Genomic DNA, 446,521 nt, shown 5'->3' on the forward strand with positions numbered 1-446,521 from the left:
GGCGGTCGAAGCCGGAGTTGGCGGGGCCGGCGATGTAGCCGTCCAGGGATACCGAGGCCTGGGCGATGATCTTGGTCATGGTGAACCTCCGAAGGGTGTTGTTTCCGACCGGGTAGACCGGCAGGTCGTCGAGAACTCATCGGGTGCAAGGCCGATGAGTACCGTCCGCCGCGCCGGTCTCACCTGACAACCAACCATGAGGGAGATCGATCATGATCGAGATGAAGTTCGAACTGGTGCCGGTTCCGGTTGCCGACATCGACCGGGCGAAGGCGTTCTACACCGAGAAGCTCGAGTTCGTCGTCGACGTCGATGTCGAACCGAAGCCGGGGATCCGGGTGGTGCAACTCACCCCGCCGGGCTCCGCCTGCTCGATCACCCTGTGCTCGGGACTTCCCGATCTTGCCGACCAGGTGCCGGGTTCGCTCCGCGCGCTGCACCTCGTCGTTGCCGACGCGCGCAAGGCCCGGACCGAACTGGCTGCCCGAGGCGTCGAGCTCGGGGAGGTCGACGAGCACCCCGGCGGCATGCTCTTCGTGCCCTTCGCCGATCCGGACGGCAACACCTGGGTGTTGCAGGAGATGCCGTGGCGGTCCGGCGATTTCGCACCCGCCGGTTGATGCGCCGCCGGGTTGATCGCGGCGGCGAGACCGGCCCCCGACGCTGAGTCTGCGGGTACCCAGGGAGGGCCGGCCCGTTGATGTCCACGGTAGGCCCGATTCCCCGTCTGCGCAGGACGAACGCGAAAGTGGCGAAGGTAATCCGGCCTGTTGTTACCGTGAGCCGGCACCGCTGTTCCCCACCTGCGACCGGGAGGCACACCATGATCATCAAACCAGTTCGGATCGTCGCGGCGTCGGTCCTGATCGGTCTGGCGATCACCGGCACCGGCTGCGGCCTGCTGCCCGCCCAGGAGGACACCAAGGTCCCGGCGCCCTGCTCCGACTACACGGCCGCCCTGTGCACGGAGCCGCCGTCCCCCTCTCCGTCCTCGTCGGCGTCCTCGTCGCCGTCGTCCGGCCCGTCGGAGTCGGCCGGAGGTACGGGCTGGGACTATCAGGAGGGGACCGCGGACGACGGCGACCGCTACCGCAGCGCGACGATCGCCGACTCGACCGGCAAAGTCCGGCTGGTCTTCGCGGAGTACGAGACGTGGGGCGAGACCGCCTATCTCGAGTTCAGCGACGGCACCGTCGACTGCCCGACCGGCTGCACCGCCACCGTGTCGGTCGACGGCGGTGCCCCGAAGAAGGTCCAGGCGTCGCGGCCCGAGACGCCCGAGGAACGGCTGGCGCTGCGCGAGCCCAAGACGTTGTTCGCGGCGCTGGTCGGCGCGACGACGGCCACGCTGACCGTACCGCTGGAATCCGGGACCAGCACGATCACCGTCGAGGTCGGCGGGCTCGACCCGGAGCAGTTGCCCGGCTGGCTGTAGGGCCGGATTCGACTGATCAAGATCCTTGGTTGATCGTCGAGCCGGGCGGCTCCGCGGAAAGCCGGTCGCTCGGGCTCATGATCTGTCCTACGGTCGGGGGATGCCGGAGCGCGAAGTCAGGTCACCGTCCGACGTCGACCGCAGTCAGCACCTCGCGGCGCTGCACCGCGCGTGGGCGACGCCGTTGGACGTTGTGGCGGCTGTGGTCGGCGAGGTGACGGACGCGCCGATTGTGGAGTGCCGCCGCATCGTCGACGGCGAGGTGAACGAGGTCTACGACGTCACGGTGGACCAGGGCTCGTCCTTGATCATCCGCATCGCGCACCAGGGATCCGATGATCATGATCGGGAGGCGTGGGTTCTCGGTGAATGCGCGGCGCGGGGCATCCGGGCGCCCCGGGTTCACGCCGTCCGTCGCGTCCAGGTCGGGAGCGAGCAGCGCTCCGTCATGGTGATGGAGAAGCTGCCGGGTGCTCGCCTCGCTGATCTTGATCCCCGCGACGTCGACGTACGCCGCGTGCTGGAGGAGGTCGGGGCATGGTTGAAGCAGCTCCACACCATCCCGGTGCGAGGCCTCGGCAGCCTCGACGGCTCCGGGGCAGGCCGGTACGAGACGGTGGAGGAGTGGCTGGCCCACGTGAACTCCGAGGCGGACGCGTTCGAGGAAGCCGGCCGCTCCGTCGGCTTCGAGACGGCGACGATCCGAGGCTGGCTCCGGGAGATCGTCGACGCGTTCCGGGCAGCCCCGCCGCGGATGACGCTGAGCCACAACGATCTCCTGGCCGTACACGTCCTGGTGCACGAGGGAAGGCTGTCGGGGATCATCGACTTCGGCGTGGTCTCGGCCGAACCTGCCGCCAACGACTTCGCCCTGTGGGACTTCCGGGAAGGCCGGCGTTTCCCGGTCGAGTGGATCCAGTCCGGTTACGGCGACCCCTCGGTGTTCGAACCTCCGAACGACCGCACCTACCGTGCGCTGTGGCTCCTGCACGGCCTTTGGTACGTGCGGCACTACCACGTGACGGGATTCCCTCCCGGCGTCGAAGCGGGCCGGGCCCGCCTGCTGAGGGGACCAGGGCGGTAGCCCAGCAAGATCACTCGGGAATCAGGTCCAGGGGCTGCGCATCTCGGGCAGCGGAAGCCGGTGCAACGGAGGCTCCCGCCAGCCGACCTCGGCCGTCCCCTCGGCGAGGCGGCAGGTGATCATGAGCCGATGCGGTGTGGCGAGCATGATCATCTCGGCCCGGAAGGTCCGGTCATCCAGCCAACCGCCGGAGCAGGCCGTCGGCGCCGGTCGTTCGGACACCGCCCAGCGTCCGGTGCCGACCTGGGCGGTCTGGGTCCCCGCCGCGGTGGTCAGTTCCAGCAGTGGCTCGCCGTCACCGCTCAGCAGCCGTACCGCATCGGCCACGTACGGACCCTCGGCGGGATTCGTCACCGCGAAGACACTGTCGGTCCACGGGTCGATGCCGCCGGGTGGTGTCGCCGACGCGGCCGCCGGCGCCAGTGCGAGCGCGCGCAGTCGCTCCGCCAGCCGTTCGTCGGCGGCCGGGCCGTCGGACGAGCCGAAGGCCGGCAGCAGGTGGGTCCAGACGGCGTCGAGCAGAGCCTGCATGTCGAGGGTCGCGGACGTGATCGCCACCACCGCCTCCTGCTCGGGGAGCACCAGACAGAACTGGCCGTACGCGCCGTCGCCGCGAAAGCCGTGCCGCGACTGCCAGAACTGGAAGCCGTACCCCTGCTGCCAGTCGACGGCGGGCTCCCGTGCGGTGGCGACCTGAACCCGCGTCGCTTCCCGTACCCACGCGGCCGGGAGCAACGGCCGGCCCTGCCAGACGCCGCCCTGGAGGTAGAGCTGGCCGAGCTTGGCGATGTCCTCGGTCCGGGCGTGCAGCCCGCTGAAGCCGAGCTCGCGGCCCTGGTCATCGCTCAGCCAGCCGACCTCACCGATGCCGAGCGGCTCGAACAGCCGCGGCCGCAGATACTCGGTCAGCCGCATCCCGGCCCTCCGCTGCACCACGGCGGCGAGCGAATAGGTGCACGGTTGGTTGTACGCGAACACGGTGCCCGGCTCCTCCTCCGGCGGAGAGAGCAGGAACCCACGGATCGGCTCGTCCGGATCGACCTGACGCGCCGTCTCGATCATCTCCTGCCGGTGCCCGCTGGCCATCGCGGCGACGTGCCGCAGCAAGATCGCTCGGCTCCGTCGATCGGTGATCTCCGCGTCGAACTCCGGGAAGTGGGAGATCAGCGGATCGTCGAGGTCCAGCAGTCCCTCGGCGGCGGCCAGTCCGGCCGCGGTCGAGGCGAAGCTCTTGCTCAACGAATAGAGCAGGTGGACGCGCTCGGCGCTGTACGGCTCCCACCAGCCCTCGGCGACCACGGAACCACGGCGCACGATCATCAAGCTGTGCAGTTCGAGGTCCGCGATCGCCTCCGCTGCATCGAGGAAGGCCTGCACGCCGGCGGAACTGACCTGCTGGTCGGACGGCTGGCTGCGGGGGAGTCGGAAGGTCATGATCGCAGCATCCCTCACGATGATCATCTCGTCGACCCCCGAGCTCGCCGGGCAAGATCGGGCCGCCGTCAGCGGCGTTCCGGCGAGTCGGCCAGCAGCTCGGTGATCTTGGTCGCCTCCGGCTCCGGCAGTGGGCCCAGGTCGAGCACGGCGGTGTTCTCCTCGGCTTGGGCCACGGTACGGATGCCGGGCAGCGGGATGATCATGGAATCCAGGGCCAGCAGATAGCCGAGGGCTCCCTGGACCAGGGTCCGGCCGTCGGTGGTGAGCAGTTCACGTACGGTGGCCAGGCGGTCGATCCAAGCGGGCATCGTGTCGGCGTCGAAGTAGTCCCACCACGGCGTGTCCAGCCGGACATCACCCGGCTGGGGACGGCGGTCGGCGGCGTACTTGCCACTGAGCAGCCCCATCGCCAGCGGTGATCGCGCGAGCATCGCCAGTCCGGCGCCGCGGGCGGCGGACAGCGTGGCTTCGGTCCAGCCGAAGACGTTGATCTGGGTCTGCACGGTGTGGCAGTGGGGCGAGCCGGCGAACACCTCGACGATCTCCGGAGCATCCTGCGCGGTGCCGAAGGCGCGGATCTTGCCGGCGGTCACCAGCTCCTCGCAGGTGGCGACGACGTCCTCGGCGTGGGCCGGGCTCTCGGCGCCGTTGTGCAGCTGGTAGACGCCGATGCTGTCGATGCCCAACCGCCCGAGACTCGCGTCGCATTCGGCCCGGATGGCGGTGGGGCTGACATCGCTGCCGCCGCCGCTGCGGCTCTGCTCGTCGTACACGTTGCCGAACTTGGTCGCGATGATGATCTTGTCCCTGGCCGCACTCGGCAACTGCGCCAGGGCCTGGCCGATGATCCGTTCGGAGTGGCCGGTGCCGTAGGTGGGTGCGCTGTCGATCAAGGTGACGCCGGCGTCGATCGCGGCGTGCAGGGCGCGGACACTCTCGGCGTCGTCGACCTCGCCCCAGCCGGCGTCGCGGCCGTTGAACGTGAACGGCCCGCCGAGCGCCCAGGTGCCGATGCCCATCGCGGACACCTCAGGTCCGTGGGCTCCGAGGGTACGGGTCGGGGTGGTGCTGATCATGATCTCTCCAGTCGAGTTCGGTACGGTAAAAGGAATCGCCGTCGCTCAGCAGAGCCCGACCGTCGTCGTCGCGGCCGTTCTGTGTGCTCCAGCACCGACCCTGCCTCCTGGAGTGCACTCCAGGTCAAGCCGTACGACCGGAAGATTCTCAGCCCACGAAGGCGATCGCGTTCCCGTCCGGGTCTCGCACGATGAAGTCCGTACCGCCCCACGCCTGTTTGGTCAGCTTCTGCACGATCTCGACATCGGCGGCCCGATACTCCGCGTACAGGTCGCGGACGTTCGGCGTCTCGACGAACGCCATGATCAACTCTTCCCGGTCCGCGGCACCGGCCGCGAACACCGGCTCGTCCACGTGCTTCAGGTGCAGGGTCGCGCCGTTACGCGGGTTCACACCCGGTCGTAGGGCGCAACGGCATCGCAGCCGAAAGGGCAAGGCCCACCTACTTCACGACCGAAGGGGAGCGCCATGACCAAGCTCGAAACGTACATGAACGAGGTCGGGCCCGGTGGTGGCGGCACGCTCGTCATGGGCGGGGTCGCATCGACTCGCCGGTCGCTACGGCAGCGGCCGGGTGCTCGACGGTCGGGGCAGGGTGCTGAAGGGTTCGAGCCTTCTCTACCAGGAGTGCCGCTATCTCCGTGAGTTGACCTCGGCGGGCGACGCCGTGGAGCGCAGACGATCGTTTATGGACCGCGAGACCGAGGTCGACGGCGTTGGCCTGCGGGTGATCGAGTTGACCGGTAAGCCCGGCGACGTGGTTCTCATCCATCCCTGGCTGGTCCACGCGGTTGCACCGAATGCGGCAGTTGCGCCCCGGTTCATGCGCGCACCGGTGTTCGCGCGCCGCGAGAGCTTCGGCTGAGGCCGACCCGCGTCATCCGCGGCGGTCCGGGCCGGGAGCCTCCAAGATCGTCGGTACGGGCGGGTACGGTTCTGCGGCATGGGGAAGCAGGCGGGGCCGCACATCGTCTGGGACTGGAACGGGACCCTGTTCCACGACATCGATGCGGTGATCGGGGCGACGAACGCGGCGTTCGCCGAGCTGGGGCTGGACCAGATCACGCCGGAGCGGTATCGGGAGCTGTACTGCGTGCCGGTGCCGAGGTTCTACGAGCGGTTGATGGGGCGGCCGCCGACCGACGCCGAATGGGTGGTCATGGACGAGACGTTCCATCGGTACTACGCGGCGCAGCGGGTGCGGTGCGGGCTGGCCGAGGGCGCGGCGGAGTTGCTCGCGCAGTGGCGGTCGGCGGGTCGCAGCCAGTCGCTGCTCAGCATGTACGGGCACGACGAGCTCGTACCGCTGGTACGGGGCTTCGGGATCGAGGCGCATTTCCTCCGGGTGGACGGGCGGACCGGGCCGTCCGGCGGCAGCAAGGCCGAGCACATGGTGCGGCACCTCCAGGCGCTGAGCGGAGTGGAGGCCTCGCGGACCGTCGTGATCGGGGACGCCACCGACGATGCCGTGGCAGCGCGGAGCGTGGGGGCGTCGGCGGTGCTCTACACCGGCGGTTCGCACAGCCGCGCCGGGCTCGAACAGGTGGGGGTGCCGGTGGTCGATACGTTGCGGGAGGCGGTCGCGGTGGCGGAGAGCCTGGTCGGGTGATGCCGGGGCGGGCCGGCCGAGGGTCAGTACGCGACGGCTCCGATGGTTCCGGCGGCCGTCCGCGACCGCCATTGTGAGGTGACCGCCCCGGTCGCGACGTTCGTCTGGTGGGTCACCAGGTAGTTCGAGTAGAACGTCGAGCCGTTGGCGGCGCAGCGGAGGTAGCCCTTGAGCGGTTGCGGCTGGGGTGAGCGTCCGGAGGTGTCGTCGCGCAAGCCCATCCAGGCGAAGATCGCGGGATTGGCGTTGAGGCGGCTGGTCCAGTTCACGCCGCTGTAGCTCGACATGGACGGGCCGCAGAACTCGGTGGCGACGAAGCTGCGGTCGGCGGGGTCGGTGCGTTGGACGACCTTGGCGGCGAACGGGCAGTGCACGTCCCCGCTGATGATCACCGGGTTGAAACCGTCGTGCTGATCAAGACGGGCTCGGAGGGCCCCGGTGATCCGTTCCCGCTCGACCGGATACGCGTTCCAGTTGGCCCGGCCGGCCGGTACCGGTTGGCCGTCCGAGCCGATGGCGGCCCAGTAGGTGCTGAGCGGGCTGGTCGTACCGAACACGGTCCAGGAAGCGCTGCTGGTCTGGATCGTCGACAGGGTGCGGGTCACCTGGGCCGCTCCGAGCATGGTCGGGCTGGTCCCGTCCGGGTCGGTGCGGTCCTGGCGGCAGTCCCAGAGGACGAGGCTCAGGTGGCTGCCCCACCGTACGGTCTTCTCGATGGTCAGCCGCTTCTTGTCGCTGCCGGTGGGTGCCGACGGTGCCGGCCCCCGGACGGGCATGTTCTCCCAGTACGCCTGGAGTCCCCAGTTCAGCTGATTCAGAGCGGTGTCGCCTGCTGTGCCGGTCCCGTAGTTGTCCGGGATCTCCGCGCCGTTGAAGTCGTTGGCGACTTCATGATCATCGATCACGGCGTAGGTGGGGTACGAGCGCCGGCAGCGTTGCAGGGCGTCGCGCGTGAGATACCAACCCCAGCGTTGCCGGTAGTCGGCCAGGCTGGCGCAGTAGCGAGGGGGGACGGTGTTGACGTGTCCCTCGCGGTAGATGTAGTCGCCGAGATGGACCATGAAGTCGACCGGGTTGTCCTGCAGGTGCTCGTAGCCGTGCCAGTAGCTGGTGCCGTTGTTCGCTGCCGTGTCCGTGGCGGCGCTCTGACAGCTCATGACCGCGAAGTTGACCTGGACGTCGGCCGTCGCCGACGGTGCGGTCCGCGTGCTGCCGATCCAGGTGCGGTACGACGTGTCGGGGATCGAGAACACGTACCAGTACTGGGTTCCCGGTTGCAGCGGCCCGCCGCCGGAAGCCGTCTTGACGTCGACGTGGACCGACCAGTGCTGGTCCGAGCGGGCGATCGCCGTACCCGAGTAGAGCGTGTTCACGTTGTCGCGTACGTCTTCGTACGTCCCGGCCAGCCGCCAGCTGACGTTGATCTGGCTGGGCTGCCCGGCCATGCCGGCGTCGGCAGCCGCCGGGTTGGGGGCGAGGCGGGTCCACAGGACGACCGAGTCCGTCGTCGGATCGCCGCTGGCCGATCCGAGCTTGAACGGGTCGGACGTGAAGGCGGCCTGCGCGGTCTGCGTCTGGAGCGCGGTCCCCACGACGGTGCCCGCGAGCCCCGTTCCGGAAAGGGCGACGAAACGCCGGCGGTTGAGGGGAATGGTCGCATCGTTGCCCATGACCGGGGATCCTGGCATGCGTGTGACGCATTGTCCAGAGATTCATGCATATTACGCATTCACGTTGTTCCGGGGTGGAACGGCCGCGTGCACTGTCGTCAGCGCACGCGGCCCGTGGCTCACCAGTACGTCACCCGCCACGTCTGGTAGATCGACGTCAGGCACGGCACGGCCCGGATCTGGGACCCGATGGGGCCGCTGGTGACACAGGTCCCGCGAGCCTTGTTCTGGATCGCCAGATTCGTGTGGGTCCAGTAGTCGTACCGTTCCAGCTCGCAGCTCTCCAACCGGATCGCCGTCCCGTCCGAGAGACGCCGCTCCGAGACGCAGTAGCCGGTCTCGAGATTGATCAACCAGCCGCCGTTCCACCAGCCCCACTTCTGTCCCGCATCCCTGTCGTTGCACTCACCGTGGTACACGCGATAGTTCCCGTCGGTGGACGAGTCCAGGCAGTATCCGGTGAATCCGTTCCTGATCTTGAACGGTCCCGGCGTTCCGGGTGGATAGTCCAGCGTCGAAGCCAGTGGCTCGGGGTACGGAACTCTCGGCTGCGCAGCGCTCACGCCGGAGCCGGCCGCCAGGAGGAACAGCGCCAGGAACGCCGCCGCAAGAACGTGGAGGCCGAGCCCGAGTCGCCGGGATGTAGGCACGTGAAGTCCTTTCAGTCGTTGATCTTGAGTGACAGGGCGCCCGCTCGCCCCGTACTCTGATCCTTGATCAACTCAGTCCGCAGCGGCAGCGACTCTCGGTCACCGATGACGATGACACCTGTCAGGACGTCCTTGATCATCGTGGCCTGATCGTCGTCCGGTCGGGTGTGTTCTGCACAGATCTGCATGACAGGGCGTTCCTGCGGGCGGGCCGCGGCGCGCTCCTAGGTTGTGAGGGATGGGTCGAGACCGGCCCCGAAGTGAAGGAGAACTGATGGCGTCCACCGTGCTGTACATGTCGATGTCGTTGGACGGCTACATCGCCGGACCCCATGATCATCCGGGCAACCCCGGCGGCGACGGGTTCGACCGACTGCACGACTGGATCTGGACGAAGGACTGGCAACGGAAACCCGGCGTCGCGACCGAACTCGGCGAGGAAGGTGATCGCACCGGTGCGATGATCTCGGGCCGGCGGACCGCCGAACAGGTCAATCACTGGAATGGGGACAACCACGACGGGGTGCCGATCTTCGTCGTCAGCCGCCGGCCGCCGGATCCGTTGGTGGCGAAGTTCCCGTTGGTGCGGTACGTGACCGACCTCGAAGCCGCAGTGTCCCAGGCCAAGGAAGCCGCCGGCGGACGTGACGTCCTGATGCACGGCGCCGTCATTGCGCAGCGGGCGCTCGAGGCGGGCCTGCTCGACGAGCTGCAGCTCCACCTGGTGCCGGTGCTGTTCGGCGGCGGGCTGCGCCTGTTCGACGTCCTGCCGAGTCGGATCGAACTGGACGTCGTGCGGGTGATCGACACCCCGGAGGCCACCCACCTCCGCTACCGCGTCCGTCGTTGATCGTCGCGACGGACGGCCCTCCTCCTTGCCCGCTGACCCGATGAGTTCGCGGCCTTCGGCTGGTCCAAGCCGAGGGCACCCGAGGAAAGGACACCGCCATGGCAGAGCTTCTGGTCGACTTCATCACGTCTCTTGACGGCTACGCCTCCGGCGAGGGCTGGCCGGGGTTCTGGGGTCTCGAGGGACCCGAGTATCTCGCCTGGCTCGGCGAGCAACCCGAGGCCACGTACCTGATGGGCGCGAAAACGTACCGCTTGATGTCGGGCTTCGCGGCCGGGGACGTCCCGAGCGGCCAGGACGAGTTCAGGCCGGAGGAAGAGGAGTCCGTCGACGAACTCACCCGGGCATCCAAGGTGGTGTTCTCCTCCTCGCTCGAGGAGCCGCTGACCTGGGCCAACGCGACACTCGTCCGCGGCGACGCCGTCGCAGCGGTCCGCGCCATGAAGGAGAACCAGACCGGGCTCCTCAGTACGATCGGCAGCCTCAGTCTCTGCCGGTCCCTGCTGAAGGCCGGTCTGGTCGACCGCTTCCGGGTCGGGATGTTCCCGGTGATCACCGGGGCCACCGGCGAGGAACGGATCTACGACGGCTACCCGGATGTTGCCCTCGAGATGATCGATCACCGTACGTTCGACGGCGGCATTCAGCTGGTCGAGTATCGGCCACGCGTGCTCGAGCACCCGCCGCTCGCCCGCGCCTGACGGCTGCCCTGAGCCCAGGATGATGATCTTGTGACGTCGCGGGCCGTCACAAGGTGCTCATGGTGCGAACGGGTGGTGGCTCGTCGGCCGTCGGGGCTGCTTCGGCGAGTGCGGTCAGGAGGGCGGCGGTGGCCGGTGGGTCGGGTGGATCGCCGTAGGTGGCTGCGTAGATGTGTTGGCCGGCGCCGGGGATCTCGGTTGCGTGGATGCCTTCGATGCGGTGGGCGCGTAGGGCCAGTCCTGGGCTGGTGGTGACGCCGAGGCCGGCGGCGACGAGGGCTTGCATGACGACGACGTTGTCGGAGGTGTAGCCGATGGTGGGCTCGAAGCCGGCGTCGGCGCACAGGGCGACCAGGTGGGCGCGGCAGCGGTCGCAGCCGGCGATCCAGGTGGCGTCGCGCAGGGCTGCGAGGGGCTGGTCGGGTTGTGTGGACAGGACGTACAGGGGATCGTCGAGCAGGTGGTGGAGTCGGATGTCGCGGGGTTCGGGGTCGGTGTCGCCGTAGCGGAAGATGATCGCGACATCGATCTTGCCCGCTCGGAGCAGGGCGATCGCTTCCGGTGGCTGGGTGTTGGTCAGGCTGAGCTGCAGGCCGGGGTGGCGAGCGGCCAGGATTGCTGTGGCGCGGGGGATCAGGGAGCCGATCACGGAGGAGAAGCCGGCGACGCGGACGCGGCCGTTGGTGAGGCCCACGTGGGCTGCCAGTTCGCTGTCGGCGGCGTCGATCCTGCCGATGATCTCGGCTGCTCGGGTCGCGAGGAGTTCTCCGGCGGGGGTGAGTCGGACCCGTCGGCCGGCGCGTTGGAGCAGTTGCGCTCCGGTCTCGGCCTCGAGCCGTGCGAGGTGGTGGCTGACCGTCGGCTGTGAGTAGTGCAATGCTCTGGCCGCGGCGGTGACCGAGCCGAGTCGAGCCACGGCGTCGAGGACTCGGAGTCGGGTGACGTCCAACATGTATCGACGATATCTATGTCCCGGTATGACATTTGACATTGGACGGATGACTGATGCGGGGGCACGCTAATGATCATGGCCGGGTCGGCGCCCTGCCCACCTGACAACGAGGTCAGCGCTCTTGATCATCGACAGCACTGAGGAGCCAGCCATGTCGCTCGTCCGAGTCCAGGCCTTCTGCATCTCACTCGACGGTTTCGGGACCGGTGACGGTCAGAGCAAGGACCTTCACTTCGGCCATGCCGGCGACCGCCTGCATCAGTGGCGCTTCGACACCGAGTCCTGGCAGCAGACCAGTGGCAGCCGCGGCATCGACAACCTCTTCGCTCTCGAGACCGGTAAGCCGATCGGCGCCGAGATCATGGGAGCCGGGAAGTGGGGCCACCCCGGCTGGGAGGACGATCCGGACTGGAAGGGTGCCTGGGGCCCGAATCCGCCGTTCCACACGCCTGTCTTCGTGCTCACCCACCATCCCCGGCCGCCGATCGAGATGGAGGGCGGCACCACCTTCAACTTCCTCGACGCCACGCCGGAGAAGGCCCTGGAGGTCGCCCGTGAGGCCGCCGGGGACAAGGACGTACGGATCGGCGGCGGACCCACCGTGATCCGCGATTTCCTGGCTGCCGGGCTGATCGACGTCATGACGGTCGCCGTGGTGCCGATCTTCCTCGGCCGGGGTAAGCGTCTGTGGGACGGGCTCGAGGGCGCCGAGAAGCTTTACAACATCGAATCCGTCACCTCGCCGACCGGCATCATCCACCTGGTCCTCACCCGCAAGGACGGCTGAGCGGACCCCGCGGCGGTCAGGTCCGGTCCGCGGCATCCTTGATCAACTTCGGTACGCCCTCGCCGGCGAAACGATCCGCCGGCACCGGCCGCCCGGTGATCACCAGCAGCAGATCGATCACGGAGCCGTGGATCTCGGGCCCGCTGCCCCAGGCCTGCCCGGCGTCGGTGCCGACGAGCCGTACCCCGTGGGCGAGCTCCTTGCTGCCGCCCATCGCCGCGCCGGTGCGCAGCTGATACTCCAGGGCTGCGACCACGCCCTCGATCGGGTAGTCGGCCCGGATCCCCAGCGGCCGGCGGATGTCCTCGCCGTGCACGTACGCCTCGACGAAGCGGGTCGCCAGGTCGGCGGGCGGTGTCGAGGTGAGTCGTTCGACGGCCCGGAACGCGGCCAGGGTCTCGGCGGGGTCGGCGCGCTTCTCCCGAGCCAGGCCGGTCGCGTTGTCGCGATCGAAGTCACCGCGCGCCGCGATCATCCGGCGGACGAAGCCGAGTCGGGTCGTCCGCGCCGAGTCGACCAGGTGAGCCAGCGCGTCGTGCACGGTCCACGCCGCGCAGAGGGACGGCGTATCCCACTGCTCCGGTCGCACCTTGGCCAGGTCGGCGGCCAGGGCGCGGCGTTCGGCATGGACGAGGGGCCAGGCGGTCGCCGGTCGAAGCTTGATCATGCAACTACTAAAACTGTAGTCGACACTATCTGTCAAGTAGTAGGATGTCGATCATGGCATCCCGAAGGTCGTACGCTTCGTACAGTGACGGCTGCGCCTCGGCGCACGCCTTGGACCTGATCGGCGAGCGGTGGGCGCTGCTCATCGTGCGTGAGCTGCTGCTCGGACCGAAGCGGTTCGGCGACCTGCAACGCGACGTGGTCGGCATCGGCCCGACCGCCCTGACGCAACGGTTGCACCACCTGGAAGAGGTGGGGATCGTGGTGCGGAGCCGGCTGCCGGAGCCGGCCCGGGTGATGGTGTACGACCTCACCGCCTGGGGCCGGAAGCTCGAGGCGGTCAATGCGGCGCTGTCGAACTGGGCCGTGGAGTCGCCGTCGCTGCCGTTACAGGCCGACATGAGCCCCGACACCGTGGTGCTGGCCATGCGCGCGCACGCCCGGCCCAGCCCGACTCGCCGCCGTCCCGTCGCGGTCGGCCTGCGCCTCACCGACTCGCGGATCGAGGGCTCGGAGCCGGTGACGTACCGGGCGGTCGTGGGGCCGGAGGGTACGACGATCGCGAAGGCGCCCGACCTTGGCGAGGTGGCGGCGTTGGTGAGTACGACCACGGCGGCCTGGAAGGGCTGCATCATCGCCGGTGCGGAGCTCGACCCGGACTCGGTCGAGGGCGACTCGGCAGCCGTACGTTCCTTGATCAACGCGACCCGGCTGGAAATCTCCTGAAGCGGTTGTCGATCCGGTCGATCGTCGTTCGACCTACGGATGACAACCCACCAAGCCGGGCTCGTCCCGGATGATCAAGGAGAACGACCATGGGATTCATCAAGGCCAGCCTGTTCATCTCGCTCGACGGCGTCATCGAGGCGCCCGAGTCGTGGCACTTCCCGTACTTCGATGATCAGATGGGCGAGGTCGTCGGCCGGCTGATGGGCGAGGCCGAGGCCACGCTGATCGGCCGCAAGACCTACGACGGATTCGCGGCATACTGGCCCGACGCCGACCCGAGCGACCCGACCACCGACCTGATGAACAACGCCCGCAAGTACGTCGTGTCGAACACCCTGACCGACCCGACCTGGCAGAACACCACCGTGATCAACGGCGACATCGCCGCCGAACTCACGCGGCTCAAGGAGACCACGAAGCTCGGCACCACCGGCAGCGCGAGCCTGGTCCGCTGGCTGGTCGAGCAGGGCCTGGTCGACGAACTGCACCTACTGGTCCACCCGATCGTCGTCGGCCACGGCGAGAAGCTGTTCACCGACGGCGAGACCGTACCCCTGAAGCTGCTGTCCTCGAACCCCTTCGACTCCGGCGTCCTCCACCTCGTCTACACCAACGCCGACCCGGAATGATCACTCAGTCGAGGGATCCTTCGATCACACCACCGTGGACCTTCTTGTCCCATGGGTCGACGAAGGTTCGCTGAGCCCACTGTTCGTACTGCCGCGTGAGCTCGGTGATCTTGTCCGGGTGGGCGTCGGCGAGGTCGGTGGTCTCCGTGCGATCGGTGCCGAGGTGGTAGAGCTCGGGGCGTTCCTGGAACCGGGCGACGAGTTTCCAGTTGCCGTCGCGGATGGCGCGGTTCCCCTCGTGTTCCCAGAACAGGGGTGCCTCCCGTCGCAACGGCCGCCCTTCGAAGGCCGGCGCGAACGAGCGGCCCTCGGCCGGCAGGATCGCGGTGCCGTTGAACTCGCGCGGATAGTCGGCCGCGCCGAGTTCGGCCAACGTCGGCATCAGGTCGATCACGTGACCCGGCTCGCGGCTGATCGTTCCGTTGACCGCGGGATCGATGCCGCGCGGCCAGTGCGCGATCAAGGGCGTCGCGATCCCGCCCTCGGACGTGTAGTGCTTGAAGTACGAGAACGGGGTGTTCTGCAGTGTGGCCCAGTTGAGGCCGACCCAGACATCTGAGGCGGCGCTGCCCGGCGTGCCGGTCCCGGTCCTGCCGTCGGGCCCGGCCTCCGCGTTGCCACCGTTGTCGGAGACGAACAAGATCAACGTGTTCTCGTACGCTCCGGTGATCTTGAGGTGGTTGATCAGCTTGCCGATCGCCCGGTCCAGCCGGAAGATCGCGGCGGCGTAGACCGCCATCATGGTGTCGAATCGTTCTCGGTGTTCGGCGGTCAGCCGATCCCAGTCGTAGGCGTACCGCAGTGCCGGCGACAGTCGTTCGGTCGGGCCGGCGATGCCGAGTTCGCGTTGACGGGCGAAGCGCGCGTTGCGGGGCGGCTCCCAACCGTCGAGGTAGCGCCCCTTGAACCGGGCGATGTCCTCCGGTGGCGCCATCAGGGGAAAGTGCGGTGCGCAGAACGGCAGGTAGTGGAAGAACGGTCTGCCCTGGCGCGCCGCCTCGTCGATGAACTTCGTGCACCAGTCGACCAGGAGGTCGGATCCGTACCAGTAACCGGTGCCCACCTCGTCGGAGTTCAGCGGGACCGGTCGGCCGTCGATGTGGACGGCGCCTTTCGGCTGGTCCCGGAAGTAGGTGCCGCCGACGGGGACGAACGAGCGCTGGAAGCCGCGCTCCCACGGCGGCGTGCCGTGGCCGAGGCCGAGGTGCCACTTGCCGGACATCGACGTGTGGTAGCCGGCCGCGCCGAGCACCTCGGCCAGTGTCACCGACCGGTCGAGCAGCCGCCCGAAAGTGCCGCGCGAGTCCGGCTTGACGATGTTGTCCAGGGCGCCCATGCCTGCCTGGTGCGGGTACAGTCCGGTCAGCAGCGAGGCCCGCGACGGGCTGCAACGGGCACAGTTGTAGAACTGGCTGAATCGCAGCCCGCCGGCCGCCAGCGCGTCGAGGTTCGGGGTCGGGATCTCGCTGCCGAAGCAGCCGATGTCGGAGAACCCCATGTCGTCGGCCAAGATCACGATGATGTTCGGGCGGTCCGTGGCCTCCTCCGCTCGGGCGCCCGGAGATGCTGCCACGGAAAGGCCCGCGGCTCCGGAGGCCAGGGCGAGTCCGCTGCCCACCAGGGCGCGCCGGGAGAAGGTCGGGTCGGTCTGCTGAGTCATCGCGGCTGCTCCTTCGCGGTACGGCGGATGATCATGAGCGGTGCGCCGGTCAGTGCGCGATCTTGATCGGAAGTGGCCGGCGCCAGGCCTCCAGGCGTTCGACCAGGGTGCGGGTGACCTGCGGCTCGCGGTCGGCGAGGTTCGTCGCCTCGGTCGGGTCGCTCGTCAGGTCGTACAGCTCCGGGTCGCGTCCGTCCGACTCGGCGAGCAACTTCCAAGGTCCGGACCGGATGGCGAAGCTCGGGCTTGCGTTGGCCGGCACCTGCTCGGGCGCGCGGAAGGCGCCGAAGGTCCAGAACAGGGCCGGTCGCTCCGTGATCGGTTGTCCCCGCCACGCCGGCAACAGGCTGATCCCGTCGCGGCGGCCGGGCAGCCCCAGGCCGGCGGCCTCGGCGAGGGTCGGTGCAAGATCAACGGCGTGGCAGACCGTACGGTCATCCACGCGGCCCGCCGGCACGCGGCCGGGCCAGCGGATCAACAGCGGCTGCCGGATCCCGCCCTCGTACAGGCTGCCCTTGCGGCCACGGTACGGCCCGGCCGAACCCGGCCGTTGGGCGCCGGCGGTCGGGCCATTGTCCGAGGTACAGACGATCAAGGTGTCGTCCAGCAGACCAAGATCATCCAAGGCGCTGGTGAGCCGTCCGACCTCGGCGTCCAGCGCGACCAGGACGGCCAGGAACCGTTCCTCCTCAGGGGTTCGGCCCAGACCGGCGACCTGCTCCAGCTGTTCGGCGCTCGGCACCCACTGCGAGTGCACGTCGCCGGGCCAGAGCTGGAGGAACCACGGCCGGTCGCGGTGCCGTTCGACGAAGTCGATCGCCTTGTCGACGAAGCGTTCCGTGATCGCTGACTTGGGCAACTGGTCGATCGAACCCTGGCCAAGCGCGATGCTCGCCGCCGCGAGCCCGGCATCGGTGTCGGTGGGCACCACGCGCGGGCCGAGCCCTTCGAACTGCGTGTAGCTCTCGTCGAAGCCGTACGCGGCCGGCCACGGCGCATCGCCGACATCGCGTCCGCCGCCGAGATGCCACTTGCCGAAGTGACCGGTCGCGTATCCGGCGTGTTTCAGCGTCCGTGGCAGGGTGGGCACGGCGGCGTCGAGCCAGTCCGCCTGCCCGGCCTGCGCGTTGTGTTCCCGCGTGGCCAGGAACGTGACGATCCGATTCCGGGCCGGGTACTGCCCGGTCAGCAGCCCGGCCCGCGACGGCGAGCAGATCGGTGCGGCGTCGTAGAACTGGGTCATCAGCATGCCCTCGGCGCCCAGCCGGTCCAGATTCGGAGTCCGTACCAACGGGTTGCCGGTGATCGACAGGTCTCCGTACCCCATGTCGTCGATCAGGATGAACAGGAGGTTGGGCCGCCGCCCGGTTCCAGTTTCGGCGCCTGCCCTGGACCCGGTCGCCCAGGTCAGCCCGGCCAGCGCCGCGGAGGCCCCGACGCCGATTGCCGTACGTCTGCTGGTTGTCGCCATCGCAGTCCCCTCACGCCGTCGTCAGTTCGCCGCACACCTCGCATCCCCCGTCTGATGATCATCGGGGTGTCACGGTCCGCGAACCCCGGTCGACGGAGGTATCTCGGTTTGAACGTTAAGGCACGCACCCTGTTGCCGAGAACCCCTTGCGAACAACGTTTTGCATCGTGGCAGAAGTTGCGCGCTCGCGGTGGGGTGGATCAAAGATGATCAAGGTCGATCAGCGCGGGCCGTCGGGATGGGTGAGATCGTAGGCGCGGGCGACCTTCTGCGGCACCACCATCCGCCAGGCGTCCACGACAAGCTCGCGGGCCTCGGTCGCGTCCAGTGCGGCGAGCTCGGCGTGCACCCAGTTGAACCGCAGGTCGCGCTCCAACGGGAGGCTGAACTTGTGCGGCTCGCCCGCGACGAGAGCGGCGCGCTCCTCCTTCGGGAAGGCGAACTCCATCACGGTCTCGTCGAGGGAGAACGCGACGTAGACGATCTGCTTGACCCGGAACTTCAGGCGCCCGCGTACGTAGACCGGGTAGGAGCGGTCCAGTTCCGAACCAAGATCGCGTACGTCCTCGATCGTCGCCATGATCCGTACCTGCCTCTCCTCATCGACCTGTAGACCAATCAGTCTACCTTTCACTGACGGTGCCGAGAACGCGATGACCGAAACCCGCCAGAGTCGGGAGACGGGCCGTGCTTGACTCGAAGGTCGAGCCCGAGTCGACCGAGAAGGGATCGGAAGGATGACGGACAGCACACTGCGAGCGATGACCTGGAACCTCTGGTGGCGGTTCGGTCCGCGTTGGCGCGACCGGCAGCCGGGGATCCTGGAGACCCTGCGCCGGGTCGATCCGGACGTCATCGCCCTGCAGGAGGTCTGGGCCGACGGCAGTTCGAGCCAGGCCGAGGAACTGGCCGCGGCGCTCGGAGACCAGGCCCGTTTCGCCTCCCCGTCCTATCCGCTGCCGCCGCGGCAGCCGGAAGATCAAGATCACGTTGGTGTCGACCTGGGCCTCGCCGTCCTCAGTCGGTGGCCGATCCTCGACACCCGCGTCAGCGTCCTGCCCGCCCGGCACCGCGCCTGGGACCCGGTGTCCCTGATCGTCCGGGTGGACCATCCCACCGGCCCGTTGCCGATCGTCGCCACCTGCCTCGACTACGGCGTCGCCTACACCGACGACCGGATCGCGCAAGGCCGAGCGATCGCAGACCTGGCCACCGACCCCTCTTGCGACGGCCCCTGCCCGGTTCTCCTGCTCGGCGACCTCAACGCCGCGGCCGATTCCCCGACCCTGCGCTACGTCGGCGACGTCCTGGTCGACGCCTGGGTCGCCGGCGGCGGTGATCCTGAGGCGATCACCCTCCCCTCGAGCCACCCGTCCGCCCCGCTCGAAGCCGGCCCGCAGCTGATCGACCAGCGGATCGACCACATCTTCTACCGTCCGGGTCACGAGGATCAGGACGTGATCGTGGAAGGCGTCCGGATCGTCGGCGACCCCGTGGACGGAATCCACCCCTCCGACCATCGAGCCGTGGTCGCCGACCTCCGCTGGCGCAACCGCATCCCGATCTGACCTAGACGTATTGATACAGACGTATTGATACAAGGGATTCGAGCACGTAGTCGCCTTGGAGGGTCGACCCCGGACCTGTTGGCGGAGGCTCCTCGGTGTTTACCCGAGCTGCTCCGTCGCGGCCGCGATGATCCCGTCTCGCTGACCGTCGGGCGCTGTGGCCCGCGCCTCGTAGATTCCGTCCAGGGCTGCGGTCTCTGCGTCGGGGTCGAATGCGTAGGACAGCGCCGACACGGCTCGTGCCTGGGCGAAGCGGGTCGAGTACTCCTCGTTGCGGCCCGCGTCTTGCAGGTCGAAGGCCTCGTCGTCCAGACGCTCTGCGAGTTGATCTAGCAGCCGTTGCCTATCGGCATCCGCCGCGCCCGACTGCAAGGCGTTGAGGGCTTCAGTAACGCTGTCGTCCGAGACTCCAGTTGCGTCGATGACGAACATCGCCGCAGCGGCCACGGCGGCGCGCTGTCGTTCCGGCGACGCCGCGCGAATCCGAGCGGCCAAGCTCACCTCGACACTGTCGAGTCGCGTCGTCATTGGTCCTCCTTCACGTTCTTCAGCGGGCTTGCAGGCTCAGCGCCGGCGGCGGCAACCCTATCGGCGCAGGGTGGACAGATGGGGCGGCCCGCCGCGATGTGCGATGGGCGGATGTCTCTGGCATCCATGTGGTCAAGGATCGACGTCTCAGCATGGCCACGGCCTCGGCGATCTCTTCTCCTGCGGCGAGTTGGAGCGGCTTGCGCAGGTAGCCGTTGTCCTCGCTCGTGCCGATCACCACTCGGGTGCCGCCGCCCATGTCCGTGCCGACGCCGACCCCCATCGTGATGCGTCCGCGTCGCGCCTCCGGAAGGAGCGCCTGGAGTTCGGCGGCACGTTGTTCGGCGTACTCCTTGGGCTGGTCATGTGCCGCGCGGATCGCCTCCGGCCGATCCTCCGACTTCTTACCGTCGCCCTCGCTGACAGGCTCGGGCTCAGTGTTCGCGGCGGCTGCCTCAGGAGTCCTGGCCTTTGTAGCTTCCTCGGCCCGCTTCGCCTGCTGGAATCGGATCTCGGCGCCGGTACGCCCCTGGGCATCGGTGACGACCGACCTCCGGGAAGCCGGATCGATGACAGGTCCGTCAGCCTCGGAAACCCTGGCCTCAGCTTCGTCGATTCGCTTGTTCCGTAGGAATCGAAGCTCGGCAGCTGTCATGCCGTTGGAGTCCCGCATGCTGGGGTCTCGCCGACGCCGCTCCTCTGCCGCTGCTTCCCTCGCTGACTCTCCTGATTCCACCCTTTTGTACTCGGCGGCGTTCCGTCCGTTGTCGTCCCTTCGCTCCCAGGTTCGGGGCTGGGTCTCCTGGGCCGGCTGCTCGGGCACGCTCGGGCTGTCACCCTCGCGACGGTCTTCTGGCCGGCCGGAAGGTCGGTCGATCCGCATGCCATGACGATAGGAGAGCGGCCGACCGCTTGGCCATCCAACGGCTGGCGTCTGCTAGGGGGAAATGGAGGGATGGAGCCGCCTTGGGGAGTCGAACCCCAGACCTATTCATTACGAGTGAATCGCTCTGCCAACTGAGCTAAGGCGGCCTGTGCTGGTCGGCCCGGGGGTCCGGGTCGGTGCACGGTTGGACACTATATCGAGCACTGCCCTGCTCGGCGAAATCATTCGACGATTCGAACACGTGTGTGATTATAGGCGAAGGTGTTGCCTAGACTTCGGGGATGGATTGGCATCGGTGGCATGACGGTTACAGTCCTGGCGGCGGGCTGCTGGACCGCCTCGCTCTGGTACGAGATCAGCTGACTCAGGCGATCGCAGAAGCGCCGCCGGGACCGGTGATGATCATCAGTGTTTGCGCTGGTCAGGGGCATGATGTGGTGGCTGCGCTGGCCGAGTCGCCAAGGCGTTCGGAGGTACGGGCTCGGCTCGTCGAGGCGGACGAGCGGAATGTGGCTGCGGCTCGGGCCAGGGTGGCGGAGGCGGGGCTCGACGGGGTCGAGGTGGCGCAGGGGGATGCCGGCTCGACGGATCCCTACCTCGGAGCGGCACCGGCCGGGATCGTCCTGCTGTGCGGTGTCTTCGGCAGCCTGACGGACGCCGACGTCGACCGGCTGGTCGCCGGGTTGCCCCAGCTCTGTGGACCCGGGGCCCAGGTGATCTGGACTGCGCATCGCACGGCGCCCGGGCTGTACCCGGTGGCCGAGCAGGCCTTCCAGCGGTACGGGTTCGAGGCTCGCTGGTCGGACCCGGAGGACCCGTTCGGGGTGACGCGGCACGCGTTGATCACCGAGCCTCGGCCGCTCCGACCGGCCCAGACCCTGTTCCGGTTCGCGGATGAGGAAACGCTGATCAAGCTCGGGAGAACCTCGGCACCCTGACTCAGCGCAGCAGCACCGGCCGTTCGGGATCGTCGTTGTCCACGACGGCATCCACGATCGTTTCGACGCCGCTCTCGACCCGGTACTTCTCCTCGTCCGGCTTGTAGCGCTGGTCGAACCGCTTCCGCAGCGCCTCCGGCGACGGATCGTCGGACCACAGGGCGTCCCGGACCACCATCCGCTCGCGCCGGGTGTCCGTGCTCGCGCTGACCCAGATCCGCAGCGTCCAGAGGTCCCGCAGTTCCGGCGCCGTGGTGATCATGACTCCGTCGACCACGGCGACGCCGTCCTCGGGTACGGCGAGCCGCGGGCGGTCCAGCAGATCGCGCCGGGTCCAGCCGTCCCAGGAGGCCGTTCGGACGAGGCGATCACCGCCGGGCAGCAGGGGCTCCAGCAGTTCGCGGCGCAGCGCCGGCCGGTCGAACATGCTCTCGACTCCCTGAGCCTGGCGCAGTTCGTAGGGCACCTTGAAGAAGTCGGCGCAGGCCCGGACCGCCCAGATCCCTCGCCGCCGGAACTCGTCGGCGAGCTCGTCCGCGAGGGTCGACTTGCCGGCACCGGTGCCACCGTCCACCGCGATCCGCAGCGGTCCCGGATGATCTTGACGGTACGTGAGCGCACGGTCGACGAGTTCGGCGAGCAGCCCCACCCGGCCCGGGTGCAGTCCGGGCACGGGCCCTTCGAGCGGCTCCAACTCGCCCTGCGTCCGGACGCCCATCGGCGTGATCCACCGCGTGCCGGTCAAACCCCGTGCCGCGGCGACAGTGTCGTGGGCCACCCACTCCTCCGGATGACGCGGATCAGTCAGCAGCCGGCCCAGCCCGGCACGGAGTTCGGCCTGTTCGGCCTCCGTCCACCCGAGCCGGTCCAGCTCAGGCCCGACCGCCGCCAGATCGACCCCGGGCGGGCAGAGGCAGGCGAGCGCCCAGACAAGATCATGGCGGCACGCCTCGAAGCCGGTCGCCATCAGCGGCAGCAGCCCGATCACCCGATCAAGATCACCGGCAGGCACGCCGGCGGCGACGGCGAGGCCGCGATAGGGCGCGGCGGAATGACGTTCGGTGAGCAGGGACATGGTCGAGACTCTACTGGCGCGCGACCGCCACGGGAGCGTTGCAGGACTCCCGATCCGTCCGGTGGAGCAGGACGCACCGGGACACCACGATCAGCGCGGCCGCGACGACAAGGGCGACGAGCCAGCCGGCCGCGAAGACACCGGCGACCTGGTTGATCAGGCCGAACAACAGGGAGAACGGCAGGAAGGCCAGCCAGGACAGCGAGCTGACGCCGGACGCGACGCCCGCCCGCACCGACGACGGCACCGCATCGTGCAGCAGCGTCGTCGCCCGCAGGCTGATCACCATGATCACCAGGGCCAGTGCGATCTGGGCCACCGTCACCAGCAGGATGTCCCGGCCCATGATCATGATCATGGTCGCCAGCAGTGCCACTCCGGCGGTGATCAGGTACGGGACGGTCCGCTCGAGCCGCACCCGGTCGGCGATCAGACCGCCGATCCCGATCGTCGCCATCAGTCCGGCCCAGGCCGGGCCGAAGATCACCGTCGCCGCCGACAGGGCCACCAGCCAGAGCGGTCCGAACTCGTACAGGGTGTTCAACAGCACGGCGCTGAGGACGGAGAGCGCGGCCGCCCGGCGTACGGCCGCGGAGCCGATCATGGTCGAGAACGTCGCGGACACCTGCTGCCGCAGCGACTCCCGGCGCTCCCCGGACAGTCGCGGCGGTTCGCGGAACCGGAGCAGGGCGATCACCGACAACGCGACGATCGGCACCGTGATCAGGTACGTCAGCCGGGCGGAGGTGACGGCGGCGAGCCAGCCCCCGGCCAGTCCGCTGCCGACCAGGGCCACGCTCTCGATCAGCCGGATCCGCCCGATCCGCCGGGCGAACGCCGCCCCACTGCCGGTGTGCTCGACCACCGTGTCGTACACCATCGCGTCCACCGTCCCGGACGTCAGCGCGAAGTAGACGCCGAGCACGGCGACGCAGACGAGGTAGCCGCCGACGCCGGTGCTCATGCCTCCCAGCAGGACACTGATCATCAGCGCGACAGTGCCGATGATCATGACCCCGCGCCGGCTCCAGCGGTCGGCGAGGATGCCGGACGGGACCTCTACCACCGGCACCACGGCCGCATAGGTCGCCGCCATGACGCCGATCGTGAACGGCTGGAAGCCGAGTTCGCCGAGGAACAGCTTCTCCACGGGCACCCAGAGTCCGAACCCGGCCAGGAAGACCGAGACGTGCAGCGGGAGCAACCGGCGCGCCAGCGAGACGTGAGAGTTCATGATCGGGTAGTCCCGGCTGCCCGGGATTCGTTACAGTCCAGCCATGTCCGCGGCCGGGTACGACGAGCAGTCCACCCTGGCGGCGCTGCGATCCGGGGACGAGGCCGCCTTCGCCGCACTCGTCCACCGGCACCACGCCTCCATGGTGCGGATCGCCCGCGCGTACGTGAGCAGCCCGGAGGTTGCCGAGGAGGTCGCCCAAGAGGCCTGGGTCGGCGTGCTGCGTGGTCTGGACCGGTTCGAGGGCCGCTCGTCGCTGCGCACCTGGATCTTCCGGATCCTCACCAACACGGCGAAGACGCGCGGGGTCCGGGACCAGCGGACGGTCCCGTTCTCCGCCCTGGAGCCGGACGACGCCGGCCCGAATCCCGACCGGTTCCTGCCCGATGATCACGATCACTGGCCGGGCCACTGGGCGGTGCTGCCGGAACCCTGGCCGGAGGACCGGCTGATCGGCGCCGAGACGGCGGCCCTGCTGCAGCGGGCGATCGACGAACTTCCGGCCGGACAGCGCGCCGTGATCACGCTGCGGGACGTGGAAGGCCTCGGCTCGGCCGAGGTGTGTAACGTTCTGGAGCTCACCGAGACCAATCAGCGGGTGCTGCTGCACAGGGCCCGGACCCGGGTCCGGGCCGCGCTCGAGGACTATCTCGCGGAGGAGGCGCCGTGACCACCGAGCTGACCTGCCGGGAGCTGGTCGGACTGATCACCGACTACCTGGAGGGAGCGTTGCCGGAACCGGACGTGCGCCGGTTCGACAGCCACCTGACCGGCTGCGACGGCTGCACGACCTATCTGGACCAGTACCGCCGGACGATCGGGCTGGCCGGCCGACTGGAACCGGCCGACCTCGATCCGGCCGCGGAGTCCGCACTGCTGTCGGCCTTCCGAGATTGGAAATTCACCCGCTGATCAACGCCGCGGCACGCTGAAGGCGAGCAAGATCACCGCTGCGGTGGCGAGTCCGGCCAGGATGCCGAACATGGCCGGGTAGCCGCCCACCAGCACGGCCAGCGTGGCTCCGATCCATGGCGCGAGCGCGGACGCGATGGTGACCGGTGCCGCGAGCACGCCCGAGATCCTGCCGTACGCCAGCGCACCCCACCGGTCCGGCACCGCCGTCGCCTGCAGCAGCGTGCCGATGCCGCGGGCGACGCCGGCGATCATGACGACTGCGATCAGCGCGCCGACCGGCCCGGGGACCAGGGCCAGGGCGGCGGTGGCGACGGCCGCGATCCCGAAGATGATCACGGTACGGGTCCGGACGCCGACCCGCCGGGCCAGCGCGGGATAGAAGAGCCGCCCGGCCACCTGGCCGACCCCGCCCAGCCCGAGCGTCCAGGCGGCCAGCGCACTGCCCATGCCGCGCTCGGCGAGCAGCGACACCAGGTTGATCAAGGCCGCGAACATGGCCAGCGAGGCGACGGTCAGCCCGGCGGTCAGGAACCAGAAGTGCCGGCTGCCCAGCACCGTCCGGACGTGATCATCGACGCCGGCCGCGGTCTGCGCCGCCGGCGCCGGGTCGGCCGGCCAGCGCCGGCGCAGCACCAGGGCATGGATCGGGATGGTGATCACGGCGAGCCCGACGGCCAGCACGCCGAACACCGTGCGCCATCCCCAAAGGGCGTTCAGTGCTTCGGTGAGCGGGGCGAACACGGTGCTGGCCAGCCCGGCGACCAGGGTCACCGCGGTCAGGGCGACCAGCCGCCGCGATCCGTACCAGCGGGTCAGGGCGGCGAACGCCGCCTGGTAGAGCACTCCGGCCATCGCGATGCCGGCCAGCAGCCAGCCGAGGGCGAAGACGATCAGGCTGGGCGACCAGGCGATGACGAGGCAGGCCAGCACGGCCAGCACCGAGCCGATGGTCATGATCAGCCGGGGCCCGTGCTGGTCGAGCAGCCTGCCGACCGGGACCCCGACCACGGCGGCGACCACCAGCGCGGCCGAGAACGCGGCCGTGGTGAGCGACGGTGGCCAGCCGGTCTCGGCCCGGATCGATGGTGCCAGCACCGGGAACGCGTAGTAGAGCACGCCCCAGCTGACGATCTCGGTCACGCACAGACCGGTCAGCACGGTGCCGAGGCGAGGTTGCCTCGCCCCGCCAACCGCCTCAGTTCCACGCATCCGGGCCATTCTGCCCGGACGTCGTCAGTCCTCGGCGGCGAGTCCGTCGAGCACGGTCCACGGGTCGCTGCCGGTGCCGCTGTCCAGGGCGGCGATCCGGCGGCGCAGGGTCCAGGACTGGCCGGCGGCGAGGGTGACCTCGCGCAGGCTCATGATCCAGTTCCCGTTGCCGTACGCCGTGAAGGCCGCGTCCTCGTAGACGATCCCGTACGTCTGCCGATCGCTGCCGGTCATCCCGATCCACGGCCCGGTCGGCCGGTACTCGGCCGGGCTCCCGTACGGCGTCGAGATCGTGCCGTGGCCCCGCACCCCGCTGCGCTGACCCGGTCCGTCATGATCAACGGCGTCGCCGACCCACACCGTGACCGGCGCCGTTCCGGTGTTGGTGAGCGTCGTCCCGACACCGATCCAGGGCTGGTCGGCGGTGGCGGCAAAGCGGGTGGCGACGGTGATCCCGGCCGCCTCGGCGGCCACTCCGCTGCTGGTGATCACGGCCTCGGCACCGTCGGCGGTCACCTGATCACACCGGACCAGCCCGCGCTGCCAGGCCTCCGTTCCGGTGGGCCGGCTGCTGGCGACCAGGCCGAGATTGATCCAGTCGAGTTGATCAAGGTGACCGACGCCGGCCAGGTTGATCGGCTTGCCGGCGGTCGCTCCGGGCAACTGCGGGTCGGCGAACTGGGCCGCCACCGTCAGCGCCACTCGGCCGTTGCCGATCAACAGATCCGTGCCGGTGCCTTCGGCGTTGGGTCCGGGCAGATAGCGCCCGGCGGCGGCGAACGGTTCCTTGATCGCGTCCAGCGTGAAGTCGCCGTCGACGGCGCCGCCGGCCTCGACGGTGATCTCCCGGCCGGCAGACTCGTAGCCGACGGCGTGCGCCTCGAGGCGGTAGCTGCCGGGTGGCACGAACAGGTGCCAGCGGCCGTTGCCGTCGGTCCAGGTCCTGATCGCGGTCGTGCCGTCCGGCCGGCGGACCAGGACCTCGGCGTTGATCAAGCCCGACTCCGCCGAGCTGACCACGCCGGCGATGCCGTCCGCCGCACCGATCTGTCGGGCGCCCGGCTCGCCGTTGCGGACCTCGAACCGGGCCAACGTGTAGGCCGGCGAGTCACCGACGCCGGGCGCGAGCACGATCCGCAGGTCGGACTGCCAGCGGTCCGGGGTCACATCGCACAGCACGTATCCGCGGTAGCCGCCGTCGTAGAACTTGACGTGCGGATTGGCCGGCAGCCCCTGCCGAACGGCCGCATCCCAGCCGATGCCGGAGGAGATCGACGTGGCGACGAACTCGCTGGCCAGCACCTCCGAGGCCGGATCGTCGAAGTCGGCCAGCACGTCGTTGACCCAGGCCGAGTGCCAGTCCCCGCCGATGATCACCGGGTTCGACGGCCGGTGCTGCTCCAGTGCGGTCAGGATCCGTTGCCGGGCGGCCGGATAGCCGTCCCACTGATCAAGGTTGTACGCCAGCCCGGGGCCGAGGTCGTAGTCGAACTTCGCGAAGATGGTCTGCTGCGCGATCACGTTCCACCGCGCGGTCGAGGTGGCCAGACCGTCCAGCAGCCAGCGCTCCTGCTCCGGTCCGGTCAGCGTCCGGTCCTCGTCGTACATCGCATCACAGGGTGGGGTGTTCATGCCGTCGCCGCAGGCCTGGTCGCTGCGGTACTGGCGGGTGTCCAGCACCGAGAACTCGGCCAGCCTGCCCCAGCGGAACCGCCGGTAGACCTGCCAGTCCGGACCCTTCGGCGCCGTCCGCATCGGCAGGTGCTCGTAGTAGGCCTGGAACGCGTTGGTCTGCCGCTGGACCCAGGGCGTGCCGTCCGGGCTGCCCTGATGATCATCGGCCCAGTTGTTCAGGACCTCGTGATCATCCCAGACGGTGACGAACGGGAACCGGGCGTGGGCGTCGCGGAGATCGGGCGACGACTTGTAGAGCGCGTGCAGCCGGCGGAACTCGGCCAGGCTGCCGGCCGCCGTCTCGTAGATGTAGTCGCCGAGATGGACCACCAGATCGACGTCCTGCTCGGCAAGATCACGATAGGCGGAGTAGCGGCCGCCGGCCCAGGCCTGACAGGAGGCGAAGGCGAAGCGGAGATGCTCGGCGCGGTCCTGTGGGAGCGGCAGGGTACGGGTCCGGCCGACCCGGCTGGTCGCGCCGTCGGCCGTGAAGCGGTACCAGTACCAGGCGTTGGGGCGGAGCCGGTCGACCACGACCTGGACCGAGTGGGCCCGCTCCGGCCGGGCCTGCACGACACCGCTCCGGACGATCTTGGTGAATCCCTCGTCGGAGGCGACCTCCCAGCCGACCGGGATCACCCGGTCCGGCATCCCGCCGCCGGCCGCCGGGTCGTTCGCGAGCCGGGTCCAGAGCGCGACGCTGGACGGATCCGGATCGGCGGAGGCGACGCCGAGGGTGAACGGCGCCGGGTCCAGGGACGCGGCGCCGGCCGCCTCCTGCCACAACGCCTGGACGCCGAGAGTGGTCGCGGCGGCACCGCCGGCGAGCACCAGGAATCGGCGGCGGTCCAAAAGATTCATGATCACGAGTCGTTCCCCCTGGGGTCTGGTGAGCGCAGGCCTTGCGGTCATCCTGCCGGTCCCGCGCGAGCAGCAACAGACTTGACGGTTGCGCTGACGTGTCACTGACGTGGCCGGCGGATGTCTTGACTCTCGGGCAGCCCGAGACTCGATAGTGGACGGGTGGACGACCAACTGATGGCGATCGGCCGCTTCGCCAAGCTGAGCGGAGTCTCGGTGCACGCACTGCGCCACTACGACGAGGTCGGACTGCTCCGGCCGGCCGAGGTGGACGGCGACACGAGCTATCGCCGTTACCGACCCGAACAGATCCGGCTGGCCAAGCTGATCCGTGCCCTGCGCGGGCTGGAGCTGCCGATCGAGGCGGTCCGGCAGGTGCTGGACAGCGACGAGACGGAAGCCGAGCAGGTGCTGCTCGAGCATCGCCGGCGGCTGCAGTTGGAGCGTGGCCACCTGGACATCCGGATCGCCGATGTCACCCGCTTCCTGGAGAAGGGACTCACCATGCCCGCATTGCAGACCGGCTGCCGGCCGGTCCAGCTCAAGCTCAGGGTGGACGACCGCGAGGCCGCCCTCCCGCTCTACCGCGACGCGCTCGGCCTGCCCTATCAGGTCGCCCGGCGAACCCGGCACAGCCAGGCGTCGGCCCTCAGTTTCGGCACCTACGGGGAGGACGACTTCTTCCTGATCTGGCTGCTGGACGATCCGCAGCGATCCGACCTGCCGGGCCCGACCACGTTCGGGCTGCTCGTCGAGGATCTCGACCGGACCCATGCGGCCGCCCTCGCTACCGGCGCGCTGGAGGTCACCTGTCCGCACTCGCCGGAAGGGATGCCGCGCTGCTCGGCGATCAAGGACGTCGGCGACAACTGGATCTGGCTCTATCAAGGGGAGCCCGGTCCGCCGGCGCCGTGTCAGCTGAAGCTCGCGGTGGCCGATCTCGAACGCAGCATCGCCTTCTACACCGGGGTTTTCGGGAGTTCGTACGAGACCGTACGGCGGACCGAGAGCGGCGACTACTCGGCGATCACCTTCGGTGAGTACGGCAAGCCCGGCTTCTTCCTGCTGCACCTGATCGATGATCACGAACGCTTCGACCGACCGGGCAAGGCGACCTTCTCGTTCCTGGTCGATGATCTTGACGCGGTGCACGCCCGCGCCCTGGCCGCCGGCGCCACCGAGCTGCATCCGCCGGCCGACGCGGAGGGGATGCCGCGCGGCTCAGGGCTGCTGGACCCGGACGGGAATCAGGTCGGTCTCGCCCAGGGATGATCACTGGGGCAGGATGGGCCGGGTGACCAGCACCGGGCCGGACGTCGTGGCGTCGATCGCCGCGTCCATGATCGACATCGCGGCGGGCTGGATCAGGCTGGTCGACGAGGGCAGCCGGAAGCGCTGGCCGGTCGACCTCGAGCCGTACGCAATCTCGGCGCGGCCGGTCACCCGAGCCGACGCGTCCGGCCTGAACGGAACCTGGCCGGACGGCCCGGGCGAACCGGAAGCCCCGCTGACGGAGCTGTCCTGGCTGGCCTCCCTGGACTTCTGCAACCGACTCTCGACGGCTGCCGGCCTGCGGCCCTGCTACGTGATCGGCGACGATCGCGACGGGCTCAGCGCGACCTGGGACCAGGGCGCCGACGGCTACCGGCTGCCGACCGAGGCCGAATGGGAGTACGCCTGCCGGGCGGGCGACACCGGCGCCCGCTACGGCGAGCTGGACGAGATCGCCTGGCACGGCGGCAATTCGGGCGGAGCGCCGCACCCGGTCGGGACGAAGGCGCCGAACGGCTGGGGCCTGTCGGACATGATCGGCAACGTCTGGGAATGGTGCTGGGACCGCTTCGACCCCGACGTCTACGGACCGTACCGGGTGTTCCGGGGCGGCGGCTGGAATGATCAACCACGGGCCTGCCGCGCCTCCTGCCGGCGGAAGAGCCACCCGACGTTCCACATGGACGACCTTGGGCTGCGCGTGGCCAGGAGCCGACCGTAGGGTTGAGGCCATGGGCGAGCTCAGGGTCGCGATCTTCTCCGATGTTCACGGCAATGTCCCGGCGCTGGAGGCGGTGCTCTCGGACGCCGCCGAAGCCGGAGTGACCGAACACTGGATCGTCGGTGACCTCGTCGCCAACGGGCCACGCCCGACCGAGGCGCTGCGTCGGCTGGCCGAGCTGCCGAACACCAAGATCATCCGCGGCAACACCGATCGGTATGTGGTGACCGGGGAGCATCCGCGGGTGGCGGGTTCGGTCGAGACGGTACGGACTCCGGAGGAGATCGGGGTGCTGCTCCGCACGGTGGCGGCGATCTCCTGGACCCGCGGCGCGATCACCGAGGCCGGTTTCCTGTCCTGGCTGAGATCGTTGCCGTTGGACGCGCGGGCGACGCTCCCGGACGGGACCCGGGTCCTGCTGGTGCACGCGGCTCCGGGTACCGACGACGGGCCGGGCATCAGCCCGGCGATGACCGACGACGAGGTACGGGCGGCGATCACCGGTGCCGAGGCGGAGTTGATCTTCGCCGGGCACACGCACAAGCCGTTGGATCGCACCGTCGACGGGATCCGGGTGATCAATTCCGGCAGCGTGAGCCTGCCCGCGACGGCCGAGCGTCGGGCCTGCTGGACCCTGCTCACGGCCGACGACCGGGGGCACACGATCGAGGCCCGACGGATCGAGTACGACCTCGACGCGGTGCTGGCCGAGCTGCACGAGGTCGCCCATCCGTCGGCGGACTGGCTGCAGCAGAAGTTCCGAAGCCGACCCACCGAGGAGTGACTCCCGGAATGCTCTACGGCGTTTCCTACTACTTCGAGTACCAGCCGCTGGACCGGCTGGCCGAGGACGTGGCGATGATGGCCGCGGCCAAGATCAACTACGCCCGGATCGGCGACTCGATCTGGTCGCTCAGCGAGCGGGTCGAGGGCGAGATCGACCTGGACTGGCTGGAGCGGGTGCTGGACGCGCTGCACCAGGCCGGGATCAAGGTGATCATCACCACGCCGACGTACGCCATCCCGCCCTGGCTGCACCGCCGGCATCCCGAGGTGATGGCGCTCCGGGCTGACGGCACTCCGACTCCGTACGGCGGAAGGCAGAACGTCGACCTGACCAACCCGACCTACCGCTGGTACGCCGAGCGGATCACCCGCCGCCTGCTGGAGCGCTACGCCGGCCACCCGAGCGTGATCGGGTTCCAGGTGGACAACGAGACCGGCACCATGGGTGCCCAGAACCCGGCCGTGGTCGACGCGTTCACCGAGCACCTGAAGCGGACCTACGGTTCGGTGGACGTGATCAACGAATTGTGGGGACTGATCTACTGGTCGCACCGGCTCGGCGACTGGGCCGACCTGTGGCCGCCGGCCGGCAACACCAGCCCCGGCTACGATCTTGCCTGGCGCCGTTTCCAGGCCAAGATCACCACCGACTTCCTGGCCTGGCAGGTCGGCATCGTCCGGGAGTACGCCCGTGATGATCAGTTCGTGATCCACGATGTGGTCGGCTTCCATGGCCGGTCGGACGCGGACCGCTACGCGATCGGCAACCTCATGGACGTGGTCGCCGAGAACTTCCCGCACGCCACCCAGGACGGCCTGGCCCATCCGCCGGTCGACGATCTTGCCATGTATCCGGCCCGGACCACCGGCAGCGGCGCGGTGCAGCTCTACCAGCGCTCCGATCTGGCGTACGGCGTGAAGCGGTCGAACTTCCTGATCACCGAGATGAACCCGATCAGCATCGCCGGCTCCGACAACGTGTTTCCCTGCTACGACGGGCAGTGGCGGATGGCCGCGTTCTCGACCATCTCCCGCGGCGCCGACATGGTCGCCTACTGGCACTGGCACAGCCTCCACTACGGCCATGAGATCTACTCGCACGGCATCCTCAACCACGACCTGGAACCGAACCGCAACTATGACGAGGTGGCCTCGATCGGCCGCGATCTCGAGCGGCACGGCGACCTGTTGACCGGGCTGACCCCGGAGGCCGAGGTGGCCTTCCTCTATTCGTACGACAGCCGCTGGGCCATGGCCTGCCAGCCGCCGCTGAAGACCACGGACGGCAGCGCCGGCGACGAGCGCAGCTACGAGCGGATCTTCGACACCTTCTACCGCGGGTTCTTCGACGCCCGGGCGCAGTCGATCGTGCTGCCGGCCGGCGCGGACCCGGCCGGCTACCCGGTGGTGGTCGCCCCGGCGCTCTACAGCGCGACCGATGATCAACTCTCCGGACTGGCGCGCTACGCCGAGCGGGGCGGGCATCTGGTGATCACCATCCGCACCGGGTACGCCGACCAGCATGCCCGGGCCCGCTGGGTGCGCGCACCCGGGCCACTGCGGCAGGTGGCCGGAGTCGGCTACAACCTGTACTCCAATCTGGCCAAGCCGCTGCCCGTCGTCGGAACGGCCGGATTCCCTTGTCCGGAAGGTGTCCAGGCCCACGCCTGGATGGACGAGCTGGTGGTCGAGGACGAAGCGACCGAGGTGCTGGCGACCTATGATCATCCGCACTTCGGCCGGTTCCCGGCGATCACCTCGCACCCGTACGGCAAGGGCCGGGTGACCTACGTCGGCACCGTGCCCGACGCCGCCCTGGCCCGGGCGATCGGCGACTGGGTGCTCCGGTCGGCCGGCGTCACGCCGCTCGGCGACGGGCTGCCGGAACCGGTCCGGTTCACCCGGGCCCGCGCTCGCAACGGCAGGACGCTGAACTTCCTGTCTAACTGGTCGTTCGAGCCGCAGCGGCTGCCGACCGGGTTGGTCACCGGGACCGAACTGTTCAGCGGGGATCCGGCCGAGGCTCTCGAGCTCGGGCCGTGGGACTTCAAGATCGTCGGGTGATCAGCGGGCCAGATAGGAGTCGGCCAGCGCCGGCGGTGCCTTGGCCAGCCACGCGTCGATGATCAACTCCCGGAGCTCCTTGCGGCCGACCGTCTCGAGCTGGATCAGCACCGCCGCGAAGCCGTTGAAGTGCTCGATCGTGAAGACGGCGGCCGAGCTCCCGGCCAGCACGGCCTCCTTCTCGGCCAGATCGCCGACGCTCACCGCGAGAATCGGCCCCGTCGGCGGGGTCTCGTCACCGAACCGCTTCACGTCCGCCTTGCTGAACGGCCGGTCCCAGGCGAAGGCCTGCTTGCCGACGAACCAGGTCTGATGGCCGTACCGCTCGCCGACGGTCACGTCGGGCAGCTCGGCGATGATCTTCTCGACATCCTTGACGGTCGCCATGATCGCGACCCTACGCCGACGGGACCAGCCGGTCGAGGGTCGCGCCGAGTTCGGCCCTGACCTCCGCCGGGAGTGCGGCGGCGGGCGGCGCCAGGGTGTCGGAACAGACTCCGGCCCAGGCCAGCGCGGCCTTCCAGCCGGCCGGCGATTGGCCGACCCGGCAGGCCGTGACGATCTCGGCCAGCTGCCGCTGCGCCCGCCGGGCGGTGTCGAGATCCCCGGCGGCGACGGCGTCGTGCACGGTCCGGCCGAGCCGTGGCACCAGGTTCATCCCGGCGGCGATCATGCCGTGCGCGCCGACCACGAGGGACGTCAGTTGCAGGGTGTCGCTCCCGGTGAGCACCGCGAAGTCCACCGCCGCGGTGGCCCGCAGCACCTGTTGCAGGTACTCCACGTCGCGGCTGCTGTCCTTGATCCCGATCACGTTCGGCAGCGCCGCCAGCTCGGCCACCGCGCCGGGCGGGATGCTGATCTTGGTCATCGCGGGGATGTTGTAGAGCACCAACGGACAGCCGGTCGCCTCGGCGACGGTCCGGTACCAGGTGATCAACTCGCCCGGCGCCTGCGGATAGTACGGCGACGGAGCCAGCAGCACCGCGCTCGCTCCCGCCGCGGCGAGATCGGCCACCTCGGCGACCGCGTCCGGCAGGTTCAGCGACGAGGCGGCCGGGACGACGATCCGGTCGGGCCCGACGCGCTCGCGTACCGCCTGCAGGACGGCGAGCCGCTGCGACCGGGTCAGCCGCGGTCCCTCCCCGGTCGAGCCGGTCGGGCAGAGTCCGTCGATCCCGCCGTCAACGACCCGGTCCACCAGGCGGGACAAGCCGGCCGGATCAAGATCACCCGTCGTCGGATCGATCGGCGTCGCCAGCGCGACATGGACTCCGTGCAGCTGTTCGGCCTTGATCAAGATCATCACCCACTCTGCCTCGAAGGCCAGCGTATCGCCTAGATTGATGATCATGACGGGTGAACTCACAGGTCGGATCGTTTCTCCGGATGCCCGGGCCACCCGGGCCGGCGAACAGGTGCTCGGCGACGGCGGCAGCGCGGCCGACGCGGTGATCGCGACCGCCGCCGTGCTCTGCGTCGTGTCGCCGCACATGGTGACCATCGGCGGCGACAGCTGGACCCTGGCCGGCCCGGCCGACGGCGACGTGGTGGCGATCAACGGCACCGGACGAGCTCCGTACGGCCTCACCCCGGACCACCTCCGCGCCCTCGGGCACACAGCGATGCCCGGGGCGGGCGTGCACAGCATCAGCGTGCCCGGGCTGCCGTCGGCCTGGCACGAACTGCACCGCCGGTACGGCAGCAGGCCGCTCGCGGAGCTGCTGCAGCCCGCGATCGCCCTGGCCCGGGACGGGGCCGAGGTGGCGCCGAGCATGGCCCGCGATCTGGCCCAGTACGCCGACCGGCTGGCCGGCGACCCGGGCGCCCGATCCCTGTTCCTGGCCGCGGACGGCTCCGCACTGGCCGAGGGCGACCGGTTCCGCCAGCCCGCCCTGGCCGCGAGCCTGGAGGCGCTGGCCGAGCACGGCGTCGCCGCGCTCTACGGGGGCGAACTCGGCGCAGCGTACGCGGAAGGCCTGGCGGCGCTCGGCAGCACGATGACCCGGGACGACCTGGCCCGGCACCGGGCCGAGGCGGTGACGCCGTTGACGCTGCGCTGGCAGGACGCGGAGGTGATCACCGCACCACCCAACTCGCAGGGATTCGCGCTGCTCAAGATGCTGGCACTGGCCGAGGCCCTCGGCCTGACCGACCCGCTCGACCCGGCCCAGACCGTCGCCTACGTGCGGGCCTTCGACCTCGCCGGGGCCCAGCGGGACGCCCGGTCCGCCGACCCCGAGGCCGTCCCCGTCGATCTGGCCGCCGTGCTGGCCCCGGAGGCGATCCGCCGTGACGCGGCGGCCCTGGGCTCGTCGTCCGGAGCGGCCGCGGCCGACCCGGTTCGCCTGGACGGCGACACGATCGGGATCGCCGCGGTGGACGGCGCCGGGCTCTGGATCAGTTCTCTGCAGAGCGTGGCCGGGACGTTCGGGTCACTCGTCGTCGAACCGAGCACCGGCATCCTCGGGCACAACCGCGCGGGCGGGTTCAGTCTCGACCCGGCCCGGCCCGGCGTGCTGGCCGGCGGCCGGCGACCGCCGCACACGCTGATGCCGTGTCTGGTCCGGCGCGGCGGTCGGCTCACCACGACCGTCGCCACGATGGGCGGCCGCAGCCAACCGGCGATCGCGGCCCAGCTGCTGGCCCGGCTGGCGGTCGGCGCGACCGCCGACGAGGCACTGCGGGCGCCCCGCTTCGTCGTCACGCCGGGCACCGGTCCCGACGGCGGGCCGGAGGTGCTGGTCGAGGCGGCCGCCGCTGCCGAGGTCCGGGACGTCCTGGTGGCGGAGTTCGGCGCCACGGTCATCGACGGGCTGGACAACCGGTTCGGCCATGCCCATCTCGTGGACGCGTCGCCCACCGGACTGGACGCCGGGACCGACCCGCGCGCGGACGGGAGTTAGGGTCTCCTTCATGACTCCGCGCCTGCTCTATCGGATCGTGGCAACGGCCGAAGCGATCACCTGGACGTTGTTGATCATCGGCCTGATCCTGCGCGCGGCCGGCGTCACCGACCTCGGCGTCCGGATCGGCGGCGGCCTGCACGGCTTCGCCTTCCTCTGCTACGTCCTGGCGACCCTCTTCGCCGGCCTGAACCTCGGCTGGGGACCCAAGATCATTCTGGCCGGGCTCGGCTCCGCGATCGTGCCGTGGGCGACGATCGGCTTCGAGCGCTGGGCGGAGCGGCGCGGCCTGCTCGACGGTGACTGGCAGCGCGACGGCGACGGCCGGCTGGCCCGGCTGACCGGCTGGGTGCTGCGGCATCCGCTGCCGGCGGCCGCGATTGCGGTGGCCGCCGTCGTGGTCGTCTTCGGCACCCTGCTCTGGCTCGGACCGCCGTCCGGCTGGCCGACCCGGTTCAGCTGACGGATCCGTACGTGGCAACGAATCCGGCCCGAGGGCTGCTGCGCACGGTCCTGCGCAATCAACGCCGCCGGACGATCCTCGGCGGCCTGCTGGTCACCTCGCACCAGGTCTGCGAAGCCCTGGTCCCGTTGGCGATCGGCCTCACCATCGATCTCGCGGTGTCGACCGGTGACCCCACCTCCATGATCATCGCCGTGGTCGGTGTGCTGGGGCTGTTCGCCGTGCTGGCCTTCTCGGCGTCGTACGGCTATCGCACGGTGGACACCGGCGCCTACACGGAGGCGCACCGGCTGCGCTCCGACGCCGTCCACGGCGTGCTCGCCGATCCCGCTCGCGGCGCGGACCGGCGGACCGGTGAACTTCTGTCCATCGCCACCTCGGATGCGGTGGCGACCGCCCACGTGATCAACAACGCGGCCGTCCTGTTCGCCGCCGCGGCCGGCATGATCGTGTCGATCGTCGTCCTGCTCCGGGTCGACCTGGTGCTCGGCCTGGCCCTGGTGATCGTGGTGCCGCTGCTGCTGTGGGGCGTCGACCGGCTCAGCCCGTGGCTGGAACGCCGGTTGCACGCTCAGCAGCAGACTGGTGGGCTGGCTGCCGCGACCGCGGCCGAACTGGTCGCCGGTCTGCGTCCACTGCGCGGGTTCGGCGGCGTCGGCGAGGCGATCCGGCGGTACGGCTTCGCCAGCCGGGCCTCGCTCGACGCGACCCGGGCCGCCGCCACCGCCTCCGCGGTGGTGACCGGCTCCGGCCTGCTCGCCACCGGCTTGATCATGGCCGGCACCGCGATCGCGGCCGTGCTGATGGCGCTGGCCGGCCGGATCACCCTCGGCGAACTGGTCACCGTGGTGGCGATGGTCTCGTTCCTGGCCGACCCGGTCCGTACGGTGGCCTCCTGCATCGCCGGGCTCGCGGCGGCCCGGGCCAGCGCCGCCCGGCTGTTCCCGTTGCTCGGCCGTACCGGGCCGACGGCCGACCGCGAGGCCGAGACCGGGCCGTTGATCTTCGACCGGCTCGGCCAGGGGCCGGTCCGTGATCTCGGTCTGACCGTCCGGCCGGGCACGCTGACCGGCATCGCGTACGCCGACCCGGCCGCGGCGACCGCGCTGCTCGGCGTGATCACCGGCGAGACCGTACCGGAGCAGGGAGCGGTCACCTGGGCGGGCCGGCCGACCGCCTCGGTGCCGCCTGCCGAGCTGCGGCGCCAACTCCTCGCCGAACCGCACGCGACCGAACTGCTCGGCGGCAGCCTCGGCGAGGCGCTCCGGACCGACGAACGGCCGCCCGATCCGGCGGTCCGGACCGCGGCCCTGACGGCTGCCGGGGCGGACGACGTGATCACCAGCCTCAGTCACGGCTCCGGCGACGAGGATCCGGACCGGATGATCTTGCTCGACCAGGCCGCGAACCTCTCCGGCGGTCAGCGGCAGCGGGTCGCGCTGGCCCGTGCCCTCGCCGCCGGCCGGCCGGTGCTGGTGCTGCACGATCCGCTGACGGCCGTCGACGCGGTCACCGAGGAACAGGTGTCCGGCCGGCTCCAGGATGCCCGGCAGCAGATCACGCCCGGCGCGGCGACGGTGGTGCTGACCACGTCGCCGGCCCTGCTGGCGCGGTGCGACCAGGTGGCCTGGCTCCCCGCCGACGGCCCTGCCCGGGTCGCCGACCATGATCAACTCCTGGCCGATCGCGACTATGCGGCGGTGGTGCTGCGATGACGGCACCTGCAGGTGAGCTGCTGCCGATCGCGTCCGGGCGGGTCACAGCGCGGACCGTGCTGCGGCAGGTGCTGGCGCATCCCCGGCAGTGGATCCCGGCCCTGGTGCTGAGTCTGGCCAGCAGTGCCGGCACGGTGGCCCTGCCGATCCTGCTCGGCGCCCTGGTCGACCAGGTCCCGGTGGTGAGCCGGACCGGCGACACCGGACCGTTGGCCGTCCTGATCGTCGCGCTGGTGCTGGTGATGCTGGCCGGCGTGGCGCTCACGGCCGCGGCCGGCCGGGCCCTGCAACGGCTGGCCGCCCAGGTCGGCGCCGACCTGCGGGAACAGGTCGTCGAGCGGGCGCTGCGGCTGGACACCCGGGTGCTGGAGCGGGCCGGCCACGGCGACATCGCGTCCCGGGTGACCGACGACGTGGAGCTGTTCATGGAGGCGATCCCGGTGCTGTCCGGGGTGACCGCGTCGCTGATCACGGTCGTCGTGGCGGCGGTCGGCTTCGTCAGCCTGGACTGGCGGCTGGCGCTCGCCTTCGCAGCCGTACTGCCGGTGCATGTGATCGGACTGCGCTGGTACCTGCCTCAGGCCGGTCCCCGCTACGCGGCCGAGCGCCGGCTGGCGGCGGAACGGTCCCGGGTGCTGCTGTCCTCGCTGCGCGGGCGGCCGACCGTGCAGGCGTACCAGATGGCGGAGCTGCAGTCCGGGCGGCTGCGCCAGGCCTCGGCCTCGGCCCTGGACGCCACCGTCGGGCTGGTCCGGCTGGTCGCGAAGTTCGGCCTCTGCCTGAACGGGGCCGAGGCCGTCGGGCTGAGCGCGGTGCTGGCGACCGGTTTCCTGCTGGTCAACGCCGACTTGGTCAGCGTCGGCGCGGTCACCGCTGCGGCGCTGCTGTTCCACCGGCTGTTCGGGCCGCTCGGCTGGCTGCTGATGTCGGTCGACGACGTCCAACGAGCCGGCGCGGCGCTGTCCCGGATGGTCGGCGTCGCCGGGATTCCCGATCCCGAGCCGGCTCCGCTGCCAGCGCCCTGTGGCTCCGTCACGGTACGGGCCGAGGGCGTCGATCACGCCTATGTCGAGGGGCGGCTGGTGCTGGACCGGGTCGATCTCGAGCTGCCGGCCGGCAGCTCGGTCGCGCTCGTCGGCGCCAGCGGAGCGGGCAAGACGACGTTGGCCGGCATCATCGGCGGCGCGATCACGCCGACTCAGGGGCGGGTCGTGCTGAACGACGGCGAACGCGAGTTGATCTTGTCGGCGGACACGGTGGTGGACGAGGACGAACTGCGCGACTGGGTCGGCATCGTGGCCCAGGAGACCTACGTCTTCACCGGTACGCTGCGCGAGGAGCTGACCCTGGCCCGGCCGGGGATCACCGACGACGAGATCTGGATGATCTTGGAACGTGTCGTCGCCGACGGTTGGGTACGGGCCCTGCCGGACGGCCTGGACACGCCGGTCGGGCCGAACACCGCCGTACTCAGCGCGGCCCACGTGCAGCAGCTGGCACTGGCCCGGCTGCTGGCCCGCAACCCGCCGCTGGTCGTGCTGGACGAGGCGACCGCGGAGGCGGGCAGCGCCGGCGCACGGCAGCTGGAGGCGGCCGGCCGCTCGTTGATCAAGGACCGTACCGCTCTGGTCGTCGCGCACCGGCTGACCCAGGCCCGGGAGTGCGACAAGATCGTCGTCCTGGACGACGGCAAGATCGTCGAGGCCGGCAGCCACGACGAACTGGTCACCCTGGGCGGGCGCTATGCGGCCCTGTGGGCCAGTTGGTCGGCCCACTGAGAGTTCTCAGAGGGCCTTGGTCTCGGCGAGCAGCTTGCTCATCGTGTCCTTCGCGTCGCCGAACAGCAGCGTGGTCGTCGGCGCGAAGAGCAGCTCGTTCTCGATCCCGGCGAACCCGGGCCGCATCGACCGTTTCATGAAGATCACCTGCCGGGCGTCGCTCACCTTCAAGATCGGCATCCCGTAGATCGGCGCCTTCGGATCGGTCTCGGCCGCCGGGTTGACCACGTCGTTCGCGCCCACCACGAGCACCACGTCGGCCTGACCGAACTCGCCGTTGATCTCGCCCATCTCCTTGAGCTGCTCGTACGGGACCTGGGCCTCGGCCAGCAGTACGTTCATGTGCCCCGGCATCCGGCCGGCGACCGGATGGATGGCGTAGTCGACCCGGGCGCCGCGCTGCTGCAGTTCCTCGACCAGCTGGTGCAGCGTGTGCTGCGCCTGGGCGACCGCGAGACCGTACCCGGGGACGATGATCACCCGGCTCGCGTACCCGAGCATGATCGCCACATCGGCCGGCCCGGCGGACCGGACCGGGCGGTCGCTGGCCGTCGTCGACCCGAGCGTCGAGCCGCCGCGGAGCGCCCCGAACAGGGTGCTGAACAGCGAGCGGCCCATCGCCCGCGCCATCAAGATCGTCAGCAGCGTGCCGGCGGCGCCGACCAGGGTGCCCGCGACCAGGAGCAGCAGGTTCTCGAAGACGTACCCGGTGGCGGCGACGCTCAGCCCGGTGAACGCGTTGAGCAGCGAGATCACGATCGGCACGTCGGCGCCGCCGACCGGCAGCACCAGCAGCACGCCCAGGGCCAGGCCGAGCAGCGTCAGGATGCCGCCGACCGCCACCGAGGGAACCAGCACGACGCCGACGGCCGCACCGAGGGCCGCGACCAGGCAGGCGACGTAGGCGATCGGGTAGCCGAGGAACGTGACCGGTCGGGTGGTCATCCATTCCTGCAGCTTGAGGAAGGTGACGATCGAACCGGCGAAGCTGATCGAGCCGACCAAGATCGTGAACGCGGTCGCGATCAGGTCGATCGGCGCCGGCCGATGGCCGGCCATGGTGCTGAGCTCCACCAGGGCGATGATCGCCGCCGCCCCGCCGCCGACGCCGTTGAACAGCGCCACCAGCTGCGGCATCCCGGTCATCTTCACCCGGTTCGCGCCGACCACGCCGACCGCGGTGCCGACGGCGATCGCGAGCAGGATCGGCAGCACGTGATCAAGCGGCGCGGCGAAGAAGACGAGCACGACCGCGACCACCGCACCGGCGGCGCCGACCAGGTTGCCGCGCCGGGCCGTCTTCGGCGACGACAATCCCTTCAACGCCAGGATGAAGCAGACCGCCACGACGAGATAGCCGAACTGCACCCAGGCCGGCGTGATCACGACTCGACGTCCTTGCTCCCTGAGCCCGTCGAAGGGCCGGGCAACTCCTTGCGGCCGGCGAACATCCGCAGCATCCGGTCGGTCACGACGAACCCTCCGGCCAGATTGATCGAGGCCAGCACAACCGCCACCAGGGCAAGGACGAGCACCGGAGTGGTGGTGGCGGTGCCGGCCGCGATGACCGCGCCGATCAAGATCACGCCGTGGATCGCGTTCGCGCCCGACATCAGTGGCGTGTGCAGGGTGGAGGACACCTTGGAGATCGTCTCGATGCCGACGAAGACGGCCAGCACGAAGAAGATCAGCCAGACCATCGGGTCACTCATCCGCGATCACCACCGTCTCGTCGATCAGGGACGCCGCCGGCCCGTGGGTGATCCTGCCGTCCCGGGTCAGGCACATTCCGGCCACCACCTCGTCCGCATAGTCCGGTGCGAACCGCCCCTCGGCGGTCATCAGCATGATCACGTTCGCGACGTTCTGGGCGTAGAGCCGGCTGGCCGGCCCGGGCAGCTGACTCGGTACGTTCGCGCCGCCCCAGACCCGGGCTGCTCCGATCCGGGTGACGGTGCCCGGCTGGACGTCCTCGACGTTGCCGCCGGTGTCCGCGGCAAGGTCGACGATCACCGAGTCCGGCTTCATCTGCTCGGCCATCGCGCGGGTGAGGAGGATCGGCGGCTTCCGGTTCGGCACCGCGGCCGTGGTGATCACGGCGTCCGCCGCCGCGAGGTAGGGGGTGAGCCGCTCCTGCTGTTGCCGGGACCGTTCCTCCGACATCTCCCGGGCGTAGCCGCCGGCTCCGTCCAGCGGTGGCAGGCCGAGGTCGATCGCGATCGCGCCCATCGAGGCGATCTCCTCGGCCGCGGCGGGCCGGACGTCGTAGCCCTTCACCACCGCGCCGAGCCGGCGGGCGGTGGCGATCGCCTGCAGCCCGGCCACACCGGCGCCGAGCACCACCACCTGCGCCGGCGGAATGGTGCCGGCCGCGGTCATGCTCATCGGGAAGAACTGATGCAGCATCCCGGCCGCGACGATCGCCCCGCGATAGCCGCTGACCATGGCCTGCGACGTCAGCGCGTCCATCGACTGGGCCCGGGAGATCCGCGGCACCAGGTCCATCGCGAACGAGGTGATCCCGGCGTCCCTGCGTAGCCGTACCGCCTCGAGGTCGTGGCTGTACGGCAGGAAGGACAGGGTGGCCGTGCCGGGCGGCAGGCGGTCGATCCGGTCGGCCGGCAGGGGTTGCACGCCGATGATCAACTCCGCGCCGTGCAGCGCGTCCTCGGTGATCGTGGCGCCGGCCGCCGTGTAGGCGTCGTCGGTGATCATCGCGCCCTGCCCGGCCCCGGGCTGCACCGCGAGCTCGTACCCGGCCTTGATCAGTCCACCGACCAGCTCGGGCACCATCGCCACCCGGGCCTCACCCGGAACCGACTCCCTCACCAGCGCGATCCGCACACCGCGAATCTAACCGACCGGGCGAAGGACCGGAGTGATCTCCGCGCGAATCAGCGTGCGCAGGGTGTCGGCGTCCAGCGGGCCGGCCGGCAACCCATGCCGCAATCGGCGTTCCCGCAGTCGTCGCGGACCCGCCCGGAAGAACAGCCCGGCCGACGCGAGATCCTTCCGCAGGCCCGGCTGGTGGAAGGCCGGCCGGGCGGCCGCGCGCTCGAGCAGTTCGGCGGGCAGCCTGGCCCGGCTGCCGGAGAGGAACCGGTGCAGGGCTTCGCGCAGCGCGGGATCGACGGCCACGGTGTAGGAGTCCGGCGCCGATCTGGTCAGGGTCGCCGGCGTGTGCCGGCCCGTCCCGGATGCGGCCCAGAGCAGGCGGAGCAGCGCCGTATAGCCATCGCTGCAAGCGATCCCGAGCGGTGCGCCCTGACCTTTGCCGAGGTGCGGGAAGCAGCCGTAGCTCCGGCCGTCCGCCGACGGTGCCGGGGTAAGGCTGAACCGGAGCTGGTCCCGGTGATCTTCGGTGATCGTGAGGTACGGGATGCGTGGCAGCGTCGCCGGATCCCCGTCCCGGCGCCGCTGCGCGTTGTGCGCGGGCCGGAGCGCGAAGATCAACTCCTCCTCGCGCCAGAACGCCTGCTCCTCGTCCACCGCCGGCTCCCAGACCACCCGCCGCGCGAGCCCGTACTTCCGGTCCAGCCAGTACTCGGTCGGCTTGGCCGCCGCATGCTGCCGGAGCCGCTGCCGCAGATCGGTCGCCTTGCCCACGTACAGGATGTCGTCCGCGTCGCCGAGGAACAGATAGACGCCGGGCCGCCGCGGCGCCTCTCTGGCGGCCGCAGTGATCACCGCGAGCCCACCCGCCGTGTCCATGGCACCATCCTGGAGCCTCGGGTGGCCCGAGAGTCAAGGTGCCAGAATCCTGCCGTGCGCGGAGATCTCTTCCTGCTGGCCGGCGGGCAGGCCGTCGGCAAGTCGACCCTGTGTCCGGAGTTGGTCCGACAGGCCTCCGGGCCGATCGTGCTGGACATGGACGAACTGCTCGAAGACGGCTGGCTGTTGGGGCATCGGATCGGACCGGATCTCGCTCCCGAGATCGGCGCCGCTTACGATCGACTCTGGCTCCGTGTTATTGATCTTGTCCGCCGCGCGGGCCATCCGGTGATCTTCCTCTGCCCGACTCCGCAGGCGAGCGTCCTCGCGGATGGACCGCTCTTCGCGGCGCCGATGCACTGGGCTCGGTTGGCCTGCGGCCGAGCGGAACGTGAGCGGCGGCTGCGCTACCGGGGCTGGTCGCCGGCCGAGGTCTCGGACTTTCTTGACGATCCGGGCCACGCGGCAACCGAGGCGCTGATCCCTCGCGAGTTCCGCACGGATCGATCGAGCCCTGCCGAACTTGCGCGCGACGTGCTCGCCTGGGTCGCCGGGACTCAGTCCGGGGTGAACGGGGTCAGGCAGAACGGGTGACCGCCGGGGTCGAGGAGCACGGTCCAGCGCGGGTCGGGCTGCTGCTCCGGTTCGGTCGCTCCGCAGGCGAGTGCGTACGCGGTCTGCTCGGCAAGATCGAAATCGTCGCTGCCGAGGTCGAGGTGGACGATCGAGCTGCCCGGCCAGGCCGGCCTCCGGTGATCGGCAACACCCTGGGCGATGAGCACCACGTCTCCGGCTCGTACCGCCGCGGCGCCGTCGTCGGACCACAGCAAGGTGCCGCCGAGCAGTCTCAGGTAGAACTCGGCGAGCTGCTGGGGATCGGCGCAGTCGAGTGAGATGCCGGTGATCGCCAGGCCGGGACGAGGACGTTTCATGGGCCGAGTCAACCACCCTTTAGCCTGATCGGATGGGGTTGGAGGACGTACCCGAGGTCGGCCGGCGCGCCGAGCTGGCGGAGTTCGCGGTCGCCCGGCTGACCGCCGTGCCGGGCGTGGTCGGCGTTCGGCCCTTCGGGAACTTGGCGGCCGGTGGTGCGGATCCCTACTCCGACATCGATCTTGTCGTCGAACTCGACGGCGTCTCCGATCGGTCCTTCGCCCTGGACCTTCCGGCCCACCTTGCGTCCTTGGGCCGACCGTTGATCACGGGTTGGGGTCTTGATCGGCTCCCGGACACGTACGTCCGAACGATCTATCTGGCCGACTATCCGCTGTTCTGGCATCTCGACATCGGCTGCTCCGGCGGGCTGCATGAGGACGATGCTGATCTTGGCCGCCGTGATCACTGGCCGCAGATCCGGACCGAGGTCTTCCTTCGGCACATCTCGGCCCGGGCCGACCGGTCCCGGCTGGCCGGTCCGGCCGCGGTCCGGTTGGGGCAGGCTCTTGACCTCTGCGCCGAACGTGCCCTGGGCCGCGGCGCTCCGTGGGCGGAGGTCTATCACCGGTGCAGTCTGCTGCGTGCGTCCTACCTGCCGGCCGGTGACCCATCGTGACGCCGCAGTGGGGTACGGCTGCTTGGCGTGAGGCCGCCGAGCGATGGGCTCGGGAACGGGTCCTGGAGCTCGGGCTGGAACCGGGAGGGCCGATGGCCGAGGTCTCGGTCCAGGCGTGGTCGGCGGTCTGGCGCCTGCCGACGGGCGAGGGACCGGTGTTGATCAAGCAGACGACGCCGGCGCGTGATCATGAGGGCGGTGCGACGGCCTTCGGTGCCGACTGCGAGCCGGAGGTTGTCGAGCGTCCACTCGTCGTCGACGCGGCAACCGCGCGGATCCTGCTTCGCGACGAGGGTCCGACCCTCTACGAGAGCGATCATGATCATCGAGGCGTTGAGCTCGAGAGCGTCACCGCTCTGCTCACGGACTACGCACGGCTGCAACAAGCCACGATCGGTCGCGACGCGCAGGCAGCGGAGGCGGGGATCCCCTTCTGGGACTGCTCTGTCGCCGCTCGTACCGCACGAGGGCTGGCCGAACGACTGCACGACCTCCCGGCCACGGATCCACGGCACGTACCGGACGAAGGGGTGCGGCGCCTTCGGGCGGCCACGGCGGACCTTGACCGCGCAGCCGAGCGTCTCGCCGGCTCACCCCTACCGCTCTGCCTTGATCACGGCGACCTCTGGCCGGGTAACGCCCTGCCTCCGCGGGCCGACCGGCGTCGCTTCCGGCTGATCGACTTCGGTGACGCGGCCTGGACTCATCCGTTCCTCTCCTTGATCATGATGATCATCGAGTGCCGCTACCGCTGGTCCGTGCCCGACCTTCCGGATGCTCTGAACCTTGATCATCCCGCCGTGCGAACGATCATCGACGCCTTCCTGGACTGTTGGACCGGCTACGCTCCGTTGGCCGACCTGCGCGGGTTCATGGCCGATGCACTCCGCATCGCGCCGTTGCGTCGATGCCAGGCCTGGATCACCAACCTCGCCGATGCGGACGATGGCGCGCTGGCCCGGCACGGCCACCTCCCGTGGAGCTGGCTGCAGGACGTGACCATCCCGGTGGTCGGTTTGGATCGGCCCTCCTAGCACCGGCTGCCGCTGAGAATGTCCTTGTTTCGTAGGGTTTCTGTCAGTCGGGTCAGCTAGAATTGGCTGTATGTTCGAATCGTTGGAGGCGAGGGCTGCCGGGTACGGCACCGCCGACATCCTCAAGGCTGCGGGCGGGTTGCGGCGTGCCCGGATCGCGGCGGCGAACGAACTCCTCGTCTGGACCGCCGCCTGGGTGGATGCGCATCCGGCGGAGTCGATCACGGACCACGGGCCGGGGCTGGCGCAGGCGGTCCGGCCGGGCGGTGAAGGAACTCCGGAGGTGAACGACCTCGCGATGATCGAGTTCTTGACCAAGATCGGCAAGGGCCATACCGCCGGAATGCTGTTCATCGGGGACGTGCTCGATCTGCGGCACAGGTTGCCGTTGTTGTGGGCGAAGACGATGCGCTGTGAGGTGGAGGAGTGGCAGGCCTGCAAGATCGCCCGCCTGACCCACCACCTGACCATGGCGCAGGCGGCGCAGGTGGATCGAGCGGTGGCGTGGTTCGCCGGGACGCAGCCGTTCGGGAAGCTGCGCGACGCGGCGGAGGCGGAGATCTTGCGGGTCGACGGTGAGCGGGTGCGAGCCGAGTACGAGGTGCGCCGTAGGTGGCGTGGGGTGTGGCTGTCACAGACCGATGAGTACGGGCACAAGGCGGTGTTCGGCAGGTTGGAGCCGCTGGCGGCGCTCAGGTTGTATGCCCAGGTTCAGGAGTTGGCCGATTGTCTGACGGAGGGCAGTGCGGATGAGCGGCGGGCGGAGGCGTTCGGCCTGTTGGGCGATGTTGGCGCGATCGCCCGGTTGCGGGCGCGGCGGCGGCAGCCGGAGTTGTTCGATGAGGAGCTGGCCGAGGCGGTGGCCGCGCTGACGCCGCACGACGAGCCCGAACTCAGAATCGAGGAGTCAGACGTTCATCCGGCACTGCGGGACCGATCGACCGTCGTGGAGGTGGAGTCGATGATCTTCGAGGCTGCGGTGGAACGGCTGGTGGCCAAGCTGGACCCGGCGGTCCTGCGGCCGACCTCGACTGTGGTGGTGCATATCGCGGCCGAGGACCTACCGCGAGCCGAGGGCGTGTGCCGTGTGCCGGGGGTCGGGCCGAGCTTGAAGAGCGTCGTCAGCGAGTGGTTGAGCCACGATCGAGTGGCCGTGCGGCCGGTGATCGACTTGAACGAGGTGCCGCCGCCGGTGGATGCCTACGAGATCCCGGACCGGCACCGCGAACACGCATTCCTGCGCCAACCGGCGAGCGCGTTCCCGTGGTCGACCGCGACCCGGAAGCTCGATCTTGATCACACCGATCCCTATCAGCCGAGCGGTCCGCCGGGCCAGACCCGCGTAGAGAAGCTGGCCCCGCTGGCGCGGATCGAGCATCGCGCCGTGACCCATGGTGGTTGGCGACGGTGGAGACCGGACCCGACGACGATGATCTTCCGGTCACCGCACGGGAATGTGTATCTGACGAACCGTTCCGGGACTCATGATCTTGGTACCGGACCGGTCGCCCACGCCCTCTGGGCCGCGCTCTAGTTGTGCTGAATCAGTCCGCCCCGTGACGCTACGCATCGCTCGGGCCTGCCTCCCAGCCGGTGTCCCGTGCCCAGGCGTCGGCCAGGCGGATGGTTTCCCAGACGAACGGATCCTTGGCTGCAACATAGGCCGGGCGATCGGTCGCGAGCAGCGGCGAGAGTTTGCGTTTGAGCTCCGCGTACTCCGTGGCTCGCGATGCGTCGACGCGGAGATAATCCCGGAACAGCAGGGCGAACTGCTCGGAAAAGCTGCCGGAGCGGCGTACGTGGAGGTGGGTGCGGGGGCGCGGCGGCAGCTCGCGGAAGTAGCGCTTGGTCAACTCCGGATTGTCGGAGCGCCAGACGAACCCACAGGATTCGATCTTGGCCCGATAGGACTCAACCGGATCGAGGTTCGCGACCGAGACCTGAAGGTCGATGATCGGCTTCGCGGCGAGACCCGGCACGGCGGTCGAGCCGATGTGATCGATACGCATGGCTACGTCGCCGAGGGCGCTCCGGAGCTGCGCGCCGACGACGGCGAATTGCTCGGGCCAGGCCGGTGAGTAGTCGGCGAAGATCATCGCGTCCATGATCAGGTTCTCCTCGGTCAGGCCAGGGTGTGGTCCAGCAGGTTCTCGAGGCCGAGGCGGACTCGGTCGGCGGTGAGGTCCGGGCGGCTGCGGGTGACGCCGGGCAGGATGTGGGCGGGATCGGGGAGGAACCCGAGGATGTCGCTGATCATCCAGAATCGGGCGGCGTCGGGGTCCGGGTCGAGGCGTCCACCCTGAGCGACGTACGCCGCTCGGAAGGCTTCGGCTTCGCCGACGCCGTGCAGCATCGCGAAGTCGGAGCACAGATGGGCGATGTCGAGGTCGGGCGGTCCCCAGGACAGTTCGGCCCAGTCGATCAGCCCGCTGACCCGGTCGCCCTCCCACAGCAGGTTGCCGAAGTGGAAGTCGCGGTGCAGCAGTCCGTACGGAGTCGGCGGCGCCCCCGCCTGCCAGAAGGCGATCGCGCGTCGCCACAGCTGGGGCCGCCGGGTCCAAGGAGGCACCTCGAGATGGCCCGAGCCGCGGTAACCGAATACCGGTGGGCGTTCTGCCTCCGGTACCGGCATCCGGTGCACGGCCATGGCGAGCCGGGCCAGTTCGTCAATCGCCGTAGGTCCGAGCGGGGTGAGCCGGGTGGCACCGGGCTGCCAGCCGAGCAGGTTGGCCGGGCCACCGGCGTCCGCTCCGTCCGGATCCGTCGCGAGCAATCGTGACACGGGCAGCGCCGAATCGGCGAGCAGCCGAAGGGCCATCGCCTCCCGCCGTACGTGCTCACGACCGGTCTCGCCCCACACATCCGGAGCAGCCCACCGGATCACCAGGTGATCATTGTCCGCCAGGCGCAACAGCCACTTCGTGTTCGTGATGCCACCGCCGACCTGGGCGACCTCGACGATCGGGTACGGCGAGTGAGCCGCGGCCCAGGCCCGCGCGACGTCGGGCAGTCCAAGTGCCGGCATCGGGCCATCGTCCCAGACGTCCGCGGAGAGTCAGTGCTGGATCAGGCCGCCGACCGGTACGCCGGCCACATGACCTGTCGGCGGCAGTTCCCGAGCCAGTGCGAGCCCGACCTCGACCAGGGACGATCGGGGCAACTCGGCCACTGCGTCGAGCGGCGTCCAGGTCAGGGCGGTGGTGTCCCCGTTCGGCTCCGGCCGGGCCTCGCCGCCGGTGATCCGGACCCGGTAGAAGACGCCAACGTTCTGGTGTTCGACCCCGGCCCGGCTCTCGGCGGCCGGAATGAGCCGGGAATCGACGCCCAGCAGCCGTTCCACGACGGCGTCGTGCCCGGTCTCCTCCCGAACCTCGCGAACCACGGTCTCGAACGGATCCTCGCCCTGCTCGACCCGCCCGCCCGGCAGCGTCCAGGCGCCCGAGACGTGGTGGACGAGCAGCACCCTCCCGTCCTTGATCGACACCGCATACGCTGCGAGGCGGAAGCTCATGCCCGGACCCTACTGATGAGGAGGTGGCATGAACGAGGCTCCCCTCGCGCGTCTGATCACCCAGGCGAAGCAGTCCGGGACGTCCCAGCTCGTTCTCTCCCGCGGCGAGGAGCGGCTCGCCGAACTCGCCGACGGCGGCCGGCCGATCGCCACGATGTCGGTGACCAAGTTGATCGTGGGCCTGATCATCGGGCGGGCGGTACGGCTCGGGCTGCTCGACCTCGACTCCCCGGTCTGCTCCTGGTTCCCCCAGTGGCAGCAGGGCCCGAAGGCGAGGATCACGGTCCGCCACGTGATGGGCCACGTCAGCGGCCTGGCGGCAGACACCTGGCCCCAACTGAATGCCGCGCCGCCGGACGACTACGTCGCGTACGTGATCAACGACCTTCCGCTGGTTGCCGAGCCGGGCACCGTGCAGGCGTACAACAACGCCGCCGTCTCGGTGCTGCCGGCGATCATCACCAAGATCACCGGCAGGCCGTTCCTCGACTTCGCCGCCACCGAACTGTTCGGTCCGCTCGGGATCGAGGACTGGACCTGGGGCACCGACCCGGCCGGAAACCCTTTCGGCATGGCGAGTGCGGCGCTCACGGCCACCGACCTGGCGACCCTGGGCGAGCAGTTGATCGCCAACGGCCGCGGCGATGATCGACTGCTGCCGCCGGGCTGGGTCGACACCTGCCGCCGCCCGCCGATCCCCGGCGCCCGCGCCGGCCTGCTGTTGCTGCAGCGCTGGCCGCACGAGGATCCGGACCGCACCGGCGAGCCGTTCGCCTATGGGCACGACGGCTCGGAAGGTCAGTACCTCTACGTCTATCCGCGCTCCGGCCTGGTCATCGCCCGGCTGCGCGACTGCGGCCTGGCCGAGGGCAGGTTCGAGCCGAGCACGGCGGAGCAGGTCTTCTCCGAACTGCCCTGGCTCGGCGCCGGGGTCGACGCCGCTCTTGCCGAGAACTGAGCGCTCAGTCCTGCTTCGGATAGATGTCGACCATCCAGGCGATGCCGAACTGGTCGGTGCACTGACCGTACTCATCGCCCCAGGCCTGCTTCTCCAGCGGCACGCCGACGGTGCCGGCCGCGGAGAGATGATCGAAATAGGTGCGCAACAGCGCGTCCTCGTCGCCGCTGATGCTGATCGTGACCGTGGTGCCGGGCTTGTGCTCCATCCCGGGCATCAGGTCCGATCCCATCAACGTGTAGCCGCTCGGCGTCTTGAGCATGGCGTGCATGATGCGGTCCTTGACCGCGACGTCCTCGGCGCCGAACTCGCCGAACGTGTTCATGGTGAGCTCACCGCCGAACACCCGCTGGTAGAACTCCATCGCCTCCTTCGCCTCGCCGTTGAAACTGAGATATGGATTGAGATCCGAGGTCATGACCCCTCCCTGTGTCGTCCTGTGAGTCACGCTAGACCCGCACTCCGACAGTCGCAGCAGAACCGCGAAAACTTGATCTTGGCCGAATCGCCGAGCTACAGTCCACGACGTGACGACCGGGTCGGCCATGGGCCATGAGCGAGAGAGTTCTCCGGTCGACCTCTGATCGGCCCGCGGGCGCGAGGCCCGCCGCAGTCCTCGGAACAGAAGCTTCATTTTCCCTTTCCATCAAGGAGATTCCGAGGACCATTGACCGACTTCAACCATGCCGTCATCGAAGAGTTCCGCAGTAACCACGGACGGGTCGGCGGCCCGTTCGAGGGTGCCCGGCTGATCTTGCTGACCACCACCGGAGCGCATTCCGGCCGCTCCCACACGGTGCCCCTGGGCTACCTGCCGGACGGCGGTGACCGACTGCTGGTGATCGGCTCCGCGGGCGGCAGCCGCCGGCATCCCCAGTGGTACCGCAACCTGCTCGCCCGGCCGCGGGCGATCATCGAGGACGGCGTCTTCCGTTACCCGGCCGACGCCGCGACCCTGACCGGAGCGGAGCGGGACGCCGCCTTCGCCCGCGCCGTCGAGGCCGATCCGGGCTGGCTGGCGTACCAGGAACAGAGCGGCCGGACCTTGCCGGTCGTCGCCCTGACCGCTGCCGGGCAGGGACCGCCGGAGCCGATGACCGGCGGGTCGCCCGGAACCATGCTGATCACCGTGCACGACGCCTTCCGTCGCGAACTGGCACTGATCCGGCGCGATCTCCGTACCCCGGGTTCGACGGTCGGAGCCCAGTTGCGGATCGACTGCCTCACCCTGTGCGCCGGACTCGGCCACCACCACGCCGCCGAGGACAAGGCGATCTTCCCGATGCTGGCCGACCGCCATCCGGAGCTCGGGCCGGCGATCGAGCGGCTCACGGCGGAGCACACCAAGGTCGCGACCCTGCTGGACCGGCTACGGCAGGCGCTCGCCGAGAACCATGCCGATCGGCAGCGACTGGCCGAGGCCGTCGATCAGTTGACGGCGGAACTCGAAGATCATCTTCGGTACGAGGAGGACCAGTTGGTCAGCATCCTGGGCTGATCATGGCCGGGCTCCGATCGCACCGGAGAGACTGCGCGCGAACAGCTGTACGGTCTCGCGCCGCGAATGGCCGAGCAGCCCGTGCTGCCAGGCGCCGGCCATCAGCATCCACAAGGTCAGCGACACCCAGTCGGCCGGCAGGTCGGGATCGATCGACCCGTCCTGCTGGCCGCGCAGGATGACGCCGGTCAGCCCGCGATCGGACTCCTCGGCGTCGGACCAGGTGTCCGGATCGACCAGCGCGTTGTCGGAGAAGATCAACGACAGCGCGCTGCCGAGCTGGAGCAGTTCCTCGCTGAGCCGCAGGATCGCCTCGAGCCCGGGCCCGTCGTCGGGATGGGCCCGGATCGCCGCCAGCGTGAACTGGCGATGGCACTCCTCGCTGACCGCGGCCAGCAGTGCGGCCCGGTCCGCGTAGTAGCGGTGCAGCGTGGACCGGCCGATACCGGCGGTGGCGCAGATGTCGGCCAGGGTGGCGTTCCGGTCGCCGGCCCAGGTCTCCATCGCCGCGTCGACGATCGCCCGCCGGGTCCGCGCCGAGGTCCGGGATTCCGCCGCCCCGGCAGGCGCGGGAGGCTCGGCCCCGCCCGAGATCTGTGCTGGCACGACGATCAATGTACCGCTGTGGCACCCGGCTTGCCAAAAATGGCACATTAATGTTTCATTGTGTACGTGAACGAGAAGACTGCGGACGACGCGATCGAGCTCCGGTCGAAGGGCTCGCACCAGGCGATCCTCTTCGCCGCGGCGGTCGTCGCCGGCCTGCTGCTCGGCTGGGTCGCGCCGCTGGTCATCAACTGGGCCCTCGGTATCGGAGGCCTCCCGTTCGAGAAGCCGATGCAGTTGCTGCAGCGAGCCGTGAACTCCTGGGGCGCCTGGGTGCTGATCGTCATCGGTGGCGTGGCCGGCGGTGTGTTCGGGCTGGTGCTGCTCGGCGGGTTGGTCGGGCTCCGGGTGACGGCCCGCGACCTGACCATCCTGGTGGGCTCGGACAAGACCCGGTTCGCTCGTTCCCAGGTGGCCGCCGCGCTGTTCGACGAGGGCCACCTGGTGCTCCGCGATGCCCAGGACGCCGACCTGATCCGGAAGAAGCTCGACGTGTCCGAGGCGGACGCACGAGCGGCGCTGCGGCGCTACGACTGGCCGATCGAGGACTGAACCGATCGACGGCTGACCGGGAACGATAGACTCCGGTGCAGCATCATGACTGAACATTCGAACTCGTACCGACTGCTGCTCCGCGCCCACAAGGACCCACTCCGCGTCGCCTCGGCGGAGGCGACCCTGCGGCATGACCTGATCGGCGGCAACACCGGCAATCTGGTCTTCAGCCAATCCGTCCGCCGTCTGCTCTCCACCCGGCAGGCCGAGATCACCACCGGAGTGTTCCGGCATCCGCCGGACCGGATCAACGCCGAGTTCGATCACCTGGTCGTCCCGCTGGCGAACGCGTTCCGGCCCAACTACACCGAGAAGCTGGACCGGCTGTCGGAGCTGATCGAGCAGTTGACCATCCCGGTCACCGTGGTCGGCGTCGGCGCGCAGGCGACGTTGGGCGGTCGCCGCCGCGACGCCGAGGTGCTGGACCGCGCGGTCAGCCGGTTCGTCCGCGCGGTGCTGCGCCGGTCACCGACGATCGGGGTCCGCGGCGAGTTCACCCACGCCTACCTCACCTCGCTGGGCTTCGCCGCCGAGGAGGTCGAGGTGATCGGCTGCCCGTCGATGTTCATGTACGGGCCCGACCTCAAGATCGCCCGCAAGGTGGACGCGCTCACCACCGAGTCGCCGATCGCGCTGAACATCTCGCCGTACGTCGCCGCGCTCGGGCCGATCTCGCTCGACCACGCGGAGCGCTATCCCAACCTGGTCTACCAGGCTCAGAACTGGCAGACGCTCGAGCTGATGATCAACGGGCGCTACCCGATGGGCGAGCGGGCCAAGATGCGGAGCACCGGCGTCCCGGTGATGCTCGACCATCCGCTGATCCGGCAGAACCGGGTCCGCTTCTTCCTCGATCCGCGGACCTGGTTCGAGCACCTGGCGCAGTACGACTTCTCCTTCGGCACCCGGATCCACGGCAACATCGCGGCCCTGCTCGCGGGGACGCCGGCCCTGGTCCTGGCGCACGACTCGCGCACCCTCGAACTGGCCCAGTACCACCGGATCCCGCACCGCAAGGTCACCGACCTGCCCGAGCGGCCGGATGCCGCCGAGCTCTACGCCGAGGCGGACTGGGAGCCGCTCAACGCCGGCCATGCCGAGCGCTGGGAGACCTTCGCGGCCTTCCTGGACCGGCACCGGCTGCGGCACGTCTACCTGCCCGGCGAGAGCGCCGAGCCGTTCGACGCCGAACTGGCCGCGGCGGATTTCCCGCCGCCGGTGGAAACCCTGATGGGGGCCGACCCGGAGGAGCTGTACGCACTCAAGCGGGCGGCCGAAGCCGCGAAGTCGCCGCGGAGACTGGTCGGGATCGACCGGGACGCGGGCGAACTCCGGCTGTCCTGGTCGGTGGCCACGCGCCGGCTGCGGGGCCTGCTCGGCCGGTCCCGGCAAGGCTAAGAAGCCAATCGACCAAGGGGATCCCCGTACGTGGACTGGGGCATCCCCCTTACATGCGATCGCGTACCCAACTGTCGCTGCTCATCGGATGTGACGACAGGCCCTCTCGATGGAGTCTTGTGCCGTCCCGTTCAAGATCACCACAGAGTGGAGCCATCCGATGTCTACCCAGACCGCACCGCGGCCGTTGCCCCAGCCGAACACCGTCCGCAACCCGATCGATGCCGTGGCCGGCCTGTTGTCACGGCACAGCGTCTCGATCCTGCAGCGCAGCTTCGGCATCGTGTTCCTCGCCTTCGGCGTGCTGAAGTTCTTCCCCGGCGCGAGCCCGGCGGAGGAGCTGTCCCGGATGACGATCGAGAAGCTCTCCTTCGGCATCCTCAGTGGCTACCCGGCCGGCCTGTTCGTGGCCGTGGCCGAGTGCATCGTCGGCCTCACCATGCTGACCGGCCTGTTCTACCGGTTCGGCGTCGTCGTGCTCGGCATGTCGCTGGCCGGCATCGTGTCGCCGCTGATCCTGTTCACCGATCGGCTGTTCCCGGGCGGCCTGCCGACCCTGGAGGGCCAGTACGTGTTCAAGGACCTGATCTTGGTCGGCGGCGCGCTGGTGCTGGCTGCCCAGGCGTTCGGGGCCAAGCTCCGCACCGGCAAGGAATCGTGAACCGAGCAAGATCATCCGCGATCCGGCCCGGCATCCCGGCAGGGGTGACCGGGCCGATCAGCGTGGGAGGCGCCGCCGCGGCGCAGAGTGCTGCCGATGCTGTAGCGATCACTGCGGTAGCGGGACCGGGCGAACTCGACGGGGCTGCCCCGCAGGTTGAAGCCGACCCGCTCGACCTCCAGCGCCGGCGCGTACGGCGGCACGGCGAGCAGCTCGGCCTGCTCGGGATCGAGCACGGTCGCCCGCACTTCCTGATCGGCCCGGTCGATGATGATCTTGTAGTCCCGCTCCAGGGTCTCGTACAGCGAGTCGCTGAGCTCGCGCTCCAGCAGGTCGGGCGCCAGTGCGGCCACCAGCCACACGTCCTCCAGGCACATCGGCTGATCGTCGGCCAAGCGGATCCGGGACAGGTAGTGCAGGTCGGTGCCGGGGCTCACCCCGAGCCGCCAGCTCTGCTCGGCGGTGGCCGCGACCGTCGAGGCGTGCAGCAGCCGGGCCGCCGGCCGCAGATTGCGCGCCCGCATGTCCTCGGAGAACGAGGTCAGCTCGGTGCCCTTGCGGATCTGCGGCTCGGCGACGAACGTCCCGGATCCCTGGATCCGGTAGATCAGGCCCTGTGACTCCAGTTCCCGGAGTGCGTGCCGCACGGTGAGCCGGCTGACTCCGAGCTGCTCGCCCAGGTCGCGCTCGGTCGGCAGCCGGTCGTGCGCCTTCAACCGCTGCTCGATCCGCTGGAGCAGGTAATCCCGCACCGTCGCATGCTTGGTCACAGTCTGCCCATTGTCCATGATGCGCCGTGCGGTGACCGGAAACGTGCGACGAGCCCGGTCCCTGCGCCGCGAAGTTGGGTTTCATCACAGCTGTGATATCTTCGATGTATCATGACTGTGATAAATAACCTGAAGGGGGTTCGACCATGGAATCCGTCCTGACCCTGCTGCTGATCAGGTTCGGCATCATCGCCGGAGTGGTGGTGCTGCTGGCGCTGGTGGTGTTCGCCGGAGCCTTGATGCTGCGTCGGCAGGGCAAGCTCGATCAGGTACGCAAGCGGGCCGCCCCCGAACTGCGGCAGGCCGTCGAGCGCTACCTGGCCAGCCGTGAACGGCACGGTGACCGGCGATGGTGATCCCGCTGCTCGACGCCGCGGAACTCGTCCAGCATCTGCTGACCGATCTCATGATCAAGGCCGTGATCGTGATCGCCGCCGCGGTCGTCCTGATCGCGGGGATGGTCCTGCTGTGGCGGAAGCTCGGCTGATCAGAGCTCGGTGGGCAGGCCGAACTCGGCGAAATGATCTTCGCCGAGGAATGAGGTGATCGCGGTGATCCGGCCGCGGCGCACCTCGAACAGGGAGACCGACCAGGCGCGGTGCGCGGTGTCGCCCGGCAGCCGCAGATAGCCGGCGACGGCCGGCCGGCCGTTCGCCTCGACGAGTCGGCACCGCCAGGTGCCGCAGGCCAGCGGGACCCGGGCCGCGAACTCGGACACTCGCTCGATTCCCTGGTACCACACGGAAACCGGCGGCATCGACCAGGTCACATCGGTGGCCAGCAGGGCCACCAAACCCTCCAGGTCGCCGTGTTCCAAAGCGTCCGCGAAGCCGGTCGCGGCCGCCCGCAGGTGCTCGTCGTCGGGCCGGTCGGCGGACGTGGCCGGGTCGGCCGCCAGCGCCCGGCGGGCCCGGGCCAGCGCCGAGTTCACGGCGGTCGTCGTGGTGTCCATGATCATCGCGATCTCGGCCACGTCGAAGCCGACCACGTCGAACAGCACCAGGGCGGCCCGCTGGTTGCCCGGCAGCCGCTGACAGGCCGCGACGTAGGCCAGTTCCAGCGACTCCCGCCGCTCGTAGGTGTCCGCCGGGGCCGCTTCGCTCGGATAGGGACCGAGCCAGGGGAGATCGGTCCGCCCCGGCGGGTCGAGGTGGACCCGGTCGCTGGCCGGTCCGAGGTCGTACGGAAGCGCGCGCCGGGTCCGGGCCTTGATGGTGTCCAGGCAGACCCGGGTGATCACGGTGTAGAGCCAGGACCGCAGCGCAGCGGGCTCACCACGGAAACCGCCGAGCCCGCGCCAGGCGCGCAGCAGCCCGTCCTGGACCGCGTCGTCGGCGTCGTGGGTCGAACCGAGCATCCGGTAGCCGTGGGCGTGCAACTCCCGGCGCAGCGGCGCGACCAGCCGGTCGAAGGCTGTGTCGTCACCGGCCCGGGCGGCCGCCAGCTCGGCCTCCGCCTGGTCCGGTGCCGGGCCGGCCGCTCGGTGAGTCACCCGCTCTGTCCCCGGCTCAGTTGGCCGAGGTGGCCTTCCGCTCCCGCAGCCGTTCCCGGACCCGGAGCACGACGAAGATCACCACCGCCGCAACCACGAGGACGATGACCAGCTTGGAGAAGATGCCCGCGTACTGATCGACGATATGCCAGTTCTCGCCGAGCAGGTAGCCGGCCGTGACGAAGATCGAATTCCAGATCAGGCTGCCGCTGCCGGACAGCAGCAGGAACAGCGGGATCGGGAACCGTTCGATCCCGGCGGGGATCGAGATCAGGCTGCGGAAGATCGGGATCATCCGGCCGAAGAACACCGTCTTCGCGCCGTGCTTGGAGAACCAGGCCTCGGTCCGGTCGACGTCGGAGACCTTGATCAACGGGAGCTTGACCGCGAGCCAGCGCATCCGCTCCCGGCCGAGAGCGGCACCGACCCCGTACAGGGCCATCGCACCGACCAGCGAACCCAGTGTCGTGAACAGGATGGCCTGCCAGATCGGGAAGGTGCCCCGGCTCGCCGCGAAGCCGGCCAGCGGCAGGATCACCTCGCTGGGAATCGGTGGGAACAGATTCTCCAGGGCGATGGCGATCCCGGCGCCGGGGGCGCCCAGCCTCTCCATCAGCTGGACGGCCCAGTCGGCGATCAGGTCGAAGTCGATTGGCACCCGCCAAGACTAACGAGTTGACCAAGGTCCGAAGTCGTCCTCGGGTCATACTCCGGCCGCGGCCGGCTCCGACTCCGGTTCCGCGCGGTCGGCGATCCGCAGCGCGGCGACGAGTTCCCGGTACAGCTCGTCGGTCGCCAGCAGCTGCCGATGATCACCGACGGCCCGGACCTTGCCCTCGTTGAGGACGACGATCCGATCCGCGTCCAGCACCGTGGAGAGCCGGTGCGCGATGGTCAGCACGGCATGATCGCGGGCGAGCTCGGCGACGCACGCGGTGACCGCCGCCTCGGTCAGAGCGTCGATCTGCGCGGTCGCCTCGTCCAAGATCAACAGGTCCGGGGATCGCAGGATCGCCCGGGCGAGCGCGATCCGCTGCCGCTGACCACCGGAGATCGTCGACCCGTTGAGCTGGCTGTCCAGCCCGTCCGGCAGCCGGTCGACCAGGTCGGTCAGCTGCACCTTGGCCAGCGCGGCCCGGATCTCGGCCTCGGTGGCGTCCGGATGGGTGAAGGCGACGTTCTCCCGGATCGTCCCCGGCAGCACCGGCGTTTCCTGTTCCACATAAGCGATCCGAGACCGTACCTCGGCCGGCGTGAAGTCCTGGTACGGCTGTGCGTCGAGCAGCAGCCGGCCCTGATCCGGCTCGACGAACCTCAGCAACAGCGACACCAGCGTGGTCTTGCCGGCGCCCGACGGGCCGACGATCGCCAGCTGCCCGCGGCGGGGCAGGTCCAGTTCGATCTCCGACACCACCGGCTGGTCCGGCCGATAGCCGAAGCCGACCCGTTCGAAGCGCACCAGCGGTCCCTCGTCGACGGCGGGCAGCGGCCGGACCGCGGTCGTCGCGGCCTCGGGCTCGAGCGCCTCGACCTCGCGGATCCGGCCGGCCGCGGCAATCCCGGACTGCAGCGCGGTGACGTTCTGGCTGAGTTCGGTGATCGGGCCCATCAGGCCGAACGCGTACAGCAGGAAGGCGACCAGGCTGGACACCGCGAGATCACCGGCAGCCACCCGCCAGGCGCCGAAGCCGAGGATCGCGATGATGGCCAGATTGATCCCGGAGAACGAGATCGTCCAGGCGGTCGCCTCGAGCCGGACGGCCCGGATGCTGTGCCCGGCCGACTGCTCTGCGGCGGCGCCGATCGCGGCGTCCTGCCGGTCCTCGGCCCGGCTCGCCTTGACGGTACGGATCGCGCGCATGGTCCCCTCCAGCAGCGCGCCGAGCCGGCCGACCTGCTCCTGCGCCGCTTCCTGGGCCTTGGCCAGCCGTGGCATCAACAGGCCGAACAACGCGGCCACCACCACGACCGCGATCACCGTGGTGCCGAGCAGGACCAGGTCGAGCACGGCCATCAGCAGCAGCGTCCCGACCAGCATGATCGCGCCGTTGACCAGGCCGATCACGCTGGAGGCCGCCGCCTCGCGGAGCAGCACGGTGTCGGAGGTGACCCGGGTGACCAGCTCGCCCGGCGGCCGCGCCGTGACCTGGGGCACCTTGGCCCGGAGCAGCCGCCCGACCACCGAACGGCGGGCGTCCCGGACCACCTGCTCGCCGAGCGTCCCGAGCAGGATCCATTGCCAGAGCGAGACCGCGGCACCGATCACCAGCAGGACCAGCAGCCCGAGCACCGGCGCGGCCAGCGAACCGCCGACGGCCAGGGTGTCCAGCACCCACTTGGTGACCATCGGCGTGGCCAGGCCGGCCGCGGACACGACCAGCCCGAGCACCAGCCCGAGCAGGAGTCGGCGGCGGTGCGGATAGGCGAACGACCAGAGCACCCGGAGGCGGGCGAAGGAAGGCTTGCGGGTCTCCATAGTCAAAAATGGTACACAACTGTTCCATTACGACAAGAAGATTCCCGTATAGGGTGGCTATGTTCCGTGCGTGTACCGTGTCCGGCGAAGAAAGGGGCGATGTGACCGAAACCTCCGCGGCCGAGTCCGGCACCCGTGCCCGCACCCGGCGGGCGATCGTCGACGCCGCCGTCGCCCTGCTGGCCCGCAACCCCGGCGCCTCGATGTCCGACGTCGCCGTCGAGGCCGGCGTCGGTCGCACCACCGTGCACCGCTACTTCGCGGAACGATCGGAGTTGATCACCGCCCTGACCGAGGAGGCGGACCAGCGGATCGAGGAGGCGACCGAGCGGGCCCGGCTCAGCGAAGGCCTGGCCGACGAGGTGCTGGTCCGGCTCTGTCAGGAGTACTTCGAGCTCGGTGACTGGCTGACCCTGATGTTCACCCAGTCGATCCAGCCGGACAGCGAGGAGTTCTGGACCGAGGAGGGCGGCCCGGCCGAGGCCGCGCTGGTGGAGTTGATCATGCGCGGCCACCGCGAGGGGTCGATCGACGACGCGATGCGGCCCGACTGGCTGTCCGGGCTGCTCTGGTCACTGCTGTTCACCGCCTGGGCCCAGGTCAGGGCCGGCACGATGAACCGGCATTCCGCGACCACACACTGCCTGGACACCCTGCGCAAGATCATCCAGCCGCGCTGATCGTCAACTGGTACGGCGTCGTGGTGGAGACCTTGGTGAAGCCGTAGCGTTCCAGGATCGGCCGGGAGTCCTCGGTGGAGTCACTGTTGATCATGGTCCGACCGAGCCCGATCGCCGAGCGGGCGCGGGCGGCGGTCAGGGCACGGTAGATGCCGCGGCCACGCCATTCCGGCAGCGTTGCACCGCCCCAGATCCCGGCGAAGTCGGTGTTCCGGACCGGTTCCAGGCGGCCGCCGCTGACCGCGGTTCCGTCGGCCTCGGCGATCCAGATCTCCAGCTGGTCGTCGATCGCGAGCCGTTCCTGCAGGGCCTGGCGCATCGGTTCGGCGTCGATCCCGAACACGGTCGCCTCGAGTTCGCAGAACGTCCGCAGTCCGGCCTCGTCCTCGACCCGGCGCAGGGCGACGCCGTCGGGCAGCGGCACGTCGACCGCCAGTGCCGCCGCGTCGCCGATCATGATCGACTCCGGCTCTTCCGGCGTGAAGCCGTGCTCCAGCAGGGATTCGTGCAGCCCCGGTGCCTGATCATGGCCACGGGTCTTCCACTCCACCGTGGTGATCGCGGGATCGGCGCGGTAGTGAGCGGCCGCGGCCGCGACCAGCTTCCGTACCTCGTCGGCGTCGGCACCATCAAGATCGCGATAGGTGATGAACCCGCGGCCGCCCGCGTTCTTCACCAACCAGAGCGGGCCGAGCCGGTCCAGCGCCAGTGCACCCTGGGCCTCGGCGCGGGTCCGCAACTGCTCGTCGTAGGCGGCCAGCAGCCGCGCCTTCTCGTCGTTCACCGGGGCAGGCTACCCGCCGGCCCGGGGAGGCTCAGAGGCGCCAGTAGCCCATGAAGGCAACGGATGTCTTGGGCACGCCGAGGTCGTTCACCAGCAGGCGCCGCAGGGTGCGGATCATCGCGGCCTCGCCGGCGATCCAGGCGTAGTTGCCCTGCTCGGCGACGTCCCACGGCTCGATGTCCGGATCCTCGTCCTGCTCGGCGACGGCACTCTCGGTGCCGGTCCGGTCGCCGAACAGCTCGGCCGCGTGATCGGCGAAGCAGTCGATCATGGGCCGGCCGACCGGGGCGTCGTCGCGGACCAGCCACTCGACCCGGACGCCGTCGGGCTTGATCAACTCCAGCCGGTCGTCGTCGTGCGGGACCTCGATGATCGCCTTGCCGCGTACGTCGGACGGGAGTTGCTCCAGGATCGCGGCGATCGCGGGCAGGGCGGTCTCGTCGCCGGCCAGCAGCACCGGGGTCCCGGCCGGCGGCGGTACGAACTCGACGCCGCCAGGCTCACCGTCGTAGCGACGGTTCGGCCCGAGCACGGCGACCGGATCACCCACGGCCACGCGGCTGGCCCAGGCCGACGCCGGGCCATTGATCCCGTGCCGGACCAGATCGATGTCGAGTTCCGCGGGATCGCTCCGGAACGCCCGCACGGTGTAGGTGCGGATCGGGTTCTGCTGCTCCGGCGGTTGCAGCCGCCACTGCTCGTACCAGTCCGCGCCGGTCGGGAAGTCGGCGAAGCCGCGGCCCGGCACCGGCAAGATCAACTTGATCCGCTGGTCGAACCGGCTCGGACCGAAGTTCTCGAACTCGGGGCCGGTGCAGGTGATCCGGATCATCGACGAGGAGAGCTCGACGACGCGGGAGACCCTGCCGACGAAGGAGGTGTAGGGCCGGGTGTCGACCGGCGCTGCCGGTGCGGTTTCGATCACGGTCACGGACTGAATCCCTTTGCACGGACGAGGCGGCTAGCTTAGGCGAGCCTCACCTACCGTACAGCACAATCTCAGGCCGTGCACCGAGTGCTGTGAATCTCTTGGTTCTGCGGCCCTGGCTGGGTTAAGGTTCTCCTCAGGTCTCGGGGGAGGCCTTATGCGTGGGGGAAATGTGCTTTCGGGGGTTTGTATGAGTCTGGGCTATTTGGCCTGCTCGTTCGACCTGCTCAACGTCGGTCATCTCGACCTGATCGCTCAGGCGCGCAGCCTGTGCGATCGGCTGATCGTAGGTGTCTACACCGACGAGGCGATCGAGCGTGCCGACGGTCGGCCACCGGTGGTTCCGCTGGCCGAGCGGACGGCGTTGGTCGGCCATGTGCGCGGCGTCGATGAGGTCGTCGTGCACGACGCGGTGCCCGGATCGGCCACAACGGCGACGTTGTTGCTGATCGACGGGGGCTCGGTCGATCGATCGCAGCCGTTCGGCGTACGGGAGATCGAGCTGACGCCGCGGCGGGCGACGACGAGTCCGGCTCTGCAGGCGGCCCTGCGTTCCGAACGCGATGGTGCCGTGCCGATATCGGCCTGAATGATCATGGAGGGCCCTGATGGGCGTGCGGGGTGCGACGCGGTCGACCTTCCGGTCCTCGCTGGTTGAGCTGCGCTCCGCGCAGAAGTCGGCCAAGGGTGCGCCGCCGTACTCGCTGTTCGTCAACCGACCGGTCGGCCGGGTCTTCGCGGCGTCGGCGTACCGGCTCGGGCTGACGCCGAACCAGGTCACCGGCCTGAGCGCCGTCTTCACGTTCGCGTCGCTGGCCGTGCTCGCCCTGGCTCCGCCGTCGTGGTGGCTCGGGCTGCCCGTGGGGATCGGCCTGATGATCGGGTACGCGCTGGACTCGGCCGACGGCCAGCTGGCGCGGTTGCGCGGCGGCGGCAGCCCGGACGGCGAATGGCTGGACCACATGATCGACGCGGTGAAGGTGGTCGCGGTCCATCTGGTCGTGCTGATCGCCTGGTTCCGGTACGCCGACCGGTTCGTGCCGGCCGTGCCGGAGCCGCTGTTGCTGGTCCCGGTCGGCTTCGCCCTGGTGTCCAGCGTGCACTTCTTCGGAATGATCTTGGTCGATCTGATGGGCCGGCTGGCCCGGGCCCAGCGCGGCGAAGGGGCGCCGCAGCCGCAGGCCGCGTCCATGATCAAGACTCTGCTCAAGCTGCCGACCGACTACGGCCTGCTCTGCCTGCTCTTCCTGTTCTGGGGCGTTCCCTGGGTGTTCGCAGTCGGCTACACCCTGATGGCGGTCGCGACCGCCGGCTATCTCCTTCTGGTGGTGATCAAATGGCGTTCCGACGTGCTGGCGATGAGCCGGGTCGCTCCGTGAGCGGGTCGCGGCGAGCCCTGGTGGGGTACGTCCCCGGGGCCTGGGACATGTTCCACATCGGGCACCTGAACATCCTGCAGCGAGCCCGGGCGCACTGCGACCGGCTGATGGTCGGCGTGGTCACCGACGAGGTGCTCGAGTCGGCCAAGGGCAAGCGGCCGGTGGTGCCGCTGGTGGAACGGCTCGAGGTGGTCGGCGCGCTGGACCTGGTCGACGAGGTGGTCGTCGACCACGCCAGCGACAAGCTGGACGCCTGGCGCCGGTACGGCTTCGACGTGATCTTCAAGGGCGACGACTGGCGTGGCACGCCGAAGGGCGACCGGCTCGAGGAGGCGATGGCGTCGGTCGGCGTGATCGTGCGCTACTTCCCTTACACGGCACACACCTCGAGCACGGTTCTGCGGACCGCCGTGAACGGGCGGGCGTGACGTGACCGGCGCGACCTTGCGGATCGCGATGATCGGAACCCGCGGCGTGCCGGCGCGGTACGGCGGCTTCGAGACCGCGGTCGAGGAGGTCGGCAGCCGGCTGGCCAAGCGCGGTCACGAGATCACGGTGTTCTGCCGCCCGGATCCGGACGGGTCCGGGGACGAACATCTCGGGATGCGGCGGATCGAGCTGCCGATCGTCCGGAAGCGGTCGCTGGAGACGCTGGCCCACACCGCCCTGTCGGTGATCAATCCGGCGTTGCGGGACGTCCAGGTGGCCCTGGTGTTCAACGCGGCCAACGCTCTGTTGCTGCCCGTGATCCGGGCCCGGCGGATCCCGGTCGCCACCCATGTCGACGGCCTGGAATGGCAGCGGGGCAAGTGGGGCGGGCTGGGCCGCCGCTACTACCGGCTGGCCGAGCGGCTCGCCGTGCGCTGGTCGGACGACCTGATCGCCGACGCCCGCGGCATCGCCGACTACTACCGCAGCGAGTTCGACGCGGCGACGACCATGATCGCGTACGGGGCACCGATCAACCTGTCCCCGATGTCCGACCGGCTGGCCCCGCTCGGCCTGCAGCCGGACGGCTACCACCTGGTGGTGGCCCGGTTCGAACCGGAGAACCACGTCCGCGAGATCGTCGCCGGCTATGCGGCCAGCGGCGCCCGGCTGCCGCTCGTCGTGGTCGGCTCGGCGCCGTACGCGGAGGCCTACACGGCCCGGGTCGAGGCGGCCGCCGACGATCGGGTCCGGCTGCTCGGCGCGGTCTGGGACCAAGATCAACTCGACCAGCTGTACCGGCACTGCCGGACCTACCTGCACGGTCACTCCGTCGGCGGTACGAATCCGTCGCTGCTCCGGGCGGCCGGCGCGGGGGCGTACCCGATCGCGTACGACGTGGTCTTCAACCGCGAGGTGATCGGCCACCACGGCGGCTACTTCACCGAGCCGGCCGACGTGACCGCCGAGATCATGGCCGCCGAACGGGAACCGGAACGCGTCCGGGCCGCCGGTGCGGCGTTGCAGGAGGCGATCCGGCGCTATGACTGGGACGACGTGACGGACGGCTACGAACAGCTCTGCCACCGGCTGGCCGCCCGGTCGGCGAACTCCCGCTGACGGCGGTCCCGATCATGACAACGGTCGCGACCGCGGTCCGGCGACGGCTGGGGCGGATCCCGGAATGGGTCGGTTTCCCGGTCTTCGCCTGGCTCGCCGCCCGGGCCCTGATCCAGGGCCTCGGCTGGATCGTGGTCGCCGTCGCCGGGGTGCCGGAGCACGCCCGCCCCGGCCCCTTCGGCACCTTCTTCAACTGGGATTCCGGCTACTTCGCCTGCATCATGGAGGCCGGCTACTTCGGCCCCGCGTGCGCCGACGGGACGACGATCGAGAGGGTCGCGTTCTTTCCCGGCTATCCGCTGCTGGCCCGTGGCGTGGGCTGGCTGGTCGGCCTCGGCACGGTGCCGCTCGGGGATGCGGGGGCGGCGGCCGGCACGTTCGCGCTCTGGCTGGTGCCGGCGCTGTGCTCGCTCGGGGCCGGGATCCTGGTCTACCGGATCGCCGAGCACGGGCACGGGGCGACGGTGGCGCGGCGGGCGGTGATCTTCTTCCTGGCCGGGCCGTACGCGCTGTTCCTCGTCGTGTCGTACTCGGAGGCGCTCTACCTGCTCGGCGCGACCGCGGCCTGGTGGTGCTGCCTCCGCCGGCGCTACCTGCTGACCGCGGCGTTCGGCATGATCGCGACGGCGACCAGGGTCAGCGGCCTGTTCCTGGTCCCCGCACTGATCGCGCTCTACCTGGTCGACGTCCGGCGCCACCCGGGCAGCTTCCGGCCGCACCGGATGATCATGGTCGCAGCGAGCGGGCTCGGGGCTGCGCTCTACCTCGGCTGGCTGTGGTGGCGGACCGGCAGCCTGACCGTCTGGTTCGACGCCCAGCGGGACGGCTGGAACCGGAGCACCCAGTGGCCGTGGCAGACGCTGCGCCAGCAGCTGATCCACGTGATCGCCGAGCCGCTGCCGGACTGGCGGGTGCAGAGCGTGCTGGAGTTGATCTTCGCGATCGGCCTGTGTCTGGCCGTGATCCTGCTGCTGCGCCGGCGGGACTGGCCGGCCGCGCTGCTGGCCGGACTGACCGCGGTGTCGCTGATGACCAGCAACACCTATCTGTCGCTGGCCCGGAACACGCTGACGGTGTTCCCGCTGTTCATCCTGCTGGCCTCGCTCACGGTCCGGCGGCCGAAGCTGTTCCGGTTCCGGCCCATCATGATCATCGGCGTCGCGATCCTGGTCTACAACACGGTCCAGTTCGCCCTCGGCCACTGGGCCGACTAGTCGCGGGCGTACTCCCGGTAACGGGCCCCGAGCGCCCCGGCGATCATGCCGCCACCGCGGCAGGCGGTCCGGATCCCGCGGGCCCGGTGCCGCAGCGAGCGGGTGATCACCCCGCCGAGCGCGCGGGCCAGCCCGCCGACGACCCGAGCCAGGCCACGGAGGACCGCCCGGACCCGGACCACCGAGCGGCCGAGCGGGCCGCGGGCGAGCCGGAGATCGACGGCGACCTGGTTGTTGCCCTGACTCCAGGACCGGGCGGTCACCCAGCGTCGGGTGGTCCGGGTGGCCGGCACGGTGTCCACCGCGACCGACTCGTCGCACCAGACGATCCGGCCGCCGGCGGCGTGCAGCTGCCGGGTGAACAAGGTGTCCTCGCCACCGCCCAGCCCGAGACCGGGATCGAACCGGACGCCGGCGTCGCGGACCTGATCAAGATCGAGCAGCAGGTTGCCGGCGGCCGCCGCGTCGAGCTCGGTGCCGCTCGGCAGCCGCCGCCGGCGGAAGAACTCGCCGGCCGTGACCCAGGGGTCGACGTCATGGTCGAAGATCGACTGGACCCGGCCCATCACCGCCGCCGGCCGGCCGGACGCCCGCCAGGTCCGCAGCAGGGCGTCGAACCAGTCCGGCTCCGGCACCTCGTCGTCGTCGAGGAAGATCAACAACCGGGACGCGGCCGTCTCGGCGAGCACCCGGTTCCGCGCCGCGGCGATTCCCGGCTCGGGCTCGACGACGTAGCGGAGACCCTGGTCCAGAAAGGGTTCCGCGGTGGCCCGGGCCGAACCGGCCGGATCGTTGTCGACGACCAGCACCTCGGCGGAGAGCTCCGGATCGCGGCCGAGTTGCTCCAGCACCGCCGGCAGCGAGGCGGCCAGAGACTCCGGTCGGCGGAAGGTGAGGATCCCGATCGTGATCTTCATCGGGCGCCCCGGCGGATGGCGACGGCCTGCCGATAGCCGGCCAGATGGGCCGCCGCGACCTCCGGCCAGTCCCGGCCGCTCAGCCGTGGCTCGGCCGCGCGCGGAGCTCGTACCCGAGCGAGGGTGGTGATCAGGTCCTCGGGCCGCAACTCGTCGGCGAACAGGTGCACCCAGCCCGGGCCGGCCTCGTCCGCGAGGTCCCGGTTCACCGCGTTGTCCGGGACCAGCACCGGCCGGTTCAGCGACAGTGCCGCGAGGGTGCCGCCGGAGTTGTGCATCAGCCGGTACGGCAGCACGACCAGCTCCGAGCCGGTCACGATCGAGACCAGCTCGGCGTCGTCCAGGAAGCGCGGGACGACCGTGATCCGGTGATCGCGCGCGGCCGCGGCGGTGATCAACTCGGCCAGCTCCGCCGTCGACGGCTTGCCGCCGAGAGCCAGCGTGACGTCGCCGCCCGTACCCGCGAAGGCGTCCAGCAGCCGCTCGACTCCCTTGTAGCGGCGGATCAGCCCGACATAGCCGATGCGCCCCGGCACAAGGGATTCCCGAGGTCGGCCGGCGAACCAGTCCCGGTAGTGGCCGTGCGGAATGATCATGGACGGCGCGCCGACCGGCACCGGCGTGTGCCGGTTCAGCCGGATCCGGAGGGTGGTCAGCCGGTCCATCAGGTCGAGCAGCCGGTGATCGAGCCGGGACAGCCCTTCCGGCCGGTCCAGGTTGTGCACCGTCCGGACCACCGGGGTCCGGGTGAGCGCCAGTCTGATCATGAACAGCAGCGCCAGCAGTTGCCGGGCCAGCTTCTTCAGCGGGCTCGTACCGTGCAGCAGGATCTCCGGCCAGTGCACCTGGAACACGTCGTACCGGCCGAACAGCGCGGTCCGGTACCCGAACGTCAGCACCCGGACCTGGCCGGTCTGCTCCAGTCGTTCGGCGAGCATGATCAGGTACGGATTCGTGGTCGGCCGCGGCGTCGGGAACGACTGCAGCACGGTGAGGCGTGGCACCGGCCCAGTGTGTCAGGGAGATTTGCCGGACCGGGTGAAAAGCTCGCTTCGATCGGTTAGCATCTCCTTGGTCGGCTATCGGTCGACGATCCAGGGGGAGTGTCCGGCAGTGGTGGGGGCCGCGCCAGGCACGAAAAATGTCGGGGAAGTCAATGCGCAGCTTCATGCCTGCCAGTCGCGCACCGAGACGCGCGCTGGCCATCCTGCTCGCGGTTGCCCTGCTGGCGATGCTGCCGGTGCAGCATGCCGCCGCGGCGCCGGGACCGATCAAGCAGCGCCCGGCCGGGATGGTGACCGCCGACGCGCTGCCGACCGTACAGATCAACGGGGTGGTCTGGACCCAGGCGATCAACGGCAACACGGTCTATGCGGGCGGCCAGTTCACCAAGGCCCGGCCCGCCGGTTCGCCGGCCGGCCAGAACGAGACGACGCGGCAGAACCTGCTCGCCTTCGACGTCACCACCGGTGCGCTGATCACGTCGTTCAACCCGTCGCTGAACTCCACGGTGAAGGACGTCAAGGTCTCGCCGGACGGGAAGCGGCTCTACGTGGCCGGCTCGTTCACCACGGCCAACGGGCAGAACCGCTACCGGATCGCTGCCTATGACACGGCGACCGGAGCCTTGATCAGCAGCTTCGCGCCGTCCACCAACGCCACCATCGCGGCGATCGCGGTGACCAACACCGTCGTGTACGTCGGCGGCTGGTTCTCCCAGGCCAACGGCGTGGCTCGGACCCGGCTGGCCGCGTTCAGCGCGGCCGACGGCTCGCTGCTCGGCTGGGCGCCCACCGCCGACGCCGACATCCAGGCGATGACGCTGACCCCGGACAACAGCAAGGTGATCATCGGCGGCAAGTTCAAGAACGTCAACGGCGCGAGTGCGTACGGCATCGCGTCGCTGAACGCGACCAACGGATCGCTGCTGCCGTTCTCGATCAACTCGGTGGTGCGCAACGCCGGCGACACCGCGGGCACCTATTACCTGACCCGCGACGGGGACACGGTCTATGGCACCAGCTTCAACTTCGGCACCGGCAACTTCGAGGGCGTCTGGGCGGCCAACCCGACCAGCGGCGCGATCAAGTGGCTGGACGACTGCCATGGCGACACGTACTCGGCGTTCAGCGCCAACGGTGTGGTCTACGGCGCCGGGCATCCGCACTACTGCAGGAACATCGGCGGCTACCCGGACACCAGCCCGCGGCAGCACCACTACCTGATGGCCTACACGAAGGACGCCACCGGGACCGTCGCGAAGAACGGCCAGACCGGATCCGGCTACGGCAACTTCGAGGGGCAGCCGGCGCCGTCGATCATCAACTACTTCCCGACCCTGACCGCGGCCAACTTCACCGGCCAGTGGCAGGCGGCGTGGAGCCTGACCGGCAACAGCGACTATCTCGTGGCCGGCGGAGAGTTCACCAAGGTCAACGGCACCGGCCAGCAGGGTCTGGTCCGGTTCGCCACCTCGAGCAAGGCGCCGAAGAAGCGCGGCCCGGTGGACAGCGGCGCGCTGTTCAAGCCGACCGTGAGCGCGGTGGACGGGCATGCGGCCAAGATCACCTGGACCTCGAACTGGGACCAGGATGATCAGAATCTCAGCTACCAGGTGGTCCGGTCCGACAAGGTCGGCACGCCGCTGGGCACGGTCAAGGGCGTCTCGCAGTTCTGGAACCGGCCCAAGTTGTCCTTCGTCGACAGCACGGCCGAGCCCGGGAAGACGTACCGCTACCGGATCGTGGCGATCGACCCGGACGGCAACCGGGCGACCGGCGACTACGTGGACATCACGATGCCGGCCAACACCGCCCTCGGGACGTACGCGATCGGCGTGCTCGGTGATCAGCCCAGTCGGTACTGGCGGTTGAACAGCTTCACCTCGAGCAGCTCGCCGGACCTGACCGGTGGCGACAACCTGCGCACCAACAGCGTCAGCCGGACCTCGTCCGGTGCCCTGCTGAACGACAACGACGGTGCGGCCGTGTTCAGCGGCTCCTCGCTGAGCCGGGCGGGTTCGACCACGGCAGCCGCGGCGCCCGAGACCTTCGCGATCGAGGGCTGGTTCTCGTCGAGCTCCGGCAACGGCGGCAAGATCATCGGGTACGGCAACAGCCAGACCGGAAGCTCGAGCACCTTCGACCGGCAGCTCTATCTGGACAGCGGCGGGCGGATCAGCTTCGGCGTCGGTGACCGGAAGGTGGTGCGGTCGACCAAGGCCTACAACGACGGCCAGTGGCACCACGTGGTGGGGCAGCTGTCCTCCGCCGGCCTCGAGCTGTACGTCGACGGCGACCGGGTCGCGGCCGACCCGGCGGTGACGGCGGGCCTCTCCTACGACGGCTACTGGCGGATCGGTGGCGACAACCTGAGCGGTTGGCCGAACCGGCCCGCGAGCAACTTCCTGAACGGCCGGGTGGACGAGGTCGCGATCTACCCGGAGCCGCTGACCGCCGAAGAGGTGGCGCTGCACTACTCGGCGTCCGGGCGGCAGAGCACGAACACCCCGCCGGTCGCGGAGTTCAGCTGGACCGCCGATGATCTCGACGTGTCCTTCGACGCCGCGGCCTCGACCGACGAGGGCGGCCAGATCGTCTCGTACGACTGGGATTTCGGCGACGGGACCAACGGAACCGGCAAGACGGCCCAGCACAGCTACGCGGCGATCGGCGGCTATGACGTCACGCTGACCGTGACCGACGACGACGGCATGACGAGCCAGGTGACCAAGCGGGTCACCGCGGCCGGGGCGGGGGTCGTCGCCAGCGACGCGTTCGGCCGGACCGTCGCGACCGGCTGGGGCAGCGCCGACGTCGGCGGCGCCTGGACCACTTCCGGTGGCAGCGCGTTCGGCATCGCGGACGGGGCCGGGCGGATCGATTTCGCCGCCCCGGGGACGTTGCTCTCGGCGTCGTTGAGCGAGCCGTCCGCGACCGACCTGACCATGATCACCGATCTTGCGGTGGACAAGGTGCTGAGCGGGAACGGACTCGCGATCAGCCTGCAGGGAAGGGCGGTCGGCAACTCCGACTACCGGCTCAAGGTGCGCTTCCTGCCCAACGGCGAGACCCACCTGGTGCTGGCCGCGGCGGTGAACGGCTCGGAGACGATCCTCGGTGAGGTCAACGTGCCGACCGTGACCTATCAGGCCGGCCAGGCGTTGCGGGTCTCCTTCACGATCTCCGGCACCGGCACGACGACACTGGCCGGGAAGGTCTGGCCGGTCGGCGGCACCGAGCCGGCGGCGGCGCAGATCACCCGGACCGACGGCACGCCGTCGCTGCAGACGGCGGGCTCGGTCGGCTTCCTCGGCTACCTGTCCGGCAACGTCGGCAACGCGCCGATCCGGCTCACCGTGGACAACCTGAAAGTGATCGCACCATGATCAAGTTCCGCAGCGGTCTCGCCGCTCTGGCCGTCGCCGGCGCCCTCGTCGCCGGCGTCGGGCTCGCCGGTTGCGCGACGACCGGCCGGGAGGCGTTGCCGCCGGCCGCGACCCCGTCCGCCCGGCCGCCCGTCCAGAAGCCGGTTCCGCCGCCCGCCAAGGACAGCGGGGACATCCGGGACAAGGTGAAGGAGAAGTCCGTCACCTCCCGGAAGCCGGTGTCGCTGAACAAGTCCGCCCAGGTGGCCGACGGCATCACGGTCCGGATCGAGCGGACGAAGTCGATCAAGGCCAAGGCCACCCTGCCCGGTGAGGTCGCCGGTCCCGCCATCCGGTTCGATCTGGTGATCGAGAACGAGACCACGAAGCCGATCGACCTGGTCGCCGTCGTCGTCGAGTGCACCGACGAGACCGGTGCGCCGGTGAACCGGATCAGCAGTGACCCGGCGGCACCATTCGAGGGCGTCCTGGAGCCGGGCCAGTCCGCCAAGGGCCGGTACGTCTTCGTGATCGACGAGAAGCAACGGGACAAGATCTCGCTCGCGGTCACGGTCACGGGTGACCTGCCGTCCGTCAGGTTCGAGGGTCCGCTCGGGTGAACCAAGCGGACGGGAGCGGTGCGGGCTCCGCGATCGTCATCGTCAACTTCGGCTCACACCGGCTGCTCGCCGCGGCCGCCGCTGATCCGGCGAACGTGCTCGCCCAGCCGGACCGGCTGATCATCGTCGTCGACAACCTGTCCGGGCCCGCGGAACGGGCGGCGGTCGTGCGCATGACGACCGAACGCGGCTGGCACCTGGTGACGCTGCCGGACAACTACGGCTTCGGGGCCGGGGTCAACGCCGGCGTCCGCCGAGCCGTCGAGCTCGGCGCCCGCACCGTGATCCTGCTCAATCCCGACGCGGTGCTCGATCCGGCGACGGCCGACGCCCTGCACCAGCACTGCCTCGACCGGCCCGCTGACCTGGTCAGCCCGCGGCTGGTCGACTCGACCGGAAAGCCGTACTTCACGGGGGCGTTCGTCGAGCTGGCCACCGGTGCCATCCGTGGCTGGCGGGCGACGCCGGAGGAGGGCTTCGCCGACGAGCTGGTGCTGCCGTCGCTGGCGGATCGGTTCGGCTGGCTGACGGCGGCCTGTCTGGCCCTGACGGTCGAGCTGTGGCAGCGGGCCGGCGGGCTGGCCGAGGACTACTTCATGTACTGGGAGGACGTCGACTTCAGCGTCCGGTGCGCCCGGGCCGGGGCCCGGCTGGTGTTGCGGAATGATCTTGTCGCCGTGCACGACGAGGGCGGCACGCAGCGCTCCTCGGGCCCGGCGAAGTCCGACCTCTACTACCGCTACAACTGCCGCAACCGGCTGCTGTTCGCCCGGCGGCTGCTGGGCCGCCGGCAGCGGCTGCGCTGGCTGGTCGCGACGCCGGCGCAGAGCTGGCAGATCTATCTGCGTGGCGGCCGTCGGCAGCTGCTCAGCCATCCGGCCGGCCTGCTGGCGGCGGTGTGGGGCACCCTGGCCGGGCTGTTCCAGCTGCTCCGGCCACGGCCCCGGCGCCGGCCGACGACACCGCGGGTGCTGCTGGCGCATCCGAGCGCCGACCTGTACGGATCGGACCGGATGCTGCTGGAGTCGGCCGAGGCGCTGCGCGACGACGGCTGGCGGGTGACCGTCGTGCTGCCGTACCAGGGACCGTTGCTGGAGGTGCTCGACGAGCGCGGCTTCGACGTGCGGACCTGCGGGCTGCCGGCGCTGCGCAAGGCGATGCTGACGCCGGCCGGTCTGGCTCGGTTCATGATCGATTCCGTACGGTACGCGGGCGCGGCGGTGCGGCTGATCCGCGAGGCCGGCACCGACCTGGTCTACGTGAACACGCTGGTCGCGCCGGGCTGGATGATCTTGGGCCGGCTGGCCGGCCGCCGGGTCGTCTGCCACGTGCACGAGGCCGAACGGCAGCTGTCCCGGCGGGTGCGGCGGGTGCTCACCGCGCCGCTCGGACTGACCCACCGGGTGATCACCAACAGCCGATTCACCACCGACGTGCTGGCCGCCACCTCCGCCGCGGCGCGAACCCGGAATTCCGTGGTCCACAACGGACTCGAGCTGCCGGAGCCGCAGCCGCCGCGGCCGGCGCTGACCGGTCCGGTGCGGTTGGTCTACTGCGGCCGGCTGTCCCGGCGGAAGGGGCCGCAGACGGCGATCGCCGCGGCACGGCTGCTGGCCGAGCGCGACCTGGACGTGCGGCTGGACCTGCTCGGTGCGCCGGTGGCCGGGCAGGAGGACTTCGAGGCGGAACTGCGGGAGCTGGCGGCACCGCTGGGCGACCGGGTCCGGTTCCGCGGCTTCCACGCCGACCCGTCGGCCTGGCTGGCCGACGCCGATCTCGTGGTCGTGCCGTCGATCGGCGACGAGTCGTACGGGAACGCGGCGGTGGAGGCGGCCGCCGCGGGACGGCCGGTGGTGATCACCGATCAACCGGGCCTGATCGAGGCGGTCGGCGACCTGCCGTCGGTCCGGGTGGTGACCCCGGACCGGCCGGAAGAACTGGCCGACGCGCTGGCGGAGTTGATCAAGGACTGGGAGGCGGCGTCGGCCGCGGCGGCCGGAGTCGCGGCCGGGGTCCGCGAGGCGCACGCACCGGCCCGCTACCGGCGCGAACTGGCCGCGCTGGCCCGGGCCACGCTGAGATGACCACCCCGGACGACGGTCCGGAGACCGCCGCCGAGGAACGGACCGCGGAAGCCGGCCGCGGACTCGGCGGGATCGCGGCCCGGAGCGCGGTCGTGACGATGACCGGGCAGCTGGCCAAGATCATCATCCAGCTGGTCTCGGTGGTCATCCTGGCCCGGCTGCTGACCCCGTACGACTACGGACTGCTGGCGATGGTGATGGCCGTGGTCGGCGTGGCCGACGTCTTCCGCGACTTCGGGCTGTCCTCGGCCGCGGTGCAGGCGAAACAGCTCTCCCGGGCCCAGCGGGACAACCTGTTCTGGGTGAACACGCTGACCGGGCTGATCCTGCTGGTCGTGATCATCGCCGCCGGCCCGCTGCTGGCCCTGTTCTATCGCCAGCCGGAGCTGACCATGATCAGCGCGGTGGTCGGATTGTCCTTCCTGTTCAGCGGTCTGGCCACGCAGTACCGGGCCGACCTGCAGCGACGGCTGCTGTTCACCCGGCTCACCGTCGCCGATGTCGGGTCCCCCTTGGTCGCCCTCGGGGTCGCGATCGGCCTGGCCCTCGGCGGGGCCGGCTACTGGGCCCTGGTCGGGCAGCAGGTGGTCCAGTTCCTGGCGAACCTGATCATGGTCGTGATCGCCGCCGGCTGGCTGCCGCGCTGGTGGCGCCGGGACGCCTCGGTGCGCCCGTTCCTCGCCTTCGGCGGCAACCTGGCCGGCGGTCAGCTGATCCACTACCTCGGCGCGAACTTCGACGCGCTGCTGATCGGTGCCCGGTTCGGCGCGAACCCGCTCGGCCTCTACAACCGCGGCTTCCAGCTGCTGATGCGACCGCTGGGCCAGTTGCGTGCCCCACTCACCTCGGTCGCACTGCCCGTGCTGTCCAGGCTGACCGACGACGAACGCCGGTACGGCGAGTACCTCCGGATCGGGCAACGCGCGATGGGCTACACGCTGGTGCTCGGCCTCGGACTGGTGATCGGCGCCGTCGATCCGGTGGTGGCGATCTTCCTCGGCGACCAGTGGACCGGCGTCGCGCCGATCATGCGCTGGCTGGCCCTGTGCGGGATCTTCGAGACGCTGGCCTTCGTCGGCTACTGGACGTACGTGTCGAAGGGCCTGGTCCGCAAGCTGCTCCACTTCACGATCATGTCCACCGCGATCAAGATCATCGGCATCTCGATCGGCAGCCTCTGGGGCGTCGAGGGCGTCGCGGCCGGCTTCGCGCTGGCCGAGGTGGCCTCCTGGCCGCTCTCCTTCGCCTGGCTTCGGCGCAGTTCCGGCGTCGACGTGGTCCCGTTGATCGTCAACGGACTGCGGATCGTCGCGGTCAGCCTGGCCATCGCCGCGGCGACCTGGCTGGTCAGCTGGCAGTTGGCCGGTGCCGGCGACTGGGCCCGGCTCGGCGCGGCCGTCGGGGTCGCGGTCGTGGTCGCCGCCGCCTCGCTGGCCGTGCCGTCGGTGCGCCGGGACGTCGCGTCGGTGGCTCGCTCGGCCCGGCTGGGTTTCCGGTGACCGAGCGTCCGCGGGCTATCGTTGGCCGACGTAGAAGACTGGACTCTCCTCGGTCGGAGGTGGTCGTGGCTCCCGTCGGGCCTCGTCGGAGCGCGGTTGGATCCGCGCCGCCGGCCGCGGTGGCGACTCCCGCGGTGCCGGTCGACGAGCGCTGGGCGGCCACCGAGAAGCTGCTCGCGGCCGGGCTGGTGTTCGCGGTCGCGGTCCGGATCTACCTGTTCTCCGCGTTGACGCCCGGGATCGGGCTGGCCGTGGTGCTGGCGCCGCTGCTGCTGGCCGTGCTGCCCCGGTTCCGGCTGGCCCTCCCGCTGTTCGTGCTGGCCGGCGTGGCCCTGGTCGGCGGCGTCGGGCTGTCGGTGCTGGCTCCGGATGCGTACCGGATCGAAGCGGGCAACCAGCTGTATTCGATCACCTTCTTCGCGGGCATCTTCATCTCCGTCGCGGCACTGCTGTGGGCCCGGACCAAGCTCGAACCGGCGACGATCGCGATCATCTTCGGGCTCGGTTCCATGATCAGCGCCGCGTTCGGGGACGGCCTCGGCTCCGGCAATCCGTGGAAGTTCGCGCTGGCCGTGCCGGTGGCCATGCTGCTGCTGGGCGTGGCCTCCGCGACCCGGTCCCGGATCGTCGAGCTGGTCGTGTTGATCATGCTCGCCGGGGTGTCGGTGATCTTCGACTCCCGCTCGTACATGGCGACCTTCCTGCTGGCCGGCGTGCTGGTGGTCTGGCAGCTGAAGCCGCGGAGGCTGAGCCAGCGCGGCACGGTGGCCCGGACCGCGATCCTGCTGGTGGCCGCCGGCGCCGCCGTCTACCTGCTCGGCACCGAGTTGCTGGTCGGCGGCGTGCTCGGCACCGAGGCCCAGCAGCGCACCCTGTCCCAGCTGGACACGGCCGGCAACCTGATCCTCGGCGGCCGCCCCGAACTCGGCGCTTTCCTTGCCCTGCTGGCGTACCGGCCGATCGGGTTCGGCTTCGGCGCCGTCCTCGACCTGGCCGGCGTGAACGCGGCCAAGGCCGGCATGACCGCGACCGGCTACGACGCCGAGAACGGCTACGTCGAACGCTTCATGTTCGGCTCCGGCATCGAACTTCACTCCGTGACCGGCGACCTGTGGGCTCAGACCGGCCTGCCCGGCATCGCGCTGGCGATCATGATCGCCGTGATCGTGATCATCGGCGTCGTCCGCCACGTCGCCCACGGCACCGCCACCGCCCTGCTCCTCTTCCTCACCTGCTGGACTGGCTGGAACCTCCTCTTCAGCCCCCTGATCTCCGCCACCCCCACCCTGATCCTCCTGCTCGCCCTCACCCTCACCCCCCAACCCCCTCCGCCGACCGGTCACCAAAGCAGCAGTTCTGCCGGCGTGTCGCTGCAGAAGTGACCGGTCGATTCGGGCTTGGAGGCGGCGGTTCGAAGGGCGAGCGTTGATGATCATCGCCGCGCCGGAATGATCACCGCGGCTCGTCGGCGCTCGCCGCGCCGCCGTGAGCAGCGCTTCCGTACCGGATCGCGCAGGATGCCAGAGTCGGCTGGAGCGATCGCAGGCTCGGGAGCGGACGAAAAGAGATGCGGCGCTGCGGGAGCGGGCGCGGAGGCGGGTGTTCGTGGCTGCGGGCCTGGGACGACGTGCGCGCGGGCGGCTCGCGACCGGGTGCAGCCCGGGAGGCGAGACCTGTGACTGAGGGGCCGTTCCCGCGGGAACGGGAATCGATCAGCACCGAGTGGACACCTTGACCTCGATTTCGCCGAATTTCCGGGTCAAGGTGTCCACTCGGCGAGGTGGGGTTGACCTTCGAGCGGGCTGAACGCCCAGGCTCGGGTGATGAGTTTCAGGACGGGGCGGTTCGGGATCGACGCCGAGGCCCCGGCGCCCGACTGTCGGCTCCAGCTCGATCCGGCGCGGTGCCGTACCCGATGACCGTTCGGGCCCGGGCTGCGGCGGAGCGGGGGTCAGCGGGAGAAGCGGCCGGCGAGGATGGGGCGGCCTTGCTCCAAGGCTCGGCCGAGGGAGACGGCTCGCCAGCCCTTGGCCGTGTAGCGGTCCAGGATCTGGGCGATCAGGTCGTGGCGGTCGAGGGTGTGGGTGACGTCCTCGAGGGCTCCGTCGGGGGTGCCGGCGAAGCCGTCGTGGCCGAGCAGGATGGCTCCCGGGCGGGCGCCTTGCTGGGCCTTGGCGACGCGCTCCTGCTGGGGGAGGTCGCGCCAGTCCCAGGTGGTCGGCCCCCAGAAGACGGGCATCAGGCCGGCGGCTCGGATGCCGCGCCAGTTGGCGAGGGTCTGCCGGCCGTACGGCGGGCGGAACCAGCGGAGCGGCTGGCCGGTCAGGTCGGACAGTTCCTTCGCCGCATCAGCGGTACGGCGCTCGGTGGCGGCGGCGTCGAAGCGGGGGAGCGGCTGATGGTCCGGGCCGTGCAGGGCGAGCTCGTGGCCGGCGGCGACGAGCTCGGCGAGCAGGGTCGGGTGACGGCGGATCCGGGTGCCCAGGACGAAGAAGGTCGCGGTGGCGTTGCGCTCGGCCAGGGCGGTGAGCACCTGCTCGGTGCCGACCGGGTCCGGGCCGTCGTCGAAGGTGAGCACGACCTCCGGCGCCCGAGTCCGTACCGCAATGACGGAACCCACCAGGGCCGCCGCACGTTCGACAACCGGCCGACCGATCCGCAGGACCTTACGTAACACCGCACCCCCTGACGACTCGGCGAATAGACTACCGGCGGCTGACGAAGGAGGAGGTGACTCGGCGAATGGACCTGCGCAGCTACCTCAGCGCCCTGCGCAAGAACTGGTGGCTGGTCCTCGTCATCACCGCCGCCTGTACGGCGATCGCGGTGGCGGCCCTGGTGCTCACCCCGAACACGTACGCCAGCCGGGTCACCTTCTATGTCAGCACCCCGATCTCCGACGGCAGCAACCCGCAGTCGTCCGGGCAGTTCGCGGTCACCCGGGTCAATTCGTACGTGGAGCTGCTGTCCAGCGACAAGCTCGCCCAGGAGGTGGCCCAGGAGGTCGGCTTCGAGGCACCGCCCGGCAGCCACGAGGACATGATCACCGGCTCGGCCGAGCTGAACACGGTGCTGGTGACAGCGACGATCAGCGACGCCGACCCGGCCCGCGCGTTCGCCATCGCGGAGGCCGTCTCGGACAAGTTCCCGGAGATGGTCGACGAGCTGGACAACAAGGGCAAGTCGGGCTCCGCCGTCGTCGTCCTGACCACGGTCTCCGGCCCCACTCCGCCGATCGTCGTGGCGCCGAGCCTGCGGATCTACGGCGCGATCGGCGTCGGCGGCGGGCTGGTGCTCGGCGTGCTCGCCGCGCTGCTCCGGGAGCTGCTGAACACGAGCATCCGCAGCCAGGAGACGCTCAGCGAGGTGCTCGGCGCGCCGGCGCTCGGCACGATCAACTTCGATCCGACGACGAAGCGGCTGCCGTTGATCATCGGCGAGCAGGCGGCGTCGGCGCGGTCGGAGTCGTACCGCCATCTGCGGACCAGCCTGCAGTTCGTCGACGCGGCCGCCGCGACCCAGGTCCTGCTGGTCACCTCGGCGGTGCCCAACGAGGGCAAGACGACGACGTCGGTCAACCTGGCGCTGAGCTTCGTCGAGTTCGGCGACCGGGTGTTGTTGATCAGTGCCGACCTGCGCCGGCCGCGGCTCGGCTCGCTGCTCACCCTGTCGGAGTCGAACGGTCTGACCGGGCTGCTGGTCGGGCAGACCCAGTTGAACGACGCGATCCAGCAGTGGGGCAACAGCCAGCTCTTCTACATCGGCAGCGGCTCCCTGCCGCCCAATCCGTCCGAGCTGCTCGGCGGGGAGCGGATGGCCGAACTGATGGAACGGCTCCGCGGCCGGTTCGACAAGATCATCGTCGACGCCCCGCCGTTGCTGCCGGTCACCGATGCGGCGGTGGCGTCGGCTCTGGTCGACGGCGTCGTCGTGGTGGTACGCGACGGACACACCAACCGGACCCAGCTGACGGCCGCGCGGAAGACTCTGGACGCGGTCGGCGCCCGGATCATCGGCGGCGTGCTCAACATGCGCAAGTCGAGCCGGCGCGAGCAGCGGACGTACGGCGGCGACTCGTACCAGGTGGCCACCTTCCAGGCCCGCCGTAGCGCCGGGCTGAGCTCGGCGAGCCCGACCGGCTTCGACGAGGAGCCGACCCCGGCCCGGTCGGCTGACTCGGCGGAGCGCCCGGCGGTGTCCGCGCCGCCGGCCGTACCCGCTGCGCCGGCCCCGCACCCGACACCCGAACCGGCTCCGCAGCCGACCCAGCCAACGGCCCCGTGGCCGGCCCGGGCGCAGACGCCGACGATGATCACCAGCCTGGACGACTTCGACCAGACCGACACCATCGAGCAGCCGGACCTGGTCAACCGGCTGCGCCAGGTCGAGGAGCACCGGCCGGCCGACGAACCGCACCCGACGCTGGAGCCGAGCCCGGCCGAGGAGCCGGCCGACGACGCCGAGACGGCGGAGACGGTCGTGATCGAGGCCGACGAGGAGGACCCGGCGCTGTCCCCGGGCACGCCGTCACTGCCGAGCCGCGAGGGCTAGCCGATCGCGCGCCAGTCCGTGTAGCCGAGGATCGAGTCGACCGCACTCTCGATCAGGTCCGCGCAGACCCGGTAGCCGCGCCGCGGCCCGCCGACCGGATCGGCGAGGTCCTCGGAGTGTTCCGGCGGCTGACTGGCCCCCTGCATCTCCAGGGCCAGATGCAACAGTTCCCGGCCGGTCCGGAGCTGGCCGTCGCGGTCCGGATCGTCGACGAACCGGGCGAACTGCAGCAGCGTGAAGGTCCGCCGCCGTGCCGCCGGCTCGACCGCCGCGATCAACTCCCGCTGCCGCTGCTCCGCGGTCAGGATCAGGTCGGCCTCGGCGATCAGCTGCCGGTTCACCCGGCGGCTGCGAAACCCGGTCGAATCGATGCCCATCCGGTCCAGGATCTTGGCCGCGTTGGGCATGATTTGGGTGTGCTCGACAGCGTGCGTTCCTGCGGATGAGATCCGCCAGTTCAACGGCGACTCCGCAAGCCGGGATCGCAAGATATGCTCAGCCATGGGCGATCGACAGCGATTGGCCGTGCACACCATGAGGATGGTGAAGGCGTCATCCACAGGCGCGCGCCCTCAGTTCCCCCGCATCCGATTGCCCCGGCTTCGACTGCATGCGGCGATTGTTGCAGTGTCGGTGGCCGTCCTCGCGACGGGGTTGGTGCTCGTCGGACCGCCCGCCGCGACCGCCGAGATCCCGGGCTTCGCGGAGGCCGTCAACCTCACCGATGACTTCGATCGCGCTCCCGCCAAAGCCCTCGGTACGGCAGCGAAGGGCGGCCGCTACGTCGTCGAGGGCGACACCGTGCGGGTCGCTGGCAGCACCACCGACGGGTACGCGGAGCTGCGGCTGACCCGGCCGGCCTCGGCGATCGGTGCCCGGCTGCCGGACGTCCGAACGGCCGATCAGCGGCTCAGCGCGGTGATCGAACTGCCCGCGCTGCCGGCCGACGGCCACGGCGTCTCGGTGAGCCTGCTGTTCCGGCAGCAGGACGACGGCGGCTATCTGGCCACGGCCACCATCGCTCCCGACGGTACGGTCTCGCTCGGCGTCAGCCGGCAGTCCGGCGGTAGCGAGACCCGGATCGGGCCGGTCGCCGACAGCGGGGTCCGGGTCGCCGCCGGCCAGCGGCTCGCGCTGGCCGCGTACCTGGTCGGCGATCAGCCCGTCGAGGTGGGTGTGCGAGTCCAGCCCGCCGATCGGCTGCCCGGCCGCTGGCTGGTCCGGCAGGACGGTGACGCCGGCCGGATCCGTACCGCCGGCACGGTCGGGTTCCGCGGCTACCTGGCCCGGGACTCGAGGCCGACCACCGTACGGGTGCATGAGGTTTCCGGCGCGGAACTGTCCCGGTCGGTCGACCCGACGCCGGGTCCCGCCGCGTCCGGCCAGGCCGGGGCGGTGCCGGTCGGCGGCTCGGCCTATCCGGTGCCGGCCGGTGCGATCTTCGTGGCCCCGTACGGTTCCGACGCGGCCGACGGCTCGGAGGCGGCGCCGCTGGCCTCGCTCGGCCGGGCGATCGCCGTGGCACCGGCCGAGGCGACCATCGTCCTGCGCGCCGGCAGTTATCCGGAACAGGTCCACGTCCCGCCCTCGAAGCGGCTGACCATCCAGCCCTATCCGAGCGAGGCGGTCTGGCTGGACGGCAGCGCGCCGCTGACCCACTGGACCCCGGCCGGCAGCACCTGGACCGCGCCGCTGCCCGCCGAGTTCTCGTCCTGGGCCAGTCACACCGAGGGTTCCAACGAGGGCGGGTTCGTCAATCCGAAGTACCCGATGGCCGCCCATCCCGACATGGTGTTCGTCGACGGCGAGCCGCTGGTCCAGCTCCCGGCCGGCACCGCTCCGGGCCCGGGTCAGTTCGCCGCCGACTACGACGCCGACCTGATCATCATCGGCACCGACCCGTCCGGCCGGGAGGTGCGGGCCAGCGTGCTCGGCCGTGCGGTCGTCGTGTCCGGCCAGGTGACGCTGCGCGGCCTCGGCATCCGGCGGTACGCGACCTCACTGCCGCAGATGGGGACGATCTATCTCGGCGGCAGTACCGGCGGCAGCGTGCTGGAGCAACTGGTCGTCGAGGACAACGCCACCCAGGGCATCTCGGTGGCCACCGGCAACGTGCTGATCGACCGGGTCACCTCCCGTGACAACGGCATGGTCGGCATCCACGCCGCGTACGCCGACGGCTTGTTGATCAAGGACTCGCTGATCACCGGCAACAACACCGAGCACTTCAACCCCGCGCCGGCCGCGGCCGGGATCAAGATCGGCCGCAGCCGCGGCATCACGGTGACCGGCAGCCTGCTCGAACGCAACCTCGGCGTCAACGGCATCTGGCTGGACGAGAGCGTGGTCGGGTTCACCCTGGCCCGGAACACGATCCGTACCGACGACGGGCCGACCGGCATCGTCGCCGAACTGTCCGACACCGGTGTGATCGCCGGCAACGACATCAGCGGGCCGAAGGAGGGCATCACCCTCTACAACACCGGCCGGGTGGTGATCGCCAACAACGTGATCAGGCGCACGACGGTCTGGGACATCGGGCTGACCCAGGACGAGCGCCGGCAGGCCACCCATCCGGTCGGCCGGGACCCGCGGCACCCGGTGCCGGACCCGACCTGCCCGTGGCAGCTGCAGGACCTGACGGTGATCAACAACGTGTTCGCCGGCGAATCGGGCGGCGACAACCCCGGCTTCCAGTTCTACGGGCTGGACAAGCGGACCCGGGTGCCGCTGGACGCGATGAACGTCACCGTCGACGGCAACCTGTTCAGCGCGCCGGGCGGGCTGGAGTCGGAGCGGATGGCGGCCTGGGGCGGCGACGACAACGAGACGATCACCGTCTATCGGACGCCGGGCGCGCTGGCCTCGGCCAAGGATCCGGACTGGACCAACCTGCTCACCGGGAGTGCGGAGCCGGACCCGGCGGAACTGGACCGGCTGGCCGGTTCGGCGGTGGCGCTGCCGGACGCGGTGGCGGCGGCGCTGGGGCTGCCTGCCGGGACACGACTGATCGGCCCGCCGCGAGGGTGATCAACGAAGCGGGCCGGTCAGGGAGCGATCCCGGTCAGAAGGCGCCACGCTTCGCCAGGACGGCGAAGAACGTCTTCCACAAGATCAACAGATCGAGCGTCAGGGTCCAGTTCTCGACGTAGCGGAGGTCGAGCCGCACCGTCTCCTCCCAGCTGAGCAGGGAGCGGCCGCTCACCTGCCACAAGCCGGTCAGGCCCGGCGTGACGAGCAGGCGCCGGTGTGCGTGGTGTTCGTACGCGTCGACCTCGGACTGCAGCGGTGGCCGGGGCCCGACCAGCGACATCGACCCGGTCAGCACGTTGAACAGCTGCGGCAGCTCGTCCAGCGAGTAGCGGCGCAGGAACCGGCCGACCCGGGTGATCCGTGGATCGTCGTGCAGCTTGAACATCAGGCCCACCTCGGGATGGCTGGCGCGCAGCGCGGCCAACCGCTCCTCGGCGTCGACGTGCATCGACCGGAACTTCCACATGGTGAAGGTGCTGCCGTCCAGCCCGACCCGGGTCTGCCGGAAGAAGACCGGACCCCGGTCGGACAGCTTGATCGCCAGCGCGAGCGCGATCATCAGCGGACTGATGATCACCAGGCCGAACACGGTCATGATCAGGTCGGCGCCCCGCTTGACCAGCCGGCGCCAGCCGGTGAAGTGCGGCTGTTCGATCTTGAGCAGCGGCAGCCCGACGTGCGGCCGGATGTGCATCCGCGGGCCGGCCACCTCGACCAGGCCGGGGTGCACCAGCAACTCGATCCGGGCGCCCTCGAGCGACCAGGCCAGTCGGCGCAGATAGTCCCGGCTGGTCTGCTCGCCGGTGGTCACCGCGACCGCCTCACAGTCCAGGTCGCGGGCCAGCCGGGCCGCCTGATCAAGATCACCGAAGACCGGCAGTCCGAGATCGCGGGCCAGCGGCACCTCCTCGGCCGGTACGCAGACGCCGACCATCCGCAGGCCGGCGTGCGCCTCCCGCTGCAAGACCTCGGCCAGCGAATGGACCGACCCGGTGTGGCCGATCAACAGAGCGGCCTTCACGTTGCGTCCGGCCCGCTGCCGGCGGTGCAGCACCTTGCGGGCGGCGAACCTGGCGATCACGGTCAGCACGATGCCGATCGGCACGGCGACCAGCACCATGCCCAGCACCCCGTGCGCCTGCCGGAGCTCGGCGAGCACGGCGGCCAGCACGATGACGGCGATGCCGGCCCGTGCCGTCGCCTGCATCTCGTCGCTGCCGACGCCGATGTTGTGGCGCAGGTATCCCCGGTTCAACGCGATCGACACCGGCCAGACCACGGCTGCGGCCAGCACGAGCGGCAGCAGCTCAGGCAGATGTTCATAATGTGCGCCCGTGATGGCGTGCCCGATCAGCAGACTGGCCACGCCGACCACGGCGTCGACCAAGATCAACGCGGCGAGGTAGCGCCGGCTCCAGACCAGGAATCGCGGCCCCCGCCGCGGTTCTCGATCTGGTTCAGGCTTGTGCCCCCCAGCCCCGTCATCCGTCCGTTCGGGCGCGAGAACGCGCTCGACTACAGTCATGTCCCCCCAACTTTCCCCCGAAAGCCCCCGTCCCCCGACGGGTCAGAATCATGCGTGCCAGGAGGTGCGGGACGTTCGAAGGCTCAGCCGTCCGGGCGCGCAGGGCGCGACGCCGAAAAGCTGAGGAACGCCTGAGCGAATCCCCCGAATCTCCAGGCGAATGCAGCGTAACCCGGAATCGGGGCGCGGTCGAGACGTTCCGCGGAAATCCCGCAGAACGAGGAGATCAGGCGTTTTCAGGAGAGCGTACGGCGGTCGGGCGGCCCGGGCGCTGAAGGCCCACGGCGTGATCCGTCGGGCATCCGGACGGGGTGGGGGGCGTCTACGGATTGCCCCGCGGTCTCAGCCCGACCACCGTACGCAGCCTGCGGACTCGTCGAGCTTCCCGGCCCCTCATCCAGGCCACGCCAACACGGCGGAGCTTGAACAGGGCAACGAAATGGAACACGTCGAACTGGACGCGTTCACCATGGATAGTCCCCCGAGTCTCCATGCGAACCAGCGGTCGAGCCGCCGACTCACAAACTCGACCCGTTCCCCTGTGCGACCGTCATCACACCGGTTCCCGGGCCTTGCTGGCTCATCGTACGCAGACCCCAACCGGATCGGCAATCCGGTGACCGCAACCTTTTCGTTATCGATCTCGGCGCCCTCACGGGGCGGTGATGGGCACCACCAGGAGGTCGGTGACGGTTCGCCGCGAATAGTCCCGCTCTTCCTGGGGGGAGGATCCGGGCGAGGCGATCAAGAGTTCGTAGCGGAGCCGGAGGGTGAGCATCCTGGTGCCCGGCGGGAGGGCGGGCAGGAAGAACTCCTGCCCGTAGGAGGCCGGGTCGGAGACCAGGAAGCCGGGCACGATCGAGGCCTCGTCGACCACGGGCGCCGGCGCCTCCACCGGCTCGGTGTCGTCGCGTGCATCCATGCCGATCGTCAACTTGGAGAGATAGATCTTCGGCTGGTTGTCCGCGCCCGGGGTGCGGGCCGAAGCGGTGACCCGGAACGGCTTCGTCGCCCCCGCGGTCCATTCCCGCACCGGCAACGACGTCCGGTACTCGACTCGTAGTTCGAGGTCGTCGGTGTCCAGGCGGCGGCTGAGCTTGCCGGACTTGAGGTCGCTGCGGACCTCCTTCGACTTCGGCTCCGGGGCTGCGGTGGTCCGCGGTGCCGGCGAGCTGCCGCTCGGCTCGGGACCGGACACCACCGGGTCGGGCTGGCTGCAGCCGGCGACCGTCAGTAGCGCGAAGATGATCATGAATGCCAGCCTGGACGAGGCCATGGTGAGTGCTCCTCCGGGTGCCAGTGCCGGGCTGGCCCCCCTGACCGGCCCGGCACACACCCGTTCAAGATCATAAGCACGGATTCGGCCGTGCGGGCCGGAATCGGTTCAGGTGAACTCTTCACCGCGGCGCCGATGAACGCGGCAAGAAGCAAAGATCACGTTTTGGTCACGGTCGAGCGGGTCCTGAGGGCGCAGGGTTAGATTGCATTTGCTCGACGGCCGAGGCGTCATGCACCGCCGTCGACGGGGGGAAATCTGGTCCGCGAGACGGGCCGACGGGGGATATCGGGGGAAGTTCTCATGGCACGACCCGTGATTCGCGCATGCCCGAATTCGGTGAGCCGCTTCTGGGTGGCTGTCCTTGTGCTGGCACTCGGAATGTCTGCGGTGGTTGCCACTGCTTTGCCGGCCGCGGGGGCGGCCTGCACGGGAAATGCGATCGTCTGTGAGAACCAGAAGGAGGGTACGCCGCGCGAGGAATGGGACATCGACGGAATCGGGGATGACTCCATTCAAGGATTCGCGACCAAGATCAGCGTCAACGTGGGAACCCGGGTCGAGTTCAAGATCGACACCGACGCCCGGGACTACGACGTCAAGATCTATCGGCTCGGCTACTACCGTGGCGCAGGTGCCCGCGAGGTCGGCGCGGGCACGCTGCGGACGGCGCTCCCGCAACGACAGCCGGCCTGTGCGACAGACCCGGCGACGGAGATCTACGACTGCGGAACCTGGGCCGTCTCGGCTTCCTGGGACGTGCCCGCCGACGCGGTCTCCGGGGTCTACATCGCCCGGCTGATCCGGTCCGACACGGAGGGCGATTCGCACATCCCGTTCATCGTCCGGAAGGACGGCAACACGTCCGACGTGCTGTTCCAGACGTCGGACACGACCTGGCAGGCGTACAACACGTACGGCGGCTCGAATTTCTACTGGGGCAAGGACAACGGCCGGGCGTACAAGGTCAGTTACAACCGCCCGTTCAACACCCGGGGCCTGGTCAACGGCCGGGACTTCCTGTTCGCCAACGAGTATCCGATGATCAGGTTCCTGGAGTCGAACGGGTACGACGTCTCCTATGTCTCCGGCCTGGACACGCACCTCGACCCGGCCTTGATCACCAAGCACAAGGCGTTCCTCTCGGTCGGGCACGACGAGTACTGGTCGCAGGCCCAGCGGGACCATGTCGAGGCCGCCCGGGACGCAGGCACCAACCTCGCCTTCTTCTCCGGCAACGAGGTCTACTGGAAGACCCGGTGGGAGCCGTCCCAGGACGGCACCAACACGGCTAACCGGACCTTGATCTGTTACAAGGACACCTGGGCCCATACGAAGATCGATCCGGTCACTCCTACGGCGACTTGGCGTGATCCTCGGTTCGGAGATCTCGGGCACGGTCCGGAGAATGAGCTCACCGGCACCCTCTATCAGGCAAATTCGACCGATCTTCCGATCAAGGTCAATGCCGAAGAAGGGAAATTGCGGCTCTGGCGGAACACGTCCCTGACCGAGCTGGCCGCCGGTTCGACGGCGACCCTGGCCAAGCACACCGTCGGGTACGAATCGAACGAGGATCGCGACAACGGCTTTCGGCCGGCCGGACTGATCCGGATGTCGACCACCGTGGGCCCGACTCCGGAGTTGTTATCGGATTTCGGAAATGTCGTAGCTCCCGGTACGACGACGCACCACCTGACCCAATACCGGGCGGCCAGCGGCGCCCTGGTCTTTTCCGCGGGGACGATTCAGTGGGCCTGGGGATTGGACATCAATCACGACGGCGAGGTCGAGCCGGTCGACCCGCGGATCCGTCAGGCGACGGTCAACATCCTGGCCGACATGGGTGCCCTGGCGAGCACGATCCAGGCCGGCCTGGTCCGATCCACGACGTCGACCGATCAGACTGCGCCGAGTACCACCATCACCGCTCCGGCCGCCAACAGCACGATCGGCCACGGCAGCCTGGTGACGGTCAAGGGCAAGGCGACCGACGTCGGCGGCCGGGTCGGCGGGGTCGAGGTCTCGGTCGACGGCGGCGTCAGCTGGCACCCGGCCGAGGGCCGGGAGAACTACAGCTACACCGGAGTCCTGTTCGGTCGTGGGGCCGGGGCGATCCAGGTCCGCGCGATCGACGACTCCGGGAACATCCAGCCCAGCCCGACCAAGATCAACATCAACTCCGACTGCCCGTGCAGTCTGTTCGGCGCGGCGACACCGACCACGGCCAGCACGGATGACACGGCCGCGGTCACCCTCGGCACCCGATTCACGGTCGCGGCAGCCGGCTTCATCACCGGCATCCGGTTCTACAAGGGACCGGGCAACACCGGCACACACACCGGCACCCTGTACGACGCGGACGGTGTCGAACTCGCCACGGCGACCTTCCGCAACGAGACCGCGACCGGCTGGCAGACGGTGACCTTCTCGTCCGCGGTCCCGGTCGTCGCCGGCCGAGAGTACGTCGCCGCCTACTTCGCCCCGAAGGGCGGCTATGCGGCTGATCTGCGCTTCTTCTCCTATCGGAACTTCACCTCGGGTGCGATGACCGCACCCGGCGGCGGTACCGCCGCCAATGGGGTTTTCGCGCCCAACGACGGCTTCCCGGGCGAGAGCTTCCAGCAGAGCAACTACTACGTCGACGCCATCTACTCACCCACCGACACCACACCCCTTGCGGTCTCCGCCGCGACGCCGCTCGACGGGCAGACCTCGGTGCCGTTCGGAACGGAACTGAAGCTCACGTTCTCCCGTGACGTCGCTCCGGCCTCGGTGGTGGTGACACTTCGGGACGGAGCGGGGGGCCAGGTCGCCGGCACGGTGACCCAGGACTCGGCGCGGAAGGCCACCTTCCGTCCGACGCAGAGCCTGCCGCCGGAGACCCGGTACACGGCGACAGCGACCGCCAAGACCACCGACGGGCAGGCGATGCCGGCGCCGTATCAGTGGTCCTTCACCAGTGCGCAACCTCCCGCAACGCCGGGAATCTGTCCCTGCACCCTGTACGACGACGGGACCAACCCGACCGGGCCGCCGGATCCTGAGAATTCCCTGGTCCAACTCGGTGTCGCGTTCCGGTCCACGACCGGCGGCCAGATCAGTGGCGTCCGGTTCTACAAGGCCTCGGGCAACTCGGGCCCGCACGAGGTTGCGCTGTGGACCGAGGCGGGCAACCGGCTGGCCACGGCCAAGACCACGACGGAAAGCACCGCCGGCTGGCAGCTGGCGACGTTCACCACCCCGGTGACGATCCAGGCGAACACGACCTATGTCGCCTCCTACACCGCACCGGACGGCGGCTACTCGGCGGAGTCGGGCGGCCTGGCCGCGCCGCGGGTACGGGAGCCACTGCGTACCGACGAGGGAGCCGGGCGCTATCGCTACGGCACGACCGGCGCGCCGACCTACACCTCCAACACCAACTACTTCGTGGATCCGGTCTTCCACACCTCGCCCGACGCCCGCCCCGTGGTCGTCGCGGTGTCGCCGGGCAACCAGGCCAGGTCCGTCCCGGTGTCGTCGCAGGTCCGGGTCACGTTCGAAGGCATGATCCAGCCCGGATCGGCGGTGATCAAGGTGCAGCGGCCCGACGGCACGACCGTCGCGGGGGCGATGGCCGGCGGTACGGCGACGAACGAGGCGATCTTCAAACCGACCGCCGCGCTGGCCGGGGGGACCACCTACACGGTGACGGTCAGCGGGGCGCGCAGCCCGTCCGGGGTGCCGATGGAGTCGCCGTACACGACGAAGTTCACCACCTCCGGGGTCGGCAGCTGTCCTTGCTCGCTGCTGGAGACCAGTACCGTCCCGAAGACGGCCGACGCCGGCGACGGCGGAGCGGTCACCCTCGGCCTGCGGTTCAAGTCGACCGTCGACGGGTACGTCACCGGGCTGCGTTACTACCGGGCGACGGCGAATACCGGAACGCATCGCGGCTCGTTGTGGTCGGCGACCGGCGAACGGCTGGCCACACTCACCTTCACGGACGGCCCGCCCGGCTGGCAGGTCGCCAAGTTCGACACCTCGGTCGAGATCCAGGCCGGCACGGAGTACGTGGCGAGCTACTACGCGCCCAACGGGCACTACGCCGCTGCCTCCGGGTTCTTCGACGAGCCGGTGGTCAACCCGCCGCTGCAGTCGGTCGGCTCCGGCGGGGTGTACGGCTACGGCTCCGACCGGTTCCCGAATGAGGGCTGGGGCAACAGCCACTACTACGTCGACGTCGTGTTCGACGACGGCGACACCGCCCCACCCTCGGTGGCGGAGACGTCGCCGACCGACGGGTCGACCCTGACCAAGGTCGGCAGCACCGTGACAGCTCGGTTCCAACGCGCGATCGACCCGGCCACCCTTCAGTTCGGTCTGAAGGTCACCGGCGGCGCCTCTGTCAGCGGGCAGACCAGCTACGACGCGGCCACCCGGACGGCGACCTTCCGGCCGGCCGACCCGCTCGCCTACACGACCGGCTACACCGCGTCGGTGTCCGCGAAGAACGTGTCCGGGGTGGCCATGTCGGCACCGCACAGTTGGACCTTCACGACGTCCGCCCGGCCGCCGTCCGGGCAGCAGTTCAGCCTGTTCCCGGAGTCGGCGACGCCACAGACCGCGGCCTGGGACGACACCGGGGCGGTCGAGGTCGGTGTTCGCTTCGAGAGCTCGACCGCCGGCGTGATCACGGCGATCAAGTTCTACGCCGGCCCGGGCAACACCGGCGCGAAGGTCACGCTGTGGTCCGCCGACGGCACGCGGCTCGGTACCGGCACCGCCGACTCGCCCACCGGCACCGGGTGGCGGGTGGTCGCCCTCGACACCCCGGTCGAGATCGACGCGAACAAGGTCTACCTGGCCAGCTACTACGCGCCGGCCGGCCGGTACGCGGTCACCGCGGGACAGTTCGCCTCCGAGTACACCGCCGGACCGCTGACGGTGCCCGCAACGGGCGGTGGCTACCGCTATCCCTCCGGTGCGCCGACCGCGACCACCGCAACGAACTTCTGGGTCGACGTGATCATGGTGGTTCCGCAATGACGGCGGCAGCACCACGGGTCGCCGTCATCGGCGCCGGCTACTGGGGGCCGAACCTGATCCGGAACTTCCTCGCCTCTCCCGCCTGGGACCTGGTCGCCGTCTGTGATCTCGACGAGGACAGGGCGCGCAGGGTGATCGGCAGCCGGACCGCCGTCGACGTCGAGACGTCGGTGGACCGGCTGCTGGCCCGCCCGGACCTGGACGCGGTCGCGATCGCCACCCCGGCCCGGACCCACGCGTCGCTGGCCCTGGCCGCCTTTGCGGCCGGAAAGCACGTGCTGGTGGAGAAACCGCTGGCCGAGAGTGCCGCGGATGCGGAGCTGATGATCGACAGTGCCCGGCGGGCCGGCCGAGTCCTGATGATCGATCACACGTACTGCTTCACGCCGGCCGCGCGCTACATCAGGGAGACCATCGAGGCCGGTGAGCTGGGCGAGGTGCTGTACGTCGATTCGACCCGGATCAACCTCGGCCTGGTCCAGCCCGACGTGGACGTCTTCTGGGACCTCGCGCCGCACGACCTGTCGATCTTGGACTTCGTGCTGCCGGGCGGACTCCGACCCGACTCGCTCTCGGCCGTCGGTGCCGATCCGCTGGGCACCGGCCGGGCCTGTGTCGGCTACCTGACCATGCCGCTGCCGTCCGGCGGCTCGGCCCATGTCAACGTCAACTGGCTGTCCCCGACCAAGATCAGGCAGGTGGTGATCGGCGGCAGCCGGCGCACCCTGGTCTGGGACGATCTCAACCCGCAGCAACGGATCTCGGTGTACGACCGCGGCGTCGACCTGACCGGGCCGGCCGCCGACGTCGGCGAGCGGACGGCCCGCGCGGTGTCGTACCGGATGGGCGACATGGTCGCTCCCGCCCTCGGCGAGCGGGAGGCGCTGGCCTCGATGGTGGCCGAGTTCGCCGCGGCGATCACCGAGCAACGCGAGCCGAGCACCGACGGCACCGCGGGGCTGCGGGTGCTGTCGATCTTGGAGGCGACCTCGGCGAGCCTCGCCGCCGCCGGCGCACCCGCGCAGGTGCGGGATCTCTCAGCGACCATGATCAAGGAGTACGTATGACCAACCCCCACCCGATCGAGGGATCGGTCGCCCTGGTCACCGGCGGCGCCGGAACGATCGGGTCGACCCTGGTGGACCAGCTGCTGGCGGCCGGCGCGGCCGAGGTGCGGGTGCTGGACAACCTGGTCCGCGGGCGTGAGGCCAACCTCGCGGACGCGGCCGCGGACCCTCGACTGACGTTGATCATCGGCGACATCCGGGACGTGGACCAGGTGGACGCGGCGACCCGGGGTTGCGACCTGGTCTTCCACCAGGCCGCGATCCGGATCACCCAGTGCGCCGAGGAACCGCGGCTGGCCCACCAGGTGCTGGTCGACGGCACCTTCAACGTGGTCGAGGCGGCCGCCCGGCACCGGGTACGCAAGATCATCGCCGCGTCCTCGGCCTCGGTGTACGGGCTGGCCGACGAGTTCCCGACCACAGAGACGCAGCACCCGTACCACAACGACACGTTGTACGGCGCCGCGAAGACGTACAACGAGGGCCTCCTGCGCAGCTACCACGCGATGACCGGGCTGCCGTTCGTCGCACTCCGCTACTTCAACGTGTACGGGCCGCGGATGGACGTGCACGGCCTCTACACGGAGGTCCTGGTCCGTTGGATGGAACGGATCGAGGCCGGTCAGCCGCCGATGATCTTCGGCGACGGCAGCCAGACGATGGACTTCGTCTTCACCGCCGACATCGCCCGGGCCAACGTGCTGGCCGCGCTCAGTGACGTGGACGCCGGTGTCTACAACATCGCCAGCGGGGTCGAGACGTCGCTGCGGGGGCTGGCGACGGCGTTGCTGGCAGCGATGGGCTCGGAGCTGGATCTGGAGTTCGGGCCGCAGCGGGCCGTCAACGGTGTCAGCCGCAGGCTGGCCAGCACCGTCGCCGCTGCGCAGGACCTCGGCTTCGGCGCCGAGGTCGGGCTGGCCGAGGGGCTGCGCCGGCTGGTCGCCTGGTGGCGGGCCGAGAAGGCCGAGATCGACTCCGCCGAGCCGGTGCCGGTGAGTTGAGATGACGCAGACCGCACTGTCCCGGATCAATGTCATGCTGCCGGAGTTGGGACAGGCCGAGATCGACGCCGTCACCGAGGTGATCAACTCCGGCTGGGTGGCGCAGGGTCCACGCGTCGCGGCCTTCGAGAACGCTTTCGTGGAACGGTTCTCGGCCGGTCACGCGGTGGCCACCACGTCCTGCACGACGGCCCTTCAGTTGGCTCTGATCGTCGCCGGGATCGGTCCGGGCGACGACGTGGTGGTGCCGTCGTTCTCGTTCATCGCGACCACCAACGCGCCGCGCTACGTGGGCGCGAGGCCGGTCTTCGCCGATGTCGACGCCGCCACCGGCAACCTCACCGCGGAGACGGTCGAGCAGGTGCTGACGCCGCGGACCCGGGCCGTGATCGCGGTCGACCAGGGCGGGGTCCCGGTCGATCTTGATCAACTCCGAGCCCTCTGCGAGCCGCGCGGGATCGTCGTCGTCGAGGACGCCGCCTGCGCCGCCGGCTCGACGTACCGCGGGGAACCGGTCGGTGCGTCGGCGATCGTCGCGGCCTGGTCGTTCCACCCGCGCAAGATCATCACCACCGGTGAGGGTGGCATGCTCAGCACCCCGCGCCGGGACTGGGCGGACCGGGCCCGGCGGCTCCGCGAGCACGCGATGGACGTCTCGGCTGCCGACCGGCACGCCTCCGTGCTGGCGCCGGCCGAGAGCTACGTCGACGTCGGCTTCAACTTCCGGATGACCGACCTGCAGGCGGCGGTCGGACTGGTCCAGCTGGGCCGGCTGGACGATCTGATCGCACGCCGCCGCACGCTGGCCGCCCGCTATGCCGACGCGCTGGCCGGGATCGACGGCCTGCGGCCGGTGACCGATCCGGAATGGGGGACGACCAACTTCCAGTCGTACTGGGTCGAGGTGGGCCCGGAGTTCCCGCTCGGCCGGGACGAGTTGTTGATCATACTGGCCGAGCACGGGATCTCGGCGCGCCGCGGAATCATGGCCGCGCATCGGCAGCCTCCGCACCAGGAGTTGATCACCGGACCGTTGCCGGTCACCGAGCGGTTGACCGACCACACGCTCATCCTGCCGCTGTACCACCGGCTGACCGAGGCCGACCAGGACCGCGTGATCGGCGTACTGGCCGAGGCGGGGTGACGAGCCGATGCGGGAACTGATCATCGTGGCCGCCAGCGGGCTGGCCCGGGAACTGATCATGGTGCTCCGGGCGTCCGGCCGGCTGCGGCCGCTCGGCATCCTGGACGACGACCCGGCCCTGGCCGGCAAGGTGATCCACGGCGTTCCGGTGATCGGGCGGCCGGCCCAGATCAGCGATCACCCGGACGCGGCGGTGATCATCGCGGCCGGACGGGGCGGCGACCGGCGGACGCTGGTGGAGCGGCTGGAGGCCCGCGGGGTCGACGCCGAACGCTACGTCACCGTGGTGGACCGTACCGTCCGGGTGCCGGAGAGCTGCCGGATCGGTGCGGGCAGCATCGTCCTGACCGGCACCGTGTTGACCGCCGACGTGGAGGTCGGCCGGCACGTCGTGATCATGCCGCGGGTCACCCTGACCCACGACGACAGTGTCGGCGACTACGCGACGCTGTGTGCCGGGGTCTCGCTCGGTGGCCAGGTCCGGATCGAACCGGCCGCCTACGTCGGGATGAACGCCTCGGTCCGGGAGGGCCGGACGATCGGCGCGGGCGCCGTTCTCGGGATGGGGGCCGCCGCCGTCCGGGACGTACCGGCCGGACAGGTGTGGGCCGGCGTGCCGGCCCGTCCGCTGTCCGGAGAGGACCGGCCGTGGTGACCTTCCTCCGTCCACAGCCGCTGACCCGACGGCCCCGGGTCAGCGTGGTCGTGCCCTGCTACAACTACGGCCGCTATCTGCCGGAGTTGGTCACCGGGCTGCTGGGGCAACAGCCCGGGATCGACCTGGACGTGCTGATCGTGGACGACGCGTCGCCCGACGGCAGCGGCGACGTCGCCGCGGCCCTGGCCTCCGGCGAGTCGCGGGTCCGGGTGCTCCGCCACACCGTCAACCAGGGCCACATTCAGACCTACAACGACGGCCTGGCGGAGGTGGACGGCGAGTACGTGGTGCTGCTGTCGGCCGACGACCTGCTGCCGCCGGGCGCGCTGACCCGGGCCGTGGCGCTGCTGGAGGCGCAACCCACCGTCGGCCTCGTGTACGGGTACGCGCGGTCGTTCAGCGGCGAGCCGCCGCAGACCTCGACCAAGGTCCGGAACTGGAGCCGCTGGCGCGCCTCGACCTGGCTGGATCTGTCGGTCCGGAAGGCCCGGTGCTTCATCTCCTCGCCCGAGGTGGTGATGCGGCGGGCGGCGCTGGACCAGGTCGGCTCCTACGATCCGCGGCTGCCGCACTCCGGCGATCTCGACCTGTGGCTGCGGACCGCGCTGTGGTGGGACATCGGGCGGGTGAACGGCCCGGCCCAGGCGCTCTACCGGGTGCACGACGCCAACATGCACCTGACCACCTACGCCGGCATGATCACCGATCTCCGGGAACGGCGCCGCACCTTCGAGTTGCTGTTCGACGAGCATGCGGTCAACCGGCCCGACGTGACCGCGCAGCGGCCGCTGGCGCTGCGGGCGCTGGCCCGGGAGTCGCTCCGGCTGGCGCTGCGGGCGCATCGAGATCATGGCGACCGGGCCCTGATCGAGGAGCATCTGGAGTACGCGACGGAGACGTACCCGGAGATCAGGACCGACGTGCTCTGGCGGCTCTGCCAGCTCGGGCCACTGAGCCGGCGTTCGCTCCCGGCCGCGCCGGCCCGCCGGTTCGCGTCCCGGGTCGGTCATCATCTGTGGTGGCGACACGAGCGGCGGTACGGGACATGACCGGGCAACGCGGGCTGAGCCTGTCGAAGCCCCCTCGGGACCCTTCGACAGGCTCAGGGCACGTCTCGGTGCGGCGCGGCCTGGGCTGGAGCACGGTCAGCAACCTGGTGCTCCGGATCGGCAACTTCGCGGTGAGCCTGATCGTCGCCCGGCTGATCGCGCCGGACCAGTTCGGCGTGTTCGCGGTCGCGCTCACCGTGTGGAGTGTGCTCGGCACCCTGGCCGAGTTCGGCCTCGGCTCGGACCTGGTCCGGGCTCGGGACCCGGAGCGCCGGATCCCGACCGTCGCCACCCTGGGCCTGCTCACCAGCGGGGCCCTGGCCGCCGGCATGGCCCTGCTCGCCGGGCCGCTGGCGGCCGCGTTCCGGTCGCCGGACTCCGCGCCGGTGATCATGGTGATGGCCCTGGCCCTGGCCCTGTTCGGCTTCGGGATCGTCCCGGCAGCCCTGCTGCAGCGGGCGTTCCGGCAGGGCACCCTGTTCTTGATCAACGGGACCGCCCTGGTCTGCTCGTCGGCGACCCTGACCGTGCTCGCGCTGTTCGGCCACGGTCCGATGGCGCTGGCGATCGGCCAGGTGGTCACCCAGGTGGTGACCGTGCTCGGCCTGTATCTGGCGACCCGCCTGCGGCCCCGGTTCGGGTTCGACCGCCGCCTCGCCGCCGAGTCGGCCGCCTTCTGCCTGCCGCTGGCGTTCGCCAATCTGCTGTCCTGGTTGTTGATCAGCCTGGACAACCTGATCGTGGCGCGGGTGCTCAGCCCGTACGAGCTCGGACTGTACGTGCTCGCCTTCAACGTCTCGTCCTGGCCGATGACCGCGATCGGCCAGTCGATCCGGGTGGTGGCCCTGCCCGCGTTCGCCAGACTGGAGACACGGGCCGAGCAGGGCCGGGCGTTGGCCACCGCGACGGGTCCGGTCTGGGCGGTCGCACTGCTGGTCGGTGTCGGGCTGGCGACCCTGGCCCAGCCGGCGATCGGCCTGCTCTACGGGGATCGCTGGCGGCCGGCCGCCGTCGCGCTGGCCGGGCTGGCGTTGTTCGGAGCGGTCCGGGTGCTGTTCGACCTGTTCGCGACCTACCTGATCTCGCTCGGCGCGACCCGGCCGGTGCTGCTGGTCCAGGTGGGCTGGCTGTTGATCATGGTGCCCGGCATGATCGCCGGCGTTTCCTGGCTCGGCCTGGCCGGGGCGGGGCTGGCGCACCTGGTGATCGGGCTCGGCTTCGTGCTGCCGGCCTATCTGTTCTGCCTGCACCGGGTCGGCGTGCCGGCGGCCGCGGTCCTGCGGTCCTGCCGGGCTCCGTTGCTGGTGATCATCCCGACGGTGGCCGCGCTGCTCGGTCTGGCCCGGCTCGGCCTGCCCGACCTGGCCGCCCTCGCCCTCGGAGCCGTCGTGGCCGCAGGTCTCTATGTCGTACCGCTGCACCGGTGGTGGCTGCGGCGGATCCGTTCCCTGGAAGGCGTTCGATCATGACTCTGGACATTCCGCTCGACGATCCGGCGGCCCGTCTCGACCCGGACCAGCCGGTCCCGTTCCTCGACTTGGCCCTGACCCACGGCGAGATCGCAGCCGAGGTCGCCGACCGGCTGGCGGCGGTCCTGGCCAGCAACGCCTTCGTGCTCGGGCCCGAGGTGGCCCGGTTCGAACAGGAGTACGCGGCGTTCTGCGGGACCAGGCACTGCGTCGGCGTCGGCAACGGGACCGACGCGATCGAGTTGGCGCTCCGGGCCGCCGGGATCGGCCCGGGGGACGAGGTGATCATCCCCGCGAACACGTTCGTCGCGACGGCGGAGGCGGTGGTCCAGGTCGGCGCGACGGTCGTGCTCGCGGACTGCCGGTCCGATCACCTGATCGATCCGTACCAGGTGGTGACGCGGCTGACCCGGCGCACCCGGGCCCTGATCGGCGTCGACCTGTACGGCCAGGTGGCCGACTTCGGCACCCTGCGCGCAGCCGTGCCGGACGATGTGCTGTTGTTCGAGGACGCCGCCCAGTCGCAGGGCGCCGCCCGGCTCGGCCGCCCGGCCGGCTCGTTCGGGGCCGCGGCCGCGACGAGCTTCTACCCGGGCAAGAACCTCGGCGCGTACGGGGATGCCGGCGCCGTCACCACGAACCGGCCGGACCTGGACAGCGGCCTGCGGGCGCTGCGGAACCATGGCGGCGTCGATCGCTACCAACATGATCAACTCGGCCGGAACTCCCGGCTCGACTCGATCCAGGCCGCGGTCCTGTCGGTCAAGCTGCGCCGGCTGCGCGGCTGGAACGAGCAGCGCCAGGCTGCCGCCGCCCGCTATCGGGAACTGCTGTCCGAACACCCGGAGGTGGAGTTGCCCGAGGTCGCGCCCGGCAATGATCACGTCTGGCACCTGTTCGTGATCGAGGTACCGGAGCGGGACCGGGTGCTGGCCGAGTTGGCCGGCGCAGGCATCGGGGCCGGCATCCACTATCCGGCGCCGATCCACCGGATCAAGGCCTTCGCGGACCGGTTCGTCGGCGAGCGCTACCCGGAGGCGGAGGCCGCCGCGGAACGGATCCTGTCGCTGCCGATCTTCCCGGGGATCACCGCTGCCCAGCAGGAGCGGGTGGTCGACGTGTTGATCAAGGCACTCCGATGACGGCCCGGCCGCGGCTGCCCGACGCCGCCCAGCGGATGATCATGCTCGCCGGCAAGGGCGTGCGAGCCGTCCGCCGAGGCGGTGTCTCGGCCGCGGCCGATCGCCTGGTGCGCTTCGCGTACCGGCAGATCGGGGCCGGGTCGAGCGAACCGCCCCTGCTGACCGACGGCATCGCCGACTCCCGGACCTTGCGGCTGCCGGTGCCGACGACAGCGCCCGCCCGGGGTCGGCCGCTCCGCGTCGGTTGGGTGGCGGATCCGCCGGCGCTGGGTTCGGGCGGGCACACGACGATGTTCCGGATGATCACCGCGCTCGAGGCGGCCGGTCATCGGTGCGTCCTCTTCCTCGACGACCGCTGGGGCGGAGACCTGGACCAGCACCGGCTGATCGTCCGGCGGGGCTGGCCGGCGGTCCAGGCCGAGGTCCGGCACGCGGCGGACGGCATCACCGGGGTCGACGCGGCGGTCGCGACCGGCTGGGAGTCGGCGCACGCGCTGGCCCGGTACGGCGTCGGGCCGATGCGCCGGCTCTATTTCGTCCAGGACTACGAGCCGTACTTCTTCCCGCACGGCCCGGAGTACGCCCTGGCCGAGGACTCGTATCGCTTCGGGTTCCGGTGCATCGCGCTGGGCGACATGGTGGCGACGGCGCTGCGGACCGAGGTCGGGATCGAGCCGGACGTGACGCAGTTCGGCTGCGACACCGACGTCTACCGGCTGGCGCCGACCGGGCCGCGGACCGGGATCGTCTGGTATGCCCGGCCCGGTGCGGCTCGCCGCGGCTACTGGCTGGGCAGCCTCGCCCTGGCGGAGTTCCAGCGTCGGCACCGGGAGGTGCCGATCCATGTCTACGGCGACGCGCCGCGCTCGCTGCCGTTCCAGGCGATCCGGCACGGCCGGCTGACCCCGGACGAGCTGAACTCCTTGTACAACACCTGCATCGCGGGACTGGCCCTCTCCTTCACCAACATCTCGCTGGTGGCCGAGGAGATGCTGGCCGCCGGCACGATCCCGGTGATCAACGACAGCCCGCGGGCTCGGGCCGACCTGGTCAATGATCATGCCCGTTGGTCGAGTCCGACCCCGGCCGCGATCGCCGATGCACTGTCCATGATCGTCACCGACAGCGATCCGGGCCGTCCGGTCGCCGCGGCGGCGTCGGTCCGCCGAGGTTGGGGGCCGGCCCAAGCCGATCTTGTCCGAGTGGTGGAGGAGGAAGTCTATGGCCGACAACTCGTCTCCTGATCGTGCGGTGACGGGTCTGTACCTGTCCGACCTTCTGGGCGTACTGCGCCGCCGGTGGTACGTCCTGCTCGTCGGGCTGCTGCTGGTGGCCGGGGGAGCCGGTGCGGTCTTTCTCAAGGCGCCGGTCAGTTACCAGGCCACCGGTCAGTTGCTCCTCCTGCTGCCGCCGCAGGCCGGGGGTGACAAGCCGATCAATCCGTACCTCAATCTCGATCCGGGGCTGGCCACGACCGCCGCCCTGATCGCGTCGACGATGAACGCGCCCGAGTCCCAGCGTGCGCTGGAGGAGGCCGGTCATACGGCGCAGTACTCGATCGCGTTGACCCCGAACACCGGACCGCTGCTGGTGATCACGACCGAGGGGCCGGATCCGCAGCAGGCCATCGGCACCCGGGACGAGGTGATCCGCCGGTTGCAGGCGGAGCTGGATCGGATCCAGACCGAGGAGAACGCGCCGAAGCGGCAGTTCATCCACACGCGCACCAACAGTACGTTCAACGAGGCGGAGGCTCTGACGGGCGATCGCACCCGGGCCGTCGCCGCGGTCGGCGCTGCGGGCCTGCTGGCACTGCTGCTGGTCGTGGTGGTCTGGGACCGGATCGCCGCCAGGCTCCGGTCGCGCCCGCGGCCCAGCCGCGCGCGGCCGACCGTTGAGGCGGAGCCGGAACCGGAGCGGGAAGCTCCCTCGGAGTCATCGCTCCCTGAGCCGGGGCCGCAGGTCCTTCCACGCCCCGATCATGTCGAGGGGCCGACCTCGATCGCCGCGGACCGCGACGCGTCCGGACCCACCGCCGACGAGCCGGACCCGGCCGAATCGGTCACCGCCGGCCGAAGGTGATGATCATGGTCGCCCGGGCGCGGTCCCGGTTCCGGACCTGGCTGGTCCGGATCAGCACGCCCGGGGACGCGCTGCCCGCGGTGATCTTCGTGGTGGGGTACGCGGCCCTGCTGCTGTTGATCCCGGCGCAACTGGTGATCAAGCCCTTGGGCTCCGTCGGCTCGCCTGCCCTGCTGTGGGGAATCTGCGCGCTGATCTGGTGGACCTTGATCACCCTGCGCGGGCGCAACCCGGTCCGGGGGCCGACCGCCCTGCGCGTCGGCTTCGGTCTGTTGACGTTGTCCGTCCTGGCCGGCTATGCCGCCGGACACCTCACCGGCTGGTACGCGCCGCCGAGCATTCGCCAGTCCACCGACGAGGACTGGACCCTGCTGCCGTCGTCGGTCGGCGAGATCACCTCGATGATGATCTCGGCCGCCGACCGTGGCCTGATCACGTTCGCCGGCTGGCTCGGGATCCTGTTGATCTGCGCGGACGGGCTGCGGTCGCGGGCCGACCTCGACCTGGTGCTGCGCTGGCTGGTCCGGTTCGGCGCCTTCGTCGCAGTGCTCGGCATCGTGCAGTACTTCAGCGGGTACGACATCGCCGGCCTGTTCCAGCTGCCCGGTCTGACCGCGAACTCCGACTTCGGGGCGGTCGATTCCCGGTCGGTGGTGAACCGGGTCGTGGCCACGGCGACGCACCCGATCGAGTTCGGGGTCGTGATGGCCGGACTGCTGCCGCTGGCCCTACACCGGAGCCTGTTTCCACGATCACCGACGGGCAGCCGGTTCCTCCGCTGGGTGCCGACGATCTTGATCGGGGTCGCGCTGCCGATGTCGGTGTCCCGGTCGGCCGTCCTGGCTGCCGGGGTGGCCGGGTTGGTGATGTTCCTCGGCTGGTCCTGGCGGTGGCGGCTCCGGGCGCTGGTGATCCTGCCGTTCGCCGCGGTCGGGATGCGGCTGCTGGCCCCCGGCCTGATCGGCACGATCCGGTCGTTGTTCACCAACCTGCTGAACGACCCCAGCGTCTCCGGCAGGACCGACGACTACGCCGTGGTGCTGGCGCTGTACGCGGAGAATCCGTGGTTCGGCCGCGGCCTGTTCACGTTCGTCCCGCGCTACTACCGGATCCTGGACAACCAGCTGCTGATGGTCCTGATCGAGCTGGGTCTGTTCGGGCTGATCGCCCTGGTGATCGCCTTCGGCTCGGCGCTCGGCAGTGCGCTGCTGGCCCGGCATCGGACCGCCGATCCGGCACTGCGGCATCTGGGGCTGGCCGTGGCCGGTGCGATCTGCGGGATCGTGCTGAGCTACGGGACTTTCGACGCCTGGGGCTTCCCGATCGCCACCGGCCTCGGCTTCCTACTGTTCGGCCTGGCCGGCGCCGCGGTCAACCTGACCCGTCGGCCGGGCGACCTGACGACCCGACCGACCGTGATCACGCCGCCGGCCCGCGGCGTGGAAGTGGAGTCCCGGACATGACCGATCCCTCCGCCGAGCAGGTGGCCATCTGCGTCGTCACCTACAACAGCGCCGCCCAGCTACCGGGCTTGATCGCTTCGCTTCCCGACGGAGCGAGCGGCGTGGCCTGGCGGCTCGTCGTCGCGGACAACGCGTCCTCCGACGAATCGGTGGAAACGGTGCGACGGCTGGCACCTGAAGCCACGCTGGTTCAGGTCGGCCGGAACGCCGGTTATGCGGCCGGCGTGAACGCCGCTCTCGCAGCCGCCGGTCCCTACACCGCCGCGCTGGTGCTCAATCCGGACGTGCGGCTGAAGCCCGGTTGCCTGGCGACCCTGCTGCGCGCCCTGCGGGAGCCCCGAGTCGGGATCGCGGTGCCTCGACTGATCGACGCGGCCGGGAAGTTGATCTTGTCCCAGCGGCGGGAACCGACCCTGGCCCGGGCCTTCGCCGATGCCCTCATCGGCGCCGAACGAGCCGGCCGCACGGTGCGGTTCGGTGAGGTGGTCAGCGATCCGGCGCGCTACCAGCGGACGGTTGATCTTGACTGGGCCGAGGGTTCGACCCAGTTGATCAGCGCCGAGTGCCTTCGAACCTGCGGATCCTGGGACGAGTCGTTCTTCCTCTACTCCGAGGAGACCGAGTTCGACCTCCGTGCTCGTGATCATGGATTCGCCACCCGGTACGTTCCGGCCGCCGAGGCCGTCCACCTGGAGGGCGGCTCCGGGCAGAATCCGGCGCTCTGGTCGCTGCTGGTGCTGAACCGGGTGCGGCTCTTCCGGCGCCGCAACGGGCTGCCGCGGGCGATCCTCTTCTGGCTGGCGATCCTGCTGCGTGAGGCGAGCCGCGCCGTCCTGGGCTGGCGGACCAGCCGGGCCGCCCTGCGCCGGCTGATCGATCCGCGGTCGATCCCGCGGATGTTGGCCGCGACCACGGTTCGCGCCGGCTCGAGCTCCATGGCCGGATCGACCATGGCATCACCACTCGGGGAGATTTGATCATGTCCATCGCCAGCATGCTCCGCAACGCTTTCGTCGATGCACCGACGTCGCTCGGTGCCAAGGCCCGGAACCGGCGCTGGGAGCTCTTCCGGCAACGGTTCCCCACGATCGAGGAACTGCGGGTGGTCGACCTCGGCGGGACCGCCGAATCCTGGCTCCGGTCGCCCCTGCAGCCCGCCCACGTCACGGTCGTGAACCTCACCGAACCGGGCGAGAGCACTGATCGGATCACCGCAGTGACCGGCGACGCCTGCGATGCGGTCCGGGTGCTGGAGGACGCCGTCGGCCAGACCCGTTTCGATCTTGTCTTCTCCAACTCGCTGATCGAACACGTCGGTGGCCACGCCAACCGGCAGCGACTTGCCATGGCGATCCGCGAGCTTGCGCCGTACCACTGGGTGCAGACGCCCTATCGCTATTTCCCGGTGGAACCGCACTGGCTGTTCCCGGGCATGCAGTTCCTCCCCGTCGCCGCCAAGACCAAGATCGAACTCCGGTGGCCGTTCACGCACACACGGTCGACGTCCGTCGAGGAAGCGCGATCCTCGGTGCTGTGGACCGAGCTGATCGGGATCACGGAATTGCGGCACTATCTCCCGGAATCGGAAATCCTGCACGAGCGGATGGCCGGGCTGATCAAGTCGATCATCGCGGTGAAAGCTGAGCCGCCTTTGTCGGAAACCGCGTCTTGAGTCGTAGAAACGGCATTTCGACCACGCGGTAGGACAGTGCCGGAACCAGGAAACTCAGGACGAGCACGACGGGAATGACGGGTATCCACTGGGGTAACGCAAAGCCGGCCAAGGCGGAGAGGGGTGGATTCCAGAGATAGATGCCGTACGAGCGTTTCCCGATCCACACCAGTGGCCTGGCGCCGAGAACTCGTGCCGTCGGTCCCTGTGGGCTCTGAACCAGAATCGCGATGAGGACGGTCGACGCGACGGCCACGGCCAGGAAGCCGCCGTAACGATAGAACGGTGTGGTCAAGGTGTCCGGCAGCACGACGAACAGAGCCAGGAACGCCACCGCGGGCAGGGCGTACCTTTCCCGCACCGGCACTCGATACCGAGCCAGCACCAGCGCCAGCACGCAGCCGATCAGGAGCGTCGAGGCCCGGGTGTCGGCACCGTAGTAGACCCGCTCGATCGACCAGCCGCCCAGGGTCACGCCGAGTCGATAGATCACGGCGACCGCCGCAACGGCCGCGATGATCGGAAGTCGGAAGCGCCTCGCCCTGACCGTCACCAGCAGCAGCACCAGCGGCCAGACCATGTAGAAGTACTCCTCGACCGCCAGTGACCAGGTGTGCGTGAGCGGTCCGAGGTGGTGACCCGCAGCCATCACGGGCGAAGAGATGTACGCCACCGCGGCGAACACGGCGAACAGGCTTTCCCTCCGGTCTTCTCCGTCGAGAAGCACCAGGTACGCGACGGTCAACGGAATGGCGAGGGCGAAGAGCGCCGGCAGTAACCGCAGGGCCCGACGCAGGTAGAAGTTTCGGAACGAAATCCGGCCGGTACGGTCGAGTTCGGCCACGAGAATCCGGGTGATGAGAAAGCCGCTCAGAACAAAGAACACGTCGACGCCGACGCCCCCGCCCGGAAACCATGGCACGAGCGTATGAAACAACACGACCGCCACCACAGCGAGAGCCCGGACCCCGTCGAGCGGTGGCAGATATCCCCGATCTACCCCCATAGGCGGAGCCTATCCTTGAAATTTCGCTCGCTGGGCCAAACGCGAAATCAGACGACGGGAGTCACCGCTCGGCCGATGCCTGGTCGCAGGCTCTTGTACAACGAGGCTGCGCGATATCGAGCCCGCTGCCTCAGCGTTCGTGGGCCGAGGAGTTCGCGCTCCAAGGAGCCGACGGTGTCGCCGGTCCGCACGCTGTAGCGCGGCTGCAGCCAGCTGCCCGGCGTGGCCGGCGCCCGGTCGCTGCTGAAGACCCGGCGATAGCCGAGGGTACGGAGCCGGCCGAGGACCCGTCGGTCGTAGCGGCCGAGCGGCAGCGCGGCCTGCGCGATCTGGCGCCCGGCCGCGTCGGCCAGCTCGGCCCGGGCCAAGATCAACTCCCGGTCCAGGTCCTGATCATCGAGCCCGCGCCAGGGCCGGTGGGCCAGGCCGTGGGTGCCGATCGTCATCCCGACCCGGCCCAGCTCGCGCACGTCGGCCCGGCTCAGGCTGCCGGCCCGGTCCAGCCGGCCGGCCAGCGGGAAGAAGGCCGCGGTCAGGCCGCGGCGGAGCAGGGCGGGCAGCCCGAGCTGCAGGTCGGAGGCGTTGCCGTCGTCGAAGCTGAGCCGGACGTCCGGCCGGGAGCCGAAACGATCAAGGACATCCTCGTACAGGTCCGGCTCGATCCAGTAACCGGCCTCGTCCGGTTCCAGCTCGCGCTGCGGCGCGCCGATGCCGTGGAAACAGAGGTTGATGATCATGATCGACTCCCACTGCTCCAGGCTGTGCCGGGCGCCGCGCGCCGGGCCAGCACGGCGGCGATCACGGTGACCGCCGCATAGACCGCTCCGGCCGGCGCCAGCCGCGGTTCCGGCAGCACCACCTCGCGCAGCCACGCCCAGCGGTCCGCCGGCCGTACCGCCACTGCCAGTTGATCATCGCGGCCCGACTGGCGGAGATCGTTGTTGCCGCGGCGGACCCGGGACAGCCGACGGATCAGCTGGCCGGTCCGCAGTGGGGTGGCCACCTCGACGACGGTGTCCAGGCGCAGCTTCTCGCTGTCGTCGAAGATCGAATCGAGGAAGAGGTCGTCGGCGATGACGTCCGGGAACCGCTCGAACCGGGTCCGGCCGCGACCGGACAGCGCGATCACACCGCGCCCGAAGAGCCCGCGGTGATACACGGGAAGTCTTTGATTGATGGCGAAATAGGACCGGACCGCCCATGGCCGGCCGGCCAGCTCGAGCCGTCGGTGCGGCACCGCGGCCCGCGGCGGCCCGTGCGGTGGCAACGCGCGGTCCAGCTGGGCCAGATAGTCCGGCGGAAGCAGGATGTCGGCATCGAGGTAGACCCGGCGGAAGCCGCGGGCCGCTCGGTCGGCGGCGTTCAGCGCGCCGGTCTTCCCGGGCTGCGGCAGGTCCAGCACCGTCACGCCGCGGTGGCGACGGGCCACCTCGGCGGTGTCGTCATGGCAGCCGTTCGCCGCGACGATGATCTCGTACGGCGGGGCGTCCTGCTGCGCCTCGATCGCGGCCAGGCAGGCGCCGATCACCGCGGCCTCGTCATGGGCCGCGACGATGATGCTGATCAAGGTCTCCGTCGTCGTCATCGGCCCTCCCCCGAGTAGCGCGACGCACCGTCGAGACCACGATAGTGCCGTCCTCGGCGGCGTGGTCGAAAATCACGGAATCCCTGCCAGGACTGGACGATCGACGTATCGTCGAAGCGTGGCCGAGGGCGCCGGACTCGAGGTCCGACCGATCACCGCGGAGGATGTGGAGCAGGTCGCACGGTTCCTCTCCGCGGAGCTGAACAGTCGGCTCTCCGCCGAGACCTGGGCTACCGCGATCGTGCCGCCCTGGCCGGTCACCGCGCCCAATCACGGATTCCTGCTCGCCGACTCGGGGCGGGTGGTCGGCGTCCAGCTCGCGATCTACTCCGAGCGGATGATCATGGGCCGGACCGAACGGTTCTGCAACCTCGCCGCCTGGTGCGTCCTGGACGACTTCCGGCTGCACGGCGTACGGCTGCTGCGGTCGGCCCTGGCCCAACCCGGCTACACGTTCACCGACCTGTCGCCGAGTGGTTCGGTGATCGCGGTCAACCAGCGACTGAAGTTCACCGAGTTCGACACCCGGTCGGTGCTGCTGCCGAACACGCCCTGGCGGGCGAACCGCTCGATCGCGATCACCGCCGAGCCGGTCGCGCTGACCGCGGCCCTGACCGGCGACGAGCTCCGGTACTACCGTGATCACCGCGGCTGCCTGGCCGCCCGGCAGGTCCTGATCACCCACGCGGGCGAGAGCTGCCTGGTGATCTACCGGAAGGATCGCCGCAAGGGAATCTCGGCCTTCGCTTCGCTCCTGTACGCCAGCCGGCCGGAGCTGCTGCGGCGGGCGCTGCCCGACCTGCGGGCCTACCTGCTCCGGCGGGACCGGCTGATCGCAACGCTGGCCGAGGTGCGCCTGGTCGGCCGGCCGCCGGGAGCGGTCGATCTGCCGGCGACCCGGCGCAAGATGTTCCGGTCGGACCACCTGACCACCGAGCAGGTGGACTACCTCTACAGCGAGCTGACCTGCGTGCCGTGGTGAGCCGCGGTTGCCAAGCGCAGCGGGTGCCGTTATCGTGCCGTTATATTCCGGTGCCGAGCGTGCGAGCCGTTCGGGACCGGGGCTCGTTGATCCAGTTGTGGGGGCTTCACAACTGACAGCTTGGGTGTCGATCCGGGGGTCGCTCCGGCGGTGCTGCATGCTGTCGAAGAAGGGGAAGGCCTCATGCAGATCCGCTCTGCACGCTTCGTCAGGAAACTTCGCTCATTCCGTTCCCTGCTGGCGATCGCCGCTCTGTTCGGTGCCAGCACGGTTCTTCTCATCACCAGCACCGTCGCCGCCGTTCCCGGCGACCGGACCGCCGAACCGGCCGTCGCCGATGCAGCGGCCACGGGCGAGCGCCCGGCGCAACGGCTGCCAGGCGCAACCGACCGGGACCGGACCGATCGGCAGGCGCCGGACCATCGGCGGACCGATCGGCCGAGCGCCGACCAGGACCGCTCCGCGTGGTCCCATTCCGGCCGTGACCGTACGGACCGCCGCCACAAGTACGTCGAGCTCGGGCTCCGGTTCACCGTGTCCGGCGACGGCTCGATCGTCGGGCTGCGCTACCTCCGCGGCGAGGAGACCTCGACCAGGCGCGGCACCCTCCGCGACGAGGCCGGCAAGCCACTGGCCAGGGTCGAGTTCAAGGCCACCGGGTCCGGATGGCAGTACGCGCGGTTCGACCGGGCCGTCAAGGTTCGGGCCGGCCAGACCTTCCTGGCCACGATCCGCGCCGGCTACCGTACCGACGCGGAACAGAGCGCCGTCATGGCGCTGTTCGATCATGGTCGGTTGGACACCGGCAAGCTCAAGGACGCGGCCGCAGTACTACGCCTGCGCGGCGACTGGAAGACTGTCGGCGCCGACCGGACCGAGTCCGGCGTGCAGCCGCTGATCCGCGCCGCGAAGCCGACGCCGCCGAACCCGACTCCCTCGCCCAAGCCGACCCCGAAGCCGGAGCCGACGCCGACTCCGGAGCCCACGCCGACGCCGAAGCCCACCCCGACTCCGGCGCCGTCCGAACCCCCGACCGACGACGGTGAGTTCCCGAACGCGGACAACACCGGCGTACCGGCCGGGACGAATCTGCAGCCCTACACCGGTCCGAAGACGATCACCCAGGACGGTACGGTCATCGACGGCAAGACCGTCGACGGCTCGCTGACCATTCGGGCGGCGAACGTCACCGTGCGCAACTCGGTGATCAACGGCACCATCGCCACCGACGAGAACTCGACCGGCTTCTCGTTCACCATCGTCGATTCCGAGGTCCGGGTCGGCAACCGTGAGGGCACCGGCATCGGAGCCACCAACTTCACCGTGCTCCGGGTCGAAGTCACCGGCGGGAACCGGTCGATGAACTGCTGGAAGAACTGCGACATCCGTGACTCCTACGTGCACGGCCAGTTCAAGGACGTCACCGGGGTCGCTCACGAGTCCGGCATCCGGATGGGCGCCGGCGGCAAGATCATCGGCAACACGATCGTCTGCGATGCCCCCGACGTCCCGCCGGACGCCGGCTGCTCGGCCAGCCTGACCGGGTACGGCGACTTCGCGGCGGTCCGGGACATGGAGATCCGGGGCAACCTGATGGGAGCCACCACCGGCGGCTACTGCGCCTACGGCGGTAGCTCGGCCGGCAAACCGTTCTCGACCGGAGCCCGGGACATCCGGTTCATCGACAACGTGTTCGAGCGGGGCAAGACCGGCAAGTGCGGCTTCTGGGGCGCGATCACCGCCTTCGACCCGAACGCGCCCGGCAACGTCTGGCAGGGCAACCGCTGGGACGACGGAGCCACACTCAAGTCGTCGAACTGACCCTCCGGTTCGCCGACTCGAGCCGGCGGCTCTCCGTGGCCGCCAGCACGTTGATCAAGAAGGCGACCGTGGTCGGCTGGACGGGCGTGCTCCCCGCGAGCACTCCGTCCAGCCACGCGGTCCGCAGCATCGGCACCTCGTAGAGCGCACTGCAGGCCGCCGGCTCGGCCCGCCAGTGCGCGACCACGAGTGCGGCGGCCTCCGCCACGCCGAACTGCGCGCGCCGGCCATGGGTCGCGCGCTGGTGCACCTTCCGCACCAGCTTGCGCGCGGTCACCGTACCGGTCGACAGCCGGGTGAACACCGAGCGCGTACCGAGCCTGGCCGGCACCAGGCCGGAGTCGAGCGGGATCCGGGCGAGCTCCGGGTCGAGCCGCCGCATCAAGCGGCCGAGCAGCAGCGAGTCGCGCTTGTCGCCGGGCCCGACCGCGAGGGCCAGCTCGACGAAACGCCGGTCGAACATCGGGTTGATGTAGTGCCGCCGTACTGCGGCCACGGTCCCGTGCACGCCGGCCCAGCGGTGCATCCGCTGCATCAGATAGAAGTCGTCGGTGGCCCGAAGCCAATCGCCGGCCCCGAAGAGGCCGTGCAGCGTGGCGAGGGTGATGGACCGGGCCTGATCGAGGAAGGCCGGCTCGAGCGCGTCCGCCTCGACGGCCTCGTTGCTGAAGAGCCGCCACCGGGCCAGCCGATCGATCAGCTGCGGCGACGTGCTGGCGTGGGTCGGCTGCCCGGCGTAGTAGAAGCCGCGCGCGACCTCGCCGCCCAGACCGGCGAGCCGGTGACCCTGCACCAGCTGGGACTCCGCGAGCAACAGCGGCGCCAGTGCCAGTGGGCTGGCCGAGCACTCCAGCTCCCGGGCCGCGGTCAACGCCAGGGCGTGGGCCTCGTCCGGGGCCAGTGGGCGCTGCTCGCTGGGCCGGTACACCTGGTGGACCATGCCGAACCGTTCGGCCAACTGGGCGGCGATCATGACGTCGGGGTTGTCCGGGTCGCCGACCGTCAGGGCGCGGAGCCCGGTCCGCTGCCGCTCCGGGATCGCGGCGAGCAGGATCCGGGAGTCGTGGCCACCGGTGAGTTGCAGCCAGGCGTCCTGATGATCATCGAGGTAGGTCGACTGCCAGCGGCGGAGGAGTTCGGCCATCTCCGCGACGGCGTCGTCGAGCGTCGGTACGGTCTCGGGCCGGGCCGGTGGCTCGGCGTAGCGGCGCAGCTCGAGCCTGCCCCGATGCAGCGTCGCGATCGTCGCCGGAGCGAAGGTGTGAACGCCCTCGAAGAGGGTGGCGTCGCCGACCTGCCAGCCGATCAGGGCCTGGGCTCCGAGGCCGGCCGGATCGAGCCCGCCGCCGGCCAGGATCGACAGGGCGCGGGCGCTCGTCGAGACAGCCGCCACTCCCGTTCCGCGCCACCAGTAGAGCTGGTGGAAACCGAGCCAGTCGCCGGCGACCGTGAGCGGCGCGTTGGGTGTCCGGCGGTGCGCGACGGCGAACGGCGGCAGGAAGGTCGTCAGCGCGGCCCCGTCGGTGATCATCGCCGGCAGGTCGGCCGTCGCGACGTCGCCGGTACGGGTTCGGGTCGCCCGACCGATTCGCACCGTGATTCCGCCGGCCGGGTCGGTCACGTCGCCCGGATCCGGCCCGGCGAAGGCGATCCAGCCGTCATCGGTGTGCCGAAGCACCGGTTCGGCCCGGGCGTTGTCGCGCAGGCAGCCGGCCGCCTTGATCATGGTCGGTTCATCGATCGTCGACGTTTCGCCCGGGCCGGAACCGACCGTCACCGCGAGTAGAGCCTTCATCGTGCCTCCGTCCGGACGTTCACGTGGTCAGTCGCCGACCGGGATCAGTCCGACGGCGGGAGCGGGGTGCCGTCGTCCCAACGGTTGCCCTGCCAGACGTTGCCGGGAGCGGTCTGGTCGAAGTCGGTCACGGCGCCCCAGAAGCCGCACTTGCCGCGGGTGCCGCGTTCGAAGACGTTGTCGATGAACCGGATGTCCCGCGCGCCGCTCGAGTACGGCTTCCCGCCCGAGCTGCCGCCGTAGGCGCAGAAGCCGCCGGTGGTCGCGCCGATCAGGTTGCCCCGGACTTCCATGTCCTGGACCGCCGCGAAGTCGCCGTACCCGGTGAGACTGGCCGAGCAGCCGGCGTCGGGTGGGAACTCGGGGGCGTCGCAGATGATCGTGTTGCCGATGATCTTGCCGCCGGCGCCCATCCGGATGCCGGACTCGTGCGCCACGCCGGAGCGGTCGGCGAACTGGTCGTGGACGTAGGAGTCCCGGATGTCGCAGTTCTTCCAGCAGTTCATCGACCGGTTGCCGCCCGTCACCTCGACCCGCAGCACCGTGAAATTCACGGCGCCGATGCCGGTCCCGGCCCGGTTGCCGACCCGGACCTCGGAATCGACGATGGTGAACGAGAAGCCGGTCGAGTTCTCGTCGGTGGCGATGGTGCCGTTGATCACCGAATTGCGTACGGTGACGTCGGCGGCCTGGATGACGAGAGCGCCGTCCAGGGTCTTGCCGTCGATGACCGTCCCGTTCTCCGTGATCGTCATCGGGCCGGTGTAGGCGGTGAGCTCCGTCCCGGCCGGCACCCCGGTGTTGTCGGCTCCCCGCGGCTCGGCGGTTTCCGCCGGCGTGGCTGGAGTCGCCGGGGTCGGCGCGGGTGGCGTCTCCGTCGGCGAACCGGCGGCGGTGCCCGGGGTGTCGACGGCGCCGGGCGCGAGAGACTGCAGCCGACCGACGCCGTAACCGACTCCCGCAGCGACCATGATCGCCACCACGAAACCCGCGGCGAAGAGCGTGCGCCGCGAGACGAACGGCCGCGGCGGCGCGGCAGGTCTGGTCTTGATCATCGACGGTGTCCGACTCGAGCTCAGCCCACGCCGGCGAGCTTCTGATCGACGAACGCGACCAGGGTGCCGACCGAGGTGAACAGCTCGCTGCCGAACTCGTGATCGTCGATCATGAAGCCGAACTCGGACTCGAGTCCGGCCAGCAGATCGAGGACGGCGAGCGAGTCCAGTTCCGGCAGGGCGCCGTAGAGCGGCGTCTCCGGGGCCAGCGAACGGCCGCCGTCGGGCAGGCCGAGCGTCTCGGCGAGGATCGCCTGGACCCGGGACAGGGTGGTGGAGGTGATGGTCATCGTTTCCTTTCAGATCAAGGCCTCGGCGGGCGCCGGGTGGCCGAGGAAGCCGGTCGGGCTCGCGGTGAGGCCGTACGCACCGGCCTGGAAGATCACGAACAGGTCGCCGACCGCCGTGGCCGGCAGCGCCACCTTGTCGGCCAGCAGGTCGAGCGGGGTGCAGAGCCGGCCGACCACCGTGCTCAGCTCGGCCGGTGGCTCGGTGATCTTGTTCCCGACGGCGACCGGGTAGTTCCGCCGGATCACCTGGCCGAGATTGCCGGACGCGGCCAGCTGGTGGTGCATCCCGCCGTCGACGACCAGGAACTGCTCGCCGCGGGACTGCTTGCGGTCCAGCACCCGGGTCACGTACACGCCGCTCTCGCCGACCAGGTAGCGGCCCAGCTCGAGCACCGGGCGGGCCTCCGGCAAGCGGGAGGCGATCGGTCCGTCGATCAACGCGGCGAGGTTCGCGGCGACCGGGGCCAGGTCCAGCGGCCGGTCCCGTTCCGTGTACGGAATCCCGAAACCCCCGCCCAGGTTGAGATAGCGGACCGGCGTCGCCGCGTGCTCGGCGAGCGTGATGATCAACTCGACGGTGCGGCGCTGCGCCTCGCAGAGGATGTCGGCCTGCAGATTCTGCGACCCGGCGAACACGTGGAAGCCGATCAGGTCGAGGTCGAGGGCGGTGATCAACCGGAGCAGTTCCGGCACCCGCTCCGCGTCGACGCCGAACTGTTGCGGCCCGCCGCCCATCCGCATCCCGGAGCCGCGAACGGCGAAGTCGGGATTGACCCGGACCGCGACCCGCGGCCGGCAGCCCAGCCGGAGGCCCGCCTCGGCGACCCGGCGTGCCTCGGTCTCCGACTCCAGCTCCAGGGTGATCCCGGCGGCCACCGCCCGTTCGATCTCGGCCGGCGCCTTGCCCGGTCCGGCGAAGCCGATCCGGTCCGGGCGGATGCCGGTGTCCAACGCCACGGCCAGTTCGCCGGCGGATGCGACGTCGAGGCCGTCGACCAGGCCGGCCAGGTGCTGCACCACGGCCGGCATGGGGTTGGCCTTGACCGCGTAGTGCAGCCGGATCGCCGGCGGCAACGCCTGCCGGAGCAGTTCCACCCGTTCGGTGATCAAGGAACGGTCGTAGGCGAAGAACGGCGTGCTGCCGATCCGGGCGGCCAGCCGAGTCAGGCCGATCCCGCCGACGGCGAGCTCGCCCGCGACCGTACCGAAGCCGACCGGTCCGGACCCGATGATCAACTCGCTGGTGGTCATCCGAACTCCGTCCGTAACAGGGCCCGGTCGTACTTGCCGTTCGCCGAGCGCGGCAACTCCTCCCGGACGATCACCTCGGACGGCACCTGGAAATGCGGCAGCTCCCGGCGCAGCTCGGCGAGCAGTGTCGAGGTCGTCAGCGGATGGCCGTTCTCCGTGGCCAGCAGGACGATCCGCTGGCCGAGCCGGTCGTCCGGCACGCCGAGCGCGACCGCGTCGCGGACCATCCCGGTGGCGTAGGCGGCCTCCTCCACCTCGGTCGGGCTGACCCGGTAGCCGGAGGTCTTGATCATCTCGTCGGTCCGGCCGACGAAGTAGAGGTAGCCGTCGGCGTCGGCGACCACCCGGTCCCCGGACCAGACCGCGAGTTCCGGCTGGCGCCAGCTCGCGGTCGGGCCCGGGACCGGGCGGAAGCGTTCACTCGTCCGGACGGGATCGTTCCAGTAGCCGAGGGCGACCAGGCTCCCCCGATGCACCAGCTCGCCTTCCTCTCCCGGTTCACAACGGGACCCGTCCGGACGGACCACGAGAATCTCCGCGTTGGGGATGGCCTTCCCGATCGAATCCGGGCGGAGATCCACCTGGGCCGGATCGAGGTACGTGGAGCGGAAGGCCTCCGTCAGTCCGTACATGAGGTAGGGCAGTGCGACCGGGAACAGCTCCCGCAACCGGGTCAGCGTGCTGCGCGGCATCCGGCCGCCGGTGTTGGCGAAGTAGCGCAGCCGCTGCCGGGCGGCGTCCGGCCAGTCCAGCCGGGCCAGCTGCAGCCAGAGCGGCGGCACACAGGTCAGCCCGGTGACGCCGTGCCGTTCGCAGAGCCGCGGCACATCCCCGGGCAGCAGGTAGTTCAACAGCACCACCTGGGCTCCGGACCGGAACGCGGTGGTCAGCTGGCTGAAGCCGGCGTCGAAGCCGAGGGGCAGCACGGCCAGGATCACATCGTGGTGATCATGGCCGAGGTAGCCGGCCACGCTCTCCGCGCCGGCGATCAGGTTGCGGTGGCTCAGCACCACGCCCTTCGGCAGCCCGGTGCTGCCGGACGTGTAGAGGATGGCCGCCGGGTCAAGATCGACACCGGGTCTCGTCGCGCCGGCCGGATCCGTGATCATGGACGTCGTCCAGTCGTGCCGCGCGGGTCCGCCGGCGTCGGCCGAACCCGGCGAGTCCGAGGCGCCGATGACGATCACGTGCTCCACCGCCGAGGAGGTCAGCGTCGGCCACAACGCGCCGAGCCGCTCCGCGGTGGTGATCAGGAAGCGGGCCGAGCAATCGGTCAGGATGTGCCCGACCTGGGCCGCGCGGAGCACCGGATTGACCGGGACGAAGACACCGCCGGCGACCGAGCTGCCGAAGATCGCCGTCACCGTCTCGAGCCGCTTCTCGGCGAACACGGCGACCCGGTCGCCCGGCTGCAGGCCGAGCCGGACCAGCAGGTCGCCGGCCGCGGCGATCCGCCGCCACAGCTCCGCGTAGTCCAGCGTCTCCACGCCGTACGTCAGCGCGGCCCGGTCCGGCACCGCGGCGGCGGTGTACTCGACCAGCTGGTGCAGCCGGCTCAGCGGCAGTCCGGTGATCATGATCCGGCCCGTCCGAGGCCGCGGTAGGTCCAGCCGGCGGCTCGCCAGCGATCCGGGTCGAGCGCGTTGCGGCCGTCGATGATCACCGTGCGGTCGACGAACTCGCGCAGCGCGACCGGGTTCAGCTCGACGTACTCCGGCCATTCGGTCAGCAGCAGGATCAACTCGGCGCCGCTGACCGCCTCCTCGAGCGAACGGGCCACGGTGAGCTGAGGCCGGCTCTCGGCGACCCGGTCCGCGGCCCGTGGGTCGGTGATCACCACGTCCGCGCCGAACGAGGCCAGCCGCTCCGCGACGTCCAGGGCCGGTGAGTCCCGGATGTCGTCGCTGCCCGGCTTGAACGCCGCGCCGAGCACGGCGATCCGCCGGCCGCCCGGCAGCCCGTCGCACGCGTCCAGGGCGAGCTCGACCAGCCTGGCCCGGCGGCGCAGGTTGATCGCGTCGACCTCGCGCAGGAAGGCGAGTGAGGACCCGGCGCCGAGCTCCTCGGCCCGGGCCAGGAAGGCCCGGATGTCCTTGGGTAGGCAGCCGCCGCCGAAGCCGAGGCCGGCGCCGAGGAACTGGCGGCCGATCCGCCGGTCGTGGCCGAGCGCGTCGGCCAGCTGCACCACGTCGCCGCCGGTCGCGTCGCAGAGGTCGGCCATCGCGTTGATGAAGCTGATCTTGGTCGCCAGGAACGCGTTGGCCGCCGCCTTGGTCAGCTCGGCGGTCGGGTAGTCGGTGATGATCACGGGCGTACCGTCGGCGACCGCCTTGGCGTAGATCCGGTTCAGCAGATCGGCCGCGGCGGTTCCGGTCGGCCCGTCCGGCACGCCGTAGACGATCCGGTCCGGGGCCAGCGTGTCGGCCACCGCATGCCCCTCGCGGAGGAACTCCGGATTCCAGGCCAGCTCGGCGTCCGGCTCGACCTCCCGGATCCGGGCCCGGAGCCGGGCCGCGGTGCCGACCGGCACGGTCGACTTGCCCACCACGAGATCGCCCGGTTTCAGGTACGGCAGCAGGGCGGTCACCGCGGCCTCCAGATGGCGCAGATCGGCCGCCACCCCACCCGGCTGCTGCGGCGTCCCGACGCAGAGGAAGTGCACGGTCGCCCGACGGACCGCGGTCGGATCCGTGGCGAAGCGCAGCCGGCCCGAGCCGAGACCGTCGGACAGCAGGTCGGCCAGCCGCGGCTCGTACAGCTGCGGCCGGGCCTGGCCGAGCCCGGCGATCTTGGCCTGGTCGACGTCCAGGCCGACCACGGTGTGACCGAGCGCCGCCATCGACGCCGCATGGACGGCGCCCAGATACCCGCACCCGATCACGGACATGATCAACTCGTCGTCGGTCGGCTCCGTGTCGCGGATCAGGTCGAGGTCGGCGGGATCGACGGTGTTGATGCCCAGAAGATTGATCATGGTGCCGTCCGTTCCCGGACGAACCGCCGCAGCTCGGCCTCGTCGGTCAGGTCGACGTAGCGCCGGCCCTGCTCGTCGAAGGCCGGCTCCGGAGGAAGGTCCTCGCCGAGGTGGGTGGTCGGCCGGTGCACCCCGAACAGCCGGTCGTAGACGCCGACGTAGGCCAGCGACTGCGGCCGCCAGTCCAGTGCGGCCGAGACCCGCCGCCGGGCCCGTACCCCGAGGTCGGCCCGGAGCTCCGGATCGTCCAGCAGGACGAGGATCTGATCGGCGAAGGCGGTGCGGTCGCCGGAGTCCACGTACCGCACCGAGTCGCCGCCGGAGACCCGGGTCTCGACCAGGTCGAACGCGACCGACGGGAGCGCGTACGCCATGTATTCCATCGTCTTGTTCATCGTCGAGACGTCGTTCAGCGGCGTCTTCAGATCGGGACTGAGGCCGACGTCGGCGGCGCTGAGGTGCTCGGCGATCATGGACCGGTCGGCCCGACCGGTGAACGTGACGTGATCGTCCAGGCCCAGTTCGGTGGTCCGCCGGCGCAGGTCGGCCAGACAGTCGCCGAACCCGAGCAGGGTGGCGTGGACGTCCCGCCGGCCCCGCCGATGGACCAGGTCGTCCATCACCTCGATGATCATCTCGGTGCCGTCTTGCGGCCCCATGATGCCGAGGTAGACGAGATTGAAGCGGTCCCGGTGGCGGCGGGTCGGATAGACCGGCCGCATCACCCGGGTGTCCGGCCCGCTGCGGACCACGGTGACCTCGGCCGGATCCCGCCGGCCGCGGTCGATCGCGATCTTGCGGTACGACTCGTTGGTGGAGATCACCCGGTCGGCGATCTTGTACGTCATCCGTTCCAGCCAACGGAGTCCGGCCAGCTCGGCCCGCTCCCGGCCGGACTCGGGTTCGCCGAAGCGGGACAGGAACAGCTCCGGGTTGAGGTCGTGCTGATCGAAGACGAACAGCACGCCGCGGACCCGCCACAACCGGGCCAGCAGCCAGTAGGTGTCCGGCGGGTTGCAGGCCTGGATCACGGTGAACCGGTGCCGCCGCCAGACCGTCCGGGACAGCCAGGCCGTGCGCAGCCAGCTGTAGCTGAACTCCAGTAGGAAGCCGGCCAGACCGCGGGCCTCCGGGGCGGGCCGGTACTTGTACAGGTGCACCCCGTCCAGCCATTGTTCGGGCGGGTCGTCCGGACCCTTCGGGCAGATCACGCTGACCCGATAGCCGGCGGCGACCAGGGCCTGGCACTCGAGCCAGACCCGGCGGTCCAGCGGCACCGGTAGGTTCTGCACGATGATCAACACGTGCTCGGCGGAGGCGTCGGGCGCGGCGGGCGCCCGGGTCTCGGTCGTCGCTCGGGTCGGGGCGTGCGTTCTGATCGGTGTTCTCACCGAGTTCCTCCTCGTACCACGGCCGGCGAACCGGCTTCGGGGATGGCGATCCGAGGCGTACCGGAACCGTCGGCCGGGGTGACCCAGACGTCGGTGACCGTGGCCTCATTGCCCGGTCGGGAGATCGCATACAGCAGGTGGTCGTCGTCCAGCCACTCGACCTGATCATCGACCGACCGTTCGTCGGCGATCATGGTCTCGGTGCCGGAAGCAAGATCGAGAACGGCGATCCGCCAGACCGGTGTGCCGGTCGAGGACAGCCGTTTCTTGTACGCGATCGCGTGCCCGTCGGGCGACAGGGACGGGCATTCGACGTTCTCCCGGAGCGAGGTCAGGGTGCGCTCCGTGAGCGAGCCGCGGACCAACCAGGTCTGGTCGCCGACGGCGGCGGTCGCGTAGAAGGTGTCGTTGTCGGCGGCGAAGGTGACGCCCCAGAAGTTCCGGTTGACCGCGGTCAACGGTCGCCCGTCGATCATGGTCCGGAACTCCTCCAGGTTGCCGACCCGCTGACCACCGCGCCAGATCACCGTCTCGGTGGAGAACGACGACCCGGCGTAGGAATGACCGGTGACGAAGGTGGTGGTGGCGGCCAGCGAGCCGTCCCGGGACATCCGGGCCCGGCTGGGCAGTCCGACCAGCTCCTGTTCCGCGACCGGCCGGAGCTGATCATCGAGCCGGACCAGCGTGTACCGCGGCGGGATGCCGCGCCGGGCGGCGACGCAGGTGCCGGCGGTCGCGGTCGCGTAGACGCGCTCGCAGTCGACGTCCAGCACGGAACGCGGGCCGCCGGGGTCGGCGACGGCGACCACGGCGAGCCGGCCGTAGTCGGCGCCGAGGGCGGCGGAGCGGAACACGATGTGCGGGGCGGCGAGCAGGCCGGCGGGATCGGTGCCCGCCGGCCCGGTCCCGGGATCGCCGCCGGGCTGGCCGGCCCAGCTGGGCCCGGGTGCGCCGAGCCCGTTGCGGACCAGGTACAGCCCGGCCGCACCGAGCAGAAGCACGCTGATCCCGATCAGCGCTCCGATCCGGGCTCCGGTGCTGATCATGGCGCGACGCTCCCGGTCCGCACCGAGGCGGCCAGCAGCCGGCCGGCCACCGGCACCATGATCAACAGAGCGCCGGCGACGACGAACAGGGCGAGTTGCTGGCCGGTCAGCTGCCAGAGCAGGCCGAAGCCGACCGCGCTGCCGAACCGGGACACCGCGACGACGGTCTGGGCGGCCGAGATCCCGCTGGCTCGCCGGGACTCCGGCGACAGCTGGGCGGCCAGCGCGCTGAGCACTCCGTCGGTGGCCGCGTAGTAGACGCCGAGCAGGCCGACCACGGCGACCACGGCGGGCAGTCCGGGCGGCCCGGCCGCGGCGACCAGGTAGCCGACGAGCAGCACCAGATGGCCGGCCAGGAACAGCTTCCAGCGGCCGAACCGGTCGGCCAGCCGGCCGAACGGGACCGCCAGGGCGAGATAGGTGACGCTGGTCCCGACGAACAGCAGGGGGAACAGTTGCGGCGGCACCGAGCCGGACTCGGACAGCGCGAGGTAGAGGAAGCCGTCGCCGATGGTGACCAGGCCGAGCAGCCCGGCGGCGATCAGCAACGGGGCCGGCACCGGCAGTCGCCGGGCCCGCCCGGGGCGCGCCCGATCAACGGCGGGCTCGGCCGGCTCGGTGGGTACGGTGGGCTCGGCGGGGGCGGCGGCCGGGCGGAAGCGGGTGGCCGGGACGGCCAGCACCAGCACGGCGACGCCGATCACGGCGAAGGCCGCCGAGACGGCGAACACGGAGCGGTAGCCGCCGAGGCCGTACGGGACGGCGAAGAGGATCGCGAACGCGAGCAGCGGCCCGATCAGGGCGCCGGTGGTGTCCAGGGCCCGGTGCACCCCGAAGTTGCGGCCGAGGGCGCGCGGGTCCGAGGCGGTGGCGATCATGGCGTCCCGCGGACCGGTGCGCAGACCCTTGCCCAACCGATCCAGCGTGATCATGGCCGTCAGCGGCCAGAATCCCTGCACCAGCAGGAAACCGACCCGGGACAGCGCGGAACCGCCGTAGCCGAGCACGGCGATCCGCTTCGGCCGCCGGGTGGTGTCCGCCCACCAGCCGCCGGCCAGCCGGACCAGCGCCGACACCGCCTGGTTGATCCCGTCCACGAACCCGTACGCGAGCGGGCCGAAGCCGAGCACGACGGTGAGGTAGAGCGGCAGCACGGCGGTCACCGACTCGGACGAGATGTCGGTGAGCAGGCTGACCACGCCGAGGCCGAGCACCGTCGCCGGGATCCGGCGCGGCACGTCCGCGGCCGTCGCGGCGGTGCGCTGACGGTTCTCGCGCAGCGTGACGTACATCTAGCCCACCCGCGGTTCGGCGGCCGCCAGCCCACGGCCGGTCTGCGTGTGCCGGGTCCCGCAGTCCGGGCAGGCCAGGGCCGGATCGAGCCGTTCCCCGCAGCCGCAGACCCAGCCGATCCGCCGGGCCGGGTTGCCGGCCAGCAGCGCATGATCATCGACGTCCCGAGTGAGTACCGCCCCTGCGGCGGCGAAGGCGTTCCGGCCCACGGTGATGCCGCAGACCACGATCACGCCCGCGCCGAGCGTCGCCCCGGACCGGACCAGGGTCGGCCGCAGCTCCGGCCAGTCCCGCCGGATCCGGGCCCGCGGCCGCAGGTCGTTGGTGAAGATCGTTCCGGGACCGAGGAACACGTCGTCCTCGACGGTGACGCCGTCGAAGATCATCACCTGGTTCTTCACGGTGACCCGGTCGCCGACCACGGCGCCCTGCTCGACGAACGCGCCGCCGCCGATGTTGCAGTCGCGGCCGACTCTGGCCCCGGCCATCACGTGCGCGAACGCCCAGACCCGGGTCCCGGCGCCGACCTCGTCGCTGTCACAGAGACCGCGCGGATGGACGAAGACGGCCGATCCGGCGACGGTGTCAAGACCTGTCGAAACGGCCGACATCAGACGCCACCCCGACCGAACTCGTGCGCGTGGTTGTGCGCACGCCGAAAGAGATTCCTGACCAACTCCATGTGCCCCCGGCTTTCCCAGAACCGCCCGCCACCCCCCGTGACGGCGCACGTCGATAACCATGACTCCGTGGGTTTGAACGAGGATAGGTAGGCGGCGTGGTACGCGACGCAGAACGCCTACAATCCCCTCGAGTGAATTTCTCCCCCCGTGACTCAAGGTAGCTGGAGCGTAACCCGAGGTTCGGGGCTCCGCCAGCAGAACCGGTGAATTCGTGGCGACGGACTCGTGACGGATGTCTTCGGCCCCGGCGGACCAGGGCCGAAAGACCCCGAATTGAGGACGGTGCTGAGGAATCCTGACCTACCGAGCGGTGCCCAGGCACGCACCCGGCTGCGTTGTCGTCGGCGTCCGTAGGACACCGCTACGACCTTCTCCTCCGCCTTGCCGGGCACGCACCTGGACACCGCTCGCCACGGCCAGGATTCCTCAGCACCGTCCTCACTGGCAGCGGTTGTCGAGGGCGTACGACGGCCGGCCTCGCTGCAGTCGAGGCCCGAGGACGACGACGCTCGGGGCATCGATGGGGGCTGATCTCGATGCCCGGCGATGGTCGTCGACCGCCGTACGCGGTCCGTGAATCCGTCGAAAGCTTGCTGCCTCTGCCGGCCGCCCCGAAGCCGGTCAGTGCGAACGTTCAGATGATGCCGAAACGCTGTGAGCTCGGCTGCAATTTCCCCCGATTCGTTGAGGATCTCCCTCAGAGCACCCCGGTCAACAGTTCGCGACTCTGCGAGCAGCCTGGCTGGGGTTACTGTCAGGATACTCGCCGTTCGGGAAAGCGCTAGGCGTAGGGAAACAATTCACCGGAATCGGAGCGTTCGTGGAACTCGTCGGCAATTCCGCAATTCCATACGCGGTCAGTAAGGTGACTTTACCTTCTCGGAAATTACGAGGAATTGAAAGGGGCGGGCTCAGGCGACATCGTCGGCGGACCGGTAGAGCGACAGGGAGAGGAGTCGGGCCCGAGGCCGTACCCGAAGACGCCGGGTCGGCCGAATCCCGTACTCCCACAGCGAGGCGGCGCTGTAGGCGTCGGCGATGATCACGTCCGGCCGGGACCCCAGGGTGATCGTCTCCCCGTAGGCCGTGGTGTACGACCAGCTGGTCTACGCCGGCTCGGGTCCGGCGGGGAGCTCCCGGGCGCGGCCGTTTAGGATGACCGTCCATGGCGATGTTCGATCTGTCCCTGGATGAGTTGCGCGACTACCGGCCGACGGTGGCCGAACCGGAGGACTTCGACGATTTCTGGTCCGCATCGATCGAGGAGGCTCGGGCCGCCGGCTCCGCCGCCGGGGTCGAGGTGACCAAGATCGACAACAAGCTGGCCGTGATCGACACTTACGACGTGACGTTCCCCGGCTTCGGCGGGACGCCGGTCAAGGCGTGGCTGCATGTGCCGGCCGGGGCGACCGGGCCGCTGCCGACCGTGGTGCAGTACCACGGCTACTCCGGCGGCCGCGGCTTCCCGCACTCATTCACCCAGTGGGCGCAGGCCGGCTGGGCGCACTGGGTGATGGACACCCGGGGTCAGGGCTGGTCGTCCGGCGGCAGCTCCGAGACGCCCGACCTGGCACCGGAAGCCGGGATCAATCACGTGCCGGGCTTCATGACCTCCGGCCTGGAGGACCCGAAGCACTACTACTACCGCCGGGTCTACCTGGACGCGGTGCGGCTGCTCGACGCGGTCCGCGGGCACGCGACGACCGACCCGTCCAAGATCATCATCACCGGCGGCAGCCAGGGCGGCGGCATCACCATCGCCGCGGCCGGTCTGGCCCCGGCAGCCGGGATCGAGCTGCTCGGCGCGGCGCCGGACGTCCCGTTCCTGTGCCACTTCCAGCGGGCGCTGCAGATCACCGGCCGGAACCCGTACGGGGAGATCACGAACTACCTGGCCGGTTGGCGGGACCGGGTGGACGTGGCCTACCGGACGCTGAGCTACTTCGACGGCGTCAACCTCGGCAAGCGGGCCCGGGCGGCGACCCTGTTCTCGGTCGGCCTGATGGATCCGGTCTGCCCGCCGTCCACCGTCTACGCCGCCTACAACTTCTACGGCGGCGACGCGGACGTGACGAAGTCGATCAACGTCTACTCGCACAACGAGCACGAGGGCGGCGGGATCTACCAGACCGCGGCCCAGCTGGACTGGTTCGGCGAGCTGTTCGCCTGATCACTGGGGCTTGATCGCGACCAGGATGTCGCGGTTGATCGAGGAGTCGACCCGGTGGCCGAGTTCGGCGTACGGCCCCGAGTCGACCATGATCAACCCGGCCCGGGTGGCGATCGAGGCGAAGTCGCCCCGGCTCAGCCCGTACGTGTTCCAGGCGACCCCGAGCGCGCCGCCGGGACGAAGCTGCTCGGCCCAGACCGGGACCGCCTCGGCCAGCAGGTTGGCCGCCGACCGGTCCCGGGCGCCCGCCTTGCGGCCGGCGCCGTGGCTGCCGTGGGTGATCCCGTACGGTGCGTCGGTGATCACCGCGTCGAACCGGCGCTGACCGTACAGCGCGGCCGACTGCCGGGTGTCGCCGGTGAACACGGTGATCTTGAACTGCCGGTCCGGCCGCGGCGAGACCGTGGCCTCCAGCCGGCTGCCCAGGTGCCGGCCGTCCCGGCGGACCGGGTTGACCGTGAGCGTGTGCTTGATCCGCTTCCGCCGCAGGTAGGTGCGCAGGAAGGCCGCGTACGCCTCGAAGGCGGCCGGGTCCAGCTCCACGCCGTTCACGTCGTAGCCGAGGGTGAGCCCGGTGCTCAGCGTGGTGCCGCGGCCGGACAGCGGGTCGAGGATCGACGGCCGCCGCGGCCGGTCGGTCCGGGCCGCCGGCCGGGCCGCCAGCGTGACGTTGATCAACAACCGGGTGAACTGCTCGTTGGTCTTGCCGGAGTACTTCGGGATGGTGACCAGATCGTCGTCGAACTCGTCCGGCCGGTCCAGCCGGACCGGCAGCAGATGATCGTCGTCGCGGCGGTACAGCGCCAGCGTCGCCGAGCCGAACCCGAGCGGCGCCAGCTCGGCCGGGTCGGACACCCGGACCGCCAGATAGTCGACGCCGGCCAGGCTGACCGTCTCCAGGGTCGTGTCCTGGCGCAGCAGGATCGCCAGCTCGGCGCCGACCAGCCGGGTCGCCTGGTCGGCGTACACCCGATTGGCCGACGGGGCCAGCAAGATCACGTACTCGGTCACGGGGAGGACTGTAGCGGCCGGCGGCCGGTCAGCGGCTCAGGCTCAGAAGTGCTGCTCCTTGGCGCGTTCGAAGGAGGCCCGGACCTCCTTCTCGGCCTCCTCGACGCCGGTCCAGGTGGCGCCCTCGACGGACTTGCCCGGCTCCAGGTCCTTGTAGACGGTGAAGAAGTGCTCCACCTCGAGCAGCAGGTAGTCGGAGATGTCGGCGATGTCGGAGATCAGGTCGTTGCGCGGGTCGCCGGCCGGCACGCAGAGCACCTTGTCGTCGCCGCCGGCCTCGTCCTTCATCCGGAACATGGCGACGGCGCGGCACTCGATCAGGCAGCCGGGGAACGTGGGCTCGGGCAGCAGCACCAGGGCGTCCAGCGGGTCGCCGTCCTGGCCCAGGGTGCCCTCGATGAAGCCGTAGTCGGCCGGGTAGGCGGTCGAGGTGAAGAGGGTCCGGTCCAGCCGGATCCGGCCGGTCTCGTGATCGACCTCGTACTTGTTCTTCTGTCCCTTCGGGATCTCGACGGTCACATCGAACGTCAGCCGGTCGCTCACTGCTCCTCCTCCACGCGCGCCCGATTAGGATGGCCCGGGCACGCCGAGCATAGTGGCTGATCGCAGCCGTCTTCCAAGGCCGGCAGGAGTGCCGACGGGAGGAAGGAATGCGGGTGTCGCGGACGGTTCGACGCCGCCGGCGGCTGGCGGTCGCCGGCTGCGGTGTGGCGCTACTGCTCGGGCTCGGGTCGGCCTGTACGCCGGTCCCGGAGGTCTCCGCCACCGATCACACGCCGCCGGCGGGCAGTTCCGCACCGGCGCCGTCGCCCACCGCGGGGCCGGAACCGGCCGCCGCTCCGGCCCCCGTGCTGAAGCCGGTCGCCAAGGGCCCGGTGCCCGATCCGGACCGCGTGGAGCGCGCGATCGAGCGGGTCGGCTCGCCCAAGGCCGAACTCGGCGCCGTGGTCGAGGAGGTCTTCACCGGCAAGGAGCTGTACGACCACGACGGCGACGAGCCGGTCTTGCCTGCCTCGACGTTGAAGCTGCTGACCTCCGCGGCGGCGCTGGCCGAGCTCGGACCGGACCACGAGTTCAGCACCCGGGTGGTGACCGGTGCGAAGGGCCAGGTGATCCTGGTCGGCGGCGGCGACCCGTACCTCACCGACAAGGCGGTCCCGGACAGCTATCCGGTCCGTGGTTCCCTCGAGGAGTTGGCCGCGCAGACGGCCCGCCAGCTCCGCAAGACCGGCCAGACCACGATCAAGCTCGGCTACGACGCGAGCCTGTTCTCCGGCCGGGCCTGGAACGCGACCTGGCCCGGCAACTATCGCGACCAGGTGACCCCGACCTCGGCCCTGTGGGTCAACGAGGGACGACACCAGGGCGCGCCGCGGGACACCGATCCCGCCGAAGCCGCCGCCGAGGCCTTCGCCAAGGCGCTGAAGAAGCAGAAGATCGCAGTCACCAAGATCACCGAGCAGGCGGCGTCCGCGAAGGCCAAGCCGCTCGCCTCGGTGTCCTCGATGCCGCTGGAGCGGATCGTCGAGCAGGTACTGCTGACCAGCGACAACGACGGTGCCGAGGTGCTGCTCCGGCAGCTCGCGGTGGCGGCGGACCGGCCCGGGTCGACCGACGAGGGCCGCGAGCAGCTCGAGGAGATCCTGACCGGGCTGAAGGCCTGGGACGAGGAGACCGAGGTGTACGACGGCAGCGGGCTGTCCCGGGAGAACCGGGTGCCGGCCGAGGTGCTGGTGGCGGTGCTCCGCCAGGCCGCCTCCGCTGATCACCCGGAGCTGCGGGCGGTGCTGACCGGGCTGCCGGTCGCCGGCGCCGAGGGTACGTTGCGGAGCCGGTTCACCGACCCGGCGGCGGAGGACGGCATCGGCGTCGTGCGCGGCAAGACCGGGACCCTGACCGGGGTCTCCTCGCTGGCCGGCATCGTGCGCACCGAGGACGGGGCCCTGCTGGCGTACGCGTTCGTGATCAACGAGCCGAAGGACCCCTGGCTGGCCCGGGAATGGGTGGCCAAGGCCTCGACCGCGCTGGCCCGCTGCGGCTGCGGCGGCTGACCGGACTCAGGGAGAGTGCCGATAGTGCCCCGCACTGTGTCGGTTTGATTCTGGGCCCGCATAGAGTCAAGGCATGGCTACCACGATGGTCGACTGGAACGTCGCGTCCCAGACCGCTCGCCGGCTGGTGAAGCCGGGACCCGAGATCTCCCGGGCCGGTGCCCGGTCGGCCGTTGCCGCCCTCCGCGAGGCGGCAGTGCGGGCCGAGGAGTACGTCGCGGACGTGACCGGCCTCCGGGTTCCCGGACCGACGGCGCCGGTGCTCGTGGTCGACCGGCCGGGCTGGATCCAGGCCAACCTGGACGGCTTCCGGCACATCGTCGCGCCGCTGTCGGCGAAGTTCGATCACCGGCTCGCCGAGAACCCGTCCCAGGTGCAGCAGACGATGGCCCAGGTCGGCGCCCGGGTGACCGGCGTCGAGATCGGCGCGCTGCTCAGTTATCTTTCGCCGAAGGTGCTCGGCCAGTTCGACCCGTTCCATCCGGGGACCGACGGCGAGCCGGGCGGCCGGCTGCTGCTGGTCGCGCCGAACATCGTGCACGTGGAGCGCGAGCTGCAGCTCGATCCGGCCGACTTCCGGCTCTGGGTCTGCCTGCACGAGGAGACACACCGGGTCCAGTTCACCGCGGTGCCCTGGTTGCGGGACCACCTGAACGGGCTGATCGAGAAGCTGGTCGCCTCGGCCGACCTGGACGCCGGCGTGATGGGCGACATGATCAAGACCGCCGCCAGGAAGATCGGCGACGGCCTCCGCGGCGACGAGGAGGTCTCGATCATCGACCTGGTGCAGACGCCGGAGCAGCGGGAGACCGTGGACGCGATGACCGCCGTGATGTCGCTGCTGGAGGGGCATGCCGACGTCGTGATGGACAGTGTCGGGCCCGACGTGATCGGCTCGATCACCGAGATCCGGCGCAAGTTCAACGTCCGTCGCGAGGGCCACGGCTTCGACAAGATCATCCGCCGGCTGCTCGGGCTGGACGCCAAGATCAGGCAGTACCGCGACGGCGCGGCGTTCTGCCGCCGGGTGCTCGACCGGGTCGGCATGAACGGGCTCAACCAGGTCTGGATCTCGCCGGAAACCCTGCCCAGCAAGGACGAGATCGCCTTCCCCGACCTGTGGCTGAACCGGGTGCACGGCACCCCGGCCTGACTCGGTCCTCCGGATGGCCGTGAAGGCGCTCGGGCCGGCGCAGCTCGAGGTGGTGCAAGCGATCACCCGGGCGCTGACCGAAGTCGATCATGGCCTGCTGGTCGCCTGCTCGGGCGGCCCGGACTCGCTCGCCCTCGCCGTCGGTGCGGAGGTGGTCGCCCGCCGGTCCGGCCGCCCGCTGTCCGTCGTGATCGTCGATCATCGGCTGCAGGACGGGTCGGACCAAGTCGCCGCCGGCGTCCATGATCAACTCCGGGAGAGCGGGCTGCCGGCCGTCGAGGTGGTCCCGGTCGACGTCGCGCCGGACTCCGGCGACGGTCCGGAGGCGGCCGCCCGGGAGGCTCGCTACCGGGCCCTGGACGCGGCGGCGGACCGGCTCGGCGCGACGACGATCCTGCTCGGGCACACCCGCGACGACCAGGCCGAGACCGTCCTGCTCGGGCTGGCCCGCGGCTCCGGCACCCGGTCGCTGGCCGGGATGGCGCCGAGGACGGGGCGGCTGGTCCGGCCGTTGCTCGAGCTGCCCCGGGCGATCACCGAGCAGGCCTGCGCCGAGGCGGGGCTGACCCCGTGGCGGGACCCGCACAACGCCGACCCCGCCTACACCCGGGTCCGGGTCCGGGACCGGGTCCTGCCGGTGCTGGAGGCGGAACTCGGCCCGGGCATCGCGGCCGCGCTGGCCCGGACGGCCCGGCTGGCCCGCGACGACGCCGACTTGCTGGACCTGCTGGCGGAGCGGGCCGCGGGCGAGGTCCGTACCGACGACGGGGGCTTGGACTGTGTCCGGACCCTGGCCCAGCCGGCCGCGCTCCGGTCCCGGGTGCTGCGTTCCTGGCTGCACGAACACGGCGCCCGGGAGGTGTCCGCGGAGCGGCTGGCCGAGGTCTCCCGGCTGGTCACGGACTGGCACGGCCAGGCCGGGATCGACCTGCCCGGGGTGACCGTCACCCGACGCAAGGGACGGCTGATCGCGTGTGGCAGGCTTGGCGACCGTGGATGACACCGACATCATCGGCGACCTGACCAACGTCCTGTACACGCGCGAGGACATCGCCGAACGGATCGCCGAACTCGGCGCCAAGATCGACTCCGACTACGCCGACAAGGAGCTGGTCCTGGTCGGCGTGCTGAACGGCGCCGTGATGGTGATGGCGGACCTGTCCCGGGCACTGCGGAGCCACTGCACGATGGACTGGATGGCGATCTCCTCGTACGGGTCGGGGACCCAGTCGTCCGGCGTGGTGCGGATCCTGAAGGACCTCAACACCGACATCAGCGGCAAGCACGTGCTGGTCGTCGAGGACATCATCGACACCGGCCTGACGCTGTCGTACCTGATCAGCAACCTGCAGTCGCGCGACCCGGCCAGCCTGCGGATCATGACGATGTTCCGCAAGCCCGAGGCCGCACGCAACGCCGTCGACGTCGCCTACGTCGGCTTCGACATCCCGAACGAGTTCGTCGTCGGCTACGGCCTCGACTTCGACGGCCGCTACCGCAACCTCCGCAGCGTCGGCACCCTCGCTCCGCACATCTACAGCTGAGCCGTGCCCGCCGGTCCGGTCGACCTGGGGACGTCACCCTGTTCGTCCGGGAGCTCGGGGTCCGGCGAACGGGTCGTCCGTCCCTGGTGGTGTTGCACGGCGGCCCGGACATCGGGCATCGCTGTCTGGTGCCCGACCTGGAGCCGCTCGCCCATGATCATCATGTGGTGATCTTCGACTTCCGCGGCTGTGGCCGGAGCAGTCGTGATCTTCCCGAGGACGCGCTGCAGCCCGAGTACGTCATCGACGACGCGCGCCGCCTGATCGACAGGCTCGGCCTCGGCCGGGTCGATCTGCTCGGCTTCTCCACCGGCGGCCGGGTGGCGACCGCCTTCGTGCATCAGCATCCGGAGCAGGTCCGGCGGTTGATCAAGGGGCTGGACCAGGGCGACTGGAGCTACCAGCGGTATCTGGACGGCCGGATGCATCCGTGGGTGGTCGGTGACGCGGAGGCGATCCTGCGCGACTGGGGCGGCCCGATCCTGATCTTGCACGGCGAGCAGGACATGGGCTTCCCGCTCGCCGAGCGCCTTCACGCCGCCCTGCCGACGAGCGAACTCGGGGTGATCACGGGGGCCGCGCACCTGTGCCATTTCGAGAAGCCTGAAGAGTGAGCGCAGCGGATCCGTGCGTTCCTCGCCCGACCCGGCTGACCGAAATCCAGCGCACTTGCCCGGATTCGGGCCGAAAGGGGCCGTTCGTCGCGGAGTGCGCTGGAATTCGGTCACAGGTGGTCGCTCCAGGACCGGGTTCGTCGAGGTGGATTCCAGCAGGCTGACCGTCCGGCCGCCGGCGGCGTCCTGCTGAGGACGACTGGAGCTATCAGCGCTACCGGAATGGCCCGGATGCATCCCTGGTCGGTGACGCGATCCTGCGCGGCCCGATCCTGATCTTGCACGGCGAGCAGGACATGGGCTTCCCGTTCGCCGAGCGACTCCACACAGCCGTGCCTGCGAGTCGGCTGGCCGTGCTGGCTGAGTGGTTCCTCGCTCGTCCGGACTGACCGAAATCCAGCACCCTCGCGCGGATCCGGGGCGAAGGGGGCCGTTCGTTGCGAAGCGCGCTGGAATTCGGTCACAGATGCGGCAGCAGACGCTCCAGGACCGGGTTCGTCGAGTCCGGATTCCAGCAGGCGTGCAGGCTGACCGACCGCGCGTCGGCGAGTTCGCGGAAGACGACGCCCTCGACCCGCATCGCCGTACAGGACCGGGGGACCAGGGCGAAGCCGCGGCCGGCCCGGACCAGCGCCAGCATGGTGGGCACCTGGGAGGCGATCTGGGCGCGCAGGAAGTCCTGCATCCCGACCAGGGCCGCGCAGACGTCGTGCAGGTAGCGCGATCCCTCCGGGCTGTAGCCGATGTAGTCCGCGGCGACGTCGCTGAGCCGGGCCGGTCCTTCCCCGGTGGCGAGCGGATCACTCTCGGGTACGGCGAGCACCAGCTGCTCGGTGTGGATCGGCTTCGAGGCAAGATCATCGGGGACCGGCGGCCGGACCAGGCCGAGATCGAGGGTGCCGCTGATCAGGGCCGGGAACTGCACGTCGCTGGTCTGCTCGTCCAGCGCCACGCTCACGCCCGGCAGCACCCGGGTGAGCAGGGTGAGCACGTCCCCGAGCACCGCGTACGCTCCGATCGCGGTGAAGCCGAGCCGCAGGGTTCCGGCCTGGCCGGCCGCGACCCGACGGGCCGACTCGGGCGCCGCCTCGACCAGCGTGAGCACCCGGCGGGCATCGGCGAGGAAGGTGCGGCCGGCGGCGGTCAGGCTGACCCCGCGCGGGCCGCGGTCGAACAGCCGCACCTGCAGGGCGCGCTCCAGCGCCTGGATCTGCCGGGTCAGCGGTGGCTGGGTCATCGCCAGCCGTACCGCGGCACGGCCGAAGTGGAGTTCCTCGGCCACCGCGACGAAGCCGCGCAGCTGAGCCAGCGAGTAGTCCATACCGTGACGGTATCCCTGGTGATCAGCCGGCCGACCAGGCCCGGTCCCCGACCAGGGTGGCCTCGGCGCCGCCGTCGGCGAAGATCACCTGGCCGGTGACGAAGCGGTTCTCGGGCCCGGCCAGCCAGCCGATCAGATGGCCGATCCATTCGGGCCGGCCGGGAAAGCCGCCGAGCGGCTGGGGCGCCGCGGACTCGACGGCCCGCCGGACGGCGTCGTCGGCGAGGATCCAGGCCGCGGCCGGAGTGTCGACGACGCCCGGGGCGACCGCGTTGAGCGGGATGCCGGCGCCGGCCCAGTCGGGGGTCGGCGCGGTCCGGCGGATCCAGCCGTTCAGGGCCCGCTTGGCGATGCCGTACGCGGCGTCGCGGAGCACCGGATCGGCGGCGACCAGCGCGGTCGCGGCGGCCTCATCTCCCGCGGCGCAGGCCCGTAGGACGCGTTCGTCCGCGGGGGCGAGTGAGGACGTCGAGGACACGGCGACCGCGCGCGGGGCCGGACTGCGGGCCAGCAAGGGGCGCAGGCCTTCGAGCGTCGCGACCGTACCGAAGTAGTTCGTCTCGAGCAGGCCGGTGCGGCCGCCGCCGGCGACCGCGAGCACCGCGTCGATCGGCCCGCAGCGTCCGACCTGGTCGACCAGAGCACGGCGGCCGGCCGGGGTGGACACGTCGGCCACGATGTCCGCGTCGTCGAGGTCGCAGCCGATCACGGTCGCGCCCTGGTCCCGGAGGATCGCCGCGGTGGCGGCGCCGATACCCGAGGCGGAACCGGTGACGACGTAGCGGCGGCCGGTCACCGGTCCTCCTCCGAGCCCGGCTCGTCCCCGAGCAGCGGTACACCCCGTCGGCGGAAGTAGACCTGGCTGCTCACCTCGGCGAGGACGATCAGTCCGACGAGCTTGAGCGCGCCGATCAGCGGGACCAGGTCGATCGGCAGGGTGTAGGCCAGCACGACGGTGCTCGCGGCATCGGCGAGCAGCGCCGAACCCCAGATCACCGTGCACCCGCTCACCACCCGCCGGAAGGCCGGGACGTCCTGCCAGGCGGCATTGATCCGCTCGCGCAGCGGGCCGCCGGTGAACGTCCGCAAAGCGAACAGATAGTACGGAGTCCGCAGCAGCGTCACCAGGATCCAACCGCCCACGACCGCGGTGACCCAGCCGTCGCGCGCCAGCAGGGTTCGTGGGCTGCCGGTCAGGAAGGACAGCGCGACGCTCAGCAGCAGGGCTGTCATGACGAGGGCGGCCAGTTGGTCGATCCGGCGCTTCGTGATCACCGAGTGCAGTGTCTTGACGGCCGGCCCGACCAGGCCGAGCAGCAGCGCCGTCCACTGGTCGACGCCGAGTGCGCGGAGGCCGTAGAACACCGCGATCGGGACGATCGCGTTGATGACGAGGCTCAGGACGATCTCGCGCTGCGGGTTCGCCGCACGGGCGGCCGCCTCCGTTTTAATGACCATGTGGTCAATAGTAATGACCGCATGGTCAATAAACCAACAGATGTGATCAGGTCAGTCCCTGGCCTGCATGCCGCCGAGCAGGATCTCGGCGAGCCGGTCGGCGTAGTCCTCGGGCTCGACCTCCGGATGGGTTTCCAGGTACGCGAGCATGACGTCGATCGAGCCCTGGTACGTGACGGCCATGACCCTGGTGTCGAAGGCGCCGAGGCTGCCCTCGTCCTGACCGCGCCGGAACAGCGCCTCCTGGCCCAGGTAGGACTCCTCGTAGAACTCCGCGATGACCCGCTCCGTGCCGTCGGGGCCGGGAAGATTGTGCAGGATGCGGTCCAGGGCGACCAGTTCGTTCCGGTGGGTCCTGATCTGGGCGGCGGCCAGGCGCAACGCGGCTCGGATGATGCCCGGCACGGGCTGATCCAGGTCGAGCCGGCCGACGATCGTCTCCCGCATCCGCTCCAGGGTGGCCTTGGCGGTCGCCTCCATCAGGTCGTCCTTGCCGGAGAAGTAACGCCAGACCAGGCCCTTGGCGACGTCCGCCCGGGCGGCGACCCGGGTCAGTGTCGCGCCCTCGTAGCCCTGGTCGACGACCTCGAGCACGGCCGCCGCCATCAGCTGCTTCCGTCGTTGATCTTCACCGAGGCGCTGGCGCGGGCCGCGCGGCGAGGGCTTGGCATCCACGGCGCGGATGCTACCGGCCGTCGGTCGGTCGCGGGCGGGACAGGATGTCGTCACGGTATCGAGCCATGCCGAACTCGACTTGGACGGGTATCGCTCTCGCCTCGTACGGTACCCAGGACGCCGAGACGACCCGAGGAGCCGCCCCGATGACGACCCTGGCGATGGCCATGACCCCGACCCGCGCCGCCGATGTCTGTGACGACGAGACGCGCGCCCTGCTCGAGGATCGCTTCGAGGTGCGCTGGGCCGGTGATCACCTGGACCAGGCCGAGGCGGCCCGGCTGGCCGACGGGGCCGAGATCATGATCACCAGCTGGGGCACGCCGTCCCTGCCGGCCGGCCTGTTCGGCGAGACCGGGCCCAGGATCGTTGCGCACGCCGCCGGCACGGTGAAGCGGCTGGTGCCGGCCGAGCTGGTCGGTGACCGGCTGACCGTGTTCTCCGCGGCCACTCGGATCGCGTGGTCGGTCGGCGAGTACTGCCTGGCCGCCTGCCTCACGCTGCACCGGCGGCTGCCGTCCTACGACGCCCGGACCCGGGCCGGCGGCTGGAAGCCGGCCGGCGAGTTCCGGGGCCGGGAGCTGCGCGGGCGTACGGTCTCGCTGATCGGCGCCTCGTCCACCGCGCGCGCGTTCCGCAGCCTGCTGGCACCGTTCGGGGCGCGGGTGCTGGTGTACGACCCGTACCTTGATCAGGAGCGGGCCCGCGAGCTGGACGTCACCCCGGTCGACCTGCCGGCAGCCATGAACGCCGACGTGGTGTCGATCCACGTACCCGATCTGCCGGCCACCAAGGGCATGATCACCGCGGACCTGCTGGCCCGAATCCCGGACGGCTCGGTCTTGATCAACTCGGCCCGGGCCGGCGCCGTCGACCAGGCCGCGCTGGAGCACGAGGCGCTGTCCGGGCGGCTCCGGATCGCCTTGGACGTCTACGATCCCGAGCCGGCTCGGCTGTCGCCCGAGCTGATCGCCTCGCCGGACGTCCTGCTCACGCCGCACATCGCCGGTGACTCGGTGGAAGGCCACCTGGCCCTGGTCCGGTACGTCCTCGACGACGTGATCGGCTTCCTCGACGACGGTTCGCACGGGCCGAGCTGGGTCGACCCGGAGCGCTGGAGTCTGCTCGCATGACCAAGATCAGCACGATCAGCAAGGTCGAGACCTTCGTCGTGCCGGTGCCGTTCGCGCACGCGTTCAAGATCGGCAGCGGTACGGTGAGCGAACCCGACCGCACCGGCGACGTGATCTTCGTCAAGCTGACCACCGACGACGGAGCGACCGGCTGGGGCGAGCAGCGGGCGCTGCCCAGCTGGAGCTACGAGACCGCCGACACGATCACGGCCGTGATCAACAACAACCTGGCGCCGCTGCTGATCGGCACCGATCCGTTCGCCGTGGAATCCTTCCATCGCAGGGCGGACCGGGCGCTCAGCCCGTCGGTGTCGAACGGCTTCCCGTTCGCCCGGGCCGCGGTCGACCTGGCCCTGCACGACGTCGCCGGGAAGCTGGCCGGGCTGCCCGTGCACGCGCTGCTCGGCGGTGCCGTGCACACCGAGATCCCGCTCTGCTCGGCGATCGGCATCGACGCTCCGGAGGCGATGGCGGAGCGGGTCCGGGGCAGTGCCGCCTACCACGCGTACAAGATCAAGATCGGTGGCGACGTGGTCGCCGACGCCGCGGCCCTGCGGGCGGTCACGGAACCCGCCGCCGGCAAGCCGATCTGGCTGGACGCCAACCAGTCCTACCGGCCGTCGTCGCTACACCAGCTGCTGCAGGAGATCGCGGACGTACCGCAGCTGTACTGCGTGGAACAGCCGGTGCCGAGCACCGACTGGGCCGGGATGATCAAGGTCCGGGAGCGGTCGCCGCTGCCGGTCGCGATCGACGAGGGCAGCTTCACCGCCGCCGACCTGGCCCGGACCGCGGTGCTCGGCGGGGCGGATCTGGTCGTGATCAAGGTCTGCAAGGCTGGCGGGTTGCGGCAGGCGCTGCGCACCGCGGCGGTCGCGAAGGCCCACGGGCTGGAGATCCTGGCCAGCGGCCTGACCGACTGCGGTGTCGGGTTCGCCGCCGCGCTGCATCTGTTCAGCCTGCTCGACCTGGCTCTGCCGGCCGAGCTGAACGGCCCCGAACTGCTGGCCGACCTCTATGTCGGGGGACTGGAGATCACCGACGCGATCGCCACCGTGCCGAACGGGCCCGGCCTTGGCGTCGACGTGGACGAGGAGCGCATCCGTGGCACCGCACGTTGATCATGATCACGCACCGGAACCGCTGTGGGCGGTGTTCAGCAAGCCGTGGGCCGGCGAGGCGCCCGGGCCCTTGGGCGAGCGGCTGGCCGGGCTGGGGTTCCGCGGCGCGGAGGTGCCGGTCCGGCCGGGTGCGTACGTCGATCCCGACTCCGCCGGCCGGCTGCTGCCCGGCTTCGTCCGTACCCTCGCCGATCAGCAGGTGACCGTGATCAGCGTCGCCGCCGACCCGATCGAGCCGGTCTTCGCGGCCTGCGCCGAGTCCGGCGTGCCGCTGATCCGGATCATGGCCCCGCTCGGCGACGACGGCTACCGGGCCGGGACCGAGCGGCTGCGTCGCGAGTGGGCCGCGGTCCAGCCGCTGACCGAGCGGTACGGGGTCCGGGTCGGCGTCCAGCCGCACCGCGGCCGGTTCGTCGAGAGCACGCTCGGCGTTCTGCAGTTGATCGACGACCTGGCCGGCTTCGATCTGGTCTGGGACGCGGGACACGACGCCCTGACCGGCGTCGATCCGGTGCTGACGCTGGACCTGGCCTGGCCGCGACTGGGCCTGGTCAACCTCAAGAACGGCCACTACCGGCCGGAGCCGGACGCCGGGCCGGGCCGGGCGCGGTACCGGCACTGGTGGGGTCCGGCCGACTCCGGGATGGCCGACTGGGGCCGGATCCTCGGTCACCTGCGCGACCGTGGCTGGGACCGGCCGATCTGCCTGACGGCCGAGTACTCCGAACCGAGCGACCCGGAAGGGAAGGCCGAACTCGTCCGCGCGGACCTGATCGCCGCCCGCGGCCACTGGAACGCCTGACCTGGAGCTGCCCTACCGGTCAGATCAGGATTTCGCTCTGTGATCCATGCCACTCGCCGGCTGCCCGCGATTTCGCCGAGAGTGATCCGAACCACCGGTCCCGGTCCCGGGTTGGCCGCGAACGATACTCTTGCGTTGCGTACGCGACTTGTGCGTTGCGTACGCGCACACCCAAGGAGCGGTGTGGGCTGGATGATTCCGACTCAGCAGGCAGGTTATGAACTTGAAGCGCATTCTCCGCGGGCCCATCCTGTGGATCATTCTGGGCGTCGTGGTGATCGGCCTGCTGCTTGACTTCAGCGGCCGGCTGGCCGGCGGTTTCACCGACGTACCGACGTCGCAGGTGGTCTCCATCATCAACGGCAACGAGCCGTTGAAGGAGGTCAAGCTGATCGATGGCGAGCAGACCATCGAGGTCACCATGGGTGACGGCACGACCAAGTACAAGGCGACCTGGGTCGGCAATCAGGACGATGCGCTGCGCGAGCGGCTGGATCAGCGCTACGCCGAGAAGACGCTGGAGAAGTGGGACGGTGAGAACCCGACGCCGGGCTTCTTTTCGTCCCTGCTCGGCACCCTGATCCCGTTCCTGATCATCGGCGTGCTCTTCTTCTTCCTGCTCAATTCCGTGCAGGGCGGCGGCAGCCGGGTGATGCAGTTCGGCAAGTCCAAGGCCAAGATCGCCAACAAGGACACCCCGAAGACCACGTTCAGCGACGTCGCCGGCTGCGAGGAGGCGATCGAGGAGCTCGAGGAGATCAAGGAGTTCCTGGCCGAGCCCGCGAAGTTCCAGGCGGTCGGGGCCAAGATCCCCAAGGGCGTGCTGTTGTACGGGCCTCCCGGCACGGGTAAGACCCTGCTGGCGCGGGCCGTGGCCGGCGAGGCGGGCGTGCCCTTCTATTCGATCTCCGGCTCGGACTTCGTCGAGATGTTCGTCGGCGTCGGCGCCTCCCGCGTCCGCGATCTCTTCGAGCAGGCCAAGGAGAACGCCCCGGCGATCGTCTTCATCGACGAGATCGACGCCGTCGGCCGGCACCGTGGTGCTGGCATGGGCGGCGGCCACGACGAGCGCGAGCAGACGCTGAACCAGCTGCTGGTCGAGATGGACGGCTTCGACGTCCGCGGCGGCGTGATCTTGATCGCGGCGACCAACCGTCCCGACGTGCTGGACCCGGCGCTGCTGCGGCCGGGCCGGTTCGACCGGCAGATCTCGGTCGAGGGACCGGACCTCAAGGGCCGGTACGCGATCCTGCAGGTGCACGCGGCCGGCAAGCCGATGGCGCCCGATGTCGATCTTGAAGCGGTGGCCCGCCGGACGCCGGGCTTCACCGGTGCCGACCTGGCCAACGTGCTGAACGAGGCGGCCCTGCTGACCGCCCGGCAGAACGCCCGGATGATCACGAACCACTTCCTCGACGAGGCGATCGACCGCGTCGTCGCCGGCCCGCAGAAGCGGAGCCGGTTGATGAACGAGCGGGAGAAGCTGGTCACCGCGTACCACGAGGGCGGCCACGCGCTCGTCGCCGCGGCGCTGCCCGGCACCGACCCGGTGCAGAAGGTGACGATCCTGCCGCGCGGCCGGGCCCTCGGCTACACGATGGTGCTGCCGGAGCAGGACAAGTACTCCAACTCGCGGGCCGAACTCCTTGATCAACTCGCGTACATGATGGGCGGCCGGGCGGCCGAGGAACTCGTCTTCCACGACCCGACCACCGGTGCCAGCAACGACATCGAGAAGGCGACCAATCTGGCCCGCGCGATGGTCACCCAGTACGGGATGACCGAGCGGCTGGGTGCGGTCAAGCTCGGCACCGGCGACGCGGAACCGTTCCTGGGCAGGGATTTCGGCAGCAACCGGGACTACTCGGAGCAGAAGGCTGCCGCGGTCGACGAGGAGGTTGCGGCTCTGATCGCGACCGCGCACCAGGAGGCGTTCGACATCCTGAGCGAGAACCGGGCCGTGCTGGATGATCTGGTCCGTGCCCTGTTCGAGCGGGAGACGCTGGACCGGGAGCAGGTCGCCGAGGTGTTCAAGCCGCTCAAGCTGTGGCCGAAGCGGCCGGCTTGGACCGGGTCGGACCAGCGGCAGCCGTCCAGCATCCCGCCGGTCACCCCGCCGCCGCCGCAGATCGAGGCCCCGTCGCCGAACGGCACCTCCGGCTCGCACGGTTCGCCGGGCGGTACGCCGCTGCCGCCGGGACACCAGCCGGTGCCGCCGGGGCTGCCCGGGCAGCCGCCCGCCGGCGGGCCGGGCACGCCGCCGCAGGGCCAGCCGCCGCTCGATCAGCAGTACGAGCAGCCCCGGTACCACCAGCCGCAGTACCAGCAGCCGTACGGCCAGTACGACCAGCAGACCGGGCAGCCGGCCCCGGAGCAGCAGGGGCAGTCGACCTGGCCGCCGCACCCGCAGCAGCCGTACGGCTACCAGGGTCAGCCGGACGGGCCGGCCGGCAACGGGCAGCCCGGTGACGGGCAGCCGCCGCAGGGCCAGCCGCCGCAGGGACCTGAGCCTCGGTGACCGAGTCGGAACTGGCCGGGCCGGCGCCCGGCGCGTTCGATCATGACCGGATCGCGAAGGCGGTCCGGGAGATCCTGATCGGGATCGGCGAGGACCCGGACCGGGACGGGCTGCGCGAGACGCCGGACCGGGTCGCCCGGTCCTACGCCGAGCTGTTCCGCGGCCTCACCCAGCAGCCCGAGGACGTGCTGGCCACCACGTTCGATCTTGATCATGACGAATTCGTTCTGGTCAAGGACATCGAGGTGTGGAGCTGCTGCGAGCACCACCTGGTGCCGTTCACCGGGGTGGCCCACGTCGGCTACATCCCGAACGCCAACGGCCGGATCACCGGGCTGAGCAAGCTGGCCCGGCTGGTCGACGTGTACGCCAAGCGGCCGCAGGTCCAGGAGCGCCTGACCACCCAGGTGGCCGACGCGATGGTCGAGTTCCTGCAGCCGAGCGGCGTGATCGTCGTCTTCGAGTGCGAACACCTCTGCATGACCATGCGCGGCGTCCGCAAGCCCGGCTCCCGGACCGTCACCAGCGCCGTCCGCGGCCAGCTCCGCAATGCCGCGACGCGCGCCGAAGCCATGTCGCTGATCATGAACGGTCGTCACTGACGGGCTTACCATCGTGTGATGGAGGATTTGCGGGAATCCGACAGACCGATCCGCGTGCGCTGGACCGTTGCGCTCTTCGGCGCGGCGGTGGTGCTGATCGCGGGACACGCGTACACCGTCTTCTACGACGGTCCCGGAGCCACCGTGCTCCGCCCGATCGCCTTCGCCCTGGTGACCGCCGGCATCCTGGCCGGCGTGCTCGGCCTCGTCGTGGCCGCGCCGTTGCTCCAGCATCCGGAGCGCCCCGACAGCCGGCGCCCCATCGTGCTCACCGTGCTCTGTGCCCTCGGCGTCATCGCGGCGGCGGTGATCATGGTGCTGCCGTTCGCGGCCGTCCTGGCCCTGATCGTCGTTGCGGCGACCCAGCTGCGCCACGTCGAGCGCGGCGCGCCGAGCCCGGCGCCGTCGGGCCGGTTCCGGCTCGCGCTGCCGTACTCGCTGGTCGCGTTCGCCCTGGTGCTGCTCGGCGTGCTGGCGGCGGTCGGTGAGCCGGCGGCCGGCTGGACGATGATCGTCTGGGCCGTGACCGGCAGCGTCGCGGCGGTCGCCGTCCCGGTGCTCTGGCGACGGGAGCGTACGCTGCTGGCCGGGCCGCCGCGGCAGATCGTCTGTGCCGGGTTGATCTTGGTCGCCGTCGTCGGCTACGGCCACTGGATGACCGGTCTCGGCGAGGCACCGAGCGGTACGGGTCCCAGCGGGACGATCATCGCGATGGTCGGTCAGCTGGCCGCGGTCGCCGCACTGCTGATCGGAGCGCCGGCCTGGCGGCGGCAGCCCGCCGAGACCGTACCCACGGATCGCGGCTGATCCCGTCCCCGGCCGGCCCCACTTCCCCCAGGGTTCCTGACACTTTGCGCGAGTTGTATCTCATGGGAAGTGCCGGCTTTTCACGTTAACGTGAAAAACATGGGGCCAGAGTGACGACGGAAGGGCGTGGGGCGAGGCGGCCCGATGGGCGACAGGCGGGGGCGGCGGGGCCTACCATCCAGTCATGATGGAGGCGCTGCGTGGCTCCGACACCGCCGCTCGGGCGCGGTGGGCGGCCGCGTTCGTCGGGTCGGCAGTGGTCCTGGTCGCGGGACATGCGTACACGATCTACTACGACGGCGCCGGGGCGGCCGGCCTTCGGATCGTCGCGGTTCTCCTGGTGCTGGCAGGGATCCTGATGGCCACGGTCGGACTCGCTCTGGGCCTGCCGTTACTGGCTCGCACGCTCCGGACGACGGTGCCGGTCAAGGTCCTGGTGATCGCGGCCGGACTTCTGGGGCTCGCCTTTCTCACGATCATGCTGATGATCCCGTACGGCAACCTGATCGCGCTGATGGTGCTCGGCGGCTCACAACTGGCCTATGTCGAACCCGGCGCCCGGCCGACGGACCCGGCCACCCGGTTCCGGATCGCGCTGCCGTTCTCAGCCTCGGTGTTGGTGCTGCTGCTGGTCGGAGTCCTGCACGTCACGCTCCGGAACCCGCTGACCAAGCTGCCGGAGCTCACCCTGGACCAGATCTACGGCCGGCTGGCCGGCGCGGGTGAAACGACCGGCGCACCGGTCATCATCGTGTGGGCGGCGGTCTGGGGACTGCTGGCGCTGGCCTTCCCCGTGTTCTGCCGTCTGGGCCGGAAGCCCACCGTGGCAACCACACGCCGGGTCGTGATCGCCGGCTTGCTGCTGATCGCGATGGCCGGCTACACCCAGTGGATCGCCGGGGCCGGGATGAGCATGTCGATGGCTGACACGTTCGAGGAGTCGCCGAGCGGCGCACCGGCCGCGCCGGGCGGCACGATCATCGCGATGGTGGCGCAGTTCGCGGCTGTGGCTGCGCTGTTCATCGGCTGCCCGGCCTGGCGGCCGCGGCTGGCCGAGCCGGTACCTGCGCCCAGCCGGTGACCTACTTGACCGACTTGGCGCTGGCCTTCCAGGTGTTGCAGCGGCCGAAGTCCGTGCTGTCGTAGCCGCGTTCGAGCCAGCGGACCTGGGCCCGGCTGGTGCCGTGGTCGGCGATCCTGGTCTCCGGCGGGTCCTCGTCGCCGGTGTAGGAATGCCACTCCCGGATCTCGTAGAGGTCGTCGGCGCTGAAGTCGATCGAGTCCGAGGCGTAGGAGAGGAAGACGCCCTCGAAGCACTGCGCCTGCAGCTCCAGCCGGCGGCTCAGCTCCAGCTGCTTGGCGTCGCTCGCCTCGGCCCAGGCGTAGGAGTAGTCCCGGAACATCCCGGCCTCGGCCTGCAGGTGGTGCCCGAACTCGTGCGCCAGCAGGCCGACGTAGCCGAGCCGGGCGAAGGTGTAGGCCTCCCGGTCGTCGTCGCTGGTCTCCGGCCAGTAGATCGTCTGGTCGGCGGAGCAGTAGTAGGCCGGCGAGCCGTCCTGGTCGAGCCGCCCGCAGGGCGACTTCACGGTGCCGTCATAGGTCTTGATCTTGGGCGTGGTGAGGTCGAAGCCGATCTTGTCCAGCGGCTTCCGATAGAGCTCGACCATGCAGTCGACGACGTCCTCCAGGTACGGCTTCAGCCGCGAGTCCTTGAGCGGCGGCTTCGGCCGGCGGACGTCGATCTCGCAGTCGCCGTCGCCGCGGTCGAGCTCGAGGTCGTACAGGGAGTTCTTGATCAACCCGGTGTCCGGGTCCTTCGGCGTCGAGGTCGGCTCGGACGGGGTCGGGGTCGGCTCGGGCCGGCTGGTCTGCGGCTGCTCCGGCGTCGGGCGCTCCGGCGGCGGCGTGGTCGGTGACTCGGTCACCGTCGGGCGCGGCCGCGGCGAGGCGGTCGGCACGTCGCCAAGATCACCGGCGACGTCGCGGATGGCCGAGACCACCCCGGTCGCCACGACGACCGTCCCGATCAGCAGGACGAAGATCGCGATCACCAGCGCCGCGATCAGCCCGCCGCGGCGTGGCGGCTCGGGCGGTGGCGGCGGCAGTGACGGGGGATACCTGGCTCCGGGACCGCCGGCACCCGCGGCAGGTTCCGCGGGCGGACCCCAGGCGGGCCGGCCCGCCGCAGGCCAGCCCGGTGGTCCCGAAGGCTGATTCATTTGCAGTCAGCATAGACAAGCCGGGCCGGGAACGGCAGTCGTGATCAGGCGAAGTCCAGCCCGAGGCCGATCCGGTCGTTCACCCGGACCAGCGGACCGTCCCGGACGACGGGCGTCGGGCCGGTCACCAGGCCCAGCCGCTCGAAGGAGGTGTCCTCGACCTCCTCGACCCAGACCGGCCCCGGCAGTGTCACCGACAGCTGGGCCGACAGGTCCGCCAGCAGGTGTGGGGCCAGCTGCAGTCCGTGGCTGACGGTCAGCTCGGCGATCCGCAGGAACGGGGTGATCCCGCCGACCCGGATCACGTTCGGCTGCACCACGTCGATCCCGCCGGCCATGATCAACTCGGCGAAGCGGTACCGGTGGTGGACGTTCTCCCCGGCCGCGATCGGAATCGATGTGCGGCGCCGCAGCTCCACGTGCGAGGTCGTGTCGTCGGCCCGGACCGGCTCCTCGATCCAGTACGGGTCGAACCGCGCCAACGCCGTCACACCACGCAGCGCGGCCGCCAGATCCCAACGCTGGTTGGCATCCAGCATCAGCTTCACCGTGCGCCCGGTCAGTTCGCGGACCGCCGCGACCCGGTCCAGGTCGCGGTCGAGGTCCGGGCTGCCGATCTTGATCTTGATCGCCCGGTAGCCGGTCGCCAGCCAGCGGCGCACCTGGTCCAGCAGCTCCTCGGTCGAGTAGTGCAGGTTCACCCCGCTGCCGTACCCGGTCAGTTCGCGGTGCCGGACGCCGAGCAGCGACGGCACCGACCGGCCCAGCGTTCGCGCCTGCAGGTCCCAGAGGGCAAGATCGACGCCGGCCATCGCGATCGTGGTGATCCCGCCGCCGCCCGCCTCGTGCAGGTGCTTCCACAGGTCGTCCCAGACGGCCGCCGGATGGGCCGGCTTGCCGATCATGAACGCGGCGATGTCGTGATCGAGCAGCGCCTGCACGGCGGCCGCGCCGATCGTCGGCGTCCAGCTGAACCCGGTCCCGGTCCGGCCGTCGTCCGTGGTCAGTTCGACCACGATCACGTGCACCTCACCGACATCGGGACCCCACGGGCGGGGCAGTGGCGCGGTGAGCAGCCGGGTGCGCAGTCCGGCGACCCTACCCTCCATGATCATGAGCGGCCCGTCATCAGCCGAGGAGGGCGCGACCGCGGGCCAGGATCTCCTTCAGCGCGGCCAGGTCCTCGGCCGGCGGATCGATCAGCGGCGGCCGGACCCCGCCGACCGGCAGTCCGTCGGCGACCACTCCCGCCTTGATCAACGACACGGCGTAGCCGGGCACCTTGTCCCGCAGCGCCACCAGCGGCTCGTAGAACCCGGCCAGCAGCTCCAGCCGGCGTGGCTCGTCGCCCTCGGCCAGCGCCCGGTAGAAGGCGGTGGCGAGCTCCGGCGCCATCGCGAAGGCCGCCGACGAGTAGAGCGGCACGCCGATCGCGCGGTAGGCCGCCTGCGACAGCTCCGCGGTGAGCAGGCCGTTGAAGAACTGGAAGTCGGTCCGCCCGGCGGCCTCGACCGCGAGCACGATCCGCTGCGCCTCGGCAAGATCACCGATGCCGTCCTTGAACCCGACCACCTGCGGGTTCGCCGCCAGCCGCGCCATCGCCCTCGCGGTGAACTTCGCGTTCGCGCGGTGGTAGACGATGATCGGCAACTCGGTCGCGGCGGCCACCGCCTCGACGTAGTTGATCAAGCCGTCGACCGGAGCCGAGACCAGGTAGGGCGGCAACAGCAGCAGCCCGTCGGCACCGGCGCCGGCGGCGGCCTTGGCACAGTCGATCGCGTGCCCGAGCGGCCCGCCGGCGCCGCTGATCACCGGCACGGCGCCGTTCGTCGCCGCCACCGTGGCGCCGACCACGGTGCCCACCTCGGCGACCGAGAGGCTGTGGAACTCCCCGGTGCCGCAGGCGGCGAAGATGCCGCCCGGCCGGTGCTCCAGCCGGGACTGGATCTGCTCGGTGATCAAACCCTCGACGATCGTGGACCGCTCGTCGAACGGAGTGACCGGGAAGAACAGGACCCCATCGAAACTCAACGTCACGGTTGCTCCTCAGGCCTGCGGTTGATCATGGTCGACCAGTTCGGTACGCCAGCTGCGCTCGGGCCGCCAGCCGAGCAGGCGTTCGGCCTTGGCGATCGAGAACGCGGGCTCGGTGCCGGTCAGGCCGGCGGCGAGCCGGTCCGTGCCGGGATGGTACAGCGGCATCAACTCGGCCAGCGGCTTGCGGGCCATCGCGTCCGCGGCTCCGACGTAGAAGACCTCGCCGCCCGGCAGTTCCCCGGCGGCGGCCAGCCAGGTGTCGATGAAGCCGGCGGCGTCCCGGGCGTCGATGTAGTTGAACAGCGACACCGCGGCGAGGGCCGGGTCGTCCAGCCGCTCCCGTACCGTGTGGCCCTGCTGGGTCGGCGCGCCGCGCCACTCCTCGGGAGAGATCACGAAACAGGGCCGGAAGACGCCGAGCCGGACCTTGCCGCCGGTCTGCGCGCTGAACATCGCGACCGTGTGCTCGATGGTCTGCTTGGACAGCGCGTACGCGTTCCAGGGCAGCAGCGGATGATCTTCGTCGATCGGCAGGTAGCGGGGCAGCCAGCCGTGCGGCGAACCGTAGCCGAGCGGGGTCGGGCTGGACGCCACCAGGATCCGGCGGGTGCCGTGTTCGACGGCCGCCTGCAGCGTGGTGAAGGCGATCGTCGCGTTGGTGGTGAAGATGTGCCGCTCCGGCGCCGCGAACGGCACCGCGATCCCGGCCAGGTGGACCAGGCCCTCCGGTCGTACCTCCGCGAAGAGCTCCGCGCAGCCGTCCGGGTCGGTCAGGTCGACCTGCCGCTCGACGACCCCGTCCGGGACCGTACCCTCGGCGGCGCGGAGGTCGACCGAGACCACCTCGTGCCCGCGCTCGGCCAGCCCGGCGACGACGCTGCGGCCGAGCCTGCCGGCGCCGCCCGTGACCACGACCTTCATCGTCAGGCCTCCAACGGCAGGCCGAAGTCGGCCAGCCGCACCGGCAGCCCGGTCTCCAGGCTCTTGTTGCCCGAGACGCCGACCAGGACGCTGCGGATGCCGTCCAGGTAGCCGGCCCTGTGGCCCAGCGGGTCCGCGGCCGGCTCCCGGAACAGGTCGTCCAGCAGCTTCACGTCGCCGCCGCCGTGGCCGCCGGTGCCGGTCGGGATCTCGATCTCCTGGGCCTGCTCCCAGTGCTTCTGCAGCAGGATCCGGGCGCCCTTCGGCCGGACGTCGGCCTGCTCGCCGTCGTCGTTCGCGGACGGGTCGATCGTCGTCGTGGCCGGCCGGACCCAGGAGGACTCGACGACCTCGAGCTCCAGCCGGCCGGCGGTGCCGGTGAAGCCGACCCGGTAGCCCTCCCAGGGCGCGTGCGCGGTCAGGTTGTACGTCAGGTGAGCGCCACCGGAGTAGCCCACCAGCAGGCTCAGGTTGTCCTCGATCGTGATGCCCGGCGCGAACACGTCCTGGTCCCGGTGGTAGCCGTCGGCCTGCTCGGCCTCCAGGTAGAGCCGCCGGTTGGTCTCGTTCGCGGCCAGATCGATGTGGAACGGGTCGGTCGCGGGATCGGTGTCCCGGCTCAGTGCCGGCCGCGCACCGAGGCCGCGGGCGGCCGCGTTCTCCGCGCCGTAGTAGCGCAGGCCGCCGCGTGCGTACACGGACTCGGGCACCTCGCCGAGCCACCAGTTGGCCAGGTCGAAGTGGTGGGTCGACTTGTGCACCAGCAGGCCGCCGGAGTTCTTCTTCTCCCGGTGCCAGCGGCGGAAGTAGTCGGCGCCGTGGGCCGTGTTGAGCAGCCACTCGAAGTGGACCGCCGTCACGGTGCCGATCTCGCCGGCCGCGATCAGCTGGCGGATGATCGAGTTCCGCGGCGAGTAGCGGTAGTTGAACGTCACGGTCAGCGTGCCGGAGGACTTGTCCACCGACTCGACGATCTTGGCGATCCGCTCAGCCGTGGTCGTCATCGGCTTCTCGGTGATCACGTCGAGGCCGCGGTCGAGCGCCGCGCAGATGTAGTCGGAGTGGGTGACGTCCATCGAGGTGACGATGACGCAGTCCGGCTGCTGCTCGTCGAGCATGGTGGCGAAGTCCGAGGCCGCGTACGTGGGCACGTCGGGCGCCCCCGGCTGGTCGGCCCGCAGTTGCTCCACGTGGTACGCCAGCCGGACCGGATTGGTGTCACACAGTGCGACGACCTCGCCGACGTCGGCGTGACTGCCGCTGAGGGCCTTGAGATACATCCGGGCCCGGGATCCGGTGCCGACGAGTGCGTACTTCTTCCTGGTCATGATCGCTGTCTCCCTCGCTGGCTGCGACGCGGTGTGAGTGCCACCTGAGTAACCGATTTCTTCACTCTATTCGGCCTTCCTCGGCAATCGCAAGCCAAACCGTCCCGCCCTGGGCGGCAACCGGATATGCTGCCCGTGACCGGGAAGAGGTGGCGGGGCGACAAGGTAAATCGAGAGACGGCGGGACAGGGAGCAGGGAGATCATGGCGCGTTCGAGGGACAAGACCAGGGTCACCATTGCCGACGTGGCAATAAAAGCTGGGGTTTCCCGAGCAACCGTTTCCCGAGTCATGAACGGTTTGCCGACGGTCGATCGCGAGATCGCCGAACGGGTTCTCAAGGCCGCCGAGCAACTGAACTACACCCCGAGCGCCGCCGCTCGCAGCCTCGCCCTCGGCCGGACCCACACGATCGGCTACATCGTTCCGGACCTGACCAACCCGGCCTTCCACGGCGCGATGCGCGGGCTCAGCCTCGCGGCCGCCAAGGAGGGCTACCGGGTGCTGGTCGCCGACACGGCCGAGCAGGTCGAGGAGGAGCCGATCCTGGCCGTCGAGTCCCGGCGCCGCTGCGACGCGCTGGTGCTCTGTGCGCCGCGGATGCCGGAGGAGGAGCTGCGCCGGCTGTTGCCCGAGCTGGCTCCGGTGGTGCTGCTCAACCGGGAGCCGACCGACGACTCCTCGCCGCTGCTCGGCATCGACTGGGCCTCCGGGATCCGTGACCTGGTCCGGCATCTGATGGGCCTCGGGCACCGCCGGATCGCCTACCTGGCCGGCCCGCCGATCAGTGCGTCCAACGCGGCCCGGCTGCGCGGCTTCGAGAGCTTCGGCGCGAGCATCGAACTGGTGTCGATCCCCTGTGGCGCGATGTTCGCCGACGGGCACGCCGCGGCCGGCGAAGTGCTCGACTCGGGGGCGACCGCGGTGATCGCGTTCAACGACGTGGTGGCGCTCGGGCTGCTCGGTGCGCTGCACGAGCTGGGCGTCGAGGTGCCGGACCGGCTCTCCGTCGCGGGCTTCGACGACATCCCGTTCGCCCAGTTCACCAGTCCCGCCCTGACCACGGCCTCGGTGCCGCAGATGGAGCTGGGCGAGCTGGCCTGGGAGAGCCTGTGGGCGATGCTGAACGGGCGCAAGCCCGAACGCAGCGCGATGTTCCGGCCACGGTTGGTCGCCCGGAGCAGCACCGCCCGCGCCGCCAAGCTTTCTTGATCAACAGCCGACAGGCTCAGGGGCGTTGCGAGGCGGACGTTACGGAATCGTTTTCTCGGGCTCGCGGATCGTGAGTGAAGATCGCAGGAGGAACCGGTCCGCGCTGCATCCTGCCTGATCGGCCGCTGGGCCGTGGAGTAACGGAAATCCGTGGAATCGTCGCTACCGAGCGGCATTGACAGGATCGCCGCGCGACTGTTAGAAAGCGGTTACTGAGCCCCGCTCAGTCCCGCAATCTCTCGGGAAGGACGAGTCGACGATGATTCCTGGAAGGGCCACCGCGCCCACAACCCTCGGCCGCCGAGCGCTGCTCGGCCTCGGCCTCTCCGCCGGGCTGGTCGCCGCCACCGGCTGCGGCCGCAGCCAGAGCACCGGCGGTGGCGGCGCCACCGGCAAGCTCCGCGCCACCTGGTGGGGCAACGAGACCCGGCAGGCCAACACGCTCAAGATCATCGAGGCGTTCAAGGCCGTCAAACCGGACGTCACCGTCAGTCCGGAGTTCGGCGACTGGAACGCCTACTGGGACAAGCTCGCCACCCAGGTCGCCGGCAATGACGCGCCCGACATCATCCAGATGGACGAGAAGTACGTGCGGGAGTACGGCGGCCGCGGCGCGCTGCTGGACCTCAACGGCAAGGTCGACGTGTCCAAGTTCGCGCCGGGTACGGTCGAGCCGGGCCAGACCGACACCGGCCTGATGGCGATCAACGCCGGGGTCAACGCGCCGGTCGCGATGGTCCACCCGAAGGTCTTCGCCGCGGCGGGCGTCGAGCCGCCGGACGACAAGAGTTGGACCTGGGACGACCTGATCAAGATCTCGGCCGCGGTCACGAAGGGCAGCCCCGACGGCACCTACGGGATGGGGTCGATGATCTCCAACGACGCCGCCTTCAGTGCGTTCCTCCGGCAGCGCGGCAAGGCGCTGTTCACGGCCACCGGGCTCGCCTTCGACGTCGCCGACGCCACCGACTGGTACACGTACAACCTGGAGGTGATGAACGCCAAGGCCGGCCAGCCGGCCAGTGTGGTGGCGGAGGAGGACGGCCAGTCGCTGGATCAGGGCGCGTTCGCGACCGGCCGGCTCGGCTTCGGCTTCGCCTGGTCCAACCAGGTCAGCGCCTACGACAACGCCTCCGGCGAGAACATCGCGCTGCTCAGGTACCCGAGCGAGGCAGGCCAGGCCGGCGAGGCCAAGCTCTGGTACAAGGCCTCGCAGTTCTGGTCGATCTCGGCGAAGACCGCCGATCCGGACGCTGCCGTCGCCTTCGTCAACTTCCTGGTCAACTCGACCGAGTCGGGCAAGATCGGGTTGACCGAGCGCGGCGTGCCGCCGAACACCGAGGTCCGGGCGGCCATCGAGTCCTCGCTGAACGCGTCGGACAAGAAGGTGATCGCCTTCCTGGACGCGATCAAGCCGGAGCTCGGCGACGCCCCGCTGGCACCGCCGATCGGGGCCGGGAACCTGCCCGACGTGGTCAAGCGGTACGGCCAGGAGGTGCTGTTCGGTCAGTCCAAGCCGGCCGACGCCGCGGCGAAGATGATCGACGAGATCAACGCCAATATCCAGAAGTAGCTCTCATGATCACGGCGGAGGGGGTGACGCGATGAGCGTTGTCGGCGAGCTCAGCGCGCTGAGCCAGGGGAAGAAGGGCGGCAAGGAGGAGACACCGGACAACAAGGTCGCCTATCTGTTCCTGGCGCCCTGGTTGATCGGGCTGTTCGGGATCACGATCGGCCCGATGATCGCGTCGCTGGTGCTGTCCTTCACGGACTACAACCTGATCCAGCCGCCGAAGTGGGTCGGCCTGGAGAACTTCGTCGCGATGGCGAACGACGCGCGGCTGCTCAACTCGCTCCGGGTCACCTTCGTGTACGTGATCGTCTCGGTGCCGCTGCAGTTGGCGCTGGCGCTGGGGATCGCGATCCTGCTGGATCGCGGGATGCGCGGGTTGGCCTTCTATCGTTCGATCTTCTACCTGCCTTCGCTGCTCGGCTCCTCGGTCGCGGTGGCGATCCTGTGGCGACAGATCTTCGGCACCACCGGCCTGGTCAACCAGCTGCTGCAGTTCCTCGGCGTCCAGTCGCCGCCGGGCTGGATCTCCAACCCGGACACGGCGCTCGGCACGATCATCCTGCTGCACATCTGGACGTTCGGCTCGCCGATGATCATCTTCCTGGCCGGGCTGCGGCAGATCCCGCGGATGTACTACGAGGCGGCCGAGGTGGACGGCGCCAGCCGGTGGACCCGGTTTCTCAGCATCACGCTGCCGTTGCTGTCGCCGATCATCTTCTTCAACCTGGTGCTGCAGATCATCGGCGCGTTCCAGTCCTTCACGCAGGCGTTCATCGTCTCCGGCGGTTCCGGTGGTCCGTCCGACTCGACGATGTTCTACACGCTTTACCTGTATCAGAAGGGATTCGGCCAGTTGGACATGGGCTACGCCTCGGCGATGGCCTGGCTGCTGGTCGTGATCATCGCGGGCTTCACCGCGATCAACTTCCTGGCCGCCAAGTATTGGGTGTTCTACGATGACTGAACTGATCGAGGCCGACCGTACGAAGGCCGCACCGACGCCGGTGCACCACTACCGGCACCGGGCCCGGCCCGCCGGATCGGTGATCAGGTCGGTGCTGAAGCACGTGCTCATGATCGCCGCCGGCGTCCTGATGATCTACCCGTTGCTCTGGATGGCGGTCAGCTCGCTGCGGCCGAACGAGTTGATCTTCCGGCAGCCGGGCCTGTGGCTGACCAGCCTGAACGTGGAGAACTACCAGCTGGGGTGGAACGCGCTGGCGTACCCCTTCGGGCAGTATCTGGCGAACTCGGCGATCGTCGTGCTCGGCTCCATCCTGGGCAACCTGGTGTCCTGCTCGCTCGCCGCGTACGCCTTCGCCCGGCTCCGGTTCAAGCTGCGCCGGCTCTGGTTCGCCATGATGCTGCTGACGATCATGCTGCCGTTCCACGTCACCGTCGTGCCGCAGTACATCATGTTCTCGCAGATGGACTGGGTGAACACGTTCTGGCCGCTGCTGGTGCCGAAGTTCCTGGCCACCGACGCGTTCTTCGTGTTCCTCATGGTCCAGTTCATCCGCGGCATCCCGACCCAGCTGGACGAGGCGGCCCGGCTGGACGGCTGTGGCCACATCAAGATCTTCGGCTACATCATCCTGCCGCTGATGGTGCCGGCCCTGGCCACCACCGCGATCTTCACGTTCATCTGGACCTGGAACGACTTCTTCACGGCCCTCATCTACCTGACCGCCCCGGACATGTTCACGGTGCCGATCGCGCTGCGCTCGTTCATCGACTCGACCGGCGGCAGCAACTGGGGCGCGATGTTCGCGATGTCGGTGATCTCGCTGCTGCCGATCTTCCTGGCGTTCCTCTTCGGACAACGGTTCCTGATCAAGGGAATCGCCACCACCGGGTTGAAGTGACGCGAACTGAAGTGAGGCTCGAGCATGACTGAACGGACCGTCGACGAACATGCGATCAAACGGGACCGGCTGCTGAAGATCATCGCGGACCAGGGAGCGGGCCGGCTGCTGTTGACCTCGCAGCCGGCCCTGGCCTGGTATCTCGACGGGGCGCGGGTGCACGTCAACCTCGCGGCTCCGCCGATCGTCGCCGTGCTGGTCTCGGCCGACGGCGACGAGGTGATCCTGACCGGCAACGAGGCGGCCCGGTTGCGCGACGAGGAGTTGCCGGCCGGTGTCGGGCTCCGTGAGCTCGCCTGGTCCGAGCTGCCGGCCGGGATCGACCTGGAGCCGGACACGCTGCACGAGGATCAGGTCGCCGACCAGGTGCGGGCGGCCAGGGCGCCGTTGCTGCCGGGGGAGGTCGCGCGGTATCGGGACCTGGGCCGGGACGCGGCCCGGGTGATGACCGAGGTGCTCAGCGCCCGGACGCCGGCCGACACCGAGCGCGCGGTCGCCGCCGCCCTCACCGGCGCCCTGGTCGAGGTCGGCGCGGAGCCGCTGGTGGTGCTGATCGGGGGAGTCGACCGGCTGCCGTACCGGCATCCGCTGCCGACCCCCGACCCGGTCGGCCGCCGCTTCATGGCGGTGCTGGGTGCCCGCCGGCACGGCCTGGTGATCAACCTGACCCGCTGGGTCCGGTTCGGGCCCGCCGAGCCGGGGGAGCAGGACGCGGACGAGCGGATCCTCGCCGTGGAGGCGGGCTTCCTGGCCGCGACCGTACCCGGCAGCACGCTCGGCGAGGCCTTCCGGGCCGGCTGCGCCGGCTATGCCGCGAACGGCTTCCAGTCCGACGAGTGGCAGCGGCACCACCAGGGCGGCATCGCCGGCTACAACGGCCGGGACCCGCGCGCGACCGTCGGCGCCGCGGATCGGATCGTCGCCGACCAGGCCTTCGCCTGGAACCCGACCGCCCCCGGCTGCAAGGTCGAGGACACCGTGCTCCGCACCGCAGCGGGCTTCGAGGTCCTCACCGCCGACCCCGCCTGGCCCACCACCCCCGTGGCCGACCTTCCCCGCCCCGTCCCCCTCCCCCTCTGAAATCCGCCGACCGGTCAGAAGAGCAGGCGTTCTGGCGGCGTGTCGCTGCAGAACTGACCGGTCGGCGAAGGAGCGGTTGGTGCGGGCCCGGTCAGGGCAGCCGGCGGAACCAGCCGGTCTGGTTGTACCAGTGGCCGCCGTCGCGCAGGTGGCCGACGACGGCGCGTTCCAGCGAGGTGCGTTGGGGCAGTTCGGTCAGCAGGGCCGGCGGGACCTCGGGTCCGTCGAACCGCCGGTGGAAGAGGTGCAGGATCGGGGCCCAGTCCGCCCGGACCCGATCGTTGAAGGCGGTGAACCGGCGCTGGAAGCGGACGATGTTGGACTCGGCCGGCAGGTAGCCGGCGAGCTGCCCGTCCATCAGCCAGGAGTGACAGCCGAACCCGGCGACCTGTTCGGGGAAGCCGCTGGCCAGCTCCAGCGCCCGGTCGAACGACGCGTCGCAGGCGGACGGCGTCAGACGGCCGGAGTCGCCGGGGATGTGCGTGTTCAGGGCGCTCTCGCCGGGACGCAGGATCGGATGACCGGGCTCGGTGTGCCGGAGCTGCCGTTCGTACGCCAGCCGGCCGAGCCGGAACCCGGTGCCGGAGAACGTCATCGGCAGACCCCAGGTCGCGTCCAGCCCGGGCCGGCCGTTGACCCGGCGATCGCCCGCCAGCGCCGCCCCGAGTGCGCCGAACGAGGCCCAGGACTCCGCGTCGCTGAGCCCGTCGGCCGCGTGAAGATCGCGGACGTACGGCGTCACCGTCAGGAACACCCAGACGTACAGATGACGGGCGACCGGGCCGCCGGACAACGCCGCCCAGCCCGGGTTGCCGGGCCGCCGCCGGCCGAGCTGACTGATCAGCAGCCGGGCCGACCGGTCCAGCAACCAGCAGAACTCGGGATCGTCGTCCGGATCGGGGCGGGCGGCGAGCGTCGTCGCGCGGTCCTCGGGCTCCGTGTCCATCCTGGCCAGCAGCCGGTCGGCCGTCTCCGGATCCGGTACGTGCAGCCGCGGGCCGTCGGGGCCGGCGACCGGGGTCAGCCGGTCCACGACCTCCGCATCGAGGTCCAGCGTCCGGGCGACGTCGGTCAGGCTGAGGCGCTGCCAGGCCGGGGTCGAGGCGTGGTGGTTCATCGAGATCACTCCCTCACTCGGCGAGTCCGTGGTCCGGACTCGGGGGCGGGGGATGACTCCTCGGGGCCTCCCTCAGCACGATAGTGCGGTGGCGCCGAGGTTCGCCACTCCTTCAGCGGGTCAACCAGGCGGCCGCGTGCCGGGAGAGAGCGGACGGATCCAGGGCCCGGGCAGCCTCGAGGTGCGCGGCTCGGCCTCGGACGGCGTCGACCCACGTCCCGCGTCCGGCCGGCTCGGCCAGCGCGGCCCGGCCCAGCCTGAGGCCGTCCAACCGGACCCCGGCCAGCGCCGCCGCCGGGACCCGGACCTCGAACTCGTCGACGCCGGCGGCCTCGACGAACCCGTGCGGCTCGGGCTGATCATCGCCGAAACCGTGCGCGGGGATGTCGATCACGGGGGCCGCGGCGACCGGCCGGTCCCCGTCCAGCACCACGTGGGCGAGGGATCCGGTGGCCGGCGGTGGAACAGGATCAGCGTGGCCGGACGGTGTGACATCGACGAGGGCCAGGGTGCCGTCCGCGCCGCGGCGCACGGTCAGCCGCAGGAACGCCGGGGCGTCGGCGGCTCCCGGTTCGCCACCACCGGGAGGCCTGCCCTGGTTGGCGATCGCGGACTTCAGCGCGGCGATCACCACCCCGGCGCAGACCGGGCAGAACGGCGGCGTGTTGTTGTCCATCCGGCATTGGCTCGCCGGCCGGTAGATGCCCTTCGTGTAGCGCCCCCAGCCGCCTTCGATCAGTCCGACATCCGTGGCCGCGTTCCAGCCGGCCGGGAGCGGGTTGGTCGGGATCGGGGTGGTGGACTTGATCAGGTCCCGCCATTTGATCTTGGTCCGGTCGGTCTCGATGGTCAGGTTCGGCGCCGGGGGTTCGGTGCCGGAGTAGGTCTGGTTGTAGCCCGACCGGCGGTACTCGTCCAGCAGGCCGAAGCAGTGTCCGAGTTCGTGGGCCATCACGGCCGGGGCGACGCCGCTGGTGATCGCCATCATCCGGTTCCGCCACAGGCCGTTGCCACCGGTCCGGTGGGTCAGCACGACGGTGATGTCGGCGTCCAGGTTCCAGGTCCGGACGGCCTTGCGGATGCGCGCGTAGTTGTCCTCGGTGAAGGCGTCGAACCAGCCCTGGGCCCAGTTGTTGTTGTAGACCAGGTTGAGGGCGGTGTCCTTGACCGCGTTCGGCTCGCTGATCGCATCGTCCGCCGACACCAGCCCGAGCCGGACGACCCGGAAGTTCGCCTTGTTCTGTTGGTAGAAGTCGATCGCGAACAGGCCGTTGATCATGGTGTTCACGTCCGCGGCGAAGGCCTGCTGTCCGGCCAGCGAATAGCCGTCGGCCAGGATCAGGATGGTCGCCTTCTCCTGGACCCCGCCGTCGTCCAGGACGGTCACCGGATGGCCGCCGAGCCAGGGCACCTGCGAGGTGGACCGGTCGTTGTCCAGCAGGGCCCTCAAGGTGTCCTCGCGCTGCTGCCCGAGCACCTGCCGCAGGCCGGTCGACGTCTGGCCTCGCGGAGCCAGGTAGCTGCGCAGGCTGAGCCGGATCGCCATCGTGCCGCCTCCCTCGAGATCACTGCGGTCAGCGGCTGCAGACGAGCATGGTGACCAGGCCGGTGCCGCTCGGCAAGGCGGTCAACGCCTTGCCGATCACCGCGCCCAGGGCCACCGACCGGTCCCGTACCGCCATCGCATGGCCCGGCCGGGCCGAGGTGGTGAGCAGATCGCCGGCCGTGATCGGGCCGTAGTCCGCATCCGCCCAGACCGCCACCTTGCCCATCAACGCAACGGGTACGCCGTCGCAGTCACGATCGAGGACGATCGCCGGCCGGTACGCCCCGGCCCCGGAGACGACGCCCGCGACCCGAGGGTCGTACGGGGCTCGACACGGTTCCAGCGCCCCGCCGGCGTCGATGATCACGCACTGTCCCGGACCGACGCCGGGCCCGGCCGGCATCCGTTCGGCATAGTCGGCCCCGGCCAGCAGGACGTCGCCGGTGACGGTCAGGTCGCCGCTGATCGAGACCGCGCCGTCCAGCCAGGCCGCGTTGCCGCCCGCCGTGTTGTGGGCGTAGAGGCCGGCCGAGGTGGCGCTGTGGGTCTCGGCGAAGATCGCGTGCATCCGTTCGGAGACGCCGACGACCCCGGAGTTGTCCCCGCTGTGGCCGTACACGCCCTGGTAGGTCTCGCTCTCGCCGACCACGCCGCGGCGGCCGGTGCCGACCACCCCGTCTCCGGTCGGGGCATTCCCGACCACACCCTGGCCGCCGGTCCGGACCTCGCCCCAGATCCCGGCGCCGGTCTGGTCGCAGGCGCCGACGACGGCCCGGCCGGTCTGGGTCTCGCCCCACAGGCCGGTGCCGTCGGTGTCCACGGCGCCGACGACCGCGCGCCCTTGGTTGACCTGGCCCCACAGCCCGACCCCGGTCTTGCTGACACCGACCACGGCCCGGCCCTGCGGGTTCGCGCTCGCCCACAGCGCGGCGCCGTTGCCGGAGTTGTCCGCGACCACGCCGGCCTTGTTCGGATCCGACGACGTCCCGGTGATGGTGGCCATCCGCGTTCCCTCCCCTCGCGACGATGCCGCCCGTCAAGCCGGCGGGCCGACCTGATCAACGCTCCTCCAGGAGCCGGTCCAGGGAAAGGGCTGTTGCTGATCACGCACCGGAGGTTGACAGGCGCCGCGGGGCGGTCGGCGCCGGCGTGACCCTGGTGATCACGACCGCGGTGCCGCGGCGGTGCTCGACGGTCCGGCGGCCGGACCCGGGCGGGCCGGCGTCGATCAGGTGGATCGTCCGGAACGGGCCGTGCCGGGCGTCCTCGACGGCGTCCTCGCAGGCCCGGAGGATGGATTCGGCATGCCGGACGAACCGCTCACCGGCTTCGGTGAGGCCGTGCATCCCGGCGGCGTTGCGCCGGACCAGCGGCTGACCGACTGTCTGTTCGAGGCGCCGGACGGCGCGGCTCACGCCCGAACGGCTCAGACAACTCGCCTCGGCGGCCCTGCCGTAGTGCCCGGCCCGGGCGAGTGCCGTGAACACCCGCAGGTCCTCGACGTCGAGATTCATCGCACACCCCCGAGCACGGCCTCCAGCAACCAGCCGTGGCCCCATTATCGTCCCCGTCCGGCCCCTTGGGGATCAGTCGTCGGTCACCACCTGGGCCAGGGCGTGCCGGCCGACCGCGGCGAGCTGCGGGTTGTCGTCGGAGTTGGCCAGCAGGGACAGCCCCAGGGACAGGCCCCAGCCGCGAGCCCGGACCCAGAGGGCGGGACCGGCCCCGGTCAACGCGGTGTAGCGGTCCCGGAAGACGCGCCGTCCGGCGGCGTCGAAGCTGAGCCAGCCGGTGGCCAGGTCGGTGGCCGGATCGCCGACGGTGAGGTCGCCGAAGTCGATCACGGCGGCGAGTCGATCATGGTCGGCGAGCAGGTTGGCCGGGTGCGGGTCGCCGTGCACCCAGACCGGCTCGGTGTCCGGCACCGGCGCTTCCAGCAGGCGCCGCCAGAGCGTCCGGAGGCGGTCCGGCTCGGGGATCGAGCCGGCGGCCAGATGCTCCTCGGCCAGCTCGTTCCGTTCCGCCAGGGGGATTCCGCGGACCGGGTTGAAGATCCGGTCCGGGCCGCTGCGCGCGTCGTCCGGAGCCGGCCGGTGCAGTGCGGCCAGGAACTCGGCGACCGGTCCGGCCAGCGGCATCCGGTCGGCGACGGCGAGGTCGGTCAGCGGGGTGCCGGGGAACCAGCGGGTGATCGTCCAGGGCCAGGGGAAGAGGTTGCTCGCCGTACCCACCCGGAAGGGGACCGGTACGGGAGCCGGAAGGGCACCGGCGATCACCGGCAGCCAGCGCTGCTCGTTGATCACCAGCCGGGCCGCGACGCCTCGCCGGGGCAGCCGGACCAGCAGGTCGTCGCCGAGCCGGAAGATCACGTTGTCCCAGCCGTTCGCGACCAGGCTGAGCGGACCGGCCAGCTCCGGATGCTGTTCGATGATCAACTTCTCGACCAGGTCGACCGTGACGTCGACCTCGGCTTCGGGCATGCGCATGCGTCGGCTCCTTGCCGGGAAGGGGATACCCGCTGACCTTACCGGCGCGGCCCATCGGCAGCGCCAGTGACAGACGCCACGAGTCGTGCGTCATGACTAGGATCACGGCGGGTGAAGGAGATTCCCGCGGTGACCGGCCTGCCGGCACCGGGCCGCACCCTGGTGATGGGTGTGGTGAACGTGACGCCGGACTCGTTCTCCGACGGCGGTGAGTGGCTGGACCCCGACGAGGCGGTACGGCACGGCCACGACCTGATCGCCGAGGGTGCCGACGTGATCGACGTCGGCGGCGAGTCGACCCGGCCCGGCGCGAGCCGGCCGGACGTCGAGACCGAGCTGCGCCGGGTGTTGCCGGTGATCACGGAGCTGACCAGGGCCGGGGCCGTGGTCAGCGTCGACACGATGCGGGCCGAGGTGGCCGCGGCCGCGGTCGCGGCCGGGGCGAAGATGATCAACGACGTGTCGGGCGGCCGGGCCGATCCGGCGATGCTGCCGACCGTGGCCGAGCTGGAGGTCGCGTACCTCTGTATGCACTGGCGCGGCCATTCCGAGGACATGTTCAGCCGCGCGGTGTACGAGGACGTGATGGCCGAGGTGATCACCGAGCTGCGGATCCAGCTGGACCAGGCGGTGGCGGCCGGGATCACCCCGGACCGGCTGGTGATCGACCCGGGCTTCGGGTTCGCCAAGACCGCGGAGCACAACTGGGAACTGCTGCGCCGGATCGATGAGCTGGCCGTGCTCGGCCTGCCGGTGCTGCTCGGCGTCTCCCGGAAACGCTTCCTCAGCCGGCTGCTCGCCGACGGCGAACGGCTGCGGCCGGCCCGGCAGTGCGACGACGCGTCGACGGCGCTCACCGTCGTCGCCGCGCAGCATCGGCTCTGGGGTGTCCGGGTGCACGCCGTACGGCCCAATCGGGACGCGATCGCGGTGGTCGACCAGCTGGCCTGGACGGGTTAACGCGAGGCGTCCGGAGGCCGACGGCTCGGCGAATCCAGTAGCCTGCCACGTCGCAACGCGGGCACATCGTAGGCGAACCGTCGCCCGATGGCGCTACGGTCTTCGGATTCGCGGACGCCGACTGCCCCGCCCCGGGGGCGGTCGGATAGGGTCGGCGGGCGAAGGAGGGCAGATGACGGGGGCGAACGACGCGGGTACGGCCGTGCCGGAAGGGCTGGATCGCGTTGCCCTGCGGGGTATTGTCGGGTTCGGGCACCATGGCGTGTTCGACTTCGAACGACGCCAGGGTCAGCGATTCGTCGTCGACGTCACTTGTTTTCTTGATCTTTCTCCGGCCGCAGCCAGTGATGATCTTGACCGAACGATCGATTACGGCGCACTGGCATCGGTGGTGGTGGCCGACATCGAGCGGGACCCGCTGAACCTCATCGAGGCGTTGGCGGAGAGAATTGCACAGACGTGCCTGAAGCAGCATCAGCGGGTTGACACGGTGCAGGTGACCGTGCACAAACCGGGGGCGCCGATGCCGGTAGAGGTGGCCGACGTGGCCGTCACAGTGACGAGGAGCAGACGGATATGAGCAGCCCCAACCCGTACGCGATCGACGCCGACACACTCAGCGGTATGAAACCGTTGCGCAAGGTCGTCTACTCGCTCGGGTCGAACCTGGGCGATCGGCTGACGATCCTGCAGGGCGCCGTCGACGCCATCAAGGACACGCCCGACGTGATCGTGGTGGACGTCTCCTCCGTGTACGAGACCGTCCCGCTGGGCGGGCCGGCCGACGCCAGCAAGTTCCTCAACCTGGTGATCGTCGCCGAGTCGACCCTGGAGCCGCGGACGCTGCTGGAGCGGGCCCTGGCGATCGAGGACGCGTACGGCCGGGAGCGCAGCGAGCGCTGGGCCCCGCGGACCCTGGACGTCGACCTGATCATCGTCGGCACCACCACCAAGGACGAGGACAGCCTCCGGCTGCCGCACCCGCTGGCCCATGAGCGCGGCTTCGTGCTGGCGCCGTGGCTCGAGGTGGACCCGGCGGGCGAGGTGCCCGGTCGGGGCCGGATCGCCGACCTGATCCAGACGGCCGATCTGTCCGGCGTGGTCCGCCGGGACGACCTGACGATCACCGACTGACCTTGGCCGGACCGGACGACGACGGCTCCCTCAAGACGACCCCGCCGCTGGCGCTGGCCGTCGCGGCGCTGTTCGGCGCGTTGGCGGGCTGGCTGGTCGTGGTCGGCGCCCGGGCGCTGAACACGAGCCCGCCCCAGGTTCCCTGGACCGCGCCGATCACCGTGATCGTGGTCGCGGTGGCGACCGGTCTGCTGGCCTGGCAGACGTACCAGCGGATCCATCGGCGGCGGCTCCGGATGGACCCGCAGCGGGCGGTGTCGTTCCTGGTGCTGGGCAAGGCGTCGGCGCTGGCCGGGGCGCTGGTGGCGGGCGGGTACCTGGCGTACGCGCTGCTGTTCGTTGCCCAGATCGCCGGGGATTCGCCGCGCGAGCGAGTCGTCAGATCTTTGGTCGCGGTGGCCGGCGGGCTCGCCCTCGGCACGGCCGGCCTGCTGCTCGAGCGGGCCTGCAAGGTGCCCGACGACCCGGACGTCGATTCCGAGTCCAAGACCGAGGACGATCCGGCGGATCGAGACCGCTGATTCACTGACACCGGTTCTCAGACACCGGGGTCAAAATCCCACAACCTCTGCGGCAGTCGTCCTATCGTTTCGCGTGTGACTTCCCCTGCCGATGCCCCTACGCGCCCACTGAGCCCTTCGGCTCGACGCCGCGCCGCAACATCCACCCTGGTCACCACGTCGAAGGTTGTGCTGGTCCTCGGCATCGCCGTCGCGGTGGCTGCCGCCTTCGGTCCGGATTGGGTGATCCGGGCCGGTGTCGGCGCCCTGGTGATCACCGCCGTCGTCGCCTGCGCCTGCGCCTGGAACGAACTGTCCCAGGCCCGCCAGGAGCACTCCGCCGCGATGCTCGCCGCTGCCCGTAACCACGGCAAGGCGCTGACCGAGGAGCGCCGGCACAACGGCACCGTCGTCGACACCCTGACCGACCGGGCCAAGAACGCGGCCGGCGAGGCCGAACGGCTCCGCGTCGACCGGGTCCAGCTGCAGCGGGTGATCGCCTCGCTGCACGGCGACAAGGCTGCGCTGAAGGCCGAGCTAGCCCTTCGCGAGAACACCATCGCCGGTCTGCGCGAACTGATCGAGGCCCCGCGCGAGGCAGCCGCCGAAACCGATGGCGAGGCCGAGGTGCTGGGTCTGCCGCGCCGGGTGAAGACCGAGCACGAGTCGCTCTGGGACAGCCTGCCGCAGGCCGACGAGCTGTGGAGCGACGGCGATCACCCGACCGTCGTCGACCTCAAGGCCGTCGCCGCGATGATCGAACTGGTCGAGGCCGAGGAGCGCGCGGAGCGCGAACTGCCGGAGCACAAGCAGGCCATGTGACACCCGCCGGTCGGTCCGTCGGCGACGGACCCGGCCGGAACAGTCCCGCGGTGATGAGGGACGATACTCACCGTGCCGGATAGCCAGGGTTCCGCTCCAGCCGCTCCACTGCCGCCGCGCCGGACCCCCGGCGCCGCGCCGCCGCTGCCGGAGTTGCCGCTGCGGCTCGCCGCGGAGGAGCCCGGCTGGATCCGTGATGTCGACGTCGTGGTGGTCGGCTCGGGCATCGCCGGCCTGACCGCTGCTCTGGAATGCCGTGGCCTGGGCAGGATCCTGGTGGTGACCAAGGACGTACTCGCCGCCGGTTCGACGCCCTGGGCGCAGGGCGGCATCGCCTCGGTGCAGGACGAGGGCGACACCGTCGAGCAGCACGTCAACGACACCCTGATCGCGGGCGCGGGGCTGTGCATCGAGGACGCGGTCCGCGTCCTCGTCGGCGAGGGTACGGAAGCGGTCGACACCCTGATCTCGCGCGGCGCCGAATTCGACCGCGACCCCGACGGCGAACTGCAGCTGACCCGGGAGGGCGGGCACCGGCGGAACCGGATCGCGCATGCCGGCGGCGACGCGACGGGCGCCGAGATCGCCCGGGCCCTGGTCCACGCGGTCCGTACCGAGCCGTCCATCGAGGTCATCGAACACGCGCTGGTGCTGGATCTGATCCCGGCCGAGGTCGGCCCCGGCGAACCGCCGGCGGTCGCCGGGGTCACGCTGCACGTGCTCGGCGAGGGCAGCCGGACCGGTGTCGGCGCGGTGCACGCGCGGGCGGTGGTGCTGGCGACCGGCGGCATCGGCCAGATCTACGCGGTCACCACCAACCCGGGCGTCTCCACCGGCGACGGGATCGCCGCCGCGCTGCGGGCCGGGGCCCGGCTGCGCGACATCGAGTTCATCCAGTTCCATCCGACGGTGCTGTTCCTCGGCGCCGGCGCCCGCGGTCAGCTGCCGCTGGTCAGCGAGGCGGTCCGGGGCGAGGGCGGCCACCTGCTCAACCCGGCCGGCGAGCGCTTCATGGTCGGCCAGCACGAACTGGCCGAACTGGCGCCGCGGGACGTGGTGGCGAAGGCGATCATGCGGGAGATGGCGGCGGCCGGCGCCGATCACGTGTTCGTCGACGGGACGATGCTCGGCGAGGAAACCTGGCGGGTCCGCTTCCCGACCATTCTGCACAGTTGTCGGCAGATGGGCATCAATCCGGCCCGGGACCTGATCCCGGTCGCGCCGGCTTGTCATTATTTCTGTGGCGGAGTGGAAACCGATCTCGACGGTGCGACGAGTCTCGGCGGTCTCTATGCCTGCGGCGAGGTGGCCTCGTCCGGGGTGCACGGAGCGAATCGGTTGGCCTCGAATTCGCTGCTCGAAGGCCTGGTCTTCGCGCGCCGGATCGCGGCCCGGTTGCGGGACCGGTTGCCGGAACGCAGGAAGCCCGCACCGGACGCACGGCCGGCCGGATTGATCGATCCGTCGGTGGTCACCGAACTGCAGTTGATCATGAGCCGGGATGCCGGCGGACTGCGTTCCGCGACCTCACTGGACCGGGCCGCCGAGGAATTGCGGCGATTGGCCGAGAAGAACGGCGCCGAACGCGGACTGGAGGCCTGGGAGGCGACGAACCTGATCACCGTCGCGGCCGCCGTGGTGGCCGCGGCCCGGCTCCGGGAAGAGTCCCGCGGCGCGCACTGGCGGGATGATTTCGACGGTGAATCCGGGGCCTGGCAAGGGCATCTGATCACCCGGCTGGCGGAATCCGGTGGCCCGGGTCTCGCGGCCGGATTGGCGCACGAGTTCGTACCGACCCAGGAGCGACGATGAGCATTTCCTCGCTGGCCGAAGCCACCCAGCTGATCAAGGAAGCCGGACTGGACCCCGACACGGTGATCATGATCATCGACGAGGCGCTGGCGGAGGATCTCGGCGGTCGCGGAGTGCTCCCGGAAGGCACCGGGTACGGGGTCGACGTCACGTCCGAGGCGACCATTCCCGCCGACGCCAGAGCCACCGCCAGGTTGGTGGTCCGGGCCGACGGCGTGCTCGCCGGCACCGCGGTCGCGGCGGCCGCGTTCGCCCGGGTGCTGGAGCCGACGGGACCGTACGCGATCGACGTGGCAGGGATCGACGGCAGCCCGGTCCGCCGGGGTGATCTGGTGCTGACGGTCGACGGGAACACCCGGGCCGTGCTCACCGCGGAACGGGTCGCGCTGAACCTGATCACGGTGATGTCCGGGGTGGCGACGGCCGCCCGTTCCTGGGTGGACGCCCTGGCCGGAACCCGGACCTCGGTCCGCGACACCCGGAAGACGATCCCGGGATTGCGCATGCTCCAGAAATATGCGGTCCGGACGGCGGGTGGCGTGAATCACCGGCAGTGCCTCGCCGACGCGGCGTTGATCAAGGACAATCACGTGATCGCGGCCGGCGGCGTGGTGCCGGCGTTTCAGTCGGTACGGCATCGCTATCCAGACCTTCCCATTCAGGTCGAGGTGACGAAACCCGAACAGGTCGCCGAACTCGTCGCGGCCGGGGCGACCGAGATTCTGCTGGACAACATGGATGCGGAAACCATGCGATCTGTTGTTGCGGAATTCGGTGATCGCGTGGTATTCGAGGCAAGTGGCGGTTTGACCCTGGCTGTCGCGCAGGAGGTCGCAGCCACCGGTGTTCACTTTGTCGCGGTCGGCGCAATCACCCACTCGGCACCTATTCTCGACCTCGCCCTGGATTTCGTTGAGGCGTGAAAAGCTGGAGTTTGTTCGACCAAAGCATCGGCGTTACTATGACGTGAGTTTTTTGGCCACCCGGCAAAATTTCAGAACGGAGAGGGACCTTCATGGCACAACGCGTTCAGGTCATCCTCGAGGATGACTTCGACGGCGGCAAGGCCGAGGAGACGGTCAGTTTCGGACTCGACGGTGTCGATTACGAGATCGATCTGTCGACCAAGAATGCGAAGGCGCTGCGCAACGCGCTGGATCCCTGGCTCACCGTGGCCCGCCGGACCGGCGGCCGTCGCCGGCGCTCTTCGGCGCGCGCCGTTTCGGCGAAGACCGCGGACCGCGGCAGCACCAGCGAGATCCGGGCCTGGGCCGTGGATCAGGGCTATGAGGTGAGCAGTCGCGGCCGCGTTCCGGCCGAGATCCGCGAGGCTTACGAGAAGGCGCACAAGTGATTTGTCGGGTGGGTTCTGGCCTTCGGCCCGAACCCACCCGAACAACAGCGGGGCCGGAGTTCCTCCGGCCCCGCTGTTGTCTGCAAGGGGACACCCCTTGGACCCCGTCGGTCGTGGATTCCCTGCCGGGTCGCGTGGGTGCCGCGGGCCACTAGCGGCGAAGTGGGGACTTTGGGCGGGGTCGGTGACGGGGCCACTAGCGGGAGGAGACGGGCTCGCCGGCGGACGGGGTCGGCATTCCTCTGGAAATGGTGTTTTGGCGAATGCCACGCGGCAATTTCTGAGGTCCCTCGGAATTCGAAGTCTCCGGCCCCGTGATCATCTGCGATCCTGTGGATGTGCAGTACGTGTCCAGAGTGCCACGGCCGCCACTGGACGGGCTGATCGACGATCTCTACTACCTGGACGGCTCGCCCCCGTACCCGCGGCTGACCTTGCCGCCGGCTCCGTCGTCCCTGTTGATCATCAACCTCGGCGATCCCTTCCGGATCCGCCGGAGCACCGACCTCCGCACCACCGAATTCGGGGACGGCTGCGTGGTCACCATGCCGACCCGGGCCTGGGAGTTCGGCTATCCGCCGCGGACCCGGTCGGTCGGGGTCCATCTCAAGCCATGGGGGCTGGCCCCGTTCCTGCCGATGCCGGCGACCGACCTGTGTGACCGGCCGGTGGCCGTCGAACAGGTGTGGGGGCGGGCCGCCGTGACCGAGTTGCGGGACCGGCTGGACGCGGCGGGCGGGCCGCAGGAGATGTTGGCCCTGCTCGAGCAGGAACTGCTGCGACGGCTGCGCGGGACCATCGGCCTTGGCCTGGTCCGGCACGTGAGCAGCGTCATCGCGGCGGCCGGCGGGGCGGTGGCGATCGGCGACCTGAGTGCGGCGGCCGGGGTCAGCAGCACCCAGCTGGCGAAGCGGTTCAAGGAGGTCGTCGGCTTCACGCCCAAGCGGCTGGCCCGCAACTACCGCTTCACCGGCACGGTGTTCGCGATCGACTTCGCCGGGCCGATCGACTGGGGCGACGTCGCGGCCCGCGCGGGCTACTTCGACCAGGCCCACTTCGGCCACGAGTTCCGGGCCTTCACCGGGCTCACCCCGACCCGGTACGCGGAGGTCCGGCGGCGGTTCCTCCGCGAACACCCGGGCCACGTACTGAACAGCTGGCCGCTGCCGGCGGATTGATTTCTTACAAGATCGACCGGCGCACGCCCGGCTAGCTTGTGGGCACCTCGAGCAAAGGAGTGCCCCGTGGGCAAGGTGGTCATGTACGCCTCGGTGTCGGTGGACGGCTTCATCGCCGACGAGAACGATCAGCCCGGACCGCTGTTCGACTGGTTGACCAGCGGTGACGTACCGCTGGACGACACCGGCTTCGTCAAGGTGTCGCAGACGTCGTACGACTACGTCCGGCCGTACTGGGACGAGATCGGCGTGACCATCGCGGGTCGCCACGTCTTCGACCTCACCGACGGCTGGGACGGGAAGCCGCCGGCCGGCATCGACCATGTGATCGTCGTGACCCACCGGCCGGCGCCGGACAGCTGGGACGCCGAGGCTCCGTTCCATTTCGTCGACGGCATCGAGGCGGCCCTGGCCCGGGCGCAGGAACTCGCCGCCGGGCGCACCGTCGAGATCGCGGCCGGCGACGTCGGCGGCCAGGCGCTCGCCGCGGGCCTGGTCGACGAGGTGCGGATGGACGTCGTGCCCGCCGTGCTCGGTCGCGGCAAGCGCTTCTTCGGGGCGGTCGGCGGCCAGCACCTGCTGGAGGATCCCGACGTCGTGATCCAGGGCGACCGGGTGCTCCACCTGCGCTTTCAGGTGCGCCGCTGACCACTCCGGACGGCAGGACCACTCCGGACGGCCCCGCGCCCGATCCGGTACGTCACATTCGGGCGCAACGGCCCTTCGGGGGCGCCGGGATCGTCGAAGTCCCGGGCCGGGTCCCGAACCATGCCGATCCGCTCCATCACGGCCTGCGACCGGACGTTCGTCGCCGTGGTCAGGGCGAGGATCTCGGCCAGGCCGAGCACGTCGAAGCCGAAGTCGAGGACCGCCCGGGCGGCCTCGCTGGCGTACCCCTGGCCCCAGGCCGACCGGGCCAGCCGCCAGCCGATCTCCACGCCACCGAACGGCAGTTCGTCCTCCACGTCGTCCAGGCCGACGAAGCCGATCAGCTCACCTGTGGCCAGCACCTCGACCGCCCACCAGCCGTACCCGCGCCGGTCGAAGTCGGCCTCGTAGCGCGCCACCGACGCGTCGCTCTCGGCCCGGGTCAGCACCGGGCCGAGGTGCCGGCGTACCTCCGGGTCGGCGTTGATCGCGGCCCACGGCGCGAGATCGGAGTCGCGCCAGCGGCGCAGCAGCAGGCGGTCGGTGCGCAGTTCGGTCACGCCGCTCAGCCAACGCCGACCCGTCCCGTCGGTGCAACGACTTTTCCCGCCCCTCGGCCGTCGGCGCAGTTTCGCTGTTAGCGATGAGGTGCCATCCGGGGCGGAACACCGGCAGGCCCGGCGGTCCCGCTGAGTACAGTGGTGACGAGATGCGGACCCCCTGCTCGAGGTCGGGGCCCCGCATCCGAGCCGAGGGAGATGGGAATGTTCGAACGGTTTACCGACAGGGCCCGGCGCGTCGTGGTGTTGGCGCAAGAAGAGGCCCGGATGCTGAACCACAACTACATCGGGACCGAGCACATCCTGCTGGGTCTCATCCACGAGGGCGAAGGAGTCGCCGCCAAGGCGCTCGAGTCGCTGAACATCTCGCTCGAGGCAGTCCGGCAGAAGGTCGAGGAGATCATCGGCCACGGTCAGCAGTCTCCGAGCGGGCACATCCCGTTCACGCCGCGGGCCAAGAAGGTGCTGGAGCTGAGCCTGCGGGAAGCCCTGCAGATCAACCACGCCTACATCGGCACCGAGCACATCCTGCTCGGCCTGATCCGGGAGGGCGAGGGCGTCGCCGCCCAGGTGCTGGTCAAGCTCGGCGCCGACCTGAACCGGGTCCGCAACCAGGTGCTGCAGCTGCTCAGCGGGTTCCAGGGCAAGGAGGCCGCGACCTCCGGCGCTCCCGAGCAGGGCAGCAATGCGCCGTCCTCCTCGATGGTGCTGGACCAGTTCGGCCGCAACCTGACCAAGGACGCGCGGGAGAACAAGCTCGACCCGGTGATCGGCCGGGAGACCGAGATCGAGCGCGTGATGACCGTGCTGTCCCGGCGCACCAAGAACAACCCGGTGCTGATCGGCGAGCCCGGCGTCGGCAAGACCGCCGTCGTCGAGGGGCTGAGCCAGGCGATCGTCCGTGGCGACGTGCCGGAAACCCTGCGCGACAAGCAGATCTACACGCTGGACCTCGGCGCGCTGGTGGCCGGCTCCCGGTATCGCGGTGATTTCGAGGAACGCCTGAAGAAGGTCCTCAAGGAGATCCGCACCCGCGGCGACGTGGTCCTCTTCATCGACGAGATCCACACCCTGGTCGGCGCCGGTGCGGCCGAGGGCGCGATCGACGCCGCCAGCATCCTGAAGCCGATGCTGGCCCGCGGCGAGCTGCAGACCATCGGCGCCACCACGCTCGACGAATACCGCAAGTACGTGGAGAAGGACGCCGCCCTCGAGCGGCGGTTCCAGCCGATCCAGGTCGCCGAGCCGTCGATCGCCCACACGATCGACATCCTGCGCGGCCTGCGCGACCGGTACGAGGCGCACCACCGGGTCACGATCACCGACCAGGCGCTGGTCGGTGCGGCCCAGATGGCCGACCGCTACATCTCCGACCGGTTCCTGCCGGACAAGGCGATCGACCTGATCGACGAGGCCGGCGCCCGGCTCCGGATCCGCCGGATGACCGCGCCGCCGGACCTGCGCGAGTTCGACGAGAAGGTCGCGGCCGTACGGCTGGAGAAGGAGACCGCGATCGACGCCCAGGACTTCGAGCGGGCGGCCGGGCTGCGTGACGACGAGAAGAAGCTGCTGGCCCAGCGCGCCGAGCGGGAAGCCCAGTGGAAGTCGGGCGACCTGGACGTGGTGGCCGAGGTCGACGAGGAGATCATCGCCGAGGTGCTGTCCACGGCGACCGGCATCCCCGTCTTCAAGCTGACCGAGGAGGAGTCCTCGCGTCTGCTGCGGATGGAGGACGAGATCGGCAAGAGCTACATCGGTCAGGAGGATGCGGTCAAGGCTCTGGCCCGGTCGATCCGCCGGACCCGGGCCGGCCTGAAGGACCCGCGCCGGCCGAGCGGCTCGTTCATCTTCGCCGGGCCGTCGGGCGTCGGCAAGACGCATCTGACCAAGGTGCTGACCGAGTTCCTGTTCGGTGATCAGGACGCCATGATCACGCTCGACATGAGCGAGTTCTCCGAGAAGCACACGGCCTCCCGGCTGTTCGGCTCCCCGCCCGGCTACGTCGGGTACGAGGAGGGCGGCCAGCTCACCGAGAAGGTGCGCCGGAAGCCGTTCAGCGTGGTCCTGTTCGACGAGATCGAGAAGGCCCACCCGGACATCTTCAACTCGCTGCTGCAGATCCTGGACGAAGGTCGGCTGACCGACGCCCAGGGCCGGGTGGTCGACTTCAAGAACACGGTGATCGTCATGACCACCAACCTGGGCACCCGGGACATCGCGAAGTCGGTCAGCCTGGGCTTCGCGCAGGCCGGCGACACCGGCGGCTCGTACGAGAAGATGAAGGCCAAGGTCACCGACGAGCTGAAGCAGAACTTCCGGCCGGAGTTCCTGAACCGGATCGACGAGGTCATCGTGTTCCACCAGCAGTCGCTGGAGGACATCGAGCGGATCGTCGACCTGATGGTGACCGAGATCGAGGGTCGCCTGAAGGACAAGGACATGGGCATCGAGCTGACCCCCGCCGCGAAGCGACTGATCGCCAAGCGCGGGTACGACCCGGTGCTCGGCGCCCGGCCGTTGCGGCGGGCCCTGCAGCGCGACATCGAGGACGTCCTGGCCGAGAAGATCCTGTTCTCGGAGCTGAAGTCCGGTGAGATCGTGCTCGTGGATGTCGCCGACGAGGGTTCGGAGCAGGCGTTCACCTTCACCGGCACGCCGCGCTCGTCCCTGCCGGACGCCCCGCCCGCCGAGTTCGACGTGGTCAAGGGCAGCGGCAGCGACGGCGACAAGCAGGCCGCCGAAGGCTGATCACACCCCGTAAGTCCGACCGGAGGGCCCCGCGAGCGATCGCGGGGCCCTTCGTCGTGCACGGAATGTGTGGTGCTCAGCAGCCGTCGTCGCTGCCGGTCCGGCCGTGCAGCAGGGCTACCGCGATCGGGTCGTCGGAGCGCAGCCGTTCCACCTCCTCGCCGTCGTCGCACCGGCAGAGCGACACCGTGACGCCGCGCTCGGACCTGGTCAGCACGTGCCAGGTCGCGCCGGACTCCTCCCACCGGCGGAGCCGTTCCAGCAGGTCGGCGGCCGGGACCGCGGGCAAATCGTTCGTCATGATCACCACCCGTCTCCTACGGTACGGCCATGGCTCCACTCGACTACCTCGGCGCCCTCGCCGCGGACTCCGACCGTTTCGCCGAAGTGATCGCCCGGACACCGCAGGACCGTCGGGTGCCGAGCTGCCCGGACTGGACCGCGGCCGACCTCTGGTTCCACCTCGGCGAGGTGCAGTGGTTCTGGGCCCGGATCGTCGGCGGGCCGCTCACCGAGACCGCGGACGTCGAGGCGCTGCCGGAACCGGAGCGTCCCGCTGATCTTGGTGCGTTCTTCACGATGGCCACCACGGCGCTGCGCGAGGCGCTGGCCGCGATCCCGGCGGAGACTCCGGCGTGGAGCTGGGCCGAGGAGCAGACGGCCGGGTTCAGCCGCCGGCGGCAGGCGCATGAGGCGCTGATCCACCGGGTCGACGCCGAGCTCACCGCCGGCGACCGGACGCCGCTCGACCCGGCGCTGGCCGCGGATGGTGTGGCCGAGGCGCTCACGGTGATGTACGGCGATCCGCCGCGCGACTGGGGCGAGTTCCGGCCCGATCCGGCCCGGGTGATCGAGTTGGTCAGCACCGACACCGGCGATCGCTGGCGTACCCAGGTCGGGCGGTTCACCGGCACCAGCCGGTCCGGCACCGAACACGACCTGCTGACGCTCGACGTGGCCGTGCCCGGCGTCGAGCCGTCCGCCGTGATCACCGGGACGGCGGCCGATCTCGACTGCTGGCTCTGGCGCCGCACCCCGTACGGCGAGGTGATCACCGAGGGCGACCCGGCGACCCTCGAGGCGCTGGCCGTGGTGATGCGGAAGGGGATCAACTGAGCCCGCGCTTTTCCTTCTTCCTATAGGATTTCCGCATGAGCACCGGTGAGGGCCGGCTGGACCGGCGGGCGTTGCGGGACCAGGTCTACGACCGGGTGCTCGAGTTGCTGCTGTCCGGCGAGATCGAGGCCGGCGAACGGCTGTCGATCGACACCATGGCCCGGGACCTGTCCGTGTCGCCGACCCCGGTCCGGGAGGCCCTGGTCCAACTCGAACGGACCGGGCTGGTCACGAGGGAGGCGCTCAAGGGCTACCGGGTCGCGCCGCCGCTGGACCCCGCGCAGCTGACCGAGCTGTTCGACGCCCGGATCATGCTGGAGGAGACCGCAGCCCGGTTGTCGGCCGCCGCGACCGACCGCCTGCTGCCCGAACTCCGCGAGGCGCACGCCCGGCACCGCGCCGCCAGCGACGAGGTGCTCGCCGCGGGCGACGAGCCGGTGCCGCTGCCGGTGACCCAGCGCTACTTCGACGCCGACCGCGCCTTCCACGACGTGATCTTCGCGCACTCCGGCAATCGCTACCTGGTGGAGATGTACGACGGTCTCGGCGCGCTGACCCATCGGATGCGCCAGGCCGCGCTGCGCGGTCCGGAGGACGTCCGGGAGGCCGTGGCCGAACACGAGGCTGTCCTGAAGGCGTACGAGAGCGATCCGGCCGGCGCAGCCGAGGCCCTCCGCCGCCACGTCACCGGCGTCCGCAACCGCTCCCTCTCCGGCCACTGAAACCCGCCGACCGGTCCCGGAAGCAGGCGTTTTTCGCGGCGTGTCGCTGCAGAGCTGACCACTCGGCGCGGCGGAGGGCGCGGCGGCAGGAGGTTCCCTGGCAGGCTTGGCGGATGGCCGTCGAGATCGTGTACGAGACGCACTCCATCAGCCAGGACAACGAGCGCGGCGCGGCCTCGGGCTGGCGGGGCAGTGAGCTCTCGGCGCGCGGTCACCGGCTGGCCGAGGAGCTCGGCGCCCGCCGCCGCAACGACGGCCTGGCCGCCGTGTTCGCCTCCGACCTGACCCGGGCCGCGCAGACCGCAACGGTCGCCTTCGCCGGTACCGAGGTGCCGATCCTGCTGGACTGGCGGCTTCGGGAGTGTGACTACGGAGAACGGAACGGGATGCCGTCCGGCGAGTTGCACCGGAACCTGGCTGATCATCTCGACGTGCCGTACCCCGGCGGGGAGAGCTGGCGACAAGCCGTCGAGCGCGCCGGTCGGTTCCTGCAGGACCTCCCGCTTCGCTGGTCGGACGCGCGGGTCTTGATCATCGGCCACGTGACGACCCGCTGGGCCCTGGACCACTTCATCGACGGCAAGCCGCTGGAGAAGTTGATCAACGCCGACTTCGCCTGGCGGGAGGGCTGGGAGTACCGGCTCGAACCTTGATCAGGTACGAGCCGCGGCGTCACGGCCGGCGGAGGCGTACAGCCAGCAGCGTGGGCCGATGAACCAGTTGGGCATACCGGTCCGCATCGAGTTCGCGATAAGCCTCGACCGGGCGGGGCTCGATCAGACGCTCCAGGACGAACCCGGCGCCGAGCAGTTCGCCGATCAGGACCTCCAGATTCATCCGCTGGAACCGGACCGAGTGGGGACTGTTCTGGACCGCCAGATCGACCCACGCCTCGGAGAAGTAGGAATCCTGGAAGTGCTGCCAGTCCGCAGCCGGATGCGTGGTGGAGAGCGCGAACCAGCCGCCCGGCCGGAGCACCCGGAAAACCTCGCCGAGGAACCGCCGCCGGTCCGCCAGATGATGGATCACCAGCGCGCACAGCACCCCGTCGAACGACCCGTCGCCGAGCCCGTCCAGTGGAGCGTTCAGGTCCTGCTGCCGAATCTCGCCCCGGTCGCCGAGTCGGGCCCGCGCATGCTCGACGAGGACACCACTGTCCTCGAGCCCGAGCACCGAAGCGCCGCGCTCGGCCAGCGCGGCCGCATAGAAGCCGGCACCGCAGCCCGCGTCCAGGATCCGTTGCGCGCCGACGTCGCCGACCAGGTCCAGCATCGCCGGCCGGTCGATGTGGGCGTTGTACGCGTTGTTCGCAGCATTGACGTTGAAATGATCACCGAGCGAGCCGTGGTAGGCGAGGTTCGAGGGCATGAGCACACGCTAGGGGACAGCGGCCCCGATCTCCGGGCTGCCAGCGATTCGCCGATCACCTCCGGCGCGCCAACCGATCATCTCTGGCGCGCCGACCGATCATCTCTGGCGCGCCGACCGATCATCCGTGCCTCGCCGACTGATCGCTCACAGCGCTGCGCCGATCGATCGCCCGCTGCGCCGCGCGGACGCCCACCGCACCTCGCCGGCCGCCGACCGCGCCTCGCCGACTGATCGCTCACAGCGCTGCGCCGATCGATCGCCCGCTGCGCCGCGCCGACCGCCCACCGCACCTGGCCGGCCGCCCACCGCGCCTCGCCGACCGATCACCCCACCTCGCTGGGCCGACCGATCACCCGCGCGGGCCGACCCGATCCCCACCGGGCTGCGCGTCCGATCACCGCACTCCGCGCGTGCCGTCCGATCACCGCACTCGACGCGCGCCGACCGATCACCACCGCGCCCACCGGTCACTTGTGCTACGACACGCCGCCAGAAAGCCCGCGGTTGTGACCGGTCAGCGGGAGGGGAGGAAGGCGAGCGCTCGGACCGGGGCACCGTCGGAGCGGGGCACCCGCAGCGGTACGGCGGCGAAGGTGCACCGTTGGGCCGGGATCGCGGCCAGGTTGGTCAGGTACTCGATCTGCGGGATCCCCGCCGTCAGCAGGATCCTGTGGCACGGCCAGTCGTCGTCCAGCTCGGCCGCAGGGCTCCAGTCGTCGGCGTAGTCGGCCCGGATGCCGCGGTCCTGCGGGAAGTCGAAGCCGATCGCGGAAACGCCGGCGGCGCGCACCCATTCGGCGGCGGCCCGGGTCAGCCAGGGCGCCCGGGTCCAGTACTCGGGCGTCGTGGTCGGCCAGCGGATTTCATGATCACTGCGGAGCAGCAGGATCTCTCCGGGCCGGACGTCCGACCCGGAGATCAGTTGGACGTCGATCGGCGCGTTGTCGCCCAGCGCCGAGACGTCGATGATCACGGCCGGGCCCATGATCGACTGCAGTGGTACCTCGGCCAGCCAGTCGCCGTCCGGGTCGACGTGCCGAGGCGCGTCGACGTGGGTGAAGCCGTGCGCGCTCATCGTCAGAGCCGTGCTGTGGAAGGCGCAGCCGCCCTTCGCCGTGCCTTCCCGGTACGTGATCGTCGGCGCGAACCGCCAGTGCTCCTCGATCGGCATCGAGCAGTCGATCACGACATGATCAAGAAGTCGCAGCGTCATCGGGGCTCTCTCCGATCGTCAGCCGATAGCGCCGGATCGCGTTGCCGGCGAACGCAGCGTACTGTTCGTCCGCCGACCAGCCTGAGGTGAGTTCGGCGAAACCGCCCATGATCTCGGCGTAGCTGCCGCAGAGCGAGTCGACCGGGAAGTTGCTGGCGAACATGATCCGCCGCACGCCGAAGGCGGAGACGGCGCGCTCGACGATCTCCCGGTTGGCCGCGACGGTCCAGCGCCGGCCCGGCACGCCGATCCCGCTGATCTTGAGCCACACCTGCGGCAGCGCGGCGATCCGGCCGAGGGCCGCGGCCCAGCTCTCGATCGCGTCCGGTGACCGGTCGGCCGGCAGGCCGGTGTGGTTGATCGTCACCGCGGTGTCGGGAAACGCGCGGACCAGCTCGGCGGCCTCGTCGAGCTGCCACCAGGCCGTCTGCAGTTCGAAGTCGAGGCCGTTCCGGGCCAGTTCGGCGTACCCGGCCCGCCAGGCCGGAGCGGAGAGCAGGGTCGGCCCATGATCAGCGGGCGACGTGGTCTGACCAGGCTTGTGCCTGATCCCACGAACGATCGGCCGCGCGGCCATCGCCTCGATCAGCCGCGGGGCGTCCGGCCGGTCCAGGCGCACCCGGCCGATCGCGGCCGACGGCAGTCCGTACCGCCGGTGGACGCCTTCGATGTGGGCGATCTCGCCGAGCGGATCGTCGTCGTCCCACTCCGTCTCCATGGTGACCGAGCCGATCAGCCGGAGCCCGGCCGAGGCGGCGTCGCGGACCAGGTCGGGCGGCAGGTAGTCCCGCTTGATGGCCTCGTAGTCCCCGTACCGGAACGGAATCCTGGCCTCGGGCCGGAGCCACGGCTGCCGCCCGGCGGCCGGCTCCCAGAAGTGGTGGTGGGCGTCGACCAGGTCACCCGTGTAGCGCGTCACGCCCGCACCGCCGCCAGCGGCCGTTCGAAGTCGATGATCATCGAGCCGACGAAGTAGACCACCGCGGCGACGCCCAGGAACAGGAACGCGCCGCCGAAGCCGCCGCCGGCCGCCCCGATGGCGAAGCCCATCACGACCGGCGCCAGCCCGCCGCCGCCGGACGAGGCGACGTTCATCACGCCGCCGACCGTGCCGACCTGCGGCTTCGGTGCCAGCCAGGCCGGGATGGCCCAGTAGAGGCCGCCGAAGTTGATGAAGAACACCGCGACCGCGAGCAGCGCGACGGCCGCCATCCCGTTCGTCACCGGCGGGATGGCGAAGATCGCCAGCGCGGTGCCGACACCGGAGACGCCGAACACGGTCTTCATCACCCGGTTGTAGCGGGAGGTCTGCTGCCGCCACCGGTCGACCGTGAACCCGGCCACCAGCTGGCCGAGGACGCCCGCCCCGTACACGAGGAAGGTGCCCCAACCGAGCTCGGCCAGTCCGAAGCCGAACTGCTTCGCCAGATAGCTCGGTGTCCAAGAGATGATGCCCCACCAGATGGTGGCCCAGCCGAGCCGGCCGACCATCATGCCCCAGAACGATCGGGACCTGAGATAGTCGGTGATCCGCGGCAGTGCCTTCGGCGCCTCGGCCGCGTCGACCCCACCGAGTTGATCTTCGATCTCGGCCAGCTCGGCCCGGTTCACCCGGCGGTGATCACGGGGATGATCACGAAGGTAGAACCAGTACGCTCCCGCGACCAGGATCGTGATCGCCCCGGTGATCACGAACGCCCAGCGCCAGCCGCCGGTGGCCCCGATGATCCAGGTGACGATCAGCCCGCCGACCGCGGAGCCGAACGGCCCGGCCGCGTCGATGAAGGTCGCCCCGCGGGCCCGCTCCTTCGGCGGCAGCCAGTTGGAGTTGAGCTTGGCCCCGGCCGGGAAGACCGGAGCCTCGCTGGCGCCCAGGCCGAGCCGGCTGACGGTCAGGAAGAGGGCGCCGTTGACGAAGCCGCCGAGCATCTGGAACACGCCCCAGACGACGCCGGCCACGCCGACGATGGCCCGCGGCCCGAACCGGTCCAGCAACCAGCCGCCGGGGATCTGGAACAGCAGGTAGGTCCAGAAGAACGAGCCGAGGATGACGCCCTGCAGTTCGGGCGTGAGGCTGAACTCCTGCGAGATGAACGGCATCGCGATCGACAGCGTCGAGCGGTCGATGAAGTTGAGCAGCACCAGGATCCAGAGGATCGCGAAGATCTGCCAGCGGACCCAGGTCGAGCGCCCGCCACCGGGACCCGGCCGCCGATCGGTGGCCGCCTCAGCCGCCGGATGTTCTGCCGCCATGGAGACTCCTTCGTCCGCCGCAGATGGATTCAATGCCAAACATCCTATAGGATATAGGTAGATGCTGCCAACGGCGGTGCCTCCGAGCCTCGGGGGTTGCGCCCCGAACGAGGAGCACCATGACCCCCGACGCCGCGGTTCCGTACTCGGCCGATGACTGGCCGATCGCCACCTGCCTGCACGGCATCCCTCCCATCGGCCGCGACGGCGTGCCGCTGCACGATGCCGAGCCCGAGGTCTGGCGGGAGGTGTTCCGGGAGGTGGCCGATCTCGGCTTCGACCGGATCGAGCTGGCCGACAGTCATCTCCGTCCGGCCGACTACGAGTCCGCCCGGCGGGACGAGCTGCTGGCGCTGGCAGCCGAGTTCACGATCACCATCCCGTCGCTGCACGTCCAGCGGAAGAGCGTGATCATGCCCGGTCACGAACAGGCCAACGTCGACTACGCCCACCGGTCCATCGATGCCGCTGCCGCCTGGGGGATGGAGGTCTTCTCGACCGGGCTGCACCAGCCGTTCAGCGCGGCGCAGCGGTCGGCGCTGTGGTTCTGGACGGCACCCGGCCCCGAGGATCCGGACGATCCCGAGGTGTGGTCGGCGGCCGTGTCGCGGCTCCGCGAACTCGGCCGGCATGCCGCCGAGGTCGGGTTGCGGCTGTCGCTGGAGCTGTACGAGGACACCTATCTCGGCACCGCCGCAGGCGCGGTCCGGCTGATCGAGGAGATCGGGCTGGACAACGTCGGCCTCAATCCCGACGTCGGCAACCTGATCCGGCTGCACCGCCGGGTCGAGGACTGGCGCGAGCTGTACGCAAAGACGCTGCCGTACGCCAACTACTGGCACCTGAAGAACTACCAGCGTGACGAGGCCGCCGACGGCAGTTGGTTCACCTCGACTCCGTCGACGCTGGAAACCGGCTTGATCAACTACCGGCAGGTGATCAAGGACGCGGTGGCCGTCGGCTACGACGGCATCCTGCTGATGGAACACTACGGTGGAGACAGCCTCGGCGTCTGTGCCACGAACCAGCGCTACCTCCGGAGCCTGCTGCCCCGGAAGGACAGGAGTTGATCATGACGACGAAACCGCGGATCGCCTTGACCTTCGGGGATCCGGCCGGCATCGGGCCCGAGCTGGTCGCCCGGCAGCTGGCCGACCCGGACAGCTCCCGGCAGGCGGAGATCGTCCTGGTCGGCGACGAGACCGAACTGACCGACGCGATGGCCGATGCCGGTGTCGAGTTCGACTGGTCCCGTGATCATGGTGACGGCATGCCGACCCTGGTGGAGAACGGTGGCGAGCGGCCGGCCGGCGGGTTCGTCCGGCGCGCGGCGACCGAGGCCGGCGGCCGGTGGGCCATGGCGAGCCTGCGCCGCGCCCTGGAGCTGTCCCAGGAAGGCGCGGTCGATGCGATCGTCTTCGCCCCGCTGAACAAGTCCTCGCTGCACCTGGCCGGGATGACCGAGAACGACGAGATGTCCTGGTTCGAGACGGTCCTCGACGACGGCACCCGGGCCACCGAGCTCAACGTGCTGCCGGACTTGATCACCGCCCGGGTCACCTCGCACTGCTCGATCGCCGAGGTGGCCGACCTGATCACGTACGACCTCGTGGTCGAACGCGGCCTGCTGCTCCAGCAGGTGCTCCGGGCCCGCGGCCTCGAGAACCCCCGGATCGGCGTCTGCGCGCTCAACCCGCACGCCGGCGAGGGCGGCCGGTTCGGCCGGCACGAGCTCGACATCATCGAGCCGGCGGTGGCCGAGCTGGCCCGCCGCGGCGTCGCGGCGACCGGCCCGTACCCGAGCGACACGATCTTCCTCCGGGCCCGCGACGGCGCCTTCGACGGCGTACTGACCATGTATCACGACCAGGGCCAGATCGCCGTCAAGCTGCTCGGCTTCGACCGCGGCGTCACCCTGGCCGGCGGCCTCAGCGTCGGCGTCTGCACCCCCGCCCACGGCACCGCGTTCGACCTGGTCGGCACCCGCTCGGCCAACCAGGGCGCCTACCGGCACGCCTTCGACGTGGCCGTCGCGCTCGGCTCCGCCCGCTGACCTGTCGGTTTTTCACGTTAACGTGAAAAACTGGCACATTGCACAGGTTGCAACGTGGGTAAAGCGCCAGGAAAGTGTGTGAAGTGGACGGCGCGCGGGGGCATGGGCGGGGTCTGAGACAGTGGGGCCGTGACGTCCGCGGAGCCCTTGGGGGAGGCCGACCCGCAGGGGCGGCTGGATCGGCTGGCCGGCCGGGTGCCGGCGGTCTGGCTGGTGCTGATCGGCATCGTCTCGGTGCAGTTCGGTGCCGCGATCGCGAAGAACCTGTTCCACGTGGTCTCGCCGACCGCGATGGTCTGGCTCCGGCTGACCAGCTCCGCGGTGCTGTTGTTGATCATGGTACGGCCTCGGCTGCGCGGCCGCTCCCGGCAGGACTGGCTGCTGGTGACCGGGTTCGGGATCACGCTGCTGGTGATGAACTGGGCGATCTACCAGTCGATGGCCCGGATCCCGATCGGCGTCGCGGTGACCATCGAGTTCCTCGGGCCGCTCACCGTCGCGGTGATCATGTCGCGGCGGGCCCGGGACCTGGTCTGGGTGATCCTGGCCGGCGCGGGCGTGGCGATCCTCGGCTTCTCGCCGGCCGGCCTGAACCTGCCCGGCGTCGCCTTCGCGCTGCTGGCCGGACTGTGCTGGGCCTGCTACATCCTGCTCAGCGCCCGGACCGGCCGCAGCTGGTCCGGGCTGTCCGGGCTCGCCGTGGCGAGCACGATCGGCACCCTCGGGCTGACCCCGTTCGCGATCGCCGAGTCGGGCCCAGCGTTGCTGCAGCCGCAGGTGTTGATCTTGGGCGTCGCGATCGGACTGATGAGCTCCGTGATCCCGTACAGCCTGGAGATGCTCGCCCTGCGAAGGATCCCGCCGGGTGTGTTCGGGATCCTGATGAGCCTGGAGCCGGGCGTCGCCGCGCTGGCCGGAATGATCATGCTGGCCGAGTTCCTCAGCCTCACCCAGTGGATCGCGCTGGCCTGCGTGGTGATCGCCAGCGTCGGTGCGACCCGGACCCGGCGGGCCGCCGACCCACCGCCGGTCGACTAGACCGGGTCAGTGGCCCGCCTGATCGGAGTCGGCGAGACCCTCGCCCTTCCGGTCCAGCGCGGCGATCGCGGTCAGCTCGTCGGCGCTGAGCTCGAAGTCGAAGATCGCCAGGTTCTCGGCCAACCGCTGCGGATCCCCGGACTTCGGGATCGCCACCAGGCCGAGCTGGTGGTGCCAGCGCAAGATCACCTGCGCGGTCGTCCGGTCGTGGGCGCGGGCGATCTCGGTGATCACCGGCTCGGTCCGCAGCCCGTCACCGGAGCCGCCGATCGGGGTCCACGACTCGATCACGATGCCGTGCTCGGCGGCGAAGGCCCGGTCCTCCTCCCGCGGGTGGTACGGGTTGAGCTGGATCTGGTTGACGTCCGGCACGATCCCGGTCTCGTCGATCACCCGGCGCAGGTGGGCCGGCTTGAAGTTCGAGGTGCCGATCGCCCGGACCAGCCCGTCGTCCAGCAGCGCCTGCAGCCCGCGGACGGCGTCCACGTACTGATCCTGGTCGGGGTTCGGCCAGTGGATCAGCAGCAGGTCGAGGTAGTCCAGGCCGAGCCGCGCGATGCTGGCCTGGAACGCCTGCCGCGCGCCGTCGACGCTGTGCCACTCACGGTTGAACTTGCTGGTGACGAACACCTCGGACCGGGGCACGCCGGAGGCGGCGACGCCGGCCCCGACGGTCTCCTCGTTGCGATAGTTCTCCGCGGTGTCGAGCAGTCGGTAGCCGGTCTGCAGCGCGGTCCGTACGGAAGCGACGCCGGCATCGCCGGTCAGCCCGTAGGTGCCGAGACCGAGGGCGGGCAGCTTCGCGCCGTTGCGCAGTTGGATGAGCGGGGCGACGCCGGTCATACAGGCCTCCAACGGATCGGGGTGTGGTTACGGCCCGATCATGGCACGCTGCTCATGGCCGCTCGCCGCCGCCCGGCAGACCCCGGACTCGTCGACGGCCTGCTCGTCGCCGATCGCGACGAACAGGCCGCCTGAGTCCGAAGATCATCGCGTACGGCCTCAGGCCGCACCAGCAGACACGCCGTGGCGGGTGCCGAACTCCGCAACTCCACGGGAGGTCGTCGCTTCCAGTTCCGCGAACCGGACCACCGCGACGAAGGCCGCCAGCACTCCGGCGACCGCAGCCTCGGCCGCCGTCACCGGCCGGCCCAGCGCGATCTCCACCCCGGTCGCGCCGACCATGGTCAGCACCAGTCCCGTGGCCGCGACCGGCGTCAGCACCGGCGCGATCCGGGTCAGCGCGGGCACGATCAACCCGACCGCTCCGAACAGCTCCGCGAACCCGGCGATCTTGAGCAGGATCACCGGGATTCCCATCGACGCCGCGGCCATCACGTCCCACGCCATCAGCGCCTTGCTGCTGCCGACGAACACGAAGAACGCCGCGAGCAGCCCGGACACGACCCACACCGCGATCTTGGTTCCGCGCTTGGTGGCGAATGCGTACATGATCGAAATCTCCTCGTTCGTAGCGAAAGGTCTTCTTGCCCTCCCTACGAACGGGCTCTCCCGGATCGGACACCATCACCGGCAACGGGGTGATCCAGAGCGCGCCCGAGAATGACGGACGACAATGTCCCCATCGATCGCCCCGGCAAGGAGTCGTGATCACGCATGTCATCGTCCGCAGAGCCCGGCTATCCGCTGCGGCTGCCCGAGATGCCGCTCCACGATCCGTACGTCGTGGCCGACCAGCAGACGCAGCACTACCACCTGTACACCTCGAACGTCGCGGCGATGACCGGCGAGACGGTCACCGGCACGATGGTCTACCGCAGCCGCAACCTCCGCGACTGGACCCGCCCGGTCGTCGTGTTCCGTACCGAAGCGGGCGGGTGGGCGACCGACGGTGGGTGGGCTCCGGAGGTGCATGAGTACCGCGGCCGCTACTACCTGTTCACGACGCTGCACAACAAGGACAGGACGATCCCGGTGCCGCCTCCGGGCCCGTACGGCCTGCCGGTCCAGGTGGAGAACTACCAGCGCGGGACGATCATCGCCGTCGCGGACAGCCTGATGGGCCAGTTCGTACCGCTGCAGGACCGCCCGGCCGGCCCCGAGAATTTCATGCATCTGGACGGGACGCTGCACGTCGATCCGGAGGGCCGGCCCTGGATGGTGTACGCGCACGAATGGCTGCAGAAGATCGACGGCACGATCGAGGCGGTGCCGCTCGAGGAGGACCTCAGCGGGGCGGCCGGCGATCCGATCCATCTCTTCAAGGGATCCGATGCGACCTGGATCGGGGAGGAGTTGCCGGAGCCCTCGACGGCCCAGATCGCTCCGTACGTCACCGACGGTCCGCAGCTCTACCCTTCGCCGGGCGGGGCGTTGATCATGCTCTGGTCCACCTATGAGAAGTCCACGAACCGCGCGCAGGTCGAGGGCCGGTACGTGCAGACCTACGCGGTGTCGCCCTCGGGCGCGCTCGCCGGGCCCTGGATCCAGCACCGGCCGCTGGTGCGGCAGGACAGTGGTCACGGAATGATCTTCACGCCCCTCGGCTCGGCCGGCCGACCGCTGTTGATCTTGCACCGGCCCTTCACCAACGCCCGCGGCAAGCTCTACGAGATCGACTTCGTCGGCTCGGAGCTGCGTCTCGGCCGGCAGCGGACCGACCTCGACGGCGGCGGCTGACCCGCGATCCAACGGGTCGAGTTCCGAGGTGGAGTTGCGCAGGCGCAGTGATCACGCGGGCGGCGGCGCTACGTGCGCGGTCCGGCGCGACTAGTCCGGCAGGGCGTAGCCGGCCGGGCTCTCGCTGATCAGGCCGTCGGCGAGCAGGCCGGTCAGGGCTCGCTGATGTTGATCCTGGTCGGGCCAGGCGGCCGCCAACTCCTCGGCCGGTACGGGCTCGTCCCGCTCCCGGAGTACGGCGAGGACGGCGCCGCGGCACTGCCGGTCGGTGCCGGCGTAGGCCTGGCCGCGGCGGGGCGGGCCGGCCCAGGCCGGGTAGCCGGCGGCCCGCCAGGCACAGCGGGACCGAACCGGGCAGACGTCGCAGCGGGGCGCCCGGGCGGTGCAGACGACCGCGCCGAGTTCCATCGACGCGGCGGCCCAGCGGGCGGCGCGCGGTGCCTGCCGGGGCAGGAAGGTCTCGGCCAGCGCGCGTTCGGCGACGCTGAGTGAGGTGGCCGGGTACTGCACGCCGGCGCCGATCCGGGTGATCACCCGGCGCACGTTGGTGTCCAGCACCAGGTGCCGTTGGCCGAAGCCGAAGCTGGCCACTGCGGCGGCCGTGTAGTCGCCGACACCGGGCAGGGCGCGCAGGGCGGCCAGGTCGGCCGGCACCTCGCCGTCGTGATCTTGGTCGATCGCGACGGCGGCCCGGTGCAGCCGCAGGGCCCGGCGCGGATAGCCCAGCCGCCCCCAGGCCCGGACCGCCTCGCCGGACGGTTCGGCGGCCAGCGCCGCCGGCACCGGCCAGCGGTCGACCCAGCGCTGCCACGGCTCGAGCACCCGGGCCACCGGGGTCTGCTGCAGCATGAACTCGCTGATCATGATCTGCCACGGGGTGGTGCCGGGCCGGCGCCAGGGCAGGTCGCGGGCCTCGGTCCCGTACCAGCGCAGCACCGCCGACACCACCGCCGAGCTCATGATGATCAGACCTGCTCGACCTGGCCCGACACGGCCGACCGGGCCGCGGCCTCCATCAGGGCGAGCGTGCCGAGGTTGCGCCGGCCGGAGGTCTCCGGCTCCTCGCCGGTCTCGATCGCCTCGACCAGCGCGGTCAGCGAGCCGGCCCGGCCCAGCCGGTCCAGCTTGATCAACTCGGCGTCCTCCGTCGCCTCCTCGCCGCGCCTGCGCAGCCGGACGACCTCGTGCGGGGCGTCGTCGTCGCCGGAGCGGCCGGTCCAGAAGATCTCGCCCTGCTCGCACTCCAGGTGCCAGTCGCCGCTCCAGGTGGTCGGCTCGCCCGGGCTGACCCAGCTGCCCCGATAGCTGACCACAAGATCATCCTCGAACGTCACCGTGACGGTCGCCGAGGCCTCCTCGACGAACCGGCTCCACGGCGGGTCGGTGACCTGGGTGAACACCGACTTCGCCTCGCGGCCGAGGATGAACCGCATCAGGTCGAAATGGTGGATCGCCATGTCGAACAGCAGCGGGTGGTGCAGCCGGTAGTGCTTGTTGGTGCCCGGCTCCTTGTCGTTGGCCCACTTCCGGAAATCGACCCGGACCCCGCCGAGTTGGCCCAGCGCCTGGTCCGCGATCAGCTGCGCGGCGGTCCGCGCGGCCGGCTGATAGCGGTAGTTCTGGCTGACCAGCAGGATCCGCTGGGTCTCGTCGGCGACCTTGATCGCCTCCCGGGCGTCGTCCAGGCTGGCCGCGAACGGTTTCTCGGTGATCACGTGCTTGCCGGCCCGCATCGCCTCGATGGCCAGCGGCGCGTGCCCGTCGACCGGCGTCGTGATCAGGACGGCGTCGGCTTCGCGGGCCTCGAGCGCCTCGGCCAGCGAGCCGAAGCAGTCCTCCGCGGGTACCTTCAGCCGTTCCTGCGCACGGGCCAGCATGGCCGGTTCGGGGTCGACACAGGCGACCCGCTCCACCTCGGGCACCTGGGGAAACCGGCGCCGCTCCCAGTCCTGGCCGAAGCCGCCGAGGCCAACATGGATCAGTCGAATAGTCACTGGACCAGTCTTTCGTGCGCCGTTCGGAGTGCCGACCCGGACCCCCGCCCGGCGTGCCTCGCCCCAGCCGGGGACGGTGATCCCTACTCTCGATGGCATGAGCGGCGTGCTGCGGCCGGTAGGGCCCGAGCCGGCGCGTACGTACTGGATACGGCGGGCCTTGGTGATCGGGACCCTGGTCGCCCTCGTCCTGATCGTCATTCTCGCGGTCCAGACCCTCACCCGGCCGGACCCGACGAGCGCCGTACCGCCGGCCGACAGTCCGACACCGTCGACGACGCCGAGACCGAGCTCCACCCCGAAGCCCAGCTCCACCCCGAAGCCCTCCGGTACGCCCAGTGCGACACCCTCCGGGTCGGCCGGGCCGAAGCCGCCGACGAGCCCGAAACCGACGCCGAGCGGCAGCGCGAGCCCGAGCAGCAGCCCGTCGCCGACGCCGAGCAAGCCCGTCGAGGTGGCGGCCTGCGAGCCGGACGATCTCCGGGTGACCTTGATCGGGAAGCGTACGGTGCGGGCCCAGCAGGATTCGACGTACGACCTGTCGGTGATCAACGGCGGTGCCGCGCCGTGCAAGATCACGATCGACACCGACTCGTTCGAGTTCACGATCACCTCGGGTACGGATCCGATCTGGTCGAGTGATCATTGCGAGCGATCGCTGAAGCCGGTCAGCAAGACCCTGGACAGCCAGGAATCGCTGCCCTGGAAGATGACCTGGGACGGCGAACGGTCCCGCGAGGACTGCAAGATCAGCTCCGAGACGCCGCGTCCGGGCATCTACTGGGCCACCGCGACGGTCGAAGGCGTCGAGCCGGTCCGCTGGCGGATGACCGTCACCGACTGATCAGGAATCCGATCACGCGTCGGCCCGGAACTCGGTGTCGGCCCAGGTCTCGAACGACGTGACCGGGATGCCGAGCTCGCGGGCGAACTCCGGCCGCGCCGGCTGGCCCGCCACGTTCATCCACTCCAGCGACGCGCCCATCGGCGGCATCCCGGCGGCGACGGCCTCGGTCTCGGTCAGATCGGGCGCGGTGAGCCGGTGGCCGAGCACGCCCGACAGGATCTCGGCGATCCGGGTCATCGGCAGGACATCGCTCGCCAGCTCCAACTCGACCCGGTCGAAGCGCTCCGGGTCCAGGACCGCCGCGGCCGCGGCGGCACCGATGTCGGCCGTCGCGACCAGGGACAGCCGGGTGGTCGGTTTGATCACGCTGATCAGTCCACCCTCGATCCCGCGCGGGAACAGGTAGCGCATCGAGGGCAGGAAGTTGGCCATGAAGAAGCCCGGCTTCAGCAGCGTCCAGCGCTCGAAGCCCGCGGTCCGCAAGCGGTCCTGGATCGCGGTCTTGGCGCCCAGGCTCTCGGCCAACGTTCCCCAATGGCCGCCGGCCCAGCGGGGATCGGTGAGGTGCTGCCCCGCGCCGCTCACCGAGGTGTGCACGAACTGCCGGACGTCGGCGGCCCGGGCGGCCTCGATCAGGTTGGTGCCCTGAGCCACCTCGCCCGCGAAGTCGATGCCCTCCTCGCTCATGGCCGGCATCTGGACCGAGAACACGGACCGGACGCCCTTCACGGCCCGGTCCAGGGAGTCGCGGTCGTGCAGGTCACCCGTGACCAGCTCGGCGCCCGACGACTCGAGGCGCGCGGCGCGGGCGGGATCGCGGACCAGGGCCCGGACCGGGATGCCCGCGGCGAGCAGGGCGCGGGCGGTGGCGCCGCCCTGGCGGCCGGTCGCGCCGGTGACCAGGACGGGTGCGGAACGTGTGGACACGGTTCTCCTCCGAGACGGTGAGTTCGAAACGGCGGGGCCCGCCGTTTCTTGTCTCGCTACAATATGGCGGGGTCCGCCATTTAGCAAAAGGTTGGAGGCGATCGCGATGCCCGACCATCGGCGCGCCGATGCCCGGCGCAACTACGCCCTGATCCTGGCGGTCGCGGAGGAGGAGGTCTCGGCGCACGGCGCCGACGCATCACTCGAACAGATCGCCCGTACGGCGGGCGTCGGCTCGGCCACCGTGCGGCGGCACTTCCCGACCCGGCAGGCCCTGCTCGAGGCCGTGTCCCGGCAGCGGATCGAGGACCTCGCGGCTCGCGCCCACGACCTGACCGGCACCGGGGACAGCCGGACCGTGCTACTGACCTGGCTCCGGGAAGTGGTCGCCTACTGCGTGACCGCGCGCGGGCTGGCCGCGGCGCTGTCGTACGGCGGCGTCGACCACGACCCCGTGTACGGGAACTCCTGCACCGGGATCCTGCTCGAGGCGGGCGCGCCGCTGATCGAGACGGCCCGGGCCGACGGCGCCGTGCCGGCCGGCGTCACGCTGGCCGACCTGATCACGCTGATCGTCGGCATCGCCCTGGCCACCGCGCACCACCCTGAGCCGGCCGCCGAGGCGAACCGGCTCTTCGACCTGATCGTCGCCGGAGTCAGCCCGGGCGAAGCGTCGGAGCGAGCTCAATCCATCCGTTCCGTGTAAGCGGATTCGGCGAGCCGGACCAGGCCGTCCCGGATCACCCGGGCCCGGCTGTCGCCGACGCCGTCGATCTCCTGCAGCTCGGCCGTGCTCGCGGCGAACAGGGCCTGCAGGCTGCCGAAGTGCTCGATCAGCCGGTGCCCGAAGGCGGTCGGCAGCCGATGGATCTGGGCGACCTGGCGGTAGCCGCGCGGGCTGATCTTGGTGTCCAGGTGCTCGTGCGGGGTGAACCCGACGGCGCGGGCGACGGCCAGCGGCTCCAGCAGTTCGGCGGTGCCGAGCGCGGTCAGCCCGACCAGGCCGGCCCAGTCGTCGTTGGCGGCCGGGCGGTAGTCCTGCTCCAGCAGCACCCGCAGATCCTCGACGCCGCCGCCGAGCTCGTGCAGCTGCAGGGTCAGCATCCGGCCGTCGGTGCCCAGCTCGATCGCGTACCGGTCCAGTTCCAGGGTGAGCCGGCGGATCATCTCCAGCCGTTGCGCCACCAGGGCGAAGTCGCGCACGGTGACCTGGTCCTGCACCTCGAGGGCGGACAGCCGGCTGGTCACCTCCCAGAGCCGGGCCTTGTAGCGCTCGAGCGTCTGCAGCGCCTGGTTGGCCCGGGACAGGATCTGCTCGGACCGCTCGACCAGGTGCCGGTGCGAGTCGAGGTAGAGCGTGATCGTCGCCATCGAGGCCGACACCGAGAGCACCGCGCAGCCGGTCTGCCGGGCGACCCGCTCGGCGGTCCGGTGCCGGGTGCCGGTCTCGACCGTCTCGATCGCCGGGTCGGGCATCAGGTGCACCCCGGCCCGCACGATCCGCTTGCTCTCCGGGTCGTAGATGATCGCGCCGTCCATCTTCGCCAGTTCCCGCAGCGCGGTCGGCGTGAACGCGACGTCCAGGTCGAACCCGCCGGTCGAGATCTTGTCGACGTCGCGGCCGACGCCCAGCACGACCAGCGCACCGGTCCGGCCGCGCAGGATGCGCTCCAGCCCCTCCCGCAACGGCGTCCCCGGCGCCAGCTCCGCCTGGTACGCCGACAGGCGGCATTGCGGGTCGTGCGTATCCGACACTTTTCGATCCCCGTCCGTCTGCTTGTCTTCCGCTACCCGCATCCCGGCAGGCCAAGGCTGGCGCCCATAGTAATGGCGGGGTCGTTTGGATCTTCGAACCCGTACGGCCAGCCGGCGCGGGTCAGCGGAGCAGCACGGGATCAGGCCGCTCCGGTACGGGCTCGACGGGCCGCGGCCGCCGGACCAGGTCGAGCGCCTGCAGCGCCTGGCCGATCGTCGACGCCGTGTGCACCCGGAGGCCGGCGACGAGCTTCGGCATCCGGTCGGCCGCGCGGCGGCTCTGGGCCGGGACGATCGCGTCGGAGAAGCCGAGCCGAGCCGCCTCGGCCAGCCGGCGGTCCGTGCCCGGCACTCGCCGCAGCTCGCCGGCCAGCCCGAGCTCGCCGATCGCCACGTAGCGCGGCGCGGCGTCGGTGCCGACGGCCGCCTTCGCGTTGATCGCCGCAGAGGCGACAGCGATGGCCGCGGCGAGGTCGGCCGACGGGTCGGTCACCCGGGCGCCGCCGACGGTGGAGACGTACACGTCCCGTTGGGCCAGGCTGAGCCCGGCGCGCCGCTCCAGCACGGCCAGGACCATCGCCAGCCGGCCGGAGTCGACGCCGTGCATGGTGCGTCGCGGAACCTGCAGCGAGGACGGGGCGACCAGGGCCTGCAGCTCGGCCAGCAGCGGCCGGCGGCCCTCCATGGTGACGGTGATGCAGGTGCCGGGCACCGGCTCGTCGTGCCGGGAGGTGAACAGTCCGGACGGGTCCGACACCTCGACGATCCCGCTCTCGCTCATCTCGAAGCAGCCGACCTCGTCGGCCGGCCCGAACCGGTTCTTGGTGGCCCGGACCATCCGGAAGCCGGAGTGCCGGTCGCCGTCGAAGGCGAGCACGACATCGACCAGGTGCTCCAGCAGCCGCGGCCCGGCGATGGCGCCGTCCTTGGTCACGTGGCCGACAATGATCACCGCCATGTCGCGCCGCTTCGCGACCCGGACCAGGGCGCCGGTCACCTCGCGCACCTGGCTGACCCCGCCGGGGGAGCCGTCGGCCTCGGCCATGCCGATGGTCTGCACCGAGTCCAGCACCAGCAGTGACGGCCCGACCTCCTCGATGTGGCCGAGCACGGTGCCGAGGTCGTTCTCCGCGGCCAGGAACAGCTGGTCGGCGAGGGCGTCGGTCCGGCCGGCCCGTAGCCGCACCTGGGCGGCCGACTCCTCGCCCGTGACGTACAAGGTCTTCCGGCCGGCCTTCGCCCAGCGGGCGGCGACCTCGAGCAGGAGGGTGGACTTGCCGACGCCGGGCTCACCGGCGAGCAGCACGACGGCGCCGGGCACCAGCCCGTCGCCGAGCACCCGGTCCAGCTCGCCGACCCCGGTCAACGTCCGGGTCGCCGCGTCCGCGTTCACCTGCGAGATCGGGATCGCCTTCGCGGTCGGTCGCGCGGTGGCGACCTTGGTCACCTTGGGCGCGCCGTCCTCGACCACGCTGCCCCAGACCTGGCACTCGCCGCAGCGGCCGACCCAGCGCATCGTGGTCCAGCCGCACTCGGTGCAGCGGTACCCCGGACGGGAGGATGACTTCGCCATGACCGACAACCTAGAGCCCGGCGCTGACACAACCCGGGACAGGCGGCCGACGGGTCAGCCGCGCCCGTGCCGGAAGCCGTCCCGCCAGCTCGGGTAGCGCGGCGTCCAGCCCAGTTCTGCCTTGGCCTTGGCGTTGGACGAGCCGCGCACCCGAGTGGACAGGTGCGCCACGGCCGGTCCCGCCAGCAGCCGGCCCAGCCAGGTCGGAACACGGCGCGGCGGCTTGGCGCCGAGTTCGTCGGCGAGCACCGGCAGCCACTCGGCGATCGGCGCGGGTTCGTCGTCCACGACGTTGTAGACGCCCGGGTCGCCGTGGTCGAGCGCCGCGATCGCAGCGCCGGCGGCGTCGTCGACGTGGATGAAGGACCAGATGCCGGTGCCGCCGCCGACGATCGGGAACCCGCCGCCGCGGATCAGCTTCTCGTACTCCGCCCCCGGTGCGAAGTGCGTGCCCGGCCCGTAGAAGTTGCCGTACCGCAGGACCACGCCGCCGGCCGCCGGGACCACGCGCTCCAGGTACGCGATCCCGGCGAGCGTCTGCCGCTGGGTCGGAATCGGGTTCGGGTCGAGCCCGGCCGTCTCGTCCTGCACCGCCGGGCCGTTCGGATCGTTGGTCCAGTTGGTGTACGACTGCGCGACGAAGCGACCGACGCCCACCTCCTGCGCCGCGGCGAGCAGATTGTCGGTGCCGATGGTCCGGAGCTCGTTGGTCCGGGCGAACGCCCGGTCGAAGTTCCGCATCGACACCCCGGTGAGCGCGGTCAGTTGATGGACGATCGCCTCCGGCTCGGCCTTCCGTACCGCCGCGACGACGGCCGACCGGTCCAACGCGTCGACCCCGACGATCTCGGCGCCGAGGGCGGTGAGTTCGTCGGCCCGGGAGCTCCGGACCAGCCCGACCACCTGATGCCCCTGCTCGAGCAGCAGCGGCACCAGCCGCCGACCGACCACACCGTTCGCACCCGCCACGAGAACCTTCATGTTCGTCCCCTCCTAGACTCTGGATCGCCCTCTGAGACGAGGGTCCGGGCGCGCCTGTGACAGGTCAGGAGAAGAAACATGGACCAGGAGACCTACGCCGAGTACCGTCCGCTGATCTTCTCCATCGCCTACCACATGCTCGGCAGCGCGGCGGACGCCGAGGACGTGGTGCAGGAGACCTTCCTGCGCTCGTTGCAGGCCGAGGACGTACGGCATCCGAAGGCGTTCCTGACCACGGTCGCCACCCGGATCGCGATCGACCAGCTGAAGTCGGCGCGGGTGCGGCGGGAGCGGTACTTCGGCGAGTGGATCCCGGAGCCGCTGCTGACCGAGGACGGCGCCTGGCATGCCGAGACCAAGGACGCCCTGTCGCTGGCCGTGCTGACGTTGCTGGAACAGCTCACCGAGGCCGAGCGGGCGGTCTTCGTGCTGCGCGAGGTGCTGGACTTCCCGTACGAGGAGATCGCCAAGATCATCGACAAATCCGAGGCGAACTGCCGGCAGCTGCTGGCCCGGGCCCGCAAGCACGTCCAGGCCAACCGGCCGCGGTTCGAGGTGTCGCCGCAGCGCCGGGCCGAGGTCGCCGCCGAGTTCTTCCGGGTCTTCGAGAGCGGCAAGACGGCGGGGCTGGTCCAGCTGCTCGCCGACGACGTGGTGTTCCACGGTGACGGCGGCGGCAACGGTTGGGGCATCAAGCAGCCGGTGCTCGGCAAGCTTCAGGTCACCCGGTTCCTCGGTGGGCTGCTGCGCCAGCAGGAACGGCTGCAGGTGCACCTGGAACCGGCGGAGATCAACGGCACCCCGGGCGCCCTGGTCCGGACCGCCGACGGTGCCCTGGTGAACGTGATCAGCCTGGACATCGCCGACGGCCGGATCGTCGCCCTCCGGTCGGTGATCAACCACGACAAGCTGCGCCACCTGGGCCCGCTCGCCGATCTCGACGCCTTGGTGCCCTGAGCTTCAGCGAGGGTGCTCGGCCGGCGCTGTCAGTGCGTTCAGGACCGCGGCGACCAGGGTGGCGGAATCCGTTGTCTCGTTGACGATCAGGGCCGCTTCAGCCGCGGTCGGCGGCTCGAAGGAGGCCAGGTGCTCGGCCAGCACCTCGTCGCTGATGTCGCCGCGCCGGGGTGTCGCGCGGTTCCGCACCAGACGCTCGCGGAGGACGGTCTCGTCGACGTTCACGTACACCAGCACCAGGGGTACGGCGAGCGTCGCCGCCCGCTCCCGCCAACGATCACGGAGGAACGCCGGCGAGCTGGTGTCGTCGATGATCACCGTCGCACCCTGCCGGACCGCCTCGCTGACCCGGTCGTGGGCAAGCTCCATGGTGCGCGCCCACTCCTCGACCGGGATGCCGTCGCCGCCCCACAGCCCGCGCTCGGCGTTGATCGCGTCGAGGCTGATGATCATGCCCGGCAGACCGTCGGCGAGCCGCCCGGCGACGGTGCTCTTGCCCGAGAACGTACGGCCGCAGAGCAGCACGATGCCCGGTTCCATGATCAACTCCGGACCGCATCGACGGCGAGCCGGGCCGCGTGCCCGATCGCGAAATCCGCTTCCAGCTGGACGAAGGCGGCGACGTCGGACCGGGTCAGGCAGGCCACGGCGATCCGGTCGTCGCCGAGCTGCACCACGCCGACCTCGTGCCGCAGGTCGAGGAACGTGCCGGTCTTGGTGAACAGCCCGACGTCGTCGGCGGCCAGCTCGACGGCCAGCCGGTGCATGACCAGTTGCCGGCCGAGGGCGCCGCGCAGCCGGGCACAGGCGGCCGGGGTGGCGATCCGGTCCGTCCAGACCCGGTCCAGCAGGTCGACCAGGGCGCGGGCGGTGCCGGCATTGGCCCGGTTCGGGTCGAGTTCCTCGATCAGGTGGCCGTCCCGGGTCTGGCCGGCCTTCGCCAGCCCGGCGCCGATCCTGGTGACGGCCGCTGCCGTACCGTAGATCGCCGCCATCTTGTGCCGGATGATCAACTCCGGGCAGCCGAGCTCGGTCAGCCGGGCGTTCGCCCGGTCGAGGCCGAACCGGTCCAGCAGCAGGTCGGTCGCGGCGTTGTCGCTGACCGCGAGGCTGAGCTGGAGCAGGTCCTCCGCGGCGACCCGGCTAGGGTGCCGGAACAGGGAGACCCCGGTCGGGCCGCTGGTCGCGTGCTGCGGCGCTATCTCGAACGGCTCGGCCGGATCGAGCTCGCCGCGCTCGAACGCGTCGAAGATCACCAGGGCGATCGGCAGCTTGATCACCGACGCGAGTGGCCAGACCAGTCCGCTGTCGAACCCGAACTCGACGCCGGTGATCAGATTGCGGGCCAGCAGCGAACCCTGCAGGCCGGCGGCGCGCCAGTCCCGTTGCACGTCGTCGATCAGGGCGGTCTGATTCGCGATCATGCGGTACGTCCTCGGCGGCCGCCCAGGCCGGCCGCCAGTCGGGTGATCAGCTCCACCCGGTCATGATCATCGAGGTCGGCCGAACCGGCAAGCCGATAACTCCGCCGCACCGCCGGGCGCGCCAGCGGCGACCAGGCCAGATCCTCCCGGCGGGCCTGCTCGGCCGAGGCGAGCACCACGTCGCCGCGTTCGTGGACCCGGGTCCAGGCCTCGGCCTCCGGGGTGCCGACGACCAGCTGGTCGGCCCGCAGCCCGAGTCCGTAGCAGGCCTCGGCGACCGGGTCGCGGACCGTCGGCACGTCGTCCTCGGCCAGCAGCTGGACCGCACGCGGCGGCAGGTCCCGCTCCCGGACCGGGCGCCGGAGTTGATCAAGGTGGAACCGGGCCGCCGGGGCGTGATCATGGTGTGCGACGCCGAGCGGAACGGTGAAGTCGGCCTGCTGCGGCGAGGTCGGCAGGACGGCGAGCTGGGCCAGCCCGGACCGCAGCAGCTCCTCCCGGTCCGGAGGTTCCTCGTCGACGAACCCGACCGTCGCTTCCGGCAGCCCGCGCCGGATCGCGGCCCGAGCAGCGGCCGTCAGTTCGGCCGGGACCGCGATCACCAGGCTCTGTTCCGGCGCGGTGAACAGGGTGTCGATCCGGTCGGCGCGGGCCAGCAGTTCCCCGGCCAGCGGCAGCAGCCGTTCGCCCTCCGGGCTCAGCTCGACCCGTCGCGAGGTCCGCAGCAGCAGGGTGACGCCCAGTCGCTGCTCGAGGGCGGAGATCCGCCGGCTCGCCACCGGCTGCGGCTGGCCGCAGCGCGCCGCGCCGCGGGTGAAGCTGCGCTCGGCGGCGACGGCCGCGAAGCAGCGCAGGCCCTCCACCAGATCCATGCGGGCAACCATACGCATTCGACATCAATCCTCCGCACGGTGTCTTGGTGTCCCGGCCGACCCCCGGGAACCCTGGCCGCCATGGACCTGAACTCACCAGCACCCAGCACGCCGATCGCCCGCCGGACCGTCCTGGCCGGCGCCGCGGCCCTCGCCGCCACGGTCGCCCTGCCCCGGACCGCCCGAGCCGATTCGGCGATCGAGGCGTTGGAGGCCAAGCACGACCGGCGGATCGGCCTGTACGCCAAGAACCTGCGCACCGGCCAGGAGATCACCCACCGGCCCGACGAGCGCTTCGCGCTCTGCTCGACGTTCAAGACGCTCGCCGTCTCGGCCGCGCTGGACGGCCGGCTGGTCACGCCGGACCGCCAGGCCCAGCGGCGCCCGGTGCACTATCCGCCGTCGCTCGTCGCCGGTGACGTCTGGGCCCCGTACACCCGGAAGTGGTTCGCCGAGGGCTACGTGCCGACCTTCGCCGAGGTCTGTGAGGTGGCCGTCCGGGACAGCGACAACGGCGCCGCCAACCTCGTCGTCCAGGCGATCGGCGGCCCGGCGGCGGTGACCCGTTTCGTCCGTGATCTCGGTGACGAGGTGACCCGGCTGGACCGCTGGGAGCCGGACATGAGCGAGTACGAGCCCGGACAGGAGCTCGACACCTCGACCCCGCGGGCACTCGGCACCAGCTACACCAAGATCATTCTCGGTCGCGCCCTGCGGCCCCGGGAGCGGGAGACGATCACCGGCTGGCTGCTCGGCAACCGCGCGAATCCCCCGTTCCGCAAGGGGTTGCCGGAGGGCTGGCTGCTCGCCGACAAGACCGGCTCGGGCAGCTACGCGACCCGCAACGACGTCGGGATCGCCTGGAACGAACGCAAGGACCCGATCCTGGTCAGCTGCCTGACCCGGGCCGACGACCCGGAGGCGACCCGGAAGGACGAGCCGCTGACCGAGGCGTTCGCGTACTGCGCCGATCGGCTGGGCTGAGGGAGTTGATCATGGACCACACCCTGACCCGTCGGGTCGCCCTGGCCGGCGGAGCCGCGCTGGCGCTCGGCGCCGTCACCGGCACCGCGTACGCCGAAGCCGGGCCGCTGGCCAGGATCGAAGCGGCCCACGACCGCCGGATCGGCTTGTACGCCAGGAATCTGCGCACCGGGCGCCGGCTCACCCATCGCGACGGCGAACGGTTCGTGATGTGCTCGACGTTCAAGACGCTCGCCGTCGCCGCCGTGCTCCGCGGCGACCTGATCACACCGGACCGCAAGGTGCTGGACCGCCGCGCCCACTATCCGCCGTCGCTGGTCGCCGGCGCCGGGTACGCGGTCCGGCTGCAGGAGTGGCAGGAGCAGGGCTACGTGCCGACGAACGCCGAGATCTGCGAGGTGACCCTGCGCGACAGCGACAACGCCGGCGGCAACTGGCTGCTCCAGCTGATCGGTGGCCCGACGGCGATCACCCGGCTGGCCCGCGACCTCGGCGACGAGGAGACCGGCCTCACCCGCTGGGAGCCGCAGCTCAACGCCTGGCAGCCCGGACAGCTGATCGACACCACAACCCCGCGGTCGATCGGCCGGACCTACGCCCGGCTGCTGGTCGGCAACGGCCTGCCCGCGCCCGGCCGCCGCCGGCTGGTCGACTGGATGCTCGGCAACCGGACCGGCAACAACACGCTCCGCAAGGGCCTGCCGCCCGGCTGGCGGATCGCCGACAAGACCGGCACCGGCGAGTACGGCACCCGCAACGACGTCGGCGTCGCCTGGACCCCGTCCGGCGACCCGGTGCTGATCAGCTGCCTGACCAGCGCCGCCACTCCTGACGCCGACCCGCTGGACGCCCCGCTCGCCGAAGTGGCCGACCTCTGCGCCCGCGTCCTCGGGTAGGACGTGCCACAAATCTGCAAGGCAACGGCCTGATCTTGCCGAATCGGCTCTGGAGAGGCGTTGCCTTGCAGATTTGTCCAGCGCAGGCCCTGGCCGGCGTCAGAACAGGGAGGCGGCGACTTCGACGGCCAGGTCGCAGGCTTCCGGCTCGCCGACGGTGATCCGGAGGCCGTCGTCGCCGTAGCCGCGGACCATCAGGCCGGCCCTGCTGAAGGTGTCGACCGCCGCGGCGGTCCGGGCGCCGAGCGGGAGCCAGACGAAGTTGGCCTGGCTGTCCGGGACCTGGTGGCCGAGGTCGCGGAGCCTCGCGGCGAGCAGGTCCCGGCGCTCGATGATCAAGCGGACCCGGTCCAGCAGTTCCTTCTCCGCCTCCAGGGAGGCGATCACGGCGGCCTGGGCCGGCAGCGAGACGCCGAACGGAATCGCGGTCTTGCGGACGGCGGCGGCGACGGCCGGGTCGGCGATGCCGTAGCCGACCCGGAAGCCGGCCAGGCCGTACGCCTTGGAGAAGGTGCGCAACGAGACGACCGGTGCGCCGTCCTTGATCAACTCCAGCGTTCGCGGCGGAGTGGCGGCGAACTCGACGTAGGCCTCGTCCACGACCACCAGGGCGCGGTCGCCGACCGCCTCGACGAACCCGGCCACCTCGTCGTGGGAGAGGGCCGGGCCGGTCGGGTTGTTCGGCGTACAGAGGATGATCATCTTCGTCCTCGGCGTGATCGCGGCGAGCATCGCGTCGAGATCATGGACGGTGCCCGGGCCGAGCGGGACCATGATCGGCGTCGCGCCGGCCAGCTTGATCGCGATCGGGTACGCCTCGAAGCTGCGCCAGGCGATGATCACCTCGTCGCCGGCCGTACAGGTCGCTTGGATCAGGTGATACAGCACGCCTGATGAGCCGGTGCCGAACGCGAGTCGATCTTCGTCGACGCCGAGCCGGGCCGCGGTCGCGGCGATCACCGCGGTGTTGCCCATGTCCGGGTAGCGGTTCATCCCGTTGCAGGCCAGCTCGACCGCGGCCAGCACACCCGGCAACGGCGGGTACGGATTCTCGTTGCTGGACAGCTTGTACGAGACGCCGCCGGGCCCGACCGGGGCCGGCTTGCCGGGCACGTACGCCGGCAGCGCCGCCAACTCCGGCCGCACGAACTGGCTCATGACCGGGAACCGACCATGATCAGATCCGGACCGGACCGGCCGGGGTGTGGAACGTGACGGCATCGATCCCCGGCTGTCCGTTCGGCGCGTTCCAGGCGATCTCCAGTCCGTCGACCACCTGGTCGGCCTTGCCGCCGAGCCACTCGTCCACCCGGTGCGGGTCGCCGGCGATCTCCAGCTTGACCAGCCGGATGTCGCCGCCGCCGACCGACGGGTGCGACTCGGCGTCGCTCAGCCACTTGATGAAGAACGGCAGCTGCGGGTCGGCCTGCAGGCCTTTGATCCCGATCTGCTGCCACTGCAGCTCCTCGCCCTCGGGCAGCCGCCGGTTGCCCGGCACCGACTTCCGGCCCAGCCGCGCCTCGATCAGGGCCAGGTCGTCGACCGCGACCACCCAGCCGAGCCAGCCGCCGCCCATCTCGGACCGGGCCCGGACGGCCTGGCCGAACGGCGCCTTCTCGGCGGCCGGGTGCTCCAGGGCCTCGACCACCTCGAGGTAGAGGCCGTCGGCCAGCGGGAGGATCTGGTTGCGGGTGCCGAACCGAGGATGGAAACCGCCGTCGTGGAACTCGGCCCCCAGTTGCCGGCTCAGCTGCTCCGTCGTTCCCATGAGTCCGTCGGGCCCGGCGGCGAACGAGAGATGATCCAGACGCATAGGGGCCATTCTGACCAAGCCGCCCGGCCGGTCCGAGACCGGGGTCACACGGAGGGCCTCAGGCCCGTGCGGTACGGGCCTTCTTGGCCGCAGCCTTCGTGTTCGGGGCCGGCGCGACCGGGTCCGCCGCATGCCGCATCGCCCGTCCCGGCCTGGCCTCGAAGTCGGCGCACAGCTCGACCAGGATGTCGTAGGCGGCCTGACCCATCAGCGCGACCAGTTCCGGCCGGTTGGACCGATAGACCGGCTCCTTGCCGACGTGCGCCTCGGTGTTGGCGGTGCAGTACCAGTCCAGGTCGTGCCCGCCCGGACCCCAGCCGTCGCGGCTGTACTCACCGATGGAGATCTCGGTGTAGCTGGTGTCGTCCGCCCGCTGCACGGTACGGAACTGGCGCCGGATCGGCAGCTGCCAGCAGACGTCCGGCTTGGTCTCCAGGAAGTCCCGGCCCTGGCCGACCGCGAGGTGGTGCAGCGCGCAGCCCTCGCCGCCGGGGAAGCCCGGTTCGTTGAGGAAGATGCAGCCGCCGTTGAAGACCCGGGTCTTGCGGCCCGGCTTCTCGCCCGGGCTGACCGTCTCCTCGTCCTCCAGTTCGACCCAGCCTCGCTTGCGCCCCTCCTTGTGGTTCTGCCACAGCTCCGGGGTCAGCTGCTTGACCGCTTTCCGTACCCGCTTCTCGTCGTCGTCATCGGCGAAATGGGCGCCCAAAGTGCAGCAGCCGTCGTTCGGCCGGTCGGCGTAGATTCCCTTGCAGCCGCGGCCGAAGATGCAGGTGTAGCGCGACGTCAACCAGGTCAGGTCGCAGCGGAACACCTCGTCGGCGTCTTCGGGGTTGGTGAACTCGGCGAAGGCACGAGGAAAGGGGAGCAGAACTTCCGGCACGGCGGCAGCCTACGCCCGGCCGACCTCCCTCCCGAATGAGCAGGCGCGCAGTGAGGTCAAGATCGCGTACGCTGATTGTCGTGCCGGATATCGAGAGCGCCCCGGGGACTGCGGCCCGGGCCACGACCGCGAAGGTCGCTTTGTCGACCGCTTCGGTCTATCCCGAGACCACCTCGAGCGCCTTCGAACTGGCTCATCGGCTGGGCTACGACGGCGTCGAGGTGATGGTCGGGATCGACCCGGTCGCCGCCGACATCGACGCGGTGGAGAAGCTGCGCGACTACCACGGGGTGCCGGTGCTGGCGATCCATGCGCCCTGCTTGTTGATCACGCAGCGGGTCTGGGGCACTGATCCCTGGGCCAAGCTGGAGCGGTCCGCCGAGGCCGCGCACCGGCTGGACGCCGAGGTCGTGGTGGTGCACCCGCCGTTCCGCTGGCAGCGCGAGTACGGGCGGAACTTCGCCGAAGGCATCCAGCGGCTGAACGACGCGACCGGGATCAAGTTCTGTGTCGAGAACATGTATCCCTGGCGGACCCCGGGCGGCGAGCTGAAGGCGTACCTGCCGGGCTGGGACCCGACCAACTTCGACTACGAGCACCTCACCCTCGACCTGTCCCACGCCTCGACGGCCGGGCAGCAGTCGGTGGACCTGGTCGAGGCCTGGGGCGACCGGCTCCGGCACGTCCACCTGACCGACGGCAACGGGTCGATGAAGGACGAGCACCTGGTCCCGGGCCGCGGCGACCAGCGCGCCGCCGAGGTGCTGAACCACCTGGCGCGGCGCGGCTTCACCGGCCACGTGGTGCTGGAGATCAACTCCCGCAAGAGCGAGACCCGGGCCAAGCGGGAGCTCGATCTCGCCGAGTCGCTGGCCTTCGCCCGCAGCCACCTGGCCCGCCCGGCCGACTTCGTGGTCAACAGCGGCGGCGTCGCGAACGTCGGCTGAGGCCCTTCGCACTGACCGGTCATTTCCGCAGCGACACGCCGCAAAAACCGCTGCTTTTGTGACTGGTCGGCGGAATTTTCACGGGCGCGGGGCTGCGGCATTAGGCTTCCGAGCGCGCCGGTCCTGCTGTCCGGCGGGGTACGTGATCATGGATGGAGGTCGGGATGCTGCGTCGCGCTCTGCTCGGAATGTCTCGCAGCCAGGGGATCAAGAATCTGGTCACCCGGCTTCCGGTGACGTCCGACGTGGTGGCCAGGTTCGTGGCCGGGGAGACGGTCGACCAGGCCGTCGCGGCGACCCGCCAGTTGGCCGGTGCCGGGCTCAAGATCACCATCGATCATCTCGGTGAGGACACCACGTCACGGGCGCAGGCGGACACCGTCGCGCTCGCGTACGTCGATCTGCTGGGCCGGCTCCGCGAGGCCGAGCTGACGGGCGCGGCCGAGGTGTCGGTGAAGCTGTCGGCGCTCGGGCAGCAGCTGCCGGACGGCGAGAAGATCGCGCTGGAGCACGCGCACACGATCTGCGCCGCCGCCGAGACCGCGGGCACGACCGTCACCCTGGACGCCGAGGACCACACGACCACCGACTCCACGCTCGCGGTGCTGCGCGAACTGCGCCGCGACTTCCCGCGGACGGGGGCGGTGCTGCAGGCCTACCTGTACCGGACCGAGGGCGACTGCCGCGATCTCGCCGTCGAGGGCTCCCGGGTGCGGCTCTGCAAGGGCGCCTACAACGAGCCGGAGAGCGTGGCGTTCACCGATCCGCACGAGGTGGACCGGGCCTATGTCCGCTGCCTGAAGATCCTGCTGGCCGGTCCCGGCTACCCGATGCTGGCGACGCACGACCCACGGCTGATCGAGATCGCGCTCAAGCTGGCCCGGGACAACGTGCGCCCGGTGGACAGCTACGAACTGCAGATGCTGTACGGGATCCGGCCGACCGAGCAGCAGCGGCTGGTCAACCTGGGCCACCAGGTCCGGGTCTACCTTCCGTACGGCAACGACTGGTACGGCTACCTGGTCCGCCGGCTCGCCGAGCGCCCGGCGAACATGAGCTTCTTCGCCCGGAGTCTGGTCAGCAAGAACTGAGGAGGTCGCCGTGGACCCGTACCAGGTGACCGTCTGGGACACCGAGACCGAGCCGGTCGGCCGGGCCCTGGTGCTGCCGGCGGCTACTACCCGGTCGACGCTCCGATCCTCTACTGGGCCTGTCAGGTCGCCGCGTCGGCCGGCTGGCAGGTGACCACGATGCGCTGGCGGACCGACGACGTGACCGCCGGGACCCGCGTCGAGTTCGTCGAGCAGGGCGCGGAACTGCTGGACGCGACCGCGCCGCAGGCCGGCCGGACCGTGGTGATCGCCAAGTCGCTGGGCACCCTGGCGGCGCCCTGGGCCACCCGGAGGGGCCATGCCGGCGTCTGGCTGACCCCGCTGCTCACCGACCCGGCGGTGCGGGAAGCGCTGACCATCCCCGGCCCGCCCTCGCTCGCGGTCGGCGGCACCGCCGACAAGGTCTGGGATTCTGCCGCCGCCCGGGCGCTGCGAGGGACCGTGCTCGAACTCGACGGTGCCGACCATGCGCTGCACCGCGGCTCGGACTGGCGTGCGTCGGTGACCCTGCTGACCCGGACCCTCGAAGCCATCGAACGGGCCTTGGCGTCCTGACCCTGAATCCTTCACACCCAAGCCCAGCCGGACGCGACGGGCTGGTCCGGCGGAGGGATCACGGTCAGACCTCGACCCGGTAGCCGAGGTCGAGGTCGGCGGCGTTCCGGCCGCGGATGCCCCAATTGACCTTCGGAGTCTCGGTCAGGGTGATCTCCACGCTGTGCGGCGGGATGCCGGCGTCGCGCTCGATCCGCGCGAACAGTTCGGCGATCAGCCGCCGCTTCGCGTCGTCGGAACGCCCGGTGAACAGGGAGATCTCGATGATCACGTAGTCCTCACCGCGATCGGCGGGATGGACGAAGTCCTCGGCGTCCAGCCCCACGAAGCGGTGGAACCGCTTCTCGGCCGGATAGTCGAGCGCCGCCATGACGGCACCGTGGACGGCGTCGGACAGTGCGGCGCGGCGCCGGGAGAGCGGCTCCCGATGCCCGTACACGACGACTTGGGCCATGGCCCGGATCCTACGGCGGATGGTCAGGCGAGGTTGCGGGCGGCCGGGCAGTCGAACGGATCGCGGGCGTGCAGGCCGACGCGGTTGAGATAGTCGACGATCCGCGCGTACGAGGCGGGCAGGCTCGTCTCGATGTAGGGAATCTTGACCCGTTGGCAGTGTTCGCGGACGATGGCCGCCGCGCGACGCAGGTGGGGTCGCGGCATGCTCGGGAAGAGATGGTGCTCGATCTGGTAATTGAGCCCGCCCATCAGGACCGTGGTCCCCCAGCCGCGGATGTTGCGCGAGGTGAGCACCTGCTTGCGGACGAAGTCCAGTTTGCTCTTGGCCGAGATGATCGGCATCCCCTTGTGGTTCGGGGCGAACGACATGCCCATGTAGAACCCGAACACCGCTACCTGGACGCCCAGGAACGCCGCGCCCATGCCGGGTCCGAGCAGCAAGATCACGATGGCGGGAAAGAGCGTCAGCCGGAGCACGATCAGGATCCGTTCGAGGGTCGTCGCACGTCCGGAGCGGCTGAACGCGCTCTTCACCGAGTCGACGTGCAGGCCGAGGCCGGTGAGCAGCAGCAGCGGGAAGAACAGGTAGCCCTGCTTGCGGGTGATCGCGGCCCAGACGCCGCGCTTGGCGCGGGCGTGCTCCTCATCGAAGGACAGGATGTCGATGTCGATGTCGGGATCGCGACCGATCTTGTTCGGATTGGCATGGTGCCGACTGTGCTTCGACTGCCACCAGGAATAGCTGATGCCGACGATGCCGGTGCCGATCAACAGACCGGCAAGATCATTCTTCCGCGCGGAAGCGAACACCTGACGGTGCGCGGCCTCGTGGGCGAAGAACGCGAACTGGGTGAAGATCACGCCGAGTCCGGCTGCGACCAGCAGCTGGAACCAGGACGAACCGAGCAGTGCACCGCCCGTCACGGCGACCGCGGTGCAGCCGCACAGGATGGCGAGCAGCGTGATGTAGAAGCCCGGGGTTCGCTTCAACAGCCCGGCCTCTTGGATCGCCTGAATCAGCGAGTGATGGGAACTCTCAGGGCGATCGGTGACGGTGTGGGTAAGAGTGGTCATCGGTCCTTGCTCGAGGTCGGAGATTCACCCGCTTGATCGAGGCGAGACCGTGTGTCCCAGGTTGCCCTCAACGGCTACGTCCGGCGGTGGCGCCGAACCGGTGTTGCCCCCAGCCTAGGTGCCGAATCCCAAACGGCCGAGTTTCGACCTGAATCGCGACCGGAGAGCCGAGCCCCGGGCGAGCGGACGGGTAGCTCGGCCTTTGTTGCTCGGGTGGGCCTTACGAGCTTCGCCGCGTCGCCAGAGGTGTTCGGCTTCGGGGTCCGCGTCCAAGCGGCGGGTCCTGCAGGCGGCTGCCGGCGATGAGCGGTGACGTGGTGGGATCGGCTGTCGGAGCACGACTCAGCGTTACCGCGGTTACCCGTCAGCCTACACCACGGTCCGCACGGTCGTTGTTGATCACCGGAGCGCCGACCATGATCACAGCCAGTCCACGTACGGCGCGACCAGGGAGTAGCCGACGAAAGCCACGATGTCGAGCAGCAGGTGGGCGACGACGAGCGGACCGACCCGCTTCCATTTCAGATAGATCAGGCCGAACACCAGGCCCATGATCAGGTTGCCGATGAAGCCGCCGAAACCCTGATAGAGATGGTACGAGCCTCGCACGACGGCACTGGTGAACAAGATCGCGATCACCGGCCAGTTGAGCTGACGGAACCGGGTGAACAGGTAGCCGATCATGATCACCTCCTCGACGATCGAGTTCTCGGCCGCGGACAGGATCAAGATCGGGATCGTCCACCACTGGTCGGTCAGCGCGGAGGCCTGCACCTGGGTGTTGATCCCGAGCGCCCGGGCGGCCAGATACAGCCCGAGCCCGGGGATCCCGATGCCGGCCGCGATCACGGTGCCGAACCAGGCGTCGAAGCCGGGCCGCCGGTGGTCGAAGCCGATCGTCCGCGGGCCGTCGCCCGGGCCGCGGTTCAGCAGATACAGCGCCAGCAGGGCCGGCACCACGCCGAACCCGACCGCGGCCAGCTGGTAGGTCAGGTCGAGCCAGGGCCGGTCCGGCACCACCGAAGGATTCAGCGTCGAGGTCTGCTGGTTCAGCGCCTCCGGCCGGGTCAGCCGGTCCACGATCGCCAAGATCGAATAGATCGCCGAGCGGCCCAGGGACAGCGCCAGCAGCAGGATGATCTCGAGGCCGTACCGACGTGTCGGAGCCGGGCCGGCGAGCGCGGTCTCGGAGGTGGGCGCGGTCACGGGACCATCTTGCCCGACGGCCGCCTTCCTCGATGCGGACAGGTTTTTCTCGACGAGCGCGCCCGCCCGTAGGCTGTCGGCATGCGTGTTGGTGTATTCGGAGCGACCGGACAGGTGGGCGGCGTGATGCGCACGCTGCTCGCCGAGCGCCGGTTCGATGTCTCGGAGATCAGGTTCTTCGCCTCGGCCCGTTCGGCCGGGACCAAGCTGCCGTGGGCCGGCGGAGAGGTGGAGGTCGAGGACACGGAGACCGCCGACTTCACCGGGCTGGACCTGGCGCTCTTCTCCGCCGGTAAGCACGCTTCCAAGGCCACCGCGCCGAAGGTCGCCGAGGCCGGCGCGATCGTGATCGACAACTCGTCGGCCTGGCGGATGGATCCCGAGGTGCCGCTGGTCGTCGCCGAGGTCAACCCGGACGACGCGCGGAAGCCGCCGAAGGGGATCATCGCCAACCCCAACTGCACGACGATGGCCGCGATGCCGGTGCTCGCGCCGCTGAACCGCGCGGCCGGACTGGTCCGGCTGCAGATCGCCACGTTCCAGGCGACGTCGGGCTCCGGCGGTGCCGGCGTGGCCGAGCTCGACCGGCAGGTCCGGGCGGTGGCCGACCAGGCCGCGGCGCTCGCCTTCGACGGTCGCGCGGTCGAGCTGCCCGCCCCCGAGGTGTACTCCAAGCCGATCGCGTTCAACGTGCTGCCGCTGGCCGGCTCGCTGGTCGACGACGGCTCCGGTGAGACCGACGAGGAGCAGAAGCTCCGCAACGAGTCGCGGAAGATCCTGCACCTGCCGGACCTGCTGGTGGCCGGCACCTGCGTCCGGGTGCCGGTGTTCACCGGCCACTCGCTGGCGATCCACGCCGAGTTCTCCGAGGACCTGTCGCCGGAGCAGGCGACCGCGCTGCTCGCCCAGGCGCCCGGCGTCTCGCTGCTCGACGTGCCGACCCCGCTCGACGCGGCCGGGCAGGACCCGAGCTACGTCGGCCGGATCCGGGCCGACCAGTCGGCCCCGGCCGGCAAGGGCCTGGTCTTCTTCGTCAGCAACGACAACCTGCGCAAGGGTGCCGCGCTCAACGCCGTCCAGATCGCCGAGCTCGTACAGGAGCAGCTGGTCCATGGCTGATCATGATCGGCTCGCCATTCTCGGCGCGGGGGTGATGGGGGAGACCGTACTCTCCGGGCTGCTCCGCGCCGGCTGGGATGTGAGCCGGATCGTGGCGACCGACCGGCGGCCGGCCCGGGAGGCCGAGCTCAAGGACCGGTACGGGATACGGATGCTGACCAACGTCGACGCGGTCGCCGAGGCGGACACCGTGCTGATGGTGGTGAAGCCGCAGGACATGCGGGACCTGCTGACCGAGATCGGCCCGTCGGTGCGGTCGGACACCTTGATCGTCTCGCTGGCCGCCGGCGTCGAAACGATCTTGATCGAGGACCTGCTGCCGGCCGGGGTGCCGGTGGTCCGGGTGATGCCGAACACGCCGGCCCAGGTGGACGAGGGAATGGCGACGATCTCCGCCGGCCGGCACGCCGGTGATGATCATGTGCAGCGGGTCAGTGCGATCCTGGCGGCGACGGGCCGGGTGCTCGTCGTACCGGAGAAGTATCAGGACGCCGTCACCGCGATCTCCGGCACCGGCCCGGCCTACCTGTTCTTCGTCGTCGAGGCGATGATCGAGGCCGGCGTCCACCTCGGGCTGCCGCGGGACACCGCGACCGAGCTCGTGGTGCAGACGATGCTCGGCTCGGCGAAGCTGCTCCGGGAGACCGGCGAGCATCCGACGGTGCTCCGCGAGCGGGTTACGTCGCCGGGCGGGACCACGGCCGCGGCGATCCGCGAGCTGGAGCAGCACCGGGTGCGGGCCGCGTTCATGAGCGCGATGGAGGCCGCCCGGGATCGCAGTCGTGATCTTGCCGAGGCGGCGCGCGCCGCAGCGGCGCAAGATCATGATCAGAGCGGGAATGATCATGGGGGCGCTGGGTGAATGCACGGCTGATCTACGGCGAAGAGCTGACCCGGTACGACTTCGGGCCGCATCATCCGATGGGGCCCGGCCGGGTCCGCGGAGCCATCTCGCTGGCCCGTCAGCTCGGAGTCCTCGATCGGCTGGAGGTGGTCGCGCCGCCTCCCCTGGACGAGTCGCTGATCGCGACCGTTCACACCCCGGACTACGTCGAAGCGGTGAAGTCCGGCCGCCCGGACGCCCACTATGGGCTCGGCACGACGGACAACCCGATCTTCCCGCAGATGCACGACATCGCCGGTCTGGTGCTCACCGCGAGCGTCACCGCCGCCGAGGCGGTCTGGACCGGCGCTGTCCGGCGGTCCTGCAACATCAGCGGCGGCCTGCACCACGCGATGCCGGCCAGCGCCAGCGGCTTCTGCGTCTACAACGACGTGGCGGCCGCGATCCGCTGGCTGCTCGACCACGGCTGTGAACGGATCGGGTACGTTGACGTCGACGTCCACCACGGCGACGGCGTCCAGACGATCTTCTACGACGACCCGCGGGTGACGACGATCAGCCTGCACCAGAGTCCGACCTGCCTGTTCCCGGGCACCGGCTTCCCGACCGAGACCGGTGGCCCGGACGCGCCTGGCTCCGCGGTCAACGTGGCGTTGCCGCCGGGCACCGACGACCGGGACTGGCTGCGCGCCTTCCACGCCGTGGTGCCGGACGTGCTGCGCGCGTTCGAGCCGCAGGTGCTCCTCACCCAGCACGGCTGCGACACCCATCGCAGCGACCCGCTGGCCGACCTCGACCTGAGCGTGGACGGGCAGCGGGCGTCCTATCTGGCGCTGGCCGAGCTGGCCGCGGAACTGTGCGACGGTCGCTGGATCTCCACCGGTGGCGGCGGCTACGCGAGCGCCTCGGTGGTGCCGCGGGCCTGGACCCATCTGATGGCGATCGTCTCCGGCGAGCCGGTGCCGCCGGACACCCCGCTGCCGCAGGCCTGGCTGGACGAGTCCGACCACGTGGGGCCGCAGACGATGAGCGACGGTGCCGAGGTGTCGTTCTCCCGGTTCGAGCACGGCTACGATCCGGCGAGCGCGCTGGACCGGGCGATTCTGGCCACTCGTCGCGCGGTCTTCCCGGACCTCGGATTGGACCCCGAATTCTGAGCTTCGAAGGGCAACTCGTCAACGATATCGTCGGCGTGTCGCGCCTGAATTTGCGCTGACTACTTTCCCAACCGCCTCAGTTGCCACTACTCTCACAGGAAGAACTAGTCGTGCGCCGGAGGGGAAGCCGGCGCGGGCCCGTGTCTCAGCGGAGCCCTACCAGATTGGGGTTGACGAACGATGGCTGAAGCCGCGCATCCGGGGAAAGCCAGGTCGGCGGCATCCGACCTGTCGGGGGTCAAGTTCATGACCGTCGCCGAGGTGGCCGCCATCATGCGGGTGTCCAAGATGTCGGTCTACCGGTTGATCCACAACGGCCAGCTCGAGGCGGCCCGGTTCGGCCGCAGTTTCCGGGTCTCCGAGGCCGAGGTAGCCGCCTACCTGCAGCGCGCCTACGACGTCGCCGGCTGACCGCCCGCCCGGCCGGGTGCTGCGGCGCGGGTTCGCGGCGCTGCTGTCGCTGCTGGCCTTGGCCGGGCTGTTCCGGCTGATCCTTCCGGCCGTGCCGGAGACTGCCGCCACCCGCGCCCCGGGAGTCGCGAGCCAGCTCGATCACCTGCGGACCAGGCTCACCGACGGCTCGGCGCGGGAGGCTCAGGCCCTGTTTCCGGAGGGCGAGTTCTTCACCTTCATCCTGTACGGGCTCGCCCGCGTCGACGAGGTCGCCCGCGGCGGCGACCCGGCCGGCCGCACGGAGGCCCGGCGGGCGCTCGACCTGGCCACGGCACCGGCGGTGCGGGAGCGGTTCGGGGCCGACCAGGCGCTGCCGTACGGGATCTTCTACGCGGGCTGGACCAACTGGCTGCGCGGCGCGCTGCTGCAGCAGCAGGAGCCGCGCGATCCGGCGCTGCACGCCGAGTTCACCGAGCAGGCGCGGGCGATCGCGGAAGCCTTCGACGCGGCTCCGTCGCCGTACCTGACGTCCTACCCGGGGCAGGCCTGGCCGTGCGACTCCGCCGTCGGGATCGCCTCGCTCGCCCTCTACCGGGACCTGACCGGCGACGCCTCCGTGACGCCGGCGATCGAGGATTGGCCGACGGCCGTGCGGGACCGGCTCGATCCGGCCACCGGGCTGCTGCCGCACCGCGCCGACCCGGCCACCGGTACTCCGCTGGAGGGCGCCCGGGCGACCTCGCTGACCGTGGCGCTGGTCTTTCTGCCCGACGTCGACGCCGGCTTCGCGGCCGACCAGTACCGGCGCTTCCGGGACGCGTACCTGATCACGCCGCTCGGCATCCCCGCGATCCGGGAGTTCCCGGCCGGCGCCTCCGGGGCCGGCGACGTCGATTCCGGCCCGCTGATCGGCGGCGTCAGCCTGTCCGCGACCGTGGTGGCGCTGGGCGCGGCGCAGAACAACGGTGATCGAGCCCTGGCGGCCGAGCTCGGCGCCGTCGGCGAACTGATCGGACTGCCGCTGGCACTGCCCGGCGGCAAGCGGTACGCGGGCGGGCTGCTGCCGATCGGCGACACCTTCGTCGCCTGGGCCAAGGGGGTCCGGCCGCTGGTCGCGGACCCGGTGCCGAGCGTTCAGCCGGTCGTCGGACCGGCCTCGCGGACGGTCTGGGTGATCGCGCTGATCCTGCTCGGTCTGATCGGCTGGCTGCCCGAGCTCCGGCGTCGACCCAACGTTTCCGGCTCCGGTCCGTCTTCCTCGGTGACAAGCCACCAGCCAGCAGGAGGAATCCGATGACGGAGCAACAGACCGAGGTACGGGAGCAAGTGATCAACGGGGCCGTCGCGGACCTGACGTCCTATCGCGATGCGGAGGACCTGGCCCGGATCACCCAGATCAACGCCGGGGCGATGGTCGTCCGCGAGTCGCTGGCCGCCGCGGCGGCGCGGATCCCGGCCAACGTGGGCGCGACGATCACGGTCCCGGATGATCTTGCGGTACGGATTCAGGCCGGCATGACCACCCTCGGCGGCGACGCCTTCGCACCGGAGGACGGGCCGAACACCGCGCTGGTCGTGGTCGGCGGGCTGGTCATCACCGAGCCGGTCCGGGAGGTGACCTACCGGCAGATCTCCGTGGTCGGAATGGTCCTGATGCCGAAGGGCTCCGAGTCGCTCGGCGGGCGGCTGACCCACCTGATCGGCGGCGCGCGGACCTATCAGTACGAGGAGGGAGCACAGGTGCGGTCGGTGGCCGGCGATGCGACCTTGTCGGCGGCCATGATCGCCAACGAGAACGGGAACCCGCACGACGTGCTGCTGGCCTCGGGCGAGGTGCTGATCGACGAGCAGATCGAGGCGGTCGGCTACCAGTCGATCATCGTGTCCGGCGAACTCATCGCGCCGCGGGACAGCCGGGACCGGTTCGGCTCGAAGCTGGAGCTGGCCGGGGAGGCCTACTGGTATCGCGGGAACAACCCGCGCGTCGTCACCGGTGAGGAGACCTACGACGCCGACTTCCTGTCCCTGGTCGACGAGCCGCTCAGCCTGATCGTGAGAGGTCACCTGACCTTCGCCGAGGGAATCAACAACGAGTTGATCAAGAAGGCCGTCACGGACATCGTGCTGACCGGAACGATCACCGTGCCGCCGGCCGCGCAGGCCGCGGTCCGGCTGCTGAACCGGGAGGGCGGCGGCACGATCGTGATCACCGGGGACTCCGCGGGGTGATCGCTCCGGCCGAGACCCGGCAGGCGTTCGAACGGCTCTACGATGATCATCGGCAGGGCGTCTGGGCGCTGTTCCTGGGCCGGCACGGCGACCGCACGGTCGCGGAGGAGCTCACCCAGGAGACCTTCCTCCGGCTCTGGCGCCGGATCGACGCGGTCGCCGCGCTCGGCCCGGAATCCCAGCGGGGCTGGATCTTCCACGTGGCGCGCAACCTCAGCGTCGACGCCTACCGGACGGCCGCGGCCGGCCGGACGGCGGTCCGGCAGGTCGCCGACGAGCTCCGGCCGAGAGCCGCCGGCGACGGTGCCGCGAGCGACGTCGCCGAGGTCGCCATCGGCCGGGAGCGACTGGCCGCGGTGGACCGGGCGGTGGCGACGCTGCCGGAGACCCAGCGGGTGGTGCTGACCATGATCGCGGTCGGCGGGCTGCGCGCGGTCGACGTCGCGGCGGCGCTGGAGATCCCGGCCGGGACCGTGCGCTACCGGTTGTCGGAGGCTCGACGTACCCTCAGAATGATCTTGGAACCGGAACAGGAGCAGGTCCATGGACGAGCTTGATCAACTTCTGGCCGCCTGGGGCAGCAGTCGCCGGCCGTCCGACGCGGCAAGCGAGCGGATCCGTACCGTCGTCCTCGATTCGCCCGCCGGCCTGCCGGTGCTGTCGGCGGCCTGGTGGCGAACCGTGCAACCGCAGTTCGACCCGGCCCGGGCCGGTCTCCGCGCCGGTAACCGGGTGCTGGCCGGAATCGCGGCCTGACTGGGGCCGTTTCGGATTGCGAGACGCCTTCGCCGGTGGCACCGTGGGTGGCGAAGGAGGCAACATGTTCGAGGAAGCACAGTTGTACTCCCCGGTCACCACCGGGGAGGACGGTACGGTCACGGTCCACCTTTCCGCTGACCATCCTGGCCGCAACGATCCCGCATACCGGGAACGGCGCAACGCGATCGCGGCCCAGGCCTTGACGTGGACGGCCGGGGAACGCCCGCCGGTCATCGACTACCTGGAAGCGGAGCAGGAGGTCTGGCGCACGGTCCAGCGCGAGTTGGCGATCAAGCACGAGAAGTACGCCTGTCGTGCCTTCCGCGAGGCCGCCCACCGGCTGAACCTGCCGAAGGATCGCATCCCGCAGCTGTCCGAGGTCACCGAGGCGCTGCAGCCGCTGACCGGGTTCCGCTATGTGCCGGCCGCCGGCATCGTGCCGGTGAAGGAGTTCTACGGCGCATTGGCGGACCGCGAGTTCCATTCCACGCAATACATTCGGCACGCATCCGCGCCGCTGTACACACCGGAGCCGGACCTGATCCACGAGGTGATCGGCCACGGCAACCTGCTGGCCGACCCGCAGTTCGCGGAGATCAACCGGCTGGCCGGCGAGGCGGCCCGGCGGTCCGAGACCGACGCGGGCGTGCAGTTCGTCGCCGACGTCTTCTGGTTCACGATCGAGTTCGGTGTCGTGTACGAGGGCGACGAACTGCGTGCCTACGGTGCCGGCATCCTGTCCAGCTACGGCGAGATCGAGGAGTTCCGCTCGATGACGATCCGGCCGCTGGACTTCCATGCCATGGGCACGATCGACTACGACATCACCCACTACCAGGACACCTTGTTCGCGGCGCCCTCGATGGAGGGTCTGGTCCAGGAGGTGTGCGGCTTCTTCGCCGGGTTCGACGACGACACCCCGGCCCGGCTGACGGCCCACGCCGGAACGGTCTGATCAGGCGTCGGCGAAGGTCCAGCGGGTCGCGTCGCCGGGGAAACGGCCCAGGGTCCAGGCGTGCACCTGCCTGGGCCGGAGCCGGTACACGACCCGGTCCAGGGTGTCGGGGTCACTCGCCCCGGCACCCTCGGCCGCGTACTTCTCCAGCCATGCCTCGAAGAAGGCGGCCAGCTGCCCCGGATCCGTCTCGGTGACGACGCCTTCCATGATCAGGACCTGTTCCGCGCTCTCCAGATGCACGCTGGCGTACGGATTCGCGGCCAGGTTCCTGGCGGTACGGGTGGAGCGCAGCACCGTGAAGATCAGCGAGTCATCGATCCAGAGCCCCCAGAGCGGCCGGGGACAGGGCCGGCCGTCGGCGGCGGCGGTGACCACCCAGTAGTTCTTCGCAGCGGCGAGCCGCTCGGAGGCTTCCGCCCAGGACAGCAGGCCGGCTGCCGCGGCGGTGGCGGGATCACGGCCCTGGTAGCCCGGGTCGATCCCGGCCCGGGTCGCGGTCGGCGCGGCGGTCATGAGGTCTCTCCAGCTTCGTTGATCATGCTGTACACCGTACCTGTACACCGTATAGGAACCAAGGAGGGGCGTAGGCTGGCCGGGTGGTGAGCACCCAGCCCCAGTCCCGGCTGACCCCGGACCTGATCGTCGACCATGCGCTGCGGGTCGCCGACGCCGAGGGCGCGCGGGCAGTCGGCATGCGGCGGCTGGCTCGCGAGTTGGACGTGACGCCGATGGCGCTCTACTGGCACTTCAAGACCAAGGAGGAGCTGCTCGACGCGGTCGCGGACCGGATCTTCGCCGAGGTCGATCGTGATCTTGGTCGGGGCGGCTGGCGAACCCGGTTCGAGCGACTGCTCCGGGCGGTCCTCGCCGTCCTCCGGCGACACCCTGCCGCCCCCGAGCTGCTGGCCGGTTCGACGGGCTTCGGCGAGCACCAGCTCGCGGTCCAGGAGAGCGCCCTGGAGGTGCTCCGGCAGGCGGGCCTGACCCCGGAGCAGGCGGCCAACGTGTCCAGCCACGCACTGACGACGGTGCTCGGCCTGGTCCGCTCCGAGCCCGGCCGGTCCCGCGCCGGCACCATCTCGGCCGAGGACCAGCGACGGCTCCGGGTCCGCCTCGCATCGCTGCCCGAGGACCGCTTCCCGCGGATCGTCGAGGCGGCCGGGCCGCTCAGCCGCTGCGACGACCCGGCCGCCTACGACGCATTCGGCCTGTCCCTGCTGCTGGCCGGGATCGAACACCTGGCCGGCTCGCCGCGCCGCCGACGCTGACCGGGCCGGGCCGCAGTTTCGGACATTACGGCCACGCTGATATTAGAGTTTTGGGTGTCCGTAGGTCTTGTAGTGGTGTGAGTCCCGGCTTACGATCTCGGCAAGTCTCGGGTCCCTTGATGCGGAGCAGCCATGAAGCCTTGCCCCAGTCCACGAGTTCCCCGCCGAGTCGCCGTCCGTCTCACCGCGTCCGGATCGGCCTTCCTGATGTTGATCTTCGTCCTCCTCGCCGGGGCGACCGCGCCGGCACGCGCCGACGTCGGGCTCACCCGGCTCGCCTGGTCGGCCAACCTCGGCCGGATCGCCGACCCCAGCCCGTGGGTGCGCAACGTGAACTACACGATGACGCCGAGCACCGCCACGACCGGCCGGGTCGCCGGCAGCTTCGCCCAGTACGACACGACCGTGGACGGAGTGAAGACCGAGATCGGGTCGGCCGGTCCGTGCAACGGTGTCGCCCGCTGTCCGATCTTCACCGCGACCGCCTCGGTCACGCAGACCTGGAACGGTTCGTACACCTTCGACGGCACCGACAACAATGGCCGGCTGGCGATCACCTGGGACGGCGGCAACACCGAGGCCTGGGATCTCAGTCAGCTACGCGGTGGAACCCTGGGTCAGATGATCATGGTCTCGGGCGCCTACAACGGCAGCGATCCGAACGGCGGCATCGGCTTCGGCTCGAAGCAGCCGTTCAGCTACTACAAGACGATGGGCATGGTCGATTCCGTCCCGGACGTGTATCGGGGCTTCTACGACGTGATCGTCAACGGCCAGGCGGAGTACGGCAACCCCTGGGACCTCGACGTCGGCGGGATGAACGGCAGCTCGACGTACCCGAAGGGCTTGCTGTTGCTGCAGAGCCCTGGCGAGGTGTATGACCGGTGTCCGGCGGAGCACCAGCACATCACGGGCACCATGTACCTGATGTGGGTCACCAACGCCGGCCGGTTGATGTCGCAGAACAACTGGCGCCGCTGCCTGGTCCAAGCCGAAACCGGCTACTACACCCGTGATATGCACGTGGCGATGCTGAACCAGGTGATCGACGACAACAAGAACCTGGTCGGCGTGGTCGGCATCGAGTCCTCCGCTTCGGGCCAGGGGACGCTGGCACGGATCCACGCACTGAAGCCATGAGCCGTTGCTGCCCGGCGCGGTGTCCCCGATCTAGGCCGGCTTCCTGAACTGCTCGACCAGGGTGGCGTAACCCAGCGGGCCCTTCCCGTCCGCCGCACCCCGATCGGCGACCGCCTTGACGTAGCGGGGCAGTTCCAGGTTGAGCCCGAGGGTCTCGCTCTCGTTGAGCAGGTGGTTCATCGCGGCCAGGTGGATGTCCAGGGTCCCGTCCAGCGGCGGGTACTCGCCGTCGTCGATCTGCTTCGCGTACCCGGGCAGCCAGTCGGCCACGGCGCGCAGGGCGGTCGCGGCCAGCGGGGCGAAGGTCGCAGCCTCGAGTCCGGCCGCGCCGATCAGGGCGGCGCCGTGCAGGTAGCCGTTCAGGGCACCCCACATCAGGCCCAGTCCGGCCATCTCCAGCAGCGCCGCCTGCCGGTGATCTTCGCCGACGTGGGTGGCGGTGCCGAGCGCGCCGAGGGTCTCGGCATGCCGGTCGAAGCCGGCCCGCGGGCCGCTGTAGATGATCGTCGTCTCGGCGGTGCCGATCATCTCCGGCGACGCCAGGATCGCGCCGTCCAGGAACTCCGCTCCGAGCCGTTCGGCCCGGTCGGCGATCTCGGTCGCGGCCGACGACGGGCCCGAGGTCAGGTTGATCAGGACCGTGCCGTCGAGCGAACCGTCCAGTTGATCCAGGACGTCCCGTACCGCAGTGGGGTCGGCGACGCAGATGATCACCAGCGGGCTCGCCTTGACGGCGGCCGCGGCCGAAGGGGCCAGAGTGGCGCCGGCAGCGACCAACCGGTCGGCCTTGCTCGCGGTGCGGTTCCTGACGGTGGTGGGGTGGCCTGCGTTCAGCAGGGTCTCGGCCAGGGCGTGGCCCATCAGGCCGAGGCCGATGACGGAAACCGGGGTGGTGGTGTTGATCATGACCCGTATCCTCAACCTTGAGAACGGTGTGAAGGTCAAGGGAGAGTCATGCGGATCGGTGAATTGAGTCGGCGGACGGGTGTCCGGACCCATCAGTTGCGGTACTACGAGGCCCAGGGCCTGCTCGAGCCGGTGCGCGGGGGCAACGGCTATCGCGAGTACGACGAGGAGGCGGTCACCACCGTGCGGCAGGTCCGGCAACTGCTCGCTGCCGGCCTGTCCACCGAGGAGATCGCCTTCCTGCTCCCGTGCGCGACCGGCACCGGGCCCGACCTGGAGCCGTGCCCGGAACTGATCGACCTCCTGCAGGAACGACTCCAGGGTCTGGACGACCGCATCGACGCCCTCCGCACGTCCCGCCGCGCCCTGCTCCGGTACATCGACGTCACCAGGCAGAAGGTCGCCTGACCTCACCACATTTCTTGGCGCTTTACCAGAGAAGCTTCCCTGGTAAAGCGCCGGTTTTTCACGCAACGTGAAAAACCGGCAGCCCGCCGAGCAGGGGGTGGGTCAGGGGGTGGGGAAGGTGAGCGTGAAGGTGTGCGCGCCGGGCCAGAGGGCGTGCTGGGGCAGGACGTCGATGCCGCAGGAGCGCGAGCCGAGGCCGTGCACCGCATTGTCGACATACAGATAGATCGCGTCGTTGGTCGGCAGTTGGTACGGGTGCTCGGCGCGATCCAGGTCCTGCGGGGTGTGCCGGGTCAGGGTGAAGCCGGGCCGGTGCCCGGCCTGGTCCGGTCGCGTCGCCACCCGGAGCCGGACCGCATCGCCGGTCCCGATCGCCAGGTCGCGCAGCTCGGCGCGGTGTCCGGTCTCCTGCGGCCGTGAGTAGACCACGTTGAGCTCGTCCACCGAGCCGCTGAACCGGCCGACCCGGGCCGCGATCCTGCTGTCCGGGTAGGACTCCAGCGGTCCGGTGCCGAACCAGTCGGCGTGCTCGCAGTCGGCCGGCAGATCGAACCGGACGCCGACCCGCGGCCAGGTGCTGTCCCAGCCCTGGGAGGGAGTGAGGTCGACCCGCAGCGACAGCTCGCCGGCCGCCAGCGTCCAGAGGTAGTCGACGTCGACGAACCGGCCGCTGTTCGCGGCGCTGACCCGGACCCGCGTCGTCAGCCCGGTGTCGCTCGCGGTCACCGCCAGCACCCGGTGCACCAGCCGGTCGAGGCCGCGCTGGCGCCACCGTTGGGCGGACGACGGGCCCTTCGTGCCCTCGCCGCGGGTCTCCTCCGGGGCGCCGAGTTCGTACGAGCCGCGGCTGCTGCTCCGGTCGTTGTCGGTCGGCCCGCGGAACAGTTCCAGCCGCGGCCCGGCCACCGGCACCCCGTGCAGCGAGGTCAACGCCCCGGAGGTCGCGTCGAAGACGGCCGGGCCGAGCTCGACCGTCTCCGTCGCCGGTACGGACTCGGTCGCCCGGACCGGCACCGGCATCGGGGTGGCCGGCTCGGACAGCGGCCACTGAGCGCGCGCGACGACGTGCCCGGCGTCGGCCCACGGCGTGGCCTCGGCCAGCTCGGCGAGCACGCTCAGCCAGACCTCACCGCCGTCGTCGGCGGTGATCAACTTCTCCGGGAGCTCGACGGCGACCTCGCCGCCCGGGACCAGCTCGGGCACCGTCAGCTCGATGTCGACTGCCGTCTCGCCGTCGGTCTCCTGCACCGCGCGCACCCGCAGGCCGGCCAGATCGGCCGAGTGGTAGCGGCTGGTGATGATCAAGGTCGCGCCGTCCCGCCGGAACCGCAGCGGCTGGCTCACCGCGGCGAACTCGGCCAGGCCCGGGCTCGGCCGGTCGTTGGGCAGCACCAGCCCGTCCATCACGAAGTTGCCGTCGTGGACGACCTCGCCGAAGTCGCCGCCGTAACCGTAGTACGGCGTGCCGTCCTCGGCCCGGGTCAGCAGACCATGATCACGCCACTCCCAGACGAAGCCGCCGTGGTAGCGCGGCGACACGTCCAGGAACGCTTCGTAGTCGGCGATCGCGCCCGGTCCGTTGCCCATCGCGTGCACGTACTCGCAGAGCAGGTACGGCAGCCGACGGACCCGCTGCGCCTCGGCCGGGCCGCAGCCCATGATCTCGCCCGTGTCGGACAGGATCGACGCCATCTCGACCAGGCTGGGATACATCCGTGAGTAGACGTCGGTGTAGCTGCCCGTGTAGTCGCCCTCGTAGTGCACCGGGCGTTCCGGGTCGCGGGATCGGATCCACTGGGCCATCGCGGCCAGGTTGGCCCCGGAGCCGGACTCGTTGCCGAGCGACCAGATGATCACCGACGGCCGGTTCTTGTCCCGTTCGACGGTCCGCGCCACCCGGTCCAGATAGGCCTCCCGCCAAGCCGGGTCGTCGCTCGGATTCCCTTGCCAGCCGAGATAACCGAAGCCGTGCGTCTCCAGGTCGCACTCGTCGATCACCCAGAAGCCGAGCTCGTCGGCCAGCTCGAGCACCCGCGGGTGCGGCGGGTAGTGGCTGGTCCGGATCGCGTTCACGTTGTGCCGCTTCATGGTGATCATGTCCGCCCGCGCATGGTCCTCGTCGAAGACCCGGCCGCGCTCCGGATGGGTCTCGTGCCGGTTCACGCCGTGGAAGATCACCTGGCGGCCGTTCACGAGCAGGCGCTCGCCGTCGATCCGTACCGAACGGAAGCCGATCTGCAGCTCCACCTGCTCGGCCGTGGCGCGCACGGTCGCGGCGTAGCGGCGCGGCCGCTCGGCGCTCCACGGCTCCACCTGCGGCAGCACGATCGGCGCCAGGTCCTCGGCCGAGCGGTAGATCTGGCCGATTCCGAGCTCAGGGATCTCAACGGTGACAGGGAAGGCGGTCGAGTGGGCGACCAGCTCCGGCGTCACCGTGCCGACGCCGGTCTCATGATCATAAGCGGTCCGCAGCCAGACGTCCTCGATCCCGCCGCGGGGTCGGCCGAGCAGCGTCACGTCCCGGAAGATGCCGGGCAGCCACCACTGGTCCTGATCTTCCAGGTACGACATCGAGGACCACTGGTGCACCCGGACCATGATCACGTTCTGGCCCGGCCGGACCAGGTCGGTGACGTCGAACTCGGTGGCCAGTCGGCTGCCCTTGCCGACGCCGACCTCGGTCCCGTTCAACCAGACCTTGAAGATCGACTCGACGCCGTCGAACCGGAGCACGATCGTCTCGACCTCCCAGTCCGGCAGCGTGAAGGTGCGCCGATGATCACCGGTCGGGTTCTCGTCCGGGACGTGCGGCGGGTCGATCGGGAACGGGTACTGGACGTTGGTGTACGCCGGCCGGCCGTATGCCCCGTCGCCGTGCAGCACCCAGTGCGACGGCACCGGCAGGATGTCCCAGTCCTGATCGTCGAAGTCCGGCGCCGCGGCCGCGTCGTCGACGCGCGCGGTCGGTGAGAGCCGGAACTTCCAGTCGCCGTTCAGGCTGAGCCGCGGCGCGTCGGAGTGCAGCCAGGAGCGTGGGGCTCGGCGCGGTCCGGAGCCGGGCCGGTAGTCGGTGACGTACGAAGGAACGGGGATGACCATGGCTCGACGCTGACCTTTCGTGAACGCTCACTATTCCTGCCGCACCATCATGACAGGTCGACCGTGGACGGTTCGAACGGCGGGGCGGCTGGGTATGGGGCCGGGGAGCCGAAGGGGGTACCAGCATGGCGGAGTCACACGACGCAACGGTCCGGCAGTTGCTCGCCGAGCACGGCCGGACCTACGCCGAGGAGGCCGGCATCACGCTCCGGGACAAGCCGTCGCCGCTGTATCGGCTGCTCGTCCTGGCACTGCTGCTGTCGGCCCGGATCGATGCGGGGATCGCGGTGGCCGCGGCCCGGGAGTTGTCGGCGGCCGGCTTCCGTACGCCGGAACGGATGGCGGCCGCGACCTGGCAGCAGCGCGTCGACGCACTCGGCCGTGGCCACTACCGGAGGTACGACGAGCGGACCGCGACCATGCTCGGCGACGGCGCGACCCTGCTGCTGGATCGTTACCGGGGTGATCTGCGGCGGCTCCGCGACGAGGCGGCCGGGACCGCGGACCTGCTGGACCGGTTGCAGCAGTTCCCCGGCATCGGGCCGGCCGGCGCGTCGATCTTCGCCCGTGAGGTGCAGGGCGTCTGGCCTGACCTCGCACCGTTCGTCGACGACCGGACGGCCGACGGGGCGGAACGGCTCGGGCTGCCCCGGACGGCCGACCGGCTGGCCGCCCTGGTCGCGCCGGACGAGTTGCCGCGCCTGGCCGCGGCCCTGGTCCGGGCGACGCTGCGGGCCGGCCGGTCCACGGACGCCTGACCTCTGGTGTCGCCCGGATCGTTGTGATACAACGGGTTCAGCGCTTCGGGACGCGCCGAGACTCGCCGGAAGGCTGGAAGCCACCCGTTTCTTGATCATGGTCGCGTGGTTGTGCGTCGACTCGTGGATCGCCCGTGCGAGTCCGGGTGAGAGACGAGGAATGACGTGAAGACCCTGCCCGACCGCCCGAGCCTGGACCACCTTCGGCAACAAGCCAAGGAGTTGTTCGCCGGGCTCCGCGAGCATCAGCCGGACCTCACCCTGAGCGGTGCGCAGACCCTGCTCGCGAACCAGTACGGCTACCGCGACTGGCCCGAGCTGAAGGCCGAGGTGGACCGCCGCCGCGCCGACGTGAAGCTCGCGGACCCGAAGCTGACCGCCGAACTGGCCGAGGCGTTCGACCTGGGCCGGCCGACCGCCCCGATGGAGGCGCTGACCTTCAGCTGGGCGGGTCAGGTCTGGGCCCTGGTCACCGACCGGGGCCGGTGGCGGGTGACCGAGTACCTGGAGTACACCCCGGCCGACAACCTCGAGGTCGAGTTCCGGCTCGTCGAGGCCGCCGTCGCCGCCGGAGTGCCGACCGCCGAGCCGGTCCGGCACCGGGCCGGCCGGCCACTCGCCGAACTCGACGGCCGGCGCTGGCGGGTGCACCGGGAGTTCACCGCCGGCACCGAGGTCGCGATCCCGGTCACCGCCGAGACGGCGGTCCAGCTCGGCCGGATCGTCGGCACCCTGCACGCGCTGCGGCTGCCCGCACCAGGCCCGGTGCACCCCTGGCTCAGCTGTCGCGCCGGCGAGGACCTGCTGCGGCAGCAGCTGGAACGGTCCCGGGCGGCCGGCTCGCCGTGGACCGAGGCCTTCGAACGGGCGCTGCCCGGTCTGCTCGCCCTGGCCTCGACCGTGGTCGACGACCGGGACCCGGCCGAGGAGCCCATCCTCAGTCATGGCAGTCCGGGACCGGGGACGTTTCAGCGCCGCGCCGGGGGCGAGCTGGTGCTCTCCGGCTGGGACCACGCCTGCGCGATCCCGCCGAGCTGGGAGTTCGGCTCCTTCCTCGGCGACTGGGGGATCGACCCGACCGGGGCGGTGTCCGAGGCGGCCGTCGGGGCCCTGGTCCGGGGCTACCGGGAGACGGCGGCCGCGGAGCCGTACCTCGAGCTCGGCATGTTCAGCGGCAAGGTGACCGGCTGGCTGACCTGGGTCGAGAGCCGGGTCAACATCGCGCTCGGCGGGTCCGATGCCAAGGCCCGCGACCACGCGGCGCGTGAGCTGCCCGGCCTGCTCGGCAGTCCGCTCACCGTGGAACACCTGGAACGGGTTCTGGCCGCGGCACGGAGGCCTACGCTCGTGGCATGAACCCGACCCGGACGGACTCGCCGGTCATGGTGGGCGAGATCGTGGTCCCCGCACCGGCGGCCGCTCGGATCCCCGGGGTCGGCATGGCCGGGTTCGTCGGCCGGGCCCGCGACGTCGAGCTGGTGCCGTACCCGGCGGTCACGTTGTTCCTCGACCTCGGCGACCGGCTCCGGATCGCCGAGGCGGGCGGTGGATCCCGGTCCGGCAGCCTGGTCGCCGGCCTCGCGCCGGGCCGGATCCGGGCCACCGCCCAGGCCGTCGAGTGCCTGCAGGTCCGGCTGTCGCCGCCGGTGGCGCAGGCCGCCCTCGGCATCGCCGACCTCGGCGCCTCGGTGGCGGGCTTCGCCGAGGTCTGGGGCCGGGGTGCGAGCGAACTGCTGGACCGCCTGGGTACGGCAGCCGGCTGGCCCGATCGGTTCGCGCTGCTGACCGCGGCTCTGCACCGGCGGCTCGAGCGGCGGCCGACGCGGGTCGAACCGGAGGTGGCGGCGGTCTGGGACCGGATGCTGCGGCGGCGCGGGCAGGTCCGGATCGACGACCTGGCCGGTGAGGTCGGCTGGAGCCGGAAGCGGTTGTGGAGCCGGTTCCGGGCCCAGACCGGGGCGACTCCGAAGCGGGCCGCCCGGCTGGTCCGGTTCGACGGCGCGGCTCGGCGGCTGGCGGCAGGGCAGGACATCGCCCGGGTGGCGGCCGAGTGCGGGTATGCGGATCAGTCGCATCTGCACCGGGACGCAGCGGCGTTCGCCGGGCTGACCCCGGCGGCGGTCGCGACGGCGCCGTGGCTGTCGATCGACGGCATCGCCTGGGCCGGTGAGGAGTACGCCTAGGAGGATGGTGTCGAACGCGCACCGAGCTTGTCGAAGTGCCACCGGACCGGGCCTTGCCCTTCGACAGGCTCCGGGAACGTGTTCGACACCAGCCAGCCAGCCAGCGACGGGGAACATTCGTCCAAGACCGCGGGCCGACCGGCGATGATCATCGGACCATGATCATCAACGACCCCGACGGCGAGCTGTACGTGATCGACGACGGCCCGCGCGACGCGCCCGTCCTGCTGCTCCTGCACGGCACCGCCTCCTCGCTGCACGTCTACGACCGGCTGGCGCCGCTGCTCACCCCGGCCTTCCGGGTGATCATGATCGATCTGCTCGGGCACGGCCGGTCGGCCAAACCCGACGAAGCTCCGTACGAGATCGTCGATCATGGCCGGCGGTCCGGCCGGGTGCTGGACCGCCTGGGCGTCTCCCGCACGGTCGTGGTCGGGCACTCGACCGGAGGCTCGGTCGCCACCGCACTCGCCGAGCAACGTCCCGAACTGGTCCGCGGCCTGATCCTGATCAACAGCGGTCCGCGGCTGGACGCCTACACCGCGCCGCCGATGGCGATCGACCCGGCACAGTGGGACTCGCTGACCGATGATCAACTCCGGCAGGCGATGGAGTCGGCGTTCAGCAAGCCCGGCTTCCGCCCGCCGCAGGAGCTGGTGGACGATCTGCGCGGGATGACGTTCCGCTCCTTCGCGGCGATCCTGCAGGCCGCCGAGGCCTACCTCGGCGCGGAGCCGCTGCCGGACCGGCTGGCCCGACTCGGGCTGCCGCTGCAGGTGATCTTCGGCGCCGACGACCGGCGCTGGCTGCCCGCGTCGGCCGACGACTACACGATCGTTCCCGGTGCCCGCCTCGACCTGCTGCCCGGCCTCGGCCACACGCCGCAACTCGAGGACCCGGAGCACACCGCCGAGCCGCTGCTGGATTTCGTGGCGCGGCTGACGAACACCGCTCCCTGAGCTTGTCGAAGGGCAAGGTTGCCGCCCTCGGCCCTTCGACAGGCTCAGGGCACGTCTGGTGACGCTAGGTCGGTCGGGTCAGGTCCCTCCGGCGGGTGCGGGGTCGGCCGACCTGGTCCGGGACGAGCGCGGCCTGGGGCTCGACGCCGGCCGGGATGCGGCCGAAGGCGGTCATCGTGGTGACCTCCCAGTGCCGCGGAACCTCGAACTCGGCGCCGATGCCGTCGGCGTCGAAGGCGCGGAACTGGCGGGCCGCGAGCCCCATGGCCTGCGCCTGGATGGTCATATGGGCGACCGCCTGGCCGAGGTCGTACAGCGCGAAGTCCGAGTAGGGCCAATCGGTGTCCGGCACCCAGCGCTGGCTGAGGTTGACCACCAGCAGGCTCGCCGCGGGCGCCCACCGCGCGGAGCTCTGCGCCAGCCGACCGAGCAGCCTCCGGTGGGCGGCGTCACCGCGGCGGGCGGTGAGGAAGGCCCAGGGCTGGGAGTTGCCGGCCGACGGCGCCCAACGCGCCGCCTCGAGCAGCAGCTCGACGTCCGCCTCCGTGATCTCGTGGGCCGGGTCGAAGGTGAGCGGGCTCCAGCGCCCGCGCAGCAGCGGGTGCAGCCGGGCCCAGACGTCGTCGGACTCCATGTAGGGCGTCAACGCCTCCGCCCGGCGCCCATTCCCGATCCGGAGCAGTTCCACCCAGCCCCGCACTTCCCTAAGGCCGGCAGTAGGCCCGGAACACCTCGAGGTCCCGGTCCACCCGCCGGATCCGGTCGAAGCCCCAGGTCTCGACGCCGGGGCGATCGGTCTCGTTCAGGACCCGGGCCGACAGGTCGCGCAGACCGCGGGCGAGCAGGGCGAACTCCAGGTGATCCGGGTCGAGGTCGTCGGCCCCGTACGCGTCCAGGAACTCGACCAGCCGGTCACCGCCGTCGGCCGCGACCCACAGGTCGAACTCCCGCGGCCCGATCACGGCGAAGTCCCAGTCCAGGATCGCCGCCACCTCGCCGTCGTTGCCGATCAGCAGGTTCAGCCCGTGGAAATCGGTGTGGCAGATGACCTGGCGGACCGGCCGGCCCTCGATCCGGGCCCGGACCTGATCGAGGCGGCCGATCGCCGTCGCCACCTCGGCCGCACGGTCGGCGATCCACGGGTGATCCAGGTGCCGCGCCAACTCGTCGATCGCCGGCTCCGTCGTGTCCGCCGGCGGCAGGCTGACCCGGACCGGCGCCCGGTGCACCGCGCGGAGCGCCCGGCCGGCCACGGCCCAGTCGTCCCAGGTCGCCGTACGCCCTTCCCGATAAGGGAAAACGGCGTAGACCCGGTCGCCGGTCAGGGTGGACAACTCGCCCCGCAGGGTGCGCAGAGGCTCCACCACCGGCAGCCCGAGCGCGCGCAGGTCGCTCAACTGCTGCAGCCCGACCGGCTGTTCGCCGGCCGGCCACACCTTCACGAACCAGCGCCGGTCGGCCACCCAGCAGTCGCTGGCGAACCCGCCGGGATGCGGTTCCAGCGAGGAGACGGTCAGGCCGAAGTCGCGTTGCAGGTCCACGCTCGGCATCCCACCAGGTCCGGCGAGCCGGCCGCCACCGAATTCAGGGCCGGGTGGCCTCGTCGAGCAGCTCCAGCAGATGCCGGTACGGACGCCCGGTGGCCCGGCTGAGCCCGAGCTCGCAGGTCCGGTTGACCGAGGCGTACGCGTCGAAGTGGCGGCCGCCGATCTCGGCCGCCTCGGCCTTCGTCGCCGACGCGGTCAGCTCCGGGTGCAGCAGGCCGCGGTCGCCGGCGAACCCGCAGCAGGCCCAGTCGTCCGGTACCACGACCTCGTCGGCGATCGCCTGCCCGATGATGATCATGGCCGGGTTGCCGCCGTGCTGGGTGGAGGAGCAGGTCGGGTGCAGGGCCAGCGAGCCGAGCCGGCGGTTGATCGTCAGCTTCGGCAGCACGCGCTCGGCGACGAAGTCGACCGCGTCCATGATCACCGCGTCGGTGCCGTCGAGCAGGGTCCGGAAGCCCTCCGAGCAGGAGGACGCGTCGCTGATCACCGGCAGCCGGGCGGTGCCGGAGGCGCCGGCGACGATCGGTCGGACCCGCTTCCGCATCGCCTCCCAGCCCGACAGGAACCCCTTCGACTTCCACGGCGTGCCACAGCAGACGCCGCCGATGCCGTCCGGGACGACGATCTCGACCTCGGCCCGGCCGCACAGGTTGAGCAGCGCCTCGGACACGCCGATGCCCTTCTCGCCGGCGAAGTCCTGTTCCGGCCCGAACATCGTCTGGATGCAGGCGGGCAGGTAGATCGCCTCCGGCTCCCGGGTCGGGTGCGGCCGCCGGACCCGGCCGCCGCCGGGCAGGTCGGGCTGCCAGAGCGGCACGGTCTCGGGACCGAGCAGGGCCCGGCCGAGCTGGTTGACCCGGGTCACCGCGGCCGCCGGGGCACGCTTGGCGACCGACAGGGCGAGGCTGCCGACCCGCGACCCGGCGTCCCAGCCGCGGCTGGCCGCGCCCCAGCCGGTCCGGCCGGCGGCCGGCGCCTGTTCGGCACGCAGCCGCTTGACCAGCTGACCCGTGTCGATCAGCACCGGGCAGGCGGTGCCGCACATGCCGTCGGCGGCGCAGGTGTCCAGGCCGTCGTAGTCGTACTCGGCGCGCAGTTCGGCGGCCAGTTCATGATCACCTTCCTGCTCGGCGCGGGCCAGTTCCCGGCGCAGCACGATCCGCTGCCGCGGGGTCAGGGTGAGATCGCGGCTCGGGCAGACCGGTTCGCAGTAGCCGCACTCGACACAGCGGTCGACCTCGGGCTCAACCTCCGGCGCCGTCTTCAGGTGGTCCAGGTGGGCGTGCGGATCGTCGTTGATCAGGATCCCCGGGTTCAAGATCGTCTTCGGGTCGCAGAGCCGCTTGATCTCGATCATGACCTGGTAGAGCTCGTCGCCGAACTGGCGCCGGACGTACGGTGCCATGATCCGGCCGGTGCCGTGCTCGGCCTTCAGCGTCCCGTGCTGGGCCAGCACCAGATCGACCAGGTCCTCGGTGAAGTCCTCGTAGCGGCGCAGCTGACCGCGGTCGCCGAGCCGTTCGCTGAGCATGAAGTGCAGGTTGCCGTCGCGGGCATGGCCGAAGATCACGCTGTCGTCGTAGCCGTGCCGCTGGAACAGGCCGGTCAGCTCCTCGCAGGTGGCCAACAACGACGGCACCGGTACCGCGATGTCCTCCAGCAGCGCGGTCGTACCGGGCGCCCGGTTGCCGGCGATCGTCGCGTAGAGGCCCTTGCGGATGTGCCAGAGATCGCCGCGGCGACCGGGATCGGAGCTCAGCTCGGCCGAACCGGTGATCGGGAGTTCGGCCATCGTGGCCAGCCCGAGCTCGGTCCGGGCCCGGAGCGCCTCGACATCCGGTTCGGCGTACTCGATCAGCAGTGCGGCGTGATCATGGACGGCCAGCCCGAGCAGGTCGGCGGTGGCCTGCGGGTCCCGCTGCGCGACGCGCAGCGAGGTGGCGTCCAGCAGTTCGATGCTGACCGGTTCGGTGTCCACCAGGACCGGCAGCGCCCGGGTCGCGTCGGCCAGCCGGTCGAAGATCAACAACCCGGTGCCGACCGCCGGATGGGCCGGCACGGTCCGGAAGGTGGCCTCGGCGACGAACGCCAGCGTGCCCTCGCTGCCGATCACAAGGTGCAGCAGCAGGTCCACCGGGCGATCATGGTCGAGGAACGAGTTCAACCCGTACCCCATCGTGTTCTTGATCGAATACTGCTCGGTGATGATCTTGACCGAGGTCGGGTTGTCCCGGACCCGGTCGCGCAGCTTGTCCAGACCCAGGTAGAGCTCCGGCTCGGTCAGCCGAAGCTTCTCGTCGGCGTCCGGTGCGGCCGTGTCGAGCACGGTGCCACTGGGCAGGATCAGCACCGCCGACTCCAGCGTCCGGTACGTGTTCGCGGTGATCCCGCAGGACATCCCGGAGGAGTTGTTGGCCACCACGCCGCCGATCGTGCAGGCCGACTCGCTGGCCGGATCGGGGCCGAGCTTGCGGCCGTACCGGGCCAGCCGGGTGTTCACCTGGCGCACCGTCGCGCCCGGCTGCACCCGGACCCGCAGCCCGTCGTCGAGCACGTCGATCCGGCGGAAGTTGCGCCGGGTGTCGACCAGCACCGCGTCCGTGGACGCCTGCCCGGACAGGCTGGTCCCGCCGGATCGGAAGGTGAGCGCCCGGCCGGTCGCGGCGCTGGCCCGGAGTAGCGCGGCCAACTGGCCGGCGTCCTTGGGCACCACGACGGCCTCGGGCGTCAGCAGGTAGTGCGAGGCGTCGTGGGCGTACGCCAGCCGGTCGGTGGCCCGGGCCTTGACGCCCCCGGGCACCAGCGCTTCCAGTTCGGTCAGCAGGTGGTGCCGATCGCGCACCGAGCTTGTCGAAGTGCCAAGCCGGACGGTGCCTTGCCCTTCAGGCTCAGGGATCGTGTTCGACGCCACCCGCCTAGTCTGCCTTGGCCGCGGTCGGGCCGGGGCAATCGGGTCGATGATCACCGGTCACGGTCAGTCCCGTCACGCGGGTCGCGTCGCCGGTCGCGGTGAGTCGCAGCCGGTGCCGCCCGGCGGCCGCGGCCGTAGTCGTTCGGCCACCGGAGCCGGACCGCACCAGCGGCGCGCCGTCCAGGGCCAGCGCGAGCGATTCGTCGCCGTCGACGTCCACCGCGACCCGGGCCGGCTCTGCCAGGTTGACCTCGTACTCGACCCAGTCGCCGGCGTCCAGGACGACGACCAACTCGGGTGCCACCGTGCCACGCCGGTACGAGAAGTCGGGCTCGCCCCGGACGGTGATCGACTCGTCGGATCGGAAGGACGGCAGCGGAACCGGGCGCGCGGTGCTCGAGCCGTTGCGGAAGCTGAACCCGGTCGCCGGCAGCCGCAGCGGGACCCGGCGCAGCACGGCGTTGATCACCTCGGTGCGGTGATCACACCGGTCGTAGCGCAGCCGGTCCAGCAGCTCGGTCAGCGTCGCCCAGGCGGTGTCGGGGTCCGGCTGCGGAGCCTTGCCGGACACCCAGCCGGTGATCGCGGCCCAGCCGGCCGGCGGCACCACGGAGCAGGGCGAGGTTTCGGTGTCGAGCTTCTTCCAGGGCCAGAAGTTCCAGCCGATGTCATGATCGGAGGCCAGCTGGAACGTGGTCTGCAGCCACTCCAGGGTGTTCTCGCCGGACTCGCCGAGATAGAGCGGCAGGCCCAGCCGCTCCCGTACCGCGAGGAAGTTCGCGATGCTCGGCCGATCCGGCGGCGACCAGTACTTGTGGAACGCGATCATGGAGTTGGGATCCCAGACCTCGGTGAACGCATCGACGTTGGTGGCCCAGTTGCTGCCCTCGTAGATGATCAGGTGGTTCCGGTCGACGGCCCGGATGGCCGCCGTCAGGTCGCGGTAGAGCTCGACCAGTTCGGCGGCGAACCGGTGCTGGTCGTCGCCGGGCAGCGGTTCGTTGAGCAGGTCGTAGCCGGCGATCACCGGCTCGTCGGCGTACCGCTCGGCGATCATGGTCCAGAGCCGTACGGTGAGGTCGCGGTAGCGCTGCTCGGTGAACAGCTCCGGCCGGCCGTTCGGGGAATCGTCGATCTCGGTGCCGGTCTGCCCGCCCGGTGCGCCGTGCAGGTCGAGCACAACCCAGAGCCGGTACCGCCGGCACCATGCGACCAGCCGGTCGATCAAGGCCCAACCGGACTCGATCCGGGTCCCGTGATCATCGACGAGGACCCGGGAGTTGATCGGCAGCCGGACATGATCGAACCCGGCGGCGGCGATCGCGGCGACATCGGCCTCGGCCACGAAGACGTCCCGGAAGTCGTGCCAGAACTCCGTGGCCCGGTCCGGCCCGACCAGCGACTCGATCATGGCCTCGATGCCACGGGCGGACTGCGGGCCGCCCCACAGCAGCCACATGTAGCCCTCGGCGAGCAGCCAGTTGCCCAGCCCGATTCCCTGCCAGGACAAGGGCTCTCCGGCCCCGTCGACGAGCCGGCCGGCCTGCGCGTGGACAAAACCGACTGAGGTCATGCGAGCACCGCCGGTGGAGGCGCGGCCCCCTCGATCAACCGCTCCAGGGGCAGCAGGGCAGCGCCCAGGGCGACGGCGTCGACCCCCATCGCGGCCGGGGCCAGGGTGCACTGGTCGCCGGGGCGGCGCAGGGCGTTCCGGCGGACCTCCTCGGCCAGCTGCGGTCCGCGGGCGGCGAACAGCAGGCTCCCGGTCGGCCCGCCGACCACGATCCGCTCCGGGTTGACCAGGTTGACCAGATTGGCCAGGCCGACGCCGAGCTGCTCCACCGCGGCGTCCAGCACCCGTCCTGCGCTCCGGCTGCCCGCCTCGGCCTCGCTGAACAGGTGCCGCACGGTGCTCCGGGCGGCGGTACGCCGGGTCGCCCGGCGCCAGCGCGTCACCAGCCCGCCGCTGCCGACGTACGCCTCGAGGCAGCCATGGCCGCCGCACCGGCACTCCGGTCCGCCGACCGTGATCTTGGTATGGCCGAGCTCGCCGGCGCTGCCGGCGGTGCCGCGCAGCAGCCGTCCGTCGGTGATGATCCCGGCGCCGATGCCGCGTCCGATCAGCACCACGACACAGTCGTCGCTGCCGCGCGCCGCGCCGAACCACCGCTCGGCCATGGTCAGCGTCGTCGCACCGTTCTCGGCCTCCACGGTCAGGTTGTCGATCGGGCACAGCTCGGCCAGGTCGACCGGCTGCCAGCCCACGCTCTGGGCGTGCAGGACGGCCCGGCCGTCGACCTGCTCGACCAGGCCGGGCACGCCGAGGCCCATCCCGATCAGCCGGCCGGTGACCTCGGGCCGGTCGGCCAGGATCGACTGCACCGCGTCGGTCAGTGCCGCGCCGACCTCGGCGGCCGTGGCGGTGCTGCTCGGCAGGTCGGTCCGGACCTGGGCGACCGCGGTCAGTGACAGGTCGAACAGTTCGACGATCACGCCGGTCTCGCCGATGTCCGCGCCGATCAGGTACGCACCCTCGGGCCGGACCGAGAGCCGGGCGATCGGCCGGCCGCCGTTGGACGGGACGGAGCCGGTCTCCCGGACCAGCCCGTCCCCGATCAGGTCGGTGACCACGTTGGTGATCGTCGCGGTGGAGAGGCCGCAGTCGGCCGCGATCGCGGCCCGCTGGGTCTCGCCGGCCAGCGCGATGCTGCGCAGCACCCGGGCCCGGTTCTGCCGGCGCAGGTCGCGCACGGTGGAACCACGCCCGGGTGCCGATTTCATGATCAACTCGCCGCGCTCCTAGCCGCCGTCGGCGCCGATGTGCGGCGGGTTGGCCAGCGGGTCCTGGTAGTAGTCCTTGCCGCCGCTGCCGGTGATCGGCACACCGGCGCCCAGGGCGGGGGAGCCGGACTGCAGCCGGTAGGCGGCGGGGCAGGGTTGCGGTCCGGTCGGCAGCGGCGTCGGGACGCAGTTGCCGCCGTTGCCGGGGGAGGCGAACAGCGGATTGCCCCACTTCGCGTTCGTCTCCTTGCCGCTGGCCTGCCAGGCCGCGAAGTCCGGGTAGGTCGTCCCGCCCCAGCGCCAGGTCGCCGTCCGGGTCGACCAGTAGAGGTTGTTCGAGAGCGCCATCCCGGTGTGCCCGTTCGGGTTGTAGGAGAACTCGCCGGCGCGCCCGTACTGATCACGGTTCTCCAGTGCGCAGATGTTGGTCCTGATCTGCGAACCGGCCGCCCAGGTGCCGCTGGCGTACCCGAAGAAGAAGCAGGCACTCGCGGTCGACTTCGTGGTCTGCGCGACATTGGTGTAGAAGGTGTTGCCGTAGATCGACAGCGCGTTCGGCGGCGCCTTCGGTACGACGTTCATCAGGCCACCCTGTGCCTTCAGGCGGTCGTCGTTCTGGGAGATGTTGTAGCGGAACGTGTTCGGTCCCCACGCCATCCCGCCCGGGGTGTCGACGTACGCGAGCAGCCCGCTGCCGGCGTTGTCGTGGGTGTAGTTGTATTCGACGACCGAGTTGGACACGCCGCCGTCGAGGTCGATCCCGTCCCAGTCACAGGAACCCGCGGGAAGGCTCGGGACCGGCTCGACGGCGTACACCTCGTTGAAGCGCACCTGGACGTTCTTGGAGGTGTACGCGAGGATGCCGCTGGTGCCGCCGCACGAGGTGACGTTGGCGCCGATGTCGTGCACCCGGTTGTGCTGGATCACGGCGCCGTCCCAGCCGTTGGCGGTGATCGCGCCACCGGTCGTCCTCGCTGCCATGCCGAGGTTGTCGACGATGTTGCGCTCGACCAGCACGTCGGTGATGTTGGTCCCGGAACCCCAGCCGTAGATGCCGGCGCCGGCCTTGGACGTCTTGCTGGCGCCGTACAGGTGGTTGTCGATGATCTTGATCCCGGCGAGCGGTCCGCTGTTGCCGTTCACCGCATACCCGAGGATCGCGATCTGGCCGCCGAAGACGCTCTCGGTGCCGGTCTGGAAGAAGCCGGTGATCTTGGAGTTCTGGATGGTCAGGCCGCGGGTCGGCGTGGTCGCCTGCTGGTTCTGCAGCAGCACGCCGGCGGCCGTGGACCCGCCGTTGACGATCTTGAGGTTGTCCACGGTGAACCCGTTGACGTGATCGGCGGACACGGCGGCCGAGTAGGTGCCGGTGCAGTTCGAGGTGATCGTCGCCTGACCGCTGCCGTACGAGGTGACGCGGAACGGTGCCGTCGCCGACGAGTTCGGCACGTTCGTGGGATTGAAGGCCAGGCAGCCGGTGAACGTCGCGCCGCCCTGGAAGGCCACGCTGCTGCCGGCGGAGAAGACGGCACCGTTGACCTTGGTGATCGTCTTCCACGCCTGCGTCGGCGAGAGGCCGGAATTGCTGTCGTTGCCGGTCGGCGAGACGTAGTACGCGGAGGCCGCGTACGCGGCCGGGAGCCGGCCGATCAGGGTGGTGGTGATCAAGGACAGCCCGAGCAGGGCGAGCAGGACGGTCCGGAGCCGGGGACGGGATGATCGTGTTCTCATGGCGCGTACCAACCTCTTCGTTGGGGTTACCGCAGGGCCCTTCTTCAGGCCTTAATTTTGAATCTGAAAGAAGGGGATGTGATCAAGGTACCCGCGCGGTCGCGGGACGGTCAACCCCTGCCGCCTCAGCTGGTCGCACTGCCGTAGTTGCGGACGCCGCGGTTCCACACGATCACGGCGAGGGCCGCGCTGATCGCGGCGACGGCGGCACCGGCGCCGACCCAGGCCGGCGACCAGGTCCCGACCAGGACGCCGGCCGGGGCAGTGGCCAGGAAGGCGACCGGGAGGACCGTCGTGAGCAGCCGCAGCGGCGGGTTGAGCATGCTGGTGGGGTAGCCGCCGAGCTGCCAGAGGGCGTCGTACGCGACGTCGAGGCTGAACCCGAGCGCCCAGAAGACCGAGGCCGCGATCAGGCATCGGGTGGCCCACATGATCACCGTCGCGGCTGCCACCAGGACCAGCCAGCCGACGACCGCGACCGGACCCGGCGGCGTCGGACCGGCGCCGGCGGTGATCACGACGACGACCAGGCCGAGCATCGCCTGGGCCAGGGCGATCGGTGCCGCGCCGCCGAGGCTGGCCAGGAAGATCGACGGCGCCGGCTGGGTCAGCACGGCATCGAACCGGCCGCCCGCGACCTGACCGCCGTAGAAGCGCAGGTTGGGCTCGACCAGTGCTTGCCGGAGCCCGGAGATCAACTGGAACGTGCCGAGCAGCGTGACCGCCTCGGTGACGGTGAACCCGCCGAGCTGATCCGTCCTGGTGAACACGGCCAGCAGCGCGCCGAGCGAGGCGGTCAGCGCGACCAGCGTGCGGACCAGTTCGAACCCCAGGTCGGCACGGTAAGCCACCTGGCGGCGCAGGGAGAGGGAGAAGAGTAGGGCGTAGAGCCGGACCAGTCGCATGATCAGGAACTCCGTTCAGGCGCCGACGGCAGTGAAGACGCGCAGCCCGCGGCGCCAGACCAGGGCCGTCATCATGATCAGGACCAGCAGCCAGCCGGCCTGAACGACGTAGCCCGCCACCAGCTGCGGGCCGGTCAGCACACCGGCCGCGATCTCGCCGGGCAGCCCGAGCATCGACCAGAACGGCAGCCAGCGACCGGCCTCGGCGATCGGTCCCGGCAGCAGGAAGAGCGGCGCGGCGATGCCGCCGAGCAGGGCGATTCCGGCGTCACCGAAGGACACCAGCGCGGACGCCCGGTCGGTCCAGAACGCCGTCATCGCCAGCATGATCGTGAACAGGAAGCGGAGGATTCCGGCGAAGATCAAGGCCGGTACGGCGAGCAGCACGTCGCCGGGCCGCAATGGCAGGCCGGCGGTGATCGCGACCAGCAGCAGCACCGGAAGCCCGAAGATCCCGTGCCAGAACCGGAGCCCGAGGTTCGCACCGCCGGTACTGATGATCACCGGCCGCGGCCGCAGCAACCCGTCGACGATGGTGCCGTCGAAGATGCTGTTGCTCAGCGTGTGATCTTCGTAGCTGACCGTGAGCAGTTGCACCGCGAGCACGGCGAAGAAATAGCCGCGGACCGCCGACGAGTCCGGCATCACCGCCGTCCAGAGCAGCAGCCCGATCAGCGGCCCGATCGCCTGGTTGATCACCAGCGTGATCAGGAACGAGCGCCAGCTCCACTGCTGAACCGAGCTCTCCCAGGCCGCGACGAGCAGCTGCCTGATCATTCTCATGATCGATGGTCCTCGCGGTAGAAGCGGTCCAGGACGACCTCGAGCGGCGGGTCGACGACCGACACGTCGGTCGGCCGCACCTCGGCCAGCAGCCGGGCCGCCACCTCCGGGGCCCGGTCCCGGTCGACCCGCAGCGAGACCGTACGGTCCTGATCGCTGATCACGTCGCCGTACTGCTGCCAGGACACCGGACGGTCCAGATCGTGGGTGAGCCGGATCTCCTTCCAGGACGCCAGTTCCCGGGCCAGGGTCGCCAGCGCGCCGTCGAACCGGAGCCGACCGCGGTCGATCAGGATGATCCGGGAACACAGCGCCTCGACCTCGGCCAGGTAGTGGCTGGTCAAGATCACCGCGGCCCCGGTGGCCGCCGCGTACCGCGCCACGAAATTGCGGAACGCCAACGCCGCGGACGCATCCAGCCCGATCGTCGGCTCGTCCAGGAACAGCACCCGCGGCCGGTGCAGCAGGGCCAGGGCGAGGCCGGCCCGCATCCGCTGGCCGAGGCTGAGCGCCCGGACCTGCCGGTGCAGCAGGTCGCCCAGTCCGAGCAGTTCCTCCAGCTCGGCCAGGTGAGCCGCGTAGTCGGGCCGCGGGATCTCGTACAGCAGCCGGCGGAACTGGAACTGGTCCTGCACGGTCAGCTCGGTCGCGCCGCCGATCGGCTGGCTGCCGCGGAGCAGCGCGATCGAGGCCAGAAACGCACGCTCGCGGCGGCCGGGCCGGAAGCCGAGCACGGTGGCGCTGCCGCTGGTGGGCTGCAGCACCCCGGCCAGCAGTTTCATGGTGGTCGTCTTGCCGGCGCCGTTCGGTCCGATCAGCCCGACCACCTGGCCGGCCTGGATCCGGAAGGACAGCCTGGTGACCGCCTCGACGGTACGGAACTCGCGCCGCACCACCGAGGCGAGGGCGGCCCGCAGCCCGCCGGCCCGGATCGGCACCCGATAGGTCCGGGTCAACTCGTCGACGACGACCGCGTCGTCAGCTTGGGGCGTCATGGCGTCAAGGTAGATTCCTCGACTCAGCTGCAAGCTTTCGCGGGCTCACCCGCTGGCTGCTGTCTGCGGGCCGGCCTAACCTTGCATCCGTGGTCGAAGAAGCCGCAGCACGTTACCGGCCGGTGGACCTGGGCCGGGCGGTCGGGCTCGGGCCGTCCCAGATCAGGAACTACGAACGGCTGGGCTTCCTGCCGCCGGCCCACCGGACGGCGCACGGTTACCGCCGCTTCGGCGACGAGCACCTGGTCGCGCTGCGGACGGCGCGGACCATGATCACCGGGTACGGCTGGCAGCGCGCCTGCGATGCCCTGGCCGCGGCGCACCGGGGCGACGCGACGACCGCGCTCGCGGTGGCCGACGAGCGGCACGCGTCCCTGCACGCCCAGCGGGAACAGGTCGCCCAGGCGCTGGACGCGCTGCGGCGCACCCGCGGGCGGATCACGGCACTGGCCGGCCTCCGGGTCTACCGCGGGCGGACGGTCGGGATCGGCGAGGCCGCCGCGGCGGTGGGGACGACGACCTCGGCGGCGCGCTACTGGGAGTCCCGCGGCGTGATCAGGGCGCAGCGGGTCGCCGGCCGGCGCCGCTACGACTACCGGCTGCTGCAACAGCTCCAGTTGATCAAGCTGCTCCGTGACATCCGGTACGGCTTCGACGCCATCGCCGTGGTCGTCCGTGATCTTGACCAATCCCCGGGGATGAAGGCGATCGAGGCCCTGGAGGAGCGGCGTGCCAAGGTCGAGCAGGCGTCCCGGGCGGCAGGCGTGGCCACCCGGGCGCTGCTGGACTATCTGGACCGGCTCGGGCTCTGAACGGTCAGAGCAGCGGCTTGACCTCCTGGCCGAGGAAGCGGACCAGGCCGTCCAGGTCCGGCTCGTCCTCGGTCGGCTGGAACACCACCGACGTGCAACCGACCGCAGCCAGCTGCCGGACTCCGTCCGCGATCGCCAGCGCGTCGCCGGCCACGCCCAGCTCGGGGCTCGGTTCGCGGTGCCAGCGGGGCATCTCCGCGTCGAGCCGGTCCTGGGCGCCGGCGCCGGTGGTCACGATCAGCGACGCGACGACGGGATGGTCATCCGTCGGAGCCGCTTCCTTGATCACCCGTGCCGCCTCGCCCACCTCGGCGACCGACAGGGGAGAGGCGAGCATGGTGCCGTCGCCCAGCTCACCGCACAGGGCCAGCGACCTGGGGCCGGTGCCGCCCAGCAGCAGTGGGACCCGGCGCTGCGGCGGCCAGTCGAGCTTGACCTGGTCCAGCTTCACGTACCGCCCGTCGGTGCTGACCTCCTCGCCGTCGAGCAGGGCCCGCAGCGCGAGGGCGTACTCCCGGAGCAGGGTCAGTGGCGAGGCGACCCGGCCGCCGACCTGGCCCATCCACGACTGCACGCCGTGCCCGACGCCGGGCAGGAAGCGCCCGGGGAAGGCCCGGTCCAGCGTGGCGATCTCCATCGCCGTGAGGGCGACGTTGCGCAGCGGGGCCGGCATCAGGCCGAGCGCGACGGTGATCCGCTCGGTGGCGCCGAGGGCGATCGCGGAGCCGGCCACGCCGCTCTCCTTGAAGCAGTCCTCCCACATCCAGAGCTCGTCCAGCCCCGCGTCCTCGGCCGCGGCGGCCAGCGGGCGGAAGCGCTCCGGCGGCAGGGTCGGGACGAACGCGAGGCCGAGCTTCGGTGGTTCAGTGGTCATGCCGGCCATCCTGACCGAGCGGACTGACAGTCCGCCGCGCGGGTCGTCCCAGTAACCTGTCCGCCATGACGACCTTCGCCGTACGACTCGTGTTCGATCGTGACGAAGCCGCCCGGCTGGAGGTGCGGCCGAAGCACCGTGAGTACCTCGCCTCCCTCGCCGCCGACGGCCGGCTCCGGCTGGCCGGCCCGTTCAGCGATCAGCAGGGTGCACAGCTGGTGTACGAGCTCGCCGACCGGGCCGAGCTGGACGCGGTGCTCGCGGCCGACCCGTACTTCGACCGCCCCGAGCCGGTGGCGACCGTCGAGGAGATCAGGGAGTGGGCTCTGCTGCCGCTCCCCTGAGCCGGGTGATCAAGGTCATCAGGTGGTAGACGACGATGGCCGCGATGCTGCCCAGGGCGATGCCGGCGACGCTGAGGTTGCCGCCGGACAAGGTGAAGTCACCGACGCCGATGATCAACGCGACGGCCGCCGTGAACTGGTTGGCCGGCTTGCTGAAGTCGACCTTGTTGTCCAGCCAGATCTTCACGCCGATGATGCCGATCAAGCCGTACAGGGCGGTGGTGACGCCGCCGAGCACGCCGGCCGGCACGGTGTTGATCACCGCGCCGAGCTTGGGTGACAGGCCGAGCGCGATCGCGACCAGGCCGGCCACCCAGTAGGCGGCGGTCGAGTAGACGCGGGTGGCCGCCATCACGCCGATGTTCTCGCCGTACGTCGTCGTCCCCGAGCCGCCGCCGGAGCCGGCGACCATGGTTGCCAGGCCGTCCGCGATCAGGGCCCGGCCGGTCAGCTTGTTGACACTCGGATCGGTCAGCTGGGCGACGCCGCGGACGTGCCCGACGTTCTCCGCGACCAGGGCCAGCACGACCGGCAGGAAGGCCGGGACGACCAGCCAGACACCGGGTGCGGCGAACGGGTTGGCCGGCGCCTGCAGGTGCGGCAGCCCGACCCACGGCGCCGCCGCGACGGCTGAGAAGTCGACCTCACCGCGGACCACCGCGACCAGGTAGCCGACGATCACGCCGACGAAGATCGACAACCGGCCGAGCATCCCGCGGAACAGCACGGCGGTGATGATCACCGCCAGCAGGGTGATCAACGCGGTGACCGGCGCCGCCTCGAAGTTGTTCTTCGCCGCCGGCGCCAGATTGAAGCCGATCAGCGCGACGATCGCCCCGGCCACCACCGGCGGCATCAGGGCGTCGAGCCAGCGGGTGCCGGCCAGCTGGACGATCACACCGATGATCAACAACAGCAGGCCGACGGCGACCACGCCGAGCAGCGCCGAGGACTGGCCGTGGCTGGCGGTGGCGGCGGTGATCGGCGCGATCAGGGCGAACGAGGAGCCGAGGTAGCTGGGCAGCTTGTTCCGGGTGATGATCAGGAACAGCAGCGTGCCGATGCCGGAGAACAACAGTGTCGTGCTCGGCGGGAAACCCGTCAGCACCGGGACCAGGAACGTCGCGCCGAACATGGCCACCACGTGCTGGGCGCCGATGCCGATCGTGCGCGGCCAGGTCAGCCGTTCCTCCGGCCGGACGATCGCGTCGGCGGCCACCGCCCGTCCTTGTCCGTGCAGCGTCCACGGCAGTCGCATCGTTTCTTTCCTCCCCGTCTGCTGGCTTCCGGGACCGTACACCGGGCTGGCCGGTCGGCACTAGACGCGACGTTCAGAGCCGGGCCAGGGCGGACCGGATCTGCTCGGCGTAGTGCGCCCGGCCGCGGTGGTTGCCGATGCCGTCGTGCCAGGCGAGGTGCGGGATCGACTTCGAGATCACGGCTTGGGCCAGGCGCTCCTCGAACTCCGGGTCGGGATCGATGCCGTAGCCGGCCAGCAGCGCGGCGAACTCGGGCTCGCCGTACTTGGTCGAGGTCATCGCGAGATCGCCGATCCGGCTGCCGCCGTGCCAGAGGCCCCAGTCGATCACGCCGCGTACCTCCAGCGCGTCGTCGACGAAGACGTGCGCATCGTGCAGGTCACCGTGGCAGAGCACCGCATCGGTGGCGGGTGGAACGTCGGGCGAGCGACGTACGTGATCAAGGGCGGCGCCGATCTCGGCGGCCGTCAGCCCGGCCGCCGCGAGGCTCGGTCGCTGGCGCTCGCGTTCCATGATCAGCTCGCGCCGCACCCCGACCGGGTCCGGCCAGTGGCCGGTCGGGTCCGGGCGCTGCGGTCCCCGTGTCGCGACGGTGTGGATCAGGGCCAGCGTTCGACCGAGGTTGATCATGACCTGGCGGCGGCGATCCGGATCGAGGGTGGGCAGCAGGTCGCCCAGCGGCCGGCCCGGCGCCTGTTCGGCCACCATCGCCGAGCGCTCGCCGGTATCGCTCGCCATCCCTTCCACGGCGAGGATCCGAGGTACCGGGACGCCGGCCGCGCGCGCCCGTTCCATCGCCCACACCTCGGAGTCGAAGGTGCCGTCGCCGGGCTTGCGGATCCGGACGAAGACCGTCGCGCCGCCGGCCAGCGTGGCGCGATGGACCTCGTTCTCGTCGCCGACCGTGAGCCGCTCGAGCATCTCGGGGTCCGTCCCGGTCGCCTTCCTGATCAAGGCGGTCACCTGCTCGGGCGGTGCCGCGAACCGGGCGTGCAGTGAGTTCAGGAATCCGTCGTCGCTCATGATCATCGCCTCCGTACCGGCAGATCGAGTCGGGTGTCTTCGCCCAGCGTGAGGGTGAACGTCTCGCCCGGCCCGCCGTGGTACGTGAAGCAGGAGGCGTCGTGGCCGGCGATCGCGATCCGGAGCCGGTGGCCGGCCCGGAGGAGCGCCGAGAGCGGCAGCAGTTCGATGATCAACTCGAGGTCCTCGCCGGGCCGGACCGGGAGACCGTCGGCGCGGGCGAAACCGCGCGGTACGCCGAGGCCGGCGGGATCGGCGGTCCCGGCCGTGGCGCGGTGCAGGAACCGCAGGCAGCCCTCGGTCAGATAGGTCACCGTGCCGTCCGGCCCGATGTCCTCGAGGTAGACGTACACCACGCCGTCGTCGAGGTTCGTGGCCAGCCGCAGCGTGGCGACCGGGAAGCCGAGCAGTTGGAGGTCGCCCGGCAGCGGGGCGGAGGTGAAGGTCAGCAGGCTCTCGTCGGCGCTCGCCCGGTCGGGGTAGGCGGCGCCCCGACCGACCTCGCCGGCGAGCCAGCGATTGAGCGGCCCGGTCGTCGCCTCGGGGTCGACCCGGTGGCGGACGGGCAATTCCGACGGCGCTCTGCCGGTCAGCCCGCCGTCGGCGTGCGGGTACAGCCGGCGCACCACGACACCCTCCGGTGGCCAGGACGCGACGGTCTCCCACTCATCGGTGCCCAGGGTGCTGTACGTCAGCGTGCTGCTCGGCGACGGCGCGGGGTCGTCGGCGAGGTGGCGGGCGAAGAACTCCACCAGGCGGCGGTTCTGGTCCTTCGTGGCCGCGAACTCGTCGTCGCCGGCCGGGCCGTCGGGCCGCAGCGGATCGGCGAAGGTGCGGCCGCCGTGGCCCCACGGCCCGATCTCCACGGTCTGCGGGTTGGGCAGCGCGGTGAACCGGGTCAGGGCGCTGGTGAGGAAGGCGCCGTCGACCCAGCCGACCCGGGCGAAGATCGGCACGCCGGTCGCGCCGATCCTCGGGTAGGCGGCCGCCGGTGTGGTGATCAGCCAGTCCAGCCCGGGCACGCGGTCGTCCCGGAACGGCACCCGGTCCATCAGCGCGTGGACGTCGACGTTGGCCTGGTGCTCGGCGACGGCCGCCGCGAGGAGGGCGGGCCCGTCCGGGCCGTCGACGGGCTTGATCGGCGTCGGTGGCCGGATCTCGTCCGCGGGTCTTCCCTGCAGCTCGCCCAGCCGTTCCCTGGCCCCGGCCACGCCGTCCTTGAGCTGGCTCTCGGCCATCCACCGCGCGTACCGGCCGGAGGTTGCCGCGCCGCCCGGGTAGAACAGTTGACGGTACGGGTCGTTCGGGCTGAACAGGGCTGCGACGGCGACCAGGTGCGGATTGCCGTGCCGCGCGACGAGCTCGGCGGCCTGCCCCTCGTAGGACGTACCGAAGGCTCCGACCCGGCCGTTCGACCACGGCTGCTGCGCCACCCAGGTGATCAGCTCGTCGTAGTCGGTGATCTCACGTTCCGCGAGCTCACTGCTCCGGGTCCCGAACGAGGCGCCGGTCCCGCGGGCGTCGGCGATCAGGAACGCGAACCCGGCACCGTTCCACAACTCACCCTCGGCCCGGTTGGCATCGCCTTCCGGGCCAGGGATCTCGGACCGCGTGGCGCGGTAGTAGCGGGTGGTCCGCAGCACTGCCCCGACCCGTTCGCCGGCCGCGATCCGTTGGATCGGGAGCCAGGCATCGACCGCCAGCCGGACGCCGTCGCCGACCGGGACGTACCAGGACTGCAGCCGACGAGTGGGATCGAGAGCCATACCGAGATCCTGGCATCGCGGCCGGCGGAACGACAGTGCTTATCGGGTCCGGCCGGCGATCACGACGACGATCATGCCGAGCACGGCCATGATCATTCCCGACCAGGCCGGTGCCGTCCAGCCGAGCCCCGCGGCGATGCCGGCGCCGCCGATCATGATGCCGATCGCGTTGCCGAGGTTGAAGGCGGCGATGTTGGCGGCCGAGGCGATCGTCGGCGCCTCGGCCGCGTGCCGGACCACCCGGATCTGCAGCGCCGGAGTCGTGGCGAAGCCGACGAATCCCATGAGCAGCAGGAAGATCGCCACGCCGGGTTGGCTCGGCGCGGCCAGGGCGTACCCGAGCAGGCTGATCGGCACCAGGGTGGCGAAGATGATCAAGGACCGGTCCAGGTTGCGGTCCGCGGCCCGGCCGCCGACGATGTTGCCGAGCACCAGCCCGATCCCGAACAGCACCTGCAACCACGGTACGGCCGCGGAGTTGAAGCCGGTGACCCGGGTGAGCAACGGCTCGACGTACGAGAAGGCTCCGATCAGGCCGCCGAACACGAGCACGGTGAACAGCAGGCTGAGCAGGACCTGGCCTCGGCGCAGCACCGCGAGTTGATCACGCAGCGGCGGTGCGGCAACCTGCGTCGTGGCCCGCGGGATCAAGATCAGGACGCCGAGCACGGCGAGCACGCCGACGGCGCAGATCACCCAGAAGGCCGCCCGCCAGCCCAGCTGCTGGCCGATGAAGGTGCCGAACGGGACGCCGAGGACGTTCGCCACGGTCAGCCCGCCGAACATCACCGCCACCGCCGAGGCCCGCCGCCGTGGTGACACCAGCGTGCCGGCGAGCACGGCGCCGATGCCGAAGAAGCCGCCGTGGCAGAGTGCGGCGACGATCCGGCCGACCATGATCACCGGGTACGTCGGGGCCCAGGCCGACAGCAGGTTGCCGATCAGGAAGAAGCCGAGCAGGATGATCAACGCTGTCTTCGGCGGCCGGCGCGACAGCACGGCCGTGACGGCGAACGCACCGACCACCACGGCCAGCGCGTAGCCGGAGATCAGATGGCCGGCCGCCGGGATGCTGACCCGGAGGTCGGCGGCGACGTCGCTGAGCAATCCGGAGATCACGAACTCGGTCAGCCCGATCCCGAAGCCGCCGGCGCTGAGCGCCAGCAGTCCCGGATGGAAGGCTCGGTCGAGAGTGGGGGCCTGGTCGGGCTGGGCAAGGGTTTCGGGCATGACAAGCTCCTGAACTCGGCCGGTGAGGTTGCTCCCGGGCGCGCGGAATCGGCCGGCTCGCGGTGTCGCGGCCGGGAGGTGAGGATCGATCAGCCGGTGATGGAGCGGCTGGCCAGCAACCGGAGTGCCGCCTCGTCGGGCGACCCGGGCTGCGCGGTGTGGATCAGGTAGCGCTGGCCCTCGTCGCCGGGCACGTGCAGCACCTCGTAGTCAAGATCAACTCGGCCGACCTCGGGATGGTGGTAGCGCTTGCGGCCGCTGATGCACAGCTCCACCGGATGCTCCGCCCAGATCCGTGCGAAGTCGTGACTGGCCACGGTGAGCTCGCCGATCAGCCGGGTCAGGCCCGGGTCGCCGGGATACTGGGCCGCGACGTAGTGGAGGCTGGCGACGGCCAGCTCGGCCTCGAACTCCCATTCCCGGTAGAGGCTGCGGCTGGCGGCGTCGAGGAACAGCAACGCGATCTTGTTCGGTCGCCGGGGCGGGTCGTTCGGAGCGTCGAACGGGAGATGCGGCGCCAACAGCGCATGGCCGAGCCGGTTCCAGGCCAGGATGTCGTGGCTGCGGCCGAGCAGGATCGTCGGTGCGTCCGCCATCGCGTCCAGCAGCCGCACCAGCCCGCTCCTGGCCGGGCCCTCGGCGTGAGGATCCCGCTGCTCCGGCCGCGGTCCGCGAGCCAGCTCGAACAGATGCGCCCGCTCGACCGTCGACAGCCGCAGCGCGCGGGCGACCGCGTCCAGGACCTGATCCGAGGCGTTGGTGGCCAGGCCCTGCTCGAGCCGGGTGTAGTAGGTCGACGAGACGCCGGCGAGCTCGGCCAGCTCCTCCCGCCGCAGCCCGGGCACCCGACGCTGACCGTACGTCGGCAGGCACACCTGGTCCGGCCGCAGGGCCGCGCGCCGGGTCCGCAGAAACGTGCCGAGATCGCCCCCGACCGACGTCCGGTCGCCGAGCTGGTCCGCTGTCGTCATGCCACCATCATGCGTCGCCCGCCCGTCGCGTTCCTGTCCCTGCCAGTGACAGGAACCCTGGAGCGGAACTCGGCCGGGTACGCTCCTGATCCCGTGGCGAGTGACGACGCGTGGCGCAGGCTGCTGGCCGACTACGAGGCTGGCCGCGGCAGGCCCGACTCCCTGGACCGGATCCTGGAATGGGAAGCGCAACGGCAGCTGATCGGTGATCCTGCCGGCCGGGACGTGCTCGACGTCGGCTGCGGCAACGGGAGCAAGGCGGTGGAACTGGCGGCGGCCGGTGCCCGCAGCGTGGTCGGGGTCGACATCGCCGGACAGTTCGTCACACCGCCCGACGGCCTCGACGTCGGCCTGTACCAAGGTGATCTGTCGGAGCTCGAGACCCATCCCGCGCTTCGAGGCCGGAGCTTCGACCTCGTCACGGCACTGATGTCGCTCGGGTACGCCCGGGACACCGTCGCGACGTTGAGGGCGATCCGGGGCTTCCTCCGGCCGGGCGGTCACGTCGTGATCGCCCGGGCCCATCCGCTGCGCTTCGCGGTCGAACGGTCCGAGCAGCAGGGGATCGGGCTGGGCGACGCCGATCACCAGACCTCACCGGTCACGTACCAGGCCGGTTGGAACCGTGAGATCACCCTGACCCATCGTGCCGAGACCTTCGGAGCCATGATCAACGATCTTGCCGCCGCCGGCCTGTACGTGGACCGGATCCTCGAACCGCAGCTCGGCCCCGAGGCGCGGGAGCGCTACCCGCACAAGCAGGAGTGGTTGTCCCGCTACGTCGGAGTGATCATCCTCCGAGCCCGCCCGCTCCCTTCGTGATCCCCGGCGAGATCATGATCAACGTTGCAGCAGTCGCTCGGTCAGGGATTCGTCCTGCACGCTCAACCGCTTGCCGCAGTCTGATCATGGCGCAACTTCGCGAGCCGCCAGACCCAGGTCTTGGGCACGTCCTTGATCGGTGCGAGAGGGCCCGCCCGCGCGCGTCGAGCCGTCAGCGACGGCGCCGGCGCAACGGGAGATCGCCGCCCAGAGGGCGTGCGCGACCGGTCCGGTGCCAAGATCATGAGTGCCGGAACGATTTGTCAGATACATGTTCCCGTGCGGTGACCGGAAGATCATCGTCGTCGGGTCCGGCCTGCGTCGCCGCCAACCACCATGAGTAACCGCGCGATGCTCCACCCGCGCTAGTGGACTGAGTTTCTCGACCGTGGTCTGGCCGGGCGGCCCGTTAGGCTGGTACGGATCGGTGTGATCAAGATCGCGCTTCCGAGTCGCGGTCGACCAGGGGAACGCGCTGGCCGGTTGGCGCAGGAAGGCGTGTTCACGGTGGCGGTCGGGGATCTCGTAAGCGTCCACTGGTGGCGGTACGTCATTCAGATCGATCACCGGCCGCACCACGACCCGATCATGACCCAGCCACTCACCCACGACACTCTTCAAGGTCGGTCCGAACCCTGGCACCCGGCACACGCCGTCGACTTGAGGTAGATCCTCGGCGGAGACGTGCACCACCACCGTCGAGGTCGGCACCAGCACCGACGGATCCAGCTTGGCCACGAGCCGTTCCACCGCTGATTCGAAGATCGTCGACTCCACGTCCGCGGCGGTCGGGCGGTCCCGCAGCGCCGGGTGCACGTCGGACTCCTCCACCACCAGGTCAGGCTCGCCTTCGGGAGTCAACGCAGCCACCGCCTCGGCGAGTTCGTCGTCGAACAGCTCCGGTTGACGGCGCTGGGCCCGCAACCGGGTGACCGCGCCGACGTCACCCAACAGGCCGAACGCCTCGGCTCGCCGCTCACTGGCGGTGCCCTCGGTCAGGCAGTCGGCCAGCTCCTGGACCTGGGCATACAGCCGCAGTGCTGCCAACGGCTCCAACCGCCCGAACACTGCTTTGTGCCCGTTGTCGTCGGTCTGCGACAACCACACCCCGCGCTGCTTCCGGCGCTGCTCGTAATCGGCCCGCGCCCGCTCACCATCAACCCGCAGCATCTCCGCCTCGACTGCGTCGCGGAGCTTGCCGTAGGGCTGCGTCCCGGCGAACCACGCCACGGCTTGGTCCACCTGTGCCGCCTGCTCCTGAGTCAGGTGATGGGTAAGCCGGGCGATCTTGCAGGCCTGCCACTCCTCCACCTCGCAGCGCATCGTCTTCGTCCATAGCAAAGGCAATCTGTGCCGCAGGTCGAGTACGTCTCCGATGAAGGCCATCCCCGACCCGCTGCTCCTACCGATCTTGGCCAGGAATTCGATCATCGCGAGATCGTTCACCGCCGGAGTGCCTTCACCACCCGGCCGGACGGCCTGTGCCAGTCCCGGCCCGGTCTCCATGATCGACCCCGCCGGATGAGCATCAGCCCAGGCGGCGGTCCAGACCAGGAGTTCGTTCGCTGCCGCGATCCGGGCGCGCCGCAACCCGCCCGCGACTTTGAGGATGTCGGCAGTGCCGTACCCGGCAGCCTTCGCCTCCAACGATTCGAACATACAGGCCATTCTACTCAAGGTGGCTGACAAAATCCCTACAAAACAAGGGAAATTCAGGACCTGCGCATCCTGGACCTCACCTGGAGTCGATCACAAACGATCCCGATCCATCCGGAGATCGAGAAGCTCGCCCTCGGTGGCCGGCCCCGGCAGCTGGCGCCTGCCTGTCGGGATCGCCCGTCGCAGGGAGCCGACGATCGCGGCCGGGCTTCGTTGGAGTCCAGGTGTTCGCGTTTGGGGGTGCGGTCTACGGGAGGCGGGCGTCCTGGGCACCGCAGCCCTGCTCCGGGCCGGACGTGGTCGACGGGTCGCGGAGTTCCGTGGATCAGAACTGAAGGCCGACCGGCGATCGTGGAACCGTTACGTGTGGAGGCGGTGGGTGCCCTGGATGGTCTTCGGGCGCCGACCGCGATGATCATCCAGTCGGCGCGGCGGGCTGCATGTGACTCTCGCCGGGGCTCGTGATGTCGGCGCGGATTCACAGGGACCGGCTCGGCGGCCTGGCGAGCCTGTGTTGATCATGGTGAACTCCCAGCCGGCCGGACCGCGTCCTGCGGGATCGCCCGACGGCTACGGTGCGGCGTTCGCCGTCGACATCCCCCACACCGGGCCGTGCCGGACGATGCCCGATCGTCGGCTGACGGATCTCGCCCGTCAGGCTTGCGGCGCCACCTTGCGGCCGTTGGCGGGTTGGTCGAGCGCGGTCGTGACGACGCCTGTGGACTGCCGGTCGAGTTCGATCCGCTCGCGCAACCGCAGGCCGGCGACGAAGCGGGTCGGTGCATCGAGGGCGTCGAGGATCGAGGCGACGTCGTAGCGTACGGTGCGGACGCTGACGCCGAGGCGTTCGGCGATCTGCTCGTCGGTGAGCGGCACGGCCAGGAAGCCGACGATCTGCTGCTGGCGGGGGCTCAGGTCGGACAGGCCCGACGTCGCGGCGGCACATGGGTACGCCGTCGCCATGATCGCCCGCCAGTAGTCCTGTGCGGCGCTCATGCAGCCCGTGTCCCAGACCCGCATCACCGTCGGTTCGTTGCGGACCACCGGACCGTCCAGCAGCACCTCGCGGCGGTCGATGATCTTCATCTGGGCCGGTACGAAGGCGAAGTAGTAGACCCGCGGGTCCTGGCCCGCCAGCAGGAGCCGCGCCTCGGGGTCGGTCTTCTCGAAGTCGAACAGGCTGATCATGTCGAGCCCGCCGGCCACGACCTCGTCGTTGTTCGGCATGCTCACCCGCAGGTGTTCGATCTGACCGGTCGGCCGCGCCGAGAGCAGATGGCGCCAGCGGCGACTGGCGACGATCATCCAGCGGTTGATGTCGGGCGCGCCCCGGCCGATGATTCGCGCCTGGGCCGGCAGGCCGTGCGTGATCGCATCGGCGACCCGCCCTCGTTCGGTGCGCAGGCGGGCGGCGGCGTCGTGAACCCGCTGCACCTTCGCCGCCGGGAATCGGTTGTTCTCAAAGACGCTCAAGTCCTTGTCCTCGTACATGGCCGTCCCTCTCACGAACGATCGAGAATCTGCCTCCAGCGGAGCGCCCCCAGCGTTGGCCGAACGATAGCGCGGGCCCCGGTTCATCTCCGGGGCCGCGACTGCGCGGGATTCAGCGGGTGCCGGGCGTGATCAGACGGCTCTCGTACGCGGCGATCACGAGTTGCGCCCGGTCCCGGGCGGCGAGCTTGCGGAGCAGTTGGCCGATGTGGGTCTTGACCGTGGCCGCGCTCAGATAGAGATGATCGGCGATCTCGGTGTTGGAGAGGCCTCGGGCGATCAAGGAGAGCACCTCGCGCTCCCGGTCGGTGATGCCGTCCAGTCCGCGCACCGCGGTGGTGGGCGGCTGGCTGGCGAAGGTGGAGATCAGCCGGCGGGTCACGCTCGGCGCGAGCAGGGCGTCCCCGGCGGCGATCACCCGGATGGCGTTGAGCAGGTCGGCCGGCGGGGTGTCCTTGAGCAGGAAGCCGCTGGCGCCGGCCCGGAGGCCGGCGTAGACGTACTCGTCGAGATCGAAGGTGGTCAAGATCAACACCCGGACGTCGGCCAGTTCCGCACAGATCTGCCGGGTGGCTTCCAGCCCGTCCAGGTCCGGCATCCGTACGTCCATCAAGATCACGTCCGGCTGCAGCTCCAGCGCGAGCCGGACCGCCTCGGCGCCGGTGCCCGCCTCTCCCACCACCGACAGCTCCGGTACGGTCTCGACCAGCACTCGGAAACTGCCGCGGAGCAGAGCTTGATCATCGACGATCATCACCCGGATGGTCATGCGGCCACCAGGCGAGGCGAGTACGGCAACCGGGCCGTGATCAGGAAGCCGCCGTGATCACCGGGCCCGGCCCGGAACGTGCCGTGGTGCAGGGCGACCCGTTCCCGCATCCCGATCAGTCCGTGGCCGGGCGGCCGTGCGCCCCGTACGCCCGGACCGTCGTCGGACACCTCGACCAGCAGCTCACCGGGCTCGGCGATCACTCGGACGGTGCAGCGGGCCGGCGCCGCATGCCGGACGACGTTGGTCACCGCCTCCTGGGCGATCCGGTACGCAGCTCGGCCGACGTCCTCCGGCACCTGCTCCAGCCCCCGCAGCTCGAAGGCCACCTCGACCCCGGCAGCCGTCGCCGAGGCGCCGAGCTCGGACAGTCGGTCCAGGGTCGGGGCCGGAGCAAGATCGGAATCGGCGGCGCCGGTGCGGAGCAGTTCGAGCAGGTGCCGGATCTCGTCGAGTGCTCCCCGGCCGCTGCGTTCGATCACTCGCAGCGCGTCGACGACCTCGTCCGGTCGGGTCGCCGCGACGTGGGCGGCCACGCCGGCCTTGACCGTGATCAAGCTCAGGTTGTGCGCCACGATGTCATGCAGTTCGCGGGCGATCCGGAGCCTCTCGTCGGCCACGGCGCGGGCGGCGGCCTGCTCGGCGGCCCTCGTCACGTAGGCGCGACGGTCCCGGACCGCCCGACCGATCGCCCAGCCGGTGCCGATGATCGACAGAGCCAGGATCACCGCACCGATGACCTGCGGGACGGGTCCCGACCAGGGCAGCAGCGGACCGCCGCCGGCGGCGCAGAGCACCAGGCCGAGCGTGCTCAGGGCACCGATCACCCGGGTCGGGACCCAGCGGGACCGGGGCAGCCGCAGCGCCGCGAGATAGGCGATCACGGCCACGGCGAGAACCGGCACGATGATCACGAGACTCATACCAGGAACGGTAGCCGCATCGCCGCGGCCTCAGCCCTGGGTCGGTCATCCCCGGCTCCGATGTGCGCCGGTACGTTCTCGGCAACGCTGGCCCACCATGAGACCCCGACGACGTCTGATCACCCTCGCGGCCGCGCTGATCGCGCTGCCCGCGCTGGTGATCACCGCGAACCACGCGGCCGCCGAGCCGACACCCACCCTGGACTGGAAGCCCTGCCCGGACGACAAGATCGGGATGCAGTGTGCCGCGCTCGACGTGCCGGTCGACTGGTCCAAGCCGGACGGTCGCAAGATCACGTTGCAACTCGGCCGATTGCCGAGCACCGGCACGAAGCCGGCCGAAGGTTCGGTGCTGGTGGCGTACGGCGGGCCGGGCGGGCCGGGGATCGCGATCACCCAGGAGTTCGACGAGCCGTGGGCGGAGCTGCGGCAGCGGATGGACATCGTCACCTGGGACACCCGCGGCTACGGCAAGCAGTTCGGCGGCACCAGTACCGGACTGGACTGCACCTGGACCCGGATGCCGGTTCCGGACCTGCCGGCCGACGCCGCCGAGTTCGGCCGGCTGGGCCAGACCAACTTCGGCATCTCCTACACCTGCCGGAACCGCGACCAGGAGTTCTTCGACAACATGAGCTCGGCCGACCAGGCCCGGGACATGGAGGCGATCCGGGTCGCGCTCGGTGAGCCGAAGCTCAACTTCTATGGCAGTTCCTACGCCACGTTCTTCGGCCAGAGCTATGCCCGGCTGTTTCCCGACCGGATCCGCACCCTGGCGCTGGACGGTGGCTTCTCACACAGTCCGACCGCCGCGAACGGTGGCTGGGACGGCGAGTTGGACGCGCATGCCCGGCGGAACGAGCGGACCTTCGGCCGGTTCGTCGACTGGTGCGCCTCGGACCGGTCCTGCGCCCTGCGCGGCCGCAACGTCGAACGGACCTGGCAACGCCTGATCGCCAAGGCCGACCGCACCCCGCTGCCCGCCCGGCGAGGCAGTGAGACGTACTTCTACAACGGCGCCGATCTGCGCGGGCTCGGGCTCGGCCTGGCCCGCCGCAAGGGCTGGCCCGAACTCGCCGCCGCGATCAAGGACGCGTCGCGGGGCGACGCCTCCGGTTTCCTGCCGGCCCGGCCGCAGAGCCCGTACCCCGACTTGCCGCTCGGCATCACCGAGTGCCTGGACATGCCCAGGATCCAGTCGTACGAGGAGCTGGCCGGAACCGTGGCACGGCTGGAGCGGATCGCTCCGAACACCGGGGCGGTCGCCACCATGACCATGAACACCCTGCAGTGCGTCGGCTGGCCGACCGCGACGACGAATCCGCCGGCCGCGTTACCGAAGGGCCTGCCGCCGATCCTCACCGCGGGGGCCTGGGACGAGTTCGACGCCCTCGAACCGGTGGCCGATCAGGTGCCGGGCAGTGGTTCCATCCGGCACGAGGACTCGGGGCACACGCTCTACCTGTTCAACGAGTGTGCCCGGAAGTTGATCAACCGCTACTTCACGGATCGGGAGGTTCCCGCTCGCCGCACCGAGTGCTGACCACCACACCTCGAGCACTGAGCCTGTCGAAGGGCCGGGCCCGATCCGGCCGGCCCTTCGACAGGCTCAGGGCACGACCAACTGGTCCAAGCTCAGGGACGTCGGGGCGGACAGACCGTTGACCCGCCGCCGCCCTCCCGGTTAGCGTTGAAATCGATTTCGAGTCGATGTGGACCGAACCGAGGAGCTTCGATGGACCATGATCAACAACCTGCGGGCTGTTCCGGACGGACCTGCTCGGGCGACTGCCCCCGCGCGAACCTGACCCGCCGTACCTTCCTGGCGCTGAGTGCCACCGGACTGGGTACGGCGGCGCTCAACTCCTGGCCGGCCCAGGCGGAACCGACGTCGGTCCAGCCGCCGTCCGGCAAGGACCTGGCCGCCCTGGTCAAGCGCGGCAGCCCGACGAAGTACACCGGCGACGCGCTGCCCAGGATCGGGATGCCGGTCGGCGGCGGCTGCGCCGGCCAGGTGTTCCTCGCCGGCGACGGCCGGCTCTGGGCCTGGGACATCTTCAACCCGACCTCGTTCCCGCTCGGCGGCGCCGACTTCTCCGGCAGCAACTACGCCGACCCGCTGTCGGCCGACCAGCCGGGGGCGGCGCAGTTCCGGCAGGGCTTCGCCGTGCGTACGGAACGCGGCGGCACGACCCGGACCGTCTCCCTGGATGCGGAAGGCTTCGGCGAGGTCAGCTTCGTCGGGCAGTACCCGGTCGGCCGGGTCGACTACGCCGACGCGGACTCGCCGGTCACCATCGCCCTGGAGGCGTACGCGCCGTTCGTCCCGCTGGCCGTCGACGACTCCACGCTGCCCGCGACGATCATGGCCTACACGCTGCACAACCCGGGCACCGAGGCGGTCCGGGCCACCGTGCTCGGCTACGCGGAGAACCCCGTCTGCCTGGACAGCCGGCGCAGCCAGCCGACGTTGCTCCGCACCGCCGGCTTCGACCGCGGCTTCGAGTTCACCGCCGCCGATGATCACTCCGCCGAGGGCGAGGACATCCTGTTCGAGGACTGGGAGTCCGACGGCTTCGGCGACTGGACCGTGCAGGGCGAGGCGTTCGGCGACGGCCCGGTCAGCCAGACCGAGGTGCCCAACCTGGTCAAGCGGTTCGGCGACCTCAACCTGTCCGGCACCCGGTTCGTCACCTCGTACGCCTTCCGGGCCGGCGGCAACGCCGACGCTGCCACCGGATCCCTGACCAGCAAGGAGTTCCCGGTCGAGCGGCGTTATGTCGCGGTCGCGATGAGCGGCGGTGATCATGCCGGCAAGACCTGCGTCGACGTGATCGTCGACGGCGAGGTGGTGGCCACCGCCACCGGCGACAACACCGAGCCGATGATCACCCGCTTCCTGGACCTCGGTGATCATCAGGGCAAGACCGCGATGATCAGGATCGTCGACGACGTCACCGGCGCCTGGGGCCACGTCAGCTGCGACGCGATCTGGTTCACCGACCGGGCCGACGTCCTGTTCGAGGACTGGGAGGACGGCTACCAGGACTGGACCGTCACCGGCACCGCGTTCGGCGACGGCCCGGTCACCGCGGCCGAGACGCCGGAGGGTTTCAGGCGCGCCTTCGGGATCCGTACCGAATTGAACGTCAAGGGAAAGTTCGTCACGTCCTACAACTTCCGCGAGGACGGCGACCCGGACCGGCACCAGGGAACCCTGACCAGCAAGGAATTCACCATCGACCGCCGGTTCGTCACCGCCTGGGTCGGCGGCGGCAGCCACCGCGGCGAGACCTGCTTCGACGTGATCATCGACGGCGAGGTGGTGGCGACCGCGACCGGCACCGACATCGAGCCGGTCACCGCGATCTCGATGGACGTCGGGCGCTTTCGCGGCAAGAAGGCGAAGATCAGGTTGGTCGACTCGCACACCGGCGGCTGGGGCCACGTCAACTGCGACCGAATCGTCTTCAGCGACCGGCCGATCCGCCGACTGCCGGTCCCGGAACGGCCGGACGGCGGCAGCTTCGCGCTGGCCTCGCTCGATCCAGGGTCCAAGATCAGGCCCTCGATCTCCCTGACTGCACAGGGAAAGCCGGACTCGGACATGCTGTTCGACGCCTCGGACGGCCCGGCCGAGGTGGACGGCACGACCGCCCAGTTCGGCACCGTGGCGACGTCGGTCACGCTGGCGCCGGGGGAGCGGCGCACGGTGCGGTTCGCGTACGGCTGGCACTTCCCGGTCCCGCAGCGCGAACTGTTCGCCGAGCTGGTCGGCGCCGCCACCCTGCGCCGCGAGTACGGCAAGCGGTTCGACTCGGCCAAGGCGGTCCTGCAGCACCTCGCCAAGGAGGCCGGCCGGCTGTCGGAGCAGACGCTGGCCTTCGTCAAGACCTGGTACGAGGACTCGACGCTGCCGCACTGGTTCCTGGAGCGGACCCTGGCCACGGCGTCGACGCTGGCGACGAGCACCTGTTATCGCTTCGACGACGGGCGCTTCTACGCCTGGGAGGGCACCTACTGCTGTGCCGGCACCTGCCAGCACGTGTGGAGCTACGGGCAGGCGATCGGCCGGCTCTTCCCGGCGCTGGAGCGGGACACCCGGCAGCGGGTCGATCTCGGGATCGCCTTCCGCGACACCGGTGAGATCGGCAACCGGGGTGAGTGCGGGGATGCCTCGTCCTCGTTCGCCGACGGGCAGTGCGGCACCATCCTCCGGTTCTACCGGGAGCACCAGATGAGCCCCGACAACGCCTTCCTGGACAAGAACTGGACCAAGATCAAGAAGGCGACCGAGTACGTGATCACGGCCCGCGACGGGGCGAACGGCGACAAGATCGACGGCATCTTCCGGGGCAGCCAGTGGAACACCCTGGACACCGAGTGGTTCGGCGAGGTGCCCTGGCTGAGCGGCCTCTACGTCGCGGCGCTCCGGGCCGCGGCGGCGCTGGCGACGGAGGCCGGGGACGACGACGCGGCCGACCGCTACACCAAGATCGCGAAGTCCGGCTCCGATCATCTGGCCGGGAAGCTGTTCAACGCCGAGTACGGCTACTTCGAGCAGAAGACCGATCCCGACCATCCGTCGGTGAACAGCAACCGCGGCTGCCACATCGACCAGCTCTACGGGCAGGCCTATGCCGCCCAGCTCGGGCTGCCCCGGGTTTTCGACCAGGAGCAGTCCAGGACGGCGCTGGCCAGCGTCTACGCCAACAACTTCCTGGCCGACCCGGGCTCCTACCGGCCGCCGGGCGTGAACCCGGGCCGGATCTATGCGACGAAGGACGAGCCGGGCGTGATCATGACGACCTGGCCGCACGGCGGGTCCAGCGAGTCCGGCGGGCTGATGTACTTCAACGAGGTGTGGACCGGACAGGAGCACCAGTTCGCGGCGCACCTGTTCGCCGAGGGAATGACGGCCGAGGGACTGGCCGTGATCAAGGCGGTCTACGACCGCTATCACGGCAGCAAACGCAACCCGTACAACGAGATCGAGGCGAGTGATCATTACGCCCGGGCGATGATGAGCTTCGGTGTCTACCTGGCCGCGATCGGCTACGAGCACCACGGGCCGAAGGGGCATCTCGGCTTCGCCCCGCGGTTCGGCGCGGACGACTTCCGGTGCGCCTTCACGGCGGCCGGCGGCTGGGGCTCGTACCGGCAGACCCGGCGCGGGAAGCGTCTGGCCGCCGACGTCGAGGTCAGGTACGGCGAGCTGGCGCTGAAGACGCTGGCCTTCCAGACCAAGGAGCCGGCCCACCTGGTCACCGTGCGCCACGGCGGCCGCCGGGTCGCCGCCGAGGTCGAGGCGGACGGGACCCGGGCGGTGGTCACCCTCGGCAAGGCGGTCACGATCCCGGCCGGCACCAAGATCATGATCGAACTGACCTGACCCACGTCCTCCACCTCGGTTGCAGCTAGTTGCAACCCGGCCGTCCGGCGCCGCCGCAGAATCACGGCGGCGCCAGGTTGGGGCCGGGGCAGCCCGCCTGCCCGAGGGAATCAAGGAGGACCTGTGTTCAAACCGATCCTGGCGGTGATCGCGGCGCTGGCCGCGGCGCTGCCGCTCCTGTTCGTCGTCGCCCCCGAGGCCGCGGCCGACGACAAGGACGTAAAGCGGGTGGTGACCACCGGCAAGTGCGTCCATGCGTCCGGTTGGACCAACAGCGGCTCGTTCAGCTACGCCGTCGCGAGCGACTCCGTGGTCTGGAAGTCGCGCCGCCACCTGCACGTCGACTACAGCCGGGGCAAGGGCATGCTGCTCACCTGTTCCCGGGCCGCCCTGAGTGACGGCGGCAAGGTCGGGATCCGCCACACCTGGATCGTCGAGGGAACCCGGGTCGGCAGCTGTGAGATCGGTTGGGGAGGTTCGTGCACCGTCTCCGACTACGCGGAGAAGTCGACCCGCGCCTCCGGGTGGCGGCCGAACCGGACCGGCCAGACCTCGTTCGACATGGGCCAGGACGACATCTACGCCCGGTCGACCGACACCGGGAAGCTCGACGCCTACACCCACAAGGTCTTCGTCCGGTTCGTGTCACCGAGCGGGAACGCGGAGACCAGCACGACCGCGACGATCCGGTTCCGGCGGGGAGACTGAGCTTTGCCCAGGCTCTGCCTGAGCGGGCGGCGGGAACCGGGTCAGCCCGGGTCCCGCCGCCCGGCGCCGTCGATCGCGGTCGTCGTCGTGATCATGATCAGCTGTCTGCTCGCGGTCCAGGCGTGCGGCCTCGGGCCCGGCGGCGACAGCGGAACCGCCCGCGGCCAGGTGGCACCGCCGCCCTATGACGTCGGTGCGGACGGCTCGCCGCTGGCCGCTTGGCAGGCCGAGACCGCCGCCGCGGTCGCCCGCGTCCTGACGCAGCAGGAGAAGGGGGTGGTGATCGCCGAGACGACGACCGCCGAACCCCGGATCGCCGAAGCGCTGCGCGCCGCCGCCGCGCTGCGGCAACTCGGCTGGCGTACGACCGTGAAGCTCGGCGTCGAACTGCCGGACGGGCTGGTGCGGGACGAGGACCAGGAACCGCTGTTGCTGACCAGGCTCGCGGTGATCGCCGCCGGCGAGACGACGGCGAGGGTCCGTTCCGAGGCGCGGGCGCACCTGCTGCGGCTGCGGCCGGCGCTGCTCCGGCACGATCCGGCGGCCGTCACCGCGACCCTGGCCGGTGTGGACCTCCTGGCCCTCGGCGGTGACCTCCGTCGCACCGATCTTCCCGCCGAGAAACTCTGCCCGGCCGCTGGCGAGGACCGGGTGATCGTCGCCACCGGCCTGCTGGCCCTGGCCGGTCGGGCCGGGCTCACCTGCGCCGGCGCCGAGAGCTGGATCGACCGGGCGGAACAGGCGGTGCTGGAGACCGACCCGATCACGCCGCAGGGGCAGGAGATCGCCCTGACCGCGGGGCGATTCCTCGCCGGGTCCGGGGAACAGGTGGAGGTTCCGGGCACCTGCCTCGACCTGCTGCGCCTCCCCTCGAGCTACCGCCGACTGATTCCTTCGATCGCGTACCAGACCTGTGCGGAACTCGTGGACCTGGCCGGCGCGACCGTCGAGCTCAACCCGCGCGCGGCCGGCGACCTCGACCTGCTCGCCGAGACCGGGGGCCGGATCGACGACACCCTGCAGATCGATGCCGTCGGTCTGCACTACTCGGTCCTGGTGCTGCGGCTGCTCGGCTTCCGGGAGGAGCATCTCGACGCGGTACGTGAGGTCCCGGTCGAGAGCCGTACGGCCCTGGACACGGTGCGGGTCGTCCTGGCGACCGCCGCTGCGGCCGACCTGCCCGCGGAGCTGGCCGGCCCGCATCCCGTCGCCACCGCCGATGACTCCTATGCGGCGGCGCTGGCCGTCAACGCGGGCGGAACCTGTCCCGTCACCTGGCGGGCCCAGCCGTCCTGGCGTACGGACACGTCGGGAGCGGTTGACTCCTTCGAGCTGCTGCGGCACGCCACCATCGCGGCCGCGCAGGCGACCTGCTCGGGCCGTCCGGTGCCGGCCGCCGAACGACGCCGGATCGTCGCGGCGGCCGAGACCCTGGAACGCCAGGCGTCGACCTCGGCACCGGACCGGACCCCGCTGGGCAGGGCGGCCCTCACCGACCTCTGGAAGGCGACCGAGTCGACGTGTCTGGTGGGCGTCGAGCCCGGGCTCACCGACGCGGTGCTGCCCCGGCTGCCGGACTACTCGGATCTGAGCCGGACGGACCTCGACCTGAGCCAGCTGGTGGCGGCGGTCCGGCTGAGCGACCTCGCCCGTCACGGGTGCAGTCCGTCCCGGTGGCCGTTGGCCGGCGATTGATCAGTCGCCGCTCGGTTCACGGGTCGGGGTGGAATTGGCCTCGGCCGCCGCCCGACCGGTAGCATGCACGGCAGTCGACGGCACTCCGCCGACTCACCAGCACGTTCACATTCATTCTGGGTAAGAGGGTTCACACGTGGGTTCGGTCATCAAGAAGCGTCGCAAGCGGATGGCGAAGAAGAAGCACCGCAAGCTGCTCAAGCGGACACGCATCCAGCGCCGTCGCGCCGGCAAGTAATCGGGGGAGCCGAACCCAGCTGAAGTCAGGGGGTACGCCGAAATGACCACGGTCATGATCACCGGCGTGTCCCGTGATCTCGCGGCTCGTTTCGCCCGGTCATTGGCTGCCGACCCCGAGATCACGGTGGTCGGCGTCGATGTCGTACCGCCGCGGCATGATCTCGGCCGGGCCAGTTTCGTCCGCGCCGACATCCGGGCGCCGATCATCGCCAAGGTGATCGCGGCGCACGAGGTCGAGGTCGTCGTGCACATGGCCGTGCTGGCCAGTCCCGGCCGGGTCGGTGGCCGCTCCTCGATGAAGGAGATCAACGTCATCGGCACCATGCAGCTGCTCGCTGCGTGCCAGCAGGCGTCCAGCGTCCGCAAGCTGGTGGTCCAGGGATCCGTGTCGGTGTACGGATCCTCGCCGCGGGACCCGGCCCGGTTCACCGAGGGGATGGGGCCGCGGACCACGCTGCGCAGCGGCTTCGGCAAGGACTCGGCGGAGGTCGAGTCCTATGTGCGCGGGTTCGCCCGGCGGCGCGAGGACGGCGTCGTGACGACGCTGCGGCTGGCCCCGCTGATGGGCGCCGGCGTGGACAGCACGATCACCGCCTACCTGGCGCTGCCGGTGGTGCCGAAGGTGGCCGGGTTCGACGCCCGGCTGCAGTTCCTGCACCCGGCGGACGCGGTCGAGGCACTGCTCGCCGTGACCCGGTCCGACCTGCCGGGGACGTACAACGTGGGCGCCGACGACGTCCTGCTGCTCAGCCAGGCCCTGCGCCGGCTCGGCCGTCCCTGGGTCGAGGTGCCCCGGCCGGCCGGACCGCTGCTGGCCGGACTGGCCCGCCGGATCGGCTTCACCGACATCTCCGACGAACAGCTCGACGTCCTGACGTACGGGCGGGTGATGGACTGCTCCCGGTTCGCCGAGGCCGCGGGCTGGAAGCCGGCCTACAGCTCGGTCGAGGCGCTCGCCGACTGGGCCCAGGCCCTCGGGCCGGGACTGCTCGCCGCCGAACGGGCCGACGGACTGGTCGGCGCCGCGGCCGGACTGCTCACGGGAGGCCGAGCCGATGGACGCTGAACCCGATCCGACCGGCCCGGACGCGGAGATCTACGACTTCGCACCGCGACCCAAGCCCGAGCCCGACCCGGATCCGGACGCCGCTCACCCGGGCGACGACGCGGACGAGCCGGCGGCCTCGCTGCTGGACGGACTGCGCCGGACCGTGGCCGGGTTGGCCCAGTGGGCGGGCGCCGAGTGGGTGGCCGCGGTCGAGCAGGCGGCCGAGTTCGCCCGGTCCCGGCTGCGCGGCGACTATCCGACCGACGAGTTCGGCTTCGATCCCGAGTTCACCACCAAGGTCTACCTGCCGCTGCTGCGGCCGCTGGTCCGGCACTGGTTCCGGGTCGAGGTACGGGGAGCGGACCACCTGCCGGCCGACGGCGCAGCGCTGCTGGTCTCCAACCACGCCGGGACGCTGCCGCTGGACGGGATGGTGCTGCAGTCCGTCGTGTACGACGAGATCGGCCGGCACGTCCGCTCGCTCGGCGCGGATCTGATCTTCGCGACGCCGTACTCGCACGACCTGGCCCGCAAGACCGGCACCACGCTGGCCTGCGCCGAGGACGCCGAGCGGCTGCTCGACGCCGGCGAGCTGGTCGCCGTGTTCCCGGAGGGCTTCAAGGGCCTCGGCAAGCTCTACACCGACCGCTACCGGCTGCAGCGGTTCGGCCGCGGCGGGTTCGTCTCGGCGGCGGTCCGGGCGCAGGTCCCGATCGTGCCGATCTCGATCGTCGGCTCGGAGGAGATCTACCCCGTTCTGGGCAAGGCGCCGGTGCTGGCGCGGGCCCTCGGGCTGCCGTACTTCCCGCTCACGCCGACGTTCCCGTGGTTCGGTCCGCTCGGCGCGATTCCGCTGCCCAGCAAGTGGATCATCGAGATCGGCACGCCGATCCCGACCGACCAGATCGCACCGGCCGCGGCGGACGACCCGACGGTGATCTTCAACGTCACCGACCAGGTCCGGGAGACCATCCAGCAGACCCTGCACGCGCTGCTGGTCCGGCGGCCGGGCATCTTCTGATCATGGTCGGGTTCTGATCATGTACGGTCCGATCGCGGTGATCCTGGTCGCCGTCGGGGTGTTCCTCGGGCTGATCCTGCGCTATGTCGACCGGACCGATGATCATCGGCCGGCCCAGGACCAGGCGCGCGGGTTCGGTCTGGTCGGCGCCGGAGCGGCGATCACCCTCGGCGGGCTGGTCCTGATCGTCGGCATCCTGGCGCCGCCGAACGGCACCGCCGAGACGCTCGGCGTGCTGGCCGCGTTCGGCTTCGTGCTCTATCTGCTGATCGCCGGCAGCGTGATCATGATCTCCGGCCGGGTGGTCCGCTCGGCCTGGGGCGAGCGGGCGCTGTGGGGCGAACGGCGGAGTTCAGCGGCGCCGCAGCAGCCGCCGTACGGCCAGCCCGGCGGAGACGGCCCCGGTGATGCCGCCGACCACCGCGGCCCCGATCAGGCCTAGCCGGATCGCCCGGCGGCCGCTGCGGAAGTCGCGGATCTGCCAGTCAAGTTCCTCGGCGTGCTCGCGCAGCCGCCCGTCCGGGTTGACCGCGCACGGGTGCCCGACCGAGGACAGCATCGGCAGGTCGTTGAACGAGTCCGAGTAGGCGAAGCAACGGGCCAGGTCGAGGTCGAGCGTCGCGGCCAGCTCCCGGACCGCATCGGCCTTGGCGGTCCCGTGCAGCAGGTCACCGCGCAGCTTGCCGGTGTAGACGCCGTCGGTGTGCTCGGCCACCGTGCCGAGGGCCCCGGTCAGGCCGAGCCTGGTCGCGATGATCGTGGCCACCTCGACCGGTGCCGCGGTGACCAGCCAGACCTGCTGCCCGACGTCGAGATGCACCTGGGCCAGCGCCCGGGTGCCGGGCCAGATCCGGCGCGCGATCGACTCGTCGTAGATCTCCTCGCCGGCCGCCTGCAGGTCGATCACCCGGTGGCCCGCGATGAAGGACAGGGTCGCGGCGCGGGCGTCGGCGATGTGCTCCGGGTTCTCCCGTCCGACCAACCGGAAGTACGTCTGCAGCCAGAGCCCCTTGACGATCAACCGGGTCGGGAAGAACCCGCGCCGGTACAGGCCCTTGGCCAGGTGGAACAGGGAAGCGCCCTGGATCACCGTGTTGTCCAGGTCGAAGAACGCCGCGGCCCGGGGATCGGGACCGATCACCGGGGGCGGCGGTGCAGCGACCGTTCGGCGCTGCTCTGAGCGAGACACGGCGACCACCCTAGCCGCAGCGAAGGTTGGCCCGGACCGGAGCGGGCTACCTCCGAGACCGGTGTGCCACACTCGGCAACGTGGGACAGTCCGACGAACTGCGCAACCTGGCCGATCTGCTGGCCGCGCAAGCCGTTCAGCATCCGGACTCCGTCGCCGTGCGTGAGGCGGGCGCGGACGGGCTGACCTGGGCCGAGATCGATCGCCGCGTCACCTCGACCGCCGCCGGCCTCTCCGCCGCGGGCCTGGTCGCCGGGCAGCGGGTGCTGATCGCGCTGCCGAACTCGATCCGGCTGATCACGGACTACCTGGCCTGCCTGCGCGCCGGGCTGGTGGCGGTGCCCGTCGATCCCCGTACCGCCGACGACGAGCGCGCCCGGCTGGCCGACCGGGTCGGCGCCCGGCTGGTGCTGACCCCGGACTCGGATCACGATCGCGGCGGTGAGGCCATCGTGGTGCCGCCGCCCGACCCGGACTCGCTCGCCGTTCTGCTGCGGACCGCGGCCACCTCGGCCGAGGCGAAGATCGCGATGATCAACCACCGCTCGCTGCTGCTGCCGGCCCGCGCGCTGGCCCGGGCCGGGCTGGTCACCGCCGCCGACACGGTGCTGGCCGCGCTGCCGCTCTGGCACGTGTACGGGCTCGGCGTGGTGGTCGGCGGCTGGCTGGCCAGCGGCTGTCACCTGGTGATCGCCGGGCACGACGCCGGGCCGGAGTTGGCCGAGACCGTCGAGACCTCCGGGGCGACCGTGCTGCCGGTGGTGCCGGCGCTGCTGGAGCGGCTGCTCCGGGTGCCCGACCTGGCCGAGCGGCTGCGCGGCGTCCGTACCGTCCTGTCGGCGGCGGCACCGCTGTCCGTCGACCTGGCCGACCGGTTCACGGCGGCCAGCGGGCAGCGGGTCGAGTCCGGCTACGGCCTCACCGAGGCGGCCGGCGGGGTCACCACGACGCTGCGGTCGGACGGCTCCGGCGGGACCGGTCACCGGATCGGGCACGTCGGCCACCCGATGCCCGGCGTCGAGGTACGGATCGGCGACGGCTCCGATCCCGGCGAGCCCGACCGGATCCGGATCCGGTCCGCCCAACTGTTCTCCGGCTACTGGCCGGACGGTCGCGGCGGCCCGGACGCCGAGGGCTGGTACGACACCGGCGACCTCGGCTATCTGGCCGACGGCGAGCTCTACCTGGTCGAGCGCAGCCGAGAGTTGATCATGGTCGACGGATTCGGCGTCTACCCGGCCGAGGTGGAACGGATCATCACCGAACTCGACGGCGTGCTGGAGGCGGCCGTGATCGGCGACCCGGCCGGCATGATCGCGTTCGTCGTCGCCGGTGCTGATCTTGACCGGGACCGGATCGCCGAGCACTGCACCGGCCTGCTGCCGAAGTTCAAGCGCCCGGCGTCGATCCGGCTGGTCGACGCGCTGCCGCGTGGCGTCACCGGAAAGGTCCAGAAGTCCGTCCTGCGACGGATGGCCGACCAAGATCACGAAGGACAGTGAATGGCCGAACAACCGAGGGTCCGGGTCCTGGTCCGGCAGAACTGCCACCTCTGCGAGGAGGCGATCGCAGTGATCACCGCGGTCTGCGCCGAGACCGGTGATCAATGGACGGCCGACGACGTGGACGGCGACCCGGACCTGGTCCGGCGCTACACCGACCAGGTCCCGGTGACGTTCGTCGACGGGGCCCAGCACGACTTCTGGCGGGTCGAGCCGGACCGGCTCCGGGCCGCCCTCACCTCCTAGCGGGCTCAGCCGGGGAGCACGGCGGCGACCGCGGCGACCTCGATCAGGGCGCCCGGCACCCCGAGCCCGGACACCAGCGCGGCCGTGACCAGCGGCGGCGCGCCGTCGCGGGCGAGCTTCGGCGCGATCGCCCCGTAGGCGGCGCCGAGGTCCGCGTCGGCCTTGATCAACACCGTCCAGGAGATGACGTCGGCGAGCGTCGCGCCGGCCGCCGCGAGCGCGGTGGCGACATTGTCGACCGCCTGCTTGGACTGTTCGGCGACGTCGTCCGACACCACCGCGCCGGTCTGGTCGATGCCGTTCTGGCCGCCGACGTAGATCGTGGTCGCCGCGGGCGGCACGACGGCGACATGACTGAAGGCCGGGCTCGTGACGAGGCCGGCGGGCTGCAACACCGTGATTTCCATGATCACCATCCTTCTCGACAACCCTGACAGAAACTGTCCGGGTAGGCGGAATAATCGAGACCATGACGGCAACCGGCCGACGGCTCGAGCTCCTCACCCTGCTGCAGGCGCAGCCGGGCATCTCGGCCGGCACTCTGGCCCGGCGGCTGGGCGTCACCGAGCGGACCGCGCGCCGCGACGTCGGCCAGTTGCGCGATCTCGGCTACCGGATCGAGGGCAGTGCCGGCCGGACCGGCGGCTACCGGCTGGCGCCCGGCAGCACGGTGCCGGCCCTGATGCTGAACGAGGACGAACTGCTCGCGGTCGCGCTCGGTCTCCGTACCCTCACCGGAGTGCCGGACGGCGACACCGCCGCGCTGACCGCGCTGTCCAAGATCGCCGCGATCGTGCCGTCGCGGCTGCGGCACCGGCTCGGCGCCCTGTCCGGGATCGCCCGTGCGGACGCCCCGCGCCGGGCCGTCGACGGAGCCGTGCTGGTCACCCTGGCGCTGGCCTGCCGCCAGCAGGAGGCCGTACGGCTCCGGCGGCGGGGCGAGGAGCGGCCGCGCACGGTGCAGCCCTGGCAGCTCGTCCACGCCGGCACCACCTGGTATCTGGTGGCCGCCGAACGCGGCGTCGGCGAGTGGCGTACCTGGGCACTGGACCGGATCGAGCGCGCGGAACTGCTCGGCACCAAGGTCGCCGCGCCCGAGCCGCCCGACGACCCGGTCGCCTTCGTCACCCGCTCCCTGGCCCGCGGCCGCCGGCACCAGCTCCGGCTCCGCGTCGCCGCCCCGGCCGAGGTGGTCCGGCGAGCCGTCCCGGCCACCGTCGCCGAGATCATCGAGGACGGCGACGCCTGCGAACTGCGGCTCGCCACCGACGATCTCACCGGCGCCGCGCGCTGGGTCGTCTCGCTGCGCCTGGACGTCGACGTGATCGAGCCGGACGAGCTGCGCGCCCACCTGGTCCGGCTCGGCCGGGCGGTGGCGGAACGCTACGCCGACGCGCCGTCCTCATGATCAACTCAGTGGCGGTCCGGGCAGTTGCTCGCCACCGGGACCTGCCCGCAGGCATAGGTGTTCCAGACGCCGTTGCCGGCGAATTGGCGCACGGCGGCAAAGGTCCTCGTCGCCGGTCCGGCGATCGGTGCCGTGGCGCAGGAGGTCTGGCCGGCCGTCGCGCGGCAGAACGCCTGGCCATTCGGACTGTAGACGCCTCCCAACGCATCTGTGCCCGACCGCAGCGGGACGTAGACCCGGAGGTAGGTGCGATATTCGGGATCGCGATCCGGACCGCAGTCCCGCATCTGCAGCATGACCTCGCCACCCGCCGTGTACGGAGTACGGATCAGCTGGATGTCGTCCCAGGCCGGCGTCGTCCCGATGTCGGCCAGCCGCCAGGCGGCGTTGCACGGCCCGGCGGCGTCCGGCTCAGTCGCCGCCCCCGCCGGTGGCAACCCGACGGCCAGCAGGGCGATGATGAGGCTGGCGAGTGCCGACCAGATTCTGCGCGAGATCATCTGGTTCTCCTCCTGTGTCGCGGAGAGATCAACCTGCCGCGGCGGAGGATCCGGACGAAACCATTCGTACGGGAGCGAATCGCGCCCCGTGATCGATGTCGCTGTTTCGCTGCGGATGACGCGCTCCGCACGAATGCCACGCGGCAACGCTCGAACTGAAGAGGAATCGCGACACAGCGGCCGGGCAAGGTCCTTGAGCAACACCTCGAATCGCAGGTCGTCGCGGATCTGTGGCCGTCGTTGCATCGTCGGTTCGGCCGGGCCGGCCGCAGCTGAAACCCGCACGTGGGGCCTACCGCAAGATCCCCCGTTGCCCGTGCCGCAGTGCCGAGTGGACGCTAAGAACGGCCGTGCGGCCGTCGGAGCGGGTCAAGCACTCCACTCGATTCGAGCAGGGTTGGGGTTGCTGCAGTCGGACCGCAAGATCTTCGGCGTCGAACAGAGGCTGGCGGTCGCTCGACACGTTCCGGCGGTTCCGCCCACCGCCGTCGTACCCGCCCTCGGGTTTGCGGCTCGGGACACCTCCCCATCGCCGTGATCGGACTTGCGCTTGAAGGGTCGGGCCTCGCTCTCCGGCCCGTCCCTCAACTGCCATCACTCGGAGGTTCCCGCCCAGGCCGTCGCTGTGCTCGCTCTCGCTGCCCTCCCCGCTTGCGGGGTCCTCCTTTGGGCGCGCTGTCGCGGTGGTCGTCGCTGGGCGGCTCTCGCTCTCCGGCCCGTCCTGCGATCGCCTTCGTTGGCAGGCTCTTCGCCGTGCCGCCGGGCGGCTCTTGCTCGGCCCTGCCTCGCGTCCCTTGCGCGCGGCCGCCCCCAGCCGGATGCACTCACCCCGTCCGTTGGCTCATCCGCTACACCTGCCTACAGCCCCTCGCCCCAGCGGCTCGCGACTCGGCGCGGTCCGCGGGGCGAAGGCCGGTGTGGCTAGATCAGGCCCTGCTCCTGCAACCATTCCTCGGCGACGTCCCGCTCCTTCTCGCCGTCGAGGTCGACCCGGCCGTTCAGCTGGATCATCACCTCGGGGGTCAGCTTCTCGCTGATCGGGGCCATGATCTCGGCGATGGCGGGGTGCTGGTCGAGGGTCTCCTGGCGGAGGGTGACGCTGCCCAGGTATTCGATGAAGAAGTCCTGGTCGTCCTCCAGGACCAGCAGGTCGTTGGCGGCGATCCGGGCCTCGGTGGTGGTCACCTCGCCGAAGGCGCAGTCCTTGCCGATCTGCGGGTAGACCAGGTTGAGGTCGAGTTCGACGACGTTGGAGAACTTGAAGCCGTACGCCTTCTGCAGGCCGGGCAGGCCGTCGTCGCGGTTGATGAACTCGCTGGCCGCGCAGATGGCGCCCTGGTCCGGGTTCTGCTTGATGAACTCCGCCGCGTCGCCGAGAGTCTTGATGTTGTGCTCCGTGGCGAAGGAGTTCTTGACCGCGATGCCGTACGCGTTCTCGAACTTGGCCGGCGGCAGCCAGGCGACCCCGTTCTTCGCGTCGGCCTGCTTCACCTGCTCGTAGAGATCGTCCGGGACGTCGGTCGGTTCGTGGCCGAGGATGTTCACCCAGCCGGTGCCGGTGTAGTCCCAGTAGAGGTCGATCTGCTTGGTGGTCAGCGCCTCCCGGACGGTGGCACTGCCGGTGATGCCGGTCTTGTCGTTCACTTCTGCGCCGGCGTTCTCGAGCGCAACGGCGGCGAGCTGGCCGAGCACCTTCGATTCGGTGAACTCCTTGGAGCCGACGGTGATCGTCGCTCCGGACAGCTCGCCGTCCCCGCCCGTCGAGCCTGTGTTCTGGCCGCCGCCGCAACCGGCCATCAGGCCGAGCGTGGCGACCGCTGCGACCAGGATGCTGGTCGATCGTGCCCTGAGCTTCACGTTCTCTCCTTGGTTCCGTACGGGCTTCACATGGGTTTCATTCGCACAAGATCAACAACAAGGGGTGTCACAGGCCGGAGGGGCGGACGATGTCCTCGATCACCCCGGCCAGGTAGTCGATCAACAGCGCCAGCACCGCGGTCAGCGCGGCGCCGGTGATCTGGATCAGCGGCCGGTTGGTCGCCATTCCGGCGACGATCACCCGGCCCAGTCCGCCGGCGTCGATGTAGGCGGCCAGCGTCGCGGTGCCGACGTTGATCACCAACGCGGTACGGACTCCGGCGAGGATGATCGGGACCGACAGCGGCAGCTCGATCCCGAACAGCACCTGCCGGGACGACAACCCCATCCCGCGGCCGGACTCCAGCACGGCCGGGTCGACCTGCTGCAGGCCGACCACGGTGTTCAGCATCACCGGGATGATCGCGTAGATCACCAGCCCGATGATCGCCGCGCCGAATCCGACGTACGCGAACGCGACCGCGAACAGCACCAGGATGCCGATCGTCGGCAACGCCTGGCCCAGGTTGAACAGCCCGATCAGGAACGGCCGGATCGGCCGGAAGAACCTGCGGGAGAAGAGGATTCCGAGCGGCAGCGCGACGATGATCACCAGCACCGTGGAGACCAGGGTCAGGGCCAGGTGCTCGCCGATCGCGGCGAGCAGGTTGGCCGCGGACAGGGCTCGCTGCTCGATCGTGTCCAACGGCCGCGAGTTGATCACCGCGAACAAGACTGCCAGCACCGCGGCGCAGAGCAGCGGCCGGATCAGGTAACCGAGCGCGGACCGCCGGTGTCCTTCGACGGGGACGGTCGGCGGCGTGGTGTCCCGCGGGACCGTCGGCGCGGCGACCGTCATCGTCGCCCCCGGCCGTTCTGGGCCGTACTGTTCAGCGTCTGGATGTCGATCACCCCGCGATAGCGACCTTGATCATCGACCGCGACGCCGAGCGCGTAGTCGGCGGTGATCATCTCGTTCAGGGCGTCGTGCAGGGTGGCCTGCGGTGCCAGGATCGCCTCGGCCGGAACGCCGGCCTGGTCCAGCGGCTCCCCGTTGAAGTTGTGCAGTGCCGTCAGGTCCAGCCAGCGCCGCGGGCGGCCGTCGGCGTCCAGGGCCAGCACGGCCGGGCCGCCGTCGCGGCGGAGCATCTCGATCGCCTCCTGCCGCGGCGTGTCCGGTCCCACGGTGACCCACTCGGCCGGCTGCAGGTCGGCGACCCGGGTCAGCCCGAGCCGGCGCAGCGAGGCGCCGGAGCCGACGAACTCGGCCACGAAGTCGTTCGCCGGTTCGGCCAGGATCCGTTCCGGGGTGTCGAACTGGGCGATCGTCGAACCCTCCTGCAGGATCGCGATCCGGTCGCCCATCTTGATCGCCTCGTCGATGTCGTGGGTGACGAACACGATCGTCTTGTGCAACTCGGCCTGCAGCCGGAGGAACTCGTTCTGCAGCCGCTCCCGGGTGATCGGGTCGAGCGCGCCGAACGGCTCGTCCATCAGCATCACCTCGGGGTCGCCGCCCAGCGCGCGGGCCACGCCGACCCGCTGGGCCTGGCCGCCGGAGAGGTGCTTGGGGTAGCGGTTCCGGTACGTCGCCGGGTCCAGATTGACCAGTTCGAGCAGTTCGTCCACGCGATCCCGGATCCGGGCGGCGTCCCAGCCGAGCAGCTTCGGCACGGTGGCGATGTTCTGGGCCAGCGTCCGGTGCGGGAACAGGCCGGTCTGCTGGATCACGTACCCGATCCGGCGGCGCAGCTGGTCCGGGTCGGCCCTGGTCACGTCGGCCCCGTCGATCACGATCCGTCCGGCGGTCGGTTCGATGATCCGGTTGATCATCTTCATGGTGGTCGTCTTGCCGCAGCCGGACGGCCCGACCAAGATCACGATCTCGCCCTCGTGCACCTGCAGCGAGAGGTTGTCGACCGCAGCCTGGCCGGAGCCGGGGTAGACCTTGGTCAGGTTCTCCAGTTCGATCATCACGCGGCGCCCGCCGGCGTCCGGCAGGTCGGTGTCCGGCAGGATCGGGCTGGTCATCGGATTCCCTTCGAGGTCGTGAAGATCCGCAGCAGGTTGAGGACGATGTCGTACAGCACGGCGACGATCATGACGCCGATGATCCCGGCCAGCACCAGGTTGACGCCGACCGGCGTGCCGACCCGGGCCAGTCCGCCGAAGATCAACTCGCCGTAGCCGGGTCCGAGCACGACGTTGCCGATGGCGGCGATCCCGATCAAGATCAACGTGGTGACCCGGATCCCGGTGATGATCACCGGCCAGGCCAGCGGGAACTCGATGGTGATCAACTGCCGGAACCGGCTCATCCCCATGGCGCGGGCGGATTCGACGATCGCGGGATCGACCGACCGCAGGCCGGTGATCGTGTTCCGCAGAATCGGCAGCAGGCCGTAGAGGGAGAGGGCCAGCACCACCGGGGTGGCGCCCAGGCCGAACGGCCCGATGAAGAGGACGAAGAGGGCGAACGAGGGAATGGTCAGGGTGACTCCGGCCGCCGCGAGGATCACCTCGCGAGCCCGGTCGGTGCGGTAGACGGCGGCGCCGAGCCCGATCCCGATGATCGAGCAGAGGGCCACCGAGATCGCCACCACCGCAACATGCTGGAGCCCCAGTTCCAGCATGTCGTCGCTGCGTCGGATGAGGAATTCGCCGAAATTCAGGACCTCACTCCCGTCCATGAGACGTCACTGTGCATCTTTCCTACACGATTCAACGAGCCGGTGCACCCGAGCCACCCCAGGCTTGCCGCTCCGAAACAGAGTTTGTGCAAGCATTCACAAGCTCGTAGAGTGGCTCTTGTCCGAAGGAGTGATGTGCCGACAACACCGCACCCGAAATCGGCCGACAGGCCGGCCTCGGAGAGCATGTCGGCAGGAATCCCGGACGCCACCATCGCGCGCCTTCCCGTCTATCTGCGCGTCCTCACCGCACTCGCCGAGAGCGGCGTCGCCACGGTGAGCAGCGGTGCGCTGGCCAAGGCTGCCGGGGTCAACTCGGCCCAACTGCGCAAGGATCTCTCCTACCTCGGCTCGTACGGCACCCGCGGCGTCGGCTACGACGTGGACTACCTGCGGATCCAGATCGGGCGTGAGGTCGGCTCGGCCCATGAGTGGCCGGTGCTGATCGTCGGGATCGGCAACCTGGGCACCGCGCTGGCCAACTACTCCGGCTTCTACTCCCGCGGCTTCCGCGTGGTCGGCCTGGTCGACCCGTCGCCGCAACTGATCGGCCGGGAGATCCACGGCCTGGCCATCTCCGACCTGGTCGATCTCGAGCAGGTGGTCCGCGGCACCGGCGCGGTGATCGCCGTGATCGCGACCCCGGCCGAGGCGGCCCAGGAGATCGCCGACCGGCTGGTCGCCGCGGGCGTGACCAGCATCCTCAACTTCGCCGCCACTGTGCTCGCCGTGCCCGAGGGCGTCACCGTGCGTAAGGTCGATCTGGGCCAGGAGTTGCACATCCTCGCCTATCACGAGCAGCGTAAGGCTGAACTTGCAGGGAAAGGTGAGCCGTGAGCATCCTCGCGGTCGGCGTCTCGCACAAGACGACCTCGATCGAACGTCTGTCCCGGTTGGCCCTCGACGCGCCGACCGCGGCCAAGCTCGCCGACGCGCTGGTCGCCGCCGAGCACGTCGACGAAGCCCTGGTGCTGTCGACCTGTAACCGGACCGAGGTGTACGCCTCCGTCGCCCGCTTCCACGGCGGCCTGGACGAGGTGACCGCGGAGCTGTCCGCGGTGGCCGGCATCGAGGTCGCCGAACTGCGCGACGAGTGCGCCGTCTACTTCGACGAGGGGGCGGTCGCGCACGCGTTCGCGGTCGCCGCCGGACTCGAGTCGATGGTGGTGGGGGAGAGCCAGATCCTCGGCCAGCTTCGGCTCGCGCTGACCTCGGCGCAGCGGCACGGAACCGCCGGCAGCACGCTGAACGCCCTGTTCCAGCAGGCCCTCCGGGTCGGCAAGCGGGTCCAGACCGAGACCACGATCGGCTCCGCCGGCCGGTCCCTCGTGACCGCCGCGTACGACCTGCTGGAGGCCGACCACGGGTCTCTCGACGGGGCGCGGATGGTGGTCCTCGGCGCCGGCACGATGGCCGGCCTCGCCGCCCGGACCGCCGCCGCTCAGGGCGCCCGGCTGACCATCGTGAACCGTACGCACGCCAAGGCCGAGCGGCTGGCCGAGGCCGTCGGCGGCACCGCGGTGCCGCTCGCCGAGCTCGACCGCGCCCTGGCCGACGCCGACGTCCTGCTCACCTGCACCGGCGGCCGGGATCTCAAGCTCGGTGCGGACCGGCTGGCCGGCACCGGCCTCCGCACGGTGATCGACCTGGCGGTGCCCGCCGACCTCGACCCCTCCGTCGCCGCCAGCGGGATCGCGGTGATCGACATCGCGCGGCTCGGTGACCGGCTGCGCGGCTCCGCCGTCGCCGGCGCCGAGGCGGCCCGAGCGCTGGTGCAGACCGAGGTGGCCGACTTCCTCGGCTCCCGACGGGCCGCCCAGGTGGCGCCGACCGTCGTCGCGCTGCGCTCGATGGCGACCGAGGTGATGGCCGCCGAGCTGGAGCGACTGGACGCGCGGCTGCCCGACCTCGCCGAACGGGAGCGGGTCGAGATCCACCGGTCCGTCCGCCGGGTGGTGGACAAGCTGATGCACGCGCCGACGGTACGGGTGCAGGCGCTGGCCTCCGGCGGCGAGACGGTCGACTACGCGGCCGTGCTGCGGGAGCTGTTCGCCCTGGACCCGGAGACCGTGAACGCGGTGATGAAGCCGGAGGTCGGACCGTGAGCACCACACTGAGGATCGGCGCTCGTACGTCGCCGCTGTCCCGCGCGCAGGCCGACTGGGTCGCTGCCCGGCTGGCCGAGCACGGCGTCGCGACGGAGTTCGTCGGCGTCACCACCAAGGGCGACGTGGACCGCCGCGACCTGACCCAGATCGGCGGCACCGGCATCTTCGCCGCCGCGGTACGGGAAGCGCTGCGGGCCGGGACCATCGACCTCGCCGTGCACTCGCTGAAGGACCTGCCGACGCTGCCGGAACCGGGCCTGCGCCTCGCGGCCGTACCGGAACGCGAGGACACCCGCGACGTGCTGGTCGGGCTGCGGCTGGCCGACCTGTCCGCCGACCGCCCGACCCGGATCGGCACCGGAGCCCCGCGCCGCGCGGCCCAGCTGACCGACTACGGCCGGACCAGCGGCCGGCCGATCGAGGCGGTCCCGATCCGCGGCAACGTCGGCACCCGGATCGAGCTGGTCCGGTCCGGCAAGGTCGACGCGGTCGTGCTGGCCGCGGCCGGACTGCGCCGGCTGGGGCTGCTCGCCCAGACCTCCGACCAGCCGCTCGAGGTGGAGGGGCTGCCGGCCGAACTGCTGGCCGAGGAGGTCATGCTGCCGGCCCCCGGGCAGGGTGCGCTCGGGCTCGAGATCGCCGAGTCGCTGGCCCCGGAGCTGGCGGCCGCGGTGGCCGCGCTGAACGATCCGGCGGCCGCCGTCGAGACCCGTACCGAACGGGCTTTTCTGGCCCGCTTGGAGGCCGGCTGCACGGCTCCCGTGGGTGCCCGTGCGAAAGTCAAATCGGTCCATGGTAAAAGACACGATTTGACTCTGACCGCAGTGGTTGGGGGAAGCTTAGGGAGCAACCCGCCCGGGTCGATCGGAAACAGCACGGTGTCGATCGGAGAAGGTTCCGTCCTGCGGGTGGAAACCAACGGACCCGTCGACGATGCGTTCGACGCGCCGCTGCGCTTCGCCACTGAAGCGGCCGATCGTGCCCTGATCGAGTTGAGACGTACCGCCCAGGACTCGGCGCGCCCGGCGCGGCGAGGCTGAAACAACAGAACGCGAGATATGCCGTGAGCACTACGTCGGTCCGCAAATCGTCACGTCAGCCTGCCCAGGTACCCACCGCGCCGTCGCCTCGCGGCCGCGTCATCTTCGTCGGTACGGGGCCCGGCGATCCCGACCTGCTCACGCTCGGTGCGATCGCGGCCCTGGCCGATGCCGGCGCGGTGATCCTCGACTCCGAGCAGCAGCAGGAACTCCTGGGCCATCCGGCGATCACGCTCAGCCCGGACGCCGAGGTCAGCACCCTGGGACCGACCGAGGCCGGCAAGCCGCTGACCCCGTCCGCGCGGGCCAAGCTGGTGCTCAAGCACGCGTCCGCCGGTGCCCGGGTGGTGCGGCTGGTGACCGGCGACCCGTTCCTGGACAACGGTGTGGCCGACGAGGCCGCGGCCTGCGTCCGTGGCGGGATCGACTTCGAGGTGGTGCCCGGGGTGTCCCGGCTGACCGCCGTTCCCGAGTACGCCGGCGTCGACCTCAGCCACGGCGGCGGGGTGCACTTCGTGTCCGCGCCGGAGGGCCGGTTCACCAAGGCCGCCACCGCGCAGTGGGCGGCCGCGGCGACCCTGGTGATCAGCACCCGGGCCGGTGTGGTCGGCGACCTCACCGCGGCGGCGATCGCGGCCGGGCGCCCGGAGGCCGATCCCGCCCTGATCACCCTGCACGGCGGCAGCACCGAGCAGACCAGCGTGACCACCACGCTGGCCGAGCTCCCGGCGACGCTGAAGGCCTCCCGGGCCCGCGGCGTCGACCCGGTGCACGTCGTCCTGGGCGTCGCGGTGGAGCAGCGCGACCAGCTCAGCTGGTACGAGACGAAGCCGCTGTTCGGCTGGCGGGTGCTGGTGCCGCGGACCAAGGACCAGGCGGCGCCGATGGTGGCCCGGCTGCGGACGTACGGGGCGCACAGCGAGGAGGTGCCGACCATCTCGGTCGAGCCGCCGCGCAGCCCGCTGCAGATGGACAAGGCGATCCGCGGTCTGGTCGAGGGCCGCTACGAGTGGGTGGCGTTCACCTCGGTCAACGCGGTGCGCGCGGTCAAGGAGAAGTTCTCCGAGTACGGCCTCGACGCCCGCGCGTTCTCCGGGCTGAAGGTGGCCGCGGTCGGCGAGGTCACCTCGCAGGCCCTGCAGGCGTGGGGGATCGAGCCGGACCTGGTGCCGTGCGGTGAGCAGTCGGCCGCCGGCCTGGCCGCGGAGTTCCCGCCGTACGACGACGTCCTGGATCCGATCAACCGGGTCTTCCTGCCGCGGGCCGACATCGCCACCGAGACGCTGGCCGCCGCGCTGGTCGACCTCGGCTGGGAGGTGGAGGACGTGACCGCGTACCGGACCGTGCGCGCCGCGCCGCCGCCCGCCCCGATCCGCGAGGCGATCAAGACCGGCCGGTTCGACGCGGTCGTCTTCACCTCCTCGTCGACCGTACGGAATCTGGTCGGGATCGCCGGCAAGCCGCACGCCAGCACCGTCGTCGCCGCGATCGGCCCGGCCACCGCGAAGACCTGCGCCGAGCACGGCCTCCGGGTCGACGTGATGGCCGCCAAGCCGAGTGCGGTCGACCTGGCCGATGCGCTGGCCGCGTTCGCCGCCGAGCGGCGCGACGCCCTGGTCGAGGCCGGCGAACCGGTCCTCCGGCCGTCCCAGCGCAAGCCCAGCCCCCGCCGCCGCTCATGAGCACCGACACAACGCGCCCTGAGCTTGTCGAAGGGCCTGGGTCAGGTGCTTCGACAAGGTCAGCACGCGTTCCCTCGGGCGTCCGCCGGCCGATCGCCCAGCGGCCGCGGCGGCTGCGCACCAACCCGACGATGCGCGGCCTGGTCCGGGAGACCTCGGTCGAGCCGCGCCAGCTGGTGCTGCCGCTGTTCGTCGCCGAGGGGCTCACCGAACCGCGGCCGATCGGTTCGATGCCGGGCGTCGTCCAGCACACGCTGGACACCCTGCGCGCGGCCGCCGTCGAGGCGGCCGAGGCCGGCCTGGGCGGCGTGATGCTGTTCGGCATCCCGGAGCACAAGGACGCCGTCGGGTCCGGTGCGCTGGCCGACGACGGGATCCTCAACGTGGCCGTCCGGGCCGTCGCGGCCGAGGTCGGCGACGACTGCCTGGTGATGACCGACGTCTGCCTGGACGAGTTCACCGATCACGGTCACTGCGGCGTGCTCACCCCGGACGGCACGGTGGACAACGACGCGACCCTCGAGCTGTACGCCGAGATGGCGGTCCAGCACGCCGAAGCGGGCGCCCACGTCGTCGCGCCGAGCGGGATGATGGACGGCCAGGTCGGCGCGATCCGGTCCTCGCTGGACGCGGCCGGTCACACCGACATCGCGATCCTGGCCTACGCCGTGAAGTACGCCTCCGCCTTCTACGGACCTTTCCGGGAGGCCGTTTCCTCTTCCCTGCAAGGGGATCGCAAGACCTACCAGCAGGACCCGGCGAACGTCCGGGAGGCCTTGCGCGAGCTCGCACTGGACGAGGCCGAGGGCGCCGACATCGTCATGGTGAAGCCGGCGCTGGCCTACCTCGACGTGATCCGCGCGGTCCGCGAAGCGACCCGGCTGCCGGTCGCGGCCTACAACGTGTCCGGCGAGTACTCGATGGTCGAGGCTGCCGCCGCACAGGGCTGGCTCGACCGCGACACCGCCGCCTCCGAGGTGCTGACCTCGATCCGCCGCGCCGGCGCCGACCTGATCCTGACCTACTGGGCGATGCAGCAGGCGCGCCGTACGCTCGAAGCGCGATGATGACCTCGCCCGGCAGCACCCCGTCCCCCTCCGATCGACCGGTCACTTCTGCAGCGCCACGCCGTCAGAACGGCTGCGTTACTGACCGGTCGGCGGAGTTGTTCGCCCAGGCCAAGCAGGTGACGCCCGGCGGGGTGAACTCGCCGGTGCGGGCGTTCGCGGCGGTCGGCGGGACGCCGCGCTTCATCGCGTCGGCCAAGGGTGCCTACCTGACCGACGTGGACGGCAACGACTACGTCGACCTGATCTGTTCCTGGGGCCCGATGCTGCTCGGCCACGCCCACCCCGAGGTGCTGGCCGCGGTGCAGCAGGCGGCGCAGGGCGGCACCTCGTTCGGTGCACCGACGCTGGCCGAGGTCGAGCTGGCCGCGGCGATCATCGAACGGACCGCCGCCGAGCAGGTACGGCTGGTCAACTCCGGCACCGAGGCGACCATGTCGGTGATCCGGCTGGCCCGCGGCGCCACCGGCCGGAACAAGATCATCAAGTTCGCCGGCTGCTATCACGGGCATGTCGACGCGCTGCTGGCGGCGGCCGGTTCCGGGGTCGCGACGCTGGCGCTGCCGGGCACGCCAGGGGTGACCGCGGCGACCACCGAGGACACGATCGTCCTTCCCTACAACGACCGTCCGGCCGTGCGCGAGGCCTTCCAGCGGTACGGTGCCGAGATCGCGGCCGTGATCACCGAGGCCGCGCCGGGCAACATGGGCGTGATCGAACCGGGCACCGAGGACGGGGTCGGCTTCAACGCCTTCCTGCGTGACCTGGCCCATGATCACGGCGCGTTGTTGATCTTGGACGAGGTGATGACCGGGTTCCGGGTCAGCCGCTCCGGCCAGTTCGGCCGGGACGGCGTGGCGGGCGACCTGGTCACCTTCGGCAAGGTGATGGGCGGCGGCTTCCCGGCGGCGGCGTTCGGCGGCCGGGCCGACCTGATGGCCCACCTGGCTCCGGTCGGCGGCGTCTACCAGGCCGGCACCCTGTCCGGTAACCCGGTCGCCACCGCGGCCGGGCTGGCCACCCTGCGGCTGGCCACCGACGACGTGTACACCATGATCGACAAGGCCGCCGTGCTGCTGCAGGCCGAGGTGGCCGCCGCGCTGACCGCGGCCGGCGTGCCGCACGTGATCAACGCCGCCGGCAACCTGTTCAGCGTGTTCCTGGTCGGCGACGGCGTGACCGCGGTGACCGATTACGCCGGCGCGCAGGCCCAGTCGACGAAGGCGTACGCGGCGTTCTTCCATGCCATGCTGGATCGCGGCGTCTACCTGCCGCCGAGCGGGTACGAGGCGTGGTTCCTGTCCACGGCCCACGACGAGGAGGCCCTGGGTCGGATCGTCGCGGCGCTGCCGGCGGCGGCGAAGGCCGCCGCGGAGGAGCTGTAAGGAGATCAATGCCGACCAAGACCATCGTGCATCTGCTGCGGCACGGCGAGGTGCACAACCCGGACGGCGTCCTGTACGGGCGGCTGCCCGGCTTCCACCTGTCCGACCGGGGCCGGCAGATGGCCGATCGGGTCGCCGAGACGCTGCGTGATCATGATCTGACCCACCTGCGCTGCTCGCCGCTGGAGCGGGCCCAGGAGACGATGCGGCCGCAGTTGGAGTTCCATGATCTTCCGGTGATCACCGACGGGCGGGTGATCGAGGCGGAGAACTACCTCGAGGGCAGCGTGGTCTCGTTCGGCGCCGCCTCGATCATGAAGAACAAGCGCAACGCGATGCGCAACCCGCGGAACTGGCTGCTGTTCCGCAACCCGATGCGGCCGACCTGGGGCGAGCGGTACCCGGAGATCGTCGAGCGGATGCGGCTGGCGATCCGCGATGCGGCCGAGGCCGCGGCAGGCCACGAGGCCTTGATCGTCTCGCACCAGTTGCCGATCTGGATGGCCCGCAGCGACATCGAGGGCCGCCGGCTGGCGCACGACCCGCGCAAGCGCGAGTGCACCCTGGCCAGCCTGACCTCGATCACGATCATCGACGGCCGGGTGGCCGGCGTGAAGTACTCCGAGCCGGCGAAGGACCTGTTGCCGCTCAAGCGCAGCGAGAAGTTCGTCGCCGGTGCCTAGCAAGACGTCCCCTGAGCCTGTCGAAGGGTCAGGTCCGATCCGGCTTGGCACTTCGACAGGCTCAGCGCGCGTTCGCCCTGCTCGTCGTTCCCTGAGCCTGTCGAAGGGCCTGGCCGGCCTCGCGGCGGTGGCCCTGTTGATCACCGGCTGCAGCGTCAGCACGGCCGACGAGCCGACCCGGTCGTCGGGTGAGAACGGCTACGTCGGCGTCCAGCCGCAGCTGACCCAGATCAAGCCGGCCGACCGGAAGCCGGCCCCGGTCGTGTCCGGGCCGGAACTCGGCACCGACAAGACGATCTCCACCGCCGACTACGCGGGCAAGGTGCTGGTGATCAACGTCTGGGGTTCCTGGTGCGCGCCGTGCCGCAAGGAGGCGCCCGATCTCCGGGAGGCCAGCGAGGAGACCAAGGGCAAGGCCCAGTTCCTCGGCATCACGTCCCGCGACTTCGCCCAGGCGGCGCCGCTGCGGTTCGTCGAGGAGCAGAAGATCACGTACCCGAGCATCTTCGACCCGGACGGCGCGACCCTGCTCCAGTTCTCCCGGGAACTGCCGCCGTCGGCCATTCCGACGACGTTGATCATCGACGCCGAGGGCCGGGTCGCGGTCCGGATCCTCGGCCCGATCACCAAGACCACGCTGGTCGACATGATCGACGACGTCGCCGACGGCAAGTAGGCCCGGCGTGTTCGACCTGGGCGGCTGGGCGGCCTCGACCATGGGCGGGTCGATGCTGCTCGCGGTGCCGGTGGCGCTGCTGGCCGGCCTGGTGTCCTTCTTCTCGCCCTGCGTGGTGCCGCTGGTGCCCGGTTACCTCGCGTACACCTCGGGCGTCGGCGCGGCCGACGTGCTGGCCGGCAAGGGCCGCGGCCGGCTGATCGCCGGCGCCAGTCTGTTCGTGCTCGGCATCGCCGTCGTGTACGTGATCATCGGCGCCGTCGTCGGCTCGGCCGGGGTGGCCCTGCTGCAGTACCGGGACCCGATCAACCGGGTGATCGGCGTCGGCCTGATCTTGATGGGTTTGATCTTCACCGGTCTGCCCGGGATCGCCCAGCGCACCCTGCGAACGGACTGGCGGCCCCGGGTCGGCGTCGCCGCGGCGCCCCTGCTGGGCGGGGTCTTCGCGCTCGGCTGGACGCCGTGCATGGGCCCGACGCTCGGCGCGGTGCTCGGCCTGGCCTGGAACCAGCAGACCGCGGCCCGCGGCGCCTTCCTGACGTTCGTCTTCACGCTCGGCCTGGGCCTGCCGTTCATCGCCGCCGCGGTCGCGTACTCCTCGGTGGCCCGGGCCATCGAGGCCGTACGCCGGCACCAGGTGGCGATCATGCGGATCGGCGGCGGCCTGATGATCGTGGTCGGACTGCTGATGGCGACCGGGCTCTGGAAGTTGATCACGGAGTGGCTGCTGCAGTGGGCCGGCGGCTTCCTCCCGGCGCTGTAGGAGAGGTGATCGTGCTGAAGTCCAAGGAGCGCAAGGACGCCCCGGCTCTCGGGCCGCTCGGGCTGCTGCGCTGGGGCTGGACCCAGCTCACCTCGATGCGGACCGCGCTGGTGCTGCTGTTCACGCTGGCGCTGGCTGCGATCCCGGGCTCCCTGGTGCCGCAACGATCGGTGTCGCCGATCGGCGTCAGCGACTTCATCGCCGCGAACCCGACCCTCGGTCCGATCTATGACCGGATCGGGATGTTCAACGTCTACACCTCGGTCTGGTTCTCCGCGGTCTACCTGCTGCTCTTCGTCTCGCTGATCGGCTGCATCCTGCCGCGCACCGCGACCTTCCTGCGCGCGCTGCGGGCCGAGCCGCCGCGGACGCCGCGGCACCTGCACCGGCTCCCCGTCCACGTCACCACAACGCTCCCTGAGCCTGTCGAGGGGCAGGCCGGATCCGGCGCTGTTCTGGAACGGGCCGAGAGACTCCTGCGGAAGGCCCGCTACCGGGTGCTCCGGGACGGCGACGGTGCGGGGGAGGGCGACGCGGTCCGGGCCGAACGCGGCTACCTGCGCGAGGCCGGCAACGTGATCTTCCACATCAGCCTGGTGGTGCTGTTGATCGGCGTCGCGATCAGCGGCCTGTTCGGGTACCGCGGCACCAGCCTGGTGATCACCGGGCAGGGCTTCTCCAACAATCTCTCCCAGTACGACGACCTGAGCGCCGGCGCCGCCTTCTCCGAGCAGATGCTGCGGCCGTTCACCGTACGGGTGAAGGACTTCGACGCCCAGTTCGAACTCGGAGACGTGCAGACCGGTGCGGCGCGAGTCTTCGAGGCGCTGATCGAGGTGACCGAGCCGGGCCGGCCGCCGCGGGAACAGGTGCTCGAGGTGAACCACCCGCTGACCATCGGCGGCACCTCAGTGCACCTGATCGCACACGGCTACGCGCCGGTCGTCACGGTGCTCGACGGCGACGGCAACGTGGCGTTCTCCGGGCCGGTGCCGTTCCTGCCGCAGGACGGCAACTTCACCTCGGCGGGCACGATCAAGGCGCCGGACGGCCGGCCGGAGCGGCTGGCCTTCCAGGGCTTCTTCCTGCCCACTGCGGTCGTCGATGATCAAGGTCCGCGCTCGACGTTCCCGGACGCCATCGACCCGGCGCTGTTCCTGAACGCCTGGTCCGGGCCGCCGAAGGAGGAGACCGGCGAGCCCGAGAACGTCTACTCGCTGGACACCCGCGGCCTGACCCAGCTGACCGACGACAAGGGCGACCCGGTCCGGCTGCAGCTGCGGCCCGGACAGTCGATCAAGCTCCCGGACGGCAACGGCGAGGTCCGGATGGACGGCTGGCAACGCTGGGTGAAGCTGCAGATCAGCGAGACCCCGGGCCTGCTCTTGACCCTGGTCGCGGTGAGCCTCGCCGTCCTCGGCCTGTGCCTGTCGCTGTTCATCCGTCCGCGCCGGGTCTGGGTCCGGATCCGTACCGGCAAGGACGGGAACCGAATGCTGGAGATCGGCGGCCTGGACCGCGTCGACGCACGGACCGGCCTGGACGAGGACCTGGCCGCCCTGGCCGACGACCTCGCCAAGAAAGAGCCCTGAGCCTGTCGAAGGGCCGAGCCAGATCGGGCCTCGCCCCCTTCGACAGGCTCAGGGAGCGTTCTGGTCAGTGGCCCTTGCGGTCGGACTGCAGGTCGGGCCGGCTGAGGGTGCTGGGGCCGGGCTGCTCGACGGTCCAGTCGGGATGGTTCGGCATCGGCGGCGTCTTGGTGCCGTACAGCCAGTCCTCCAGGAACGGCCGGACGCTCGGATCGTCGGAGACCTGGGTCGCCAGGTCGATGTACTGCTCGGTGCTCAGTGTGTCGTCGCGGTGCCGGCGCAGCACCTCCTCCTCGATCTCGGCGAAGGTGTCGGCACCAACCTTCTCCCACAACGCATACAGGACGAGTACGGCGCCGGTGTAGCGCTGGTTGTCGAACAGGTTGTCCGCGTTCGGCTTGGCCACCGGGCCGGACGAGGCGCGCCACAGATCGCCCTTGCTGTAGGTGTACTTCATCCGCTCGACCAGCGACGTGTAGCCGCTGGAATCGGGCCAGCCGCGCTCGTACCGGTAGAGCAGGCCGTAGTAGTCGGCGTGGCCCTCGTTGAGCCAGAGATCGCTCCAGGTGGCCGGCGTGACGCTGTTGCCGAACCAGTTGTGCACCAGCTCGTGCATCATGTGCGAGCCGATCTTGTTCTCCGGCTGCTTCAGATAGCCCGGCTTGTAGAGCGTCAGGGTCTGCGTCTCCAGGCCGGTGAAGTCGAATGCGTCCGGGGCGTCGGTGTTGGCCGGCATGATCCCGTACGCCTCGAGCGGGAACCGGCCCAGCCGCTCGTGCAGCCAGTCCAGCTGCTTCGGCGTCAGGGCCAGCGCGGGCTCGAGCTCCGCGAGCCGACCGGTGGGTACGACATCGCGCAGGACGGCACCGTCGACCCGGCCGCGCTCGACCACCGTGAAGTCGCCGACCGCCGCCTGCAGCAGCTCGGTCGCCATCGGATGCCGGGTCCGGTAGGTGGAGGTGGTGCTGCCGTCGTCGTGGATCCGGTCGGACACGTGCCGACCCGAGGCGACGCCGAGCTTGCCCTTCGGCGCGGTGACCCGGATCAGGTAGTCGGCCTTGTCGGACGGGTGATCGTTGCTCGGGAAGATCGTGTGCGCGCCGGCCGGCTGCGGCGCGGTGGCGAAGCCGTCGTCGGTGACCACCCAGCCTCCGGCCGGCGGCGGGATCTTGGCCGGATCGGCGGTGTAGTCGACGGTCACCGTGAAGGTCCGGCCCTTGCGGATCGGTCGCTCGGGCGTGACGACGAGTTCCTCGCCGCCCTGCCTGGTCTTCGCTGCGGCGCCCTCGACCTGGACCTCGCCGATGGTCAGCCCGGCCGAGTCGAGGTTGAAGCTGGACAGGCTCTGGGTCGCGACCGCGCAGAGCTCGACCCGAGCCGCGATCGTCCGGTCGGCCGCGGTGGCGTCCAGGTCGAGCTCGTACCGGGTGACCTGGTAGCCGCCGTTGCCGAGATTCGGATAGACCGCGTCGCCGACTCCCGGGGCGCCCGGCGACGGCGCCTCGTCCTGTGCGGCAGCTGTCAGCGCCGCTCCGGTCGCCAGCGCGAGCACTGCCGTCGCGACGGCAACGCCCCTGGTCGTGGCCTGGATCACAGCTCGTCCCCGCATCCGAGAACTCCCCTCGCAGTGTGTTCTGGTCCGCACGTGACCCACCACCCTAGCCAGCGAAGGCAGCCGTAGGATGAACCGGTCGGTACCGGCCGAACGTGCCGGCTCCGGCAGGCGAGGAACGACTGATCATGAACTTCGAGTACTACTCCAACCTCGCGATCGTCTCCGCGGTCGTGGTGTATCTGCTGGCCCTGCTGGCGCACGCTGCGGAATGGGCGACCGCCCGCCGGGTCGCGGCCGCACCGGCCGAGACGCGCGAACTGATCGGCGCCGCGGTCGGGTCGCCGTCCTCGGGACCGGCCGAGCCGCCGGCTGCGGCCACCGAACCGGCGACGGGCGGCGGGATCGACCGGAGCGAGTTCGCGGGCCGGATCGGGCTCCGGCTGACCATGATCGGCTTCGTGCTCAGCGCCGCGGGTACGGTGCTGCGCGGGGTGGCGGCCGGGCGGGCGCCGTGGGGCAACATGTACGAGTTCACGATCAGTGCGCTGGCCTTCGCCGTGCTGGCGTACCTGATCATGGTCAAGCTGGTCGGCGCCCGCTGGCTCGGCCTCCCGGTCGCGCTGCTGGCGACGGTCGGCAACGGGCTCGCCGTGACCGTGTTCCACGTCGGGGTGGCGCCGCTGGTGCCGGCCCTGCACTCGGTCTGGTTCATCATCCACATCGTCGCCGCGGCGATCTGCGGCGCGGCGTTCAACATCGGCGCCTGCCTGTCGATCTTCTACCTGATCAAGCAGCGGGCCGAGGCCAAGGGGAACGTGACCGGCTACCTGGCCAAGCTTCCGTCGGCCAGCCGGCTCGATCTCTACGCGTACCGCTTCCACGCCTTCGCCTTCCCGCTCTGGACGTTCGCGGTGGCCGCCGGCGCCGTCTGGGCCGAGTACGCCTGGGGCCGGTACTGGGGCTGGGATCCCAAGGAGACCTGGGCTCTGGTGACCTGGGTGATCTACGCCTGCTACCTGCACGCGCGGTCCACCGCCGGCTGGCGCGGCACCAAGGCGGCCGTGATCGCGATCATCGGCCTGGTCTCGTTCTGGTTCAACTTCATCGGCGTCAACCTGCTCTTCTCCGGCCTGCACTCCTACGCCGGCGTCTGAGGTGCTCGACACCGTCGCCCGAGAATTCGATCTTGGGCGGGTGTACGAGAGCCGCCCATTCCCCGACGGCGGACCGAACGCGCTGCGGCTGACCTGCGCGGCCGGCGACTTCGTGATCAAGAAGCCCTGGGATCCATTGGACGTCGAGCTGTACAGCCGGGTCGAGCTCCGGCTGAACGACCTGGGGATCAGGCAGGCCCGCCAGCTGCGGAGCGGGTCGGGAGCGCTGCTGGCCAGCACCGGCCACGCCGTCCAGGAGTTCCTGCCCGGCGATATCCTGGTCGCCCCCGAGCCGCAGCTGACCCGGCGCTTCCTGACCCAGCTGGCCGAGTACGACCGCGCACTGGCCGGCCTCGACGTCCCGCCCGAACTGGCCACCCGCGACACGACCTGGACCCGGGTGGTCAGCCCCGACTACCTGATCACCGAGCTCCCGGGCCTGCTGGCCCGGCACCAGCAGCTCGGCCTCGACCCGGCCCCGGTCGAACGGCTCCTCGAGTTTCTGCGCGAGGCGGCCGAGGTCCTGGAGCCAGGCCCGAGCCGGCAACTCGTGCATGGTGACCACGGCCCGGACAACGTCCTGCTCGACCCGGCCGACGACACGATGGTGATCATCGACTTCACCCCGTACCACGACAGCGCCCTGCTCGGCCTCGGCTCCGCCGTCTACTTCTTCTCCCTGCACGGCCGGAACCCTGACCGAGCGGAACTCGAGGCCGCCTTCGCCGCCTACGGCGCCGCCCCCGAGGCCGGCCGGGCCACCCTCGCCCGCGAAGCGCTGCGCCGCCTCGCCACCCCACTCGCTCGTGCGGCGGAGACCGGCACCGCCGTCGACGAGCCGACCACCCGCCGCCGCTACCGAGCCGCGGTCACCTTGGCCGGACTGCGTTAGGTCGCCGGCCCGTTGGTGTCGAACGTCGCCACACCCACCGCGTGCCAGGCGCTCAAGAGTCTGGCATCCCCAGTGGCGGCGACCAGGTCGTCGTCCTTGATCTGTTCGGCAGCGGCGCAATGGACGGCGTCGTATCCACGGAGCCCGGCCTGGCGGGCCAGGATCGCTGCCCGCTCCAGCAAGGACTGATCGATGTCGATCACGTCCATTTCACACCAGAGCTCATCGAGGAGTCGGAGGCTGGCCTCCAGTCGAGCCTGTGTCAGGCGGCCCATCCGTTGCGCCTGCGCCAGTGCCGCGGCCGCTTCGACGTACATGATCGGGCACGACACCACGTCGTCGGCATCATTCCAGAACCGCCGGCACAACTCACTCGTCGGCTCCGCGACCAGAAGTGGCACAAAGGCCGAAGTGTCGAAATAGCCGATCACCGACGCTGATCGCCGATCAGGTCGCTCACCGTGCCCGTCGCAGGAACCGGATCCGGCGCCGGCCGCTTGCGTCGCCTGGCAGGCTTGACGCGACCTTCAGCCCGCAATTGTTCCAGGCGCGTCGGTTGATCGACGGGCACGATCCTGGCAATCGGACGACCATGATCGGTCACAGTGACGGTGCGCCCCGACCGCACGGCGGCGAGTTGGCGGCTCAACGTGTCCCGAAGTTCGCGGATCCCGATCTCCATCATGGCCTCCTGGCTACTTTATTGGGATCAATTGTAGCCATAGCTCTGAGCCGCAGATCGCCAGGAACGCCTGGTAGGATTAGTTGAAGTCTCAATTAACTATCTGGAGCAGTCATGGGGATTCACCAGCTGAATCATGCGGTGTTGTACGTCGGCGAGCTGGCTCGCTCGGTGGAGTTCTACACCGGGGTGCTGGACTTCGTCGTGATCGCCGAGCTGCCGGGGGCGGCGTTCCTGCGGGCGGCGGACTCGACCAATGATCATGATCTCGGGTTGTTCCAGGGGAGTGGCGCCCGGCCGGCGCAGGGGGCGGGGCTCTATCACCTCGCCTGGGAGGTCGGCACGCTGGGCGAGCTCGAGGAGACCCGGGATCGGCTCGCGGCCGCGCGTGCGCTGGTCGGAACTTCCGATCATGGCACGACGAAATCCCTGTACGGCAAGGATCCCGACGGCCTCGAGTTCGAGATCGTCTGGCTGGTGCCGGCCGACCGCCTGACCGGGGACGAGCAGATGACCGTCGCCCCGCTCGACCTTCCCGCCGAGATCGAACGCTACGGACGGGACACCCGCGGCGGCGTGGGCGTCAGCGTGCCCTGAGCCCGTCGAAGGGCTGAGTCCCCTGCCCTTCGACAAGCTCAGGGAGCGTCGGGGCTGACGGTCAGGGACACCTCGCCGGCGGGCTGCAGGAGGTCCGGCGAGGCAGTGAACGTGAGCCGGGTGAGTTCGGGGCCCCAGACCTGGCTCAGCCGCGGATCCGGCAGCGGTACGGGCTCGGCGGTGCACGTGAGACCGGCGGGATGCCCGATGATCACGCCTCGGCCGTCGTCGCCGGCGACCCGGACCGAACCCGTCTCGATGGTCGCGGTGCCGTTGACGATCAGGTGCCAGATCAGGGATCGGGGCGTCGCGGTGAGCCGCCAGCGGTCGGTGATCACCGCGCCCTCGGCGGTCAGTGTGGTGTCGCGGATCCAGGACTCGAGGCCGGCCTCGGCGGGGTAGGCGTCGGCCAGGTCGAGCACGGACTGCACCCGGTCGGCGGCCACCTCCGCGGTCATGCCACGGCTGCGGTGATCATGACCGGGCAGTTGGCCGTACCCGTTGACGACCGGCAGATTGTGATACTCGCTCTGCATCGTGAAGATCTGGTAGCGGTCCGGGCTGAACGTCTGCCGGGTGTACGTTCCGACGCCGATGTCCACCACCCGGGGCACCCCGTCGACCGCGACCACGACGTTGCCGATGTCGTTGTGGTTGTGCGACTCGGCGTTGTGGCCGCCCTTCGCGGCGAGCGTGAGCCCGGCCAGCCGGGCGGTGATCACCTCGGTGTCGGGGAACCAGAAATGATCACCGTCGGCCGGACGGTCGGGCCCGGTCTCCCGCAGTTCCGGCGTGAAGATCACCTGGAGGACGCGGCCGAACGAGGCCAGTCGTCCGATCAGCCGGCCACCCCGGGTGTTGATCATCCCGGCATGGCGGAGCACCAGGTCGTCGCCGGTGTGCACGCCGAGCCGGTACACCGGGGCGGCCAGGGTCCGTTCGCGCAGCCGGGCCGGTCCGTCGGCGAAGTTGACGTACCAGTCGTCGGCGATGTGGACCGCCGGGAGATAGCGGGCGATCGGTGCCACCTTCGGGTGGGCGAAACCGTTCAGCCGGCCGCCGGTCGCGTCGTGCAGCAGGGCCAGGCAGTCGCCCAGCGAGCCGCCGGCCCGGCCCCAGTACGAGGCGCCCTCGTCACAGCCGCCGTCCACCGGATACGTGTCCAGGAAGAGATCCAGGCCCTCCACGGTCAGGCTGACGATCTCGGCCCGGGTCTCCGGCGCGACGTCCAGCAGCAGCGTGCAGGCGAGCACGTTGGAGTGGATCCACGGGTTCCAGTTGTTGATCGACGTGGTCAGCCAGTGCCAGTCCCGCCGGGTCCGGTACGGCTCGAGCACCCGCCGATTCACCTCGGCCCGCAGCCGCGGCCGGATCGTCGAGGCGTACTCGTCCAGGGTCGCGCCGAGCACATGATCGGTCCAGGCCAGCACCGAGCCGGTCTCGGCAGCGAACAGGTCAAGATCACAGTCGTCCGGTGACGGCACCGCGCTGTTCCGCTCCCGGTTCTTCCAGGAGTGGGCCGGCACGGTCCAGGCGAACTCGTCGCAGATCAGGCTGATCCCGTTCACGGCCTCGGTCACCCACCGCTGATCACCGGTCAGGGCTGCGGCCAGGGTGACGGCGGTGAGCCGGGTCCGGCGCTCGAAGTACGGCTCCTCGTAGCCGACCCGGTTGCCCTCCTGGTGGAACCGCGCGTACTCACCGGCCAGCAGGATCGGCCACGGCCGATCCGCCAACTCCTCAGCCGTGGCAAGGATCTCGGCCCGGTCGGCCTCGGTGACCTCGGCCCAGCGATCATGATCGCCGGCGGCCGGAGCCAGTCGTGGGAGCTGCTGCTCGGCCAGGGCCGCGGCGACCGCGGCGGGTGGCAGCAGATCGGCAAGGCGGGTGGCGGGGGTCGGCGTCTCGGGCAGGTCGGCGGCCACGATCATCCTCTCGGCGATGGTGACCGTCATTCTAGATTCGCCTCCTGGTCGGAGCGGCGGCGTCCCGCCCACCGGGTCGGTTCGATGGGGCGTCCCCGACGAGTCGTCGTTTTCACTACCATCGGATACCGCGAGCAGTGCCTGTCGATCTTGCCCTCCCCAGCCAGGAGTTGATCATGATGGACGTCTCCGGGATGCCGCACCGGCCGGAGTGGATCGACACCCATGTGCATTTCTGGGATCTGCGCAATCCGGAGGTGAACTACGACTGGCTCGGGCCGGAGGCGATTCATCCGATCCTCGGCTCGATCGACCAGATGAAGTCGATCCGGTACGACCTCGAGGCGCTGCACGCCGAGTCTCGGTTCGCCGGTACGGTCGCCGCGGTCCACGTTCAGGCGGCCGTGGATACGCCGGACCCGGTGCTGGAGACCGTGTGGCTGACGGAGATGGCAGCGATCGGGCCGATCCCGCTGATGATCGTCGCGTCGCTCGACCTCGCAGCTCCGGATGTCGACGCACAACTGGATCGCCACCTCGCCTCGCCACTGGTCTGCGGGGTGCGCGACTTCGGCCGCGGTGACTACCTGGCCGACCCGGCCTGGCGCCGCGGGGTGGCCCGCCTCGCCGATCGAGGGCTGCTGCTCGACTTGGACTGCGCCTGGCCGAACATGATCAAGGCCCGCGACCTGGCCCGGGAGCAACCGTCGGCGGTGATCGTTCTGGAGCACCTCGGCTATCCCCGCGAAACCGCGAGCCCTGAGTACTTCGAGCACTGGAAGCAGGGCATCACCGCGCTCGCCGAGGCCGAGAACGTCCACTGCAAGATCAGCGGACTCGGCATGAACCGAGCCGGCTGGGCGCCGGAGAGTCTGCGTCCGTGGGTCGAGCACTGCCTCGACTCGTTCACGCCGGGCCGGTGTGTCCTGGGCAGTAACTGGCCGTTGGATCGCTTGTGGGCGTCCTATCCGGACTATGTCGACGCAGTCAACCTGATCCTGGCGCGGTGCACGGAGGCTGAGGCACGCGCGGTACGCGTGGACAACGCGCGCAGGCTCTACCGCTTCGCCTAGCGAGCCTTGAAGCCGCCGATCACGTCGGTGGCCCGGGTGAGGCCGAGGTCCTGCAGCGACGCGGCGGCGAGGGACGAGGTGTAGCCCTCGGAGCAGAAGATGATCACCGGGAGGTCGTACGAGGCGATCGGGAGTCGGGCTTCGCTGGCGGGGTCGAAGCGCCACTCGAGCACGTTGCGCTCGATGATCAACGCGCCCGGCCAGCTACCCTCCTCGGCACGTTGGGCGGCGGGGCGGATGTCCACCAGAACGGCGCCCTCGGCCGCGGCGCGGTCGGCCTGCTCCGGGGTCACCCGGTCCAGCCGGGCTCGGGCTTCGGCGAGCACCTCGTCGATGCTGCGCCGGGTGGTGGCGGTCACCAGTTCCGGCCGGCGAGCTGGGACGAGGTCGCGATCAGGCGGTCGCCGTCCGGCCGGTAGGTGGTCATGGTGACCAGGGCCGGCGCGTACACGTGCACGCTGACCGCAGGTTCCAGGTCGTCGTTGGTGACCCGGTGGACATGCCGGGTTCCGAACGAGCGCAGCGATCCGGCGGAGAGCCGTCGCTCCTCGGGCAGGATCGTCGGCGTGCCGGCCGTGTTCAGCCAGGCGTGCCGTTCGGTCAGGGTCCCCTGCACGGTGACGAAGGCGCCCGCGGAGCCGCCGTGATCATGCCAGTCGGTGCCCTGGCCGGGCAGCCAGGTGAGCAGCCAGGCCTCGTAGTCGTCAGCGGCGGCGAGCCGGGCGTAGTGACGGCTGAGCGGGTCGTACTTGATCTGCGGTTGCCAGAGGGTGGTCTGTGCGGCCAGGCGCAGGGCGATCGACGCCAGATCGAGGCGCGGCGGTTCCGGAGCGTTCATGAGCCCATAATGCATGGTGGTGCACTAGGGAATATCGGCATCTCACGATGTGCGACGGGACCGGCGGAGCGCCCGCAGTCCGTACAGGGCGAACACCGGCTTGAGCGCGATCCACTCGCCGAACCGGTACTCCCGGCCGCGGACCAGCCGTCGGGCGAGCGAGGGCGCCTGCCGGTGCAGATAGCCGCGCGCCTTCAACGCATGCAGGGGATTGGAGATGATCTTGATCCGGTCCGGGTCACCGATCAACGGCAGGCAGCGCTCGACGTTCTCCCAGGTGGTACGCGAGCGCACCTCCTGCACGAGGTCGCCGCGGAAGCCGCGCTCGTCGACCGCGTACCGGGCCATCAGGGCGGCCTCGGCCGGCGTCCGCCCGGGCGACCTGCTGCCGCCGGACATGATCACCCGGCTTGCCGGCGAGGCCGGGTCGAGCGAGCGCAGTGCGGCCCGGACCCGCCACCGGTTCAGTGCGTTGGCCCGGTCCGGGTCCCGGTTCCGGTAGCCGAGGCAGATGATCACCTCCGTACCGCCGCGATCGGGCCCGGTCAGTGCCCGCGCCGCGCGCCAGTTCACCCATTCACCCCAGGCGAGGACGACGGCGAGCCCGCCGAGCAGGCCGGCGAACGGGGAGAGCCTCATGGCGGAAGCCTAGGAGGGTGGCGACACCGCCCTCCTAGGATGGCCCCCGTGGCGCATCCGTTGATCGAGAGCATCGCCGCCGAGGCGGATCCGGCCAGCGCCGCCGCCCTGGCCAAGTACTTCCAGGTGCGGCCCGGCGGCTACGGCGAAGGCGATGTGTTCGTCGGTGTCACGCTGAGTCGGCTCCGCGTGCTCGCTCGTCCCTACTCCCGGGTGGCGGCGGACCCGGCCGACCTGCTGCCGTTGCTGCACAGTCCGGTGCACGAGCATCGGCTGACCTGCCTGGTGGTGTGGTCGGAGCGGGCCAGGCGCGGCGACGCCGCCGAGCGGGCCGCGGTCGCCGACCTCTATCTGGCCAACACCGAGCGGGTGAACAACTGGGACCTGGTCGATGTCAGCGCGGGTCCGATCGTCGGCGGGCGGATCCTGGATCCGGGCGGTGATCATGCCCTGCTGGACCGGTTGGCCCGCTCGGCGCTGCTCTGGGACCGCCGGATCGCCATGGTGGCGACGCATCAGCTGATCCTGGCCGGGGTGACGGCGGACACGTACCGGATCGCCGAGGCGCTGCTGGACGATCGGCATGACCTGATCCACAAGGCGGTCGGCTGGATGCTGCGGGAGGCCGGCAAGCGGGTCGACGAGGCGGAGCTGCGGGCGTTCCTGGACCGCTGGGCGGGCCGGATGCCCCGCACCGCGCTGCGGTACGCCATCGAGCGCCTGGATCCGGACACCCGGAAGGCCTATCTCCGGCAGAAGGCAGGATAGGGTCGTGCGTCACTTCGACCTGTGCATCATCGGCAGCGGCTCGGGCAACTCGATCCCGGACGAGCGGTTCGCGGACCAGAAGATCGCGATCGTGGAGAAGAACCCGGTCTACGGCGGCACCTGCCTCAACGTCGGCTGCATTCCGACCAAGATGTTCGTCTATCCGGCCGACCTCGCCGGCGCGCCCGAGGACGCCCGGCGGCTCGGCGTCGACCTGGAGCTGAACGGCGTCCGGTGGGCCGACATCCGGGATCGGATCTTCGGCCGGATCGACGCGATCTCAGCCGGCGGCGAGAAGTACCGCGAGGACAGCGACAACATCACCCTGTTCCGCGCGCCGGCCCACTTCGTCGGACCGCGCACGCTGGACACCGGGACCGGCGAGGTGATCACCGCGGAGAAGTACGTGATCGCCGCCGGCAGCCGGGCCGTGTTGCCGGACGTGCCGGGCCTCGATCAGGTGACGGTGCACACGTCGGACACCGTGATGCGGCTGGACCGGCTGCCGGAGTCCATGATCATCGTCGGTGGCGGGTTCGTGGCCGCCGAGTTCGCCCACATCTTCGGTGCGTACGGGACCCGGGTGACGATCCTGCAGCGGTCGGAAACCCTGCTGCGCAACGAGGATCGCGACGTGTCCCGCCGGTTCACCGAGCTGACCGCCCGCAAGGTCGACCTCCGGTTGCAGCACGCCGTCCGCCGGGTCGAGCCGCTCGACGGTGACCGGGTCGCGGTGATCGCCGCCGACGCCACCGGGGCCGAGCACCGGTTCGAGGCCGACGTCCTGCTGGTCGCGATCGGCCGGGTGCCCAACGGTGACACGCTCAACCTGGCGGCGGCCGGGGTCGAGGTCGATCAGGACGGGTACGTGGTCGTCGATGATCATCAGCGGACCACCGCCGAAGGGGTCTTCGCGCTGGGCGACGTCTGCTCGCACCACCAGCTCAAGCACGTGGCCAACCACGAGGCCCGGGTGGTGCAGCACAACCTGCTGCATCCGGACGCGATGATCGACGCCGATCACCGGTACGTGCCGCATGCGGTGTTCGCCGAGCCGCAGGTGGCCGCGGTCGGACTCACCGAACAGCAGGCCGAGGAGCGCGGGATCCCTTACGTCACGGCGATCCAGGAGTACGCGTCGATCGCCTACGGCTGGGCGATGGAGGACACCGACCACTTCGCGAAGCTGCTCGCCGACCCCGACACCGGGCTGCTGCTCGGCGCCCATCTGATCGGCCCGCAGGCGTCGTCGCTGATCCAGCCGCTGATCCAGGCGATGAGCTTCGGGTTGCCGGCCCACCGGATGGCTCGCGGTCAGTACTGGATCCATCCCGCGATGGCGGAGCTGGTCGAGAACGCCCTGCTCGCGCTGCCGCTGCGGAACCGGGCGTAGACGACTCCTGTGTCCGGGCCCCGGGTGTTGCTGATCGACAACGACGATTCCTACACCTACAACCTGTACCACCTGATCGGCGGGCTGACCGGGCGGCCGCCGCACGTCGTCGATCATGACGAACCCGTCGAGCCGCGCCGCTACTCGCATCTGGTGATCTCGCCCGGCCCCGGGCATCCGGCCGATCCGCGCCGGGTCGGCCGGCTCACCGAGTTGATCATGGACACCGACCGGCCGGTGCTCGGCGTCTGCCTCGGCCATCAGCTGCTCGGGCTGCTGTTCGGCGCCTCGGTGATCAAGGTCCGGCCGCACCACGGGCTGATCAGCCGGGTCCGGCATGACGGGCGAGGCGTGTTCAGCGGACTTTCACAGGATTTCCGGGCCGTCCGCTACCACTCACTCGCCGTCGTCGACCCGCCGGCCGAGCTGGAGGTGACGGCGCGCGCTGCGGACGACGACGTGATCATGGGTCTGCGGCACCGGAGTCGCGAGCTGCACGGCGTGCAGTTCCACCCCGAGTCGGTCGCCGCCGAGCACGGCCGCGATCTCATGATCAACTTCCTCGGCCTGCCGCACCCTGAGCCTGTCGAAGGGCCGAGTGGGGTGGTGGCTGCGGCGATCCCTGAGCCTGTCGAAGGGTCGGGTGAGGTGTGGGCTGCGCCGCTCCCTGAGCCTGTCGAAGGGTCGGGCCCGATGTCAGCCGGCTTGCCCTTCGACAAGCTCAGGGATCGTGCGGGTGGGGGGATCGGGGAGCGTGCGGGTGGGGGGCTCGGGGAGCGTGCGGGTGGGGGGCTCGGGGAGCGTGCGGGTGCGGCTGTGGTGTTCGGGGAGCATGCGGGAGGTGTGCCCGGGGAGCGTGCGGGAGGTGTGGTCGGGGAGCGTGGCGGCCTGGAGTACCGGGAGCTCCCGTGGCGCGAGCCGGAGGACGTGTTCGTCGCCCACTTCGCCGGTCGCGGGCCGGTCTGCTGGCTGGACGCAGCCCGGGTCGGGCCACGGTCCCGGTTCTCCTACCTGGGCGCACCCGACGAGGTGTTGACCGGCCGCTACGACGATCCGGCGGCGCCCGACGTGCTGGCGGAGCTGTCCGCGCGGTTGGACGCGCGTCGGACCCGGTCCGGCGCGCCGTTTCCCTTCCAGGGCGGCTATCTGGGCTATCTCGGCTACCCGGAGCCGGGTCGCGGCGGCGAGGCGGAGTTCGGCCGGCTGGACCAGTTCTTCGCCTTCGATCATGCCGAGCGGCGCTGCTACGCGGCCGGGATCGGCGCACCGGGCTGGCTGGGCCGGGCCGAGACGATGATCATGGACACCGGCCCGGCCGGCGAGCCGCTCCGGGACGGCCGGCTGGGAGAGCTCACTGAGCCGGACCGGGAGTGGTATCGCTCCGCGTACCGGCAGGTGCAGGAGTACCTGCACAGCGGCGACAGCTACGAGGTGAACCTCACCTTCCAGCGCCGGCTGGAGTATCGCGGCGGCCGGGCCGAGCTGTACCGGCACCTGCGCCGGCTCAACCCCGCCCCGCACGCCGCCTACCTGGAACTCCGGTCGGCGACCGTGCTCAGCTCGTCGCCGGAACGGTTCCTCGAGATCGATGATCACGGCCGGGTGCAGGCACGGCCGATCAAGGGGACTGCTCCGCGCGACCCCGACCCGATCCGAGACGCCGCGGCGGCCGAGCGCCTGCGCACCGAGACCAAGACCCGGGCCGAGAACCTCATGATCGCCGACCTGCTCCGGCACGACCTCGGGCTCAGCTGCCGGCTCGGCTCGGTCCGGGTGCCCGAACTGATGGTCGTCGAGTCGCACCCGTCGGTGCACCAGCTGGTCAGCACCATCGAGGGCGACCTCGAGCCGGGCCTGGACGCCGTCGACTGCGTCCGGGCCGCGCTGCCTCCCGGCTCGATGACCGGCGCGCCGAAACACCGGACCTGCGAGATCATCGACGAGGTGGAACGCGGCCCGCGTGGCATCTACTCGGGCGTGCTCGGCTACTTCAGCTACTCGGGCACCGCGGACCTGAGCGTCATCATCCGCACCCTCGTCTCCCGCGACGACGAGGAACTGACCATCGGCGTCGGCGGCGGCGTGATCACGCTGTCCGACCCGGACGACGAGTACGCCGAGGCCCTGCTCAAGTCCGAAGCCCTGCTCGCCGCGGTCCGACAGAGCTGCCGGGCGAGCGCCCCGGTCGGCCGCAACGTTTCCTGAGCCGATGTCGCGATTGCTCTTGGCACCGGCCACCGCGGGCCGGTGCAACGTTGTAACGCCCGGTGCGAAGAGAAATCGTGACACGTCTCGGTGGTGTGGTTCGGTCGTCGACAGGGTCGGGGGCGCGGTGATGGGCTCACCAGTTCGGGGTGAGGCCCTCGACGTGAGCGGGCAGTGGGACGCCGGCTGGGTGATAGATGTAGACGATCCCGTCGGTCGAGTCCTGCCAGACCCGCTCGAAGTTCCTTCTGGTGTAGACGTTCCGGACGGCGTCGTTGCTGTTCGAGGCCGGGTCGTTCAAGATCGGATCGCCGTCGGCGGTGAAGCCGATGATCACCATCAGGTGCCCGTCGGTCTCGTAACCGGCCTCCGGCATCTCCTCGAGCTCCCAGTTCAGCGACGTGATCACCGGGATGCCGGCCGCGATGAAGCGTTCCGCCTCGGCCAGCGAGCGCAGCCGGGTGACGAACGTGTCCAGCCCGAACCGGTGCGCGTAGGCGGCGTTGAACGGCCAGTTGCCGGCACCCTCGTACGTGTAGTCCCAGGTGTTGATCGCCGCGTACGGCACCTGCGGATCGCCGTTGGGCGCGACGATGCCGGCCAGCTCCGACGCCGGCACCTCATGATCATCGCCGTAGGAGTACTGCACCATCGAGGTCGACGTCGGCGAGCACCAGACCTGCCCGCCGCCGCCGAACTCCGGGTACTCGCCGCGGTGGATGTTCTGCGAGAACCGCGGCACGGCGAGCTCCACCTGCCGGCCCAGCGTGAAGGCGCTGGTCGGCCGGTCGTAGCCGCCGATGTACTCGTTGCTCATCACGGCCAGCGCGTCGAGGCTCGGCGTCGCCGTCGCGCCGCGCGGCCGGTAGAGCGTCGCGCGCACCTGGTAGGCGCCGATCTCCTTGCCGGTGCGGACCGAGAACGTGTCGGTGTAGATCGCCGCGTCCTGGTCGTTCTGGCCGTTCAGCGAGGTCCGGTGGATGTCGCCGGCGGCGAAGTCGTTGCCGGAGGCCCAGCGGCCGAGCACGTACCACTTGGTCCAGGAGCCGTCGAGCTTGCGGCCGCGGAACGTGGTCTCGACGAACGTGCCGGTCGGCGTCCGGGCGTTCCAGGACGCCACCGCCTCGTCCCCGGCGTAGCCGAGCTCGACCACCGGCGAGGTCCAGCTGCCCACGTCGTAGCTGCGGGCCGTGCCGTCGCCGAACGGGTCCGTGTAGGTCGCCGTCTTCGTCCCGGACCGGACCACGAGCGACCCGTTCCGGTCGAAGCGCAGGTTGTCCGACGCTCCTCGTACGAAATCGCGGCGGGAATCCCAACGCTGCAAGGTGATGTCGGCCGGCTCGGTGACCGCGGCCGACGCGGGCCAGGGCGCCGGCAGCAGAGCGACCAGCGCCATGATCAACGGCAGCAGCAAACCCCGAGTACGCAACATTTGCCCACATCCTCGCGCCGGTGCGAAAACTTCCTACCGAGACTGTCGCCCCGGTCAAGCCCCGGCGTCAAGCCCCGAGGAGAGGGCGATCAGGCGAGTTCGGAACCGGCGGGGATCGAGGTGCGCTCCTTGACCGTGACCCGGAAGCCCAGGTACCGGCGGAAGATCAACCGGGTCTGCGCGTCGATCGCCGGGAAGCAGATGAACAGCGGCACGATCACCGGCATCAGCAGCCACTCGCCGATCACCTTGAGCGACCACCACCAGGGCTTGTGGGCCGGGCGCTTGGGCAACAGCAGGGTCGCGACGGCGACCGAGACGGTCAGGCCGATCGGCAGCACGATGGTGGACATCACGCTGGAGATCGCGGTCACCAGCGGGCTGATGAAGCCGGCCACCAGGTCGAACGGCAGCGGGTGGAGCTCGCCGACCAGTCGCGGAATGATCAACAGCATCAGCGGCGTGGTGGCCCAGAACTGGAACTGCAGGTACTGCCGGCTCAGCTGGATCGCCTTGGTCCAGAAGCTGATCTTGGGCGAGTTGAGGCTCTGCTCGGCGATGTAGGTGAAGTCGATCACCCCGTACGACCAGCGCCGCAGCTGCAGGTACTGCTCCTTGAGCGACTTCTGGTACGACTCCGCCTGCACCGCGTCCAGGTAGACCGGGGTGTGCAGCGGCCGGACCACGGTGCGGCCGTCGAAGGCGAAGAACATCCGCCAGTACTGCCGGGAGTCGTCCGGGATGACGGTCTTGCACCAGTAGCCGACGTTGACCAGCGCGGTCATCCCCATCGCGTGCGACGAGAAGATCTTCATCCGGTGCGGCTGGGTCGAGTCGACCATGGTCCAGAACGTGGCGATGGAGCCGACGATCCGCGACGCGGCCGGCACGTCCCAGACGTTGTTGTGGAACAACAGGATCGGCTGGTACGCGTCGTAGTCGCGGTTCGGGTTGCTCAGGTGCGTGTCGGCGAGCGCGGCGAAGTAGTCGCGGCTGGCCCGGGTGTCGGCGTCGAACGCGGACACGATCACCTGGTCGTCGGTGTAGCCGTGCTGGTGCAGGACGTCGCGGGCGTACTGAGCGCCCCAGGTGAGGTTGGCGCCCTTGACTCGCTCCTCGCCGGGCATCCCGTCCGGGTGCCGGGTGGTCAGGAAGCGCGCGAACGAACCGCGGAACCGGGACTCCAACTCGGCGATGGCCTCGGGCGTCCAGACCGGCGAGCGCTCCTCGAAGGTGACGCAGACGGTGATCGCGCGCGGGTCGTAGTTGGCGTCCTCGATGGCGCCGATCGACTGGCGCAGGATCTCCGGCGACTCGCTGTAGGTCGGGAAGACGACCAGGTGGTGCACCTGGTCGAGGTCGTCGCCGTGGTTCGCCCGGGCCTGGACGAGCCAGTCGGCGCGGCTGCGCAACCGCATCCGGACGAACTCCCAGACCTGGCGGACCGCCAGGTTGGCGTACTGGATCATCCAGTAGACGACGTAGAGCGGGAGGAGCCAGTGTGCGATGTGGGGGACCTGGGACCACAGCACGAAAGGTGCAGCAAGGGTCAGCCACACCATCACACCCGGCAGTGACTCCAACACCCGGCGGACCCGGAACTGGGTCAGCGAAAGGCAAGGGGTACCGGTGCTGGTGAGGTAGCTCTGCGCCGTCACGCCACGCAACATCCTCTCGAACCCGATTCTGTGCACGCTGTTAGAAGTGCTCGTGTCGATCGTGCCCGCACTCGACCGAAGTTCAATCCTACTTCGGTCGTGTCCTCACGCTTCCAGGGGGACCCGCGGTGGGTGGCGATCGTCACACTCGAATCGGGCCGGAACTCCGTGATCGCGAAGTCGGCTGCCGTGATGCGGAAAGCTCAGTCCCGACCGGAGCGACGGACCAGCGCCCAGGTGGCCGGCAGCAGTCCGGCGGCGAGCACGAGCTTGATGGTGTCACCGATCAGGAACGGCACCACGCCCAGCATGAGCGCCTTGCCCAGGTCGGCACCGAGGAAGGCCATCAGCCACGGCACGCCGGCCGCGTAGATGGCCAGGTTGCCGAGCGCCATCAGGCCGGCGGTCTTCAGTGGCGTACGGTCGGCGCCCCGCTCGGCCAACCGGCCGACCAGATAGGCGGCGAGCAGGTAGCCGACGATGTAGCCGAAGGAGGCGAACGCCCAGCCGCTGGCCTGCCCGGAGAACCACGGCACGCCGGCGACGCCGAGCACGAGGTAGAGGCCGAGCGACAGCGCGGCCCGGTTGCCGCCCAGGACGGCGGCGGTGAGCAGCACGGCGAACGTCGTCAGTGTCAGCGGCACCGGGGTGAACGGCAGGAAGATCTTCACCTGGGCGGCCAGGCCGACGAAGCCGGCGGAGCCGAGGACCAGGGCGATGTTGCGGACCAGTCCGCCGGGAAGGGTGTCGGCCAGGGTGCGTGGCCCGACACTGCTGATGCTCGACATGGGTTCCTCCAGGTCTCACGAATTCAAGGGGTACGGGCACGGTGGTGCCTGTCGCAGCCGATCGTATTTGGCGCGGTGCCTGCCGGTCGTGGGCCCGCCCGCAGAGTGAAACGGGCGCCACCCTCCTAAGGTGGCCTGGTGATGATTCTCAGGAACCGGAGGGTGGCGGCCGGGCTGGCCGTTGCGGCACTCTTCGGATGGTTTGCGGGCTGTGGGTCAACCGTGCCGTCGGGCTCCTCGACGCCGTCCGGGTCGGCACCGGCCACCGAGTCCCCGTCCGGCTCGGCGAGTCCGGAGACGCCGGGCACCCCGAGCACTCCGGGGACGCCGAAGCCGAGCGTCGCGCAGTGTTCGGCGTTGGTGGAGGGCCTGGAGCTCGACGAGCGGGTCGGCCAGCTGCTCATGGTCGCCATCGATTCGAGCGGGCTGTCGTCGTCGGCCGGGGAGACCCTGGACGACGTCCATGCCGGCTCGGTGCTGCTGCTCGGCAACACCGAGGCGGGCCGCAAGGCCGTGGAAGGCGTCACCACCGACGCGCGGGGAGCGATCAAGGCGCCGCCCGGGATCGGCGTCCTGCTCGCCGCCGACCAGGAGGGCGGCCAGGTGCAGCGGCTGGCCGGCGACGGGTTCGACGAGATCCCGTCCGCGGAGGAACAGGCCGACCAGTCCGACGGTGAACTGCGCAAGAACGCCGAGAGGTGGGGCAAGGACCTGAAGAAGGCTGGCATCGACGTCAACCTGGCGCCGGTCGCCGATGTCGTACCGAAGGAGTTGGCGGACTCCAACGAACCGATCGCCGGGCTCGACCGCGGCTACGGTTCCGATCCGGACCGGGTCGGCAAGAAGGTCGCGGCGTTCGTCGAGGGCATGGCCGAAGCCGGAGTGGGTACGTCCTTGAAGCACTTCCCGGGTCTCGGCAAGGTCCGCGGCAACACCGACTTCACCGCGAAGGTGACCGACACCAAGACCCGCCCGGACGACCCCGACTTCGCACCGTTCCGGGCCGGCCTCGACGCCGGCGCGAACATGATCATGATCGCGAACGCGTACTACGAGAAGATCGATCCCGACCATCAGGCGGTGTTCTCGAAGAAGATCATCACCGACCTGGTCCGCGGCGACCTCGGCTTCGACGGCGTCGTGATCTCCGACGACCTGGCCGCGGAAGCGGTCTCCGACCTGACCCCGGAGAAACGAGCCGTCCGGTTCATCCAGGCCGGCGGCGACCTGATGATCATCGGCGACCCGAGCGAGGCCGAGGACATGGCCGAAGCGGTGGCCGACAAGGCCGAGGACGACCCCGCCTTCGAGCGCCGGATCACCGAGTCCGCCACCCGCGTCGTACAGCTCAAGTCCCGTCTCGGCCTCGCCTCCTGCGGCTCCTGACCCCGTCAGGCCGGGTTCAGGGAGTGGTGTTTGTACGGGTCCGTGGCCAAGGGCACAACGCACGCCCTATCGGATGTCGACCTGGTTCCGTCGGTCTGGCCTGCCGTCAAGGCGTCAGGTGACGATGATGTTGGTCGAGTCAACCCGGTTGGCGGCGTCACAATGCGGGCACCGCACGAGGGTCAGCCCGCGATAGCGCACCCCGTCCAGCCAGGTCCGCTCGCACCTGCCGCACGCGACCTCGACGATGAAGTTGTCGGCGCGACCGACAGCAGCAAGTTCGATGCCGTAGGCGCCGTTGATCAGTGTGACGATCTCGGCCGTGGTCTCGGCACTCGCCAGGTCCAGCTGCCAAGGTCGCAGCTTCTCAAGGTAGAGGCCTTCGATGTCGGCGCCCCAGACGCCGTCGGGTGTTTGCACGACCACGTAGAAGAGTTCCTGATCGATCTTGCGCTCACGCAGCCATGCCTTCGCCTTTTCGGCGTCGGACCCGTTCCACTGCTCGTAGGTGCCTTGGGGTTGATGACTCGTGCCGATCTGGGTCAGCCCCGCATCGGCGAGACCGTTCTTCCACTCCTGTAGTGCCTCGTCGGACGTGAAGACCATGTACTTGTTGACTTTCGGCGGCTTCGGCCGCCGGCGGAAGAATGGCATCAGCTCCCGAGCCGTTGAGGTCATCTCGATTCTACGGGCGGCGTAGAGGTCGACGGGTATGCGAAAACGGCCGCTTCTGCACGCCGTTCGATGTCCAGATCAGGCCGGTCGAGGGCGGGGGTGACGCGACGGCGAGATCGTCGGTCACCTCGTGGCCACCCGCGGTGACCTCGCCGGGCGGCCCGCGCTCGGGCTCGGACCGGTGAGCGTATCGCCCGAACGCCAGCGGGACGGGATCGGCTCGGCGCTGGTCCACGCGCTGCTCGGCGCCGCCGACGCGCTGGGCGAGCCGGTCGTGGTGCTCCTCGGTTCGCCGGCCTACTACGGCCGCTTCGGGTTCGTGCCCGCCTCCTCGCTCGGAATCGAATCCCCGGACCCGGAATGGGGAGACCACTTCCAGGCACGGCCGCTCGCGGCGTACGACCCGGATCTTCGCGGCCCGTTCCGCTTCGCCGCCCCGTTCCGGCACTGACCCGCCGCTTCGCAAGCTGCCAGCCCATAACTCGATTGAGCGTCCCATCCGCTACGGCGAGGATGTCAGCCATGGCGTTGAGCGCGACACCGGCCGGATCATCGCTCGTCCGCGCGGACGGCCGGGTTCGGGATGATCCAGAAGCGGTCGCTCTCATACATCATCGAGCCCGTGCCGAACCCGCGTTACGCGACCTGGCCGACCTCGCGGTCTTCGGGGCGGAATGGGGGTCCAGCGGTCTCCACTTCGCCGGAACGTGGGCAGCTTCGGGCGCCGACGTGATCTTGAAGGTCGGCGTGTCACCGTCGCAACGATGGTGGCTGAGGACCATCGCCGAGGACGCCCCCGACCTTGCACCGATGCTGTTCGCGAGCGGGAGTCAACTCGGCGATCTCGAGCTCGGTTGGATCCTGACCGAGCGGCTGCCCGGCGGTCTTCATTCGGGCTGGGACGGTCTCGAGTTCGGGATGTTGATGGCCGTCGGCGCACGGTTCCAGCGATGGGCCCGTCAGCATCCCACCGGCCCCCACGAGGTCACGACGGTCGATGACGTCGCCGCCTGGATACGCTCCGCGATGGCGCGCGGCGCGCCCGGACCAGCAGCGGCCCTGATCGACCGCCTCGATCACGATTGGTCGTTCGTGTGTGACGTCTGCCCGCCGGAGATCTGCCACGGAGACCTACACATGGCCAACGTACTCATGCGTACGCCGGCGCCTCAGCTCAGCGACGCGGTCTTGATCGACTTCGAACCAAGCCTGATGCCCTGGGCGTTCGAAGCCGCCTACTGCCAAGTCCTGAACTCCGATCCGGGTCGCATCGGCTGGCAAGGGCTGGTCCCTCTCATGGCTGAGCGACGCGCCGCCCTCGGTCTGCCGACGATCAGCAGCGACGCCGCTCTGAACCGACTCGAGGCCATCACCCTCGGGTGGTACGCACTACGGATGTGGTCGATCCTCGGACCGGACACCGATCCATCCTGGCGCGATCCGTCGGTCTGGCGCGCCTCGACCGCCAGGTACGTCGCTCGAGCAGTCCGTTCCCGATGAGGGGCTCTGGTGCCCCGACCACGGTCCGGCCGGGAGGACCCTGGCTCGCTTCACCGATGCTGCCGCCAGCCCGATCGACCGGTCACCAACGCAGCGACACGCCGCCAGAACGCCTGCTCTTCTGACCGGTCGGCGGGTTCAGGAGCGGACGTTGTCGAGGTAGTAGATGCCGCCGTAGGCGGCCGGATCCCCGGTGGTCAGGGTGATCCGGTCGAAGGTTTCGACGGTGCCGTCGGGAGTGATGGCGGGGAAGGACTTGCCGTCGACGGTGAGGGTGGCGGTCTGGGGCGTGGCCTTCAGGGACAGCGGGACGTAGCTGCGGGCGGGGATGACGCGGGGCAGGCTGCCGAGGGGTTTCCAGTCGGCGCCGACGCGTTGCTGGACGACCAAGGGGTCGGTGGCCTTGGCGCCGTTGACCAGGCGGAACTCCCACGGGGTCACGGAGTCGGAGCCCTGCCGGCCCTCGGCGCGGAGGGTGAACGGGGCGCGGGTGTCGGTGGTCGCCCAGTCCATCGCCAGGGTCAGCTCGGCGCTCGGGTCGAGGCGCTTGCTGATCTTGGCCTCGCGGTCGGTCCACTTGTCCCAGAGGCGGAGCGCGGTCGAGCTGCGGTGGCCGCCGATGTCGGAGTAGGCCAGGTTGTCCGGCACGTCGGTGACCCAGCTGCCGTACGCGTCGGACCAGCCCCGCGGCACCGCGAAGGGGAGTTCGTTCTCGAAGGTGTCGATGCCGGCGGCGTACAGCTCGAGCTCGGTGACGGTGAGCTGCTTCGGGCTGCCGGACCTGATCTTGACGTACTGCGCCGACTTCGGAGCGAGATCGGTGTAGCGCAGGGCGCGGTCGGAGCGGTCGGTCGCGGTGATCACCGGCCGGCCCCACTCCTTGCCGTCGGCGGACAGGAACACCTGCGCTGACTGGGCTTCCCCGTGCCCGAGCATCAGGCCGATCCGGCCGATCGGGTAGGCCCGGTCCAGCTTCATGATCAACTCGCCGGGCCGGGTGGCTTCCTTGATCACCGCGTCGGCGCCGTACTCGGTGCTGCCGTCGACGATGCCGGCCGGCCGGCGTTCGGGGTGCACCGGGTCGGCCGCGCCGAGGTCGCCGGTGATCGTGGCCAGCTTGTCCTGCACCAGCCGGGCCAGGTCGAGCCTGCCGGTGCCGGGCGTCACGGCGCCGACGTAGCGCGCCGCGATGCCGAACTGCTGGTTGTACGCGCCGCAGCCCCAGACGTGGCACTGGTCGAAGAAGTGCACCGCCCGGTTGCCGCCGACCGCCTCCAGGCTGGTGTTGCCACTGGTCCCGTCGAAGCGTCCGTTGAAGCCCTCGGAGGGGTAGTTGGCGAACAGGGTCGTCTCGGCGTCCCAGGTCCTGCCGGTGCCGTCGTAGCTCACCAGGGCCCGGACGTCCCTGCGGCCGGTGGCCAGCAGCAGCATGCCGTTGGGCAGCAGCACCGGATCGGGATAGATGCCGTTGACCTTCTTCCCGTCCGGCCCGGTGATCGGCTTCGCGTCGGTCCAGGTCCTGCCGTCGTCGGAGGAGAACGCCGCCCAGAGGTACGCCAGCGCGCCCTCACCGGGTCCCTGCGGCTGCTCGGTCTCCCGGAGCAGTGCCATCAGCCGTCCGTCGGAGGTGTAGGTCCAGCCGACCTCGTTGGTGCCCGGTCGCTGCGGCGTCCCCGAGCCCGGCGCCGGGATCTCGGACCGCATCGTCCAGGTCCTGCCGCGATCGGTGGACTGCAGCACGATGCTGGTCCAGCCGGGCAGCGTCTCCTTGAACGCCGTGTAGGCGGGCACCAGCAGGGTGCCGTCGGCCAGCTCGAGCACCCGGCGGTGCACCCGGAGACCGTTGCTCATCGGGCCGATCGTGCGGCCCGGCGACGGCGTGAAGGTGCCCCGGCTCGGTTTCCAGGTCTCGCCCTCGTCGGTCGAGGGCCAGAGCTTCAGGTCGGTCGTGGTGTGCGAGGCGTCGGTCCATTCGGGGATGAACTCGATCGAGATCAGCGTGCCGTCCCGCAGCCGGGCCATGTTCAGCGCGGAGAACGGGTAATTGCGGCGGACGTCGAGGAACGTCTTGCCGGAGTCGTGGGAGAACGCCATGTTGTTGACCGACTCGGCGGTACCGACGTCGGGGTTGGCCTGGCTGCCGACGAAGATCTTCTTCACCGTGCGACCGGTCTTGTCGACGGTGTTCATCGAGAACGACGACGGTACGGCAGCGAGCTCGCCGGGTGCCCAGTTGAGCACGTTCCACTGCGAACCGCTGCCGAAGGCGTACCCGTCCGGGGCGGCGCCGTCACCGGAGACCAGTTCGTCGCCGACCAGGGGGAGCGAGCCGCCGATCGAGGCGGTCGGCACCGAGCCGGGCAACATCCCGAGTAGGACCGCCGCGGTGAAGCCGCTGATTGCGGCCCCGGCCCGGCCGGACAGGAAGCGGATGATCATGGAACACCTCCGTGGGCACGCCGACCAGCGTCGGTCGGTAACGTGGAATGAGGTTTCAGATGACTGGAAGCATGGTCAGCCGCCCGTTCCATGTCAAGGATTCGTCAGGATTCGACCCGCAGTCCAGCCAGCGCCTCGCGGGCGGATTCCAGGTGGTGCGGCACGGTGTCGGGCAGGCCGGCGTAGAACAGGCCGGTGCTGACGCCGGCGTCGACGATCAGGATGATCATGGTCTCGCCCTTGGTCCGCACGCCCGCGACGTCGTACGCCAGCCGCGCCTCGAGCCGCCAGCCGTCGTGCCCGTTCACCGTCGCCGGTTCGCTGATCTTGATCGCGGTGTCGATACGATTGTCGCCGTACAGCGTGCCGGTGATGCACTCCGCCATCAGCAGCGCGGCCTGCTCCGGCCCGAGGAAGCCGTCGCCCGAGCGGAGCTCGCCGATCACCACGGCGGACGCCCACAGGTGTCCGTTCCGGGTGTTGGTCTCGGCGGTGGCGAACTGGGCGACCAGGCCGTGACCGTAGGGCACCCGGTCCTCCGGCTGCGGTCCCGACCAGGGCTCCCCGATGGCCGGGTACGAGAGCGGCCCGCTGCGCACCCGGCCGTCGGCGCCCAGGCTCGGCGCTGCGTCGGGACCGCCGGAGTCGGCGGGCGGACAGTCGGGGGCCGCGGAGCCCGGTCGCCCCGCGGGGCCGGCGGCGCCGGGACCGCCGGCAAGGTTGATGATCACCAGGACGGCGACGATGATCAACGCCAAGCCGGCACCGGCCGCGGCGATGATCATGGACGATCGGCGGCGGCGCGGCCGCCTCGACTCCGGCGAGGTTGCGGCAGGCGGCTCGGCCGGTCCGGGAGTGGTCGACGTCTGCTCGGCCCAGCGGGCGCCGTCCCAGGAGCGGAACAGGCCGGGGACACCGCCCGGGTCCGGATACCAGCCCGGGTTCGCGCTCACCGGAGCGCGGTCAACTGACCTTGAGTTGCTTCAGCGCTTCCCGGGCGGGAGCCACCAGCTCCGGAGCGTTGTCCGGGATCGAGGCGTAGTAGAGGCCGGCCGAACCGTCTTCGGCGCCGGTCGCGACGATCGCGACGATCAGCAACTCGCCCTTGGCCTGCAGGCCCTTGATGTCGAAGTGCAGTTGCGACTCGACCAGCCAGGCGTCGTGCCCGTCGATCTTGGCCGCCTTGTTGACCTGGACGTCGCTCTGCACCGGGTTGTCGCCGTAGAAGGCGCCCAGGATGCACTTGACGACGATCTCCGAGCCCTGCTGCGGGGTGTAGAACCCGTCGCCGGCGTTGAGTTTGCCGATCAGGACCGACGCGACCCAGCTCTGGCCGGGCTGGTAGCTCGGCTCGATGGTCACCTGCTGGACGGCGACGTCGGTGCCGAATGGCACCCGGTTGTCCGGCTGCGGCGAACTCCACGGCGGGGCCAGCATCGGGTACGACAGCGGGCCGCCGTGGACCCGGCCGTCGCCCTGCTGCTCCGGCTCGGACGGCACGTTGGACGGATCGTTGGTCGGGCACAGGTCCTGGCTGGTCTGGCCCTGCGGGTTGGCCGAGCTGCCGGGCCCGCCGCCGGCCAGTCGCGAGATCACCAGCACGCCGACCAGGACCAGGACGAGGATCAGGGCGCCGGCGCCGATCCACCAGCCGATCGGCGACTTCTTCTTCTGGGTCTGCTGATAGGTCGCGTAGGCGCCCTGCTGCCCGTACGCCTGCTGCCCGGGCGGCTGCCCGCCGGGCTGGCTCTGCTGACCGCCGAGCGGCTGCGTGGGCTGTGTCGGCTGCCCGGTCGTGCCGGCGGCCGAGGTGCTCGGCGGGGCCGCGTTCGGGTTCGGGGTCGTCGCGGCTGACCAGGCCCGTCCGTCCCAATAGCGGTAGAGCCCCTGACCGCCGCCCGGATCCGGATACCAGCCTGCCTGCGCACTCACGGGGTCAGTTTAGGTGCTCGCGGTCCGCCACCGACCGGCGGCGGAGCATCGACAGGTTCTTCACAGGGACGGTCTAGCCGAACCGGCCGGTGATGTAGTCCTCGGTCGCCTTCTCGTCCGGGTTGGAGAAGATCTTCTCGGTCGACCCGATCTCGATCAGCCGGCCCGGCTTGCCCTGGGCGGCCAGGTTGAAGAACGCGGTCTGATCGCTCACCCGGGCGGCCTGCTGCATGTTGTGGGTGACGATCACGACGGTGTACTGCTCCTTGAGCTCGCCGATCAGGTCCTCGATCGCGATCGTGGAGATCGGGTCCAGGGCCGAGCACGGCTCGTCCATCAAGATCACCTCCGGCTGGACGGCGATCGCGCGGGCGATGCAGAGCCGCTGCTGCTGGCCGCCGGACAGGCCGGAGCCGGGCGAGTTCAGCCGGTCCTTGACCTCGTTCCACAGGTTGGCGCCGCGCAGCGACCGCTCGACCAGATCGGCCGAGGCGCTCGCGGACAGCCGCTGGCCGTTCAACCGGACGCCGGCCAGCACGTTCTCCCTGATCGACATCGTCGGGAACGGGTTCGGCCGCTGGAACACCATGCCGACGGTGCGGCGGACCCGGACCGGGTCGACGCCGGGTCCGTACAGGTTGTCGCCGTCGAGCAGCACCTGACCCTCGACATACGCGCCGGGGATCACCTCGTGCATCCGGTTCAGAGTCCGGATGAAGGTCGACTTGCCGCAGCCGGACGGGCCGATGAACGCGGTGACGGTCCGCGGCTCGACGGTCAGGCTGACCCCCTCCACCGCCTTGAACTTGCCGTAGTACACGTTGAGGTCGTGGACCTCGATCCGCTTGGACATGTGTGTCGGATTCCTCTCGCCTAGTGGTGTGTCGGCGTCATGGCGTGGTGTATGGCGGCGTCTGGGTGCGTGGATCGCCAGGCCGACGAGGGAGGGCTACCGGGTCGTAACGCGACTGAGGAGAACGCCGCGAGCCGCGTGCCCAGGCGTCGCCAGGCGCCGCGCCATGACGCCGACACACCACTACCGGCCCTTGGGCGCGAACCGGGACGCGATCAGGCGCGCGGTCAGGTTCAGCACCATCACGATCAAGATCAGCGTCAACGCCCCGGTCCAGGCCCGGTCCAGGTACGCCTGCGCGTCCTGCCCCTGGTCGGCGTAGGACCGGAAGACGAACACCGGCAGGGTCATCATCGGCCCGCTGCCCGGGTTGGAGTTCAGGCTCTGGGTGAAGCCGGTGGCGACCAGCAGCGGCGCGGTCTCGCCGATCACGCGGGCCACCGCCAGCATGACGCCGGTGATCAGGCCGGCCAGCGAGGTCGGCAGCACCACCTTGACCACGGTCCGCCACTTCGGCACGCCGAGTGCGTACGAGGCCTCGCGGAGCTCGTTCGGCACCAGCCGGAGCAGCTCCTCGGTCGAGCGGACCACGATCGGGATCATCAGCACGCTCAGCGCGACGGCACCGGCGACCGCGGTCTTGGTGCCCGGCCCGAAGAAGATCACGAACAGCGCGTACGCGAACAGGCCGGCCACGATCGACGGGATGCCGGTCATCACGTCGACGAAGAACGTGATCGCCCGGGCCAGCCGGCCGCGACCGTACTCGACGAGATAGACGGCGGCCAGGATGCCGATCGGCACCGAGATCACGGCGGCGATCCCGGTGGTCCACAGGGTTCCGGTGATCGCGTGCACGGCGCCGCCGCCGGCCCCGACGATGTTGCGCATGGAGTAGGTGAAGAACTCGACGTCGAAGCGGGGCAGTCCCTTCGACAACGTCTCGAACACCACCGAGACCAGTGGCAGCAGGGCGAGGCAGAACGCCGACGTGACCAGGATCGTGGCCAGCCGGTCCTTGGCCTTCCGGGCACCCTCGACGGCGCCGGAGATCAGCACCATGGCGATCGTGAAGACGATCGCGCCCACCACGACGGTGCGGCCGATGCCGAACGAGCCGAGGGCGAGGAAGAGCAGGCCGGTCAGCACCAGGGCGGTGGCCAGCACGACCGGCAGCACCCAGGTGGGCAGCTTGCCGGCGGTGTAGAGGTTGCGCCGAGCCGGCGCGGTCATGGTCGCCATCAGTTCGCCCCCGAGAATTCCTTGCGCCGGCTGACGATCCAGCGGGCCAGCATGTTGACCGCCAACGTGATCACGAACAGCACCAGGCCGGTCGCGATCAGCTGATTCACCCCGAGGTTGTACGACTCCGGGAAGCTCAACGCGATGTTCGCGGCGATCGTGTTCGGATTGGTCGAGCTGATCAACACGAAGCTGATCACCGTCGACGGGGAGAGCACCATGGCGACCGCCATGGTCTCGCCGAGGGCCCGGCCGAGACCGAGCATCGCGGCGGACACGACACCGGAGCGCGCGAACGGCAGCACCGACATCCTGATCATCTCCCAGCGGGTCGCCCCCAGCGCGAGCGCCGCCTCCTCGTGCAGCCGCGGCGTCTGCAGGAACACCTCGCGGGACAGCGCGGTGACGATCGGCAGGATCATCACGGCCAGCACGATCGCGGCGGTGAAGATCGTCCGGCCGGTGCCGGAGGCCTGGCCGGCGAACAGCGGGAACCAGCCGAGGTTGGTCTCCAGCCACCGGTAGACCGGCTGCATCAGCGGAGCGAGCACGCCGATGCCCCAGAGGCCGAAGACCACCGACGGGACCGCCGCCAGCAGGTCGATCACGTAGCCGAGGCCGGTGGCCAGCCGCCGCGGTGCGTAGTGCGAAATGAAGAGGGCGATGCCGATCGCCACCGGCACGGCCATGACCAGGGCCAGGATCGCGGCCCAGACCGTACCGAAGGCGAACGGTGCGACGTATTCGAGGAACGGCTGCTTGTACTGCAGTTTCTCGATCGGCGAGGTCAGCGCCGGGATGCCTTGCAGGATCAGGAATCCGGCCACCAGGGCCAGCACCACCAGGATGGCGATGCCGGACCCGGTGGACAGACCGGCGAAGATGCGATCGCCGATCCGCCGGACCTCCCGGGCCGTGCCCGGCCCGGGAGGTTGCGGCTGACCGTCGGATGCTGCGCCGGCCGTGCCGGGCGAACCAGTCGAAGAGGACAAGGGATCCCTCTGGGTCGACGAAGCGGAGATTTGGGTCATCGTAGTCCCCTCATCCTTGGTGGAGCGCCCGGCGCTCGACCGGTCAGGAGATGGCCGCGATGGACTCGGCGACCTTGGCGGAGAGCTCCGACGACAGCGGCGCGGCCCCGGCCTTCTCGTGCGCGGCGGACTGGCCCTCGGACGAGGCGAGGTAGCCGAGGTACGCCTTGACCAGGGCGGCCTTCTCGGCGTCCTGGTACTTCTCGCAGGCGATCGCGTACGAGACGAGCACGATCGGGTAGACGTCGCCGGTGGCCTTGCGGTCCAGCTTCACGGCGAGGTCGTGCTCGCTCCGGCCACCCTCGGTGTCCAGCGGCGAGGCGTCGACCACCGCGGCCGCCTTCTCCGGGCTGTACTCGACGTACTCCTCGCCGACCTTGATCTTGGCGACGCCGAGATCACCGGCGCGGGACGCGTCCGCGTACCCGATCGTGCCGGTGCCGTTGGTCACCGCGTCCACCATGCCGGAGGTCTGCGGAGCCGCCTCGCCGCCCTTGATCGGCCAGACGCCGTCCGGCTCGTGCGGCCAGTCCTGCGGGGCCAGCACGTTGAGGTACTCGGTGAAGTTCTCCGTGGTGCCCGAGTCGTCGGCGCGGTGCACGGCCGTGATGTTCAGGTCCGGCAGCTTCGCGTCCTTGTTCTGGTTCGCGATCTTGGGGTCGTTCCACTTGGTGATCTTGCCGGCGAAGATCTGCGCCAGCGTCGGCGCGTCGAGGTTCAGGTCCTCGACGCCGTCCAGCTTGAAGATCACCGCGATCGGCGAGATGTAGACCGGCAGGTCGATGGCGGCGGTGCCGGGCGCGCAGCGGGAGCTCCCCAGCGCGTCGCCGACCGCCTCCTCGGGCTTGAGCGCCCGGTCCGAACCGGCGAAGTCCGCCCCTCCACCGGCGAACGCCTCGCGACCGGCCCCCGAGCCGTCCGGCGAGTAGTTGATCGTGACGGACGGGTTCTGCTTCTGGAACTCGGCCGCCCAGGTCTCCTGGGCGCTCGCCATGGACGAGGCGCCGATGCCGGCCAGCTGGCCGGACAGGCTGCTGCCACCGGTCGACCCGGTGCCGCTGGTGCCGGGAGCCGGCGCCTCGTTGGCGGCGCAGGCCGATAGGCCGAGCGACAGCGCGGCGAGCACGGCGACGGAAGCGCCGAAGCGTGAGATCTTCACTAGGTTCCCCTCTGGGCGTGAAACGTGGTTGTCGGCCCTGACTTTCGCCACCGACAGTAGGAGCGAGTCGTGAAGCGACCGACCCACAAAGATGAACAAACGGTGAACGAAAGATGGCGTCACGGGTTGACCCGGTGCGTCTCCACCGCCGAGATGTACGACCTGTCCGACTCACCCTTCACACCCGCGCCGAGGTGCGCCACGATCAGCTCCGCCGTCCGCAGCGGCCGCTCCGGTACGTCGAGCGCCGCCAGCACGTGCGGCAGCACCGGGCGATGCCCGCAGAGGGCCGCCGGCATCCGCCGTTCGACCACTCGGCCGGCCAGTTCGGTGATCACGGCCGCGACGCCGTCCGGGTCGTCGCTGCCGCGCTCCTCGGTCAGCTCGGGGACCTGGACGATCTCGAGGTGCCGCTCCGCGGCGTACGGCTGCAGGGTGCTGACGCAGCGGATCGCGGGGGAGCTGATCAGCCGCTCGACCCCGTACGCGCCGAGCAGCGGGATCAGCAACTGGGCCTGCCGCCGGCCCAGGGCGACGATCGGCCGGGCCAGGTCCGACTTCGACCAGGTGGAGCGGTCCATCGCCTTCGCGTGCCGGACGATGATCAACGGCACCGTGTCCGGCACCTCGGCCAGCTGGCCGACCAGGAACCGGTCGTGCGGATAGGAGAGCCGCAGCGCCGCATCGGCGACCGGCCACCAGCCCAGCTCGTCCACCTCGTCGCCGGGCTGGAAGGGTTCCTCGGCGATCACCTCGGCGCGCCAGTAGTCGACCCGCTTGTCCCGGCCGTCGACCTGATAGCGGGCGGAGTCGAGGGGAGCGCCGAGCCGGATGGTCAGGCCGGTCTCCTCCGTCACTTCGCGGACCGCGCAGGCCGGTTGTGACTCGGCCGGCCGGGGCTTGCCCTTGGGCAGCGACCAGTCGGCGTAGCGGGGCCGGTGCACCACCGCGACCTCGAGGTCGGGCCCGGAGCCGCGGGTGATCACGGCGCCCGCCGCGGTGATGCCGCTCACTACGACCCTGGCCGACCGGACCGTTCCGGCGGCGAGTTCGGCCGCCGGCGCGTCTTGGCGTTGATCAGGTACTCCTGCAGATCGAGCAGCGGGCTGCCGTCGGCGTCGGTGGTCCGCGGCGTCCAGCGGCCCTCGGAGTCGAGCAGCCAGCAGACCGTACCCTCGTCGAAGGCGAGATCGAACAGGCTGCCGATCTCCTCCAGGTGCGCCGGGTTGGTGATCGACACCAGCACCTCGACGCGCCGGTCCAGGTTGCGGTGCATCAGGTCCGCCGACCCGATCCCGACCGAGGGGGTGCCGCCGCCGGCGAACCAGAAGATCCGGCTGTGCTCGAGGAACCGGCCGAGGATGCTGCGGACCCGGATGTTCTCGCTGAGGCCGGGCACGCCGGGCCGGATGGTGCAGATCCCGCGGACCCACAGGTCCACCGGGACGCCGGCCTGGGAGGCCCGGTAGAGCCCGTCGGTGATGGCCTCGTCGACCAGCGAGTTCACCTTGATCCGGATCCCGGCGGGGCGGCCCGCCTGGTGGTGCTCGATCTCGGCGGCGATCCGGTCCAACAGTCCGGTACGGATGCCGTCGGGCGCCACCAGCAGCCGCCGGTACTGCGTCTCCTGACTCATCCCGGACAGGTGGTTGAACAGCCGGCCGATGTCGTCGGTGACGATCGGGTTGGCGGTGAGCAGGCCGAGGTCCTCGTACTGCCGAGCGGTCTTCGGGTTGTAGTTGCCGGTCCCGATGTGGGCGTAGCGGCGCAACCCGTCCGGCTCGTCGCGGACCACCATGGACAGCTTGCAGTGGGTCTTCAGGCCGACCATCCCGTACACGACGTGGCAGCCGTGCTGCTCCAGCCGGCGGGCCCAGGCGATGTTGGCCTGCTCGTCGAACCGGGCCTTGATCTCGATCACCGCGAGCACCTGCTTGCCGGCCTCGGCGGCCTCGATCAGGGCATCGATGATCGGCGAGTCGCCGGAGGTCCGGTAGAGGGTCTGCTTGATCGCCAGCACGTGCGGGTCGTCGGCGGCCTGCTCGATGAACCGCTGCACGCTGGTCGCGAACGAGTCGTACGGATGGTGCAGCAGCACGTCGCGCTGCTTCAGCGCCGCGAACATGTCGGCCGGTTTGGCCGTCTCCACCTCGGCCAGGTGCGGGTGGGTGGCCGGCAGGAACGCCTTGAACTTCAGCTCGGCCCGGTCCACGCCGGTCAGCGAGAACAGCCCGCCGAGGTCCAGCGGCGCCGGCAGCAGGAAGACCTCCTTCTCGCTGATGTCGAGCTCGGAGACCAGCAGTTCCAGCATCTTCGGGTCGATGTCGTCCTCGACCTCGAGCCGGACCGGCGGCCGGCCGATCTTGCGCCGCAGCAGCTCCTTCTCCAACGCCACCAGCAGGTTCTCGGCGTCGTCCTCCTCGACCTCCACGTCCTCGTTCCGGGTCACCCGGAAGGTGTGGTGGCCGATCACCTGCATGCCGCTGAACAGTTGGTCCAGGTGGTGCGCGATGACGTCCTCGAGCGCGACGTAGCGGCCCTCCGAGAGCGACAGGAAGCGGGGCAGTACGGTCGGCACCTTGACCCGGGCGAACTGTCGGTTGCCGGTGGTCGGGTTGCGGACCAGGACGGCGAGGTTGATCGACAGTCCCGAGATGTACGGGAACGGGTGCGACGGGTCCACCGCGAGCGGGGTGAGTACGGGGAAGATCCGCTCCGCGAACAGCTCGTCCATCCGGCTCTGCTCAGCCGGCTCCAGCTCGTCCCAGCGCAGGATCTCGATGCCGTACTTGGCCAGCTCGGGCCGGATCTCGCTGGTGAAGATCCGGGTCTGCTCGGCGTACAGCTCCCGGGTCCGGTCCAGGATCTTGGTGAGCACCTCGCGCGGCATCATGCCGCTGATCGTCGGCACGGCCACGCCGGCGGCGATCCGGCGCTTCAGGCCGGCCACCCGCACCATGTAGAACTCGTCCAGGTTGGACGCGAAGATCGCCAGGAACTTGGCCCGCTCCAGCAGCGGGATCCGGTCCGCGTCGCGGGCCAGATCGAGCACCCGGTTGTTGAACGCGAGCCAGGACAGCTCCCGGTCCAGGAACCGGTCGGCGGGCAGCTCGGGGCCGGACGGCACCAGATCGGGGACGTCCGCCGTGGGGCGGTCGTCGTCATAGGCCTCGGCCAGCCCGGTGTCGAAACTCAATCCGGCGTCGAAGTCGCCCGTGCTCATGGCCTCGGCACCCTCCTGGGTCTCCTGCTCCGTCTGGCGGCTGCGATAACGGCGGAATCGCTCGACGATTCCTCCCGGCCCCCCGAAATGCATCGTAATCACCTACCGTGAATCGCAGTGGTTGAGTACATGACATCCCGGGAGACGATCTCGAAGCCGTACCGCTGGTAGAGCGCTATCGCGCCGGTGTTGTCACCTTCGGTGTACAGGATCACCTCGGTGTCGCCGCGCGACGCCAGATGGTTCAGTCCGCGGGACAGCAGGGCGGAGCCGATGCCGCCGCCGGACCGGTCCGGGTCGACACCGATCACGTACACCTCGCCGAGGGTGCCGGGGTGCTGCTTGGTCCAGTGGAAGCCGATCATGGTCGGTCCGGCGTAGGCGACCAGGAAGCCGTCCGGGTCGAACCAGTCCTGACCGATCCGTTGGTCCAGGTCGGCCCGGGTGATCGCGCCCTGCTCCGGATGGTGCGCGAAGGCGCGCCCGTTCACGGTCAGCCAGGGCTCCTCGTCGGCGCCGACCCGGAACGGCCGGATCTCAACCCCGGCAGGGATCGGCGGCGCTTCCGGGAGGTCGGCGAGTGACCTCTTCATGATCAACAACTCGCGGGTCCGGGTCAGGCCGTGCCGGGCCGCGAGCGCCCGCGCGGAGACGGTGTCCCGGGTTGCCCAGAACGCGACCGTGGTCTCGGCGGTCTCCAGCAGGGCCGTGAGCAGGCCGCTGCCGATGCCCTGCCGCCGGTGGTCCGGGTGGACGACGAGGCTGCCGGTCCCGTCGAGCAGTTGGCCGTACCCGATCAGCCGGTCGTCCTCGACCGCGAGCGCGTGCGTCAGTCCGTGCCCCGAGCCGGTCGAAGGGCCGGCGTCGAGGGCCAGCAGCCCGGCCTCGTTGACCGCCCCGAAGCCGTCCCGCTCCTCGGCCTCGGCGACCAAGCGGTGGACGGCGGGCACCTCCGTCGCGGAGATCGAAGCGGTACGGACGATGCGGGCGGCCATGGGGGCAACGGTATCGGCAGGTGCGGAGGCCGCGGCCGCCCTGGCACTAGGCTGGCGACCATGCTGGACGAGGAATACCGGCCCGACCAGATCGCCGAGTACGGACGCGCGGTGCAGGACGCCGCGGTGGAGCGGATGCGACCCCATCTGCTGCTGACCCGGGTCGGCGTCGCGGTGGCCGCGGTCGCCGTGCTGCTGGACGTGGCCGCCTTGATCACGTTCCCGGTCTTCGCCGGCGTCGGTACGGGCCCGGCGGCGGCGGTCGTCGCCCTGGTCGCCGGGATCCTGCTGCTCGTCGTCGCCGGCTGGCAGCTGGTCTGCTGGCAGCTCGCCTTCGCCGAGTGGCGCGGCGGCCCGGACCGGAACCTGAACCGGCTCGCCCTGATCTCGTACGTGGCGCACTGGGTCTCGTACGCGCTCGCCGTGGTGGCCCTGCTGGCGGCCATGGCGGCCAGTCAGGAGTCGGGCTGGTCCTCGACCTCGGCGGTGCTGACCACGCTCGGTCTGGTCGGTGCGATCGCCGGTCAGGTGCTCGCGGGAGTGCAGTACCTGCGGACCGCCGGCCCGCCCGGGACCATTCCGGCCCACATGCGGCGGCTGATCGACCGGGAGCGGCAGCGCGCCGACCGCGGCCGCCGGGCCTGAGTCAGCTCGACGAGCCTTCCGCGTCGGCCAGGGTGTCGGCGTTGGTGTCCTCGTCCTGGTAGTCCGCCTTGCGGTCCGGCTGGGCCACGAAGCGGTAGCCGACGTTGCGGACGGTGCCGATCACGGACTCGTACTCGGGGCCGAGCTTGGCCCGTAGCCGCCGGACGTGGACGTCGACCGTCCGGGTGCCGCCGTAGTAGTCGTAGCCCCAGACGTCACTGAGCAACTGCTGCCGGCTGAACACCCGGCCGGGATGCTGGGCCAGATACTTCAGCAGTTCGAACTCGGTGTAGGTCAGGTCCAGCTGCTCGCCGTCGAGCTTCGCCGAGTAGGCGGCCTCGTCGATGACGATGTGGCCGGTGTCGATCAGCGGCTCGGTCGCCGACGCGGCGGTCGGGGCGAGCGCCAGCCGGAGCCGTACGTCCACCTCGGCCGGACCGGCCGTGTTGAGCAGCAGGTCGTCGAAACCCCAGTCCGCCGAGAGGGCGGTCAGCCCGCCCTCGCTGGCGATCACCAGCAGCGGGCAGTCCTTGCCGGTGGTGCCGATCAGCCGGCACAACGACCGGGCGCCGACCAGGTCGCGGCGGGCGTCCAGCAGGATCACCTCCGCCGCCGGGGCGTCCAGCAACGCCGTCGCCTCGGCCGGTGCGATCTTCACCTGATGCGGCAGCAACTCCAACGCTGGAAGGATTTCCGCAGACGCGCTCGTGTCGTTGGTCAACAACAAGAGGGTGGCCATGTCGGTCTCCTTCTGTGTCCCCGATGGACATATTCTGACCGGTCGGTGAAGCCGATCCCAAATCACCCCTCTCCGCGGGTGAACGGTTTCTCGCTCTGACCTGGGGTTCTGCGTGCTCCGGTGGACCGATCCGGGACACTGCTGTCATGGAGATTCCCGCAGCGCCGGCCGTGCGGATCCGCTACTGGGCCGGAGCCAAGGCTGCCGCGGGCACGGCGGTCGAGGAGGTCACGGCGACCACGGCGCGGGCGGCGCTCGCCGAGGTCAGCCGACGGCGCGGCGACCCGTCCTTCGACCGGGTGATCGGCGCCTGCTCCATCCTGATCGACGGCCGCGCCGCGCACGACGCCGACCTGGACCGGACCGTGGTGGGCGTCGTCGAGCTGGAACTGTTGCCGCCCTTCGCGGGTGGCTGACCCGATCCGCTATCCGGACATCTGTGTGCTTCCGAGGACACGCGAGATGGATGTCTCGAATCTCGGTCAGGAAGGTCACCATGCGAGACGACTCGGAGCCGGGCCGGAATGCGCCCGTACAGTGACCAGCATGTCCACGAACCGCCTTGGGTCCCTGCTGACCCGCCGGCTCGCGGTCGATCTCTGCCGCATGCGGTCGTCGTTCTGTCCGGGGTCGTGCCCCGCCGACGGCCGCTGACGCGTTTTCTCACTTCGCCAGTCACGGCCCGGCCCCGGGCACAGCCACCCGGGCCGGGGTGTCCCCATGCCATCCATCCGAACTCAGGAGAAGCCACCTATGAGCAACACGCAGACCGCCGTCGACGCTCTCGTCGACGCCGACTGGGTCGCCGCGCACGCCGATGACCCGAAGGTCGTCCTGGTCGAGGTCGACGAGGACACCAGCGCGTACGACGGCGGCCACATCGCCGGCGCGATCAAGCTGGACTGGAAGACCGACCTGCAGGACCCGGTCCGCCGCGACTTCGTCAACAAGGCCCAGTTCGAGAAGCTGCTGTCCGAGCGGGGCATCGGCAACGACGACACCGTGGTGCTGTACGGCGGCAACAACAACTGGTTCGCCGCGTACGCGTACTGGTACTTCAAGCTGTACGGTCACGCCGACGTCCGGCTGCTGGACGGCGGTCGCAAGAAGTGGGAGCTGGACGCCCGCGAGCTGACCACCGAGGCGCCGAGCCGGGAGGCCACCAGCTACACCGCGCAGGAGCCGAACCTGGAGATCCGGGCCTTCCGCGACGAGGTCGTCAACGCGATCGGGCAGAAGAGCCTGATCGACGTCCGCAGCCCCGACGAGTACGCCGGCCGGCTGCTCGCCCCGGCCCACCTGCCGCAGGAGCAGGCGCAGCGCGGCGGCCACGTCCCGACCGCGGCCAACGTGCCGTGGAGCAAGGCGGCCAACGACGACGGCACCTTCAAGAAGCCGGAGGAGCTGACCGAGCTCTACAGCGAGGCCGGCCTCGATCTGGACAAGGACATCATCGCCTACTGCCGGATCGGCGAGCGGAGCGCGCACACCTGGTTCGTGCTGCACGAACTGCTCGGCAAGCCGAACGTGAAGAACTACGACGGGTCCTGGACCGAGTACGGTTCGCTGGTCGGCGTGCCGGTGGCCGTGGGCGACGAGCCCGGCCAGGCCTGAGCCTCGCCAACGACGACGAAAGGAAGTTGATCATGTGCGGAGCGACTGAAGGCGGGCTGGCCCTGGCCGGCGTCGACGTCACGAAGGAGGCCGTGATCCAGGGCCGCGTCCTGCGCGGCGGCACCCCGGTCCCGAACGCCTACGTCCGGCTGCTCGACTCGGGCGGCGAGTTCACCGCCGAGGTGCCCACCTCGGCGACCGGCCACTTCCGGTTCTTCGCCGGCGACGGCAACTGGACCCTGCGCACCCTGGCCCCCGGGGCCAAGGCCGACCGCGCCGTCGTCGCCGCCCGCGGCAGCGTCGCCGAGATCGACGTGGACCTGGACGCCGCCTGACCAACCTCCCGCTGACCGGTCAGAAAAGCAGGCGTTCTGGCGGCGTGTCGCTGCGCAAGTGACCGGTGGGTGAGGGTTCGGAACGCGTTTGCGGCCCTGCCGGGATTCTCCGGCAGGGTCGCTTCACGTCCTGGCTCGTGTGACCCCGGTAGCCGCGAGCGTTGACCTTCCTGGTGCCGTCAAGGCTTCAAGCCCCAGGTCGGGACCTCGGTGTCCTCGTCGGTCTCGCGGGTTCGCGGCGTCCTGAACTGGCTGATCGGTAGGCCGATGCCGAACGCGAGGAAGGCGAGGCCGATCCCGCCGACGATCGTCGGTGCCATCCAGAGATCGACGAACCCGTCGATGGTCGCGTCACGGGGATCGCTCGGCCGGTAGCGCACAGGGACGGAATCGCCGACGCCGTAACGCGCCGGATACGAGCCCGAGGCGGAGGTGAACCGGATCTCCTCGCCCGAGGGTCCGGTGAACCGGACGACCGGGTGGTAGAGCGTCGAGCAGGTGGTCCCTCGGCCTGAGGTACGCGAGCAGCCCTCTTCGGCGTTGTTGGCGATCACGGTGCCTGTGGTTGCGGTGGTCGCGCTGACGTACTCGACCGAGAACATTCCGATGACCGCGGCGACGATCAGTGCGACCAGCCCGATCGTCCCGAACACCAGGCCCAGTCCGACCAAAGTCCCGCTGGAACCGCTGTCCGCCGACATAGCCCTGGAGGCTAGCGTCTTCGGCGGTCATCGACGTGTCCGCCGCCGCTCGAAGTCGACCGCACGTCTTCGCTGCTCGGGCCGCACGGCCGTCCCACCTCCGATCGACCGGTCACTTCCGCAGCGACACGCCGACAAAAACGCTGCTTTGGTGACCGGTCGGCGGAAGGGTTTCTAGGCGAGGGCTCGGACGGTGGCCAGGGCGGCTTCGGCGGCTTCGCGGCCCTTGTCCTCCTTCGAGTCCGGTAGGCCGGCTCGGTCCAGGGCCTGCTGCTCGTTGTCGCAGGTCAGGACGCCGAAGCCGACCGGGATGCCGGTGCGGATGCTGACCTCGGTGAGGCCGACGGTGGCGGCCTGGCAGACGTACTCGAAATGGGGCGTGCCGCCGCGGATCACGACGCCGAGGGCGACGACGGCGTCGGCACCCGAGGCCGCGGCCCGGGCGGCGGCCACCGGCAGTTCGAAGGAACCCGGGACCCGGATCAGCTCCGCCGCGGCGCCGGCCCGGTCCAGGGCCTGGAGGGCGCCGCCGATCAGGCCCTCCATCACCGTGGTGTGCCAGCTGGCCGCGACGACGACGACCCGGAGGCCCGCCCCGTCGGTGTCCAGGGCGGGTGCTCCCTCGCCGCTCATCGGCGCGCTCCGTTCTCGGTCAGTTCCGAACCGTTGTTGATCATGATCGTGTCGTCCTCCAGGACGGCGCCGAACCGGTGGCCGAGCCGGTCCCGCTTGGTGATCAGGTAGTCGCGGTTGTGCGGGTCCAGCCCGACCTGCAGCGGTACGGCCTCGGCCACCGTGACGCCCGCCGCCGCGAGCGCGGTGATCTTGTCCGGGTTGTTGGTCAGCAGGCGGACCTCCGCGACGCCGAGCGTCCGCAGGATCCGGCCGGCCGCACCGAAGTCCCGGGCGTCGGCGGGCAGGCCGAGCTCCAGGTTGGCGTCCACGGTGTCCCGCCCGTCGTCCTGCAACCGGTAGGCGTTGATCTTGTCGAGCAGGCCGATGCCGCGACCCTCGTGCCCGCGCAGGTAGACGATCAGCCCGCCCTCGGTGGCGGTGGCCCGGAGCGCCGCGCGCAGCTGCGGGCCGCAGTCGCAGCGCAGCGAGCCGAAGGCGTCGCCGGTCAAGCATTCGGAGTGCACCCGGACCAGCGGGGTGCCGGTCACCGGGGTGGCCGAGGTCAGCACGAGATGATCATCACCGGTCGCCGGATCGCGGTACGCCTGCACGGCGAAGTCGCCGAACTCGGTGGGCAGCGTGGCCCGTTCGCTCGTCCCCAGCACCGACTCCAGGTCGGCCGACCGATGATCATGCTCCCGGCGCCAGGCGATCAGGTCGCTGATCGTGATCAAGGGCAGGTCGAACCGGTCGGCCAGCAGTTCGCCGTCGGCCAGCCGGCTCATCGAGCCGTCCTCGTTGGCCAGCTCGGCGATCCCGGCGACCGTACCCGTGCCGGCCAGCCGGACCAGGTCGGTCGCGGCCTCGGTGTGCCCGGCCCGGGCCAGCACGCCGCCCGGCACGGAACGCAGCGGGAGCACGTGTCCGGGACGGATCAGTGACTGGGGGACCGACTCCGGATCGGCCAGCACCCGCAGGGTACGGGTCCGGTCGGCGGCCGAGATCCCGGTGCTGATCCCGGTCGCGGCGTCGACGGTCACGGTGTACGCGGTGCGCCGCGGATCCTCCGAATGCGGCACCATCAGCGGCAGCCGCAAGGCGTCCGCGCGGACCGACGGCATCGGCGCGCAGACGAAGCCGGAGGAGTGCCGGATCGTCCAGTTCAGCCAGTGCGGCGTCACCCGGTCCGCGGCGACGATCACGTCGACCTCGTTCTCCCGGTCGGGATTGTCGGCGACCAGCACCGGCAGCCCGTCGCGCAACCCGGCCAGCGCCTCCTCGACAGAGTTGATCATGATCCGACCCGCTCGGTCTGGTGCAGCAGCCGCTCGACGTACTTCGCGATCACGTCGACCTCGAGGTTGACCGGCACCTCGGGCTCCAGCTTGCCCAGCGTCGTCAATTCCAGGGTGGTCGGGATCAGCGAGACGCCGAACCAGTCGTCGCCGACCTCGGTGACGGTGAGCGACACCCCGTCGACGGCGATGGATCCCTTCTCCGCAACGTACTTCGCGAGCTCGGCGGGGACGGCGATCACCACGTCGTCCCAGCGCGGCCCCGGCGTGCGCGACCTGATCGTGCCGACGCCGTCGACGTGACCCTGCACGATGTGGCCGTCCAGCCGGCCGCCGGCCACGACCGCGCGTTCGAGGTTGAGTCCCTGCTCCGGGCGGACCCCGCCGAGGCTGCTGCGCCGCAAGGTCTCCGGCATGACGTCGACGGTGAAGCCGCGGTTGGCCTCGTCGTCCAGGTGCAATTCGATCACGGTCAGGCAGACGCCGTTGACGGCGACGGAGTCGCCCAGGCGAAGACCGCCGAGGACCTGGTCGGCTCTGATCCGCAACTGGGCCGCACCGTCCAGTTCGACCAACGCGACGGCGGCGCCCTGCTCCTCGATGATTCCGGTGAACATTCATCCCCTCCGGTTCCACGGCAGTCCGGGTCCGGGGGATGGTCGAGACGCCGGCGTCCATGATCACGCCGACGCAGGACAGGGCCGCCGCATCCCGAGCATGATCAACTCATGCCGGCGGGTATGCCACGGCCCGCGTGCTGCCTCCCATCCGGACTTTCACCGTCGGTTCTGGAGTTTCACCAGATCAACCGTTCCAGCGAACTGGAGCGGGTCGCGGACTGTCACCGCCGGCTCGGAATTACACCGACCCCGGAGCACGTCGTGCCTTGCTTGTACGCCAAGTCTGACACGGTTCTGCGCGATTCCGTACGGCGTCCGGTCTGTGAGCACCTCGATGTGACGAAGCGAACAGCGCCTAGCGAGCGGTGTCGACGATGATCGTGACCGGCCCGTCGTTCACCGATGAGACGGCCATCGCGGCGCCGAACCGGCCGGTCGCCACCTCGGCGCCGAGCCCGCGCAACGCGGCCACGAACGCCTCCACCAGCGGCTCACTGACCTCGCGCGGCGCGGCGGCGCTCCAGGACGGCCGCCGCCCCTTCCGTACGTCGGCGTACAGGGTGAACTGGCTGACCACCAGGATCGGCGCGCCCTCCTGGGCGGCGGACCGTTCGTCGTGCAGGATGCGCAGATTCCAGAGCTTGTCGGCCAGCCCCGCGGCCACCGCCGCCGTGTCGTCGTGGGTCACCCCGACCAAGATCAACAACCCGGGCCGGTCGATCGCACCGACCACCTCGCCGGCCACCTCGACCGCTGCCGAGGTCACCCGCTGCACCACGGCCCGCATCAGGACCGGGTCTCTTCGACGATCCAGTCCAGGTAGGCCGGCAGCCCGGCCGAGATCGGCAGGAACACCAACTCCGGCACGTCATAGGAGTGCTGCTGGTCGATCCAGTCGATCAGCGCTTCCTGCCGGTCGGCGGCGGTCTTGATCCACAACTGCCACTCGCGTTCCGAATGCACGTCGCCCTGCCAGCGGTAGACGCTGCGCACTGGCCCGGCGACCTGGACGCAGGCGGCCAGCCGCGCGGCGACCAGACCCTCGGCGATCCGGCCGGCCTCCTCCTCGCTGTCCGTCGTGGTGACGGCCACCAGCTGATCGGTCATCGCCCCATGATGCCCGACCGCTACTGTGCAGGGGAGCGAGCGAAGGGAGGGCCGGACATGTCACGTCCACTGGTCGTCAAGATCACCTGCGGTGCCGAGGCGCCCGAGCGGGCCAACCAGGCTTGGACGGTCGCGGCGATGGGCTTGGCGGCCGGCGCGGAGGTGACGGTCTGGTTGACCGGCGAGGCGACCTGGTTCGCCGTGCCGGACCGGCAGCCCGATCTCGGGCTGCCGCACGCGGCGGACGTCGCGGACCTGGTCGAGACGGTACGGTCCGGCGGCACGGTGATCGTCTGCAGCCAGTGCGCGGCCCGCCGCGAGCTGACCGAAGATCAACTTCTGCCGGGGGTACGGATCGCGGGCGCGGCCGTGTTCGTCGAGTCGGTGCTGGCCGACGGCGTCCAGGCTCTCGTCTACTGACGGATCAGGGGGTCTCGGCGAGGCCGAGATCGCGGCCGAGCTGTTCGGCGGTGACGTCACCCGGGCGCTGACCGGACCGGGCGGCGGCCCGGGCCAGCCCGGCGACCCGGGTGTTGATCGGCGCCGGAACCCCGTACTCGTTGGCGATCCGGACGATCTCGCCATTCAGGTAGTCGGTCTCGACCGAGCCGGAACCGCGGGCCAGCGACTGCCAGGTCGACCCGCCCAACTGCTCCGGCTGCCCGGGCACCGGGCGTACCGTGAAACTCCTGGCCCGGGTCGCGGCCTCCTCCTCGTCGGAGGTGACGGCGATGCCGGCTGCGGCGAGGACGGCCCGGGCTTCGGCGACGGCGGCCGCGACCAGCGCCCGATGATCACCGGTGCCGCCGTCCAGGGCCTGGAAGATGTTGCCGAGGTTGCTGATCAACTTCCGGTACTTCCAGGGCATCACGTCGTCCGGCAGCGGCACCACCAGCGGCGCGCTCTCCCAGTCCTGCTTCACCTCGGCGAGCAGGACATGATCATCCGGGCCGGCGGCACGGGCCGGCACCCGGCCGACGTGCAGCATCCCCGTGTACGGCGTTGCACGCAGGATCACCTCGCCCGGCACCAGATGCACGGCGGGCAGCCAGACGCAGACCCCGTAGACCCGGCGGAAGTAGCGCAGCGCGATGCGCTCGCTGGCCACCCCGTTCAGCGCGGTGAGCAGCGGCAGCACCTCGCCCGCGGTGCCGAGCACCCGGCCGTCCGTGTGCACCGGCTGGTCGACCCACTCGGTCAGTGCCGCCTGCGCCTGGTGGGTCTTCGTGGAGAGCACCAGCACGTCGTCGGGCGTCAGCTCCAGTTCGCCCGGCGCGCCGACGGCGGTCACCGGCACCGTCACGTCGGCGTCCGGATCGCGCAGCCGGAGGCCGGATTCGCGGAGCGCGGCGAGATGATCACCGCGGGCCACCAGCACGGTCGGGAGTCCTGCCTGGGTCAGCCGTCCGCCGATCGCCCCGCCGATCGCTCCGGCCCCGATGGTGATGTAGCGACGCACGATCGGAATTCTATTTCACCAGGCCGGAGGCGGGTTCCCGGGTGAACCGTGATGCCGCCACTAGACTGCCGCCATGACGATCACCGCCGTCTTCGTGACGTTGTTGATCGGGGGATTCGCTGCCATCGGCCTTGCCGCGCTGGCGTACTTGACGTTGATCTTGATCAACAGTGCGCGACCGCCGCAGACCGAGCCGGACCAGGATGTGATGGACACCGAGTTCATCGAATCCCCGACGGTGAAGATCGTCCGGCGACAACAGACGGTCGAGTCACCGACGGTGAGGATCGTCAGACGACAACGGACCGACGACGGGAAATGATCAATGGCCTTTGAGATTCCGGACGGCTTGCACACCGACTTGTACGGGCTCGCCTGGATGATCGGACGCTGGGAGGGTCGCGGCAAGGGCAGCTACCCCGGCACCGAGGACTTCGACTTCGGACAGCAGATCGACTTCGCGCACAACGGTGGCAACTACCTGCACTACCTGTCGCAGACCTTCGAGGTCGGCGAGGACGGCCGGGCGATCCGCCCGCTCGGGATGGAGACCGGCTTCTGGCGGCCCAAGCCCGACGGCGCGATCGAGGTGGTCCTCTGCCAGCCGGAGGGCTACGCCGAGGTCTGGTACGGCAAGATCACCGGGGCCAAGATCGAACTGGCCACCGACGCCGTGGTCCGGACGGCGACCGCCGACGAGTACACGGCCGGCCAGCGCCTGTACGGCAACGTCGAGGGCGACCTGCTCTGGACCTTCGACAAGGCCGCCGGCGGCCACGACCTGCAGAACCACCTCTGGGCCCGGCTCCGCCGCGCCTAGATCACCACCCGACGATGGGAACCCGACGGGGAGCCTTCGCCCTGCTGGCCCTGGCCCTCGTCGCGGGCCTCGCCGGCTGTGCCCCGGCCGGCCGGCAACCGCCCGACGGCTCGGCGACGGCCACCGAGCCGCCGGCGGTCGAACGGCCGAAGGACCTCGACATGGCGAAGGCCGACCCGTGCCGGCTGGTCGCCGGCCTGCCGCGGAAGACGTTCGGCCTGGACGACCGGAAGGGCGTCGCCGACGACGACTCCGCGGTCTTCCCCGGCAACCCGAGCTGCTTCACCCTCGGCTTCCGGACCAATCTCGGCCTCTCGGTCGTGACGGTCAGTACCGAGGGCGTCGCGTCGTACATCGAATCGGTGAAGGTCTACCCGACCCCGGTGACCGTGAAGGGCTATCCGGCGTACGTGCTGGCTCCCGAGCGGCAACCGGAGAACTGCTACGGCGTGGTCGACGTGAACGACAACCAGTTGCTCTACCTCTCGTACGGCCTGAACATCCCCGACGAGCAGCCGGTCACCCCGCAGCAGGAGCTCTGCCGGCGGATCCCGGAGCTCGCCGAGGCGCTGCTCACCGGCCTCGGCGCCTGATCCCCTTCCCGGTAGCGGACACAGGATGTCCGGTACGGGTGGGCAGGCTGGAACCGACCAACGCGTCGAAGGGAGTGCGGACATGGAACGACCGCTGATGAACGTCGGTGCGGTGACGATCGGTGCCGAGCCGACCGGCGCCCGCAGTCTGGCCGAGTTCTATCACCGGCTGCTGGGCTGGCCGATCACCAACGAAGGACCGGACGGTGGCTGGGCGCAGTTGCGGCCGCCCGAGGGCGAGACTGGGCCGACGATCAACATCGAGGCGGACCGCGAGTACCGCCGGCCGGTGTGGCCCAGTCGTGCCGGCGACCAGATCGCGACGATGCATCTCGACGTCGGCGTCGAGGATCTGGAGGCCGCCGTCGCGTGGGCCGTCGAGGCCGGCGCCGTGCTGGCCGACGAGCAGCCGCAGCCGCACGTCCGGGTCCTGTTGGATCCGCACGGGCATCCGTTCTGCCTGTTCTGAGCGGTCTCGATGGCCAGGTTCACCACCCGGGAACTGTCGAAGCGGCCCGCCTGCTCGGCGAGGGCAAGGCTCTCGGCCTCCTCGTGTACGCCGACGGCGAGCCGGTCGGCTGAGGTCACTACGGCCGGACCGATCCCGGTGCACCGCGACGACTCCCGTCCCGCCGCGGACCGAAATCGAGCGCAAGTCAGCGGGTAAGCCCGTTCTCGGGCCGCAGGCCGTCAAGCGCGCTGGATTTCGGTCACTCGAAGGCGGGGAAGAGTGGTGGTGGCGGGTCGGCGGCGTCCGGCCAGCGGGCGACCATCGCGCCCGCGAGGCGCTGCAGCCAGTCGGTGAAGGCGCCGAGCCCGCCGGCCGGTTCGGCGAGCCGGACGAAGACGCCGATCTGGTGCAGGATCTGGCCGCGCCGGCGCCGGGCGTCTTGGGCCGACTGATCGGTCGAGGCGACCAGCGGCAGCCGGCTGAGCCGGCCGATCAGCGTGATGGCGGCCCCGTCGGCGAGCCCCCGGTCGTAGCGGGCGAGCACCTGATCGGCGCCGCCGTCGGCGAGTGTGGTCCGGTACGCCGACTCGGCCGCCCCGACGACCGGGTCCGGCAGCACGCCCCAGGGCGCGGAGTGGTGGGGGAACGGATAGCTCAGGAAACAGGCGTCGATCCCGAGGTGCCCGTACCGACAACCCTCGAAGTCGACCAACCGCGCCCCGGCGTCGGTGATCAGGACGTTGGTCGGGTTCAGGTCCAGATGCACCAGCGCTCCGTACGGTTCGGCCTGCGCGGTCCGCCCCAGCAGCGCCCGGACCTCGTCCCTGGCCGGGTGAGCCGGTGGCAGTCCCAGGGCGGCGCAGTCGGCCTCGATCTGGTCCCAGCGCTCCGGCCCGAACGCGTATGCGCCGCCGGTGACGACGTCCGCGGCGAACCGGTCCAGTTCGCGTTGATGACCATGGCCGCGGCCGAGGGTGCCGGCATGCAGCCGGGCCGCGGCGACCGCGAGGTCGACCATGCCCGCCGCGGCCCGGGACGCGGCGTCCGGATGATCACGGTCCAGCAGCAGGTCCTGCAGCGTCGGCCAGCTGCCGAGGTCTGACTGGATCGCCACCCCGGCGCGGTCGTCGAAGTCGATCAACGCCGCTGCGACCCCGGTCGGCGCGGCGGTCCGAAGCCCCGCGGCCTCCCGTCGCAGGTACGCCGGGCCGCCGTGACCGGAGTCGTCCACCCGGCGGGTCTTGATCACCACCGTGCTGCCGAATCCGGGCAGGTCCCGATCCAGGAACCAGCGGGTGACCGGCGCCCAGGCGTGCCCGATGTGCCGCTCGGCGATCACGGTGACGGGCCCGCCGGCCAGCCGGGACAGCGTGGCCAGGACGAGAGCGTGACGCGCCGCGGTGAGCGGGTGGGCGGGCATCCGGTCAGCGTAACGGCGCCCGGTGATCAAGATCGCGGTCGTCGCTCTTTCCGGCAGGCATACGCTGGCCGGGTGAGTGTTGAGGTGACGGAAGGCATCGATCGCGGCGCGGTCTGGCATTACGGGGACCCGCTGCGGGAACAGCGGTGGCTCGAGGAAGGGACCGCGCTGGTCGATCTGTCGCACCGCGACGTGATCACGATCACCGGTCCGGACCGGCTGACCTGGCTGCACTCGTTGACCACCCAGCACCTGGAAACCCTGCAGCCCGGGGTCGGCACCACGACCCTCGTGCTGGATCCGCAGGGCCATCTCGAGCACGCCCTGTACGGGGTCGACGACGGGACGACGTTCTGGGCTCACACCGAGCCGGGTGCCGGCGCGGCGGCGGCCGACTGGCTGGACCGGATGCGGTTCATGATGCGGGTCGAGGTGGCCGACCGGTCCGCCGACCACGGCCTGGTCTGGGCCCCGGAGGCGCTGGGGCTGCCCGAGAACGATGTCGTGGCGACGCGGGCGGGGCAGGACTCGCTCGGCGGCCGCGAGCTCTTCCTGCCCAGGGACCGGGTGGCCGCCCTGCTGGACGGCCGGGAGCTCGCCGGGACCTGGGCGTACGAGGCGCGCCGGATCGCCGCCGGGGTGCCGCGGCTCGGCCCGGACACCGACGAGCGGGCGATTCCAAACGAACTGGGCCTGCTCGGCGTCGCCGTACACCTGGACAAGGGGTGTTATCGGGGCCAGGAGACGGTGGCCCGGATCCATACGCTCGGCCGGCCGCCGCGCCGGCTGGTGCTGCTGCACCTGGACGGCAGCGTCGACGCGCTGCCCGCGCCCGGTGCGCCGCTGCAGGCCGGCGGCCGGACGGTCGGGTTCGCCGGCAGTTCGGCCCGTCACTACGAGCTCGGCCCGATCGCGCTCGGCCTGGTCAAGCGCAATGTGGCCACCGACGCCGAGTTGATCGTCGGCGGCGAGGTCGAGATCGCCGCCGCGCAGGAGGCGCTGGTCGACCCGGAGGTCGGCCTGCACGTCCGCGCCCGGCTCCGCTGAGCCCCCTTCGACCGGCTCAGGACGACGCTTCGGCAGGGTCAGGGCGCGGGTTGGAAGGCACTACTCTCGCCTGGTGAGAGATCCGGTTCTGGTCGAGGTGGTCCGCGGCGGGTTCACCGAGAGCGTGCACCACGGGCGCGTCGCGATCACGGGGCCGGACGGCTCCCTGACCGCCTCGCTCGGTGCCGCCGAGGACACCTTCTTCCCGCGCAGTTCGGTGAAGCCGCTGCAGGCGATCGGGATGATGCGGCTCGGGCTCGACCTGCCGCCCGAACTGCTGGCGATGGTCTGCGCGTCGCACACCGGCGAGCCGTTCCACGTCGAAGCCGTACGCAAGCTGTTGGCCAGGGCCGGGCTGACCGAGGCGGCGCTGCAGACGCCGGCGGAATGGCCGATCGACGAGGACGCGCGGCAGGCCGTGCAACGGGCCGGCGGCACCCCGCAGTCGATCACCATGAACTGCTCCGGCAAGCACGCCGGAATGATCGTGACGACCGTGCTCAACGGCTGGCCGCTGGACAGCTACCGGGACCCGGAACACCCTGTCCAGCAAGGGATCCTGGCCGCCATCGCCGACCTGACCGGTGATCAGCCGGGTCCGATCGCCGTGGACGGCTGCGGCGCCCCGCTGGCCGGGATGACGCTGACCGGGCTGGCCCGCGCGTTCGGCCGGATCGCCGCCGCCACCGGCAGCTCCCCGGAGGCCCGGGTGGCCGCCGCGATCCGTACCCATCCGGAACGGGTGTCCGGCACCCACCGCGACGAACGCGACCTGCTCCGGGCGGTGCCCGGCCTGGTCGCCAAGAGCGGCGCCGAGGCGGTCTACGCGGCCGGGCTGCCGGACGGCCGGGGGATCGCGCTGAAGATCGACGACGGCTCGACCCGGGCCCGACCGGTGCTGATGGCCGCGTTGCTGCTCCGGCTCGGCTTCGACCACGAGACGGTACGCGAGCAGGCCCGGCCCCCGGTCCTCGGCCGTGGGGAGCCGGTCGGCGAGCTCCGCGCGGTGCTCCCCGCCGACTGGTGAGGCGCACGGCCGACCACTCGTTACGCTTTACGCCGTGACTGACTCCGAACCAGCCCGGACGGACCCCGCCGGCCACCATCCGCAGGTCGACTTCACCGGCTACGCAGCGGTGTTGTTCGACCTCGACGGTGTGCTGACGCCGACCGCCGAGGTGCACATGCGCGCCTGGCAGCGGATGTTCAGCGAGTTCCTGGCCGCCCGGGGCGTCACCGAGCCGTACACCGACAACGACTACTTCGACTACGTCGACGGCAAGCCCCGCTACGAGGGCGTCCGATCGTTCCTGCGCTCGCGCGGCATCGACCTGCCCGACGGCAGTCCGGACGACCCGGCCGACGCCGAGACGGTGTGTGGGCTGGGCAACCGCAAGAACGACCTGTTCGCGGCGGTCCTGGAGTCGGACGGTGTGCAGCCGTACCCCGGATCGGTGGAGCTGCTGGACCGGCTCCGCGACGCGGGGCCGCAGCTGGCGGTGGTCTCGTCGTCGAAGAATGCGCCGGCCGTGCTCGCCGCGGCGGGACTGTCCGACCGGTTCGAGCTGGTCGTCGACGGCGCCGTCGCGGCGGCCGAGGAACTGGCCGGAAAGCCCGCGCCCGACACGTTCGAATTCGCGGCGCGTCGGCTGGGCGCACCGGTCAATCGCAGTATCGTGATCGAAGACGCCATCTCGGGCGTCCAGGCCGGATGCGCTGGGGGATTCGGACTCGTAATCGGGGTTGACCGCGGTGTCGGTCCGGAGCGTCTCCATGCCGCCGGAGCAGACCTCGTGGTCGCTGACCTGGCGGAGTTAATCAAGGAATGATCAAGCAATTCACCGAGTCCGATCCGATGGACCGGACTCGCTTCGGCCTGGACGAGTGGGAGCTCAGCGAGAACTCCTACAGCGCCCATGATCTCGGCCTGACCGAGACCCTGTTCGCCGTCGGCAACGGCTATCTCGGCATGCGCGGCAACGTCGAGGAGGGCCGGGACGCGCACGCGCACGGCACCTTCATCAACGGCTTCCACGAGACCTGGCCGATCCGGCACGCCGAGGAGGCGTTCGGCTTCGCGCGGGTCGGGCAGACGATCGTCAACGTGCCCGACAACAAGGTGATGAAGCTGTACGTCGACGACGAGCCGCTGCTCTTGTCGGTGGCCGATCTCGAGCACTACCAGCGGACGTTGAGCTTCCGCGACGGCGTGCTGCGGCGCAGCGTGATCTGGCGGACACCGGCCGGCAAGCGGGTCAAGGTCGAGTCGAGCCGGATGGTCTCGTTCACCCAGCGGCATCTGGCGATCATGACCATCGAGGTCACGATGCTGGACGACGCGGCGCCGGTGGTGGTCTCGTCGCAGATCCTGAACCGCCAGGACGGCAAGGACGAGTACCACGTCAAGGCGGCCGCGATGGGCGAGGGCGTCGACCCCCGCAAGGCGTCCGGGTTCGAGTCCCGGGTGCTGCTGCCGGAGGCGCACTGGTGCGGCGACCGGCGGATCACCCTCGGTTACCGCTGCGCTAACTCGCAGATGACGCTCGCGGTGGGCACCGACCACGAGATCGAGACGGCCTGCGAGCACACCGAGCTGATCCATGCCGACGAGGACACCGGCAAGATGGTGTTCCGGATCGACGCCGAGCCGGGCGTACCGATCAAGATCACCAAGATCGTCGCGTACCACACCTCGCGCGGGGTCCCGGTCCGCGAGCTGGTGGACCGCTGCCGGCGCACCCTGGACCGGGTCAAGGAGCACGGCGTCGAGCTGCAGCTGCGGGACCAGCGGGCCTGGCTGGACGAGTTCTGGAAGCGTTCCGACGTGGAGATCCCGGGCTTCCCGGCCGTGCAGCAGGCGGTCCGCTGGAACCTGTTCCAGATCGCCCAGGCGACCGCCCGGTCCGAGCAGTCCGGCGTGCCGGCGAAGGGGGTGACCGGTTCCGGCTACGGCGGTCACTACTTCTGGGACACCGAGATCTACGTGATGCCGTTCCTCACCTACACCACGCCGTGGGCGGCCCGGAGCAACCTGCGGTTCCGCTACAACATGCTGGACGCGGCCCGGCGCCGGTCGGCCGAGCTGGCCCAGCGCGGCGCCCTGTACCCGTGGCGGACGATCAACGGCGAGGAGGCGTCGGCCTACTACGCGGCCGGCACCGCGCAGTACCACATCGACGCCGACATCGCGTACGCCTTGTGCAAGTACGTCGCGGCGACCGGCGACGAGGACTACCTGCGCCGGGAGGGCGTCGACATCCTGGTCGAGACCGCCCGGATGTTCGCCGACCTCGGCTTCTGGCGGGAGGACGGGTTCCGGACCTTCCACATCCACGGCGTGACCGGGCCGGACGAGTACACGACGGTGGTGAACGACAACCTGTTCACCAACGTGATGGCCCGGTTCAACCTGCGCAAGGCCGCCGAGGCGGTACGGCAGCTGGCCGCCACCGACGAGCTGGCGTACCAGCGGCTGGTGCTGCGCTGCAACCTGAAGCCGGACGAGCCGGACGAGTGGGAGGAAGCCGCCACCGCGATGGCGATCCCGTACGACCCGGTGGTCGGGATCCACCCGCAGGACGCGCATTTCCTTGATCGCGAAGTGTGGGACCTGGCCAACACGCCGCAGGACAAGCGGCCGCTGCTGCTGCACTACCACCCGTTGGTGATCTACCGGTTCCAGGTGCTCAAGCAGGCCGACGTGGTGCTGGCGCTGTTCCTGCAGGGTGATCATTTCACCCTTGATCAGAAACGGGCCGACTTCGACTACTACGACCCGATCACCACCGGCGACTCGACGCTGTCCGGCGTCGTGCAGTCGATCATCGCGGCCGAGGTGGGCTACCACGAGCTGGCGCTGAAGTACTTCCACAGTTCCCTGTACGTCGACCTGGCCAACCTGCACGGCAACACCACCGACGGCGTGCACGTGGCCTCCACCGGCGGCATCTGGGCCTCGCTGGTGTACGGGTTCGGCGGCATGCGCGACTACAACGGCATGATCACCTTCGATCCGCGGCTGCCGGACGGCTGGCCGGCGCTGACCTTCCGGGTGACCATCCGCGGCACCCGGCTGCGGGTCGACCTGACCCACGACCGGATGACCTTCACGGTCGAGGACGGCGGCAGTGCCGCGGTCGTCGTCCGCGGCCAGGACGTGCTGGTCGACGAGTCCGGCCCGGTCACCGTCCCCCTGGACGGCCAGGGTCCGCGGCTGACCGACGGCCCGCGACTGCGGACCGGCGAGAAGCGCCCGGACGGCACCTTGATCACCGCCACCGTCCCGGCCGCCACCACCGCCTGACCGATCCGAACGCTCCCTGAGCCTGTCGAAGGGCGAGCCCGCCGTGGCTCGTCCTTCGGCCAGGCTCAGGGAGCGTTGCCGTTTCCGGCCAGTCCCTGCGGGGCTCCGCGGATCGGGCCTGCTCGTTGGGCAAGGACTGGGCCTCGAGCGTCGCAAATATCCCTCGCTGTGAGGTGAAACGGCCCAGGTCCGCGCTTTCCACCCACAGCGAGGCACATCGGCGACAGGTCGCCGTTGTTCGGTAGCGGCCTCGCCACCCGGCGTGCGTCCGGCGCTGAGTCGCGTTGCTGGCGACGGCCCGTGTCAGGAGGAAACGACATGTTCCAGCGCCCCGGACACGAGTCAGTTCTGCGGGCCGTCGGTGTCCAGGGCCTCGGGGTCCTTGAGGTAGGTCTTGCGGCCGTAGATCGCCCGGTTGAAGAACCAGGTGATCGCCCAGAGGACGATGCCGATGGCGAGCAGGATGCCGCCGATCACGTACTGGAAGGAGTTCCGACCGGTCCACGGGCCGACCAGGAAGGCGCAGCAGAGGGCGCCGATGATCGGGAGCACGGTCGGGGCCACGAAATGCTTGTGGGGTTGGGGATCCTTGCGGAGCACCAGGCACGCGATGTTGACGATCGTGAAGACCGCGAGCAGCAGCAGGGCGGTGGTCCCGCCGAGGTCGCTGATCTGGCCGACGAACGTGATCAGGCCGATCGCGATCGCCGTGGTGACCAGGATGGAGACCCAGGGCGTCCGGCGGCCGGGCAGCACCCGGCCGAAGATCGGCGGCAGCACCCGCTGGTTGGCCATGCCGTAGAGCAACCGGCTGGCCATCATCATGTTGATCAAGGCCGAGTTGGCGACGGCGGTCATGCTGATCAACGGGAAGATCGAATTGAAGAACGGTCCGGCGCCGCCCTGGTCGACCACCAGCAACAACGGTGTCTTCGACGCGGCCAGTTCGCCGACCGGCACGATCGCCACCGCGCAGATCGACACCAGCAGGTAGATGATGCCGGTGATCGTCAGGCCGGTGAGCAGGATCTTCGGGAAGACCCGGGACGGGTCCTTGGTCTCCTCGGCCATGTTGACCGAGTCCTCGAAGCCGACCATCGCGAAGAAGGCGAGCGTGGTGCCGGCGGTGATCGCCAGGAACACGCCCTTGTCCTTCGGGTCCTCGAACAGGACCACCCGGGAGAAGTCGGCCCGGCCCTGGGTCAGCGCGAACAGCCCGACGAAGATCACGATCAACAGACCGGTCAGCTCGACGCAGGTCAACACCACGTTGGTCCAGACACCCTCGGCGACGCCGCGCAGGTTGATCAACAGGATCAGCGCGATGAAGCAGATCGCGAGCACGGTGATCAGCCCGTCGGTGACCTCGACCGCCTCCAGGCTCAGCGCGCCGCGGACGACGTTGATCGTCGCCTCGAAGTTCTCCGCGAAGGCCCGGGCGGCGGTCGACGCCGAGGTGATGCCGGAGCACATCACGGTGAACGCGACCAGGAAGGTCACGAAGTGCACCCCGAACGCCTTGTGCGTGTAGAGCGCAGCGCCGGCGGCCTGCGGGTATTTGGTGACCAGTTCCAGGTACGAGAACGCGGTGATGGTGGCGACGACGAACGCGACCAGGAACGGCGCCCAGACCAGGCCGCCGACCTCCTTGGCCACGTTGCCCGTGACCGCGTAGATGCCGGTGCCCAGAATGTCGCCGACGATGAACAGCAGGAGGAGCTTCGGCCCGAGCACACGCTTGAGCTCGGGTTGACCCCCTGGGGTCTCGGTTTGCGCGGTCGGTTCGGCCATCTCGCTCGCTCCTCCACAGAATTCGCCCCTGAACGTGCCCTAACTCTGGCCGATCGGCCGCCCGGGGCACAAGAGACCGCGCCGTAGCGGACCGGCGTCGAGGCCCCGGGACAGGGGTGTCCTTCTGGTGGTGGAGCGGCGGTCAGGACATCGTCGGCGATGCCGTCGGACCGGCCGCGGGGGTGATCAGAAGAGTCCGAAGATGCTGACCGCCAGGCCGATGATCACGAGGACCAGGATGACGATCAGGAGAGTGCGTACGGTGGTATCCATGACCCAACCAGTACCCGGGGCCCGCCGCCCCGAAACGATCACGGCCGAACCGGTGCCGTGCTCTGGTCAAGATCATCGAGCGGCATCGGACGTCGGTGACAGGCTCTGAACCGGCGGTGGATCGGGTCGCGGTCGTCTACAACCCGCGGGCCGGCGCGTTCCTGTCCGGCCGCGAGACGCCGGCGGAGCGGCTCGCCGGGCTGTTCGGCCGGCACGGCGTCTCGGCGCACCTGCACGCCTTCGACCCGCTGACCGCCGCCGCGGACGTCCGGGAGCTGCTGGCCGACGAGCCGCAGGTGATCATCGTCGCCGGTGGCGACGGAACGGTGCGGTCGGTCGCCGCCCAGCTGGAGGGCAGCCCGATCCCGCTCGGTGTGCTGCCCGCCGGGACCGTGAACGTCCTGGCCCAGGACCTGGGTGTTCCGGTTGATCTTGAGGCCGCGGTCGCCGCGCTGCTGACCGCGCCGGCCGGCAAGATCGATGTGGCCTCGGTCAACGGGCTGCCGTTCCTGTGCAGCTCGACGCTGGCCATGACCCCACACCTCGGCCGGCTCCGGGAACGTCTCCGCGGCGGTGCCGGCTGGCAGACCGTACCGCTGCTCGGCCGGGCCGCCCGGCTGCTCTGGCGCTACCCGCGGATGCCGCTCACGATCACCGTCGACGGCTCCGAACACTTGGTGCAGACGCGGCTGATCGTGATCTCGAACAACCCGCTGTCGACCAGCAAACCCTTCCACCGCAGGGATCGGCTCGACACCGGCAAGCTCGCCGTCTACGTCGCGGAGGACCGGACGAACTGGGATCTGCTGGTAATCACGGTGCGGCTGCTGGACGGGAGCTGGCAGCAGGACCACCGCGTGGTGACGCTGCAAGGGGGTGCGGTCGAGATCTCCTCGCCGACGCTGTCCTACATGAGCGTGATGAGCGACGGCGAGATCAGCCAGCTCCGGCTGCCGCTGCGGTACGAGCTCAAGCCGGCGGCGCTGACCGTCCTGATGCCGGGAAGTCGATCATGACCGACCATCCGGTACGGATCGCGCAACTGTCCGACCTGCACTTCGGCCGGCACCTGCCGGCGGTCGCCGAGGCCCTGCTGGACTCGCTCCGCGAGCTGGCGCCGACCATGATCGCCGTCTGCGGGGACCTGACCCAGCGGGCCCGGGAAGGCGAGTTCCGGGCCGCCCGCGCGTTCCTGGACCGGCTCCCGTCGCCCGCCCTGGTGGTGCCGGGCAATCATGACCTCCCCGGCTGGCGGATCTGGTCGCGGTTCACCCGGCCGTGGCGCCGCTGGCGTCGCCACATCGGCACCGATCCGCACGCCGCGGTCACCTGCACCGCCGACGGCGTCCTCGCGGTCGGCATCAACACGGCCCGCCAGTGGGGGATGCACCCGGACTGGTCGCGGGGCCGGGTCAACGCCCGGCAGTTGGCCGGGATCCTGGCCGAGTTCGACCGGGCCGGGCCGGCGGACCTGCGGGTCGTCATCGCGCACCACCCGTTCCTGCTCACCCCGGCCGGCCTTCGCCGCGGCCTGGTCGGCCGGTCCGCGCTGGCTCTGCGCCGGCTGCACCGCCGGGCCGATCTGCTGCTCGGCGGGCACATCCATCTGGCCTACAGCGACGTCGTCGACGGCATGGTGGTGGCCCAGTCCGGCACCGCGATCTCGGACCGCCTGAAGGGCGAGCCGAACAGCTACAACGTAATCGAGGTGCTCGGCGACGACCTCACCGTGGAGACCTGGCACTTCGACGGGACGACCTTCACGGCGACGACGCGGCACCGCTACCGTCGCCGGGACCGGCACGACTGGCAGGCCGGTGAGCCCGGAACGGCGTGACCGCCGTCACGCTAACCAGAGTTTGCATCTGCTTGCAATTGCAAGCACTATGGGGGCGTGACCAGCAAACGTTCCCCGCTCGACTCGCTCGGCGGGTTCATCGCCGAGCAGCGGCGGTCGGCCGAGTTGTCCCTGCGGCAACTGGCGGCCAAGGCGGGCGTGTCGAACCCGTACCTGAGCCAGATCGAACGCGGCCTCCGCAAGCCCTCGGCGGAGGTGTTGCAGCAGCTTGCCAAGGCACTGCGGGTGTCGGCCGAATCCCTGTACGTGCGCGCCGGGATCCTCGACGAGGAAGACCGTCCGCCGACCGGAGTGGAGGAGGCGGTGCAGGCCGACCCCCTGATCAACGAGCGGCAGAAGCGGGTGCTGCTCGACGTGTACACCTCGTTCGTCAACGAGAACGCTGCGGGCCACCGGCCATCCAACGATTCCAAGGAGAAATGATCACCATGGCAACCACCACGAAGCGCAAGCGCGTCAACGAGCAGGTCCGCAAGGCCGCCACCTCCTCCGAGCTGGCGCCGCTGTACGCGGTCGCCGGCCTGACCGAGGTCGTCGCCGAGCGGCTGCTCGCCGCCGCCACCGAGTCCCGGCAGTTGGTCAACGACCGGATCGCCGCCCTGCGCGCCTACTCCGACGAGCGGGTCGCCCGGGCCACCGACCGGGTCAACGAGGCCGGCGAGAAGCTCAACCAGGCCACCGGCGAGCTGAACGGCCGGTCGCTGCCGGACCTGGTCCGCGGGATGCCCGAGTTCACCAAGCAGCAGCTGGCCCGGATCGGCGAGTACGCCGACGACCGGCGGGCCAAGGCCGGCAAGACCTACGCCAACCTGGCCGGTCGCGGCAAGCTCGGTGTCGAGGGCGTCCTCGGCGAGGCCGCGGGCTCGCTCGACCCGGTCCTGGAGCGGCTGCAGGACGGCGTCGCCAAGCTGCGCGAGACCGTCGCCGCCAAGAGTGAGGCACCGGCCGCTCCCCGTACCGCGAAGAAGGCGACGCCCGCCGAGTGAACCTGAACGGGGCCTGAGACCCGAGAGACAACAGCTGAGCCTGTCGAAGGAATCCTTCGACAGGCTCAGCGACGTTCGGACGGCTGGTCAGCTGCGGTAGACGATCACCGGGTCGCCGACGTCGATCCGCTTGTAGACCCAGGCCAGGGTCTTCTTGTCGCGGATGTTGACGCAGCCGTGGCTGCAGCCGTTGTAGCCACGGGCCTTGAAGTCGGACGAGTAGTGCACGGCCTGGCCGCCGCTGAAGAAGATCGAGTACGGCATCGGCGAGCCGTAGAGGTTCGAGATCACGTGCTTCTTCTTGCGCAGAACGGAGAACCGGCCCTCACGGGTCCGGCTGTTCGCGCAGCCGAACCGGGCGTCCATGGTCTTGATGATCTTGCCGCTCTTCATGTAGTAGACCTTGTCGCGGGTCTTGTCGATGCAGAGCACTTCGCCCTTCTTGCAGCGGCGATCGATCTTCTTGCTGGACTTCTTGGCCTTGCTGATCTTGATCTTGCCGGTCTTCTTGACCAGCTTGGACCAGGTGGCCTTGTTGACGTTGCCGGTGGCCTTGAGGCCGACCTTCTTCTGGAACTTCTTGACGGCCTTCTTGGTGAGTGGCCCGTAGTAGCCCGTGACGTACTTCTTCGCCAGCACCTTGGCCTTGACCAATCGCTGCTGCAGCGCCGTGACGTCCTTCGAGCGCTCGCCGTACTTCGGCGAGGCGTACTTCGTGGCGACGTACGACGCCGCTGCGGCCGGAGCCACCAACGACGGTGCCACCAGCGCCGGTCCGGCCGTGACGCCGACCGCCAGCGCTGTCGCCGCGACGACCCCCACGATCACGCGCGCGAACTTCTTCAACATGGTCCTTCCCCCTGTCCCGCGAGCCTTGCTGCTCGTATCTCGAATACGGCGGGGAAGGGCCGTAGGTTGCATGATTCCGAGCGACGAACTTGCTGAATAAATCCTGAACCATGCCGGGCTGGTCTGGCGAACCGTTCCGGCGCTCAGGGCGTCACGGTTGCGTAACGGCACGGCTCCTGGATCGGCTGCGGGCCCGCTCGGCGGCGTTCAGGACGACCTTGCGGATCCGGACCGCGTCCGGCGTGACCTCGATGCACTCGTCCTCGCGGCAGAACTCCAGCGCCTGCTCCAGCCCCATCGGCTTCGCCGGCACCAGCCGCTCGAGCTCCTCGCCGGTGGAGGAGCGGACGTTGGTCAGCTTCTTCTCCCGGGTCGGATTGACGTCCATGTCGTCGCTGCGCGCGTTCTCACCGACGATCATGCCCTCGTAGACCTCGACGCCGGGGGCGACGAACATGGTGCCGCGCTCCTGCAGGTTGAACAGCGCGTACGCGGTGACGGCGCCGGACCGGTCGGCGACCAGGGAGCCGGTCGGCCGGGTGCGGAGCTCGCCCGCCCACGGCTCGTAGGTCTCGAACACGTGGTGCATCAGGCCGGTGCCGCGGGTCTCGGTGAGGAACTCGGTCCGGAAGCCGATCAGGCCCCGGGCCGGCACCAGATACTCCATCCGCACCCAGCCGGTGCCGTGGTTGATCATCTGCTCCAGCCGGCCGCGACGCAGGCCGAGCAGCTGGGTGACCACGCCGACGAAGTCCTCGGGGGCGTCGATGGTGAGCCGTTCGACGGGCTCGTGCAGCTTGCCGTCGATCTCGCGGGTGACCACGCGCGGCTTGCCGACGGTCAGCTCGTAGCTCTCCCGGCGCATCATCTCGACCAGGATGGCCAGCTGCAGCTCGCCGCGGCCCTGCACCTCCCAGGTGTCCGGACGTTCGGTCGGGAAGACCCGGATCGACACGTTGCCGACCAGCTCTTGATCAAGACGTGCCTTGACCAGTCGGGCGGTCAGGTTCTTGCCGGAGCGGCCGGACAGTGGCGAGGTGTTGATGCCGATCGTCATCGAGATGCTCGGCTCGTCCACGGTGATCAACGGCAGCGGCCGCGGGTCCTCCGGATCGGCCAGGGTCTCGCCGATGGTGATCTCCTCGATGCCGCCGATCGCGACGATGTCGCCCGGGCCGGCGCTCTCGGCGGGCACCCGGTCCAGTGCCTTGGTGATCAACAACTCGGACAGCCGGACGTTGCGGATCGAGCCGTCGGAGCGGCACCAGGCCACGGTCTGGCCGCGCTTCAGCTCGCCGGCCACGATCCGGCAGAGGGCCAGCCGGCCCAGGTACGGCGAGGCGTCCAGGTTGGTCACGTGGGCCTGCAGCGGGGCGCCCTCGACGTAGGACGGGGCGGGGATCCGCTCGCAGATCGTGGCGAACAGTGGAGCGAGGTCCTCGCTGTCCGGCAGGCCGCCGTTCTCGGGCGCGTTCAGCGAGGCTCGGCCGGCGCGGGCGCTGGCGTACACCACCGGGAAGTCGAGCACGTCGGTGTCGGCGTCGTCGAGCAGGTCCAGGAAGAGTTCGTACGTCTCCTCGACGACCTCCGCGATCCGCGCGTCCGGCCGGTCCACCTTGTTGATCACCAGGATGATCGGCAGCTTCTTGGCCAGCGCCTTGCGGAGCACGAACCGGGTCTGCGGCAGCGGCCCCTCGGAGGCGTCGACCAGCAGCAGCACCCCGTCGACCATCTCCAGGCCGCGTTCGACCTCGCCGCCGAAGTCGGCGTGGCCGGGGGTGTCGATGATGTTGATCACGATGTCCTCGCCGGCCGGCGTCCGGTGCTCGACCGCCGTGTTCTTGGCCAGGATCGTGATGCCCTTCTCGCGTTCCAGGGCCATCGAGTCCATCACCCGGGACTCCACGTCCTGGTTGGCCCGGAAGACACCCGACTGCCACAGCATGGCGTCCACCAGCGTGGTCTTGCCGTGATCGACGTGGGCGACGATCGCGACGTTACGCCGGTCTTGACGAAGGGGCATGCGTGACTACTTCCGTTCAATCGGGTGGATGAGGCGTCCACAAGCAGGCGGACGGCCGCGGTGATTCTAGCCGTTCCACCTGACCGGAACGAAAACCGAACGGCTGCGAGGCTCAGCCGGCGATGGCCTGCTGGCTCTCGGCCAGCCACTGCTGGGCGGCCTCGGCGGGCGTGATCCGCTCGAACAGGACGTCCGTGCTCACCCGGCTGGTGATCTCGGCCACCTTGGTCGAGCCGACCGGTCCGATGTACGTCGGCGCGAACTTGATCTTGCCGATCGCGTCGATGTAGTCCACCTCCACCTTGCCGGCCGGCGACAGCTGGCCGGCGATGGCGGTCCGGATCTCCGGGTTGGCCGGGACGCCGCGGTCGGTCAGCAGCACGGTCGCGGCCCGCTCGTCGTTGACCAGGAAGTTGATCAACTTCGCGGCGGCATCGGCCTGCTTGGTCTTGGCCGAGATGGCGTAGTACTGCGAGGACTGCAGCCAGATGCCCGGGGTCGGCGTCTCGCCGGGCAGCTTGAGCAGCTTCAGTTCGGTGCCGGTGGCGGTGCCGAGCGTGCTCACCGAGTTGCTCCAGGCCAGCATCATCCCGGCCTGGCCGCGGCCCATCAGGGTCTGCTCGGTGCTGGCGCCCTCCTCCTCGACGGTGATCGTCGCCGGTGGGGCCGCCTGCTGCTTCATCAGCCGCAGCGAGTAGTCGAAGAAGGCGGCGACCGTCGGCTCGGTCAGCCCGAGCTTGCCGTCCTCGGTGTAGAGCGACTCGCCGCGCTGCCGGGCGTACGCGTCGAGCGAGTCGTGGGTCAGCGGCGTGGCCGTACCGTAGCTGCCCTTCGGGCTCTTCTCGGTGAGCTCGGTGGCCAGCGCGGCGTAGTCGTCCCAGGTCCAGTTGTCGTCGTCGGGCAGTTCGACGTCGGCCGTGGCGAACACCTTCGGGTTCGCCACGATCGCCAGCGCGTTGGCGCCGGTCGAGACGCCGTACTGGGTGCCGCGGACCTGCCCGTTCTGCCGGGCCGACTCGTCCAGGGCCGCCAGGTCGAGGCTGCCGGACACCGAGGCCAGGTCGAGCAGGGCGCCGCGGCCGGCGTACTCGGCCGGGTAGGCGCCGCCCAGCGTGAAGACGTCCGGGGCGTCACCTGCGGCGACCCCGGTCGCCAGCTTGTCGAAGTACGCGCTGAACTCGGTGGACTCCCCGATCACGGTGATACCGGGGTTGGCCGCCTCGAAGGCGCGCAGGGCCTGCTGGGTCGCCTCGGCCCGCTTCTCGTTGCCCCACCAGGCGAACCGGAGGGTGACTCTGCCGTCCTCCGCGGGTCCGGCGCTGTTCCGGCCGCAACCGGTGCCGACGAGCGAGAGGACGAGGACGAGCGCGATCGCGCCGAGCGCGCGCAGGGGTGTACGTGAGGACATGACGCGACTCCGAGTCGAGAGAAAGCGGTTTCTCGTCACAACGTAACCACCAGGGGTCGCCCGGTCAACACCCCCGATTCCGCCGACCGGTCACCAAAGCAGGTGTCCTGGCGGCGTGTCGCTGCGGAAGTGACCACTCGGTGGCCAGGCCGGGGTCGGCTCCGGGTCGGCCCGGGGATGGGAGAACGGTCTCCTGACCGGCGTCGGGTCGGCCGCACCGTACGCTGGACGCGTCCTAACCCGGTGCACCGCGGAGGTGACCATGATCGATCCACCCGACTGGTTCACGGAGACGTTCCGGCAGGAGTTCGACCGCCAGTCCCAATCGCTGGGCCGGTTCAACCTGGCGATCTTCGGCAAGACCGGCGTCGGCAAGTCGACCTTGATCAACGCGATCTTCGGCGAGGAAGTGGCCCGGACCGGGATCGGTGAGCCGGTCACCCGGGGCAGCCACCTCTATCTGGACAAGGTGGGCCACCTCGGCATCGTCGACACCCAGGGTCTCGAGGTCGGACGCGACGACAAGGCGATCATCGCCGACCTGGACAAGGCGATGAAGGAGATGCGCAAGCTGCCGCTGAGCGAGCAGTTGCATGTCGCCTGGTACTGCGTCCGAGGCATGGACCGCCGGTTCGAGGACACCGAGGCCGAGTTCATCCGGCGGCTGGACGAGCTCGGGCTGCCGGTCGTGCTGGTGCTGACCCAGGTGCCGATGCGGGACGGCCGCTACCATCCGGACGCCGTCCAGTTGGCCGAGGTGATCATGGCCAAAGGGCTGCCGATCGCGGGTGGCCGCCCGTTCCTCACCAACGCCCGCTACGACGACTTCACCGGACAGCAGCCGCACGGGCTGAAGGAAGTCCTCGATGCCACCTTTCGCGTTGCGCCCGAAGGAGTCGAAGGAGCCCTCACCGCGGCGCAGACCATTGATCAGGCTCGGAAGGCGCAGCAGGCGCAACGCGCGATAGCCGTTGCCGCCACCAGTGCCGCGGCCGCGGCGGCGACGCCGATCCCGTTCGCCGACGCGACCCTGCTGGTGCCGATCCAGCTCGGCATGATGGCCAAGATCGCGCAGCTCTATCAGATCAAGTTCGAGCGGGCCGCCCTGATGGCGATCGCCTCGACCACCGCCGCCACCCAGGGCGGCCGAGCCGCCTTCACCGGTCTGCTCAAGCTCATCCCCGGCGCGGGTACGGTCGCGGGCGGCGCCATCGGAGCGGCGGTGGCCTCGTCGTTCACGTACGCGATGGGGCAGGCCTGGCTCGGCGTCTGTCAGCGGGTCGCCCAGGGCAAGCTGCAGACGGCCGGCAAGATGCTCGACTCGGCCGAGCTGCGCAAGGCGTTCACCGAGGAGTTCAAGAAACGGCTGCCGGTCGGCTCGAAATGATCATGCCCGGCGCAGGCTCTCGAAGATCCGGGCGAAGCCGTGATCACCGAAGCCCGCGTCGATCTGCCGCCTGATCAACGACTGCACGGCGTCGATCAGGATCGGGTCGACGCCGGCCGACCTGCTGGCGGTGACGAACTTGGTCAGGTCGGAGAAGTCGAGGCTCTGCTGGCCCGGGACGGCGAAGTCGCCGCCGTCCACCACCTCGGCCGAGTGGCGTACCGACGGCTCCAGGACGGCGGTCAGGAACGGGCCGGCCAGGTCGGCCAGCTCGCCGGCCTTCACGCCGGCCGAGGCGACCATGGCGGCGCCGTGCAGGAAGCCTGCGAACGCCGTGTACATCGGGGTCAGGATGGCCAGGTCGTAGAGCGGGGCCAGTCCGGCATCGGCGCCCAGATAGCGGCTCCGGCCCCAGAGCGCCAGCACGGGTTCCAGGCGTTCGAAGGCCTCGGCGGCGCCGCTGTACAAGATCAACGAGCCGGGTCCGCCGATCATCGCGGGCACCGCCATGATCCCGCCGTCCAGGTACGTGATCTTGTGCTCGGCCGCCCAGGCGGCGAGTTCGCGGGACTCGTCCGGCGTCGTGGTCGTGACGTTGATCACCGTACGGCCGCCGAGCCGGTCCGCCAACGGATCGAGGACCTGGTGCACCGAGGCGTGGTCGTACAGGCAGGTGATCACGACCGGGCTGGCGGCGATCGCCGCAGTCGGGTCGCCGGCGACGCGGGCGCCGTCGGCGCGGAGGGCCTCGGCGCGGGAGACGGTGCGGTTCCAGACGGTGGTCGAGTGGTCGGCGGCGAGCAGGGCCCGGACGAGGGCGGCGCCCATCTCGCCGGTGCCGAGGACGGTGAACGCGGTGCTGTGGTTGGTCATGCAGCCATGCTGCGTTGACACTGGAGTGCCGACAAGTACCGACTATTGTGTGCAATACCCACCTTGTGGTAAGTCTTGAACGCTGATGGAGGATCCGATGGCTCGAAACGAACGGCGCGGCCCGTACATCTGTGGGATCGACGCCGCCATGGACGTGGTCACCGGGAAGTGGAAGTCGCTCATCCTGTGGGAGCTGGAGGCGCATGGGACGCGACGGTTCGGCGAGCTGCGGCGCGGCCTGCCCGGGGTCAGCGAGAAGATGCTGATCCAGCATCTGCGGGAGATGGAGACCGACGGCCTGGTGCATCGCGAGGTGTACCGGGAGGTGCCGCCGCGGGTGGAGTATTCGCTGACCGAGCAGGGGCGTTCGCTGAACGATGCGCTGGCCCCGCTGGGTGCCTGGGGCCAGCGCCGGATCACTCGGCTGGGCGCCGAACTGGTGCCCCGCCCGGACCGGGTCGGCTGAACCTGGCCGCGGGCTGTGGGACGGTTCCGCGGCGCGCATACCCTGGAACGACAGGGAGGTCACGATGGACGACAGGGGACAGCGGCCCCCGCTGATCATGGTCGGCGGCGTGCCGGGAGCCGGCAAGAGCACGGCGATGGCCCGCGTGCTGCCGTACCTGCGCGGGGTCGACGCCCTGGACTCCGAGGACGAGCGGCGGCGGCTGTCGGCGATCGCGCCGGGCGTGCCGTACCCGGTCCTGCGGCCGATGGTGCACGCCGTGCACCAGACCCGCGCTCTCGCCGAACTGCTCCGCGGCCCGGCCGGCCGGAACGGGTTGATCGTGCACGACCCGGCGACCCGCCCGGCCCTGCTCAAGATCATCGGTAACCTGGCCCAGGCTCGCGGCTGGCGGCCGGTGTTGATCTTCATCGAAGTGGGCCGGGAGCAGGCGCTGGCCGGCCAGCGGGCCCGCGGCCGGATCGTCGACCAAGATCGTTTCGAGGCGCACTGGCGCCGCTGGGCCGACCTGGACGGTTCGCCCGACGACCCGCACGCGGCGGACTGGCGGGACGCGCTGACGGCCTGGCCGGAGCACTACCGGGTCCCCCGCGAGCAGGCCGCCGAGTTGCTCGGCCGGCTGGCCGGCGCAGACTGGCTGCCGTACGCACCGGGTGCCCGCGTGGCCTGACCCGCGGTCCGGGTGCGGCAGGATGGGCGGATGTTTGACAGTGAGGTGAGCCGGCGGCTGGCCCGGGCGCTGCGGCTCGAACAGTCCCGGAGCCGGGTGCCGTCCCTGGTGGCCGGCGTGGTGCGGGACGGCGCGGTGGCCTGGGCGGACGCGGTCGGGTCGGCCGACGGGCACGGGAACGGTGCGGTCGGCACCGACCGGCAGTACCGGATCGGTTCGATCACCAAGACCTTCGTCGCGGTCGGCGTGCTGCGGCTGGCCGACGAGGGCCTGCTCGACGTTCATGATCAACTCGGCCGGCACCTGCCCGGCACGCCGATCGGCGAGACCTTGATCATCGACCTGCTGGCCCAGGGTTCCGGGATCCGGGCCGAGACCGACGCGCCCTGGTGGGAGCGGTCGCCCGGAATCGGCTGGCCGGCGCTGGAGCCCCGGCTGGCGTTGCGCCCGGAGGCACGCGGGGTGTTCCACTACTCCAACGTCGGGTACGGGGTCCTCGGCCGGCTGATCAGCGAGGTCCGCGGCCGGCCGTGGCTCGACGTGCTGACCGACGAGATCCTCACCCCGCTGGGGATGACGCGGACCACGGCGCGGCCGCAGCCGCCGCACGCCGACGGTTACGCCGTGCACCCGCACGCGGACTTGATCATGGTCGAGCCGGAACACGACGCCGACGCGATGGCGCCGGCCGGGCAGCTCTGGTCCACCGTGGATGATCTTGGCCGGTGGGCCGCCTTCCTGCACGCCGGCGACCCGGCGGTGCTCTCCGACAAGGCTCGGCTGGCGATGCGGGTGCCGAGAACCGTGATCGACGTGCCGGGGCAGGCCTGGACGAGCGCGTACGGTCTCGGGCTGCAGGTCTTCAACACCGAGGGCCGCCGCCGGTACGGGCACGGCGGCTCGATGCCCGGCTTCCAGGCCAGCCTGCGCTTCGACGACGACGGCGACGCGGTGATCATGCTCGCCAACACCACGGCCGGGCTGTCCGGGCGGCTGGTGGGAGAACTGTTCGACCTGGTCGCCGAGCACGCGCCCAAGGATCCGCCGGTCTGGGTCGCCGACGCCGGCCAGCAGGAGTCGGTCGAGCTGACCGGCACCTGGTACTGGGGCCCGGCGCCGTTCGAGTTGCGCACCGCGGCGGACGGCTGGCTCGAGCTCAGCCCGTACGGGAACGGGCGTGGCTCGCGGTTCCGCCCGGCCGGGACGGACACCTGGATCGGGCTGGACGAGTACTACCTCGGCGAGACCCTGCGCGCGATCCGGGTGGGCGGCCGGGTGAGCCATTGGGACCTGGCCTCCTTCCGGCTCACCCGGACCCCGTACGACCCGGCCGCCGACCTGCCCGGCGGCAGCACCGGCCCCTGGTCCTGACATCCCGGTTCCCTGAACTGGTCCTGACCCACCCAGTTCCCTGAACTGGTCCTGACCCACCCGGTTCCCTGAACTGGTCCTGACCCACCCAGTTCCCTGAGCTTGTCGAAGGGCCAAGGCCGATTCAGCCCGAGACCCTTCGCCAGGCTCTGGGCGCGGTCAGCGCCACTGGTCGGCGTTGGCTTCGGCCCATTGGGCGAAGGTGGTGGCCGGCCGGTCGAGCAGCTCGGCCAGGCTCGGGTCGACCTGCTGCGGGTGATCGACCAGCAGCCCGGCGCCGTCGACGTACCACTGGGCGAACTCGCCCATCGACGGCTCCCACTGGGCGATCGCGGCATCCCGATCGATCTCCAGGTACGGCACGTCGGCGCCCACCGCCCGGCCCATGATCGCGACCTTCTCGGCCCGGGTCAGGGTCTCCGGGCCGGTCAGCGGATAGGCCCGGCCGACGTGGGCGTCGTCGAGCAGGGTGACGGCCGCCGCGGTCGCGATGTCGGCCAGGTCGATCAGCGCGTTGGCCGACTCCGGGTAGGCGTCCCGGACCTCCCGGCCGGACTTGATCTGCTCGGCCCACATCAGCGCGTTGTGGGTGAACTCGCCCGGCTTCAGGTGGGTCCAGCCCAGGCCGGACGCCTCGACGACCGGCTCGATCTCGTCCCACCAGGAACCGGCCGGGCCGGTCAGGTCGACGATCCGCTGCACGCCGGCGGCGACGGCCCGGTCGACGACCGCCTGTGCCGTGGGCGGGTGCGGAGCGAGGTAGAGCGTGCTGATGCCCTGCAGCGCGGGCACCACGGTGTCGGGCTTGTGGATCGAGCCGACGGCGACCTCGACACCGTCGGGCAGGTCGGCCTTCGCGGGGTCGACGGTGAGGGCGCGGACAGCGGGCGCGCCGCGGGCGATGAGCTCGTCGATGACCAGGCGGCCGACGTTCGCGGTCGCTCCGGTGACCAAGATCGACATCGAGGATCCCTTCGGGTTCGGGGAGGAGGGTCGATCATCGTACACCCTACGGTGAAATGCCTGCGTACGATGCGGACATGGCAGACGCACGCACGGAGGCGATGGCGGAGATCCGGCGCGCACTGGCCGACCTGGAGCTGGACTGGTCGGAATCCGAGCCCGGGCTCTTCCTCGTCACGCTGCCCGGGACCCGCAAGCTGCGCACCGAATGCGCGCTGGTCGTCGGTCGCTATCAGGTGAGCATCCGGGCCTTCGTCGCCCGCAACCCCGACCAAGATCACGAAGTCGTCTACCGCCGGCTGCTGGAGCGCAATCTCAAGCTCTCGGCGGTGGCGTTCAGCGTCGACGCCGACGGCGACATCCACCTCACCGGAGGCCTGTCGCTGGCGGGCGTCACGGCCGCGGAGATCGACCGCGTGCTCGGCATCGTCGCCGACACCGCCGACTCGATGTTCAACGTCATTCTCGAACTGGGCTTCGCCGACAGCATCCGGCGCGAGTGGGCCTGGCGCCGGTCCCGGGGCGAGTCGACGGCCAACCTGGCCGCCTTCCGCCACCTGGATCCGGCCGAGGCCGGCGACACGCCCTGAGCCTGTCGAAGGGGCTCCGAACGCGCCCTGAGCCTGTCGAAGGGCCAGGACAGGTGTGGCTTGCCCTTCGACAGGCTCAGGGATCGTTGTGGTTCGACAGGCTCAGGGAATGTCGTTCCTAGTCGAGGGCGTCGAGCTTGGCGGCGACGTCGGCCGGGAAGCCGCCGCGGGCGATCGGGCCCCAGCGGGTCGGGGTGATCCGGATCAGCGACTTGTCCTGCAGGCGCATCGCCTCGCGGTACTCGTCCCAGTCCGGATGCTCGCCGGAGATGCAGCGGAAGTAGTCGACCAGACCGTCCAGGGCGTCCGGCATGTGCAGCACCTCGGCGTCGCCGTCGACCTGCACCCACGGATCGCTGAAGTGCTCCGAGAACACGGCGACCGAGACCAGCGGGTTACGGGCGACGTTGATCGCCTTGGCCCGGCCCGGGTAGGTGGAGATGACGATCCGGCCCTGCTCGTCGACGCCGCCGGTGACCGGCGACAGCTGCGGCCGGCCGTCCGCGCGGGTGGTCGCCAGCACCATCGAGTGCCGGGTACGGAGAAAGTCGAGGAGTTCTTCGCGCTCGACGGTACGAGACGTTGCGATGCTGCGGGCCATGGCCGAGACGTTACTCCTGCCGGAAGATCTTGTGCTGGGCCGCCTGCGCCCGGGGCCGTACCGTCAGCCGGTCGATGTTCACGTGGGCCGGGCGGCCGGCGACCCAGCCGATGCAGTCGGCGATGTCCTCGGCGGTGAGCGGATCCGGGACCCCGGCGTAGACCGCGGCGGCCCGTTGTTGATCACCGCCGAACCGGGTCAGCGAGAACTCCTCGGTGTGCACCATGCCGGGCGAGACCTCGGCGATCCGCACCGGCCGGTCGTACAGCTCCAGTCGCAGCGTCTGCACCAGCGAGCGTTCCGCCGCCTTCGCCCCGCAATAGCCGGCACCGCCCTCGTAGCCGCCGTCCGCGGCGACCGAGGTCACGAAGATCACCTGGCCGGTGTTGTCGATCAAGGTCGGCAGCAGGGCCTTGGTGACGGCCGCCGCGCCGAGCACGTTCGTCGCGTACATCTGTTGCCAGGCAGCGAGATCGGCCTCCGCGACCGGTTCCAGGCCGAGTGCGCCGCCGGCGTTGTTGATCAAGAGCGTGGTCTCGTCGCCGGCCTGCTCGGCCAGGGCGGCGACCTGCCCGGGATCGGTCACGTCGCAGCGCACGGCGACGCCGCCCAGCTCGGCTGCCAACCCCTGGATCCGGTCCAGCCGCCGGGCCGCACAGACCACCCGGTAGCCGTCCGCCGCGAGCCGGCGCGCCGTCGCCGCCCCGATCCCGCTGCTTGCCCCGGTCACCACCGCCACGCCTTGGTCCGTCACGGTCGCCGAGTATGCCAAGGAGGTGCGGCGACCGCCGCCCACGGCCGCAGAATGGACGCTCGATAGGCTCAGCGCCATGACGTCTACCTTGATCTTGATGCGGCACGGCGAGAGTGAATGGAACGCCAAGAACCTGTTCACCGGCTGGGTCGACGTCGGCCTGAACGACAAGGGAATCGCCGAGGCCGAGCGCGGCGGACAGCTCCTGCTCGAGGCCGGCCTGCTGCCCGACGTGGTGCACACCTCGCTGCTCCGCCGCGCGATTCGCACGGCCGAGATCGCGCTCGGGGTCGCCGACCGGATGTGGATCGAGACCCGCCGGTCCTGGCGCCTCAATGAGCGCCACTACGGGGCGCTGCAGGGCAAGGACAAGGCGGCGACCCTGGCCGAGTTCGGCGAGGAGCAGTTCATGATCTGGCGCCGTTCGTACGACACCCCGCCGCCCGCGATCGACCAGAGCGACGAGTTCGCCAACTTCAACGACGCCAAGTACGCCGCGCTGCCGAGCGAGGCCCGGCCGGCCACCGAGTGCCTGAAGGACGTGCTGGTCCGCGCGCTGCCGTACTGGTACGACCAGATCGTGCCCGACCTGCGCGCCGGCAAGGTGACCCTGATCGCCGCCCACGGCAATTCGCTGCGGGCCCTGGTGAAGCACCTGGACGGGGTCAGCGACACCGACATCGTGGGGCTGAACATCCCGACCGGCATCCCGCTGGTGTACGAGCTCGACGACGATCTCAAGCCCGTCACGCCGGGCGGCCGCTACCTGGATCCGGAGGCCGCGGCCGCCGCGATCGAGGCCGTCAAGAACCAGGGCAAGAAGTCCTAGCGGCCGCTACCGGAACGACCTGATCACGGCGGCCATCGGCTCCAGCGACGCGGCGTCGACCAGGTTGGGCAGTCGTACCATCACCTCGCCCGCTCCTGCTTCGGCGAGCTCGCGGAATCTGCCCACCTGATCGGTGACCGTCCCGGCGTTGACCGCGGCCGCATACCGGGCGGGATCCTGGCGCCGCGGCCGGTGCTCCTCGACCAGGCGCCAGACCTGCTCGTCGTCCGTCCCGATCAGCGCCGTCGACAGTTGCGTCACCGCGACCTCTGCCGGGTCGCGGTCGAGGTCGACGCAGTGCCGGCGGAGCACCTCGGCCTTGTGCCGCACGGTCTCCGCGTCGCCGAACACGTTGCACGCGTCGGCGTACTCGGCCGCGAGCCGCAGCGTCCGCCGTTCGCCGCTGCCGCCGAGGATGATCGGTACGTGCTCCTGCAGCGGCCTCGGGTACGACAGCGCCTCCTTGATGTCGAGGTGTTCACCCCGGAACGCCGGCGCGCCCTTGCCCCAGACCAGCGGCAGCGCCTGCAGCGCCTCCTCGAGCAGTCCGTAGCGTTCGCCGACTGATGGGAACGCCCAGCCGTACGCGCGGTGCTCGGCCTCGAACCAGCCCAGCCCGAGCCCACAGATGGCCCGGCCGCCGCTCAGCACGTCCAGTGTCGCGATGATCTTGCCGAGGTGGGCGACGTTGCGGTACGTGACGCCGGTGACCAGGGTGCCGAGCCGGATCCGGGAGGTCACTCCGGCGAGGAACGCCAGCGTCGTGTAGCTCTCCGGCATGGCGTCCCAGGCGCGACCGAGTTGCGGGATCTGGCGGAAGTGGTCCATCACATAGATCGCATCGAAGCCGACCTCCTCGGCGGCCCGCGCGATCGCCGTCAACCGCGTCCGGACCGCCGGATGGCCACCCGGCCAGTCGAACGTCGCAACCTGCAGGCCGAACCGCAGCCGGCTCGGGTCACGCTGTTGGCGTTCGACCGCCGCCTGGGCCTGAGTGAACACCTCCGGCACGACCCGGACATGGACCGGCCGCAGCACCCCGTCGAAGCCCTCACCGTCGAGCCGGTCGCGCACCGCCGGCCAGGACCGCAGCTGAGCGTTCAGCACGTCCACCGGGATCCGCTTGGTCCGGTGCCGATTCCGTTCCCGGCATTCCTTCGCCGGCACATCGAAGGCCACCGCATAGCAGGGCAGGCCATGCGCCCTGGCCAGGGCAAGCCAGCCCTGCCGCCGTTCGGCGTCCAGGCCGAGGGTGTCGATCACCGTCGGAAGCCTGCGGGCCAGCCGGCGGGCGACGACCTCGTCCAGCAGGGCGAACGCGTCGGTGCTCGCCTCGATGTCGTCCTCCGCAACGCCGACCAGTGCGCGGAGGCGATCGCTCGAGACCACCGTGCCGGCCGGGAAGTGCGCGTCGGCCCAGGTCGTCTTGCCCGACGCCCCCGGACCGACCAGCACGACCACGCACGGCGTCGGCAGCGCCCGTACGTCGTCGGTCATGTGCGCAGTCTTTCACCGCCGCCGCGATCTTGATCGCGTCGAGCCGCGCCTGCCGTTCTTCGAGTTCTGATCCTCCCGGTCTGCCGGCCACCACTGGCGGCGGCCGATCTCCGCGGCAGGGGTGGACTCGTGCGCTCGGCTGGGACAGAATAAGAAAAATCCATCTGATTGATTAAGTGGAGGCACAATGTCGTTGCATCTCCGCCGGCTCGCCGCCGGCCTGTTGGCCGGGGTGTTGATCATCGGATTCGCGGGGACGGGACCGGCCTCCGGTGATCCGCCCGCGAAGGGCAGCACCAGCCCGGAGACGGCTCTGGCGCGGGCCCGGGTCGCCGCCGATGTGCTGATGAGCTCGTACGACCAGAAGAAGGCCTGGTTCCCCTCCAGTTGGTGGAACTCGGCCGTTGCGCTGCAGACCATCGGCGACTACATGCAGCGGACCGGTGACCGGCGCTACCTGGAGCAGCTGGACCACACGTTCGAGACGAACAAGGGTCCGTTCCCGGCCGGCGAACTGTCCACCGACGAGATCTACGGCAACTTCACCAGCCGTGCCATCGACGACGCGGGCTGGTGGGCGCTGAACTGGATCCAGGCCTACGACCTGACCGGGAAACAGAAGTACCTGGACATGGCGGTCACCATCGCCGAGTTCATGAACGAGTTCTGGGACCCGAGCAGTTGTGGCGGCGGGATCTGGTGGAACGAGGAGCGGACGTACAAGAACGCGGTCACCAACGGCCAGTGGATCCGGCTCACCGCCGAGCTGCACAACCGGATCCCGGGCGACAGCGCCTGGCTGGACCGGGCCGAGGAGGCCTGGGCCTGGTACCTCGGCAGCGGCATGATCAACTCCGCCGGCCTGGTCAACGACGGTCTGAACGACGACTGCGAGAACAACGGGCAGACCGTGCACACCTACAACCAGGGCCTCGCGATCGGGGCCGGGCTGGAACTGTGGCGGGCCACCGGCGACAAGGCCGTCCTGGCCAAGGCCCGCGAACTGGCCGACGCCGCGCTCGATGACGGCGGGCTGCTGGTGGACGGTGTGCTCACCGAGGCCTGCGACGCGCCGGACCGGACCTGCGACGACAACGGCAAGCAGTTCAAGGGCATCTTCCTGCGGTACCTGATGGACCTGGCCGACACCACGGGCGCGACTCGCTATCGCGAGTTCGTCCGGACCCAGGCGGCGAGCATCTGGGAGCATGATCGCGACGTCGCCAACAGGCTCGGCTGCCGCTGGGCCGGCGGCACCAGTGATGATCATCCGAACGCCTTCGACTGGCGGACCCAGGCCAGTGCGCTCAGTGCCCTGATCGCCGCCGTACCGAAGCGCGCGCCGCAACGATCACTGTCGGCGACGCTGAGCCCGGCCCGGACGGCGATCCTGCCCGCCGCAGGCGAGTCGACCGCGGTGCAGCTCGAGCTCGGCGTCCAGGCGACCGGGAAGGCGGGTCGGCCGCTGGACGGGAAGCTCGTCCTCGACGCGCCCGCCGGGTGGCAGATCGAGCCCGAACGGACCGGCTTCCGGATGATCACCAGCGGCGTCGCGAAGCCCGCGGGGCACACGGTCCCCGTGACGGTGGAGATCCCGGCCGACACCGAGAGCGGGAAGTACCTGGTGACCGCGAAGGTGTCCGGATCGGGCCTGGAGTTCTCGGCGCAGGCCGAGATCGAGGTCGCACACAAGATCGACTTCGACACCGGTACGGCAGCGGAGCTCCCGTGGCTGTTCGACGCCGACGGCTCGGGCAACAATGGCCCGCAACGCCGGTTCGCCGACGGCAACAGCTACTTCGTCTACCTGTTCCCGTTCCCGGCCGGCACCACGGCCGCCACGGCGACCGTGACGATCGAGAACCAGTACCTGGTCGACGTCAGCTCCGACGGCGAGACCTGGGCCACCGTGCTCCGCGAGGATGAACCGATCCGGGACGGGTCGAACAAGGCGACCCTGGAGATCGACCTGACGCCCTCCCTGGCCGAGGACGGCGCGGCGCCGGTCTACCTCCGGTTCCGGGACTCGTTCCCCGAGGACGGTTGGGGCGGCCGGGTCTATCACGTGACGGCCGAGTTCAGCTGATCACGGCCCCGTCAACGGGAGCCGGGGCCCGGCCTCCCGTTGATCTCGGTCCGGTCCTCGGGCAGGTCGGGGCGCTGCGCGGTCAGGTCACGGGGGAGCAGCGTGAATCCCTGCCAGTGCAGGTCCATCGGGCTTTGATCTTCGTCCCGGACGACGTGGTGGAAGCCGACGGCGACCCAGGACACCAGGTCGTCCAGGGTCTGTTGATCACGCAGGTAGCCCATCACGCTGCGCTCGGGGCAGCTCCGGTTCTTGGTGGCGAACCGCTCGCACTCGACGTACTCGGTGAAGGCGATGTCGTAGGCCGGCTCCGGGGCGTCGGCATGATCACGGTCCTCGTCGGTGAACCGGTAGGAGTCGGTGTCGCCGATCTCGATCTGGTACGAGATCGGGTGTTGATCTTCGTTGAGCACGGCCGGGTTGACTACCCGCCACCAGCGCCGGTTCTCGATCTTGCGGGTGGCCTCCTCGGTGATCGGGGTCAGCTTCCCGGCCAGCTCGGGCGATTTCGGCCCCCGCCCGCCGGTGAAGTCCGCGTCGTACTGCTCGGCCCGCTGGCCGCCACGGCCGCCGAGCGCCCAGTGCAGTCGCCAGACCGCGTTGTGCGAATGGCTGGCCGCGTGATCATGGTCGCCGGGTCCGACCGGGCGGCCCTGCTTCGGGTCGTCGGTGTAGTCCTCCGGCGACAGGTCGCCGGTCGCGCCGAGGGCCGGCCGGATCGAGCCGTCGGCGCCGAACTGGTAGCTGTTGATGTACTCGTACCAGCCGACCTTGGAGATCGTGCTCAGGTTCAGCGCGGTGCCGCGGGCGACGTCGACCTTGCCGCCGGACTGGGCCCGGTAGGCGATGCCGGTGTCCACCTCTGCCTGGCACAACACGCCGCGGTCCTCGCCACCGCCGACCTTGCCGTCGCCGAAGTTCGGCACGTGCGTGGCCAGGATCTCCCCGGCGCACTCGGTCGCGGACAGGGTCTGCAGGTTCCGGCCGCCGAAGCCGTGGTCGGTGATGTCCTCGGTGGTCCGCTCGCCGGTGTCGTACGGCACCTCGAGCTGGCCGATCGCCAGCGAGGCCAACACCATGATCGGCGCCCGGCCGACCGGTGTGAAGTGGATGTTCTCCAGGGTCAGGCCGGAGTACGGATCGATCCGCCAGCACATCGCCCAGGAGGACCCGCTGGACAGGGCGGTGGCGATCGGCTGGTTCTGGGCACAGTCCAGCGTGGTCGCGATCGGCTTCTCGGCCGGGCCGCCGTCGGCCCGGGTCACCGCGATCACCACGCCGGCGACGATCAGCCCGATGATCATCGCCGAGATGATCAGGATCCGGCCGCGGCCCTGCACGTTCTTCATGATCAAACTTCCCCGCTCCGTACGAAAGCGTCGGCCCTCCGGGAGATTCCCGGAGGGCCGACGGTCCTACTCACAGATGGCCGGTCAGTGTGGCCCGGCTACCCGTCCGTCCTAGCTGCTCGCGCCACACCCTTCCGGCGTGAACCGGGTGGCCGAGTTACCGAAGTTCACCCGGGCCCCGTCCGCCGAGCGGGCCAGGCCGAGGCTGAGCGCGGAGAGGTCGAAGCTGTTCGTCACGTCCTCACCGGCGGTGTTCTTGCAGGTGCCGATCTCCTGGTGGTTGACCTCCAGGGAGACGAACTCGTTCAGCACGTCGAACAGCGGCGACAGCATGTTGACGATCGTCGAGGTGAATCCGAACTTGATGTCGTTGATCGCCAACTCGAAGATGTGATCACCGGCGTCGCTGATGATCAGGTCGTAGACCGGGCTGACCACGGTGCCGAGCGTGCTGCCCAGCGTGTTGATCGTGGTGGTCAGGGTGCTGCCCGTGGTGCCGCCGATCAGGCCGGAGCTGTTGTCGACGACCTCGCCGACCTCACCGGAGGCGATGTCGGCCAGGCTGAAGGTCCAGGACACGTCCAGCTTGCCGCCGACCAGACCGTAGTCGTCGGTGAACTGCAGGGTGATCGTGACCGCGTCCAGCGAATCCTCGATCGCGCCGACGATCAGGTTCGTCGCGTCGTGCATGATGTCGTGCACGCTCTCGGCGATCAGCGGGTAGATCTCCGAGGAGATCAGCTCGGCGTTCGGCTCCTGCGCGTTCAGCCCGCCCTTGCCGGCCAGTTGATCCAGGTGGATCTGCAGCTCGCCGGTGGAGAAGTCGATCGTGACGAGCTTGCTGTGCGAGGTGAGCGGCTGGTTCAGCACCCGCTGGAACAGCGTGTCCTGCATGTTGCTGTCCACGGTCACCTTGGGCTCCGGGATGGCCGGAACGGCCGACAGCAGACCGGTCAGCGCGGCGATGTCGAGCTTGTCGTTGATCAGGTCCTCGACCGTGGTGTCCACGGTGCCCGCGGCGCCGTAGATGCCGTTCGCGGCGTCGCTCACCAGCGGCGAGCGGACCAGCAGGTCGGCCTGCGCGGCGCGGTACTGGCCCGGCCCGCCGACGCCGTCCTGATCGAGGATCTTCCCGTCCTCGACGACGACCTCGGAGCCGAACGCACCGAGCTTCAGCTCCAGCTGGTCGATGGCCAGGTCGGTCAGGCCCTCGACGTCGGCCGCTTCGGAGAGCGACAGCAGGTTGATCGTGGCGGCACCGAAGGAGGCGTCGTCACCGGACAGGGTGACCGAGCCGCCCTCGGCGACCAGGCCGCTGACCGAACGGGTGCCGGTGGCCGAGGTGGCCTCGCTGGAGCTGCCCAGCGCACCGATCGAGCCGAAGTCGATCAGGTCGTTCAGCGGGATGGACACGTCGCCCAGCTGGACGACCTGATCACCCAGCAGATCGACGTTGAGCGCGTCGTTGTTCGGTCCGGGCGAGGTCTTCAGCCCGGCAGAGGTCGACGCGGCACCGAGGAGCTTGTCCTTCACGAGCGTCGACGCGAGCACGCTCGCGGACGCCTCCGAGGCCTCGTCTGGGTAGTTTTCGACAGCCGCCGAGGGGGAGAGCCCAACGGTGCCGATCAAGAGGGCCGTAGCCGAGGCAATGGCAAGTGGCCTGCCCCACGGCCTCCAAGACGACTTCAAGAAACTCACTCCTTATGGATCCGAGATGGTCGTATGCGTTCCCCGACCCCCGCAATTCCCCGAGCCCCCGAGTTTCTCCCTGCGGATGAACATAGCGACATCGAGTTCGGTTGTCACCATTCGTATTCGGCCCGGTCGGGAACTCGTCTCGGTGGTCCCTCGTTGAAGCGCCGGCCGGGGGTCCGCGACGACCCGGTCGGATCGTCCGGAGTGCCTTGCGTACAAGGGAAATCAGGGCAGGACCAGGTGTCCGTACGGATGGTAGGACGCCCGAGGAAAAGGGCGGCTGCGGAATTCCCGGATCACTAGCAGAACAAGTGGTGTCGTTCCACGTGAAAGGGGGTCACTGAGACGCAATGTCCAAAACGGACACGGTTTAGGACACAACCTGGTTCTCGTCGTCCGGATAACGGCCGGTGACGATGTAGATGACCCGTCGCGCCATCGACGAGGCGTGGTCCGCGATCCGCTCGTAGTAGCGGCCGAGCAGGGCCACGTCGACCGCGGCCTCGACGCCGTACTCCCAGTCGTCGCTGAGCAGGACCCGGAACTGCGACTTGCGCAGGTCGTCCATCTCCTCGTCCCGGTCCCGCAGCTCACGGGCCAGTTCGACGTTCCGGTCGCTCAGGGTGTGGCCGGCACTGACCACCATCTTCTCGGCGACGTCGCCCATCCGGACGAAGTTCGGCCGCAGCCGGTCCGGCACGGCCGGGTCCGGGTAGCGCATCCGGGCGATCTTGGCGACGTGGACGGCGAGGTCGCCCATCCGCTCCAGCTCGTTGACCATCCGCAGGGTCGCGACGAGGGTACGGAGCTCGCCGGCGACCGGAGCCTGCCGGGCCAGCAGCGAGAAGGTCCGGTTCTCGATGTCGTGCTGCCGGTTGTCGAGGTCGTCGTCGCGGGTGATCACCTGCTCCGCCTGGTGGATGTCGGACTCCAGCAGCGCCGTGGTCGCCGACCGCACCGCCTCGGCGACGAGCTGGGACATCTCCACCAGGTCGTTCAGGATCTCGTCCAGCTGTTCCCGGTACGAGTCACGCATGCCGAATCCACCTCGTCTCGCCGAGCGGCCCACCTGGCCGCCTCGCATCGGCCCCAACCCTATGCCAGCGCGCTGAAGCGCTGGAAAAGGCCATTCGTGAACGCCGGGTGAACATCGCAGGAACGCTCGGCGAGGCGGTCGCCGACTGCCGGGCGAGTGGTGAGGTGACCGCCAGCTTTCCCTTTAGTATCGGCTGTGTGAACCCGATCGGCGCCACGTTCATCGCCCTCGTCGTCGGGATCATCATCGGCGGCTTCGCCGTCTGGATCTGGTCCCGGCGCACGCCCTTCGACGACTCCGAACTGCGCTACACCGCCCCTGCCGTGCCCGACGGCGTGTCCGCCGTGCTGGCCGTCCTGCGCTCCGCCGCGATCGTGGTCGGGCCGCACGACGAGGTGCTCCAGGCGAGCTCCCCGGCGCACAACCTCGGCCTGGTCCGCGGTTCCCGGGTCGTCAACGAGGAACTGCTCGGCCTGGTCCGGGAGGTCCGGCAGACCGGCGAGCCGGCCGCCGCGGACCTGCAGATCGAGCACGGCCGCGGCATCGCGGCGACCTACCTCTCGGCGCGCGTCGCCCCGCTCAACACCGACCTGATCCTGGTGCTGGCCGAGGACCAGACCACCTCGCGGCGGATCGAGGCGACCCGCCGGGACTTCGTCGCGAACGTCAGCCACGAGCTGAAGACCCCGATCGGTGCGGTCTCGCTGCTGGCCGAGGCGATCGAGGACGGCGCGGACGACCCGGTCGCGGTGCGCCGGTTCGCCAGCCGGCTCAGCCTCGAGTCGGCCCGGCTGATCGACCTGACCGCCCAGATCATCGACCTGTCCCGGCTGCAGGCGGACGACCCGCTGTCGCAGCCGGAGGAGGTGGACGTCGACGAGGTGCTGGCCGACGCGGTCGACCGGTGCCGGGTCGACGCCGAGAACCACCAGGTCGAGCTGACCGTCGCCGGCGAACGGAACTGCCAGGTGCTCGGCAGCGCGCGGATGCTCGGGGTCGCGATCAGCAACCTGGTCGAGAACGCCGTGATCTACTCCGATCCGGGCGCCCGGGTGGTCGTCGCCGCGCACCGGGTCGCCGCCACCGACGACGACTACATCGAGATCACGGTCTCCGACAACGGGATCGGCATCCCGCCGAACGACCTGGAGCGCATCTTCGAACGGTTCTACCGGGTCGACTACGCGCGCAGCCGGGCCGACGGCGGCACCGGCCTCGGCCTGGCCATCGTGAAGCACATCGCGGCGAGCCATCGCGGCGATGTCGGCGTCTGGAGCCAGGTCGGTCAGGGCTCGACGTTCACCATCAAGATTCCGGCCCATCTGAAGCCGGGTACTGCGGTTGATCAAGGGTTTCCGGATCTGCCGGCGACCCGGGACCCGGCCATGCTCCCAGACCGTACGGGGCAACCGCCGGTGTCCGCCTCGTCTCCGACCGACCGCCTACCGGCGGCGGCGGAGTCGTCCCCATCATCCGACCGGGCGATCCACGCCAAGGCCCGGCCTGAGCAGCAGGAGACAGAACGACGATGACCCGCGTATTGGTGGTCGAGGACGAGCAGACGTACCGCGAGACGCTCGCGTACATGCTCCGTCGGGAGGGTTTCGAGGTGGTCGAGGCCGCCGACGGGACCGAAGGCCTCGCCGAGTACGACCGTGTCGGCGCCGACATCGTGTTGTTGGACCTGATGATGCCGGGGTTGCCGGGCACCGAGGTGTGCCGGCAGCTGCGGACCCGTGGCCCGGTGCCGGTGATCATGGTCACCGCCCGGGATTCCGAAGTGGACAAGGTGGTCGGGCTCGAACTGGGCGCCGACGACTACGTGACCAAACCGTTCAGCCACCGCGAACTGGTGGCCCGGATCAGGGCCGTGCTGCGGCGCGGCCAGGACGTCGAGCTGGTGCCCGACGTCGTCGAGGCCGGCGCGGTCCGGATGGACGTCGAACGGCACGAGGTGTCGGTCAACGGGGAACGCGTGAAGCTGGCCCTGAAGGAGTTCGAGCTGCTCGAGATGCTGCTCCGCAACGCCGGCCGGGTGATGACCCGCGGCCAGTTGATCGACCGGATCTGGGGCGCCGACTACGTGGGCGACACCAAGACCCTTGACGTCCACGTGAAGCGGCTCCGGACCAAGATCGAATCCGATCCGGCGAACCCGAAGTACTTGATCACTGTACGGGGACTGGGCTACAAGTTCGAGGGCTGACCCCTCGTGCCCTGAGCCTGTCGAAGGGCCCGGTCTGCGACACTCGGGTGATGATCGTGATCACGAACGATCGGTGACCCGATGGCGTCAGCCCGGGCCGATCAGCCGGACGAGGACCGTACCGCGGAGACGATCAAGGCGCTCGACCTGGCGCTCCGGGTCGGTGAGGCCCTGCTCGCCAACGGGGCCGGTGCCGCCGACGTCGCCGCGACGATGGACTCGATCCTGCGCCACCTGGGGCTCGCCGGCGCGGACGTCGACGTCACGTTCACCGCGCTGGTGGTGGCCCACCAGGAGTCGCCGGACGAACCGACCCTGGTCCGCCGGCGCAACGTCGCCCAGCGCGACGTCGACTACGAGGACCTGACCCGGGTCGACCATCTGGTGAAGGCGTTGCTGCTGGACCGGATCGACCGGGACCGGGCCCGCGACGAGCTGGCCCAGATCACCTCCTCGGGCCATCAGCGACCACGCTGGGCGGTCACCGTCGGCTGGGGAGTGCTCGCCCTCGGCATCGCCATGCTGCTCGGCGGCGGGCTGCTGGTGATGGTGATCGCGCTGGTCACGGCGATCGCCGTGGAGCGGCTGCAGCGGTTGCTCACCGTCGCCCGGCTGCCGTCGTTCTACCAGCAGATGGCCGGCGGGCTGCTGGCCACGCTGCTCGCGGTCGGCCTCGCCGCGACTCCGTTGCCGTTGGACCCGTCCGTCGTGGTCAGCGCCAACATCACCGTGCTGCTGGCCGGGCTCGGCCTGATCGGCGCCGCCCAGGACGCCCTGACCGGGTTCTACATCACCGCCAACGCCCGGCTGCTCGAGGTGATGCTGTCGACGGCCGGGATCATCGTCGGGGTCAGTGGCGGGATCACCGTGGGCCGGCTGATCGGCGTCGACCTGACCCTGGTGCCGGGCGCCGCCGGACTGGCCGAGGCCGGCTGGGTGCTCGGTGGGGCCGCGCTCTGCGCGATGGCCTTCGGGTACGTGGCGTACACCCCGCTGCGGGCCCTGCTGCCGATCGGTCTGGTCGCCGGCGCGGGCGAGGTGGTCTACTCGGTGCTGCTGGAGATCGGGCTGGGGCGGCCCTGGGCGGCTGCGGTCGCCGCCGTCGGCATCGGCGTCGTCGCGTACGGCGTCGCGGGCCGGGTCCGGGTCCCGCCGCTGGCGATCGTGGTCTGCGGGATCACGCCGTTCCTGCCCGGCCTGTCGATCTACCGGGCGCTGACCCTGTTCACGGCGGGCAACTCGGGCGGCGTGGTCGACCTGGTCACCGCCGGCGCGGTCGCGATCGCCCTGGCCTCCGGCGTCATCCTGGGCGAGTACATCGCCCAGCCGGTGCGGCGGGAGGCGCGCAGGATGGAGCGCCGGCTGTCCGGCCCGCGGCTGGTCGGTCCGCTGCGGATCCGTACCCTGCGCCGGGAGCAGCGGAAGTGAGCGTCACCGCTGCACGCGCGGCCGGCGGGCCCAGCCGAAGCAGAACAGGCCGAACGCGACCAGCCCGACGGCCACCGCGATCAGCAGCACCGGCCCGAGGGCCTGGCCGCGGAGCGTCTGCAGGGCGTCGTCCAGCCCGCCGGCCTTCGCCGGGTCGTAGCTGATCCCGGCCCAGCCGGCCAGCGCGCCGACCATCATCAGCGCGACGCCCTTGGCGGGGAAACCGATCCGGCCGAGCGCCACGGTCAGCCGCCCGGCGCCGGCCAGGTCGTCGAGGAAGGTCTTGCGCAGCCCCTTGACGATCTGGGCGATGCCGATGCCGACCACGGCGGCTCCGACCGCGGTCAGCAGGGCCGGGCCGAACGGCAGGGCCAGCAGCCGGGCGCTCACGGTCTCTTCCCCGCCACCGCCGCCGGCATCCGCGCCGAGCACGATCCGGACCGCGCTGACGCCGAGCCAGAGATAGACCGCGGCCTGACCGACCGCGGTCAGCCGGCGGAACGTCCGCCGTGGCTCGTCGTGCCACCGGTAGCCGACCGCGGCGTCGACCAGCCGCCACGGCACCAGGGCGAACAGGCCGATCGCCGCGACCCAGAGCCCGATCCGGCCGAACGGCTGCGTCGCCAGCTCCGCCAGCGCGCCCTGCTGCGAAGCCTCGTTGCGGCCGCCGAAGCTCAGCCGGACGGCCAGCGCGCCGAGCACCAGATGCATCAGCCCGTAGCCGGCCAGGCCGACCATGATCAAGATCCGGTACGCCCGCCCGGCCGCTCCCGGCACCTCCATCGGCCACCCCCGAACCGGCCGCCCCCGCGACCCTGCTCCGACGGTACCGCCCCGGCGGCGGTGACGGGGCCGATCAGCCGCGGCGGATCGGGTTGCTCAGCTCGCCGACGCCCGGGATGGTGATGGTGACCCGGTCCCCATCGGCCAGCGTGAACGGCAGCTCGGGCACCAGGGACGTGCCGGTGGAGAGCCAGGCGCCGTCCGGGAAATCGAGTTCGCGGCCCAGCCAGCCGACAAGATCATCGAAGCGGCGGTGCAGCTGGGCGGTGCTGGTGCTGCCGCTCCAGACCTGTTGGCCGTCCCGGGTGATCACCAGCGACAGTTCCAGCGCGTACGGGTCGTCGACCTGCCAGACCGGCGTCACGCCCGGGCCGAGTCCGCAGGACCCGTTGTAGATCTTGGCCTGTGGGAGATAGAGCGGGTTCTCGCCCTCGATCGAGCGAGAGCTGAGGTCGTTGCAGACGCCGTAGCCGATGATCTCCCCGTCGCTGTTGATCAACAACGCCAGCTCCGGTTCCGGGACGTCGATCTCGGAGTCCGCCCGCACCCGCAGTTCGCCGCCGTCGCCGACCACGCGCCAGGCGACCGCCTTGAGGAAGATCTCCGGCCGGTCGGCGTCGTAGACCTGTTCGTAGACCGTGGCCGAGGTCTCGCTCTCCGCCATCCGGGCCGTCTGGGAGATCTTGTACGTGACGCCGGCGGCCCACACCTCGGTCCGCCCGTCGACCGGCGGCAGCACCGTCACCCGGTCGAGCGGCACCTCCGGCCCGGCCGGCTGTTCGACCGCCTTCCGGAACTCGGCCAGCGGCAGCCGGGTCAGCGAAGCAAGATCATCTCCGATCCGCCGCACCGTGTCGCCGGTGCGGACACCGACCGCTGTCGTGCCGTCGAGTGCGTACCGGATGATCATGGTCAACCTCCAGGCTCGGTGAGGTCTCGATCCTGTCACACCTCCGCGGCCGGACCCGGTGCCGGTCCCGCGATGCGGGGAGACGGTGACAGAGTGTGGGCCATGCACGCAGACCAGCTGACCGATCCGATCGTCGACCACGGCGAGGGCCCGGTTTTCTCGGACCGTTGGGCGGGACCGCGCTGGGTGGACATGCTGGCCGGCGACATCCTCGAGCTCGGGCCCGACGCGGTGGCCCGGCGGCACCACGTCGGCACCGTCGCCGCCGTGATCCGGCCACGCCGGGGCGGCGGTCACGTGATCGCCGGCGAGCGCGGCCTGCTGCTGGCCGACGAGGACGCGCTGGATGCCCCGGTGCGGGCGCTGCCGGAGGTCTGGGCCGGCACCCCGGCACCGGCCGAGGGGGTCCGGATGAACGAGGGTGGCTGCGACCCGGCCGGCAACCTCTATCTGGGCTCGATGGCCTACGACGGGCGGGAGGGCGGCGGGAACCTCTACCGGTTCGGGCCGGACCTGGCGCCCGAGGTCGCGGTGCCGGAGGTGACGATCTCCAACGGCCTGGAGTGGAGCCCGGACGACTCGCTCGCGTACTACGTGGACACCCGGACCGGACGGATCGACGTCTTCGACTGGGACGCCGAGGGTGGGCTGCGGAACCGTCGCCCGTTCGTCGAGATCGACGGCGAGGGCGGCCCGGACGGACTGACCGTGGACGCCGACGGCGGTGTCTGGGTGGCCCTGTACGGCGGCTGGGCGGTCCGGCGCTACACAGCGCAGGGGCGGCTGGACGCGGTGATCGAGGTGCCGGCCCGGCAGGTGACCGCGGTGACCTTCGCCGGCCCGGAGCTGGACCAGTTGATCATCACGACCTCGAGACACGGGCTGCCCGAGGACGACACGGGACCGGCCGGAGCCCTGTTCGGGGCGAGACCCGGCATCCGGGGCAGACCCGTCCGAGAGTTCGCCGGGTAGACCGTGTCTCCACTGCGGGAAGACACGATCGGCCTGGCCCGATCGCAGGTGCCGGGAGCGGCCGCTCTGCTGGCCGCCGGCATCGGCGTGCTCTGCTACCACCTCGGCTCGGACCGGCTGGACTTCGCGGCCCACTACGTGGCCGGGCTCGGCGGCACGATGCTGCTGCTGTCGCTGGTGACGTTCCTGCCGCCGGCACTGCCGCGGTCCTGGGCCGCCCTGGCCGTCACCGCGCTGTCCTGTGGCATCGGTGTCGGCGGAGAGGCGTTGATCTTCGTCGAGGGCGGCTTCGACCTGGTCGACGTCTCGAACCAGAGTCTCGGCGCGGTGACCGCGGGACTGATCTTCGTCAGCTGGCCGGTCGACGGCGCGGTGGCCCTGGCGGTCTGGGTCCTGCTCGCGCTGGCCTTCCTGGGTGGAGGAGCCTGGCTTGTCGGGTTCTGGTAAGCCGGTGGTCCTGACGATGATCATGATCGCGGTGCTGTTCTGGGCGGCCGGGATCATGATCACGCTGTCCCGGACGATCATTCCGTACGGGATCGAGTCGGAGACCGTGATCACCGTCCGGGTCAGGCAGGAACACCAGCCCGGCCGGGACGACCTGACCCAGATCCTGACCGACCGGCGCACCCTGCGGGTCGACCCGAACGCCGCCGCCTGCGTCAAGGCCGGCGACCGGGTGACCAAGGCGGCCTGGTCCATGATCGTCACCGGCCCGGACGGAAGGCCCTGCACCCTGGGCTGGCCGCGTCAGCTGCGCACGGTCGTCCTGGTCCCGCTGCTCGTTGCCGCCGGCGCCGGCGGCCTGCTCCTGCTGGCCCGCCGCCTGCTCCGCCGCGGCCCGTGAGTACGGATGCGCTCACTTCAGCCCCAAGAGCCCCACTTCCCCACAACTGTTGTCGCTTGACCCGAGATGTATCTGTGGTGAAGCGACGGTTTTTCACGGGACGTGAAAAACCGGCCGCTCCCGTGCTCGACCGGTCAAGGACCGGCGAGACCGCGGTCGATCACGGCGCGGAGGCCGGACCAGTCGGGCCGGTAGCCGGGGTCGAGCTCGCTGCGCCAGCGGGCGTAGAGGTCGACGGTGCGCTCGACCACGTTGGGGCGCGGGGTGATCGCGAGGTCGTCCAGGCGGAGCCCGGCGATCTCGTCGGCCAGGGCGTCCCGTTCGGAGCCGTACCGGTGGATCGTGGTTCCTTGATCGCGGTCGCGGAGCAGCATCGCCTGGACGAGGCAGTGCCGGGCCAGGTCGAGGGTCAGGTGCAGACCGATCAGCCGGTCGCCGCGGCCGAGCTTCGCCGCCGCCTGCGCGGCCAAGGCGCGCACGTGGTTGTCCGCGGCCCGCTCGGGCAGCGACACCCGGCCGCCGGTGATCACCAGATCAACTCGGCGGCCGTCGATGATCACCGCCCGGAGGATCTGCCGGGTCGCCGTTACCTCCGCAGTGACCGACCAGACCTCCAGTCCGGCCAGGAGCTCGACGGGTTCGGCGGACCGGGGCAGGTCGACGTGCAGATCGAGATCACTCCAACCGTCCAACTGTCCCGGGTGCAACACGGATCCCGCCGGATCGCATCGTGCGCCGGCGGGCAGGTTCATGATCAACGCATGGGCCAGGTCGGTCTGCCAGGGCATCGCGATGATCAGAAGAGGCGGGCGATCTGGACCGTGACCTCGAGGGTGCTGCCGGCGCTGCCGGAGTAGAGGCCCTTGAACGGCGTGACGTCGCCGTACTCGCGGCCGTGGCCGACGATCACGTGCCGTTCGCCGGCCGGGATCGCGTTGGTCGGGTCGAAGGCGGTCCAGGCGCCGTCCCACCACTCCACCCAGGCGTGACTCTGGCCGGTCACGGTCTCGCCGACCTCGGCGTCGGCCTTCGGGTGCAGATAGCCGGAGACGTACCGGGCCGGGATGCCGGCCAGCCGGAGCAGCATGATCGTCAGGTGCGCGATGTCCTGGCAGACGCCCTTGCGTTCGGACCAGACGTCGCTGATCCGGGAGTGCACCCCGGTCGCGCCGGGCACGTAGTCGATCTTGTCGTGGACGAACTCGCTGGCCGCTCGGGCCGCGGCACCGGGCGTTTCGCCTCGGACCACCTCGACGGCCAGTTCGCGGAGCTCGTCGTCCGGCTCGGTCCGGCTCGTCTGGATCAGCCACTCGGCGAACTCGTCTCTGATCTTGGGCTCCTGGAGCCCCGCCCAGCCCGCCGTGTCGGCCGTGCCGGAGCCGTCGGTCCGGGTGTCGACCAGGCTGGAGGCGACCACCCGCAGCTCCCGGTGCGCGACGCTGGTGTCGAACGCGTGCACGATGGTGCCCCAGTAGTCCCGATAGCGGTACGAGGTGGAGGCCGGCCGCACCTCGATCCGGTTGTCGGCCGCGGTCTGATGATCATTGCTGACCGGCGTCATCCGTACTTCGTTGTAGGACGCGGACACCTCGGCGTCGTAGCTGAAGATCGTCTCGTGCCGGATCCGGTAGCGCCGGGCGAGCATCCGGTCGGTCTTGTTGATCATGCTTCCCCCTGGGCCCAGGCCATCGCGTGCGACGCCTCGAAGAACGTCCGGCTGACCGCCTCGCTGACCTCCGAGCAGGTCCGCTCCAGGTCGACCAGCACCGTGGTCAGATCGCCCAGCAGGTCCTCCGGGCTGCGGAACTCCAACTGGGTCCGAGCCCGGCCCAGCCGGCGCCGGGCGAGGTCGGGCACCCCGGCCCGGGCCCGGCCAGGGGTGAGCTCGTTGAGGCAGGCCTCGGCCGCGGACAACGCGAAGAACACCGACCGCGGGAACAGCCGGTCCAGCAGCAGGAACTCCACCGCGGCCGCCTCGTCCAGGTCGCCCCGGTAGGTGCGCAGGAACGCCTCGTAGGCGCCGCAGGACCGCAGCAGGGCCGACCAGGACGGCCGGCCGCGGCCCGGCGCGCCGGGCACCGCCCGGGTCAGCAACAGCCGGGCCGTCATGTCGGCTCGCTCCAGGCTGCGGCCGAGGGTGAGGAACCGCCAGGCGGTGTCCCGGCTGATCGCCAGGTCGACCACCCCGGCCAGCGTCGCGGTCTGCTCGCGGATCCAGGTGAAGTAGACGTGCGGGCCGAGCCGTTCGGCCATCCGGCGCGCCTCCGGCAGCCCGAGCCAGGTGCTGTTCAGCGCCGACCAGAACTCCGACGACAGGATCTCCCGGGCGCCGCGGGCGTTCTCCCGGGCGGCCATCAGGGAGCCCCGGATCGCGGTCGGCTCGGCGCTGTAGGCGAGCCGGTCCAGCACCACCGTCGTACTCACCGCGACGTCGTCCGGCGGCCGGATCCCCATGATCGACAACAGCGACCGGCAGGCGGTGTCCTCCTCGACCCAGGGGTCCTCCAGGACCAGCTGCAGGTGGACGTCGAGGATCCGGGCCGTCGCATCGGCGCGTTCGAGGTTGCGGCCGATCCAGAAGACCGATTCCGCGATCCGGCGGAGCAGTCCGCCCCGGTTCGGGTCCATGGAGACTCCCAACGTCGTCGTCATGATCACTGCTGCTGCTGGGACGCGGCGGACTCCAGGGCCGGGCCAGGATCCTGCGGCCGGCTCGGCTCGGCCGGCGGCGGTTCCTCCGGTACGCCGAGCGGACCGCCCGGCCCGCCGGAGTCGGTCGGCTGATCGCGCGCCGCCAGCACCCAGGTGTCCTTCGAGCCGCCGCCCCGGCTGGAGTTCACCACCAGCGCGCCGTCGCCGAGCGCCACCCGGGTCAGCCCGCCCGGCAGCACCCAGACCTGGTCGCCGTCGTTCACCGCGAACGGGCGCAGATCGACATGCCGCGGCCGGAACCCGGCGTCGACGAACGTCGGCACCGTCGACATCGGCACCACCGGCTGCGCGATCCAGGCCCGCGGGTCGGCGATGATCTTGGTCCGCAACTCGGCCAGGGTCGGCTCGTCGGCCTGCGGACCGATCACCAGGCCCTTCCCGCCGGAGCCGTCGACCGGCTTCAGCACGAGTTGATCAAGACGGCCCAGTACGTCGTCGAGGACGTCCGGATCGCCCAGCCGGTAGGTGTCCACGTTCGGCAGCAGCGGCTCCTCGGAGAGGTAGTAGCGGACCAGGTCCGGCACGTAGGTGTAGATCAACTTGTCGTCCGCGACGCCGTTGCCGAGCGCGTTCGCGATCACCACGTGACCGGCCCGGGCCGCGTTGACCAGCCCCGGGCAGCCGAGCATCGAGTCCGGGCGGAACTGCACCGGGTCGATGAACTCGTCGTCGATCCGGCGGTAGATCACGTGCACCGGCCGGTCGCCGGACGTGGTCGGCATGAAGACCCGGTTGCCGGCGCAGATCAGGTCCCGTCCCTCGACCAGCTCGACGCCCATCAGCCGGGCCAGCAGTGCGTGCTCGAAGTAGGCGGCGTTGTGCACGCCGGGCGTCAGGACGACCACCGTCGGGTCGGCCACCCCGGCCGGTGCCGCGGCGCGCAGCGCGGCCAGCAGTTGGTTGGCGTACCCGGCGACGGGGCGGACCCGGGAGGTGCCGAACGCCTCCGGCAGCACCTGGGTCAGCGCGTGCCGGTTCTCGATCACGTAGCTGACCCCGGACGGCACCCGGACGTTGTCCTCGAGCACCCGGAACCGGCCGTCGACGTCGCGGACCAGGTCGATCCCGGACACCTGGATCCGGACCCCGTTCGGCGGCTCGATGCCGTACGTCTCGCGGTGGAAGTGCCGCGACGTGACGACGACCTCGCGCGGCACCACGCCGTCCTTGATCGCGTTGCCGGGTCCGTACACGTCGGCCAGGAAGGCCTCCAGGGCACGGACCCGCTGCTGCACGCCGCGGTCGATCAGGTCCCACTCCTCGGCGTCCAGCACCCGCGGCACGATGTCGACCGGGAACGGCCGCTCCTGCCCGTCGTAGGCGAAGGTGACGCCCTGCTTCATGAAGGTCCGGGCCAGGGCGTCGACCCGCGGCCGCAGTTCCTCGGTGCCGAGCGGCCGCAACGCATTGAGTACGGGCTCGTACGAGTGCCTTGTCTCATCGGACGCGGCGAACGCCTCGTCCCAACTCACACCCGTCGGGTAGCCGTCGAAGAGGTCCGCCATGACCGGACTCTAAACCCGATTCGTTACGCGGGGATTGCGGAGCCGGAGACCGGCGTTTCGCTCCGGACGCGGGCAGCGGATACGGTGGTGCCGTGACTGGCGACATCACCGTCTTCTCCGGTTCCGCCCACCCCGCGTTCGCCAAGGAGATGTGCCAGATCCTCGGCATCCCGCTCTCCCCGTCGCGGACCACCCGGTTCAGCAACGACTGTCTGCAGGTGCAGTTGCGGGCGAACTGCCGGCAGCGGGACGTCTACCTGGTCCAGCCGCTGGTCGAGCCGGTCCAGGAGCACCTGATGGAGCTGCTGCTCATGCTGGACGCCGCCCGCGGCGCCTCGGCGGCCCAGATCACCGCGATCATCCCGCACTACAGCTATGCCCGGTCGGACAAGAAGGACGCACCGCGGATCTCGATCGGCGGCCGGCTGGTCGCCGACATGCTGGCCACCGCCGGCGCCGGCCGGGTGCTCACGATGGCGCTGCACGCGCCCCAGGTGCACGGCTTCTTCTCCGTACCCGTCGATCATCTGAGCGCGACCGCCGAGCTGGCCGAGCACTTCACCGGCCGCGACCTGACCGAGTCGATCGTCGTCTCGCCGGACCTCGGCAACGCGAAGGTGGCCACCGACTTCGCCCGGAAGCTCGGGCTCGAGGTGATCGCCGGCTCGAAGAAGCGGATCGCCGACGACAAGGTGATCATCGAACGGATCGTCGGCGACCTGCACGGCCGGAAGCACGCGATCGTGCTGGACGACGAGATCGCCACCGCCGGGTCGATCGTCGAGCTGCTGGCGATGCTGCGGGCCGAGGGCATCGAACGGTTCTCGCTGGCCTGTACGCACGGCCTGTTCACGGGCCCGGCCATCGACCGGCTGCGGGCCGAGGCCGACGTCGAGGAGATCCTGATCACCAACACGGTGCCGCTGCCGGCGGAGAAGCGGCTGCCGCAGATGGTGACCCGCTCGGTCGCGCCGTTGTTCGCCGAGGCGGTCAACCGGATCCACTGCGGGGAGTCGGTCAGCAGCCTGTTCAGCGACGAGGTCACCTACGGGGCCTGATCCCCGCCCCGGTCCAGCAGCCGGCTCCGGATCTCCTTCTTCAGCACCTTGCCGACCGCCGATCGGGGAAGGTCGGCCCAGATCTCGATCTGCTTCGGCGCCTTCACCCCGCCGAGCCGTTCCCGGGCGTAGAACCGGGCCGCCTCCGGGTCGAGCGTCACGCCCGGGTACGGCTGCAGGACCGCGGTCACCCGTTCGCCCCACTTCTCGTCCGGCAGGCCGACGACGGCGCAGTCCTGGATGCTCGGATGGGCCAGCAGCACCTGCTCGACCTCGGCCGAGTAGACGTTGAAGCCGCCGGTGATGATCATGTCCTTGGCCCGGTCGACCAGGAACAGGTAGCCGTCGGTGTCCAGGTAGCCGATGTCGCCGGTGTGGTGCCAGCCGTAGCGGCTCGCCTCGGCCGTCGCCGCCGGGTCCTGGTAGTAGCCGGCCATCACCAGCGAGCCGCGGACCACCACCTCGCCCCGCTCGCCGGTCCCCAGCAGGGTGCCGTCCTCGGCCATGATCGCGACCTGGGTGAGTGGCGTCGGCCGGCCCGCGGAGGAGAACCGTTCCAGGGCGAGGCTGCCGTCCGGGTGCAGGTGCTCGGCCGGCGCCAGCGTGGAGATCATCATCGGCGCCTCGGTCTGCCCGAACAACTGACCGAGAACCGGCCCGAGCTTCCCGATCGCCTCCGCCAGCCGGCTGGCGGACATCGGCGCGGCGCCGTACCAGAGGCATTGCAGGGAGGAGAGATCGGCGGCCGGCAGCTCCGGATGATCAAGGAGCATGTAGATGATCGTCGGCGGCAGGAAGGCGTGCGTGATCCGGTGCCGGCCGACCAGGTCGAGGAACCGGCCGAGGTCCGGCTTCGGCATGATCACGATCCGGCCGCCGAGCGCCAGGACCGGGAAACAGAGCACTCCGGCGGCATGGGTCAGCGGCGCGAAGGCCAGATAGCGCGGACGGTCATGGAACGGGTAGCTGATCAAGGTCAGCGCCGTCATCGTCTCCAGGTTCCGGCCGGTCAGCTGAACGCCCTTCGGCCGGCCGGTGGTACCGCCGGTGCCGACCAGCATCGCGAGCTCGTCGACCGGGTCCGGCTCGAACGGCTCGTCGTCGACCCCGCCCAGCCAGGCGTCCAGGGACACCGCGCCGGCCGGCTCGCCGTCGAGGCAGACGACGGTGTGCAGCCTCGGCAGCTCGCCGATGATCTTGGTCACCAGCGGCGCGAACGACTCCTGGAAGATCAGGCAGCTGCAGTCGAACAGGTCGAGCAGGCCCCGGTTCTCGGCGGCCTCGCTGCGCGGATTGACCGGGCACCAGACCGCGCCCGCCCGGGCGATGCCGAAGACGCAGCCGAACGCGACCGGGTCGTTCGCGGAGAGGACGGCGACCTTGTCGCCCGGTCGTACCCCGGACCGGTCGAGGGCCCGGGCCACCCGCCAGGACAGTCGCCGTACGTCGTCGTAGCTGAGCGTGGTCTCGTCCATGATCAGGCAGGGCGCGTCGCCGCCGAGCGACGCGCCCTTGTCCAGATAGTCCGTCAGGCGCACGATCGTCCCCGTCCGTCGGGACTACGTCACCGTCAGGACCGGATCCTGGACCAGACCGAAGGTGCGCAGCACGCCGAGCAGCTCCCGATGCCCGAAGGCCTGGCAGCCCGACGCGAAGCCGACCCGGTCCGGGGATCCCTGCAGCAGCGCGTACGCGGCGTACGCCTGCAGCAGCCCGGTCTGTTTGTAGTTGTTCACCCCGTGGATCACACAGTGCGCCCGGCCCATCGGCCCGGACGCGTGCACGGAGTCGAGCGAGGTGTTCACCCGGGTGTTCTCCCGGGGCGGCATCTCGCTGCGGACCGCCGCGGCGGTCTGGTTCAGCACCTGCTGGGTCTCGTCCGGCCCCAGGCCGGCGGTCTGCTGGACGGTCACCTTGACGATCTGCGGCACGCCCTGCATCAGCTGCCGGTCGAACACGCCGCCGAGCACCCTGACGTTGGCCACCCGCGGATCGCGCTTGAACCAGACCGGGTGCGAGGTGCCGCCCCAGGGGAGCGCCAGCCCGACCTCGTGGTGGCCGGGGACGACGACCTGATGCAGTTCGCCGTCCGCCGGCCACTCGACGTAGGCGTTCTGCTCCAGGTAGTACGCCTTCGCCAGCGTCGCGTTGGCCAGGATGGTCAACGTCGACGCCACGGTGGGGAAGCCCTTCCAGAACACGAGGATGTCGAGGGTGTCCAGGCCCGGCTGCTCGAGGCACAGCTGGGCCGCGATCTCGCCGGTCGTGTACATCTGGGCCAGGCCGGGGGAGAACAGCAGGCCGCGTTCGGCCATCCGCTCCCCGTACTCGGCCTCGCCGGCGATCAGCCAGTCCTGCTCGCCGGTGGTGTCCAGGTAGTGGCAGCCGGTGGCCAGGCAGGCCTCGACCACCGGCCGGCCGAGCCCGGCGAACGGGCCGACCGTGTTGCAGACCACCCGGGCGCCCTGGAACAGCTCGCTCAGCGGCCCGGTCTCGTGGGCCACCTCGACCACCTCGTGCTCGACGGTGTCCAGGCCCGGGATCCGGTCCAGCGCGTCCTGGATCCGCTTCTTGTCCCGGCCGGCCGCGATGAACGGCACCCCGTACTCGCGGAGGTATTCGGCCACCAGCCGGCCGGTGTAGCCGGACGCGCCGTACACGACGACGGGGGGCTTCTCGGTCATCGCCGCCTCACATCCCCATGCCGCCGTCGACCGGCAGCCCGGCCCCGGTGATGAAGCGGGCCGAGTCCGAGACCAGGAAGACCACCGCGTCGGCCATGTCGGTGACCTCGCCGAGCCGGCCCTCCGGGGTCAGCGAGACGACCGCGCCGACCGCCTCCTCGACGCTCGGGAACAGCCCCAGCCGCGCCACGTCCTGGGCCAGCTGGTTGCCCATCTCGGTCGGCACCAGGCCGGGATAGATGGTGTTCACCCGGACCCCGTAGCCGAGCTTGCCGGACTCCATCGCGGCCACCCGGGTCAGCCGGTCGACGCCGGACTTGGTGGCCGAGTAGACGGCGATGCCGGGGAACGCGATGGTCGCAGCAACGGACGCGATGTTGACCACCGCGCCCCCGGTACCGGCCGGTCCGCCCGGCCGCATGGCTCGGAACGCGTGTTTGAGGCCCAGCGCGGTTCCGAGAAGATTCACGTCGAGCATCCGGCGGACGCTCTCGGCATCGAGGTCGACCACCAGGCTGGTGATCTCGACGCCGGCGTTGTTGATCATGATGTCGAGCCCGCCGAGCTGCTCGATCGTCTGCCGGACGGCCTCCTCCCAGCTGGCGTCGTCGGTGACGTCGAGCCGGACGAAGCCGACCTTGCCGCCCTCTCCGGCCGCGTTGAGCTCGTCCGCCGTGGCGCGGCCGAGGTCCTCCTGGACGTCGCCGATCACCAGGTCGGCACCGGCCTCCCGCAGCGCTCTCGCCATGCCGGCGCCGAGGCCACGGGCCCCGCCCGTCACCAGCGCCTTCCGGCTGGTCAGATCGTAGGAACCCATGAACATCTCCTCCTCGAGATGACGGTTGGCGTGGGCTCAGCGTAATTCTCCCTTGACAGTTGTCAAGGAAAACCTGGACAACTGTCAAGATCTCGTCGATGGGATGCCCGCCCGCGGGGTTAGACTCACGACAGCCCCCTGGGACGGGGGAGCCTGGCTGATCGGGAGACCCCACCGTGACCGAGGTGTCGGAGCGCAATCGCGACCGCGTCTCACGCCGTCAGGTCGACAAGTTCGCGGAGCGGCGGGCGGAGCTCGCCACCGCGACCCTGCAGACCCTGGCCGAACTCGGCTATGCGCGGACCAGCCTGCGCGAGATCGCGCAGAACTCGCCCTTCTCGCACGGCGTCCTGCACTACTACTTCAGCGACAAGGTCGACCTGATCACGCAGGCCGTCCGGCAGTACGAGGAGGTCTGCGTCACCCGCTACGACGAGCTGGTGGCCGCCGCGACCGCCGCCGACGGGCTGGAACGCGACTTCGCGGCGGCGATGGCCGCGACGCTGAGCGGCGAGGCCCCGATGCACCGGCTCTGGTACGACCTGCGCAACCAGAGCCTGTTCGAGGACTCGTTCCGGGCCGACGTGATCGACATCGATGCGCGCCGGGAGGCGATGATCTGGCGCGTTGTCAGCAAGTACGGCGAGCTGGCCGGCACTGAGCCGGTGCTGCCGCCGGCGGCCGCGTACGCGGTGCTGGACGGGTTGTTCCAGCAGGCTCTGCTGCGGCATCTCGCCGGCGATGCCGAGGCGAGCGGGGCCCTGCGGGAGGCCGCCGTCGACGCGCTGCGGATGCTGGTCCCGCGCGGCTGACCGCGACTCCGGTCAGTTGGTCGCCGTCGGCGAGGGCGAGGGCGAGGCGGACGGCGACGGGGAGATCGTCGCGAACTGCGGATCCTCGGCGGACACCACCGGGACGCGGACGGTCACCTCACCGGCGGTCGCGAACGTGAGTGTCAGTTCGGCCTCCAGCCCGGCGCGCAGGTCGCTGCCGGTGACCTCGATCAGCCGCTCGCTGGTCAGCACCGTGAGCGTGCCGGGGTTGAGGGTGACCGGACCGGGGAGGGTCGCGGTGAGCGGCGTGCCGGCCGAGCCGTCGGCGAGGTAGGCGCGCCCGGTGATCCGCTGCAGGATGTCGCTCTTGGTCGCGATGAGGCTGGCCGAGACGAAGCCCTTGCCGGGCTCCTTGCTGACGATCAGCAGGTTGCGGACGCCCACCGGCTCGCTCCGGCTGCCGACGTTGGCGTTGATCCCCTCGGCCGGCGTGTACGGCTGGTTGGTCTGCACGTCGAAGCCGCAGCCGGCGGCCAGGGTCAGCGTCGCGGCAAGGATCGCCGCTGCTCCGGCCCGGGCGAGACGGCGGGGACGGGTCGCGGAGGGAAGCGACGCGAAGGGCACCGACGAGGGCACGATTCACTCCTGGCAGGTCAACGGAACGGTCGGCTGAAGCCTAGCGGTCGATCACGCCGAGGTCTCGACGGGCATCCTTCTTGGGCGGTACGATCCTCATCCGCGGTCGGCGGGGCCGCTTTGCAGAACCGGCCTGGAGGTGTCGACAAGCGGTGACGGGACGCACAGTTCAAGTCCTTTGTCAAGCTGTGGACAGCGCTCGTTATTGGCCTCTGGCTAGCGAAAACATCTCCCGGGGAGGCCCCGTCTCCGTGGTAAACTTGAGCCTGCGAAAGGGGTACAAAACAACATGACCTTTACAGTCGGCGAAACGGTGGTTTACCCCAATCATGGGGCCGCTGTCATCGAGGACATCGAAACCCGCCAAATCAAGGGCGAAGACAAGCTCTATCTGGTTCTGCGCATCGTCGGACAAAACGATCTGGTTGTGCGGGTTCCGGCCTGCAACCTCGACCTCGTCGGCGTGCGGGACGTCGTCGACGCCGACGGACTCGAACGGGTGTTCAACGTCCTGCGGGCCCCACACACCGAGGAGCCGACCAACTGGTCGCGGCGTTACAAGGCCAACCTCGAGAAGCTGCACTCCGGCAACGTCATGAAGGTCGCCGAGGTCGTTCGCGACCTGTGGCGTCGCGAGCGTGAGCGCGGCCTCTCCGCCGGCGAGAAGCGGATGCTCGCCAAGGCTCGCCAGATCCTGGTCTCCGAACTCGCTCTGGCCGAGCGGGTCGAGGAGGACAAGGCGGAGATCCTGCTGGACGAGGTCCTCGCGTCCTGATCCAGCCGTAGTCATCGACACATCCATCGCCCGTCTCCACTCGAGATGAACGTACGCACCGGCATTGGTGTCGACGTCCACCGTCTCGAGCGGGGGCGGGCGATGGCGCTTGCCGGGCTGATCTTCCCCGATGAGCCGGCCGGCCTGCACGGCCACTCGGACGGCGACGTCGCCGCCCATGCCGCCTGCGACGCGCTGCTCGGCGCGGCCGGCCTGGGCGATCTCGGCTCCAACTTCGGCACCGACCGCCCCGAGTGGAGCGGGGCCGACGGTGTCGCGTTCCTGACCGAGACCGCCCGCCTGGTCCGCGCCGCCGGCTACGAGATCGGCAACGTCGCCATCCAGGTGATCGGCAACCGCCCCAAGATCGGCCCGCGCCGCGCCGAGGCCGAGCAGGTGCTCGGATCCGCTGTGGGCGCCCCCGTCTCCGTCTCCGGTACGACCGCCGACGGCCTGGGCCTCACCGGTCGCGGCGAGGGCATCGCCGCCGTCGCCACCGCCCTGATCTACGTCCCCTGATCGGAAAACCGCCACCGCAGCCCGATCGTGCCCGGCCCGAAGCCGCTGCGCGCCAGATGCAGGGAGGTCACCGGCCGGGCGTCGCCGTGCTCCACCGGCTGACTGCTTTCCCGGCCGCCGGTGGTCGAGAACTCCTCGTGCCAGACCGGTGTCTTGTCCGGATGGAATCTGATCCAGAGCAGGAACTCCCGGACCGGGCGGACCAGCCGCATCACGTACTCGTTCTCGCCCGAGGTCCCGGTCGACACGTCGACCGCGATCTCCACCGGCGCCGTCTCCCCGGTGGCGATCGGTTCGGCCAGCTCAAGGGCTGCGCCGAACACCTGCTGGTTCGGGTGGACGTGGGTGCGTACGACAGCGCAGCCCATCAAGGCGGTGATGACCGGCAGCCGGGCCTTCGGCGTGGGAGCGACCAGCAGGATAGGGAAACGTGGTGACGACGCCCGAGGTCGCCTGCAGCAGGCGGCGTTCGTTCAGCCGGCGCTGGTGGCCGTGCTCGTCGACCTCGATCACGACGTGGATGTTCAACGACCGCACGTTCGACAGGTTGCCGGCGCCGAGTTGATCAAGAACCTCTCGGGCCGCCGAGGGACTCCGGCCACCGGGCGTCGGGGACACCGGGAGGGCGAAGGGCCCGGCCCGCCGCGCCGGCCCGAGCAACGCGGTGAGGGCACCGGGTTCAAGTCCCAACAGTTCCTCGAGGTCGCTCACCGCGGCATACGAAGCTGCGCCTTCGGGGCGGCGGGTCCCCGACTGCCAGTAGCTCAGGGTCGAGGTCGAGACCGTGTTGCCGCGGGCGGTCAGCCGTTCGCGCAGCCACGTCAGCGTGACGCCCCGGGCACCGATGGCCCGCCGCAACTCGTCGGCGAAGGCGTCTCGACGCATGGCCCTCCCGCGGCTCGATCTCCTTACCTCACAGCAAAACATCCACACCGAGGGGCACGGTGTGTCAACACGCGCTCCCTACGCTTCTTCGAAGGACGCGGAGTGGTCCTTGGCACTTCGGGGGAAGCCACGGGCCACTCTCGTCGCTGGTGCCGGAGCAGCGCACGCGGCGCCGCGGGTCAGCGGACGAGCTTCTCGTCGGCGGTGTAGGTGTTGCAGGTGCCGACCTGGCTGCTGCCGAGGCCCTGATTCGCCCAGTAGAGGCGGGACTGGGCCAGGCCGTGGTTGCCGACGACGTTCTTCTTGCCGGTCAGGGTGTCGTCGCCGATGGCCTTGTAGGTGTCCTCGATGCCCTCGAGATCATCCTGCTGGATGTCGAGCGAGCGGGACACGGAGCGGAGGAACATGGAGGACAGGCAGTCGGCCTGGACCTCGATCCGCCGGCTCATCAGCAGTTCCTGCTGCTCGTCCTTGGATTCGGCGCCGAGCGCCTTGGCCGAGATCAGGATGTTGGTCCGGGCCTGGATGGCGTGACCGAACTCGTGCGCGATGATGATGTAGGCGACCCACTCGTTCTCCTTCACCGCGGGCAGCGCCCGGACCAGCTGGTTGGAGAAGTAGACCTGCTGGTCGGCGCCGCAGTAGGCCGCGTTGACCGGGATCTCGCCGCACTTGGTCTTGATCTTCTCGCCGTACACGGTGACGGACGGGCGGACGATCTCCCAGCCACCACCGGTGACCGGCGGCTCCCAGACCCGGACCAGGCAGGCCATGAGTTCGTTGAGGTGCTTCTCCAGTTCGGCATCGCCGGCCGTGGTGACGTCGATCGGGCCTTCGTCGCAGCGGACCGGGATCGGCACGTCCTGGTCGTAGAACGGGTTGTTCTCGATCGCGTCCTTGGCCTCCTCCACCGTCTGCGGCTGGGGCAGGTCCGGCGGATTGAGATCGGGGTCGGGAACCTGGTAGCTCTCGTTCTGGTACGCGGCCTGGGCCGGGTTGGCGATCAGCGTGACGACCAGGCCGATCGAGGCGATCACCGCGAGCACGATCATGGCGCCGAGCAGCTTGGCGACCGGGCTGCTCTTGCGGCGCGCGGCAGGGGCCTGCGGCTGCCCGTACGGCGTGAAGCCGTTCGGTGCCCCGAATCCGGGCCGGGCCGAGGACTGCGGACCGGGCCAGGACTGCTGTCCGAGCGGTCGTTGTCCGGGCGACGGGGCTCCCCACTGCGGTTGCGTCACGGCGGCCACGATAGTCGGAGCGGGCGCCCGGCGCGACGACCCGGCCTGGTCGGGACGGAAATCGGGGCGCGCCGCCGGGTCCACGTCGCCAGGAACCTCGTTTGATGGGAGGCTGTACGGCGTGTTGAGATCACCGCGCGCCGGGCGCCTGGTTCGGCTGACCGTGTTTCCGCTGCTGCTGGCGGCTCTGGCCGTGGCCCTGCTGGCCGGCCCGATGGCCCAGCCGGCCCGCGCCGAGGGCACCGCGTCGTCGATGGACGTCCAGGCCGATCTCGGTCTCGACGGCGTCCTGGAGGTGCGGCAGAAGATCGTCTTCAGCGGTTCGGTGCCGGCTCAGGTCACCCAGCGGTTCGCGCTGCGGCAGCCGCTGAAACAGGACAGCGACCGCGAGCGGGTGCTGCAGGTCGGCGGTTTCAAGGCCTTGGCCGGCGGGGCCGACGTCGCGGTCGCCGAGGATCGGGACGGCAAGGCCGTCACGGTCACGCTGCCGACCAACGGGGCGACCGAGCTCGAGCTCACGTATCAGGTCACCGGCGCGGTGATCGCGGCCGACTACGGCAGCAGCGCGCTGGACGTACGGCTGCTGCAGGGGCTGAGCCTGCAGGTCAACGAGTTCACCGCGACGGTGGCGATCCCGGCCCAGTTGGCCAACATCGACTGCACCGCCGGCCCGCCCGGGTCCGAGGTGAGCTGTGACTTCGCCGCCGGTGGCACCCACGACAACCCCAACCCGACCTTCCGGGACGGGCCGCGCGGCGAGAACGAAGAGGTCGCGATCCGGGTCGACTTCGCGCCGGGCGCGATCGTGCCGAACGAGCACATCGAGACTCGGTGGACCCCGGGCCGCGCGTTCACGGCCGGTCCGCTGCAGCTCGGCATCGCGCTGGCGCTGCTGGTCCTCGGCGGGATCGCACTGTTCGCGCTGCACCGGCTGGCCGGCGCCGACGCCCGGCCCGGCGGCCAGGTGGCCAAGGTGGGCGAGTTCGCGCCGGTCGGCGAGGGCGAGTCCGAGTTCCGCGTCGTCGGTGACATCCGGCCCGGCCAGGTCGGCACCGTGGTCGACGAGCGGGTCGACCCGATCGACGTGACGGCCAGCCTGATCGATCTCGCGGTCCGGGGTCACCTGTTGATCACCGAGCTGCCGCGGGAGTCGGAGTTCGCCCGTACGGACTGGGTGCTGACCCGGCCCACGACCGCCGACGCCGGCACCCTGCACCCGTTCGAGGTGGAACTGCTGGACGGCCTGGCCGCGCCCGGCGGGCAGGTCAAGGTGTCCGAGTTGGGCGACAAGGTCCGCGCCTCGATCGACAAGGTCCAGGACAAGCTGTACGACCAGGTGGTCAGCAACGGCTGGTACGAGCGCCGGCCGGACTCGACCCGGAACCGGTGGACCCAGCTGGCCCTGGCCGGCTTGATCGTCGCCGTCGTCGCGACCGGCCTGCTGGCCGCGTTCACCACCTTCGGCCTGGTCGGCCTGGCGCTGGTGATCCTCGGCCTCGGCCTGGTCTTCGTGGCCCAGGAGATGCCGGCCCGGACCGGCAAGGGCGCGGCCGTCCAGGCCGGGCTGATGGCGCTCCGGTCGGATCTGCTGAGCCAGCCGACCGACCAGATGCCGCCCGGCCAGGAGCTGCGCGAGCTGTCCGAGGTGCTGCCGTACGCGGTCGTGCTGGGCGGGGCCGAGCGGTGGCTGGACGCGATCGTCGCGACCGACGCCGACGAGGATCCCGACTCCACCGACCTGTCCTGGTATCACGGCCCGGACAACTGGCACCTGCGCGACCTGCCCGACTCGCTGCGCAACTTCATCGGCACCGTCGCTGGGAACCTGTTCGCCCGCTGATCATGATCATGATCGGCGGACGTGCTCCGGCCGGACGCCGAGGCCGATCACCCGGCTGAGCACCCGTCGGATCGGCGGCAGCAGCAGGCGGGGGACCGGGCTGGAGCTCAGCCCGCCCTTCAGCGCGCGCTCGACGCCGAACCGCTGCACGGCCCGTTGCAGGGTCTGGGTGATCATGGTCGGCCATGCCCGCCGGCGCTGCACCGCCGCCAGTTGATGATCATGGATGGGCGACCCCGTGCGCTGGTGGTCGAGCAGGGCCGGGGTGAGCAGGTTGGCCGCCGCCACGGCGTCCTGGACCGCCAGGTTGATCCCGACGCCACCGACCGGCGACATCGCGTGGGCGGCGTCGCCGAGGCAGAGCAGGCCGGGCCGGTGCCAGCGGCGGAGCCGGTCGATCCGTACCTCGAGCACGCTGGTCCGGTCCCAGCCGGTGACCTCGCCGACTCGGTCGGCCAGTTCCGGGACCGCGGTCCGGAAGTCCCGGTGCAGCGCCCCGATGTCGCCGCCCAGCAGGTCGGCGGCGGCGCCCTTGCCGATGATCCGGGCGACCTGCCAGTACGCGGTCCGCGGCACCACCACGTAGGCCGTGCCCTGCGCGACCCGGAGCCCGAGTGCGTTCAGCTGGTCGTCGGCGGACCGGGACACCCGGAACCACAGCACGTCGAACGCGGACCCGAAGGCGCGGCTGCGCAGGCCCGCGGCGCGGCGCAGGGTGGAGTGCCGCCCGTCGGCGGCGACGGTCAGGGCCGCGTGCACCTCGAGCGGTTCGTCCCGGTCCGTTCGCCGTACGGAGACGCCGGTGACGCGGTCGCCGGACCGGAGCAGGCCGGTGGCCTCGGCCCGGCGTAGCAGCCGGAAGTTCGGGTGGCGCTCGGCCTCCTCGGCGAGCAGATTGAGCAGGTCCCACTGCGGGACCATCGCGATGTAGGGGTACCGGGTGCGCAGGCTGCCGAAGTCGGCCAGGGTCAGCGGCCGGCCGTCGATCATGGTCTCGGCCCGCTCCACCCGCTGGTACGGCAGCCCGGCGAACCGCTCGGCCAGGCCGAGTTCGTCGAGCACCTGCTGGGTCGAAGGATGGACCGTGTCGCCGCGGAAGTCGCGCAGGAAGTCGGCGTGCTTCTCCAGCACGACCACCTCGATGCCCTGCCGGGCCAGGAGCAATCCGAGCATCAGTCCGGCCGGGCCGCCGCCGGCGATGCAGACCGTGGTCCGGAGAATCTCGCCGCTCATCATCCGACTCCTTAGTAGACGGAAGCGTTCCTTATGAGTCGAGCGTAGATCGGGGTTTGAGAGAACGCAAGCGTCTACTATCGGCGCATGGTGAAGGCGGTGAACGGCGTTCCGGGCCGGGGGACTCGTCGTCGCGGCGACGAACTGGTCCGGGCGATCCACGACGCGACGCTGGCGGAGCTCTCCGGCACCGGGTACGCCCGGCTGTCGATGGAGGCGGTCGCGGCGCGGGCCGGGACCGGTAAGGCGGCGCTCTACCGGCGCTGGCCGACCAAGCAGGGCCTGGTGATCGACGCGCTGAACGCGGCCCTGCCCGACCTGAGCGGATCGCTCGAGGAGACCGGAACCCTCCGGGAATCCCTGATCACCTGCCTGCGCGGGATGCGCGACGTGCTCGCCGGCCGGACCGCCTTCCCGGACGTGTCGGTGCTGGTCGAACTGATGCGCGAACCCGAACTGGCCAAGGCCTACCGGGAAAAGTTGATCACCGTCCGGATGGCGATCATCCGCACGGTGCTCGACCGGGCCGTCGAGCGCGGCGAACTGGCGGCCGACAAGATCACACCGCTGCTGGTGCGGACCGGCCCGGCCCTGATCCTGCAGGGACTGCTGATGACCGGCAAGCCGTCGCCCGATGCGGAGGTCGCCCGGATCGTCGACGAGATCCTGCTCCCGCTCCTGACCTGACTCGCCGCGCCGGACCTGTCGAAGAGCGCCCGAAGCGCAGTGGGGCTGGTCGCGCCCGACGTGGGGGTGGGTTGGTCGTGCCGACGCGGGCTGGCTGTGCCCGACGTGCGCAGTGGGGCCGGTCGTTCCCGACGTGTGGTGGGCCTCGTGCCCGACGCGCGGTGGGCCGGTCGTGCTGGATGCGGGTGGGGTGGTCGTGCCCGACGCGCCGTGGGATCGGTCGCTCCCAACGGGTGGTGGGCCAGTCGCGGCCGGCGTGCGCTGAGCCGGTCGTGACCAACGCGCACTGAGCCTGTCGAAGTGCGGGGACGGATTCCCCTGGCCCTTCGACAAGCTCAGGGGATCGTGAGGGCGGACGGCTCAGGGGGATCGTGAGGGCGGACGGCTCAGGGGATCGAGAGGCCGGCCGGCGCAGCGCAGGTCGACAGGGTGGATGGCTCAGTGCAGCTCGAGAGGGCGGACGGCCTAGTGCAGGAAGAGCCGGCGACCGGTCCGGACCAGGGTGATGCCGTGCTCGGTGCAGGCCTGCTCGACCTCCCTCGCGGCCGTGGAGCCGCCGGGCTCGATGATCATCGTGGTGCCGATCCGGGCGGCATGATCGACATTGTCCCGGAACGGGATGGCGCCGTCATGGACCATGATCACCCCGTCCAGCGCCGCCGGCCACTCGGCGCGTTCGGCCGCCGACGGCAGCCGGTCCCCGAGGTCGGCGAGCAGGTGCCGCGCCTCGAGCGGCGTCGGATCGCCGGTGGCCAGCGCCAGTTGCAGGTTGAGCCGGTCCTGGCGCCGGGTGCCGGGCGGGCCGGTGATCGACCGGGCCGCCGGATGCCGACGGAACCACCAGGCGGTGGCCTTGCCGACCGCGAGCCGGGTGCAGTCGACTCGGGACTGCTGACCGGCGGCGATCCCGATCGCGGCGCCGTCGCGGGCCGCGACCACCGTGTTGGACGGCGTGTGCCGGGCCGTGATCATGGCCAGCAGGGCGGTGTCCCGGTCGGCAGGATCCACCTGCGGCGGCAGCAGATCGGCCGTGATGCCGTCGAGGTCGGTCTGCTGGGTGATCATCAGCCCGCCGACCTGCCGGAGTTCCTCGGCCGGCCGGATGGCGTCCGGGTCGGCTTCCATGATCAGGAACGTCCCGCGCTTCTTCCGGCGCAGCAGGTCCACCGTGCCCGGCTGGTATCCGGGGGCGACGATCCCGTCGCTGATCACGCCGCCGAGGAACCGGGCCAGCTCCAGGTCGACCGGGTCGGAGACGGCGACCAGGTCGCCGTAGCTGCTCCGCGGATCGGCGTCCCGGGCCCGCAGGTAGGCCGACAGGACCGCGGTCGGCGCGTCGGCGATCGGCCAGTTGTCCATGATCACCTCGTCCAGTGGCCCGGCTGCGGCGACGCCGGCCGGGGCGACGTGCTTGATCGACGCGGCGACCGGCCGGCCCAGCCGGTTCCGGGCCGCGGCGACGAGCTGCCAGCCGTTCGCCGCGTCCAGCAGATTGATCATGGAGGGATGGCCGTTGATCATGGTGAACGGTGGTCGGCCGATCGATTCGACGGTGGCCGGCTGATGGGGATTGAGTCCGTACCTGAGCTGCATCGGGCACTCCTGAAGAGCTGCGCGAGAAGCCCAGGCGGACGACTTCTCGACCGGTGCTTCCCGATGGTGGCCCATCCGACGCCAGTCGCGGTGACGTCAGGAAGGCTAGCAACCGCGGCTCAGTCGAGGTCGACCGCGTTCTTCACCCGGTCGACGGCGTCGGAGTTCGCCGCCTGGCGGTCCTCGCCGACCAGCGCCTGATTCGCCTCGACGAACGGCCGCAGTCGCTCCTCGTACGCCCGGAAGGCCGCCAGATGGCCGTCCGCCTCGGCCGCGTGCCGGGCGAGTTCCTGGGCCAGGACGTACGCCTGCACGATCGCGAGGCTGGTGCCCTGGCCGGTCAGCGGCGACGGGCAGGAGGCGGCGTCGCCGATCAGCGCGACCCGGCCGCGGGACCAGCCGTCCAGCCGGACCTGGGCCATCGCGCCGAACTGGAAGTCCTCCGAACCGTCGAGGGTGGATCGCATCGCGTCCGCCTGCCACGGGATCTGCGCGATCCGCTCAGCGATCAGCCTGCGGTGCTCGGGCTCGTCCCGGTGGTCGATCTCCATCGGCTCGGAGCCGAAGCCGACCGTGATCCGTACCTCGGCGTTGTCCCGGGTCGGATAGACGACGTAGGTCGCCGCCGGGTCCTGCAGCCAGACCTGCCACTGATCGAGCTCGAACAGGTTCGGCCCGCCGAAGACGGCCAGGTAGGCGCCGAGATGGTGCAGCCACTGCTCCGGCGGGCCGAACGCGAGCCGCCGGACACCGGAGTAGAGCCCGTCCGCGCCGACCACCAGGTCGAACCGGCTCGGTGCGCCGCGGGCGAACTCGACCTCGACCCCGTCCGGGCCGTCGGTCAGCGCGGTGATCCAGTCGCCGTGGATCAGTTCGGCCGGGGCGTCGTCCCTGGCCGCGTCCACCCTGGCCAGGTCGTCCGCGAGCAGTTCGGTGAGTTCGGCGCGGAGGATCTCCACGTCGTCGCCGTCCAGCCGGCCGCTGCTCAGCACGAACTCCTCCGACCGCCATTGTTCGGTGCCGGCGCCGTCCAGCCAGGACATGCCGCGGAGCGTGGTCCGCCGCTGTTCCAGCGCGGCGCGACAGCCGAGTCGGTCCATGACCTCGAGGGCGGCGCCGCGGATGTCGACCGCCTGGCCGGTCGTGCGCGGCTTGCCCGCCCGCTCCAGGACGGTGACCGCGAAGCCGTGCCGCCGCAGCGCGCCGGCGAACAGCAGGCCGGCGATGCCGCCGCCCGAGATGAGCACTGACTGCATGATGTTCTCCTCCGTCGAATACAACGTATCCATCTGTCTATACACTGTACGCACAGATACATCGCTTTGACAACTGGGAATTCTGCGTCGTACGGTCTGATCTGTACTAGAACAGATGGGAGCGAAGTGGCGGAGACCCCGTATCTGGTGATCGCGGCGGACCTGCGCCGGCGGATCGCCGAGGGTGAGCTCCGGCCGGGCCAGCGGGTCCCGTCCACCCGGCAGCTGGCCAAGGAATCCGGCGTCGCCATGGCGACCGCGGCCAAGGCCTTGACCCTGCTGCGGACCGAGGGCGTCGTGGTGACCCGGCCGCGCAGCGGGACCGTGGTCGCGCCGGCCGCGGCGGACGCCGAGACGCCGGCCGCGATGACCGGCGAACCGGCCCGGGACCGGCTGCTGCAGGCCGCGGTCACGCTCGCCGATGCCGAAGGCCTGGGCGCGGTCTCGATCCGTGCCGTCGCCGGTCGGCTCGGCGTGGCGCCGATGGCCCTGTATCGGCACATCCGGGACAAGGACGATCTGCTGGCGTCGATGAGCGAGGCCGTGTACGCGGCGTCGCCGCCGCCGGGCGAGCTGCCACCGGCCTGGCGGGATCGGGTCGAACTCGCCGTGCGCGGGATGTGGCGGTTGCACCAGCGGCATCCCTGGCTGGCCCAGGTGACGCCGCTGAGCCGGCCGCTGACCTCACCGGGCCTGCTGGCGTACTCCGACATCGTGCTCGGAGCCCTGCTCGATCACGGCCTCGAGCCGCTCGCGGCGTTCGACACCAACGTGCTGCTCTACAACTTCGTCACCGGCATCGCGGCCAACCTGGAGGCGGAGGCCCGGGCCGCCGAGGCGAGCGGCGTCTCCGATGAGGAGTGGATCGACGCGATCACGCCCGATCTCGGAGCGCTCACCGGGACCGGCCGGTTCCCGGCGTTCACGACGGTGATCACGGCGCTGCAGGGACGCCCGGGCGGCTACGACCTCGACCTGGACCGGCTGTTCGAGCTGGGGTTGCGGGCCCTCCTGGACGGCGTCGGGCGGACTGCTCCCTGAGCCTGTCGAAGGGGCAGCCGCTCAGGAAAGGTAGCTGACCCGGCCGGCCGTCCCGCCGCCGAGGAACGCGGCCAGCGCCTCGGCCTCGGCGGTCATGGCGGCCCGTTCGGGCTTCGACAGAGGACCGAACGTCTCGATCTCGACCGTGACACCGGAGTCGGCGTCGCCGGTGCTCGTCCAGGTGCCGGCGACCCGGCCGTCCAGCAACACGAACCGAGCCCCGGCGACGCTGTGGTGCTTGTGCTCGTCGTCGATCATCCGGGACCGGTCGGCGAAACCGAGGACGACGTTGTCGAAGGCGGGCAGGAACCGCGGCGGCGCGGGTGCGTCGGCGGGGACCAGCTCGGCGTCGGCGAGATCCAGCAGCTCTCGCCCGGCCTCGTCGCGGTAGCTGCGCAGCCGCGGCCGGAGCCGTTTGATCACCGCCGGCAGCCCGGCCAGGCCACACCAGGCGCGGACGTCGGAACTGGTCGCCGGGCCGTACGCCGCGAGATAGCGCAGGACGAGCCCGTCCAGGACGTCGTCCGCCGGTACGGGCGCCGCGTCGCCGAGCCAGCCGGACAGGGTCAGGTTGCGGGCCGCGGCCCGCTGCCCCCAGACGCCGCGCGGCGGCACCTGGACCAGCGGCACCACCACGCCGATCATGTCGCTCAGGGCGGGGATGGGCACGTCCGGCCACTCGGCGGTGACGGCGCGCGCCACCTCCGAGGTCGTCCGGGGCTCGTCGAACCGCGGCGTGGCGACCTCGGCGAGCCGGTCCAGGTCGAGGCCGCCGAGCTCCCGGGCCCTCGCCGAGGCCGTACGTTGCACGATCATCGCGTGGTGCACCGGCCGGAATCGCTGCGCATCGGACGCCGTGTGCAGGTGCAGCGTCCGCCGCATCATGACGGTCCGGACCGCCTCGCGCCGCTCCAACAGCCCGACCAGTTCCGCGGGCGCGAAGCCGGCGAGCCTCGACCACAGGCCCACGTACGGCTCCAGCGGCTCCTGGGCCTGCAGGCCGACCAGCCTCTCGATCATCGTCGCGGCGGACTCGTCGGCGCGGTCCAGCAGGGCCTGGCGAGCGAGCGTGGTGCGGTTCAGCGTGGCTCGGGACACGGTCGTCGGTGCGGTCACATCAGGCATCCTGCCGGGCTCCGCCGACATATCGCTGAGAGGATGTCGAAATGTCGTCGCCGGCCCCGTTCCCGGGGTGACGGTGCCGCCGGGCACCGCGCAACCGCAGAGGAGAACGTCGTGACCAAGTACCTGCTGATCGTGAACTTCGAGGGCGGCGCCGTGCAGGAGCCGATGGAGGAGTGGAAGCCCGAGGAGATCACCGCCCACCTCGACTACTACCGCCGGCTGAACGACGTGCTGACCGCCAGCGGCGAACTGGTCCGCCACGAACTGCTGACCGGGCCGGACGTGGCCAAGGTGGTCACCTCCGACGGCACGACGCCGGTCGTCACCGACGGGCCGTTCACGGAGTTCAAGGAGTGGGTGGCCGGCTTCCAGGTCATCGACGTCGAGACGGAGCAGCGCGCGATCGAGATCGCCGCCCTGGTCTCGGCGGTACCGGGGCCGGGCGGCAAGCCGACCCAGCAGCCGATCCAGCTCCGCCGGGTGATGGAGCAGGGCCCGGCGAACGCCGACGAGATGGTCGACTACCTGGCCACGGCGGACGGCCAGTCCTGACCGTGCCCGAGGCCCAGCCCGCGATCGAGGACCTGCTGCGCACCCTCGCGCCGCAGGTCCTCGGCGCGCTCATCCGGCGGTACGGGGACTTCGACGGTGCCGAGGACGCGGTGCAGGAGGCCATGATCACCGCGCTGGAGCGGTGGCCGCGCGACGGCGTGCCCGAGCATCCGCGTGGCTGGTTGATCACCGCCGCGAGCCACCGGCTGATCGACCGGTGGCGCAGCGAACTGGCCCGCCGGGAACGGGAGGAACAGGATCAGCGGCGGGCCGTCGACGACGCCGAGGTGGCCGACACCGACGACACGCTCACGCTGTTGTTCCTCTGCTGCCATCCCGCGCTGACCCCGGCGTCGGCCATCGCGCTGACCCTGCGGGCCGTCGGCGGCCTGACCACCGACGAGATCGCCCATGCCTTCCTGGTCCCGTCGGCGACGATGGGGCAGCGGATCTCGCGGGCCAAGTCCAAGATCAAGAACGCCGGCGGCCGGTTTGCCCCGCCGGCGCCGGAGGAGCGACCGGCCCGGCTGACCGCCGTGCTCCGCGTGCTCTACCTGATCTTCACGGAGGGCCACACCGCGACCGCCGGCGACAAGCTGCACCGGGTCGACCTGAGCGACGAGGCGATCCGGCTGACCCGCTTGCTGCGTGGACTGCTGCCGGAGGACGGCGAGGTGGCCGGACTGCTCGCCCTGCTGCTCCTGGTCGACGCGCGCCGCGCCGCCCGCACCGGCCCGGACGGCCTGCCCGTCCCGCTGGCCGAGCAGGATCGCAGGCGCTGGGACCGGAGGTTGATCACGGAGGGCCGGCTGCTGCTCGACGAGGTGTTCGGCCGCCGACCGATCGGCGAGTACCAGCTGCAGGCCGCCATCGCCTCGCTCCATGATCACGCTCCGACGGCGGAGGCCACCGACTGGCCGCACATCGTCGCCCTGTACGGAGTCCTGGAGCGGATCACCGGCAGCCCGGTGGTGACCCTGAACCGGGCCGTCGCCGTGGGCCAGGTGGACGGGCCGCAGGCCGGGCTGGCCGTGGTCGCCGAGGTGGCCGAGGAGCTGGCCGGGCAGCAACGCCTGTACGCCGTCCGGGCCCACCTGCTGGAGCAGGCCGGTGACCTGGAAGCGGCCCGGACCGCCTACCGCGAGGCCGCCCGGCTCGCCACCGCAGAACCTGAGCGGCGCTTCCTGGTGCTGCGCGCGGCCCGGCTCAACGAGGCTGGTCCGCGGGAGGGGTGACCACACCCGGGTCCGAGAGCGGGGCCGGGCCGGCGGCTCGGCGGTCGGGGCCGGTGGCCAGCCGCAGCCGGTCCAGGCACAGCGCCTGGATCGCGACCGAGGCGAGGCCGAGCACGATGATCAGCGGTAGCGGCGTGCTCAGGGCCTGCGGTAGATCTCCGGCGCCCGCGAACTGGCGCTGGTTGCGCGCCATCGCGAGCAGCACCGGCCCGGTCATCGAGTCCGGCCCGGTGCCGCTGACGTAGCCGATGATCAGGTCCTGGGCCTGGATCACCCAGAGCAGCACGAATGTGGTCAGCGTGCCGCCCAGCACCGGTGCGAGCGCCGCACCGGCCGGCGCCCCGCTGTCCCGGAGCCGGCGTACGCCGGCGAACAGCAGGGTGAAGCCGACCACGGCCGGGATGTTGATCATGGCCTGCGGGAACAGCCCCGGGAACGTGTTGAGCAGGCCGAGGGTGCGCAGGAAGTCGAAGTGCTGCAGGGCCAGCAGGCCCGGGCCGACCAGCAACCACGGAGCGAAGAGCAACAGCACCCATTCGCTGGCCCGGCCGAGCGGCCGCAGTGCACCCAGCCCGATCCCGGCGGCCAGCGCGACAACGAGCTGGATCAGGGCGCCGAGGAACGACGGCAGCCAGGTGTTGATCACGGCCCCGGCCGGGAAGTCGGGTGGCACCGGACGCGCGCTACCGGCCAGCCAGGGCGCGATCAGCACGACCGTGATCACCAGGAACAGTGCCGCGACGCCCAGCCCGGCCCAGCCGAGGCCCGAGCCGCGGTCCGGCGTGCCGGGCGGGTCGAGCTCCACCCGGAGGCGCGTCAGCAGGATGATCAGCACCGCGAGCAGCCCGAACAGCCCGGTGAACAGGCCGGCCACGACCATCACCGCGGCACCGCCGCCGAACTGCATCTGCACGAAGCCGAGCACGAAGCCCATGATCAGCGGGGTCTCGGTGCTGTGGCTCGGGCCGCCCGCCGTGAGGACGTACGGGACCGCGAACAGCTGCATCGCCAGCCCGAGACCGACCGCCAGCGTCAGCGCCGCCGTGGCCAGCCAGGTGGCCGGGCCGGAGGCCGACCGCCAAGCGGCGAGCGAGACCAGGGCCGCCGCGGCGCCGGCCGTCGCGAGCACCGAGACCGTGACGATCCCGGTGATGGCGAGCCCAGCCGTGTCCGGGTCGGCGAAGGCCCGGCTGTCGAACGTGAGCGCGACGCCGACCGGCGCGTAACAGACGAGCAGCAGACCGAGCATTCCGCGGGTGATCATCCGCACCGGCCTGGTGCCGCGGGCCGCCAGCGGGCCGACGCCCAGGCCGACCACGACCGCGATCAGGATCGCCGGCCCGGCGAAGATCAACACCCGGGGCAGGGTCGCCGCGATCTCCGGCAGCAGCCGCTCGTAGAACTCCGGTCCGACGAACTGGTCGGCACGCGTCCCGATCGGGTTGACCTGCTGCAGGCTCATGATCAACGTCCGGATCGACGGCAGCACCAACTGGACCAGCCACAAGATCAACGCGGGGATGATCAAGATCGCCCCGATCACCCGCTGGGTAGGCGTGATCGTGCTGCGCACTGCGGTCGACGTCGGATTCATGACGCCTGACCCTAGCCGAGCCGGGTATCCCGGCGTCGACGTCAGAGTTCCAGGCCCGGATACAGCGGGTGCTTGTCCAGCAGCTCGGCCGACGCGGCCTTGGTCCGGTCGGCGACACCGTCGGCCAGCACGTACTTCGCCTTGCCCGGCGCGCCTGACTTCGTCGCGGCCGGCTGGGTGTTGGTCAGCACGTCGACCACCAGCTCGGCCACCCGGTCGAACTCCGCCGTGCCGAAGCCGCGGCTGGTCAGCGCGGGCGTGCCCAGCCGGACGCCCGAGGTGTACCAGGCGCCGTTCGGGTCGCTCGGCACCGAGTTCCGGTTCGTCACGATGCCCGCGTCGAGCAGCGCCGACTCGGCCTGCCGCCCGGTCAGCCCCATCCCGGAGACGTCGAGCAGCACCAGGTGGTTGTCGGTGCCGCCGGTGACCAGCTTCGCGCCGCGGCGGAGGAAGCCGTCGGCCAGCGCCTTGGCGTTGTCGGCCACGCCCTGGGCGTAGCTCCGGAACTCCGCGGTCCGGGCCTCGGCCAGCGCGACCGCCTTGGCCGCCATCATGTGCGACAGCGGCCCGCCGAGCACCATCGGACAGCCGCGGTCGACCGAGTCCGCGTACTCCTTGGTGGCCAGCACGAGACCGCCGCGCGGGCCGCGCAGCGACTTGTGCGTGGTCGTCGTCGTGAGGTGCGCGTGCGGCACCGGGTCCTCGTCGCCGGTGAACACCTTGCCGGCGACCAGGCCGGCGAAGTGGGCCATGTCGACCATCAGGGTGGCTCCGACCTCGTCGGCGATCTCCCGCATGGTCGCGAAGTTCACCCGGCGCGGGTAGGCCGAATAGCCGGCGATCAGCACCAGCGGCTTGAACTCCCTCGCCGCGGCCCGGACCGCGTCGTAGTCGAGCAGCTGGGTCTCCGGATCCGTCCCGTACGAGCGCTGATGGAACATCTTGCCCGAGATGTTCGGCCGGAACCCGTGGGTCAGGTGGCCGCCGGCGTCCAGCGACATGCCCAGCGCCCGCTGCTCGCCGAAGGCACGGCGCAGCTTCTCCCAGTCCTCCTCGGACAGGTCGTAGACCGTCTTGGCGCCGTGATCGGCCAGCGCCGGCGTCTCGACCCGGTGGGCCAGGATCGACCAGAAGGCGACCAGGTTGGCGTCGATGCCGGAGTGCGGCTGCGCGTAGGCGTACTCGGCACCGAACAGCTCCCGCGCGTGCTCGGCGGCCAGGGCCTCGACGGTGTCGACGTTCTGGCAGCCCGCGTAGAAGCGGTGCCCGATCGTGCCCTCGGCGTACTTGTCGGAGAACCAGGTGCCCATGGTCAGCAGCACCGCGGGCGAGGCGTAGTTCTCCGAAGCGATCAGCTTGAGCGAGGCGCGCTGGTCGGCGAGCTCGGCCCGGGTCGCGTCGGCGATCCGCGGTTCCACCTGTTCGATCACCGACAGGGCGGCGCGGTAGGCCGTCGACGCCTGCTCGGCGTACTCGCTCGAGTTCGTGGTGGGCGCGAACACATCGGTCATGCGGCAGGTCTCCTCGGCTGGATCGGCAGTGCCTGCTCAGGGTATCGCTGCCCACCACGGCGCCTCACCTCCCCGACAGGGCCCGGACGGCGCGGGCCGTCCGGCGCAGCTCGCGGGTGTCGACCGACTCGGGGTTGCCGGAGACGCGGACCGCGACGCCCGGCTCGACCAGCCAGAACAGCTCGTCGTCGTCGCCGAAGCCGGTGCCGTCCGGGTGCCGGTACGGCTGCGTCGCCCAGCCGTCCGGATCCCGTTCCAGCCAATTGATCAAGAACGCCCGGACCGCCGCCGGGTCGGTGAAGGTCGGGCTGCGCATGATCGCCACCTGCAGATCGACCCGGTAGCCGCCCTCCTCGGACGGACCGGTCTCCCAGACCCGGGTCCGGAATCCGACCTCCTCCCATTCGGACTCGAAGTCGGTGACCAGGTCGCCGGCGCCGGGCGGCACCCAGCCGATCCGGAAGCCGTCCAGCCAGCCCGGCGGCAGCGAGCGCGGCGGGCTGGTGGCGCCGGCCATCAGCGCGCCGGTGAACAGCAGGACGAGGGTGGTGAGGGCGCCGACGGCGGCAGCCGAGAAGCGATGCATGGGATCCCTTTCATGATCAACACCGCGGCCGGACGACCGCAGCGGGACCATCGTGAGCGACGATCGGAGGTTTGTCGCCGGCAGAAAAAAGTCTGTGGATAAGGAAATTCGTCGGCCTCGATCTGTGGACAACCCGGCTGCCGGTCGCCGGCGCACCCCTTGAGAGACTTCTGCAGCATGGGACCCGACACCCGCCGCGACCTGGTGGCCACGTTCGTCTGTTTCGGCCTGCTCGGGTTCGTCTCCGGCACCTGGTTCTCCCGGATCCCTGCCGTTCGTGATCATCTTCAGGCCGACCTGCAGACGGTCGGGCTGGTGCTGGTCTGTCTCGGCATCGGGTCCTTCGCGAGCATGCCGTTCGGCGGCCGGTTGTCGCGCCGCTTCGCCAGCCGCCGGGTCTGCCTGGTCGCCGGCCTGGTGGTCGCGGTGACCTATGCCGCGTTGCCGCTGGTCACGTCCCCGATCGCGTTCGCGGCGGTGCTGTTGCTGGCCGGAGCGGGGACCGGTCTGTTCGAGGTGATGCTCAACGTGCACGGCGCGGACGTCGAACGAGCGGTAGGCCGGTCCGTGATGCCGGCCCTGCACGGGCTGTGGAGCGGCGGCCTGCTGCTCGGCTCGGCGCTCGGCGCAGCGGTGGCCGGACTCGGGCTCCCGTTCGGTCCGCACTTCTGGCTGGTGCTGCCGGTCTTCGCCGTCGCCAACACGGTTGCCACGCAGTTCTGGCGTGATCACCGCGCTCCGGTACGGGACGGACGCCGGGCCCGGCCGGACGCGAAGGCCCTCACCCTGCCGGTGATCATGCTGGCCGTGATGCTGCTCTGCTCCAACATCGGCGAGGGGTCGGCGTCGGACTGGCTGGCCCTCTACGTCCACGACGAGCGCGGCTTCAGCGAGGGCGCCGCGGCGGCGGCCTTCACCTGCTACAGCCTGATGATCACCGTCGGCCGCTTGACCGGCGGGTTCGTGCTGGACCGGCTCGGCCGGGTGACCACGCTGCGGCTGTGCGGAGTGATCACCGCGGCCGGCGTGGCGACGGTGCTGTTCCTGCCCTCGCCGGTCGGGCCGTTCCTTGGCGCGGGCCTGTGGGGGCTCGGCCTGTCCGTGGTGTTCCCGGCCGCGATCACCGCCGCGGGCGAGCACGGCCGGGACAACTCCGCCGGTGCGATCTCGGCCGTCGCGACGCTCGGCTTCGGCGCGTTCCTGACCGGGCCGCCGTTGATCGGGCTGCTCGCGCAGCGGGTGTCCATCGGGGGTGCGCTCACACTGGTCGGGCTGCTCGCTCTGGGCGTGACCGCGTTGGCCGGGCTTGCGGCGGGCTCTCGTACCAGACGGGAGTGACAGTTTCGGGGCCGAAGTTCGTCCGGGACCGATTGTCGGAGCCGTGTGCCAGGTTCTGCGCCATGGACGTTCTCGACAACGAACAGCTCCGGGCCGAGCGGCTGGCCGACTGGCGCAAGCTGGCCCAGCGACTGCACGCTCGGTTCCGAGCCCGGGACTCCGCCTCGGCCGTCCGGGCGGCGGCCGACTTCCTCGGCACCGACGGCGCCGGTGACCGGTTGGAGGTGCGGCTGCTCGGCGCGGTGATCGACCTGTCGCTGTGCGACCGGACCGATGGGCGGTGGGTGACCCGGCGGGAGGCCGACCTGGCTCGGACGATCAGCCGGCTGGCGGCCGAGCAGGGGCTGATCGCCGAGCCGGGCGAGGTCACCCAGCTGGAGCTCGCGCTGGACACGGCGAACCAGGCCGCGCTCGGACCGTTCTGGGCGGCGCTGCTCACCGGCAGCGCCGACGGCACGGTCCACGACGAGGTCTTCGACCCGACCGACCGGGTGCCGTCGCTGTGGTTCCAGCGCACCGATGATCATGATCCGCCGCGGCAGCGCTGGCATCTCGACCTCTGGCTCGCGCCGGAGGTCGCCGAGGACCGGATCGCGGCGGCCGTGGCGGCCGGCGGCAGGGTGGTGGACGAGGCCGGGGCTCCGTCGTTCACCGTGCTCGCCGACCCCGACGGCAATCGGGTCTGCGTCTGTACCTCACTCGCCCGCCGATGATCAACCGGGCAGGGCGGCGACGAACTCGCGCAGGTCCGCGAGCAGCAGGCCCGGCTCCTCCAACGCCGCGAAGTGGCCGCCGCGATCCGGGACATCGGTCCAACGGACGACGGTGTGCTCGGCCTCGGCGTACCGGCGGATGCCGACATCGTGTGCGAAGACGATCACCGCGGTGGGCACTCCGGACGGCTCCGGCGGCGCGCCCCAGCCCGAACCGTCCAGCGCATAGCCGACGTAGGCGGCCGAGCCCGCCGTCCGGGTCAGCCAGTAGAGCATGACGTTGGTCAGCAGCCGGTCCCGGTCGATGATCGCGTCCGGCAGCGTGGTGACCGGATGGGTCCACTGCCGGAACTTGTCCACGATCCAGGCCAGCTGGCCGACCGGCGAGTCGGACAGCGCGGCGCCGATCAGCTGCGGCCGGGTGCTCTGGATGGAGATGTAGCCGTACTCGTTGCGGAGGAAGGAGGCCACCCGTTCCAGCCGGTCCAGTTCCAGCGCTGTCAGTTCGGCTCGGTCCTCGTCGCTCACGTTCCACGGCATCCCGGCGTTGCCGTTCAGGTGGACGCCGATCACCCGGTCCGGGGCCTGCCGGGCCACCTCGGGCGACACCGCCGCTCCGATGTCGCCGCCCTGGGTGACGAACCGCCGGTAGCCGAGCCGGTCCATCAGCTCGACCCAGGCCGAGGCGATCTTCGTGGTGTCCCAGCCGGCTCCGGCCAGCGGCGACGAGAAGCCGAAGCCGGGCAGTGACGGGATGACGACGTGGAAGGCAGGCGCGCCGGAAGCTCCGTGTCCGTCCGGGTCGGTCAGCGGGTCGATCACGTCGAGGAACTCGGCGATCGAGCCGGGCCAACCGTGGGTGAGCAGCAGCGGTACGGCGTCCTCCCGCTCGGACCGGACGTGCAGGAAGTGGATCGGCTGGCCGTCGATCACGGTCCGGAACTGCGGCCGGGCGTTCAGCCTGGCCTCCTCGGCGCGCCAGTCGTAGCCGCTCCGCCAGTGGTCGACGAGCTCCCGCAGGTACGGCAGCGGAACGCCGGTGTCCCAGTCGTCGCCGGGCAGCGGCTCGGGCAGTCGGGCCTGCTCGAGCCGGCGCCGCAGATCGTCGAGCTCGGCCTGCGGGATGTCGATCGTGAAGGGGTGGATCGCGCGATCGCTCTCGTGGTTCATGACCACCATGCTGTCGACCGACCCGGACAGGTTCGGTCCGGAATTGCTGCGAGAATTCCTTGCATGTGGGAGACCTCCGGACGACTGCTCCGGCTGCTCGCGCTGCTCCAGTCGCGGCGCAGCTGGCTGGCCGCCGAACTGGCCGAGCGACTCGAGGTCACCGACCGGACGGTGCGCCGCGACGTGGACCGGCTGCGGCGGCTCGGCTATCCGGTCAATGCGCTGCCCGGCGTCGGCGGCGGCTACCAACTGGGTGCCGGCGCCGAGCTTCCGCCGCTGCTGCTCGAGGACGACGAGGCGATCGCGGTCAGCGTCGGGCTGCAGCAGGCGACCGTGGCCGGGCTGGCCGGGTTGGACGAGGCCGCGATCCGGGCCCTGATCAAGCTCAAGCAGGTGCTGCCGTCGCGGCTGCGCCACCGGGTGGACACGATCTCCAAGGGAATCGGCACCGTTGCCGGCGGCGGTCGGTCGGCCGATCCGGACCTGCTGCTCGCTCTGGCCCGGGCGGTCGAGGAGCACGATCAACTGCGGCTGACGTACCGACGGCACGACGGGACCGAGATCCGGCGCACGGTCGAGCCGTACCGGGTGCTGCACGCCGGCCGGAACTGGTACCTCTACGCCTGGGACCTGGACCAGTCCGACTGGCGCAACTTCCGGCTGGACCGGCTCCGGTTGCGGACCCCGAACGGTCCGAAGTTCGCGCCCCGGCCGCTACCGGACGACCTGGAGCAGGACCTGGTCCGGGGCATCACGACCAGCGCCTACCGCTACGAATGCCGGCTGCTGGTCGAGGCCTCGGCGGACCGGGTCCGCGACGTGTTCGGGCCGACCGTCGCCGCGGTCACCCCGCTCCCGGACGGCCGCTGCGAAGTGCAGACCGGCTCGGCCTCGCTGACCGAGGTCGCCGTCTACGTCGGCCTGCTCGAGGCCGAGTTCACGGTGCTCGAGCCGGCCGAGCTGACCGAGGTGGTGGCGGCCGTCGCCGGCCGGCTCGCTCGCGCGGCCGAACGTTCGGCGCCTCGCTGAGCGAGGTCGACAGCATCGCCGCCTGCACCGCGGCGATGGCCGACGGGTCGTCGGGCTGCACCGGGTCGTCGACGGCGAGCCGGTTGGTCGACTCGACGCCGCAGGCCAGGCAGCGGTGCACGACGGCGAGCTTCTTGCCGCGCGGCTGGACCAGCCGGGTCGGCGCCATCGGGCCGCCACACTCGGCGGCGCGGTCGCCCGGGCGGACGTCGACGTGCACCGACCACAGGCAGTGCGGGCAGTGATTGCGGTAGCTGCCGCCCGCGAGCGGGCGGACCCCGGCGCCGCAGTGGGCGCAGGTGAAGGACTGGTTTTCGGTTGTGCGAGACACTCTGCCGCTCCGCGGTCGAAGGAAGACGACTGCGAAGGCGGAGGGTTCCGTTGGTTCTTCCCCGGAATCGGGGTGCCGGGCTGGACGAGAGAGGGACGCGATTCACCGCCCGCTGCTGGGGCGATTACTTCCGGTTCCTGCTTCACCGCCCTCGCTCGATCGAGCGGGCGCGGATCCGAACCTCTGTCAGGTTTGAGAACTGTCCTGACCACTGTCCATCAGCGTGCGCCAATGGCCACCGGTAGGTGTCATCTCGTCGCACCGGCCTCGGCGCCGTCCCCTCTCAGCAGGTGCAGCGATGGTGCTCCATCGCGACTCCTCCTCAGGATGTCGGAATGCGTGCGCGGACCAGGATCATTCAGTACGAGAGCATGCCGACACTCTGCCCATCGGTCGGCCGGGCGCGCAACGCGATTAAGAGCGGGACAACTCGTAGAGCGCGATCCCGGCGGCGACCCCGGCGTTCAGGGACTCGACCTCGGCGGCGATCGGGATGGAGGCGATCACGTCACAGGCTTCCCGGACCAGCCGGGACAGCCCGGCCCCCTCGCCGCCGATCACCAGCACGGTCGGCCCGCCGGCGTTCTCGCCGGTCAGCTCGCCGATCGAGGCCTCGCCGCCGGCATCGAGGCCGACCAGGGTGACGCCCGCCTCGGCGTACGCCCGCAAGGCCCGGTTCAGGTTCGTCGCCCGCGCCACCGGGAGCCGGGCCGCGGCACCGGCGGAGGACTTCCAGGCGGCGGCCGTCATGCCGGCCGCCCGTCGCTCCGGGATCAGCACACCCTGCGCGCCGAAAGCGGCCGCCGACCGCACGATCGCGCCCAGGTTGCGCGGGTCGGAGACACCGTCCAAGGCGACGGCGAGACCGCGCTCGCCGGCGTCCAGCACCTGGTCCAGCAGGTCGTCCGGGTGGGCGTACGTGTACTCGGGCAGCTGCAGCGCGACACCCTGGTGCACGGCCTCGGCGGTCAGCCGGTCCAGTTCGGACCGGGTCACCTGGAGCAGCGGCAGGTGCTGTTCGGCGGCGATCTTGAGGATCTCCCGGAGCCGGTCGTCCCGGTCGGCACCGTCGGCGACGTAGCCGGTCTTCACCGGAACGCCGGCCTGCAAGGCCTCCAGCACCGGGTTGCGGCCGACCACCCAGTCGGCGCCGCCGGCGCCGGACCGCTTCCGGTCCGGCCCGCGTTCCGTCCGTCCGGGCTGGGCCCGGTTCCGGGCCTGCTTGGCCTTGTGCGCCGGGTGGTAGGGGCGGTCCTCGGCCTTCGGCGTCGGGCCCTTGCCCTCGAGTCCGCGCCGGACCCGGCCGCCGGAGCCGGCGGTGCGTCCCTTGCCCTTGCGGCGCACGGCGCCCTTGCGTTGGCTGTTGCCCGCCATCAGTCCTCAGTCCTCCGTCGGCGTCGTGGGGGCGGCGGCCCGCAGGGTCCACCGGGTCCCGTCGGGCGTATCGGTCAGCTCGACCCCGAGGCCGGTCAGCGACGAGCGGATCGCGTCTGCGGCCGGGTAGTCCTTGCGGCCCCGGGCGTCCGCGCGCTGCTTGATCAACTCCGCCACCAGCCCGTCGATCACCCGGCGATAGCGATCTCGGTCACCCGGGTCGACGCCCCAGATCGGATCGTCGGCGGCCAGCCCGAGCACGGCGAGCATGCCGCGCACCTGGCCCGACAAGAGCGCCACCTGATCAAGATCACCGGCCGCGATGGCCGAATTGCCGTCCCGGACCGCGTTGAAGATCACCGCGACCGCACCGGCCGTACCAAGATCATCATCCATCGCGGCGGCGAACTCGTCCGGAATCTGATCTTCGACCGGGCAGACCAGTTCGCCCGCCCGCTCGACGAAGTGGTCGATCCGGGCCAGTGCCGCGGCGGCCTCGCCGACGGACGCGTCCGCGTACTCGATCGCCGACCGGTAGTGCGGCTGGACCAGGTAGAACCGCACGGCACGCGGCGAATGCCGCTTGATCACTTCCGAGACCAGCGCGCCGTTGCCGAGCGATTTGCTCATCTTCTCGCCGGCTGCGGTGACCCAGGCGTTGTGCATCCAGACCCGGGCGAACTTCTGGCCGGCCGCGGTGGACTGGGCCAGTTCGTTCTCGTGGTGCGGGAAGCGGAGGTCGAGACCGCCGCCGTGGATGTCGAACTCGTCGCCGAGATACTTGCCCGCCATCGCCGAGCACTCGATGTGCCAGCCGGGTCGGCCGCGGCCCCACGGCGTCGGCCAGGACGCGGTGGCGGGCTCCTCGGGCTTGTAGCCCTTCCAGAGCGCGAAGTCGCGCGGGTCCCGCTTACCCGGGAAGTCGTGATCGGGATCGGGCTCCATGTCCTCGATCCGCTGTCCGGACAGGGAACCGTAGTCCGGCCAGGACCGGACGTCGAAGTAGACGTCGCCGGACCCGTCCGCGGCCACGTAGGCGTGCCCGCGGTCGATCAACGCGGTGATCAACTCGATCATCTCCGGGATGTGCCCGGTCGCCCGCGGCTCGTACGTCGGCGGCAGGCAGCCCAACGCCGCGTACGCATCGTGCAGTTCGCGCTCGAACCGATACGCGTGCGCGAACCAGGGCCGGCCGGCCTCGGCGGACTTGATCAAGATCTTGTCCTCGATGTCGGTGACGTTCGCGATCACCGTCACCTCGAACCCGCGGTACGTCAGCCAGCGCCGCAGGACGTCGAAGTTGACCTCCTTGCGGATGTGGCCGAGGTGCGGCGCACTCTGTACGGTCAGGCCACAGTGGTAGATCGAGACCTTCCCGGGTTCCACCGGGTCGAAGGCCCGGATCTGCCGGGTAGCCGAGTCGTAGAAGCGAAGCACCCGCCAAGCTTAGTGGTCTACGGGCGGCGCAGAGACATCAGTTTCAGCATCACGGCCAGCCCCTCCCGCAGCTTGGCCCGGTCCGCGTCGGAGAGCTCGGCCAGATACGGCTCGACGTTGGTGCCGAGCTGATGCCGCATCGCCCGCATCTGGCGGAGCCCCTCGTCGGTCGCGGTGATCACCCAGACCCGGGCGTCACCGGCGTCGGTGTCGCGGCGGACCAAGCCGTCGGCCTCGAGCCGCTTCACGTGGTTGGTGATGGTCGGTTGGGACGAACGTTCCAGCGCGGCGAGGTTGCTGATCCGGGTCGGCCCGTTGTCGATCAGCCGAGCCAGGATCCGCGCCGAGGCGAGACTGAGCGAGTAGCCGTCCTTGGGCGTCCACCGCATGATCCGGGCCGAGGTGGTGACCAGGTCCTCGCCCAGCTGATGCAGGTCGTCGTCCATGGCGGAAGCGTAATTGCCCTCAGCGTCGTACCGCAGCCACGACGAGTCGGGCCAGTTCCGTGTAGGCGGCGGCGTCGGACAGCCGGGTCGACGCCTGGATCTCGCCGCTGGTGATCCGCTGCATGGTCGCCGCGATGACCTCGGCGATGAACGCGGTCGGCACGTTGCGGAACGCACCGGCCCGGCGTCCGTCGTCGATCAGCTCCCGGACCCGCTGGGCGGCGGCTTCGGTGTTGCGCTGGTAGATCTCGCGAGCCGGCCGGAAGCCGGCGACGTCGTCGTGGAACTCGCGGGAGGCCGGAGCCAGGGCCGCCGCCACCGCCTGCAGGTAGGCGACCACCCGGCGGGCCGGCTGGCGGACCCGGCGGATCGCCGTCTCGACCTGTTCGGTCGCCGCCCGGAAGAACTCCCGTACCGCAAGCGTCGCCAGCTGTTCCTTGCTCCGGGCCAAGGTGTAGAGGGTGCGCTTGGAACAGCGCAGCCGGGCCGCGAACTGATCCATCGTGAAGGTCGAGAAACCCTCGGCGAGGACCAGCCTGACGAGTTGATCTCGCAACTGTCCCTGGCGCCGGGTCAGCTGGCGGGCGTGCGAACCAGAGAGCAGCGGAATCACTTGAGCTAGCCTACTCGTGTACGACTGCGGTACTGGCGTACTGAATTCAGTACCGTTTGTGGAGACAAGGCGCATAGTCTGTGCGCGGAGTGTGTGCGGGGGATCCGAAGGGGGCCATCCCTCTTCGCTCGATCAAGGGAGCGGTGATCATGGCGGTGGAGCGGCTGCTGCCAACGCCGGAGGCGACGGAACTGGTCGACCTGGTGTCGGAGATCGCCCAGGAACGGCTGGCGCCGCGTGCCGCGGCGGCGGAGGAGGCGGGGGAGTTCCCGCGGGACGCGTTCCGGATGCTCGGCGAGGCCGGGCTGCTCGGGATGCCGTACCCGGAACGGTTCGGCGGCCTGGAACAGCCGTACGAGGTCTATCTGCAGGCGCTGGAGGAGGTCGCGGCCTCCTGGATGACGGTCGGCGTCGGAGTCTCGGTGCACGTGATGACCTGCGCGGTGCTGCTGCGGCACGGCACGCCGGAGCAGCGCGAACGGTGGCTGCCCGAGTTGATCAAGGGCGACCTGCTCGGCGCGTACGCCCTGTCGGAGTCCCAGGCCGGTTCGGACATCTCGGCGATGACCACTCGGGCCAAGCGCGACAACGGCGACTACCAGCTCGACGGCACGAAGGCCTGGATCAGCCATGCCGGGGTGGCGGACTACTACGTCGCGTTCGCGCGGACCGGTGAGGACCCGAAGCACGGGATGAGCTGCTTCCTGGTGCCCGCGGACGCCGAAGGGCTGAGCTTCGGGCCGCCGGAACGCAAGATGGGCCTGACCGCGTCGCCGACCGCCCAGGTCTATTTCGACGCGGTACGGGTGGCGGCGGATCGCCGGATCGGCGCCGAGGGCGACGGCATGCGGATCGCCTTGTCCGCCTTGGATTCCGGCCGCCTCGGCATCGCCGCCTGTGCGACCGGGCTGGCCCGGGCGGCCCTCGATCTCGCGGTCGACTACGCGAAGGAGCGGATCCAGTTCGGCCGGCCGATCGCCGAGTTCGAAGGACTGCAGTTCCTGCTGGCGGAGCTGGCGGCGGCCGTCGACACGGCCCGGGCCACCTATCTGTACGCGGCCCGCAAGCGCGATGCGGGCCTCGATTTCACCCGCGACGCGGCGGTGGCCAAGCTGACCGCGACCGACGCGGCGATGCGGGTGACCACGGACGCGGTCCAGGTGCTCGGCGGCTACGGCTACACCCGGGACTTCCCGGCCGAGCGGTACATGCGGGAGGCGAAGGCGCCGCAGATCTTCGAGGGTACGAACCAGATCCAGCGCCTGGTGATCGCCCGCCGCCTGCTCGGCAGCTAGGCCCAACGCGCCCTGAGCTTGTCGAAGGGCCAAGCCGAACCTGCGCCCTGAGCTTGTCGAAGGGCCAAGCGCGATGGGCCTTACCCCCTCCGACCGGCTCGAGGATCGTCGTGGCTAGCGGGTGTCCGCCTCGTGCGGTACGGCGTCGGCGGTCTCCTGGTACCAGGCGAGCAGGCGCAGCGACAGGATCCGCGCGACCTCGGCGTAGCCGGGGTCGTTGATCACGTTGCGGGTCTCGGCCGGGTCGGCGCGAAGATCGTAGAGTTCGTCGGTCTCGTAGAGCCGGTGCACGTACTTGTGGTCGGCGGTCCGGCACATCGCGGCCTTGCCGTGCTCGGGTCCGTCGCCGGCCTGCAGGGACAACCGGGGCCAGTAGAGACCGGTCGGATCGTCCGACGCCGAACTCTCCAGCTCCATCGCCTGCCGCTCGCCCCGCAACCGGCCGCCCTCGCAGAACACGGCGTCGCGATGATCATGGACGGCGCCGCTGATCACCGGCAGCAGGGACCGTCCGAAGTGGGTGTGCCCCGGCGTGATCCCGGTCAGCGCCTCCACCGTGGCGGGCACGTCGATCAACTCGGCCAGGGCGTCCCTGACGCCGGCCTCGATCGGCACCGACGCCGGCGGCTTGATGATCAACGGCACCCGGGTCAGGCAGTCGGAGAACGTGTTCTGGGTCTTCTCCACCAGGCCGTAGTCGCCGGTGAAGTCACCATGATCGGAGAAGAAGAACAGTGCCGTGTCGTCGTACATCCCGGCGTCGCGCAGTGCCTGCAGCACCAGGCCGAGCTGGTGATCGACCCGCGCGCACATCCCGTAGTAGGTGGCCCGGAGCTCCCGCCAGCGGTCCTCGGACCAGCCGGTCAGGCCTTGTCGGGAACGGATCCCGGCCAGCATCGCCGGCTCACCGTCCGAGGCCGGATCGGGACCGACCGGCCGGTCCGGCAGCAGCTCCGGATCGATCATGGAGAACCACGGATCCTCGACCCCGTAGGGCGGGTGCGGGTAGGTGAGGGGCAGATACAGGCAGAGAGCCTCGTCCTCGTCGTGATCTTGGCCGGCCCAGCGGTGGATCTGATCGATCGCTGCGTGGACGTGGGCCCAGTCGCTGTCCGGGTAGTGCTCGCCGTCCTCGGTCGGCAGCCGGCCGACGAGGAAGGAGTAGTACGTGTCCGAGCCGGGGTCGCCCCGCCAGTCGGCCTGCCGGTCCAGCGCGAACATCGGCCGGACCTGCTCCGGGTCGGGTCGGTGCTTGACGTGGCAGTACGCGTCGAAGCCGGACTGCGCCGGGACGAGATCGTTCTTGCCGCCCCACCAGACGACGTAGCCGTTCTCCTTCAGCGTCCGCAGCAGTACCGGCTCGTCCGGCCGCATCATGTGGTGCATGGTGCGATGGCCGCGGACGTGCGGATACCAGCCGCTCATGAACGAGCAGCGGCTCGGCGTACAGACCGGGTTCTGGCAGAACGCGTTCCGGAAGCTGACCGCGTCGGTCGACACCAGCTGATCAAGGTTCGGCGTGACGGCGGCCGGGTTGCCGACGTGGCCGAGCACGTCGCCGCGCCACTGATCGGGATTGAAGATCACGACGTGCGGCCGGCGGCTCATGTGGTCTCCCTGATGATCAGTCGCCACGGTACGGCAACGGTGCGGGTCGGGGTGTCGGGTGCCTCGATCCGGTCCAGCAGTCGTCGTAGCATCGGGCGATAGGCCGCCGTCTCAGCGCCGATCGTGGTCAGCGCCGGCTTGATCTCTGCGCCGTCCGGGATGTTGCCGGAGCCGATGATCTTGAGTTCGTCCGGGACCGAGATGCCGAGCTGCATGGCGGCCCAGATCGCCGAGATGGCGGCCCGGTCGGCGCTGGTCAGAATGGCATCGGGTCTCTTGCTCCGTGGCTGGTCGAGGAGTTCCACCAGCTGGTCGCGGAACTCGAAGAAGCTGTCGACGTCGTCCTTGCGATGCGGCACGACGGCGATCGAGCTCTCCGGATAGCCATGATCACGAAACGTCGACACGAAGGCGTCGACCCGATCCCGGTCCCCGGACAGCGGGCCGAAGAACACCGGCCGCCGGACCTTGCGGCTGATCAACAACCGGGCGGCCTCGCGGACGGCTGCCGGGTGCAGCTGGGCCATGACGTCGAAGCCCCGTGGTCGATACCGGTCACCGGTGACCGTGACGGGGATCCGGGCGCTGATCCGTTGCAGCCGGGCGGCCGAGAAGTCGGTCGATCCGAGAATGACGGCCGCGTCGGCCAGGCCGTCCAGGAGTTGACGCTCGACCCGGTCTATGGCGTTCGGGGTATGGCCGTAGCGCAGGATGACCACGTCCAGGCCGCGTTCGGCGGCCACCTCCTCGATCTCGGTGATCAGGTTCAGCATCCAGGGGTTGAACGGCGAGTACGCGACCACGGCCACCAGGTCGGTCCGGTTCCGGGCCAGCACCCGGCCGGCTCGACGCGGCCGGTAGTCCAGCTGGCGCATCGCCTCCGTCACCCGGGCGGTGATCTCCGGCGTCGCGGCGTTCTTCCGGCCCGGCCGGCGGCCGTTGGCGACGTAGGACACGGTGGCCACGGAGACGCCGGCCAGTTTGGCCACGTCGGCCTGCGTGCTCGGACGCCCGTTCCGCTGCTGAGCCATGTCACTCCTCCCACCACCGTCTGCCGGATCGTAACCGAGATGCGCCGTCGGACCGGTTGACATCGACCCGGTGATCAGGTTTGGTGATGCGCATAACCAACCTACGGCAAAGGAGCCGGGTCATGGCAAGCCCGATGAGGAGCCCGGTCGGCTCGATGAGACAGCGCGACCCGTACCCAGTAATGCCTACTAGGATTCTGGGAAATTGTGGCGAGGCGCTTCACCATCAGCTTCCATGCAGAGGAGTCAGACGATGACAACCCGATTGAGCCGCCGGACGCTGATCGGCGGGCTGTCCGCGGTCGGCGCGGCCACCCTGGTGGGCTGCCAGGTCGACACCGGCCAGGGGCCGGGTTCGGAGGCGCCGCGCGGTAGCGAGATCACGATCCCGGACTACGGCACCGAGCTGCCGACCGAGGAGATCACCTTCCGCTGGTGCGACAGCGGCGACCTCAAGTCCGTGTACGAGAAGGCCGTGCTGGCCGCGTTCTCCAAGAAGCACGCCAACATCAAGACCGACTACCAGGGCAGTGGCTGGGAGACCGTGAACCAGGTGGTCCCGCTCGGTATCCGCAACGGCAGTGCCCCGGACATCTTCGCGGTGCCGAACAACGTGCCGGCCGCGACCGCGGTCAACGAGGGCTGGGTGCAACCGCTGGAGCAGGTGATCCCGGACTTCGAGGCCTGGCGAGCCAACTTCGCCGAGACCGCCTTCGTGCCCGGCGTGCACGTCTTCAACGACAAGATCTATTCGTTCCCGCTGAGCTCCGACCGGCGACTCGAGTTCATGTCCTTCTACGACACGGCCAACCTGGCCGCGGCCGGGATCGACGACCCGGTGACCCAGCTCAAGACCTGGGACGACCTGCACGCGGCCCTGACCAAGGTGGTCGCGGCCGGCAAGGTCGGCATGATCATCGGTGCCGACAGCCTGGGCGGCGTGGTGACGATGCTGGCGCAGAGTGCGGGCTGGGGCAAGATCGGCGGTCCGATCCCCGGCATGGACCCGATCACCGGCGAGTACCGCGTGGATGCGCCGGAGGTGTTGCAGGCGTTCGAATTCCTGCAGAAGCTGGTCACCGACAAGCTCGTCGTGCCCGGCTTCCTCAGTCTCAAGATCGCCGACGGCCGGGCCCAGATGCCGGCCGGCAAGGCGGGCATGATCTTCAACGGGCCGTGGGACATCCCGGCCTGGAAGCGGAATGCGCCGGACTGGAAGTACGCGATGGGCCCGGTGCCGAGTCCGGACGGCAACACCGATTGGGTGGTGCCGTTCGCGCAGAACGGGGCCAACAACCCGTGGGTGTACGCCAAGACCAAGTATCCGACGGTCGCCGGCCAGCTGCTCAACTACATGGGCAGCCCGGACGGCCAGAAGATGCTGGTCATCCTGAGCGAGGGGAACCTGGTCTCGCTGAAGCAGGAGAACAACGACGCCGCCGACCAGCCCGGACTGCTGGACGCGAACGCCAAGGCGGCCTCGGACCTGGCGGCCAAGATCATGAAGGCGGCGCCGCAGGCGGCGATCCGCAACCCCGCGGTGGCCCAGGTGACGCTGCTCCGCAAGGAGGTCCAGCCGCGCTGGCAGGACCTGATGGCCGGCATCTTCACCGGGCAGCTCAAGGGCTCGCCCGAGCAGCTGTTCGCCGAGTTCGGCGAGAAGCAGCAGGCGTCCCTGGAGACCGCGATCGAGGCCGCCCGCAAGGAGGGTGCCGAGGTCTCGATCGATGACTGGAAGTTCCCGAACTGGGACCCGACCAAGGACTACACCAAGGCCGACTACGACGAGCTCGGGTGATCAGGTGACGATCGCCCCCACCGTCGGAGATCTGCAGCAGCGGGTCCAGCGCCGGGTCGGCGGCTGGTACGAGCGGGTCAACGCCCGCTGGTGTTACCTGTTCCTGCTGCCGGCGTTGATCTTGACCGCGATGTTCACGTTCTACCCGATGATCATGTCGTGGGTGTTCTCGACCATGCGCTGGTCCGGCTTCACCGAGCAGATGACGTTCGTCGGCCTGGACAACTACGCGGAACTGGTCCAGGACCCGATGTTCTGGTCGGCCTTCGGCCGGTCGGCGATCTTCATGCTGGTCGGGACGCCGATCCGGGTGATCCTGGCACTGCTGGTGGCGATCGTCCTGAACCAGAAGGCGATGCGCCTGTCGCCCGTGTTCCGGACGATGTTCTTCCTGCCGGTCACGGCCGCGGCCGCGGTGATCGGCGTGGTGATGACGTTCGTGCTCAGCCCGAACAACGGTCCGCTGAACACGGTCCTGGTCGGTTCCGGCCTGGTCCAGCAGCCGGTCGAGTTCCTGTCCGACCCGGGCCTGTCGCTGTGGACCGTGCTGCTGGTGCACGTCTGGAAGAACTTCGGCATCACCATGATCTACTGGCTTGCCGCGCTGCAGACGATCCCGCAGGACTACATCGAGGCGGCCCGGATCGACGGCGCCGGGATGTGGGGGATCCTGCGGCACATCCGGCTGCCGATCCTGCTGCCGTTCGCGGTGATCATCATCATCCTCACCGCGAAGGACAACCTGCACGCGTTCGGCATCGTCTGGACGATGACCGGCGGCGGGCCGTACTTCTCCACCCAGCTGATCGAGATCTACATCTACCAGACCGCCTTCCAGCCGGAGATGGGTTCGGTGCCGCGGCTGGGCTACGCGTCGGCCGCCGGCTGCTTCTTCGGCGTCGCGACGTTGATCTTCACCGTGGTCCAGCTCTGGGCCGCGCGCAAGGTGGCCGAGGCCCGGGCCAGCTTCGGCACCGACGGGCGTGATCGATCATGACCGCGACCCTGGCACCGGAGCGGCCGGCCGAGACCAAGCCCCGCAAGATCAAACAGAAGCAGTTCTCCCGGCGGGAGAAGATCTGGGCGGTCGTGATGTCGGCCGTGCTGCTGCTGATCGGCCTGGCCTGGATCTACCCGTTCATCTGGACGCTGTCGTCGTCGGTGAAGAACACCACGGAGATCTTCGGCTCGCTCAACCCGTTCAACCCGGTGCTCCGGATCGGCAACTGGGCCCGGGCCTGGACCGAGGCCGACATGGGCCGGTTCTTCTTCAACTCGGTCTTCGTCACCGCCGGTTCGATCGTCATCTCGGTCACCGTCGCCGCCCTGATGGGGTACGCCCTCGGCCGCTACCGGTTCGCCGGCAAGAAGTGGGTGATCGCGATCTTCGCGCTGGTGATCTTCCTGCCGGAGGGGTACACGATCATCCCGGTGTACGACCTGATCGACGCGCTCGGGCTGTCCGGGTCGCTGTGGGGCGTGACCCTGGCCGAGGCCGGCGGCGTCGGCGTGGTCCAGGTGCTGCTGTTCGCCGGCTACTTCTCCCAACTGCCGCGCGAACTCGAGGAGGCGGCCAGGGTCGACGGTGCCGGCTTCCTGCGCATCTTCGCCTCGGTCTATCTGCCGCTGGCCAAGCCGGTCACCGCGACCGCGGTGATCTTGCAGTTCATGCAGTCCTGGAACTCGTTCCTGCTGCCCCTGGTGCTCACCCTGACCCGGCCCGAACTCCAGACCCTGGCGGTCGGCGTCTACGCTCTCCGGAACGACTACTTCGCCGACTGGGGCGTGATGACGGCGGCGTCGACGATCGCCATGCTGCCGATCGTGATCATGTTCCTGGTCCTGCAACGGTTCTTCGTCGAAAGCATCGCCGGAGCGATCAAGGGATGAGACAAGAGGAGATCTGACTGTGTCAGTGCCGTATGCCCCGAGTACGCGAGCCTCGGGAAGCCGCAACCGCAAACTGGACCGGCCGAACGTGATGTTGATCTGCGTCGACCAGATGCGCGGCGACGCGCTGTCCGGGGCCGGGCATCCGGTGGTGAAGACCCCGCACCTGGACGAGATCGCCGACGAGGGCACCCGGTTCGCCCGGAACTACTCCGCGACGCCGACCTGCGTGCCGGCCCGGGTGGCGCTGTTCACCGGCCAGTCGCAGGAACGGCACGGCCGGTACGGCTATCGCGACGGGGTGCCGTTCACCGAGGCGCATCCGGTCACCATGCAGGGCGTGCTGCGCGACCAGGGCTACCAGACCCAGGCGATCGGCAAGATGCACGTCTTTCCGGAGCGGTCCCGGTGCGGCTTCGACGACGTACGGCTGCACGACGGGTTCCTGCACTTCGGCCGGCGGGCCGGCGGCCGGCACCTGGAGGCGAACGACGACTACCTGACCTGGCTGCGCCGCCAGCCCGGGATGGACGCGCACGCCGACTACTTCGACGACGGACTGGGCTGCAACTCGCAGCTCGCAATGCCGTGGAACCGGGACGAATACCTGCATCCGACCAACTGGGTGGTGCACGAGACGCTGGACTGGCTGCAGCGGCGCGACCCGACGGTTCCGTTCTTCAGCTACGTCTCGTTCCACCGGCCGCATGCGCCGTTCAACCCGCCGCAGTGGGCGTGGGATCAGTACATCAACCGGCCCCGCGCCGATCCGCCGCGCGGCGACTGGGCCGACGCGTTCGAGGAGTTCCGCCGGGACAACTACCACCAGACCAAGTTCGGCCGGCTCGACCCGGAGACCCACCACCGCACCGTGACCGGCTACTACGGCCTGATCACGCACATCGACATGCAGCTGAACCGGCTGTTCGAGGGGCTGGCCGACTACGAGCTGCTCGAGGACACCGTGATCATCTTCACCTCCGATCACGGCGACATGATGGGTGATCACGACATGTACCGGAAGTCGGTCGGCTTCGAGGGCAGCGCTCACGTACCGCTGATCGTGCGGCCCGCCCCGAGGTTCTCGCCGGACGCTCCGCGCGGCCAGGTGATCACCGAGGTCACCGAGCTGCGCGACATCATGCCGACCGTGCTCGACTTCGCCGGCGTCGAGACGCCCGACACCGTGGACGGCGCCAGCCTGAAGCCGTTCGTCACCGGGACCGCCGCGCCCGAGGTCTGGCGCCGTGACCTGCACGGTGAGCACACCCATTTCGATCAGTCGCTGCAGTGGGTCACCGACGGGAAGCGCAAGTACCTCTGGGCCTCGGCCAAGGGGATCGAGCAGTTCTTCGATCTCGAGGCCGACCCGCAGGAACTGCACAACCTGATCGACGACCCCACCCGGGCCGCGGAGATCGACGACTGGCGCGGACGCTTGATCAACTACCTGGACGGCCGCGAGGAGGGCTACGTCGCGAACGGCGAGTTGATCACCGGGCGCCCGGTCCAGTCCGAGCGCTCCGACATCACTGCGCTGGTGACCGCCTGATCTCACGTCAGCGTCACGTCAGTGGCGCTGGCCAGGATCCGGACCATGTCCGGTTACGTCCCTCGACAACCGCCTCCGCCGCGGAGCGGCCTGATCGCGCTGATCGTGTTGTCCAGCCTCGCCTTGATCGCGGCCGCGGTGTGCGGCGTCTTGATCATCCGTACGAACTCCGGGTCGCAGGCGGTCGTGCCGACCGGCCGGGAGTCTCCTGCCCCGGCCGAACCGTCGGACGCCGGACCGTCGGCTCCCGGCGACCCCTCCGGCCCTCCTGCCGAGCCGAGTCCGGCAGGTCCGCCGAGCACGCCGGCAACCCCGACGAAGACGTACGCGAAGATCGAGGACACCGGGGGACCGGCACGCGGTCAGGCCGAGGCCCTCAGCAAGCTGCTGCGGGCCCGAGGGCTCAGCTGCTCCGACGAGAACCTCGCCAAGGTCTTCAGCCGCACCTGCTCCTGGTCGGGGTTGGGCACCTCCTCCGTGAGGGTGGAGTTCATCGGACCCGTGGACGGCACCCTCGGTGAGGTCTCGGTCACTGTCGATCATGGCTACGGCTTCGACGAGCCGCCCTTTCCCGACGTGACCTTCGAGGCCCTGGTCGAGGACTTCATCGCGTCCGCGGGGTTGGACTCGACGGACGCCACGACCGTACGCAAGCGATGGGCTGAGGAAAACGCCGAGTTCGACGTCACCTGGGGCGAGGTCAAGCTGGACCGCGGTCATCAGGGGGATGGCGACATCCGCTTCTGGCGGTCGGGGTGGGATCAGCCGAAGGTGACCGGTGCCACGCTTCCGGGGGACCTCCGGCTGGTCGAATCGGCCGCGACCGGGCTCGGCTACCGGTGCAGCCGTGAGGAGTTCAGCCTCGAATGCGTTCGCAGCCAGGGCGGCACGCTCGAACTCTCGGCCGGCCGGGCTGTGCCCAAGGGCCTGGACCAGCTGCACGTCACGGCGGACACCGGGAGGGAGGACGGCGCGACGGAGCTGGCCCTGGCCGACCTCAGCGCCGTGCTGGACGTCCTTGGCGGGGCGAGGGCCGCGGCGGCGAAGCAGTGGTTCACCCAGAACCGGGGCGCCGCCGGCGGGATCGCGTACGCCGGCGGGATGCAGGCCCGCTTCACCCTCATCGAACGGGAGGAGTCGCACTGGGCCCAGCTCGGCCTCCGGACGCCCTGTCGCGGTCCGCGAGGCTCCTTCTGCTGATGGTCAGCCGGCGAACTCGCCCCAGCCCCACCAGCTGCGGATCTCGGCCCGGGCGCTGAACCGGGACCGGTCCCGGTTCCCGTACGGGTTTCCGGTGTAGTGCTTGGCCAGCGCGTCGATGTCGGCCAGCCCGGTGTCCTCGGTGATCTCGACGACGTCGAGCTGCAGCGCGACGTGGGAGTACCAGGCGTCCAGCGGGAGGACGTCCAGCGCGCACCGGGGATCCCGGCGGACGTGCTTGAGCCGGACCCGTTCGGCGTCGAAGTTGATCAAGACCCGGTCGTCGTCCTCGAGCAGATACCAGGTGGCCGCGGTGATCGGCCGGCCGTCCTTCGTGGTGGTCGCCATGACCGCCGGATTGGCCTTCCTGAGGAAGTCTCGTACGTCATCGGGCAGGGTTGATGCTGGCATGCCGCAACCCTAAGTGATCACTCTCGGGCCTTCTGCTCGGCCTTCCTGCGCAACGCGGCGATGTCGAGGAAGCCGACCGTCGCCTCCGGGCCGGACGCCGGTGCCTCGTCGCCGTCCTCCCACGGGTCGTACGGCTTGGTCTGATCATCGTCGGCGAACCCCTGCGACGGGTCGTACGGGTTCGCCAGGGCGGGCCCGTCGTCGCCGGTCGCCGACACGATCGCCTCGTCCGGCAGGCCGCGGAGCACCGTGCTGACGTACGACTCGATGGCGTCGATCATCGGCACCTCGTGCCCGGCCTGCTCGGACAGGAACCAGCGGTGCTCGAGCACCTCGTGGTACAGCTCGGCCGGCTCCAGCTTGCCGCGCAGCTCGTGCGGCACCGCCTCGACCACCGGCTCGAACTCCTCGGTCAGCCACTGGTGCGCGACGATCGACTCGTCGGCGTTCTGCTGGTCGGTCCGGGCCCGGAAGTAGTCGAGATCATTGAGCAGCCGACGGGCCTGGTTCTCCTCGGTGTCGAGCCCGGTCAGCCGGAGCAGTCGCCGCGAGTGGTGCCCGGCGTCGACGACCTTCGGCTGGATCCGGATCGTCGAGCCGGCGAAGTCGGTGGTGATGTCCAGCTCGGCGACGTCGAAGCCGAGCGCGTTCAGCCGCCGGACCCGGCTCTCGATCCGGTGCATCTCGCTGCCGTCGAACTCCTCGACCCCGGTCAGCTCCGACCACAGGTCGCGGTACCGGTTCTCGATCGCCTCGACCAGCACCAGCGGCTTCAGCGCCTCGTCCAGCAGCCCGCCGGCCTCCAGGTCGCTGAACTCGCCGAACAGGTTGGTCCGGGCGATCGACAGGTCGTGCTCGCGCTGCCCGTCGCTCAGCTCCTGGTGCAGCTCTCCGGTCTCGGCGTCCACCAGGTACGCGGCGAACGAGCCTGCGTCGCGCCGGAACAGCGTGTTGGACAGCGAAACGTCGCCCCAGAGGAAGCCGATCAGGTGCAGCCGGGCCAGCAGCACGACCATCGCGTCGACCAGCCGGTTGACCGTGTCCTGGCGTACCCCGCGGGTGAACAGGGAGCGGTACGGCAGCGAGAACTGCAGGTGCTTGGTGATCAGCACCGAATCCAGCGGCTCGCCGGCGCCGTCCACCCGGCCGGTGACCACCCCGACCGGCTCCACCGAAGGTGTGTCCAGGCGGGTCAGGTCGTGCAGCAGCCGGTACTCGTGGATCGCCAGGTGCTCCAGCACCTCCTTGACCGCATAGATCTCCGGCCCGACCCGGACGAACCGGACCACGTGCCGGGAGATGCCGCGCGGCAGCGCGACCAGGGTGTCGGTCGGCCAGTCCTCCAGCGGAACGTCCCAGGGCAGGGTGATCAGCCGCGAGTCCGGACGGGCGGCGATGAAGCGAGGCACGGCACCCATCCTTCCACTCCGCGCCCGGACGACACCCGGCCACGACGGACAACACCTCGACCTGTGGACAACCGCCCCGGCGCGCACCCGGCCGTCGGATGCTCCGGGCATGACTCCAGAACTCGAACGACTGCTGCGCGACGGCGGCGGCGTGATCAGGATCCGCGATCATCCGGCCCAGGCCCGGACCGCGCAGCGGTTGGTCGAGCGAGGGGAGCTGGTCCGGCCGCTGCCCGGGATCTACTGCCACGTCGCCGATGCCGACCGCATCGAGGTCAGGATCCGCGCGGCGAGGCTGTGGCTGCCCGAGGCCGTGATCACCGGACCCGCCGCGGCCTGGCTGAGCTACTGGCCGGAGATCACGGTCCCGTTGATCACCCTCTCGGCGCAGACCCGGCGGCCGGTCCGGTCCGGCTTCCGGATCTGCCGAGAGCGACTCCCTGACGATCTGGTCCTGCGCCATCGCGGCTGCTGGATCACGCGGCCGGCGCTCACCGCGCTCGATCTGGTGCCCTGGGCCGGTGAGCAGGCCATCGACGAGGTACTCCGGACCGGGGCGGCCACGATGGATCAGCTCAAGCTGGCGCTGGCGCTGACCGCCAACCGGGCCGGCAACGGGCTGCGCCGGGCGGCCCTGCTGGATTCGCGGTCCTCTCCGTGGTCGGAGGCGGAGCGGCTGCTGCACCGCATCCTGCGTCAGGCCGACATTCGTGGCTGGTCGGGAAACGTCGTGGTCGAGTGTGCCGGCGAGCGCTACCCGCTCGATGTGGTCTTCCGCTACCGGCGGCTGATCATCGAGGTGGACGGCTACGCGTTCCATCGAGCCGAGCAGCGGGAACAGTTCCATCGGGACCGGCGCAAGTGGAGCAACTTGATCGCCGACGGCTGGACGGTGCTCCACTTCACCTGGGATCACCTCGTGTACGAGGCGGACTGGGTGGTGGCGACGATCCGGCAGGTGTCGTCAAAACTCCGCCAGTCGTGACCTGGAGGCCGTATTCCGCTGTAGCGGTCGAGTTGAGGAGTTCTGGCGACAACACAACGCCCCCGGACAGCGAACCGTCCGGGGGCGTGTGGTGTGACTGGCTCAGTCGGTCAGCCGATCGCCGGTCGCCTGGGAGAACACGTGGATGTGCTCCGGGTCGATCGCGAGGCGAACGGTGACGCCCCGCTCCGGCGGGCGCCGGGACGAGATCCGGCCGACGATCTGCTGCGCGGTGAGCTTCTCGTCCTCGCTCAGCCCCGCGAGGGTGCCGTAGAGGTACGCGTCCGCGCCCAGCTCCTCGACGACGGCCACGTCGACACCGATGCCGGTCTCGCCGAGGTCGAAGTTCTCCGGACGGATCCCGATGGTCAGCGTCTTCTCGTCGCCGGCCTTGGTCAGCACCTCACGCGGAACCGGAACGACGTAGTCGCCGACCCGGACGCCGCCCTCGGACACGGTGCCGTCGATCAGGTTCATCGCCGGCGAACCGATGAAGCCGGCCACGAACAGGTTCTTCGGCTTGTCGTACAGCGACAGCGGGGTGTCCACCTGCTGCAGGACGCCGTCCTTCATCACGGCGACCCGGTCGCCCATCGTCATGGCCTCGACCTGGTCGTGCGTCACGTACACGGTGGTGACGCCGAGCCGCGTCTGCAGGGCCGCGATCTGGGTGCGGGTGGAAACGCGGAGCTTCGCGTCCAGGTTGGACAGCGGCTCGTCCATCAGGAAGACCTGCGGCTGCCGGACGATGGCGCGACCCATCGCGACGCGCTGCCGCTGACCACCGGAGAGCGCCTTCGGCTTCCGGCCGAGGAACTCCTCCAGGCCGAGCAGCTTCGCGGCCTCGAGCACGCGCTGCTGCCGCTCCGCCTTCGGCACGTTGGCCATCTTCAGGGCGAAGCCCATGTTGTCGGCAACGGTCATGTGCGGGTAGAGCGCGTAGTTCTGGAACACCATCGCGATGTCCCGGTCCTTCGGCGGCAGGTCGGTGACGTCCCGCTCGCCGATGTGGATGCTGCCCTCGTTGACCTCTTCGAGGCCGGCGAGCATCCGCAGCGAGGTGGACTTGCCACAACCGGACGGTCCGACGAGGACCATGAACTCGCCGTCACCGATCTCGAGATCAAGGCGATCGACGGCGGGGTGCTCCGAACCGGGGTAGACCCGGGAAGCTTGGTTGTACGTAACGGTGGCCATGCCACATTCCTTTCCACGGGCAGGTACGTGCCCGACGATCCGTAGTGGAAACAGCGGCGCATGGTCGTTGAGCGCGACCCTGCGCTGCCAGCACTCTACCTGGTGCCCCGGGAGGCAGCCAGAGAGCGTTTACCGGAGTGGACTGTGATGATCAGCACTCAACGATGTTGACGGCGAGCCCGCCGCGTGCCGTCTCCTTGTACTTGATCTTCATGTCGGCGCCGGTCTGCATCATCGTCTTGATCACCTTGTCCAGGCTGACCGTGTGCCGGCCGTCGCCGCGCAGGGCCAGCCGGGCCGCCGTGATCGCCTTCACCGAGGCCACCGCATTCCGTTCGATGCAAGGGATCTGGACCAGGCCGCCGACCGGGTCGCAGGTCAGTCCGAGGTGGTGCTCCATGCCGATCTCGGCGGCGTTCTCGACCTGTTCCGGGGTGCCGCCGAGCAGCTCGGCAAGGGCGCCGGCGGCCATCGAGCAGGCCGTACCGACCTCGCCCTGGCAGCCCACCTCGGCTCCCGAGATCGAGGCCGTCTGCTGGTAGATCGAGCCGAGCGCGCCGGCCACCAGCAGGAAGTCCACGATCGCGTCGTCGTCGACGCCGGGCACGAACCGTACCGCGTAGTGCAGGACCGCCGGGATGATGCCGGCCGCCCCGTTCGTCGGCGCCGTGACCACCCGGCCGCCGGACGCGTTCTCCTCGTTCACGGCGAGCGCCCAGAGGGTGACCCAGTCCATCGCGGCCAGGGGATCGCGCACCGAAGGTGCCTCGTCGGACGCAGCGGTGCCCGCTTCGGCGATCAGTTTCTGGTTCAGCTCCGCGGCGCGGCGGCGGACCCGGAGCCCGCCGGGCAGCACACCGGTCGTCGCGCACCCGTTCAGTACGCACTCGGCCATCACCGACCAGATCCGCAGCAGCCCGGCCCGGACCTCGTGCTCGGGCCGCCGGGCGACCTCGTTGGCCAGCGCGATCCTGGAGATCGGCAGGTCGTGCTCGGTGCACAGGTCGAGCAGCTCGGTGCCGGTGCGGAAGGGGTACGGGACCGGAGTCGGATCGGGCACGACCGCAGGGGCGCCGGTGCCGTCGTCGTCGAGGACGAACCCGCCGCCGATCGAGTAGTAGGTGCGGCTGTCCACGAGCTCGTCCCCGTGCCAGGCCGTGAAGGTCATCCCGTTCGGGTGGAACGGCAGCGTCTTGCGGCGGTGCAGCACCAGGTCGGTGTCGCCGTTGAACGGGATCCGGTGCTTGCCCGCCAGCAGCAGCCGGCGCTCGGTCACCGCCTCCGCGGCGCGCCGCGGCCCGGATGTCGTGTCGACCGTTTCCGGGTCCTCGCCCTCCAGTCCGAGCAGCACGGCGTTGTAGCTGCCGTGCCCGTGCCCGGTGGCGCCGAGCGAACCGAACAGTTCGGCCCGGATCCGGGTGACCTCGGTCAGCCGGTCCGACTCGGCCAGCGCCACCGCGAACCGCTTCGCGGCCCGCATCGGCCCGACGGTGTGCGAACTGGACGGTCCGATCCCGATGCTGAACAGGTCGAAAACACTGACGGTCACAGGGCCAGTGTGCTCCCGTACCGACAGTGTGGAGATTCTGGGGCACCAGACACCGCGCAAAGTTCCACATTGTCCGGCCTAGGGTTGCCGGATGCGGAGGATCGAGATCGTCGACGGAGTGGTGCGGCGGCCGGTGAAGCCGTGGACGGCGACGGTCCAGGCCCTCCTGGGTCACCTGTTCGGGCTGGGACTGCCGGTCCCCGAACCGCTCGGGTACGACGATCGTCTGGAATATGTGCGGCTGGTGGAGGGCGACGCGGGTCAGGCGGCGTGGCCGCACCAGGTCGACCTCGGTGGGGTCCGGTCGGCCGGGGCGCTGCTCCGCGCCGTCCATGACGCGACCCGGGACTGGCAACCGCCGGCCGACGCCGTCTGGTCGGTGCCGCACCGGAGCGGGCCGGTGATCTGCCACGGCGACCCGCAGCCGGCGAACCTGACCTGGCGCTCGGGCCGCGCGGTCGGGCTGTTCGACTGGGACGCAGCCAGGCCGGCCGACCCGCTGGACGACGTCGCGTACGCCCTGATCTGGCTGACCCCCTTCACGAGCGATCCGGCGGAGCTCGAGCGTCGCGGCCTGCCCAGGGCTCCGGACCGGCGGGCCCGAGCCGACGCGTTCCTGGACGGCTACGGCTGGGCCGACCCGCTCGACGTGGCCGAGGCGGCGGTCCGTCGCCACGAACTGGCCATCGACGAGGTCGTCTGGCTCGGCGAACGCGGCCATCAGCCGCACGCCGACTGGGTCGCCGAAGGCTGGCCCGCCCGCTGGCGCGAGGGACTGCCGGCCATGCGTGCGCTCCGGGACGAGCTTTGAGCATGGACTACGCAGACCTCACCGAGCGATTCGTCGCAGCCAGATTCCCGACCGCCTTGTTCGCCGTCATGGGTGGCAGCACGGCGGCAGGCACCCGAACCCCAACGAGCGACATCGACCTCCTGCTGCTCGGAACTGAGGGGTTCGGGGATGAAGGGGACAGCCATGCCGCCGTGTACGCGTTCGAGGACGAGGTGTTCGAGGTCTTCGCCTACACGCCTGAGGGATTCGATCAGTGGTCCCGACGCGGGGTCACGCAGTACCGCCCGACGATCGTCCAGATCCTGGTGGACGGCCTCGTCATCCGCGGCGGCCCGGAACTGGACGAACTCCGTGGCCGCTGGCGGGCGACACTCGCCGCCGGACCGGAAGTCGATCGATCCGACCTGGCGACGCGCCGGTACTTGATCACCAACCTGCTGGACGACCTGCGGGACGCCGCCGACCCGCTCGAGCGCCAGGTCGTCGCCGCCAACCTGTTCGAGAAGACCGGTGAGCTGATGTTGATCACCGGTGGGCACTGGATCGGTCTCGGCAAGTACCTCCCGCGGCGGCTTCGTGAGCTGAGTGGGCAGCGGACGGAACGTTTGGCGAAACCGTTGCTGCGCGGCGATCTGGAGACCTTTGCCGATCGGGTGGAGGAGGAGCTGAAGCTCGCCGGTGGTCGGGTGCAGGCCGGATTCGTCAGGCGTTGACGCAGCAGCGGAAGCCGTGGTCGTTCGTGTCGCGGGAGTCCGGCGGGTAGAAGAGGCGCTGGGCTCCCCGGCTGGTGTAGGCCGGCGACAGCCAGGATCCGCCACGCAGTACCCGGCAGTCGCCGGTCCCGCCCGGTCGGGCGGGTCCACTCGGGTTGGTCGACGGGCTGGTCGGGTAGTAGTCCGGGTCGTACCAATCGGCGCACCACTCACGGACCTGCCCGGCGAGACCGACCGCACCGCACCAACTCCGGTCGCGTGGATACCGGCTCGTCGCGGTCGGGCCGTCCAGTTGTGCGACATGATCACTGCGCCAGCCCGGATGTTCGGCATCACCGATCAGCCACCGGCGCCAGTCGTCGTTGTCCTCGAAGGCCCGGCCCGCGATCGCCTCAACCGTGCGACAGGCCGACCGATCCCAGTCATCACCCCACGGAAACACCCGGCCCTCGGGACCTCTCGCCGCGTACTCCCATTCGGCCTCGGTCGGCAGCCGCGCTCCGGCCCAGGCGCAGTAGGCGACGGCGTCCTGCCAGCTGACCGAGCTCACCGGCAGCGCGGCGGAGCCGGGCCGAGGCGAACCCTCCTGCCAGGCGCTGTTCCGCTCGGTGTGCACTGCCGGATCGACCGGCGCCGGATGCCCGGTGCTGATCATGAACCGGTGGAACTGGGCGATCGTCACCGGCTCGCGATACAGCCAGAAGCCGTCCAGTTCGACCCGGTGCGGGTGCAACTCGCCGACCCAGGTGGACCCGCCGACCTGGGCCTCGATCCAGCGCGGATCCCAGCCGTACCGCTGCCAGAGCCGAGCCACGTCCGACCGATCGGACCCCATGACGAAGGATCCCGGCGGGACCCAGACGAGAGGTGCGCCGCCGACCGGGTTCGTCGCACCGTCAGCCATGAAGATCATTCCGTCGAGAGGCCGCTGATCGGGACGTCTGCACCACTCCACCCAATCACGGCACTGGACCCTGACACGATGCCTCGATGGAGCCGTGGATCTTGCTGGGGAGACGGAACGGGTCGGCCGGGTTCGTCCGGGTTCGGGCGGAGCGGTATCGGTTGGCTGACGGTACGGAGTGTGAGTGGGACATCGTCGACGGGCCGGACTCGGTGGCGGTGCTGGCCCTGACCGAGGATTCGCGGGTGGTGCTGGCTCGGCAGTTCCGGCCGGGGCCGGGAGTGGTGCTCGACGAGCTTCCGGGCGGCGGGGTCGGGCCGGGTGAGGAGCCGGCGGAGGCGGCGGCGCGGGAGCTGGTGGAGGAGACGGGCTATGCGGGTGAGGTGGAGGTGGTCGGGAGCACCTGGCTGGCCGGCAACGTGACCCGGCGCTGTTGGACCGCGGTGGCGACCGAGTGCCGACGCGTGTCCGAGCAGCAGCTGGACGGGGAGGAGCAGGTCGAGGTGGTGCTCCGGGAGCTGTCCGCGTTCCATGATCAACTACGGGCCGGCGCACTGACCGATCTCGGGCATGGCTACCGGGCGCTGGATCATCTGGGGCTGCTGCCCGCCGCGAGGTGAAGGTGCTGCCCTGAGCCTGTCGAGGATCCGACAGACCCAGCCCGCAACGACACCGGGCCCCCTGCCGGCTCATACCCGGCAGGGATCACCGGTCGTCAGAAGTCTCACCTGCCTCACCGGTTGCGTGCGGCACCGACACGCCGCGAGCGGCCTGCTCGGCGATCCAGCCGACCGCGAGAACCAATGCGCGGTGCTGAGCGGGCGAGAACTGGTCGAAGAAGTCGGCCAACTGCGGGTCGTCCAGGTCGACCGGCTCGCCGTCACCGCCGAGCAGGAGATCGGTCCCGTGGTCCAGTGCGTCGTCGGCCGTGCGCCGGGCGAACTCGGCCACCCGTGGATCGTCCGGATCGGCGTCGGCGAGGGTGAGGAAATCGGCGTGCGAGCGGGCGAAGTCCTCGGCCCAGCCGGGCCGGTCGATCATGCTGCGGTAATACGCCGTGAGTGGCTCGGCGGCCGCCGGCTCGTACGTGATCGACAGCAGGATCAGCTCCTGCTCGAAAGCCAGCGCGGCCGGCGGCAGGCCGGAGTCGCGCAGTTCCTGGAAGATCTTGGCCAGCGGCGCCGGCAGGGTCGGATCGAGTTCGGTCTCGAGCTGGCGCCGCAGCTCCCGGCGAAGCCGTCGCAGCCGCCGTTCCTCGTCGGCCACCCGGCGCTCCGCGATGATCATCGCCGAACGCCAGGCGCCGGAGCCCGGCGGTGCGGTGATCACGTCGCGGACCTCGGCCAGCGACAGCCCGGCGTCGCGCAGCTTCTTGATCTTGACGAGCGTGATCAGCTCGCGAACCCCGTAACTGCGGTAGCCGTTCGGTTGCCGGCGCGGCTCCGGCAGCAGCCCTTCGGCGTGGTAGTGCCGGACGGCCCGCGGCGTCGTACCGGCCAGTTCGGCCAGTTCGCCGATCTTCACCCGTCCTCCTCGGTCTCCGTGCTGCGGTCCAGGTTGCGCAACCAGGGCGAGAGCAGGCTCGCCGCCGTGATGATCAACCACAGCACGGCCAGCGTCCAACCGGCCGCCGCGACACCCCACTGCTGGGCGATGAATCCGGCGACCGCCATCCCGACCGGCGCCGCGGCGAGGGTGCCGGAGTTCTGCAGGCCGAGCACCCGGCCGTACGCCTGCTCGGGGATCCGGGCCGTCATCACGGTGGTGAACACCGGGGTGAAGAAGCCCGAACCCGCGCCGGCCAGGACGGCCGCGGTCAGCAGCACCGGGTAGGGCGGGAAGATCATCATCGCCACCAGCCCGGCGGCCATCACGACCAGGCCGCTCGCCGTGACCACCCGGTTGCTGATCTTGGTCCCGAACAGGCTGTAGCCGCCCGCGCCGACCAGCCCGCCGACGGCGATCGCGCTGAGCACCGGACCCATCAGCGCCGGCTGCCCGGCGTTGGTGAACCAGGCCGGCAGGAGCAGTCCGACCAGCGGACCGATCACCAGGATCGCGCCGACGGTGAGGCTGCACAGCCACAGCACGACCGGTTCCCGGCGGAGGATCCGCAGCCCTTCCCGCAGATCGGCCAGGGCCGCCCGCGGACCGAAACCGGCCGGCGCCCGCTCGGTCTCCGGCAACCGGTCGATGCCGCGCGGCAGCAGGGCCGTGGCGAGCGCGGCCAGGCCGGAGGTGAGCGCGGTGACCCAGAGCGCGGTGGTGGGTGCGGCGAAGGCGAGCAGCAGCCCGCCCAGGGCCGGGCCGATCAGCAGGCCCAGCCCGGACAGGCCCTCGTTGATCCCGCTCAGCCGCGGTACGGCGACCCTGCCGGCCCGCGCCACGGCCGGCAGCAGCGCCTCGCGGGCGGTCATGCCGGGCACGTCGAAGATCGCGCCGAGCAACGCCGCCGCGATGAACCAGCCCAGCGACAACCCGACGGTCAGATCGATCAGCGGCAGGGCGGCGATCGAGGCGGCCGAACCCAGATCGGCGATCACGCCGAGCCGCTTCCGGCCGAACCGGTCGACGATCACGCCGCCGCCGATCGCGGCCAGCAGTTGGGGGAGCGCGGTCACGGCGGCGACCAGGGCCGCCGCGCCGACCTGCCCGGTCCGGGTCAGCACGATCACCGGCAGCACGATCGCCGCGAGCCCGTTGCCGAAGATCGACAGTGCGCCCGAGGTCAGGTAGAGGGCCACGGTCCGGCGCGGCGCCCGGACGGCGGTCATGGTCTGCGTCGTCTCCATGCCGTCTAGGGTCAAACCTTGACGCTACGTCAAGGTCAAGCCGCAGGTTAGGCTGACCGCGTGAACACCACCCCACGGAGTTCTTCTCCTCCGCTGCGCTCCCCCGAACAACTCCGCGGGGACCCCGGATGAGAGCGCTGGTGAAGACGGCGGCCGAGCCGGGGTTGCAGGTGGTCGACGTGCCGGAGCCGCAGTGCGGACCGGGTGACGTGTTGATCAAGGTCGCGGCGACCGGGATCTGCGGCACGGACCTGCACATCGCGGCCTGGGACCCCTGGGCCCAGAGCCGGGTCACCGCTCCGCTGATCGTCGGCCACGAGTTCGCCGGCCGGGTGGTCGAGGTCGGTTCCGGTGTCACCGACGTCGCGGTCGGCGACTTCGTCAGCGGCGAAGGGCATCTGGTCTGCGGCCGGTGCCGCAACTGCCGCGCCGGCCGGCGCCACCTCTGCATCAACACCCGCGGCATCGGCGTCCAGGTCGACGGCGCGTTCGCCGAGTACGTGGTGCTGCCGTCCGGCAACGCCTGGGTGCACCGGGACCCGATCGATCCCGGCGTCGCCGCGATCTTCGACCCGTTCGGCAACGCCGTGCACACCGCGCTGACCTTCCCGATGCTCGGCGAGGACGTCCTGGTGACCGGCGCCGGGCCGATCGGGATCATGGCGGCGATGGTCTGCCGCAAGGCCGGGGCCCGGCATGTGGTGATCACCGATCGAAGCGACGACCGGCTCGACCTGGCCCGCTCGCTCGGGGTCAGCCTCGGTGTCAATGTGGACCGTGAGTCGGTCCGGGACGCGCAACGGGCGCTGGACATGAAGGAGGGGTTCGACGTCGGCCTGGAGATGTCCGGCAGTCCGGCGGCGCTCCGGGACATGATCACGCAGATGACCCATGGCGGCCGGATCGCGATGCTCGGCCTGCCCAGCCAGGAGATCAGCATCGACATGGCCACCGTCGTGCTGAACATGCTGACGATCAAGGGCATCTACGGCCGGGAGATGTACGAGACCTGGTACGCGATGTCCGTGCTGATCCAGAGTGGGCTGGACATCTCGGGCGTGATCACGCATCGCTTCCCGTACTCGGAGTTCGAGAAGGCGTTCGCGACGACGGCCGACGGCCGCAGCGGCAAAGTGATCATGACCTGGGAGTGAGGGGAGACCCTCGACAGGCTCAGGGACCGTAGGGAAGGGATGAGGGTGTACGGAGCGATCAAGGATCAACTGGCCGCCGACCTGGCGCAGCTGCGGGAGGAGGGGCTCTACAAGGCCGAATCGGTGCTGACCACCCCGCAGGCTGCCGCGATCGGCGTCGACGAACGGGAGGTGCTGAACCTCTGCGCCAACAACTACCTGGGTCTCGCCGACCATCCCGAGATGATCAAGGCAGCCCAGCAGGCCTTGGACCGTTGGGGATTCGGGATGGCGTCGGTACGGTTCATCTGCGGCACCGCGGAGATCCACAAGGAACTCGAGGGGCGGCTGAGCCGGTTCCTCGGCACCGAGGACACGATCCTCTACAGCTCCTGCTTCGACGCCAACGCCGGCCTGTTCGAGACGCTGCTCGGCCCGGACGACGCGATCATCTCCGACGAGTTGAACCACGCCTCGATCATCGACGGGGTACGGCTCTGCAAAGCGCGCCGGTTCCGCTACAAGAACCGGGACATGGCCGATCTCGAGGCCCAGCTGAGCGCCGCCAAGGACGCCCGTTACCGGCTGATCGCGACCGACGGCGTCTTCTCGATGGATGGGTACGTGGCACCGCTGGACAAGATCGCCGAGCTGGCCGAGCAGCACGACGCGCTGATCATGGTCGACGACTCACACGCGGTCGGCTTCATCGGCGAGAGCGGCGCCGGGACACCGGAACTGTTCGGGGTCCGGGACAAGATCGACATCGTGACCGGAACGCTGGGTAAGGCACTCGGCGGAGCGTCCGGCGGCTACACCGCGGCCCGGGCCGAGATCGTGGAGATGTTGCGACAGCGGTCCCGCCCATACCTGTTCTCCAACTCGCTGGCGCCCTCCATCGCAGCTGCTGCGATCGCCACCCTCGACCTGCTCGAGTCGTCCGCCGACCTGCTCCACCGGTTGCGCGAGAACACCGCCTATTTCCGTTCCGAGATGATCAAGCGCGGCTTCGAGATCCCCGAGTCGGACCACCCGATCGTCCCGGTCATGATCGGTGACGCGGTCGAGGCGGCGCGGATGGCCGACCGGCTGCTCGCGGACGGCATCTACGTGCGGGCGTTCTCGTACCCGGTGGTGCCGAGGGGTAAGGCACGAATCCGGACCCAGCTGTCGGCCGCGCACAGCCGAGATGATCTTGACCGCGCCATCGCCGCGTTCGAGCGGGCTCGTTAGCCGCCGGCAGCGGCCCGGCGAACTCCAGGTGAGTTTCTGACGTAACCATTGACGCTGAGTGTTGAATCCTGACAAACTGCGATCCTCACCATCGATGCGATGGAGGACTGCGATGTTTCGACGATTCCTCTCCGTTGTCTCCGCACTGGCGCTGGCCGTGGTCGGTTCGGTGACGCTTCACATCCTGGCTCCCGAGCGGGCGGCCGCCGACGGCTGCTACACCTGGGGCCGGACCCTGCAGCAGGGCGCCACCGGCGCCGACGTGACCCAGCTCCAGATTCGCGTCGCGGGCTGGGTCGGCTCGGGCGAGAATCTCGCCCTGGACGGCGACTTCGGACCGGCCACGGCCGCCGCCGTCAAACGTTTCCAGACCGGGTACGGGCTCCCGGCGACCGGGGTCGCGGACTCGGCGACGTACACCAAGATCTATGAGCTGCAGGACGACGACTGCACGCCGATCCACTTCGACTACTCGGAGTTCGACAACAACTGCGGCGCCAACAACTACCTGGGCGGCAAGGTCTCAGAAGCGACCGCGAAGGAGAACATCCGGCGGATCATGTGGCAGCTGGAGGCCATGCGGCACAAGCTCGGCGACCGGCCGCTCAATGTGACGTCGGGCTTCCGCAGCGTGTCCTGCAACGAGGCCTCCGGCGGCTCGTCGACCAGTCTGCACATGTACGGGCAGGCGGCCGACCTGGGGTTGAGCAACCCGCCGCAGTGCACGATGTGGAACGCGGGCAAGACCTCCGGCTTCGAGGAGCTGCTCGGCCCGGGCTATCCCGGCCACAATGATCACGTCCACCTGGGCAACAAGGCCAGTCGCTCCTGGTCCGCGCCGAACTGTTGATCATCAGAGCTGGGTCAAGATCATCGGGCCGTCGGCGGTGACCGCGATGGTGTGCTCGCTGTGCGCGGTACGGGAGCCGTCGGCGGATCTGATCGTCCAGCCGTCCGGGTCGTAGCTGATCTGGTCGGTGGTCCGGGCGAACCAGGGCTCGATGGAGAAGGTCAGGCCTGGTCGCAGCTTCAGGCCGCGGCCGGCTCGGCCGACGTTGGACACGTGCGGGTCCTCGTGCATCCTCCGGCCGATGCCGTGCCCGCCGAACTGGTCGTTGATCGGGTAGCCGTAGCCGTGGCCGACCTCGGTGATCGCGGCCGACACGTCGCCCAGCCGGCTGCCCACCTGGGCGGCGGCGATCCCCGCCGCGAGCGCCTCCTCGGTCGCCCTGATCAGCCGGACGTCGTCGGCGGCCGGGGTTCCGGCGATCACGCTGACCGCGGCGTCGCCGGCCCAGCCGTCGACGGTCACGGCCAGGTCGAGGCTGAGCAGGTCACCGTCGGCCAGGGTGTGATCATGCGGCTTGCCGTGCAGCACGGCATCGTTCACCGACAGGCAGATCACGTTGCGGAACGGGCCGCTGCCGAACGACGGGGCATAGTCCCAGTAGCAGGACACCGCGCCGCGGTCCTTGATCAACTGCCGGGCCAGGTGTTCGAGGTCGAGCAGGTTGACGCCGACAGCGACCTCGGTGCGCAGGCGTTGCAGGACCTCGGCGACGAACCGGCCGGCGACGCGCATCCGCTCGATCTCGCGGGCCGACTTCAGGTGGATCATGATCACTCCTCGAACCGGATTCGGTATAACAATACCGGTATTATCATACCGAGAGATCCGGGGTACGGTAGTGGCGTGGTCCGCAATCCGTTGACACCCGAGCAGCTCGAGGCCGGTCGCCGCCTCGGTGCGATGCTGCGTGAGGCCCGCGGTTCGGCCAGCCTGGGCGAGGTCGCGACCGCCGCCGGCATCTCGCCGGAGACGCTGCGCAAGATCGAGAGCGGGCGGCTGCCGTCGCCCGCGTTCGGCACCGTGGTCGCGCTCAGCCGTGCCCTCGGCGTGCGGTTGGACGACCTGGCCGAGGTGTGGCGGCCGACCGAGCTGCGCGCCGCCGGCTGATCGGGTCGGCGTGATGATCGTCGCGCACTGAGGTTGCCGGAAGTGCCCTGGGCCTGATCGGGCCTTGCCCTTCGACAGGCTCAGGGATCGGGTTGCGGCGACGTCGCTAGTCGCGCACCTGATCTCGGTACCAATGCCCCCAGGCCTCCAGCCGGTCGGTGATGTCCTTGAGGCTGGCGCCGATCGGGCTGACCGAGTACTCGACCTTCGGCGGCACCTCGGCGTACACCTTGCGTTCGATCAGGCCGTCGGCCTCGAGTTCGCGCAGTTGCCGGGTCAGCATCCGTGCCGTCACGCCCGGGATGGCGCGGTGGAGCTCGCCGAAGCGGCGGGTGCCGTCCTGGAGGTGGCGCAGGATCACCAGCTTCCACTTGCCGCCGAGCACCTCGGTGGCGGCCTCGACCATGCACTCGTCCGGCGCCGTGGTGGCGATGCGTGGCGGCATGAGCCCTCCTTCGGAAGTCCTGGTCCGAGTCATTCCTATACAAAGTGTACGTATGGCACATCAAAGACCGTACTTGTGAATCGGGACGCTATCGCCGAAAGTCGAATCATGACCACCCTGCAACGCATCAGCACTGAACCCGACTGGTACGAGCCGTACCGCATCTCCCAGGCGATCGAGGCCGCCGGACTGATTCACGTCTCCGGCCAGGCCGGCATCGACGAGCACGGGCGCACCGTCGGGACGGACTTCGAGACCCAGGCCCGGCAGGCCTTCGCGAATCTCGCCGCCGTGCTCGGCCGGGCCGGGGCCGGGCTCTCCGACATCGTGAAGGTGACGATCATGGTCACCGACATGGCCAACCTGGACACGGTGATCAAGCTTCGCGGCGAGTACTTCACCGAGCCATACCCGGCCGACACCCTGCTCCAGGTCGCCGGTCTGGCTCAGTCCGACTGGCTGGTCGAGATCGACGCGGTGGCACTCGCTCCCGACCGGACCGCCCGGGCCGTCAGCGGTTGATCAAGAACGTCCCGAGCGCGCAGGCCGCCGCCATGGCGCCGAACCGGTGCACCGCCCAGAGGTCGGCGACCAGCCCGACGCGCTCCCTCGCCGTCGGGGTCGGCCTTGCCTCCGCGGCGTCGACCAGTTCCGCGCCCCTTGTCGGCGGAGTCTGGAGGGGTCAGAGGGGGAGGACGGCTACCTCGTGGTCGAGGATCTCGTCAACCGTGAACGTGAGCCGGTCGCGCTCGGCGGCGATCGGCACCTCGCCGCCGCGGACCCGGAGCTCGGCGGCGGCCGGCCTCGCGCCCGAGATTCGGAGGGTCACGGTGACCGGGCCGGCGGGGATCAGGTGCTCCTGCCGGCCCGGGACGGTGGCGGTCACGGTCCGGTTGGTCAGGTGCAGGACCAGCCGGCCCTCCTGGCGATAGAGGTTGGCGTTGACCCGGCCGCCGCCGTCGATGATCAAGGTCGGCTCGGGCACCGCCCAGCGGGCCGCGTTGCCGATGATCAAGGCGTGATCGGGCTGCTGGTCCCGGGCGTAGCAGCGATCGAGATCGGCCAGCAGCCAGACCAGGCGGCCACCGTACGGCGTCTCCCGGACGACGATCCCGGGGATCTCGGTGCTGGGCGTGCGCATCCAGGCGGTCTCCGGCGGGAAGATCGGGAAGTCCGGGACGAACGTGGCCAGCACCTGCGTACCTTGATCGACTACGCACTCCCGGAGCCGGCCGCCGAACGGGATCAGGTCGGTCTCGTCCAGCCCGGCCAGGACCGGGTGCCGGACCCCGGCCGGCTCCGGTGCGGCCGGGTCGGCCGGGCCGTCGACCGATCCGCGCAGCTCCGGCGCCAGCCGCAGATAGGTGTGCCGCGGATGTGTCTCGATGCTCGGATCGCCGGGTCCGACGTCGCCCTGGATCGCTGCAGTGGTACGGATTCCAAACAGCTCCGCCAGGCCCGACTCGGCCCGCAGCCCGCCCTCTCCGTCCATCAGCCCGGTGTCGCCGGTCGCGATCACCGAGCCGCCCTGCTCCACGTACCGGCGCAGCGCCGCGAGTTGATCATCGGACAGGACGACCAGGTTGGGCAGCACGAGCGCGGCGAACCGGCCGGCCGCCCGGTCCAGGGCGTCGGCGGGGATCGGCAGCGAGGTGAGGCCGGCGGCGTTCAGGGCCCGGGTCACGCCGCGGTACGGATCCACGGTGGCCTCTGCCGCCCGGTGCCGGCCGGCAAGATCATGATTGCGCTGCGACCAGACCACCCCGAGGTCGGCGACCGGCGTCCGGTCGACCAGGGCGTCGACGTTGTCGCGGTGCCAGCCGAACAAGGGTGCCGCGGTCCGGTACTGCCGGCGGTCGTCGTGGCAGGCGCCGATGTGGTGCCACCACGGCTGGATGCCGCCGGCGAACCCGGCCGTGGCCCAGCAGCGCACCTCGGCCTGCGGCATCGCGGCCACCCGGAAGGCCGGCCGGCCCAGCTGATACTGCGGGGTGCTCTCCGGGATCAGCTTGTCCCAGCCGAGCAGTTCGTGCAGCCGCTTCCCGGCCTCGGTGTTCTGCTCGAACCCGTCGACGGCGTTGCGGTGCTGGTGATCGAGCATGATCAACTCCGACCGGGCCAGGATCTGCCGCAGGTCGATGAACCGCTGGTTGTTGTTGAGCACATCGCCGCTGAGCATCCCGAACCAGCGGCAGTCCGGGCCGCCGGCGGCCACCGCGACCCGGTTGTTCAGCTCCCACAGTTCGGTCCGGACCTGGTAGTTCCAATCGATCCAGGCCCGGTACGCCGGTGCCGACCAGTCATGATCACGCGGCAGCTCCTCGCCGGACTCGCGCCGGAAGCCGGCGACGCAGTGCTCGCAGTAGCAGATCGAGGCCCGCGGCAGGCCGGCCCAGCTGTTGTCGGCGAAGCCGTCCGGCCGGCTCCGCTCGATGATCTCGGTCAGCACCTCGGGGAGGTATTCCTTGTAGTACGGCGAATTGATGCAGGTCACGTACTTGTCGGCGGCCCGGATCGGCTCGCCGGCGCCGTTCCGGCAGACCCAGTCCGGATGCGCGGCGAAGAAGTCCTCGGCCACCCGGTTGGAGTCCATCCGGGCCACCACGGTCAGGCCCTCGTCCCGTGCCGCCGTGACGATCTCGCCGTACAGGTCCCGGTCGCCGAGCGTCCTGGCGCGGTGGTGCAAGGGAAAACGGGACGGGTAGTAGGCGACGATGCCGCCGGCGTTGACGATCACTCCCTGGACCGCCGTCTCCCGCCAGTGCCGGCGCCACCAGGCGTCGTCGTAGCGCTCCGGATCGATCTCGGTCAGGTTGGTCTGGCCCCAGCGGTGGGTCCGTCGATACCAGGGCTCGTTCGTCGGTACGGTCGTCATCGGGCGTCCTTCCGATCAAGATCAAGACGGGCAGGGAGTAGCATGACATGTGTTCTTGACTGACAAGGAGGGTGGTTGTGGCCGTTTCGTTGGAGAACACCTCGCTGACGGATTCGCTGTGCGAAGCGCTGCGGCGCCAGATCATCTCCGGGCAGATCGAGCCGGGGCAGAAGCTGTCGGAGATCTGGGTGGCCAACTACTACGAGGTGGCCCGGCCGACCGCGAAGGCGGGCCTGGACCGGCTCACCAATGAGGGCCTGCTGCGGCGCGGCCGGCGGCAGACCGCGGTCGTCCCGCAGATGTCGGCGGTGGACATCAGCGACATCTACTTCGCCCGGGAGCCGATCGAGGCCCGCGCCGTCCGTACCCTCGCGGAGCAGGGCACGGTGCCGCCGGACGCGGAGCGGGCGCTCGCCCTGATGGGGATGGCGGCCCAACTGGACCAGCACGCCGAGCACACCAACGCCGACATCTCGCTGCACCGCGCCCTGGTCGCGGCGTCCGGCAGCGCCCGGCTGCAACGGATGCACGAGACGGTGATGGGCGAGTCGCAGCTGTGCATCGCGCAGGTGCGCAGCCATGTCGGCCTGGACCTGGTCGAGCTCACCGCGACCCACGCCGCGATCCTGGACGCGATCCGGGCCGGCGACCCCGACGCCGCAGAACAGGCGCTGCGCAACGACCTGCACGGCTGCCGGGAGACGCTGCTCTCCGACATCGCCGAGCGGGAGGCCTCGCTGGCCGGCCCGGCCTGACCACAGCCGCACGCCGCGGGTCACCGGTTGATGCCGGTCAGCGTGATGCCCTGGATGAACTGACGCTGCGCGATCAGGTAGACGATGATCACCGGCAGGACGGCGATCGTGGCGCCCGCCATCAGCAGGGTGATCTGGCTGAAGTACTCGTTCTGGAACTGGGCCAGCGCCACCGGCAACGTCTGCAGCTCGCGCGAGTTGATGTAGATCAACGGGCCGAACAGGTCGTTCCAGGAGTCCAGGAAGGTGAAGATCGCGATCGCGCCCAGCGCCGGTTTGGTCTCGGGCAGCAGGATCCGCCAGAACACGGTCCAGGAGCCGGCGCCGTCGACCCGGGCCGCGTCCTCCAGCTCCTGCGGCAGGCTGAGGAAGTACTGCCGCATCAGGAAGGTGGCGAACACCGGGGTGAAGACCCGCGGTGCCCACAGCGGCAGCTGGGTGTCCACCCAGCCGATCTCCTGGAAGATGATGTACTGCGGGATCAGGTACGCGATCCCGGGGATCATCGCCGTGGCCAGCAGCCCGATGAACAACAGGTCCCGGCCGGGGAACCGGAGCCGGCCGAACGCGAAGCCGGCCAGGGCGGAGACGGCCAGCACGCCGACCACGTTGATCACCGCCAGCTGCACGCTGTTCCAGAAGAACTGGGGGATCACCTCCAGCACCGCCGCGTAGTTGTCCCACTGCGGATCGGTCGGGAACAGGGTCGGCGGCGTGCTGAGGACCTGGCCCTCCTCCTTCAGCGAGGCGCCGATCATCCAGAGCAGCGGCAGCGCGAAGGCCAGCGCACAGACGATCATGAAGACGTAGAGCAGGACGTTCAGGGTGTGCCGGCTGACGTTTCTCATCCGTAGAACACCCACCTCTTCTGCAGCTTCCATTGCAGGTACGTGATCACGCCGAGAATCACGAACAGCACCCACGCCATCGCCGCCGCGTAGCCGAACCGGCCGAACGAGAACGCCACCTGGTAGAGGTAGTAGATGTAGACGCTGGTGCTGTGGCCCGGTCCGCCGGACGTCATGATGTAGATGACGCCGAAGACCTGGAACGACGTGATGAACTGGGTGATCAGCACGAAGAAGACGCTCGGCGTCATCAGTGGAATGGTGATCTTGAACAGCTGCTGCCGCTTGCTCGCCCCGTCGATGCTGGCCGACTCGTACAGATCGGCCGGGATGCCCTGCAGCCCGGCCAGGAAGATCACCATCGGGTAGCCGGTGCCCTGCCAGACCGAGACGATGATCACCGAGAGCAGCGCCAGCCGGGAGTCGGCGAGCCAGGCCGGTCCCTGGATGCCGACCACGCCGAGCAGCCCGTTCAGGGCACCGCCGTCCGGCTTGAAGATCCAGTACCAGATGTAGCCGATGGCCACCACGTTGGTGATGAACGGGGCGAAGTAGGCCGCCCGGAACCATGGGATACCGGGCACCCGGCGGTTGCACAGCAGGGCCAGCAGGAACGCCAGCACCGTGGTCGCCGGGATCGCGCCGAACGTGAACAGCAGCGTGTTGCGCAGCGTCTCCAGGTACAGCGGGTCGTTGGTGAACATCTCCTGGAAGTTCCGCAACCCGATGAAGCGCGGCGCGCTGAGCGCGTTCCAGTCGGCCAGCGACAGATACATCGAGACCATGATCGGGATCAGCTGGAACGCGACGATGCCCAGGATCACCGGGGCGATGTAGAGCAGTCCCTCGTAGCGCAGCCAGCGGCTCCCGCGGCGCCCTCGCCGGACGGGCGCGGATGCCGGGGTTCCGGGCGGGTGCACCCGTGCGCCGTTCAGGGTGGCCATGGTGGCACTAACCCTGCTGGGCCAGGGATTCGTCGACCCGGGCCTTGGCGCCGGCGAGCACGTCGGCCGCCTTGGCGTTGCAGTTGTAGACCTCGTCCAGCAGCGGCCGGTAGATCTGCCGCGCGCCCAGCGTGTTCTGGGTCTGGTTGGGCAGCGTCGAATGATCAACGGCCTCGACGAAGAGACCCACGTGGGCCGGCGGCTCGGCGAGCTTGGCCAGCGGCCGGTCGTCCATCGAGAGCCACATGTTGCCCTCGACGAAGAACGTGCCGCCCTCCTCGCTGGTGAGGAACTTGAGCAGTTCCCAGGCCGCGTCGGGATTCTCGGCCTTGGCCGGGATCGCGTACGTGACCACGCTGGACTCGGTGCGCTGGTCCTTCGGCCCGGCCGGCGGCGGCGCGACGTCGAACTCGAAGTCCTTCACGTTCTGCAGCAGGTACGGCAGCGTGCTGAACTGGCTGAAGAACATCGCCAGCTTGCCCTGGGTGAACAGCTGCAGGTCGGCGTTCGTACTCTGCAGGTCACCCCAGGCCGGCTGCACCTTCTGGGTGCAGGTCAGGTCGGTCGCCCACTGCAGTGCCTCGGCCGCCGCCGGTTCGGGCAGTGTGAAGCTCTTGCCGTCGGCCGAGAAGATGCCGGTCGGGCTGCCGTTGTTGATCGCCCAGGTCTGCTCGTAGCCGGTGTCCAGGTAGACCAGCGCCCCGAACCGCTCACCGGGAACCGTGAGCGCCTTCGCCGTGGTCAGGAAGTCGTCCCAGGTCCAGCCGTCGGCGGACCAGCTGGTCGGCGGCAGCGGTACGCCCGCTTCCTTGAACAGGTCGACGTTGTAGTAGAACAACCGCGGCGAGTGGGCGATCACCCAGGCGGTGTGCCGGCCGTCGGCCTGGACCGGGAAGTTGTACAGGTCTTCCGGGAAGTGCGAGACGTCCAGCTTGTCCCGCTCGATCAATGGCTTCAGGTCGAGCAGTGCGCCGGTGGCCGACATCCCGCGCACGTAGTCGTCGTTGATCTTGATCAGGTCCGGTGGCTTGCCGCCGGACAGTACGGTGCGGAACTTGGTGTCGTAGTCCGACGGCACCGGCTGCACCTCGACCGAGATGCCGCTGCTCTGTTGGAAGGCTTCGACCGCCTTGCCGAACGGGTCGTCCTTGATGTCGGAGTCGTTGAGGAAGGTCATCGACTTCGACCCGCCGCCACTGCCGCCGGGACTGCTGCAGCCGGCCAGCGCGGCGGCTGCCACACCGCCCGCGCCGAGAAGGGTCCGGCGACTGATCCGCGTCATTGCGTCCATGGGAGGTCCTTACTGGTTCAGGTCAGTTGGCGCACGGCATCGCCGGCGCCGGAGAGGTTGTCCAGCCGCATCTCGGAGTACTTGCGGCTCAGCACGACTCCGTCGGCCCCGCCGGCGAAGGCCGCCAGCACGGCGTCCCGGACGCTCTCCCGGGTGCACCGGGTGAGCTCCTGGCCGCTGCTGTCGTCGGCGTTGATGCCGGACGGTCCCTCGGAGCGGCGGCGCCGGTCCTCGGCCGCCGCGGGGACCTGGCCGACCGGGATGTCGATGTCGATCCCGGGCCAGATCTTGCAACCGTGCCGGACCCCGGCGACGGCCCGGGCGGTCTCGCGGCGGACGTACTCCGCGCTGAACCCGGTGCTCGGCAGCGCCGCGTACTCGCCCTCGTCCAGGTTGAGCAGGCGCAGCATCAGCGGGTACACCTGCTCCGGCTCGGCGTCGGCGAACAGGCTGGTGCAGAGGTTGGCGATCCAGCTGTGGAACCGCGGGCCGGCGCAGTTGTTGTATTCCACCACCTTGAGGAAGTCGGACAGCTCGCTGAGCTCGGCGTAGTCCTGGTCGGCCCGGTAGAACGGGCTGAACGAGATCTCGTGGTAGACGTGCCAGCCGACCTGCACCGAGGACCGGCAGGCCTTGGCGACGCCGTAGATGTCGCGGTAGAGCTGGCGCTGGCTCTGGGTCCACAACGACTGCCAGGCCAGGATTTCCGGGTACGTCAGCAGGGTGCGCCAGAACGTGACGAAGGCGCCGTCGGCCGGCCGCTCGTCGGAGTCGATCTTGTGATTCCACTCCAGCAGTGCCCGGTAGCCGGCCCGGGCCCGCTCCACGTCGATGCCGCGCTCCCGGCCGAGATCACGACAGTGCCGGCAGAAGCAGGTGACCAGCTCGGTCGGCGTGGTCCGCTGCAGCAGCAGGTTCAGGGGACCGGGCCGTTCGGAGCACCAGGCCAGCCCGTCGATCGGGTAGCTCTTGACGTAGTCCTCGACGATGCTCAGGTGCCAGTTCCGGTAGTCCGGGTTGTTGAAGCACGGCCGCCCGGCGGGCCGGCCCCAGACGTCGACCTCGAGGCACTGCGGGAAGTTCGGGTAGTCCCGCAACGCCTGGGCGTACGAGCTCTCCTCCATCCACGCGTAGCTCGCCATGCCGCGCGACCGTGCCTCCGGCAGTACGTCGTCGAACAGGTCGCCGTCGTAGTCGGGGGCCCGGCCGGAGGTGCCCAGAATCGTGTTCCGGTAGAACTCCGGGTGCACCGTGGCGTAGCTGCCGCCGACCCAGTCGTGGTCGTACTCCTGCGGACCATGATCAGGAAGAGGGTGGCCGGGCACCTGGCGGCCGCCGGTGCCGCGGGTCCAGGTCGGCGTCGCCAGGAACAGCGCGTTCACGGCGCCGCGCTCCTGGAGGATGTCGAGGACCGGTTTCACCCCCTCGTCTGCGAACGAGGCGGCGCCGATCTGGAGGGCGATGAGGGGATCCGGTGAGGTCATTCGTTGCTCCCGTTCTCGGAGGCGCTCGGGCGAGGATTTCCGTCATGCACTGCGCTCATTCCGATACCCGGAAGTGTCCCCTTCTCGATTTTGCATGTCAAGCATTCTGGTCTGACAAGAGTGCTGTTACTGTCGGGTCAGACGACGCAGCGGTACGAGGCCGTACGCAGGAATCGGGAGATCACGATGACCGGTGGCTCCGGGCAACGGGCCCGATGGTGGGAACGCCCCTTCGAGATGCTGCAGACCAACCTGCGCGAGATCGACGCCGGCCTCGACGTGGCGGCCAACCTCGCCGCGATCGCCGATCACGGCGCCGACACCTGGTTGATCAACACCGGCGGCATCTTGGCCAACTATCCGACCGAACTGCCGTTCCACACCCGGAACCCCTTTCTGGGCGAGCGTTCCAGTGGCGACCTGATCGGTGACGCGGTCGCCGCGGCGCATGATCGCGGGATGCGGCTGATGTCCCGGATGGACTTCTCCAAGATCGCCGGGCCGATCGCCGATGATCATCCGGACTGGTGCTTCCGGTCCCGGTCCGGTGAGCTGCAGCAGGTCGAGGGCCTGGTCAGCGTCTGCCCGTGCGGCGACTACTACCAGCACCGGACGTTCGACATCCTGGACGAGATCCTGGATCGCTACCCGGTGGACGGATTCTTCTTCAACTGGTTCGGCTTCAGCGAGGTGGACTATCACGGCGTCCGGCACGGCGTCTGCCACTGCGACGCCTGCCGCCGCCGGTTCGCCGCGGAGGAGTCCGGCGCGGAGTTGCCGGACGGGCCGGAGTCGCCGGACTTCGCTCGCTGGCGGGCCTTCTGTCGCCGGGTGCTGGACGACCTGACCGGGCGGATCCGTGATCACCTCGCGGCCCGGCGGCCGGACGCGCCGCTGATCCTCGGCTCCCGGTCCGACATCGTCTTCCACGAGGCGAACAACAAGATCGGCCGTGAGCTGTGGCCGTCGGCCACGGCGGAGGCGGTCAGTGCGGCCAAGACGGTCCGGCCGGGCAAGCCGGTGCTGGTCAACTCGACGGTGTTCGTCGACATGCCGTACCGGATGGCCGCGGAGGATCCGCACCACGTCGGCCAGTTCTTCGCCCAGGCGATCGCGCGGGGCGCCAACCCGTCGACGTACCTGATGGGGCCGGTGGGCGTGATCGACTACCCGGGCCTGGCCGCGGCGGGGCGGCTCACCCGGTTCCACCGGGACCACCGGGCGATCTACGAGGGACTCCGGCCGGCGGCGACGGTCGCGCTGGTCCGGCCGGATCCGCTGACCCAGCCGGAGTCGGCCCGGGACGAGTTCCGCGGTTGGTACGCGGCGCTGCAGGAGGGTCACGTCCCGTTCGACGTGCTCCCGGTCGAGCGGCTGGCCGAGGCGGCTTCGCTCGGTTCGCTCGATCGTTTCCGGGCCCTCGTGCTGCCGGACCTGGGGCCGTTGCCAGCCGAGGCGCTCACGGTACTGGACGCCTTCGCCGGCGCGATCGTCGCCAGCGGCTCCAGCACCGTGACCGCGGATCAAGATCAACTTCGGCGTGCGCCGGCGTTCCGAGTGCGGGGCCGGCACGTCGGGTTCACCGAGACCCGGTCCAGCTATGCCGGCGACGGCGAGCGGCTGGTGCCGATCTTCGGCGACCTGCTGGACCTGGAGCCGGCCGCCGAGACGGTGGCAACCTGGCACGTGCTGCCGCAGGCCTCGTTCGCCCCGCCGGAGAAGGCGTACGGCCACCGGGCGAGCCCGCTCGCGGCTGTGGTGGCGAATGCGGCCGGTGACGGGGTCCGGATCGCCTGGACGATCGGGCGGACCTATCGGGAGTTCGGCACCGGGAATCTGCGGGACCTGATGATCGAGATCGTGCGTGGGGTGGCGGGGCCGCAGCCGGTCGCCGACAGCGAGCTGCCCGAACAGGTCGAGGTGATCATCGGCGGCAACGGCAGCCGCACGGTGGTGCACCTGATCAACCTCGGCGGCGCCCGCCGCCGAGGCTTCGGCGCACCGCTGCCGGTGACCGGCGGAAGGCTCCGGCTGCCACTCGGTGCCGGGGCCGCCGCGACCTCGCTGACCACCGGCCGGACGCTGGCGACGGCCCCGGAACCGGACGCGCTGGTGGTCGAGCTGGCCGACCTGGAGCTCTTCGAGGTGATCGTGATCGACCCGGAATCGTCGAACGGGCAACGAAAGGCAGGCAGTCATGGCTGACAGAGTCGGTTTCGTCGGGCTCGGCATCATGGGCCGCGGGATGGCCGCGAACCTGGTCCGGGCCGGGACCGCGCTGACCGTCTACAACCGGACCGCCGAACGGACGGCGCCGCTGGTCGAGCTGGGTGCGGTGGCGGAGCAGACCCCGCGGGCGGTCGCCGAGAACAGTGACGTCGTGATCATCTGCGTCAGCGACACCGCCGATGTCGAGGAGGTCCTCTTCGGTCCCGACGGCGTGGCGGACGGGCTGGCGCCGGGTGGGCTGGTGATCGACACCAGCACGGTCAGCCCGACCGCGACCCGGCACTGGGCGGAGCGGCTGGCCGAGGGTGGCGTCGCCTTCATCGACGCCCCGCTCACCGGCGGCAGCGAGGGCGCCGAGCAGGGCACGTTGTCGATCATGGTCGGCGGTGCGGACGCCGACGTCGAGCGGGCGCTGCCGTACCTGCGGCAGGTGGGCAGCACGATCACCCACGTCGGGCCGATCGGGCACGGCCAGGTGACCAAGCTGGTCAACCAGATCCTGGTCGTGTCCAACATGCTCGGGGTGGCCGAGGCCCTGATGTTCGCCCGCGAGAGCGGCCTCGACCTGGCCAAGGTGATCGCCGCGGTCGAAGGCGGGGCAGGCGGTTCCTGGATGCTGTCGAAGCGGGCGCCGCAGGTGATCGACGACGACTGGCGGCCGGGCTTCCGGGTCGACCTGCAGCAGAAGGACCTGCGGCTGGTGCTCGAGGCCGCCGGCGAGCTGCGGGTGCCGATGCTCGCCACCAGCCTGATCTCCCAGCTGTACCAGCCGCTGCTGCGGGACGGCCGCGAGGGCGACGGCAACCACGCGCTCGCCGAGACGGTCGCCCGGCTGGCCGGTCAGACCACCTCGAGCTCGACCAGTCCGGCCGTGCCGGGTGACCAGTCCTTGATCAGCAGCGACACATAGCGCGCGGACTCGTGCGGCGCGAAAGGGCGCCAGGTGACGCCGTCGTCGGAGACCGCCTGCTCGAACGCGGGCACCTTGCCCTTCGTCCAGCGGGGTGTGATCGCGCCGAGCTCATGATCACCGCCGAGGTTGATCACGATCCGCCGTCCGGCGGCGCCCGGAGTCCAGGCCGTCCGCGGGTCGCCGTCGACGGCCCGGTCAGGATCGGACATCCCTTGCGGCAACGGCGATCCCGGATAGGTGGTTCTGCCCCGCGCGAGGTCGGCGGTCGGGGTCCGCAGTCCGTCGGCGAAGTCGATCACCCGCGTCTTCCCGGCCGGTACGTCGACGATGCGGGACTCTCCGGTCGCGGTCGAGGTGAGCTCGACCCGGGCGGTGCGGGAGCCCGGGTTGCGGAGCTCGGCCCGGCGCGAGTCGGCGACCGTGATCACCAGTCCCTCGGCCCGGTCGGAGCGAACCAGGAACCGGGCCGGCTCCACCGCGGCTGAGGCCGGGTCGAGCGCGACGCCGTAGTCGATGCCGGCGCCGGTGATCGTCTGGCTGCCCCGGTACGCCAGCCGGGTGCGACCGGACTGCGGCACCCGGAGCGTCGCCTCGACCGGCTCGCCGGACAGGTTGAACAGGGACAGCCGGTCGCCGTTCAGCGCGGCGCGGAGCGTGGCCGGGCCGCCGGACGGCTGCGGCTCGGCCGCCCGCTTCGCCGTCTCGGCCGGGCTCTGCGGGCCGTAGCCGCGGATGATCAACTGCGCCGCCTTCGCCGCCGGGCCGTGGGACAGGGCAAGATCGTTGCCGGCCACCGCGATCGGGCTCTCGGAGCCGCTCACCACGAACCCGGCCCGGCCGTCCAGGTTGACCCAGTCGCCGGCGACCTCGGTGAACTCCGGCACCTCGGCCACCGTGGTCCAGTTGCTGCCGTCGGTGGAGGCCTCGATCCGGTAGTTGAACGGCCAAGCGTCCTCCTGCCAGTTGATCATGACCCGGTCGACCGTCGTCGGCGCGCCGAGATCGACGGACCACCAGCCCTTCATGGTCGGCCGTTCCTGTTCGCTGTTGCCCCAGCGGGTCTTCGGGTCGCCGTCGACCGCCTTGTCCGGGGTCCGGTCGGCGTTGTAGCTGGTCGAAGCCGCGGCAGTCCTGCCGAGTGCCAGGTTGTCCGGGCCGCCGGGTCCGTACGCGCCGAACTCGTAGATCGAATAGCCCCACTGGGACTGCGCAGCGACGCCGACCATCCGCAGGAAGCGGGCCTCGGTGGCCGGGAAGTCGAGCGTCTCGGTGCCGCCGCGGCCGACGGTCGACGGCGGCAGGGTCACCGTGCCGTCCCGGCCGGTGAAGGTGCGGTCACCGTCCAGTCCGGGCATGCCGGGCATCCGCTGGTTGAACAGGCGCAGGTAGCCCTCGTCGTCGCCGGTTCCCGTGCTGGCGTAGGCGATCGAGCCGTCCGGCAGTGTGGTGAACCCGGCGTAGCGATCACCGCGGCGGACGACGGTGGCGGTCGCGTCGATCCCGTCCCTGATCTTGGTGTACGTCCGCGCGTCGGCCTGATCGACCGCGGCGACGGACGGCAGCAGCGACGGCGACGGCCCGATCAGGTTGATCAGGTAGTCGTCGTGGCCGGGCAGGTAGCCGAACTTCACGAAGCCCGGCCGCAGCGTGGGCAGCGCCAGCGCCGACTCGGTCCGGTGCGCCAGATAGCCGGGCCTGGTGCCGAAGTCCGTCACCCCGGCCGCCCGCCGGTCGTACTCGGCCTGGCTGAGCGGCTCGACGTCGCCGGCCAGCCGGTCCCGCCAGAAATGCAGCAGGTACGCGTAGCCGACCTCGGCCCGGGCCTCGGTCTCGTACTGCAGGCCGGTGGTCTTGATCAACCGGCCGGCCGGCTCGGCGGCCGCGTAGGGCACCAGGGCGTCGGCGATCATGCGCTCGGCCCGCGCCGCCAGCCGGTCGCCGTTGATCATGGCCCGGGCCGTCACCGGGAGCAGGCTGCGCCCGTACAGGTGGGCGCGGTCGCCGATCATGAACTCGGCCGGCACGCCCTGCCTGGTGCCGAGCCGGTGCAGCGTCGCCCACAGCTCGTCGGCGTTCGGCATGATCAACTGGCTCTGCGGGACCGGCCGGCCGGCGATCAGGTAGTGCGGCACGTTCCGGCCGGGGTAGGAGCCGATCGACTGCTGGTACATGCCGTTCCAGCTGCCGTGGTTCTCCGAGGTGTAGCTGTCGAAGACGTTCTGGGCGGTGTTCCACTCGGCGATCGGCCGGCCGTCGACCATGGTCGGGTTGGCCCGGTCGGCGACGGGCAGCCCGGACATGTTCAGGGTCCACCGGGTCAGCCACTCACGCCACTTCGGCGCCGCCGGGTCGTTCGGCAGGTAGGCGTCGGCGGCGGACAGGTTCATCGTCCGGGCGCCCATCTCCTCGAGCTTGGTGTCGGAGACGTAGCCGCCGGCCAGCCCGTTCGTGCTGCCGCCCTCCCGGGTCGGGTCGGGAGGGTTCGCGCCGACGTCGGCCAGGTAGTTCGCCTCGCCGCGAGTGATCACGTCGATGCCGTCCCGGGTCTGTTGATCAAGGTCGTGCCAGAGCAGCCGGGCGGCATCGACCAGGTAGGCCTCGGCGGTCGCGTCCCAGTAGATCTTGGCGCCCCAGCTGCCGCCGGCGGGGTCGACGAACCGGTTCCGGGCGGTCCAGTAGCTGATCGAGGAGACCGTACGGTCACGCAGGGTGGCCTCGTCGAGACCGGCGGCCGCCGCATCGTAGGTGCCGAACTCGAGCAGCACCGCGTTCCCGACCAGCCCCTCGACGCCGGAGTAGGCGCCCGCCTGCTCGTCCCAGAGCGTCTGCAGGAACGGGGTGTTGCGGAGCAGTAGTCCGTAGTAGAGCCTGGCGAGCTCGTCCTCGGACCCCGGAGTCTCGGCCCGGGCGTCCGGTGCGCGGGCGCCGAACCAGCCGGCGATCAGGGCCAGGGCGAGCAGGGCGCAGACGATCATGGAACGCGCTCGGTGCGGGCGAGCGGAGGGCATGGCGGTCCTCCCCGGACAGCGATGTCTTCAAGACGTTTGCACGGAGACGATACCGGCTACGGTGGGGGAGTGCGGATCGTCACCTGGAATGTGAACTCGGTCAAGCAGCGGCTGCCCCGGCTCCTGCCGTGGCTCGACGAGCGACAGCCGGACGTGGTCTGTCTGCAGGAGACCAAGCTCGCCGACGACGCCTTCCGGGCGCTGCTCGACACCGAGCTGGCCGACCGCGGCTACCAGGTCGCGGTGAACGGCGAGACCCAGTGGAACGGGGTCGCGATCCTGTCCCGGGTCGGCCTGGAGGACGTGGTGCTCGGCATCCCGGACGGGCCCGGCTTCCCGCACCAGGAGGCCCGGGCGATCGCCGCCACCTGCGACGGGGTACGGATCCACGGCGTCTACGTACCGAACGGGCGCGAGCCGGACTCCGATCATTACCGCTACAAGCTGGACTGGCTGGCCGCGCTGCGCCGGCAGGTGGAGAGCGGGCCGGCGGCGCGGATCGTCTGCGGCGACATGAACATCGCGCCGACCGATGCCGACGTGTTCGACCCGGACGCCTACGTCGGCCAGACCCACGTCACCGAACCGGAGCGGGCCGCGCTGGCCGACCTGCAGTCGATCGGGCTGCACGACGTGGTGCGGGACCGCTGGCCGGTCGAGCGGGTGTTCAGCTATTGGGACTACCGGGCCGGTATGTTCCACCAGGACCTCGGCATGCGGATCGACCTGGTGCTCGCCTCCGACCCGGTGGCGGAGCGGGTCAAGGCGGCCTGGATCGACCGGAAGGCGCGCAAGGGCACCGGGCCGAGTGATCATGCTCCGGTGATCGTTGATCTTGACACCGCGCCGGACGGCGACATCGGCCCGGTGGTACCGCCGCCGTCCGCTCCGGCGGCCCGGCGCGGGACCAAGAAACTTCCGCAGGCGAAGAAGTAGGGAGCGATCATGGCGGCGCAGGAGGAGCGGGACGGGGTCGGCCTGACCAATCTCGATCAGGAACTGTTCACCGGCGCCGAGGCGACCAAGCGGGACCTGATCGACTACCTCGACGCCGGCCGGGACCGGATCCTGCCCGGCCTGCGCGACCGGCCGCTGTCGGTGATCCGGGTCCGGCCGGGCCAGCAGCCGTTCATGCAGAAGAACGTGCCGAAGTACACGCCGGACTGGGTCGAGACCACCACCGTGTGGGCGGAGTCGTCGCACCGGGACGTCTCGTACGCGCTCTGCAACGACTGGCGCACCCTGCTCTGGTTCGGCAACCAGCGGGCGGTCGAGTACCACCCGACCTTGATCACGATGGCCGAGCCGGACCGGCAGACCCACCTGATCATGGACCTGGATCCGCCCGAGGGCGCCGGCTTCGACGTCGTGATCAAGACCGCCCACGTGGTCCGGCAGGCCCTGGACGAACTCGGCCTGACCGCCGCGCTGAAGACCAGCGGGTCGAAGGGCGTGCACATCATGGTGCCGCTGGACGGCTCCGCCTCGATCGAGGACGTCGCCGCGGCCACCCGGGCCGTCGCCGGCCGGGCCGAGAAGCTCGACCCGGACCTGGCCACGACCGCGTACATCAAGGAAGATCGCGGCGGCAAGGTGTTCCTCGACTCCACCCGAGCCGGCGGCGCCACCATCGTCGCGGCCTACAGCCCGCGGGTCCGGGCCGGCACCACCGTCTCCTTCCCGGTCCCCTGGGACGACCTCGACGGCGTCACTCCGGCGGACTTCACCGTGAAGTCGGTGCTCAAGATCACCGGGGATCCGTGGGCCGACCTGATGCCGGCCGCGCAGACGCTGCCCGCCGACCTGATCGCCGAGGGGCACGAGATTCCGGTGGCACGGGTGCAGGCGATGCACGAAGGGAAGCGGCGGAAGAGGGCTCGCGAGGCCGAGGGCGACGCGTCCTGATTCCATAGTCCTGGTGCACGGGAGTAGCCGCGGCACCGACAGCCGACACCAAGGGGAGATCACGTGCCGATCATCGCGATGCTCGACGTCCACTTCGCCGCCGACCACCTGGTCGACGGCCCGGCCAGGTTCACCGAGATCCTCGAGGACACCCGGAACTTCGCCGGCTGCCTGAACATCGATCTGCTCACCGACCTGGCCGACCCGGCCCACTACGTCGCCTACGAGCTCTGGGAGTCGATCGAGCACGATCTCGCCTACCGGGCCTGGCGGCAGGGTGACGGGGCGACGAACCTGCGCGACTTCCTGGACCGCGCTCCGGTCCTCACGAAGTTCGAGATCGCTGGGACGTCCTAGCAGGTCAAGAAACGCGACGAGACTGACGATCGAGTCGGACTCCGCCCTTCCACACCGCCCGGATCGACCGGGTCGCCGTGATCTCCGCCGTCGGATCGCCGTCGACGAGCAGCAGATCGGCGCGAAGCCCAGGCTCGATCCGCCCGCGGTCGGCCAGACCGTACGCGGCGGCCGGCGCCGCGGTGGCCGCCGTCAGCGCAGCCGCCGGTGACAGTCCGGCATCGACGAGGGCGGCCAGTTCGCCGTGCAGGCTGAAGCCGTGCACGGACCGACCGGTGGCGGCGTCGGTGCCGGCCAGGAGCGGTACGCCGGCCTCGTGCAGGGCAGCGGTGGCGGCGAAGGCGTGCCGGTGACTGACACCGGCCGGCGGCGTCATCGTGTAGTCGTGTTCCGGATCCGGGACGATCGAGGACCGGTTGCGCTCGTCGAGGTACGGCGCCAGGTCCGGGTGGTCCAGGTAGCCGAGCTCCCGGCGGACGCCGGTGTAGGCCTCGTACACGGACAGGGTCGGCGTGACGAAGAGGCCGGCGGCGGCGACCCGGCCGGCGAAGTCGTCGGTCGGCGGCTGGTCGATGAAGAGGTGGGCCAGGCCGTCGACGCCGGCGTCGATCGCCAGCTCGGCGTCGGCCTGGGTGGAGACATGGGCGACCGTACGCAAGCCGGCGGCATGGGCTGCCTCGACCAGGGCCCGGACAACCTCCGGGGCGAGCCTCGGCGACTGGATCCCGAAGGTGCTGCCGTCCTCCAGGATGATCTTGAGATAGTCGGCGCCCTCGGCCACCCGGTCGGCGACGAAGGACTGCACCTGATCAAGACCGGCGAGGGTGGGGAACTCCGGGTAGATGCCCCACTGGACCAGCTGACTCGGATGCCCGCCGGGCGCCGTCGCGCCGACGCCGGAGGAGCGGAGGTCGGCGTGGTCGTCCCGGTCCCGGACCGCGTCCCGGAGGGAGGCGAGCAGCTCCGGCGTGCAGAACAGGTCGAGCTCCGTGGTCACCCCGAAGGTCAGCGCGGTGGCGAGATCGGTGGCGGCCGTGACGTGGGTGTGCGCGTCGATCAGTCCGGGCAGCAGGGTGCCGTCCGCGCCGTCCACGACCGTCACTCCGGCCGGCGTCCGAAGGCCTTGATCGAGGCGGTCGATCCGTCCGTCGATGATCAACACCGAGTCGGCGCCGGCGATCCGGGTGCCGTCGAAGATCCGGACGTTCGTGATCAACAGGTCGGCAGACATCTCACTCCTTCGCGACGATCTCCTTGCCCAAGGGTACGAGACAGATGCCGATCATCTTGAAGTTCGCGACGCCGAGCGGGATGCCGACGATCGTGATGCAGAGCAGGATGCCGGTGATCACGTGCAGCAGGGCCATCCACCAACCGGCGACGATCAGCCAGATCACGTTGCCGATCATGGTCAGGCAACCGCTCTTCGGTTTGTTGATCACTTCCCGGCCGAACGGCCAGGCGGCGTAGTTGGCCAGTCGGAACGACGCGATGCCCCAGGGGATCGTGACGATCAGGATGCAGCAGATGACCCCGGCGATCATGTACCCGAGGAACAGCCAGACTCCGGACAGCACGAACCAGATCACGTTCAAGATCGTCTTCATGATGACCCTTCCTCCGCGGCGGTACGAAACGCCCGATAGCTGTCCTCGCCGTACAGGACGAAGATGATCTTCTCGACCGAGGTGGTGGCCTCCCGGACGGCACGCAGGGCGGTCCGGGCCGCGTCCAGCTTCGGCCAGGCGTAGAGGCCGGTCGAGATCGCCGGGAACGCGATCGAGGTGGCGCCGAGCTCGTCCGCCACCGCCAGCGACGACGTGTAGCAGGCGGCCAGCAGACTGGTCCGGTCCTCCCGCGGCGAGTGCACCGGTCCGACGGTGTGGATCACCCAGCGGGCCGGCAGCCGGCCCGCCGTGGTCGCCACGGCCTCGCCGACGGGCAGCCCGCGCGGAAACCTGGTCGCCCGAATCTCCTTGCAGGCCTGGAGAATCTCCGGGCCGCCGAGGCGATGGATCGCGCCGTCGACGCCGGCCCCGCCGAACAGGGACGAGTTCGCGGCGTTCACCAGCGCGTCGGCGCGGACCTCGGTGAGGTCGCCCATCCGGATCTCGAACGTCACCTCGCCGAGTCTAGGAGGACCCGGACCGCAGGCTCAGAATTCTCCTGGCGAATCCGGGTGGCTGCGCCTCAGGTCCAGGGTGATGCCGGGTGGGGACCGAGGGTGTGCCGGCGGCAGCGGAATCGTGGCGAATCGGGTATCAAGGGGTGGGCCATGGACGAAACCGGCACCCTGTCGCGTGCATTGTCCGCCGGAACCAGCACAATTGAGCCCATATCCAAGCCCGCGGGAGCGAGGAGGGACCGACGATGAGCGAGCGGAACCAGGATCCGACACCATCCACCGATCCGATGTTGCATGCCGTGGTCCGTGCCGACGGCACGGCCGCGGTGACGGTGGACGGGGTGACCCAGGAGATCCGGGCCGCCGACGAGGACTCGGTACGTCAGCAGATCCTGGAGCGGGCCAGGCAGCGGGCCGTCATCGCCGGGCACCCGGTGCGACTGACCACCTCCGAGCCGGCCGGCCGTTGGTGGCTGATCGTGCACGCGAACGGTCAGGTGTTCGAGGACCGGTCGGTCCGCGAGGCGGATCCGTACTCGACGCCACAGCCTCCGGTTCAGCAGCCGCCGGCGCCTCCGGCCCAGCAGTTCCCGGCCGAGCAGCCGTCGTACCAGCCGGATCCGTTCCGGAACGATCCGTTCGGCCAGGACCCGTACCGCCCGGATCCGTTCCAGCAGCCGCCGGGCTACCCTCAGCAGCAGCCGGCGCAGCAGCAACCGGCCCCGCGCCCGGCCCCGGAACCCGCAGCACCGGCACCGGAACGGCAGCCGGCCCGCGCCGAGGAGGCTCCGAGCGAGAGCGACTCGACCCCGTGGTCGGCCGCGATCGACGAGTCGGACGATGAGGAGCCGGCCGCCTCGGCACCGGCCCGGCACCACGCGTGGACCCCGGAACGCCGGTCGGCCGGGGCCCTGGTCAACCTGAGTCCGACCCACCCCAGCGACTATCCGGCGCCGCCGGCCCGGGCGGAGCAGCCGGCCGCCGAGCCGTCGCCGCCGGCTCCGCAGCCCGGCGGCACGTTCGGGGCGGAGCAGCCGGCTGCCTCGGCTCCCGTACCGCAGCAGCCGGCGCCGAACTGGCCGCCCTCGGCGCCGGAACAGCAGCAGCCCCCGGCGTACGTCCAGCCGGCGGCCCCGCCGCCCGCGCCGCAGCAGCCGCCCGCCCAGCAGCCGCCGGCCCAGCACCCGGCCGCCCAGCGGAGTGCGGCTCCGTCGGGAGCCTCGGCCGCGGACCTGGAGGACGACCAGCGGCGGCACGAGCCGCCGCCGTCGGACGTGCTCGAGGTCCAGCCGCCCGGTGAGGAGCCGTTCCGCAAGCCCACCCTGGAGGACCTGCTGGAGACCAGGCCGAAGCCCAAGCCCGGCCCGGCCGAGTGGGGCGTCCGCGGCGCGCTGCGGAAGGCGACCTTCGGCGCGGTGAAGTTCCGGCCGTCGGCGGCCGAGATGCAGCACCGGATGGACGTCTCGGCGATCCAGCGGTCGCTGTCCGGGCCGAAGACGGTTGCCGTCGTGAACCCGAAGGGCGGCGCGTCCAAGACCACCACCTGCTACCTGATCGGGGCGACGTTCGGGCTCTACCGCGGCGGCTACACGCTGGCCTGGGACAACAACGAGACCCGCGGCACCCTCGGCTGGCGCTCCATCCCGGCCCGGCACACCAACACCGCGGTCGACCTGCTGGCCGACATCGAACGGTTCCAGGCGGTCGACCGGGCCCGGGTCGGCGACCTGGACAACTATGTCCGGACCCAGGGCACGGCCCAGTTCGACGTGCTCGCCTCCGACGAGGACGCGGCCCGGTCGGCGACCCTGGACGGCGAGGCCTTCGACCAGCTGCACCAGACGCTGTCCCGGTTCTACCGGTTGTTGATCATCGACACCGGCAACAACATGCGCGCCTCCAACTGGATCGCCGCGGTCGAGGCCGCCGATCTGCTGGTGATCAGCAGCAGCGTGCGGGAGGACACGGCGAGCTCCGCGGCCTGGCTGATCGACGGTCTGCGGGCCCGCGGGCTGGAACACAAGGTGGAGTCCGCGGTCACCGTGCTGTCCGCGCCGGCCCGGGAACCGGAGGAGGGCCTGTCCCGCCGGCTCCATGATCACTTCGGGCGGCTGACCCGCGCCGTGCTCGACGTACCGCACGATCCGGCGCTGGTCGACGGCGGGACGATCGAGATCGAGAAGCTGCATCCGGAGACCCGGGAGGCCTGGGTCCACGTGACCGCGGCGATCGCCGACGGGCTCTGATCCCCAAGGCGCGTCAAGAATTAACCCGGAGTTCAGCGCAGCCCGGCAAAGACTGGCAGAGTGATGCCAGTCTGAGCGCGGACGTACTCGCTGAGGGGGATCATGACGCGTCGCCGCCTGGCCGCTGTTGCGGCCGTGTTGACCGGGCTGTGCCTGACCGCCGCGGGAGGCCTGGCGACGAGTGGCCTCGCGGCCGCCGAACCGCCGGCCGCGCCCGACCTTTCCGGAGGTGACTCGGCCTTGTTGCGGGACCGGCCGGTCCGGGTCGCGCCCGGTCTCGACCTGACCTCGTTCCAGCGGCTGCAACCGGGCGGCTGGGTGACCGGCTCGGTGCTCAGCGCCGACCTGTCGGTGCCCACGCTCGAGTTGGATGTCGAGGACGGCGGCGACGTGGCCGGCTCACCGGCACCCGTCAGCGAGCTCGCCGAGCAGGGTCGCGCGGTGGCTGCGGTGAACGGCGACTACTTCGACCTGAACCGGTCCGACGCCCCGGTCGGCACCAACATCTCGCCGACCGACGGATTGCGGACCGCCGGCGCCGACCCGCGGCAGGCCTTCACGTTGAAGGACGGCAAGGCCGCGGTACGTGAGCTGATGTCGGCCGCGACGGTACGGATCGACGGCAGCACCGAGCAGCTCCGGTCGGTCAACTCGCCCAGCTTCGCGAAGAACTCGATCGGCCTGTTCAACCGGGTCTGGGGCGACTTCCCGGTCGGCCGGCTGCTCGACGCCGACGAGCCGGTACGGATCGTGACGGTCGTGGCCGGCCAGGTGACCGGAAACTCGACCGACCGCTCCCTGCTCGGCAAGGCGCTCGACCTGCCCGAGGGCGGCTCGGCCCTGGTTGCCCGCGGTACGGCGACCGACCGGCTGGCCGACGTCGAGGTCGGTGACACCGCCGAGCTCACGGTGCAGGCCAGCGCGGACGTCGACCTCGCGGTCGGCGGTGATCAGCGGCTGCTCACCGATGGCGAGCCGACCGACCAGGACCAGGTCGAGGCGGCCCGGACCGCGATCGGCGTGAGCAAGGACGGCAGTCGGTTGATGATCGTCAGCATCGAGGGTCGGCAGGGCGACGCCCACGGCATGACGATCAAGGAACTGACCCGGTTCATGATCGAACTCGGCGCCTGGAACGCCGTCAACCTCGACGGCGGCGGGTCGTCGACCCTGGTGGCCAGGCCGGCCGGAACGGAGGACCGTACCGTGATCAACAGGCCGTCCGACGGGCGCGAACGGGCCGACGCGAACGCGCTGGTGTTCCGTTCCACCGCGCCCGTGGAGCCGATCGCCGGCGTCGCGCTGCGGCCGGCGATCGAGCCGGCGCACGGGCTCGGCCGGCCCGAGGCGTACGACCTGCTGCCGGGGCTGAGCCGGACCCTGACCGGGACCGGCCTGGACGGCAACCTCGCCGCCGCACCGGTGCCGGGAAGTTTCCAGGCCCGGCCGACCGGCGTGATCACGT

At 70.4% G+C, this 446,521-nt stretch carries 432 protein-coding genes, 1 tRNA gene and 2 riboswitches (1 of these 435 cut by a window edge); of the genes, 221 read left to right on the forward strand and 212 right to left on the reverse strand.

All coding sequences use genetic code 11. The annotated features are described in order from the left end of the window. The 4 genes from AC6CCG_RS00005 to AC6CCG_RS00020 all read left to right on the forward strand — a co-directional run. Nucleotides 1-187: hypothetical protein (locus AC6CCG_RS00005; RefSeq protein ID WP_496652372.1), on the forward strand; the 187-nt coding region annotated here is incomplete at its 5' end. A 25-nt stretch (nt 188-212) separates the two neighbouring features. Continuing rightward, nucleotides 213-620 carry a VOC family protein gene (locus AC6CCG_RS00010; RefSeq protein WP_496652373.1) on the forward strand — a complete coding sequence of 136 codons (408 nt, stop codon included), beginning with the start codon at nt 213-215 and terminating at the stop codon, nt 618-620. Between the two features lie 203 nt (nt 621-823). Continuing rightward, complete coding sequence (locus AC6CCG_RS00015) at nt 824-1,435, forward strand: hypothetical protein (RefSeq protein ID WP_496652374.1); 612 nt, start codon at nt 824-826, stop codon at nt 1,433-1,435. Nucleotides 1,436-1,535: 100 nt separating this feature from the next. Next, nucleotides 1,536-2,519 carry a phosphotransferase family protein gene (locus tag AC6CCG_RS00020; protein WP_496652375.1) on the forward strand — a complete coding sequence of 328 codons (984 nt, stop codon included), beginning with the start codon at nt 1,536-1,538 and terminating at the stop codon, nt 2,517-2,519. Between the two features lie 21 nt (nt 2,520-2,540). On the opposite strand, the gene AC6CCG_RS00025 is transcribed toward AC6CCG_RS00020, so the two are convergent. From AC6CCG_RS00025 to AC6CCG_RS00035, 3 genes are all read right to left on the reverse strand, one after another. Continuing rightward, entirely contained in the window at nt 2,541-3,953 is a 1,413-nt protein-coding gene (locus tag AC6CCG_RS00025) for a serine hydrolase domain-containing protein (protein WP_496652376.1), read from the reverse strand. A gap of 68 nt (nt 3,954-4,021) precedes the next feature. Beyond that, nucleotides 4,022-5,032, reverse strand: a complete 1,011-nt coding sequence (locus tag AC6CCG_RS00030; protein WP_496652377.1) for an aldo/keto reductase — start codon at nt 5,030-5,032, stop codon at nt 4,022-4,024. 148 nt (nt 5,033-5,180) lie between these two features. After that, nucleotides 5,181-5,426 carry a VOC family protein gene (locus AC6CCG_RS00035; protein ID WP_496652378.1) on the reverse strand — a complete coding sequence of 82 codons (246 nt, stop codon included), beginning with the start codon at nt 5,424-5,426 and terminating at the stop codon, nt 5,181-5,183. A gap of 115 nt (nt 5,427-5,541) precedes the next feature. On the opposite strand from AC6CCG_RS00035, the gene AC6CCG_RS00040 reads away from it, so the two are divergent. Then, nucleotides 5,542-5,898 (forward strand): hypothetical protein, encoded by a 357-nt coding sequence (locus tag AC6CCG_RS00040; RefSeq protein WP_496652379.1) that lies wholly within the window; start codon nt 5,542-5,544, stop codon nt 5,896-5,898. A gap of 78 nt (nt 5,899-5,976) precedes the next feature. Continuing rightward, entirely contained in the window at nt 5,977-6,642 is a 666-nt protein-coding gene (locus tag AC6CCG_RS00045) for an HAD family hydrolase (protein WP_496652380.1), read from the forward strand. Nucleotides 6,643-6,665: 23 nt separating this feature from the next. Here the strand turns inward: AC6CCG_RS00045 and AC6CCG_RS00050 are convergent, their stop codons facing one another. From AC6CCG_RS00050 to AC6CCG_RS00060, 3 genes are all read right to left on the reverse strand, one after another. Next, nucleotides 6,666-8,312 (reverse strand): alkaline phosphatase D family protein, encoded by a 1,647-nt coding sequence (locus AC6CCG_RS00050; RefSeq protein WP_496652381.1) that lies wholly within the window; start codon nt 8,310-8,312, stop codon nt 6,666-6,668. Nucleotides 8,313-8,431: 119 nt separating this feature from the next. After that, complete coding sequence (locus AC6CCG_RS00055; protein WP_496652382.1) at nt 8,432-8,962, reverse strand: ricin-type beta-trefoil lectin domain protein; 531 nt, start codon at nt 8,960-8,962, stop codon at nt 8,432-8,434. Nucleotides 8,963-8,973: 11 nt separating this feature from the next. After that, nucleotides 8,974-9,150, reverse strand: coding sequence for a hypothetical protein (locus AC6CCG_RS00060; protein WP_496652383.1), 177 nt, complete (start codon nt 9,148-9,150; stop codon nt 8,974-8,976). 86 nt (nt 9,151-9,236) lie between these two features. On the opposite strand from AC6CCG_RS00060, the gene AC6CCG_RS00065 reads away from it, so the two are divergent. Beyond that, the gene (locus AC6CCG_RS00065) at nt 9,237-9,812 is read left to right on the forward strand and encodes a dihydrofolate reductase family protein (protein ID WP_496652384.1); all 576 of its coding nucleotides are present in this window, start codon (nt 9,237-9,239) and stop codon (nt 9,810-9,812) included. A 98-nt stretch (nt 9,813-9,910) separates the two neighbouring features. Continuing rightward, nucleotides 9,911-10,513, forward strand: coding sequence for a dihydrofolate reductase family protein (locus AC6CCG_RS00070; RefSeq protein ID WP_496652385.1), 603 nt, complete (start codon nt 9,911-9,913; stop codon nt 10,511-10,513). A gap of 46 nt (nt 10,514-10,559) precedes the next feature. Here the strand turns inward: AC6CCG_RS00070 and AC6CCG_RS00075 are convergent, their stop codons facing one another. After that, complete coding sequence (locus AC6CCG_RS00075) at nt 10,560-11,465, reverse strand: LysR family transcriptional regulator (RefSeq protein WP_496652386.1); 906 nt, start codon at nt 11,463-11,465, stop codon at nt 10,560-10,562. A 151-nt stretch (nt 11,466-11,616) separates the two neighbouring features. Here AC6CCG_RS00075 and AC6CCG_RS00080 point away from each other — a divergent pair, with 151 nt between their 5' ends. Then, complete coding sequence (locus AC6CCG_RS00080; RefSeq protein ID WP_496652387.1) at nt 11,617-12,252, forward strand: dihydrofolate reductase family protein; 636 nt, start codon at nt 11,617-11,619, stop codon at nt 12,250-12,252. 16 nt (nt 12,253-12,268) lie between these two features. Here AC6CCG_RS00080 and AC6CCG_RS00085 read toward each other — a convergent pair whose 3' ends face one another. Beyond that, the gene (locus AC6CCG_RS00085) at nt 12,269-12,919 is read right to left on the reverse strand and encodes a maleylpyruvate isomerase family mycothiol-dependent enzyme (protein ID WP_496652388.1); all 651 of its coding nucleotides are present in this window, start codon (nt 12,917-12,919) and stop codon (nt 12,269-12,271) included. Between the two features lie 53 nt (nt 12,920-12,972). Here AC6CCG_RS00085 and AC6CCG_RS00090 point away from each other — a divergent pair, with 53 nt between their 5' ends. Both AC6CCG_RS00090 and AC6CCG_RS00095 read left to right on the forward strand, forming a co-directional pair. Beyond that, nucleotides 12,973-13,644 carry a winged helix-turn-helix transcriptional regulator gene (locus AC6CCG_RS00090; protein ID WP_496652389.1) on the forward strand — a complete coding sequence of 224 codons (672 nt, stop codon included), beginning with the start codon at nt 12,973-12,975 and terminating at the stop codon, nt 13,642-13,644. An 89-nt stretch (nt 13,645-13,733) separates the two neighbouring features. Beyond that, nucleotides 13,734-14,276, forward strand: a complete 543-nt coding sequence (locus AC6CCG_RS00095; RefSeq protein ID WP_496652390.1) for a dihydrofolate reductase family protein — start codon at nt 13,734-13,736, stop codon at nt 14,274-14,276. A 4-nt stretch (nt 14,277-14,280) separates the two neighbouring features. On the opposite strand, the gene AC6CCG_RS00100 is transcribed toward AC6CCG_RS00095, so the two are convergent. The 3 genes from AC6CCG_RS00100 to AC6CCG_RS00110 form a co-directional block, all read right to left on the reverse strand. Next, entirely contained in the window at nt 14,281-15,936 is a 1,656-nt protein-coding gene (locus tag AC6CCG_RS00100; RefSeq protein WP_496652391.1) for an arylsulfatase, read from the reverse strand. A gap of 49 nt (nt 15,937-15,985) precedes the next feature. Further along, the gene (locus AC6CCG_RS00105) at nt 15,986-17,407 is read right to left on the reverse strand and encodes a sulfatase-like hydrolase/transferase (protein ID WP_496652392.1); all 1,422 of its coding nucleotides are present in this window, start codon (nt 17,405-17,407) and stop codon (nt 15,986-15,988) included. Between the two features lie 220 nt (nt 17,408-17,627). Then, nucleotides 17,628-17,987 carry an MmcQ/YjbR family DNA-binding protein gene (locus AC6CCG_RS00110; RefSeq protein WP_496652393.1) on the reverse strand — a complete coding sequence of 120 codons (360 nt, stop codon included), beginning with the start codon at nt 17,985-17,987 and terminating at the stop codon, nt 17,628-17,630. A gap of 157 nt (nt 17,988-18,144) precedes the next feature. Between AC6CCG_RS00110 and AC6CCG_RS00115 the strand changes: the two genes are divergently transcribed. Continuing rightward, nucleotides 18,145-18,975: an endonuclease/exonuclease/phosphatase family protein gene (locus tag AC6CCG_RS00115; protein ID WP_496652394.1), complete on the forward strand. Its 831-nt coding sequence runs from the start codon at nt 18,145-18,147 to the stop codon at nt 18,973-18,975. A gap of 99 nt (nt 18,976-19,074) precedes the next feature. Here the strand turns inward: AC6CCG_RS00115 and AC6CCG_RS00120 are convergent, their stop codons facing one another. The 3 genes from AC6CCG_RS00120 to AC6CCG_RS00130 form a co-directional block, all read right to left on the reverse strand. Further along, nucleotides 19,075-19,503 (reverse strand): hypothetical protein, encoded by a 429-nt coding sequence (locus tag AC6CCG_RS00120; RefSeq protein ID WP_496652395.1) that lies wholly within the window; start codon nt 19,501-19,503, stop codon nt 19,075-19,077. A gap of 19 nt (nt 19,504-19,522) precedes the next feature. Further along, on the reverse strand, nt 19,523-20,176 hold the full coding sequence (locus AC6CCG_RS00125) for a hypothetical protein (RefSeq protein WP_496652396.1): 654 nt from the start codon (nt 20,174-20,176) through the stop codon (nt 19,523-19,525). 283 nt (nt 20,177-20,459) lie between these two features. After that, nucleotides 20,460-20,535 (reverse strand) — tRNA-Thr (locus AC6CCG_RS00130). A 135-nt stretch (nt 20,536-20,670) separates the two neighbouring features. Between AC6CCG_RS00130 and AC6CCG_RS00135 the strand changes: the two genes are divergently transcribed. Next, nucleotides 20,671-21,327 (forward strand): class I SAM-dependent methyltransferase family protein, encoded by a 657-nt coding sequence (locus AC6CCG_RS00135; RefSeq protein ID WP_496652397.1) that lies wholly within the window; start codon nt 20,671-20,673, stop codon nt 21,325-21,327. A gap of 1 nt (nt 21,328) precedes the next feature. Here AC6CCG_RS00135 and AC6CCG_RS00140 read toward each other — a convergent pair whose 3' ends face one another. Together AC6CCG_RS00140 and AC6CCG_RS00145 are read right to left on the reverse strand one after the other, a co-directional pair. Beyond that, a complete protein-coding gene (locus tag AC6CCG_RS00140) occupies nt 21,329-22,402 on the reverse strand; it encodes a nucleoside/nucleotide kinase family protein (RefSeq protein WP_496652398.1) in 1,074 nt (357 codons plus the stop codon). Between the two features lie 10 nt (nt 22,403-22,412). Beyond that, nucleotides 22,413-23,636 (reverse strand): MFS transporter, encoded by a 1,224-nt coding sequence (locus tag AC6CCG_RS00145; protein WP_496652399.1) that lies wholly within the window; start codon nt 23,634-23,636, stop codon nt 22,413-22,415. Nucleotides 23,637-23,679: 43 nt separating this feature from the next. On the opposite strand from AC6CCG_RS00145, the gene AC6CCG_RS00150 reads away from it, so the two are divergent. Both AC6CCG_RS00150 and AC6CCG_RS00155 read left to right on the forward strand, forming a co-directional pair. Then, nucleotides 23,680-24,306 (forward strand): RNA polymerase sigma factor, encoded by a 627-nt coding sequence (locus AC6CCG_RS00150; protein WP_496652400.1) that lies wholly within the window; start codon nt 23,680-23,682, stop codon nt 24,304-24,306. Then, nucleotides 24,303-24,548, forward strand: a complete 246-nt coding sequence (locus AC6CCG_RS00155) for an anti-sigma factor family protein (RefSeq protein ID WP_496652401.1) — start codon at nt 24,303-24,305, stop codon at nt 24,546-24,548. The genes AC6CCG_RS00150 and AC6CCG_RS00155 overlap by 4 nt, the downstream gene beginning before the upstream one ends. Here AC6CCG_RS00155 and AC6CCG_RS00160 read toward each other — a convergent pair whose 3' ends face one another. Further along, nucleotides 24,549-25,760: an MFS transporter gene (locus AC6CCG_RS00160; protein WP_496652402.1), complete on the reverse strand. Its 1,212-nt coding sequence runs from the start codon at nt 25,758-25,760 to the stop codon at nt 24,549-24,551. It abuts the gene before it with no gap. A gap of 24 nt (nt 25,761-25,784) precedes the next feature. Then, a complete protein-coding gene (locus AC6CCG_RS00165) occupies nt 25,785-28,295 on the reverse strand; it encodes an alkaline phosphatase D family protein (RefSeq protein WP_496654369.1) in 2,511 nt (836 codons plus the stop codon). Nucleotides 28,296-28,457: 162 nt separating this feature from the next. On the opposite strand from AC6CCG_RS00165, the gene AC6CCG_RS00170 reads away from it, so the two are divergent. Genes AC6CCG_RS00170 through AC6CCG_RS00185 form a run of 4 tightly spaced genes read left to right on the forward strand, consistent with a single transcriptional unit; the run spans nt 28,458 to nt 33,138 of the window. Next, on the forward strand, nt 28,458-29,567 hold the full coding sequence (locus AC6CCG_RS00170) for a MerR family transcriptional regulator (RefSeq protein WP_496652403.1): 1,110 nt from the start codon (nt 28,458-28,460) through the stop codon (nt 29,565-29,567). 22 nt (nt 29,568-29,589) lie between these two features. Further along, nucleotides 29,590-30,288: a formylglycine-generating enzyme family protein gene (locus AC6CCG_RS00175; RefSeq protein ID WP_496652404.1), complete on the forward strand. Its 699-nt coding sequence runs from the start codon at nt 29,590-29,592 to the stop codon at nt 30,286-30,288. A gap of 10 nt (nt 30,289-30,298) precedes the next feature. After that, complete coding sequence (locus AC6CCG_RS00180; RefSeq protein WP_496652405.1) at nt 30,299-31,072, forward strand: metallophosphoesterase family protein; 774 nt, start codon at nt 30,299-30,301, stop codon at nt 31,070-31,072. Nucleotides 31,073-31,080: 8 nt separating this feature from the next. After that, entirely contained in the window at nt 31,081-33,138 is a 2,058-nt protein-coding gene (locus AC6CCG_RS00185) for a beta-galactosidase (protein ID WP_496652406.1), read from the forward strand. Here the strand turns inward: AC6CCG_RS00185 and AC6CCG_RS00190 are convergent, their stop codons facing one another. Together AC6CCG_RS00190 and AC6CCG_RS00195 are read right to left on the reverse strand one after the other, a co-directional pair. Continuing rightward, the gene (locus AC6CCG_RS00190) at nt 33,139-33,525 is read right to left on the reverse strand and encodes an MmcQ/YjbR family DNA-binding protein (RefSeq protein ID WP_496652407.1); all 387 of its coding nucleotides are present in this window, start codon (nt 33,523-33,525) and stop codon (nt 33,139-33,141) included. It abuts the gene before it with no gap. A 10-nt stretch (nt 33,526-33,535) separates the two neighbouring features. Beyond that, nucleotides 33,536-34,504, reverse strand: a complete 969-nt coding sequence (locus AC6CCG_RS00195; protein WP_496652408.1) for a dihydrodipicolinate synthase family protein — start codon at nt 34,502-34,504, stop codon at nt 33,536-33,538. Between AC6CCG_RS00195 and AC6CCG_RS00200 the strand changes: the two genes are divergently transcribed. From AC6CCG_RS00200 to AC6CCG_RS00215, 4 genes are read left to right on the forward strand one after another with little or no spacing between them, the layout of a single operon-like run. Continuing rightward, nucleotides 34,488-36,041 carry a gamma-glutamyltransferase family protein gene (locus tag AC6CCG_RS00200; protein WP_496652409.1) on the forward strand — a complete coding sequence of 518 codons (1,554 nt, stop codon included), beginning with the start codon at nt 34,488-34,490 and terminating at the stop codon, nt 36,039-36,041. The genes AC6CCG_RS00195 and AC6CCG_RS00200 overlap by 17 nt on opposite strands. Nucleotides 36,042-36,051: 10 nt before the next feature. Further along, nucleotides 36,052-36,504, forward strand: coding sequence for a DUF3817 domain-containing protein (locus AC6CCG_RS00205; protein ID WP_496652410.1), 453 nt, complete (start codon nt 36,052-36,054; stop codon nt 36,502-36,504). 11 nt (nt 36,505-36,515) lie between these two features. Continuing rightward, on the forward strand, nt 36,516-38,219 hold the full coding sequence (locus AC6CCG_RS00210; protein WP_496652411.1) for an ABC transporter transmembrane domain-containing protein: 1,704 nt from the start codon (nt 36,516-36,518) through the stop codon (nt 38,217-38,219). After that, entirely contained in the window at nt 38,216-39,997 is a 1,782-nt protein-coding gene (locus AC6CCG_RS00215; RefSeq protein WP_496652412.1) for an ABC transporter ATP-binding protein, read from the forward strand. Before AC6CCG_RS00210 ends, AC6CCG_RS00215 begins: the two co-directional genes overlap by 4 nt. 6 nt (nt 39,998-40,003) lie before the next feature. Here the strand turns inward: AC6CCG_RS00215 and AC6CCG_RS00220 are convergent, their stop codons facing one another. Genes AC6CCG_RS00220 through AC6CCG_RS00235 form a run of 4 tightly spaced genes read right to left on the reverse strand, consistent with a single transcriptional unit; the run spans nt 40,004 to nt 43,708 of the window. After that, nucleotides 40,004-41,383, reverse strand: coding sequence for an NAD(P)(+) transhydrogenase (Re/Si-specific) subunit beta (locus AC6CCG_RS00220; protein ID WP_496652413.1), 1,380 nt, complete (start codon nt 41,381-41,383; stop codon nt 40,004-40,006). Continuing rightward, on the reverse strand, nt 41,380-41,709 hold the full coding sequence (locus AC6CCG_RS00225) for an NAD(P) transhydrogenase subunit alpha part 2 (protein ID WP_496652414.1): 330 nt from the start codon (nt 41,707-41,709) through the stop codon (nt 41,380-41,382). The genes AC6CCG_RS00220 and AC6CCG_RS00225 overlap by 4 nt, the downstream gene beginning before the upstream one ends. Further along, nucleotides 41,702-42,841: an NAD(P) transhydrogenase subunit alpha gene (locus AC6CCG_RS00230; protein WP_496652415.1), complete on the reverse strand. Its 1,140-nt coding sequence runs from the start codon at nt 42,839-42,841 to the stop codon at nt 41,702-41,704. The genes AC6CCG_RS00225 and AC6CCG_RS00230 overlap by 8 nt, the downstream gene beginning before the upstream one ends. Nucleotides 42,842-42,850: 9 nt before the next feature. Further along, nucleotides 42,851-43,708: a GIY-YIG nuclease family protein gene (locus AC6CCG_RS00235; protein ID WP_496652416.1), complete on the reverse strand. Its 858-nt coding sequence runs from the start codon at nt 43,706-43,708 to the stop codon at nt 42,851-42,853. Nucleotides 43,709-43,864: 156 nt separating this feature from the next. Here AC6CCG_RS00235 and AC6CCG_RS00240 point away from each other — a divergent pair, with 156 nt between their 5' ends. Next, complete coding sequence (locus tag AC6CCG_RS00240; RefSeq protein WP_496652417.1) at nt 43,865-44,302, forward strand: hypothetical protein; 438 nt, start codon at nt 43,865-43,867, stop codon at nt 44,300-44,302. Here the strand turns inward: AC6CCG_RS00240 and AC6CCG_RS00245 are convergent. Continuing rightward, nucleotides 44,266-44,640: a VOC family protein gene (locus AC6CCG_RS00245; RefSeq protein WP_496652418.1), complete on the reverse strand. Its 375-nt coding sequence runs from the start codon at nt 44,638-44,640 to the stop codon at nt 44,266-44,268. The two genes, AC6CCG_RS00240 and AC6CCG_RS00245, sit on opposite strands and share 37 nt — an antisense overlap. A 32-nt stretch (nt 44,641-44,672) precedes the next feature. Here AC6CCG_RS00245 and AC6CCG_RS00250 point away from each other — a divergent pair, with 32 nt between their 5' ends. From AC6CCG_RS00250 to AC6CCG_RS00260, 3 genes are all read left to right on the forward strand, one after another. After that, entirely contained in the window at nt 44,673-45,260 is a 588-nt protein-coding gene (locus AC6CCG_RS00250; RefSeq protein WP_496652419.1) for a nucleotidyltransferase domain-containing protein, read from the forward strand. Nucleotides 45,261-45,352: 92 nt separating this feature from the next. Next, the gene (locus tag AC6CCG_RS00255; RefSeq protein ID WP_496652420.1) at nt 45,353-46,294 is read left to right on the forward strand and encodes a phosphotransferase family protein; all 942 of its coding nucleotides are present in this window, start codon (nt 45,353-45,355) and stop codon (nt 46,292-46,294) included. 70 nt (nt 46,295-46,364) lie between these two features. Further along, nucleotides 46,365-47,828 carry a hypothetical protein gene (locus tag AC6CCG_RS00260; RefSeq protein WP_496652421.1) on the forward strand — a complete coding sequence of 488 codons (1,464 nt, stop codon included), beginning with the start codon at nt 46,365-46,367 and terminating at the stop codon, nt 47,826-47,828. A gap of 28 nt (nt 47,829-47,856) precedes the next feature. Here the strand turns inward: AC6CCG_RS00260 and AC6CCG_RS00265 are convergent, their stop codons facing one another. The 3 genes from AC6CCG_RS00265 to AC6CCG_RS00275 are packed head-to-tail and all read right to left on the reverse strand — an operon-like array spanning nt 47,857 to nt 49,805. Next, complete coding sequence (locus AC6CCG_RS00265) at nt 47,857-48,399, reverse strand: GrpB family protein (RefSeq protein ID WP_496652423.1); 543 nt, start codon at nt 48,397-48,399, stop codon at nt 47,857-47,859. Between the two features lie 17 nt (nt 48,400-48,416). Next, nucleotides 48,417-49,319, reverse strand: a complete 903-nt coding sequence (locus AC6CCG_RS00270; protein ID WP_496652424.1) for a phosphotransferase family protein — start codon at nt 49,317-49,319, stop codon at nt 48,417-48,419. Between the two features lie 30 nt (nt 49,320-49,349). Then, nucleotides 49,350-49,805, reverse strand: coding sequence for an NUDIX hydrolase (locus AC6CCG_RS00275; RefSeq protein WP_496652425.1), 456 nt, complete (start codon nt 49,803-49,805; stop codon nt 49,350-49,352). Nucleotides 49,806-49,833: 28 nt separating this feature from the next. On the opposite strand from AC6CCG_RS00275, the gene AC6CCG_RS00280 reads away from it, so the two are divergent. Next, entirely contained in the window at nt 49,834-50,763 is a 930-nt protein-coding gene (locus AC6CCG_RS00280) for a serine hydrolase domain-containing protein (protein ID WP_496652426.1), read from the forward strand. A 4-nt stretch (nt 50,764-50,767) separates the two neighbouring features. Here the strand turns inward: AC6CCG_RS00280 and AC6CCG_RS00285 are convergent, their stop codons facing one another. After that, the gene (locus AC6CCG_RS00285) at nt 50,768-51,181 is read right to left on the reverse strand and encodes a VOC family protein (protein ID WP_496652427.1); all 414 of its coding nucleotides are present in this window, start codon (nt 51,179-51,181) and stop codon (nt 50,768-50,770) included. A gap of 249 nt (nt 51,182-51,430) precedes the next feature. Here AC6CCG_RS00285 and AC6CCG_RS00290 point away from each other — a divergent pair, with 249 nt between their 5' ends. Next, nucleotides 51,431-52,261: a nitroreductase/quinone reductase family protein gene (locus AC6CCG_RS00290; RefSeq protein ID WP_496652428.1), complete on the forward strand. Its 831-nt coding sequence runs from the start codon at nt 51,431-51,433 to the stop codon at nt 52,259-52,261. On the opposite strand, the gene AC6CCG_RS00295 is transcribed toward AC6CCG_RS00290, so the two are convergent. Next, a complete protein-coding gene (locus tag AC6CCG_RS00295) occupies nt 52,262-52,867 on the reverse strand; it encodes a TetR/AcrR family transcriptional regulator (protein WP_496652429.1) in 606 nt (201 codons plus the stop codon). A gap of 66 nt (nt 52,868-52,933) precedes the next feature. Here AC6CCG_RS00295 and AC6CCG_RS00300 point away from each other — a divergent pair, with 66 nt between their 5' ends. From AC6CCG_RS00300 to AC6CCG_RS00310, 3 genes are all read left to right on the forward strand, one after another. After that, nucleotides 52,934-53,419 (forward strand): YqeB family protein, encoded by a 486-nt coding sequence (locus AC6CCG_RS00300; protein ID WP_496652430.1) that lies wholly within the window; start codon nt 52,934-52,936, stop codon nt 53,417-53,419. A 45-nt stretch (nt 53,420-53,464) separates the two neighbouring features. Next, entirely contained in the window at nt 53,465-54,820 is a 1,356-nt protein-coding gene (locus AC6CCG_RS00305) for a polysaccharide pyruvyl transferase family protein (protein WP_496652431.1), read from the forward strand. Between the two features lie 160 nt (nt 54,821-54,980). Next, nucleotides 54,981-55,481: a DoxX family protein gene (locus AC6CCG_RS00310; protein WP_496652432.1), complete on the forward strand. Its 501-nt coding sequence runs from the start codon at nt 54,981-54,983 to the stop codon at nt 55,479-55,481. Between the two features lie 11 nt (nt 55,482-55,492). Here AC6CCG_RS00310 and AC6CCG_RS00315 read toward each other — a convergent pair whose 3' ends face one another. After that, nucleotides 55,493-56,233 carry a GntR family transcriptional regulator gene (locus AC6CCG_RS00315; protein WP_496652433.1) on the reverse strand — a complete coding sequence of 247 codons (741 nt, stop codon included), beginning with the start codon at nt 56,231-56,233 and terminating at the stop codon, nt 55,493-55,495. Between the two features lie 164 nt (nt 56,234-56,397). Between AC6CCG_RS00315 and AC6CCG_RS00320 the strand changes: the two genes are divergently transcribed. Both AC6CCG_RS00320 and AC6CCG_RS00325 read left to right on the forward strand, forming a co-directional pair. Then, entirely contained in the window at nt 56,398-56,607 is a 210-nt protein-coding gene (locus tag AC6CCG_RS00320; RefSeq protein WP_496652434.1) for a hypothetical protein, read from the forward strand. Further along, nucleotides 56,601-56,738: a hypothetical protein gene (locus AC6CCG_RS00325; RefSeq protein ID WP_496652435.1), complete on the forward strand. Its 138-nt coding sequence runs from the start codon at nt 56,601-56,603 to the stop codon at nt 56,736-56,738. Before AC6CCG_RS00320 ends, AC6CCG_RS00325 begins: the two co-directional genes overlap by 7 nt. On the opposite strand, the gene AC6CCG_RS00330 is transcribed toward AC6CCG_RS00325, so the two are convergent. The 3 genes from AC6CCG_RS00330 to AC6CCG_RS00340 are packed head-to-tail and all read right to left on the reverse strand — an operon-like array spanning nt 56,739 to nt 60,219. Further along, nucleotides 56,739-57,743: an RNA polymerase subunit sigma-70 gene (locus AC6CCG_RS00330; RefSeq protein ID WP_496652436.1), complete on the reverse strand. Its 1,005-nt coding sequence runs from the start codon at nt 57,741-57,743 to the stop codon at nt 56,739-56,741. Between the two features lie 16 nt (nt 57,744-57,759). Further along, a complete protein-coding gene (locus tag AC6CCG_RS00335; RefSeq protein ID WP_496652437.1) occupies nt 57,760-58,401 on the reverse strand; it encodes a DedA family protein in 642 nt (213 codons plus the stop codon). Nucleotides 58,402-58,446: 45 nt separating this feature from the next. After that, the gene (locus AC6CCG_RS00340; RefSeq protein WP_496652438.1) at nt 58,447-60,219 is read right to left on the reverse strand and encodes an ABC transporter ATP-binding protein; all 1,773 of its coding nucleotides are present in this window, start codon (nt 60,217-60,219) and stop codon (nt 58,447-58,449) included. Between the two features lie 101 nt (nt 60,220-60,320). Between AC6CCG_RS00340 and AC6CCG_RS00345 the strand changes: the two genes are divergently transcribed. Further along, complete coding sequence (locus AC6CCG_RS00345; RefSeq protein WP_496652439.1) at nt 60,321-60,899, forward strand: TetR/AcrR family transcriptional regulator; 579 nt, start codon at nt 60,321-60,323, stop codon at nt 60,897-60,899. On the opposite strand, the gene AC6CCG_RS00350 is transcribed toward AC6CCG_RS00345, so the two are convergent. After that, nucleotides 60,883-61,683, reverse strand: a complete 801-nt coding sequence (locus AC6CCG_RS00350; RefSeq protein ID WP_496652440.1) for a GNAT family N-acetyltransferase — start codon at nt 61,681-61,683, stop codon at nt 60,883-60,885. The two genes, AC6CCG_RS00345 and AC6CCG_RS00350, sit on opposite strands and share 17 nt — an antisense overlap. A gap of 31 nt (nt 61,684-61,714) precedes the next feature. Further along, nucleotides 61,715-62,614 carry a siderophore-interacting protein gene (locus AC6CCG_RS00355; protein ID WP_496652441.1) on the reverse strand — a complete coding sequence of 300 codons (900 nt, stop codon included), beginning with the start codon at nt 62,612-62,614 and terminating at the stop codon, nt 61,715-61,717. A 202-nt stretch (nt 62,615-62,816) separates the two neighbouring features. Between AC6CCG_RS00355 and AC6CCG_RS00360 the strand changes: the two genes are divergently transcribed. Genes AC6CCG_RS00360 through AC6CCG_RS00380 form a run of 5 tightly spaced genes read left to right on the forward strand, consistent with a single transcriptional unit; the run spans nt 62,817 to nt 66,752 of the window. Continuing rightward, on the forward strand, nt 62,817-63,200 hold the full coding sequence (locus tag AC6CCG_RS00360; RefSeq protein ID WP_496652442.1) for an adenylyltransferase/cytidyltransferase family protein: 384 nt from the start codon (nt 62,817-62,819) through the stop codon (nt 63,198-63,200). Between the two features lie 19 nt (nt 63,201-63,219). Then, nucleotides 63,220-63,990 (forward strand): CDP-alcohol phosphatidyltransferase family protein, encoded by a 771-nt coding sequence (locus tag AC6CCG_RS00365; protein WP_496652443.1) that lies wholly within the window; start codon nt 63,220-63,222, stop codon nt 63,988-63,990. After that, entirely contained in the window at nt 63,987-64,418 is a 432-nt protein-coding gene (locus tag AC6CCG_RS00370; protein ID WP_496652444.1) for an FAD synthase family protein, read from the forward strand. The genes AC6CCG_RS00365 and AC6CCG_RS00370 overlap by 4 nt, the downstream gene beginning before the upstream one ends. A 28-nt stretch (nt 64,419-64,446) precedes the next feature. Then, nucleotides 64,447-65,538, forward strand: a complete 1,092-nt coding sequence (locus AC6CCG_RS00375; RefSeq protein ID WP_496652445.1) for a DUF1972 domain-containing protein — start codon at nt 64,447-64,449, stop codon at nt 65,536-65,538. A gap of 14 nt (nt 65,539-65,552) precedes the next feature. Further along, nucleotides 65,553-66,752, forward strand: coding sequence for a mannosyltransferase family protein (locus AC6CCG_RS00380; protein ID WP_496652446.1), 1,200 nt, complete (start codon nt 65,553-65,555; stop codon nt 66,750-66,752). Here AC6CCG_RS00380 and AC6CCG_RS00385 read toward each other — a convergent pair. Together AC6CCG_RS00385 and AC6CCG_RS00390 are read right to left on the reverse strand one after the other, a co-directional pair. Next, nucleotides 66,749-67,669 carry a glycosyltransferase family 2 protein gene (locus AC6CCG_RS00385; RefSeq protein ID WP_496652447.1) on the reverse strand — a complete coding sequence of 307 codons (921 nt, stop codon included), beginning with the start codon at nt 67,667-67,669 and terminating at the stop codon, nt 66,749-66,751. The two genes, AC6CCG_RS00380 and AC6CCG_RS00385, sit on opposite strands and share 4 nt — an antisense overlap. Further along, a complete protein-coding gene (locus AC6CCG_RS00390) occupies nt 67,666-68,673 on the reverse strand; it encodes a glycosyltransferase family protein (protein WP_496652448.1) in 1,008 nt (335 codons plus the stop codon). The genes AC6CCG_RS00385 and AC6CCG_RS00390 overlap by 4 nt, the downstream gene beginning before the upstream one ends. 164 nt (nt 68,674-68,837) lie before the next feature. Here AC6CCG_RS00390 and AC6CCG_RS00395 point away from each other — a divergent pair, with 164 nt between their 5' ends. The 5 genes from AC6CCG_RS00395 to AC6CCG_RS00415 all read left to right on the forward strand — a co-directional run bounded on the left by AC6CCG_RS00395 (nt 68,838) and on the right by AC6CCG_RS00415 (nt 77,620). Further along, nucleotides 68,838-72,056 carry a LamG-like jellyroll fold domain-containing protein gene (locus AC6CCG_RS00395; protein WP_496652449.1) on the forward strand — a complete coding sequence of 1,073 codons (3,219 nt, stop codon included), beginning with the start codon at nt 68,838-68,840 and terminating at the stop codon, nt 72,054-72,056. Beyond that, on the forward strand, nt 72,053-72,655 hold the full coding sequence (locus tag AC6CCG_RS00400; RefSeq protein ID WP_496652450.1) for a hypothetical protein: 603 nt from the start codon (nt 72,053-72,055) through the stop codon (nt 72,653-72,655). Before AC6CCG_RS00395 ends, AC6CCG_RS00400 begins: the two co-directional genes overlap by 4 nt. Beyond that, the gene (locus tag AC6CCG_RS00405) at nt 72,652-74,739 is read left to right on the forward strand and encodes a glycosyltransferase (RefSeq protein WP_496652451.1); all 2,088 of its coding nucleotides are present in this window, start codon (nt 72,652-72,654) and stop codon (nt 74,737-74,739) included. The genes AC6CCG_RS00400 and AC6CCG_RS00405 overlap by 4 nt, the downstream gene beginning before the upstream one ends. Further along, nucleotides 74,736-76,238, forward strand: a complete 1,503-nt coding sequence (locus AC6CCG_RS00410) for a lipopolysaccharide biosynthesis protein (protein ID WP_496652452.1) — start codon at nt 74,736-74,738, stop codon at nt 76,236-76,238. The genes AC6CCG_RS00405 and AC6CCG_RS00410 overlap by 4 nt, the downstream gene beginning before the upstream one ends. Before the next feature lie 119 nt (nt 76,239-76,357). Continuing rightward, the gene (locus AC6CCG_RS00415; RefSeq protein WP_496652453.1) at nt 76,358-77,620 is read left to right on the forward strand and encodes a hypothetical protein; all 1,263 of its coding nucleotides are present in this window, start codon (nt 76,358-76,360) and stop codon (nt 77,618-77,620) included. Between the two features lie 569 nt (nt 77,621-78,189). On the opposite strand, the gene AC6CCG_RS00420 is transcribed toward AC6CCG_RS00415, so the two are convergent. Next, complete coding sequence (locus AC6CCG_RS00420; RefSeq protein WP_496652454.1) at nt 78,190-78,858, reverse strand: polysaccharide deacetylase family protein; 669 nt, start codon at nt 78,856-78,858, stop codon at nt 78,190-78,192. Nucleotides 78,859-78,968: 110 nt separating this feature from the next. On the opposite strand from AC6CCG_RS00420, the gene AC6CCG_RS00425 reads away from it, so the two are divergent. Next, a complete protein-coding gene (locus AC6CCG_RS00425; RefSeq protein WP_496652455.1) occupies nt 78,969-80,789 on the forward strand; it encodes a tyrosine-protein kinase domain-containing protein in 1,821 nt (606 codons plus the stop codon). Here AC6CCG_RS00425 and AC6CCG_RS00430 read toward each other — a convergent pair. Then, nucleotides 80,786-81,325 (reverse strand): arsenate reductase/protein-tyrosine-phosphatase family protein, encoded by a 540-nt coding sequence (locus tag AC6CCG_RS00430; protein ID WP_496654370.1) that lies wholly within the window; start codon nt 81,323-81,325, stop codon nt 80,786-80,788. The genes AC6CCG_RS00425 and AC6CCG_RS00430 overlap by 4 nt on opposite strands. Nucleotides 81,326-81,422: 97 nt before the next feature. Here AC6CCG_RS00430 and AC6CCG_RS00435 point away from each other — a divergent pair, with 97 nt between their 5' ends. Next, nucleotides 81,423-83,819 carry a right-handed parallel beta-helix repeat-containing protein gene (locus AC6CCG_RS00435; RefSeq protein ID WP_496652456.1) on the forward strand — a complete coding sequence of 799 codons (2,397 nt, stop codon included), beginning with the start codon at nt 81,423-81,425 and terminating at the stop codon, nt 83,817-83,819. 34 nt (nt 83,820-83,853) lie between these two features. Here the strand turns inward: AC6CCG_RS00435 and AC6CCG_RS00440 are convergent, their stop codons facing one another. Then, nucleotides 83,854-85,347, reverse strand: a complete 1,494-nt coding sequence (locus AC6CCG_RS00440; protein WP_496652457.1) for a sugar transferase — start codon at nt 85,345-85,347, stop codon at nt 83,854-83,856. A gap of 652 nt (nt 85,348-85,999) precedes the next feature. Then, nucleotides 86,000-86,599 (reverse strand): hypothetical protein, encoded by a 600-nt coding sequence (locus tag AC6CCG_RS00445; protein ID WP_496652458.1) that lies wholly within the window; start codon nt 86,597-86,599, stop codon nt 86,000-86,002. Between the two features lie 414 nt (nt 86,600-87,013). Here AC6CCG_RS00445 and AC6CCG_RS00450 point away from each other — a divergent pair, with 414 nt between their 5' ends. From AC6CCG_RS00450 to AC6CCG_RS00510, 13 genes are read left to right on the forward strand one after another with little or no spacing between them, the layout of a single operon-like run. Next, the gene (locus tag AC6CCG_RS00450; protein WP_496652459.1) at nt 87,014-91,654 is read left to right on the forward strand and encodes a DUF4082 domain-containing protein; all 4,641 of its coding nucleotides are present in this window, start codon (nt 87,014-87,016) and stop codon (nt 91,652-91,654) included. Continuing rightward, nucleotides 91,651-92,721 (forward strand): Gfo/Idh/MocA family protein, encoded by a 1,071-nt coding sequence (locus AC6CCG_RS00455; RefSeq protein WP_496652460.1) that lies wholly within the window; start codon nt 91,651-91,653, stop codon nt 92,719-92,721. The genes AC6CCG_RS00450 and AC6CCG_RS00455 overlap by 4 nt, the downstream gene beginning before the upstream one ends. Then, on the forward strand, nt 92,718-93,722 hold the full coding sequence (locus AC6CCG_RS00460) for an NAD-dependent epimerase/dehydratase family protein (protein ID WP_496652461.1): 1,005 nt from the start codon (nt 92,718-92,720) through the stop codon (nt 93,720-93,722). The genes AC6CCG_RS00455 and AC6CCG_RS00460 overlap by 4 nt, the downstream gene beginning before the upstream one ends. 1 nt (nt 93,723) lies before the next feature. After that, nucleotides 93,724-94,866 (forward strand): DegT/DnrJ/EryC1/StrS family aminotransferase, encoded by a 1,143-nt coding sequence (locus tag AC6CCG_RS00465; protein ID WP_496652463.1) that lies wholly within the window; start codon nt 93,724-93,726, stop codon nt 94,864-94,866. A 7-nt stretch (nt 94,867-94,873) separates the two neighbouring features. Continuing rightward, a complete protein-coding gene (locus tag AC6CCG_RS00470) occupies nt 94,874-95,521 on the forward strand; it encodes a NeuD/PglB/VioB family sugar acetyltransferase (RefSeq protein WP_496652465.1) in 648 nt (215 codons plus the stop codon). Continuing rightward, nucleotides 95,515-96,573: a glycosyltransferase family 2 protein gene (locus tag AC6CCG_RS00475; RefSeq protein WP_496652466.1), complete on the forward strand. Its 1,059-nt coding sequence runs from the start codon at nt 95,515-95,517 to the stop codon at nt 96,571-96,573. Before AC6CCG_RS00470 ends, AC6CCG_RS00475 begins: the two co-directional genes overlap by 7 nt. Then, nucleotides 96,570-98,042 carry an oligosaccharide flippase family protein gene (locus AC6CCG_RS00480; protein ID WP_496652467.1) on the forward strand — a complete coding sequence of 491 codons (1,473 nt, stop codon included), beginning with the start codon at nt 96,570-96,572 and terminating at the stop codon, nt 98,040-98,042. The genes AC6CCG_RS00475 and AC6CCG_RS00480 overlap by 4 nt, the downstream gene beginning before the upstream one ends. Further along, nucleotides 98,039-99,184: a DegT/DnrJ/EryC1/StrS family aminotransferase gene (locus AC6CCG_RS00485; protein WP_496652468.1), complete on the forward strand. Its 1,146-nt coding sequence runs from the start codon at nt 98,039-98,041 to the stop codon at nt 99,182-99,184. The genes AC6CCG_RS00480 and AC6CCG_RS00485 overlap by 4 nt, the downstream gene beginning before the upstream one ends. Beyond that, nucleotides 99,181-100,428, forward strand: coding sequence for a rhamnosyltransferase WsaF family glycosyltransferase (locus AC6CCG_RS00490; protein ID WP_496652469.1), 1,248 nt, complete (start codon nt 99,181-99,183; stop codon nt 100,426-100,428). The genes AC6CCG_RS00485 and AC6CCG_RS00490 overlap by 4 nt, the downstream gene beginning before the upstream one ends. Next, nucleotides 100,406-101,266 carry a hypothetical protein gene (locus AC6CCG_RS00495; protein WP_496652470.1) on the forward strand — a complete coding sequence of 287 codons (861 nt, stop codon included), beginning with the start codon at nt 100,406-100,408 and terminating at the stop codon, nt 101,264-101,266. The genes AC6CCG_RS00490 and AC6CCG_RS00495 overlap by 23 nt, the downstream gene beginning before the upstream one ends. Beyond that, nucleotides 101,266-102,729, forward strand: coding sequence for an O-antigen ligase family protein (locus AC6CCG_RS00500; protein ID WP_496652471.1), 1,464 nt, complete (start codon nt 101,266-101,268; stop codon nt 102,727-102,729). The genes AC6CCG_RS00495 and AC6CCG_RS00500 overlap by 1 nt, the downstream gene beginning before the upstream one ends. Continuing rightward, nucleotides 102,726-103,706, forward strand: coding sequence for a glycosyltransferase (locus tag AC6CCG_RS00505; protein WP_496652472.1), 981 nt, complete (start codon nt 102,726-102,728; stop codon nt 103,704-103,706). The genes AC6CCG_RS00500 and AC6CCG_RS00505 overlap by 4 nt, the downstream gene beginning before the upstream one ends. Nucleotides 103,707-103,708: 2 nt before the next feature. After that, on the forward strand, nt 103,709-104,401 hold the full coding sequence (locus tag AC6CCG_RS00510) for a hypothetical protein (protein WP_496652473.1): 693 nt from the start codon (nt 103,709-103,711) through the stop codon (nt 104,399-104,401). Here AC6CCG_RS00510 and AC6CCG_RS00515 read toward each other — a convergent pair. The 3 genes from AC6CCG_RS00515 to AC6CCG_RS00525 are packed head-to-tail and all read right to left on the reverse strand — an operon-like array spanning nt 104,355 to nt 106,992. Further along, nucleotides 104,355-105,407 carry an acyltransferase family protein gene (locus AC6CCG_RS00515; RefSeq protein ID WP_496652474.1) on the reverse strand — a complete coding sequence of 351 codons (1,053 nt, stop codon included), beginning with the start codon at nt 105,405-105,407 and terminating at the stop codon, nt 104,355-104,357. The two genes, AC6CCG_RS00510 and AC6CCG_RS00515, sit on opposite strands and share 47 nt — an antisense overlap. A gap of 47 nt (nt 105,408-105,454) precedes the next feature. Continuing rightward, nucleotides 105,455-106,144, reverse strand: coding sequence for a polysaccharide deacetylase family protein (locus AC6CCG_RS00520; RefSeq protein WP_496652475.1), 690 nt, complete (start codon nt 106,142-106,144; stop codon nt 105,455-105,457). Next, complete coding sequence (locus AC6CCG_RS00525; RefSeq protein WP_496652476.1) at nt 106,141-106,992, reverse strand: glycosyltransferase family 2 protein; 852 nt, start codon at nt 106,990-106,992, stop codon at nt 106,141-106,143. The genes AC6CCG_RS00520 and AC6CCG_RS00525 overlap by 4 nt, the downstream gene beginning before the upstream one ends. A gap of 118 nt (nt 106,993-107,110) precedes the next feature. Between AC6CCG_RS00525 and AC6CCG_RS00530 the strand changes: the two genes are divergently transcribed. Together AC6CCG_RS00530 and AC6CCG_RS00535 are read left to right on the forward strand one after the other, a co-directional pair. Further along, entirely contained in the window at nt 107,111-107,974 is an 864-nt protein-coding gene (locus AC6CCG_RS00530; RefSeq protein ID WP_496652477.1) for a hypothetical protein, read from the forward strand. A gap of 183 nt (nt 107,975-108,157) precedes the next feature. After that, entirely contained in the window at nt 108,158-109,795 is a 1,638-nt protein-coding gene (locus tag AC6CCG_RS00535; RefSeq protein WP_496652478.1) for a DUF4082 domain-containing protein, read from the forward strand. Here the strand turns inward: AC6CCG_RS00535 and AC6CCG_RS00540 are convergent. The 11 genes from AC6CCG_RS00540 to AC6CCG_RS00590 form a co-directional block, all read right to left on the reverse strand. Beyond that, nucleotides 109,779-111,590, reverse strand: coding sequence for a hypothetical protein (locus tag AC6CCG_RS00540; protein ID WP_496652479.1), 1,812 nt, complete (start codon nt 111,588-111,590; stop codon nt 109,779-109,781). The two genes, AC6CCG_RS00535 and AC6CCG_RS00540, sit on opposite strands and share 17 nt — an antisense overlap. Before the next feature lie 44 nt (nt 111,591-111,634). After that, nucleotides 111,635-112,645 carry a hypothetical protein gene (locus AC6CCG_RS00545; RefSeq protein WP_496652480.1) on the reverse strand — a complete coding sequence of 337 codons (1,011 nt, stop codon included), beginning with the start codon at nt 112,643-112,645 and terminating at the stop codon, nt 111,635-111,637. A 20-nt stretch (nt 112,646-112,665) separates the two neighbouring features. Next, nucleotides 112,666-112,935, reverse strand: coding sequence for an acyl carrier protein (locus tag AC6CCG_RS00550; protein WP_496652481.1), 270 nt, complete (start codon nt 112,933-112,935; stop codon nt 112,666-112,668). 9 nt (nt 112,936-112,944) lie between these two features. Next, the gene (locus AC6CCG_RS00555) at nt 112,945-114,186 is read right to left on the reverse strand and encodes a pyridoxal-dependent decarboxylase, exosortase A system-associated (RefSeq protein ID WP_496652482.1); all 1,242 of its coding nucleotides are present in this window, start codon (nt 114,184-114,186) and stop codon (nt 112,945-112,947) included. Continuing rightward, nucleotides 114,183-115,763: an acyl-CoA ligase (AMP-forming), exosortase A system-associated gene (locus AC6CCG_RS00560; RefSeq protein ID WP_496652483.1), complete on the reverse strand. Its 1,581-nt coding sequence runs from the start codon at nt 115,761-115,763 to the stop codon at nt 114,183-114,185. The genes AC6CCG_RS00555 and AC6CCG_RS00560 overlap by 4 nt, the downstream gene beginning before the upstream one ends. Next, the gene (locus AC6CCG_RS00565) at nt 115,760-117,160 is read right to left on the reverse strand and encodes a UDP-glucose dehydrogenase family protein (protein WP_496652484.1); all 1,401 of its coding nucleotides are present in this window, start codon (nt 117,158-117,160) and stop codon (nt 115,760-115,762) included. Before AC6CCG_RS00565 ends, AC6CCG_RS00560 begins: the two co-directional genes overlap by 4 nt. Beyond that, on the reverse strand, nt 117,157-118,551 hold the full coding sequence (locus AC6CCG_RS00570) for a glycosyltransferase family 4 protein (RefSeq protein ID WP_496652485.1): 1,395 nt from the start codon (nt 118,549-118,551) through the stop codon (nt 117,157-117,159). The genes AC6CCG_RS00565 and AC6CCG_RS00570 overlap by 4 nt, the downstream gene beginning before the upstream one ends. After that, a complete protein-coding gene (locus tag AC6CCG_RS00575; protein WP_496652486.1) occupies nt 118,548-119,597 on the reverse strand; it encodes a TolB family protein in 1,050 nt (349 codons plus the stop codon). The genes AC6CCG_RS00570 and AC6CCG_RS00575 overlap by 4 nt, the downstream gene beginning before the upstream one ends. Beyond that, the gene (locus AC6CCG_RS00580) at nt 119,594-120,889 is read right to left on the reverse strand and encodes an MFS transporter (RefSeq protein ID WP_496652487.1); all 1,296 of its coding nucleotides are present in this window, start codon (nt 120,887-120,889) and stop codon (nt 119,594-119,596) included. The genes AC6CCG_RS00575 and AC6CCG_RS00580 overlap by 4 nt, the downstream gene beginning before the upstream one ends. Beyond that, on the reverse strand, nt 120,890-121,501 hold the full coding sequence (locus tag AC6CCG_RS00585) for an acyltransferase (RefSeq protein ID WP_496652488.1): 612 nt from the start codon (nt 121,499-121,501) through the stop codon (nt 120,890-120,892). 983 nt (nt 121,502-122,484) lie between these two features. After that, nucleotides 122,485-122,619 carry a hypothetical protein gene (locus AC6CCG_RS00590; protein WP_496652489.1) on the reverse strand — a complete coding sequence of 45 codons (135 nt, stop codon included), beginning with the start codon at nt 122,617-122,619 and terminating at the stop codon, nt 122,485-122,487. Between the two features lie 119 nt (nt 122,620-122,738). On the opposite strand from AC6CCG_RS00590, the gene AC6CCG_RS00595 reads away from it, so the two are divergent. Beyond that, nucleotides 122,739-123,743 (forward strand): acetylxylan esterase, encoded by a 1,005-nt coding sequence (locus AC6CCG_RS00595; RefSeq protein WP_496652490.1) that lies wholly within the window; start codon nt 122,739-122,741, stop codon nt 123,741-123,743. Here AC6CCG_RS00595 and AC6CCG_RS00600 read toward each other — a convergent pair whose 3' ends face one another. Then, nucleotides 123,744-124,754 carry a TRM11 family SAM-dependent methyltransferase gene (locus AC6CCG_RS00600; protein ID WP_496652491.1) on the reverse strand — a complete coding sequence of 337 codons (1,011 nt, stop codon included), beginning with the start codon at nt 124,752-124,754 and terminating at the stop codon, nt 123,744-123,746. Between the two features lie 42 nt (nt 124,755-124,796). Beyond that, entirely contained in the window at nt 124,797-125,297 is a 501-nt protein-coding gene (locus tag AC6CCG_RS00605; protein ID WP_496652492.1) for an inorganic diphosphatase, read from the reverse strand. 113 nt (nt 125,298-125,410) lie between these two features. Between AC6CCG_RS00605 and dacB the strand changes: the two genes are divergently transcribed. The 5 genes from dacB to AC6CCG_RS00630 all read left to right on the forward strand — a co-directional run bounded on the left by dacB (nt 125,411) and on the right by AC6CCG_RS00630 (nt 130,116). Continuing rightward, the gene (gene dacB / locus AC6CCG_RS00610; RefSeq protein ID WP_496652493.1) at nt 125,411-126,805 is read left to right on the forward strand and encodes a D-alanyl-D-alanine carboxypeptidase/D-alanyl-D-alanine endopeptidase; all 1,395 of its coding nucleotides are present in this window, start codon (nt 125,411-125,413) and stop codon (nt 126,803-126,805) included. A gap of 73 nt (nt 126,806-126,878) precedes the next feature. Continuing rightward, complete coding sequence (locus AC6CCG_RS00615) at nt 126,879-127,958, forward strand: zinc-dependent metalloprotease (protein ID WP_496652494.1); 1,080 nt, start codon at nt 126,879-126,881, stop codon at nt 127,956-127,958. Between the two features lie 13 nt (nt 127,959-127,971). Next, a complete protein-coding gene (gene tilS, locus AC6CCG_RS00620) occupies nt 127,972-128,958 on the forward strand; it encodes a tRNA lysidine(34) synthetase TilS (protein WP_496652495.1) in 987 nt (328 codons plus the stop codon). Beyond that, nucleotides 128,951-129,502: a hypoxanthine phosphoribosyltransferase gene (gene hpt / locus AC6CCG_RS00625; protein ID WP_496652496.1), complete on the forward strand. Its 552-nt coding sequence runs from the start codon at nt 128,951-128,953 to the stop codon at nt 129,500-129,502. Before tilS ends, hpt begins: the two co-directional genes overlap by 8 nt. An 86-nt stretch (nt 129,503-129,588) precedes the next feature. Further along, nucleotides 129,589-130,116: an alpha/beta fold hydrolase gene (locus AC6CCG_RS00630; protein ID WP_496652497.1), complete on the forward strand. Its 528-nt coding sequence runs from the start codon at nt 129,589-129,591 to the stop codon at nt 130,114-130,116. Nucleotides 130,117-130,576: 460 nt separating this feature from the next. Here the strand turns inward: AC6CCG_RS00630 and AC6CCG_RS00635 are convergent, their stop codons facing one another. The 4 genes from AC6CCG_RS00635 to AC6CCG_RS00650 are packed head-to-tail and all read right to left on the reverse strand — an operon-like array spanning nt 130,577 to nt 133,570. Then, nucleotides 130,577-131,437 (reverse strand): LysR substrate-binding domain-containing protein, encoded by an 861-nt coding sequence (locus AC6CCG_RS00635; RefSeq protein WP_496652498.1) that lies wholly within the window; start codon nt 131,435-131,437, stop codon nt 130,577-130,579. A gap of 22 nt (nt 131,438-131,459) precedes the next feature. Beyond that, nucleotides 131,460-132,233 carry an SDR family oxidoreductase gene (locus AC6CCG_RS00640; protein WP_496652499.1) on the reverse strand — a complete coding sequence of 258 codons (774 nt, stop codon included), beginning with the start codon at nt 132,231-132,233 and terminating at the stop codon, nt 131,460-131,462. After that, nucleotides 132,230-132,895: a VC0807 family protein gene (locus tag AC6CCG_RS00645; protein WP_496652500.1), complete on the reverse strand. Its 666-nt coding sequence runs from the start codon at nt 132,893-132,895 to the stop codon at nt 132,230-132,232. Before AC6CCG_RS00645 ends, AC6CCG_RS00640 begins: the two co-directional genes overlap by 4 nt. A gap of 51 nt (nt 132,896-132,946) precedes the next feature. Further along, a complete protein-coding gene (locus tag AC6CCG_RS00650; protein WP_496652501.1) occupies nt 132,947-133,570 on the reverse strand; it encodes a TetR/AcrR family transcriptional regulator in 624 nt (207 codons plus the stop codon). Between the two features lie 146 nt (nt 133,571-133,716). Between AC6CCG_RS00650 and AC6CCG_RS00655 the strand changes: the two genes are divergently transcribed. The 7 genes from AC6CCG_RS00655 (at nt 133,717) to AC6CCG_RS00685 (ending at nt 141,634) form a co-directional block, all read left to right on the forward strand. Beyond that, nucleotides 133,717-134,703: a hydroxyacid dehydrogenase gene (locus tag AC6CCG_RS00655; RefSeq protein ID WP_496652502.1), complete on the forward strand. Its 987-nt coding sequence runs from the start codon at nt 133,717-133,719 to the stop codon at nt 134,701-134,703. Then, nucleotides 134,700-135,824, forward strand: a complete 1,125-nt coding sequence (locus AC6CCG_RS00660) for a mandelate racemase/muconate lactonizing enzyme family protein (RefSeq protein ID WP_496652503.1) — start codon at nt 134,700-134,702, stop codon at nt 135,822-135,824. The genes AC6CCG_RS00655 and AC6CCG_RS00660 overlap by 4 nt, the downstream gene beginning before the upstream one ends. After that, the gene (locus AC6CCG_RS00665) at nt 135,808-136,626 is read left to right on the forward strand and encodes a sugar phosphate isomerase/epimerase family protein (protein ID WP_496652504.1); all 819 of its coding nucleotides are present in this window, start codon (nt 135,808-135,810) and stop codon (nt 136,624-136,626) included. The genes AC6CCG_RS00660 and AC6CCG_RS00665 overlap by 17 nt, the downstream gene beginning before the upstream one ends. A gap of 217 nt (nt 136,627-136,843) precedes the next feature. Beyond that, nucleotides 136,844-139,144 carry an ATP-dependent zinc metalloprotease FtsH gene (ftsH, locus tag AC6CCG_RS00670; RefSeq protein ID WP_496652506.1) on the forward strand — a complete coding sequence of 767 codons (2,301 nt, stop codon included), beginning with the start codon at nt 136,844-136,846 and terminating at the stop codon, nt 139,142-139,144. Beyond that, a complete protein-coding gene (gene folE, locus AC6CCG_RS00675; RefSeq protein ID WP_496652507.1) occupies nt 139,141-139,746 on the forward strand; it encodes a GTP cyclohydrolase I FolE in 606 nt (201 codons plus the stop codon). Before ftsH ends, folE begins: the two co-directional genes overlap by 4 nt. A gap of 54 nt (nt 139,747-139,800) precedes the next feature. Continuing rightward, nucleotides 139,801-140,553, forward strand: a complete 753-nt coding sequence (locus AC6CCG_RS00680) for a hypothetical protein (protein ID WP_496652508.1) — start codon at nt 139,801-139,803, stop codon at nt 140,551-140,553. Nucleotides 140,554-140,737: 184 nt separating this feature from the next. Next, entirely contained in the window at nt 140,738-141,634 is an 897-nt protein-coding gene (locus tag AC6CCG_RS00685; RefSeq protein ID WP_496652510.1) for a hypothetical protein, read from the forward strand. 1 nt (nt 141,635) lies between these two features. Here AC6CCG_RS00685 and AC6CCG_RS00690 read toward each other — a convergent pair whose 3' ends face one another. From AC6CCG_RS00690 to AC6CCG_RS00710, 5 genes are read right to left on the reverse strand one after another with little or no spacing between them, the layout of a single operon-like run. Beyond that, entirely contained in the window at nt 141,636-142,772 is a 1,137-nt protein-coding gene (locus AC6CCG_RS00690; protein ID WP_496652511.1) for a neutral zinc metallopeptidase, read from the reverse strand. A 44-nt stretch (nt 142,773-142,816) separates the two neighbouring features. Further along, entirely contained in the window at nt 142,817-143,887 is a 1,071-nt protein-coding gene (locus AC6CCG_RS00695) for a mandelate racemase/muconate lactonizing enzyme family protein (protein ID WP_496652512.1), read from the reverse strand. 13 nt (nt 143,888-143,900) lie between these two features. After that, nucleotides 143,901-144,809: a 5-dehydro-4-deoxyglucarate dehydratase gene (locus AC6CCG_RS00700; protein ID WP_496652513.1), complete on the reverse strand. Its 909-nt coding sequence runs from the start codon at nt 144,807-144,809 to the stop codon at nt 143,901-143,903. Between the two features lie 9 nt (nt 144,810-144,818). Then, on the reverse strand, nt 144,819-145,730 hold the full coding sequence (locus AC6CCG_RS00705) for an NAD-dependent epimerase/dehydratase family protein (protein WP_496652514.1): 912 nt from the start codon (nt 145,728-145,730) through the stop codon (nt 144,819-144,821). Between the two features lie 2 nt (nt 145,731-145,732). Continuing rightward, nucleotides 145,733-147,058 (reverse strand): Gfo/Idh/MocA family protein, encoded by a 1,326-nt coding sequence (locus AC6CCG_RS00710; protein WP_496652515.1) that lies wholly within the window; start codon nt 147,056-147,058, stop codon nt 145,733-145,735. A gap of 203 nt (nt 147,059-147,261) precedes the next feature. On the opposite strand from AC6CCG_RS00710, the gene AC6CCG_RS00715 reads away from it, so the two are divergent. The 5 genes from AC6CCG_RS00715 (at nt 147,262) to AC6CCG_RS00735 (ending at nt 152,787) form a co-directional block, all read left to right on the forward strand. After that, nucleotides 147,262-148,269, forward strand: coding sequence for a LacI family DNA-binding transcriptional regulator (locus AC6CCG_RS00715; protein ID WP_496652516.1), 1,008 nt, complete (start codon nt 147,262-147,264; stop codon nt 148,267-148,269). A gap of 259 nt (nt 148,270-148,528) precedes the next feature. Then, nucleotides 148,529-149,842, forward strand: coding sequence for an ABC transporter substrate-binding protein (locus AC6CCG_RS00720; protein ID WP_496652517.1), 1,314 nt, complete (start codon nt 148,529-148,531; stop codon nt 149,840-149,842). Nucleotides 149,843-149,873: 31 nt separating this feature from the next. Continuing rightward, a complete protein-coding gene (locus AC6CCG_RS00725) occupies nt 149,874-150,806 on the forward strand; it encodes a carbohydrate ABC transporter permease (RefSeq protein ID WP_496652518.1) in 933 nt (310 codons plus the stop codon). Then, complete coding sequence (locus tag AC6CCG_RS00730; RefSeq protein WP_496652519.1) at nt 150,799-151,707, forward strand: carbohydrate ABC transporter permease; 909 nt, start codon at nt 150,799-150,801, stop codon at nt 151,705-151,707. Before AC6CCG_RS00725 ends, AC6CCG_RS00730 begins: the two co-directional genes overlap by 8 nt. Nucleotides 151,708-151,731: 24 nt before the next feature. Then, complete coding sequence (locus tag AC6CCG_RS00735; protein WP_496652520.1) at nt 151,732-152,787, forward strand: M24 family metallopeptidase; 1,056 nt, start codon at nt 151,732-151,734, stop codon at nt 152,785-152,787. A gap of 91 nt (nt 152,788-152,878) precedes the next feature. Here the strand turns inward: AC6CCG_RS00735 and AC6CCG_RS00740 are convergent, their stop codons facing one another. From AC6CCG_RS00740 to AC6CCG_RS00760, 5 genes are all read right to left on the reverse strand, one after another. Further along, complete coding sequence (locus AC6CCG_RS00740; protein ID WP_496652521.1) at nt 152,879-153,904, reverse strand: acyltransferase domain-containing protein; 1,026 nt, start codon at nt 153,902-153,904, stop codon at nt 152,879-152,881. Between the two features lie 112 nt (nt 153,905-154,016). Then, complete coding sequence (locus AC6CCG_RS00745) at nt 154,017-155,450, reverse strand: M64 family metallopeptidase (RefSeq protein WP_496652522.1); 1,434 nt, start codon at nt 155,448-155,450, stop codon at nt 154,017-154,019. A gap of 28 nt (nt 155,451-155,478) precedes the next feature. Next, nucleotides 155,479-156,453 (reverse strand): hypothetical protein, encoded by a 975-nt coding sequence (locus tag AC6CCG_RS00750; RefSeq protein ID WP_496652523.1) that lies wholly within the window; start codon nt 156,451-156,453, stop codon nt 155,479-155,481. A gap of 100 nt (nt 156,454-156,553) precedes the next feature. Then, on the reverse strand, nt 156,554-156,964 hold the full coding sequence (locus tag AC6CCG_RS00755) for a LysR family transcriptional regulator (protein ID WP_496652524.1): 411 nt from the start codon (nt 156,962-156,964) through the stop codon (nt 156,554-156,556). Nucleotides 156,965-157,036: 72 nt separating this feature from the next. Next, nucleotides 157,037-157,936, reverse strand: coding sequence for an aminoglycoside phosphotransferase family protein (locus AC6CCG_RS00760; protein ID WP_496652525.1), 900 nt, complete (start codon nt 157,934-157,936; stop codon nt 157,037-157,039). Nucleotides 157,937-158,101: 165 nt separating this feature from the next. Here AC6CCG_RS00760 and folP point away from each other — a divergent pair, with 165 nt between their 5' ends. The 10 genes from folP (at nt 158,102) to AC6CCG_RS00810 (ending at nt 166,344) form a co-directional block, all read left to right on the forward strand. Further along, nucleotides 158,102-158,896 (forward strand): dihydropteroate synthase, encoded by a 795-nt coding sequence (gene folP, locus AC6CCG_RS00765; protein ID WP_496654371.1) that lies wholly within the window; start codon nt 158,102-158,104, stop codon nt 158,894-158,896. Nucleotides 158,897-159,068: 172 nt separating this feature from the next. Further along, complete coding sequence (gene folB / locus AC6CCG_RS00770) at nt 159,069-159,476, forward strand: dihydroneopterin aldolase (protein WP_496652526.1); 408 nt, start codon at nt 159,069-159,071, stop codon at nt 159,474-159,476. Beyond that, nucleotides 159,473-160,030: a 2-amino-4-hydroxy-6-hydroxymethyldihydropteridine diphosphokinase gene (gene folK / locus AC6CCG_RS00775; protein ID WP_496652527.1), complete on the forward strand. Its 558-nt coding sequence runs from the start codon at nt 159,473-159,475 to the stop codon at nt 160,028-160,030. The genes folB and folK overlap by 4 nt, the downstream gene beginning before the upstream one ends. Before the next feature lie 2 nt (nt 160,031-160,032). Beyond that, the gene (locus AC6CCG_RS00780) at nt 160,033-160,551 is read left to right on the forward strand and encodes a DUF3180 domain-containing protein (protein WP_496652528.1); all 519 of its coding nucleotides are present in this window, start codon (nt 160,033-160,035) and stop codon (nt 160,549-160,551) included. A 168-nt stretch (nt 160,552-160,719) separates the two neighbouring features. Continuing rightward, the gene (locus tag AC6CCG_RS00785; RefSeq protein WP_496652529.1) at nt 160,720-161,352 is read left to right on the forward strand and encodes a hypothetical protein; all 633 of its coding nucleotides are present in this window, start codon (nt 160,720-160,722) and stop codon (nt 161,350-161,352) included. A gap of 72 nt (nt 161,353-161,424) precedes the next feature. After that, nucleotides 161,425-163,164 carry an L-aspartate oxidase gene (locus AC6CCG_RS00790; RefSeq protein WP_496652530.1) on the forward strand — a complete coding sequence of 580 codons (1,740 nt, stop codon included), beginning with the start codon at nt 161,425-161,427 and terminating at the stop codon, nt 163,162-163,164. After that, entirely contained in the window at nt 163,161-164,087 is a 927-nt protein-coding gene (gene nadC / locus AC6CCG_RS00795; RefSeq protein WP_496652531.1) for a carboxylating nicotinate-nucleotide diphosphorylase, read from the forward strand. Before AC6CCG_RS00790 ends, nadC begins: the two co-directional genes overlap by 4 nt. 92 nt (nt 164,088-164,179) lie before the next feature. Next, the gene (locus AC6CCG_RS00800) at nt 164,180-164,518 is read left to right on the forward strand and encodes a histone-like nucleoid-structuring protein Lsr2 (protein WP_496652532.1); all 339 of its coding nucleotides are present in this window, start codon (nt 164,180-164,182) and stop codon (nt 164,516-164,518) included. Nucleotides 164,519-164,865: 347 nt separating this feature from the next. Next, entirely contained in the window at nt 164,866-165,696 is an 831-nt protein-coding gene (locus AC6CCG_RS00805; protein WP_496652533.1) for a helix-turn-helix domain-containing protein, read from the forward strand. Between the two features lie 66 nt (nt 165,697-165,762). Next, on the forward strand, nt 165,763-166,344 hold the full coding sequence (locus tag AC6CCG_RS00810; protein ID WP_496652534.1) for a dihydrofolate reductase family protein: 582 nt from the start codon (nt 165,763-165,765) through the stop codon (nt 166,342-166,344). Here AC6CCG_RS00810 and AC6CCG_RS00815 read toward each other — a convergent pair. Further along, nucleotides 166,329-166,904, reverse strand: coding sequence for a GNAT family N-acetyltransferase (locus tag AC6CCG_RS00815; protein ID WP_496652535.1), 576 nt, complete (start codon nt 166,902-166,904; stop codon nt 166,329-166,331). The two genes, AC6CCG_RS00810 and AC6CCG_RS00815, sit on opposite strands and share 16 nt — an antisense overlap. 204 nt (nt 166,905-167,108) lie before the next feature. Between AC6CCG_RS00815 and AC6CCG_RS00820 the strand changes: the two genes are divergently transcribed. Then, nucleotides 167,109-169,652: an ATP-dependent Clp protease ATP-binding subunit gene (locus AC6CCG_RS00820; RefSeq protein ID WP_496652536.1), complete on the forward strand. Its 2,544-nt coding sequence runs from the start codon at nt 167,109-167,111 to the stop codon at nt 169,650-169,652. A 76-nt stretch (nt 169,653-169,728) separates the two neighbouring features. Here the strand turns inward: AC6CCG_RS00820 and AC6CCG_RS00825 are convergent, their stop codons facing one another. Further along, complete coding sequence (locus AC6CCG_RS00825; protein WP_496652537.1) at nt 169,729-169,953, reverse strand: hypothetical protein; 225 nt, start codon at nt 169,951-169,953, stop codon at nt 169,729-169,731. A 29-nt stretch (nt 169,954-169,982) separates the two neighbouring features. Here AC6CCG_RS00825 and AC6CCG_RS00830 point away from each other — a divergent pair, with 29 nt between their 5' ends. The 3 genes from AC6CCG_RS00830 to AC6CCG_RS00840 all read left to right on the forward strand — a co-directional run bounded on the left by AC6CCG_RS00830 (nt 169,983) and on the right by AC6CCG_RS00840 (nt 172,143). Beyond that, nucleotides 169,983-170,768 carry a maleylpyruvate isomerase family mycothiol-dependent enzyme gene (locus AC6CCG_RS00830; protein WP_496652538.1) on the forward strand — a complete coding sequence of 262 codons (786 nt, stop codon included), beginning with the start codon at nt 169,983-169,985 and terminating at the stop codon, nt 170,766-170,768. Nucleotides 170,769-170,803: 35 nt separating this feature from the next. Beyond that, a complete protein-coding gene (locus AC6CCG_RS00835; protein WP_496652540.1) occupies nt 170,804-171,490 on the forward strand; it encodes a GntR family transcriptional regulator in 687 nt (228 codons plus the stop codon). A 113-nt stretch (nt 171,491-171,603) separates the two neighbouring features. Further along, complete coding sequence (locus AC6CCG_RS00840) at nt 171,604-172,143, forward strand: histidine phosphatase family protein (protein ID WP_496652541.1); 540 nt, start codon at nt 171,604-171,606, stop codon at nt 172,141-172,143. 19 nt (nt 172,144-172,162) lie between these two features. Here AC6CCG_RS00840 and AC6CCG_RS00845 read toward each other — a convergent pair whose 3' ends face one another. The 4 genes from AC6CCG_RS00845 to AC6CCG_RS00860 all read right to left on the reverse strand — a co-directional run bounded on the left by AC6CCG_RS00845 (nt 172,163) and on the right by AC6CCG_RS00860 (nt 176,327). Further along, nucleotides 172,163-172,858, reverse strand: a complete 696-nt coding sequence (locus tag AC6CCG_RS00845) for a class I SAM-dependent methyltransferase (protein WP_496652543.1) — start codon at nt 172,856-172,858, stop codon at nt 172,163-172,165. Between the two features lie 517 nt (nt 172,859-173,375). After that, entirely contained in the window at nt 173,376-174,074 is a 699-nt protein-coding gene (locus AC6CCG_RS00850) for a cyclase family protein (protein WP_496652544.1), read from the reverse strand. Continuing rightward, on the reverse strand, nt 174,055-174,993 hold the full coding sequence (locus AC6CCG_RS00855; protein WP_496652545.1) for an amidohydrolase family protein: 939 nt from the start codon (nt 174,991-174,993) through the stop codon (nt 174,055-174,057). The genes AC6CCG_RS00850 and AC6CCG_RS00855 overlap by 20 nt, the downstream gene beginning before the upstream one ends. Next, on the reverse strand, nt 174,990-176,327 hold the full coding sequence (locus AC6CCG_RS00860) for an MFS transporter (RefSeq protein ID WP_496652546.1): 1,338 nt from the start codon (nt 176,325-176,327) through the stop codon (nt 174,990-174,992). The genes AC6CCG_RS00855 and AC6CCG_RS00860 overlap by 4 nt, the downstream gene beginning before the upstream one ends. A 119-nt stretch (nt 176,328-176,446) precedes the next feature. On the opposite strand from AC6CCG_RS00860, the gene AC6CCG_RS00865 reads away from it, so the two are divergent. The 3 genes from AC6CCG_RS00865 (at nt 176,447) to AC6CCG_RS00875 (ending at nt 179,418) form a co-directional block, all read left to right on the forward strand. Beyond that, nucleotides 176,447-177,397, forward strand: coding sequence for a sugar phosphate isomerase/epimerase family protein (locus tag AC6CCG_RS00865; protein ID WP_496652547.1), 951 nt, complete (start codon nt 176,447-176,449; stop codon nt 177,395-177,397). A 2-nt stretch (nt 177,398-177,399) separates the two neighbouring features. After that, complete coding sequence (locus AC6CCG_RS00870; protein ID WP_496652548.1) at nt 177,400-178,380, forward strand: 4-hydroxythreonine-4-phosphate dehydrogenase PdxA; 981 nt, start codon at nt 177,400-177,402, stop codon at nt 178,378-178,380. 129 nt (nt 178,381-178,509) lie between these two features. Further along, nucleotides 178,510-179,418 (forward strand): EamA family transporter, encoded by a 909-nt coding sequence (locus tag AC6CCG_RS00875; protein ID WP_496652549.1) that lies wholly within the window; start codon nt 178,510-178,512, stop codon nt 179,416-179,418. 6 nt (nt 179,419-179,424) lie between these two features. Here AC6CCG_RS00875 and AC6CCG_RS00880 read toward each other — a convergent pair whose 3' ends face one another. Continuing rightward, entirely contained in the window at nt 179,425-180,261 is an 837-nt protein-coding gene (locus AC6CCG_RS00880) for an aldo/keto reductase (RefSeq protein WP_496652551.1), read from the reverse strand. A gap of 159 nt (nt 180,262-180,420) precedes the next feature. Further along, on the reverse strand, nt 180,421-180,870 hold the full coding sequence (locus AC6CCG_RS00885; RefSeq protein WP_496652552.1) for a DoxX family protein: 450 nt from the start codon (nt 180,868-180,870) through the stop codon (nt 180,421-180,423). A gap of 165 nt (nt 180,871-181,035) precedes the next feature. Here AC6CCG_RS00885 and AC6CCG_RS00890 point away from each other — a divergent pair, with 165 nt between their 5' ends. Further along, nucleotides 181,036-182,058, forward strand: coding sequence for a glycoside hydrolase family 43 protein (locus AC6CCG_RS00890; protein WP_496652553.1), 1,023 nt, complete (start codon nt 181,036-181,038; stop codon nt 182,056-182,058). Between the two features lie 90 nt (nt 182,059-182,148). Here AC6CCG_RS00890 and AC6CCG_RS00895 read toward each other — a convergent pair whose 3' ends face one another. Both AC6CCG_RS00895 and AC6CCG_RS00900 read right to left on the reverse strand, forming a co-directional pair. After that, entirely contained in the window at nt 182,149-183,018 is an 870-nt protein-coding gene (locus tag AC6CCG_RS00895) for an HhH-GPD family protein (protein ID WP_496652554.1), read from the reverse strand. 5 nt (nt 183,019-183,023) lie between these two features. Continuing rightward, nucleotides 183,024-184,052, reverse strand: coding sequence for a Gfo/Idh/MocA family protein (locus tag AC6CCG_RS00900; protein ID WP_496652555.1), 1,029 nt, complete (start codon nt 184,050-184,052; stop codon nt 183,024-183,026). 97 nt (nt 184,053-184,149) lie between these two features. Here AC6CCG_RS00900 and AC6CCG_RS00905 point away from each other — a divergent pair, with 97 nt between their 5' ends. Continuing rightward, the gene (locus AC6CCG_RS00905; protein ID WP_496652556.1) at nt 184,150-184,896 is read left to right on the forward strand and encodes a hypothetical protein; all 747 of its coding nucleotides are present in this window, start codon (nt 184,150-184,152) and stop codon (nt 184,894-184,896) included. A 12-nt stretch (nt 184,897-184,908) separates the two neighbouring features. On the opposite strand, the gene AC6CCG_RS00910 is transcribed toward AC6CCG_RS00905, so the two are convergent. Next, a complete protein-coding gene (locus tag AC6CCG_RS00910; RefSeq protein ID WP_496652557.1) occupies nt 184,909-185,826 on the reverse strand; it encodes an SDR family oxidoreductase in 918 nt (305 codons plus the stop codon). Nucleotides 185,827-185,932: 106 nt separating this feature from the next. Here AC6CCG_RS00910 and AC6CCG_RS00915 point away from each other — a divergent pair, with 106 nt between their 5' ends. After that, nucleotides 185,933-186,532 carry a TetR/AcrR family transcriptional regulator gene (locus AC6CCG_RS00915; protein WP_496652558.1) on the forward strand — a complete coding sequence of 200 codons (600 nt, stop codon included), beginning with the start codon at nt 185,933-185,935 and terminating at the stop codon, nt 186,530-186,532. Here AC6CCG_RS00915 and disA read toward each other — a convergent pair. The 3 genes from disA to AC6CCG_RS00930 form a co-directional block, all read right to left on the reverse strand. After that, on the reverse strand, nt 186,511-187,581 hold the full coding sequence (gene disA / locus AC6CCG_RS00920) for a DNA integrity scanning diadenylate cyclase DisA (RefSeq protein WP_496652559.1): 1,071 nt from the start codon (nt 187,579-187,581) through the stop codon (nt 186,511-186,513). The two genes, AC6CCG_RS00915 and disA, sit on opposite strands and share 22 nt — an antisense overlap. A 121-nt stretch (nt 187,582-187,702) precedes the next feature. Next, entirely contained in the window at nt 187,703-189,154 is a 1,452-nt protein-coding gene (radA, locus tag AC6CCG_RS00925) for a DNA repair protein RadA (RefSeq protein WP_496652560.1), read from the reverse strand. 54 nt (nt 189,155-189,208) lie between these two features. Then, nucleotides 189,209-190,135 carry an NAD-dependent epimerase/dehydratase family protein gene (locus AC6CCG_RS00930; protein WP_496652561.1) on the reverse strand — a complete coding sequence of 309 codons (927 nt, stop codon included), beginning with the start codon at nt 190,133-190,135 and terminating at the stop codon, nt 189,209-189,211. Nucleotides 190,136-190,213: 78 nt separating this feature from the next. On the opposite strand from AC6CCG_RS00930, the gene AC6CCG_RS00935 reads away from it, so the two are divergent. Next, nucleotides 190,214-191,092: an RNA polymerase sigma-70 factor gene (locus tag AC6CCG_RS00935; RefSeq protein ID WP_496652562.1), complete on the forward strand. Its 879-nt coding sequence runs from the start codon at nt 190,214-190,216 to the stop codon at nt 191,090-191,092. 3 nt (nt 191,093-191,095) lie between these two features. Here AC6CCG_RS00935 and AC6CCG_RS00940 read toward each other — a convergent pair whose 3' ends face one another. From AC6CCG_RS00940 to AC6CCG_RS00950, 3 genes are read right to left on the reverse strand one after another with little or no spacing between them, the layout of a single operon-like run. Further along, the gene (locus AC6CCG_RS00940; RefSeq protein ID WP_496654372.1) at nt 191,096-191,632 is read right to left on the reverse strand and encodes a P-loop nucleotide/nucleoside kinase family protein; all 537 of its coding nucleotides are present in this window, start codon (nt 191,630-191,632) and stop codon (nt 191,096-191,098) included. Between the two features lie 2 nt (nt 191,633-191,634). Beyond that, nucleotides 191,635-192,516 (reverse strand): serine hydrolase, encoded by an 882-nt coding sequence (locus AC6CCG_RS00945; protein ID WP_496652563.1) that lies wholly within the window; start codon nt 192,514-192,516, stop codon nt 191,635-191,637. Further along, nucleotides 192,513-193,388, reverse strand: a complete 876-nt coding sequence (locus AC6CCG_RS00950; RefSeq protein ID WP_496652564.1) for a LysR family transcriptional regulator — start codon at nt 193,386-193,388, stop codon at nt 192,513-192,515. Before AC6CCG_RS00950 ends, AC6CCG_RS00945 begins: the two co-directional genes overlap by 4 nt. 81 nt (nt 193,389-193,469) lie before the next feature. Here AC6CCG_RS00950 and bla (AC6CCG_RS00955) point away from each other — a divergent pair, with 81 nt between their 5' ends. Further along, entirely contained in the window at nt 193,470-194,372 is a 903-nt protein-coding gene (bla, locus tag AC6CCG_RS00955; RefSeq protein ID WP_496652565.1) for a class A beta-lactamase, read from the forward strand. An 11-nt stretch (nt 194,373-194,383) separates the two neighbouring features. After that, complete coding sequence (gene bla, locus AC6CCG_RS00960) at nt 194,384-195,268, forward strand: class A beta-lactamase (protein ID WP_496652566.1); 885 nt, start codon at nt 194,384-194,386, stop codon at nt 195,266-195,268. Between the two features lie 99 nt (nt 195,269-195,367). On the opposite strand, the gene AC6CCG_RS00965 is transcribed toward bla (AC6CCG_RS00960), so the two are convergent. Genes AC6CCG_RS00965 through AC6CCG_RS00975 form a run of 3 tightly spaced genes read right to left on the reverse strand, consistent with a single transcriptional unit; the run spans nt 195,368 to nt 197,961 of the window. Next, the gene (locus AC6CCG_RS00965) at nt 195,368-196,426 is read right to left on the reverse strand and encodes a histidinol-phosphate transaminase (RefSeq protein ID WP_496652567.1); all 1,059 of its coding nucleotides are present in this window, start codon (nt 196,424-196,426) and stop codon (nt 195,368-195,370) included. Nucleotides 196,427-196,445: 19 nt separating this feature from the next. Then, on the reverse strand, nt 196,446-197,081 hold the full coding sequence (locus AC6CCG_RS00970; protein WP_496652568.1) for a VOC family protein: 636 nt from the start codon (nt 197,079-197,081) through the stop codon (nt 196,446-196,448). Nucleotides 197,082-197,139: 58 nt separating this feature from the next. After that, nucleotides 197,140-197,961 (reverse strand): DUF3109 family protein, encoded by an 822-nt coding sequence (locus AC6CCG_RS00975; protein ID WP_496652569.1) that lies wholly within the window; start codon nt 197,959-197,961, stop codon nt 197,140-197,142. An 80-nt stretch (nt 197,962-198,041) separates the two neighbouring features. Here AC6CCG_RS00975 and AC6CCG_RS00980 point away from each other — a divergent pair, with 80 nt between their 5' ends. From AC6CCG_RS00980 to AC6CCG_RS00990, 3 genes are all read left to right on the forward strand, one after another. Continuing rightward, nucleotides 198,042-198,908 (forward strand): sugar phosphate isomerase/epimerase family protein, encoded by an 867-nt coding sequence (locus AC6CCG_RS00980; RefSeq protein WP_496652570.1) that lies wholly within the window; start codon nt 198,042-198,044, stop codon nt 198,906-198,908. Between the two features lie 164 nt (nt 198,909-199,072). Next, a complete protein-coding gene (locus AC6CCG_RS00985; RefSeq protein ID WP_496652571.1) occupies nt 199,073-199,999 on the forward strand; it encodes a proline dehydrogenase family protein in 927 nt (308 codons plus the stop codon). A gap of 159 nt (nt 200,000-200,158) precedes the next feature. Beyond that, on the forward strand, nt 200,159-200,575 hold the full coding sequence (locus tag AC6CCG_RS00990) for a hypothetical protein (protein ID WP_496652572.1): 417 nt from the start codon (nt 200,159-200,161) through the stop codon (nt 200,573-200,575). Between the two features lie 64 nt (nt 200,576-200,639). On the opposite strand, the gene AC6CCG_RS00995 is transcribed toward AC6CCG_RS00990, so the two are convergent. From AC6CCG_RS00995 to AC6CCG_RS01005, 3 genes are all read right to left on the reverse strand, one after another. Continuing rightward, the gene (locus AC6CCG_RS00995) at nt 200,640-201,029 is read right to left on the reverse strand and encodes a tautomerase family protein (RefSeq protein WP_496652573.1); all 390 of its coding nucleotides are present in this window, start codon (nt 201,027-201,029) and stop codon (nt 200,640-200,642) included. A gap of 23 nt (nt 201,030-201,052) precedes the next feature. Further along, on the reverse strand, nt 201,053-202,021 hold the full coding sequence (locus tag AC6CCG_RS01000) for a fatty acid desaturase family protein (RefSeq protein ID WP_496652574.1): 969 nt from the start codon (nt 202,019-202,021) through the stop codon (nt 201,053-201,055). A 504-nt stretch (nt 202,022-202,525) separates the two neighbouring features. Continuing rightward, complete coding sequence (locus tag AC6CCG_RS01005; protein ID WP_496652575.1) at nt 202,526-203,311, reverse strand: CPBP family intramembrane glutamic endopeptidase; 786 nt, start codon at nt 203,309-203,311, stop codon at nt 202,526-202,528. Nucleotides 203,312-203,392: 81 nt separating this feature from the next. On the opposite strand from AC6CCG_RS01005, the gene AC6CCG_RS01010 reads away from it, so the two are divergent. The 9 genes from AC6CCG_RS01010 to AC6CCG_RS01050 all read left to right on the forward strand — a co-directional run bounded on the left by AC6CCG_RS01010 (nt 203,393) and on the right by AC6CCG_RS01050 (nt 210,767). Continuing rightward, nucleotides 203,393-204,430 carry an aspartate-semialdehyde dehydrogenase gene (locus tag AC6CCG_RS01010; protein ID WP_496652576.1) on the forward strand — a complete coding sequence of 346 codons (1,038 nt, stop codon included), beginning with the start codon at nt 203,393-203,395 and terminating at the stop codon, nt 204,428-204,430. Then, a complete protein-coding gene (proC, locus tag AC6CCG_RS01015) occupies nt 204,423-205,292 on the forward strand; it encodes a pyrroline-5-carboxylate reductase (RefSeq protein ID WP_496652577.1) in 870 nt (289 codons plus the stop codon). The genes AC6CCG_RS01010 and proC overlap by 8 nt, the downstream gene beginning before the upstream one ends. Beyond that, nucleotides 205,289-206,431 (forward strand): acetoin utilization protein AcuC, encoded by a 1,143-nt coding sequence (locus tag AC6CCG_RS01020; protein ID WP_496652578.1) that lies wholly within the window; start codon nt 205,289-205,291, stop codon nt 206,429-206,431. Before proC ends, AC6CCG_RS01020 begins: the two co-directional genes overlap by 4 nt. A gap of 246 nt (nt 206,432-206,677) precedes the next feature. After that, entirely contained in the window at nt 206,678-206,842 is a 165-nt protein-coding gene (locus AC6CCG_RS01025; RefSeq protein ID WP_496652579.1) for a helix-turn-helix domain-containing protein, read from the forward strand. A 16-nt stretch (nt 206,843-206,858) separates the two neighbouring features. Next, nucleotides 206,859-208,121 (forward strand): hypothetical protein, encoded by a 1,263-nt coding sequence (locus AC6CCG_RS01030; RefSeq protein WP_496652580.1) that lies wholly within the window; start codon nt 206,859-206,861, stop codon nt 208,119-208,121. Beyond that, on the forward strand, nt 208,118-209,053 hold the full coding sequence (locus tag AC6CCG_RS01035) for a hypothetical protein (protein ID WP_496652581.1): 936 nt from the start codon (nt 208,118-208,120) through the stop codon (nt 209,051-209,053). Before AC6CCG_RS01030 ends, AC6CCG_RS01035 begins: the two co-directional genes overlap by 4 nt. Further along, nucleotides 209,050-209,610, forward strand: a complete 561-nt coding sequence (locus AC6CCG_RS01040; RefSeq protein WP_496652582.1) for an RNA polymerase sigma factor — start codon at nt 209,050-209,052, stop codon at nt 209,608-209,610. The genes AC6CCG_RS01035 and AC6CCG_RS01040 overlap by 4 nt, the downstream gene beginning before the upstream one ends. Further along, entirely contained in the window at nt 209,597-209,809 is a 213-nt protein-coding gene (locus AC6CCG_RS01045) for a hypothetical protein (RefSeq protein WP_496652583.1), read from the forward strand. Before AC6CCG_RS01040 ends, AC6CCG_RS01045 begins: the two co-directional genes overlap by 14 nt. A gap of 64 nt (nt 209,810-209,873) precedes the next feature. Next, complete coding sequence (locus AC6CCG_RS01050; protein ID WP_496652584.1) at nt 209,874-210,767, forward strand: phenylalanine 4-monooxygenase; 894 nt, start codon at nt 209,874-209,876, stop codon at nt 210,765-210,767. Here the strand turns inward: AC6CCG_RS01050 and AC6CCG_RS01055 are convergent, their stop codons facing one another. Further along, the gene (locus AC6CCG_RS01055; protein WP_496652585.1) at nt 210,768-211,283 is read right to left on the reverse strand and encodes a pyridoxamine 5'-phosphate oxidase family protein; all 516 of its coding nucleotides are present in this window, start codon (nt 211,281-211,283) and stop codon (nt 210,768-210,770) included. It lies immediately after the preceding gene. Between the two features lie 83 nt (nt 211,284-211,366). Here AC6CCG_RS01055 and AC6CCG_RS01060 point away from each other — a divergent pair, with 83 nt between their 5' ends. Together AC6CCG_RS01060 and AC6CCG_RS01065 are read left to right on the forward strand one after the other, a co-directional pair. Next, on the forward strand, nt 211,367-212,038 hold the full coding sequence (locus AC6CCG_RS01060) for a TetR/AcrR family transcriptional regulator (RefSeq protein ID WP_496652587.1): 672 nt from the start codon (nt 211,367-211,369) through the stop codon (nt 212,036-212,038). Nucleotides 212,039-212,245: 207 nt separating this feature from the next. Beyond that, nucleotides 212,246-213,178 (forward strand): hypothetical protein, encoded by a 933-nt coding sequence (locus tag AC6CCG_RS01065; protein ID WP_496652588.1) that lies wholly within the window; start codon nt 212,246-212,248, stop codon nt 213,176-213,178. Nucleotides 213,179-213,208: 30 nt separating this feature from the next. Here the strand turns inward: AC6CCG_RS01065 and AC6CCG_RS01070 are convergent, their stop codons facing one another. Then, the gene (locus AC6CCG_RS01070; RefSeq protein ID WP_496652589.1) at nt 213,209-214,084 is read right to left on the reverse strand and encodes an NAD(P)-dependent oxidoreductase; all 876 of its coding nucleotides are present in this window, start codon (nt 214,082-214,084) and stop codon (nt 213,209-213,211) included. Nucleotides 214,085-214,132: 48 nt separating this feature from the next. On the opposite strand from AC6CCG_RS01070, the gene AC6CCG_RS01075 reads away from it, so the two are divergent. Continuing rightward, nucleotides 214,133-214,492: a MerR family transcriptional regulator gene (locus AC6CCG_RS01075; protein ID WP_496652590.1), complete on the forward strand. Its 360-nt coding sequence runs from the start codon at nt 214,133-214,135 to the stop codon at nt 214,490-214,492. A gap of 102 nt (nt 214,493-214,594) precedes the next feature. Here the strand turns inward: AC6CCG_RS01075 and AC6CCG_RS01080 are convergent, their stop codons facing one another. Next, on the reverse strand, nt 214,595-217,591 hold the full coding sequence (locus tag AC6CCG_RS01080; protein WP_496652591.1) for a glycoside hydrolase family 2 TIM barrel-domain containing protein: 2,997 nt from the start codon (nt 217,589-217,591) through the stop codon (nt 214,595-214,597). Between the two features lie 125 nt (nt 217,592-217,716). Between AC6CCG_RS01080 and AC6CCG_RS01085 the strand changes: the two genes are divergently transcribed. From AC6CCG_RS01085 to AC6CCG_RS01100, 4 genes are all read left to right on the forward strand, one after another. Then, nucleotides 217,717-218,349 (forward strand): HhH-GDP family DNA glycosylase, encoded by a 633-nt coding sequence (locus tag AC6CCG_RS01085; RefSeq protein ID WP_496652592.1) that lies wholly within the window; start codon nt 217,717-217,719, stop codon nt 218,347-218,349. Between the two features lie 165 nt (nt 218,350-218,514). Further along, nucleotides 218,515-219,705 carry a phosphotransferase gene (locus tag AC6CCG_RS01090; RefSeq protein WP_496652594.1) on the forward strand — a complete coding sequence of 397 codons (1,191 nt, stop codon included), beginning with the start codon at nt 218,515-218,517 and terminating at the stop codon, nt 219,703-219,705. Further along, complete coding sequence (locus AC6CCG_RS01095; RefSeq protein ID WP_496652595.1) at nt 219,702-220,532, forward strand: helix-turn-helix domain-containing protein; 831 nt, start codon at nt 219,702-219,704, stop codon at nt 220,530-220,532. The genes AC6CCG_RS01090 and AC6CCG_RS01095 overlap by 4 nt, the downstream gene beginning before the upstream one ends. A gap of 158 nt (nt 220,533-220,690) precedes the next feature. Continuing rightward, nucleotides 220,691-221,491, forward strand: coding sequence for an alpha/beta fold hydrolase (locus tag AC6CCG_RS01100; protein ID WP_496652596.1), 801 nt, complete (start codon nt 220,691-220,693; stop codon nt 221,489-221,491). A gap of 64 nt (nt 221,492-221,555) precedes the next feature. Here the strand turns inward: AC6CCG_RS01100 and AC6CCG_RS01105 are convergent, their stop codons facing one another. The 9 genes from AC6CCG_RS01105 to AC6CCG_RS01145 form a co-directional block, all read right to left on the reverse strand. Next, nucleotides 221,556-222,191, reverse strand: a complete 636-nt coding sequence (locus tag AC6CCG_RS01105; RefSeq protein ID WP_496652597.1) for a nitroreductase family protein — start codon at nt 222,189-222,191, stop codon at nt 221,556-221,558. Between the two features lie 4 nt (nt 222,192-222,195). Further along, nucleotides 222,196-223,032, reverse strand: a complete 837-nt coding sequence (locus AC6CCG_RS01110) for a phosphotransferase enzyme family protein (RefSeq protein ID WP_496652598.1) — start codon at nt 223,030-223,032, stop codon at nt 222,196-222,198. 43 nt (nt 223,033-223,075) lie between these two features. Then, entirely contained in the window at nt 223,076-225,880 is a 2,805-nt protein-coding gene (locus tag AC6CCG_RS01115; protein ID WP_496652599.1) for an FAD-binding and (Fe-S)-binding domain-containing protein, read from the reverse strand. A 73-nt stretch (nt 225,881-225,953) separates the two neighbouring features. Then, the gene (locus tag AC6CCG_RS01120) at nt 225,954-227,522 is read right to left on the reverse strand and encodes a cellulase family glycosylhydrolase (protein ID WP_496652600.1); all 1,569 of its coding nucleotides are present in this window, start codon (nt 227,520-227,522) and stop codon (nt 225,954-225,956) included. Then, on the reverse strand, nt 227,519-228,730 hold the full coding sequence (locus AC6CCG_RS01125; RefSeq protein ID WP_496652601.1) for an ROK family transcriptional regulator: 1,212 nt from the start codon (nt 228,728-228,730) through the stop codon (nt 227,519-227,521). Before AC6CCG_RS01125 ends, AC6CCG_RS01120 begins: the two co-directional genes overlap by 4 nt. An 18-nt stretch (nt 228,731-228,748) precedes the next feature. Further along, nucleotides 228,749-230,461, reverse strand: a complete 1,713-nt coding sequence (locus AC6CCG_RS01130; RefSeq protein ID WP_496652602.1) for a right-handed parallel beta-helix repeat-containing protein — start codon at nt 230,459-230,461, stop codon at nt 228,749-228,751. 125 nt (nt 230,462-230,586) lie between these two features. Continuing rightward, a complete protein-coding gene (locus tag AC6CCG_RS01135; protein ID WP_496652603.1) occupies nt 230,587-231,366 on the reverse strand; it encodes an ABC transporter permease in 780 nt (259 codons plus the stop codon). 15 nt (nt 231,367-231,381) lie between these two features. Next, nucleotides 231,382-232,149, reverse strand: coding sequence for an ABC-2 family transporter protein (locus AC6CCG_RS01140; RefSeq protein ID WP_496652604.1), 768 nt, complete (start codon nt 232,147-232,149; stop codon nt 231,382-231,384). Beyond that, nucleotides 232,146-233,144 (reverse strand): ABC transporter ATP-binding protein, encoded by a 999-nt coding sequence (locus tag AC6CCG_RS01145; protein WP_496652605.1) that lies wholly within the window; start codon nt 233,142-233,144, stop codon nt 232,146-232,148. Before AC6CCG_RS01145 ends, AC6CCG_RS01140 begins: the two co-directional genes overlap by 4 nt. 89 nt (nt 233,145-233,233) lie before the next feature. Between AC6CCG_RS01145 and AC6CCG_RS01150 the strand changes: the two genes are divergently transcribed. Further along, a complete protein-coding gene (locus AC6CCG_RS01150; protein ID WP_496652606.1) occupies nt 233,234-233,956 on the forward strand; it encodes a MerR family transcriptional regulator in 723 nt (240 codons plus the stop codon). Between the two features lie 4 nt (nt 233,957-233,960). On the opposite strand, the gene AC6CCG_RS01155 is transcribed toward AC6CCG_RS01150, so the two are convergent. Next, on the reverse strand, nt 233,961-234,830 hold the full coding sequence (locus AC6CCG_RS01155; protein ID WP_496652607.1) for an LLM class flavin-dependent oxidoreductase: 870 nt from the start codon (nt 234,828-234,830) through the stop codon (nt 233,961-233,963). A 65-nt stretch (nt 234,831-234,895) separates the two neighbouring features. On the opposite strand from AC6CCG_RS01155, the gene AC6CCG_RS01160 reads away from it, so the two are divergent. Then, nucleotides 234,896-235,174, forward strand: a complete 279-nt coding sequence (locus tag AC6CCG_RS01160; RefSeq protein WP_496652608.1) for a YciI family protein — start codon at nt 234,896-234,898, stop codon at nt 235,172-235,174. Here AC6CCG_RS01160 and AC6CCG_RS01165 read toward each other — a convergent pair. The 5 genes from AC6CCG_RS01165 to AC6CCG_RS01185 form a co-directional block, all read right to left on the reverse strand. Continuing rightward, the gene (locus AC6CCG_RS01165) at nt 235,143-236,432 is read right to left on the reverse strand and encodes a uracil-xanthine permease family protein (RefSeq protein ID WP_496652609.1); all 1,290 of its coding nucleotides are present in this window, start codon (nt 236,430-236,432) and stop codon (nt 235,143-235,145) included. The two genes, AC6CCG_RS01160 and AC6CCG_RS01165, sit on opposite strands and share 32 nt — an antisense overlap. Before the next feature lie 73 nt (nt 236,433-236,505). Further along, complete coding sequence (locus AC6CCG_RS01170; protein WP_496652611.1) at nt 236,506-237,456, reverse strand: phosphotransferase family protein; 951 nt, start codon at nt 237,454-237,456, stop codon at nt 236,506-236,508. A 2-nt stretch (nt 237,457-237,458) separates the two neighbouring features. Then, a complete protein-coding gene (locus AC6CCG_RS01175; RefSeq protein WP_496652612.1) occupies nt 237,459-239,222 on the reverse strand; it encodes a CocE/NonD family hydrolase in 1,764 nt (587 codons plus the stop codon). 39 nt (nt 239,223-239,261) lie between these two features. Beyond that, nucleotides 239,262-240,452, reverse strand: coding sequence for an MFS transporter (locus tag AC6CCG_RS01180; RefSeq protein WP_496652613.1), 1,191 nt, complete (start codon nt 240,450-240,452; stop codon nt 239,262-239,264). A gap of 89 nt (nt 240,453-240,541) precedes the next feature. Beyond that, nucleotides 240,542-241,423 carry a helix-turn-helix domain-containing protein gene (locus AC6CCG_RS01185; RefSeq protein WP_496652614.1) on the reverse strand — a complete coding sequence of 294 codons (882 nt, stop codon included), beginning with the start codon at nt 241,421-241,423 and terminating at the stop codon, nt 240,542-240,544. Between the two features lie 93 nt (nt 241,424-241,516). Between AC6CCG_RS01185 and AC6CCG_RS01190 the strand changes: the two genes are divergently transcribed. Further along, nucleotides 241,517-242,245, forward strand: a complete 729-nt coding sequence (locus tag AC6CCG_RS01190; protein ID WP_496652615.1) for a class I SAM-dependent methyltransferase — start codon at nt 241,517-241,519, stop codon at nt 242,243-242,245. 84 nt (nt 242,246-242,329) lie between these two features. Here AC6CCG_RS01190 and AC6CCG_RS01195 read toward each other — a convergent pair whose 3' ends face one another. The 4 genes from AC6CCG_RS01195 to AC6CCG_RS01210 form a co-directional block, all read right to left on the reverse strand. Next, nucleotides 242,330-243,904 (reverse strand): hypothetical protein, encoded by a 1,575-nt coding sequence (locus AC6CCG_RS01195; RefSeq protein ID WP_496652616.1) that lies wholly within the window; start codon nt 243,902-243,904, stop codon nt 242,330-242,332. A 654-nt stretch (nt 243,905-244,558) separates the two neighbouring features. After that, nucleotides 244,559-245,377: a helix-turn-helix transcriptional regulator gene (locus AC6CCG_RS01200; protein WP_496652617.1), complete on the reverse strand. Its 819-nt coding sequence runs from the start codon at nt 245,375-245,377 to the stop codon at nt 244,559-244,561. Nucleotides 245,378-245,507: 130 nt separating this feature from the next. Next, on the reverse strand, nt 245,508-246,164 hold the full coding sequence (locus AC6CCG_RS01205; protein WP_496652618.1) for a response regulator: 657 nt from the start codon (nt 246,162-246,164) through the stop codon (nt 245,508-245,510). Continuing rightward, nucleotides 246,161-247,087 carry a sensor histidine kinase gene (locus AC6CCG_RS01210; RefSeq protein WP_496652619.1) on the reverse strand — a complete coding sequence of 309 codons (927 nt, stop codon included), beginning with the start codon at nt 247,085-247,087 and terminating at the stop codon, nt 246,161-246,163. Before AC6CCG_RS01210 ends, AC6CCG_RS01205 begins: the two co-directional genes overlap by 4 nt. Nucleotides 247,088-247,184: 97 nt before the next feature. Here AC6CCG_RS01210 and AC6CCG_RS01215 point away from each other — a divergent pair, with 97 nt between their 5' ends. The 8 genes from AC6CCG_RS01215 to AC6CCG_RS01250 all read left to right on the forward strand — a co-directional run bounded on the left by AC6CCG_RS01215 (nt 247,185) and on the right by AC6CCG_RS01250 (nt 257,633). After that, complete coding sequence (locus AC6CCG_RS01215) at nt 247,185-248,630, forward strand: alpha/beta fold hydrolase (RefSeq protein ID WP_496652620.1); 1,446 nt, start codon at nt 247,185-247,187, stop codon at nt 248,628-248,630. Nucleotides 248,631-248,822: 192 nt separating this feature from the next. Further along, nucleotides 248,823-252,479 (forward strand): GH116 family glycosyl hydrolase, encoded by a 3,657-nt coding sequence (locus AC6CCG_RS01220; protein ID WP_496652621.1) that lies wholly within the window; start codon nt 248,823-248,825, stop codon nt 252,477-252,479. 123 nt (nt 252,480-252,602) lie between these two features. Next, nucleotides 252,603-253,187 (forward strand): hypothetical protein, encoded by a 585-nt coding sequence (locus tag AC6CCG_RS01225; RefSeq protein ID WP_496652622.1) that lies wholly within the window; start codon nt 252,603-252,605, stop codon nt 253,185-253,187. 3 nt (nt 253,188-253,190) lie between these two features. After that, complete coding sequence (locus AC6CCG_RS01230) at nt 253,191-254,882, forward strand: hypothetical protein (protein WP_496652623.1); 1,692 nt, start codon at nt 253,191-253,193, stop codon at nt 254,880-254,882. A gap of 136 nt (nt 254,883-255,018) precedes the next feature. Then, nucleotides 255,019-255,120 carry a 30S ribosomal protein bS22 gene (locus tag AC6CCG_RS01235; RefSeq protein ID WP_042842924.1) on the forward strand — a complete coding sequence of 34 codons (102 nt, stop codon included), beginning with the start codon at nt 255,019-255,021 and terminating at the stop codon, nt 255,118-255,120. Nucleotides 255,121-255,162: 42 nt separating this feature from the next. After that, a complete protein-coding gene (locus AC6CCG_RS01240) occupies nt 255,163-256,188 on the forward strand; it encodes an NAD-dependent epimerase/dehydratase family protein (RefSeq protein ID WP_496652624.1) in 1,026 nt (341 codons plus the stop codon). Further along, nucleotides 256,178-257,191, forward strand: coding sequence for a lysophospholipid acyltransferase family protein (locus tag AC6CCG_RS01245; protein WP_496652625.1), 1,014 nt, complete (start codon nt 256,178-256,180; stop codon nt 257,189-257,191). Before AC6CCG_RS01240 ends, AC6CCG_RS01245 begins: the two co-directional genes overlap by 11 nt. Nucleotides 257,192-257,210: 19 nt before the next feature. Next, nucleotides 257,211-257,633, forward strand: a complete 423-nt coding sequence (locus AC6CCG_RS01250) for a hypothetical protein (RefSeq protein WP_496652626.1) — start codon at nt 257,211-257,213, stop codon at nt 257,631-257,633. Here AC6CCG_RS01250 and AC6CCG_RS01255 read toward each other — a convergent pair. Further along, complete coding sequence (locus AC6CCG_RS01255; protein ID WP_496652627.1) at nt 257,544-258,380, reverse strand: HAD family hydrolase; 837 nt, start codon at nt 258,378-258,380, stop codon at nt 257,544-257,546. The two genes, AC6CCG_RS01250 and AC6CCG_RS01255, sit on opposite strands and share 90 nt — an antisense overlap. A gap of 80 nt (nt 258,381-258,460) precedes the next feature. Here AC6CCG_RS01255 and AC6CCG_RS01260 point away from each other — a divergent pair, with 80 nt between their 5' ends. Then, entirely contained in the window at nt 258,461-259,882 is a 1,422-nt protein-coding gene (locus AC6CCG_RS01260; RefSeq protein WP_496652628.1) for a class I adenylate-forming enzyme family protein, read from the forward strand. After that, the gene (locus AC6CCG_RS01265; protein ID WP_496652629.1) at nt 259,883-260,128 is read left to right on the forward strand and encodes a glutaredoxin family protein; all 246 of its coding nucleotides are present in this window, start codon (nt 259,883-259,885) and stop codon (nt 260,126-260,128) included. It begins immediately after the preceding gene. Between the two features lie 5 nt (nt 260,129-260,133). Here AC6CCG_RS01265 and AC6CCG_RS01270 read toward each other — a convergent pair whose 3' ends face one another. Next, nucleotides 260,134-260,535 carry a RidA family protein gene (locus tag AC6CCG_RS01270; RefSeq protein ID WP_496652630.1) on the reverse strand — a complete coding sequence of 134 codons (402 nt, stop codon included), beginning with the start codon at nt 260,533-260,535 and terminating at the stop codon, nt 260,134-260,136. Between the two features lie 62 nt (nt 260,536-260,597). Between AC6CCG_RS01270 and AC6CCG_RS01275 the strand changes: the two genes are divergently transcribed. Further along, nucleotides 260,598-261,536 carry a helix-turn-helix transcriptional regulator gene (locus AC6CCG_RS01275; RefSeq protein WP_496652631.1) on the forward strand — a complete coding sequence of 313 codons (939 nt, stop codon included), beginning with the start codon at nt 260,598-260,600 and terminating at the stop codon, nt 261,534-261,536. Between the two features lie 5 nt (nt 261,537-261,541). Here AC6CCG_RS01275 and AC6CCG_RS01280 read toward each other — a convergent pair whose 3' ends face one another. The 5 genes from AC6CCG_RS01280 to AC6CCG_RS01300 all read right to left on the reverse strand — a co-directional run bounded on the left by AC6CCG_RS01280 (nt 261,542) and on the right by AC6CCG_RS01300 (nt 266,583). Further along, a complete protein-coding gene (locus AC6CCG_RS01280) occupies nt 261,542-262,282 on the reverse strand; it encodes a hypothetical protein (protein WP_496652632.1) in 741 nt (246 codons plus the stop codon). Nucleotides 262,283-262,957: 675 nt separating this feature from the next. After that, nucleotides 262,958-263,893 carry an ABC transporter substrate-binding protein gene (locus AC6CCG_RS01285; RefSeq protein WP_496652633.1) on the reverse strand — a complete coding sequence of 312 codons (936 nt, stop codon included), beginning with the start codon at nt 263,891-263,893 and terminating at the stop codon, nt 262,958-262,960. Nucleotides 263,894-263,960: 67 nt separating this feature from the next. Further along, nucleotides 263,961-264,752: an ABC transporter permease gene (locus AC6CCG_RS01290; RefSeq protein ID WP_496652634.1), complete on the reverse strand. Its 792-nt coding sequence runs from the start codon at nt 264,750-264,752 to the stop codon at nt 263,961-263,963. Beyond that, the gene (locus AC6CCG_RS01295; RefSeq protein ID WP_496652635.1) at nt 264,749-265,924 is read right to left on the reverse strand and encodes an ABC transporter ATP-binding protein; all 1,176 of its coding nucleotides are present in this window, start codon (nt 265,922-265,924) and stop codon (nt 264,749-264,751) included. Before AC6CCG_RS01295 ends, AC6CCG_RS01290 begins: the two co-directional genes overlap by 4 nt. After that, on the reverse strand, nt 265,921-266,583 hold the full coding sequence (locus AC6CCG_RS01300) for an ABC transporter permease (protein ID WP_496652636.1): 663 nt from the start codon (nt 266,581-266,583) through the stop codon (nt 265,921-265,923). Before AC6CCG_RS01300 ends, AC6CCG_RS01295 begins: the two co-directional genes overlap by 4 nt. 186 nt (nt 266,584-266,769) lie before the next feature. Between AC6CCG_RS01300 and AC6CCG_RS01305 the strand changes: the two genes are divergently transcribed. The 10 genes from AC6CCG_RS01305 to resB all read left to right on the forward strand — a co-directional run bounded on the left by AC6CCG_RS01305 (nt 266,770) and on the right by resB (nt 277,579). Next, the gene (locus tag AC6CCG_RS01305) at nt 266,770-267,420 is read left to right on the forward strand and encodes a redox-sensing transcriptional repressor Rex (protein ID WP_496652637.1); all 651 of its coding nucleotides are present in this window, start codon (nt 266,770-266,772) and stop codon (nt 267,418-267,420) included. Beyond that, complete coding sequence (locus tag AC6CCG_RS01310; protein ID WP_496652638.1) at nt 267,417-268,688, forward strand: glutamyl-tRNA reductase; 1,272 nt, start codon at nt 267,417-267,419, stop codon at nt 268,686-268,688. Before AC6CCG_RS01305 ends, AC6CCG_RS01310 begins: the two co-directional genes overlap by 4 nt. After that, complete coding sequence (gene hemC, locus AC6CCG_RS01315; RefSeq protein WP_496652639.1) at nt 268,685-269,731, forward strand: hydroxymethylbilane synthase; 1,047 nt, start codon at nt 268,685-268,687, stop codon at nt 269,729-269,731. Before AC6CCG_RS01310 ends, hemC begins: the two co-directional genes overlap by 4 nt. A gap of 23 nt (nt 269,732-269,754) precedes the next feature. After that, a complete protein-coding gene (locus tag AC6CCG_RS01320; RefSeq protein WP_496652640.1) occupies nt 269,755-271,413 on the forward strand; it encodes a bifunctional uroporphyrinogen-III C-methyltransferase/uroporphyrinogen-III synthase in 1,659 nt (552 codons plus the stop codon). A 92-nt stretch (nt 271,414-271,505) separates the two neighbouring features. Further along, nucleotides 271,506-272,480, forward strand: coding sequence for a porphobilinogen synthase (gene hemB / locus AC6CCG_RS01325; protein WP_496654373.1), 975 nt, complete (start codon nt 271,506-271,508; stop codon nt 272,478-272,480). Next, nucleotides 272,477-273,865 carry a glutamate-1-semialdehyde 2,1-aminomutase gene (gene hemL, locus AC6CCG_RS01330; RefSeq protein WP_496652641.1) on the forward strand — a complete coding sequence of 463 codons (1,389 nt, stop codon included), beginning with the start codon at nt 272,477-272,479 and terminating at the stop codon, nt 273,863-273,865. The genes hemB and hemL overlap by 4 nt, the downstream gene beginning before the upstream one ends. A gap of 8 nt (nt 273,866-273,873) precedes the next feature. Further along, complete coding sequence (locus AC6CCG_RS01335; protein WP_496652642.1) at nt 273,874-274,548, forward strand: histidine phosphatase family protein; 675 nt, start codon at nt 273,874-273,876, stop codon at nt 274,546-274,548. A 127-nt stretch (nt 274,549-274,675) separates the two neighbouring features. Beyond that, complete coding sequence (locus tag AC6CCG_RS01340) at nt 274,676-275,224, forward strand: TlpA family protein disulfide reductase (protein ID WP_496652643.1); 549 nt, start codon at nt 274,676-274,678, stop codon at nt 275,222-275,224. A 40-nt stretch (nt 275,225-275,264) separates the two neighbouring features. Next, nucleotides 275,265-275,987, forward strand: coding sequence for a cytochrome c biogenesis CcdA family protein (locus tag AC6CCG_RS01345; protein ID WP_496654374.1), 723 nt, complete (start codon nt 275,265-275,267; stop codon nt 275,985-275,987). Between the two features lie 95 nt (nt 275,988-276,082). After that, the gene (resB, locus tag AC6CCG_RS01350) at nt 276,083-277,579 is read left to right on the forward strand and encodes a cytochrome c biogenesis protein ResB (RefSeq protein ID WP_496654375.1); all 1,497 of its coding nucleotides are present in this window, start codon (nt 276,083-276,085) and stop codon (nt 277,577-277,579) included. Nucleotides 277,580-277,643: 64 nt separating this feature from the next. Here the strand turns inward: resB and AC6CCG_RS01355 are convergent, their stop codons facing one another. Then, on the reverse strand, nt 277,644-279,185 hold the full coding sequence (locus tag AC6CCG_RS01355; RefSeq protein WP_496652644.1) for a M1 family metallopeptidase: 1,542 nt from the start codon (nt 279,183-279,185) through the stop codon (nt 277,644-277,646). A 131-nt stretch (nt 279,186-279,316) separates the two neighbouring features. Between AC6CCG_RS01355 and ccsB the strand changes: the two genes are divergently transcribed. Then, on the forward strand, nt 279,317-280,285 hold the full coding sequence (gene ccsB / locus AC6CCG_RS01360) for a c-type cytochrome biogenesis protein CcsB (protein WP_496654376.1): 969 nt from the start codon (nt 279,317-279,319) through the stop codon (nt 280,283-280,285). A gap of 40 nt (nt 280,286-280,325) precedes the next feature. Then, entirely contained in the window at nt 280,326-281,177 is an 852-nt protein-coding gene (locus AC6CCG_RS01365) for an aminoglycoside phosphotransferase family protein (protein WP_496652645.1), read from the forward strand. Here AC6CCG_RS01365 and AC6CCG_RS01370 read toward each other — a convergent pair. Then, on the reverse strand, nt 281,174-281,608 hold the full coding sequence (locus AC6CCG_RS01370) for a type II toxin-antitoxin system VapC family toxin (protein WP_496652646.1): 435 nt from the start codon (nt 281,606-281,608) through the stop codon (nt 281,174-281,176). The genes AC6CCG_RS01365 and AC6CCG_RS01370 overlap by 4 nt on opposite strands. Next, the gene (locus AC6CCG_RS01375; RefSeq protein ID WP_496652647.1) at nt 281,605-281,862 is read right to left on the reverse strand and encodes a type II toxin-antitoxin system Phd/YefM family antitoxin; all 258 of its coding nucleotides are present in this window, start codon (nt 281,860-281,862) and stop codon (nt 281,605-281,607) included. The genes AC6CCG_RS01370 and AC6CCG_RS01375 overlap by 4 nt, the downstream gene beginning before the upstream one ends. 111 nt (nt 281,863-281,973) lie before the next feature. On the opposite strand from AC6CCG_RS01375, the gene AC6CCG_RS01380 reads away from it, so the two are divergent. Beyond that, nucleotides 281,974-282,456 (forward strand): VOC family protein, encoded by a 483-nt coding sequence (locus AC6CCG_RS01380; RefSeq protein ID WP_496652648.1) that lies wholly within the window; start codon nt 281,974-281,976, stop codon nt 282,454-282,456. A gap of 38 nt (nt 282,457-282,494) precedes the next feature. On the opposite strand, the gene AC6CCG_RS01385 is transcribed toward AC6CCG_RS01380, so the two are convergent. Further along, nucleotides 282,495-284,411 carry a heparinase II/III domain-containing protein gene (locus AC6CCG_RS01385; protein WP_496652649.1) on the reverse strand — a complete coding sequence of 639 codons (1,917 nt, stop codon included), beginning with the start codon at nt 284,409-284,411 and terminating at the stop codon, nt 282,495-282,497. 107 nt (nt 284,412-284,518) lie between these two features. On the opposite strand from AC6CCG_RS01385, the gene AC6CCG_RS01390 reads away from it, so the two are divergent. Continuing rightward, nucleotides 284,519-285,454 (forward strand): amidohydrolase family protein, encoded by a 936-nt coding sequence (locus AC6CCG_RS01390; protein ID WP_496652650.1) that lies wholly within the window; start codon nt 284,519-284,521, stop codon nt 285,452-285,454. On the opposite strand, the gene AC6CCG_RS01395 is transcribed toward AC6CCG_RS01390, so the two are convergent. Genes AC6CCG_RS01395 through AC6CCG_RS01405 form a run of 3 tightly spaced genes read right to left on the reverse strand, consistent with a single transcriptional unit; the run spans nt 285,451 to nt 286,931 of the window. Next, nucleotides 285,451-285,813: a rhodanese-like domain-containing protein gene (locus tag AC6CCG_RS01395; protein WP_496652651.1), complete on the reverse strand. Its 363-nt coding sequence runs from the start codon at nt 285,811-285,813 to the stop codon at nt 285,451-285,453. The two genes, AC6CCG_RS01390 and AC6CCG_RS01395, sit on opposite strands and share 4 nt — an antisense overlap. Then, nucleotides 285,810-286,292 (reverse strand): cysteine dioxygenase, encoded by a 483-nt coding sequence (locus AC6CCG_RS01400; RefSeq protein ID WP_496652652.1) that lies wholly within the window; start codon nt 286,290-286,292, stop codon nt 285,810-285,812. Before AC6CCG_RS01400 ends, AC6CCG_RS01395 begins: the two co-directional genes overlap by 4 nt. A 42-nt stretch (nt 286,293-286,334) precedes the next feature. Further along, the gene (locus AC6CCG_RS01405) at nt 286,335-286,931 is read right to left on the reverse strand and encodes a YdcF family protein (RefSeq protein ID WP_496652653.1); all 597 of its coding nucleotides are present in this window, start codon (nt 286,929-286,931) and stop codon (nt 286,335-286,337) included. Nucleotides 286,932-286,979: 48 nt separating this feature from the next. Between AC6CCG_RS01405 and AC6CCG_RS01410 the strand changes: the two genes are divergently transcribed. The 3 genes from AC6CCG_RS01410 to AC6CCG_RS01420 are packed head-to-tail and all read left to right on the forward strand — an operon-like array spanning nt 286,980 to nt 291,297. After that, complete coding sequence (locus tag AC6CCG_RS01410) at nt 286,980-287,699, forward strand: DNA alkylation repair protein (RefSeq protein WP_496652654.1); 720 nt, start codon at nt 286,980-286,982, stop codon at nt 287,697-287,699. Between the two features lie 4 nt (nt 287,700-287,703). Continuing rightward, nucleotides 287,704-289,092: a mycothione reductase gene (locus AC6CCG_RS01415; RefSeq protein WP_496652655.1), complete on the forward strand. Its 1,389-nt coding sequence runs from the start codon at nt 287,704-287,706 to the stop codon at nt 289,090-289,092. A gap of 9 nt (nt 289,093-289,101) precedes the next feature. Then, nucleotides 289,102-291,297 (forward strand): chorismate-binding protein, encoded by a 2,196-nt coding sequence (locus tag AC6CCG_RS01420; RefSeq protein WP_496652656.1) that lies wholly within the window; start codon nt 289,102-289,104, stop codon nt 291,295-291,297. Nucleotides 291,298-291,433: 136 nt separating this feature from the next. On the opposite strand, the gene AC6CCG_RS01425 is transcribed toward AC6CCG_RS01420, so the two are convergent. From AC6CCG_RS01425 to AC6CCG_RS01435, 3 genes are all read right to left on the reverse strand, one after another. Beyond that, the gene (locus tag AC6CCG_RS01425; RefSeq protein ID WP_496652657.1) at nt 291,434-292,729 is read right to left on the reverse strand and encodes a C39 family peptidase; all 1,296 of its coding nucleotides are present in this window, start codon (nt 292,727-292,729) and stop codon (nt 291,434-291,436) included. An 89-nt stretch (nt 292,730-292,818) separates the two neighbouring features. Continuing rightward, nucleotides 292,819-294,387, reverse strand: a complete 1,569-nt coding sequence (locus AC6CCG_RS01430; protein WP_496652658.1) for a glycosyltransferase family protein — start codon at nt 294,385-294,387, stop codon at nt 292,819-292,821. 203 nt (nt 294,388-294,590) lie between these two features. Next, entirely contained in the window at nt 294,591-295,175 is a 585-nt protein-coding gene (locus AC6CCG_RS01435) for a biotin transporter BioY (RefSeq protein ID WP_496652659.1), read from the reverse strand. A gap of 222 nt (nt 295,176-295,397) precedes the next feature. On the opposite strand from AC6CCG_RS01435, the gene AC6CCG_RS01440 reads away from it, so the two are divergent. Continuing rightward, nucleotides 295,398-296,561: a glycoside hydrolase family 3 N-terminal domain-containing protein gene (locus tag AC6CCG_RS01440; protein WP_496652660.1), complete on the forward strand. Its 1,164-nt coding sequence runs from the start codon at nt 295,398-295,400 to the stop codon at nt 296,559-296,561. A gap of 114 nt (nt 296,562-296,675) precedes the next feature. Here the strand turns inward: AC6CCG_RS01440 and AC6CCG_RS01445 are convergent, their stop codons facing one another. Further along, nucleotides 296,676-297,239 (reverse strand): hypothetical protein, encoded by a 564-nt coding sequence (locus tag AC6CCG_RS01445; protein ID WP_496652661.1) that lies wholly within the window; start codon nt 297,237-297,239, stop codon nt 296,676-296,678. 112 nt (nt 297,240-297,351) lie between these two features. On the opposite strand from AC6CCG_RS01445, the gene AC6CCG_RS01450 reads away from it, so the two are divergent. Continuing rightward, nucleotides 297,352-297,687 (forward strand): GNAT family N-acetyltransferase, encoded by a 336-nt coding sequence (locus AC6CCG_RS01450; RefSeq protein WP_496654377.1) that lies wholly within the window; start codon nt 297,352-297,354, stop codon nt 297,685-297,687. A 71-nt stretch (nt 297,688-297,758) separates the two neighbouring features. Next, nucleotides 297,759-298,736: a phosphotransferase gene (locus AC6CCG_RS01455; protein WP_496652662.1), complete on the forward strand. Its 978-nt coding sequence runs from the start codon at nt 297,759-297,761 to the stop codon at nt 298,734-298,736. 138 nt (nt 298,737-298,874) lie between these two features. Here the strand turns inward: AC6CCG_RS01455 and AC6CCG_RS01460 are convergent, their stop codons facing one another. From AC6CCG_RS01460 to mshD, 10 genes are all read right to left on the reverse strand, one after another. Continuing rightward, nucleotides 298,875-301,175: an exo-alpha-sialidase gene (locus tag AC6CCG_RS01460; RefSeq protein WP_496652663.1), complete on the reverse strand. Its 2,301-nt coding sequence runs from the start codon at nt 301,173-301,175 to the stop codon at nt 298,875-298,877. Between the two features lie 104 nt (nt 301,176-301,279). Then, complete coding sequence (locus AC6CCG_RS01465; RefSeq protein ID WP_496652664.1) at nt 301,280-302,128, reverse strand: DUF2510 domain-containing protein; 849 nt, start codon at nt 302,126-302,128, stop codon at nt 301,280-301,282. A 10-nt stretch (nt 302,129-302,138) separates the two neighbouring features. Then, a complete protein-coding gene (locus AC6CCG_RS01470) occupies nt 302,139-303,107 on the reverse strand; it encodes a DUF2510 domain-containing protein (RefSeq protein ID WP_496652665.1) in 969 nt (322 codons plus the stop codon). A gap of 73 nt (nt 303,108-303,180) precedes the next feature. Continuing rightward, complete coding sequence (gene pstB, locus AC6CCG_RS01475) at nt 303,181-303,960, reverse strand: phosphate ABC transporter ATP-binding protein PstB (protein ID WP_496652666.1); 780 nt, start codon at nt 303,958-303,960, stop codon at nt 303,181-303,183. 183 nt (nt 303,961-304,143) lie between these two features. Beyond that, complete coding sequence (gene pstA / locus AC6CCG_RS01480) at nt 304,144-305,202, reverse strand: phosphate ABC transporter permease PstA (RefSeq protein ID WP_496652667.1); 1,059 nt, start codon at nt 305,200-305,202, stop codon at nt 304,144-304,146. After that, entirely contained in the window at nt 305,202-306,194 is a 993-nt protein-coding gene (pstC, locus tag AC6CCG_RS01485) for a phosphate ABC transporter permease subunit PstC (protein ID WP_496652668.1), read from the reverse strand. The genes pstA and pstC overlap by 1 nt, the downstream gene beginning before the upstream one ends. An 82-nt stretch (nt 306,195-306,276) precedes the next feature. Continuing rightward, nucleotides 306,277-307,392 carry a phosphate ABC transporter substrate-binding protein PstS gene (locus AC6CCG_RS01490; protein ID WP_496652669.1) on the reverse strand — a complete coding sequence of 372 codons (1,116 nt, stop codon included), beginning with the start codon at nt 307,390-307,392 and terminating at the stop codon, nt 306,277-306,279. Between the two features lie 119 nt (nt 307,393-307,511). Beyond that, nucleotides 307,512-308,405: an NUDIX hydrolase gene (locus AC6CCG_RS01495; protein ID WP_496652670.1), complete on the reverse strand. Its 894-nt coding sequence runs from the start codon at nt 308,403-308,405 to the stop codon at nt 307,512-307,514. Continuing rightward, nucleotides 308,405-310,615 (reverse strand): RNA degradosome polyphosphate kinase, encoded by a 2,211-nt coding sequence (locus AC6CCG_RS01500; RefSeq protein ID WP_496652671.1) that lies wholly within the window; start codon nt 310,613-310,615, stop codon nt 308,405-308,407. Before AC6CCG_RS01500 ends, AC6CCG_RS01495 begins: the two co-directional genes overlap by 1 nt. A gap of 98 nt (nt 310,616-310,713) precedes the next feature. Further along, nucleotides 310,714-311,610 carry a mycothiol synthase gene (mshD, locus tag AC6CCG_RS01505; protein WP_496652672.1) on the reverse strand — a complete coding sequence of 299 codons (897 nt, stop codon included), beginning with the start codon at nt 311,608-311,610 and terminating at the stop codon, nt 310,714-310,716. 60 nt (nt 311,611-311,670) lie between these two features. Between mshD and AC6CCG_RS01510 the strand changes: the two genes are divergently transcribed. Then, complete coding sequence (locus AC6CCG_RS01510; protein WP_496652673.1) at nt 311,671-312,255, forward strand: hypothetical protein; 585 nt, start codon at nt 311,671-311,673, stop codon at nt 312,253-312,255. Nucleotide 312,256: 1 nt separating this feature from the next. Here the strand turns inward: AC6CCG_RS01510 and AC6CCG_RS01515 are convergent, their stop codons facing one another. Continuing rightward, complete coding sequence (locus AC6CCG_RS01515) at nt 312,257-312,994, reverse strand: winged helix-turn-helix transcriptional regulator (protein WP_496652674.1); 738 nt, start codon at nt 312,992-312,994, stop codon at nt 312,257-312,259. Nucleotides 312,995-313,140: 146 nt separating this feature from the next. Between AC6CCG_RS01515 and AC6CCG_RS01520 the strand changes: the two genes are divergently transcribed. The 3 genes from AC6CCG_RS01520 (at nt 313,141) to AC6CCG_RS01530 (ending at nt 314,943) form a co-directional block, all read left to right on the forward strand. Further along, nucleotides 313,141-313,410, forward strand: coding sequence for a MoaD/ThiS family protein (locus tag AC6CCG_RS01520; protein ID WP_496652676.1), 270 nt, complete (start codon nt 313,141-313,143; stop codon nt 313,408-313,410). Between the two features lie 337 nt (nt 313,411-313,747). Further along, on the forward strand, nt 313,748-314,608 hold the full coding sequence (locus AC6CCG_RS01525; protein WP_496652677.1) for a sulfurtransferase: 861 nt from the start codon (nt 313,748-313,750) through the stop codon (nt 314,606-314,608). Nucleotides 314,609-314,640: 32 nt separating this feature from the next. Continuing rightward, the gene (locus AC6CCG_RS01530) at nt 314,641-314,943 is read left to right on the forward strand and encodes a DUF1416 domain-containing protein (RefSeq protein ID WP_179754593.1); all 303 of its coding nucleotides are present in this window, start codon (nt 314,641-314,643) and stop codon (nt 314,941-314,943) included. Nucleotides 314,944-315,122: 179 nt separating this feature from the next. Here the strand turns inward: AC6CCG_RS01530 and AC6CCG_RS01535 are convergent, their stop codons facing one another. From AC6CCG_RS01535 to cutA, 6 genes are all read right to left on the reverse strand, one after another. Continuing rightward, on the reverse strand, nt 315,123-315,644 hold the full coding sequence (locus AC6CCG_RS01535; RefSeq protein WP_496652678.1) for a DUF3592 domain-containing protein: 522 nt from the start codon (nt 315,642-315,644) through the stop codon (nt 315,123-315,125). 174 nt (nt 315,645-315,818) lie between these two features. After that, the gene (ribH, locus tag AC6CCG_RS01540) at nt 315,819-316,277 is read right to left on the reverse strand and encodes a 6,7-dimethyl-8-ribityllumazine synthase (protein WP_496652679.1); all 459 of its coding nucleotides are present in this window, start codon (nt 316,275-316,277) and stop codon (nt 315,819-315,821) included. Continuing rightward, on the reverse strand, nt 316,274-317,554 hold the full coding sequence (gene ribA / locus AC6CCG_RS01545) for a GTP cyclohydrolase II (protein WP_496652680.1): 1,281 nt from the start codon (nt 317,552-317,554) through the stop codon (nt 316,274-316,276). The genes ribH and ribA overlap by 4 nt, the downstream gene beginning before the upstream one ends. Then, nucleotides 317,551-318,171 (reverse strand): riboflavin synthase, encoded by a 621-nt coding sequence (locus AC6CCG_RS01550; RefSeq protein WP_496652681.1) that lies wholly within the window; start codon nt 318,169-318,171, stop codon nt 317,551-317,553. The genes ribA and AC6CCG_RS01550 overlap by 4 nt, the downstream gene beginning before the upstream one ends. A 134-nt stretch (nt 318,172-318,305) precedes the next feature. Then, nucleotides 318,306-318,435, reverse strand: a riboswitch (FMN riboswitch). A gap of 94 nt (nt 318,436-318,529) precedes the next feature. Continuing rightward, nucleotides 318,530-318,961: a D-aminoacyl-tRNA deacylase gene (gene dtd / locus AC6CCG_RS01555; protein WP_496652682.1), complete on the reverse strand. Its 432-nt coding sequence runs from the start codon at nt 318,959-318,961 to the stop codon at nt 318,530-318,532. Beyond that, nucleotides 318,961-319,281, reverse strand: coding sequence for a divalent-cation tolerance protein CutA (gene cutA / locus AC6CCG_RS01560; RefSeq protein WP_496652683.1), 321 nt, complete (start codon nt 319,279-319,281; stop codon nt 318,961-318,963). Before cutA ends, dtd begins: the two co-directional genes overlap by 1 nt. Before the next feature lie 57 nt (nt 319,282-319,338). On the opposite strand from cutA, the gene AC6CCG_RS01565 reads away from it, so the two are divergent. Continuing rightward, nucleotides 319,339-319,701 (forward strand): DsrE family protein, encoded by a 363-nt coding sequence (locus AC6CCG_RS01565; RefSeq protein WP_496652684.1) that lies wholly within the window; start codon nt 319,339-319,341, stop codon nt 319,699-319,701. A 4-nt stretch (nt 319,702-319,705) separates the two neighbouring features. Here the strand turns inward: AC6CCG_RS01565 and AC6CCG_RS01570 are convergent, their stop codons facing one another. Beyond that, nucleotides 319,706-320,740: a ketopantoate reductase family protein gene (locus tag AC6CCG_RS01570; RefSeq protein WP_496652685.1), complete on the reverse strand. Its 1,035-nt coding sequence runs from the start codon at nt 320,738-320,740 to the stop codon at nt 319,706-319,708. Between the two features lie 73 nt (nt 320,741-320,813). Between AC6CCG_RS01570 and AC6CCG_RS01575 the strand changes: the two genes are divergently transcribed. The 4 genes from AC6CCG_RS01575 (at nt 320,814) to AC6CCG_RS01590 (ending at nt 322,622) form a co-directional block, all read left to right on the forward strand. Next, nucleotides 320,814-321,062 (forward strand): hypothetical protein, encoded by a 249-nt coding sequence (locus AC6CCG_RS01575; protein WP_496652686.1) that lies wholly within the window; start codon nt 320,814-320,816, stop codon nt 321,060-321,062. Between the two features lie 3 nt (nt 321,063-321,065). After that, the gene (locus AC6CCG_RS01580; protein WP_496652687.1) at nt 321,066-321,560 is read left to right on the forward strand and encodes a heme-binding beta-barrel domain-containing protein; all 495 of its coding nucleotides are present in this window, start codon (nt 321,066-321,068) and stop codon (nt 321,558-321,560) included. A 14-nt stretch (nt 321,561-321,574) separates the two neighbouring features. Then, nucleotides 321,575-322,153 carry a DUF3558 domain-containing protein gene (locus AC6CCG_RS01585; protein WP_496652688.1) on the forward strand — a complete coding sequence of 193 codons (579 nt, stop codon included), beginning with the start codon at nt 321,575-321,577 and terminating at the stop codon, nt 322,151-322,153. An 82-nt stretch (nt 322,154-322,235) separates the two neighbouring features. Next, a complete protein-coding gene (locus tag AC6CCG_RS01590; protein ID WP_496652689.1) occupies nt 322,236-322,622 on the forward strand; it encodes a VOC family protein in 387 nt (128 codons plus the stop codon). A gap of 241 nt (nt 322,623-322,863) precedes the next feature. Here the strand turns inward: AC6CCG_RS01590 and AC6CCG_RS01595 are convergent, their stop codons facing one another. Then, complete coding sequence (locus AC6CCG_RS01595; RefSeq protein WP_496652690.1) at nt 322,864-324,024, reverse strand: phosphotransferase; 1,161 nt, start codon at nt 324,022-324,024, stop codon at nt 322,864-322,866. Nucleotides 324,025-324,096: 72 nt separating this feature from the next. Between AC6CCG_RS01595 and ygfZ the strand changes: the two genes are divergently transcribed. The 4 genes from ygfZ to AC6CCG_RS01615 all read left to right on the forward strand — a co-directional run bounded on the left by ygfZ (nt 324,097) and on the right by AC6CCG_RS01615 (nt 329,374). Further along, the gene (gene ygfZ / locus AC6CCG_RS01600; RefSeq protein ID WP_496652691.1) at nt 324,097-325,071 is read left to right on the forward strand and encodes a CAF17-like 4Fe-4S cluster assembly/insertion protein YgfZ; all 975 of its coding nucleotides are present in this window, start codon (nt 324,097-324,099) and stop codon (nt 325,069-325,071) included. A gap of 73 nt (nt 325,072-325,144) precedes the next feature. Beyond that, nucleotides 325,145-326,098 carry an asparaginase gene (locus AC6CCG_RS01605; RefSeq protein ID WP_496652692.1) on the forward strand — a complete coding sequence of 318 codons (954 nt, stop codon included), beginning with the start codon at nt 325,145-325,147 and terminating at the stop codon, nt 326,096-326,098. 109 nt (nt 326,099-326,207) lie between these two features. Then, nucleotides 326,208-326,900 (forward strand): HAD family hydrolase, encoded by a 693-nt coding sequence (locus AC6CCG_RS01610; RefSeq protein WP_496654378.1) that lies wholly within the window; start codon nt 326,208-326,210, stop codon nt 326,898-326,900. Next, a complete protein-coding gene (locus AC6CCG_RS01615) occupies nt 326,897-329,374 on the forward strand; it encodes a glycoside hydrolase family 65 protein (protein WP_496652693.1) in 2,478 nt (825 codons plus the stop codon). Before AC6CCG_RS01610 ends, AC6CCG_RS01615 begins: the two co-directional genes overlap by 4 nt. A gap of 342 nt (nt 329,375-329,716) precedes the next feature. Here AC6CCG_RS01615 and AC6CCG_RS01620 read toward each other — a convergent pair whose 3' ends face one another. Then, nucleotides 329,717-331,165: an APC family permease gene (locus AC6CCG_RS01620; protein ID WP_496652694.1), complete on the reverse strand. Its 1,449-nt coding sequence runs from the start codon at nt 331,163-331,165 to the stop codon at nt 329,717-329,719. A gap of 368 nt (nt 331,166-331,533) precedes the next feature. Here AC6CCG_RS01620 and AC6CCG_RS01625 point away from each other — a divergent pair, with 368 nt between their 5' ends. Genes AC6CCG_RS01625 through AC6CCG_RS01640 form a run of 4 tightly spaced genes read left to right on the forward strand, consistent with a single transcriptional unit; the run spans nt 331,534 to nt 334,282 of the window. Next, nucleotides 331,534-332,454, forward strand: coding sequence for a diacylglycerol/lipid kinase family protein (locus tag AC6CCG_RS01625; RefSeq protein WP_496652695.1), 921 nt, complete (start codon nt 331,534-331,536; stop codon nt 332,452-332,454). Then, the gene (locus AC6CCG_RS01630) at nt 332,451-333,275 is read left to right on the forward strand and encodes a metallophosphoesterase family protein (RefSeq protein WP_496652696.1); all 825 of its coding nucleotides are present in this window, start codon (nt 332,451-332,453) and stop codon (nt 333,273-333,275) included. The genes AC6CCG_RS01625 and AC6CCG_RS01630 overlap by 4 nt, the downstream gene beginning before the upstream one ends. Before the next feature lie 57 nt (nt 333,276-333,332). Further along, the gene (locus AC6CCG_RS01635; protein WP_179754634.1) at nt 333,333-333,719 is read left to right on the forward strand and encodes a helix-turn-helix domain-containing protein; all 387 of its coding nucleotides are present in this window, start codon (nt 333,333-333,335) and stop codon (nt 333,717-333,719) included. 5 nt (nt 333,720-333,724) lie between these two features. Beyond that, the gene (locus tag AC6CCG_RS01640) at nt 333,725-334,282 is read left to right on the forward strand and encodes a hypothetical protein (protein WP_496652697.1); all 558 of its coding nucleotides are present in this window, start codon (nt 333,725-333,727) and stop codon (nt 334,280-334,282) included. 87 nt (nt 334,283-334,369) lie between these two features. Here the strand turns inward: AC6CCG_RS01640 and AC6CCG_RS01645 are convergent, their stop codons facing one another. The 3 genes from AC6CCG_RS01645 to AC6CCG_RS01655 all read right to left on the reverse strand — a co-directional run bounded on the left by AC6CCG_RS01645 (nt 334,370) and on the right by AC6CCG_RS01655 (nt 338,562). Further along, on the reverse strand, nt 334,370-335,131 hold the full coding sequence (locus AC6CCG_RS01645) for a L,D-transpeptidase family protein (RefSeq protein ID WP_496652698.1): 762 nt from the start codon (nt 335,129-335,131) through the stop codon (nt 334,370-334,372). A gap of 151 nt (nt 335,132-335,282) precedes the next feature. Continuing rightward, nucleotides 335,283-337,154, reverse strand: coding sequence for a translational GTPase TypA (typA, locus tag AC6CCG_RS01650; protein ID WP_496652699.1), 1,872 nt, complete (start codon nt 337,152-337,154; stop codon nt 335,283-335,285). Between the two features lie 112 nt (nt 337,155-337,266). After that, nucleotides 337,267-338,562: an ABC transporter substrate-binding protein gene (locus tag AC6CCG_RS01655; RefSeq protein WP_496652700.1), complete on the reverse strand. Its 1,296-nt coding sequence runs from the start codon at nt 338,560-338,562 to the stop codon at nt 337,267-337,269. 262 nt (nt 338,563-338,824) lie between these two features. On the opposite strand from AC6CCG_RS01655, the gene AC6CCG_RS01660 reads away from it, so the two are divergent. Continuing rightward, nucleotides 338,825-339,949, forward strand: a complete 1,125-nt coding sequence (locus AC6CCG_RS01660; protein ID WP_496652701.1) for a GTPase family protein — start codon at nt 338,825-338,827, stop codon at nt 339,947-339,949. Here the strand turns inward: AC6CCG_RS01660 and AC6CCG_RS01665 are convergent, their stop codons facing one another. Beyond that, complete coding sequence (locus AC6CCG_RS01665) at nt 339,950-340,822, reverse strand: NAD(P)-dependent oxidoreductase (protein ID WP_496652702.1); 873 nt, start codon at nt 340,820-340,822, stop codon at nt 339,950-339,952. It lies immediately after the preceding gene. Between the two features lie 97 nt (nt 340,823-340,919). Here AC6CCG_RS01665 and AC6CCG_RS01670 point away from each other — a divergent pair, with 97 nt between their 5' ends. The 3 genes from AC6CCG_RS01670 (at nt 340,920) to AC6CCG_RS01680 (ending at nt 343,329) form a co-directional block, all read left to right on the forward strand. Then, on the forward strand, nt 340,920-341,288 hold the full coding sequence (locus AC6CCG_RS01670) for a winged helix-turn-helix transcriptional regulator (protein ID WP_496652703.1): 369 nt from the start codon (nt 340,920-340,922) through the stop codon (nt 341,286-341,288). A 64-nt stretch (nt 341,289-341,352) separates the two neighbouring features. Beyond that, on the forward strand, nt 341,353-341,958 hold the full coding sequence (locus AC6CCG_RS01675) for a P-loop nucleotide/nucleoside kinase family protein (RefSeq protein ID WP_496652704.1): 606 nt from the start codon (nt 341,353-341,355) through the stop codon (nt 341,956-341,958). A gap of 30 nt (nt 341,959-341,988) precedes the next feature. Further along, nucleotides 341,989-343,329: a serine hydrolase domain-containing protein gene (locus AC6CCG_RS01680; RefSeq protein WP_496652706.1), complete on the forward strand. Its 1,341-nt coding sequence runs from the start codon at nt 341,989-341,991 to the stop codon at nt 343,327-343,329. A gap of 159 nt (nt 343,330-343,488) precedes the next feature. On the opposite strand, the gene AC6CCG_RS01685 is transcribed toward AC6CCG_RS01680, so the two are convergent. Continuing rightward, the gene (locus tag AC6CCG_RS01685) at nt 343,489-344,292 is read right to left on the reverse strand and encodes an NAD(P)H-binding protein (RefSeq protein WP_496652707.1); all 804 of its coding nucleotides are present in this window, start codon (nt 344,290-344,292) and stop codon (nt 343,489-343,491) included. A gap of 77 nt (nt 344,293-344,369) precedes the next feature. On the opposite strand from AC6CCG_RS01685, the gene AC6CCG_RS01690 reads away from it, so the two are divergent. Beyond that, a complete protein-coding gene (locus AC6CCG_RS01690) occupies nt 344,370-344,882 on the forward strand; it encodes a type III secretion system chaperone family protein (RefSeq protein ID WP_496652708.1) in 513 nt (170 codons plus the stop codon). Nucleotides 344,883-345,000: 118 nt separating this feature from the next. Here AC6CCG_RS01690 and AC6CCG_RS01695 read toward each other — a convergent pair whose 3' ends face one another. Further along, entirely contained in the window at nt 345,001-345,483 is a 483-nt protein-coding gene (locus AC6CCG_RS01695; protein WP_496652709.1) for a PPOX class F420-dependent oxidoreductase, read from the reverse strand. A 10-nt stretch (nt 345,484-345,493) separates the two neighbouring features. Next, on the reverse strand, nt 345,494-346,237 hold the full coding sequence (locus AC6CCG_RS01700) for an SDR family NAD(P)-dependent oxidoreductase (protein ID WP_496652710.1): 744 nt from the start codon (nt 346,235-346,237) through the stop codon (nt 345,494-345,496). A 76-nt stretch (nt 346,238-346,313) separates the two neighbouring features. Here AC6CCG_RS01700 and AC6CCG_RS01705 point away from each other — a divergent pair, with 76 nt between their 5' ends. Beyond that, nucleotides 346,314-347,066 (forward strand): phosphoglyceromutase, encoded by a 753-nt coding sequence (locus AC6CCG_RS01705; RefSeq protein ID WP_496652711.1) that lies wholly within the window; start codon nt 346,314-346,316, stop codon nt 347,064-347,066. Between the two features lie 6 nt (nt 347,067-347,072). On the opposite strand, the gene AC6CCG_RS01710 is transcribed toward AC6CCG_RS01705, so the two are convergent. Continuing rightward, nucleotides 347,073-348,563, reverse strand: a complete 1,491-nt coding sequence (locus AC6CCG_RS01710) for a TIGR03560 family F420-dependent LLM class oxidoreductase (protein WP_496652712.1) — start codon at nt 348,561-348,563, stop codon at nt 347,073-347,075. A 187-nt stretch (nt 348,564-348,750) separates the two neighbouring features. Here AC6CCG_RS01710 and AC6CCG_RS01715 point away from each other — a divergent pair, with 187 nt between their 5' ends. Continuing rightward, nucleotides 348,751-350,649, forward strand: coding sequence for a glycoside hydrolase family 76 protein (locus tag AC6CCG_RS01715; protein WP_496652713.1), 1,899 nt, complete (start codon nt 348,751-348,753; stop codon nt 350,647-350,649). 11 nt (nt 350,650-350,660) lie between these two features. Here AC6CCG_RS01715 and AC6CCG_RS01720 read toward each other — a convergent pair whose 3' ends face one another. The 3 genes from AC6CCG_RS01720 to phoU form a co-directional block, all read right to left on the reverse strand. After that, on the reverse strand, nt 350,661-351,998 hold the full coding sequence (locus AC6CCG_RS01720; RefSeq protein ID WP_496652714.1) for a copper amine oxidase: 1,338 nt from the start codon (nt 351,996-351,998) through the stop codon (nt 350,661-350,663). A gap of 111 nt (nt 351,999-352,109) precedes the next feature. Beyond that, entirely contained in the window at nt 352,110-353,696 is a 1,587-nt protein-coding gene (locus tag AC6CCG_RS01725) for a choice-of-anchor G family protein (protein WP_496652715.1), read from the reverse strand. Between the two features lie 367 nt (nt 353,697-354,063). Next, entirely contained in the window at nt 354,064-354,729 is a 666-nt protein-coding gene (gene phoU, locus AC6CCG_RS01730) for a phosphate signaling complex protein PhoU (protein ID WP_496652716.1), read from the reverse strand. A gap of 107 nt (nt 354,730-354,836) precedes the next feature. Between phoU and AC6CCG_RS01735 the strand changes: the two genes are divergently transcribed. The 3 genes from AC6CCG_RS01735 (at nt 354,837) to AC6CCG_RS01745 (ending at nt 358,363) form a co-directional block, all read left to right on the forward strand. Then, on the forward strand, nt 354,837-356,261 hold the full coding sequence (locus AC6CCG_RS01735) for a sensor histidine kinase (RefSeq protein WP_496652717.1): 1,425 nt from the start codon (nt 354,837-354,839) through the stop codon (nt 356,259-356,261). Next, entirely contained in the window at nt 356,258-356,935 is a 678-nt protein-coding gene (locus AC6CCG_RS01740) for a response regulator (protein WP_179754671.1), read from the forward strand. The genes AC6CCG_RS01735 and AC6CCG_RS01740 overlap by 4 nt, the downstream gene beginning before the upstream one ends. A gap of 81 nt (nt 356,936-357,016) precedes the next feature. Continuing rightward, nucleotides 357,017-358,363: a threonine/serine exporter family protein gene (locus AC6CCG_RS01745; RefSeq protein ID WP_496652718.1), complete on the forward strand. Its 1,347-nt coding sequence runs from the start codon at nt 357,017-357,019 to the stop codon at nt 358,361-358,363. A gap of 3 nt (nt 358,364-358,366) precedes the next feature. Here AC6CCG_RS01745 and AC6CCG_RS01750 read toward each other — a convergent pair whose 3' ends face one another. Both AC6CCG_RS01750 and AC6CCG_RS01755 read right to left on the reverse strand, forming a co-directional pair. Further along, entirely contained in the window at nt 358,367-359,146 is a 780-nt protein-coding gene (locus tag AC6CCG_RS01750) for a DUF1206 domain-containing protein (protein WP_496652719.1), read from the reverse strand. A gap of 73 nt (nt 359,147-359,219) precedes the next feature. Then, nucleotides 359,220-360,056: a fumarylacetoacetate hydrolase family protein gene (locus AC6CCG_RS01755; protein ID WP_496652720.1), complete on the reverse strand. Its 837-nt coding sequence runs from the start codon at nt 360,054-360,056 to the stop codon at nt 359,220-359,222. A gap of 102 nt (nt 360,057-360,158) precedes the next feature. Here AC6CCG_RS01755 and AC6CCG_RS01760 point away from each other — a divergent pair, with 102 nt between their 5' ends. From AC6CCG_RS01760 to AC6CCG_RS01770, 3 genes are read left to right on the forward strand one after another with little or no spacing between them, the layout of a single operon-like run. Continuing rightward, complete coding sequence (locus AC6CCG_RS01760; RefSeq protein ID WP_496652721.1) at nt 360,159-361,028, forward strand: SMP-30/gluconolactonase/LRE family protein; 870 nt, start codon at nt 360,159-360,161, stop codon at nt 361,026-361,028. A gap of 3 nt (nt 361,029-361,031) precedes the next feature. Further along, the gene (locus AC6CCG_RS01765; protein ID WP_496652722.1) at nt 361,032-361,475 is read left to right on the forward strand and encodes a hypothetical protein; all 444 of its coding nucleotides are present in this window, start codon (nt 361,032-361,034) and stop codon (nt 361,473-361,475) included. Next, a complete protein-coding gene (locus tag AC6CCG_RS01770; RefSeq protein ID WP_496652723.1) occupies nt 361,459-361,875 on the forward strand; it encodes a hypothetical protein in 417 nt (138 codons plus the stop codon). The genes AC6CCG_RS01765 and AC6CCG_RS01770 overlap by 17 nt, the downstream gene beginning before the upstream one ends. A 134-nt stretch (nt 361,876-362,009) precedes the next feature. On the opposite strand, the gene AC6CCG_RS01775 is transcribed toward AC6CCG_RS01770, so the two are convergent. The 4 genes from AC6CCG_RS01775 to AC6CCG_RS01790 are packed head-to-tail and all read right to left on the reverse strand — an operon-like array spanning nt 362,010 to nt 366,092. After that, nucleotides 362,010-362,663 (reverse strand): hypothetical protein, encoded by a 654-nt coding sequence (locus AC6CCG_RS01775; protein WP_496652725.1) that lies wholly within the window; start codon nt 362,661-362,663, stop codon nt 362,010-362,012. Nucleotides 362,664-362,671: 8 nt separating this feature from the next. After that, nucleotides 362,672-363,541, reverse strand: a complete 870-nt coding sequence (locus tag AC6CCG_RS01780; protein ID WP_496652726.1) for a transglutaminase family protein — start codon at nt 363,539-363,541, stop codon at nt 362,672-362,674. Continuing rightward, complete coding sequence (locus tag AC6CCG_RS01785; RefSeq protein ID WP_496652727.1) at nt 363,538-364,527, reverse strand: alpha-E domain-containing protein; 990 nt, start codon at nt 364,525-364,527, stop codon at nt 363,538-363,540. Before AC6CCG_RS01785 ends, AC6CCG_RS01780 begins: the two co-directional genes overlap by 4 nt. A 2-nt stretch (nt 364,528-364,529) precedes the next feature. Next, nucleotides 364,530-366,092, reverse strand: a complete 1,563-nt coding sequence (locus tag AC6CCG_RS01790; RefSeq protein WP_496652728.1) for a circularly permuted type 2 ATP-grasp protein — start codon at nt 366,090-366,092, stop codon at nt 364,530-364,532. 92 nt (nt 366,093-366,184) lie between these two features. Here AC6CCG_RS01790 and AC6CCG_RS01795 point away from each other — a divergent pair, with 92 nt between their 5' ends. Beyond that, a complete protein-coding gene (locus tag AC6CCG_RS01795; RefSeq protein WP_496652729.1) occupies nt 366,185-367,150 on the forward strand; it encodes a ribose-phosphate diphosphokinase in 966 nt (321 codons plus the stop codon). On the opposite strand, the gene AC6CCG_RS01800 is transcribed toward AC6CCG_RS01795, so the two are convergent. The 3 genes from AC6CCG_RS01800 to AC6CCG_RS01810 are packed head-to-tail and all read right to left on the reverse strand — an operon-like array spanning nt 367,138 to nt 370,651. Next, complete coding sequence (locus AC6CCG_RS01800) at nt 367,138-368,688, reverse strand: AMP-binding protein (protein WP_496652730.1); 1,551 nt, start codon at nt 368,686-368,688, stop codon at nt 367,138-367,140. The two genes, AC6CCG_RS01795 and AC6CCG_RS01800, sit on opposite strands and share 13 nt — an antisense overlap. 21 nt (nt 368,689-368,709) lie before the next feature. Next, nucleotides 368,710-369,834 (reverse strand): DUF5938 domain-containing protein, encoded by a 1,125-nt coding sequence (locus tag AC6CCG_RS01805; protein WP_496652731.1) that lies wholly within the window; start codon nt 369,832-369,834, stop codon nt 368,710-368,712. Between the two features lie 7 nt (nt 369,835-369,841). Beyond that, nucleotides 369,842-370,651, reverse strand: a complete 810-nt coding sequence (locus AC6CCG_RS01810; protein WP_496652733.1) for an SDR family NAD(P)-dependent oxidoreductase — start codon at nt 370,649-370,651, stop codon at nt 369,842-369,844. A 176-nt stretch (nt 370,652-370,827) separates the two neighbouring features. On the opposite strand from AC6CCG_RS01810, the gene AC6CCG_RS01815 reads away from it, so the two are divergent. Continuing rightward, entirely contained in the window at nt 370,828-371,463 is a 636-nt protein-coding gene (locus AC6CCG_RS01815; RefSeq protein WP_496652734.1) for a TetR/AcrR family transcriptional regulator, read from the forward strand. 12 nt (nt 371,464-371,475) lie between these two features. Here the strand turns inward: AC6CCG_RS01815 and AC6CCG_RS01820 are convergent, their stop codons facing one another. Beyond that, the gene (locus AC6CCG_RS01820) at nt 371,476-372,060 is read right to left on the reverse strand and encodes a hypothetical protein (protein WP_496652735.1); all 585 of its coding nucleotides are present in this window, start codon (nt 372,058-372,060) and stop codon (nt 371,476-371,478) included. Nucleotides 372,061-372,349: 289 nt separating this feature from the next. Between AC6CCG_RS01820 and AC6CCG_RS01825 the strand changes: the two genes are divergently transcribed. Together AC6CCG_RS01825 and ispF are read left to right on the forward strand one after the other, a co-directional pair. Beyond that, complete coding sequence (locus AC6CCG_RS01825) at nt 372,350-372,835, forward strand: CarD family transcriptional regulator (RefSeq protein ID WP_179754700.1); 486 nt, start codon at nt 372,350-372,352, stop codon at nt 372,833-372,835. Nucleotides 372,836-372,880: 45 nt separating this feature from the next. Beyond that, nucleotides 372,881-373,354 carry a 2-C-methyl-D-erythritol 2,4-cyclodiphosphate synthase gene (gene ispF / locus AC6CCG_RS01830; protein ID WP_496652736.1) on the forward strand — a complete coding sequence of 158 codons (474 nt, stop codon included), beginning with the start codon at nt 372,881-372,883 and terminating at the stop codon, nt 373,352-373,354. Here the strand turns inward: ispF and AC6CCG_RS01835 are convergent. From AC6CCG_RS01835 to AC6CCG_RS01845, 3 genes are all read right to left on the reverse strand, one after another. Then, a complete protein-coding gene (locus AC6CCG_RS01835) occupies nt 373,342-373,677 on the reverse strand; it encodes a hypothetical protein (RefSeq protein WP_496652737.1) in 336 nt (111 codons plus the stop codon). The genes ispF and AC6CCG_RS01835 overlap by 13 nt on opposite strands. After that, complete coding sequence (locus tag AC6CCG_RS01840) at nt 373,658-374,239, reverse strand: hypothetical protein (RefSeq protein ID WP_496652738.1); 582 nt, start codon at nt 374,237-374,239, stop codon at nt 373,658-373,660. Before AC6CCG_RS01840 ends, AC6CCG_RS01835 begins: the two co-directional genes overlap by 20 nt. A 179-nt stretch (nt 374,240-374,418) precedes the next feature. Next, on the reverse strand, nt 374,419-375,477 hold the full coding sequence (locus AC6CCG_RS01845; RefSeq protein ID WP_496652739.1) for a neutral zinc metallopeptidase: 1,059 nt from the start codon (nt 375,475-375,477) through the stop codon (nt 374,419-374,421). 121 nt (nt 375,478-375,598) lie between these two features. On the opposite strand from AC6CCG_RS01845, the gene AC6CCG_RS01850 reads away from it, so the two are divergent. After that, on the forward strand, nt 375,599-377,317 hold the full coding sequence (locus AC6CCG_RS01850; protein WP_496652740.1) for a DUF2207 domain-containing protein: 1,719 nt from the start codon (nt 375,599-375,601) through the stop codon (nt 377,315-377,317). Nucleotides 377,318-377,323: 6 nt separating this feature from the next. Here the strand turns inward: AC6CCG_RS01850 and AC6CCG_RS01855 are convergent, their stop codons facing one another. Continuing rightward, entirely contained in the window at nt 377,324-378,553 is a 1,230-nt protein-coding gene (locus AC6CCG_RS01855) for an FAD-dependent oxidoreductase (RefSeq protein WP_496652742.1), read from the reverse strand. An 84-nt stretch (nt 378,554-378,637) separates the two neighbouring features. On the opposite strand from AC6CCG_RS01855, the gene AC6CCG_RS01860 reads away from it, so the two are divergent. Beyond that, nucleotides 378,638-379,237 carry a TetR/AcrR family transcriptional regulator gene (locus AC6CCG_RS01860; protein WP_496652743.1) on the forward strand — a complete coding sequence of 200 codons (600 nt, stop codon included), beginning with the start codon at nt 378,638-378,640 and terminating at the stop codon, nt 379,235-379,237. Nucleotides 379,238-379,702: 465 nt separating this feature from the next. Here the strand turns inward: AC6CCG_RS01860 and AC6CCG_RS01865 are convergent, their stop codons facing one another. Beyond that, on the reverse strand, nt 379,703-380,830 hold the full coding sequence (locus AC6CCG_RS01865) for a 5-aminoimidazole-4-carboxamide ribonucleotide transformylase (protein ID WP_496652744.1): 1,128 nt from the start codon (nt 380,828-380,830) through the stop codon (nt 379,703-379,705). Between the two features lie 21 nt (nt 380,831-380,851). Beyond that, nucleotides 380,852-380,929: riboswitch (ZMP/ZTP riboswitch) on the reverse strand. A 20-nt stretch (nt 380,930-380,949) separates the two neighbouring features. Beyond that, on the reverse strand, nt 380,950-382,086 hold the full coding sequence (locus AC6CCG_RS01870) for an FAD-dependent monooxygenase (protein WP_496652745.1): 1,137 nt from the start codon (nt 382,084-382,086) through the stop codon (nt 380,950-380,952). A gap of 126 nt (nt 382,087-382,212) precedes the next feature. Here AC6CCG_RS01870 and AC6CCG_RS01875 point away from each other — a divergent pair, with 126 nt between their 5' ends. Then, nucleotides 382,213-383,127 (forward strand): GntR family transcriptional regulator, encoded by a 915-nt coding sequence (locus AC6CCG_RS01875; RefSeq protein WP_496652746.1) that lies wholly within the window; start codon nt 382,213-382,215, stop codon nt 383,125-383,127. 21 nt (nt 383,128-383,148) lie between these two features. On the opposite strand, the gene AC6CCG_RS01880 is transcribed toward AC6CCG_RS01875, so the two are convergent. After that, a complete protein-coding gene (locus AC6CCG_RS01880) occupies nt 383,149-384,243 on the reverse strand; it encodes a winged helix DNA-binding domain-containing protein (RefSeq protein ID WP_496652747.1) in 1,095 nt (364 codons plus the stop codon). 120 nt (nt 384,244-384,363) lie between these two features. On the opposite strand from AC6CCG_RS01880, the gene AC6CCG_RS01885 reads away from it, so the two are divergent. Further along, on the forward strand, nt 384,364-384,804 hold the full coding sequence (locus AC6CCG_RS01885) for a YciI family protein (protein WP_496652748.1): 441 nt from the start codon (nt 384,364-384,366) through the stop codon (nt 384,802-384,804). Between the two features lie 2 nt (nt 384,805-384,806). Further along, on the forward strand, nt 384,807-386,039 hold the full coding sequence (locus AC6CCG_RS01890) for an RNA polymerase sigma factor (RefSeq protein ID WP_496652749.1): 1,233 nt from the start codon (nt 384,807-384,809) through the stop codon (nt 386,037-386,039). Here the strand turns inward: AC6CCG_RS01890 and AC6CCG_RS01895 are convergent. From AC6CCG_RS01895 to AC6CCG_RS01905, 3 genes are all read right to left on the reverse strand, one after another. Beyond that, nucleotides 386,011-387,633: an ABC transporter permease family protein gene (locus AC6CCG_RS01895; RefSeq protein ID WP_496652750.1), complete on the reverse strand. Its 1,623-nt coding sequence runs from the start codon at nt 387,631-387,633 to the stop codon at nt 386,011-386,013. The genes AC6CCG_RS01890 and AC6CCG_RS01895 overlap by 29 nt on opposite strands. Nucleotides 387,634-387,674: 41 nt before the next feature. Continuing rightward, nucleotides 387,675-389,144: a glycine hydroxymethyltransferase gene (locus AC6CCG_RS01900; RefSeq protein ID WP_496652751.1), complete on the reverse strand. Its 1,470-nt coding sequence runs from the start codon at nt 389,142-389,144 to the stop codon at nt 387,675-387,677. 64 nt (nt 389,145-389,208) lie between these two features. Beyond that, complete coding sequence (locus tag AC6CCG_RS01905) at nt 389,209-389,730, reverse strand: hypothetical protein (RefSeq protein ID WP_496652752.1); 522 nt, start codon at nt 389,728-389,730, stop codon at nt 389,209-389,211. Between the two features lie 177 nt (nt 389,731-389,907). On the opposite strand from AC6CCG_RS01905, the gene AC6CCG_RS01910 reads away from it, so the two are divergent. After that, on the forward strand, nt 389,908-391,068 hold the full coding sequence (locus tag AC6CCG_RS01910) for an MFS transporter (RefSeq protein ID WP_496652753.1): 1,161 nt from the start codon (nt 389,908-389,910) through the stop codon (nt 391,066-391,068). Between the two features lie 62 nt (nt 391,069-391,130). Then, complete coding sequence (locus tag AC6CCG_RS01915) at nt 391,131-391,781, forward strand: VOC family protein (protein ID WP_496652754.1); 651 nt, start codon at nt 391,131-391,133, stop codon at nt 391,779-391,781. On the opposite strand, the gene AC6CCG_RS01920 is transcribed toward AC6CCG_RS01915, so the two are convergent. After that, nucleotides 391,782-392,951 carry an epoxide hydrolase family protein gene (locus AC6CCG_RS01920; protein WP_496652755.1) on the reverse strand — a complete coding sequence of 390 codons (1,170 nt, stop codon included), beginning with the start codon at nt 392,949-392,951 and terminating at the stop codon, nt 391,782-391,784. 63 nt (nt 392,952-393,014) lie between these two features. Between AC6CCG_RS01920 and AC6CCG_RS01925 the strand changes: the two genes are divergently transcribed. Beyond that, on the forward strand, nt 393,015-393,980 hold the full coding sequence (locus tag AC6CCG_RS01925) for a helix-turn-helix transcriptional regulator (RefSeq protein ID WP_496652756.1): 966 nt from the start codon (nt 393,015-393,017) through the stop codon (nt 393,978-393,980). Here AC6CCG_RS01925 and AC6CCG_RS01930 read toward each other — a convergent pair. The 5 genes from AC6CCG_RS01930 to AC6CCG_RS01950 all read right to left on the reverse strand — a co-directional run bounded on the left by AC6CCG_RS01930 (nt 393,889) and on the right by AC6CCG_RS01950 (nt 398,181). Next, the gene (locus AC6CCG_RS01930; protein WP_496652757.1) at nt 393,889-394,311 is read right to left on the reverse strand and encodes an RNHCP domain-containing protein; all 423 of its coding nucleotides are present in this window, start codon (nt 394,309-394,311) and stop codon (nt 393,889-393,891) included. The genes AC6CCG_RS01925 and AC6CCG_RS01930 overlap by 92 nt on opposite strands. Nucleotides 394,312-394,725: 414 nt before the next feature. Further along, nucleotides 394,726-395,685: a 23S rRNA (guanosine(2251)-2'-O)-methyltransferase RlmB gene (gene rlmB, locus AC6CCG_RS01935; protein ID WP_496652758.1), complete on the reverse strand. Its 960-nt coding sequence runs from the start codon at nt 395,683-395,685 to the stop codon at nt 394,726-394,728. Nucleotides 395,686-395,691: 6 nt separating this feature from the next. Further along, nucleotides 395,692-397,122, reverse strand: coding sequence for a cysteine--tRNA ligase (gene cysS, locus AC6CCG_RS01940; RefSeq protein ID WP_496652759.1), 1,431 nt, complete (start codon nt 397,120-397,122; stop codon nt 395,692-395,694). Between the two features lie 17 nt (nt 397,123-397,139). Further along, nucleotides 397,140-397,568, reverse strand: a complete 429-nt coding sequence (locus AC6CCG_RS01945; RefSeq protein WP_496652760.1) for a MarR family winged helix-turn-helix transcriptional regulator — start codon at nt 397,566-397,568, stop codon at nt 397,140-397,142. A 19-nt stretch (nt 397,569-397,587) separates the two neighbouring features. Beyond that, nucleotides 397,588-398,181, reverse strand: a complete 594-nt coding sequence (locus tag AC6CCG_RS01950) for a TetR/AcrR family transcriptional regulator (RefSeq protein WP_496652761.1) — start codon at nt 398,179-398,181, stop codon at nt 397,588-397,590. Between the two features lie 149 nt (nt 398,182-398,330). Between AC6CCG_RS01950 and AC6CCG_RS01955 the strand changes: the two genes are divergently transcribed. After that, nucleotides 398,331-399,476 (forward strand): acyl-CoA dehydrogenase family protein, encoded by a 1,146-nt coding sequence (locus AC6CCG_RS01955; protein WP_496654379.1) that lies wholly within the window; start codon nt 398,331-398,333, stop codon nt 399,474-399,476. A 114-nt stretch (nt 399,477-399,590) separates the two neighbouring features. On the opposite strand, the gene AC6CCG_RS01960 is transcribed toward AC6CCG_RS01955, so the two are convergent. Together AC6CCG_RS01960 and AC6CCG_RS01965 are read right to left on the reverse strand one after the other, a co-directional pair. After that, nucleotides 399,591-401,084 carry a sulfatase family protein gene (locus tag AC6CCG_RS01960; protein WP_496652762.1) on the reverse strand — a complete coding sequence of 498 codons (1,494 nt, stop codon included), beginning with the start codon at nt 401,082-401,084 and terminating at the stop codon, nt 399,591-399,593. Continuing rightward, nucleotides 401,081-402,115, reverse strand: coding sequence for a LacI family DNA-binding transcriptional regulator (locus AC6CCG_RS01965; protein WP_496652763.1), 1,035 nt, complete (start codon nt 402,113-402,115; stop codon nt 401,081-401,083). The genes AC6CCG_RS01960 and AC6CCG_RS01965 overlap by 4 nt, the downstream gene beginning before the upstream one ends. 253 nt (nt 402,116-402,368) lie before the next feature. On the opposite strand from AC6CCG_RS01965, the gene AC6CCG_RS01970 reads away from it, so the two are divergent. Genes AC6CCG_RS01970 through AC6CCG_RS01990 form a run of 5 tightly spaced genes read left to right on the forward strand, consistent with a single transcriptional unit; the run spans nt 402,369 to nt 408,555 of the window. Further along, entirely contained in the window at nt 402,369-403,913 is a 1,545-nt protein-coding gene (locus AC6CCG_RS01970; RefSeq protein WP_496652764.1) for an ABC transporter substrate-binding protein, read from the forward strand. 4 nt (nt 403,914-403,917) lie between these two features. After that, nucleotides 403,918-404,910, forward strand: coding sequence for a carbohydrate ABC transporter permease (locus tag AC6CCG_RS01975; protein WP_496652765.1), 993 nt, complete (start codon nt 403,918-403,920; stop codon nt 404,908-404,910). Further along, nucleotides 404,907-405,803, forward strand: coding sequence for a carbohydrate ABC transporter permease (locus AC6CCG_RS01980; protein ID WP_496652766.1), 897 nt, complete (start codon nt 404,907-404,909; stop codon nt 405,801-405,803). The genes AC6CCG_RS01975 and AC6CCG_RS01980 overlap by 4 nt, the downstream gene beginning before the upstream one ends. 19 nt (nt 405,804-405,822) lie before the next feature. Beyond that, on the forward strand, nt 405,823-407,355 hold the full coding sequence (locus tag AC6CCG_RS01985) for an arylsulfatase (protein WP_496652767.1): 1,533 nt from the start codon (nt 405,823-405,825) through the stop codon (nt 407,353-407,355). A 45-nt stretch (nt 407,356-407,400) separates the two neighbouring features. Beyond that, nucleotides 407,401-408,555, forward strand: coding sequence for a hypothetical protein (locus tag AC6CCG_RS01990; protein ID WP_496652768.1), 1,155 nt, complete (start codon nt 407,401-407,403; stop codon nt 408,553-408,555). A 3-nt stretch (nt 408,556-408,558) separates the two neighbouring features. Here AC6CCG_RS01990 and AC6CCG_RS01995 read toward each other — a convergent pair whose 3' ends face one another. Then, the gene (locus tag AC6CCG_RS01995) at nt 408,559-408,966 is read right to left on the reverse strand and encodes a TIGR03618 family F420-dependent PPOX class oxidoreductase (RefSeq protein ID WP_496652769.1); all 408 of its coding nucleotides are present in this window, start codon (nt 408,964-408,966) and stop codon (nt 408,559-408,561) included. Between the two features lie 17 nt (nt 408,967-408,983). Beyond that, nucleotides 408,984-410,384 carry a DUF4032 domain-containing protein gene (locus AC6CCG_RS02000; protein WP_496652770.1) on the reverse strand — a complete coding sequence of 467 codons (1,401 nt, stop codon included), beginning with the start codon at nt 410,382-410,384 and terminating at the stop codon, nt 408,984-408,986. 100 nt (nt 410,385-410,484) lie between these two features. Here AC6CCG_RS02000 and AC6CCG_RS02005 point away from each other — a divergent pair, with 100 nt between their 5' ends. Next, nucleotides 410,485-411,360 carry a DUF559 domain-containing protein gene (locus tag AC6CCG_RS02005; protein ID WP_496652771.1) on the forward strand — a complete coding sequence of 292 codons (876 nt, stop codon included), beginning with the start codon at nt 410,485-410,487 and terminating at the stop codon, nt 411,358-411,360. 102 nt (nt 411,361-411,462) lie between these two features. On the opposite strand, the gene AC6CCG_RS02010 is transcribed toward AC6CCG_RS02005, so the two are convergent. Both AC6CCG_RS02010 and AC6CCG_RS02015 read right to left on the reverse strand, forming a co-directional pair. Next, a complete protein-coding gene (locus AC6CCG_RS02010) occupies nt 411,463-412,557 on the reverse strand; it encodes an ABC transporter ATP-binding protein (protein ID WP_496652772.1) in 1,095 nt (364 codons plus the stop codon). A 151-nt stretch (nt 412,558-412,708) separates the two neighbouring features. Further along, a complete protein-coding gene (locus tag AC6CCG_RS02015; RefSeq protein WP_496652773.1) occupies nt 412,709-414,106 on the reverse strand; it encodes an L-serine ammonia-lyase in 1,398 nt (465 codons plus the stop codon). Nucleotides 414,107-414,197: 91 nt separating this feature from the next. Here AC6CCG_RS02015 and AC6CCG_RS02020 point away from each other — a divergent pair, with 91 nt between their 5' ends. Further along, on the forward strand, nt 414,198-414,917 hold the full coding sequence (locus AC6CCG_RS02020) for a phosphotransferase (protein ID WP_496652774.1): 720 nt from the start codon (nt 414,198-414,200) through the stop codon (nt 414,915-414,917). Nucleotides 414,918-414,919: 2 nt separating this feature from the next. Next, nucleotides 414,920-415,612, forward strand: a complete 693-nt coding sequence (locus tag AC6CCG_RS02025) for a nucleotidyltransferase domain-containing protein (RefSeq protein WP_496652775.1) — start codon at nt 414,920-414,922, stop codon at nt 415,610-415,612. Here the strand turns inward: AC6CCG_RS02025 and AC6CCG_RS02030 are convergent. Continuing rightward, nucleotides 415,602-416,516: a formylglycine-generating enzyme family protein gene (locus AC6CCG_RS02030; protein ID WP_496652776.1), complete on the reverse strand. Its 915-nt coding sequence runs from the start codon at nt 416,514-416,516 to the stop codon at nt 415,602-415,604. The two genes, AC6CCG_RS02025 and AC6CCG_RS02030, sit on opposite strands and share 11 nt — an antisense overlap. A gap of 86 nt (nt 416,517-416,602) precedes the next feature. On the opposite strand from AC6CCG_RS02030, the gene AC6CCG_RS02035 reads away from it, so the two are divergent. Next, a complete protein-coding gene (locus tag AC6CCG_RS02035) occupies nt 416,603-417,136 on the forward strand; it encodes an NUDIX domain-containing protein (RefSeq protein WP_496652777.1) in 534 nt (177 codons plus the stop codon). An 85-nt stretch (nt 417,137-417,221) separates the two neighbouring features. Here the strand turns inward: AC6CCG_RS02035 and AC6CCG_RS02040 are convergent, their stop codons facing one another. Both AC6CCG_RS02040 and AC6CCG_RS02045 read right to left on the reverse strand, forming a co-directional pair. Further along, nucleotides 417,222-418,040: a MerR family transcriptional regulator gene (locus AC6CCG_RS02040; protein WP_496652778.1), complete on the reverse strand. Its 819-nt coding sequence runs from the start codon at nt 418,038-418,040 to the stop codon at nt 417,222-417,224. Further along, complete coding sequence (locus AC6CCG_RS02045; RefSeq protein ID WP_496652779.1) at nt 418,037-419,308, reverse strand: MFS transporter; 1,272 nt, start codon at nt 419,306-419,308, stop codon at nt 418,037-418,039. Before AC6CCG_RS02045 ends, AC6CCG_RS02040 begins: the two co-directional genes overlap by 4 nt. A 128-nt stretch (nt 419,309-419,436) precedes the next feature. On the opposite strand from AC6CCG_RS02045, the gene tdh reads away from it, so the two are divergent. From tdh to AC6CCG_RS02060, 3 genes are all read left to right on the forward strand, one after another. After that, nucleotides 419,437-420,462 carry an L-threonine 3-dehydrogenase gene (gene tdh / locus AC6CCG_RS02050; RefSeq protein WP_496652780.1) on the forward strand — a complete coding sequence of 342 codons (1,026 nt, stop codon included), beginning with the start codon at nt 419,437-419,439 and terminating at the stop codon, nt 420,460-420,462. A gap of 57 nt (nt 420,463-420,519) precedes the next feature. Beyond that, nucleotides 420,520-421,674: a glycine C-acetyltransferase gene (locus tag AC6CCG_RS02055; RefSeq protein WP_496654380.1), complete on the forward strand. Its 1,155-nt coding sequence runs from the start codon at nt 420,520-420,522 to the stop codon at nt 421,672-421,674. 112 nt (nt 421,675-421,786) lie between these two features. Next, on the forward strand, nt 421,787-422,524 hold the full coding sequence (locus tag AC6CCG_RS02060; RefSeq protein ID WP_496652781.1) for a D-Ala-D-Ala carboxypeptidase family metallohydrolase: 738 nt from the start codon (nt 421,787-421,789) through the stop codon (nt 422,522-422,524). A gap of 3 nt (nt 422,525-422,527) precedes the next feature. Here AC6CCG_RS02060 and map read toward each other — a convergent pair whose 3' ends face one another. Further along, on the reverse strand, nt 422,528-423,292 hold the full coding sequence (gene map, locus AC6CCG_RS02065; protein ID WP_496652782.1) for a type I methionyl aminopeptidase: 765 nt from the start codon (nt 423,290-423,292) through the stop codon (nt 422,528-422,530). Nucleotides 423,293-423,367: 75 nt separating this feature from the next. Here map and AC6CCG_RS02070 point away from each other — a divergent pair, with 75 nt between their 5' ends. After that, entirely contained in the window at nt 423,368-423,631 is a 264-nt protein-coding gene (locus AC6CCG_RS02070; RefSeq protein ID WP_496652783.1) for a helix-turn-helix domain-containing protein, read from the forward strand. Nucleotides 423,632-423,737: 106 nt separating this feature from the next. On the opposite strand, the gene AC6CCG_RS02075 is transcribed toward AC6CCG_RS02070, so the two are convergent. Beyond that, the gene (locus AC6CCG_RS02075; protein ID WP_496652784.1) at nt 423,738-424,076 is read right to left on the reverse strand and encodes a winged helix-turn-helix transcriptional regulator; all 339 of its coding nucleotides are present in this window, start codon (nt 424,074-424,076) and stop codon (nt 423,738-423,740) included. Nucleotides 424,077-424,184: 108 nt separating this feature from the next. On the opposite strand from AC6CCG_RS02075, the gene AC6CCG_RS02080 reads away from it, so the two are divergent. Continuing rightward, complete coding sequence (locus AC6CCG_RS02080; RefSeq protein ID WP_496652785.1) at nt 424,185-424,598, forward strand: RidA family protein; 414 nt, start codon at nt 424,185-424,187, stop codon at nt 424,596-424,598. A 160-nt stretch (nt 424,599-424,758) separates the two neighbouring features. On the opposite strand, the gene AC6CCG_RS02085 is transcribed toward AC6CCG_RS02080, so the two are convergent. Beyond that, complete coding sequence (locus tag AC6CCG_RS02085; RefSeq protein WP_496652786.1) at nt 424,759-426,951, reverse strand: alpha-amylase family protein; 2,193 nt, start codon at nt 426,949-426,951, stop codon at nt 424,759-424,761. 77 nt (nt 426,952-427,028) lie between these two features. On the opposite strand from AC6CCG_RS02085, the gene AC6CCG_RS02090 reads away from it, so the two are divergent. Further along, a complete protein-coding gene (locus AC6CCG_RS02090; RefSeq protein WP_496652787.1) occupies nt 427,029-427,706 on the forward strand; it encodes a GntR family transcriptional regulator in 678 nt (225 codons plus the stop codon). Nucleotides 427,707-427,726: 20 nt separating this feature from the next. Here the strand turns inward: AC6CCG_RS02090 and AC6CCG_RS02095 are convergent, their stop codons facing one another. The 4 genes from AC6CCG_RS02095 to AC6CCG_RS02110 are packed head-to-tail and all read right to left on the reverse strand — an operon-like array spanning nt 427,727 to nt 432,273. Further along, nucleotides 427,727-428,554, reverse strand: a complete 828-nt coding sequence (locus AC6CCG_RS02095) for a carbohydrate ABC transporter permease (protein ID WP_496652788.1) — start codon at nt 428,552-428,554, stop codon at nt 427,727-427,729. Beyond that, nucleotides 428,551-429,498 (reverse strand): carbohydrate ABC transporter permease, encoded by a 948-nt coding sequence (locus tag AC6CCG_RS02100; RefSeq protein ID WP_496652789.1) that lies wholly within the window; start codon nt 429,496-429,498, stop codon nt 428,551-428,553. Before AC6CCG_RS02100 ends, AC6CCG_RS02095 begins: the two co-directional genes overlap by 4 nt. 7 nt (nt 429,499-429,505) lie before the next feature. Further along, on the reverse strand, nt 429,506-430,789 hold the full coding sequence (locus AC6CCG_RS02105) for an extracellular solute-binding protein (protein WP_496652790.1): 1,284 nt from the start codon (nt 430,787-430,789) through the stop codon (nt 429,506-429,508). Between the two features lie 17 nt (nt 430,790-430,806). After that, the gene (locus tag AC6CCG_RS02110) at nt 430,807-432,273 is read right to left on the reverse strand and encodes a hypothetical protein (protein ID WP_496652791.1); all 1,467 of its coding nucleotides are present in this window, start codon (nt 432,271-432,273) and stop codon (nt 430,807-430,809) included. A 186-nt stretch (nt 432,274-432,459) separates the two neighbouring features. Between AC6CCG_RS02110 and AC6CCG_RS02115 the strand changes: the two genes are divergently transcribed. Together AC6CCG_RS02115 and AC6CCG_RS02120 are read left to right on the forward strand one after the other, a co-directional pair. Next, the gene (locus AC6CCG_RS02115; RefSeq protein WP_496652792.1) at nt 432,460-434,478 is read left to right on the forward strand and encodes an alpha-amylase family protein; all 2,019 of its coding nucleotides are present in this window, start codon (nt 432,460-432,462) and stop codon (nt 434,476-434,478) included. Further along, nucleotides 434,471-435,412 (forward strand): NAD(P)-dependent oxidoreductase, encoded by a 942-nt coding sequence (locus AC6CCG_RS02120; RefSeq protein ID WP_496652793.1) that lies wholly within the window; start codon nt 434,471-434,473, stop codon nt 435,410-435,412. Before AC6CCG_RS02115 ends, AC6CCG_RS02120 begins: the two co-directional genes overlap by 8 nt. On the opposite strand, the gene AC6CCG_RS02125 is transcribed toward AC6CCG_RS02120, so the two are convergent. Continuing rightward, nucleotides 435,343-438,423 (reverse strand): discoidin domain-containing protein, encoded by a 3,081-nt coding sequence (locus tag AC6CCG_RS02125; RefSeq protein WP_496652794.1) that lies wholly within the window; start codon nt 438,421-438,423, stop codon nt 435,343-435,345. The genes AC6CCG_RS02120 and AC6CCG_RS02125 overlap by 70 nt on opposite strands. A 69-nt stretch (nt 438,424-438,492) precedes the next feature. Between AC6CCG_RS02125 and AC6CCG_RS02130 the strand changes: the two genes are divergently transcribed. From AC6CCG_RS02130 to AC6CCG_RS02140, 3 genes are all read left to right on the forward strand, one after another. Then, nucleotides 438,493-439,359, forward strand: coding sequence for an exodeoxyribonuclease III (locus tag AC6CCG_RS02130; protein WP_496652795.1), 867 nt, complete (start codon nt 438,493-438,495; stop codon nt 439,357-439,359). Nucleotides 439,360-439,368: 9 nt separating this feature from the next. After that, nucleotides 439,369-440,328, forward strand: coding sequence for a non-homologous end-joining DNA ligase (ligD, locus tag AC6CCG_RS02135; RefSeq protein WP_496652796.1), 960 nt, complete (start codon nt 439,369-439,371; stop codon nt 440,326-440,328). Between the two features lie 63 nt (nt 440,329-440,391). Further along, complete coding sequence (locus tag AC6CCG_RS02140; protein WP_496652797.1) at nt 440,392-440,685, forward strand: putative quinol monooxygenase; 294 nt, start codon at nt 440,392-440,394, stop codon at nt 440,683-440,685. Nucleotides 440,686-440,689: 4 nt separating this feature from the next. On the opposite strand, the gene AC6CCG_RS02145 is transcribed toward AC6CCG_RS02140, so the two are convergent. The 3 genes from AC6CCG_RS02145 to AC6CCG_RS02155 are packed head-to-tail and all read right to left on the reverse strand — an operon-like array spanning nt 440,690 to nt 442,807. Next, nucleotides 440,690-441,916, reverse strand: coding sequence for an amidohydrolase family protein (locus tag AC6CCG_RS02145; protein WP_496652798.1), 1,227 nt, complete (start codon nt 441,914-441,916; stop codon nt 440,690-440,692). A gap of 1 nt (nt 441,917) precedes the next feature. Continuing rightward, nucleotides 441,918-442,292 (reverse strand): YccF domain-containing protein, encoded by a 375-nt coding sequence (locus tag AC6CCG_RS02150; protein ID WP_496652799.1) that lies wholly within the window; start codon nt 442,290-442,292, stop codon nt 441,918-441,920. Continuing rightward, nucleotides 442,289-442,807, reverse strand: coding sequence for an O-acetyl-ADP-ribose deacetylase (locus AC6CCG_RS02155; protein ID WP_496652800.1), 519 nt, complete (start codon nt 442,805-442,807; stop codon nt 442,289-442,291). The genes AC6CCG_RS02150 and AC6CCG_RS02155 overlap by 4 nt, the downstream gene beginning before the upstream one ends. 248 nt (nt 442,808-443,055) lie before the next feature. Here AC6CCG_RS02155 and AC6CCG_RS02160 point away from each other — a divergent pair, with 248 nt between their 5' ends. Then, nucleotides 443,056-445,056 (forward strand): MinD/ParA family ATP-binding protein, encoded by a 2,001-nt coding sequence (locus tag AC6CCG_RS02160; protein WP_496652801.1) that lies wholly within the window; start codon nt 443,056-443,058, stop codon nt 445,054-445,056. Nucleotides 445,057-445,158: 102 nt separating this feature from the next. Next, nucleotides 445,159-446,521 carry the 5' portion of a phosphodiester glycosidase family protein gene (locus AC6CCG_RS02165; protein WP_496652802.1) on the forward strand. Its footprint extends 1,988 nt past the window's final position, so the window shows 1,363 of its 3,351 coding nt (coding positions 1-1,363); it begins with the start codon at nt 445,159-445,161; its stop codon lies beyond the right edge, outside the window.

Source organism: Microlunatus sp. YIM B11417, assembly GCF_059617205.1.

What these genes read in the sequence shown, in the direction of transcription:
- AC6CCG_RS00110 (WP_496652393.1), bottom strand. Translation starts at nt 17,987, where the DNA reads ATGGCGACGATCGAGGACGTACGCGATCTTGGTTCGGAACTGGACCGC.
- AC6CCG_RS01640 (WP_496652697.1), top strand. Translation starts at nt 333,725, where the DNA reads ATGGCAACCACCACGAAGCGCAAGCGCGTCAACGAGCAGGTCCGCAAG.
- AC6CCG_RS01980 (WP_496652766.1), top strand. Translation starts at nt 404,907, where the DNA reads ATGACCGCGACCCTGGCACCGGAGCGGCCGGCCGAGACCAAGCCCCGC.
- AC6CCG_RS01445 (WP_496652661.1), bottom strand. Translation starts at nt 297,239, where the DNA reads ATGACCTCAACGGCTCGGGAGCTGATGCCATTCTTCCGCCGGCGGCCG.
- AC6CCG_RS00075 (WP_496652386.1), bottom strand. Translation starts at nt 11,465, where the DNA reads ATGTTGGACGTCACCCGACTCCGAGTCCTCGACGCCGTGGCTCGACTC.
- AC6CCG_RS02025 (WP_496652775.1), top strand. Translation starts at nt 414,920, where the DNA reads ATGGACTACGCAGACCTCACCGAGCGATTCGTCGCAGCCAGATTCCCG.
- AC6CCG_RS02105 (WP_496652790.1), bottom strand. Translation starts at nt 430,789, where the DNA reads ATGGACGCAATGACGCGGATCAGTCGCCGGACCCTTCTCGGCGCGGGC.
- AC6CCG_RS00820 (WP_496652536.1), top strand. Translation starts at nt 167,109, where the DNA reads ATGTTCGAACGGTTTACCGACAGGGCCCGGCGCGTCGTGGTGTTGGCG.
- ispF (WP_496652736.1), top strand. Translation starts at nt 372,881, where the DNA reads ATGAACGTACGCACCGGCATTGGTGTCGACGTCCACCGTCTCGAGCGG.
- typA (WP_496652699.1), bottom strand. Translation starts at nt 337,154, where the DNA reads ATGCCCCTTCGTCAAGACCGGCGTAACGTCGCGATCGTCGCCCACGTC.
- AC6CCG_RS00685 (WP_496652510.1), top strand. Translation starts at nt 140,738, where the DNA reads ATGATGGAGGCGCTGCGTGGCTCCGACACCGCCGCTCGGGCGCGGTGG.
- AC6CCG_RS01750 (WP_496652719.1), bottom strand. Translation starts at nt 359,146, where the DNA reads ATGGAGGTGCCGGGAGCGGCCGGGCGGGCGTACCGGATCTTGATCATG.
- AC6CCG_RS00575 (WP_496652486.1), bottom strand. Translation starts at nt 119,597, where the DNA reads ATGATCAGCACCGGAGCCCGGATCGGAGCGCTGATCGGGATCAGCGTG.
- proC (WP_496652577.1), top strand. Translation starts at nt 204,423, where the DNA reads ATGGCTGATCATGATCGGCTCGCCATTCTCGGCGCGGGGGTGATGGGG.
- AC6CCG_RS01055 (WP_496652585.1), bottom strand. Translation starts at nt 211,283, where the DNA reads ATGACCGCCGCGCCGACCGCGACCCGGGCCGGGATCGACCCGGGCTAC.
- AC6CCG_RS00655 (WP_496652502.1), top strand. Translation starts at nt 133,717, where the DNA reads ATGACGACCCTGGCGATGGCCATGACCCCGACCCGCGCCGCCGATGTC.
- AC6CCG_RS01695 (WP_496652709.1), bottom strand. Translation starts at nt 345,483, where the DNA reads ATGGCCCGCAGCATCGCAACGTCTCGTACCGTCGAGCGCGAAGAACTC.
- AC6CCG_RS01910 (WP_496652753.1), top strand. Translation starts at nt 389,908, where the DNA reads ATGGGACCCGACACCCGCCGCGACCTGGTGGCCACGTTCGTCTGTTTC.
- AC6CCG_RS01345 (WP_496654374.1), top strand. Translation starts at nt 275,265, where the DNA reads ATGGGCGGGTCGATGCTGCTCGCGGTGCCGGTGGCGCTGCTGGCCGGC.
- AC6CCG_RS00660 (WP_496652503.1), top strand. Translation starts at nt 134,700, where the DNA reads ATGACCAAGATCAGCACGATCAGCAAGGTCGAGACCTTCGTCGTGCCG.
- AC6CCG_RS01500 (WP_496652671.1), bottom strand. Translation starts at nt 310,615, where the DNA reads ATGAGCACGGGCGACTTCGACGCCGGATTGAGTTTCGACACCGGGCTG.
- AC6CCG_RS00950 (WP_496652564.1), bottom strand. Translation starts at nt 193,388, where the DNA reads ATGGATCTGGTGGAGGGCCTGCGCTGCTTCGCGGCCGTCGCCGCCGAG.
- AC6CCG_RS00555 (WP_496652482.1), bottom strand. Translation starts at nt 114,186, where the DNA reads ATGACCACCAGCGAGTTGATCATCGGGTCCGGACCGGTCGGCTTCGGT.
- AC6CCG_RS00190 (WP_496652407.1), bottom strand. Translation starts at nt 33,525, where the DNA reads ATGGCGACCGTCAAGGATGTCGAGAAGATCATCGCCGAGCTGCCCGAC.
- AC6CCG_RS01165 (WP_496652609.1), bottom strand. Translation starts at nt 236,432, where the DNA reads ATGCGACTGCCGTGGACGCTGCACGGACAAGGACGGGCGGTGGCCGCC.
- ribH (WP_496652679.1), bottom strand. Translation starts at nt 316,277, where the DNA reads ATGAGCGGCGAGGGAGCACCCGCCCTGGACACCGACGGGGCGGGCCTC.
- AC6CCG_RS00015 (WP_496652374.1), top strand. Translation starts at nt 824, where the DNA reads ATGATCATCAAACCAGTTCGGATCGTCGCGGCGTCGGTCCTGATCGGT.
- AC6CCG_RS01760 (WP_496652721.1), top strand. Translation starts at nt 360,159, where the DNA reads ATGCACGCAGACCAGCTGACCGATCCGATCGTCGACCACGGCGAGGGC.
- AC6CCG_RS01045 (WP_496652583.1), top strand. Translation starts at nt 209,597, where the DNA reads ATGGACGAGCTTGATCAACTTCTGGCCGCCTGGGGCAGCAGTCGCCGG.
- AC6CCG_RS00185 (WP_496652406.1), top strand. Translation starts at nt 31,081, where the DNA reads ATGCTCTACGGCGTTTCCTACTACTTCGAGTACCAGCCGCTGGACCGG.
- ccsB (WP_496654376.1), top strand. Translation starts at nt 279,317, where the DNA reads ATGAACTTCGAGTACTACTCCAACCTCGCGATCGTCTCCGCGGTCGTG.
- AC6CCG_RS00895 (WP_496652554.1), bottom strand. Translation starts at nt 183,018, where the DNA reads ATGAGCTCGGCGGTGGTGTCGGCGGTGCTGCGCTGGTACGGGACCGAG.
- AC6CCG_RS01275 (WP_496652631.1), top strand. Translation starts at nt 260,598, where the DNA reads ATGACGGCAACCGGCCGACGGCTCGAGCTCCTCACCCTGCTGCAGGCG.
- AC6CCG_RS00710 (WP_496652515.1), bottom strand. Translation starts at nt 147,058, where the DNA reads ATGACCAGGAAGAAGTACGCACTCGTCGGCACCGGATCCCGGGCCCGG.
- AC6CCG_RS00165 (WP_496654369.1), bottom strand. Translation starts at nt 28,295, where the DNA reads ATGAATCTTTTGGACCGCCGCCGATTCCTGGTGCTCGCCGGCGGTGCC.
- mshD (WP_496652672.1), bottom strand. Translation starts at nt 311,610, where the DNA reads ATGGCCGCCCGCATCGTCCGTACCGCTTCGATCTCCGCGACGGAGGTG.
- AC6CCG_RS00550 (WP_496652481.1), bottom strand. Translation starts at nt 112,935, where the DNA reads ATGACCATCACCTCCACCACCCTGTCCCGGGTCCAGGCGATCCTCGCC.
- AC6CCG_RS02100 (WP_496652789.1), bottom strand. Translation starts at nt 429,498, where the DNA reads ATGGCCACCCTGAACGGCGCACGGGTGCACCCGCCCGGAACCCCGGCA.
- AC6CCG_RS00455 (WP_496652460.1), top strand. Translation starts at nt 91,651, where the DNA reads ATGACGGCGGCAGCACCACGGGTCGCCGTCATCGGCGCCGGCTACTGG.
- AC6CCG_RS00235 (WP_496652416.1), bottom strand. Translation starts at nt 43,708, where the DNA reads ATGGACACGGCGGGTGGGCTCGCGGTGATCACTGCGGCCGCCAGAGAG.
- AC6CCG_RS01955 (WP_496654379.1), top strand. Translation starts at nt 398,331, where the DNA reads ATGGCGGTGGAGCGGCTGCTGCCAACGCCGGAGGCGACGGAACTGGTC.
- AC6CCG_RS00865 (WP_496652547.1), top strand. Translation starts at nt 176,447, where the DNA reads ATGACCCCCGACGCCGCGGTTCCGTACTCGGCCGATGACTGGCCGATC.
- AC6CCG_RS02080 (WP_496652785.1), top strand. Translation starts at nt 424,185, where the DNA reads ATGACCACCCTGCAACGCATCAGCACTGAACCCGACTGGTACGAGCCG.
- AC6CCG_RS01690 (WP_496652708.1), top strand. Translation starts at nt 344,370, where the DNA reads ATGGCAGACGCACGCACGGAGGCGATGGCGGAGATCCGGCGCGCACTG.
- tdh (WP_496652780.1), top strand. Translation starts at nt 419,437, where the DNA reads ATGAGAGCGCTGGTGAAGACGGCGGCCGAGCCGGGGTTGCAGGTGGTC.
- AC6CCG_RS01925 (WP_496652756.1), top strand. Translation starts at nt 393,015, where the DNA reads ATGTGGGAGACCTCCGGACGACTGCTCCGGCTGCTCGCGCTGCTCCAG.
- AC6CCG_RS00410 (WP_496652452.1), top strand. Translation starts at nt 74,736, where the DNA reads ATGACCACCCCGGACGACGGTCCGGAGACCGCCGCCGAGGAACGGACC.
- AC6CCG_RS00180 (WP_496652405.1), top strand. Translation starts at nt 30,299, where the DNA reads ATGGGCGAGCTCAGGGTCGCGATCTTCTCCGATGTTCACGGCAATGTC.
- AC6CCG_RS00520 (WP_496652475.1), bottom strand. Translation starts at nt 106,144, where the DNA reads ATGATCATCAACCTCTGTTTCCACGGCATCGGCGCGCCGCAGCGCGAG.
- AC6CCG_RS00310 (WP_496652432.1), top strand. Translation starts at nt 54,981, where the DNA reads ATGTCTACCCAGACCGCACCGCGGCCGTTGCCCCAGCCGAACACCGTC.
- resB (WP_496654375.1), top strand. Translation starts at nt 276,083, where the DNA reads ATGCGGACCGCGCTGGTGCTGCTGTTCACGCTGGCGCTGGCTGCGATC.
- AC6CCG_RS00890 (WP_496652553.1), top strand. Translation starts at nt 181,036, where the DNA reads ATGTCATCGTCCGCAGAGCCCGGCTATCCGCTGCGGCTGCCCGAGATG.
- rlmB (WP_496652758.1), bottom strand. Translation starts at nt 395,685, where the DNA reads ATGGCGGGCAACAGCCAACGCAAGGGCGCCGTGCGCCGCAAGGGCAAG.
- AC6CCG_RS00010 (WP_496652373.1), top strand. Translation starts at nt 213, where the DNA reads ATGATCGAGATGAAGTTCGAACTGGTGCCGGTTCCGGTTGCCGACATC.
- AC6CCG_RS00845 (WP_496652543.1), bottom strand. Translation starts at nt 172,858, where the DNA reads ATGCCCTCGAACCTCGCCTACCACGGCTCGCTCGGTGATCATTTCAAC.
- AC6CCG_RS01715 (WP_496652713.1), top strand. Translation starts at nt 348,751, where the DNA reads ATGTCGTTGCATCTCCGCCGGCTCGCCGCCGGCCTGTTGGCCGGGGTG.
- AC6CCG_RS01660 (WP_496652701.1), top strand. Translation starts at nt 338,825, where the DNA reads ATGATCGATCCACCCGACTGGTTCACGGAGACGTTCCGGCAGGAGTTC.
- AC6CCG_RS00045 (WP_496652380.1), top strand. Translation starts at nt 5,977, where the DNA reads ATGGGGAAGCAGGCGGGGCCGCACATCGTCTGGGACTGGAACGGGACC.
- AC6CCG_RS01550 (WP_496652681.1), bottom strand. Translation starts at nt 318,171, where the DNA reads ATGTTCACCGGAATCATCGAGGAGCAGGGCGCCGCCGTCGCGTTGGTC.
- AC6CCG_RS00725 (WP_496652518.1), top strand. Translation starts at nt 149,874, where the DNA reads ATGAGCGTTGTCGGCGAGCTCAGCGCGCTGAGCCAGGGGAAGAAGGGC.
- AC6CCG_RS00800 (WP_496652532.1), top strand. Translation starts at nt 164,180, where the DNA reads ATGGCACAACGCGTTCAGGTCATCCTCGAGGATGACTTCGACGGCGGC.
- AC6CCG_RS01755 (WP_496652720.1), bottom strand. Translation starts at nt 360,056, where the DNA reads ATGATCATCCGGTACGCACTCGACGGCACGACAGCGGTCGGTGTCCGC.
- AC6CCG_RS00375 (WP_496652445.1), top strand. Translation starts at nt 64,447, where the DNA reads ATGATCGGAACCCGCGGCGTGCCGGCGCGGTACGGCGGCTTCGAGACC.
- AC6CCG_RS00750 (WP_496652523.1), bottom strand. Translation starts at nt 156,453, where the DNA reads ATGGCCACCATCACCGGGACGTCGTCGGATCCGAACAAGGCCGGCGTG.
- AC6CCG_RS01135 (WP_496652603.1), bottom strand. Translation starts at nt 231,366, where the DNA reads ATGCGACTGGTCCGGCTCTACGCCCTACTCTTCTCCCTCTCCCTGCGC.
- AC6CCG_RS00985 (WP_496652571.1), top strand. Translation starts at nt 199,073, where the DNA reads ATGCTGCGTCGCGCTCTGCTCGGAATGTCTCGCAGCCAGGGGATCAAG.
- AC6CCG_RS00715 (WP_496652516.1), top strand. Translation starts at nt 147,262, where the DNA reads ATGGCGCGTTCGAGGGACAAGACCAGGGTCACCATTGCCGACGTGGCA.
- AC6CCG_RS01095 (WP_496652595.1), top strand. Translation starts at nt 219,702, where the DNA reads ATGAACCCGACCCGGACGGACTCGCCGGTCATGGTGGGCGAGATCGTG.
- AC6CCG_RS01580 (WP_496652687.1), top strand. Translation starts at nt 321,066, where the DNA reads ATGGCCTTTGAGATTCCGGACGGCTTGCACACCGACTTGTACGGGCTC.
- AC6CCG_RS01705 (WP_496652711.1), top strand. Translation starts at nt 346,314, where the DNA reads ATGACGTCTACCTTGATCTTGATGCGGCACGGCGAGAGTGAATGGAAC.
- AC6CCG_RS00445 (WP_496652458.1), bottom strand. Translation starts at nt 86,599, where the DNA reads ATGATCATCTTCGCGCTACTGACGGTCGCCGGCTGCAGCCAGCCCGAC.
- AC6CCG_RS01335 (WP_496652642.1), top strand. Translation starts at nt 273,874, where the DNA reads ATGCCGACCAAGACCATCGTGCATCTGCTGCGGCACGGCGAGGTGCAC.
- AC6CCG_RS00060 (WP_496652383.1), bottom strand. Translation starts at nt 9,150, where the DNA reads ATGCAGATCTGTGCAGAACACACCCGACCGGACGACGATCAGGCCACG.
- phoU (WP_496652716.1), bottom strand. Translation starts at nt 354,729, where the DNA reads ATGCGTGACTCGTACCGGGAACAGCTGGACGAGATCCTGAACGACCTG.
- AC6CCG_RS01720 (WP_496652714.1), bottom strand. Translation starts at nt 351,998, where the DNA reads ATGAAGAACGTGCAGGGCCGCGGCCGGATCCTGATCATCTCGGCGATG.
- AC6CCG_RS01025 (WP_496652579.1), top strand. Translation starts at nt 206,678, where the DNA reads ATGACCGTCGCCGAGGTGGCCGCCATCATGCGGGTGTCCAAGATGTCG.
- AC6CCG_RS01510 (WP_496652673.1), top strand. Translation starts at nt 311,671, where the DNA reads ATGCTGGACGAGGAATACCGGCCCGACCAGATCGCCGAGTACGGACGC.
- folB (WP_496652526.1), top strand. Translation starts at nt 159,069, where the DNA reads ATGACGGGGGCGAACGACGCGGGTACGGCCGTGCCGGAAGGGCTGGAT.
- AC6CCG_RS01740 (WP_179754671.1), top strand. Translation starts at nt 356,258, where the DNA reads ATGACCCGCGTATTGGTGGTCGAGGACGAGCAGACGTACCGCGAGACG.
- AC6CCG_RS00760 (WP_496652525.1), bottom strand. Translation starts at nt 157,936, where the DNA reads ATGCGCATGCCCGAAGCCGAGGTCGACGTCACGGTCGACCTGGTCGAG.
- AC6CCG_RS00935 (WP_496652562.1), top strand. Translation starts at nt 190,214, where the DNA reads ATGGACCAGGAGACCTACGCCGAGTACCGTCCGCTGATCTTCTCCATC.
- AC6CCG_RS01960 (WP_496652762.1), bottom strand. Translation starts at nt 401,084, where the DNA reads ATGAGCCGCCGGCCGCACGTCGTGATCTTCAATCCCGATCAGTGGCGC.
- AC6CCG_RS01825 (WP_179754700.1), top strand. Translation starts at nt 372,350, where the DNA reads ATGACCTTTACAGTCGGCGAAACGGTGGTTTACCCCAATCATGGGGCC.
- AC6CCG_RS01300 (WP_496652636.1), bottom strand. Translation starts at nt 266,583, where the DNA reads ATGGACGGGAGTGAGGTCCTGAATTTCGGCGAATTCCTCATCCGACGC.
- AC6CCG_RS02150 (WP_496652799.1), bottom strand. Translation starts at nt 442,292, where the DNA reads ATGAAGACGATCTTGAACGTGATCTGGTTCGTGCTGTCCGGAGTCTGG.
- pstA (WP_496652667.1), bottom strand. Translation starts at nt 305,202, where the DNA reads ATGGCGACCATGACCGCGCCGGCTCGGCGCAACCTCTACACCGCCGGC.
- AC6CCG_RS00365 (WP_496652443.1), top strand. Translation starts at nt 63,220, where the DNA reads ATGGGCGTGCGGGGTGCGACGCGGTCGACCTTCCGGTCCTCGCTGGTT.
- AC6CCG_RS00100 (WP_496652391.1), bottom strand. Translation starts at nt 15,936, where the DNA reads ATGACTCAGCAGACCGACCCGACCTTCTCCCGGCGCGCCCTGGTGGGC.
- AC6CCG_RS00275 (WP_496652425.1), bottom strand. Translation starts at nt 49,805, where the DNA reads ATGAGCTTCCGCCTCGCAGCGTATGCGGTGTCGATCAAGGACGGGAGG.
- AC6CCG_RS00840 (WP_496652541.1), top strand. Translation starts at nt 171,604, where the DNA reads ATGGCCGTCGAGATCGTGTACGAGACGCACTCCATCAGCCAGGACAAC.
- AC6CCG_RS00020 (WP_496652375.1), top strand. Translation starts at nt 1,536, where the DNA reads ATGCCGGAGCGCGAAGTCAGGTCACCGTCCGACGTCGACCGCAGTCAG.
- AC6CCG_RS00525 (WP_496652476.1), bottom strand. Translation starts at nt 106,992, where the DNA reads ATGACGACGACGGAGACCTTGATCAGCATCATCGTCGCGGCCCATGAC.
- AC6CCG_RS00990 (WP_496652572.1), top strand. Translation starts at nt 200,159, where the DNA reads ATGCGCTGGCGGACCGACGACGTGACCGCCGGGACCCGCGTCGAGTTC.
- AC6CCG_RS00505 (WP_496652472.1), top strand. Translation starts at nt 102,726, where the DNA reads ATGACCGATCCCTCCGCCGAGCAGGTGGCCATCTGCGTCGTCACCTAC.
- AC6CCG_RS00860 (WP_496652546.1), bottom strand. Translation starts at nt 176,327, where the DNA reads ATGGCGGCAGAACATCCGGCGGCTGAGGCGGCCACCGATCGGCGGCCG.
- AC6CCG_RS00095 (WP_496652390.1), top strand. Translation starts at nt 13,734, where the DNA reads ATGGGATTCATCAAGGCCAGCCTGTTCATCTCGCTCGACGGCGTCATC.
- AC6CCG_RS00500 (WP_496652471.1), top strand. Translation starts at nt 101,266, where the DNA reads ATGATCATGGTCGCCCGGGCGCGGTCCCGGTTCCGGACCTGGCTGGTC.
- AC6CCG_RS01745 (WP_496652718.1), top strand. Translation starts at nt 357,017, where the DNA reads ATGGCGTCAGCCCGGGCCGATCAGCCGGACGAGGACCGTACCGCGGAG.
- AC6CCG_RS00395 (WP_496652449.1), top strand. Translation starts at nt 68,838, where the DNA reads ATGCCTGCCAGTCGCGCACCGAGACGCGCGCTGGCCATCCTGCTCGCG.
- AC6CCG_RS00255 (WP_496652420.1), top strand. Translation starts at nt 45,353, where the DNA reads ATGGCCGAGGTCTCGGTCCAGGCGTGGTCGGCGGTCTGGCGCCTGCCG.
- AC6CCG_RS01405 (WP_496652653.1), bottom strand. Translation starts at nt 286,931, where the DNA reads ATGAGGCTCTCCCCGTTCGCCGGCCTGCTCGGCGGGCTCGCCGTCGTC.
- radA (WP_496652560.1), bottom strand. Translation starts at nt 189,154, where the DNA reads ATGGCGAAGTCATCCTCCCGTCCGGGGTACCGCTGCACCGAGTGCGGC.
- AC6CCG_RS00560 (WP_496652483.1), bottom strand. Translation starts at nt 115,763, where the DNA reads ATGATCACCGGACTGCCGCTGAGCCGGCTGCACCAGCTGGTCGAGTAC.
- AC6CCG_RS00825 (WP_496652537.1), bottom strand. Translation starts at nt 169,953, where the DNA reads ATGACGAACGATTTGCCCGCGGTCCCGGCCGCCGACCTGCTGGAACGG.
- AC6CCG_RS01460 (WP_496652663.1), bottom strand. Translation starts at nt 301,175, where the DNA reads ATGATCATCCGCTTCCTGTCCGGCCGGGCCGGGGCCGCAATCAGCGGC.
- AC6CCG_RS00755 (WP_496652524.1), bottom strand. Translation starts at nt 156,964, where the DNA reads ATGAATCTCGACGTCGAGGACCTGCGGGTGTTCACGGCACTCGCCCGG.
- AC6CCG_RS01810 (WP_496652733.1), bottom strand. Translation starts at nt 370,651, where the DNA reads ATGGGTTCCTACGATCTGACCAGCCGGAAGGCGCTGGTGACGGGCGGG.
- AC6CCG_RS01180 (WP_496652613.1), bottom strand. Translation starts at nt 240,452, where the DNA reads ATGCCCGAAACCCTTGCCCAGCCCGACCAGGCCCCCACTCTCGACCGA.
- AC6CCG_RS00995 (WP_496652573.1), bottom strand. Translation starts at nt 201,029, where the DNA reads ATGGCCCAAGTCGTCGTGTACGGGCATCGGGAGCCGCTCTCCCGGCGC.
- AC6CCG_RS01645 (WP_496652698.1), bottom strand. Translation starts at nt 335,131, where the DNA reads ATGTTGAAGAAGTTCGCGCGCGTGATCGTGGGGGTCGTCGCGGCGACA.
- AC6CCG_RS00540 (WP_496652479.1), bottom strand. Translation starts at nt 111,590, where the DNA reads ATGAAGGCTCTACTCGCGGTGACGGTCGGTTCCGGCCCGGGCGAAACG.
- AC6CCG_RS01280 (WP_496652632.1), bottom strand. Translation starts at nt 262,282, where the DNA reads ATGCAACGACGGCCACAGATCCGCGACGACCTGCGATTCGAGGTGTTG.
- AC6CCG_RS01160 (WP_496652608.1), top strand. Translation starts at nt 234,896, where the DNA reads ATGACGACCTTCGCCGTACGACTCGTGTTCGATCGTGACGAAGCCGCC.
- AC6CCG_RS01075 (WP_496652590.1), top strand. Translation starts at nt 214,133, where the DNA reads ATGCGGATCGGTGAATTGAGTCGGCGGACGGGTGTCCGGACCCATCAG.
- AC6CCG_RS00325 (WP_496652435.1), top strand. Translation starts at nt 56,601, where the DNA reads ATGGTGATCCCGCTGCTCGACGCCGCGGAACTCGTCCAGCATCTGCTG.
- AC6CCG_RS00120 (WP_496652395.1), bottom strand. Translation starts at nt 19,503, where the DNA reads ATGACGACGCGACTCGACAGTGTCGAGGTGAGCTTGGCCGCTCGGATT.
- AC6CCG_RS00085 (WP_496652388.1), bottom strand. Translation starts at nt 12,919, where the DNA reads ATGATCAAGCTTCGACCGGCGACCGCCTGGCCCCTCGTCCATGCCGAA.
- AC6CCG_RS00240 (WP_496652417.1), top strand. Translation starts at nt 43,865, where the DNA reads ATGGACGAACTGCTCGAAGACGGCTGGCTGTTGGGGCATCGGATCGGA.
- AC6CCG_RS00485 (WP_496652468.1), top strand. Translation starts at nt 98,039, where the DNA reads ATGACTCTGGACATTCCGCTCGACGATCCGGCGGCCCGTCTCGACCCG.
- AC6CCG_RS01565 (WP_496652684.1), top strand. Translation starts at nt 319,339, where the DNA reads ATGTCACGTCCACTGGTCGTCAAGATCACCTGCGGTGCCGAGGCGCCC.
- AC6CCG_RS01900 (WP_496652751.1), bottom strand. Translation starts at nt 389,144, where the DNA reads ATGACCGATGTGTTCGCGCCCACCACGAACTCGAGCGAGTACGCCGAG.
- AC6CCG_RS01455 (WP_496652662.1), top strand. Translation starts at nt 297,759, where the DNA reads ATGGCGTTGAGCGCGACACCGGCCGGATCATCGCTCGTCCGCGCGGAC.
- AC6CCG_RS01425 (WP_496652657.1), bottom strand. Translation starts at nt 292,729, where the DNA reads ATGTTGCGTACTCGGGGTTTGCTGCTGCCGTTGATCATGGCGCTGGTC.
- AC6CCG_RS01250 (WP_496652626.1), top strand. Translation starts at nt 257,211, where the DNA reads ATGTACGGTCCGATCGCGGTGATCCTGGTCGCCGTCGGGGTGTTCCTC.
- AC6CCG_RS00730 (WP_496652519.1), top strand. Translation starts at nt 150,799, where the DNA reads ATGACTGAACTGATCGAGGCCGACCGTACGAAGGCCGCACCGACGCCG.
- AC6CCG_RS00285 (WP_496652427.1), bottom strand. Translation starts at nt 51,181, where the DNA reads ATGACCTCGGATCTCAATCCATATCTCAGTTTCAACGGCGAGGCGAAG.
- AC6CCG_RS01220 (WP_496652621.1), top strand. Translation starts at nt 248,823, where the DNA reads ATGGACCATGATCAACAACCTGCGGGCTGTTCCGGACGGACCTGCTCG.
- AC6CCG_RS00870 (WP_496652548.1), top strand. Translation starts at nt 177,400, where the DNA reads ATGACGACGAAACCGCGGATCGCCTTGACCTTCGGGGATCCGGCCGGC.
- AC6CCG_RS01630 (WP_496652696.1), top strand. Translation starts at nt 332,451, where the DNA reads ATGACCGACCATCCGGTACGGATCGCGCAACTGTCCGACCTGCACTTC.
- AC6CCG_RS00030 (WP_496652377.1), bottom strand. Translation starts at nt 5,032, where the DNA reads ATGATCAGCACCACCCCGACCCGTACCCTCGGAGCCCACGGACCTGAG.
- AC6CCG_RS00880 (WP_496652551.1), bottom strand. Translation starts at nt 180,261, where the DNA reads ATGACCGGCGTCGCCCCGCTCATCCAACTGCGCAACGGCGCGAAGCTG.
- AC6CCG_RS01215 (WP_496652620.1), top strand. Translation starts at nt 247,185, where the DNA reads ATGAGACCCCGACGACGTCTGATCACCCTCGCGGCCGCGCTGATCGCG.
- AC6CCG_RS00635 (WP_496652498.1), bottom strand. Translation starts at nt 131,437, where the DNA reads ATGGACTACTCGCTGGCTCAGCTGCGCGGCTTCGTCGCGGTGGCCGAG.
- AC6CCG_RS00690 (WP_496652511.1), bottom strand. Translation starts at nt 142,772, where the DNA reads ATGAATCAGCCTTCGGGACCACCGGGCTGGCCTGCGGCGGGCCGGCCC.
- AC6CCG_RS01995 (WP_496652769.1), bottom strand. Translation starts at nt 408,966, where the DNA reads ATGCCAGCATCAACCCTGCCCGATGACGTACGAGACTTCCTCAGGAAG.
- AC6CCG_RS02145 (WP_496652798.1), bottom strand. Translation starts at nt 441,916, where the DNA reads ATGTCTGCCGACCTGTTGATCACGAACGTCCGGATCTTCGACGGCACC.
- AC6CCG_RS01530 (WP_179754593.1), top strand. Translation starts at nt 314,641, where the DNA reads ATGTGCGGAGCGACTGAAGGCGGGCTGGCCCTGGCCGGCGTCGACGTC.
- AC6CCG_RS00915 (WP_496652558.1), top strand. Translation starts at nt 185,933, where the DNA reads ATGCCCGACCATCGGCGCGCCGATGCCCGGCGCAACTACGCCCTGATC.
- cutA (WP_496652683.1), bottom strand. Translation starts at nt 319,281, where the DNA reads ATGACCGATCAGCTGGTGGCCGTCACCACGACGGACAGCGAGGAGGAG.
- hemL (WP_496652641.1), top strand. Translation starts at nt 272,477, where the DNA reads ATGATGACCTCGCCCGGCAGCACCCCGTCCCCCTCCGATCGACCGGTC.
- AC6CCG_RS01775 (WP_496652725.1), bottom strand. Translation starts at nt 362,663, where the DNA reads ATGCCCTGGCAGACCGACCTGGCCCATGCGTTGATCATGAACCTGCCC.
- AC6CCG_RS02005 (WP_496652771.1), top strand. Translation starts at nt 410,485, where the DNA reads ATGACTCCAGAACTCGAACGACTGCTGCGCGACGGCGGCGGCGTGATC.
- AC6CCG_RS00515 (WP_496652474.1), bottom strand. Translation starts at nt 105,407, where the DNA reads ATGGGGGTAGATCGGGGATATCTGCCACCGCTCGACGGGGTCCGGGCT.
- AC6CCG_RS01295 (WP_496652635.1), bottom strand. Translation starts at nt 265,924, where the DNA reads ATGACCAGCCCGATCCTGCCGGACACCGACCTGCCGGACGCCGGCGGG.
- AC6CCG_RS01535 (WP_496652678.1), bottom strand. Translation starts at nt 315,644, where the DNA reads ATGTCGGCGGACAGCGGTTCCAGCGGGACTTTGGTCGGACTGGGCCTG.
- dtd (WP_496652682.1), bottom strand. Translation starts at nt 318,961, where the DNA reads ATGCGGGCCGTGGTGCAGCGGGTGACCTCGGCAGCGGTCGAGGTGGCC.
- AC6CCG_RS00215 (WP_496652412.1), top strand. Translation starts at nt 38,216, where the DNA reads ATGACGGCACCTGCAGGTGAGCTGCTGCCGATCGCGTCCGGGCGGGTC.
- ftsH (WP_496652506.1), top strand. Translation starts at nt 136,844, where the DNA reads ATGAACTTGAAGCGCATTCTCCGCGGGCCCATCCTGTGGATCATTCTG.
- AC6CCG_RS00510 (WP_496652473.1), top strand. Translation starts at nt 103,709, where the DNA reads ATGTCCATCGCCAGCATGCTCCGCAACGCTTTCGTCGATGCACCGACG.
- AC6CCG_RS01245 (WP_496652625.1), top strand. Translation starts at nt 256,178, where the DNA reads ATGGACGCTGAACCCGATCCGACCGGCCCGGACGCGGAGATCTACGAC.
- AC6CCG_RS00260 (WP_496652421.1), top strand. Translation starts at nt 46,365, where the DNA reads ATGTTCGAATCGTTGGAGGCGAGGGCTGCCGGGTACGGCACCGCCGAC.
- AC6CCG_RS01155 (WP_496652607.1), bottom strand. Translation starts at nt 234,830, where the DNA reads ATGACCACTGAACCACCGAAGCTCGGCCTCGCGTTCGTCCCGACCCTG.
- tilS (WP_496652495.1), top strand. Translation starts at nt 127,972, where the DNA reads ATGGCCGTGAAGGCGCTCGGGCCGGCGCAGCTCGAGGTGGTGCAAGCG.
- AC6CCG_RS01210 (WP_496652619.1), bottom strand. Translation starts at nt 247,087, where the DNA reads ATGAGTCTCGTGATCATCGTGCCGGTTCTCGCCGTGGCCGTGATCGCC.
- AC6CCG_RS01375 (WP_496652647.1), bottom strand. Translation starts at nt 281,862, where the DNA reads ATGATGGAGATCGGGATCCGCGAACTTCGGGACACGTTGAGCCGCCAA.
- AC6CCG_RS00465 (WP_496652463.1), top strand. Translation starts at nt 93,724, where the DNA reads ATGACGCAGACCGCACTGTCCCGGATCAATGTCATGCTGCCGGAGTTG.
- AC6CCG_RS00400 (WP_496652450.1), top strand. Translation starts at nt 72,053, where the DNA reads ATGATCAAGTTCCGCAGCGGTCTCGCCGCTCTGGCCGTCGCCGGCGCC.
- AC6CCG_RS01665 (WP_496652702.1), bottom strand. Translation starts at nt 340,822, where the DNA reads ATGACCAACCACAGCACCGCGTTCACCGTCCTCGGCACCGGCGAGATG.
- AC6CCG_RS02110 (WP_496652791.1), bottom strand. Translation starts at nt 432,273, where the DNA reads ATGACCTCACCGGATCCCCTCATCGCCCTCCAGATCGGCGCCGCCTCG.
- AC6CCG_RS01380 (WP_496652648.1), top strand. Translation starts at nt 281,974, where the DNA reads ATGGGGATTCACCAGCTGAATCATGCGGTGTTGTACGTCGGCGAGCTG.
- AC6CCG_RS01515 (WP_496652674.1), bottom strand. Translation starts at nt 312,994, where the DNA reads ATGGCCACCCTCTTGTTGTTGACCAACGACACGAGCGCGTCTGCGGAA.
- AC6CCG_RS01385 (WP_496652649.1), bottom strand. Translation starts at nt 284,411, where the DNA reads ATGACGGTCACCATCGCCGAGAGGATGATCGTGGCCGCCGACCTGCCC.
- AC6CCG_RS02035 (WP_496652777.1), top strand. Translation starts at nt 416,603, where the DNA reads ATGGAGCCGTGGATCTTGCTGGGGAGACGGAACGGGTCGGCCGGGTTC.
- AC6CCG_RS01790 (WP_496652728.1), bottom strand. Translation starts at nt 366,092, where the DNA reads ATGGCGGACCTCTTCGACGGCTACCCGACGGGTGTGAGTTGGGACGAG.
- AC6CCG_RS01620 (WP_496652694.1), bottom strand. Translation starts at nt 331,165, where the DNA reads ATGGCCGAACCGACCGCGCAAACCGAGACCCCAGGGGGTCAACCCGAG.
- AC6CCG_RS01265 (WP_496652629.1), top strand. Translation starts at nt 259,883, where the DNA reads ATGGCCGAACAACCGAGGGTCCGGGTCCTGGTCCGGCAGAACTGCCAC.
- AC6CCG_RS00970 (WP_496652568.1), bottom strand. Translation starts at nt 197,081, where the DNA reads ATGCGTCTGGATCATCTCTCGTTCGCCGCCGGGCCCGACGGACTCATG.
- pstB (WP_496652666.1), bottom strand. Translation starts at nt 303,960, where the DNA reads ATGTCCAAGCGGATCGAGGTCCACGACCTCAACGTGTACTACGGCAAG.
- AC6CCG_RS00320 (WP_496652434.1), top strand. Translation starts at nt 56,398, where the DNA reads ATGGAATCCGTCCTGACCCTGCTGCTGATCAGGTTCGGCATCATCGCC.
- AC6CCG_RS00225 (WP_496652414.1), bottom strand. Translation starts at nt 41,709, where the DNA reads ATGAGTGACCCGATGGTCTGGCTGATCTTCTTCGTGCTGGCCGTCTTC.
- AC6CCG_RS02060 (WP_496652781.1), top strand. Translation starts at nt 421,787, where the DNA reads ATGTTTCGACGATTCCTCTCCGTTGTCTCCGCACTGGCGCTGGCCGTG.
- AC6CCG_RS01125 (WP_496652601.1), bottom strand. Translation starts at nt 228,730, where the DNA reads ATGAAATCGGCACCCGGGCGTGGTTCCACCGTGCGCGACCTGCGCCGG.
- AC6CCG_RS01305 (WP_496652637.1), top strand. Translation starts at nt 266,770, where the DNA reads ATGTCGGCAGGAATCCCGGACGCCACCATCGCGCGCCTTCCCGTCTAT.
- AC6CCG_RS01195 (WP_496652616.1), bottom strand. Translation starts at nt 243,904, where the DNA reads ATGTTCGAATCGTTGGAGGCGAAGGCTGCCGGGTACGGCACTGCCGAC.
- AC6CCG_RS00270 (WP_496652424.1), bottom strand. Translation starts at nt 49,319, where the DNA reads ATGCCGGCACTTGGACTGCCCGACGTCGCGCGGGCCTGGGCCGCGGCT.
- AC6CCG_RS00135 (WP_496652397.1), top strand. Translation starts at nt 20,671, where the DNA reads ATGGATTGGCATCGGTGGCATGACGGTTACAGTCCTGGCGGCGGGCTG.
- AC6CCG_RS00460 (WP_496652461.1), top strand. Translation starts at nt 92,718, where the DNA reads ATGACCAACCCCCACCCGATCGAGGGATCGGTCGCCCTGGTCACCGGC.
- AC6CCG_RS00080 (WP_496652387.1), top strand. Translation starts at nt 11,617, where the DNA reads ATGTCGCTCGTCCGAGTCCAGGCCTTCTGCATCTCACTCGACGGTTTC.
- AC6CCG_RS01710 (WP_496652712.1), bottom strand. Translation starts at nt 348,563, where the DNA reads ATGACCGACGACGTACGGGCGCTGCCGACGCCGTGCGTGGTCGTGCTG.
- AC6CCG_RS00565 (WP_496652484.1), bottom strand. Translation starts at nt 117,160, where the DNA reads ATGATCAATCTTCTGGGCATCAACACCGTCGATCCCGCCGACCTCGAC.
- AC6CCG_RS01595 (WP_496652690.1), bottom strand. Translation starts at nt 324,024, where the DNA reads ATGCCCGCCCACCCGCTCACCGCGGCGCGTCACGCTCTCGTCCTGGCC.
- AC6CCG_RS00280 (WP_496652426.1), top strand. Translation starts at nt 49,834, where the DNA reads ATGAACGAGGCTCCCCTCGCGCGTCTGATCACCCAGGCGAAGCAGTCC.
- AC6CCG_RS00140 (WP_496652398.1), bottom strand. Translation starts at nt 22,402, where the DNA reads ATGTCCCTGCTCACCGAACGTCATTCCGCCGCGCCCTATCGCGGCCTC.
- AC6CCG_RS00205 (WP_496652410.1), top strand. Translation starts at nt 36,052, where the DNA reads ATGACTCCGCGCCTGCTCTATCGGATCGTGGCAACGGCCGAAGCGATC.
- AC6CCG_RS00150 (WP_496652400.1), top strand. Translation starts at nt 23,680, where the DNA reads ATGTCCGCGGCCGGGTACGACGAGCAGTCCACCCTGGCGGCGCTGCGA.
- AC6CCG_RS01140 (WP_496652604.1), bottom strand. Translation starts at nt 232,149, where the DNA reads ATGAGAATGATCAGGCAGCTGCTCGTCGCGGCCTGGGAGAGCTCGGTT.
- AC6CCG_RS01615 (WP_496652693.1), top strand. Translation starts at nt 326,897, where the DNA reads ATGATCAAGCAATTCACCGAGTCCGATCCGATGGACCGGACTCGCTTC.
- ribA (WP_496652680.1), bottom strand. Translation starts at nt 317,554, where the DNA reads ATGATCAACTCTGTCGAGGAGGCGCTGGCCGGGTTGCGCGACGGGCTG.
- AC6CCG_RS00695 (WP_496652512.1), bottom strand. Translation starts at nt 143,887, where the DNA reads ATGATCATGGAGGGTAGGGTCGCCGGACTGCGCACCCGGCTGCTCACC.
- AC6CCG_RS01675 (WP_496652704.1), top strand. Translation starts at nt 341,353, where the DNA reads ATGGACGACAGGGGACAGCGGCCCCCGCTGATCATGGTCGGCGGCGTG.
- AC6CCG_RS01185 (WP_496652614.1), bottom strand. Translation starts at nt 241,423, where the DNA reads ATGACGACAGCGGACCAGCTCGGCGACCGGACGTCGGTCGGGGGCGAT.
- AC6CCG_RS01860 (WP_496652743.1), top strand. Translation starts at nt 378,638, where the DNA reads ATGGTGAAGGCGGTGAACGGCGTTCCGGGCCGGGGGACTCGTCGTCGC.
- AC6CCG_RS01065 (WP_496652588.1), top strand. Translation starts at nt 212,246, where the DNA reads ATGTTGATCTTCGTCCTCCTCGCCGGGGCGACCGCGCCGGCACGCGCC.
- AC6CCG_RS00380 (WP_496652446.1), top strand. Translation starts at nt 65,553, where the DNA reads ATGACAACGGTCGCGACCGCGGTCCGGCGACGGCTGGGGCGGATCCCG.
- AC6CCG_RS01085 (WP_496652592.1), top strand. Translation starts at nt 217,717, where the DNA reads ATGGCGGAGTCACACGACGCAACGGTCCGGCAGTTGCTCGCCGAGCAC.
- AC6CCG_RS01970 (WP_496652764.1), top strand. Translation starts at nt 402,369, where the DNA reads ATGACAACCCGATTGAGCCGCCGGACGCTGATCGGCGGGCTGTCCGCG.
- AC6CCG_RS02085 (WP_496652786.1), bottom strand. Translation starts at nt 426,951, where the DNA reads ATGACGACCGTACCGACGAACGAGCCCTGGTATCGACGGACCCACCGC.
- map (WP_496652782.1), bottom strand. Translation starts at nt 423,292, where the DNA reads ATGATCCACCTGAAGTCGGCCCGCGAGATCGAGCGGATGCGCGTCGCC.
- AC6CCG_RS01050 (WP_496652584.1), top strand. Translation starts at nt 209,874, where the DNA reads ATGTTCGAGGAAGCACAGTTGTACTCCCCGGTCACCACCGGGGAGGAC.
- AC6CCG_RS00580 (WP_496652487.1), bottom strand. Translation starts at nt 120,889, where the DNA reads ATGTACGTCACGCTGCGCGAGAACCGTCAGCGCACCGCCGCGACGGCC.
- AC6CCG_RS01130 (WP_496652602.1), bottom strand. Translation starts at nt 230,461, where the DNA reads ATGAGAACACGATCATCCCGTCCCCGGCTCCGGACCGTCCTGCTCGCC.
- AC6CCG_RS01895 (WP_496652750.1), bottom strand. Translation starts at nt 387,633, where the DNA reads ATGAATCCGACGTCGACCGCAGTGCGCAGCACGATCACGCCTACCCAG.
- AC6CCG_RS01870 (WP_496652745.1), bottom strand. Translation starts at nt 382,086, where the DNA reads ATGCAGTCAGTGCTCATCTCGGGCGGCGGCATCGCCGGCCTGCTGTTC.
- AC6CCG_RS01435 (WP_496652659.1), bottom strand. Translation starts at nt 295,175, where the DNA reads ATGTCGAGCATCAGCAGTGTCGGGCCACGCACCCTGGCCGACACCCTT.
- AC6CCG_RS00265 (WP_496652423.1), bottom strand. Translation starts at nt 48,399, where the DNA reads ATGGACGCGATGATCTTCGCCGACTACTCACCGGCCTGGCCCGAGCAA.
- AC6CCG_RS01270 (WP_496652630.1), bottom strand. Translation starts at nt 260,535, where the DNA reads ATGGAAATCACGGTGTTGCAGCCCGCCGGCCTCGTCACGAGCCCGGCC.
- AC6CCG_RS00735 (WP_496652520.1), top strand. Translation starts at nt 151,732, where the DNA reads ATGACTGAACGGACCGTCGACGAACATGCGATCAAACGGGACCGGCTG.
- AC6CCG_RS01670 (WP_496652703.1), top strand. Translation starts at nt 340,920, where the DNA reads ATGGCTCGAAACGAACGGCGCGGCCCGTACATCTGTGGGATCGACGCC.
- folP (WP_496654371.1), top strand. Translation starts at nt 158,102, where the DNA reads ATGGGTGTGGTGAACGTGACGCCGGACTCGTTCTCCGACGGCGGTGAG.
- AC6CCG_RS01840 (WP_496652738.1), bottom strand. Translation starts at nt 374,239, where the DNA reads ATGCGTCGAGACGCCTTCGCCGACGAGTTGCGGCGGGCCATCGGTGCC.
- AC6CCG_RS02075 (WP_496652784.1), bottom strand. Translation starts at nt 424,076, where the DNA reads ATGCCGCCACGCATCGCCACCACGGCGCCGGACGAGTGCATGGTCGAG.
- AC6CCG_RS01655 (WP_496652700.1), bottom strand. Translation starts at nt 338,562, where the DNA reads ATGTCCTCACGTACACCCCTGCGCGCGCTCGGCGCGATCGCGCTCGTC.
- AC6CCG_RS00025 (WP_496652376.1), bottom strand. Translation starts at nt 3,953, where the DNA reads ATGACCTTCCGACTCCCCCGCAGCCAGCCGTCCGACCAGCAGGTCAGT.
- AC6CCG_RS01175 (WP_496652612.1), bottom strand. Translation starts at nt 239,222, where the DNA reads ATGGCTCTCGATCCCACTCGTCGGCTGCAGTCCTGGTACGTCCCGGTC.
- ligD (WP_496652796.1), top strand. Translation starts at nt 439,369, where the DNA reads ATGGCGGCGCAGGAGGAGCGGGACGGGGTCGGCCTGACCAATCTCGAT.
- AC6CCG_RS00885 (WP_496652552.1), bottom strand. Translation starts at nt 180,870, where the DNA reads ATGTACGCATTCGCCACCAAGCGCGGAACCAAGATCGCGGTGTGGGTC.
- AC6CCG_RS01575 (WP_496652686.1), top strand. Translation starts at nt 320,814, where the DNA reads ATGACGATCACCGCCGTCTTCGTGACGTTGTTGATCGGGGGATTCGCT.
- AC6CCG_RS00385 (WP_496652447.1), bottom strand. Translation starts at nt 67,669, where the DNA reads ATGAAGATCACGATCGGGATCCTCACCTTCCGCCGACCGGAGTCTCTG.
- AC6CCG_RS02000 (WP_496652770.1), bottom strand. Translation starts at nt 410,384, where the DNA reads ATGGGTGCCGTGCCTCGCTTCATCGCCGCCCGTCCGGACTCGCGGCTG.
- AC6CCG_RS01145 (WP_496652605.1), bottom strand. Translation starts at nt 233,144, where the DNA reads ATGACGCCCCAAGCTGACGACGCGGTCGTCGTCGACGAGTTGACCCGG.
- AC6CCG_RS00125 (WP_496652396.1), bottom strand. Translation starts at nt 20,176, where the DNA reads ATGCGGGACTCCAACGGCATGACAGCTGCCGAGCTTCGATTCCTACGG.
- bla (WP_496652565.1), top strand. Translation starts at nt 193,470, where the DNA reads ATGGACCTGAACTCACCAGCACCCAGCACGCCGATCGCCCGCCGGACC.
- AC6CCG_RS00545 (WP_496652480.1), bottom strand. Translation starts at nt 112,645, where the DNA reads ATGATCAAGACCAGACCTGCCGCGCCGCCGCGGCCGTTCGTCTCGCGG.
- AC6CCG_RS00645 (WP_496652500.1), bottom strand. Translation starts at nt 132,895, where the DNA reads ATGGTCATTAAAACGGAGGCGGCCGCCCGTGCGGCGAACCCGCAGCGC.
- AC6CCG_RS00705 (WP_496652514.1), bottom strand. Translation starts at nt 145,730, where the DNA reads ATGAAGGTCGTGGTCACGGGCGGCGCCGGCAGGCTCGGCCGCAGCGTC.
- AC6CCG_RS01070 (WP_496652589.1), bottom strand. Translation starts at nt 214,084, where the DNA reads ATGATCAACACCACCACCCCGGTTTCCGTCATCGGCCTCGGCCTGATG.
- AC6CCG_RS01685 (WP_496652707.1), bottom strand. Translation starts at nt 344,292, where the DNA reads ATGTCGATCTTGGTCACCGGAGCGACCGCGAACGTCGGCCGCCTGGTC.
- AC6CCG_RS01240 (WP_496652624.1), top strand. Translation starts at nt 255,163, where the DNA reads ATGACCACGGTCATGATCACCGGCGTGTCCCGTGATCTCGCGGCTCGT.
- AC6CCG_RS01590 (WP_496652689.1), top strand. Translation starts at nt 322,236, where the DNA reads ATGGAACGACCGCTGATGAACGTCGGTGCGGTGACGATCGGTGCCGAG.
- folK (WP_496652527.1), top strand. Translation starts at nt 159,473, where the DNA reads ATGAGCAGCCCCAACCCGTACGCGATCGACGCCGACACACTCAGCGGT.
- AC6CCG_RS01680 (WP_496652706.1), top strand. Translation starts at nt 341,989, where the DNA reads ATGTTTGACAGTGAGGTGAGCCGGCGGCTGGCCCGGGCGCTGCGGCTC.
- AC6CCG_RS01780 (WP_496652726.1), bottom strand. Translation starts at nt 363,541, where the DNA reads ATGATCAACAAGACCGACCGGATGCTCGCCCGGCGCTACCGGATCCGG.
- AC6CCG_RS02125 (WP_496652794.1), bottom strand. Translation starts at nt 438,423, where the DNA reads ATGCCCTCCGCTCGCCCGCACCGAGCGCGTTCCATGATCGTCTGCGCC.
- AC6CCG_RS01785 (WP_496652727.1), bottom strand. Translation starts at nt 364,527, where the DNA reads ATGACGACGACGTTGGGAGTCTCCATGGACCCGAACCGGGGCGGACTG.
- AC6CCG_RS01205 (WP_496652618.1), bottom strand. Translation starts at nt 246,164, where the DNA reads ATGACCATCCGGGTGATGATCGTCGATGATCAAGCTCTGCTCCGCGGC.
- AC6CCG_RS01915 (WP_496652754.1), top strand. Translation starts at nt 391,131, where the DNA reads ATGGACGTTCTCGACAACGAACAGCTCCGGGCCGAGCGGCTGGCCGAC.
- AC6CCG_RS00070 (WP_496652385.1), top strand. Translation starts at nt 9,911, where the DNA reads ATGGCAGAGCTTCTGGTCGACTTCATCACGTCTCTTGACGGCTACGCC.
- bla (WP_496652566.1), top strand. Translation starts at nt 194,384, where the DNA reads ATGGACCACACCCTGACCCGTCGGGTCGCCCTGGCCGGCGGAGCCGCG.
- AC6CCG_RS01945 (WP_496652760.1), bottom strand. Translation starts at nt 397,568, where the DNA reads ATGGACGACGACCTGCATCAGCTGGGCGAGGACCTGGTCACCACCTCG.
- AC6CCG_RS00250 (WP_496652419.1), top strand. Translation starts at nt 44,673, where the DNA reads ATGGGGTTGGAGGACGTACCCGAGGTCGGCCGGCGCGCCGAGCTGGCG.
- AC6CCG_RS00490 (WP_496652469.1), top strand. Translation starts at nt 99,181, where the DNA reads ATGACGGCCCGGCCGCGGCTGCCCGACGCCGCCCAGCGGATGATCATG.
- AC6CCG_RS00305 (WP_496652431.1), top strand. Translation starts at nt 53,465, where the DNA reads ATGACTGAACATTCGAACTCGTACCGACTGCTGCTCCGCGCCCACAAG.
- AC6CCG_RS01990 (WP_496652768.1), top strand. Translation starts at nt 407,401, where the DNA reads ATGTCCGGTTACGTCCCTCGACAACCGCCTCCGCCGCGGAGCGGCCTG.
- AC6CCG_RS01010 (WP_496652576.1), top strand. Translation starts at nt 203,393, where the DNA reads ATGCGTGTTGGTGTATTCGGAGCGACCGGACAGGTGGGCGGCGTGATG.
- AC6CCG_RS01905 (WP_496652752.1), bottom strand. Translation starts at nt 389,730, where the DNA reads ATGCATCGCTTCTCGGCTGCCGCCGTCGGCGCCCTCACCACCCTCGTC.
- AC6CCG_RS02045 (WP_496652779.1), bottom strand. Translation starts at nt 419,308, where the DNA reads ATGGAGACGACGCAGACCATGACCGCCGTCCGGGCGCCGCGCCGGACC.
- AC6CCG_RS00720 (WP_496652517.1), top strand. Translation starts at nt 148,529, where the DNA reads ATGATTCCTGGAAGGGCCACCGCGCCCACAACCCTCGGCCGCCGAGCG.
- AC6CCG_RS01035 (WP_496652581.1), top strand. Translation starts at nt 208,118, where the DNA reads ATGACGGAGCAACAGACCGAGGTACGGGAGCAAGTGATCAACGGGGCC.
- AC6CCG_RS02160 (WP_496652801.1), top strand. Translation starts at nt 443,056, where the DNA reads ATGAGCGAGCGGAACCAGGATCCGACACCATCCACCGATCCGATGTTG.
- AC6CCG_RS01855 (WP_496652742.1), bottom strand. Translation starts at nt 378,553, where the DNA reads ATGATGAGCGGCGAGATTCTCCGGACCACGGTCTGCATCGCCGGCGGC.
- AC6CCG_RS00160 (WP_496652402.1), bottom strand. Translation starts at nt 25,760, where the DNA reads ATGCGTGGAACTGAGGCGGTTGGCGGGGCGAGGCAACCTCGCCTCGGC.
- AC6CCG_RS00850 (WP_496652544.1), bottom strand. Translation starts at nt 174,074, where the DNA reads ATGACGCTGCGACTTCTTGATCATGTCGTGATCGACTGCTCGATGCCG.
- AC6CCG_RS00340 (WP_496652438.1), bottom strand. Translation starts at nt 60,219, where the DNA reads ATGGAGACCCGCAAGCCTTCCTTCGCCCGCCTCCGGGTGCTCTGGTCG.
- AC6CCG_RS02010 (WP_496652772.1), bottom strand. Translation starts at nt 412,557, where the DNA reads ATGGCCACCGTTACGTACAACCAAGCTTCCCGGGTCTACCCCGGTTCG.
- AC6CCG_RS00065 (WP_496652384.1), top strand. Translation starts at nt 9,237, where the DNA reads ATGGCGTCCACCGTGCTGTACATGTCGATGTCGTTGGACGGCTACATC.
- AC6CCG_RS01120 (WP_496652600.1), bottom strand. Translation starts at nt 227,522, where the DNA reads ATGACCTCAGTCGGTTTTGTCCACGCGCAGGCCGGCCGGCTCGTCGAC.
- AC6CCG_RS01865 (WP_496652744.1), bottom strand. Translation starts at nt 380,830, where the DNA reads ATGCAGCTCAGGTACGGACTCAATCCCCATCAGCCGGCCACCGTCGAA.
- AC6CCG_RS00965 (WP_496652567.1), bottom strand. Translation starts at nt 196,426, where the DNA reads ATGAGCCAGTTCGTGCGGCCGGAGTTGGCGGCGCTGCCGGCGTACGTG.
- AC6CCG_RS00115 (WP_496652394.1), top strand. Translation starts at nt 18,145, where the DNA reads ATGACGGACAGCACACTGCGAGCGATGACCTGGAACCTCTGGTGGCGG.
- AC6CCG_RS02020 (WP_496652774.1), top strand. Translation starts at nt 414,198, where the DNA reads ATGCGGAGGATCGAGATCGTCGACGGAGTGGTGCGGCGGCCGGTGAAG.
- AC6CCG_RS00480 (WP_496652467.1), top strand. Translation starts at nt 96,570, where the DNA reads ATGACCGGGCAACGCGGGCTGAGCCTGTCGAAGCCCCCTCGGGACCCT.
- AC6CCG_RS00470 (WP_496652465.1), top strand. Translation starts at nt 94,874, where the DNA reads ATGCGGGAACTGATCATCGTGGCCGCCAGCGGGCTGGCCCGGGAACTG.
- AC6CCG_RS01100 (WP_496652596.1), top strand. Translation starts at nt 220,691, where the DNA reads ATGATCATCAACGACCCCGACGGCGAGCTGTACGTGATCGACGACGGC.
- AC6CCG_RS00940 (WP_496654372.1), bottom strand. Translation starts at nt 191,632, where the DNA reads ATGGAACCGGGCATCGTGCTGCTCTGCGGCCGTACGTTCTCGGGCAAG.
- AC6CCG_RS02115 (WP_496652792.1), top strand. Translation starts at nt 432,460, where the DNA reads ATGACCGGTGGCTCCGGGCAACGGGCCCGATGGTGGGAACGCCCCTTC.
- AC6CCG_RS00835 (WP_496652540.1), top strand. Translation starts at nt 170,804, where the DNA reads ATGAGCACCGGTGAGGGCCGGCTGGACCGGCGGGCGTTGCGGGACCAG.
- AC6CCG_RS00105 (WP_496652392.1), bottom strand. Translation starts at nt 17,407, where the DNA reads ATGGCGACAACCAGCAGACGTACGGCAATCGGCGTCGGGGCCTCCGCG.
- AC6CCG_RS00595 (WP_496652490.1), top strand. Translation starts at nt 122,739, where the DNA reads ATGGCGATGTTCGATCTGTCCCTGGATGAGTTGCGCGACTACCGGCCG.
- AC6CCG_RS00905 (WP_496652556.1), top strand. Translation starts at nt 184,150, where the DNA reads ATGAGCGGCGTGCTGCGGCCGGTAGGGCCCGAGCCGGCGCGTACGTAC.
- AC6CCG_RS00615 (WP_496652494.1), top strand. Translation starts at nt 126,879, where the DNA reads ATGGCTACCACGATGGTCGACTGGAACGTCGCGTCCCAGACCGCTCGC.
- AC6CCG_RS00830 (WP_496652538.1), top strand. Translation starts at nt 169,983, where the DNA reads ATGGCTCCACTCGACTACCTCGGCGCCCTCGCCGCGGACTCCGACCGT.
- AC6CCG_RS01400 (WP_496652652.1), bottom strand. Translation starts at nt 286,292, where the DNA reads ATGAACGCTCCGGAACCGCCGCGCCTCGATCTGGCGTCGATCGCCCTG.
- nadC (WP_496652531.1), top strand. Translation starts at nt 163,161, where the DNA reads ATGAGCATTTCCTCGCTGGCCGAAGCCACCCAGCTGATCAAGGAAGCC.
- AC6CCG_RS00245 (WP_496652418.1), bottom strand. Translation starts at nt 44,640, where the DNA reads ATGAAACGTCCTCGTCCCGGCCTGGCGATCACCGGCATCTCACTCGAC.
- AC6CCG_RS00945 (WP_496652563.1), bottom strand. Translation starts at nt 192,516, where the DNA reads ATGATCGCGAATCAGACCGCCCTGATCGACGACGTGCAACGGGACTGG.
- AC6CCG_RS01920 (WP_496652755.1), bottom strand. Translation starts at nt 392,951, where the DNA reads ATGAACCACGAGAGCGATCGCGCGATCCACCCCTTCACGATCGACATC.
- AC6CCG_RS01520 (WP_496652676.1), top strand. Translation starts at nt 313,141, where the DNA reads ATGGAGATTCCCGCAGCGCCGGCCGTGCGGATCCGCTACTGGGCCGGA.
- AC6CCG_RS01080 (WP_496652591.1), bottom strand. Translation starts at nt 217,591, where the DNA reads ATGGTCATCCCCGTTCCTTCGTACGTCACCGACTACCGGCCCGGCTCC.
- AC6CCG_RS00535 (WP_496652478.1), top strand. Translation starts at nt 108,158, where the DNA reads ATGCAGATCCGCTCTGCACGCTTCGTCAGGAAACTTCGCTCATTCCGT.
- AC6CCG_RS02095 (WP_496652788.1), bottom strand. Translation starts at nt 428,554, where the DNA reads ATGAGAAACGTCAGCCGGCACACCCTGAACGTCCTGCTCTACGTCTTC.
- AC6CCG_RS02030 (WP_496652776.1), bottom strand. Translation starts at nt 416,516, where the DNA reads ATGGCTGACGGTGCGACGAACCCGGTCGGCGGCGCACCTCTCGTCTGG.
- AC6CCG_RS02120 (WP_496652793.1), top strand. Translation starts at nt 434,471, where the DNA reads ATGGCTGACAGAGTCGGTTTCGTCGGGCTCGGCATCATGGGCCGCGGG.
- AC6CCG_RS01965 (WP_496652763.1), bottom strand. Translation starts at nt 402,115, where the DNA reads ATGGCTCAGCAGCGGAACGGGCGTCCGAGCACGCAGGCCGACGTGGCC.
- AC6CCG_RS01525 (WP_496652677.1), top strand. Translation starts at nt 313,748, where the DNA reads ATGAGCAACACGCAGACCGCCGTCGACGCTCTCGTCGACGCCGACTGG.
- AC6CCG_RS00200 (WP_496652409.1), top strand. Translation starts at nt 34,488, where the DNA reads ATGACGGGTGAACTCACAGGTCGGATCGTTTCTCCGGATGCCCGGGCC.
- AC6CCG_RS01585 (WP_496652688.1), top strand. Translation starts at nt 321,575, where the DNA reads ATGGGAACCCGACGGGGAGCCTTCGCCCTGCTGGCCCTGGCCCTCGTC.
- AC6CCG_RS00740 (WP_496652521.1), bottom strand. Translation starts at nt 153,904, where the DNA reads ATGAACCACCACGCCTCGACCCCGGCCTGGCAGCGCCTCAGCCTGACC.
- AC6CCG_RS00050 (WP_496652381.1), bottom strand. Translation starts at nt 8,312, where the DNA reads ATGGGCAACGATGCGACCATTCCCCTCAACCGCCGGCGTTTCGTCGCC.
- AC6CCG_RS00090 (WP_496652389.1), top strand. Translation starts at nt 12,973, where the DNA reads ATGGCATCCCGAAGGTCGTACGCTTCGTACAGTGACGGCTGCGCCTCG.
- AC6CCG_RS00495 (WP_496652470.1), top strand. Translation starts at nt 100,406, where the DNA reads ATGGCCGACAACTCGTCTCCTGATCGTGCGGTGACGGGTCTGTACCTG.
- AC6CCG_RS00430 (WP_496654370.1), bottom strand. Translation starts at nt 81,325, where the DNA reads ATGGTGTGCACGGCCAATCGCTGTCGATCGCCCATGGCTGAGCATATC.
- AC6CCG_RS01290 (WP_496652634.1), bottom strand. Translation starts at nt 264,752, where the DNA reads ATGACGGTCGCCGCGCCGACGGTCCCGCGGGACACCACGCCGCCGACC.
- AC6CCG_RS01355 (WP_496652644.1), bottom strand. Translation starts at nt 279,185, where the DNA reads ATGCGGGGACGAGCTGTGATCCAGGCCACGACCAGGGGCGTTGCCGTC.
- AC6CCG_RS00585 (WP_496652488.1), bottom strand. Translation starts at nt 121,501, where the DNA reads ATGTCGGCCGTTTCGACAGGTCTTGACACCGTCGCCGGATCGGCCGTC.
- AC6CCG_RS00930 (WP_496652561.1), bottom strand. Translation starts at nt 190,135, where the DNA reads ATGAAGGTTCTCGTGGCGGGTGCGAACGGTGTGGTCGGTCGGCGGCTG.
- AC6CCG_RS01170 (WP_496652611.1), bottom strand. Translation starts at nt 237,456, where the DNA reads ATGAGCGACGACGGATTCCTGAACTCACTGCACGCCCGGTTCGCGGCA.
- AC6CCG_RS01805 (WP_496652731.1), bottom strand. Translation starts at nt 369,834, where the DNA reads ATGACCGAGAAGCCCCCCGTCGTCGTGTACGGCGCGTCCGGCTACACC.
- AC6CCG_RS00745 (WP_496652522.1), bottom strand. Translation starts at nt 155,450, where the DNA reads ATGGCGATCCGGCTCAGCCTGCGCAGCTACCTGGCTCCGCGAGGCCAG.
- AC6CCG_RS00440 (WP_496652457.1), bottom strand. Translation starts at nt 85,347, where the DNA reads ATGACTGTAGTCGAGCGCGTTCTCGCGCCCGAACGGACGGATGACGGG.
- AC6CCG_RS00145 (WP_496652399.1), bottom strand. Translation starts at nt 23,636, where the DNA reads ATGAACTCTCACGTCTCGCTGGCGCGCCGGTTGCTCCCGCTGCACGTC.